Here is a 459,864-nt window from a genome sequence, read left to right as displayed (position 1 = left end):
TTTGCAGGTTCTTGTTTGTTGCAGGTTCTTGCCGCAAAACCGCGGGGCACTTCTGCGGAACCTGCCTTGGTACAAACGTCTTAATGAAGCCGGCAATTGACGCAAGCGTGGCGCGGGTCTAAAGGGTCGTTATCCCGTGGTGATTTGGCCGGTCGGCTTGCAGCCACGTTAAACAAGTCGCTAAAGGACCGTCGGGCCGCAAGGCCGTATGGACCGGTTGCGACTTTCGCGGCCGGTTTTTTTGTGTCTGGAACAAAGCGATGAGCACCAAGAAGCGCAACTGGAAACCTCAGACGGCACTCGTGCATGGCGGAACCCTGCGTTCCGGCTTCGGCGAAACCTCCGAGGCGATGTACCTGACCCAGGGCTATGTCTATCAGACGGCGCAGGCCGCCGAGGCCCGCTTCAAGGGCGAAGAGCCTGGTTTCATCTATTCGCGCTACGCCAACCCGACCGTCGACATGTTCGAAAAGCGCATGTGCGCGCTTGAAGGCGCCGAAGACGCGCGCGCCACGGCGTCGGGCATGGCGGCGGTGACGGCTGCCCTTCTGTGCAGCGTCAAGGCCGGCGACCACATCGTGGCCGCGCGCGCGCTGTTCGGCTCCTGCCGCTGGGTGGTCGAGACGCTGGCGCCGCGCTATGGCATCGAGGCGACCTTGGTCGACGGCACCGAGATCGCCAATTGGGAAAAGGCGGTCAGGCCGAACACCAAGCTGTTCTTCCTGGAAAGCCCGACCAACCCGACGCTCGAGGTCGTCGACATCGCCGCCGTCGCCTCGCTTGCCAATTCGATCGGCGCGCGGCTGGTCGTCGACAATGTCTTTGCCACGCCGCTGCAACAGAAGCCGTTGCAGCTTGGTGCGCACATCGTCGTCTACTCGGCCACGAAGCACATTGACGGCCAGGGCCGCTGCCTGGGCGGCGTCATCCTGTCGGACAAGAAGTGGATTGACGAGAACCTGCACGACTATTTCCGCCACACCGGTCCCAGCCTGTCGCCGTTCAACGCCTGGACGCTGCTGAAGGGCCTGGAAACCTTGCCGCTGCGCGTGCGCCAGCAGACCGAGAGCGCCGGCAGGATCGCCGACTTCCTGGCCGGGCAGCCGCAGATCGCCCGCGTCATCTATCCCGGCCGCGCCGACCACCCGCAGGCCGATATCGTCAAGAAGCAGATGTCGGGTGGCTCGACGCTGATCTGCCTCGACGTCAAGGGCGGCAAGCCGGCGGCCTTCGCCCTGCAGAACGCCCTCGACATCGTGCTGATCTCGAACAATCTGGGCGATGCCAAGAGCCTGATCACCCATCCGGCGACGACCACCCACAAGAACCTCAGCGATGAGGCCCGCGCCGAACTCGGCATCGGGCCAGGTACGCTCAGGCTGTCGGTCGGCCTGGAGGATACGGACGACCTGCTGGAAGATATCGCGCAAGCCTTGAAGGCCGCCAAATAGGTTTCGTCCAGGCAGCGTCGTCAGCAGCGATCAAGCGCTCGATGGCGTCTCCTCCAGTTCCGCCGTCTTGGTGCGGATGGTCATGGCGTTGCCGCGCCAGTCGACGGCGCCGCCGAGCCAGCCGCGCGCCCAGATGGCCGGGAGCATGACGTCCCGCGCGACCGTCGCCGCGATCATGCCCGTCGAGACGTGCCAACCCTTGGCCAGGGCCAGAGCGCATTCCGGAAGATAGAACGCCGCCAGCACGGCAATCGCGGTTGCCCAGAGACTGACGCCGGCGCTCGCCGCGGCAATCAGCGCAAGAGCCAACGGGACCGCCGCGCCAGTCAGGATCTCGGGCGCGAAGAACAGCGGGAAGGTGACGCGGCGCAGGCGCGCCCAGCGGGCCTGGCGCGACCAGATCTCGCCAAACGTGCGCTGGCCGAGCGGCTGCTCGAAGGGCGCCGCAACGAGGTTGACACGCAGGCCGAGGCCGTTCACCAGCTTGGTCGCGGCGGCGTCCTCGGCGATCTCGGCGGCCAGCGCGCGGATGCCGCCATTGGCGTCCAGCATCGGCTTGTTCCACAGCATGCTCTTGCCCTGCGCGAAGCCGAGGCCGAGCGCCTCGCCGGCATACTGCCAGCGGGCCTGCAATGTGTTGAGGAAGGCGCATTCGACGTCGGCCCAAAAACCATCTGGCCGGGAGCCGATCGGCGTCGAGCAGACAAGGCCGGTACCGTGCTGCCACGCCGCCATCATGTGCTCGACATAGTCCCTCGGCATCAGAACGTTGGAATCGGCAAGAATGACCCAGTCGTGGCGCGCCGCTTCCCAGCCTTTGACGCAGTTGTTGAGCTTTGGATTGGCACTGACACGGTCGTCGCCGATCAACAGCCGGGCCGGCACCTGCGGAAACCGGGCAATCGCCCTGTTTATCAGTTTGACCACCGGGTCGTCGGCATGGGCGACGCAGAAGATCAGTTCGTAGCGTGGCCAGTCGAGCGCGAAGGCGCGTTCCAGCGTCTCATGTGTGAATGGCTCGACGCCGCGCGACGGGACGACAATCGACACCGCCGGCGATCTGCCCGCCGGCGGGGCAATCGTGGTGCGCCGTTTCAGCTGTGAAGCGGCAAGCAGGATGCTGGCAGCGTTTGAGAGGATGAGTGCGGTCGAAAGCGAGGCGGATATGAGAGTGAGTTCCATCGAGATCTGGTCACTCCGGAAGTCGGCCCGCGTCGCGGCCGTTTTCAACAGTTCGACAGAGGGCCGAGTCGCCCGGTTCGCGCACACCACCATTGTCGTGTGTCACTTAAATGACATTCTTTGCCGGCACCTGCGTTTCAATCCCAGGCGCGACAAGACGCGCACGTTGACCTGCTCACCGCGAGCGTCGAAAGTCGTCGGATTGTTTTGGAGCCGCTCATGTACCGCGCCGTGACGCGCAACATCGAAGTGCAGGTCAGGCCATTCTATCTGGAGGATCGTTCGGATCCCCAGGAGAACCGCTACGTCTGGGGCTATCAGATAACGATCGACAACCAGTCTGACGAGTTCGTGCAGCTTCTGTCGCGCTATTGGCACATCACCGATGGTGCCGGCCGGATCGAGGAAGTCCGCGGGCCGGGCGTTGTCGGCGACCAGCCGGAACTCAATCCCGGCGACAGCTATCAGTACACGTCCGGCTGCCCGCTCTCGACACCCTCCGGGATCATGGTCGGACGCTACACGATGCGCAACAAGCGCGGCGAGACGTTCGACATCGCCATCCCAGCCTTCTCGCTCGATCTGCCGGGGACAAGGCGCACAGTGAACTGAGGGCCGACGGTCGCGCCGCCCCTCATCCGCCCTTCGGGCACCTTCTCCCCGCGGAACGGAGAGAAGGAAAGGCTTTACTGAGCCGCAAACTCGGCTGGATCGAAGTCGTACTGCGTCGAGCAGAATTCGCAGGCGACATGGATGCCGCCATCCTCGGTGCTGTCCTTGATCTCCTGCGCGGAGAAGCCTTCGAGGATGCCACGGATCTTGTCGCGGGAGCATGAGCACTGGTCGGCCACGGGAACGCCGCCGAAGACGCGCACGCCATGCTCATGGAACAGACGATACAGCAGCCGCTCGGCGCCGATGGTCGGGTCGATCAATTCGGTCGGCTCGATGGTGCCGAGCAAGGCCAGGAGTTCCTGCCAGGAATTATCGGCCGGATCGTGGACTTCCTCGCGCGGATCGCCGTCCCCACCCGGCAGGTCCGGAATGCGCATGCGCTCGGGCGATTGCGGCAGGAACTGCGCCAGGATGCCGCCGGCGCGCCATTGCTCGCGCGCGCCGCCGACCCCGGGCGTCAGCAGCTTGGCGACCGAGAGCCTGATATCGGTCGGGATCTGTTCCGACTGACGGAAATAGGTGCGCGCCGCGTCTTCCAGCGTTTCGCCGTCGAGCTGGACGATGCCTTGGTAGCGCTGGGTATGGGCACCCTGGTCGATGGTCAGCGCCAGCACGCCGCTGCCAAGCAGCGTCTGCTGGGACGTCTCGCCTGCCGCGACCAGTGCTTCGAGCCGATCCGCATCGAAGCGTGCATAGGCACGCAGTGCCGAGGGCGTGGAGAAGTCCGCGACCAGCATGTCGACAGGCCCGTCGGTGCGGGTCTGCAGGATGAACTTGCCTTCGAATTTGAGCGAGGTGCCGAGCAGAACGGTCAGCACACAGGCTTCCGCCAGCAGGCGGGCGACCGGCTCGGGATAATCGTGGCGGCCAAGGATGGCGTCGAGCATCGGCCCAAGCTGGACCGTGCGGCCGCGCACGTCGAGCGGACCGACCTCGAAGGGAACGACGTGATCGTCGCCGGCGTAGCCGAACTCGCCGAGTTTGGGGTGATGTTCAGTCACTTGATGGCTTTCCAACATGACAAAGCTCCAGGGCGCGGCCATGCGGCCCTGGTGGGCACATGCGTCCAAACGCGCTTGATTTGCGTGATGCGGCGCAGATAGGCATCGCGCCGCCGCAGATCAAGCGCCTGGGCATTTCAGGCGCCTGGGCATTTCGGGCGCCCAAGACACTTCAAGCCCCAAGACACTTCAAGCACCAAGACACTTCAAGCACCGAGGCACCAGGCAAGCACTGCCTTCTGGGCATGGAGCCGGTTCTCGGCCTCGTCGAAGACCACCGAATGCGGCCCGTCGATGACCTCGTCGGTCACTTCCTCGCCGCGATGGGCCGGCAGGCAGTGCATGAACAATGCATCCGGCTTGGCCTTGGCCATCAGCGCCGCGTTGACCTGATAGGGCGAGAAGACATTGTGCCCGCGAGCACGGTGTTCCTGTCCCATCGACACCCAGCAATCGGTGACGATGCAGTCGGCCTGGTCGACGGCTTCCTCGGGCGAGCGGGTGAAATGCAGCTTGCCGCCATGCGCCTTGGACCAGTCGACATGCTTCTGCGCCGGTTCGCTGCCTTCGGGCACGGCGACGTTGAGATTGAAGCGGAACCGTGCAGAGGCCTCGAGCAGCGAGTGCAGCACATTGTTGCCGTCGCCGGTCCAGGCAATCGTCTTGCCGGCCACCGGACCGCGATGCTCCTCGAAAGTCATGATGTCGGCCATCAGCTGGCAAGGGTGGGTGTCGTCGGTCAGTCCGTTGATCACCGGAACGGTGGCATTCTCGGTCAGCTCCAGCAGCCGCTCATGCGAGGTGGTGCGGATCATGATCGCATCGACGTAGCGCGACAGCACCTTGGCGGTGTCGGCGATTGTCTCGGAGCGGCCGAGCTGCATCTCGGTGCCGGTCAGCATGATGGTCTCGCCGCCGAGCTGGCGCATGCCGACGTCGAAAGAAACGCGCGTGCGCGTCGACGGCTTGTCGAAGATCATGGCCAGCACCTTGCCTTCGAGCGGCTTGCTCCGCTCGCCGGCCTTGAGACGCGCCTTTCGCGTCACCGCATCATCCAGCATGAAGCGCAAATCGCCTTCGGAAACGGTGGAAAGATCGGTGAAATGGCGAACTGACATCAGGAATGGTTCCGGATTACTTCGCGGCGGCGGAGGCGATCGCCTCCGACAGGCCCTTGGCGCCGGCGCGGATGCGGTTGAGCGCTTCGTGAATCTCGGCGTCGGTGACGGTGAGCGGTGGCAGCAGGCGAATGACGTTGTCGCCGGCCGGAACCGCCAGCAAATGCTGGTCGCGCAGCGCCATGTTCACCTTGCCGTTGGGCATCGCGCATTTGAGGCCGAGCATCAGCCCGGTGCCCCTGATATCCTCTACAATTTCGGGGAATTCGTCGGCTATCGAGGCTAGCCCCTGCTTCATCAGCAGCGCCTTGCGCTGGACATCCTCCAGGAAGCCGTCTTCCAGAACGACGTCGAGCACGGCGTTGCCGACCGCCATTGCGAGCGGATTGCCGCCGAATGTGGTGCCGTGCACGCCGGCGGTCATGCCGACGGCCGCCTCGTCGGTGGCAAGGCAGGCGCCCATCGGGAAGCCGCCGCCAATGCCCTTGGCGATTGCCATGATGTCGGGCGTCACCGCGGACCACTCATGCGCGAACAGCTTGCCGGTACGGCCAATGCCGCACTGGACCTCGTCGTATATCAACAACAGGCCGTGCTGTTCGCAGAGCTGCCGCAGCCGCTTGAGCGACTGTGTCGGTACTGGGCGGATACCGCCCTCGCCTTGCACCGGCTCGATCAGGATCGCGGCGGTCTCGGGCGTGATCGCCTTCTCGGCGGCGTCGATGTCGTCGAAGCCAACCTGGTCGAAGCCTTCGACCTTGGGTCCGAAGCCCTCGAGATATTTGTACTGGCCGCCTGCCGCGATGGTCGCCAGCGTGCGGCCATGGAAGGCGCCTTCGAAGGTGATGATGCGGAAGCGCTCGGGATGTCCCTTGACGAAGTGGTAGCGCCGCGCCGTCTTGATCGCGCATTCCAGCGCCTCGGCGCCGGAATTGGTGAAGAACACCTTGTCGGCGAAGGTGGCATCAGCCAGCCGCTCGCCAAGTCTGCTCTGCCCCGGGATCTCATAGAGATTGGAGACGTGCCAGAGTTTCGCCGCCTGCTCGGTGAGGGCCGCGACAAGGTGCGGATGGCCATGGCCAAGCGAATTGACCGCGATGCCGCCGGCGAAATCGAGATATCGCTCGCCCTTGTCGGTAACCAGCCAAGTGCCTTCCCCATGGTCGAAGGCCAGGGGTGCGCGAGCAAAGGTCTCGTAAAGCGCCGAACCGCTCATTATATGCGTCTCCGGTACCGGAAAATCAAAAAAGCCGCCAAAGCGGCGGCCTTCTGCGGCTTATCGTGTTTTTCGGCCATGAAGTCAACGAAAACGTCGCGTAGTGGCGCGCGGCAAGCTCCCCGACGCAACGCCGGCTCATGAGCGACCGGGCAAGTTGGGGAAAACCGAAAAAACCGATTCGTGTTGCACTTGGGACTCTTGTCACCGAGTCAGCGCATAGAGTAGTTGTAGTCGAGAAATAACTAGATTTCGTGCGGCGGACCTAATCACCAGATATATGTGGTGTCTGCCCCAGCAGTGGTGCTGGGTCGGGAATGGATTCTGATTGCCGCACGCTTATAAGGAGCGCGGTCATGAACTGGACTGACGAGCGGGTAGAACTCTTGAGAAAACTGTGGTCGGAGGGTCTGAGCGCAAGCCAGATTGCTGCGCAGCTTGGAGGGGTCAGCCGCAATGCCGTCATCGGCAAGGTGCACCGGCTGAAGCTGTCGGGTCGCGGTCGCGCAACAGCGACGCCGGCGCGCCAGAAGAAGGCTACGCAGGGATCGACCGTCCAGAAATCGGTGGCGCGCGCCGCAAGCACGGCACGCCACGTCACGACTTCGATCGGCGCGACGGCTCTTCAGACGCAATTCGAGGCCGAACCGGTGGCGCGGCACTACATCCGTCCGGTCGAGAACGTCGTGGTGCCGATCTCACGGCATCTGCAGCTCGTCGAACTGACCGAGCGCACCTGCAAATGGCCGAATGGCGATCCCCTTTCGGAGGACTTCAATTTCTGCGGCAACGAAGCCGCTGAAACCGGTCCCTACTGTAAATACCATGCCCGCGTGGCGTTCCAGCCGGCGGCGGAGCGGCGGCGGAATAGATAAGCGGTGAGTACTGAGTAGTGAGGAAACAAGCGCTCCCACCAACCACTACCGACTACTCACTACCGACTACCGACTTCCTCACAGCCAGCCGTTCTTCCTGAAGCGCCAATACAGGAAGCAGCAGATCAGCGCGATGGTGGCCAGCACCATCGGATAGCCATATGCCATCTTCAGCTCCGGCATGTCGGTAAAGTTCATGCCGTAGATGCCGGCGAATGCGGTTGGCACCGCCAGGATGGCCGCCCATGAAGCGAGTTTCTTGGAGATCGCCGTTTCCTGGCTTTGACCGACCAGAAGACTGGCCTCGAAGGCAAAGGCCAGCACCTCGCGCAGACTGTCGATCTTCTCCTGGACGGTACGGATGTGATCCGTCACGTCGCGGAACAGCGGGTGCATGGCCGAATGGATCTGCGGTAGGTCGGCGCTGGTCAGCCGGCGACAGACTTCCACCAGGGGCAATGCCGCGTTGCGCAGGCGCAGGAGGTCGCGGCGCAGCATGTAGAGACGTTCGATGTCGGGACCGGTCATCGGCTTCAGCAGGACCTTGTCCTCGATCGCCTCGACCTCGTCCTCGATCTGCTCGAGCACCGGCATGTAATTGTCGACGATAAAGTCGAGAATGGCATAGAGGACGAAGTCCTCGCCCTTGGCCAGCGAGTGCGGGCAGCTTTCCCAGTGCTGCCGCACGGCGGCATAGGATGTCGAAGGACCGTGCCTGACGCTGACGATATAGCCTGAGCCGACAAACAGGTGTGTCTCGCCGAAGGTGACGCGCCCGTCGATCAGCTGCGCCGTGCGGGCGACGATGAACAGCGCATCGCCATATTGCTCGATCTTTGGCCGCTGGTGCGGATGCTCGGCATCCTCGATCGCCAGTTCATGCAGATGAAACTGCGCCTTGACGCGCAGCAGAAGTTCGCGGTCAGGCTCAAGCAGCCCGATCCAGACGACATGTCCCGACTTCTTGGCCCATTCGCCCGCTTCCTCGATCGGAATATCGGCGATGCGGCGCCCGGCGGTATAGACACCGCAGGCGATGATGCCCGATGTCGGCGGCGAGGCCTTGAACTCCCGGACATATTCCATGGCAGCCTCCCGAAAGCGTTGCCTTCCCTGGGGAACCGGCAAGCTTATCTCAGGATAGTCTAGCGCAATATGATCAAGCGTTCGAGAGGACGTGCGTTCACTTCACCGGCAGCGCCTCGGGCAGGCCGATCTTGTCGGTCTTGTCGCCTTTCGGCCGGTCGGCGGGCATCTGGTCGCCGGTGACGATGTAGTAGATGGTCTCGGCGATGTTGGTGGCGTGATCGCCGATCCGCTCGATATTCTTAGCGCAGAACAGCAGATGCGTACAGGGCGTGATGTTGCGCGGATCTTCCATCATGTAGGTCAGCAATTCGCGAAACAGCGACGTGTACATGGCATCGATCTGGTCGTCACGGTCGCGCACGAAGCCGATCTTGTCGACCGAGCGCGACGCATAGACGTCGAGCACTTCCTTCAGCTGGGTCAGCGCCAAATTGGCCAGAGCCTCCAGGCCGCGAAACAGGCTGGTCGGCTGCCGGCCGTCGGTAACGGCAACCACCCGCTTGGCGACGTTCTTGCCGAGGTCGCCGACGCGCTCGAGGTCGGCCGAAATGCGGATGGCGCCGACGATCTCGCGCAGGTCAGTCGCCATAGGCTGACGCCTGGCGATAATGATGATCGCCTTGTCGTCGATCTCACGCTGTCCCTCGTCCAGGACGGCGTCGTCTCGGATGACCTTCTGAGCCAGCCCCGGATCGGCATTGACCAGGGCGGCGACCGCCTGCTCGACCATGCGCTCGGCGTGCCCACCCATCGCGGCGATGCGCTTCGAAAGATATTTCAGTTCCTCGTCATAGGCGCTGACAATGTGAACGGACTGCATGGATGAAATGCCTTCCCACGGGATCTTGTCTTTGAGTCGTTTCCTCGAATCCCCGCTGATACGCTAACGGGATGACAGAAAAAAGAAACGGCCCCGTGGAAAACTAGGGCAGTATCAGTGCGCCGGCAAATGCACCGAGAAGGCGGCGCCCTTGCCGACCTCGGACCTGATCGTCAGCCTGGCGTTGTGACGCGTCAGGATGTGCTTGACGATCGACAGGCCAAGCCCCGTGCCCTTCTGGGTCCGGCTGGTCTCGACATCGATACGATAGAAGCGCTCGGTGATGCGCGGTATGTGCTCCTCGGGGATGCCGGGACCAAAATCCCTGATGGTGACGTCGATGCCGGGTTCGGAACCATCATCGCCGCGCGCGATCGACACCACGACACGACCGCCCGACTGGCCGTATTTGCAGGCATTTTCCAAAAGGTTCTCGAACACCTGGAACAACTCGTCGCGATCGCCCGGCACATCGAGCGGCCCCTTGGCGAAATCGCGCTCGATGGCGACATTGTTTTCGCGGGCGAGCGGGCCGAGCGAATCGATGACGCTGTCGACGGTCTGGCGCAGATCGACTTCGGTTCCCGGCTTGAGATAGGGCTTCATCTCCAATCGCGACAGCGACAGGAGGTCGTCGATCAGGCGCGCCATGCGGCCGGTCTGGTTCTGCATGATCTGGAGGAACTGCTCGCGCGCCGCCGGATCGTTGCGGGCCGGTCCGCGCAGCGTTTCGATGAAGCCCGCGATCGAGGCCAGCGGGGTGCGCAATTCGTGGCTGGCATTGGCAATGAAATCGGCGCGCATGCGGTCGATACGCCGCGCCTCGCTCTGGTCCTTGAAAACCAGCACATAAAGATCGGTGCCATGCCCGACCGAGGATGCGCTGACCCGGTAGGCCCGTTCGACAGGCAGTTTCTCCGTGTAGTCGACGACATCCGAGGCGACAGTGCCCGACAGCACACTGTCCAGCAGCGCCTGCATTTCCGGCGCCCGGAATTTCAGCGGCAGCGATATGCCGGGCGCGATGCCGCCAAAGGCGGCAAAGGCGGCGGCGTTGGCGTGGACGATGGTGGCGGCGTGGTCGAAGATGATGAGCGGGTCGGCCACGGCGGCCGCCAGATATTCACCGGACAGGCGCTGCAAGCCAATCGCCTCGATCGCCGCGGCGTTCCCCGCGGAATGGCGGGCGCCGGTGACCGGCAATATTGCCGCGGCCGGCAGCAGGAGCAGCGCTGGCACCAGCACGTAGGCGGAAAAGCCCGCGAAGCCAAAGGCGATCAGAACCGCCACGACACCGGCCGCAAGCAGCCAGCGGCTGTGCCACAGCCGAGCGGCCACAGCTTGCCCCGTGCTCTTCTGCTCTGCGCCCAGCTCGGTCATTCGCGCGCCCAGCCTCCACCGGTCAGACGGCGGCGAAAACTTCCGCTGGACCGCAAATCAAAAGTGCTACAGCCTCCTTTGCGCGTCCAAACGGAGGCGCGGCGCTGTAGTGGCTCCCAATAGCATGAGTCCAGACACTTAAAAGGGTTCGTCTGCATGAAAAAAGCCAACGACAATTCGGTCACTCCAACCTCAGGCCCGCTGAAAATCAGGATCGGCGGCAAGGAACGGGAGTTCGATATCGAGAATCCCGAGCTTCCGGACTGGGTCGAGGAGAACAAGCTGACCGCGGGCGGATATCCTTACGACAAGAAGATGAAGAGCGAGGAGTATGACGAGACGCTCGAGAAATTGCAGATAGAGCTCGTCAAGGCGCAGGCATGGCTGCAGGCGACCGGCAAGCGGATGATGGCGCTGTTCGAGGGTCGTGACGCGGCCGGCAAGGGCGGCACGATATTCGTGCTGCGCCAGTATCTTAACCCACGCACGGCGCGCAACGTCGCGCTCACCAAGCCAACCCCGACGGAACTGGGGCAATGGTATTACCAGCGCTACGCCGACCATTTCCCGACAGCGGGCGAATTCGTCACCTTCGACCGCTCCTGGTACAATCGTGCCGGCGTCGAGCCGGTGATGGGTTTTTGCACCCCCGAACAGCACGAGAAGTTTCTCGACGAGACGCCGCATTTCGAGCGCATGATCGTCAATGACGGCATCTATTTCTTCAAATTCTGGCTGAACATCGGCCGGGAGACGCAGCTCGAGCGCTTTCACGATCGCCGCTACAGTCCGCTGAAGAGCTGGAAATTCTCGCCGATCGACATTGCCGGCATCACCAAGTGGGACGATTACACCAAGGCACGCGACACCATGTTCGAGCGCACACACAAGGAGTTCGCGCCATGGATGATCGTGCGGGCCAACGACAAGCGCCGCGCGCGGCTGGCGGTGATGCGCCGCATCCTGCTGTCGCTGCCCTACGAGGGTCGCGATCTCGACGCTATCGGCAAGGAAGACAAGAAGATCATCGGCGAAGGGCCGTCATTCCTGGGCAAGCAGGACTGACACTTTTGGCGCCGCGCGGCCAGAAAGGCAGCGCGGCGCGGTTGATGCAGGTCCTTTCTCTCGGCCTTTTCGACTCAGGCCGCCAGACGCGCGATCCGCTGCAACCGTCGCAACGTGGCGTCGTCCTGCAGCGCCTGCTGGAACAGCGATATCTCCTCATCGATGCGCTCGCAAAGCGCGGCGGTGTTCCCCTTGAGCAGGCCGCGTGTCTGCAGCAAAGCGGCAACCGGCTTTTTGGCGAGCTGCCTGGCTCGGCCAAGCGCCGCTTCCTCGACGCTGCCTTCCGCGACGATCTCGGCAACGAGGCCGAGCGCCCTGGCGTCTTCGGCAACAAGCGTGTCGCCGAGACAGAAGAAGCGGAAAGCACCGGCATAGCCGAGTTTCTGCGGCGCCAGGATGCTGGTTGCCGCGTCCGGCACCAGGCCGAAATCGACGAACGGCACCCGGAAGGTGCTTTTTTCAGATGCGATCACCATGTCGCAATGGAACAGGATGGTGCAGCCGACGCCGACGGCATCGCCGTCGACACAGGCCAGGATCGGCTTTGGAAACGTCGCCAGCATGCGGAACATGTCGGTGACGGCGGCGATCAGCTTCTGGTGCTTGGCGGCATCCAGGAATTCGGAAAAGTCACCACCAAGGCAGAAGCAGCCGGCCAGACCGCGCAGCACGACAACCCGCACCTCGTCATTCTCGGCGGCTTCATGGAACGTCCTGGCAAGGCTCTCATAGGCCCTCCGGTCGAGCACCGGCCGGCCGTCGTTCGACGACACGGTGACGATCAGTGTGTGGTTCCGCAGTTCGGGTTGCGGGTGCGCGTTCATGACGCCCTCCTTTGACCGAACATGTCGGGATATCCCCTGGCCAGGACGGGTGCATGATGATTGCGGCGCGAACGCACCACGTCCAGCGTGTGCTCGTTGAAGGTGAGCAGCGTCGCCACGACCTGCTGGTTGCCATAGGTGCGCTGATAACCGAGCGGCGTCGCCAGGAAGTGCAGTTGCAATGCGCGCAGCACCCACATCGGCTCGAACTCGATGATCACCTTGTCGACGCCGCGCTTCAGACCCCACTCGACGAAACCGGCTATCAATTCCGTGCCGACGGTCGAGACGCCGCGACGCCCATCGCGAAAACCCGGAGCCACCGCGTAGCGGGTCAACTCCCAGATGTTGGGACCCGCCGGCGGCGTTCCTTCGGAGAGATCGGTCAACACCTCGGTCAACAAATGCGGCCGTGTGGTCGGCAACATCCTCTGATAGCCCGCGACTTCATTGCCCCTGATGACGATCTGATGCACCGCCTCGTCATGATCGAACTGGTCGACTTCAAATCCGTCGGGGCGCCGAAGGTCCTCCCATCCCATCTCCTCGACGAATATCCGGTAGCGCAGCCGATGGACGGCCTCCCAAAGGTCGGGACGTTCCATCAATTCCTTGGTCGTAAGACAAAAAAGCATTCCGTAGTCTCCTGTGGTTCAGGGGAAGATACGGCCGTGCTTCGATGCGAAAATTGCGTGATCACGTAGGCAAGAAGTTCTAGGCCTGCACGGCCGACCTAGCTAATGTAGCCGCGCCTTATCGCCTCGGCGACTGCCTGGACCCGGTTGACGGCACCGAGTTTGCTTTTGGCGTTAAGAAGATGTTTCTCCGAGGTGTGCTCGGAGATGCCGAGGATTTGGGAAATCTCCCATTCGGACTTGCCGACGGCAGCCCATTGCAGGCATTCGCGTTCGCGCGGCGTCAGCTCGATGTGATCGATCGTCGTGGTCGCCATGGTGTGGAGTTGCATGGCGCGGCCGACGGCATAGGTCGAGACCAGGGAGACCAGGCCGAACTCGGCCGCCGACAGTTCCACGGCCTCGCCCCCCAGCGACACCATGACGATTTCGCCGTCGAGCGTGATCAACGGAAAGGCCAGCCCGTCGCGCAACTTGAAGGCGCCGGCGTCGCCCATCACTTCGCCGCTGCTCTTGTCGATGCGGATGCCCTGCGCGGCTTCCCGCCACTGGAACGGCGCTTGCAGCTGTTTCATGTGACTGACGACGGGATCGTGATCGACATAGTTGCGCGTCACGTAGCGCTCGAGCCATTCGACCGGCCAGTCGCAGAGCAGCACATGCTGCTTCTGCTGGCCCGTCGGTGTGCCCGGCTGCGGAACGGTTCCGGCCATCAGCGCGGTCAGGCCGAACTCCGACGTTACGCCCAACAGTTTCTCGCAGACCGCGGCCGCCGTTGCGGCGTGCTGCAGTTGATCTATGTATTCCAGCGTTCGATCGAACTGACTCATCGCAACATCAACCCCATGTTGCCTCATGCATTAAGTCCATGGTCCGCGCCTTCCCGGCACTTCGCCACCGACCACGGATTGCAAAGCGCCCGCTTCCGGTTGTGGTTCTCGACCCTGGCATTCCCACCAGGGCGCCACCGCTGTTTGCAAACCGACCGAACCATATCCTGAAATCGAAGCGTTGAAATCAAAAAGCATTGTGCCTGTATCGTTTTCGTACCAAAACCGGCACGAGCACGGGTGCGGCGGAGTTTTATCGTGGCGTTCCAATGGAGGTCCCATGTCCTGGCAGCGGCGCTCATCGCCGCATTGTCATGGGTTTCCGGCGCGGGCGCGGCGGAGCCGCAGGTGCCGGTGTTGTGGGATGCCAAGGAGCGGCTTCCCAAGCCCGACCTTTCGGCGCTGCCGCGGCTGCGGTTCCTGACGACCACGGATTTTCCGCCCTTCAATTTCCTCGACGGCGCGGGGAAGCTGTCCGGTTTCCACATCGACTTGGCGCGCGCCATCTGCGCGGAACTCGGCATCGTCGACAAATGCCAGATCCAGGCCTTGCCTTGGGCGGAGCTTCAAGGCGCGCTTGAGAGGGGCGAAGGTGAAGCTGTTATCGCCGGCATTGCCCCGACGTCACAGTCGCGCCAGACATACGCCTTCTCGCGCGCCTACCTGCAGTTCCCGGCGCGCTTCATCACTGCGAAGAACAAGGCGCTGGCGGAACCGCTCTTCGACAAATTGCACGGCAAGCGAGTCGGCGTGATATCGGGCTCGGCCCATGAACGCATGCTGCGCGATTATTTCGGCACGGTCCAGGTCGTCCCCTTCGACAAGCCGGAAGCCCTCTATGGCGACCTCAAGGCCGGCAAGATCGACGCGGCTTTCGGCGATGGCATGCGCTTCGCCTTCTGGCTCGGCGGCTCCGATGCCGCCGGCTGCTGCCGCTTTGCCGGCGGCCCCTACCTGGCGCCCGAATATCTGGGCACCGGCATGGCCATCGCCACGCGAGCGGACAATCCGGCGCTGGCCGCGGCCCTCGACTACGCTTTGCAAGAGATTTCGATGAAAGGCACCTTTGCCGAATTCTACCTGCGCTATTTCCCGGTCAGTTTCTTCTGATCCGGTCCGGTCAGCTTTTCTGATCCGGCCGTAACCTCGTCAGGTCAGAGTTCGCAGCCTTGCCTTGGCCGCACGGCCGATGGCCGCCACGGTCAGCGTGTCGAGATCGAGCTGGCGACGGATCAACTGCAGCACCCGCACTTCCTCCAGCCGCATCTCCAGATCGACGGCGGCCACTTCGAAGGCCGCGGCATAGGCGGTGTCGCGCAACCGCTCCGGCAGCGCCTCCGAGACCTGGGTCAGGACACCTTCGAGCCCACCCTTCTCATGCAGCATCTTCTGGCAGGCCTGGGCCACGGCAACCAACCGGTCCTGCTTGAAATCCTCGAACACCGGCCACGAGCGAACAACCTCACCGATCCTGGCCAGTTCGACATCGGTCATGTCCCGGTCGGAGGCCGAAGTGATGACCATCAGATAGATCAGGGCTTCGTGCGGGGTGGGCGACAGCATTCTTTGCTCCTTGAACGGGCTCCGAAGGTAGGAAGGGGAGCCTGAGGCCGCAAGGAAAAAGCGCCCGACGCGTTGACGCTCCGGCCACGCACGCCTAGAGACCGGTTGAAAATGCACTTGCGGCTATTGCCGGGATACAATCTGGAAAACTGTGACATGGCGGGATCAAACATCATCGATCTCAATCCCGAACTGCTGACGGCCGCGGCCGAGAGCAAGGCATGGCCGTTCGAGGAAGCCAAAAAGATCATCGAACGCTACAAGGGCGCCGATTTCCCCGAAACGATCCTGTTCGAGACCGGCTATGGACCGTCGGGCCTGCCGCATATCGGCACGTTCGGCGAAGTGGCGCGCACCTCGATGGTGCGCCATGCGTTTCGCGTGCTGACGCAGGACAAGGTCGCGACCAAGCTGCTGTGCTTTTCCGACGACATGGACGGCATGCGCAAGATACCCGACAGCGTGCCGGACCGCGCTGCGCTCGAGCCATATCTGCACAAGCCGCTGTCATCGGTGCCCAACCCCTTCGGCGGCGACTATGCGAGCTTCGCCGACCATAACAATGCGATGCTCTGCCGCTTCCTCGACACGTTCGGCTTCGATTACGAATTCGCCAGTGCGACGCAGTACTACAAGTCAGGCCGTTTCGACGCGATGCTGTTGCGCGCCGCCGAACGCTACGACCAGATCATGGCGGTCATGCTGCCGACGCTCGGACCCGAGCGGCAGGCGACCTACAGCCCCTTCCTGCCGATCTCGCCAAAGAGTGGGCGCGTGCTTTACGTTCCCATGAAGCATGTCGACGCCAAGGCCGGCACCATCACCTTCGACGATGATGGCACCGAAACCACGCTGCCGGTCACCGGCGGCCGCGTGAAGCTGCAGTGGAAGCCGGATTTCGGCATGCGCTGGGCGGCACTCGGCGTCGATTTCGAGATGTTCGGCAAGGACCATCAGACCAATGCAGTGGTCTATGACCGCATCTGCAACATACTGGGCGGGCGGGCGCCGGAGCATTTCGTCTACGAACTGTTCCTCGATGAGAATGGCCAGAAGATCTCCAAGTCGAAAGGCAACGGCCTGACCATCGACGAATGGCTGACCTATGCGCCGACCGAGAGCCTCGGGCTCTACATGTACCAGCGGCCGCGGCAGGCCAAGAAACTCTATTTCGACGTCATCCCGCGGGCCGTGGACGAATACTACACCTTCCTCGCCGCCTATCCCCGCCAGGAGTGGAAGGAGCGGCTGGGCAACCCGGTCTGGCATATGCATGACGGCAATCCGCCCGCCATCGACATGCCGGTGCCGTTCTCGTTGCTGCTCAACCTTGTCAGCGCCTCCAATGCGCAGAACAAGGAGGTGCTGTGGGGCTTCATCTCGCGTCACGTCGCGGGTGTGACTCCGGCGACCCATCCCGAGCTCGACCGGCTGACGGGCTACGCGATCCGCTACTTCGACGATTTCGTGAAGCCGACGAAAACCTTTCGCCCGGCCGACGAGGTCGAGCGGGAAGCGCTGGTGGCTCTCGAAAAGGCACTTGGCGACTTGCCGGCGGGCGCCAGCGGCGAAGCGATCCAGAACGCTTCGCTCAACGTGGCGCGCAAGATCGAACGCTACCAGGATCATTCCAAGCAAAGTCCGGAAGGTGGCCCGGGTGTTTCAGGCGCCTTCTTCCAGATGATCTACCAGGTGCTGATCGGCCAGGAGCGTGGCCCACGCTTCGGGTCGTTCGCCGCCCTCTACGGCGTCGCCGAGACCCGCTCGCTCATTCAGAAGGCGCTGGCTGGTCAGCTGGCTTGAGGACGCCGCCCTCCTCTTGCAGGATCGAGTCCTCCTCCAGGATCGAGCCCGGCGCCTGAGGCGCTGGGGTGGGTGCGGCCGGCATCGCCGAGATGCCGGCAAGGTTCGGCGCCGACCCGAAAATGCCTTTCTTCGCGCCTTGTGCCTTGTCACCGGCCTCGACATAGGGTCCGCCCTTGGCGGCACGCGCCCAGCCGTTTTCGACCAGCCATTGACCGACGTCCTGCTTGCCGATCCGGCATTCCGCCGCAATCCGGTCGCGTCCGCCTTCCGGCGGCACCGTGCAAACCACGGCGCGGCCGCGCAGGAAGGCGCGGAATGCCGTGCGCGCGCGGATGCCGCACGGCCAGGATTTCCCGTCGGTGGTGCAGGTCTCGTCCTGACTGACGACATCGATGCCGGAAATCGCGACCGAATACCCCTTCGCCTCGATCAGGCCGGCGGCCGGAGCTACCGGCTGGAACAGTTTCGTGCCGTTCCAGTCGTCGGGCATTTTAGGCTTGGGCGGCACGGCGAGCGCCAGCTTGCTCAACGGCGCACGCGGCTCGACCCGCTCGAGTTCGCCGGTGGGCAGTTCCGGCGGCGCGACCACGTCCGGGTCAATCGCCCGCGAATGCACCGCCGGATTTGGTGGCTGCGCCGGTGCACGAATTGCTGAGGTGGACGGTTCCTCGGGCGTCGCATCCCTATCTGCCTCAGCGGTAGTGTCGGCGCCGGGATCGATCTGATCCACCGCAACAGTGCTTTCGCTGCCTTTCAGCGTGCGTCCGCCGGCAACGACCAGCGCCGCCATCGCCGGGATCATCAGAACCGCCAGGACAAGATGAGGAAGTCGCACCCGTTGCACCTATTGGCTTGCCCAGACGATCCGCGCCACCCACTCGACCTCGAGCATGGGGATGTCGCGGTCCGGATGCTCTGGATTGAGCGAGACCAGCGCGATCGACTTGACTGTCTGGCGCTCGAGCACCTTGGCCATCACCTCGCCCGATGTGGTCTTGACGACGACGCGGTCGCCCTTGCGGGTGGCCGCACCCGGCTCGACGATGAGGACGTCGCCATTGCGGTAGAGCGGCAGCATGGAATCGCCCTGCACCTGCAGCGCATAGGAACTTTCGGTCGATTGCGCCGGCAATTCGACGAGATCCCAGCCCTGCCCCGCCGGAAAGCCGGCATCGTCGAAGAAGCCGCCGGCGCCGGCCTGGGCGAAGCCGAGCAACGGCACCGCGCGCCGGCTGGCGGGCGATGCGCCACGGCCTTCGATCAGCCCGGTGAATTCGTCCAGCGAAGCGCCCGTCGCCTCGATGATCTTGGCCAGCGATTCGGTCGAAGGCCAGCGCGGCCGACCGTCCGAGGACAAGCGTTTGGATTTGTTGAAGGCGGTTGAATCAAGTCCCGCGCGCCTTGCCAGACCCGAAGCCGAAAGCGAATAGCGCTCGGCAAGAGCATCGATGGCAGCCCAGACTCGGTCGTGCGAGAGCATGACGTGCTCTCCTTCGAAACAGGAAAAAATGCCTCTTCCTGTCTAACGCGCAACGGCTGAGTTGTCCACCAGCGGGCTGGCGGATCACGAACAAAGCTGTGTGCCGCAACCACGGCACAGTGTCATGGCCGAAGCCGGCTATCCGGCCAATGCCGCCATCGCCCTCGGCAGGCCCTTCTGGAGCTCGTCGACGTTCATCACCGGGATGAGCTCGACGGTGGCATTGAAGGCGAAGAAGAACCGCTCGGCGACATAGGGCATGTCCGAACTGTCCTTTACCTCCAGGAAAAGGTAGGCCGTTCGCCAACCACCGTCCGCGGTAAAATAGGCAGCCTCCGGCTTGAGATCGGACAGGGTTTGCTCGATGATCTTGCCCATGCTGCCGTCCTTGATCGCCTTATTGCCTTCCTCGGCCGGGATGGAAACTCTCAGCATCATACGCATGATGATTACTCCTCCGCCAACATCATGTTAGCGATACCTAATATATCATCCGCGCCTGGTTTGGGAAAGTCGATCGAATCCTGCTTGCCAACGGGTTGATCAGCCGGACGATTTGGCCAGGCCGCGCAGTCCCTGGTGCGATGTCATGAAAATGCGTTCTGCCTCGGTCGGTGGCCGCGGTTCACCGCACGGCCAAGTGCGGCGACAACCGCGTCAATGTCGAGGAAGCGGCGCGCCTTGCGGTCATAGTCGGTCGGCAGGCAGCGAAAAGCCGGCCGGCCCTCACCGCCCATCATGTAAGGGCCACGGCTTCGCGCCGTGGCCAGCATGCGCGCCCAGACATACATGACGCTCTGTCAGGCCGCCTGCTTCACATCGCCCTTCGCATAGGGATCGAAGCGTTCGTAAAAGGTCTCACCTTTCTCGGCCATGTCGAGGAGCAGCTTGGGCGCCTTGAACTCGGCGCCATACTTCTTCTGCAGCGCCTTGGCGATCTTGACGAATTGTTTGGCGCCGATGCCGTCGATGTAGGACAGCGCGCCGCCGGTGTAGGGCGCAAAGCCGAAGGCCAGGATCGAGCCGACATCGGCCTCGCGTGGATCGGTGACGATGCCCTCTTCCATCACGCGCGCCGCTTCGAGCGCGATGGTGACCAGCAGGCGCTGCTGCAGCTCCTCATAGTCGACCTTCTCGGCCGCGAGCTGCGGATAAAGGTCCTTGAGGCCGGGCCACAGCTTCTTCTTGGCCGGCTTGGCCGGATAGTCGTAAAAACCCTTGCCGTTCTTGCGGCCGAAACGGCCGTGATCGTCAACCATGGTGTTGATCAGCGCCATCTGCCTGGGGTCGACGGCCTTTTCGCCGAGATCCCTGATGGTCTGCTTCATGATCTTTTGGGCAAGGTCGATGGCCGTCTCATCGGTCAGCGCCAAGGGACCGACCGGCATGCCGGCGGCCTTGGCCGCATTCTCGATCATCGGCGCGGGCACGCCTTCGATCAGCATCTTGTAGGCTTCCGACATGTAACGCAGCACGCAGCGGTTGACGTAGAAGCCGCGCGTGTCGTTGACGACGATCGGCGTCTTCTTGATGGCCCGCACGAAGTCGATCGCGGTGGCCAAGGCCTTGTCGCCGGTTTTCTTGCCAAGGATGATCTCGACCAGCATCATCTTGTCGACCGGCGAGAAGAAGTGGATGCCGATGAAATTCTTCGGCCGCGCCGAATTCCTGGCGAGGCCGGTGATCGGAATGGTCGAGGTGTTCGAGGCGAAGATCGCCGACGATTTCAACACGGCTTCCGCCTGTTCGGTGGCGGCCTTCTTGACGGCGGAATCCTCGAACACGGCTTCAACGACGAGATCGCAGCCGGCGAGGTCGGCATAGTCTGCCGTCGGCGTGATCAGAGACAAGAGCTTGTCCTTGTCCTCGGGCTTGGCACGGCCCTTCTTGACCTGATCCGAGATCAGGCCGTCGGAATGCGCCTTGCCCTTTGCGGCCGCCTCCATGTCCCGGTCGAGCAGCACCACCGGAATGCCGGCCTTGGCCGTGACATAGGCGATGCCCGCGCCCATGAAACCGGCGCCGAGAATGCCGATCTTCTTGAACTTGGTGTCCGGCACGCCGGCCGGGCGGCGTGCGCCCTTGTTCAATTCCTGCAGCGACACGAACAGCGAGCGGATCATCGCTGCCGCTTCCTTGGTCTGCATGATCTCGGTGAAATAGCGCTGCTCGATCCTGAGCGCCGTGTCGAAGGGCACCAGGAGGCCCTCATAGACGCATTTCAGGATCGCCGCGGCGGCCGGGTAATTGCCATGGGTCTCGCGGCGCAGGATGGCGATGGCCGGCGGCCACAGATTGGCACCGGCCGCCGAATAGACCGGCCCGCCGGGCAGCTTGAAACCCTTCTCGTCCCACGGCGCCACCGGCTTGAGGCCGTTCCTGATCATTGCCTTGCCGGTCTCGACCAGCTTGGCCGGTTCGGCGATCTCATGGATCAGGCCCATCGCCTTCGCCTTCTGCGGCGACAGGGTCTGGCCGGAGGTCAGCATTTGCAGCGCCTGCTGCTGGTCGGTCAGCCGCGGCACACGCTGGGTGCCGCCGGCGCCGGGGAAGATGCCGATCTTCACCTCGGGCAGTGCCATCCTGACCTTGTCGGAATCGGCCGCGACGCGGCCATGGCAAGCGAGCGACATTTCGAAGGCGCCGCCCATGCAGGTGCCGTTGATCGCCGAGACCCATGGCTTGCCGCAAGTTTCCAGCTTGCGGAACAGGCCGGTCATGATGCCGGCATTGTCGAACAGCGCCTTGGTCGCCTTTTCGACATCCTTGACCTTGTCGGTGGCGAAGGTGGTCAGCATCCTCTGCAACAGCGTGATGTCGGCACCGCCGGAGAAGGTGTCCTTGCCGGAGGTGATCACCGCGCCCTTGATGGCGGCGTCGCCGGCCACCTTGTCCACGATATCGTTCAGCTCGCGCATCACCTCTTCGGTGAAGACGTTCATCGAGCGGTCCGGGCTGTTCCAGGTGACCAAGGCGATGCCATCGGCGTCGATGTCGAGGGTGAAATTGGTGTAGCTCATCGTTCTCTCCCCGTCAGACGCGTTCGATGATGGTTGCAGTGCCCATGCCGGCGCCGATACAGAGCGTCACCAGCGCGGTGTTGAGGTCGCGCCGCTCGAGTTCGTCCAACACGGTGCCGAGGATCATCGCGCCGGTGGCACCGAGCGGATGACCCATGGCGATGGCGCCGCCATTGACGTTGATCTTGTCGTGCGGAATTTCGAAAGCCTGCATGTAGCGCAGCACCACCGAGGCAAAAGCCTCGTTCAGCTCGAACAGGTCGATATCCGACAGCTTCATCTTGGCGCGCTTCAGCAGTTTCTCGGTGACATCGACCGGACCGGTCAGCATCAGCACCGGCTCGGAGCCGATGTTGGCGAAGGTGCGGATGCGCGCGCGCGGCTTCAGGCCCATCGCCTTGCCGGCCTTCTTCGAGCCGAGCAGCACGGCCGCCGCGCCATCGACGATGCCGGACGAGTTGCCGGCGTGGTGGACGTGGTTGACCTCCTCGACCTCCGGATGCTTCTGCACCGCCACCGCGTCGAAGCCGCCCATTTCACCGGGCATGACGAAGGACGGGTTGAGCGAGGCGAGCGACTGCATGTCGGTCGACGGCCGCATATGCTCGTCATGGTCGAGAATGGTGAGACCATTCTGGTCCTTGATCGGGATGACCGAGTTCTTGAAGCGGCCATCGGCCCACGACTTCGCGGCGCGCTTCTGGCTCTCGACCGCGTAAGCGTCGACGTCGTCGCGCGAGAAGCCGTATTTGGTGGCGATCAGGTCGGCCGAAATGCCTTGCGGCACGAACCAGCCGGGCAGGCCGACCGAAGGATCCATGAACCAGGCGCCGCCGGACATGCCCATGCCGACGCGCGACATGGATTCGACGCCGCCGGCGATGACGATTTCATCGGCGCCTTGCGCGATCTTGGCGGCGCCGAAATTGATGGCGTCCAAGCCGGAGGCGCAGAAGCGCGAGATCTGCATGCCGGGTGCCTTGGTGTCGTAGCCGGCCTCGAATGCTGCGGCGCGTGGAATGACGGAACCCGCCTCGCCGACCGGGTCGACGCAGCCGAAGATGATGTCGTCGACGTTTGCAGTGTCCAGCCCGCTGCGGTCGCGCAGGGCCTCGAGCGTCCTGGCGGCGAGCCGTACCGCCGGCACTTCGTGCAGCGATCCGTCCTTCTTGCCCTTGCCGCGCGGCGTGCGCACGGCGTCATAGACATAAGCTTCGGTCATTTTTCATGCTCCCTGGGGTTCGCTGAAAAGCTGCTCAGAGCGAGCGTCCGATCAGCAATTTCATGATCTCGTTGGTGCCGCCATAGATGCGCTGGACGCGAGCGTCGCGGAACATGCGGGCGATCGGATATTCATTCATGTAGCCATAGCCGCCATGCAATTGAAGGCATTCGTCGACGACTTTGCCCTGGAGGTCGGAGAGCCAGTACTTGGCCATCGAAGCGGTCACCGGATCGAGGCCGCCATTGATGTGGCGGGTGACGCAGTCATTGTAGAAGACGCGGCCGATGGTGGCCTCGGTCTTCAGCTCCGCCAGTTTGAATTGTGTGTTCTGGAAATCGATGATCGCCTTGCCGAAGGCCTTGCGTTCCTTGACGTAGTCGATGGTCAGCGCCAGCGCCCGCTCGATCATGGCGATCGCCCCGGTGCCGATCTGCAGCCGCTCCTGAGGCAATTGCTGCATCAGCTGGACGAAACCCTGTCCCTCTTCATGGCCGAGCAGATTGGAGGTCGGTACACGCACGTCGTTGAAGAACAGCTCCGACGTGTCGTTGGCCTTCAGCCCGATCTTGTCGAGGTTGCGGCCGCGTTCGAACCCCTCGACCTCGTCGGTCTCGATGACCATCAGCGATGTGCCCTTGGCGCCCTTCTCCGGATCGGTCTTGGTGACGACGATGATGAAGTTCGCCAGCTGGCCGTTGGTGATGAAGGTTTTGGAGCCGTTGATCTTGTACTGGTTGCCGTCCTTCTCGGCACGGGTCTTGACACCCTGCAGGTCGGAACCGGCGCCGGGCTCGGTCATGGCAATGGCGCCGATCAGTTCGCCGGTGGCGAGCCTGGGCAACCATTTCTTCTTCTGCTCTTCCGAGCCGTAATGGAGGATGTAGGGGGCGACGATCGAATTGTGCAGGCCGATGCCGAAACCGTCGACGCCGACATGGCCGATCGCCTCGATGATGGCGCTCTCATGCGCGAAGGTGCCGCCGGAGCCGCCATATTCCTCCGGCATGGACGCGCAGAGCAGGCCGGCGGAACCAGCCTTCAACCAGCTTTCGCGGTCGACCATCTCGTTCTTCTCGAACTCGTCGTAGCGCGGTGCGATCTCCTCCGACATGAAGCGGCTAGCCATGTCGTAGAGCATGCCGACCTCGTCGGCCGCCCAGGCTGGTTTCGGCAAAGAGAGCACTTCGGCGGGATTTGTCGCCACGATTTCCTCCGCGTATCGACAGACAGAAAGGCTAGCGAGACGGAGTTTAGAACGCTTCCGCCGGCAGGGCCATCAGCGTATCGGCACCACTCGAAATACGGGCGAGGTGCGCCGAGGTCTCCGGCATGATCCGCTCCATGAAGAAGCGCGCGGTCACGACCTTGTTGTCGTAGAAAGACTGGGAGCCGTTGGCATCAGTCTTGCCCTGTGCCGCCTTGGCCATCTGCGCCCACATGTAGCCCAGCGCGACGAGGCCGAAGAGATGCATGTAGTCGGTCGAGGCAGCACCGGCATTATCGGGCTTGGCCATGCCGTTCTGCAGCAGCCACATGGTCGCCGCCTGCAAATCGTTGAGGCCCTTCTTCAAACCCTTGGTGAACGGCGCCATCTTTTCGTCCGCGCGGTTTTCCTCGCAGAACTCGCCGACCTCCTTGAAGAAGGCCTGGATGGCTCGGCCGCCGTTCAAGCCGAGCTTGCGGCCGACGAGGTCGAGCGCCTGAATGCCGTTGGCACCTTCATAGATCATGGCGATGCGGGCATCGCGCACGAACTGGCTCATGCCATGTTCTTCGATGTAGCCGTGACCGCCGAACACCTGCTGCGCCATGACGGCGTGATCAAAACCCTTGTCGGTCAGCACGCCCTTGACCACCGGCGTCATCAGGCCGGTGTAATCGTCGGCCGCCTGGCGATCCTTGTCGTCGACGGAGCGGTGCGCGATATCGGACTTGATCGCGGTCCACAGCGCCAGCGCGCGGCCGGCCTCGTTGAAAGCCTTCATGGTCATCAACGAGCGGCGGATGTCGGGATGGACGATGATCGGGTCCGCCTTCTTGTCCGGCGCCTTCGGACCCGACAGCGAGCGGCCCTGCAACCGGTCCTTGGCATAGGCGGCGGCATTCTGGTAAGCGATCTCCGACAGCGACAGGCCCTGCAGGCCGACGCCGAGGCGGGCCTCGTTCATCATCGTGAACATCGCCTTCAGGCCGCCATTGGCCTCGCCCAGCAGCGTGCCTTCGGCCTCGTCATAATTCATGACGCAGGTCGAGTTGCCGTGGATGCCCATCTTCTCCTCGATCGAGCCGCAGGAGACGGTGTTTCTCGTCCCCGGATTGCCCGATGCGTCGAGCTTCAGCTTGGGCACGATGAACAGCGAAATGCCCTTGACGCCCTCCGGCGCGCCTTCGATGCGGGCCAGCACCAGATGGACGATGTTGTCCGACATGTCGTGCTCGCCGGCCGAGATGAAGATTTTCTGGCCTGAAATCTTGTAGGTGCCATCGCCGTTCGGCACCGCCTTGGTGCGCAGCAGGCCAAGATCGGTGCCGCAATGCGGCTCGGTCAGGTTCATGGTGCCGGTCCAGCTGCCCTCGACCATCCTGGGCAGCCAGGTCGCCTTCTGCTCGTCGGTGCCGTGGGTGATGATGGCGGCGATCGCGCCCTGGGTCAGGCCCGGATACATCATCAGCGACATGTTGGCCGACACCATGTATTCAGCCACCGCCGTGTGCACGGCATAGGGCAGGCCCTGGCCGCCGAACTCGACGGGCGCCGCCAGGCCCATCCAGCCGCCTTCGCGATACTGGTCGAAGGCTTCCTTGAAGCCCCTGGGCGTGGTCACCGAGCCGTCGTCATGGCGCACGCAACCCTCCATGTCGCCGACACGGTTGAGCGGATGCATGACGTTCTCGGCGAGCTTGGCCCCTTCGGCGAGAATTGCCTCCAGCACGTCAGGCGTTGCGTCGGCGAATCCCGGAAGGTTCGAATAGCGCTGATAGCCGAGCACCTCGTTGAGCACGAACAGCGTGTCCTGGACCGGGGCCCTGTAGATCGGCATGCTTTTCCTCCACCATGCGGATTGACCCCGAAATCAAGCCGTGCGCGGCAAGCGGGCCAATGTCGAAGCCGCAATAGCAAATATTGACGTTTGCGTAAACGTCAATATTGCGCTGCGGCAAGATTTCCGCCACCACGGGCGCAATCGGCCAAGCGTCACGGCAATGCGCAAGCCAGCGCGAAGCAGGCAGGCCAGACAGCGAAAAGCCGCGCGGCATGGCCACGCGGCTTTGTGGTGAAGGGTCCGACAGTATCGGAGGGCGGCTTAGCTCGCGACGCTCGCTTGCGGCGCCGAACGCTCGGCCAGCATCTGACGCACCGCCGACATCGAGCCGCCGAGTTCATTGATGGCGTCGTCGATCAGCGCCCGCTGCTTCTGCAGGCGAGCGAGCTGCTTTTCCGACTTATCCAGCGCCAGCCGCAACTGCTTGGTGTTGAAACCGGTCGGATCGTAGAGATCCATCATCTGCTTGACGTCGCGCAGCGAGAACCCAACCTTGCGGCCGAGCAGGATCAGCTTCAGCCTCGCCTTGTCGCGGCGCGTATAGAGACGGGTCGAACCGTCGCGCTGGGGGTTGAGCAGGCCCTTGTCTTCATAGAAACGCAGCGTGCGCAGCGTCACGCCGTACTTCTTGGCCATCTCGCCGATGCGGGAGAGATCCTCGCCGGCTTCAACGGTTGCATTATTGGTATTGGCCGCGGTCTCGCCGGCCGAGATAAGCTTCATGGTCACTGGCTTCCCCGTCTGGTGGCGTCGCGGTCCCGGACCATGCGTCGCCTGACTGGAAGCGGGGGCGTGCTTCCGGCCGTGGTTTCGACAAACAAATCGCAAACAGCGCAGTTGATACGCCATTTACGTTTACGTCAATTCTATACCGGTAGCCGCCTCATGACGCAAGGGCGTTCTGAGAACGGTGCTTTATGCCGCACCGGAAGTCACGTCAGCCAACTTCCTTGCAACTTCTTAAGCTTGGTTAACGCGTTGTTTACCACGTTGGGCGAAATGTGCGCGTGTCGGCTACCCGTGGTTATCCTGTATCGAATTTTCACGGTTTTTCGGAGCGCGGGGAAACCCGGGAAGCTTGTCTTCCACCGTGGCATCGAAGCGCGGTCGCCTCGTTCCGGCAGGGACTTGGGGAGCTGGCCGCAAGCCGGCCAATCTGAAAGACGGACGCACCGATGAACAGCAAGCGGTCCTACCTCGATACACTCAATGCTGGCAGGCAGCGCAAGCCGCAGACCACGCTCGAGCAGCTGAACCGCTCCCTGGAGACGCTGGAACAGCGCCTGGGGCAGACGCGCGCGGACGCGACGGCACGACCCGCTCCTCGCCAATATGGCGCCGAACCGCGTTACCCCGCCTCCGACCCGCGCTATCCCGCTGCGCAGCCGACGGCCCAGCAGCGCTGGTATGAGGATCCGCAGCCGGCACCGCGTGCGCACAACCCGGCGCCCTCCCCTGCACCCTTCGACCAGAATTATCAGGCGATCGCGCGAGACATCGACCGCGTGCGCGGCCAGGAAGACAGCGTCGCCATGGTCGGCAAGATCGCCGGCGAACTGCGCGGCATGCGCGAGGAACTGCGCCACCAGGTGACTTCAGGGCTGCAGCGCGAATTCGACGCGCTGCGCAAGGACATCGACCGCGCCTTCCAGTCGAACGCCAAGTCCGGGACCTCGGGCAAGGGCAGCGCTGAACTCGGCGTGGAATTCGAGCGGCTCTCCGGCGCCATTAAATCGCTGTCGGAGAAGAGCGACGACAGGAGCGTCAACCTGCTGCGACTGGAACTCGAACAGGTCAAAGCCGCGCTCGACACGCTGGCGCGCGAGGAGAGCGTGCAGAAGGTCGACCGCCGCTGGGACGAGTTCGACCGCCGCTGGACGGCCTTCGAGGACCGCGTCGACGCCGACCAGCGCAAACGCTCCGACGACCCCGCCCTTGCCGCCTTGACCGACCGGCTGGAGCAAATCAGCAACGCCGTCAACAACCTGCCGGAATCGCTGTCCCTGCGTTCGCTGGAGGAGAAGGTCCGCACGCTGGCCGGGGCGGTCGACCATTTCGCCAGCCAGCAGGACAATCGCGGCGGCGGCACGCTGGCCATGATCGACGAGCGGCTGGACGAGATTTCCCGCGCCATCGTCGCCTCGACAGTCGCCGCACAGGCGAATTCAGTCGACCACGAAGCCTTCGAGCGCATCGAGAAGCGGATCGACTCGCTCGCCCAGCAGATCGAGGAAGTGGCGCAGGACCGTCCCGCGAATGTCGTGATCGACCGGCTGAACACGCTGTCGAGCCGGGTCGACGACCTCGCCGGCCGCGCCAACCTGCCCGAGCAGGCGATGGAACGGCTCGCCAAGCAGATCGCGCTGATCGCCGACAAGATCGATCAGGCGCCGGCCATGCCCGACGCCGACTACATCTTCCACGGGCTGGAGCAGCGCTTCGACGTGCTGTCGGGCATGATGGAGCGGCGCCAGGGCGACGCCATCGAGCAGGGCAACATGCTGTTTCGCGATCTCGAGCGCCGGCTGGACGAGGTTGCCGACCGGCTGGACCAGCGCAGCATGCCGCAGGTCGACAGTGCCGGCATCATGGACGCCATCGACGCTCGCTTCACCGCACTGGCCAAGCGCATGGAGACACGCGCTCCCGATCCCGCCGGCGAGGCGGCGATCCGGGGCCTGGAAAGCCGGCTCGAAGATATTTCAAGCCGGCTGGACGCTTCGGCGGCCCAGGTGGCCGGCATCGATCCGGCGCTGATCCGCAGCCTGGAGGCGCAGGTCGCCGGCCTGTCGGCGCATCTTTCCAAGCCCAGCACGCCGCTGCCGGACTTCGAGGACATCAGCCCACGCCTCGACGAAATCGAAAAAGCGCTGGCCGGGACCCGCGATTCCATCCTCGGCGCGGCACGTGAGGCGGCCGAGAACGCGGTGCGCTCGCTGGCCGGAACGAGCACCAATACGGCCGCGGTATCCGGCCTCGCCCAGGATCTGAAGACCCTGGAGACGCTGACGCGGCGTTCCGACGAGCGCAATTCGCGGACCTTCGAGGCCATTCACGACACACTGCTCAAGATCGTCGACAGGCTGGGCTCGCTGGAAACCAGCGACCCGTCCGAGGCGGTAAGCGAGCTCCTGGACGCGGCCTCGATCGAACCCAGTGGCTGGCGTGGCTTGCAGCGGCCCAAGATGGCCGTGAACGCACCATCCATGACCATGGACGAGCTGCCGCTGACTGGCGACATGGCCGATCTGGACGCGCGTGCCGCGGCCATAGTGCGCACCGAGCCCGGCGAGCCCGCACTGCACGTTGGAACGGGCTTGTCTCCCCGGCCGGGCACGCGCTCGCCGGCGGAAGCCGCCGCCGCCGCCGCGATGGCCGCACTCGGTTCCGACACCACCGCCGGAAAGGACCAGCCGGCAGGCCGCAAGTCGATGTTCGGCGGTCTGGCGCGGGCCTTCAAGGGCAAGAAAGCGGCGGATGTTCCGCCGCTGGCCGGCTCGGCGCCGAGCGCCGACATCCCGAGTGTCGATCTCGACGAGCCGCTCGACCCGAAGGTCGCCAACCGCCCGCTGGAGCCGGGCTCCGGCGCGCCTGACCTCAATGCCATCATGAAGCGCGTGCGCGACGAGCGCGGACAACCGGCAAAGCTCGGCGACAGCGACGCGGCGAAATCGGATTTCATCGCCGCCGCCCGGCGCGCGGCGCAGGCGGCCGCGGCCGAGGCCGACGCCCTGAAGCGCCAGTCGACGATGAAAGGCCCGGTCAAGGCGCTCAGGATAGGCGACCTGCTCAAGGCGCGGCGCAAGCCGATCCTGATGGCGGCGGCAGCGATCATGCTGGCGCTTGCCGGCCTGCAGCTCGGCAAGGCGTTCCTTTCGGATCCCGCCCAGGTGGCAAGCAACGACGCATCCCCGATCGTCGCCCCGCAGCCGGTTCGGACGGCATCTCTCGATACCGCCAGCCAGCCGAAGACCGAAGTTCAGCCGACGACGATGAACAGCGCGCCGGCCCGTCCGGCCAGGCAGGCCGAACAATCCGCGCCCGCCAGCAAGGACGATATGGCGGCGCGGACCGTCGTGGCCATGCCGTCTGATACGGACGCGATGCCGGACACAGCGCCCACGGCCGACCCCGCTTCGCCGGTCACGTCGGCCATGGCTTCCGGCCCGAGCGCCCCCGACGCGATGGCTTCGGCCGCGCCGGTTGCTCCGATGACCGCTGCCCCGGCCATGACGGATCCGGCAGCAGCCGCCGGCGCTACGCAGGCGACGGATGCCGATCTCCAAGCGGCCCCTGCCGCGCCAGTGGCGACCGAGGCGACGACCAACGACACGACTGGCGCCGTTGCGCCCATGGACAAGCCGGCGGCGACAGCCGCGATCAAGTTCGACATTCCGGCCGATGCCGGCCCGGTCGCCTTGCGTGACGCCGCCGCCGGTGGCGACGCCAAGGCGCTGTTCGAGGTCGGCTCGCGCTACGCCGAGTCGCGCGGCGTCAAGGAAGACATGCCGGCTGCCGCCAAATGGTACGAGAAATCGGCGGAACTCGGCTTCGCGCCGGCTGAATACCGCATCGGCAATTTCTACGAGAAGGGCATCGGCGTCGCGCGCGACATCAAGAAGTCGAAGACCTGGTACCAGCTCGCCGCCGCGCAGGGCAACGCCAGCGCCATGCACAATCTGGCGGTGCTGTTCGCCATGGCCGCCGACGGCGCAACCGACAATGAATCGGCCGCGCATTGGTTCCAGGCGGCCGCCGACCTCGGCGTCAAGGACAGCCAGTTCAATCTTGGCATCCTCGCCGCCAAGGGCGTCGGCATGAAGCAGAACCTGGAGGAATCCTACAAATGGTTCGCGCTCGTCGCCAAGACCGGCGACAAGGATGCCGCGGCCAAGCGCGACGAGATCGCCAACGCGCTGCGGCCCGAGCAGCTCGAGCGGGCGCGCGCGGCGACCGAATTGTGGAAGGCCAAGCCGCTCAACGCGGCGGCCAATTCGGTGGACATTCCCGAATCCTGGCAGGAAGGCACGCCGCAGACGACGGCCGGCATCGACATGAAGAAGGCGGTCAAGAACATCCAGCTCATCCTCAACAAGAACGGCTATGACGCCGGCGGCGCCGACGGCGTGATGGGCGGGAAGACCAAGAACGCGATCATCGCTTTCCAGACCGACAACAAGCTGCCAGCGACGGGCGCGGTCGACGAGAAGCTGGTCAAGGCATTGCTGGCGCGCAAATAACGGCAGAAGCGTCGTTTCCACGACGCCCTTGCCTTACATTTGCCTGTTAACTGATTGAGTTGTTTTTTGTTTCGGCGCGGTGACGGGGTTTGGTCCCGCTGCCGCGTCGGCGCAAGAGAAAATTGGCTTTTCGATGCGATAGTGCCCGCAGCGGCTTTATTCGCCGACAGGCAAACTGATCGAGACAGACGGGTGGGCATCTATCTCCCGATCGCGGAAATTTCCGTCAACGTCTTCGTGCTGCTGGCCATGGGCGCCGCGGTGGGCTTCCTGTCGGGCATGTTCGGGGTGGGCGGCGGCTTCCTAATCACGCCGCTCTTGATCTTCTACAACATCCCGCCGGCGATCGCGGTCGCCACCGGCGCCAACCAGGTCATTGCTTCTTCCGTCTCCGGCGTGTTGTCGCACATGAAGCGAGGGACGCTCGACTTCAAGCTCGGCAGCGTGCTTCTGGCCGGCGGCGTCGTCGGCTCAACCGGCGGCATCTATGTGTTCGGCTTCCTGCGCAGGCTCGGCCAGCTCGACCTGTTCATCTCGCTGCTCTACGTCGTGCTGCTCGGCACCGTCGGCGGGCTGATGCTGGTCGAGAGCATCAACGCCCTGCGCGCCACGCGCAGCGGCGCGGCGCCGGTGCTGAAGAAATCCGGCCAGCACAACTGGATCCACCGCCTGCCGCTGAAGATGCGCTTCCGCGCGTCGAAGCTGTTCGTCAGCGTCATTCCGGTGCTCGGGCTTGGCGCCGGCATCGGCTTCCTGTCGTCGATCATGGGTGTCGGCGGCGGCTTCATCATGGTGCCGGCGCTGATCTATCTCTTGAAAGTGCCGACCAATGTCGTCATCGGCACCTCGCTGTTCCAGATCATCTTCACCTCCGCCTATACGACGCTGGTCCACGCCACCACAAACCAGACCGTCGATGTGATGCTGGCCTTCCTGTTGATGGCCGGCGGCGTGGCCGGGGCGCAATATGGCGCCAAGGCCGGCCAGCGGCTGCGCGGCGAGCAATTGAGGGCGCTGCTGGCGCTGCTGGTGCTGGCGGTGGCGATCCGGCTTGCCACCGATCTGTTCGTCACGCCGCCCAACCTTTATTCGCTGTCCGGCCTGGGCCTCAACTGATGAATGGCCTGAAAGCGCTCGCAGCCGTCGCTCTCCTGTCCCTGACCGCCGCCGCGCCGGCGAAGGCGCAGACGCCGCTGACGGAAGGCATCCAGATCGGCCTTTCCACCGACGCGGTGTCGATCACCGCCGGTTTTTCCGGGGCCGACCTGACCATCTTCGGTTCGCTGGAAAATCCCGACCCGCTGGTCGCACGCCAGGGCCGTTACGACGTCATCGTCGTGCTCGAAGGGCCGCCGAAACCGGTGGTCGTGCGCCGCAAGGACCGGGTGCTGGGCGTCTGGGTCAATTTGGATTCCGAGACCTTCGAGAACGTGCCGGTGTCCTATTCGGTCGCGACGACGCGGCCGCTGCAGGACATCACCGAACCCAACAGCTACAAGCAGCTGTCGCTCGGCGCCTCCAACCTCTACATGCAGCCCGCCGAAGCCGGTGACAGCCCGGCGACGATCGAGGAATTCACGGCCGCGTTGCGCGAACGCAAGGCCGCCGCCGGCCTCTACAGCGAGAATGTCGGCGGCGTGCAATTCCTGTCGCAGAACCTGTTTCGCGCTACCGTCAGGCTGGCGCCTGATGTCTCGGTCGGCACGCACAAGGCGCGCGCATTCCTGTTCAAGAGCGGCCTATTCGTCAAGGAGAGTTCGGCGCAGCTCGAAATCCGCAAATCGGGCTTCGAACAATCGATCTTCCGCGTCGCCCACGACTATTCGTTCCTCTACGGCGTGTTCGCCGTATCGTTGGCCATGGTGACTGGCTGGCTCGGCCGGCTGGTGTTCCGCAAGGATTGATGCCGCGGGAAAAGAGGGGTTCCCCTTTTCGCCGCCATGCGATAAACCGCCGCCTCCCAACCCAGGGGCAAACAAGCACATACCGTTCGCCAGGAGCGGTCCCGCCATCCCGATGACAGCGCGACGCGTCGCCGCTGTTTTGCCGCCACGAACAATGACAGGAGGCTGCGATGCATCAGGCATTCGGCGGCATCGACTTCGGCACGTCTAATTCCACGGTAGGCGTCATCCGGAACGGCAAGGCGGGGCTGGTCCCGCTGGAGGGCGGGCAGCCCACTTTGCCAAGTGCCGTGTTCTTCAATTTCGAGGATGGCCATACCTATTTTGGCCGCCGCGCTATCGGGGACTATACCGACAGCATCGAAGGCCGCCTGATGCGCTCGTTGAAGAGCGTGCTCGGCAGTTCGCTCGCCCACGAGAAGACGCGGATCAAGGCACGCCAGATCGGCTTCATCGACATTATCGGCCTGTTCATCGGTCATCTGAGGACGCGGCTGGAAGAGGACGCCGGCGGCGTGGTGGAGAGCGTGGTGCTCGGCCGCCCGGTGCAGTTCGTCGATGACGACGCGCAAGCCGACGCGGAGGCGCAAGGCGAACTCGAGAAGGCTGCCCGTGCCCAAGGCTTCAAGCATATCGCTTTCCAGTTCGAGCCGATCGCGGCGGCGCTCGATTACGAGCAGAAGGTGACACGCGAGGAACTGGCGCTGATCATCGACATGGGCGGCGGCACGTCTGACTTCTCCATCGTGCGGGTCTCGCCGGAGCGCGCGCGATCGACCGATCGCAAGGACGACATCCTGGCCAGCCGCGGCATCCATATCGGCGGCACTGATTTCGACCGGCTGCTGAGCATCGCCCATGTCATGCCACAGCTCGGCTACCTCTCCGCGACCAAGGACGGCAAGCGCAATCTGCCGGCCAGCTACTTCATCGATCTCGCCACATGGCAGCGCATCAATCTGGTCTACACCGCCAAGGCGATGACGCATCTGCGCCAGATCCGCTACGAGGCCGCGCGCGCCGACCTGGTCGACCGCTTCATCCATGTCGTCGAGCACCGCTACGGGCACGCGCTGGCGGCGCTGGTCGAGAAAGCCAAGATAGAGCTGACCGACATGTCATCGGCGGAGGTGGCGGTGAAGCTGCCGGGCGCGGCGTTCGCCGCCGGGATCACGCGCGACGGGCTGGAGGCCACGATCGCTCGGGACATCGAGCGGGTTACCGAAACGGTGGCGCAGACCATCCGCGACGCCGGGGTCAAGCCCTCCGACATCACCGCGGTGTTCCTGACCGGCGGATCGACGGCGATCCCGCTGGCAAGGCGGGAAATCCTGTCGCTGGTGCCGCGGGCTTCCGTCATAGAAGGCGATATGTTCGGATCGGTCGGACTCGGCCTGGCGCTCGATGCGCAGCGGAAGTTCGGCTGAACCTACCCCTACGTAGTCCCGTTCGCCTCCGCGGCCAGATGCGCCTTCAGCGCCATCTGGGCCAGGCTTGCCTGACGGTCGCGATGGGTAATCATGGCGAAGTCGCGCTTCGGCAATTCGATCGGCACGGCTCTCAGGCTCCCCTCGGCGACCGCGCGCCCGACGACCAGCTCCGAAATGATGGTCGCGCCGGCACCCGCCTCGACAGCTTGGCGAACCGCCTCGTTGCTGGGCAGCACCAGGAATATCCTGAGGTCGGCAAGCGAAATCCCCTCGCGGCGCGCCAGATCCTCCAGCACCTCGCGCGTGCCGGAGCCGCCCTCGCGGATTATCCAGCGCAGGCCGGTGATGTCGGGGCGGCCCGGCGCGGTTTCGGCGATCTCTGGATGGGAGCTGGCAACGACCAGCATCAACCGGTCGGTATCGACCTTGACGCGGCGCAACAAGTCGGACTCGGTGCGCCCTTCGACCAGGCCGAGATCGGCGGTTCCATCCAGCACGCTGGCCTCGACCTGCCTTGTGTTGCCGATGGTGACGCTCAGCCTGACGGCCGGATAGGCCTCGTGGAAAGAGGCCAGCCGGCGCGGCAGCCAATAGCTGGCGATGGTCAGGCTGGCGGCGATGGAGAGGCTGCCGGCGACCGTCTGCGAAACATGTTCCAGGACATTGCGCGCGGCTGCGGCCCGCTCCAGCACGGCCTTGGCCTCCGGCAGGAACCGATGGCCGGTCTGGGCCAGCTCGATGTTGCGGCCGACGCGGTTGAACAGATGGACGCCATGCTGCTCTTCCAGAGCGCGAATGGCCGCCGACGCGGCCGACTGGGAAATGCCCAGGAGCTCCGCCGCCTTTGTCATGTGGCCGCGCTCTGCGACGGCGACGAAAATGCGCAACTGGTCCAGGGTCATGCCTGTATTAAGAACCAATATCGATCGAATTTACAAGAACAACTGATTAGACGGATCGATAGCTTTATTCTACTTTTCCTGCGGAATTTAGAAAAAATTAGCCTGCAGGTCGCAAACAGCAAAATGATCGGGCGGTTCAGATCCCTGCTTGCGCATTGGAGCCGCGGTATAAGGCGACGGCTGGCCGGCGACCGCTACCATCCCGAAGAACATTATATGCGCGGCCCCGGGCCGAAGACGCGAGCCAAATCCGCTGACCGCGCGAGCACCACGGGATCATGATGCAAGGACCGCCGCGCGGCGCCAATTCAGCCCCCTCGCAACGCCCGCTTGCCGACACGCGGGCGCCCGATGAAGGCGACGGTGTCGACACCTCGCCTGATGTTTCCGACAGCATCGCCAAGACGACCTGCTACATGTGCGCCTGCCGCTGCGGCATCGACGTGCACATCAAGGACGGCAAGGTCCGCTACATCAACGGCAACAAGGATCATCCGGTCAATCGCGGCGTGATCTGCGGCAAGGGCAGCTCCGGCATCATGCAGCACTACAGCCCGGCCAGGCTGAAGAAGCCATTGCTGCGCACCGGGCCGCGCGGCTCGGGTGAGTTCCGCGAGATCGAGTGGGAGGAGGCCTTCTCGATCGCCACCGAGCGGCTGTCGAATATCCGCCGGACCGATCCTAAGAAACTCGCTTTCTTCACGGGCCGTGACCAATCACAATCTCTTACAGGGTGGTGGGCGAGCCAGTTCGGCACGCCGAACTTCGCCGCTCATGGCGGCTTCTGTTCGGTGAACATGGCGGCGGGCGGGCTCTACACGATCGGCGGCTCGTTCTGGGAGTTCGGCGAGCCCGATTGGGACAACACGAAATACTTCATGCTGTTCGGCGTTGCCGAGGACCATGATTCCAATCCGATCAAGATCGGACTGGGCAAGCTCAAGGCGCGCGGCGCCAAGGTGGTGTCGATCAATCCATGCCGGACCGGCTACAATGCGATCGCCGACGACTGGATCGGCATCCGGCCCGGCACGGACGGCCTGTTCGTGTTCGCGCTGATCCACGAACTCTTGAAAGCCGGCCGCGTCGATCTCGATTATCTGCTCCGCTACACCAACGCGCATGTCCTGGTTATCCAGGAGCCGGGCGCGGCCGATGACGGGCTGTTCATGCGCGACAGCGACGACAATCCGCTGGCATGGGACAGAGTGGCGACGACCTCCGTCAACGCAGTCGATTCAAATGCCAAACCGGCACTGACCGGCAGCTTCACAGTCGACGGGCGCAGGTGCCTTCCCGTGTTCCAGCTGATTGCAGACCGCTACATGGACGTCAGCTATTCGCCCGATGCGGTCGCGGAGCGTTGCGGCATCTCCGCCGGAACGATCCGCCGGATCGCCGCCGAACTGGCCCATGTCGCCTTCGAGCAGGCGATCGAACTGCCGGTCGCATGGACCGACTGGGCCGGACGCCGGCACGAGACGATCACGGGACGGCCGGTTTCGATGCATGCCATGCGCGGCATCTCGGCCCATTCCAACGGCTTTCACACCTGTCGCGCCATCCACCTGCTGCAGGTTCTGCTGGGCACGGTGGACGTGCCGGGCGGCTTCCGCTTCAAGCCGCCCTATCCCAGATCGGCGCCGCCCGGCCCGAAGCCCTGCGGCAAGGACGTCAGGCCGATGACGCCGCTCGACGGCATGCCGCTCGGTTTCGTCTGTGGACCCGACGATCTGCTGGTCGACGAAGCGGGCACGCCGCTGCGCATCGACAAGGCCTATTCCTGGGATTCGCCGCTTGCGGCGCATGGGCTGATGCACACAGTCATCCGCAACGCCTGGGCCGGCGATCCCTACCCGATCGACACGCTGATGATGTACATGTCGAACATGGCCTGGAATTCCTCGATGAACACCGTCGAGACCATGGCCATGCTCACCGACCATGACGAAGCGGGCAATTACAAGATCCCTTTCATCATCTATTCCGATGCCTACTACTCCGAGACCGTGCCGTTCGCGGACCTGGTCCTGCCCGACACCACCTATCTCGAGCGTCATGACTGCATCAGCCTGCTCGACCGGCCGATCAGCCATGCCGACGGGCCGGGCGACGCCATTCGCCATCCGGTCGTCGAGCCCGACCGCGACGTCAGGCCCTTCCAGTCGGTGCTGATCGACCTCGGCGCGCGGCTTGGCCTGCCCGGCTTCGTCGATGACGAAAGCTCGCCGAAGTACCGCGACTATGCCGACTACATCGTCAATCATGAACGCACGCCCGGCATCGGCCCGCTCGCAGGCTGGCGCGGCAAGGACGAAAACTCGATCGGCAAGGGCGACGTCAATCCCAACCAGTTGCAACGCTACATCGACAATGGCGGGTTCTGGCACCACGATTTCACCGAGGACCAGCGCTACTACAAGATGGCCAACCGCTCCTATCTCGACTTCGCGGTGCAACTGGGCTTCATCCCCAAGGCCGAGCCGATCGTCTTCCAGCTCTATTCCGAACCGATGCAGCGTTTTCGGCTGGCCGCGCGTGGTCATGGCCGGGTGGTGCCGCCTGCAAGCGAACGCAGGCGCGTCGAGACCTACATGGACCCGCTGCCGTTCTGGTACATGCCGTTCGAGGAAGCGTCCGTCGACCAGGAAGAATACCCGCTGCACGCGCTGACGCAGCGGCCGATGCACATGTACCATTCCTGGGGTTCGCAAAACGCGTGGCTCAGGCAGATCACCAGCCAAAACCGGCTGTTTGTGCATCAGCGAACCGCCGCCGGGCTCGGCCTTGGCGACGACGACTGGGTCTGGATCGAAAGCATCAACGGCAAGGTGAAAGGGCAGATCAAGCTGGTCGACGGCGTGAACGAAAGCACGGTGTGGACCTGGAACGCGATCGGCAAGCGACGCGGCAGCTGGGGGCTGAAGGACGATGCCGCCGAAAGCAATCGCGGCTTCCTGCTCAACCACATCATCGGAGACCAGACCTTGGCCGACGCGCAGGGCAAGCGTTATTCGAATTCCGATCCGGTCACGGGACAGGCGGCGTGGTTCGATCTGCGCGTGCGCATCGTCAAATGCGCGGCGGAGGAGGCCGGCTTCACCGAACCGCAATTCGAGCGTTTTCAACAGCCGCCGCATTTCGAACCCTCGCCCGACAAGCTCACTTTCGGCGCCGGGTTTCGGCAGGCAAGAGAGGCAACCGAATGACCTGTCTTCCAAGTCCAGGCGGCAAGAAGCTCGGCCTCGTCATCGACCTCGACACCTGTGTCGGCTGCCAGGCCTGCGTTACCGCCTGCAAGGAATGGAACACCGGCGGCCACATGGCGCCGCTGACCGACATCGACCCCTATGGCGGCCATGTCGACGGGGTCTGGTTCAACCGCGTGCACAGTTACGAGCACATCACCGAGATGGGTGGGCGCACGGTCAACTTCCCGCGCTCCTGCCTGCATTGCGAGACGCCGGCCTGCGTCACCGTCTGCCCGACCGGCGCCTCCTACAAGCGCGCGTCGGACGGCATCGTGCTGATCGACGAGGACAAGTGCATCGGCTGCAAATTGTGCAGCTGGGCCTGCCCTTACGGCGCGCGCGAATTCGATGGCGATGTCGGGGTGATGAAGAAATGCACGCTCTGCGTCGACCGCATCTATAACGACAACCTGGCCGAGGGGGACCGCGTGCCGGCCTGCGTCGCCGCCTGCCCGACCAGCGCCCGGCATTTCGGCGACCTCGGCGATCCCCAATCCCCCGTTTCGCAACTGGTGGCGGAGCGCGGCGGTGTCGACCTGATGTCCGAACTCGGCTATCGCCCGACCAACAAATACCTGCCGCCGCGCGCTCACACGCAACGCGCCGCATCGGTGACCGCTCCCGCGCTGGAGCCGCTACGGGCCGAGGGCGGTTTCCTTGGCTGGGTCGACCGCATGCTTTCGAGCTGACCATCCATGCATCCGGCTTTTTCCGTCGTCTTCTTCACCACCGCCACGGGTGCCGGCTATGGGCTGCTCGCGCTGCTCGGCGTGCTCGGCCCGCTCGGCTTCGTCGCGCCCGATTTCTGGCCGGGCTTCGTCGGCATGGGGCTGGCGCTCGGCCTGATCGCCGCCGGCCTGTTGTCATCGACCGGCCATCTCGGCAGGCCCGAACGTGCCTGGCGGGCGTTCTCGCAATGGCGCAGTTCATGGCTGTCGCGCGAAGGCGTTGCCTCGGTCGCCACCTTCATTCCCGCAGGCGTGTTCGGCGTAGGCTGGGTCTTCCTTAGCCGCCTCGATGGCTGGGTGGCGGCCGCCGGCGTCCTGGCCGCCGTTGGCGCCATAGCCACGGTCTGCATGACAGGCATGATCTATGCCTCGCTGAAACCCATCGCCCACTGGCACAGCCCCTACACCTTGCCCGGCTATCTCATCTACTCGGCGATGAGCGGCAGCGTGCTTCTGAACGCTGTGCTGCAAGCATTTTCTCTCGGCTCGAAAATGCTTCTGGCGGCTTCCGCGCTGCTCATTTTGCTCGGCTGGGGCTGGAAGCTGGCGACGTGGCGCTACAACGACCAGCTTGAGATCCCGACCAATGCCAACACCGCGACCGGGCTCTCCGGCGGCATGGTGCAATCCTTGGAATGGCCGCATACCGAGGAGAACTACCTGCTCAAGGAAATGGGTTTTCGCATCGCGCGCAAGCACAGCGCCAAGCTGCGCCGGATCACGCAGGCGCTGGCTTTCGGTTTGCCGATCCTGTTGCTGCTTGCCGCCTTCGCCTTGCCGTGGCCGCTCGCGGCGGCGCTATCGGCGCTGGCCGCGATCGCCCAGTTCGCCGGCATGCTGGTCGAACGCTGGCTGTTCTTCGCCGAAGCGAAGCACACGGTCATGCTCTACTATGGGCGATAGATCTCAGCCTGGCCGCAGCATCGAGTGCGAGATGGCGAAGATGCGCTCGGTGCCAAGCATGTAAGCCATCAGCGACTCCAGGCGAAACAGCCCGGCATAGGCGCGGTCGAGCACGTTGAGCGAACCGGTATAGGCGCCGAAGGCCGGCATGATCATGCGGCCGCCATCGCCGGCAAAGCAGCGCCTGCGCACCGAGCGGCCTTGTTGCACGATGCGGGCGCAGGGATGGAGGTGGCCCGATATTTCCCCCTCTACCCTCACCTTCGATGGCTCATGCCGGAATAGCAGCGAGCCTATGGCCAGTTCCCGCACGGTCTCGCCAGGCAGATCCGCCGGCGCTTCGGGGTCGTGATTGCCGGCGACCCAGAACCAGTCACGGCCTGCCATCTGCGCTTCCAGCCGTTCGCGAAAGCTCGAATGCATGCGCGCGGCGCCGCCGCCGTCGTGGAAGGAGTCACCCAGGCTGATGACGATCGACGGCTGGTAGTCCGATATGACCGCCTGCAGCCTGAGCAGGGTCGCGCCAGTATCATAGGGCGGGATGAGCGTGCCGCGCCTTGCCAGGGACGACCCCTTCTCCAGATGCAGGTCCGAAACTGTCAGCAGCTTGAGATCGGGGAAATACAGCACGCCGCGCGGATCGCAGACCGCGCGCTCGTCCGCGATGCCGACGAGATCGGCCTCGGCGATCAGCGATGCGCGCGCCAGCGAAAAATTCATTCATCGACCATCCCGGGCCCCATCGCCTCTTCGACCAGTGTCGCCGCATCCATAAGCAGAGTTTCATCGGCCTCGCCGTTCACCGGCATCTTGCCGATCTCGAGCATGATCGGCACGGCAAGCGGCGATATCTGTTCGAGCGCCTTATGCATGATTCGACCCTGGATGCGCGAGAGCATGTCCGCAAGTCTGCTGACATCGAGCAGGCCGGTCGCCGCATCGGCACGCGTCGCCTGAAGCAGGATGTGGTCCGGCTCATGGCTGCGCAGCACATCGTAGATCAGGTCGGTCGACACGGTGACCTGCCGGCCGCTCTTCTCCTGGCCGGGGTGGCGTTTTTCGATCAGGCCCGAGATCAGCGCGCAATTGCGGAAAGTGCGCTTGAGAAGCCAGCTGTCGGCCAGCCAGGCTTCGAGATCGTCGCCCAGCATGTCCTGGTCGAACAGCGCGCTCAGTGAAGGTTTCCTGGCTTTGAACATCGCGCCCATGTCGCCCAGCGACCATATGGCCAAGGCATAATCAGTGGCGACAAAGCCGAGCGGCCTGACGCCCGCCCTGTCGAGGCGACGGGTGAGCAACATGCCAAGCGTCTGGTGCGCCAGCCTGCCCTCAAAGGGATAGGCGACCAGATAATGGCGATTGCCACGCGGAAAGGTTTCGATCAGCAAATCGTCGCGCTTGGGCAGCATGGATTTGTCCGACTGGAACCGCAGCCAGTCGGCCACCTGCTCCGGCAGCTTCTTCCAGCGCTGCGGATCGTCCAGCATGATGCGGACCTGCTCTGCGAGGTAGGTCGAGAGCGGGAACTTGCCGCCGCCATAATATGGCACCTTGGCGTCGCTGCCGGGCGCGTTCGACACGAAGCACTCATTCTCGCGGATGCCCTCGAAACGCAGCACCTTGCCGGCGAACATGAAAGTATCGCCATGCGTCAACGTTTCGAGGAAGGCCTCCTCGATCTTGCCGAGCACGCGGCCACCGTGCGACGCCGCCCCTTTGCTGCCGGCCTTGACGTAACGCACGTTGAGGGCGGGCACCTCGATGATGGTGCCGACATTGAGCCTATATTGCTGGGCGACGCGCAGATTGGAGACGCGCCACAGCCCGTCCTTGTTAAGGCGGATGCGGGCATAGCGCTCATAGTTCTTCAGTGCATAGCCACCGGTGGCTACGAAATCGATGACACGGTCGAAGGTCGGCCGATCGAGGCCGGCATAGGGTGCCGCCGTTCGTACCTCCTCGTATAGGTCATCGGCGCGGAACGGTGCGCCGCAGGCGCAGCCGAGCACATGCTGGGCCAGCACGTCGAGCCCGCCATTGACCAGTGGCGGCGTATCCTGCGCGCCGAGATAATTGGCGTCGAGTGCGGCCCGGCACTCCAGCACCTCGAAACGGTTGGCGGGGATCAAAATCGCCTTGGACGGCTCATCCATGCGGTGATTGGCACGGCCGATGCGCTGTGCCAACCGGCTGGCGCCCTTCGGAGCACCGACATGCACGACCAGATCGACATCGCCCCAGTCGATGCCGAGATCGAGCGTCGACGTGGCGACGATGGCGCGTAGCGCGTTCTCGCCCATTGCCTTCTCGACGCGCCGGCGCTGGGCGACGTCGAGCGAGCCATGATGCAAGGCGATCGGCAAGGTGTCCTCGTTGACGCGCCACAACTCCTGGAACAGCAGCTCCGCCTGGCTGCGTGTGTTGACGAAAAGCAAGGTCGTCTTGTGGCGCTTGATCTCGCGGTAGATTTCCGGCGTGGCGTAGCGCGCCGAGTGCCCTGCCCACGGCACGCGCTCCTCGGAATCGAGGATCGAGATTTCGGGCTTGGCACCACCCGTCACAGTGATCAATTCCGCCATGTCACCCGGTGGGTTCTGGCTGACCAGCCAGCGCCGCAATTCGTCCGGCTCGGCCACCGTCGCCGACAGGCCGATCGTCTGCAGGCTTGGGACAAAGCTGCGCAACCGCGCGAGGCCGAGCGCCAAAAGATGGCCGCGTTTCGACGTCACCAGCGAATGCAATTCGTCGAGCACGACATAGCGCAGATCCTCGAAGAAACGCCTGGCGTCGGAAGCCGCGATCAGCAGCGCAAGCTGCTCGGGCGTCGTCAAAAGAATGTCCGGCGGCACCAGCTTCTGGCGCTGGCGCTTGTGGGCGGGGGTGTCGCCGGTGCGCGTTTCGATGGTGACGGGCAGGCCGATCTCCTCGACCGGCTTCCCGAGATTGCGCTCGATGTCGACGGCCAGTGCCTTAAGCGGCGAGATGTACAGCGTGTGAATCCCGCGCCGCGCCTGGCCTGGTTTTCGCCTTGGCCTGACGGCCAGTTCGGTCAGCGACGGCAGGAAGCCGGCCAGCGTCTTGCCAGCGCCGGTCGGTGCGATCAGCAGCACCGATTGCCCCGCCTGGGCCTTTGCCAGGAGCTCGATCTGATGAGCGCGCGGCGACCAGCCTTTCTCGCCGAACCATTTTAGGAATGGCTCGGGCAAGACGACTGCGGCATTCTGGTCGGCGAGGCGGGGCTCAACTGTCACGCGCCAGAGGTAGCGCGGCGACAGTCAATCGCCAAGCAGGTTCGGAACAAAAGGGGATCGAAAAAGCGTTACGGGCGCCGGAACCCTGTAGGCCCGCCATAGAGATAGCCGATGCGGGCGATTGCTTCCTTCAGCCCTTCGCGCGACACAAGCATGGTGTGGCCGTTGGCGTGGATCATGGTTTCGGCGTCGGTCATGATGGCGACATGCCCTTTCCAGAACACCAGGTCACCACGTCGCAGCCCCGAAAAATCAGGGCCCGCATCGAGCGGCTCGCCGATCGAGGCGGCCTGCATGTCGGAATCGCGCAGCACATTCCTGCCCGCCATGCGCATGGCCAGTTGCACCAGGCCGGAGCAGTCGATGCCGAAGCCGGAAACACCGCCCCATAGATAGGGCGTGCCGAGAAATGTCTCGGCCACAGACACATAGTCGCCGGCCACTTCGCCGATTGGCTGCAGATGGCCAGCGATCACGGCTTTACCGGAGGGCAGCAACGCATAATGCGTGCCCCGTGTTTCAGCGGCACCCGTAACGGTTACGGTCGATCCCATGGACAATTGCCCGGCAATCGGAAAGCGCAGGTCCGGACCGGGATAAAGAAACGTGCGTGGCACCGAAACGATATGAGTGGACGCATGGTCGCGCCCGCCCAGCATGGCAGCGGCGACATAGCCGACATAGCCATCGCGTTCGCCCTGGACCCAGGCCCAGCCTTCGGTTTGCTCGAAGACGAGGACATCGTCGCCGAAGAGGAACTGCGTGTTGATGCCGGCGTCGGGCCGCGGCCCCTTGCGCAGATCGGCCACCGAGGCGGCAATCCGCGCAGGCCGGCCGGCGACGAAACGGTCGGCCGTCACCTCGCCCTTCAGCCGCGCATCGGCAAGATCGGAGCGAAAGGCGTGGAGGCGGGCGTCCCTGGCAGTCAAATCGTCAAATCCGGTCAAATGGAAATCGGTTACATCGGCAGTTCGTGGGCCTTGGCGATGATACCATCTCCGAAGCGCTCGACAAAGAGCGCGCCTTCGACGGTGCGCTTGATCAGGACGTTGCGCTTGTCGAGCTCGTCGCGATGGCGCGACACCAGTTTCAGCGCGCCCATCGTGTCGAGCGCGCGCGTGATAACCGGCTTGGTGACGTTGAGGCGGGCGGCGAGCCCGCGCACGGTGTGCGGCGGCGGATCGAGGTAGATGGTGAACAGGATCGCCGTCTGGCGCATGGTGAGATCAGGCGCGTCCTCGCGCACCTGCGACAGCATCACTTGCTGCCACAGTCGCAGGGCCTGGCTCGGGCGCATCGCAATCGACATCGCGCCAGCATGACGGCAAATTGTTTCGGTTCCGTTTCAGTTCTCGAAATCGCCGACTCTGCTTGCGGCAATCAGCCATAGCGCGTCGAGATGATCCGCTCCAGCGCCCGGATGCCCTGCGCCTCACCGCCGGCCGGGCCATGCGGGCGATCGGCGGGGTTCCAGGCGAAGATGTCGAAATGCGCCCAGCTTGCCGTCTTCTCGACGAAGCGCTTGAGGAACAGCGCCGCGGTGATCGAACCGGCGAAACCATCTGATGTGACATTGTTGATGTCGGCTATCTTCGACGACAGTTTCGCGTCGTAAGGCCGCCATAGCGGCATGCGCCACAGCGGATCCTCGACCGCCAGCGACGCCGCCGCCAGCTCCGAGGCAAGCGCCTCGTTATCGGTGTAGAAGGGCGGCAGGTCGGGGCCAAGCGCGACGCGGGCGGCGCCGGTCAGCGTCGCCATGTCGATGAGAAGCTGCGGCTCCTCGTCGTCGGCCAGCGCCAGCGCGTCCCCCAGCACCAGCCTACCCTCGGCGTCCGTGTTGCCGATCTCGACCGTGATGCCCTTGCGGCTCGCCAGCACGTCTCCCGGGCGGAAAGCGTTGCTGGCGATCGAATTCTCGACCGCGGGGATCAGCACGCGCAGCCGCACATTGAGCCCGGCGGCCATGATCATCGAGGCCAGGCCCAGCACATTGGCGGCGCCACCCATGTCCTTCTTCATCAACAGCATGCCCGATGACGGCTTGATGTCGAGCCCGCCCGTGTCGAAGCAGACGCCCTTGCCGACCAGCGTCACCTTCGGCGCGCCCTGCCGCCCCCAGGTCATGTCGATCAGACGCGGGGCATCGGACGAAGCGCGGCCGACGGCATGGATCATCGGGAAGTTCTGTGCGAGCAGGTCGTCGCCCTTGATGACCGAGACTTCGGCCTTGTGAGCCCCAGCCAGGATCCGCACCGCCTTCTCCAGATCGTCCGGTCCCATATCGTTGGTCGGTGTGTTGACCAGGTCGCGCGTCAGGAAAACACCATCGACGACGCGGCGAACGCGCTGCGCATCGACACCGGCCGGCAGCTCGAAGCGCAGCGCCTTGCCCGGTTTCTTGCCGTAGCGGGCAAAGACATAACCGCCGAGCACGATTGCAAGAGCCGCCAATTCCGGCTCCGCGGGCATGGAGGCAAAATGCCAATCGCCCTCCGGCAAGGTTTTCGCCAGCGCACCGACGGCAAGCGCGCCCTCGCCCTCACCGAGGCCGAACATGGCGCCGCCAAGCGCTCCGTTCTCGCCTGGCAGGACCAGCGTCCTGCCAGCCTCGCCGGAAAAGCCGTTTGCCTTGGCCCATGCGACAATAGACGGCGACAGACCGGCTGCCTCCAGCCCATCCCTGGCGACCAGATGGATTGGCAGCGGGTTCTTCGGCTTGCTCTCGACCAGTTCAACGGACATCAGATGTTTCTCCTGCCGAGTTTGCGAGTCGGCGCGTCTTAACCCTCCGTTAGGGTTAACAGAATATTTCTGCTGGAGGGAAGATGGTCACGCAATGGCCACGCATGAATGGAGGCCCAGGTGCCGATGCCGACCAACCGCACGATAGACATCCGGGGAAAACGGCTCATTACCACGGCATTCATGCTAGCGCTCGCGGCGGGCGTTGCCGGTTGCGCGACCGACAAACTCACCACAGGCTCGATCGGACGCACCAGCGGCAAGCCGCTGGAAACGATGTCGGCGGGAGAATTGCACAACGCCACGGCCGCACTTGGCCAATCCTACGCGAGGAACCCCAACGACAAGCGGATAGCGACCAACTTCGCGGCGGCGCTGCAGATGGACGGCGATGCCGACCAGTCGCTTGCCGTGATGCGCAAGCTGGCGATCGCCTACCCCAAGGACCGCGAAGTTCTCGCCGCCTATGGCAAGGCATTGGCCGCCAATGGCCAGCTCGAGGCAGCGCTCGACGCCGTGCGCCGCGCACAAACGCCGGAATACCCCGACTGGAGGCTGGTGTCGGCGGAGGCGGCCATCCTCGATCAGGTCGGCCAGAAGAACGAAGCGCGCCAACTCTACCGCAAGGCGCTTGAACTCAAGCCGAACGAGCCATCGATCCTTTCCAATCTCGGCATGTCCTATGTGCTGGAAGGGGATTTGCGCACCGCCGAGACCTATATGCGCTCTGCCGCCCAGCAGCCGAATGCCGACAGCCGGGTGCGTCAGAACCTGGCGCTCGTTGTCGGGCTGCAAGGTCGCTTCGACGAAGCCGAGAAGATCGCCTCGCAAGAACTTTCCCCCGAACAGGCACAGGCCAACGTCGCCTATCTCCGGCAGATGCTGGCCCAGCAGAACGCCTGGAGCCAGCTCAAGGATCAGGACAAGGCGAAAACGGCGAAAACCGCCACCAACTGATCGTCGCGCGCGGCGCCCGATCGCGCCAAACGAAAGAGCCGCGTGGCATTTTCCGCGCGGCTCTTTCGCTTTGGATTGTGCGGATTCGCCTACTGGGTGCCGTTGCTTTGCGACTGGCCGAAGATGCCGCGCTGGCTGACCTGGATGCCGGCAGGACCCAGGATGATGGCGAACAGCACCGGCAGGAAGAACAGGATCATCGGCACGGTGAGCTTGGGCGGCAGCGCGGCGGCCTTCTTCTCGGCCGCGTTCATGCGCATGTCGCGGCTTTCCGCGGCAAGCACACGCAGTGCGAGCGCCACTGGCGTGCCGTAGCGCTCGGCCTGGACGAGCGCCTGTGACACGGACCTGACCGATTCCAAGCCGGTACGGCTCGCAAGATTCTCGTAAGCCTGCTTACGTTCCTGCAGGTATGAGAGCTCGGCGTTGGTCAGGATGAATTCTTCCGCCAGGGCCACCGATTGCGCGCCGATCTCGTCGGCGACCTTGCGCAGGCCGGCTTCCACCGACATGCCGGATTCCACGCAGATCAGCATCAGGTCGAGCGCATCCGGCCACGCCAGCTGGATCGACTGCTTGCGCTTGGTCGCGCGGTTGTTGACGTAGAGGACCGGCGCATAGAAGCCGCCATAGGCAACGAGGATGCAGACGAAAAGCCGGATCACCAATGGCTTGTCGGGCAACCCTCCGAGCACGAAAATATAGAACAGACCCAGCGCGAAACCGACAAAAGGAAGCACCAGACGGAAGAACAGAAATCGCGTTAGCGGATTTTGCCCGCGAAAGCCGGCGACCTTCAGCTTTTGCAAGGTGGACTCGTCGGCCAACGCACGGCGCAGATCGAGCCGGTCGACAATGTTGCGCATACCGACCGACTGCTGCTCGCGCAGGCCCTTGCGGCGGCGATCGGCCTCGTTCGCAAGCCGCGCGCGCTGCTTGGCGCGAAGCTCGTCACGCTCCAGCGCGACCGACTTCATGCGCGCCTTGAGCTGGTTTCCGCCAAGGGCCGGCAGCAGCGTAAAAACGGTTGCGAACACGGCGACAGCGACCAGCATCGCAATCAGGAGGCTGGGATCCGTCAGTGATTTGATGACTTGTTCGGTCATGCCACGGCCCTAGACTTCAAAATTCATCATCTTGCGCATCACGAAGATGCCGATCGACATCCAGATGCCGGAAACACCGAGGATCAGATGGCCGACGCTGGTCGTGAACAGCGGCATCAGGTAGTTGGGACTGGAGAGATAGACGAGAAAGGCAACGATGAAAGGCAAGGCGCCGATGATGGCGGCGGATGCTTTCGCCTCCATCGACAGGGCCGCGACCTTGGCCTTCATCTTCTTGCGGTCGCGCAAGACGCGCGAAAGATTGCCTAGCGCTTCGGAGAGATTGCCACCGGCTTGCGACTGGATCTGGATGACGATGCCGAAGAAGCTCGCCTCGGTGCATGGCATGGTTTCGGGCATGCGCAAGGTGGCGTCGGGGATCGACAGGCCCATCTGCTGCGAATCGACGATGCGGCGAAACTCGGTCTTGACCGGTTCAGGGGATTCGTTGGCGATCAGGCGTATGGCATCGTTCAGCGGCAGGCCGGACTTGACCGCCCGCACGATGACGTCGAGCGCGTTTGGAAATTCGTTGAGGAATGACTTGACGCGCCGGCTACGACGAAAAGAAACGAACCAACGCGGCAGGCCAAGCGCTCCGGCGAGCAGCACACCGGGCAAGACAATCATCGGCGCACCGGCCACGAACGCGACCACCGTCAGCGCGAGACCGCAGATGGCCGAATAGATATAGAAACGTTCGATCGACACCTTCATCCCAGCCTGGCGAAGCTGCGCTTTCAGCGGCGGCTTCTTGACGGCGATGTCCTTGGATTTCTGCTTTTCGTCGAGATCCTTCAGTGAATCCTGCACCGATTTGCGGCGCTTGGCGGCGTCGGCCGCCCGGTCGCGGGTGGCCTTGACGACGGAACGGTCCGTCTCGGCGGCCTTGATCGTTTCCAGCCGCCTGCCGGCCTGTTTCTCGTTGCTGATCTGGTTGAACAGAAATACATAGGCGACCGCGCCGGCGCTGAAGCCGGCGAGTACGACAAACGCCAGTACGGTGCCGTCAATTCCAAACATCGACCAGAACCTTCACGCCTGTGAGTGCGTCAGTCAGCACGTTTCTCCATGGCCTCGAGCGCTATTGCGAGGCGCTGCTCTTCGCCGTAGTAGCGCGCGCGTTCCCAGAAATGCGGGCGGCCGATGCCGGTCGAGACGTGTTCTCCCAGCAGCCTGCCGTTGGCGTCCTCGCCCTTGATGTTGTAGAGGACGATATCCTGGGTGATGACGACGTCGCCCTCCATCCCGATCACTTCGGTGATATGGGTGATGCGGCGCGATCCGTCGCGCAGGCGTGCCGCCTGGATGATGACGTCGATGGAGCCGACGACGATTTCGCGCACGGTTTTCTGCGGCAGCGAATAGCCGCCCATGGCGATCATGGATTCGATACGGTTCAGGCATTCGCGCGGGCTGTTGGAGTGGATCGTGCCCATCGAGCCGTCATGGCCCGTGTTCATCGCCTGAAGAAGGTCGAAGACCTCGGGTCCGCGCACTTCGCCGACGATGATGCGTTCAGGCCGCATGCGCAGGCAATTCTTGACCAGGTCGCGCATCGTCACCTCGCCCTCGCCCTCGAGATTGGGTGGACGCGTTTCCAGGCGCACGACATGCGGCTGCTGCAGCTGCAGTTCGGCCGAGTCCTCACAGGTGATGACGCGCTCGTCGCGGTCGATGTAGTTGGTCAGGCAGTTGAGCAATGTCGTCTTGCCGGAGCCGGTGCCGCCCGAGATGACGATGTTGCAGCGGACACGGCCGATGATCTTGAGAACTTCGGCCCCTTGCGGAGAGATGGCGCCGAACTTGACCAGCTGATCGAGCGTCAGCTTGTCCTTCTTGAATTTGCGGATGGTGAGCGCGGTGCCATCGATAGCCAACGGCGGCGCAATGACGTTGACGCGCGACCCGTCGGGAAGACGAGCGTCGCAGATCGGGCTGGATTCGTCGACGCGGCGGCCGACCTGGCTGACGATGCGCTGGCAGATATTGAGAAGCTGCTGGTTATCGCGAAACCGAATGCCGGTCTGCTCGACCTTGCCGTTCACTTCGATGTAGACGTTCTTGGACCCGTTGACCATGATGTCGGCGATGTCGTCGCGCGCCAGCAACGGCTCGAGCGGCCCATAGCCAAGCACATCATTGCAGATGTCCTCGAGCAGTTCTTCCTGCTCGGCGATCGACATCGCGAAGTTCTTGATCGCGATGATGTCGTTGACGATGTCGCGGATTTCCTCGCGCGCGCTTTCGGGATCGAGCTTGGCGAGTTGCGACAGGTCGATCGTATCGATGAGAGCCGAGAACACCTGGCTCTTGGTGTCATAGTAGGTTTCGCTCTTTTCGCGGCCCCTCCTCGGTTCGGGCGCCATGGGTGGCGCTTCGACCGCGCGCCTGGCCGGCGGCGCGACCGGTGCGCTCGGCTGAGGCGTGGCCGCGGGCCGGGCAAGCACCGCGGTGTCGGCCGGACCCGCGGCGGCCGGCGCAATCGTAGCCGGTGCCGATGCCGGCTGGCGGAATTCCGGCGTGAACCGGTTGCCGTCGTCGTTGCCTCTTTTACCGAACATGACCGACTACCGACCCCATTGCGTCACTTCTTGTTGCGCGAGAGCTTGCCGAGCAGACTGCCCAGGCCAGCTTTCTTCTTCGCCCGGATTTCGCTACGGCCCGTCAGCACATGGGCAATCTCGTTGATCGTGGCCACAACCGGGTTCTTGGCATCCATCTCGCCCAGCATGCGCCCGTTGTTTGCGGCGTTGCCGAACAGCAGGGGATCAAAGCCGATGACCGACATTGGTGTCAGGCCGAGCGGTTCGGCGAAATCGGATGCCGAGATCTCGGGCCGCTTGGGCACGCCGGTCTGGTTGATGATCAATTTCGGCGGCGGGTCGTTCGGACGAAGCCGCTTCAACATGTCGACCAGGTTCTTGGTGTTGCGCAGATTGGCCAGTTCCGGAGTTGCCGTGATCACGATCTCGTCAGCCTTGACCAGCGTGTTCTTGGCCCATCCCGTCCAGACATGAGGAACATCGAGCACAAGCAGCGGCACGCTGCGCTGCGCGGTATCGACAAGTTGCGCGAAGGCATCGGGATCGAAGTCGTAGACGCGTTCCAGCGTCGAGGGCGCCGCAAGCAGCGACAGGTGCTCGGCGCATTGGGTCAACAGCCGGTCGAGATAAACTTCGTCGATGCGCTCGGGCGAGAACACCGCCTCGGCGATGCCCTGGGCCGGATCCTGGTCGAAATTGATGTTGGCGGTGCCGAAGGCGAGATCGAGGTCGGCGACAACGACCTCGGATTTGAACAGCGAGGACATTGCCCAGGCGACGTTGTGGGCGATCGTGGAAGAGCCGACGCCACCCTTGGCGCCGACGAAGGCGACCGTTCGGCCGAGTGGTTCGGCATCCGGATCGACGAAGATCGACGACACGACGCTGACGATGTCGGCCATCGACACCGGCGCGATGACATATTCGGAGATGCCGGAACGGATGAGTTCGCGATACAGGCCGACATCATTGTAGTGACCGATCACCACCACTTTCGAGGATGGATCGCAGTATTCTGAAAGCTGGGCGAGCTGCTCCAGCAATTGCTTGGGTTCGCTGCGCGATTCCAGCAGGATCAGGTTGGGGGTCGGCGCCGACTGGTAGAATTCGATTGCGGTGGCGATGCCGCCCATATGGACCTTGAGATGCGCCTTGGTCATGCGACGGTCCTCGCCGGCGCGCTGGACCGGATTGGCAACGCCCTCGGTCTCGCAGAATGCCTGGATCGAAATGCGCGGAACCGGCCGCAACGCCTGCATCGCGGCGACGTCCTGCGGCGAGGTATCGCCGCCCTCGACGGTGGCGTCATAGGCAAGGCTGCTCATGGTCATGCTCTTTCCGTGGCCTGTTCCTGGCGTCGCTTCTTTCCGAAGGCGGCTTAGTAAGTCACTTCCGAGTTGCCGAGGAATTCATCCGAAATGCCCCTGTCTTGGTAGACACCGATGGCTTTGCTGCGATTTGCCGCATCAATGGTGGTAGACTTGCGCGGCCCGAGAAGGTCGGCCGGATTGGCCATCTGGGCGGCCAGATTGTTCTGATAGGAGCAGCCGAAATCGGCGTAGTGCTTGTTTTCCGACGTTTCCACCAGGTCATCGGGCCAACGTCCGCATTTGTCGGTCTGTGCCCTCACCGCGATATAGGAGACGCGAACCGGGGCTGATGCCTCGCTCGATCCAGCCTGATAGGAGACCACGACGATCCGGTTGCGCTTGATACCGGCGGCGGCCGCGAGCCGGGCGAAATCACGGCCGGCCGCCGTGGCGGCAAGCTCGTTGGCGGATCCGCTTGGAATCTGGATCGTCAATGTCGGAGCGGCAGACTTGTCGTAGCCGTCGAGGAACCCCAGAAGCGTGTCGCGCTGCGCGCCGGTCATGCCACGGTCGCCGGCGCCGACGGGAAGATCGATCTTCTGGTTCTTCTCCGCGATGACGATCGGATGATTGGTGCGATAGTCGTCGGGGATGGCGCCGACGGTAATGCTGTCGCGGTGGGCGCAACCGGCCAGGAGAGCCGTCAACGCTGCCGCGAGGATCGGAAGGACCCGCAGGCCCGTTCGAGAACGGCCGGAGCGCATCGCCATGGTCTTTGCCTTCAATACTGACTGAGACATGTCCGCTTTCCCGTTCACTTGTAGATGAAGCCGACAACGCCATGATAGCGGCCGTTGGGCCTGTCGGTCTGCATGGTGCCGTAGACGCGATTGACACGCCCAAGGAACATGCCGGCCCCGTCGCTTGGAGGGTTGAAATTGTCGTCCGGCTTGGCGAGTTCATTGCGCGCCACCGGCTTCACCAGATAGGGCGTAATGATGATGACGAGCTCGGTCTCGTTGCGCACGAAATCCCTGCTGCGGAAGAGCGCGCCGAGCACCGGGATCTTTGTCAGTCCAGGCAAGCCGTTGACGGCTTGCCTGACATCGTCGCGAACAAGGCCGGCGATCATCATGGAGCCGCCGGAGGGCAGTTCCACCGTCGTATCGGCAAGACGCTTGCGCAGAGACAGGACATTCGTGCCGGGACTTGTCACACCCGAGGACAGCGAAACGGACCCTTCGGTGGTCGGCTCGGAAACCGACGTTCTGACCTTCAGGCTGATGCGACCGGGAGACAGCACCACCGGCTGGAACTCCAGGCCGATGCCATATTCGATCTTGTCGATGGTATAGTTCTTCAGGCCAGTCTGGTTGTCGGTCGACACGTTCGCCGTGACGCCGCTCACCATGTTGTATTCACCGCCGACCTTGAAGGTTGCCTTCTCGCCGGATACGGCAGTCAAGGTGGGCTCGGCCAAGGTCTTCATGACCCCGGACTGCTCCATGGCATTGACATAGGCTTGCAGCCCCGAGGCGCCTATATTGAACCCCGAATTCGACAGCTGCTTACCGAGTCCGGTGAAATTGTCGCTAATCGCTCCATAGCTGATGCCGTTGCTGCCGCCACTGCCGACCATATTGACGCCGAGCTGCTTCATCACGGAACGGCTGACTTCGGCCACCGTCACCTTCAGCGTGACCTGATCATCTCCGATGATCTGCAGCAGATTGACGATCTGGCTGACGCGGCGCTCCTGGTCCGGATTGTTGATGTCGACACCGCTCTGGGCCGAGCCGCCAGCGGCGGTCTGCGAATATTGTCCCGTCGTCGCTTCACCGCCGGACACAAACATATTTGCCAGCTGTTCGGCACGCTTGGCATCCAAGGGGGTATCCACGGTGCCGGTCAGAACCACGTTGTCGTTGAGCAGTTCCACTTTGACGGCCGAGGTCGGAAGGAAGCGCTTGATATAGTCTTCCAGGCCGGCGACGTCGCGCTCGATGGCCAGGTCCAGGCTGGCGATCTGTTCGCCGTTCGGTCCAAAGACGAAGATGTTGGTTTCGCCGACCGACTTGCCAAAGAGATAGATACGCCTTGCGGTACGAGTCACGGCGTCGGCAACGGAGGGATTGGCGACAAGAATGTCATAGGCATCGCTCGGCAGGTCGATGACCACCGACTTGTTGAGGCCAAGCTTGACGCGCTGGGTGGCTGTCGTGGCCGACACCTGCGTGCTCTTCGCCTCGACGCCCTGCACATTCGCTCCGACGAGCAGCAGGCCGAATGCCATGGCTACGATTGCCGGCAGTTTAGCGCTTAGCCTCATTTCCTTGCCCCTACCTCGGAGACTTCGCCCGACTTGATCAGCCTCACCGTTCCCCTGCGACCATTGCCGGAAACGAGATAGTCGGCCTCGTCCACATTCTTTTCCTGGGTGTCCGTGATCGCCCGCAGCGCCAGCGTCAGGCGATCCGCCATCTGCTGGGCAACGGTGATGATCTCCGCCTGTTTGGGTGTCAGCTCCAGCGTGGCGGTCTGGCCTACCCTGGTCTTCTTGCCTTCCTCGTCTTCCTGGATGGTCTGATCGATTGCCAGGACGCGGATATTCTTCAGGATGGTCTCGGTGCTGAAGCCGGCCCCGGTGTTGGCATCGGCCCTGCGGGTCATGATGACGTCGACGAAATCGTTTGGAAGAATGAAGCCGCCGGCCGAGGTGTCGGCCGATATGGTCGTGGCGACCGCCCGCATGCCGGAAGGCAGGATGGACGACATGAAGCTTTGCCCCTCGCCGATCAGCTTGGAGCGCCGCACGGGCTCGCCCGCATACATCGGCACACGGGCAATCGACCCTTTCAGCTTCTCCAGGGCATCGGGAGCGGTGGCCTTGGTGATGAAATTCGCGTTGATGCCGTCAGCGGGCCAGGATTGCCAGGCGATGCTGTTCTGGAGCGCGTTGCCCATCGCGACATCACCCGAAAGCACGAGCACATCCTGCAGGGATACCGCCGGGGCCTGGGGGCCAGAATCGACGACGATCTGAGGCGGCGGAGCGACCATGTTTTTTGCGACATAGCCAGCACCGCCCGCCGCGGCCACCGCCACGCTCAGAATAATCAATCGGGATGCTGGCATCTGTCCGAACCCTCGCCCTTGGCAAACCACCTAGCCAAGCCGGACTTTGCAGCGGCAATCGTCAAAACAAGGTTAATGCAATGCTTACGATCGTGATTAATTTAAGGTTTACATAAATTGGATGGATCGCGCCGAGATGCGTGGAAATGCTGGGCCGCCGCTCCGCAAGACGGCTTGCAAGGCATGCCAGCCGACGAAAAATTGATGAATTCAGTTCGCCAGCCTTGCCAGCGCCCATACCATCATGGGGGAATCGGGGAAGGTCAGCAGTCCGCCCAGGCCGAGCGCGATCCCATAGGGAACACCGGCCGACTCTTCGGCGAAATGACGCAGGAATGGATTGCGGCCGGTGAAAACCGCCAGCGTCGACTTCCGGTAAAGCAGGATGGCGATTGTCAGAAGGCCGCCGATGAATGTCGAGACGACAAGATATTCGACGAGATGCACGTTGAGCCCCATCCACACGGCCGTGGCGGCCAGCAGTTTGGCGTCGCCGCCGCCCATGCCACCCAAGGCGAACAGGCCGAACGTCACGGCAAGGACGATGGCGCCGGCGGCGAAATGTCCGCCATAGGCTGCCCAGTCCATGCCCGTCAGCGGCGCCACCAGCGCGAAGACGACGACAAGCAGCACCGGCACGCGATTGGCGATCGTCATCGACAGCATGTCGGAGATCGCGGCGAACAGCATGCAGAACGGGAAGACGACGAAGATCAGGGCTTCAAGCATCGGCGCTTATGCCTATTGTGCGGATTTCCAGGATACTCAATCTAGGTCGGTTCGATTAACGATTGATGAGGTCCGCATGAAAAGACGGTCGTTGTCGGCAGCACTCTGGACCGGTCACAGAGAAACAGGGGCCGCAATGTGGCGACCCCTGTCCAGAATGCAATCCAGGTGATCAGCAAATAAGCAGATCAGCTGCCGCTGCTGTTCAGCGTTGTACCGATGGTCGTGAACTTGGCGTTGATGGCATTGCCGAGCGCGCCTGCGCCGGTGATGATGGCGAGCGCGATGAGAGCGGCGATCAGACCATATTCGATGGCGGTCGCGCCGGATTCGTCCTTCACGAAACGTGCGATGAGATTAGACATTCGAGAGCTCCTACTCCACGTGTTACAGCACTTCCGTCAACTTCTGTGATGGTTGATCGGATGCTGCAAATCTAGGGAGAAGCTCTTTCGATCGGCTTAATAAACAGCCTTACCGATTCCTTTCCCGGCTAGAACATGTTGCGTGGTTAACTCCACACTAAGCGCTGGCTAATGTTCTGTTTTGCAGGTCGACGCCGCAAACGGCAAGGGCTTGGGCAGGCTTGCGACGCCTGCACGAGTCCGATGGTGCGCTCGGCCATGCCGACCGCCATATCCGGGCGCAACAAGTCAACTTAACCGTTGCTTCACCAATCTCGTTCATGTTCTGTTGAACAGTCCGCTTGCGTGGAGCGCCGTGATGGCCGTGCCGAGATCCTCAATTCTGATTGCCGTGCTTCTTGCCGCCAGCTTGACCGCGCCCGCCAGGGCCGGCGCCGGGATCGAGGTCACCATGAACCAGGCCAAGATCGTGAAATTGTCGCGCCCCGCCGATACGATCGTCGTGGGCAACCCGGCAATCGCCGACGCCTCCGTCCAGGATGCCTCGACGATCGTGCTCACCGGCAAGGGTTTCGGTGTCACCAATCTCGTCGTTCTCGACCCAGAGGGCAGCCCGATCGTCGACGCACAGGTTACCGTGGTCCGCCAGGCGGCCTCGTCGGTTCGCATTTACCGGCGCGCGGAGGTCCAGACCATGTCGTGCACGCCCTATTGCGAAAGCTCCTACAAGAGCGACGCGGAGAAATCGTCCGAAGCCGAGATGAGCGTCAGCAAATAAGCCATGCGGGCCGTGCCAGCGCCCAGGTTACTGCCTGGTTAAAGCGCCTGCGCCGAGTTTAACGATCATTCAAACCGGACCTCAATTGGTTTGCACTAATACACCTGTCAGCACCGTCCAGGATGGCAGGAACATCGCATGAGCAAGGAAATCGGCTCGACAGATCAACGCAAGATCGAGCGCGCCAGGCCTTTCCAGCGCTTCGTGCGCGACCGGCGCGGCGCCACGGCGCTGGAGTTCGCGCTGCTTGCGATGCCGTTCGCGCTTCTCGTCTTCGCCATCCTCGAAAGCTGCGTCTCGTTTGCCAGCCAGGAGGTGATGGCCAACATTACAGACGATGTCGCGCGCCGGCTGCGCACCGGCCAGTTGAGGGCCGCTGACGTCGCCGGAGACAATTTGAAGAACATGATCTGCGGCAAGCTGGAAATCATCGTTTCGCAGGATTGCCCCAATCAGTTGAGCGTCGATCTTCGCCAGTACACGGCTTTCGCCGACGCGGCCCAGGCCGGCTTCAGGATTCAGGGCGGTAACATCCAGCTGACGAATAGCGGCGCCGATGTGCCCTTTACCGTCACGGCGGGTGCGGCGGAGTCAAGGAACATGCTGCGGGTTTTCTACAAATGGCCCATCATGACCAACCTGATGGCGCAGTCGATGGGCGGCAACAAAACGCTGCATTTCGCTTCGGTGACCTGGCAGAACGAGCCGTTCGACAATTGAGACAATCACCGAAGCAACAACAAGAAAAAAGGCAGTGAATATGATGCGTGCGGGGGCACATCAGGGAATTGCTGGGCTCTGGGGCAAATCAATGCTCTGGGGCAAATCAATCCGGTTCTGGTCCAATCGTCGTGGCGTCGCGGCGGTCGAGTTCGCGCTTATCGCGCCTATCCTGCTGGTCATGTATTTCATGACCATGGAGGCTTCGCAGGCCATCGAGACGAGCAAGAAGGTCAGCCGTGTCGGCAGCATGGTCGCCGATCTCGTCACACAACAGCCGACCATCGCCAAAGTGGACCTCGATGCCATCATGAAGATCGGCACCTTGACCCTTCAACCCTATAACCGCTCCGTGCCGGACATCACCATCACGGCCATACAGGTCACCACCGATGCCACGCCGCAGGTCCTGGTGGTGTGGTCGCGCAAGGTGGTCAACGGTGTGAACGGCGTCGGAGCCACCGCCGGCACCGCCACCACGGTTCCGGCAAGCCTCAGGGTCCCCGGAACCTTCCTCGTCCGCGTCGACAGCACCCTGGCCTATAAGCCGATCATCAGCTGGACGACCGACAGCCAACAGAAGCTCGGGTTTGTCGAGACGCTCGCCAAAGGCATGACGATGAGCGAAACCTATTATCTGCGTCCCCGCAGAAGCGTCACGATCCCTTGCAGCGATTGCTGAAGGACTTATTGCCGCCCATCGACCGATACCATCCGCACGATGGCCTCCGCCGCCGCATAGTCCTTGGGAGCCACGGGCATGAAGCCGCCAGCATGCTTCGGCTCCAGAAGGTCGTAGACATCCGGCGTCGTCGATTTGAGGTTGGTGAGGAACACGGTCAGCCGACGCTTGGCTTCCGGATCGAGGTCACCGCGCACCGCATGGGGACCGTATCTCAGCAGACCCGACGTCCACACGACCTGAAGGGCCGAGGCCGAAAGGCCCGACGATTCGAGCCGTGCCTGCGTGCCCCCAGGCAGTCGCGGCTGACCATCGGCCGCTGCCTTCACCCAGCCGAACATGGCGTCGGCCTCGCCGTCGACGAGCATGGTTTCAGCCGCCGACGCCGACGGGGCATGGACAACGAATGGTGCGTCTTCGGCGATCCTGACATGTTCGGCGGCCAAGCCCGCCAGCGGCAAAAGCGAACCGCCGACGCTGTCCGGCGGCGGCATGGCGATCCGGCGGGTCTCCATGTCAGCCAGGCCGGGCAATTCGCCGTCCCTGGTCAGCAGTACCGAGCGGATGCCGGCCGCACCGTCTGAATCGACCGGAGCCACGAGCGGCTCGATGCATTCGCAGCGTTGCAGCGCCGTGGCGTAGGCGGTCGCCGAATAGATGGCGTATTCGATCCGCGCATTGGCCTGTGCCTCGATCAGTGCCGCGTAATCGCGGGCAACGACGAATTCCACCTTCATGCCGAGCGCATTGGTAAAGGCTTGCGTCAGCACGGCCAGCCCCGGAACGGTATTGCCGGCGCCGGGTTCGGCGACGATACCGATGCGAAATGTGCCGATATCGTCGCGCCAGTCTGCCCACGCCGGTCCACAACAGAACGCACCGTTCACAGCCATGAGGGCAGTCCATGTCTTGAGCGCAGCCTTCATGACAGGACCGCCTTGCCTCTTGTTTCGTCCATGGGCGCCCAACTGGTCGCGACACCTGATCTTTGCGCCTTCCGAATTGCCAAGGCCGCCATGGAACCCTATGTCTTGAGGTCCACACTGGCAACAAATGACCCGATGGCGCGTGCATTCCTCTTTGTCCTGGATTCCTTCGGCATCGGCGGCGCGGCCGACGCAGAACGCTATGGCGACGCCGGTGCAAACACGCTGGCGCACATCGCCGAAGCTTGCGCGGAAGGGCGCGCCGATCGCGACGGGCTTCGTCAGGGACCACTGTTCGTCCCCCACATGGCATCGCTGGGACTTGGCAAGGCGGCCGAGACGGCGACAGGACTGGGTTTTGCTCATTTCGGGACGGACCTGCTCGCCAATGCCTTCCATGGCGCGGCGCAGGAGATTTCGAGCGGCAAGGACACGCCTTCCGGCCACTGGGAGATCGCAGGCCTGCCAGTACGCTTCGACTGGGGTTATTTCCCGGATACGGTTCCCGCCTTTCCGGCCGACCTGACCGAGGCGATCATCCGCGAGGGCAAGGTTTCAGGCATCCTCGGCAATTGCCATGCGCCAGGCACCGAGATCATCGAGCGGTTCGGCGAGGAACACATCCGCACGGGCAAGCCGATCTGCTACACATCGGTCGATTCCGTCCTGCAGATCGCCGCGCATCAGGTCCATTTCGGCCTGGAGCGGCTTTATGAATTGTGCCAGGTGGTTCGCCGGCTGGTTGACCCGCTGAGGATCGGACGGGTAATCGCGCGCCCCTTCGTCGGCGAGACATCAGCCACCTTCGAGCGAACCTACAACCGCCAGGACTACGCCGTGCCGCCACCCGAAGCGACATTGCTCGACCGGCTGACGGCGCGCGGCAGCCGCGTCATCGCCGTTGGCAAGATCGGCGACATCTTCGCCCATCGCGGGATTTCGCAGGTGCGCAAGGCGGCGGGCAACATGGCCATGTTCGACCAGGCGCTGGGCGCCATGGACGAGGCCGGCGACGGTGACCTCGTGTTCGCCAATTTCGTCGATTTCGACACCGAATTCGGCCATCGCCGCGACGTCGCCGGTTATGCCGCCGCACTCGAGGCCTTCGATCGGCGTCTGCCGGAGGCGTTTGCGAAGCTGAAGCAGGGCGACCTTCTCATCCTGACCGCCGACCACGGCAACGATCCGACCTGGCGCGGCACCGATCATACGCGCGAACGCATTCCGGTCATCGGCACTGGACCCGGCCTCAAAGGCGGCGACATAGGGCTGAGGGCGACATTCGCCGATATCGGCGAGACGGTTGCCGAACATCTGCGGCTGGCGCGCGGCCGTAACGGCACGTCCTTCCACGCCACGATTGGCGGCCATGCCTGAATTGCCCGAAGTCGAAACGGTCCGGCGCGGCCTGCAGCCGGTCCTGGAAGGTGCCCATCTGGCCAAGGTCGAGATGAGACGACCCGATCTGCGCTTCCCCTTTCCCGAACGGTTCTCGGAGCGGCTGACAGGCAGGACGGTCACGGCGCTTGGCCGGCGCGCCAAATATCTGACCATGCATATGCAGGGCGGTCCGGTTCTGATCTGCCACCTCGGCATGTCGGGCTCCTTTCGCATCGAGACCGGCGACGACGACGAGACACCGGGCGTGTTCCATCATGAGCGTTCGAAGAGCGCGGCGCACGATCATGTCGTGTTCCATGTCGTTTCCGCGGCCGGCGCGCGCTCCCGGGTGATCTTCAACGACCCGCGCCGCTTCGGTTTCATGCTGTTTGCGGAAGAGCCGCCGGAGACGCATCCGATGCTGGGCGGACTGGGTGTCGAGCCCACCGGCAATGCGCTGGACGGCGTTCTGCTTGCCTCGCTGCTGAAAGGCCGCAGAGCGCCGCTCAAGGCAGCGCTTCTCGACCAGAGGCTGATCGCCGGCTTAGGCAATATATACGTCTCGGAGGCCCTCTGGCGCGCAGGGCTGTCACCCCTGCGCGAGGCAGGCACCATCGCCAAGCCAGGCAAGAAGGCCAGGGAACAAAGCGAAGGCCTCGCCGAGGCAATCCGTTCGGTCGTCGCGGACGCCATCGCGGCCGGCGGGTCTTCACTGCGCGACTATGTGCGCACCGATGGGTCGCTGGGTTATTTCCAGCATTCCTTCGCCGTGTACGACCGCGAGGGTGAGCCTTGCCCCAAGCCCGGCTGCAGCGGCCATGTCCAACGTATCGTGCAGAGCGGACGCTCGACCTTCTATTGCCGGACCTGTCAGAGGTAAGCTAGACCGCCGTCGAGCAAGGAGAAGCAGCCCATGGACTATGAGACGATCATCACCGAGACGCGTGGCAAGGTCGGGCTGATCACGCTGAACCGGCCAAAAGCGCTCAATGCGTTGAATTCCCGGATCCTTGCTGAACTCGTCTCGGCCGTGAACGGTTTCTGCGCCGATCCTGGCATCGGCGCCGTGGTTGTTACCGGTTCCGACAAGGCCTTTGCCGCCGGTGCCGACATCAAGGAAATGCAGGCGATCTCCTACGCGGATGCCTACAGCCAGGACTTCTTCGTTGGCTGGGAAGAGTTCACGCGGGCACGAAAGCCGATCATCGCGGCGGTGGCCGGCTATGCCCTGGGAGGCGGCTGCGAACTCGCCATGATGTGCGACTTCATCATTGCCGCCGATACGGCCAAATTCGGCCAGCCCGAGATCACGCTCGGTGTCATTCCCGGCATGGGCGGGTCGCAACGCCTGACCCGGTTCGTCGGCAAATCGAAAGCAATGGACATGTGCCTGACGGGACGAATGATGGATGCCGCCGAGGCCGAACGTTCGGGCCTGGTGTCGCGGGTCGTTCCGGCCGCCGAGCTGGTCGAAGAGGCCGTCAAGGCGGCGGCCAAAATCGCGGATTTCTCGCTGCCATCGGTGATGATGGCCAAGGAAGCGGTGAACCGGGCCTATGAGACGACGCTTGCCGAGGGATTGCGCTTCGAACGCCGCCTGTTCCACTCGCTTTTCGCGCTCGAAGACCAGAAGGAAGGGATGGCGGCGTTCGCCGAAAAGCGGAAGCCGAATTTCACCAACCGGTAGGGCGTGGCGGGCCAGCGTCCGAAACCCGTGGCATCGGCAAAAAGAACGCCCGTCGGCGTTGACGCGCCGGAAAAGCTGAACTATAAGCCGCACCAACCGAGGCGGCCCCGTGGCTGCCCGTTTGTTTTTTGCGCCCTGCGGCACGCCGCGTGCGCCGACCAGATCAGAAGAGAGGCATCATGGCCAACACATCCTCGGCCAAAAAGGCAACGCGCAAGATCGCCCGCCGCGCAGCGATCAACAAGAACCGCCGCTCGCGCGTCCGCACCTACGTGCGCCAGGTCGAAGAGGCACTCGCCTCCGGCGACAAGGCCGCCGCACAGGCCGCCTTCAAGGCAGCCGAGCCGGAATTGATGCGCGCCGCAACCAAGGGCGTGATGCACAAGAACACAGCGTCCCGCAAGGTGTCGCGCCTCGCCCAGCGCCTCAAGGTGCTGTCGGCCTGACATCGCCTTTTCAGGACGATCTTCTTCGAACCCGGCCGATCGCGCCGGGTTTTTTCGTTTGCCGGCAAGTACTTAAAAAGAATAGCCGCAGACAGCCCCAAGTGCAGATTCCCGAGTGCGAAATGATTTGCCGGCACATACATGCCCGCTGATGACCGGCACGCTTGAAAAGCGCCGACTGAAAAGACTACGCTCCGCACAAATAGCTATTTTTTTTCAAGCGGTTAGCGACAGTCATCCACAGCTTGTCCACAACGCGCCGAAGAGACGGGAGGACAACTGGCTGTCAAGTGAATTATTTCAGAAAATTTCGCGCCGGCCCGGCTTTTTCATATTCGTCGGAAAAGGGTTTGAATCCCAATGGCTTTGTCAAAATATGCCGCTGCGGCATGGCGCTCCAACCTGCCCGAGGTAACCAGATTCCTTAAAAATCCGTTAGACGTGGCCTTGCCCTATCCACAGCGATTTCGGTAATGTCGATCTATCGAACGGGACGGGCCTCTGGCCCTAACCCAGCCTTACGCGGCCAGCTTAAATTGGCGGGATTTGCGACGTGGATCAAGTCCGCGAACGGGTATGGTTTGCTCTTTTTCGATACGGTAGGGGACTGGCGTAACTAGACATGGCAGGTAGGACGGCGCGCCGGCGCTCTTTCGCCGGACGGTGTTGTATTGCCCTGACATACCCAACGCGGACTGGCTTCCATGGGCCGGCACCGGTTCCCGTCGGATAGTGGGCGACGTTCATTGCCGGCGGCGGCAATGGGCATCGTAGCGAAGACACGGTCGCCGGAAAAGGATGCAGGAGGCGCATCCCCAGCGAAAAACAGGTACAGAAAGGCAAGGAACTCGATCATGCAGAGCGGCATCGAAAGGGAGCTTACGGGCGACCTCCCATTTCCTGGAACTTTGATCGGAGCAAACGAGATGGCGGTCTCCAGCGACGCGGAACAGAAGTTCGACCGGGTCAAGGCCCAGTTGAAGGCGCGCCTGGGAACCGAAGTCTATTCCAGCTGGTTTGGGCGCATGAAGGTCGCGGAAGCGTCCAAGGGCATTGTCCGCATCTCCGTGCCCACCGCATTCCTGCGCTCGTGGATCAACGGCCACTATCATGATCTCATTTCAGAGCTGTGGAAGCACGAGGATCCCGAGCTTCTCAAGATCGAAATCGTCGTGCGCACCGCAACCCGTCAGGGGCGCGGCCAGCCCGAACCGGAATTGGCGCCGGCCCGCAAGATGACGCGGCAGACGCAGACGGCGCTGGCCGCCGGCACCGTCAGTCCAAGTAGGGTGGAGCGGTCTCCGATGCCGCGTCCGGGCGTGCCGGTCGAGAGCGAGTTCCGCCACAATGTCCTGGGATCACCGCTTGATCCGCGTTACACGTTCGGCTCCTTCATCGAGGGACCGTCGAACCGCGTTGCCTTCGCCGCCGCCAAGGCCGTGGCGGAATCGCAGTCGAGCGCGGTACGCTTCAACCCGCTTTTCCTGCATGCCACCGTCGGGCTCGGCAAGACGCACCTGCTGCAGGCCATCGCGGCGGAATCGCTGAAGCAGAACCCGAAGTCACGCGTCGTCTACCTCACCGCGGAGTATTTCATGTGGCGCTTCGCCACGGCGATCCGCGACAACAACGCACTGACGCTCAAGGAGCAGTTGCGCGACATCGATCTCTTAATCATCGATGACATGCAATTCCTGCAGGGCAAATCGATCCAGCATGAATTCTGTCATCTGATCAACATGCTGCTCGACAGCGCCAAGCAGGTCGTCGTTGCCGCCGACCGGCCACCGTCGGAGCTGGAATCGCTCGAACCGCGGGTCCGTTCGCGTCTCAATGGCGGCGTCGCGCTCGAAATGTCGGCGCCCGATTTCGCCATGCGGCTCGGCATGCTCAAACTGCGTCTGGCCACGGCCAGGATCGACGATGCATCGCTGGGCATTTCCGAAGAGATCCTCAACCACGTTGCCCGCACCGTGACCGGCAGCGGACGTGAACTGGAGGGCGCCTTCAACCAGCTCCTGTTTCGCCAGTCGTTCGAGCCGCAGATCACCATCGACCGCATCGACGAGATCCTCGGCCACATCTATCGCACGGGCGAGCCGAAGCGGGTCCGCATCGAGGACATTCAGCGCATCGTGGCGCGTCACTACAACGTCTCGAAGACGGAATTGCTGTCCAATCGGCGCACGCGCACCATCGTCAAGCCGCGACAGGTCGCCATGTATCTGTCGAAGGTGATGACGCCGCGCTCGCTGCCGGAAATCGGACGGCGCTTCGGTGGTCGCGATCACACGACGGTGCTGCACGCCGTGCGCAAGATCGAGGACCTTTCCGGCAATGACAACACGCTGGCGCAGGAACTGGAATTGCTGAGAAGGCTGATCAACGACCAGGCCTGACCGGCCAGAAGCGCCCGCTTGCGGGGTTGGCCAGCTTTATCCCCAGAAAGCCCGCGCAACCGGCCCGAACCGGTGGCGCGGGCTTGCGTTCACTGGTTTTTTCCTGTCAGTTTGCGTAGATTCTGAAGCCTGTTCAGAGCTTTCGCGGGGCGCCGGCAGCCGGAGACCCGTTCATTCATTCAAGCGAGCCTGTTTCGTCATGCGTGTTATCCTGGAACGGTCAAATCTCCTGAAGTCGCTCAACCACGTGCACCGCGTGGTCGAACGGCGCAACACCATACCGATCCTGTCGAACGTGCTTCTCAGCGCGGACGGCGCCAGCCTCGAAATGAAGGCCACCGACCTCGACCTAGAGGTGACGGAAGCGACGCCCGCCAAGGTCGAGCGCGGCGGCGCGACGACGGTCCCCGCGCACCTGCTCTATGACATCGTGCGCAAGCTCTCCGACGGCGCCGAGGTAATGCTGAAGACGGATGAGGACGGCAACGCCATGACGGTGACGTCGGGCCGCTCGAGCTTCCGCCTGCAGTGCCTGCCGCAATCCGATTTTCCCGAGCTTTCGGCCGGATCCTTCTCGCACATCTTCCGCCTCGATGCGGTGGCGCTGAAGGGCCTGATCGAGAAGACGCAGTTCGCCATCTCCACCGAGGAGACACGCTACTATCTCAACGGCATCTACCTGCACACGCATGAAGTCGGCGGCAAGCTGAAGCTGCGCTCGGTGGCAACCGACGGCCATCGGCTGGCGCGCGCCGAGATTGACGCGCCGGCCGGCTCCGAGGGCATGCCGGGCATCATCATTCCGCGCAAAACAGTGAGCGAGTTGCAGAAACTGGTCGACGATCCGGATGTCGCCGTGACCACCGAACTGTCCGACACCAAAATCCGCTTCACCATCGGCAGCGTCGTCCTCACCTCGAAGCTGATCGACGGCACCTTCCCGGACTATCAGCGAGTCATTCCGACCGGCAACGACAAGAAGCTGATCCTCGACCGCCAAAGCTTCGCCGCAGCGGTCGACCGGGTCTCGACCATCTCTTCCGAACGCGGCCGCGCGGTGAAGCTCTCGATCAGCGAAGGCCAGGTGACGCTTGCGGTCAACAATCCGGATTCAGGCAGCGCCACGGAAGAACTGGCGGCCGACTATTCGGCCGACCCGATCGAGATCGGCTTCAACGCCAAATACCTGCTCGATGTCGCCGCGCAATTGACCGGCACGGAGGCCAAATTCATGTTGGCCGATGCCGGTTCGCCGACGCTGATCCACGACATGGCCGATGAGACCGCGCTTTACGTGCTGATGCCGATGCGGGTATAGCCGGCGCGGCGTCGCTGGCGATACGACTAGGCCTTGGTTGCGGCGACTTCTACAGGCGGATAGCGGTTGCCGGCACAAACCCACATAAGTAAGCTCACGCTTACCAATTTTCGCAACTATGCGACCCTTGCGATAGATGTCGCGCCGGGCGCCGTGGTCTTTTCCGGCGACAATGGTGCCGGTAAGACCAATCTCCTCGAAGCGATCTCCTTTTTGACACCGGGACGCGGCTTGCGCCGCGCAGCCTACGGGGATGTGGCCCGTGAGGGTGGCGATGGCGGTTTTGCCCTGCATGCACGGCTCGACGGACCTGAAGGCGAGGTCGAGATCGGTACAGGCATTTCCGGGGGCGACACCGCGGAAAGCGGCAGGCGGGTGCGTATAAATGGAGCCGCGGCGCGGGCCGAGGACATGCTGGAATGGCTGCGGGTCGTGTGGCTGACGCCGGCGATGGATTCGCTGTTCACCGGGCCGGCCGCGGATCGCCGGCGCTTTCTCGACCGGCTGGTGCTAGCGATCGATCCCGGCCATGGCCAGCGCGCACTCGATTACGAGAAGGCGATGCGAGGCCGTAACCGCTTGCTGACGGAAGGCTCGCGGGATGCCAGCTGGTTCGAGGCGATAGAGACGCAGATGGCCGAGACCGGCGTGGCGATAGCGGCCGCGCGCGCCGAGTTGGTGCGCCTGCTGGTGGCCATGATCGACAGGCTGCCCGACACCGGACCGTTTCCGCGGGCCGATATCGGCCTTTCGGGTGAATTGGAGGCCGAGATTGCCGGTGCGCCGGCGGTCGATGTCGAGGAGCGGTTCCGACGGGCGCTTGCCGATGGCCGCGACCGCGACCGCGCCGCCGGACGTACCCTCGAGGGCCCGCACCGCTCGGACCTCATGGTCCGGCACCGGCCCAAGGCAATGCCGGCCGAACTCTGCTCGACCGGCGAACAGAAGGCGTTGCTGGTCGGCATCGTGCTGTCGCATGCCCGGCTGACCGGCGAAATGTCCGGCCTGACGCCGATCCTGCTGCTCGACGAGATCGCGGCGCACCTCGATGGCGGCCGGCGCGCGGCACTGTTCTCGATCCTGGAAGACCTGAACTGCCAGGCTTTCATGACGGGTACCGATGCGGCGCTGTTTTCCAGCCTGCATGGCCGCGCTCAGTTCCTGACGGTCGACCATGGCACGGTTGGGCCAACCGAAGACCCCTGACAATATTTTTCGGCCGCTATATGGTCCTGACATGACTACCGCCCTCACCGCCGACGAGATCGAACGCTATGCCCGCCACATCGTGCTGCCCGAGGTCGGCGGCGCTGGCCAGCAGAAGCTCAAGCAGGCGCGGGTGCTGGTGATCGGCGCTGGCGGGCTCGGGGCGCCGGTGCTTGAATATCTCGCCGCGGCCGGTGTCGGCACGCTCGGCATTGTCGACGACGACACTGTTTCGCTCTCCAACCTACAACGGCAGGTCATTCACGGCACCGATACGGTCGGCATGCTGAAAACCCAGAGCGCCGGCGCTGCGATCGCCCGCATCAATCCCAACATATCGGTCGAAACGCACACATTCCGGCTCACCGCGGAAAACGCCCCTGCCCTCGTCGCCAAGTACGATATCGTCGTCGACGGGTCCGACAATTTCGAGACGCGTTATGTGGTTGCCGATGCATGCGCCAGCGAAGGGAAGCCGCTGGTGCATGCGGCCGTCGGACGTTTCGATGGCTCGGTCACCGTGTTGAAGCCTTTCGAGGACGGCAGGGACGGCAAGCCGAACCCGAGCTATCGGGATCTGTTTCCCGAAGCCCCGCCGCCGGGCCTGGTGCCGTCCTGTGCGGAGGCCGGAGTGCTCGGCGCGCTGACCGGCGTCGTCGGCACCCTGCAGGCAATGGAGGCGATCAAACTGGTCACCGGCATAGGCGAGCCGCTGATCGGCCGGCTGCTGCTTTACGATGCGCTCGCCGCCCGCTTCGAGACCATCCGCTACAAAAGACGCTGATCTTGGAACAACCCCCTGTTTCGATCACGCAAATCCCCGCCGATTTCGGCCGCTGGGGTGATGTGCTTGCCCTGATCATGCATGCCTTCGCCTTCATGGACGGCATCATCGACCCGCCGTCGTCGGCTCACCTGCTCACGGTCGAAGCACTGCGCGCCAAAGCCTTGCGGGAGACAGGCTTTCTGGCGCTCGACGGCGACAGGATCGTGGGCTGCGTTTTTGCTCTCGAAAAGGCCGAGGGTCTTTATGTCGGCAAGCTCGCCGTCGCCCCGGACCGGCAGGGGCAAGGCATTGGCCGGCGGCTGATGCAAGCGGCCGAAGATCTGGCCCGCAGCCGCGGCAAGGCCGACATCGAACTGGAGACGAGGATCGAACTGGCCGCAAATCATGCCGCCTTTGCCCGGCTCGGCTTTCGCGAAACCGAACGGACGGCGCATGAGGGCTATGACAGGCCGACGTCCATCACCATGCGCAAGACCATTTCGTAAGCTTCGGTTTATGAGAGCCGGCGCCTGGAAGGTTTTCAGGTCCTGAGCGGCAGCACGCGGTCCGGCGGGCGATGGCCATCGACGAAGGCGCGGATATTGATGATGACCTTCTCGCCCATGTCGATGCGGCCCTCGAGCGTGGCCGAGCCCATATGCGGCAGAAGCACGACCTTGTTCCTGGCGGCCAGCTTCAAGAGCTTGCCGTTCAGGGCCGGTTCGTGCTCGTAAACGTCCAGGCCGGCGCCGGCGATCTTGCCGTCCTGGATCAGCTTGACCAGCGCTTCTTCGTCGATGATGTCGCCGCGGGCAGTGTTGACGATATAGGCGGTGGGCTGCAGCAACGCGAGCCGCCGCGCCGACAGAAGATGAAAGGTAGCGGGTGTCGAGGGACAATTCACCGAGATGATGTCCATGCGGGCCAGCATCTGGTCGAGGCTTTCCCAATAGGTCGCCTCCAGCCCATCCTCGACCGCCGGCAGCACACGATGCCGGTTGTGATAGTGAATGGACAGGCCGAAAGCCTTGGCTCGCCTGGCAACGGCGGTGCCGATGCGGCCCATGCCGACAATGCCGAGCCGCTTACCCCAGATGCGCCGGCCAAGCATCCAGGTCGGCGACCAGCCGGCCCATTTCTTGTCGCCCGTGAGCACACTGGCGCCTTCCGCCAGCCGGCGCGGCACCGCCAGCATTAACGCCATGGTCATGTCGGCGGTATCTTCGGTGAGCACGTTGGGCGTGTTGGTGACGGTGATGCCCCTCTTGGCCGCCGCCGCCACGTCGATCTTGTCGACGCCGTTGCCGAAATTGGCGATCAGCTTGAGATTGTCGCCGGCCTGGGCAATCAGTGCGGCGTCGATCTGGTCGGTCACGGTCGGCACCAGCACGTCGGCTTCCTTGACCGCGGCGACCAGTTCCGGCTGCGTCATCGGCCTGTCCTCGACGTTCAGCCTTGCGTCGAACAGCTCGCGCATGCGGGTCTCGACCGGGTCGGGCAGCTTTCGCGTGATGACCACGAGAGGCTTCTTTTTGCCTACCATTGTTTCCCTCGTTGAGACCTCTTTAACCAAGACAGGCGAAACTGAAAGCCGGTCGCGGTAGCCGATTTACCCATGTAACAAGCGGTGCCGCCGAAGACAAAGAAAAAGGGGTGCCGCAGCCATCGGGCCGGTGCCGAAAGGAACGAAAGTGTCTGGTTTCGCGTCGCTTCGCCTGGCCCTCAGCGCAGCATTTCTCGGCGCTCTTCTCTATTCTCCGCTTGCCGGCGCGCAAAGCGCGGCCGCTCCCGCCCAGAGCGCCATCACGCTCGGACCGAGCGGCCTGCCGCTGCCGCGATTCGTCAGCCTGAAATCCGGCCGCGTCAACTCGCGTGTCGGCCCCGGCGCCAACTATTCGGTCGACTGGATGTATATGAAGGCTGGCCTGCCCATGGAAATCATCCAGGAATTCGATACGTGGCGGCGCGTGCGCGACGCCGACGGCTCGGAAGGATGGATCAACCAGTCGCTGCTTTCGGGCCGACGTACCGCAATCGTCGCTCCCTGGCAGCGCGGCAAGGGCGGCCAGATCAACCTTCTCAAGAGCCCCGAAAAGGATGCCAGAGTGGTGGCGATCGTAGAACCCGGCGTCATGGGCACGATCAAAGCCTGCGACGGCCAGTGGTGCGAGATGACGTTCGACGGCCACACCGGCTGGCTTGCCCAGTCGGTCGTCTGGGGCGCTTATCCGGGCGAGCGGGTCAAGGACTGAACGTTTCGCTTTTGCGCCCGATACGGCCGAGATGGGTATCCTGAAATCCTGTTGACAGCTTCAAGCCGTAGCCCAGCGCGCGGTCGATCGCGATATGCGCGATCCAGATCAGTGCGACGGCGTTGCCGACCGCACTGCCGGCGAGGTGCCCGGCAAGCAACACAAGCACCGGTACGATCAGAATGTGCAAGGCGTTGTAGGCAATGGCGCCGACGCGTGGGCCGCCGAGATAACCCAGCATCGACAGGTCCGGCGCCAGGATGAGCAACGCGAAGAGCCACCAGGAAACGCCTGTCGCGCCATAGAAGACGATCGCGGCAGCCGCCGCGACGGCCCATTCGAGCCGGACTATCCAATCGAGGAATTTCATCCCAGACCGCTTATTCCGGCCAGACCGATCATTCCGGACGCTTGGGACGCAGCCTCACCACGATATCGACATTGGCGATCTCCATGCCTTCGGGCGGCTCCGGCAGATTGGTGACGGTTACCGGGCCATTGGCGATGTCGAAAATCCTGTTTTCGCCTTCGATGTAGAAATGGTGGTGGTCGGAGGTGTTGGTGTCGAAGTAGGTCTTGGAACCTTCGACGGCGAGAATGCGCAGCAGCCCCGCCTGGGTAAACTGGTGAAGCGCGTTGTAGACGGTGGCCAGCGATACCGGCACGCCGGCGGCCTGCGCCTCCTCATGCAGTTCCTCAGCCGACAAATGGCGGTCGCCCTTGGCGAAAAGCAGGTCGGCCAGCGCAATGCGCTGACGGGTCGGCCTCAGGCCGGCTTCACGTACCCGCTTGTCCACAGCGACATTTTCCTTCCGGCAGCCCCGGTCCATCTGGTCTTCCAAGCTCGCAGTCCCGCTTCAAGACACGCCCAGAATGGCAAAAAAATGAATGTCTGCCGGAACCGGACCCCTGTTGACATATATTCTGTCGCCCGAATGCGATCAATAGCGCGCATTGACCCGGGCAGACTGGCGGGTTAAGCGCAAACGCCGGTTTCCGGCCTGAAACAGATTGTGTTAGGACACCAGCGACAAGGGCGCGCTACCGCCCGGACGATATGGGGACGAAATTGATGGCGGGTTCGAAATCCAGCTACGACTACGAAGAATTGCTGGCCTGCGCTCGTGGCGAGCTGTTCGGAGAGGGCAATGCCCAGTTGCCCTACCCGCCGATGCTGATGTTCGACCGTATCACCGAGGTCAGCGAGACCGGCGGCGCCTTCGACAAGGGTTTCATTCGCGCGGAATTCGATATCAATCCCGACCTGTGGTTCTTTGCCTGCCATTTCATCGGCAATCCGATCATGCCGGGCTGTCTGGGCCTTGACGCCCTGTGGCAATTGACCGGCTTCTATCTCGGCTGGCTTGGCGAACCCGGCAAGGGAATGGCGCTGTCGACCGGAGAGGTCAAGTTCAAGGGCATGGTCACGCCATCGGTCAAGAAGGTCGAGTACGGCGTTGATTTCAAGCGTGTGATGCGCGGCCGGCTGGTGCTCGGCATCGCCGATGGCTGGATGAAGGCGGATGGCGAGCCCATATATGCGGCGACGGACCTGAAGGTCGGTCTGTCCAAGCAGTCGGCGGTCGCTTGACCGCACCCCTGGCCCGCGCATTGGCCAGCATCCCTGGAAGGAGTTGCGAATGAGACGTGTCGTAGTCACAGGCCTCGGCATCGTGTCGTCGATCGGCAACAATGCCAACGAGGTGCAGACCTCGCTGCATGACGCCAGATCCGGCATCAGCTTTTCCGATTCCTTTGCCGAACATGGCTTCCGGTGCCAGGTCTGGGGCGCGCCGACGCTCGATCCTTCGGCGATGATCGACCGCCGCGCGATGCGATTCCTGAGCCAGGGCGCGGCGTGGAATCACGTCGCCATGGACCAGGCGATCGCGGATGCCGGCCTCGACGAGAGCGACATCACCAACGAGCGCACCGGCATCGTCATGGGTTCGGGCGGCCCCTCCACGCGCACCATCGTCGAGGCGGCCGAAACCACGCTCAAGAACGGCAGCCCCAAGCGCATCGGTCCCTTCGCGGTGCCGAAGGCGATGTCGTCGACGGCCTCGGCAACCTTGGCAACATGGTTCAAGATCCATGGCGTCAACTATTCGATCTCCTCGGCCTGCTCGACCTCGGCGCATTGCATCGGCAATGGCTACGAGCTGATCCAGTGGGGCAAGCAGGACATGGTCTTTGCCGGCGGCCACGAGGATCTCGACTGGACGATGTCGGACCTGTTCGACGCCATGGGCGCAATGTCGTCGAAGTTCAACGACAGGGCCCCGACCGCATCGCGCGCCTACGACGCCAATCGCGACGGCTTCGTCATAGCCGGCGGCGCCGGCGTACTGGTGCTGGAAGAGCTGGAGCACGCCAAGGCGCGCGGCGCCAAGATCTACGCGGAGATCGTCGGCTACGGCGCCACTTCGGACGGTTTCGACATGGTTGCGCCCTCGGGCGAAGGCGCGGTCCGCTGCATGCGCCAGGCGCTGGCGACGGTTTCCACGCCGGTCGACTACATCAACACGCACGGCACCTCGACGCCGGTCGGCGATTCCAAGGAAATGGGCGCGATCCGTGAAGTGTTCGGCGAGAAGATGCCGTTCATCACGTCGACGAAGTCGCTGACCGGCCATTCTCTGGGCGCGGCGGGCGTGCAGGAATCCATCTATTCGATCCTGATGATGCAAGGCGGCTTCATCGGCGAAAGCGCCCATATCGAGACGCTCGATCCGGAATTCGAGGGCATGCCGATCGTACGCAAGCGCATCGACAACGCAGGGATCGACACCGTTCTGTCGAACTCCTTCGGTTTCGGCGGCACCAACGCGACGCTCGTTTTCCAGCGCTACTCCGCATAAGGCCAAGTTTTTCATATAAGGATTGCCGGCCATGGACGGATTGATGAAGGGCAAGCGCGGGCTTGTCATGGGTGTTGCCAACGATCATTCGATCGCCTGGGGCATTGCCAGGAAATTGTCCGAACAGGGGGCGGAACTGGCCTTCACCTACCAGGGCGAGGCTTTTGGCCGCCGGGTCAAGCCGCTCGCCGACAAGCTCGGCGCTTCGCTGGTCGTTCCCTGCGACGTCGAGGACAGCGCTTCGGTCGCCGCCACGTTCGAGACGCTTGGCAAGGCGTGGGGCGGACTGGACTTCGTCGTCCATGCCATCGGCTTTTCCGACAAGAACGAGTTGAAAGGCCTCTATGCCGATACCAGCCGGGACAATTTCGTCCGCACCATGGTGATCTCCTGCTATTCCTTCACCGAGGTGGCGCGCAATGCCGCGCCCCTGATGACCGCCGGCGGCTCGATGATCACGCTGACCTATGCCGGCTCGGTCCGCGTCATGCCGAACTATAATGTCATGGGCGTCGCCAAGGCCGGCCTGGAGGCCAGCGTGCGCTACCTCGCCAACGACTACGGTCCGCGCGGCATCCGGGTCAACGGCATCTCGGCCGGTCCGGTGCGTACACTGGCCGGCGCCGGCATTTCGGACGCCCGCCACATGTTCTCCTACCAGCAACGAAACTCGCCGCTGCGCCGGACGGTGACGATCGACGAGGTCGGCGGCTCCGCGCTGTATCTCCTGTCCGACCTTGCTTCCGGCGTCACAGGCGAAATCCACTATGTCGATTCCGGCTACCATATCGTGTCGATGCCGACCCTCGACGAGTTGAAGCAGACGGATGGCGGCCGCGACTGACGGCGGCCCCGGTCACGCGGGTCTTTTGCCAGTAAAGAAAATAATCCTCTCCAGTAAAATTGGATTCATTCGCGGAAACTCATTTTAAGAAGGTTTCCGCTATAAAGCTTCCCATCTGGGGACCTTTTCATGCCTGCCGCCATCAACCCGAAGCGAACACCCGTGTTCCGACTGCTCACGATAGCAAGTTCGGGCATTGGCAGTTTCGTCATCGGAATCTGGGGGCTGAAGCACGGTGTCGGCGACGGATTTGCCGGCATTTCGGCTGATATGATGGTGTCGATCATGGCCGCGCTTTGTGCGCTGGCCGCATCGGTGGCGGCAATGTCCTTCTTTGCTGGTGTCGATGAATCGGCGGATTTCGTCTTCAACGAAACCCATTTCGACAAGCTGACCGGACTGCTGGCCCGCCCGGCGATGGTCGGCAAGATCGCCGAGGCGGCATGCGCGACAAGCCGCACCGGGGAACCGATGTTCCTGATCGACATCGACATCGACCGGTTCAAGCAGATCAACGATGCAATCGGCTACACTCACGGTGACGAACTGATCCGCGCCTTCACCAAGCGGCTGCGCGACTGCGTGCCGGCGCGCGCACTGATCGGGCGGATCGGGGCCGGCGAGTTCGCGGTGCTGCTTCCCGATCACCAGATCCAGGGGACCCTGGAAAGCATGGTCGAGAGGCTCATCGACGAGATGATGGAGCCGTATGAACTCAGCACCCACCAGCAATCGGTGAGCCTGTCGGTGGGCATCGTGGCGATGCCCAAGGATGGGATCGATCCGGTCCTCATCCTGCGCCGTTCCAACCTGGCGCTGCAGAATGCGCGCGCCAGCGGGGTTGGCAACTGGTCGGTCTTCAACAGCGATATGGGGCGGGTGGCCGACCATCGCCAATGGGTCGAGTCCGAACTGCACAATGCGTTCGAGCGCGGCGATTTCGACCTGCATTATCAGCCGCAGCTCGACCTTCCGACCGGCCGCATCGTCGGCTACGAGGCGTTGATCCGGTGGCAGCATCCCGAACGCGGCATGATCCCTCCGATGGAGTTTATCCAGATCGCCGAAGAGACCGGCATGATCAATCCGATCGGCGAATGGGTGCTGCGCAAGGCCTGCAGCGATGCCCGCCATCTGCCGGACGACTGTTTCGTCGCCGTCAACATCTCGCCGGTCCAGTTCATGACCAAGGATTTCGTCGGGCTTGTGCGCGACACGATGCGGAGCACCGGCATCAAGCCGTCACGGCTGGAACTGGAAGTCACCGAGACGGCGATGATGCAGGACCGCGACCGCGCGGCCGCCATCCTGAAAGAACTCGCCGAGATGGGGATCTCGGTCGCTGTCGATGATTTCGGCACCGGCTATTCCAACCTCAGTTATCTGATCGACTTCTCGTTCGGCAAGCTGAAGATCGACCGCTCCTTCGTCAGCCGCATCGATACCGATGCGAGCTCCGGCGCGGTCGTGTCGACCATTGTCGGGCTTTCCCGGGCGCTTGGCGTCAGCATCATTGCCGAGGGCGTCGAGACCGAGAACCAGGCGACACTGCTGCGGGCAGCTGGTTGCGAAGTGGTGCAGGGCTATCTGTTCGGCCGGCCGGCGCCGCTCAAATTCAGCGCTGGTGACAGGCACGCCACCGACGAAGTCCGGCGCGTCGCCAATCTACACTGACCTACAACATGTCGCGGCAATAGGATTCGCCCGACCTGCTGTAAGCTTCCGATTTATGGATGGCGTTGTCCCCGAACCGATGACACTTCCGGGCGACACGCATTAAATGCATCGCGTCAGCGCCGTGCGACAAACACCTTGAACATGCCGTCGCGGGCAAGCTCGGAGTGGCTGGCAAAGGCGGCCGACAGCACCGGCTCGTAGGGAAGCTGGCGGTTGGCGACCATGAACAGGCGCCCACCGGGCTTCAAGGCCTTGGCCGCGGCGCGGATCATGCCGACGCCGATCTCGGGCTCGGCCGCACGGCTGCGGTGGAAGGGTGGGTTCATTGCGATGACGTCGTAGCGGCGCTCGACAGGCTCGGCCAGCAGATCCGTCCAGAAGAAGCCCTGCGCCACGGTGTTGGCAAGGTTGCCCCTGGCGGCCTCCAGCGCATCGAAATCGGCTTCGTAAAGATCGAGGGCCGACAAGCCCGGACAGCGGGCAGCCATCTCGGCCGCCACATAACCCCAGCCGGCGCAGAAATCGGCCGCGGTGCCACGCAAATCACCGGGCAGATTGTCGACCAGCAGTTTCGAACCGGCATCGACGCGGTCGAAGGAGAACATGCCGGGTGCGGTGCGGAACCGGTCCTCAACAAGCAAGGCGGGATTGGCGGCGCGAAGCGCGGCGGCGGCTTGCACATCAACCGGACGACGCAGCCAGAAGGCAATACCGTGATATTTTGGCATGTGGCTATCAAGCAGAACAAGATCGCCGACGCGCTTACGCAGGCTTGCGATGCCATCCTCCTTGCCACCGGCAATGACGATCAATCCGCCCTCCGCCACCCGCTCGAGAGCCTCGGCGATGCGCAGTTCGTTTTCGCCGCGATGGCGGCCGGCGAGCACAAGCACGGCATCAAAATCCTCACCGGCCGATCGCGGCGTGACCGTGAAGCCAGCCGCCTGCAAAGCGCGGAAATACGGGCGAAAGCCCTGTACGAGATGCAGCGTAGCCTCGAAGCCTTGTGGCAAGCGCAGGCCGGGTTCGGCGCCAAGGAAGAGAATGCGCTCGTCCCTGCCCGGCGGGGAAAGAGCCTCGGCCTCGAATGGATGAAAAAGCGTCTTCAACGCTTCAGCGGACATGGCCGTGCTCCATAAACAAAAGCGGGCGCGACATAAGCCGCGCCCGCTTCGATTTTTCCGTCAGAGGCCTCAGGCGGCGTTTTCTTCGCCTTCGGTCTTCTTGTCGCGGGCGATTTCCTTGCCGGTGGCCTGGTCGACGACCTTCATCGACAGGCGGACCTTGCCGCGCTCGTCGAAGCCCATCAGCTTGACCCAGACCTTGTCGCCTTCCTTGACGACGTCCGAGGTCTTGGCGACCCGGTCGTTGGCAAGCTGCGAGATGTGGACGAGGCCGTCACGCGGACCGAAGAAGTTGACGAAGGCGCCGAAGTCGGCGGTCTTGACGACCGTGCCTTCGTAGATCTCGCCGACTTCCGGCTCGGCGACGATGGTGTGGATCCACTTCTTCGCCGCCTCGATCTCCTTGGCGTTCGACGAAGCGATCTTGACCGTGCCGTCGTCCTCGATGTTGATCTTGGCGCCGGTCTTCTCGACGATCTCGCGGATGACCTTGCCGCCCGAACCGATGACGTCGCGGATCTTGTCGGTCGGGATGTGCATGACCTCGATGCGCGGCGCGAACTCGCCGAGTTCAGGGCGGGCGCCGGTCAGGGCATGGGACATCTCGCCGAGAATATGCAGGCGACCGTCCTTGGCCTGGCCAAGGGCGATCTTCATGATCTCCTCGGTGATGCCGTCGATCTTGATGTCCATCTGCAGCGAGGTGATGCCGCCTTCGGTGCCGGCAACCTTGAAGTCCATGTCACCGAGGTGATCCTCGTCGCCCAAGATGTCGGAGAGCACGGCGAAGCGCTCGCCTTCCTTGATCAGGCCCATGGCGATACCGGCCACCGGCTTGGCCAGCGGCACGCCGGCATCCATCAGCGCCAGCGAGGTGCCGCAGACGGTAGCCATCGAGGACGAGCCGTTGGACTCGGTGATCTCCGAGACGACGCGCAGCGTGTAGGGGAACTGATCGGCGGAGGGCAGCATCGGACGGATGGCGCGCCAGGCGAGCTTGCCATGGCCGATTTCGCGGCGGCCCGGCGAACCCATGCGGCCGGTCTCACCGACGGAGTAGGGAGGGAAGTTGTAGTGAAGGAGGAATTTCTCCTTGTACATGCCGGTCAGGGAATCGACGTACTGCTCATCCTCGCCGGTGCCGAGCGTGGCAACCACGAGCGCCTGGGTCTCGCCGCGGGTGAACAGCGCCGAACCATGGGTGCGCGGCAGGACGCCGACTTCGGAGACGATCTTGCGAACCGTGCTCAAGTCGCGGCCATCGATGCGCGCGCCGGTGTCGAGGATGTTCCAGCGAACGACCTTCGCCTGCAATTCCTTGAATACCGAGCCGATCTGTTCGGAGGTGTACTTTGCGTCCTCGCCTTCAGCCGGGGCAAACGCGGCCTTGACCTTCGCCTTGACAGCGTCGACGGCGGCGTAGCGCTTCTGCTTGTCGACGTTCTTGTAGGCATTGCTGAGCTCGTCGCCGACGATCTTCAGCATCTCGGCCTCAAGCGCGGAATAATCCGGCGCGGTGAAGTCGCGCGGCTCCTTGGCGGCAACTTCCGCCAGCTTGATGATGGCGTCGATGACCGGCTGGAAACCCTTGTGGCCGAACATGACAGCGCCGAGCATCAGCTCTTCGCCGAGTTCCTTGGCTTCCGACTCGACCATCAGCACGGCATCGGTGGTGCCGGCGACGATGAGGTCGAGCTTGGACTCCTGCATCTCGTCGACATGCGGGTTCAGCACATATTCGCCATTGATGTAGCCGACGCGCGCGCCGCCGATCGGGCCCATGAAGGGAACGCCCGACAGGGTCAGGGCCGCCGAGGTGGCGACGATCGACAGGATGTCCGGGTCATTTTCGAGATCGTGCTGGACGACGGTGACGACGATCTGCGTGTCGTTCTTGTAGCCGGCGGCGAAGAGCGGGCGGATCGGGCGGTCGATGAGACGGGAAACCAGCGTTTCCTTCTCGCTCGGACGGCCTTCGCGCTTGAAATAGCCGCCCGGGATCTTGCCGGCGGCATAGGTCTTTTCCTGGTAATTGACGGTCAGCGGAAAGAAGTCGAGACCGGGCTTGGGCTCCTTCATCGAAACGACGGTGGCGAGAACCTTGGTCTCGCCGTAGGTGGCGAGCACCGCGCCGTCGGCCTGGCGCGCGATCTTGCCGGTCTCCAGGATGAGCGGACGACCGCCCCATTCGATTTCCACTTTGTGGTGATTGAACATGTCTTGTCCTTAATAAGCGGAAAGGGCCGCGCCGTTTCACGGTGCGCGGATGCCCTTTGCCTGGCTTCCTTTCTCGGGCAGCCACGGGCAAGACAACGGGAAGCTCGGGTGATTTAGGCGCGACAAGCGCGCGCGAGCGTCCTGCAATCCTGCCCCATGACCGTCCATGGGCGGTTTCGAACGGCCCTTTGCACGCTCGAAACCGGGTCTGGCCAGCCTGTGCGACTGGCAGAATGCGCGACCGGCGGGCTCTCCGAAGAAAGCCCGCCGGTCAATTCGTCAACGGCGCAGACCGAGCTTCTCGATCAGTGTCTGATAGCGCGAGTCGTCCTTGCGCTTGAGATAATCAAGCAGGCTGCGGCGCTGGGACACGAGAGCGAGCAGACCACGGCGGGAATGGTTATCCTTCTTGTGGTCCTTGAAATGGTCGGTCAGGTTCTTGATGCGCTCGGAAAGGATGGCCACCTGGACTTCCGGAGACCCGGTATCGCCCTTGGCGGTTGCGAATTCACCCATCAATTCCTGTTTGCGCTCGGCAGTAATCGACATCGTGTTTTTCCTTATCTGTTTGAGGAAACGGGTCGCCCACAGCCGGGATGTCGTCCAGCAGGGGCCGTGCATGCAAAGCGTCAAGGCGCTATGCTGCGGCGCATATAGTGCAATTCCCAGAAAAACACCAGCCCAATTCACAAGCCGGCTTTTGAGGCTCAAATGACAGGTTTAAACCCGGTCAAAGCCATTTCTTCCATTTGAAGAATGCAATCAGCCCGACAGCGACGGCAGCCATGAACAGCAGAGACAAGGGATAGCCGTAGTACGCCTTCAGCTCCGGCATATTCCATGGCGAGCTGGCGGGGTCGAAGTTCATGCCCCAGATGCCGACCAGGAAGGTGAGCGGCATGAAGATGACCGAAACGATGGTGAGATAGGAGATGACGTCGTTGGTGCGGGCCTGGCTCAGCGACAGATGCATTTCGATCAGGCCGGTCAGCATGTCGCGCTGGGTCTCGACCAGCTCGATCAGCCTGAGCGAATGGTCGAGCGTATCGTTGAGGAAGACCTTGGTCTCGGCTGTGACATAGGCCACGTCGTTGCGGATCAGCGTTGCCAGCGCATCGCGCATGGGCCACAGCACGCCTTTCAAAACATTGGCATCGCGCCGCAATTCGTGCAGCTGCCGCATCTGGTGCTTGTGCGTCGAATGCAGCATCTGGTCCTCAATGCTGTCGACCAGGTCGCCGGCAGCCTCGATCGGCGGAAAATAGCTGTCGACGATGGCGTCGATCAGCGCATAGGCGAGATAGTCGGCGCCGCGCGTGCGCAACCGGTTCGGGGCCGAACTCTCAATGCGCTTGCGCACCGGATCGAACGGATCGCCCTCGCGCTCCTGGAAGGTGACGACGAAGTTCTCGCCGAGGAAGAGAGCGATCTGCTCGTAGCGATGCGACGTGACATCGTCGATCATGCGCATGACGACGAAGGCGTGGTCCTCGAAGAAGTCGACTTTCGGCCGCTGGCCGGTGTTGACGACGTCCTCCAGCGCCAGCGGATGCAGGCTGAAGATGCGGCCGATCTCCTCGATCAATTGGATGTTGGCAAGGCCGGTGCAGTCGAGCCAGATGACGGACCATTTCCGGCAACTGACCTCGACATCGTCGATGCTGGCGTTCTCGATGGTCTTGAACTTCTGCGGCGAGATCAAGGTCAGCCGCAGTTCGGAGCGCCGCGCCGCCGGATCGGCGATCAGCGTGCCGGGCGAGGCGCCAACCGGAGGCCGTCTCGTCTTCACCGGCGCCCGTTTTTTCACCACCTCGGCCTTTGCCATGCCACCACCCGTCGAACCTGCTTGTCCTATACCGCCATGGCGATCAGACCGATCACCCGGCAAAGACCCGCTTGGGCTTGAACATGCCTTGCTCGATAGCGCCGATGGCGACGAGCTTGCCGCGCGTCGTCGCACAGGCTTCTTCCGCCTCCACCGGCGCGTCACGGCCACGAATGATGACCGGATTGCCGAGGCGGATCTTGGTCGCGGCATCGTCGCTGATCGCGATCTGCGGCAGGCAGTCGAGCGCCGCCGAGGTGTCGACGAGAAGCCCGTCGATGGCGCCGAAATCGATAGGCATCTCCACTGCGTCCGCGGCATCTGCCTCCGGATCCGGTTTATCGTCACCTTGCGCGCCGAAGCGCGCGGCCTCGAGTTCGGCGATGGTGACGAAGTCCTCTGGCGTAAACGGCTCGACCTCGACCCGGCGCAGTTCGCTGATATGGCCGAAGCAGCCGAGGTCGCGGCCCATGTCGCGGGCCAGCGAACGCACATAAGTGCCCTTGCCGCATTCGACCTCGAAAATCGTCTGGTCCGGCTTGTGCTCGACAATGTCGAGCCGGCCGATCTCGATCTCGCGCGGCGGTATGTCGACCGTCTCGCCTTCGCGGGCGAGGTCGTAGGCGCGTTCACCCGCAATCTTGATCGCGGAAAATTGCGGTGGCGTCTGCATAATGACGCCGGTGTATTTCGGCAGCAACACCCGGATATCGGCTTCCGATGGACGCTGATCGGCCTCTTTCGTCACCGGACCTTCGAGGTCATCGGTCGACCGCTCCTGTCCCCAGGCAACGGTGAAACGATAGATCTTGGCGCCGTCCTGCACGTAGGGCACGGTCTTGGTGGCCTCGCCGAGCGCGATCGGCAGCATGCCGGAGGCAAGAGGGTCGAGCGTGCCGGCATGGCCGGCCTTTTCGGCCTGGAACAGCCATTTGATCTTGGAGACGGCCTCGGTCGAGCCCATACCGACCGGCTTGTCCAGCACCACCCAGCCGGAGACCGGCCGGCCCTTCTTCTTGCCGCGACGCCCCATTATTCTTCTTCCTTGTTGTCGTCGCTATCCAGGTCGCGTGCCACTTCGGGTGACTTCAGCAGGTCGTTGATCCTGGCGAAATTGTCGAAGGACGTATCCAGCCGGAAACGGAACTCCGGCATGTACTTCATCTGCCGGAGCGCGCCGGAGACGCGGCCGCGCACGAACTTGGCATGCTTGTTCAGCGCTTCGATCACCGCGTCGGTATCCTTTGCGCCGAGCGGAGAAACGAAGGCTGTGGCGATCTTGAGATCCGGCGACATCCGCACTTCCGACACCGAAACGACGGTATTTTCAATCAACGGGTCGATGATGTCCCCGCGCTGCAGGGTTTCCGAGAGCGCATGGCGCACCTGTTCACCGACGCGCAACATGCGCTGGGATGGGCTTGATGTGGTGGAACGGGGCATTTTTCTCGATCCTGAAAGCGTGAGGCGCGGGATGGGACCGTGCCGCATGTCTCAAATGATTATTCTCAACAGGCTTGCGGTCAACAGGCTTGGGGCGGCGGTCTTTCGACCACCGCCCGATATCGACAAGTCACTCGACCTCAGAGTGTGCGGGTCACCATCTCGACGCGGAAGCACTCGATGACGTCGCCGACGCGCATGTCCTCGTAGTTCTGGAAGGCCATGCCGCACTCCTGGCCGCCCGGGACTTCCGAAACTTCGTCCTTGAAGCGCTTCAGGGTCTTCAGCGTGCCTTCGTGGATGACGACGTTGTCGCGGATCAAGCGTACGCCCGCACCACGCTCGACCTTGCCTTCGGTGACACGGCAGCCGGCGATCTTGCCGACCTTGGTGATGTCGAAGATCTCGAGGATCTCGGCATTGCCGATGAAGGTCTCGCGACGCTCCGGCGAGAGCAGGCCCGACAGAGCCGCCTTCACGTCATCCACGAGGTTGTAGATGATCGAATAATAGCGGATCTCGATGCCCGCAGCCGCGGCCGCGGCACGTGCCTGCACATTGGCGCGAACGTTGAAGCCGATGATCGCCGCGCCAGACGTTTCCGCCAGCGAGACGTCGCTTTCGGTGATGGCGCCGGCGCCGGAATGAACGATGCGCGCACGAACCTCGTCGGTCCCAAGCTTGTCGAGCGCGGCATTGATCGCCTCGATCGAACCCTGCACGTCGCCCTTGATGACCAGCGGGAATTCCTTCAGCCCGCTCGTCTGCAACTGCGACATCATCTGTTCGAGCGAGCCGCGCTGGCCGGCATGCCTGGCCACCGCCTTCTCGCGCGCCAGACGCTGGCGATATTCGGTGATCTCGCGGGCACGGGCCTCGTTGTTGACCACGGCGAAGCGGTCGCCGGCCTGCGGCGTTCCCTGAAGGCCGAGCACCTCGACCGGCATCGCCGGCGGTGCTTCCTTGATCTGCTCGCCGCGATCGTTGACCAGAGCGCGCACGCGGCCCCATTCATTGCCGGCGACGAGGATGTCGCCCGGCATCAGGGTGCCGGTCTGCACCAGAACGGTGGCGACGGGACCACGGCCCTTGTCGAGCTGCGCCTCGATGACGACGCCCTCGGCGGTACGGTCGGGGTTGGCCTTGAGGTCGAGGATTTCGGCCTGCAGCAGGATCGCCTCGAGCAACTTGTCGAGATTGGTGCCCTTGGTCGCCGAAACTTCGACGTCCAGCACTTCACCGCCCATGGATTCGACGAAGACCTCATGGCGCAACAGCTCGGAACGCACCTTCTGCGGATCGGCGTCGTGCTTGTCGATCTTGTTGATCGCCACGATGATCGGGACGCCGGCCGCCTTGGCATGGCTGATCGATTCGATGGTCTGCGGCATGACGCTGTCGTCGGCCGCGACCACCAGGATGGCGATGTCGGTCGCCTGGGCGCCACGGGCGCGCATCGCCGTGAAGGCGGCGTGGCCGGGCGTGTCGATGAAGGTGATCTTCTGACCGTTCTTCTCGACCTGATAGGCGCCGATATGCTGGGTGATGCCGCCGGCCTCGCCGGAAACGACATTGGCATTGCGGATCGCATCGAGCAGCGAGGTCTTGCCGTGGTCGACGTGGCCCATGATGGTCACGACCGGCGGACGCGACACCAGGTCCTCGGCATTGTCGGCGATGTTGAACAGGCCTTCCTCGATGTCGGACTCGGCAACGCGGCGGACCGTATGACCGAATTCGGTGGCGACCAGTTCGGCCGTGTCGGCGTCGATGACGTCGCCCGGCTTCAGGATCTGGCCCTGCTTCATGAAATACTTGACCAGGTCGACAGCACGCTCCGACATGCGCTGCGCCAGTTCCTGGATGGTGATGGTCTCGGGCAGGATCACTTCGCGCATGACCTTCTCGCGCGGCTCGTTGTGCATCGCGCGCTTGAATTTTTCCTGGCGGCGACGCATCGACGACAGCGAACGAGCCCGGGCATCCTCGTCGGACAGCGCGGAGTTCAGTGTCAGCTTGCCACGGCGGCGGTCTTCCTCGCTCTTGGTGGGCTTTGCCGGGCGCGCCACTTCAGGCGTGACCAGACGGCGCACCGGTGCGCCGGCGGTCGCCCGCTTCGGCTTGACCTCTTCCTCCTCGTCGGCGGTCGCCAACTCGGCGGCTTGCGGTGCGCGGCGGCGCGCCTCTTCCTCGGCGCGGCGGCGCGATTCGGCCTCGGTCTGCAACCGTGCCTCTTCCTCGGCCTGGCGGCGCGCGGAATCCTCACGTTCGCGCTTGCGGCGCTCTTCGTCCTCGGCGCGGCGCTTGGCATCCTCGGCGGCCCGCTGACGGTCTTCGACCTCGCGGACCTTCGAGCCCTCGAGCGCCCTGCGGCGCGCTTCCATCTCGCTGCGCGACAATTCGTTCAGCACCATGCCGCTGCGCTCGACCGGAGCCGGCGGCGGGGGTGGCGCCTTGGGCGCTTCCTGGACGACAGGCGCCGCCACGACCGCCGGCTTCGGCGTGAAGACGGGCGCAGGCGGAGCCGCGGCCGGCTCCGGCTTGTCGCCGGGCAGCGAGAACTTGCGCTTCTTGGTCTCGACCACGACCGACTTGGTACGGCCGTGCGAGAAGTTCTGGCGCACGGTGCCCTGTTCCATGCCGGGGCGCTTCAGCGTCAAGGTCTTCTTCGGTGTAACACTCAACGTCTTGTCGTCGCCCGATTTCGTATCGCTCATTCCATATCCTCTGCGGCATCATCTTCGTCAGCAACGGCCGCAAGCATTGCAAGATCGTCCGGGGTACCGCCCCGATATCGGTCGAGCGCAACCATGCGCTTCTGGACCGCCTTACCCGCGTCTCCCGCGAGGACGGCAGCATGTATCACATTTGTACCCCCCAATGCCAAGCTCAACTCGGCCTCGGAGAAAAGTTTGTAGGCAAGGATGGAGGGGCCGCCGATATGGACGGTCGCCCGCCGCGCCTGGCTGATCTTGCGCACGCCATCCTCGGACGCTTCGGTCGCGTGGAGCACGAAAAGCGCCAGTCCGCCGCGCACCGCGCTCTCGACCTTGGTAGCGCCTAGCGAAATCGAGCCTGCCTTGCGGGCAAGACCCAGCATACCGAGAGCGTATCTGGAAAGCAGCCCGTCGACCATGCCGCCGAGATCGGGCGGCACGACCACCTGTGCCTTGAAGGCGCGGGCAAAAAGGTTCTTGGCCGCCGCCTTCTCGATATGTAGGCGGTCCGCACTCACCCAGCAACCACGGCCGGGCAGATTTCTCTTGAGATCGGGAACGACGGCCGAATCCGGGCCGACGACGAACCGGATCAGTTCATCCGGTTCGGCCTGTTTGCGGGTGACGATGCAGGTGCGATCGTTCATCTCGTCCAAGGGCGGGTTGTGTGCGATGCGGTTTCACCTCACGCACCAACGGCTTCGTCGGCCGTTTCTTCTTCGGCCGCAAGCTCGTCTTCGGTGATCCAGCCGGCCTTGAGGCGAGCGGCCAGAACCATCTGCTCGGCATCGGCGCGCGAAACGCCGTGATTGGCCAGCACGCCGGGATAGACCTTGGTCTCGCCGTCCTTGCGTTCCTTCCAGCCGGTGAGGTCGTCGGCGGCATAGCCGGCGAAATCCTCGATCGTCTTCACGCCATCCTCGCCGAGCGTCACCATCATGGCGGTGGTGACGCCGGGGAGTTCGCGCAGATCATCCGAAACGCCCAGCGCCTTGCGCTTCTCGTCGTGCTCGGCCTCGATCTTCTCCAGATATTCGCGGGCGCGGGTCTGGATTTCCGAGGCTGTATCCTCATCGAAGCCGTCGATCGAGGCGATCTCGCCGGCATCGACATAGGCGACTTCCTCGACGCTGGTGAAGCCTTCCGAGGCCAGCACCTGGCCGACCATCTCGTCGACATCGAGGGCTTCCATGAACAGCGCCGAGCGCTCGACGAATTCCTTCTGGCGGCGCTCGGATTCCTCGGCCTCGGTCAGGATGTCGATATCCCAGCCGGTGAGCTGCGAGGCAAGGCGCACATTCTGGCCGCGGCGGCCGATGGCCAGCGACAGCTGATCGTCGGGAACCACCACTTCGATACGCTCCGCATCCTCGTCGAGCACGACCTTGGCGACTTCCGCCGGCTGCAGCGCATTGACGATGAAGGAGGCCGCCGAAGGCGACCACGGAATGATGTCGATCTTCTCGCCCTGCAATTCGCCGACGACGGCCTGGACGCGGCTGCCGCGCATACCGACGCAGGCGCCGACCGGATCGATCGAGCTGTCACGCGAAATGACAGCGATCTTGGCGCGCGAGCCCGGGTCGCGGGCGACCGACTTGATCTCGATGATGCCGTCATAGATCTCCGGCACTTCCATGGTGAAGAGTTTGGCCATGAACTGCGGATGGGTGCGCGACAGGAATATCTGCGGGCCGCGCTGCTCGCGCCGCACGTCGTAGACATAGGCACGCACGCGATCGCCATATTTGTAGTTTTCGCGCGGGATCAGCTCGTCGCGGCGGATGATCGCCTCGCCACGGCCGAGATCGACGATGACGTTCCCATATTCGACGCGCTTGACCGTGCCGTTGACGATCTCGCCGATGCGGTCTTTGTATTCGTCATACTGGCGGTCACGCTCGGCCTCGCGCACCTTCTGCACGATGACCTGCTTGGCAGACTGGGCGGCGATGCGGCCGAAATCCATCGGCGGCAGCAGTTCGGCGATGAAATCGCCAAGCTGGGCGTCAGGATTGCGCTCACGCGCCGAGGAAATGGCGATCTGGGTCGCGTAATCGTCGACCTTCTCGACCACTTCCATCAGCCGCTGCAGCTTCATCTCGCCGGTGTTCGGGTTGATGTCGGCGCGAATGTTGGTCTCCTGGCCATAACGCGAACGCGCCGCCTTCTGGATCGCATCGGCCATGGCGGCGATGACGATCGACTTGTCGATCGACTTCTCACGCGCGACCGCATCGGCGATCTGCAGCAGTTCAAGTCTGTTGGCGCTTACAACCATGTTCTTTCTCCCGAGCCTGTTCGCCGGACCTTTGCGCCCGGCAGCTCAATCAAATTTCCTGTTCGTGTTCTTCCGTGGCGTCCGGTTCCGTACCCTCGGACACATCGTCGTCCGGTTCACCGCGGCGTCTCTTGGCTTCCTTGCGCTCCCTGTTGTCCCTGGACAACGCTTCGCGAATGAGGTCGTCGGTCAGGATCAGCCTGACATCGGCAATGGCATCGTAGGGCACGCGCACCGTCGGCTCCTCGCCATACGCCGCCTTGTCGCGCTCGATCAGCACGTCGTTCTCACCGGCTTCGGCGATCTTGCCCTTGAAGCGCTTGCGGTCGGCGACGACGACCGATGTTTCCATCTTCACCAGATGACCGGTCCAGGTCACGAAATCCGATTTACGCACCAGAGGCCGATCGATGCCGGGCGAAGAGACTTCGAGGTGATAGGCCTTTTCGATCGGATCATCGACGTCGAGCGCCGGCGACACCGCGCGGCTGACCTCTTCGCAATCCTCGACGGTCATGGTGCCGTCCTCACGCTCGGCCATGATCTGCAGCGTCAGCCCGTTCTGGCCGGACAGATGCACGCGCACGAGGCGAAAGCCGATGCCGCGCAGCACCGGCTGGACGATCAGCGCAATGCGCGCATCGATGCCGCTTTCGCGGATGATGCGATCGTCACCTTCGTTTGCCGTTCCAGTCATCGTTGCCTATCGTTGGTCTCGAACCTATCGGCAGGTAATAAAAAAGAGCGGGACCGGGTGGACCCACTCTTCGTCATACCGACCAAGAATTTGAGGCTGATATAAACGAACACGGTTCGTGTTTCAAGTCCGCAGTCCCGGCCGGACGAAAGCCTGTGGGTTCAGGGTTGTTCCAGGCGCATGGCCGCCATGCGGCAATCCGCCTGTGAGAGCCGGCGGCGCGCCTTATTTATTAGCCATCAAACGAATTGAATTGGCGCGCTGGCGCGCGAAAGGACAAGACCATGAGCAACCGCAGGATATTCTCCGCCTTGGGCGATCTGTTCACCACATTCGGCAGCGCCGTTGCCGCGTCTCGCGCCGTGGAAGCCGGGCGCAAGCCCAGAGCCGACGACCTGCGCAATCTCGGCATGGATCCGGCCGTATTCAACAGGATCGGTCGTTTCTGACTCCAACAGGCATTCGACCCCGTCCTCCCGGCAGGTTGCCGGTTGGGCGGACCTAGGTCCTGACGAAAGTCAGATAGGCCGGCCGGCGCCCCTCGCGAATGGCCTTTGCCTCATAGCGCGTGCCGGGCCAGCCCTCATAGGAGCGATGCCAGTCCGCCGCTTCCGCAGCCTGCCATGCGAAAGCGCCATGCGCCCGGCAATGCAGCAAGGTCCAGTTCACATAAGTGTCGATGTCGGACGCAAAGCGGAATTTCGAGCCGGGTTTCAGGACGCGTGCGAAACGATCGAGATTGACCGGACTGACGAAACGCCGCTTCCAGTGTTTTTTCTTTGGCCAGGGATCGGGATAGAGAAGATCGATGCCGTCGAGCGAGGCCGGCGGCAACCAGTCAAGCAACTGGGTGGCGTCGTCGTCGTAGACCCTGAGATTGGCCAGCGGCGCTGCCCGCACCGCCATCATCATCTTGGCCATGCCGTTGACGAAGGGCTCGACGCCTATGAAGCCTGTCGCGGGCGCCTCGATGGCGCGATGCAGGAGATGTTCACCGCCGCCAAAGCCGATCTCGAGCCGAACCGCCGAAACCTCTGCTGCAAACAGGACGCGCAGGTCTGGCGGTGCCTCGGCCGTCAGATCGAGCCGGTATTTGCCAAGCCCGCTTTCCAGCGCCGCGGCCTGCTGCGGGCGCACGGGCTTGCCGCGCCGGCGACCGAAGAAGGCTTCGGTCATGCGGCTTGGCCTGTCCGCGTCACTCATCGACTGGCGCCAGTCCTGCCGCCGCCCTCAGGCCGCGACAGCATCCTTGAGCGCCTTGGCCAGATCGGTCCTTTCCCAGGAGAAAGACCCGTCACGGCCAGCCTTGCGGCCGAAATGGCCGTAAGACGACGTCTTGGCGTAGATCGGCTTGTTGAGGTCGAGATGACGGCGGATGCCTGACGGCGACAGGTCCATCACGCTGCGCAGCGCGTCCTCGAGCTTTGCCTCGTCGACCTTGCCGGTGCCGTGCAGGTCGACATAGACCGATAGCGGCTGGGCGACACCGATGGCGTAGGAAAGCTGGATGGTGCAGCGATCGGCGAGCTTCGCCGCCACGACATTCTTGGCCAGGTAGCGCGCCGCATAGGCAGCCGACCGGTCGACCTTGGTGGTATCTTTGCCGGAAAAGGCGCCGCCGCCATGGGGGGCTGCGCCGCCATAGGTGTCGACGATGATCTTGCGGCCGGTCAGGCCGGCATCGCCATCCGGACCGCCGATGACGAACTTGCCGGTCGGGTTGATGTACCACATGCAATCGTCAGCGATCTTGAGGTCGCCCAATGCCTCGCGGATATAAGGTTCCACGACCTTGCGGACCTTCTTGGAATCCCAGCTTGAATCCAGATGCTGGGTCGACAGGACGATCTGCGTCGCCTCGGCGGCCTTGCCGTCGACATAGCGGACGGTGACCTGGCTTTTCGCGTCCGGCCCGAGCTTGCCGGCCTCGCCGTTGTTTTCGTGGCGGGCCGCTGCCAGAAGTTCGAGAATCTTGTGGCTGTAGTAGATCGGCGCTGGCATCAGGTCCGGCGTCTCGCGGCAGGCATAGCCGAACATGATGCCCTGGTCGCCGGCACCTTCCTCGCCCTGACGGTCGGCGGCATTGTCGACGCCCTGGCCGATATCAGGCGACTGGCCATGCAGCAGGACCTCGATCTTGGCCGTCTTCCAGTGAAAGCCAGCCTGCTCGTAGCCGATCTCACGGATCGCCTTGCGGGCGACGGATTTGAACTTCGCCGGGTTGACGACGGGGTGGCCCGCGGCATCCTTGAGGATGTTGCCGGCCTTGTCCTTCTTCAACAACGTCTCGGGAACGCGCACTTCACCGGCGATGACGACCCGGTTGGTGGTCGCGAGCGTCTCGCAGGCGACACGGACTTTCCATGGGTCCATGCCGGTCTTCTTGGCTTCACGATAGACCAGATCGACGATTTCGTCGGAGATGCGGTCACAGACTTTGTCGGGATGGCCCTCGGCTACGGATTCCGAGGTAAAGAAGTAGTTCTGCCGCGTCACGGGTGTCCCCTCTTGAAAAACGATCGGCAGGCTGCCGATTTTGGCGCGCCACGTGTTAGCGGGGCAAAGCGCTGCTCGTCAAGCGCTGCCGCGGCTCTGGCCTGAATGTCGGAGGCGATATCTTGTGCCACCGGCGGCGCATGCCGCCGGCGCAAAGCGCATTGCGGATCAGTCGGGATCGTCCTCGGCGAGCGATTTCACCAGGTCAATGATCCTGCGGCGTACCTTGACGTCGGCGATCTTGACAAAGGCCCGGTTGAGCTGAAGTCCTTCGGGACTGCCGCAGAACTCGACAGCGAAAGCCATCGAACTATCCTCGGCAAAGCCGCGGTTGGCGGTCAATTCCTGGCCTGGCGCATCCTCGAAAAAGAAGGCGACGGGGACGCCGAGTATGGAGGCAATCGCCTGCAGGCGGCTGGCACCGACGCGATTGGTGCCCTTTTCATATTTCTGGATTTGTTGGAACGTGATGCCGAGATTCTCGCCCAGCTTTTCCTGGCTCATTCCGAGCATATTGCGGCGAAGCCGGACCCGGCTTCCCACGTGAATATCGATGGGATTGGGTTTCTTCTTGTTTTCTTCTGTCATTTTTTCCTCGCCGAATTTTTTCGGCTTTGTGATTTTTTCCTGCCCAAAGAAAGCCGGAGGCGACTGCCCCAACAGAACGATCCACCAGCTTCGAGAAATTTTCAGGCGGTACAGTATGAGTTTCTAATGTGCCAGCTGTCAATTCACCCGTAGCTTTTGCCTTACGTTCAACAGCCCCCCTACAAGCGCAAACAGCAACATGATCAGCATTCCGTTAATGCGCCGCTGGCTGGACGAAATGACCGTCTGTGCGGAAACAGGCACCTTCACATCGATGGCTCCGCGCGCGTCGATCGCAAGGGCGTCGACGACGCGGCCACGGGCGTCGACCACGGCCGAGATGCCGTTGTTGGCAGCACGCAACAAGGGCAATCCATTCTCCACCGCGCGAATCTGGGCCTGCCTGAAATGCTGATACGGTCCCGGCGTGTCGCCGAACCATGCATCGTTGGTAACGTTCACAATAAGCTGCGCTGACGTAGCGTCAACTGCCACCAGATCGGGAAAGATCACCTCATAACAGATAAATGGCAGGGCACGAATGCCGCCCGGAAGCGTGATGGCATGACGCTCGTTGCCGGCCGTGAACGTCAGCGGCCCGGCGACGAGCTGTTCGATGCCGAAACGAGCGAGCAGGTCGGCGAAAGGCAGATACTCGCCGAACGGGACCAGATGAACCTTGTCCACGGCGTCGGCGATCTCGCCCTTGTCGTTGATCGCCACCACGGAGTTGTAGTAGCGGCTGTCGGCGCTGGCCGCCGAGCCGCCCTCCTCACGCACGACGCCGGCGATCAGCATCTGGCCGTCGCCCAGCATGTCGCCCAGCGCCGTCAAGGCGTCAGGGCGCTCCGTGAAAAGGAACGGTACCGAGGTTTCCGGCCAGAGAATCAATTGCGGTTTTTCGTGACCTGGGTCCGGTGCCTTTGCGGAGAGGCCCAGCAAGGTGGCGAAGATGCGGTCGCGCACCGAGGCATCCCATTTTTCCGACAGATCCACGGCCGGCTGGACGATGCGGACATCGAGACTGCGCGTCGCCGGCTTTTCGGGGGCGTTGAGCCTGACATAGCCAAAGCCGACATGGGCGGCGGCGAGCACGACAAACAGCGCGGCGCCCAGCCGAAGATGCCGACGCGCCGCCAGCAGCGCCGGCAGCGCGAAAAGGAAAACCGCGAGCGCGTTCATGCCGATCATGCCGGTCACCGAGACGCTCTGCATCAAAAGCGGCACCGGCATCGCCGCGTAGCCGATGGCGTTCCAGGGGAAACCGGTGAACAGGAACCCTCGCAGCCACTCCGCCAGCGCAAAACCGAAGGCAAGGGCAGCGATACGGCCGATATCGCTGCTCCACAGGAGCCGCGCGACCACCGTTGCGAAGCCATAGAAAAATGCGAGCGCGAAGGGAATGCCGACCACCGCGAACGGCAGCGCCCAGGCAAAGTCGTCGGCCTCGACCAGCAGCGCCGAGCCGATCCACCAGAGGCCGGCGAGGAAATAACCGAAGCCGAACCACCAACCGACGGCGAAAGCCGGCCGCAGGCGCCGCAACAGGCTGCCCGAGGCTTCGCCGGTCGCGCCATCGAGCAGCCAGACCAGCAGCGGAAACGAAATGAAACAGGCGGCAAAGAAATCGTAAGGCGCCTGGCCCAGAACCGTGAGCGCCCCAGCGAAAAACGCCACGAGCGAACGCCGCCAACCCCAAAGCAGAATTATCCGGCCGGCAAGGCGCTCCATGCGTATTTCCGTCGCGCGAATCAGGAGCTAAGATTTATCAGGCCGCGCCGCGCGCTCCAAACGCCGGCGTGATTACCCGGCCGCTCTCTACCGGTGCCAGCCTTCGATGCGCAGGCCACCCAACCGCTCGGCCTCTTCACGAGAAACAGAACGCACCGGTTGCGTGAACGTCCAGACATGGCCCTCGGGATCGCGCGCCCGATACTGGCGTTCGCCGTAGAACTGGTCCGCCGGCTCCTGGATTATTGCAGCACCGGCCGCGCGGGCCTGCTCGCAATGCGCATCCAGGCCGTCTTTCAACCTGACATAGACCGATTGCGTGTTCTTGCCCTGGACCGACGCGGGGCTCGCGACATGATCGGCCCATTCACAATCGACAATGAGGTAGCAATCGCGGAACCGCATTTCGGCGTGGACCAGCTTTCCCTCGGCATTGCTGACCACCATGCTGCGCTCGAAGCCAAAGGCTGCTTCAAGCCAATCCAGGGCAGAGCGTGGATCTTTGTAAAACACGCCGGAGCCGAGGACCGAGTGCTTGAACGGATCTTCGATCGTCATGCGACAGCAGGCTTTCAGGCCTGTTCGGTGCGCGCCGTGACCCGCCGGCGGCGTTCGCCCTTCTGGCTCTGCACGATGCGCACGCGCTTGACGCGGCGCGGATCGGCGTCCAGCACATGGAATTCGAAGCCGGGAATGGCCTGCACCACCTCGCCGCGCGCCGGCACGCGGCCGAGCGTGTTGAAGATCATGCCGCCAATGGTGTCGACATACTCGCCATGTTCACCGGCGGCGAAATCCTCGCCGATCATCTTGGCGACCTCGTCGATCTCGGCCTTGCCATCGACGATAAACACGCCGTCGCCGGTCTGGGTGATCATCGGCTCGTCGTCGTCGTGCTCGTCCTCGATGTCGCCAACCACCATCTCGACGATGTCCTCGAGCGAGACGAGGCCGTCCGTGCCGCCATATTCATCGATGACCAGGGCCATCTGCGTGCGCGTCGTCTGCATGCGGCCCATCAGGTCGGACGCAAGCATCGACGGCGGCACGAACAGGACCTGCCGGATCAGGTTGAGCTCTCCGATGGTGCGCGCGAGGTCGACCTGGGCGAGATCGAGAACCGTGGCGACAGGCGTTTTGCGGGTTGCACGGCCCTTCCTGACGCGCGCCAGCTTGGTGATATGGGCCAGCACGTCGCGGATATGGACCATGCCGCGCGGGTCGTCGAGCGTCTCGGAATAGACCGGCATGCGGGAATGGCCGGATTGTTCGAACATGCCAAGCAAGTCACCGAGCGACGTGGCGATCTCGACCGCCTCGATATCGGCGCGCGGCACCATGACGTCCTCGACGCGCACCTCGCGCAGGCGCAGGATGTTGTTGAGCATGGCGCGCTCGCCAGGCGAGAAGGATTCGACATCGCTCGTCGTCTCGGCGAGCGCGCCGGCGATCTCTTCGCGCAGGCTGGTGCCGTTGCGTTGCCGGAACAGGCCCAGCACGCGGTTGAACAGGGAGGGGCCGGCAGGCGACGGCTCGATGGCCGCGCTGCCAGTGTTGGCAACACCAGGGGTGACGGTACTCGGACCTGATCCCTCTTCCGACGTATCGGAAGCCTTGATCGCACTGCCGACATCGGGGCGGGCGGCAGTCTCTGGTTTGTCGTTCATCGTCGTCCGGTCAATTGGTCGTTTTTAGTTACGCGTAGGGATCGGGAATGGCAAGCCTTGCCAGCGCGGCGCGCTCGATGGCTTCCATCTCCTCGGCCTCCGCGTCGGTCTCGTGATCATGGCCCATGAGATGCAGCAGGCCATGGATGACGAGATGGCAGATATGGTTCTCCAGCGGCTTGTCTTCCAGTGCCGCCTCGCGCGCCACCGTCTCGGCGGCAAGCACGATGTCGCCGAGCATCGGCGGCAGCGGGCCGCCTTTTGCCGGCGGAAAAGCCGGGAAAGACAAGACGTTGGTGGGCTTGTCCTTGCCGCGCCAGCCGGCATTCAAGATACGGACGTGGGCGTCGTCGGAAAAAACAATGCTGAGTTCGGAATGACCCGCCGCACCGGTCTCGGCAAAGGCGGCGTCAACCGCGCGATCGACCAGCCGCGTCAGGCTTGCTTCATCGGGCCAGTCGCCCGCTTCAACCGATATATCGATCTCGACGGGAACCGGGAGGCTCCCGCCGCCGGATGTGTTGTCATCAGGCATGAGGCCGCATCGTCAAGATCAATTCTCGGCACCGAGGCCACGAGCCAGCTTGGCGTCCCGATCATAGGCCCTGACGATTTCCGCCACCAGCGGATGGCGGACGACGTCGACATCGTTGAAGCGCACGGTTACCGCGCCTGCCACACCGTCGAGGACACGCAAGGCTTCGACCAGGCCCGACTTGGTGCTCGGAGGAAGGTCGATCTGTGTCGGATCGCCAGTGACGATCATGCGCGAGTTCTCGCCGAGACGGGTGAGAAACATCTTCATCTGCATCGGCGTGGTGTTCTGCGCCTCGTCGAGAATGACGGCGGCGTGCGCCAGCGTGCGGCCGCGCATGAAGGCGAGCGGCGCGATTTCGATTACTTCGGCGGCAATCGCACGCTCGACCTTGTCGGCCGGCATCATGTCGTAGAGCGCGTCATAGAGCGGTCGCAGATACGGATCGACCTTCTCCTTCATGTCGCCCGGCAGGAAGCCCAGCCGTTCGCCGGCCTCGACAGCCGGTCGCGATAAAATGATGCGCTCGACCATGCCGCGTTCCAGCAGCATCGCCGCATGCGCCACCGCCAGATAGGTCTTGCCGGTGCCGGCCGGACCGATGCCAAACACCAGTTCCGACCGCTCCAGCGCCCGCATATAGGCGTCCTGGTTCAGGGAGCGGGCATAGATGGTCTTCTTGCGGGTGGCGATCTGGGCGGCGGAGACCTTGCCCTTGCGCTCCAATGTCGGCAGCGTGAGTTGGTCGTCGGCGGCGATAGCCATGCGCACGGCCCCGTCGACATCGGACTGGCTGATATCGACGCCCTTCTGCAGGATGCCGTAGAGATTGTCCAAGGCGCGGCGCGCCTGTTCGGCGGCCGAAGCGGACCCCTTGATGGTCAGCTGGTTGCCGCGCGAGCGTATGTCGACGCCGAGCTTCTGCTCCAGCCGGGCCAGGTTTTCATCGAACTGGCCGTAAAGGGCGCTGGCAAGCTTGTTGTTGTCGAAAGTCAAAACGATGTGCGCCATGTCAGAAGCCCCGGATGCCGGTACCGGGGGCAGATTCTTCAGCTCCGCTGCGCTCAACCGTCTCTCCTCATCTGCCGAGACCATCAGGCCAATTCGGCGAACAGGCTGTTGTAGCCCGTCTTCGTGATTCGCACCTTGATAATGTCACCGATTTCGCCGGCGTTTTCATCAACAATAACTGGCTGCAGCCAAGGCGAGCGGCCGACCTTCTGGCCAGCCTGACGACCGGGCTTCTCGATCAGCGTATCTATGGTGCTGCCGATCAAACTCAAGCCGAAATCCTGCTGTTGCTTCAACAGCAGTGCCTGCAGGCGCTGCAAGCGGTCGTCCTTGACCGCTTCCGGCAAGTGGTCGGACATCTCGGCGCCGGGCGTACCGGGACGCGGCGAATATTTGAACGAGAAGGCCGAGGCATAGTTCACCTGGCGCACCAGATCCATGGTCGCCTCGAAATCGGCCTCCGTCTCACCGGGGAAACCAACGATGAAATCGCCCGACAGCGCGATATCGGGGCGGGCGGCGCGGATGCGGTCGAGCAGCGCCAGATAGTCCTTGGCCGTATGCCTGCGGTTCATCGCCTTCAGAATGCGATCCGACCCGGATTGCACCGGCAGGTGCAGATAAGGCATCAGGGCGGCCAAGTCGCGGTGTGCGGCGATCAATTCGTCGTCCATGTCGCGCGGATGGCTGGTGGTGTAGCGCAGCCGCGCCAGGCCGGGGATTTCGGCCAGCCGGAACAGCAGACGGCCAAGACCCCATTCCGCGGTCTTGCCCCCTTTGGTCTCGCCCTGGCCATGCCACGCGTTGACGTTCTGGCCGAGCAGCGTCACCTCGCGCACCCCGGCCTCGGCCAAGCGCTCGGCCTCGGCGACGATCTGCGCCACCGGCCGCGACACTTCCGAGCCTCTCGTATAGGGCACGACGCAGAAGGTGCAGAACTTGTCGCAGCCTTCCTGGACGGTGAGGAAGGCGGTGACGCCGCGCTTGATCACCTCGGCACGCTTGGGCTGCGGCAGATGCTCGAACTTGTCCTCGATGGCGTACTCGGTTTCGACGATCTTTTCGCCGCCGCGAACCCGTGCCAGCACGTCGGGGAGACGGTGATAGGTCTGCGGACCGATGACCAGGTCGACGGCCGGCGAACGCCGGATGATCTCGGCGCCCTCGGCCTGCGCCACGCAGCCGGCGACGCCGATCAGCATCTCGCGGCCGGCACTTGCGCGTTCCGCCTTCATGTCGCGGATGCGGCCAAGTTCGGAATAGACCTTTTCGGCGGCTTTTTCCCTGATATGGCAGGTGTTGAGCAGCACCAGATCGGCCTCGCCGATGGCATCGGTCGCCGTATAACCGTCAGCGACCAGCGCATCGGTCATGCGCTGTGAATCATAGACGTTCATCTGGCAGCCATAGGTCTTGACGAAGACCTTCTTGGCTGCCGTGGCGTTCGCCGCCGGCTGTCCGGCCGCAGTGCCGATGTCGTCGCTTTCAATCGTGTTCAAGTCCATCCGGCGGCTTCTAACGCCTTTCCGTGACAAAAAACAGACGATTCTGCCTTGGGGCCGCTGGGTTCAGCGGCTCGGGAGCGGATCGGTAAGGGCCGCCTGCATCATCTCGCGCACCCGGCCTTCCATCAGCTTGGCCGTTTCCTTGCGGTTGGAACCCTTGGCAAAAGCGATCGGTTCGCCGAAATGCACCTCGACGTCGAGCGCGCCCTCGGCCATCAGCACCTTGAGATGCGGCATCAGGTCCTCATCGCCGATCCAGGCTGCGATCGGGCGGTGGCGGCGGCCGAGCGGTACGCCGTGCAGGCGCGTATAGGCGATCGCAACGGGCTGGATGAAGACCTGCTCGGCCGCGCCTTCGGAAATGGCCATCGAGGCGGCGCCGAACAGGGTGCTTTTGAAGGGCAGGACGACATTGCCGTCACCGGTCGAGCCCTCGGCGAACAGCACCATGGCATCGCCCTTGGCCATGCGTCTGGCGATCTCGCTGGCCTGGTCGCCAGACGAACGCTTGCGTTCGCGCTCGATGAAAACAGTGCGCTGCAGTTTCGACAGCATGCCGATCAGCGGCCAGCCTTCCATGTCGGCTCGGGCGATGAATTTCACATCGGCAAAGGAGCCCAGCACCATGATGTCGGTCCAGGAGATGTGGTTCGAGGCAACCAGCAAGGGGCGTTTGTCGGACAGCGCCCCCCTGACATGGATACGCATGCCGAGCGCCCGGATGATCAGCCGGTGCCAGATCTTGAGGATGAAGGTTTCCGGCCACCAACCGGTCTTCATCGACAGGATCTGCAGCGGCACGAAAACCAGCGACCCAGCGACGACGAGGCCCAGCGCCAGGAAAATCCTAATTTTCTTGATCATCGCCCTACCATTACAGCGCCGCGCGTCCTCTTGGACGCGCGCAAAGGACGCTGTAACACCTTAATTCTGGCGCATGATCCTCTCCGAAATCGGATTCGATTTTTGGGATCATGCGGTCCCTGGCTAGCGAAGATCGCGGCGCATGACAAGCGCCCCAGTCGGCCCGCGATCGGGCGACTTGTAGTAATCCGGACGCTTGCCGACTTCCCGAAAACCCAACCGACGATAGAGGGCGATCGCCGCGGCATTGGTCTCATCGACCTCGAGGAACAAGGCTTCGGCGCGCTGCGAATGCAATTCGCGCAGCACTGCGTCCATCAACTGCCAGCCCAGGCCCTGGCGACGATGCGACCGTGCCACCGCGACGGTCAGGATTTCACCCTCGCCCGCGGCCAGCCGGGCGAGGACGAAGCCGACAGGCGGCTTGGCGCCCTGCCCGGTTTCGCGCGCGGCATAACCGAACACGGTGTCCTGTTCGAGCAGGGCGGCGAACTCACCATCGGTCCAGGGGCGGACAAAATCCTCGCGGTGCAGCAGCGAGACCGCGGCGCTGTCGGTGATCCTGAGCAGCTCGAGCGCGTAGTCCCGGCGACGTGGTTGAAGAAAAGGTATGCGCATCAATTCTCGTTTTCTCGTCTGACCATGACCTCTGGACAAACGGAACCGTTTGTCCGCGAAAACCGGCTTCCACTTTTCGGGATCATGGTCTTTGCCTCGAAAGTATGAACCCGGCCTGCGGCTTGGCATCGGCACCGCGCAGATAAAGCGGCTTCGGCCTTTCGCCCTGCCCCTTTGCGGCAGCCAGCCGGGCGTAGGTGAGAATGTCGGCGGTGGCCGCCCGAGGCCCGATGTCAAAGGTGCGGCCGGCCGCGTCAGCGATCAGCGTCGCTGCCGTGCCGGCGAGCACCGCGAAACGTTCCGACGCCATCGTCACCGCATCCGCAAGCGTGGCCACGGCCGGACCGTAAGTCAACACTGACATTTCATCGTACAGTGCGGCATGGATTTCCTCGCGGCCGGCATCAAGCGCCGCCAGCACGGCGCGGCCAGGAAAGGCACCGGCCGCCTCGGCGGCCAGTGCCTCAAGGGTCGTCACCCCGATTGCCGGCAGCTTGAGCGCCAGCGCCAGGCCACGCGCGGTCGACACGCCGACGCGCAGGCCGGTGAAGGAACCCGGACCGACAGAGACGGCAATGCCGCCAAGCCCGGCGTAGTCGGTCGCGCCGGTCTTCAACGCGTCAGCGATGACGGCCATCAGGTGCTCGGCATGACCCTTGCCCAGATCGAGCACCGAGCGGCCAAGCTCCAGCCCAGCCGCCGCGTCGTAGACGCAGGCGGCGCAGAGGCTGGCGGCACAGTCGATGGCGAGAACTTTCATGAAACGACCGGTTCGAGAAACAATTCCCTGTGCCCGCCATGGCGCGCAACCGCAAGTGTGTAGTGCATAATTTGTTAAGCGGCTTCGGTTTGGCCCGGCAGAAGAGCTTATGCCGCCGGCCCTATGCGCAGCATGTGGTTGTCCCAGACATAGTCCGGCTCCGTCCGCGTGGCACCACCGCCCTCGATGATCTCGCCGGCGCCCGTGGTGGCCATGAACCCTGCCCCGTCGGGCGCCACGCCGCAGACCTCGACCAGCGCGCTGGAGGAGACGATCCGGCCGCTGCCCGCATCGATCACGACGAGCGAATTGCCTTCCGGCGAGGAGACGGCGACGGTGCCGGCACCAGAATTGGCGGCGACCGAGCCGATATAGTTGCGGAAACCGGACAGCACATCCCGCGGCATGTCGAGCAATGCCAACTCCTTACCCCGCGCGGCGCGACCGACCAGAAGCGGACGATCGGTGCCGGAGCCCCTATATTGGCAGCCGAACCAGACGGTGCCTGTCTGGTCGATATCCATGTGGCGGATCGACAATTGGTGGAGAGCGGCCGGCAGTTCATGCTTTTCGATCAGGTCGCCGGTGACGCGGTCGACCAGCACATAGGAAGGCTTCATGGTGGCAATGTTGAGCTCGGCGCGTCCATAGTCTGGGTGGGTCTCGATGCCGCCATTGGCGACCGCGATCGTCTTGCCATCGCGCAGCAGAAGAAGTTCGTGCGGGCCCATGCCGTAGGTCGGGAATTCGCCGACGCGATTGAATTTCGCCCGCGCGTCATAGACGCCGACCACGCCAGCGGCGTTGTCGAAGTCGTTTTCGGTGGCGTAGAGCAGAGAGCCGTCGGGCGAAAAGACACCATGACCGAAGAAGTGCCGGCCTGCGATGCTGGCGATGGTCCGCGGGGCGTCGCGCCCGGCGTGATCGAATACGACGGCGAAGGTGCCAGGCTGGCGGGCGAAAACCACCGAACGCTTCGAGATCGGATCGAAGGTGACGTCATGACCGCGATCGGGCAGGTCGACCGTATGCAGCACCTTGCCGGCCTCGGACAGGACGGCGGCACCAAAACTGCCGTCGCGCTTGACGAAGGCGGTGGCGAACACGGCATCCGCCGCGAGCGTATTTGCCCAGGCCGAGGGCGTCACGGCGGCGGCAAAGCCAATGCCGGCGGCCCTCAAGAAATCGCGGCGGTCGATGAGCAATCCCTTCATGCTCAGTCTCCATCCAGCGACGAGAAGCCGGCGGTCAGGCCGAATTCGGCGGTCAGCCTGGTGCCGATCAGGGTCGACAGGCTGGAGGTGATCAGGGCGAGATGCTCGAGTTTTTCGCGCAGCGCCGGATCGGCGAGCGCCTTGTCGATCGGACCCTGGACGGCCTTGGCGGTCGCAACGCCGTTGAGCAGCTGGATGTGGATCGACTCTGCCATCCAGCGCGCATCCGGCGGCAGCGCGTTGCCGAGCTTCGACACCTGGAACAGCGCATCGATGCCGGCCAGATTTCCGGCCAGCGCGTTGGCGGTGTTTTGCGAACGCCAGTAGATCGCCTGTTTTGGCTTGTCGGCCTCGGGCTTGGCGCCCAGAAAACCCTTCAGGCGCACGTCACGGACCATTTCCAGTTCGTTGATGAAGACGCCGACCAGTTCGGTGACCGCCTCGTTGCCATCGCGATAGAGCGGGTTTTGCGGCCCCGGATTGGCCCACAGTGCCGCGAATCCGTCTGGTTTGTCCCAGGCCGCGCTGACGTCCGCGGCGATGGTTTCGATGTTGCCGGCGACAGCCGCCCCGTAAGCGCAGCGATAGGGTTCAGCCTTGCCCGCCAAGGCGTCGGCGCCGTCGCCGTAAAGCACGAATTCCAGCGCCCCGAGCCCCTGCATGGCAACGCTCTTGCCCGCAAGCTGGACAGGATCGGTGGCGGCGGGATCCTTGTCAGACAACGCCGCCTGCACCTGTTTCAGGCCGATGCTCTTGCGATCCGGCCAGAACAGCATGCGCTCCAGCCTGTTGTTCTCCTCGATCGGCCCGAAACCGATGATCTCGGCCGATGACCAGGCGTAGACGGTAGCCGAGAACGCGGCTCGCGCCGCTTCAAGGTCCGCTTGCGAGGGTGCCTCGCAAAGCTTGTGCATGGCTTTGGCGAGGGCTTTCGCATGCTGGTGCAGGTCCTCATATGCCGGGCGGACAAAGCCGTCGATCGCGCGCTGGATGACATCAGAGGCTTTCACCGCGGCCGATGCGGGCAAGGCGCCCAGCAGAACCAGCGGAAGAACGAGAACCAGCGCGAAACGCTTCGCCATCAGAGTGACTCCAGAAATTTGACCAATGCATCGCGCTCGGTGGCGCTGGTGGCGGCAAAGCGGTCGCGCGCCTTCCGGCCCTCGCCGCCATGCCACAGGATGGCCTCGACCAAAGTGCGCGCACGACCATCGTGAAGATAGAAGGAATTGCCGTTGACCATTTCGGTGAGGCCGATGCCCCATAGCGGCGGCGTGCGCCACTCATTGCCAGTCGCATCGCCCACAGCCTGGCCGTCGGCAAGATCCGGCCCCATGTCGTGCAGCAGGAAATCGGAACAAGGCCAGATCAACTGGAACGCCTGCGGCTTGTCAGGTGCATCGCGACGGGTAACGAATTTCGGCGTGTGACAGGCAACGCAGCCGATTTCATAAAAGACCTTCTTGCCGGCGAGCACCTCAGGCGAGGCGAGGTCGCGTCGCGCCGGCACCGCCAGGTTGCGCGAATAGAAGGTGACGAGATCCATCACCGGCGCCGGCGCCTCGACCGGGCCGAGGCGCGCCTGCACGCCGTTGGGCATGGCGAGGCACTTTTCCTGCGCGGCGGTGCAATCGCCCCAGTGTTTCGGCGCCTCCGGCGTCGAGATGCCGATATCGCCGGCAAAGGCATCGGCGGCCTGCTGGCGGATCGACGCGGTCTGCGCCTTCCAGCCGAAACGGCCAAGCGTCAGCTCGCCGCTCAGGCCATCACGCACGATGTTGGGCTTGCCGGAAATACCATCGCCATCCCTGTCGTCAGGGTCGGCACGGGCCAGAATGTCGGCCGGCGCGATCTGTTCGATGAGGCCGAGGCCGATCATCGGCGGCGTCAGGCGCGGCGACAGCGTGGTGCGCGGATCGAGCGGCCCGTAGCCGAGATCATCGATCGTATAGGCGGGTTTGCGCAGTAAAACCGCGGTGCCGTCCGGCAGTTCCACCTTCCGTTCCCGATAGTCGACACGCATCCTGCCCTCACCCCTGAGACCAGGCACGGCCAGTTGCTGCAATTGCGTGCCATAGACCGGGTCTGGAAGGTTGAGCAGCCTATAGTCGGCGAGCGCCGCCTTTTCTTCCGCGCTGCTGGCATCGCGCGCCAGCCGCAGGAACATCGAGGTGGTGCCAACATCGGCTTGCGGCGGCCGTCCGCGTCCATCCTTCAGATGGCAGTTCTGGCAGGCCCGTTCGTTGAACAAGGGTCCGAGCCCATCCGATGCCTGCGTCGAGGACGGCGATGAGACCCAGTTCTTGCGGAAAAGCGCATTGCCGAGCTTGAAGGTGCCTTCTTCCTCGAAGCTGATGTTGGCCGAAGATTGCGAGAAGGAATCACGGCTGATGTCTTTCCGCGAGGTGCCGGCGCCACCTTGCATCAGTTCGAAAGGCTCGGGCTTGGAAAAATCCGTGGTCGGCCTGGTAATGGCTGTGACGCGCACCTGATCCTTGGCATTAAGGTCGGTGCGCGTGGTGGCGAGACCGGCGGGTAGAAGGTCGCCGGCGATGGCAGAAGTGGTCAGCGCCAGCATCAGAATAATGCCGTGCCGACCAGCCGATATGGCTGGCATTTTCCGGAGGCGCGGCGGGCCCTTGGCCCGCCGCAAGCGGCGCAGGACGTCTAAGAGGCGCCGCATTCCCGCATATCCTTAGTCCGCCTCGTCCGCCGGTGCGGCGTTGAGCTGGCCGTACTTTTCCTCACCGATCGAGGCCAGCAGGTCGAGCTGCGTCTCGAGGAAGTCGATATGGCTTTCCTCGTCGGCGAGCAGTTCCTCGAACAGTTTCATCGTCACGTAGTCGCCCGCTTCCTCGCAGATTTCGCGCGAGCGCTTATAGGCAGTGCGCGCGTCATATTCACCGGCCAAGTCGGATTCGAGCACTTCCTTGACGTTCTGGCCGATGCGCAGCGGCGCCACGGACTGCAGGTTGGGATGGCCTTCAAGGAAGATGATGCGGGCGACGAGCTTGTCGGCGTGGTGCATCTCCTCGATCGATTCCGCCCGCTCCTTCTTGGCCAGCTTGGCGTATCCCCAATCCTCGAGCAGGCGGAAATGCACCCAATACTGGTTGACGGCGCCGAGCTCCAGAAAGAGAGCCTCGTTAAGCCGCTCGATGATCTGTGGTTCGCCTTTCATGGGTCCTGCTCCCGTATTGGACGCGCAGGCCTCTGACGCGATCCAGATGTGAAACGATGTCCACGCCGCTTGCCTGCGAGCGGGCGTGGTAGTTCTCGGTGACCCGAATGATCGTTTCGACCACATTTGGGAAGCAGCCGCAACAGCGACCCCGTTTGTGCATGGCGTGATAGACCTTTGCCGGCACGATGAGCTGCCAGGGATCCTGATCCAGCAGGCCGATGATCGTCTGCTCGATCTCCTTCTCGGTGATGATGTTGCAATGGCAGATCAGCATTTCGTCGCTCTGGCTGACGGCGCTCCGATGCGCCGTTTGGCTGGGGGCTTACTTGAACACCTTGTCGGGCGCGTCGAGACTGTCGGAGCCTTCGAAGGCGATGTTGTTCAGCTTCAAGGCGCCGACGGCGCGTTCGATCGACTTGGTCTGGTCGATCAATGCGTCGATTGCCGCCTGCACGGTGGCATTGCCCGCCGTATTGCCCTCGGCGATCTGCTGGTCGTAGGCCTCGCCGGCCAATGCCCGTGCCTTGATGGCTTCCATCTTGGCGACCGAAACATCGAGCTTGTCGGACAGTTCCTTGTCGATTGCCGGATCCGCTGCCTTGACCATGTCGTGCACCGAGGGACCCGAAACGACGGTACCATCCAGCCTTGTGTAGCTGGCGTGATAGGCGGCGCGAATACCGACGGCATCATAGAGATGAGAATTGTAGGTATTGTCGGAGAAGCAGTCATGCTCCTCTTCCGGATCGTGGAGCAGTAGGCCGAGCTTCATGCGCTCGCCGGCCAGTTCGCCGTAGGAGAGCGAGCCCATGCCGGTGAAGATCACCGCGACGGCGGTGTTCGGCTCGCCATCGACGAGGTTCTTGCGCGCGGCGCCGTCTTCCTTCCAGTCGTTGACCATCTTCTGCAGGTCGGAGACCAGAAGGTCAGTTGCCGATTTCAGGTACTGTGCGCGGCGGTCGCAATTGCCGCCGGTGCAGTTCTTGAGGTCGTAATCCGTATAGGGACGCTCGCCGGCGCCTGGACCGGTGCCATGCAGATCCTGGCCCCAGAGCAGGAACTCGATGGCGTGATAGCCGGTAGCGACGTTGGCCTCGATACCGCCGGCTTGCTGCAAGGTGCCGGAGAGGAATTCCGGCGAAAGCGTCGCGGCGTCGATCTTCTTGCCGTTGATCTCGATCTCCTTGTTGGCGATCACATTGGCGGTGTAGAGCGAATTCGCGTCCGATTCCGTGCCGTAGCTCTTGGCGACATAGTCGATCAGGCCTTCGTCCAGCGGCCAGGAATTCACCTCGCCCTCCCAGTCGTCGACGACCTTGTTGCCGAAGCGATAGACCTCGGTCTGCTGGTAGGGCACGCGCGCCGCCTTCCAGGCGTCGCGGGCGGCATTGAGCGTTTCCGCCGACGGGTTGGCCAGCAGCACGTCGACCGCCTTGTCCAGCGTCCGCGCCGTGGTTAGCGAATCCTCGTACTTGGCAAGCGCGATGTCGGAATAGGTCGTGATCACCGCCTTCGCATCGGTTTGCGCCTTTGCAGGCAGCACGAACACCGCCGCCGTCAGCAGCGCCGTGGCGCCGATCGCCACAAGCCTGCCGCCATATCGTGCCGTCATTATCGCTCTCCAGTTTCTCGGGAATTCCGCAAACGGCGCGCGCGGCAACCGGCACCAGGCCGTGTGCATGCCACTGGCCGCAAGATATGCCGCGCTGCCGCGCGGCTCAGGGAAGAAAGACACCAAAATGCCTCCAATCGAACGGGTTCAAGGCCCAGACATCAAAGGGATGCGCCAATGCGCAAGCTTCCTTAAAACTTCGCGCTCGATGGAGTCAACGGAAATTACTGAAAAACCTAATCGAAACAACAGTTTAGAATTATTCTAAACTACAACTGTCAACTTTACGCGGTCCGCTGCACCGGCTTTGCGGCCGAACTGTACGATTGACAGTCGCCATCCCGAGTGCGACCCGCAGACATTCTCTTGCGGCGGTGCCAGGCAATTGCCGCTTGGCGAGACGTCCTAGGATCGAATTGGGATCGGAATGCGATGAAGAACGGCGTGGTCATAGTCGGTGCGGGTCATGCGGGCGTGCAGGCAGCCGCCAGTCTGCGCGAGGATGGTTATGACGGGCCGGTGATTCTGGTCGGCGACGAGAACGAACTGCCCTATCACAAGCCGCCGCTGTCGAAGACCTTCATCAAGGATGCCACGGCCAAGCCGCAGCCCTTGCGCGGCGAAGCCTTCTACACCGGCAGCGCCATCGACTACCGGCCGGGCATCCGGATCGAGCGCATCGATACCGGCCGCGGCAGTCTCGACATTGCCGGCGGTGGCGCACTTGCCTTCGACCATCTGATCCTGGCGACCGGATCGCGCCCGCGTGCCTTGCCATTACCCGGCGCGGAGCTGTTCGGCGTGGTGTCGCTGCGCTCGCTGGCCGATGCCCGGCTGATCCGGGACTTGAGCGCGCACAGCGAAGATGTCGTTATTCTCGGCGGCGGCTTCATCGGACTGGAAATTGCCGCGACGCTTCGGGCGGCGGGCCGCACCGTCACCGTTGTCGAGGCGGTCGACCGGCTGCTTGGCCGCGCCGTGGCGCCGGTGGTGGCTAGCCATGTCCGGCAAAGGCTGGAAGCGACAGGCGTGCGCATCCTCACCGGCACCTCGATTGCAAGGCTCGAAGGCGAAGACGGCCATGTCACCGCCGCGATCACCACCTCAGGCGAAAGGCTGCCGGCGCGCATGGTCGTGGTGGGCATCGGTGCCGTGCCGAATGTCGAACTGGCGCAGGAAGCCGGCCTCACCATCGCCAACGGCATCCGCGTCGATCACCAGATGCGCAGCTCGGTACCGGATATCCTCGCCATCGGCGACGCCGCCTCGTACCGGCACTGGTTCACCGGCGGCGACGTGCGGCTGGAATCGGTGCAAAACGCCACCGACCAGGCGCGGCTCGCCGCGCGCACCATATCAGGCCACGCCGACGCCTATTCGGCGGTGCCATGGTTCTGGTCCGACATTGGCGACATGAAATTGCAGATGGTCGGGCTGACATCAGGCGGCGACAGCCATGTCGTGCTCGGTGACCTGCCCGACAACAAGTTCTCGATCTACCACTACGCGGGAGACCGGCTGCTCGGCATCGAGTCCGTCAATCGCCCCGGCGACCACATGCTTGGCCGCAAGATGCTCGGTGCCGGCTTCTCGCCGACACCGCAAACGGTAGCCACGGGTCCCGAAGGGCTGAAGGCGGCTCTGGCTGCCTTTCAGCAGGATGAGCTGGCAAGAGCTGCGGGATAGCCGCCCTCCCCTTGTGGGAGGGTCGCTGCGAAGCAGCGGCGGGGTGGGTCGGCGCCAAGCCCCCCACCCGGACCTGCGGTCCGACCTCCCCACGAGGGGGAGGTAACGTGGTTCAGGCTGCGCAGACTTCGCGGATCGAGCTTTCCAGAATGTCGAGCGCTTCGTTCATGACTTCGTCCTGAATGGTGATCGGCGCCAGGAAGCGGATGACGTTGCCATAGACGCCGCAGGTCAACAGGATCAGACCCTTGTCGAGCGCCTTCAGGCGGATCGCGTTGGCGATCTCGGCCGACGGCAGGCCCTTCTTGACGTCGTTGAACTCAACCGCGTTCATGAAGCCCAGACCCCTGATGTCGACGATCTCGGGCACGTCGTCACGGATCGACTGCAGACGCTGCTTCAGCCGCGCACCCAGCGTGTTGGCGCGGTCGCAGAGCTTTTCGTCCTCGATGACATCCAGGACGGCGTGTGCCGCGGCGACGCCGATCGGGCTGCCGCCATAGGTGCCGCCGAGCCCGCCGGGGCTGGGCGCATCCATAATCTCGGCGCGGCCGGTGACCGCCGCAAGCGGGAAGCCGCCGGCCAGGCTCTTGGCCATCGTGGTGATGTCGGCCGCCACCTCGTGATGGTCCATGGCGAACATCCTGCCGGTGCGGGCAAAGCCGGTCTGCACTTCGTCCGCAATGAGCAGCATGCCGTGCTGGTCGCACAGCTTGCGCAGCGCCGTCAGGAGTTCACGCGGCGCGTCGTAGAAGCCGCCCTCGCCCTGAACCGGCTCGATGATGATCGCGGCGACGCGGGCCGGATCGACATCCGCCTTGAACAACTTGTCGAGTGCCGCCAGCGAATCGGCGACCGAGACGCCATGCAGTTGCACGGGGAATGGCACGTGGTAGACGTCGCCCGGCATGGCGCCGAAGCCAACCTTGTAGGGCACGACCTTGCCGGTCAGCGCCATGCCCATGAAGGTGCGGCCGTGGAAGCCGCCGCCGAAGGCGATGACGGCCTGGCGGCCGGTGGCGTTGCGAGCGATCTTGATGGCATTCTCCACCGCCTCGGCGCCGGTGGTGACGAAGATCGTCTTCTTTTCGAACTTGCCGGGCAGCATGGCGTTCAGCCGTTCGGCCAGCCGCACATAGCTCTCGTAAGGCACGACCTGGTGGCAGGTGTGGGTGAAGCGGTCGAGTTGCGCCTTGACCGCCTCGATCACCCTGGGATGGCGATGGCCGGTGTTGACGACGGCGATGCCCGAGGAGAAGTCGATATAGCGGCGGCCCTCGACATCCCAGATCTCCGAATTCTCGGCCCGGTCGGCGTAGATTTGCGTGGTCATGCCGACGCCGCGCGAGATCGACTGGTTCTTGCGTTCGGAAATGGCGGAGTTCTTCATCATATCCCTCACCGGGCCGGCGCCCGTTCTGTTTGATGCCGTTGAGTTCCCTTCTGGCCTTATTTCAGGTTTTCCTCAAGCCGGCACCATCGCAGGGTCGATTGGGCCTGACTTAACCAGTCCGGCGATACGTCTACGAGACCGGTTTCCTTTTTTTCGGGATCGACTATCCTCCTGACTATCCGCGAGGGACCGCGATCAGCGACCGGCGCGCGGCCGAGGGGAGCCATGAGCAGGAACGTGACATCGTCCGTCTCGCCGCCATCCGCCAAAACTCCTAGCCTTTTGTCTTTTCCAGCCGCTTCAATTCTCGCCTGCACGGCCCTGGCGCTGCTCGCCGGTTGCCAAAAGCAGGCGGCGGCGGAAAAGAAGCTGCCGGTCATGGTACGCACCGAAACGGTGGCGATGGCCGACTATGCGCCGAGAACCTCGCTGACCGGGGTGATCGCGGCGCGCACGCTGAACAATCTTTCGTTCCGGGTTGGCGGACGCGTCGCCGAGCGGCTTGTCGATGTCGGCCAGCATGTCGATCAGGGGACAGTGCTTGCCCGCATCGATCCGCAGGAGCAGGAATCCGATCTGCGATCGGCGCAGGCCGATCTCGATGCCGCGCAGGCGCAACTGACCCAGGCCGCGGCCACTTTCGAGCGGCAAAAGACGCTGCTTGCCCAGGGCTTCACCACCAGGCGCGATTATGACGCGGCCGACCAGGCACTGAAGGTGGCGCAAGGCAGCGTCGATGCCGCGCAGAGCGCGCTCGCCAACGCCCGGCAGAACCTGTCTTTCACCGAACTCAAGGCCGGTGCCGCCGGCGTGATCACCGCCCGCCAGGTCGAAGCCGGCCAGGTGGTGCAGGCGGCGCAGACCGTCTTCACCGTTGCCGAGGACGGCGACCGCGACGCCGTGTTCAACGTGCAGGAAACGCTGGTCGCCAGGACACCGGCCTCGCCGGCGGTGACGATCACGCTGTTATCCGATCCGCAGGTCAGAGCAACGGGCAAAGTGCGCGAGATCTCGCCGGCGGTCGACCCGGCTTCGGGCTCGATAAGGGTCAAGGTAGCCATTCCCGAGACGCCCGCCGGCATGCCGCTTGGGGCGGCCGTCATCGGCTCGGTCGGCGCCAAGCCGGCGAAGGCGATCCTGTTGCCCTGGCAGGCCCTGACATCCAGCGCCGGCAAGCCGGCGGTCTGGATCGTCGATCCCGCGACCAAGGCAGTCGCGACGACGCCGGTCGAGGTGCTGGCGTTCGATTCGGGTACCGTCGTCATTGCCAAGGGACTTAACGAAGGCCAGAGCGTCGTTACATCAGGCGGGCAATTGCTCAGCCCCGGCCAGACAGTCGAAATATCGGGAGCGGCGCAATGAAGCGGCTCCTGCTTGGCCTTGCCGCGCTTGGCACGCTCGCAGCCTGTTCGAAATCGGAGGAAAAACCGCCGGAGATCGTCCGGCCGGTGCTGTCGGTCGTGGTCGAGCCGCGCACCACCCAGATCTTCGGTTTCGCCGGCTCGGTCGAACCGCAGGTCAGTGCCGATCTTGCCTTCCGACTGCTCGGTCGCGTCGTCTCGCGCGACGTCAAGGTCGGCGACATCGTCAGCAAGGGCACGACGATCGCGGCACTCGACCCGACCGCGCTGGAGCTGGCCGTCCAGGCGGCCAGGGCCGAACTCTCCAATGCGCAGGCGCAGTTCGCCAATGCCGCGGCCAGCGAGGAGCGCCAGCGCCAGTTGCTCACCTCGGCCAATACGTCGCAGTCCGTCTTCGATGCCGCGCAGCAGGCACGCAAAGCAGCGGAAGCCAGCGTCGAGCGGGCCAAGGCTTCGCTGGCCAAGTCCCAGGAGCAGCTCGGCTACGCCAGGCTGTTCTCGGATTTCGACGGCGTCGTCACCGCCGTCGGCGCGGAGGTCGGCCAAACCGTCTCACCGGGCCAGACGGTCGTCACCGTGGCACGCTCGGACCCGCGTGAAGCGGTTGTCGATATTCCCGACCAGTTGACCAGCGATCTCTCGGCCGGCACGCCCTTCCAGGTCATCTTGCAGTCGCTGCCGACAATCCAGACAGAGGCCAAGCTGCGCGAGATCGCGCCCCAGTCCGAAGGCTCGACCCGCACCCGGCGCGTCAAGCTGACGCTCACCGACCCGCCGCAAGCCTTCAGGCTCGGTTCGACGGTAACCGCGACGCGGATGACCAAGGTCGTACCAACGATCGAACTGCCCATCTCGGCGCTGCTCGAAAAAAACGGTTCTGAAAAAGTGTGGATCGTCGATCCAAAGACGTCGAGCGTGAGCGCGCGCGATATCAAGGTCGCGCGGAAGGCTGGCGGCACCTTCACTGTGGCGGAAGGGCTCGAAGCCGGCATGCGCGTCGTCACCGCCGGCGTTCACAGCCTCGTCGACGGCCAGAAGGTCAAAGTCCCCGCGGGAGGGGCCTCATGAAGGGCTTCAACCTCTCCGACTGGGCGCTCAACCACCGCTCGCTGGTCTGGTATTTCATGCTGGTCTTCGTCGTGGCCGGCGTATTTTCCTATCTTAATCTCGGCCGCGAGGAAGACCCCAACTTCACCATCAAGACCATGATCATCCAGGCCAACTGGCCGGGTGCCTCGGTCAAGGAGACGGTGCAGCAGGTGACCGATCGCATCGAGAAAAAGCTCGAGGAGCTTGACAGCCTCGACTTCACCAGATCCGTCACCACCGCCGGCCAGACCGTCATCTTCGTCAACCTGAAGGACACCACCAAGGCTCGCGACGTCGTGCCGAACTGGCTTCAGGTGCGCAACATGGTCAACGACATCAAGGCGCAATTTCCGCAAGGCGTGCAGGGACCGTTCTTCAACGACCGCTTCGGCGATGTCTACGGCAACATCTATGCCTTCACATCAGACGGGCTGACGCCACGCCAGTTGCGCGACTATGTGGAGGATGTCAGGACCAAGATCCTGACCGTGCCCAATGCCGGCAAGGTCGATCTGGTCGGCGCGCAGGACGAGGCCATCTATCTCGAATTCTCGACCCGCCAGATAGCGGCGCTTGGCCTCAACCAGCAGCAAATCGTCGCCAGCCTGCAGGCCCAGAATGCGATCACCCCGTCCGGCGTCATTCAGTCCGGGCCGGAGCGCATCAGCGTGCGCGTCGGCGGCCAGTTCACCTCCGAGGAGAGCCTGCGCGCGATCAACCTGCGCGTCAACGATCGGTTCTTCCGGCTGAGCGACGTGGCGACTATCACGCGCGGTTATGCCGACCCGCCGACGGCCTTGTTCCGCTTCAACGGCCAGAACGCGATCGGGCTTGCCATCGGCATGAAGCCCAACGCCAATCTGCTCAAATTCGGCGAGGCGCTTCACGAGGAGATGAACAAGGTGCTGGCCGACCTGCCGGTCGGCGTCGGCGTGCATCTGGTAGCCGACCAGCCCGTCATCGTCGAGGAGGCGGTCTCAGGGTTCACGCGTGCGCTGTTCGAGGCGGTGGCGATCGTGCTTGCCGTCTCGTTCATCAGCCTTGGCATGCGCGCCGGCTTCGTGGTGGCGCTGTCGATCCCGCTGGTGCTGGCCATCACCTTCACGGTCATGGAGTATCTGGGGATATCGCTGCAGCGCATTTCGCTCGGCGCTCTGATCATCGCGCTCGGGCTGCTGGTCGACGACGCGATGATCGCGGTCGAAATGATGGTGGCGCGGCTGGAGGTCGGCGACAGCCTGCGCAAGGCGGCGACCTATGTCTACACCTCGACCGCCTTCCCGATGCTGACCGGCACGCTGGTGACGGTCGCGGGCTTCATCCCGATCGGGCTCAACTCGAGTGCTGCCGGCGAATACACCTTCACCTTATTCGTCGTCATCGCGGTGTCGCTGCTGGTGTCATGGATCGTGGCGGTGCTGTTCGCGCCGCTGCTCGGCGTGACCATCCTGCCGGCGACGATGAAGACCAAGCATCATGACCAGCCAGGGCGCTTCACGTCGCTGTTCCGGCGCGTCCTTGTCGGCTCGGTGCGCTATCACTGGCTGACGATCATCGTGACCGCGCTTCTGTTCGCCGCCTCGATCGCCGGCTTCGGCCTGGTGCAGCAGCAGTTCTTCCCACCTTCCGACCGGCCGGAGCTGATCGTCGATTGGAACCTGCCACAGAACTCCTCGATTACCGAGACGCGCGACCAGATGGAGCGCTTCGAACAGCGGGCGCTGGTTGGCAATCCCGACATCGATCATTTTTCGTCCTATATCGGTCAGGGCGCCGTGCGCTTCGTGCTGGCCTATGACGTGCAGCCGGCCAATCCCTATTTCGGCCAGACGGTGATCGTCACCAAGAGCATCGAGGCGCGCAACCGGGTGAAGCCGGCGCTGGAGAGGCTGCTGCGCGCGGAGTTTGTCGGCACCGACGCTTTCGTCAAGCCGCTTGAACTCGGACCGCCGGTCGGGCGGCCTGTGCAGTACCGCGTCGGCGGCCCCGACATCCAGACGGTGCGAGAACTGGCGCAGCAATTCGCCGGCGTGATCTCGGCCAATCCGAAACTCGCGGCGCCGACTTTCGACTGGAACGAACCGCAGCGTGTGCTGAGGGTCGACGTGCTGCAGGACAAGGCGCGCCAACTCGGCATCACCTCGTCCGACATCGCCAGCACGCTGAACAGCACAGTGGGCGGCGCGACGATCACGCAGGTGCGTGACGCGACGTACCTGATCAACGTCGTGGCTCGCTCGCGCGAGGCCGAGCGCGGCTCGATCGAGACGCTGCAAAACATCCAGTTGCCGACCGGAAATGGCGAGGCGATCCCACTCGCCGCGGTGGCCAATTTTCGCTACGATCTGGAGCAGCCCACCGTGTGGCGACGCGACCGCATCCCGACCATCACCGTGCGCGCCGGCTTGGTCGGCGACGTGCTGCCGGCGACCGTCGTCAACGAGTTGAAACCGTCGGTCGACGCCTTTATCGCCAAGCTGCCGGCCGGCTATTCGGTCGAGACCGCCGGCTCCGTCGAGGAAAGCGCCAAGAGCCAGGGGCCGATCGCGGCCGTGGTGCCGCTGATGCTGTTCGTCATGGCGACCATCCTGATGGTGCAGTTGCAGAGCTTCCAGCGCCTGTTCCTGGTGGTGGCGGTGGCGCCACTCGGGCTGATCGGCGTGGTCGCGGCCCTGGTGCCGAGCGGAGCGCCGCTCGGCTTCGTCGCCATTCTCGGCGTCTTGGCGCTGATCGGCATCCTGATCCGCAACTCGGTCATCCTGATCGTGCAGATCGAGGATCTTGTCGCCGAGGGCAGGGATCGCTGGGCCGCGGTCATCGAGGCAACGGAGCACCGCATGCGGCCGATCGCGCTGACGGCGGCCGCGGCCAGCCTGGCGCTGATCCCGATCGCGCGCGAAGTGTTCTGGGGGCCGATGGCCTATGCGATGATGGGCGGCATCATCGCGGGTACCGCGATCACGCTCTTGTTCCTGCCGGCGCTTTATGTGACGTGGTTCAGGATCAAGGAGCCGAAGCGGGAACAGGGCGGCGAAGTAGACGTCGCCGCTGTTGCGGAAACTTAAGCCGAGGTCGAGCTCCCTGGCGTGACGCGGAGAACTATCGTCAGATCTGCTTCGGAGCCGTTCTCACAAACCCGTCGCTGGCCCGCAACAGGTTGCGCGTATAATCCTTCGTCACACGGCGCTCGACGAGATCGTTGGCCACCAGATTCTCCACCGCCTCGCCGCCCTGCATCACCATCAGCCGCTCGCACATATGGGTGATGATGGCGAGGTCGTGGCTGACCATCAGGAAGGTCAGCTTGCGCCGCCGGCGGACTTCCTCCAGCAGGTTGAGGACTTCCGCCTGCACCGAGGCGTCGAGGGCCGAGGTCGGCTCGTCGAGCAGCAGGATCGAGGGCTCGAGGATAAGCGCGCGCGCGATCGCCACGCGCTGGCGCTGACCGCCGGAAAGCTGGTGCGCGTAACGGAAACGAAAGCCGTTGCCGAGGCCGACCTCGTCGAGCGCGCGTTCGATCCGCTTTTCGCCATCGGCAAAACCATGGATGGCGAGCGGCTCCTGCAGCAGGCGGTCGACGGTCTGGCGCGGGTGCAGCGAGCCGTAAGGATCCTGAAAGACCATCTGCACTTCGCGGTAAAAGGCCTTGTCGCGGCGCGCGCCGAGCGCCTTGCCATTGACTGTGATGCTGCCCGAGGCGACCGGCGCGAGGCCGGCTATGGCCCGCAGCAATGTCGATTTGCCCGAGCCGGATTCGCCGACCAGGCCGAAGGATTCGCCCTGCTGCACGTCGAGGCTGACGCCCTTCAGCGCGCGGAAGCGGTCGAAGATCACCTCCAGCCTGTCGACGGCAATCGCAGAAGTCATGCCGCCCACTCCGGCTTGCGGTCAAGCACCGGCAGCGGGTGACGGTCGGCGCCGATTTTTGGCATGCAGTTGAGCAGCCCCCGCGTGTAGGGATGCTGGGCCTGACTCAATTCCGACGCCTTGAGCTGCTCGACGACCTTGCCGGCATACATGACGATGACGCGGTCGCAGAAGGACGAGACCAGGCGCAGATCGTGCGAAATGAAGATCAGCCCCATGCCGCGCTCCGCGACCAGCCTGTCGAGGATGCCGAGCACGTCGAGCTGCACCGTGACGTCGAGCGCCGAGGTCGGCTCGTCGGCGATCATCATTTCCGGTCCGGCGATCAGCATCATGGCGATCATGGCGCGCTGGCCCATGCCGCCCGACACTTCGTGCGGATGCAGGTCGAAGACGCGTTTGGGATCGCGGATCTGCACCGCCTCGAGCATGGCCAGCGCGCGCTCGCGCGCCTCGGCCTTGCCGACCTTTTCGTGGGTGCGCAGCGTCTCGACGATCTGGCGGCCGATGCTCATCACCGGATCGAGCGAATATTTCGGGTCCTGCAGGATCATGGCGATGCGGTTGCCCCGCAGCGCCCGGCGTTGGCGCGGCGAGATGCCGAGCAGGTCGATGCCGTCGAAAGTCAATTTATTGGCCGATATGCGGGCCTGCGGCGGTGTCAGGCCCATGATGGCGCGGCCTGTCTGCGACTTGCCCGAGCCGGACTCGCCGACGATGCCGAGGCGTTCGCGGCCAAGCGAAAAGGAAACGCCGCGCACCGCCTCGATCATGCCGGTGCGGGTCGGAAAGGTGACGCGCAGATCCTCGACGTCGAGAAGCGTGCTCTTGGATCGCTGCTGATCAGGGGGGCCACTCATTGGTCACCGCTGCGGGGATCGAGTGCGTCGCGCAGGCCGTCGCCAAGCAGGTTGAAGCCGAGGCTGACGATGAGGATGGCGAAGCCCGGCGCACCAGCCACCCACCATTGGTCGAGGATGAAGCGGCGACCCGAAGCGATCATGGTGCCCCATTCCGGCAGCGGCGGCTGCGCGCCAAGGCCGAGGAAGCCGAGGCCCGCGGCCGTCAGGATGATGCCCGCCATGTCGAGCGTCACGCGGACGATCAGCGAGGAGATGCACAATGGCATGATGTGGCGAAGCACGATACGGAAAGGCGAGGCGCCCATCAATTGCACGGCCTTGATATAGTCCGAGTTGCGCACGGTGAGCGTCTCGGCGCGGGCGATGCGCGCATAGGGCGGCCAGGAGGTGATGGCGATCGCCAGCACGGCGTTCTCGATGCCGGGGCCAAGGGCGGCGACGAAGGCCAGCGCCAGCACCAGCTTGGGGAAGGCAAGGAAGATGTCGGTGATGCGCATCAGTATGGCATCGGTCCAGCCGCCGGCATAGCCGGCGACGGTGCCGACCAGGAGACCGATGGGAGCGGCGATGATGGCGACCAGGACGACGACATAAAGCGTCCAGCGGGAGCCGTAGAGGATGCGCGAATAGATGTCGCGGCCGAGGTCGTCGGTGCCGAACCAGTGCTGCGCACTTGGCGCCAGCAGCCGCGCGTTCTTCAGGTCACCGAAGGTCGGCGAATACGGCGCAAGCACACCGGCAAGGACGGCGACGAGCAGCAGGGCGATGATGATCAGCAGGCCGACAAAGGCCAACCGGTTGGCGGAAAAGCGCCGCCAAGCGACATAGGCGCGGCCGAGCCTTGCCTGCAAGCGCGATGCCGGCCGCTCGCTGAGCAGCCATTCGCGACGGGAGAAGGTGCGGGCGTCGGAGGCGGTCATGACGATGCCTCTTTAAGCTGTCGACCCCCACTCCGGTCTGCTTCGCAGACCACCTCTCCCCCGTTCGACGGGGGAGAGGAAAGGCGCCAAGCCTGCGACCGCGTTTTCCTCTCCCCCGGGCAGGGGGAGAGGTGGCCCGAAGGGCCGGAGTGGGGGTGATTAGCCGCAGCCAAGCCCGAAAGTGCAATACCTCTACTCATCCTGTCTTCGTCCTCGGGTCGAGCACACGATAAAGCAGGTCGGACAGAAGATTGATGGCGATGAACACCGAGCCGATGACGATGGTACCGCCGAGAACGGCATTCATGTCGGCGTTCTGCAGCGAGTTGGTGATGTAGAGGCCGATGCCCGGCCAGGAGAAGACGGTCTCGGTCAGCACCGAGCCCTCGAGCAGCCCGGCATAGGACAACGCGATCACGGTCACCATCGGCACGGCGGCATTGCGCAGCGCGTGGCCCCAGATGATGCGGGTTTCCGACAGGCCCTTGGCGCGCGCGGCGACGACATATTCCTGGGCGAGTTCGTTGAGCATGAACGAGCGCGTCATGCGACTGATGTAGGCCAGCGAGAAATAGCCGAGCAGCGAGGCCGGCAGGATGATGTGACGGAAGGCGTCGTAAAAGACGTCCCACTGTCCCTGCATGGCGGAGTCGAGCAGGTAGAAACCGGTGATCGGCGTGAAAGTGTATTCGTAGACGACATCGAGCCGTGCAGGGAAGGCCACCCATTGCAGTTTGGCGTAGAACAGCACCAGGGCCAGCAGACCCAGCCAGAAGATGGGTACGGAATAGCCGATCAGGCCGATGATGCGCACGACCTGGTCGACGAAGCTGCCGCGTTTGACCGCGGCCAGCACCCCGAGTGGCACACCGAACAACGCGCCGATCAGTGTCCCCAACGTCGCCAGTTCCGTGGTTGCCGGAAGAGCGCGGCGGATATCGGTCATGACAGGGTTGGTGGTCAGAACCGAGGTGCCGAAATCGCCGCCCAGCGCATGTTTCACATAGATGTAGAACTGCTCGATCAACGGCAGGTCGAGGCCCATCTCGCGGCGCGTGCGCTCCACGACATTGGCGGGTGCCCGGTCGCCGAGAACGGCCAGCACCGGGTCGATCGGGATGACACGGCCAATGAAGAAGGTGACCGCGAGAAGACCAAGATAGGTCGTCACCGCAATGACCAGGAATCGGCCAAGCGAAGATGCAAGGGCTACGGCGCGGGCGCTGCCGCGCCCGCCCTCGTTTTCAATCGCGCTCATGCGGGCGTGTCCGCGAACGCTATTCCTTGGAGACCGGCCCGACGAAGTTGGTGTCGAAGCTCGGACCAAGCGCGAAGCCCTTGAGGTTCTTGCGCAGACCGGCGACTTCCAGCTGCTGGTGGATGACGACGAAGGGGCTGGTGTCGAGGATCTTCTTTTCGAGATCCTTGTACATGTCGGCGCGCTTGCCAGAATCCTTCTCGAGCAGGGCTGCTTCCGTCTGCTTGGTCAGGTCCGGAATGTCCCAGGCATTGCGCCATGCCAGCGTCTTCGACTTGCCAGCATCCGAATTGTCCGGGTTCGAGGCAAAGGTCTGGGCATTGGAGTTCGGATCGAAATAGTCCTGGCCCCACTGGCCGATATAGATGTCGTGGTTGCGGGCACGGTATTTGGTCAGCGTCTGCTTGCCGTCGCCGGGGATGATCTCCAGCTTGATGCCGGCCTGGCCGAGCGTCTGCTGGATGGATTCCGCCATGCCGGTGGTCGGCTGGCCGGTGCGCACGTCCATGGTGACGCTGAAGCCGTCGGGCAGGCCGGCCTTGGCCAGCAGTTCCTTGGCCTTGGCGACATCGAGCTTGAACGGGTTCTCGTCCAGTTCGCCCAGAACGCCCTTGGGCAGGAAGGTCTGGTGGATCTCGCCGATGCCTTTGAGGATGGTCGTGCTCAAGGCATCATAGTCGACCAGGTATTTGAAGGCCTGGCGGACCTCGGGCTTGGCGAGGTTCGGGTTCTTCTGGTTGAGGCTGATGTAGTAGACGGTGCCTTTCGGCGCGCTGGTGGTGGTGAGGTCGGCATTCTTGGCGATGGCGTCGAGGTCGTTCGGCTCGAGGTTGCGGGCAACGTCGATGTCGCCGGCTTCGAGCGCCAGGCGCTGCGCCGAGCTTTCCTTCATGTTGCGGTAGATGACGCGGGCGAGCTTGGCCTTTTCGCCGTAATAATTGTCGTTGCGCTCCATGACGACCGCCTCGTTGGCACGCCATTCACGCAGCTTGTAGACGCCCGAGCCGGCGTAGCCCGTCTTCAGCCAGGCGTTGCCGAAGTCGTTGTCCCATTTGTAGTCGGCGCTCGGCGTCACCGCCGCGACATGTTCCTTGACCAGCTTGGCGTCGACGATGGAAGCGACGGTGGCCGACAGGCAGTTCAGCACGAAACTTGGCGCATAGGCCTTGTCGACGGTGAACTGGAAGGTTGTGTCGTCGACCGCCTTGGCCTTCTCGGTGACGTTGTCGCCGCTGATGCCGAACTGATCGATGATGAAGGCCGGGCTCTTGTCCAGCTTGACGGCGCGCTCGAACGACCAGGCGACATCGGCGGCGGTGATCGGGTTGCCGGAGGCGAATTTCAGGCCCGGCTTGAGCTTGAACGTATAGGTCAGACCATCGTCGGAGACGGTCCAGCTTTCGGCGAGATCGGGCTTGACCTTGGAAGTGTCGCTGAGGTCGAGGCGGACAAGAAGGTCATAGGTGTTGCCGGTGACTTCGGCGGTCGACAGCTCGAACGCCTCGCCCGGATCCATCGAGATGATGTCGTCGATGGCAAAACCTTCGACAAGCGTATCGGCGGGGGTGACCGCGCCAGCCGGCGCTCCGGCCAGAAGCAGCGCCGACATGGCGGCGCCCGCAAGCAGGATGCGGGATCGTAGAGCAAGCTTTTCCATCATCATGATGATTGTTCCCTGTTTTGTTGTTTGTTGACCTGAGTTCCCGGCTCAGGATTGCGGTGTTCTTTCAAGGCTCGACGAGAGCCTCTGCCCCACTAACGTCGTGGTTTTTGTCCAGTTGGTCAACAGCATATCCGGCGGCCCAGCGGTGGGCAACGAGCATTTATGCGACGGTTCATTGGACCAGAATGGCGGGCGGGCGTGTCGACGCATACATCAGCCAATCGAGGCACCGATCGAGAAAAAATCTGCTAAATTCGGAGCTATTTCAGCGCCGCGACGAGGCCGGCATCGGGAAAACAGGTGGCGGCCTGGCCATTCTTTTCCTGCCATCTACCGATCGAGCGGCGGGTCTTGAAGCCAGGCAGGCCGTCGGCGCTGCCGACATCGTAGTCCTTGGCTTCCAAGGCACGCTGCAGGGCGGCGATATCGGAGCGGTGGAGATCGCCGACCGGACCCCAGCCACCGGTAAAATTCTGATCGCCATGGGCGATGCGGTCGGCGCCATGGCCGATGAACAGCGCATAGAGGTCGCTGATGTTGTATTCCTTCAGCACGTAGAAATTGGGGGTCGCGATGAAGGCCGGACCGCTGCGCCCGGCCGGCATCAGCAGGAAACCTTCCGCCTTCAGCTCGCTTGCCGGGAACGCTTTGCCGCCGACGCGCTCGATACCCATGGCGGCCCATTGCGCAATCTTTTTGCCCTGGTCCGGACCCTCCAGCGAACAGGAGACGCTCTGGGGCACGATCACCTCGAAACCCCAGCCGCGTCCCCTCACCCAGCCGTAGTGGACAAGATAATTGGCGATCGAAGCCAGCACATCGGGCGTCGAATTCCAGATGTCGACGCGGCCGTCGCCGTCGAAATCGACGGCATGCTTGAGGAACGAGGTCGGCATGAATTGCGGCTGGCCGAGCGCGCCGGCCCAGGACGATTTCATCGCGCCGACCGGCGCCAGCCCACGCTCGACGATTTCCAGCGCCGCCAGCAGTTCTGTGCGGAAGAAATCCTTTTTCGTCGACATGAACGCCTTGGTGCCCAGCACCTCGAAGGCGTCGTAGGGCATCTTCGCCGCGCCGAATCCGGTTTCGCGGCCCCAGATCGCCAGAAGGATTTCGCCCGGCACGCCATAGCGCTTCTCGATCGAGGCAAGCGTGCGGGCGTTGGCGGCTTCGCGGGCGCGTCCGCCTGATGTCACCGCACGAACCGTCTTCTCGGCAAAATAGGCTCCGGGCGATCCGAACTCGGCCTGATGCTGCTTCTGCGGCGTCTTCGGCTTCTCGCCCGGCATGACAAGGTCGGGGAGCTTGAGGTTCGGCTTCACGCCGCTGAAGGCGGCATCGAAAGTCTGCTTGGAGACGCCTTTCGCCTTGGCGTCCGGCCAGAGGTCGGTTTGAAGCCAGGCACGGAACTGGTCGTCGATCTTGGCGGCGGAAGCGGGGATGGTGAGGAAGACGGCGAGGAGTGCGGCTAGAAAGAATGCAAGACTAAATTTGCGAAGGTCGCGTTCTGTGGCAATCATCTCCAGGAACGCCTCAAAACGCCGTCCGCGAGCGCAGTGCCGCGGCCAGCGTGCCTTCGTCGAGATAGTCGAGCTCACCGCCGACCGGCACGCCGTGCGCCAGCCGCGTTATCTTGACCTCGAAACCGGAGAGCTGATCGGTGAGGTAGTGCGCGGTGGTCTGGCCCTCGACCGTCGCGTTGACGGCGAGGATGATTTCCTTGATTTCGCCGCCGGCGACGCGATCGATCAGCGAGCGGATGTTGAGCTGGTCCGGGCCGATGCCGTCGAGCGGCGACAGCGTGCCGCCGAGCACATGGTAGCGCACGTTCATCGCCGCCGCCCGCTCCAGCGCCCAGAGATCAGAGACGTCCTCGACGATGATCAGGGTGGCGGCATCGCGGCGTGGGTCCGTGCAGATCATGCAAGGGTCCGAGGTGTCGACATTGCCGCAGGTCGAGCAGATGCGCACCTTGTCGGCGGCCTCGCCCATGGCGGCGGCCAGCGGCGAAAGCAGCTGTTCCTTCTTCTTGATCAGGTGCAGCGCGGCGCGCCTGGCCGAACGGGGGCCAAGCCCCGGCACCTTGGCCAGGAGCTGGATCAGGCGTTCGATCTCGGGACCGGCGATTCGCTTGGACATCGCTCTGATCTAGGATTTTTCAGAGCGCTTTGAAACATCCCCCGTCGACGCACGGTTCGCCATGCTGCCATGCGAGAATCAGTTTGTTTCGAGCGGGCGGCCCTGGCTGACAATCATCGCGCCGATGGCATCGGTGTTTTCAGGCGTCGACTGGAATCCCATCGAGGCTTCCTGTGGAGCGTCCTGGATCGAGGAGATGACCCGTTTGTTCGAGGTTCCGCTGTTCAGGGTTCCGCCAAAACGGGCGGCATCCGGCTCTTCCATCGGCTCCTGCATGGCAACTTCCACCGGCTTCGCCGAGACCCGCGCGGATTTTGCCGTCGGCGCCGCGGCCGCGGTCAGATAGGTCTGCTGCGCGGGGGCGGTACGGACGGGCTCCGGCTTGGCCGCCGGTTCCGCCGCGGCGGTCATGTAGACTTGCTGGGCTGGAGTGTTGCGAACTGATGCCTTGGCCGGGCGCACTGTCTCGATGGATGCGACCCGTGTCGCGGGTACCCCCGGCAACGCCGCCGGCTGCTCGGCCGAGGCAATCATCGGCTCATCCGGCAGCGGCTGCCAGTTGCGGCCGCGCTTCTCGTAGAAGGCGTTGCCGCCGGCAACCATGGTGTAGTGCATGTTCTTGTAGGGGAAGCGCAGGCCGGCGGTGTGGAAATACATCGTGTTCTTGAGCTTGGTCTTGCGCTCGCCCTTGAGCACGGCGTCGGCGGCCTCTTCGACATCGGGCATTGCGCGCGAATTCATCGATCTGGTCATGACGCCCGGCGCGAATTGCCCGGGCTCACCGACCACTTGGCAGATGGTGCTGCCATGGTTGCCCGAGCGCAGCCGGTTCATCACCACCGTGCCGACCGCGATCATGCCGTCGCGGCTCGACCGGTTGGATTCGAAGAACATCGCCCGTTCCAGGCATTCCCTGTCCTTCGGCGTGTGACTGTAGGCGCGCGAACTCAGAAAGCTCGGCGTGATGGCGTCGGTCAGGCTGGCGACGGACATGCCGTGCGAGGTTGTCTGGCTGCAAGCGGCCAAGAAAAGGGGAGACGTAATGACGCCGAGCAACAGCGGCGTCTTCCATCGCATCGCGATCAACAGGTAACCCTCTCACTTCAACGCCCGCCCCCAGGCTGCGGCAAGAATGAGACACTTTCGGGCAAAATGATGGCCAAAACGTTATTAACGGCATACTGTTGCCGAATTGACACAAGATCGAGGCTTTCCAGATAGATCGAGCCATCGTTTCACACTGATGATGACCGTTCTCTCTTCGTTTTGCCGCAATTCCCTTGGGGAAACGCCAGTGCTTTTCCCGGCAAGACCGCGCCATGCGTTCCAAAACGGCCTATTGCCCGGCGGCGATTGCTGCCGGCCGGCCGGGCTCGATCTCTTCGATCTTCTCTGAAAACAGGCCGCGCCTGAGAAACAGCGCCCGCGCCTCCCTGGCCGTCGGCGCGATCTTGCCCGGCCAGTCGCTGTCGATGAACTCGGTCTTGGTGAAATCAGGATTTGTTTCGGAGGCCGCCTCCAGGAATTCGGCGATTTCCAGCACGATCGCGCGTTCGTCCCTTGAAAGCGCCGACGTGCCGGCCTCGATCGACGGCCGATGCACGAAATCCTCGAACAGGTTGAAGTAGCCCTTGATGCCGACGAGATCGACCCCGGCGTCGCAATCGGCGAGGATTTCCAGAATCTCGTAGATCCTGTTGCGGATACGCTGCTCGATCAGTCTTTCGGACGGCTCGTCGATCATGGGCGCCGGTCTCTGCTTTCATGCATATCGTTGCCTGCCCACCCTCAGGGCCGAGCCCGTGGGCATGCTTTTGGGCTACATGCATCAGAAAGGCAGTTTCATTCCCGGGGGAATGGGCAGGCCGGCGGTCAGCGCCTTGGTCTTTTCCTGCATGATCTGCTCGACCTTGGCCTTGGCGTCATTGTGCGCGGCAAGAATCAAATCCTCGAGGATTTCGACGTCGTCCTCCTTGAACAAGGACGGGTCGATCTTCAGCGACTTGATATCGAATTTTCCGCTCAGCGTGACGCTGACCAGGCCGCCGCCGGCCTGGCCGAGGGCTTCGACGGTGGCAATCTCATCCTGCATGGCCTGGAACTTGGCCTGCATTTCCTTCGCCTTGCCCATCAGGCCGAGAAGATCTTTCATGGTCCGATCCTTTGCGGATTAGTGCTGGATATCAGGGTTCGTCGTCATCGGCCGGCGGCTCGACCGGCATTTCGGCCTCGCTCGCGTCGGCGTCGGGCGTGTCGGGAATGCGCACATCGATGATCTTGGCGCCGGGAAAGCGGGCCAGGATGGAGGCCACGGTCGGGTCGTTCCTGGCATCGAGGAAAGCGTTTTCACGCTTCGTCGATTCCATCTCGGCCAGCGTCTGGCCGCCCTCCTCCTTCGACAGCGACACCAGCCAGTTGCGGCCGGTCCAGGCGCGCAGCTTGGTCGTCAGGTCGTTGAGCAGCATCTTGGGCGCATCGTCGGTCAGGCTTACGTCGATGCGGCCCGGTTCGATGCGCACGAGGCGGATGCAGCTCTTGATCAGCACCTTGAAGGCAATGTCGCGTTTCGCGTCGGCAAGGGCAACGATGTCGGCCAGCGATTTCAGCGGTACGGCTTGCGTCTCCGGCGCCGGCTGCGGGGGCGCGACGAATGCAGTCGGAGTAGGCGTGGCCTCGACCAGCCGCATGGTCTGCGCGCCGCCCGAGCCGCCAGGCATGCGCGCCTGCGCCACGGCGCCGGCGCCATTGCCGCCATTGCCGGGATTTACGGGGCCGGGGCTCATCGGCGCGCCGTTCGGGCGCGGCGCGGCGCCAGTTGCCGAGGCGCCGCTCTCCAGCGATCTCAGCGCCTCGTCCAATGTCGGGAGGTCGGCGGCATGCGCCAGCCGGATCAACACCATTTCGGCGGCACTGACCGGCCTGTTGGAGGACTGCACCTCGGGAATGCCCTTGAGCAGCATCTGCCAGGTCCGCGACAGCACTCTGACCGACAACGCCCGGGCGAAATCGGCACCGCGCTGACGCTCGTCCTGCGACAGCGAGGCATCGTCCATCGCGGTCGGCACGAAGCGCAGTCTGGTGACGAGATGGTTGAACTCGGCAAGATCGGTGAGCACGGCGGCCGGATCGGCGCCGGTATCGTATTGCGCGCGAAACTCCCCAAGGGCTGCCGCCACATCGCCCTTCATCACATGTTCGAACAGATCGACGATGCGGGCGCGGTCGGCCAGCCCCAGCATGGCGCGCACGGCCTCGGCGCTGACCGAGCCGGCGCCATGGGCGATCGCCTGGTCGAGAATGGAGAGCGAATCGCGGGCGGAACCTTCCGCAGCGCGCGCGATCATCGCCAGCGCGTCGTCGTCGACCGAAATGCCTTCCTTGCCGGCGATCGAGGAGAGATGCGAGACGAGCGCGCCGGCGTCGATGCGCCTCAGGTCGAATCGCTGGCAGCGCGACAGGACGGTGATCGGAACCTTGCGGATCTCGGTGGTGGCGAAGATGAACTTGACGTGCGGCGGCGGCTCTTCCAGCGTCTTCAGCAGGCCATTGAAGGCCTGCGTCGACAGCATGTGCACTTCGTCGATGATGTAGACCTTGTAGCGGGCCGAGACCGGCGCGTAGCGCACGCGCTCGATGATGTCCCTGATGTCGTCGATGCCGGTGTGCGAAGCGGCGTCCATCTCGATGACGTCGACATGGCGGCCTTCCATGATCGCCTGGCAGTGCTCGCCAAGCACGGCGAGGTCGACCGAGGGCTGATCCGTGGTGGCGGTTTTATAGTTCAGGGCACGCGCCAAAATGCGCGCGGTGGTGGTCTTGCCGACGCCGCGCACGCCGGTCAGCATCCAGGCCTGGGCAATGCGGCCGGTGGCAAAGGCGTTGGTGAGGGTGCGCACCATCGGCTCCTGGCCGACGAGTTCGGAAAAATTCGACGGACGGTATTTGCGCGCCAGCACGCGGTAGGCAGCGGCCTTGCCCGTCGCCAGACTATCGGGGCCCGAATTTCCGGCTTCGCTCATTCGCCCGTTAAGCTCCAAAAGGCCGCGCCCACAGGCGCCGATTCCTGCGCATAGTCTCGCCCGCGCTGCAATGCGTCGTCAATGTCGCGAGGAGGGCCGATGAGGTGGGAGGCTGGAACAATGACCCGTTCCGGGCTCGTTAGGGCTGCTTCCTTCCGGACCTGACCCGGTTGGCGAGTGGATCGTCCACCACCAACCTCCCGCTGTCCATATCGGCAATTGCGCGACGAAATGCAAGTGCGCAGGCAAATCGGCACCGCGGACCACCAGATTCGCTTGCAGCACCGGTGCAGCCGCTCTAGCGTTCATGGTTTGAGGAAACCAAGAAAAGCAAGGGAAACGCCGATGCTGCCGGGCCTGAAGGCCGGATTCACGCTGGATGCCCGGCTGGAGGCTGACAGCGAGCAATTGATGTGGCTGGGGCTGTGCGAATTGCGGGTGATGAACGACCGCCGTTGGCCATGGCTGCTCCTGGTGCCGCAGCGGCCGGGCGCGGAGGAGATCCATGACATGACGCCGCTCGACCAGGCGATGCTGACCTTCGAGACCAATATGGTGGCGCAGGCGCTGAAGAAAGTGAGCGGCTGCACCAAGATCAACACCGGTGCGCTCGGCAACATCGTGCGCCAACTGCATGTCCACATCATCGCACGGTCCGAGGGCGATCCCGGCTGGCCCGGCCCAGTCTGGGGGCACGGCCTGCGCGAGCCCTATCAGCGTTCCGATCTGCGCCGGTTTGCCGAAACGATAAGGGCAGCGCTATAAGCCTTGCCGTGTCCATCCCAAGCATGTCCATCCCAAAACACCAGAGTCCATATGACCTTCCGCCTGTTTGACGCGCCCGTGCGCGAGCCGAGCCAGTTCGTCGGCTTTGCCGGCAACACGATCGACCGGCAATCCGAGAACCGCGCCGACGATTCGGTCGACAAGGCGCTGGCCGATCCGACGACGCGGCTGCTGTTGATGAATGGCGGCAGGCTCCTGCTGAAGCCCGGCGAGGGCGGCCGCCTCGACCCATGGTTCGGCATCGCCGAAAGCGAGCCCTTCAGCCCTTCTGTCGACCAGGGCGTGCTGCTCGGCTTTTCCGAACAGGGGCCGGTGCTGGCGGTGCTGGCGGGCGTCGATGCCGAACAGCTGCCCGAAACCGTCAAGGCGATCGATTACCGCTCGGTCTATATGCAAGGGCTGATCGACGAAGCGGCCGCCGGCGCGATGGCGCAGGGCGCCGCCCTGCTTGCCTGGCACGCCAGCCACCGCTTCTGCAGCAAATGCGGCACGCAATCGCAGATGCGGGCCGGCGGCTACAAGCGGCATTGCCCCAATTGCGGCACTGAGCATTTTCCGCGCACCGACCCGGTAGCGATCATGCTGACGACGACGCGGGAGAAATGCCTGCTCGGGCGCGGCCGGCATTTCGCGCCGGGCATGTATTCGGCGCTTGCCGGCTTCATCGAGCCGGGCGAGACGATCGAGGCGGCGGTGCGCCGCGAAACGCTGGAAGAGGCGGGCATCCGGCTCGGCCGCGTCGTCTACCACGCCAGCCAGCCCTGGCCGTTCCCCTATTCGCTGATGATCGGATGCTTCGGCGAGCCGCTCAACGAGGACATCCAGGCCGATCTCAACGAACTGGAGGACTGCCGCTGGTTTTTGCGCGACGAGGTGCGCCTGATGCTGGACCGAACGCATCCCGACAATCTGGTCACGCCGCCGAAAGGCGCCATTGCGCACCACCTCATCCGCGCCTGGGTCGACAGCGAATAACGAATATCGAAGTCATTGCAGGAGAGACAAATGATCCGTCACACCGTCGTCTTCACGCTGAAGCACCCACCGCATTCGCTGGAGGAAAAGCGGTTCCTCGTCGACGCCAGGAAAATCCTCTCGGCGATCCGGGGCGTCACGCATTTCGAGCAATTGCGGCAGGTCAGCCCGAAGAACGACTATCAGTTCGGCTTCTCGATGGAGTTCGCCGACCAGGCCGCCTACACCAGGTACAACGACCATCCCGACCATGTCGCCTTCGTGCGCGACCGCTGGGTGCCGGAAGTCGAGACCTTCATGGAGATCGACTACGTGCCGTTGGGCTGGTAGCTCAATCCGCCACCTTCCACTGCTCGCGTGACTCGCTCGCTGGATAGACACCGAGGATCCGCACTTCGCGCGAGAAGAACCGCAGCTCGTCGAGCGCCAGCTTGACCAGCGGATCGTCGGGGTGGCCCTCGATGTCGGCGTAGAACAGCGTCGCCGTGAAGGCGCCGAGCTGGTAGCTTTCCAGCTTTGTCATGTTGATGCCGTTGGTGGCGAAGCCGCCCATGGCCTTGTAGAGCGCGGCCGGCACGTTACGGACGCGAAAGATGAAGGTCGTCATCATCTTGACGTCGGGTGACGGGCGCTCGGCCCATTGCTTGCTTTTGGTCAGGACGACGAAGCGGGTGACGTTGCTGTCGGTGTCCTCGACATTCTCCTCGATGATGTCGAGCCCGTAGAGCGTCGCTGCCAGCGCCGGCGACAACGCGGCCATGGTGCGGTCCTTGACCTCGGAGACCATCTTGGCGGCGCCCGCCGTGTCGCCGGCGACCACTCCCTTCCACCCGTTCTTGCGGATGTATTTGCGGCATTGGCCGAGGGCGTGGATGTGGGTGTGCACGGTCTTGATCTCGTCGCGCCTGACGCCCGGCAGCACCATCAGCTGGAAATGGATCGGCAGGAAATATTCGCCGACGATGTGCAGCTTCGATTCCGGCAGAAGGTGGTGGATGTCGGCGACGCGCCCTGCGATGGTGTTCTCGATCGGGATCATGGCAAGATCGGCCTTGCCGGTCTCCACGGCATTGAACGCGTCCTCGAAGGTCGGGCACGGCAATGGCTCCATAGAGGGATAGACGTTGCGGCTGGCGGTGTCGGAATTGGCGCCGGGCTCGCCCTGGAAGGATATTCTATTGGTCTTTTCAGGCATGCTGATATCTCAGTTGGAAAGGATTTGCCTGGCACGGTCCAGGTCTTCAGGGGTGTCGACACCAAGCGGCAGCGACTGCACGATCTCGGCGTCGATGCGCATGCCGGCTTCCAGGGCCCGCAGCTGCTCCAGCCGCTCGCGGCGCTCAAGCGGCGACGGCTTCAGCGCGACGAAACGCTCGAGTGCCGCGCGTCGATAGGCGTATAGGCCGACGTGGTGATAGAGCGGCCCCTCACCCCAGGGTGCCGTGGCGCGGGTGAAGTAAAGCGCCCGCAACCGCGTGCCGGTGAGCGGCGACCCGACGATCTTGACGACGTTAGGATTGGTCTTTTCCCCCTCGCGGACGATCTCGACGCCGAGCGTGGCGATATCCACCAAGGGGTCGTCGAACGGCCTGAGCGAAGCGGCGATGATGCCGGGATCGATGGTCGGCAGGTCGCCCTGCACATTGACGATCGTTTCGACTTCGCCCCGGGGATCGAGTGCCAACAGTGCCTCGTGGATGCGATCCGAACCCGACTCATGATCCAAGCGCGTCATCACCGCCTCGAAACCATGCGCCCGCACCGCTTCGGCCACGCTTTGCGTGTCGGTCGCCACCACCACACGACCAAGCCCGGCCTCGGCGGCGCGGCGCGTTACGTGGACGATCATCGGGGCGCCGGATATGTCGGCCAGCGGCTTGCCCGGGAGCCGGGTCGAGGCCATGCGGGCGGGGATCAGGATCAAGGTTGACATCGGTCTGGCAAGGCGTTCGAAACGAGGAGGGGAAAGTGGCAAAAGGTCTCACTGGAAGCGCCCTTATAGGTGTTGCAACGCCGGAGCAAAAGACCTAGTTTCCGCCCGATTTGACCGGCTCTGGAGGGCAGGTCTCGATACCGACGGACGGAGTGGACGGATCGGTCCGCCGGAAAAGGGAGCAAGGGGCGTATGGATTCCAACGAAGTCAACAAGCTGCTCGCCGGATTGCTCGGAACCATTTTCGTGGTCTTCTCGGTCGGCATCGTGTCGGACGCGCTGTTTGCCTCGCCCGCTCCGGAAAAGCCCGGCTTCGCCATCGAGGCCGCCGAGCCCGCCGAGGGCGGCCCCGCCGGGCCGGCAGCAGCCGAAAAGCCGATCGCAGATCTTCTGGCCAGCGCAAGTGTCGAACAGGGCGCCGCCATCTTCAAGAAATGCCAGGCCTGCCACTCCGGCGAGAAGGGCGGCCCCAACAAGGTCGGCCCGGATTTGTGGGATCTCATCGACCGCCCCGTCGCCGCGCATGAGGGCTTCGCCTATTCGGCCGGCATGAAGGAGTTTTCCAAGGGCGGCGCCGAGAAGTGGACCTACGACAACATCAACCACTTCATCACCTCGCCGAAGAAATTCGTGAAAGGCACGGCGATGGGCTTCGCCGGCCTGCCCAAGGAAGAGGACCGCGCCAACGTCATCGCCTATCTGCGCACGCTGTCGGACAATCCCAAGCCGCTGCCCGCGCCGGGCGCTGCCGCCGACGCGACGGCGCCGGCCAAGCCGGCTGAAGGTGCCGCACCGGCCAAGCCGGCCGAAGGGGCTGCTCCCGCCAAGCCGGCGGCACCTGCGGCTCCCGCCGCACCAGCTCCGGCCGCCCCAGCACCGGCGCCTGCTCAATAACCCAAATATCGTCTCGACGACCTTGAAAAAGCCGGGTTCAGCCCGGCTTTTTCGTTAGGAAAATCGCATATGCGGCGACAAAGCCGCGCATGGCGGTTTTCACGCGCGACAAATCATCTAGATTGCCTTTCTGGATGATGGCACGCATCGCGAAGAGGACAGTGGATGACGCTTGGCCGGGTGCTTCTCAAATCATTGCTGGCGGCGGCCCTGCTGGCCGCGGGGTTGCAGGCGGCCCTGGCCGACGAGTGGCGCACGACATCATCGCTGATCGGCGAATCCAAATATGGCGACAACTTCCAGCACTATGATTACGTCAATCCGAACGCGCCCAAAGGCGGAACGCTGAATTCGGTGGAACTCGGCACCTTCGATAGTTTCAACCCGTTCATCGCACGCGGCACCCCCGCCGCAGGATTGAACTATCAGGGTGGGCTGCTCTACCAGTCGCTGATGGCCAAATCCCTAGACGAGGGTAGCGTCAATCACCCCGAGATCGCCGAAGCCTATAAGTATCCGGCTGATTTTTCATCCGCGACTTACCGACTCGACCCGCGTGCCAGATGGCATGATGGCCAACCGATCACCGCGGATGACGTGGTTTGGTCATTCAACTTCCTCAAAAAGGAAAGCCCGCAGTTCAACCATTATTTCGCCAACGTCACCGACGCTGTCGCGGTGTCTGATCGGGAAGTGGAATTTCGGTTCAATCAAAAGGGAAATCGGGAGCTGCCGCTGATTATGGCGGACGTCGTAGTGCTGCCGAAACACTGGTGGGAAGGCACCGACGCCAGCGGAAAAAAGCGTGATATCACCAAGCCAAGTCTCGAGATCCCGCTCGGCTCTGGCCCCTACCAGATCGAGAGCTTCAAACCCGGCTCGGAAGTCGTCTGGCGGCGGGTTCCCGACTTCTGGGCGGCCGATCTCGGCATCAATGTTGGACGCAACAATATCGATGTTCGACGCTATACTTACATTCTCGACGACAATGCCGCGTGGCAAGCTTTCACCAAGGGCGGGTACGAAGACATCCACTCTGAAAACAGCGCGCGCCTATGGATGACGCGCTACAATTTTCCGGCTCTCGGAGCCGGCGACGTGATCAAGCGGGAATTCAAGGCAACGTCCCTCGCTTCGATGCAAGGCTTCATCATGAACACGCGTCGCGCGAAGTTCCAGGATCGACGCGTGCGCGAGGCGCTCGGCTATGCCTTCGATTTTGAAACCTTGAACCGCACCCAGTCCTTCGGTCTCAACACCCGTGCCAACAGCTATTTCATGGGCAGTGACCTTGCCTCAAGCGGCCTTCCGCAAGGCAAGGAACTGGAGATACTCAATCCATATAAGGACAAACTGCCGCCGGAACTGTTTACCCAGGAATTCAAACCTCCGGTCTTCGATAGCCCCCAGGCGGAGCGGCAGAATTTACGCAAAGCGATCGACCTGTTTGCGGCAGCCGGCTGGAGAATCCAGAATGGCCAGATGACCAATGAGAAAAGCGGGGAGCCTTTCACCATCGAGATTCTGGGGTTCGATCAAGGCGCCGAAACAACCGTCAATCCGTTCGTGACCATGTTGCGAAAGATCGGGGTCGCTGCGTCGTTCAGGATCGTCGATACCAGCCAATACATCGCTCGACTCAATGATTTCGACTACGACATGATAACGTCTCGACTGTCGCAATCGGATTCGCCGGGCAACGAGCAACGTGAATTCTGGAGTTCAAAGGCGGCCGATACGCCGGGCTCGCGAAATTACTCGGGGATCAAGAATCCGGCGGTGGATGCACTGGTTGAGCGCGTTATCTTCGCGACTGATCGTGACGACCTGCTCGCCGCTACCCATGCACTCGACCGCGTTTTGTTGTGGAATTTTTATCTCGTCCCGCAATTCACCCGGTCCGTGGTCTGGCTGGCCTATTGGGACAAGTTCGGCATTCCGGAAAACCAGCCGACTTACCTGGGCCCGGATCTCGATTCCTGGTGGATTGATCCTAAGAAAGAAGCTGCGCTGGCGGCCAAGTACAAGGGTCTGAATTGATGGCGGCCCTGCCCCGCCGCGATTTCCTGGCTTTGGGTGGCGCTGCCGCTGCAGCAGCGCTGATGCCGGGCAAAGCCTTTGCAAACGTTGCGACCGGCACCAAGCTGCACGGCCTTTCCGCCTTCGGCGACCTCAAATACAAGCCTGATTTCCCGCATTTCGACTATGTCAAAGTCGATGCGCCCAAGGGCGGCATCTTCAATTTCTCGCCGCCGAATTGGGGTTACAACCAGGATACGCAGACTTTCAACACGCTGAACTCCTTCGCCAACAAGGGCGATGCGCCGCCACGCATGGAGATGTGTTTCGACGCGCTGATGGTGCGGGCGCTCGATGAACCCGACGCGGTATATGGCCAGATCGCGGATGGCGTGACGCTCTCCGACGACCGCAATGGCTTCACCTTCTCGCTTCGACCCGAGACGCGTTTCCATGACGGCACGCCGCTGACGGCGCAGGATGCTGCCTTCACCCTCAAGCTCTACAAGGAGAAGGGCCATCCCGACCTATCGCTGTCGCTGACGCACATGATCGATGCCGTTGCCGTCGATGACCGCACACTGCGGCTTACTTTTTCCGGCAAGCAATCCGCCCGGACCGTGCTCAACGTGGTGGAATTCCCGATCCTGTCCAAGGCCTTCTACACGGCAAATCCCTTCGATTCCTCGCAATTGAACCCGCCGCTCGGGTCCGGCGCCTACAAGGTCGGGCGTTTCTCGGCCGGCGCATGGATCGAGTACGATCGGGTGGCGGACTATTGGGGTCGTGACCTCGCGTTCAATCGCGGACAGAACAATTTCGATCGTATCCGCATCGAGTTCTACCAGAACCGCAACGCCGGATTCGAAGCCTTCAAGAAAGGTGAGATCACTTATCGCGAGGAATTCGTGTCACGCGTTTGGGCCACCGCCTATGACTTCCCTGCAATGACCGCGGGCAAAGTGGCCAAGCATGAATTCCCGGCCGAAAAGCGACCCTCGATGCAGGCCACCGCGGTCAATCAGCGGCGAGAGCAGTTTCGCGACCCTAGGGTGAGGCGGGCGCTCGCGCTATGTTTCGATTTCGAGTGGACGCGCCGCAACTTCTTCTACGGCTCGTACGAGCGTTCGCAATCCTGCTTCGAGAAATCGGACTTTCGCGCCGAAGGGACACCGTCGCCGCAAGAACTGGCTCTGCTGGAGCCGCTGCGAAGCCAGTTGCCGGCAGAGGTCTTCGGCGAGGCAGTGACCCAGCCCGCATCCGACGGCTCCGGTCGCGACCGCAAGCTGCTTGGCCAAGCGGCAAAACTTCTGTCCGCCGCCGGGTGGAAGCGATCAGGCGACTTTGTCGTTAACGACAAGGGAGGCCGGCTTTCAGCCGAGTTCATGGTCGATGACGACACCTTCGTCCAGGTCTATTCGCCCTGGGTCGCCAACATGAAGGCGATCGGCATCGACGCCACGATACGGTTGGTGGATTCGGCGCAATACCAGTCCAGGCAGGCGAGTTTCGACTTCGACCTCTTGTCTGCTGCCTTTTCGTTCAGCGCGACGCCGACTCGGGATGATCTCGAAGTCTTCTTCCATTCGAGCACCGCCGGCGTCTCCGGCTCCCGCAACTTGCCGGGTATCTCCGATCCCGCTGTCGACACGCTGATCAATGCCGTGGGCGCGGCAAAGGACCGTGAAAACCTGACCGTGGCGATGCGGGCGCTCGACCGGGTCTTGCGTGCGCGATGCGATTGGATTCCTAGTTGGTTCCTGGCGAATCATCGCGTTGCCTATTGGGACATGTTCGGCTTTCCCGAGCAAAAGCCCGATTACGGCTTTCCGGTCGAGACGCTGTGGTGGTTCGATAAAGGCAAGGCGGCAAAAATTGGCAAAGGCTGAATTCCTTGGGGGTGTTGGCGCTGCCCCTCACCTGCCTGCCGGCATCCTCTCCCCGTATAGCGACGGGGCGAGGGGCGCTCTCACCAACGGTTTCGCCAACTACGAGAGTCGCATTAAGAACGCCGAGACTGCGGCCAGCCCCTTTCTCCCCGTCACTATACGGGGAGAAAGGGGCGGCGCCCGCGTCGACATTTGGCCCGGAGCGATTGCCTTGCGGGTGCCGCAAGGCGCGGTGGCTCTCCTCGAGGAGGATGACACCTGATGGGCGCCTATATACTGCGCCGCATCCTTTTGATGATCCCGACCCTGTTCGGCATCATGGCGATATCGTTCGCCGTTATCCAGTTCGCGCCTGGCGGGCCGGTCGAGCAGGTCATCGCCAAACTGACCAACCAGGGCGGCAGCGACCGCCTCGGCGGTGGTGGCGGCGATGCAGGCGGCTCCAATTTCGATGTCGCCGGCGATGTCAGCTCGAAATATCGCGGCGCCCAGGGCCTCGATCCGGAATTCATCAAGAAGCTGGAGAAGCAGTTCGGTTTCGACAAGCCGCCGCTCGAGCGCTTCGGCATGATGCTGTGGAATTATGCCAGGTTCGATTTCGGCAACAGCTATTTCCGCGATATCTCGGTGCTCGACCTGATCCTGGAAAAGATGCCCGTATCGATTTCGATCGGGCTCTGGATCACCTTGTTGTCCTATCTGATCTCGATCCCGCTCGGCATTCGCAAGGCGGTGAAGGACGGCACGCCCTTCGACGTCTGGACCAGTGGGGTCGTCATCGTCGGCTATGCCATTCCAGGCTTCCTGTTCGGCATCCTTTTGATGGTGCTGTTCGCTGGCGGCTCGTTCTGGGACTGGTTCCCGTTGCGCGGCATCGTCTCGGACAATTGGGACCAATTGTCGTGGCCGGCCAAGATCGTCGATTATTTCTGGCACATGACGCTGCCGCTGACGGCGCTGGTGTTGTCGGCCTTCGCAACGACCACGCTTTTGACCAAGAACTCCTTCCTGGAGGAAATCCGCAAGCAGTATGTGGTGACGGCGCGCGCCAAGGGCCTGTCGGAACGGCAGGTGCTTTATGGCCACGTTTTTCGCAACGCCATGCTGATCGTCATCGCCGGCTTCCCGGGTGCCTTCATCTCGGCCTTCTTCACGGGATCGCTGCTGATCGAGAACATCTTTTCGCTCGACGGGCTCGGCCTGCTCGGCTTCCGGTCCGTGGTCGAGCGCGACTATCCGGTGGTGTTCGCCAACCTTTATATCTTCTCGCTGCTTGGCCTCTTCGTCGGGCTCCTGTCCGACCTGATGTACACCTGGGTCGATCCGCGCATCGATTTCGAGCGGAGAGACATCTGATGTCGGAGGCAAGGGTAACCGCCGGTGTCTTGCCGGAGCGGCTCCCACGGCCGTTCCTGTCGCCGCTCAACAAGCGCCGCCTGCAGAATTTCAAAGCCAACCGGCGCGGCTACTGGTCGCTGTGGATTTTCCTCGTCCTGTTCGTGCTGTCGCTGTTTGCCGAATTCATCGCCAACGACAAGCCGATTATCGCTTCCTACAAGGGCGAGATCCTTTTCCCGGTGATGGTCGCTTACCCCGAGGAAAAATTCGGCGGCTTCTATGCCGTCACCGATTACCGCGACCCGGTTATCCAGGACGAGATCAACGCCCATGGCTGGATGATCTGGCCGCCGATCCGCTATTCCTACCAGACCGTCAATAACGCCATTCCGGAAGCAGCGCCGGCCAAGCCATCATGGGAATATGACGCCAAGACGCGCTGCAACCAATATCCACGAGGAGCCGATGACCCGGCCTGCAATGTCGGCAACTGGAACTGGTTCGGCACCGACGACCAGGCGCGCGACGTGCTGGCGCGCGTCATTTACGGCTTCCGCATTTCGGTGCTGTTCGGCCTGATCCTGACCGCGGGTTCGGCGCTGATCGGCGTCGGCGCCGGTGCCTTGCAGGGCTATTTCGGCGGCTGGACGGATCTGCTGTTCCAGCGCTTCATCGAGATCTGGTCGGCCATTCCCGTGCTTTATCTGCTGCTCATCGTCGCCGCCATCCTGCCGCCGGGCTTCTTCATCCTGCTCGGCCTGATGCTGCTGTTTTCCTGGGTGGCGCTGGTCGGGGTGGTGCGGGCGGAGTTCCTGCGCGCCCGCAACTTCGAATATGTCAACGCGGCGCGCGCGCTCGGCGTGCCCAACCGCACCATCATGTTCCGGCATCTGCTGCCCAACGCCATGGTGGCGACATTGACCTTCCTGCCCTTTTTGCTGAGCGGCTCGATCTCGACGCTGACCTCGCTAGACTATCTCGGCTTCGGCCTGCCGCCCGGCTCCGCCTCGCTCGGCGAACTGCTCAAGCAGGCGCAGCGCAATCTCAACGCGCCCTGGCTCGGCATTTCCGGCTTCGTCGTCATCTCGCTGATGCTGTCGCTGCTGGTTTTTGTCGGCGAGGCGACGCGCGACGCCTTCGATCCGCGCAAGACGTTCAAATGAGCGATGCTCCCTTGCTCAGCGTGCAGGACCTCAGCGTCTCCTTCAGCCAGGGTGGCGGCCAGTCTGTCGCCGTCGACCACATCTCGTTCGACATCGCCAAGGGCGAGACGGTGGCGCTGGTCGGCGAATCCGGCTCCGGCAAATCGGTCTCGGCGCTGTCGGTGCTGAAGCTGCTGCCCTATCCCAGCGCCAGCCACCCCTCAGGCAAGATCCTGTTTCAGGGTGCCGACCTGCTCGCCACGAGCGAGAAGCAATTGCGCCAGGTGCGCGGCAACAAGATCACCATGATCTTCCAGGAGCCGATGACCTCGCTCAATCCGTTGCACACGATCGAGCACCAGATCGTCGAAATCCTGAAGCTGCATCAAGGCATGGGCGACCGTCCGGCCAAGGCGCGCACGCTGGCCCTGCTCAACGAGGTCGGTATCCGCGATCCGCAGAAGCGTCTGGACGCCTATCCGCATCAGCTGTCCGGCGGCCAGCGCCAGCGCGTCATGATCGCCATGGCGCTCGCCAACGAGCCGGAACTGTTAATCGCGGACGAGCCGACGACCGCGCTCGACGTCACGGTGCAGGCACAGATCCTCGAACTGCTCGCGGGCCTCAAAAGCCGCAAGGGCATGTCGATGCTGTTCATCACCCATGACCTCGGCATCGTGCGCAAGATCGCCGACCGGGTCTGCGTGATGACCAAGGGCAAGATCGTCGAGACCGGACCGACCAAGGACATCTTCGCCAACCCGCAGCACCCCTATACACGCCATCTTCTGGCCGCCGAGCCGAAAGGCAAGCCGCCGGCCGCCAATGCCGACGCCAAGCCTGTCATGACCGGCAAGGACATCAAGGTGTGGTTTCCGATCAAGCAGGGGTTCTTCCGGCGCACGATCGATCATGTGAAGGCGGTCGACGGCATCGACGTCACCGTGCGCGCCGGCCAGACGCTGGGCGTGGTCGGCGAATCCGGTTCGGGCAAGACGACGCTCGGCCTGGCGCTGGCGCGCATGATCTCGTCGACCGGGACGATCCAGTTCAACGGCCGCGACATCAACCAGCTCACCTTCAACGCGATGCGACCGCTCAGGCGCGAATTGCAGATCGTCTTCCAGGATCCGTTCGGCTCGCTCAGCCCGCGCATGTCGATCGCCGAGATCATCGAGGAAGGCCTGAAGATCCACGAGCCGAAGCTGTCGCCCGACGAGCGCGACGACAAGGTGGCCGCCGTGCTGAAGGAGGTCGGGCTCGATCCGGCAACCCGCAACCGCTATCCGCACGAGTTTTCCGGCGGCCAGCGCCAACGTGTTGCCATCGCCCGCGCCATGGTGCTCAACCCGCGCTTCGTCATGCTGGACGAGCCGACATCGGCGCTCGACATGAGCGTGCAGGCCCAGGTCGTCGATCTGCTGCGCAATTTGCAGGCCAAGCACGACCTCGCCTATCTTTTCATCAGCCACGACCTCAAGGTCATCCGGGCGCTGGCCAATGACGTCATCGTCATGCGCAATGGCCAGATCGTCGAAGCCGGCCCTTCCGAACAAATTTTTGGAAATCCGCAAACCGACTATACTCGGGCGCTGATCTCGGCCGCCTTCAAGATCGAGACGGCGCCGACTGGCGTGGTCAGCGAGTGATCCGCACAAGGAAGGACTGAACGAACCGCGATGGAAAAAGGCCGCATCCTGCTTGCCGTCACCGGCTTTCATCCGCAGCGCTGGCGCGACCTGCTGTCGGCCGAGCGCGAGGTGGTGCTGGAACCGGACGCCCCCAAGGATCCCTCGATCACCTATGCGGTGGTGTGGAAGCAGAAGCCCAATTTGATGTCGTCGCTGCCCAATCTGCGCGCCATCTTCTCGATCGGCGCCGGCGTCGACCATATCTTCGCCGATCCCGGCCTGCCCGACGTGCCGATCGTCAAGGTCGTCGCCGACAACCTCACCCAGTACATGACCGAGTACGTCGTCTGGCGGGTGCTCGATCACCATCGCCAGGGCCTGCTCTACCGGTCGCAGCAGCCAAAGAAGATCTGGCACGAGCCACAGCAGAGGCCGGCCGGTGACATTTCCGTCGGCATCATGGGACTTGGCAGTCTCGGCCGCGCGGCAGCCTCGGCGCTGCTGTCGCTGGGCTTTGCGGTCAATGGCTGGTCGCGCACGGACCGGCCAATGGAAGGGGTGGCGACGTATGGCGGCGAAGCCGGGCTGATCCCATTCCTCAACGCCACCGACATTCTGGTCGTGCTTCTGCCGCTGACGCCGGACACGCAAGGCATCATCAACTACGGCGTGCTGAAGGAATTGAGGAAACGCAACGGCCTCGGCGGCTCGGTGCTGATCAATGCCGGACGCGGCCGCCTGCAGAAGGACGCCGACATCGTGCGCGCGCTGGATGACGGCACGCTGAAGGAGGCGAGCCTCGACGTGTTCGAGGTGGAACCACTGCCGAAGACCAGCCCGTTGTGGAACCACCCGAAGGTGTTCGTGACGCCGCATGCCGCGGCGACTTCCGATCCAGCCCATCTGGCGCCGCTCATGCTGCGCCAGATGGACGCTTTCGAACGCGGCGAAAGGCTCGACAATCTGGTGGACCGCAAGGCAGGATACTAGAGCGGTTCAGCGTTTTATGGAATCGCCGACCCGCTCTAATTCTTTGTTTTTACGCAATTCCGGACGGAAAACCGCTACGCACTTTTCCGGGAATTGCTCTAGCCAGACGTCCTCGTCACCTGGCCAAATCCCAGTCCTGAAAACATTTCTTGATCGCATTGGCGGACGACAGTTGCAGCTTCGGCAGGTTGACCTGCTCGAACGTCACCCGGTATCTCGAGCGGTTTTTCGGCGTGGTCACGGCAATGTGGTGGATCATGTCCCATTTGATGCTGTCGCGCCCACCCTCCAAGGCTCCGCGTCTCTCCTTCTCGAACAAGGTACGCCTGAAATAGCGCAGCAGACTTGCCGGGGTGGAAATGTCCAGCAGGATCAATCCGGTCGCGCGCTGGAAGCGTTGCGGCATGCAAACCGAGTAATTTCCGTCCATCACCCACCGTTCGCCGGCGATCGCTGCGTCATGCAAGGCAATGAATTCGTCCCTCGGACGCTGCAGCCAATCCGTGTTGGGCAGGTGAAAGAGCAGATCAAGATGAATGGGTGTCAGGCCACGCTTGCGCGCGATCGCGTCGGCAAGCGTCGACTTGCCGCTGTTCGACGGGCCCAGGATACAGATGCGGTCGCCGAGGTCCGAGAGCTTCATTTGGGCAACACGCATCAGCCAGGCAGCGCGAACTTCTTCTGCTTGTCCGGTTTGCCGCAGTCGCGGCGATCGATCGACCGGTTCATGGCATCGATTTCGCCTGACGCCTTGTCGCTGTCGCGCTGAGCCTTGGAACGCATGTCGGGCGTGAACGGGCCAAAACCCATGGCGGGATTGGAAAAGGTCGGCTTGGCGGTCGTGGGGAGATTATATTGCTGCGCCAATCCGTTGCGCCGCGCCAGCAACTGATCGCATGGCACGCTGTCATATTGCAGCGAGGACTCGACGTTGGCGTCCTGCCGCTCGGACGCTGAATTGCCCACGCAGCCGGTGGTTACGAGGCAAGACGCCAAAATCATCACGTTCCAGCGCATCGAAGTGCTCCTCCTGATATCCCGCCCTGATGCGACCAGATCGCAAATATCAGTCGCGCACGCAAATCGGACTTTTTCGCAGCAGCGCAAAGAGTTGCCCTCACAGGGGACCGGCTTTCCATGCCACGACGGCCAGGCCTTTGACAGGCTCGCGGCGATCCCAGCGGATGGTTGTCGGCTCCAGCGCGAGGACCGAGAGGCAGTTGGCCTCGAGGGTCCGTACGACATAGCCATCCGAATGGGCGTAGCGCCGGGAGGGCTGCAGCGCGAACTCGCCACCGCCTTCCGCCAGGCTCTCGACTGAAAAGACAAACAGGCCACCCTCGGCGAGCAGGCCGGCGACCGTTCCCACGAGACCTTCGAGGCCGCCGATGTAGATCAGCACGTCGGCTGACGTCACTAGATCGGCCTTGTCGCCTGAATAGGAAAAATCCTGCAAATCCGCTTTCGTCAGCGCGTCGTAGATGCCTTTTGCCCGCGCCTTCTTCAGCATCCTTGCCGAGATGTCGAACCCCTCCAGCCGGTCGACGATCGGCCTCAGCTTCTCGCCCATCAGCCCAGTGCCGCAACCCAGGTCGAGCGCCAGGCGGAAGCGGCCCGGCCTTGCCTTGCGGATGGCCGCGTCGAGCACCTCGGGCAGCCGGTAGTCGAGTTTGCCGACCAGCATCGTCTCGAAGGTCTCTGCATAGTGGTCGAACAGCGTTTCGACAAAGGCGCTGGGCGGCGCCATAAAGACCGGACCTTTGCCGATCAGCTGCAATTTGAGAGCCGCGCCCTGACGATCGGCCGGATCCAGTTTCAACGCCGTCCTCCAGGCCTGCGCCGCCAGGTCGAGCCTGCCTGATGCCTCCTGCATCTCGCCCAGGCGAAACCAGCCCATTGCCCATTGCGGCGCCAGTTCCAGGCCGCCGAGCAGCAACTCGGCGGCAGCGGCATGATCGCCGGAGGCAACGAGCATTTCGGCATAGTCCGCACGGCGATCGGCGTTCGGGTCGCCCGACGAGGTCTGAAGCGGTTTCATGATGATGGTTTCCACCTGCAGGGAGCCGGCCGCCCATCTCTGTAGAGCAAGGAATGCCGAAGCTGAACCGAATTGGACAGGCTTTGTCCGGGAGTCAGCAGTCTCGGGCAACAGGCTTTCCGCAGCGGAATTATATCCTATCTTGGCATCATGCGCGCCAGCGACCTGCTTCATCCCCGGCCCGAAGGCCTCTACTGCCCGCCGGGCGATTTCTTCATCGATCCGGTGCGGCCGGTGAACCGGGCGCTGATCACGCACGGCCATTCCGACCATGCGCGTTCCGGCCACGGCTCGGTGCTTGCGACACAGCAGACGCTCGACATCATGGGACTTCGCTACGGCGAGGATTTCGCGGGGACGACGCAAGCCGCCAGGTTCGGCGAGACGATTGCCCTCAACGGCGTCGATGTCCGCTTTCATCCGGCCGGCCATGTGCTGGGTTCGGCGCAGATATCGGTCGAGCACCAGGGCAGGCGCATCGTCGCCTCCGGCGACTACAAGCGGCAGAAGGATCCGACCTGCGCGCCCTTCGAGCCGATCCGCTGCGACATCTTCATCACCGAGGCGACTTTCGGCCTGCCGGTGTTTCGCCATCCGCCAGACACGGAAGAGATCGCCCGGCTGCTGAAATCGGCGGCGCAATTCCCAGAGCGCTCGCATCTGGTCGGGGCTTACGCGCTGGGCAAGGCGCAACGCGTGATGCGGCTGTTGCGCGACGCCGGTTACGACAAGCCGCTCTACATCCATGGCGCGCTGGCCAGGCTCAGCGCGTATTACCAGAGCCAGGGCATCGATCTCGGCGATCTCGAGCCGGCGACGGTGGAGAGCGGGGCCAAGCAAGATTTCGCCGGCGCCATCGTGGTCGGCCCGCCATCGGCCTTCGCCGACCGCTGGGCGCGGCGCTTTCCCGATCCGATCTCGTGCTTCGCGTCGGGCTGGATGCGCATCCGCCAGCGCGCCAAGCAAGGCGGCGTCGAACTGCCGCTGATCATCTCGGATCATGCCGACTGGGACGAACTCACCGCCACCATCAAGGAGACCGGAGCCGCCGAAATCTGGGTCACGCACGGCCGCGAGGAAGCGCTGGTGCGCTGGTGCGAACTGGAAGGCATCGCCGCCCGCCCGCTGCATCTGGTAGGCTATGAGGATGAGGGCGATTGACGGCATGAACCGCTTCGCCGAGCTTCTCGATCGCCTGGTGCTGACGCCGTCGCGCAACGGCAAGCTGACCCTTTTGATCGACTATTTCCGCAGCGTCGAGGATCCCGATCGCGGCCTGGCGCTGGCGGCCATCACCGGCGATCTCAAGATTGCCGCGGTCAAGCCGGCCATGCTGCGCACCCTGGTCACCGAACGCATGGACCCGGTGCTGTTCGGCTATTCCTACGATTATGTCGGCGACCTCGCCGAGACGGTGTCGCTGGTCTGGCCGCAAACGCCTGGCAGGATCGCCAACCGCGAGCCGACGCTTGGCGAGGTGGTGGCCAAGCTGCAGGCGGCAAGCCGCTCCGATGGACCGAAGGTGCTGACGGGGCTGCTCGACAGCGCCGGCATCTCGGCACGCTTTGCCATCATCAAGCTGGTCACCGGCGGCCTGCGTATCGGCGTCTCGGCGCGGCTGGCCAAACAGGCGCTGGCCGATTTCGGCAAGGTCGACGTCGCCGAGATCGAGGAACTCTGGCATGGGCTATCGCCGCCCTACACGGCGCTTTTCGCCTGGCTGGAAGGCAAGGCCGAAAAACCGCGCAACACGGCGATGGCGCTGTTTCGCCCAGTCATGCTGTCGAACCCGGTCGGTGACGGCGACCTCGAAAAGCTCGATCCCGCCGACTACGCGGCGGAATGGAAATGGGACGGGATCCGGGTCCAGGCGGTAGCCGAAGGCGGCATCCGCCGGCTCTATTCGCGCACCGGCGACGATGTCTCAGGGGCCTTTCCAGACCTCGCCGACGCCATGCGTTTTTCCGCCGCGCTCGATGGCGAATTGCTTGTCGGCGATCCGCGAGAAGCGACGGGAACCTTCTCGGACCTGCAGCAGCGGCTGAACCGCAAGATGGTGACGCCGAAGATGCAGCAGCAATATCCAGCCTTCATGCGCTGTTACGACGTGCTGCAGATCGGCACGGAGGATCTGCGCGGACTGTCCTTCCGCGAGCGACGCGGCCGGCTCGAAGCCTTCATCGGGACGCTCGACCCGAGCCGCTTCGATCTCTCCCCCTTCGTCGCGTTCACGGATTGGCAGTCGCTCGAGGACCTGCGCCGCGCGCCGCCGCATCCGATCATCGAAGGCGTGATGCTGAAGCGCTGGGATTCGCCCTATGTCGCCGGCCGGCCGAAGGGTCCATGGTTCAAATGGAAGCGCGATCCGCACACGGTGGACGCGGTGCTGATGTATGCCCAGCGGGGCCACGGCAAGCGCTCGAGCTTCTATTCCGACTACACGTTCGGCGTCTGGTCCGGAGCCGAGGGCGAGGAGGAACTCGTGCCGGTCGGCAAGGCCTATTTCGGATTCACCGATGAAGAGCTGAAGCAGATCGACAAGTATGTCCGTGACAACACCGTCGAGCGTTTTGGACCGGTGCGCTCGGTGCGCGCCGACCGCGACAATGGCCTGGTGCTCGAAGTCGCCTTCGAGGGACTCAACCGTTCGACCCGGCACAAATCGGGTGTGGCCATGCGTTTCCCCAGGATTTCACGATTGCGCTGGGACAAACCGGCCAACGAGGCCGATCGCATAGAAACCCTGCAGGCGCTGCTCGACCGCTAGGGACTGTCGATGTATCAGTCACAACGAATTCAGTTCAGGGTTCGACCGAGACACGGATCTCGTAGACGTCGACCGCCTTGCCCTGCTTGTCGAAATCGGAATTGATGGCGATGGTTCCGGCCGAGCCCGGATGCTTGTCGGGAAACTTCACGTCGAACAGATACTCGTTCTTCTGCTGGCCGACCGCGTAACGCTTGCGGCCGCAGTCGCCGAGCTCGCCGAAATTGCAGTCGACGGAGATCTGCGTGTCCTTGCCGTCCTCGGCCCTGGCGATGATGTCGAACACGGCGTGCTTGCCGGCGAGTTTTTCCAGCACGCCCTGTCCGACATCGAAGGCGATCGCCGAGCCGGAGGCGCCGGACTGGATGCGCAGGAACGGCCCGCTGTCGTCCTTCATCACCTCGGCCTTGGCGTCAGACGGGGCGGCGACATGCGTCGGGTCGGTCGGTGAAAACACATTGATCCAGTCGCGCGACTGGTCGGCGGCACCGGGCTTTGCCGGCGCGTTGGCGCCATCGGTCGGGGTGAAATCGTCGTCCTCTACGGTCGGCGGCGCTTCCGGCGGCGCGGTATTGAGCTGCGCGGCGGTCTTGAACACACCGGTTTGCATGGCAAAGTACAGTCCGATGCCAATCGCCGCGAGCAGCGTCACCGTGAAGAAAATGGCGGTCAGCGGCAGCCGCCGGCCTCGAATGCGCCGCTCATCGCGATCGGGCGCGACTTCCGTGGCGGCACCGGAAGAGGCTGGAACCGACATGTCGATGGCTGGCGCACCGGGCAGGGTCGCATCCGGCATAATGTCGGGAACCACCGGCAGCACGCGCGAGCGCGGTGCGTCGGAAGCGGGCTGCCCGGGACCGTCGACGGTCACAGCGGGCGATGACGCCCTTGGGCCCGCCTCGACCGCGGGCGCCGCGCCGGCCGCGGCCTCGACCGCCGGCGCGTCGATCTGCGGGGCAACACCGGGCACCGCCGGCAGGTACTCGGATTCGATTTCGGTGATTTTTGCCTGGATTGCCTTGCGGCGCTTGATGGCGACTTCCACGGTCACGCCGGGATTGGCCTGGAGCGCGCGGTCGAGCGCGGCGAAGGCCGAACGATAGACCTTCTCGCGGAACGCACGGTCCTCGGCATTGCCCTTTTCCAGGGCGTTCCGGATCGCTTTTTCGATCGCGTCCAAGCGAGATCCCTCTGCAAATTGTCCCAAGCTTTCATGATGGTTAGCCGCAGGCGACCAATCAATCAACGGGCGGGCAGCCGCATTCTGCCTCGACAGACCGTCCAAAGTCTATTTTCACGATGTTCCGGCAAACAAAATCGGAACATGTCGGCGATTCCGGGCATGCAGGGACGCCAGAACGCCGGTTTCGATCGGGGCGCGGCTCTTGCATGATTTGCCAAGTCGCATCTTGAATTCGCGGCCGGTTGAGTCTATCACCCTGCCCATCTTGGAGGCCTTGGCCTCCCGGGCCGCTTTAGCTCAGTTGGTAGAGCACATCATTCGTAATGATGGGGTCAGGTGTTCGAGTCACCTAAGCGGCACCAAAAACTTCATTTTAAATCAAGCACTTAACGGAGACTTATTCTTTGCCGGCTAGTGTTTTTTAGTGTCTTTTCTGGTCTACCGTGGTCTACAACGGAGCTACTCCGCCAACGGAGTGACAAACTCATTTAGAATGATATGGTCTCAGAGGCCGATTAGAATGCTCTTTGAACTCCGCGCCGCAGGTTTCGATTTTGCCAATTTCGTCGAACTGATTGGCGAAGTAGCGGGATAGTGAACCGAATTGCCGGGACTCGTTTTGACCGGCTATTGGACTAAGATGTTCGTTAGATTTCTCTAAAGACTAAGGCGCGACCATTTTGGATTCCTATCTGTCCATGGCTGAGGAGGTGTTGCGGGTGGCCCGCAAACCCCTAACGCCACGCGCGATTCTCAAGGCGGCGTACACAATGGGGATCGCGTCCTCGCGTCTCCACGGGAAGACGCAGCATAAAACCCTTCAAGCTCGGCTGAGTGAGGATATACTGGTCAGACGGGAACGCAGCGCCTTCTTCAGGACGGCTCCCGGATACTTCTTTCTCACAGCTTTAGTCGACGATGAGAGTTTGCCCGAGTCTTACCGACGGCCGGTAATAGCGCGACGACGGCGGCGGGAACTGCCCTATCGCAATGCGCTGGCAATTCATTTGGAGACGCTGGGAGACCTTGTTGACCACTCAACGGTACCCTCAAACGCCCTCCTTCGCCTCATCGGTAAGGATGAATTTCACTATGCTCGGAGTTCGGCACAAAGGACAGATCAGGATGTCTTGATATGGTCTTTTGTTATAGTAACTCGTGATCGCCTGGTCTTAACCTATCGACATGGTCATTATCGCGAAGGTCGTGATGGCTTTCTACAACGCCGGTCCGTCGGGTTTTTCACGCCCGTGGTCGATACGGATATGACTCTTTTCGATCGGGCCGATCACGGCATTGTCGGAAGTGGTCTCCGAGCGCTTGCTACAGATTTAAATATGACCGATGGCCAAGTTGACTTGGATGTGTCTCAGTATGCCGCCCTAGACTGCTTCATATCAACCTCAAACGGTGTGACGCATGACCTACTAGGGATTGTGCACTTCGAACCACCAGAATGGTTTGAACCTTTCACAAGGCGGCTTGCGATCAATGATTTGAAATGGATGGACGTCGATAGGGTTAATCACTTCGAAGATTTCGACCCATGGTCGCAGTTGGTACTTGAACGGGCGCAACGTGGCTTTGAGTCAAGTAACGTATGACTCACCGAAATGCTGGGAATATAGATAGCGATACAGCCGCATATATCGATTTGTTACTACGAGATCGGGATTCAGAGAGCAAAAAAGTCGGTCTACAGCGGCTTTGCAAGTTGTACCGAAACGGCTATAGACTTCGCAACCCTCACCCAGTGGAAGTTGTACTCTTGGGGCTCCTTCATGACGAAAGCCCTAAAGTGCGAAGATGGTCTCTCAATTGCCTCGCTCTACTAGGTACTAAACGAGTAATCGGCCCTATTCTTAATTCATTGAATGACAATCGCGGTGACCCTGACACATTGGGAGCGGGTGTATCCGCGTTGTCCTCGATGGTGGATTCGGACGAACTCAGAAAGACCCTCCGTCAGAAAGATATGCCGCTCGAAGGAGCTCTTCTATTCGCAGCGGCTCAATATAATAATTCTTATCAAGGGGACCTCGGAAAGAGCATTTTAAACATAGAGGTTGCCAGCCCAGCCGAGCTCAGATTCGCCATGCTACTTGTGGGTCTAAATAAAAGCCCTGAAAATTTATTCTCACGATCGTTTAGCAACTCGCAGATAATAGGCGATCTAAATTCCCACCCAGATTCCTTAGTGGCGCAATATTCTGTATGGGCAACTTGTGAGAACCCCCACATGGGCATCGGAGAACTTCGACTTCCGCTCCGCGATATTGAATGTCATCCTGCAAACGTAAGAGGATGGGTTTATCAGCTGCTAACTTCTGATGCTGAGACGGCGCGGCGCTACAACGAATATCTCATATTCGGCTCGGAGGACAGCTCGTCTGAAGCTAGAGAGGGGCTATCCATCGGTATCCGCGACATCTTTTTTGACTCAATTGAACGATTAGTCTTGGATTGGTTTGATGATGAGGAAACGCCTTCAATTAGGAATCGCTTACTGGAGCATATGGCGCACAATGCCCAGCGCTATCCGCCGTATGCCACACCCGTGATGGATATCTATCGCACCGCAAACACGGGGTCTCTATTGCGAGCACGAATCGAGGCGGCAGCACGCTCGACGCCCCTCGCTCTGGATTTGCGTAAGATGGCTCTCCAAATAGAGAGCGAAGACTTATTCGCCAGAATGGATCGACCGGCAAAGGAGGCGATCAAAAACCAGCATGGGATGAAGCAGAGAACCCCTAAGGCCGCCTCTACGAGGCTAGAAAACACCACGGTTCGAGCTAACGCCGCCAAGGTTTTAATTGTGACGGCCCTTCCAAAGGAAACAGCCGCCGTTAAGGCGACACTTGATGTCCGCGAGAGAGTTGGGGTGGTCGACGATCCCAACTTCTACGAGCTTGGTGTTTTTCACGATGAAGCAGGACATGAGCGTGCAATTTTATTAGCGACCAGCGGTATGGGTACGTTGAACGCATCAGCGCTCGCCTCGAATGCGATCCGCTCGTTTCCTAACTTACAGCATGTAATTGTCGTGGGGATAGCTGGGGGCTGCCCGAACCCTGAGAAACCAGATGAGCATGTTAGGCTGGGCGACATCGTAATTTCCGATGAGACTGGCATCTTGGCTTCAGATTTCGTCAAGGAGACGCGGGAGGGGCGCGAAATCCGGTCCTTCCCGCAAAAGCCTTCGGCTAAGCTACTAGGCATGGCCAATCACATGCGAAGTGAAGCGATTCTGGGGCGTCATCCCTGGAGAGACATAGTCAGCAGTGTCCTAAAAGATCGGCTGCCTGACTACCGACGCCCTGCTTCAGAAACTGACATTTTGCATGAAGGTGCGGCTGTAGTCGCGCACCCGCAAAGAGCGGATGTTGCAAACCCTATAGTGCATTCTGGGGGCATTGCGGCATCTGATACGCTTCAGAAGAACCCGGTTCAGCGTGATGAACTACGGGATCGCTTCAAGGTTCGCGCGGTGGAGATGGAGGCCAGTGGCATCCAGCATGCTTCATGGGCGCAAGGAAAAGACGTTTTTGTCATTCGCGGCATTTGCGACTATTGCGATGATCATAAGTCGGATGTCTGGCAGCAGTACGCGTCGCTGGTAGCCGCCGCATATGCACGGTCGTTGATCGAGGAAATGCCCATTGAATGGTTTTAGCGGCCCACAATCCCGAGCCAGAAAGAAATGCTCTCCGAAATCGGATAGTTAAACGCGGCAAAAGTGGTCTACTTTGGTCTACCGGCAATTATGCCCTCCTAACTTATTGATCTTGTTGCGTTTTTCGATCCGCCGGTTATTCGTAATGATGGGGTCAGGTGTTCGAGTCACCTAAGCGGCACCAGTTTTTCAAACCGATGGTCGAAGCTGCCTGGACGCGCGGAAGAGGCCCGAATCCCCGGCCGTTTGCGTTTGCCATGGATGCAAGGATCTGCCCGTCGATCGACAACAACTCGGGAGCGGTGCAGATCTGGCCGAAGACCCGCGAGGCAAGTCGCGACTTGCTCCGGGCCTGGAAAACTCGCGAAAGCACGCAATCCGGGATTTTCAAATCTCAACAACAAATGATGGACCGCGCATTTCTATTTTTTTGGAACAGACACTTGGGTCGCACATTTCCTGCCGACAGTTCCATGACAGGAGGTTTTGAATTGCCAAGGCGTGTCGACAAGGAAAAGCTGGCAAGAGCGGACCGCGAGGCGAGGCTGGTGCTGGATGCCGAGCGTCACGCAAGGGACGCCAAGACAACCCGCCTGAGGGAGCAGAGACTGCAGCAGGAGGCATTGGCGGACAAGGCCCCGCCTGCGCGCCGACGGGAGCCGACTGGGAAGCCGGCCAGGCGTGTGATCGAGGTAGACTGACCTGTTGGGGGGTTGCCCGGTTCGCCCCGATGATGCCGTCGGCGATGTCTCCGCGTTGCCGCATAAGACAGTAGCCCAGAAGACCCATATGCCATTGTCGGGACCCCGGTTTTGGTATGAAATGTCGGGTGTCAGCATGGGAGGTCCAAATGCCCAACACTTTCAAGACCGGAGACGTCGTCAAGCTGAGGTCGGGAGGCCCGAAAATGACGGTCAGCGACGGCGCCGCTTCCGGCATGTATCTGTGCCACTGGTTCAACAAAGACGGCGACGTGTGGACCCCGCAGCATGCCGGCTTCAAATCGGATCAGTTGATAGCCGCCGACCAATCGACGTAATTCCCGCCTTCGCCAACGAGCGGGCTGGCCCGGCGCAATTCAGATGCGCCGGACGAGGTGTTCTGCCGTACCCTGGGCCGCCAAGGTCCATCATCGCCGGCAAGCGGCGTGATAGGCATGGCGACCGACGGATTTCTGCGATCACGACGTTTAACGGTTGAAGCATGACCATGGCATCGGGCCATGGCAATGCGCCAACCGGAGACGTGAAGCATGATACACCGTTCGATCCTTGCCGCTGCCCTGAGCCTGCTGACCACCGCGGCTCTGGCCCAGACAGCGACACAGCCACCGGCCGCCACACCGCCCGCCGCGACATCGTCGGCCGCCAAGTCCGACATCACGCTGGCCAAGTTCCAGAAACGGCGAGAGAAGGCGATCATGGCCGCCGACACGGACGGCGACGGCAAGATCAGCCTGCTGGAATGGGAGGCCTTCCAGGCCAAACGCAACGTCAAGGGCGATCCCGCCAAATCCTTCGCGCGCATCGATTCCAACCATGACGGCTTCATCGACCGGGCCGAGCTCGATGCGTTCTTCGCCAAGCGCTTTGCCAGGCTGGACAAGAATGGCGACGGCATTCTGACGGGCGACGAGATGCCGGGCCACAAATCCGCTCCCAAGCCGGAGCAATGACCAAGAGGCTATGACGCATGATGGACATTGGGTGTGCGCCAACCCATGAGCCCCGACCCGGACGAGGAGCTGGTTCGCCGGGTCGGCACCGGCGACCCCGCGGCGGTGCGGACGCTCGTCGCGCGCAAGCTGCCGCGCATCCTTTCGCTGGCCGCGCGCATGCTCGGCGATGCGGCGGAGGCCGAGGATGTCGCGCAGGAAACCTTTATGCGCATCTGGCGTCACGCATCGGGCTGGCGGCGCGGCAATGCACGCTTCGACAGCTGGATCCACCGGGTGACGCTCAACCTTTGTTACGACCGGTTGCGCCGGCGCCGCGAACAGGTGACCGACCAGGTGCCGGACATTGTCGATCCCGCCCCGCTTCCCGATGCCCATCCCGGCGAGGAGGCGCATCGGGTCGAGCAGGCCTTGCAGGCAATCGCGCCGCGCCAGCGCGAGGCGATCCTCCTGGTCTACTATCAGGAGATGTCCAACATAGAGGCGGCCGCGATCCTGGAGATCAGCGTCGATGCCCTGGAAAGCCTGCTTTCGCGCGGCCGGCGGGCGCTGCAGGTGATCCTGGCCAAGGATAGTGTCGATGAATGAGAAAGCCGCGATCATGTATGCAAGGCGTTCACCGTACATCGGGGGCGCCCGGTGGCCACTTCCCGGAAATCCAACCGGACACGCGGCGCCAACCGGCAAAGGATAGACCGATGTCTGATGGGTCCAGGAACCAACCGGCAATGGATGCCGAGCGCTTTGCGGCTCTGGCGGCGGCCTATGGCGGCGACTTGCGGCGGTGGCCGCAGGCCAACCGCCCGACCGGCGCGACGTTCGCAAGGACCGAGATGGGCGCGGCCATATTGGGGCAGGCAGGCAAACTCGACGCCTTGCTCGACAGCTATGACGTCATGGCGCCTGGCGCGGCACTGCACGGCGGCATCCTGCGAATGGCCGACCGGCTGCTCGTCCAGCGCCGGCGCCGACGGGCCTGGTGGCTGGGTCTTGGACTCGCCGGCATCGGCCTGGCCGGCGCCATCGCCGGATTGGCCCTGGTGAGCGTCGTCACGCCAGAGTTTCAGCCCGACCGCTATGTGCTCGATGCCAATGCGACGGCGTTCGGCGATGCCGGGTCCGATGGCGAGACGATCGAGGAGGACCTATGAGCACGCGCCGCAACCTCGTCATCGCATCCGTGGCGCTGAATGTCTTCCTGGCCGGCGCGCTTGCGGGCGGAGCCGTCTGGATAAGAAGCGGCAAGCCCGGCCAGGGTTATTCGCTGGAAGCCGCCGGGAGCCGGCTTCCCCACCAGGAACGCGTGCTGTTTCGAAAGGCGCTGCGCGACGTGCGGCGCGAATCCCGCCAGGTCATCCTCGATGGCCAGCAGGCCAGGCGCGAGGCAGCCGACCTGCTGCGCCAGCCCGTCCTCGACACGACGGCCCTGTCGGCCGCGCTGGAAAGGGCGCGCAATGCCGATATCGCCGTGCGCACACGGCTTGAGCAGCGCATCGTCGAGTTCGCGACGGCGGGTTCGGCCTGGGATCGCGCCGTGCTCGCGGACGGGCTGGCCAGGCGGGCCGGGCCGCCATCGACGGCAGAGCCGAAAAAATCGCCGTGACCGCCGACGGAAAACGACCGCGAGGCCGTTTAACAAGAGGAAGGGCAAGCCTGCCGGACCAATCGGTACGCACAGGTTTTCATTCTCGGAGAACATTCGGAGTAACGTCATGAACCGTCTGACACAGTATGCGGTGGCAGCCGTCCTCGCCTTCACCGGAACCGCCGCGACCGTCGCGACCTCCGCCGCCATGCCGATGGTGGCGCAGCCGGCCGCCCCGGCGCTGATCGAGCACGTGGCCTGGGGTTGCGGGCCTGGATGGCATCCCAATCACTGGGGGCGCTGCGTTCCCAACCGTGTCGTGGTGTATCCGCGCTACCGCTATTGGCACGGCCCGGCCTACTACGGCTGGCATCCGCACCGCCACTGGCACCGCTGGCACCGCTGGTAAGCGCGGGGGGCCCGGCGGCATCCGCCTGCCCGGCCGCCTGTCCCCGTTTTGAGCTGGGGAAACAGCCCGATCGGGCGTCGCGCGCCTCGCGTGAGATCCAACGATGGAGCGTTGACATGGCTGTCGCGACCAAAATGCCCATGGCGCCAGATCCCGCCTTGCCAGATCCCGCTTTGCCAGATCCCGCTTTGATAGCCTTCAATCGCTTCGGCCTTGGCGCCCGGCCGGGTGACCGCGAAAGACTGGGCGGCGACCCTCGCGGTTATCTCAAGGCGGAGCTGCGGCGGCCCGACGTCGCCATGATACCGCTCGACGATCCCGCCTATGCCGACCTCAAGGGGGAGCACGCCGGCCATCCAGGCCAGCATGGCGGCAAATCTCCAGCGCAAGCGGGACCGGCAGCGGATGGCGACGGAGCAGCCGCCAGCGGGCACGCCAGCCGCGGCCTCGGTCATGCCGCCACCCGCCGCACCGGCCATGTCGCCGCCCGTCGCCCCGGCCGCGGCCGAACCCGCCGTGCCGCCTGTCGAGGTTATGTTGTTCCGGGCGGAGGCACAGGCGCGCTTCGACAAGGCGATGCAGGCAGAGGCCGGCTTCGTCGAGCGCCTGGTCTATTTCTGGTCGAACCATTTCTGCGTCTCCGTCGCCAAGGACAACATCGTGCGCGCCAGCGCCGGGGCGTTCGAACGGGAGGCCATCCGGCCTTTCGTGCTCGGGCGCTTCGCCGACATGCTCATGGCGGTGGAGCGGCATCCGGCCATGCTGTTCTATCTCGACAACCAGCAGTCGATCGGCCCGGACTCCCGCGCCGGCAAGAACCGCCAGCGCGGCCTCAACGAGAACCTCGCCCGCGAAATCCTGGAACTGCACACGCTCGGTGTCGGCAGCGGCTACAGCCAAGCCGACGTGACCAGCTTCGCGCGCATCCTGACCGGCTGGATGATGGCCGGACGGGAAGGACGGCTGGGCGAACCCGGCAGTTCCGTTTTCAACGCCAATGCGCATGAGCCGGGTGACGCGGTGCTGCTCGGCAAGACCTATCCGGCTGGCGGCATGGGCCAGGCCGAGGCCGCGCTCAATGACATCGCCCGTCATCCGGCGACCGCGCAACACATCGCCACGCAACTTGCCCGCCATTTCATAGCCGACGACCCGCCGTCGGCGGCGGTCGCCCGCCTCGCCAAGGTGTTCACCAAGAGCGACGGCAATCTCAGGGCACTGGCGGCGGCGCTCGTCGACATGCCGGAAGCGTGGTCGACGCCATTGGCCAAGATGCGCTCGCCCTTCGACTATATCGCGGCCATCCGCCGAGCGGCCGGCCCTGGTCCGACGAACGACCCTGGCCAGTCGCTCAACTGGCTCAACGCGCTGGGCGAGCCGCTCTGGCACCCACCGGGACCGAACGGCTTTTCCGACCAGGCGGACAGCTGGGCATCGGCGGAAGGCATGAAGATCCGCCTCGACATCGCATGGCAGGCCGCCCGGCAAGTGAAGGATATCGGCAACCCCAACGGCATGCTCGACGCGGTCGTCGGTCCCTCCGCCTCGCCCGAAACACGGCAGGCGGTCGCCCGCGCGGAGTCCAAGCAGCAAGGCCTGGCGCTGCTGCTGATGGCGCCCGAATTCCAGCGACGATAGATCGAACGATAGGTCCGGCGCCGACAACTCCCATGGAGACGAAGTCATGAGCCTGCTGTGCGAAACCCCTCACCCTTCCCGCCGCGCCGTGCTGACGACCGGCGGCGCGCTGTTTGCCTGGGCCTATCTGCCGCGCTTCGCCCGTGCCGCCGACAACCGCGACCCGCGCCTCATCGTCATCGTGCTGCGCGGTGCGCTGGACGGCCTGTCGACCGTCGGTCCGGTCGGCGATCCCGACTATGCCGGCCTGCATGGCGACATCGCCCTGTCGCTCACCGGCCCGCACGCGGCGCTGCCGCTCGATGCTTTCTTCGCGGTCAATCCGGCGATGCCGGTGTTTGCGCGGCTGTTCAAGAACAAGCAGGCGGCTGTCGTGCACGCCGCCGCGACCGGCTATCGCGAGCGCTCGCATTTCGATGGCCAGGATGTGCTGGAAAGCGGCTTTGCCGGTCCCGGCCATGTCGCCACCGGCTGGCTTAATCGGGCGCTGGAGAACCTGCCGGCTGGCGACCGCGTGGCGACACTCGGCGGCCTGGCCGTCGGACCGTCGACGCCATTGGTGATCCGTGGCGCGGCTCCCGTGCTCGGCTGGGCGCCGCAATCGCTGCCGGCACCGGTCGGCGACCTCGCGGCGCGCGTTCTCGACCTCTACCAGCATCGCGATCCGGTTCTGGCCGTCGCGCTGCAAAAAGGTCTCGACGCCGATCGCATGGCGCTTGACGACCAGATGGGCGCCAAGACGATGAAGCCGAAAGGCGGCCTCGACAGCGCCGCCGGCATGCGGCAGGCCGCGCAAGGCGCCGCAAGGCTGATCGCGGCCGATGACGGGCCGCGTGTCGCGGCACTCGCCTTCGACGGCTGGGACACGCATGTCAACGAAGGCGGCGCGACCGGCCGCCTCGCCAGCCTGCTCGGCGGCCTCGACGGTGCCTTCGAGGAATTCAAAAAAGGTCTCGGCGAGCGCTGGAAGGATACGGCAATCGTCACCATCACCGAATTCGGCCGCACCGCGCGGATCAACGGCACGGTCGGCACCGACCACGGCACCGGCACCGTGGTACTGCTCGCCGGCGGCGCCATCAAGGGCGGCCGCGTCATCGCCGACTGGCCGGGGCTGAAGCCCGCGCAACTCTACCAGCAGCGCGACCTTGCGCCGACCAGCGACGTCAGGGCGGTGCTGAAAGGCCTGCTCGCCGACCAGTTCGGACTTTCGGCCTCGGTGCTCGGCGAGAAAGTGTTTCCGGACTCAGGTGCTGTGAAGCCGATGATCAACCTGATCGCCTGAAGGTCTGGCGGCGCCGCGTCTCCTGCCGCGGCGCCGTCTCGCTGTCGCGGCGATCAGGCTGCCTCGACCTTGGCTGCCCGCAAGGCTTCGCCGCGTACCAGCCTGGTCACGCCGACGAAGTCGATCTTGCCCGAGCCAAGCACCGGCACATGCGCCACGACGCGCACTTCAGCCGGCACCATCAGGTCCATGGCGCCATTTGCCTTGGCGAACGCCAGAAACTCGGCGCGCGTCGCTTTCTCGGCCTCGGTGACGAGCACGAGTTTTTCACCCTTGCGCGGGTCCGGTACGGTCGCGACCGCCGAGAGCGAACCTTTCCACAGCTCGCCCGCCAGAGCTTCCACCGCAGCCAGCGAAATCATCTCGCCGCCGATCTTCGCGAAACGCTTGGCGCGGCCGCGAATGCTGACGAAACCGGCATCGTCGATGCTGACGATGTCGCCAGTGTCGTGCCAGCCATCTTGCAGCGGTTCGAGCACGCCCGGCTTTTCGGCCCTGAGATAGCCCGCCATGACGTTGGGGCCGCGCACGAACAGCCGTCCACCGCCCTCGACGCCGATCACCGGTTCCAGACGATATTCCATGCCGGGCATGATTTTTCCGACCGTGCCCGATTTGTTGTACATCGGCGTGTTGATGGAGATCACCGGCGCCGTCTCGGTAACGCCGTAGCCTTCGAGAATGCGCAGGCCGAACTTCTCCATGTAGGTTTCGCGGGTCGAGGCCTTGACCGGCTCCGCACCAGAAAAACAATAGCGCACCGAGCGGAAATCATAGGGATGCGCCGTACGCGCATAGCCGCTGAGGAAGGTGTCGGTGCCGAAGATGATCGTCGCATTCGAGGCATAGACCAGTTCCGGCACGATGCGGTAGTGCAGCGGCGACGGGTAGAAATAAACCGGGACGCCGGACACCAGCGGCAGCACCGTGCCCGCCGTCAGGCCGAAGGAATGGAAGATCGGCAGAACGTTGAACACCTTGTCGCCCGAATGGAAATCGATGCGCGAGGCGGCTTGCGCGGCATTGGCCAGGATGTTGCGGTGGGTGAGCACGACGCCCTTCGGCGTCCCTTCGGAGCCCGAGGTGAACAGGATCACGGCCGCGTCGGTGGCCTTGCGGGCAACCCTGGGCGTACTCTTGCGCAGCAGGCCGAGCAGCTTGTCCTTGAGGCCGATGGTCGCGCGCAGATCATCGAGCCAGACGACATCGACCGAGCGGCCGATCTCCTCGACGATCGCGCCAAGCTTGGCCTGTTCGACAAAGGCCCGCGAGGTCAGAATGGTGGTTACCTGCGCCGCCTTGCAAGCGGACAGGATGTTGGCGGCACCGGCGGTGAAGTTGATCATCGCGGGGACCTTGCCGGCGGAGATGACGCCGAGCAGCGCGGCACAGGCGCCATTGGCGTTGGGCAGCATGATGCCGAGCGTGTCCTGTCCAGCATAGAGCATTTCGAACTTCTCGCCGAGCACGGCGACAGCCGTGAGCAGCTTGCCGTAGCTCAGCGAACCGGCGACCGGATCCTGCACGGCAAGTTGCTTCATGCCGCGCTCGGTCGCCGTCTCGATGATTCTTTCGAGCACGGTCTTGTCGATATGCTGCGTGCGGAAGACGAGGTCGGACATCACCTGGTAGAGCGCGGCGCCGGCGGCGGCGCGCCGCTTGCGTCCCTTCAGCTCGTCGTCGACCTTGAGCCTGACCGGCGGCAGTATGGTCACCTTGACCTTCGGGAACAGGCGGCGGCGCACGTGCTGCGCCGTCAGCCGCGAGAAGGGGCTTTTCTCCAGCCCCTCGATGCGGATCGGCACCACCATCGAGCCGGTCTTGTCGGCCACCATGGCGGCACCGTCATAGACCTTCATCAGCCCGCCCGTGACGGTGATGCGGCCCTCGGGGAAGATGACCAGCGGGTCGCCGTTCTGCACGATCTTGATCAGCGTGCGTGTCGACATCGGCTTGGACGGATTGAGCGGCAGCGCGCGGGTCAGCTTTAAAAACGGCTTCATCCACCAGGCCTGCGCAATGGTGTAGTCGATGGCGAAGACCGGCTCCTCATTGGTCAGCGTCAGAGCCAGCGGTCCATCGAGGAAGCTGACATGGTTCAGCGCCAGGATGGGTGCCGGGCCCGCGGCCTTGAGATTGTCCAGGCCTTCGACTTCCAGCCGATGGAAGGCGCGGAAAAGAATGGAGACAAAATCGCGGAAGGCATTGGTCGGCAGGTATTTCAGCATCAGCCAGGCGGCGATGGCATTGGCCAGGGCGAGGCCGAACAAGATGCCTCCCGTCGAGACGCCGGCTGCCTGGATGATGGCGACGAGCAAGCCACCGACGGTCATGAAGCCGGCGTTGACGATACTGACCGCGGCGACGACCCGGGCGCGGCGCGCCTCGGGCGACCAGGCCTGCACGGCGGCAAAGGTCGGCACCACGAGGAAGGCGCTGGAAATGGCCATGCCGGCGAGGTCGATCGCAACACGGATCGTGTTTGGCCCGGCGAAGAAGAGGCCAAGGGTTTCGGATCTGGGCGAAGGCTGCATGCTCCAGATGGTCCATGCGAGGTCGAGGCCGAACAGCGCCAGCAGCGCCGTGCCGACCGGTGCGGGCAAGAGCACGATGCGTCCCTGCGACATCCACGCGGCGATTGCCGAGCCAATGGCGATCGAGATAGCGAACACCGCGAGATAGGCGGTGACCGCGATCTCGCCACCGCCGAGCTGATCCTTGACCAGCGTCGGCAGGATCGAAAGCACAATGGCGCCGATCAGCCAGAACCAGGACGTCATCAGGCCGGCGCGCCAGATCCGTGAGTCCGTGCGCAATTCGCTGACCTGGCGCCAGGTCGAGCGAAAGACATTCCTGTCGATGACGAGGTCGGGCGCCGCGGAACCGGTTGAAGGGATGTGGCGGCTGACGGCCCAGCAGCCGACGGCGAGCATCATCATGATCGGCCCGAAGACCAAGACGCCGATGCCATCGGCCGAGACGACGCCCCCGGCGATGGTGCCGCCGAGGATGGCGGCGAAAGTCGCCGACTCGATCCAGGCGTTGGCGCCCGGCAATTCCTTGCGTTCGAGGTGATCGGGCAGGATGCCGTATTTGATCGGCCCGAACAGCGCCGAGATGATGCCGAACATCAACAGCGCGGTCATCAGCACGGGGATGGAGGACAGCGCGATGCCGACGACCGCGACGGCAGCGGCGCCGATCTCGGCAAATTTCAGCCGGCGGGCGATGAGCGCCTTGTCGAAGCGATCGGCGATCTCGCCGCCCAGCGCCGACAGGAGCAGGAATGGAGCCATGAACACGGCGCCGGCCAAAGTGACCAGCGAGGCCGCCTGATCGGCGGCCAGTGTGAAGAGGATCAGGAACACCAGCGTGTTCTTGAGGAAATTGTCGTTGAAGGCGGACAGGAACTGCGTCCAGAAAAGTGGCGCGAAGCGCCGCGAAAGCATGAGATGCGTGTTCATGGCGATTTCCATCTGGCGGAACCCTTCGACAGTGTGCCGATAGGCCCTGCGGGTTGCAGGCGCTGTTCAGTTTTAGTGATAGTCCTGAGCTGGTTAAACTTTCTTGCTGCGCTTTTGCCCATCCGCGGCTTTCGGCCGCTGCGAAATGAACGTCGTTCACAATCGCACTCTATCACGCTTTGAACATCGTTCAAGGGGAAAAATGAACAGCGTTCACCAAACCGGTTGATGGTCCGAATGTCGAAACCAGCCCTCGCAGGACCGAGGGCGCCACGGGGTGACCCTCCGAGGCTTCGAGCATACCAACGGGGCCGATGGCCCGGTGAAGTCTGTCGGGACGTGCGGCTCAGTTGCCCGTTGCCGGGCCCAAGGTCGCCACGGTCTTCAACGCGCCGTCGAGCATGTCGCCCTTCTCGTCCTTCAGCGCCGCCTCGCGCAGGCGGCGGATCCAGTCGGCGGCGTCGGCCCTGCCCTCGAGCAGATCAAGCGCCGACAGCACGCGGTCGAATTTCGAGTGGGCGCGCACATGCGTGTCGCTGTAGCCCTTGATCAGCCGGCGGCAATTGAGGATTTCGACGGCAAGCGCGTAATCCGCCGGCACGTAGCCAAGCGCGAGCGTGTACCATTGGTCAAGATGCGCGGTCTCGACCTTGTGGCGCAGCAGGCGGCGGCGCCAGCGGCGCAGGCCGCCGATGAACCACAAAGCGGCGAAGCCGGCAAAGCTGTCGGTGCGGATGCGGCGGCCCCGGTTGATGCGGCGGTCGAGGAAGGCTGCCAATTTCGGCCGGTCCTCGATGTAGCTGCCCAGCCTCGCCGGCAGCGTGCCGCAGAACTCCTCGATGCGCGGATGGAAGTACTCGGTCACTTGCAGGACCGAACCATCCTTGACGCCAACCTCCTTGCGCACCCGCCTGTCGCGGGTCGAGCGCGTCTTCAGATCGGCGACGCGGATCATGTCGTCATAGCACATGGCGTTGGCCAGATGCTTGGCGGCCGCGATTGACAGCGCATGGGTTGGATCCAAGCTGTCAATCGCGACGGCCTTGTCCAGCCGGTCGAGATATTCGCGCCCATAGGCGATGTCCTGGTAGTCGACGACCTTTCTCAGGCCCCTGAGCGCCATGTCGCGCACGGCAACCGGCAGCAGGTCGATGCGAGCGGCAAGCGCCTGCCATCCCTGCAACAGGTTTCGCGGGCCACTCACATGTCCCGAACCCAAGGCAGATCCGACAATCGCCGGGTTCGCCGTCGGCGCCGCCGTGCCGCGCGCACGATCATACGCAGCCGCGAAGGCGGCGAGGCTGGCCTTGACGCCACGGCCGCCGGTGCCAATCGCCTGCTCGTAGCTTTCACGGGTAAACGGCAGCGCGTCGGAGCCGGCCAGCGCGCCAAGCAGGCTGGCCGAGATCATCGAGCCGTTGTCGGCGGCGATCTTTTCCATGTCGAATGCGATGAAGCGCTTCGATGCGGCCTCGGCCGTGGCGTGGACTTTGGACGACGAAGCGCGGCCATCACCCGGTTCGATCTTTTCCGACACGGCGGCGATGCGGTGCGAGGAAGCGATCAGCGTCGTGCGGTTGGGGGTGACGAAGCCCCTGATGATGGCTCGGCCGGCTTCCATCAATTCGGCGGCGATCAGGATATCGACATCGCCCTGCGAGGGCGACAGCGCGAAGACCGGCAGGCGGCCGGTGTCGCGGGCCATTTCGATATAGTAGATGGTGGCGCCGGTGCGCTGCGCGACGCCGGCGACCGAGGTCGATTGCGCGACAAAGCCATTGCGCTCGGCGACGTCGGTGATCCAGTCGGCGAGCACGCCGCCGCCCTGGCCGCCGACGGCCAGAACGGCGAGCTTGATCACCGGCTCATCGGCAGCACCGGACCGGGGGCGCGAGGAAGGAACAGGATCAAGCATTGGCGAATATCAGGCGCCGGCCTTCGCGCCGCCTCTGCAGAAAGCCGATCGTCGCGCGGCGCGCCGTCTCCAGGAAACGGTCCCAGCGGCTTGGATTGTGCACGACGTCGGCACGGTAGAAGGACGGGCACAGCACCGCCGCATCGGCGACCTCGCCGCAATTGCCGCAGCCGACACAGTTCTGGTCGATCGATGCGACCGGATCGTCGCGCAGCGGATCGTCGAGCGACTTGACCGACAGCGATGGGCAGCCGGAGAGCCGCATGCAAGCATGATCGCCAGTGCAGATGTCCTCGTCGACGCCAAATTTCGGCTTGACGACACGCTCGCCGCCTTTGATCGCCTTGTCGACCAGCGGCTTTTCGCGGCGCTGGCGATTGAGCATGCATTCCGACGAAGCGACGATGACTTTTGGCCCCTTCTCGTCAGTCGTCAGCGCCTCGCGCAGCGTGTCCTGCATCTTGCCGACATCGTAGGTGCGGTCGACATGGCGCAGCCATTTTACGCCCATGCCTTTCACCGCCTCGGGGATCGGATGCTTGGTCGACTTGGTCTTGTTGCCCGCGCGCGACGACAGGATGTCCTGCCCGCCAGTGGCGGCCGAGTAAAAATTATCGACGATGACGGTGACGCCATCATTCTTGTTGAACACCGCATTGCCGATCGAGGAGGTCAGGCCGTTGTGCCAGAAACCGCCGTCGCCGACGAAGGAGATAGAGCGGCGCTTGGCATCGGGCGCGTTGAACGCCGAGGCCGAGGCTGGTCCGAGTCCGTAGCCCATGGTGGTGGCACCGAGTTCGAAGGGCGGCATGATCGAGAACAGATGGCAGCCGATGTCAGAAGCGATGTGATGTTTGCCGAGCTCCTGCTCGACCAGCTTGGTCGCGGCGAAGATCGGCCGCTCCGGGCAACCGATGCAGAAACCGGGCGGTCGTCCTGGAACGACATTGATCAGGTCCGCCGTGTCGACGCCGTCGCCGACCTTGTTGGGTGCGCGCACTTCGCCCGGCAGCAGATGCGGGGCCTCGGCGCGCAGGAAGGCGCCGATACCGTCGAGCATGACCTGGCCGGTATATTCCCCAGCCATCGGCAGGTGCTCCTTGCCGACCAGCCTGGTGCCGCGCCCGGCCTTGTGCAGCATCGCGGCAAAAGCCTGCTCGATATAATTGGGCTGGCCCTCCTCGACGACGAGCACCGCCTGCTTGCCTTCGCAGAAGACGAGGAATTCGTCGTCGATCAGGGGATAGACGGCGTTCAGCACGTAGAGCGGCACGTCGGTCTCGCCATAGGTGTCGGCAAGGCCGAGCCGCTGCAGCGCACGAATGACTGAATTGTACATGCCGCCCTGCATGACGATGCCGACCGAGCCATGGTCCGAGCCGAAGAACTCGTTGATCTTGTTCCTGGCGATGAAATCCACCGCCGCCGGCCAGCGCTTTTGCACTTTCTCCTTTTCGTGCAGGAAGGAGGCGGGCGGCAGAACGATACGGCCGGTGTCGCGGCGCGGTGCTTCGAGCGCATCGGCGACCGTCATCGGCGGACGCTTGTTGTCCTTGGCGATGAAATGGCCATGCACGTGGCAGCAGCGGATGCGCACCTGCAGCATGACCGGCGTGTTGGAGATTTCCGACAGTTCGAAGCCATCCTCCACCGCCTTGACGATGGACGGCAGGTTGGGACGGGGATCGAGCAGCCAGACCTGGCTCTTCATGGCGAAGGCATGGCTGCGCTCCTGCATGATCGAGGAGCCCTCGCCATAATCCTCGCCGACGATGATCAGCGCTCCGCCGGTGACGCCGCCGGAAGCGAGGTTGGCCAGTGCGTCTGAAGCCACATTGGTGCCGACGGTCGACTTGAACGTCGCCGCGCCCCGGATCGGGTAATGCACCGAAGCGGCGAGCATGGCGGTGGCGGTGGCTTCCGAGGCGCTCGCCTCGAAATGCACGCCGAGTTCGCCCAGAATGTCCTGCGCGTCGGCCAGCACGTCCATCAGATGGCTGATCGGCGCGCCCTGATAGCCGCCGACATAGCCGACCCCGCACTGCAGCAGCGCCTTGGTGATGGCGAGGATGCCCTCGCCGGCGAATTCCTCGCCGGCGCCGAGCCTCAGTTTTTCGACTTCCTTGGCAAAAGACCGTTCGGCCATCTCTGCCTCCTTCCGTTGCCGCCGACAGCTGGCGGCGCCTATCTAGATGTCGTGCTTGCGAATGTTTTTGAGCATCTTCAAAAGCGTCGCGATGAGTGCTGCATATTCGGCGTCGTCGATATCGTCGAACATCGCCTCGAAGGCGTCATGCATGGCCGGCCAGGCGCGGGTAAACTCGGCGCGGCCCTCGTCGGTCAGGAACACGTGGCGGATGCGGCTGTCGGTGACGCCCTGCTCGCGCCGCACGAAGCCCTGGCCCTCCAGCGTGTCGAGCGTGCGGCTCAGGGTCGACTGCTCGATGACCGTATAGACCGAGAGGTCGTTGACGGTGACGCCGTCGGTGACCGACAGCACCGCCAGCGTGCGCACCTGCGAAATGGTCAGGCCCTGCTTGCGGAAGTCGTCGCGCAAGGTAGCGTTGTAGCGGCCCATGATGCGGTTCATCAGATAGGGAGCGAATTGCTGCAGGCCGATCTGGCCGAGGGTGGAAATGCGCTGGCGTTTTTCGGCGACCTTCTGTTCCATCACAGCCTCCCTGCCAGCAGGAAGCCGGAGCCACCGCCGAGGCCCGCACCGGGATGGGTCGAGGCGCCGATATGATAGAGGCCCTTGACGCCGGTCTGGTGGTTGCGGCTGGTCTTGAACGGCCGCCACAGGAACGACTGGTCGACAACAGAGGAGCCGCCATAAGGGTCGCCGCCGACCAGGTTGATGTTCATCGCTTCGAGATCGGCCGGCGAATAGGCGCGGCGCGCGATCACGCTGTCCTTGAAGCCGTCGATATGGCCGGCGAGGATCGCTTCAACGCGATCGGCATAGGCCTCGCGCAGCGCCTCGGTCCATTGTCCGTCGGCAGGCGCATCGAGCTTGCCGGCGGCGTCGCCCTTGATGTGGCGGGGCGCCTCGGGGAGTTGCAGCCACAAGATCGCCTGGCCCTCCGGACAGCGTGATGGGTCGAGCGCGTGCGGCTGGCCGACGCAGATGGTCGGCACCTCCGGCAGCATGCCGCGCGCCGCCTCGTTGCAGGCTTTCGAAACGCCATCCAGTCCGGGCGTCAGATGCAGCAGCGCCACCTTGTCGAGGCCCTCACCGCGCCAGGACGGCGGCTTGGTCAGCGCGTAATGGATCTGGAAATTGCCCTTGCCATAGCGGTATTTCCGCGTCGCTTCGACGTCGTCCTTCGAAGCGTCCTTGCCGAGCAGACGGCCGTAAAGCTGCGTCGGCGTGACCGAGCAGATGACGCTCTTGTTCGCCGTGATCGTTTCGCCCGACGCCAGCCGCACACCGGCTGCGCGGCCACCCGCCTGGACGACCGAAGCGACGTCGGCGCCGGTGCGGATGTCGCCGCCGCGTTCCCTGATCAGCGCTTCGAAGGCGGCAAGCAGGTTCTTCGCGCCGCCCTTGACGATCGGCGCACCGGCAGCCTCCAGCGCGAAGGCGATCACCTTGGCGACCTGGCCAGAAAACGCATCTTCCGGCCCAAGCCCGGCGTGCAGCACCCAGGGCGCCCAGAGCGCCCTGACGGTCTCGGACCGATAGCTGCTTTCCAGCCAGCCGCGTGCCGGCACCAGCGCTTCGCCAAGAAAGGCGGCTAGGCCGCGCGGACCACGCCGCCAGGTATTGCCGGCCAGCAGCTTCGCCGTCGGGTACGACCAAAGCGCGCCGCCGAGCAGACCGAACAGCAGGCCGGCATTGCGCTCGATGCCGCCGACATCTTCCGCATGCCGGTCACCGTCGCCGGCCGCGATCGCGTTGAGGGCAGCGACATTGGCGGCGCGGTCAGTGGTGAGCACGGCATGGCTGCCGTCGGGCATGAGCACGCCGGTCGGCGTGCTGGTGTGGCAGAATTCCAGCCCGTGCCGGGCGAGGTCGCCGCCCAATGCTGCAAAGGCCGGCGAGGTGATGAACAACACGAAGGTCGTCGCCATCACGTCGTGGACAAAGCCCGGCGCGGTGAGCTCCTCGGTGCGCATGCAACCGCCGATACGGTCGTTGCGCTCCAACACGAGCACCTTGGCGCCCTTGCCGCCGAGCATTGCGGCGCAGACCAGCGCGTTGATGCCGCTGCCGACGATGATGTGATCGGGGGCGGTCATCGAGGGGTGCTCCCCCGCTTTGGTGGATGATGTTCAATTGCGCGCGGTAGCGTGCCTTGACGTAGAGCGGCAACCTCACAAGGCTGCCGCGCCCACTTCGTCATCGCGGTACCATTCGCAGCCATGATCTTCTCCCGAAGACCGCCTCGCTCTATCTCCCCGCCACCAGCGCCAGCGCGCGGATCGGGCTGCCGGTGCCGTGCTCGATCTTGAGCGGCGCCGCGATCAGGATGGCGCCTTTCGGCGGCAGCTGGTCGAGATTGCAGAGGCTGGCCAGGCCGTAGCGGTTGGCCTTGTGCATCAGCGTGTGGGCCGGGAATGGCGGCTCCATGCCGCCGGCCTTGCCGGCATCGGTGCCGATCGTCTCCGAGCCCCAGCCCTTGATGTCCTTGCCGATCAGGAACTGGATGGCTTCCGCCGTCGGGCCGGGTGTGTGCGGGCCGGTCTCGTTGGCGTTGAGGAACTCGGCTTCCGAGCCGTTGCGCTTGTACCAGTCGGTGCGCATCACCACCCACTCGCCGGCATTGATCGCGCCATGCTTGGCCTCCCAGGCCTTGATGTGGTCGACGGTGAGCAGGAAATCGTGATCGGCGGCCGCCTCTTTCGAACAGTCGATGACATTGACCGGCCCGATGAAATTCTGCGCCGGAATGGTATCGGTGGCGCCGTCCGGATAATCCTTGCCGCTGATCCAATGCTGCGGCGCGTCGAAATGCGTGCCGGAATGCTCGCCGAGCTTCAGCCAGTTCCACGCCCACCATGGACCGTTCTTGTCATAGCGAGAGATCGAGTGGATCTCGACCTTCGGCGTGTCGACGGCAAGCTCCGGCGGCAGCTTGATCAGCGGTGTGTCGGGCCCGAGCGGCGCCGTCAGGTCGACCACCTTGATGGCGCCGGAAAGAAGCTGGCCGGCAACTTCGCCGAGGAGTTTCTGGGTATCCATGGTCTCTGTTCCCTCTTGTCTGACATGATCAAGGCTCGTCTCGGCCCTTAATATCCTACTAGACGAAAACATATGCATCTGCAATTATCTTTAAGCATAAAGGAAATGGGAACGGGGCGTGAGCGAGTTCGACGCCATCTTTGTCGGGGCGGGCCACAACACTCTGGCATGCGCCGCGCATCTGGCGCTCAAGGGCTGGAAAACCGGGGTTTTCGAGCGCAGCGCAATCACAGGCGGCGCCGTCCAGACCCGCGAATTCACGCTGCCGGGTTTTCGGCACGATTTCGGTGCGATGAATCTGAGCCTGTTCGCCGGCTCGGCCTTCCACCGGAAATATGCAAATGAATTGAACGCCCACGGATTGAAGTTCGCGCCGGTCGCCGACTGTTTCGCCAGCGCCTTCCCGGACGGACGCTGGTTCGGCGTCAGCAACGACCTGGAAAAGACGGCCGCGCGCATGGCTGCCTTCTCCGCCGCCGATGCCGCCACGTGGCACAAGCTGGTCGCCGCCTTCCCGGCGGAAGCAGAACATCTGTTTCGCCTCTTGGGATCGCCGATGAGCACGCGCGCCCTTGCCGGCACGGCGTGGAACCTTTGGCGCAAGAAGGGCCTTGCCGGCGCGCTCGACACCGGGCGCCTGCTGCTTTCCTCGCCCCGCGCGTGGCTGGAGGAGACTTTCGAGTCGCCCCATGTGCGGGCGACGCTCGCCACCTGGGGCATGCATCTCGACTTTGCGCCCGACATCGCCGGCGGCGCCGTGTTCCCCTATCTGGAATCCATGGCCAACCAGAGCTTCGGCATGGTGCTGGGCAAGGGCGGCGCCGACACCATCATCCGTGCCTTGTCGGGCATGGTCGCGGGGGCCGGCGGCAAGATCTTCACCAACGCCGAGGTAGCCGAAATCACGGTTTCGGCCGGCAAGGCGACCGGTGTGCGGCTTGCTTCCGGCGAGACGCATACGTCCACCAAGGCGGTAATTGCCGGCGTCACGCCCAAGGCGCTGGCCGGCAAGCTGCTGCCCGGCGGCTCCGGCAACGCCGGCTTCGACATGGCGATGCAAAAATTCCGCCATGCGCCGGGCACGATGATGATCCACCTGGCCCTAGACGACCTGCCGGACTGGCGCGCCGGGGCAGAGCTTCGACAGTTCGCCTATGTGCATCTGGCGCCATCGCTCGAGCAGATGTCGCGCACCTATCAGCAGGCGATGGGGGGCATGTTGCCGAACGAACCGGTGCTGGTCGTCGGCCAGCCGACGGCGGTCGATCCTTCCCGGGCACCTGAAGGCAAACATGTTCTATGGGTGCAGGTGCGCATGCTGCCCGCCGAAATCGCGGGCGATGCCTCGGCCAAGATCGCACCAGCAGCGCATTGGGACCAGGTCAAGGAAACCTACGCCGACCGTGTGCTCGACATTATCGAGACCTACGCACCTGGGCTGCGTGCGAAGATCCTCGGCCGCGCCGTGTTTTCGCCGATCGACCTCGAGCGCGAGAACCCGAACCTCGTCGGCGGCGACCAGGTCTGCGGCAGCCATCATCTGGCGCAGAACTTCCTGTTTCGCCCGGCGCGCGGCTATGCCGGCTGGGACACGCCGATCAGCAATCTGCATCTCACCGGCGCCGCGACATGGCCCGGTGCCGGCACGGGTGCCGCCTCGGGCTTCATGCTCGCGCAACAGCTTGGCGGGAGGTAGGCCAGACGATTTCATGAAGGCGACGAGAGGCAAGCGCTGCTGCCGACGAAGCCCGAACCAATGACCGGACGAAGCCGCGCAAAAGACAAATAAACCAATAAGGGGAACGACCATGACAATCAACAGACGCGAATTACTGGGATACAGTGCCGCGGCACTTGGTGTGGCCGCTGTCGGCCTGCCCAAGATGGCCAATGCCGCCGCCGGCGAACTGACCATCGCCTATAATGTCAACCTGCCGTCCTGGGACCCGACCACCGGACCGTCGGCCGTCAACCCGACCATCCAGGGCCTCTACCAGTCGGTGTTCGACCAGTTCATCCCGCAGAAGCCGGACCTGTCCTTCGCGCCGGGCCTGCTCACCGAATGGGGCTGGAACGAGGACCGCACCAAGATCATGATGACGGTGCGCGAGGGTGTAACCTGGCATGACGGCTCGCCGTTCACGCCCGAGGACGTGGTCTGGTCGTTGCAGCGGGCGGGCGATGAAAAGACCGGCAACCCGATCCAGTTCGTGTGGAAGAACGTCAACAATTTCAAGATCGACGGCAACAAGATCACGGGCGATGTCGTGCAGTTCGACCCGGTCTATTTCAAATGGATGTCGTTCCTCACCGGCTACATCATGCCGAAGGCCTATTACGAGAAGGTCGGTGCCGAAGGTTTCGAGAAGGCTCCGATCGGAACCGGCCCCTATATGGTCGAGAAGTTCGAACGCAACGCCTTCCTGCGGCTGAAGGCCAATCCGAAATACTGGGGCGGCAAGCCGGCATTCGAGAACGTGACGATCAAATTCGTCACCGACGCGGCGAGCCGTGTCGCCGAGATCGAATCCGGCTCCTCGCAGGTGACGCTCGAGATCCCCTATGAGGAGTATGACCGGCTGATCGCCAAGGACGGGCTGGCCGGCTCGATCAAGAATGTTTCCGACATCGGCATGATCTTCTTCAACGACATCGAGGCGATGCTGGACAAGAACGTGCGCCAGGCAGCCGTCATGGCGGTCGACAAGGAGCTTCTGGTCAAGCGGCTGCTGCGCGGCTACGGCCAGCCGCTCGCCACGCTGGAAACGCCGGAATACGCGGCCTACGATGCCTCGATCAAGGTCGAGCACAATCCGGAAAAGGCCAAGGAGCTGCTGGCGGCTTCAGGCTATTCGCCGGAAAAGCCGGTCAAGTTCACCATCCAGACGACCAAGGGCTTCAAGCCCAAGGACTATGAGATGATCCAGGCGATCGTCGGCATGTGGCGCAAGGTCGGCATCGAGGCGACGATCGAGGTCTACGAGATCGCCAAGCACTACGAACTGCGCGCCGCCGACAAGCTCGCGCCGGCGGCCTTCTACAATTGGGGCAACGCCATTGGCGACCCGACCACGTCGACCGGCTTTGCCATGTATGGGCCGAGCCCGCATTCGGTCTGGGACAGCCAGGACCTGATCGACATGATCAACCCGCTGTGGGGAGAGAAGGACGAGACCAAGCGCATCGCCGGGTGGAAGGCGGTCGATAAATACATCGCCGAGCAGGCCTACGTGCTGCCGCTTATGCAGTATGCGCAACCGATCGTGCATGCGAAGGGCGTCAAGGTGGTGCAGCATATTTCCGGCGCGCTGCTGCCGGCCCTGATGACCCCGGCCTGATATCAGCCTGGGCTTACCGCGCGCCGTCCATAGCGACGGCGCGCATTTCTACACGCATATGAGCCTGCGGGCTCCTGCAAAGATTTACATGCTCCTGCAACGATTCCTGATCCGTCTGCTGACGATGCTGATCACGCTGTTCGGCGTGGCCGTCGTCGTATTCGTGGTCATCCGCGTCGCGCCCGGCGATCCGATCGCCATGATGCTGCCGCCCGGTGCCACCAATGATGACATCGCCCGTCTGCGTGCACTCTATGGGCTCGACAAGACGATCGTACAGCAGTTCTTCATCTGGCTGTCCGGCGTCGTCAAAGGCGATTTCGGCACCTCGATCTCGCTGCGGCAAGACGTGCTTGGCCTCGTCTTCAACCGGCTGCCGGCAACGCTGGAGCTTGCCATCGTCGCGCTCATCATGGCGGTGGCGATCGGCGGCACGACGGCGATCCTGGGCGCGCGCGAGCGCGGCACGGCGGTCGAGGCCGGCATCGACATCGCCAGCGGTGCCGCGCTTTCCATCCCCGATTTTCTCTGGGGCCTGGTGCTGATCCTGTTGTTCGGCGTGCTGGTGCCGATCTTCGACATTTCCGGCCGCGTGTCGCCGCAGCTCGACCTGCCCTTCGTCACCCAGTTCTACTTCTTCGAGAGCCTGCTTCGGCTGCGCTTCGACCTCACCTGGGACCTCTTGAAGCACATGCTGATGCCAGCCGTGGCGCTGGCGCTGCCGCTCGCGGCCATCATCGCACAGCTACTGAAGCAGTCGCTGAAGGAGGTGCTCGACCTCGACTATGTCGTGCTGGCGCGGGTCAAGGGGTTTTCGGAAACGCAGGTCATCTTGCGCGAGGCGCTGAAGAACGCCGCGCTGCCGACGCTGACGCTCATCGGCGTGCAGTTCACCTTCCTCATCGGCGGCACCGTCATCGTCGAGCGGCTGTTCTCCTATGAGGGCCTCGGCAACATGGCGATCGACGCCGTCATCAACCGCGACCTGCCGCTGATCCAGGGCATCGTGCTGGTCTTCGCGCTGCTGTTCGTGCTGATCAACCTCGCCGTCGACATGATGTATGCGCTGCTCAATCCGAGGCTGCGCCATGGATGAGGCACGCATCATCAGGCGCGGATCGAGCCCGAGGCTGTGGCTCGCCGGCGGCTGGCTGCTGCTGGCGCTGCTGGCCGCGATCTTCGCGCCGCTGGTCGCGCCGCAGGATCCGCTGGCGCAGGATTTGATGCTGGAACGTCTGCCGCCGTTCTGGCTCGATGGCGCCGAGCCGGGCTATTGGCTCGGCACCGACAGCCTCGGCCGCGACCTGCTCTCGCGCCTGATCTTCGGCGGCCGCATCGCCTTCATCGTTGCTTTCGCGGCGGCCATCGCCGCCTGCGTGGTGGGCTCCACATTAGGGCTGGTCGCGGGCTATTTCGGCGGCTGGGCGGACCGCATCATCTCGCGCATCGTCGACATCTGGATGGCCTTCCCGCCGGTGCTGTTCGCCATCCTCCTGGTCGCCGTGCTCGGCACCGGCTTGAGCTCCGTCATCCTCGCCATCGCCATCATCGACTGGACGCGTTTTTGCCGGGTCATCCGCGCCGAGGCGATGGGCCAGTCGCGCATGGACTATGTCGAGAATGCCCGTATCGCCGGCTATGGCCGCTTCGGCATCATGCTGCGCGAAGTGCTGCCCAATGTGGTGCCGTCGATCGTGGCGCTGCTGTCGCTGGAGATGGGCATCGCCGTCATCGTCGAGGCGATCCTGTCCTTCGTCAATCTGTCGATCTCGACCGACGATCCGACCTGGGGCGGCATCATCGCCGAGGGCCGGCTGTCGATCCATCAGGCATGGTGGGTGCTGGTCTTCCCGCTGATCACGCTGATCCTCACCGTGCTGTCATTCAGCCAGTTCGGCGAGGCGCTGAAGACGCGTTTCGATCCGGTGCTGCGATGAGCGCCTGTCTCGAGATAAACAATCTAAGCGCGGTGCTGGCCAACGGCCAGCGCGTGCTGCGCTCTGTTTCGCTCTCGGTACAACCCGGTGAAGTGCGCGCGCTTGTCGGCGAAAGCGGCGCCGGCAAGACGATGATCGGCAAGGCGGTGCTTGGTGTGTTGCCGTCGAGCGTGCGCATCGTCGAAGGCTACATGAGACTCGAGGGCGAAGACCTCGGCAAACTCCCGCCAAAAGCGCGGCGCACGCTGATCGGCGCGCGCACGGCGCTGATCCCGCAGGATCCGCTGACCGCACTCAACCCCTCGCGCCGCATCGGCCCCCAGATGACCGACCGTCTGGTGCGCATCCTCGGCTGGAGCGGAGACAAGGCCGATCGACGTATCCGCCAGTTGCTTGATGAGGTGCAGATCCGCGACCCGGACCGTGTGCTGAAAAGCTATCCGCACGAGCTCTCCGGCGGCATGCGCCAGCGCGTGCTGATTGCCGCCGCCTTTGCCGCCGAGCCCCGGCTGATCGTCGCCGACGAGCCGACCACGGCCCTCGACGTCACCGTGCAGAAGCAGATCCTGCGGCTCATCGTGGCGTTGCAGCGCGAGCACGGCACGGCGATCCTGTTCGTCACCCACGATCTCGGCGTCGTCGCCAAGATCAGCCAGAAAGTCTCGGTGCTCTATGCCGGCAAGGTGGTGGAAGAGGCAGAGACCGCGGCGCTTTTCGCGGCACCTCGGCATCCGTACACCCGAGCGCTGATGGCGGCGACGCCGCGCTATACCGATCCATATGCTTCGCTGAAGCCGGTGGACGAGGCGGTACTGGCCGGGCTCGCCGCAGAGATCGCTGCCGCCGACCAGGCCTGGAGGCGTCCGCATGGCTGAGCCGCTGTTTTCCGTGCGCGGGCTGAAGGTCGCCTTGCCCGACATGACGCGCAAGCCGCTCATCGGCCGCGCACCGCTGGCCGAGATTCTGAAAGGCCTGGATTTCGACCTGCCCAGCGGCTCGGTGACGGGCATCGTCGGCGAATCCGGTTCGGGAAAGTCGACGCTTGGCCGTGCGCTGGTGCGGCTGCTGGAGCCGAGCGCCGGCAGCATCCGTTTCGAAGGTCGTGACATCACCCATCTGCCGGAATCGGAGTTGCGGCCGTTGCGCCGCAACCTGCAGATGATCTTCCAGGATCCGATGTCGTCGCTCAACCCGCGCCGTACCATTGCCAGCATCATCGCCGCTCCGCTCAAGCAGAACGGGCTTGGCGACAATCTGAAATCCCGCGTCGCCGAGGCACTGCAGCGCGTCGGCCTGCCGCAGAGTTTTGCCAGCCGTTACCGGCACGAACTGTCGGGCGGCCAACGCCAGCGCGTCGGCATTGCCCGCGCGCTGGCGCTGTCGCCGAAATTCGTGCTGGCCGACGAGATCGTCTCCGGCCTCGACGTCTCGACGCAGGCGCAGATCCTGACCCTGCTGGAGAAGCTTGCCGCGGAGATGGGCCTGACGGTCGCCTTCATCAGCCACGATCTGTCGGTCATCCGGCGGCTGTGCCGGCAGGTGATCGTCATGCGCGAAGGCAGCATCGTGGAAGCGAGCGCCACGGACGCGCTGTTCGACATGCCGCGGCAGAGCTACACGCGCGACCTGCTCGCCGCCATTCCGCTGCCGGAAATCGATCCGGACTGGCTGAACATCCCAACGGCAAGGGTCCCGACATGAAAACAACCGCACGCCGAAAAACGGGCTTCGGACGTGCGATCGAAGGCTAACCAAGTCCCGCCAAACGGAGGAGAACAAACATGAAGACAACAATACGATTTGCGGTGCTCGCCGCCACTGTTCTGGGCAGCGCCGGCATGGCCTCGGCGAGCTCGATCCCCGGCATGCGCGGGCACGACCACACCGGCATCACGGTTCCCGACATGAAGCAGGCGGTCGACTTCTTCACCGAGGTCGTCGGCTGCAAGAAGGCGATGTCGTTCGGCCCGTTCGCCGACGACAAGGGCACCTTCATGCAGGACCTGCTCGGCGTCGATCCGAAGGCTGTCATCGAGCAGGTCACCATGGTGCGTTGCGGCTATGGATCGAACGTCGAGCTGTTCAAATATACCGCGCCCGACCAGAAGGATCTGACACCGAAGAACAGCGACATTGGCGGCTTCCACATCGCCTTCTATGTCGACGATGTCGCCGCGGCCAAGGCCTATCTCGATGGCAAGGGCGTCAAGACCAGGATGGGGCCGCTGCCGGTCAAGGAAGGACCCGCCGCCGGCCAGACCATCCTTTATTTCCAGGCGCCGTGGGGACTGCAACTCGAGGCGATCAGCTATCCCTCGGGCATGGCCTATGAGAAGGGTGCCGAGACCGTGCTGTGGAGCCCGAAGAATCCGGAGAAATGATCTCCCAGGGCGCGCTTGCAGGATGTCCCGGCAAGCGCGCCACCCACGCTCGCATAATCATTTCGATATAAAACTTTAAGCTTGAAATATCCTACCTCCGGCGCGATACTGAGGCATAGCAAGCGAAGAGGAGATCGCACGGATGAAGGTTGCGGTTCTCGGCGGCGGACCAGCCGGCCTCTACTTTGCCATTTCGATGAAGCTGAGGGACGCCGCGCACGACGTGACGGTTTTCGAGCGCAATCGCGCCGACGACACGTTCGGCTGGGGCGTGGTCCTGTCGGCCGAGACGCTCGACAATCTTGCTGAGAATGATCCGGTCAGCGCCGTCTGGATCAAGAAGCATTTTGCCTATTGGGACGACATCGCCGTCATCCATGACGGCGTGCGCACGGTCTCGTCGGGGCACGGCTTCTGCGGCATCGGCCGCAAGCGGCTGCTGGTCCTCTTGCAGCGCCGCGCGCGCGAACTCGGCGTCAAGCTGATGTTCGAAACCGACATCGCCGATCCCCGCCCCTATATGGAGACGCATGACCTGGTCGTCGCCGCCGACGGACTGAACTCAAGGGCGCGCAACACGTTCGTCGATATCTTCAAACCCGACATCGACACACGCAAATGCAAATTCGTCTGGCTCGGCACCAACCAGAAATTCGACGACGCCTTCACCTTCATCTTCGAGAAGACCGGGCATGGCTGGGTGTGGGCGCACGCCTACCAGTTCGACAGCGAGACCGCGACCTTCATCGTCGAATGCAGCGAACAGACCTGGGCCGCCTTCGGCTTCGGCGCGATGTCGCAGCAGGAGTCCATCGCGGTGTGCGAGCGCATCTTTGCCAAGCATCTTGGCGGCCACGCGCTGATGACCAACGCCAACCATATCCGTGGCTCGGCCTGGATCAACTTCCCGCGCGTGCTGTGCGAGCGCTGGTCCTACAAGAATCTGGCGCTGATGGGCGACGCGGCGGCCTCGGCGCATTTCTCGATCGGCTCCGGCACCAAACTGGCGCTGGAAAGCGCGGTGGCGCTGGCCGATTATGTCGAGACCGAACCGGACCTCGAGGCCGCCTTCCGTAAATATGAGGACGCCCGCCGCACCGAGGTGCTGAAGCTGCAGTCGGCGGCGCGCAATTCGCTGGAATGGTTCGAGGAGGTCGAGCGCTATCTCGGCCTCGATCCGGTGCAGTTCAACTATTCGCTTTTGACCCGCTCGCAACGCATCAGCCACGAGAATCTGCGGCTGCGCGATGCCGAATGGCTGGGCGGCGCCGAAGAATGGTTCCAGCGCCAGGCGGGTGCCGGTGGCAACAGGCTGCGCCGGGCGCCGATGTTCGCGCCGTTCAAGCTGCGCGACATGCGGCTGCTAAACCGCGTCGTTGTCTCGCCGATGGCGCAGTACAAGGCCGTCGACGGGTGCCCGACCGACTGGCATTTCACCCATTATGCCGAGCGCGCCAAGGGCGGCGCCGGGCTCATCTATATCGAGATGACTTGCGTCAGTCCGGAAGGGCGCATCACGCCCGGCTGCCCGGGCTTCTACGCGCCTGAACATGAGGCGGCTTGGAAACGGCTGGTCGGCTTCGTCCATACCGAGACCGAAGCGAAGATCTGCGCGCAGATCGGCCATTCCGGCGCCAAGGGTTCGACCCGGCTCGGCTGGGAAGGAACAGACGTACCGCTGGCATCAGGCAACTGGCCAGTCATGGCGGCATCCGCCGTGGCGTGGTCGCCGCAGAATCAGGTGCCGAAGGCGATGGACCGCGCCGACATGGACAGAGTGCGCGACGAGTTCGTGGCTTCGGCGCAGATGGCCGATCGCTGCGGCTTCGACATGTTGGAGATCCACGCCGCCCATGGCTATCTCCTGTCGTCCTTCATCACGCCGGTCACCAACCGCCGCACGGACGCCTATGGCGGTTCGCTGGAAAACCGTATGCGCTATCCCCTCGAGGTTTTCCACGCGGTGCGCGCCGCCTGGCCGGCGCACAAGCCGATCTCGATGCGTATTTCTGCCAATGACTGGGTCGGCATCGAAGGCGTGACACCCGCCGACGCGGTCGAGATCGCGCGGCTGTTGCATGAGGCCGGCGTCGACATTTGCGACGTCTCGGCAGGACAAACTTCGGTGCTGGCAAAGCCGGTCTATGGCCGCATGTTCCAGACGCCGTTTTCCGACCGCATCCGCAACGAAGTCGGCATGGCGACGATGGCGGTCGGCAACATCTATGAGCCGGACCATGTCAATTCGATCCTGATGGCCGGCCGCGCCGATCTGGTGGCGCTGGCACGGCCGCATCTCGCCGATCCCTACTGGACGCTGCATGCGGCGGTGTCGCTCGGCGACCGCGGCGTCAAATGGCCTGATCCCTATCTGCCCGGGCGCGACCAGATCTACCGGCTGGCCGAGCGCGATGCGGCGGCGGGGCTGAAAGTATGAGTATTTTTCGTTCGCCACGCTGCCCCTCATCCGCCTGCCGGCACCTTCCCGCAGCATGCAGGGGGGCGTCGCGCATGCATGGTCTTGCACTGCGCTGGTCGACCCCCACTCCGTCTCGGCTTCGCCGATCCACCTCTCCCCCGATCGACGGGGGAGAGGAACGGCGCGACCCCTCTGCCGCCGATGCTCGTCTCATGAGGCTCCCTTCCTTTCCCTCCGGAGGGGGGAAAGGTGGCGTTGCGAAGCAACGACGGATTGGGGGAACCACCTGGCAACCAAGCATCGGGCCAATCGCCAGTCCCAGAATGTCTGTGCATGTCATGGCTTCGATCTGGCGCAAGAGGCAGCGCCGACCTTCGAGGATTGCCACATGATCGCGGGCAAGCACGCACTGGTCACCGGCGGCGGCTCCGGCGTCGGCCGGGCAATCGCCCTGGCACTGGCCGGCGCCGGCGTTGACGTGACCATCTGCGGCCGGCGGGAAACGGAGCTCGCAAAGGTCGCGGGTCAAAGCGGCCGCATCTTCACCATTGCCGCCGATGTCACGAGCGAGACCGAAACGGCGGCGCTCTACGCGCAAGCGGAGGCCGCGCGCGGACCGTTCGACATCGTCGTCGCCAATGCCGGCATGGCCGGCAGCACGCCGGCGCATAAGACCCCGCTCGCCGACTGGCAGCGGACGCTCGACGTCAATCTGACCGGCGCCTTCCTGACGGTGAAACCGGCGCTGGCCGGCATGGCGGAGCGAAAGGCGGGCCGGATCGTCTTCATCGCCTCGACGGCGGGACTGAAGGGCTACGCTTACGTGGCGCCTTACGTGGCGGCCAAGCATGGTGTCGTCGGCCTGATGCGGGCGCTTGCCGCCGAGACGGCGAAGTCCGGCGTGACCGTCAATGCGGTGTGCCCCGGGTTTGTCGAGACGGAAATGCTGGACGAGTCCATCCAGCGGATCGTGGAAAAAACCGGCCGCTCTGCGGAGCAGGCGCGGGCGAGCCTTGCCTCGACCAATCCGCAAGGCCGTTTCGTCCAGCCGCAGGAGATTGCCGCCGCCGTGCTGTGGCTGTGCGGCGATGCGGCAGCGTCGATCACCGGACAGGCGATTTCGATCTCGGGAGGTGAAACATGGTAGCCGGCCCCCTGCCCCTGCCATCGGGACCCGGCAAGGACCGGCTGCGCCTGTGGATCAGGCTGCTGCGCGCGTCGCGCACGATCGAGGCCGAACTGCGCGAGCGCCTGAAGAAGGAATTCGACACGACGTTGCCGCGTTTCGACGTCATGGCAGCACTTTACCGCGCGCCGGAGGGCATGCTGATGAGCGACCTGTCGCGCTTCCTGCTGGTGTCCAACGGCAATGTCACCGGCATTGTCGACCGGCTGGTTTCGGAAGGACTGGTGGCGCGCGCGCGCCGCAATGGCGACCGCCGCACCTCGATGGTCCGGCTGACCGAGGAAGGTACGAAGTCCTTTGCCACCATCGCCGCCGCGCATGAGGGCTGGATCGGCGAATTGCTGGGCAAGGTCAGCGAGGAGGATGCGCGCCGGCTGACCGGCATGCTGACCTCGTTCCGCAGCAACTGGGAGGGACGCGAATGACCGCAATGGCCGGCCTCAAGCCAAAGCATTTCCTGTGGGAGGTCGAGGGCAGGATCGCCAAGGTCCGGCTCGACCGACCGGAGCGCAAGAACCCGCTGACCTTCGACAGCTATGCCGAGCTGCGCGACACGTTCCGCGATCTCGTCTATGCCGACGACGTCGACGCCGTGGTGTTCCTCTCCAATGGCGGCAATTTCTGCTCCGGCGGCGATGTTCACGACATCATCGGCCCACTGGTCAAGATGGACATGAAGCAGCTCTTGGCCTTCACCCGCATGACCGGCGATTTCGTCAAGGCGATGCTGAATTGCGGCAAGCCGATCATCGCCGCGGTTGACGGCGTGGCGGTCGGCGCCGGCGCCATCATCGCCATGAGTTCGGATATCCGCATCGCCACGCCGGAAGCCAAGACGGCGTTCCTGTTCACCCGCGTCGGCCTTGCCGGCTGCGACATGGGCGCCTGCGCGATCCTGCCGCGCATCATCGGCCAGGGCCGCGCCGCCGAACTGCTCTACACCGGCCGAACCATGACAGCGACGGAAGGCGAGCGCTGGGGGTTCTATAACAGGCTGGTAGCGGCAGACGTACTTGAGGCCGACGCGCTCGACATGGCCGCCCGCATCGTCTCCGGCCCGACCTTCGCCCACGGCATCACCAAGACGCAGCTCAACCAGGAATGGTCGATGGGCCTCGACCAGGCGATCGAGGCGGAAGCACAGGCGCAGGCGATCTGCATGCAGACGCGCGATTTCGAACGGGCGTATCGGGCTTTCGTGGCCAAGGAAAAGCCGGTGTTCGAGGGGAATTGAGGATGAGCGGACTATCGGAGACGTTGGCGGGACAGCGCCCCCCTCTGTCCTGCCGGACATCTCCCCCTCTAGGGGGGAGATCGGCTGTCGCGTACGCTTTCGCAAATCGCCAACGTCGCGGGAAGGGCGCCGGCGCCGGCACTGCCAATCTCCCCACTAGAGGGGGAGATGTCCGGCAGGACAGAGGGGGGCGCCGTAGAGCGCAAGGCTCGAAGTACTGCGGAGGCACAAATGCCTGACCGCTCCTTCCTCAACTGGCCCTTCTTCAAAAGCTGCCATCGCGAACTCGCCGGGCACCTGGACGCCTGGTGCGCGAAAAACCTGCCGGTTGACCACCACGACGTCGACGCCGCCTGCCGCGAGCTGGTCGCGAAACTGGGCAGGGACGGCTGGCTGAAGCCGACGGCGCTCGATACGGACAACCCCGCACCACTCGACGTGCGCGCCCTGTGCATCACGCGCGAGACGCTGGCCCGCCACGATGGCCTCGCCGACTTCGCTTTCGCCATGCAAGGTCTCGGCACCGGCGCGCTCAGCCTGTTCGGGACGCCGGACCAGCAGCAATGGCTTTCAAAGACACGGGACGGCAAGGCGATCTCAGCCTTCGCCCTATCGGAACCGCGTTCGGGATCTGATGTCGCCAACATGGAGATGACGGCGACCCGTGACGGCCATAGCTACGTTCTCACGGGCGAAAAAACCTGGATTTCGAATGGCGGCATTGCAGACATCTATGTCGTCTTCGCCCGCACCGGCGAGGCGCCGGGTGCCAAGGGGCTATCCGCTTTTCTCGTGCCTGGCGACGCCGAGGGGCTTGGCATTGCCGAGCGCCTTGAAGTGATCGCGCCGCATCCGCTGGCGCGGCTTTCGTTCGATCATGTCCGGTTGCCGGCCTCGGCGCTGATCGGCAAGCCGGGCGACGGTTTTCGCATCGCCATGTCGGTGCTCGACGTGTTCCGCTCGACCGTCGGCGCGGCGGCGCTCGGCTTTGCCCGACGCGCGCTCGATGAAAGCATCAAGCGGGTGGCCGAACGCAAATTGTTCGGCGCGCCGATGGCCGAGTTGCAGATGGTGCAGGGCCATGTCGCCGACATGGCGCTCGACGTCGATGCTGCGGCGCTTCTGGTCTATCGCGCCGCCTGGACCAAGGACATGGGCGCTGCGCGGGTGACGCGCGAGGCGGCGATGGCCAAGCTGTTCGCCACCGACAAGGCGCAGGAGGTGATCGACATAGCCGTGCAGTTGCATGGCGGCGATGGCGTCCGCAAGGGCCACATCGTCGAGAGCCTGTACCGCGAGATCCGCGCGCTGCGAATCTACGAGGGCGCATCGGACGTGCAGAAGGTTGTGATCGCGCGGCAAGTGATGGGCGCGGCCTGAACAGGTCGTGACCACGGACTGAAATGTTTTCGAGACGGATATTGCGGACCCGATATTGGACAGGCGGAGAGACGACATGCACGAGATCCTGCAGCCGGAAGGCTGGGCAAAACCGGTCGGCTACGCCAACGGCGTGGCGGCGCGCGGCAGGCTCGTCTTCGTCGGCGGACAGGTCGGCTGGAACGGGCAATGCCAGTTCGAGACGGACGATTTCGCCGGCCAGGTGCGGCAGACGCTTCAGAACATCGTCGCGGTGCTGGCCGAGGCCGGCGCGGAGCCACGGCACATCACCTCGATGACCTGGTATTTTACCGACAAGGCCGAATATCTCGGCAACCTCAAGGGGATCGGCGAGGCCTATCGCGAGGTGATCGGCCGGCATTTTCCAGCGATGGCCGCCATGCAGGTGGTGGCGCTGGTCGAGGACCGCGCCAAGGTGGAGATCCAGGCGACCGCCGTTATTCCGGAATAAACGCCCATCGCTTCGTCATCCTGGGGCGAAGCAAGGAGCGCAGCGACGCGGCGCAGACCCCAGGATCCATGCCGTGAAATCAAAGCGTTGCAGCGGTCCGGAATTCTGCTCCGCCGCACTCCGTGGCTAAGATCGCGGCATGGATCCCAGGGTCTCCGCGACGGAGCTTCACTCCTGCTCCGCCCAGGGATGACGACGTTGAAATCCTGGCTAGGCCACCGATCATCCCCTTGGCATCGCTGCTACCCGCGAAGGCCAGCCTGCCTCAGCAGCGGCAGCACGTGATCGCAGAAATAGGGCAGCTCCTGCGTGTAGTTGACGAAGGACAGGGCGATGCCTTGATAGCCGTGCTCCGCAATGGCGGCCATTTCGGCGACGATCGTCTGCGGCGTTCCAACCAGCGGATAGGTGCCGGCGCCGCCGGCGAAACGCTGCCGGTAGCGGTCATAGGCATGCGGGTCGTGCGACTGCGAGAATTCCTTCTTGCCGGCCATATGCGCATCGACCGCCTCGTGATCGGCCAGATCGACGGCATATCTATTGTAATAGGCCTGCGCCTCTTCCATGGTCGGACGGCAGACGACATGGGCCACGGTGTAGACGCCGACCTGCCGGCCAACCTTGTCGGCTCGCTCGCTGATGTCGGCGACATGCTTGCCGGCATCGCCCATCTCGGAAAAGGTCGTGAACAGGTAGTCGCAATGGGCCGCTGCGAAATCGCGGCCCGGACCGCCGAAGGCCGCGTTCATCGTCACCGGGCGCGGAACTTGCAGGCTGGCCGGCCGGCTTACTGCCTCCTTGAGGCGATAATAGGTGCCATCATAGTCGAGCGGCTCCGCCGACGCGTAAAGCTTTTCAAGGATCTCAATCCATTCGGCCGCCTGGTCATACCCCTTCTCGACCAGCGGTGTGCCGAACATGCCGAATTCCTTCGGGTTCCAGCCGCAGACGATGTTCAAGCCGGCGCGGCCCTGGCTGATATGATCGACCGTCGCCAGCGCCTTGGCGGCATAGAGCGGATGCACCAGCGGCACGTGCACGGTCATGAACAGGCCGATCCGGTCGGTGGCCATGCTGAGTGCCGCCGCCCAGGTGAAGGTCTCGAAGGACCGCTCGCGCACCTTGTTGCGGCCGCCAAAGCCACGCCAGCGCGCGATCGGCAACATGAACTCCAGCCCGGCGCGATCGGCGATCCGGGCGGCCGTTAGATTGTCCTGCCAGCTCGCCGTCCAGCGTTCCGGCACATCCGATATGGCAAGGCCGCCATCGGCGTTGGTCGAGAAAACGCCAAGCTTCAGTTTGTTGGAGCCGTGCAGCGGATGTGCTTTGTTCATGTCGCGACCTCCCGGCGAAGATCGCACGCTACGGCTCCGCGAAAATATTTCAAGCATGAAATAGCTTCGCCCTGCGCCTGTTTGCCGATATGAATTTGGCGGGATGAGAAAAGGACTAGGCATGAGCGAGTTCCGCCAGAATTGCATCGGCAAGGCCAACCTCGTCGGCTCCTTCGCTGCCATTCCTCACCCCGTCGCGGTTGAAGTGATGGCGCTGTCCGGCCTCGACTTCCTCTGCATCGACTGGGAGCATGCCCAGATTCCGCGCGACATCATCGAGACCATGGTGCGCGCCGCCGATGTCCACCGCGTGCCGGCGATGGTGCGCGTTCCCGGCCACGCGCCCGAAGCCATCCAGGCGGCGCTGGACAGCGGCGCGCAAGGCGTGCTGGTGCCACGCGTCTCGACATCCGCACAGGCGGCAATGGCCGTGAAAGCATCCCGCTATCCGCCACGGGGCGAGCGCGGCGTCGGACCCGGCCGCGCGGCCGGTTATGGCTATCGCATTCCCGAATATCTGGCCGGCGCCAATGACCGGATCGTCGTGGCGGTCCAGGTCGAGACTTCAGAGGGATTGGCCAACATCGAGGCGATCGCTGATGTCGACGGCGTCGACGTGATCTTCGTCGGGCCCGGCGATCTCTCCGTGTCGATCGATGCGATCGGACCGAAGGGCGCCGACAAGCTCACGGACGCGATCCGCAGGATCATCGGCGTGGCGATCGCGCACGACAAGACCTCCGGCATATTCTGCGGCAGCCCGCAGGCCATCGGCCAATGGGCGGCAATCGGCGTCAGCTTCTTCGTCCTCGCCAGCGACACGATGTACCTGGGTGCGGGCGCCGCGGCCAATTATGCCGCCGCCCGGGCCGAACTGGCGCGGAAGGACCCGCGCTAGCGCCCGGTTGCGCAAGCGATCAAGCCAGGAAACTTTTTAAGCTTAAAACTTTTGCCTTGAAAAGCGCCGCGCTTTGGATAAGCATTCAGGATGGATGGCGACTGTCGGCCTGGAGGGCTTTACGGGCAGTCATCATGGTGCTCCGGGTGGGAGGGGTTTCAGTCCTTGTCGTTTGTGCAGCCCCAATCATCGACCAGGGCGCGCTACGCTTTCGATGGTGCGCGCGCTCAGCTCCACGACCTGCGTACCGAGACCATCGCCAACCTTTCGCGCGTGAATGCGTATGCGACCGCGACAAAATCGCGGCTGCGCTCGAGCGCATGGCCGCCATCATGAATTGACGCCCCGCTGGGAGGCGGGACGGCAAGAACCGTGCGGGCCAGCCCGCCCGATCAACAACCAGAGGGAACACCCCAGAGGACCACCAATGAAGCTCAACCGTCGCAATCTCATCCTTGTCGCCGCGGCAATCGGCATCGCGGCCGGACCGGCAACCGCCTATGCCGCCGATGTGCTCAATGTCGGCGCCTACCCGACCAATCCGCCCTTTGAATACAAGAACGAGAGCGGCACGTTCGAGGGTTTCGAAGTCGACATCGTCAACGAGGCGGCCAAGCGCGCCGGCATGACCACCGACATCGCCGATCTCGGCTTTCAGGCACTGTTCGCCGCGACCACTTCGAAGCGCATCGACGTCGCCATCTCCTCGATCACGATCACGCCGGAGCGGCTGAAGTCGCAGTCGTTCACCCAGCCCTATTATGATTCCGACATGGGTATCGCGACCAAGACCGACAGCGCGGTCAACGCCGAGGCGGACCTCAAGGGCAAGATCGTCGGCGTGCTCTCGGGCTCGACCGGCGAGACCTGGGTCAAGGCGCATCAGGAAGCCGACGGCTTCAGCGATGTGAAGGGCTATGACACGCAGCAGAACCTTTTGCTCGACCTCAGCGCCGGCCGTGTCGACGCCGCCGTCAGCGACATTCCCGGCATGGAATATTCCTTCACCAAGATGAAGGACCTGAAGGTCAAGCAGCGCATCAAGACCGGCGAGCAGTACGGCCTGATGATGACCAAGGATCATCCGCTGCTCGGCAAACTCAACGACGCGCTGACGGCGATGAAGAAGGACGGCACGTTGGCCGCGATCCACAAGAAGTGGTTCGGCAGCGACGCCCCTGCCGATTCCTCGACCGTCAAGGAAATGCCTATGCCCAAGGCCTGAGCGGCGGCCAGACGGAATGCGTGCCGGCCCCAAAGGGGTCGGCACGTCCCGTTTTTCACGCATGACTTTCCCGGGACCAGCATCCGTTCGGCATAGCCGATCTCGATGTTCCGGGTCGGGCTCTGGCGTCAGATGACGCAACACCGTTCGGGAATGCCCTGATGTCGCTGATCGACACTTTCTTCAACGCCGACGTCATCGCGTCGAGCCTGCCGGCGTTGCTGCGCGGCTTCCTGAACACGCTGCTGCTCGGTCTGCTCAGCATCGGCATCGGCATTCCCATTGGCCTGGTGATCAGCCTGTTGCGGCTCTATGCGCCGAAGCCGCTGCGCTGGCTGGCGGTCGGTTACACCGACATCTTCCGCGCCTTGCCGGTCCTGGTCGTGCTGATCCTGATCTATTATGCGCTGCCTTTCCTCGGCATACGTCTATCGTCCTGGGCGTCGGCGGTGACCGCGTTCGCCATTATCATGTCGGCCTATTCGGCGGAGGTGTTCCGTTCCGGCATAGAGAGCATTCCGCGCGGCCAGTTCGAGGCGGCGCAGGCGCTTGGCCTGCCGTTCCTTTTGACCTTGCGCAAGGTGGTGCTGCCGCAGGCGGTGCGCGTCGTCATCCCGCCGATGACCAGCAACTGCGTCTCGATGTTCAAGGACACGTCGCTGGCCTCCACCGTGGCGCTGCCGGAATTGCTCAAGGAAGCGACCAATGCACAGTCGCTCTACGCCAATCCCTCGCCGCTGATCGGCGCGGCGCTGGTCTATCTCATCTTCCTTTGGCCGATGGTTCGTCTCGTCAGCCTGCTTGAAGCCCGCTTCAAGACCGAGAAGACCCGCTGACCACTCACCACCCCGCAAGCACTTCGCAGGAGATATCCTTGAGCAATCCCCAGGCCACCGGCGGCTTTCCCGTCGACACCATCCGCGCCATGTTTCCCGCCCTGCAGCGGGCTGGCGATTTCATCTTCATGGACAACGCCGCCGGGGCGCAGATTCCGCAGAGCGTGCTCGACGCGGTGACCAACCATCTGGTCTCGCACAATGTGCAGCGCGGCGGCCGCTATGGCCGCAGCGTCGCCGTCGACCAGTCGGTCGCCGATGCGCGGACAAGCGTCGCACTGTTGATCAATGCTTACAGCCCGGCGGAAATCTGCTTCGGCATGAACGCCACCTCCTTCATCCGCCTGGTCAGCCTCGGCATCGGCCAGATGCTTGGAGAACGCGACGAGATCGTCATCACCGACATGGACCACGACGCCAACATCGCCACCTGGCTGGCGCTGGAATCGGCCGGCGCCAAATTCAAGTGGTGGCGCATGCGTGAGGATGGCAATCTGCATGTCGACGATCTCAAGCCGCTGGTTTCGGACCGCACTCGGCTGGTCGCCTGCACGGTGACGGCGCACTCGATCGGTTCGATCGTCGATGTCGCGTCGGTGGCGCAAATCGCCCACGCCGCCGGCGCCGAAGTGTTCCTCGACTGCGTGCATTACGGGCCGCATGGGCTGATCGACGTGCAGGCCTGGGGCTGCGATTATCTCGTCTGCTCCGGCTACAAGAATTTCTCGCCGCATATGGGCTTCCTGTGGGGCCGCTTCGAGACGCTGAAGCGGCTGCCGACCTTCCGCGAGGATTTCATTCCGGACGAGCCGCCATACAAGGTCGAGGCGGGCACCTTCATCTACGAGAACGTGTCGGGCATGGATGCCGCCGTGCAGTATCTGGAACTGATCGGCCGCAATCTGGCGCCCTCCAACAACCGCTCGCGACGCGAAAACATCGTCGCCGGCATGGGCGCTATCCGCGATTATGAGCTGGTGCTGGCGCGCGAGATGATGGGCGTACTGAAGGATTGCGGCGCGACCATCTACGGGGTCGCCGACGAGGCGCGCATCAACGAGCGCGTGCCGACCTTCTGCTTCAATATCGGCAAGCTGTCGCCGCAGCGGATCGTCGAGGAAATGGCCGAGATGCAGATCGGCATCCGCGACGGCCACATGTACGCGCCGCGGCTGATGAAGCGCCTCGACCTGTCGATGGACAGCGGCGCCATCCGCGCCTCGCTGGTCCACTACAATACGGTCGAGGAGGTGCAAAAGTTCGGCGAGGCTTTGCGGGCTATTATCGCCAAGCTGTCGTAAGCCGTCCGGGCTCTTCGCAAGGGGGCCACTTCTGGGTAGTCATCCTCGGGCGAAGCAAGGAGCGAAGCGACGCGGCGCAGACCCGAGGATCGATGCCGCGACATGCGAGCGCCGCTTACGGTGCAGAATTCTGCCCCGCTGCATTCTTCGGCTGAGGTAACGGCATGGATCCTAGGGTCTGCGCGACGCTTCGCATCGCTCCGCCCTAGGATGACGACCTCCGGAAGCGACTTTAGGCCGCCTTCTTCTTCGCCAGCCTCGCCTTGATGCTCGCCACATCGGCGCGCGGCGTCGCGGCGAACAGCGTCCTGGTGTAGCTGTGCTTGGGGTCGGAGAAGACCTCGTCGCGCGAGCCATATTCGACCGCCTCGCCGAAATACATCACCATCACATCGTCGGCGATGTAGCGCACCACCGACAAATCGTGGCTGATGAAGACATAGGTCAGCTGGAATTCGTCCTGCAGGTCGGCGAGCAGGTTGAGCACCTGCGCCTGCACCGAGAGATCGAGCGCCGAAACCGGCTCGTCGAGCACCAGCAGGCTGGGGTTGAGCATCAGCGCACGGGCAATGGCGATGCGCTGGCGCTGGCCGCCCGAGAACATGTGCGGGTAGCGGTTATAGTGCTCGTGACCGAGGCCGACCTTCTTCAGCATCTTCATGGCGAGGTCACGCCGTTCGGCGGCTGGCTTGTCGGTGTTAATGAGCAGCGGCTCGCCCAGCACATCGCCGATCTTCTGGCGCGGATTGAGCGATCCGTAAGGGTTCTGGAAGACGATCTGCACCTTGCGGCGCATCTCCTTCGTCAATCCGCCTTTGGCGATATCGACCTTGTTGCCGTCGATGAACAACTCGCCCGACGTCGTGGGATCGATCAAGGTGATGATGCGGGCGAGCGTGGACTTGCCGCAGCCGCTTTCGCCGACGATGGCCAGCGTCTTGCCCTTGTCCACCGTGAAGGAGACGCCCTTGACGGCATGCACGGTGCGCGGCCCGGAGAACAGGCCGCCGCCGATATGGTAGTCGCGAACGATGTTCTTGCCTTCAAGGACGGTGGTGCTCATGCCGAGGCTCCCGAAGGGGCAGGCTCGAACAGCATGTCGGACACAGTCGGCAGCCGGTCGCCGACGGCGTTTTCCGGCAGCGCCGACAGAAGCGCGCGCGTGTAATTGCTTTTCGGCGATTCAAACAGCGACAGCACGTCGGCCTCTTCCATCTTGCGGCCCTTGTACTGGACGATGACGCGATCGGCGGTCTCGGCCACCACGCCCATATTGTGGGTGATCATGATCAGGCCCATGCCGTATTTGGCCTGCAGCGAGACCAGGAGATCGAGGATCTGCTTCTGGATGGTGACGTCGAGCGCGGTCGTCGGCTCGTCGGCGATCAAGAGCTTCGGATTGCAGGCGATGGCAATCGCGATCATGACGCGCTGGCACTGGCCGCCCGACATCTGGTGCGGAAAAGAGCTCAAGCGCTCCTCCGGGTCGGCGATGCCGACCAGCTTCATCAGTTCGATGGCGCGCGCGCGGCGCTGGGCGCGATCCATGCCCATGTGAAAGCGCAACACTTCCTCGATCTGGAAGCCGACGGTGAAGCATGGATTGAGGCTGGCGATCGGCTCCTGGAAGATCATCGAGATGTCCTTGCCGACGATCTTGCGGCGTTCGGACGGGCTGAGCTTCAACAGGTCGACACCATCGAAAGCCATGCGGTCGGCCTTGACCGTCGCGGTGTTGGGCAACAGCCCCATCACCGCCAGCATCGAGACCGACTTGCCGGAGCCGGACTCGCCGACGATCGCCAGCACCTCGCGCGACTCGACCGAAAGGTCGATGCCTTGCACGGCCATGAACGGTCCGGCGGCGGTGTCGAAGGAAACGGTGAGATTCCTGATCTCGAGCAGGGACATGCTCACGACCTCTTCAGCTTGGGGTCAAGCGCGTCGCGCAGGCCGTCGCCGATCAGGTTGATGGCAAAGACGGTGATGAGGATGGCAAGGCCCGGGAAGGTCACCACCCACCAGGCGCGCAGGATGAACTCGCGCGCTTCGGCAAGCATGGTGCCCCATTCCGGCGTCGGCGGCTGCGCCCCCATGCCAAGGAAGCCGAGGGCGGCCGCCTCGAGGATGGCGTTGGAGAAGGACAGCGTCGCCTGCACGATCAGCGGGGCGATGCAGTTGGGCAGGATGGTGACCAGCATCAGCCTGAGATGGCTGGCCCCGGCGACCTTGGCCGAGACTACATATTCGCGGGTCTTCTCCGCCATCACGGCGGCGCGGGTGAGCCGGGCGAAGTGCGGCTGCAGCACGAAGGCGATGGCGATCATGGCATTGACGAGGCCAGGGCCGAGCACCGCGACCAGCACCAAGGCCAGCAGCAGCGACGGGAAAGCCAGGATGATGTCCATGATGCGCATGATCAGCGTGTCGACCCAGCCACGGCAGTAGCCGGCGAGCAGGCCGAGGACGACGCCGGAGATCAGTGCCGTGGTGACGACGACGAAGCCGATGGCGAGCGAGAATCGCGAGCCGTAGATCAGGCGCGAAAGCATATCGCGGCCGACGGCGTCGGTGCCGAGCAGGAATTGCGCGTTGCCGCCCGCCTGCCAGGCCGGCGGCGTCAGGAAGAAGTCACGGAACTGGTCATCAGGCGGATGCGGGGCGAGCAACGGCGCGAAGATGGCGATCAGGATCAGCAGGGCGAAGACGAAGAGGCCGATCACCGCGCCCTTGTTGATCGAGAAATAGTGCCAGAATTCGGCGAACATCTGCAGCCGCGCATCCTGCGGCTTGACGACGGTTGCGGCTTCGATGGTGGCTGGGCCTTCATTGGTCATGTCAATTCGCCCGGATGCGCGGGTTGATGACGGCATAGAGCACGTCGACGATAAGGTTCACCGACATGACGATCAGCGCGATCAAAAGCAACCCGCCCTGCACGGTGAAATAGTCGCGCTTGGAAATGGCATCGATCATCCACTTGCCGATGCCCGGCCACGAAAAGATGCTCTCGGTCAGGATGGCGCCGGTCAACAGCGTGCCGACCTGCAGGCCGATCGTGGTGACGACCGGGATCAGCGCGTTGCGGAAGGCATGCAGGCCGATGACGCGCCGCGGCGCCAGGCCCTTGGCGCGCGCGGTGCGCACATAATCCTCGCCCAGCACTTCGAGCATGGCCGAGCGGGTCTGCCTGGCGATGACCGCCAGCGGAATGGTGCCGAGCACGATGGTGGGCAAGATGAGGTGCGACACCGCCGAGCGGAAGGCGCCCTTCTGGCCCGAGATGAGGGAATCGATGGTCATGAAGCCGGTCACCGGCTTGAAGAAATAGAGAAGGTCGATGCGGCCCGAGACCGGCGTCCAGTGCAGCGTGCCGGAAAACACGATGATCAGCAGCAGCCCCCACCAGAAAATTGGCATGGAATAGCCGGCGAGCGCGGTGCCCATGGTCAGCTGGTCGAACCAGGAGCCGCGGCGGATGGCAGCAAAAATGCCGAAGGCAACACCGAAGATGACGGCGAAGATCATGGCGAAGATGGCGAGTTCGACCGTGGCCGGGAACCGCACCAGGAAATCCTTGAGCACCGGCGTCTTGGTTGAAAACGAGGTGCCGAAATCGCCGCCGAGGATATTGGTCAGATAGGTCAGATACTGTTGCCAGATCGGCAGGTCGAACCCGAACTGGTGCATCAGCGCCGTATGACGTTCGGGCGACAGGCCACGTTCGCCCGCAAGCACCAGCACCGGATCACCGGGCAGGATGCGCACGAAGCCGAAAGCGAGGATGGTTATCCCGATGAAGGTCGGGATGATGAGGGCGAGCTTGCCGAGGATATAACGCAGCATGGCGGGCGAGGTGGGGGGGCGCCTTGTGGCGCCGCCCCGTTTCGCGAACCTTATTCGGCGATATCGACGCCGTCAAAGCGATGGATACCGAGCGGATCCATCGCAAAGCCGGAGACGGTTTTCTGCATCGGCATGAACACCTTGGAGTGGGCGAGCGTCGCCCACGGTGCCTGCTCCTTGAAGATGACCTGTGCCTGTTCGTAGAGCTTGGTGCGCTCGGCCTGGTCGGAAACCGTCTTGGCCTTGTTGATGAGCGCATCGAAGTCCTTGTTGCACCATTCCGCGCGGTTGTTCGAACCGACGGAAGCGCAGCTCAGGAGCACGCCGAGGAAGTTGTCCGGATCGCCATTATCGCCGGTCCAGCCGACGATGACGGCGCCGTCGTGATCGACCGCGGAAGCGCGCTTGAGGTATTCACCCCAATCGTAGCTGACGATGTTGACCGTGACGCCGACCTTTGCGAAGTCCGCCTGGATCAGTTCGGCGGTGCGGCGCGCGTTCGGCATGTACGGACGCGAGACGGGCATCGCCCAGACGTTCATCTTGAGGTCCTTGACGCCGGCCTCTTCAAGCATCTTCTTGGCCGCGTCCGGATCGTACGGGTCGTCCTTCACGTCCTTGTTGTAGGACCACATGGTCGGCGGGATCGGGTTGATCGCCACCTGGCCGGCGCCCTGGAACACCGCGTCGATGATGGCCTTCTTGTTGATGGCCATGTTGAGCGCCTTGCGGACACGCACGTCGTCGAACGGTTTCTGCTGGGTGTTGTACATCAGCGCGCCGACGTTGAGGCCTTCCTGCTCCGCGACCGTCAGGTTCGCATCAGCCTGCAGGCCGGCAATGTCGGCCGGTGCCGGGTAGGACATGATGTTGCATTCGCCGGCCTTCAGCTTCTGCGCGCGCACCGCCGGATCGGTGGTGATGGCGAAGACCAGATCGTCGATCTTCTGCTTGCCGCCCCAATAGTCCGGGTTGGCCTTGTAGCGGATGGCGGCATCGGTCTGGTAGTCGACGAAGATGAACGGCCCAGTGCCGACCGGCTTCTGGTTGAACAGTTCAGGCGTCTTGTCGGCCTGCAGCTTGTCGGCATATTCCTTCGAGACGATCGAGGCGAAATCCATGCCCAGGGTCGGAATGAAGGTGATTGCCGGTTCCTTGAGGGTGAACTTCACCGTCAGGTCGTCGACCTTCTCGACCTTGGTGATGTTGTCGCCGAACTGATCATTGTAATACTGGTAAGCGATGCCCGGTATGTACTGGAACCAGGGGCCATTCTTGTCGACCTGGCGCTCGAACGAGAACACCACGTCGTCGGCGTTCAGGTCGCGGGTCGGGGTGAAGTAGTCGGTGGGCGCGAACTTGACGCCCTTGCGCAGCTTGAAGGTATATTCCTTGCCGTCGTCGGAAATGGTCCAGCTGTCCGCCAGGCCGGGCGAAACCGAGGTCTTGCCGTGATCGAATTCGACAAGGCGATTGAACACGGTGCGCGAGGACGCGTCGAATGTCTGGCCAGCGGTATACGGCGCCGGGTCGAAACCCTCCGGCGACGCTTCAGCGCAATAGACCAGAGTTTTCGCGTTGGCCACGCCGCCCAGGACGCTTGCAGCCAGCAACGCGGCTGCAAAAGTCAATTTCTTCTTCATTGAGCACTCCCTGATGTTCTTCCAAGCCCCTCTATCAGGCTCGCGAAGCGCGCATATAAGCACCGTTTTTCCGGGTTTGGAACACCCCGTTTGCTTACCCCGCGGGAAGCAGGAAAAAAATCCGCAATTTCGCTAAATGGCAGAAAAAATTAGCACTTTTTTCTATTCACGATATTATTAACGACCGCATTTTTTTATTGATCAGACGTCCGGCGACAAGGGTGCCGCGCCCTGTATTCATCCGCCGCCGGTGCGGAAAGATGCCGTTCCAGCCGTGGCCGGCGGGAAAGGTTTTCGGCGGCAAATCTTTCGGCATCCTGCCGCTAGGGCAAGACTTGCACCGCCGCCGATAGAGGCAATACATAGATAGACAGCTGGCGGCAGCGGAGGGACGTCTCCATCAATCTGGAGGCGGCGCGGTAGGGCCCAGCGAGAACAGGCGACCAGGGTTGTCGAGGAGGAACGGGTGGCAAAAGCATCGAAGGCCCCGGTGAAAGCGTCCGTTAAGGCGAGGCCTAGACCAGCCGCAGGCGACGACGGGCAAGGCAAGGCCGCGGGCAAGGCCGCGACCGCGAAGGCGGCGGCCGGCAAGAAAGCACCCGCGGCAAAAACCGTGGCCACCGCCAGGACCGCCGCGAAGCCGGCGTCGAAGGCCGCGCCGACAAAGGCACCCGCGACCAAGCCCGGATCGGGCAAGGCCGGAACGGGCAAAACCGCGACGACGAAGAGTTCGCCACCGGCGAAGACTGCACCGGTCTCCAAGCCAGCGACAGCGGCCAGCCAACGGCTGCCGAAGGCGCTCACCGAACTCGCCGCCGGCCTGCCGCAAAAGCCATGGCTCAACAGCTATCCCAAGAACATGCCGGCCGAGATCGGCGCCCTTCCCTACGGTTCCATCGGCGACTTCCTCGTTGGCGCCTGCAAGCAGTTCGCGGGCCAGCCGGCTTTCACGTGCATGGGCAAGTCCATCACCTACGCGCAGCTCGAACAGTCTTCGGCGGCCTTCGGTGCCTACCTGCAGTCCACAGGATTGCAGAAGGGCGCGCGTGTCGCCCTGATGATGCCGAACGTGCTGCAATATCCCATAGCGATGATGGCGGTCGCCCGCGCCGGCTTTACGGTGGTGAACGTCAATCCCCTCTACACGCCGCGCGAACTGGAGCATCAGCTCAAGGATTCCGGGGCGCAGGCCATCGTCATCCTCGAAAACTTCGCCAACACCCTGCAGGCGGTCGTCGCCAGGACCTCGGTCAAGCACATCGTCGTCGCGGCCATGGGCGACCTGCTCGGCGGCCTGAAGGGCTCGATCGTCAATCTGGTCGTGCGCCGCGTCAAGAAGATGGTGCCGGCCTGGTCATTGCCTGGCCATGTCAAGTTCAACGCGGCCCTCAAGGCTGGCCGCGGCATGGCTTTCAAGCCGGCCACGGTGGCCGCCAGCGATGTCGCCTTCCTGCAATATACCGGCGGCACCACCGGAATCTCGAAAGGCGCGACCCTCTCGCACAGCAATGTGCTGGCCAATGTCGCGCAGAATGCGCTGTGGCTGCAGGACGCCTACACCGTCAAGCCAAAGCCGGCGCATCTCAACCTCGTCTGCGCACTGCCGCTCTACCATATCTTCGCGCTGACGGTGAATGCGCTGATGGGCATGCAGATGGGCGGCCAGAACATACTGATCCCCAATCCGCGCGACATTCCCGGCTTCGTCAAGGAAATGGGCAAGTATCCGATCCATATCTTTCCGGGCCTCAACACGCTGTTCAACGCGCTGCTCAACAATGAGGACTTCCGCAGGCTCGACTTCAAGCCGCTGCTCTTGACGCTGGGCGGCGGCATGGCGGTACAGAAGGGTGTCGCCGAGCGCTGGAAGGCGCTGACCGGTTGCCCCATCAGCGAAGGCTACGGTCTTTCGGAGACCTCGCCGGTGGCGACGGCCAACAAGTTCAGCTCCGGCGAGTTCACCGGCACGATCGGCCTGCCGCTGCCCTCGACCGAAATCGCCATTCGCGACGACGACGGCAACAACGTACCGCTCGGCGAGGTCGGTGAGATCTGCATCAGGGGACCGCAGGTGATGGCCGGTTACTGGAACCGGCCGGACGAGACCGCCAGGGCGATGACCAAGGACGGCTTCTTCAAGTCCGGCGACATGGGCTTCATGGACGATCGCGGCTTCACCAAGATCGTCGACCGCAAGAAGGACATGATCCTCGTCTCCGGCTTCAACGTCTATCCGACCGAACTCGAGGAAGTCGTGGCGGCGCATCCCGGCGTGCTCGAAGTGGCGGCGATCGGCGTGCCGGACGAGCATTCGGGCGAAGTGCCGAAACTGTTCGTCGTCAAGAAAGACCCAGCCCTGACCGCCGAGGCCATCACCGCCTTTTGCCGCGAGAACCTGACCGGCTACAAGCGGCCCAGATACATCGAGTTCAGGACCGAATTGCCGAAGACGCCGGTCGGCAAAATCCTGCGGCGGGCGCTGCGCGAATAGTGGGTCTCGCCAAGGACGATACGCCGGACCGGCGCCCGCGCCTCGACCCGGCGGAATTCATCAAGGCGAACATGCGCCTGACATCGGTGCCGGCGCTTCCCGAAATCTGGCTTTATACCGCCCACCCGAGCAGCGGGCTGAGGCGCCTTGTCGAAGGCGATGACGCCGATTCGCAGGAGCCGCAACCGCCCTATTGGGCCTATGCTTGGGCAGGCGGCGCCGTGCTGGCGCGCTATGTGCTGGACCATCCGGAGATCGTGGCGGGCCGCCGCGTGCTCGACCTTGGAGCAGGCTCCGGCATTGTCGGGATTGCCGCGGGAAAGGCCGGCGCGTGTGAGGTGATGGCCGCCGAGATCGACCGCAACGGTGTTGCCTCGCTGGCGCTGAATGCAGCGGCCAACGGCGTCACGATCACGATAATGGGGAACGACATCACCACCGGGCCACCGCCCGCCGTGGACCTGGTGCTGGCCGGAGACGTGTTCTACGGGCAAGGTGTCGCCTTGGGGATGATGCCGTTCCTCGACCGCTGCCTCGCCGCCGGCATCGAGGTGCTGGTCGGCGATCCGGGCCGGGCCTATCTGCCCCGCTCGCGGCTGCGGCTGCTTGCCGAATACAAGGTGCCGGATTTCGGCGAGGCGAAAGACGCCGCGCTCAAGCCGAGCGCTGTCTTTCGCCTCCAGCCCGAACAGTACGCCGCCCTGCCGATCAGACCGTCTCCTTGACCCGCGTCGAAAGGAAATCCGGCAGATCGGCAACCGAATCCAGGATGACATCGGCGATCTCGGCCAGCGATTCGCGCGTGCCGGTGCCGGAGAGCACGCCCACCGCCAGGCCGCAGCCGCCGGCACGCGCCATTTCGAGATCGTGCCTGTTGTCGCCGACCATGGCGATCTCAGACGGCTTGAGCCCCGTAAGATCGCAAAAGGCCTGGATGGTGTCGGGAGCGGGCTTGGGGTTGGCCACCGCGTCATAGCCATAGGCGGCTTCGAACAGTTGCGCGACACCCAGCGTGACAAGCGTCTTTTCCGCGCCGCTGGTCGAATCGTTGGTGGCGACGCCAAGCCGGTAGGATCGCCTGTGCAGCAGAGCCAGCGTGTCGGCGATGCCCGGCAGCGCCACCGCCATCGTCGAGCCCTGCACCGAGGTGATCTCGTTGAAACGGGCAACGGCCAGCATCTGGTCTTCATTGGACAGGCGCGGGAACCACAGTTCGACAACGTCGAGATTGGTGCCGGAGGCAAAGATGGAATCGGGCTTGAAGCGCCGGTTGGCGAAATCGAAGCCCGCGGCCGCGAGCAGCCTGTCGGCTTTCCAGCGGTCGCCGTCGGCCGCGTCCATGGCCATGAAGTCGGCGACGCCGAGCCAGGTCGCGTTGAAGTCGACAAGCGTTCCGTCCTTGTCGAACAATATCCCCTTGATGTCAGCCAAGCGCTTCACTCCGAACCACGCAATTGGTGGATGCGTTCCACAAGGCCCCTGGTCGAGGCGTCCCGGTTTGCGGCGCTTTCCTTGCCTTCCACGACAGGCAGGAGGCCGGTGGCCAATTCCTTGCCGAGTTCGACGCCCCACTGGTCGAAGGAGTTGATGTTGAACAGCGTGCCCTCGACGAAGACGCGGTGCTCGTAAAGCGCGATCAGCCGGCCGAAGGTGCGCGGGTCGAGCTTGCGGTAGAGAATGGTCACCGAGGGCCGGTTGCCGGAGAAGACACGATGCGGCGCGATACGGTCGACATCGGCCGGCTTCATGCCCTTGGCCAGCATCTGCGCGCGCGCCTCTTCCAGCGTACGGCCCTTCATCAGCGCTTCCGACTGCGCCAGGCAGTTGGCGAGCAGCAGGTCATGCTGATGCTTGAGATCAGGCTCGTGGCCGACGGCGGCGGCCAGGAACTCGACGGGGATCAAATCGGTGCCCTGGTGCAGCAGTTGGAAGAAGGCGTGCTGGCCGTTGGTGCCTGGCTCGCCCCAGACCAGCGGCCCGGTCGGCGTCGTCACCGGCGTCCCGTCAAGGGTAACGCTCTTGCCGTTCGATTCCATGTCGAGCTGCTGCAGATAGGCCGGCAGCCTGGACAGGCGCTGATCGTAGGGGATGACCGCGCGGGCCGGATAGCCGCAGACCACGCGGTGCCAGCAGCCGACCAGCCCGAGGAGCGCCGGCAGGTTTTTCTGGAGCGGCGCAGTGCGGAAGTGTTCGTCCATTTCGTGCGCGCCGTCGAGGAAAGCGCGAAAATTCCTTGGGCCGACGGCGATCATGACCGGCAGGCCGATCGCGCCCCACAGCGAATAGCGGCCGCCGACCCAGTCCCAGAAGCCGAAGACGCGATCCGGCTCGATGCCGAACTTGGCCACCAGGTCGAGCGCGGTCGAGACGGCGGCGAAATGCTTGCCCACGGCCTCCTTGCCGAGCGCCTTCTGCACCCAGTCGCGCGCCGTCTGCGCATTGGTCATCGTCTCGACCGTGGTGAAGGTCTTGGAGGCGATGATGAACAGCGTGGTTTCGGCGGACAGCCCCTTCAGCGTGTCGTGGATGTGAGCGCCGTCGATGTTGGAGACATAGTGGGCGCGCGGGCCGTCATGATAGGGGGCGAGCGCCAGTGTCGCCATGGCCGGACCAAGGTCGGAGCCGCCAATGCCGATGTTGACGATATCGGTGATCTTCTTGCCGGTGGCGCCTGTTGCCTTGCCGGAGCGTATGGCATCGGCGAAGGCGCCCATGGCATCGAGCACGGATATGACATCCGCCTTGACGTCCTGGCCGTCAACCGTGACGCCCTTGCCGCTCAGGTTGCGCAGCGCCGTGTGCAGAACGGCGCGGTCTTCGGTGATGTTGATCTTCTTGCCGGCGAACATGGCGGCGCGACGGCCTTCCAGATCGGCTGCGGCGGCGAGCTTCTCAAGGAAGTCCATGGTCGTCGCATCGACGGCGCATTTCGACCAGTCGAGCAGGAGGTCGCCGTCAGCGGCAGAGAATGTCTTGAAGCGCTGCGGATCGGCGGCAAAGGCCTGGCGCATGTCGCCCGGGGCCGCGGCGCGATGGTCGCGCAGGGCGGCAAGCTGTTTCTGGAAGGCTGACTGATCCACTGGCGGGGACTCCTGGCTTTTTCGACGCACCATATCAGACCGGATGTTTCCGGCGCGTGTCGTCGCGCCCCAACTATTGAGCCGAAATCCATCCGGTCAATACGCGGCGATGACGCAGCACATCACGATGCGATGACACAATGTATCGAGCAAGGAGGTGGGTATCGAGGAGCGAGGTGGTGTCGAGAGCGAGGGGCCGCGCCTTATTTCGAGCTTGAAGGATCACTGGCATAAATCCCAAAGATCAGAAAAATTGATTGGCGCAACCCCTTGTGCCACGGTTACGTTCGGCTGGTCCAGCCAAGCGAAAAAAGCTGGCCATCGAGGAACATCTTCCATGCCACAGAGAAACGACACGGCGATATGGTCCGGCCTGTTCCGGATTTCGGCCGAATCCGGCCAGACCCTGCAGGCGCAGATCCGCCAAGCCATCGTGGCCGCGATTCTCGACCGCCAGATCGCCGCTTCGATGCCGCTGCCTTCCTGCCGTATCCTGGCCGAAAAACTCGGCGTCGCACGCGGAACGGTGGTGCTGGCATTCCAGCAGCTCGTCGACCAGGGTTTCCTGGTGGCGCGCGAGCGGCGCGGCCATTTCGTCAATCCGGACGTGCTGGCGACACCCGCCAAGCCGCACCAGAAAGCACCCGACCAGGCCAACGAGATCGACTGGAAGGCGCGCCGGCAGATCGCGGCAAGCGACATGCCGCCGCCCGCCAAGCACGAGAACTGGATCAAGTCCTCCTACCCCTTCGTGTACGGCCAGTTCGACCCGGCGCTGTTCCCGACCGCCGAGTGGCGCGAGTGCAACCGCATGGCGCTGGCCGTGCTGGAGATCCGCAACTGGGCGTCCGACATGGTCGACCGCGACGATCCGCTGCTGATCGAGCAAATCCAGGCACGGCTGCTGCCCCGGCGCGGCATCTTCGCCAATCCCGACGAGATCATCGTCACGCTGGGCGCCCAGAACGCGCTCTATATGCTGGCCTCGCTGCTGATGACCAAGGGCTCGAAAGTGGCGATGGAGGATCCAGGCTATCCCGACGCACGCTCGATCTTCCGGCTCGCGGGCGCCGACATTGAGCCGGTGCCAGTGGACCAGTCCGGTATCGTAACCTCTTCTATTCCCAATGATTCCGGCTTCGTCTTCGTCACCCCCAGTCATCATTGCCCGACCATGGTGCCGTTGTCGGCGGAGCGGCGGCAGGATCTTCTGGCGCGCGCCAACCGGCACAACCAGATCATCATCGAAGACGGCTATGACAGCCAGCTTCTCGACGAGGCGCCGCAGCAGGCATTGAAGAGCCTCGACCGTTCCGGCCGCGTCGTCTATGTCGGCTCGATGTCGAAGACGCTGGCCCCGGGGCTGCGGCTTGGCTACATCGTGGCTTCCGCTGGACTGATCGCCGAACTCAGGGCGCTGCGCCGCTTCATGCTGCGCCATCCGCCGGCCAACAATCAGCGCGCCGTGGCGCTGTTCCTGTCGCTCGGCCATCACGAAGCGCTGGTGCGGCGGCTGTCGAGCGCCTTCGACGAGCGGCGCAAGCGGCTGGTCCATGCGATTTCGGCCTTCCTGCCGGAATGGCGCTCGACCGACTCGGCCGGCGGCACGTCGCTGTGGCTGGAAGGGCCCCGCGGCACCGATTCCCGCGGTTTGGCCGAAGCCGCGGCCTCGCGCAGCGTCATCATCGAGCCCGGCGACCGCTTCTTCGACCGCACCGAGAAGCCTTCGCGTTTCATGCGGTTGGGCATTTCCTCTATCGCTCTGCAGCACATCGAGCCCGGCATCCGGGAACTCGCCACCGCAGCCGGACGCAGGCCGGCCGCCGCCTGATCCATCAAGCCGATTTCGTGACCGGAGCCGCTTCTCAGCGGCTCCGGTTTGTTTTAGGTCTGGCACATGTAGCTGGGCCAGCTGGCTCATAGGATGGGCCAGTGCCGGCGGCATAGTCGGCGTCAGAGAAGAAGCAGGTTGATGGTGGACCAACCGCCACGAGCTCCTGCCGGTAGAGGTGGAGTGCTTCCATGCCAGTGGCTGTCGAAAAGCAGGACATGCCGGCGAACCGTCGTCCACAACGCTCCGGCGACCGCGAAACGGGACGTGCGGTGAAATCAGCCATTCCACCAAACGGGCCACTACACCAAGCCATGGAAGGCGGCAGTTACGGGCCATTGCGCGGAAACGACTGCGAGCGCATTCATGAGGGCGTGCTGACGCTTCTGGAAACGGTCGGCTTCGCCAACGCCATCCCGTCCTGCATAAAAGTCCTGACCAAGGCTGGCGCCATCCATGGCGACGATGGCCGCATCCGTTTCCCCCGTGCGCTCGTACTCGACACCATCAAGCGAGCCGCGCGGCATTTCACGCTGCATGGCCAGGACCCCAGGCACGACATGGTGATCCAGGGCAAGCGCGTCCATTACGGCACGGCGGGTATCGCCGTGCATCTGGTGGATCTCGAAAAACGCGAGTATCGCGAATCGAAGCTGCAGGACATCTATGACGCCGCCCGCATCGTCGATGGACTGAGCAACATCCATTTTTTCCAGCGGCCGATGGTGGCGCGCGACATCGCCGACCCGCTCGATATGGATTTCAACACGCTCTACGCCTGCGTGATGGGGACGTCGAAGCATGTCGGCACGTCCTTCACCGTGCGCGAGAATGTGAAGCCGGCGCTCGAAATGCTCTATGCCATCGCCGGTGGCGAGGAGAATTTCCGCGCCCGGCCATTCGTTTCCAACTCCAACTCCTTCGTCGTGCCACCGATGAAGTTCGCCGAGGATGCCTGCGGCGTGCTCGAGGCCTGTGTCGAAGGCGGCATCCCCATCCTGCTCCTCTCCACCGGCCAGTCCGGAACAACCGCTCCGGCGGCGATGGCCGGCGCGGTCGCGCAGGCAGTGGCCGAAGTGCTGGCTGGCCTGGTATATGTCAACGCACTCAAGCCGGGACATCCGGCGATCTTCGGCGCCTGGCCGTTCATGTCGGACCTGCGCACCAACACCATGGCCGGGGGCTCGGCCGAACAGGCGGTGGTAACGGCGGCCTGCGCGCAGATGGCGCAATTCTACGACCTGCCCGGCGGCTCGGCCGCCGGCATGACAGACTCGAAACTGCCCGATATCCAGTCCGGCTACGAGAAGGGCATCACCAATGTGATGGCCGGCCTCTCGGGCCTCAACCTCGTCTACGAATCGGCCGGCATGCATGCCTCGCTGCTCGGCTTCTGCCTGGAAAGCCTGATCATCGACAATGACATGCTTGGCCATTGCTTGCGCTGCGCACGCGGCATCGAAGTGACGGACGAAGCGCTGTCGATCGACACCATCGCCGATGTCTGCCTCAAGGGTCCGGGCCATTATCTTGACAACGAGCAAACGCTCAAGTCGGCCCGGGCAGAGCGTTTTTATCCCGCCTTCGGCGACCGTTCCTCACCGAAGGAATGGAACGAAAAAGGCCGCCCTGATATATTGGCCCGGGCGATCGACGAAAAGAAGCGCATCCTTGCGGAACGATTTCCGCGGCACGTGCCCAAGCTGGTCGACGACAGATTGCGCGCCCGCTTCGGCAACCTGATCCACCTGCCGCGAGCGAGCATGGGCGGCTAGCCAGAAGACCGACATACAGATAGCCACCGACAGAACCAACCATTGGGCAGAACGACAAATGAGCGTCTATCCTATCCAGCAAGCCGCAAATACCGAAGATGCAATCGATCGGCTGGTGGCCTCGCACCGGCCAGGCTACGGCCTGACGCGCCCATTCTACCACGACCAGGATATTTTCGAGCGGGACATGGAACGTCTGTTCCGCCGCCATTGGCACTGCCTGGCGCATGCCAGCGTCATTCCCAACCCCGGCGACTTCGAACTGTTCAAGCTCGGTGACGAGGCGGTCATCCTGTCGCGTGGCATGGATGGCACCGTGCATGCCATGCTCAATGTCTGCCGCCATCGCGGCGCCGAGGTCTGCACCAAAGAGAAGGGCAACGCGAAAGTGTTCGTCTGCCCGTACCATGCATGGACCTATTCCAATGACGGCTCGCTGCGCGCCGCCAGGCTGATGCCGAAGGATTTCGACCGCACCGCGCACGGGCTGAAGAAGCTCCATGTCCGCGTCGCGACCGGCCTTGTCTTCATCTCCTTCGCCGAGACGCCACTCGATTTCGATCCGATCGAGCAATCTTTGCGCACGAGTTGCGGACAATATGGGTGGGGCGATGCCAAGGTGGCGTATCGCCAAAGCTACCCGCTCGAGGCGAACTGGAAGCTCGCCGTCGAAAATTATGTCGAATGCTACCATTGCGGACCGGCGCATCCCGAATATTCGCAGACGCACGCGCTGGAAAAGCCCGCGGAGATGATCGAGCAGCTCAATGCCGCGATGGAACAGCGGACCTGCGCTCTCGGCATCGAGATCGGCAGCGGCGATCGCTGGCAGAATTCGGCCGCCGGCCAGGAGGCGATCCACACCTTCCGCTATGCGCTCTATGACGGCGTTTCGAGCGGCAGCCGGGACGGCTCCCCCGTCGCGCCACTGATGGGCCGCTTCACCGACTATGACGGCGGCGTCACCTCCATCCATCTTGGCGGCACGACTTTCCTCGTCTGCTACCCCGACCATGGGATGATCTACCGATTCATCCCGAAAACGGCTCAGACCTGCGAGATGGAACTGATCTGGCTGGTGCGCGGCGACGCTGTCGAAGGCCAGGACTACGATCTGGAGAAACTGACCTGGCTGTGGAAGGTCACCACGGACGAGGACAAGAAGATCATCGAGCATACGGCGCGCGGCGTACGCTCGCACTATTTCGTGCCCGGACCGATCGCGCCGATGGAGTACAACGAGCTGCGTTATATCGGCTGGTATCTCCAGGAGATAAGCCGGGCTTAGAGCGGTTTCAGCGTTTCACGAAAGCACTCAGCCAGCGCTCAGTCGGCGCCCAGCCCGAAGCGCTCAACCACCTCGGCGTTGATCAGCTTGGCGTGCAGTGCCATCAGCACGATCTGGGCATCGAGATCGTCGCCGGTTTCGAGAGCGGCCTCGATCCGGCGCTCCGCGTCGAGCCGCTGCTGTGGGCCTTGCGCACGCTCGAAGGTTTCCGGTCCGGCGATGCAGTAGCTGAACAGGTTCGCTACCCGCGGATAGGCCTGCGGCGGCGGCTCCTCGGGCCAGTGGTCCTTCATCAGATTGACGATGGTTAGTTTCACCCCTTCGGGCACGAGGGCGGGATGCAGGTCGGCGCCACGCAAGGCGGCATCGAGCTGCCGCAAATCACCCGAGCGGCCGAACATACCGAGAAAGCCGAGGGAAGAGCGTCGTCCCGCCATTGCTGGTCCAATCCGTTTTCCACCAGTTAGATGGTTCGGAAGCGGAATACAAAGGAGCCGGAAAATCTAAAGCGCGTCGCGTCGAAACGGATTCATGCGACGCGCCTTAGATCTTGTTTCGATGCATGTCGTTTTCCCGAACCGAAGACACTTCCGGGCGACATCCACTAGCCGCCCGCGGCGAGCAGCAACACGCCGGCAACAGCGCATCCCGCAAGCGTCGGCAGCACACCGGTTTTCCACTTCAGGATGGCGACCATGGCGGCCACTGAAAGCAGCGCGGCTCGCCAGTCGATCGACGAAAGCACCGGCACGTTCATGCCAAGGCCCGTCATGCGCACTTCGCGGAAGACGACGTGCAAGGCGAACCACAGAGCAAGGTTCATGACGACGCCGACCACGGCGGCGGTGATCGCTCCCAGTGCGGCCGACAGGGCCTTGTTGCCGCGCAGGGCCTCGATGTAGGGCGCGCCGAGGAATATCCAGAAGAAGCAGGGTGTGAACGTAACCCACAGCGTCAGCAGCGCTCCAAGCGATCCGCCAAGCAGTGCGTCCAGCGAGCCGGAGTGGCGAAACGCGGCGATGAAGCCGACGAATTGCAACACCAGGATGAGTGGACCCGGCGTGGTCTCGGCAAGGCCAAGGCCATCGACCATTTCACCAGGGGCGAGCCAGCCGAAGGACTGCACGGCTGCCTGCGCGACATAGGCAAGAACCGCGTAGGCGCCGCCGAAGGTGACCACCGCCATGAGGCTGAAGAAGCCGCCAATCTGCGTCCACACGCTGCTCCTTCCGGTGAGCGCCCACAGCAACAGAACTGGCCCGAGCCAAATCGGCAGCCAGATCGCGATGGTGCGCGGCGCATGCCATCGTGTCGGCCTGGTATGGGCCAGTTCGCCGCGTTCGAACATCAGGTCGACCGCGCCCCTGATATCGGGAGCGTCGTTCTTGCCGTGCGCCGCGCCGGAAAACAGGGCTGGCGCGACACGGTTTCCCACCCATCCCACCGATCCCGCAATCAGGACGATGAGCGGGAACGGGATGGCGAGCACATAGATGCCGAGAAAAGCGCAAAGCGCGATCGCCACCATCAACCGGTTCTTCAAGGCGCGGCGGCCGATGCGGATCACCGCCTCGACCACGACCGCGAGCACGGCGGCCTTGACCCCGAAGAACAGCGCCGCGACCAGCGGGACATCACCATAGAGCGCATAGAGAATGCTCAGGGTGAGCATGACGAGTGCGCCGGGCACCACGAACAGAACACCGGCGACAAGGCCGCCGATCGTCCTGTGCAGCAGCCAGCCGATATAGATGGCGAGTTGCTGGGCCTCGGGACCGGGCAGCAGCATGCAGTAGTTCAGCGCATGCAGGAAACGCTGTTCGCCGATCCAGCGCCGGTCCTCGACCAATTCCTTGTGCATGAGCGCGATCTGCCCGGCCGGCCCGCCGAAGCTCAGCAATCCGATCTTCGCCCAGAATTTCGTGGCTTCGCGGAAGCTCGGGACCGCCGGCGCCTCGACGAGGTCGGCATCATTGCCCGAAATGAGGCTGCTCATGACGGCTTTGCCCCGCCCGGCCAGTTGTGCGTCTCGTCAGTGGCGTCGCGACACCAGCGGAAGAACGCGTCATAGAGTATCGTGCCGGCCTCCAGCTGCTCCAGATCGTCGCGGAACATGCGTGACAGGCCAAGCGAGGCGGCCAGAAATCCGGCTGCCTGAGGAACCAGATCCAGGCGTGCGGTGTCGGCCGCGCGCACGATCGTGGCAAGCCGATCGAGTGCCTGGGATTCCAGCCCGAACTCCTCGATCATCGTGTCGAAGGTGCAGCGCTCGCCGCGATGACTCCAGAACACATTGTCGATGTCGAAAGGCACGGCCTGAAAGCGGTCTGCGACAGCCGGAACTTCAGCGGGTTCGACGAAGAGAAACACCGCGTCGGGATCGATGAAGCGCCGGATCAGCCATGGGCAAGCGATGCGATCGACCTTGGGGCGAGCCCGCGTCACCCAGACGGTGCGGCCCTTTTCATCGCGGGAAGGTATCTTGTCGGCGCGGACCAGAAGCCCGCCGGCATCCCGCCAGGCTTCGAAGCCGCCTTCGAGGGATTCGGCGGCAATGCCTTCATGCCGCAGCCACGCGGCAACCCCTTGCGAAAGCTTTTGCCCCTTCTGGCAAACGACGGCCACTTGGCTGCCGGCAAGGTCGTTTGCCCAAGCCGAGACCGTTTTGAAATTGCGCCGGTGAGAGGCCGGCAGCAGGCGCGGGTCGGCGTCGTAGTCTTCATCGATACGGACATCGACGATCACAGGCGCGCCCGGCAGACCAATCAGACGGGATAGTTGCTGTACGGTGATAGCGGTTGTTGACGGCATGGCGTCCACCTCCTGAAGAAGCCTGGACGCGAACATTGGGCTGACGCCTCACGGGGTCGTCGCGATACACCCCTTGCGATGATGGTGGAATTGTTGGGCTGGCTTGTCAAGGACGGAGCGTTTCCCGGCCCGTGGCCGCGAGACCGGCGGCCTGATCGATCAGGCGCCGGTCGTCGTCATCCATCATCAATGACCAGCCAGGAATAATCGATGACTATTCCCGGGAATAATCAATGATTGTCGCGAGGCACTCCCATCGTGTGGGCCACATCCTGATATTTCACTGCCGGCTTCAGCACCATGCCGGCCGAGAACTGGTCGACCATGCCGCGCTGGATCTCCTGCCAGGGCGTCTGGTGCTGGGGATAGTGATAGCCGCCATCCTTCTGCAGCTCGGCGCGCCGCCGTGTGATCTCGTCATCGCTGACGAGGATGTTCGCCGTGCCCTTCCGCAGGTCGATGCGGACGCGGTCGCCGGTCTTGAGCAGCGCCAGGCCACCGCCGACCGCGGCTTCCGGCGAGGCGTTCAGGATCGACGGTGAGCCCGACGTGCCGGATTGGCGGCCGTCGCCGATGCAGGCCAGCGCGTGGATACCCTTCTTGATGAGGTAGGCCGGCGGCTGCATGTTGACGACCTCGGCGCCGCCGGGATAGCCGACGGGACCGGCGCCGCGCATGAACAGGATGGTATGCTCGTCGATGCCTTGCGCCGGATCGTCAATGCGGGCGTGGTAGTCCTCGGGGCCGTCGAACACCATGGCGTTGCCTTCGAAGGCTTCCGGGTCGTTCGGGTTCGACAGATAGCGCTCGCGGAATTCCGGCGAAATGCCGCTCATCTTCATGATCGCCGAATCGAACAGGTTGCCCTTGAAGTTGATAAAGCCGGCATTGGCCTTCAGCGGCTCGGCCAACGTGCGGATGACGTCGGTATTCTCGTTGGCGACGCCCTCGCAATTGGCGCCGATCGACTTGCCATTGACGGTCAAGGCATCGGGATGCGGCAGCATTCCGGCCTTCATCAGTTCGGCGACCACGGCAGGCACGCCGCCGGCGTGGTGATAGTCTTCGCCCAGGTATTCACCTGACGGCTGCAAGTTGACGATGAGCGGCACTTTGAGGCCGATGGTCTGCCAGTCGTCATTGTCGAGCGGCACGCCGAGATGGCGGGCGATGGCGTTGAGATGGATCGGCGCGTTGGTCGAGCCGCCGATCGCCGAATTGACGACGATGGCGTTTTCGAAGGCCGCGCGGGTCATGATATCGGACGGTTTCAGGTCTTCGTGCACCATGTCGACGATGCGCTTGCCCGTTTCGTAGGCGATCTGGCCGCGCTCGCGGTAGGGCGCCGGAATGGCGGCCGAACCGGGCAGTTGCATGCCGAGCGCCTCGGCCAGCGAATTCATCGTGGTGGCCGTGCCCATCGTGTTGCAGTAGCCGGTGGACGGCGCCGAGGACGCGACGATGTCCATGAACTCGTCATAGCCGATCTCGCCGGCCGACAGGCGCTGACGCGATTCCCAGACGATGGTGCCCGAGCCGGTGCGCTTGCCCTTATGCCAGCCATTGAGCATCGGGCCGACCGACAGCGCGATGGCCGGGATGTTGACGGTCGCCGCCGCCATCAGCAAGGCAGGCGTGGTCTTGTCGCAGCCGATGGTGAGCACGACGCCGTCGAGCGGATAGCCGTAGAGCACCTCGACAAGGCTGAGATAGGCGAGGTTGCGGTCAAGGGCGGCGGTCGGCCGCTTGCCGGTCTCCTGGATCGGGTGACAGGGGAATTCGAAAGGAATGCCGCCCATCGAGACGATGCCTTCGCGCACGCGCTTGGCAAGTTCGATATGGTGCCGGTTGCAAGGCGAAAGGTCAGAGCCCGTCTGCGCGATGCCGATCAGCGGTTTGCCCGACATCAGCTCGGCGCGAGTCAGCCCGTAATTAAGGTAGCGCTCGAGATAAAGCGCCGTCATTCCCGGATTGTCGGGATTGTCGAACCACTCCTGCGAGCGGAACTTTTTCTTTTTCGTGGGGGCGCCGGCCATCATGGTCTCCGTATTTGTATGACAAATCGATATGACAACGCGCGGATGCAGGCAAGGGGCACGCGTGATCTGAATCCGGACTTTGGTGCGATAGACAGCTATCGAGCCGCACGCTACGACCAATCCGACATAGGCGATGCGGGAGGTTTAGATGGCTTTGGTGATCGAGGGCGAGGAACGTATCGCCGCACCCGTGCAGAAAGTGTGGGAAGCGCTGAACGACCCAACCGTCCTGAGGGGCGCCATTCCAGGCTGCCAGAGCCTGGAAATGAAATCGGCGACCGAGATGGCGGCAACGGTGGTGCTGAAGATCGGGCCGATCAAGGCCACCTTCAACGGCGAAGTGACGCTCAGGAATCTCAAGCCGCCGCATGCCTACACCATCCAGGGCGAAGGCAAGGGCGGCATCGCCGGCTTCGCCAAGGGCGGCGCCGACGTCACGCTCACCGCCGACGGGCCGGACGCCACGGTCCTCAAATATGCGGCCAAGGCAGAAGTCGGCGGCAAGATCGCGCAGCTTGGCAGCCGGCTGATCGAATCGACGTCGAAGAAACTGGCCGGACAGTTCTTTTCGGCTTTCGGCGAGAAAGTGGGCGGCTGACGCACTCCCCGTGAGGGTTCACTCAAAGACGATACTCGGCACGGCCGCTTCGGCCGCGCCGCGTTCCTCGTTGACCCTGTCCCAGACCTTGGAGGCGATATCGCGGTAGATTCTCGCCTCGGCGCCATCCGGCTTCGAGACGACCACCGGCGTGCCGGCGTCAGAGCTCTCGCGGATCCCCATTTCAAGCGGCACCTCGCCGAGGAAGGTGACGCCCAGCCTCTCCGCCTCGCGGCGCGCGCCGCCATGGCCGAAGATGTCGTAACGCTTGCCGGTATCCGGGGCGATGAAGTAGCTCATGTTCTCGACGATGCCGAGCAGCGGCACATCGACTTTCCTAAACATATTGAGACCCTTGCGGGCGTCGATCAGTGCCAGGTCCTGCGGCGTCGAGACGATGACGGCACCGGCCAACGGCACCTGCTGGGCCATGGTCAGTTGCGCATCGCCCGTGCCGGGCGGCATGTCGACGACGAGCACGTCCAGCCGTCCCCATTCAACCTCGCGCAGCATCTGCGTCAGCGCCGACATCACCATCGGCCCGCGCCAGATCATCGGCGTCTCCTCATCGACGAGGAAACCCATCGACATCACCTTGAGGCCGTAATTCTCCATCGGTTTCAGGATCTTGCCGTCGACCGTCTGCGGCCGGCCATGCATGTTGAGTAGCCTGGGCATCGACGGGCCATAGATGTCGGCATCCAGCACGCCAACCCGCAAGCCATTGGCGGCAAGGCCGAGCGCCAGGTTGACGGCCGTGGTCGACTTGCCGACGCCACCCTTGCCGGAAGCAACCGCTATGATCGCCTCGATGCCGGGCACGCCGCGCTTGCCCTGGCTCTGCGAAGCAGGAGCATGCGGAGCCGCCCGCGGCGCCGCAGCGACCGGGGCCGTCGGCGCCGGCCTGGGTGCGGGGCGCGACGGAACCGACCCCTCCATGCCGCCGCCTTTCTTTTCAGCCGTCAGCGCGACGACCGCACCGGCGACGCCGGGAATGGCCTTCACCACCCGCTCGGCGGCGGCGCGCAACGGCTCCATCTCCTGGGCGCGCGCGGCGGGAACGGTGATCGAGAAGAACACTTTCGAATCGGCGATGAAAATCTCCGAAACCATGCCGAGGTCGACGATGTTGCCGGTAAAGTCCGGCCCGTTCACCGTCTTCAGGCGCTCGGTGACGATTTCCTTGGTGATGGACATGGCTGTTGTTCCCTGGCGTTCGGCTGCAGCTCACATAGTGCAGATCGCGGACCGCTCCAAGCGCCAGGCATGATGGCGGTCGTCAAGCGGCCTGGGCGACCTATTTCCATGACCAGAGGGAATGACAACCAGGGAAGGAGACGATCATGCTTGCAAACAGCAACGCATCGGCAAACCTCGCCGTGAAGGATCTGGCAAAGGCCAAGGCCTTCTATGAGAGAACACTCGGCCTGGAACAAGTGCACGATGAGGGCGGCGAATTGATCGTCTACAAAAGCGGCGATACCACGATCAATGTCTATCGCTCCGAATTCGCAGGGACCAACAAGGCGACGGCGGTAACCTGGATGGTCGGCGACGCCATCGCCGATGTCGTCGACGCCCTCAAGTCGAAGGGTGTCGCCTTCGAGCATTACGAGATGCCCGGCCTAACGATGGAGGGTGACCTGCATGTCGGCGGCGGCATGAAAGTCGCATGGTTCAAGGATCCGGACGGCAACATCCTCAATCTCGTGGATCGGTAGATCCCGGCGATCGAGGCAGCGCTGCGCGATCGCTTTTTTATGCATGTCGTTGTCCCAAAACCGAAGTCACTTTCGGGCGACATGCATTGGAGGTTTGAGCGCGACACCATCTGGCGCGACGCCACCGCGCCGGATAGCTTCCGCCAATGATCGACAAGCTGGAATTCTTCATCGCGCTGGCCAAGGAAGAGCACTTCGGCCGGGCGGCCGAGGCGTGCGGGGTCACCCAGCCGACCCTGTCGGCCGGCATCAAGCAGCTCGAGGGCCAGCTCGGCGTCATGCTGGTCAATCGCGGGTCGCGGTTCCAGGGGCTGACGCCGGAGGGCAAGCAAGTGTTGGTCTGGGCGCGCCGCATCGTCGGCGACTCCAGGACCATGCGCGAGGAGATGCGCGCCGCCCGGTACGGCCTTTCCGGCCGCATCCGGATTGCCGCAATCCCGACGGCCTTGGCGATGGTCGCCAGATTAACGACGCCCTTTCGAGACAAGCACCCAGGCGTCACCTTTTCGGTGCTGTCGCGAACCTCGATCGAAGTGCTGTCGCTGCTCGGCAATTTCGATGTCGACGCGGGCATCACCTATCTCGACAACGAACCACTGGGACGGGTGACCAGCGTGCCCCTTTATGACGAGCGCTACCAATTGATCACCGCAATCGGCAATCCCTATTCCGACCGCGACAAAGTGACATGGTCCGAGATCAGCCAGTTGCCGCTGTGCCTTCTGACGCCGGACATGCAGAACCGCCGCATCATCGACCAGCACCTGGCGGAAGCCGGCGTGCAGGTGCGGCCGACGCTGGAATCGAATTCGATGATCGTGCTGTTCTCGCACATCCGGACCGGCAAATGGTCATCGATCATGCCACTCAACCTTGCGGAAACATTCGGTTTTTCCGAACCGATCCGGGCCATTCCGATCGTCGAGCCCGATGCCAGCCACACAGTCGGGCTGGTCGCCGCGCCGCGCGAGCCGCACACGCCGCTGGTGCAGGCGCTGCTGGACGAGGCGATGGCGCTGGCAGACGATTTCCGCGCCCACCGCTAGGCTAGACAATGCTGAGCGAAGCTCATCGATAGAAGATTTCTATCGAGCAACGAAACAGCTTTATTGATTTCGCGGGTTTCCTCTGATTTTGTAAAGACTTAGCGATAAAAGCTATCGACCAGGGAGGGCGCTGCATGACGATGCAGCCTGCAAGTACCGAGATCGCATCGCGCACGGCGGCGATTATCGAGGAGTTGAAGGACCTCGAGGGTCCGCTGCTGCCGATCCTCCACGGCATCCAGGAAGAATTCGGCCACGTCCCGCAGGATGCCGTCCCCATCATTGCCGACGGCCTGAACCTGTCCAGGGCCGAGGTGCATGGTGTCGTGACTTTCTATCATGATTTCCGTGCGCGCCCGGCCGGACGGCACGTGCTCAAGCTCTGCCAGGCGGAAGCCTGCCAGTCGATGGGTTCGGACGCGGTCGCCGCCAAGGTCAAGCAGTTGCTCGGCATCGACTTCCATGAGACCACGCGTGACGGATCGGTTACGCTGGAACCGGTCTATTGCCTCGGGCTGTGCGCCTGCTCGCCGTCTGCGATGCTGGATGGCGAGGTGATCGGTCGGTTGGATGACGACAGGATCGACGAGATCGTCGCCGAGGTGCGCTCATGACCCCCCGCATCTATATTCCCGGCGATTCCGGCGCACTGGCGCTGGGCGCGGAAAAGGTCGCGAAGGCCGTCGCCAAGGAACTCGCGGAGCGCGGCATCGAGGCCAAGATTGTGCGCAACGGCTCGCGCGGCGCCTATTTCCTCGAACCGATGGTCGAAGTGGCGACGGCCAATGGCCGTGTCGCCTACGGGCCGGTGAAACCGTCGGACGTGAAGAGCCTGTTCGACAGCGGTTTTCTCACCGGCGGCCATCATAAGCGCTGGCTCGGCGCACCGGACAAGATTCCGTTCCTGGCCAAACAAACTCGCTTGACGTTTGCACGTTGTGGCATCAACGACCCGCTGTCGCTCGATGCCTACAAATCGCTCGGCGGACTGAGCGGCCTGCGGAACGCGGTGGCCATGGCGCCCGCCGACGTCGTCAAGCAGGTCACCGACTCCGGCCTGCGCGGCCGCGGCGGCGCAGGCTTCCCGACCGGCATCAAATGGAAGACGGTGCTCGATACGACATCGGAGCGCAAATACATCGTCTGCAATGCCGACGAGGGCGACAGCGCCACCTTCGCCGACCGCATGATCATGGAGGGCGACCCCTTCGTGCTCATCGAAGGCATGACCATCGCCGGCATCGCCACCGGCGCGACCAAGGGTTTCGTCTATATCCGCTCGGAATATCCGCACGCGGTGGCTGTCATGAACAAGGCCGTCGAGATCGCCCGCAAGGCCGGTGTGCTCGGCGTCAATGTGCTGGGTTCGCCCAACGCCTTCGACATGGAAATCCGCGTCGGTGCCGGCGCCTATGTCTGCGGCGAGGAAACCTCGCTCTTGAACAGCCTGGAAGGCAAGCGCGGCGTGGTGCGCGCCAAGCCGCCGCTGCCCGCGATACAGGGTTTGTTCGGCAAGCCGACGGTGATCAACAACGTCATTTCGCTCGCTTCCGTACCCATCATCATGGACAAGGGCGCCACCTTCTACAAGGATTTCGGCATGGGCCGCTCGCGCGGCACGATCCCGATCCAGATCGCCGGCAACGTCAAGCAAGGCGGCCTGTTCGAAACCGCTTTCGGCCTGACGCTGGGCGAGATCGTCGACGAGATCGGCGGCGGCACGTCCACCGGGCGTCCGGTGAAGGCAGTGCAGGTCGGCGGCCCGCTCGGCGCCTACTTCCCGCGCGCACTGTTCGACACGCCGTTCGACTACGAGGAATTCGCCAAGCGCGATGGGCTGATCGGCCACGCCGGCATCACGGTTTTCGACGATACCGCCGACATGCTGAAGCAGGCACGCTTCGCCATGGAATTCTGCGCCATCGAAAGCTGCGGCAAGTGCACTCCTTGCCGCATCGGCTCGACGCGGGGCGTGGAAACCATCGACAGGCTCGCCGCCGGAATCGAGCCGGAAAAGAACCTGGCTTTGGTTACCGACCTCTGCAACACGATGAAGTTCGGTTCGCTCTGCGCGCTGGGCGGCTTCACGCCCTACCCGGTGATGAGCTCGATCACGCATTTCCCCGAGGATTTCAAGCCCGCGCCAGCGCGCGTGGCTGCTGAATAGGAGCTGGCAGATGAACATCAAGGCCGACTTCCCAACGCTGATCGAAGAGATTGACTACGGAACTCCGGAGTCGAAGGCGCAAAAACAGGTCACGCTGACCGTCGATGGCCGCAGCATCAGCGTGCCGGAAGGCACCTCGATCATGCGGGCGGCGATGGAAGGCGGGGTGGAGATCCCCAAACTCTGCGCCACAGACATGCTGGACTCGTTCGGTTCCTGCCGCGTCTGCCTCGTCGAGATCGACGGGCGCGGCGGTACGCCGGCTTCCTGCACGACGCCTGTCGGCGAAGGCATGGTGGTGCGCACGCAGTCGGACAGGCTCGACGCCATCCGCCGGGGCGTCATGGAACTCTACGTCTCCGACCATCCGACCGGCTGGCACGAGAAGGCCGGAACTGGCGCCAGCGAGTTCGATGTGGTGGCGAAGTCCGTCGGCCTGACCGAAAATCGCTACGGCGTTGAGGGCCGCAATCACGTCAAGGAGGAAAATGGCGTCGCGCCAGGGCATGGCTCGCTCGCGGTCGACTACATCGCCCGCGATGAGTCCAACCCCTATTTCACCTATGATCCGGCGCAGTGCATCGTCTGCTCGCGCTGCGTGCGCGCCTGCGAGGAGGTGCAAGGCACTTTCGCGCTGACCATCGAGGGCCGCGGCTTCGAATCGCGCATGGTCGCCGGCATGCACGAGGACTTCATTGCCTCCGAATGCGTGTCCTGCGGCGCCTGCGTGCAGGCCTGCCCGACCGATGCGCTGCGCGAGAAGACCGTGCTCGAAAAGGGCCTGCCGGAGCGCTCGGCCGTCACCACCTGCGCCTATTGCGGCGTCGGCTGCTCGTTCAAGGCCGAAGTGAAGGGCGACGAGGTCATCCGCATGATGCCCTACAAGGAGGGCATGGCCAACCACGGCCATTCCTGCGTGAAGGGCCGCTTCGCTTACGGTTATGCCACCCACAAGGACCGCATCCTGTCGCCGATGATCCGCGAAAAGGTCAGTGATCCCTGGCGCGAAGTGAGCTGGGAAGAGGCGATCGCCCATACGGCCAAGGAATTCCGCCGCATCCAATACCAGTACGGCCGCACCGCGATCGGCGGCATCACCTCCTCGCGCTGCACGAATGAGGAAACCTATCTCGTCCAGAAGCTGGTGCGGCAGGGCTTCCGCAACAACAATGTCGACACCTGCGCACGCGTCTGCCATTCGCCGACCGGCTATGGGCTCGGCCAGACCTACGGCACCTCGGCCGGCACGCAGGACTTCGATTCGGTCGAATTCACCGACGTCGCCGTCATCATCGGCGCCAATCCGGCTTCCGCGCACCCGGTGTTCGCCTCGCGGCTGAAGAAGCGGCTGCGCCAGGGCGCCAAGCTGATCGTGCTCGATCCGCGCCGCACCGAAATGGTCAAGTCGGCCCACGTCGAAGCCGACTACCATTTGCCGCTGAAGCCCGGCACCAATGTCGCCGTGCTGACCTCGCTGGCGCATGTCATCGTAACCGAGGGCCTTTTCGACGAAGCCTTCATCCGCGAGCGCTGCGACTGGGCGGAGTTCCAGGACTGGGCGTCCTTCGTCGCCCTGCCGGAAAACAGCCCCGAAATCGTCGGCAAGCTGTCCGGGGTCGATCCGGAGCTGATCCGCGGTGCCGCCCGTCTCTACGCCAAGGGCGGCAATGGCGCGATCTATTACGGCCTCGGCGTCACCGAGCACAGCCAGGGCTCGACCACGGTGATGGCGATCGCCAATCTCGCAATGGCCACCGGCAATATCGGCCGGCCTGGCGTCGGCGTGAACCCGTTGCGCGGCCAGAACAATGTGCAGGGCTCCTGCGACATGGGCTCGTTCCCGCATGAGTTGCCGGGCTACCGGCACATTTCGGGTGACGCGGTGCGCGACATCTACGAAAGCCTCTGGGGCGTGAAGCTCGACGACGAACCCGGCCTGCGCATTCCCAACATGCTGGATGCCGCCGTCGACGGCTCGTTCAAGGGCATCTACATCCAGGGCGAGGACATCCTGCAGTCCGATCCCGACACCAAGCATGTCGCCGCCGGCTTGGCCGCGATGGAATGTGTGGTGGTGCACGACCTCTTCCTCAACGAGACGGCGAACTACGCGCATGTCTTCCTGCCGGGCTCGACCTTCCTCGAGAAGGACGGCACCTTCACCAATGCCGAACGCCGCATCAATATGGTGCGCAAGGTGCTGGAACCGAAGGCGCGCTACGCCGATTGGGAGGCGACGCAGGAACTCGCCCGTGCGATCGGCCTCGACTGGAACTATACCCATCCGTCCGAAATCATGGACGAGATCGCCAAGACGACGCCAAGCTTCGCCAACGTCTCCTTCGACCTGCTCGACCGGGTCGGCTCCGTGCAATGGCCCTGCAACGACAAGGCGCCGCTTGGCACGCCGATCATGCATGTCGACGGCTTCGTGCGCGGCAAGGGCAAGTTCATCCGCACCGAATATGTGGCGACCGACGAAAGAACCGGACCGCGCTTCCCGCTGCTGCTGACCACCGGCCGTATCCTGTCGCAGTACAATGTCGGCGCGCAGACGCGACGCACCGAAAATGTCATGTGGCACTCCGAGGACCGGCTGGAAATCCATCCGCACGACGCAGAAAATCGCGGCCTGCGCGATGGCGACTGGGTGCGGCTGACCAGCCGTTCGGGCGAGACGACGCTGCGCGCGCTGATCACCGACCGGGTGTCGCCGGGCGTGGTCTACACCACCTTCCACCATCCCGACACGCAGGCCAACGTCATCACCACCGATTTCTCCGACTGGGCGACCAATTGTCCGGAATACAAGGTGACCGCGGTGCAGGTCGGCGCTTCCAACGGCCCGTCGGAATGGCAGCGCGACTATGACGAGCAGGCCAAGCAGAGCCGTCGCATCGCTCCGCTGCAGGCGGCGGAGTAGTCTTGGCCGCGCGCCGCAAAGCGACGACGCAGATATCGCGACTGGCGCACCGCGCCAGCGGCACGGCTGCGGCCAACCGCATGGTGCCGGAAGAGACGCCGGTGGCGTTCTCCTTCGCCGGCACCACGCATGCGGTGATGATGGCGAGCCCCGCCGATTTCGAGGACTTCGCGCTCGGCTTCTCGCTCACCGAAGGCATCATCGATGCGCCTGATGAGATCGAAGCCATCGAGGTCGAGGATCATGGCGCCGGCATCGACATCCAGATCCGGCTGAAGGACCAGGCCAATACGCGCTTCGAGGCGCGGCGGCGGCGGCTTGCCGGACCGGTGGGCTGCGGGCTGTGCGGCATCGAATCGATCGAGGAAGCGATGCGCTCGGTCGATCCGGTGGGTGCGTCGAAACTTACGCTTGAGGCCGACGATATCACCCGCTCGGTCAAGCTGCTGTCGAAGGTGCAGCCGCTGCATACCGAGACAGGCGCCGTGCATGCAGCCGGCTTCTACGTCCATGGCAAGGGCGTCGTCATGGCGCGCGAGGATGTCGGCCGCCACAATGCGCTGGACAAGCTGGCCGGCGCGCTGGCCAAGGCCAATATCGATGGCGCATCGGGCGCCGTCGTGGTGACCAGCCGTGTTTCGGTCGAGATGGTGCAAAAGACGGCGGCGATCGGTTCAGCCTTCATCATCGCCGTCTCGGCGCCGACGGCCCTTGCCATCCGCACCGCGGAAGAGGCCGGCATGACGTTGGTGGCGCTGGTGCGCGGCGACGATTTCGATGTTTTTACCCACCCCGACCGGGTGATTTCGGGAGTTGCCCAGCATGTCGCATGACGAAGAGCACATCATGAGCACGGGGGAAAAGCTGGTGCGCATGGCCAACCAGATCGCCGCCTTTTTCCACTCCAGGCCACGCGAGGAAGGCGTTGCCGGCGTCGCCGAGCATATCAACAAGTTCTGGGAGCCGAGAATGCGGCGCCAGTTCTTCGAGATGCTGGACAGCGGCGGTGAAGGCTTCGACGAACTGGTCGTGGTCGCTTCGGCCAGGATCAAACGGCCGATCACGCCGGCGGAGGCCGATCTCAAGCTCGGCCTCGCGGCCTCGCCTGGCGACGTCGCCGCGTCGCAAAAGTAACCGCGTCGGCCGCCGGCTACATTCATTTCCGCTAAAATATAAGCTGCCGCAACCGGCGCGGCTCTGCTATGGTTGGCGATCAGAATCGTCAGGCCGGGCGGACACCCTCGTGAGGCCGATCGAGACCCGATACGCCCTTAGCGGCGAGGTGCGGATCGCCTATCAGGTGGTCGGCCAGGGGTCGTTCGACCTCGTCTTCGTCCCCGGCTTCATCTCCAACCTCGACCTGCACTGGGAAGACGAGGGCTATACCAGGCTCCTGAGGCGGCTTTCGGCCTTCTCACGGCTGATCCTGTTCGACAAGCGCGGCACGGGTCTTTCCGACCGCGTCGATGTCCATCACCTGCCCAGCCTCGAGACCCGCATGGATGATGTGCGCGCGGTGATGGATGCGGTCGGCAGCGGCCGCGCGTCGATCCTTGGGGCTTCGGAAGGCGCGCCGCTGGCGATGCTGTTCGCCGCCACCTATCCAGAGCGGACGCGGGCACTGGCGCTCTATGGCGGCTACGCGCATTTCCACAAATGGGTGATGCCGCCGGAGCGTCTGGAAGCCTTCATCGCGACGGCCGAGACGGCCTGGGGCACAGGCGCCACCTTGCCCAATTTCGCACCGGGCAGGGTCGACGATACCCGCTTTTCAACCTGGTGGGCGCGCTTCGAGCGGCTGTCGGCGAGCCCTACCGCGGCGGCGACGCTGGCGCGGATGAACGCGGGGATCGATGTGCGCGGCATCCTGGCGGCAATCGGCGCGCCGACGCTGCTGATCCATCGCCGCAACGATGTGCGGGTCGACCCCGACGCCAGCCGCTTTCTGGCCAGGAAAATTCCCAACGCGCGGCTGGTCGAAATCCCTGGACGCGACCACCCGATCTGGACCGGTGATGTCGACCGGGTCGCCGACCTGATCGAGGAGTTCCTGACCGGCGAGCGCGCCGTGGTGGAAGCCGAACGCGTTCTGGCTGCGCTTCTCGTGACTCGGATCTACGACACGGCCCGCCTCGGAGACCGGATGTGGAGCGAACGCAGCCAGCATTTCCATGAGACATGGCGGACCCTTGTGACCCGCCATGGGGGCCGCTGCGCGGATATGCACTCCGAGATGATGATTTCACGCTTCGACGGCCCCGGGCGTGCCTTGCGTTGCGCGGCGGCGTTGCGGGACGCGGCGCAGCAAATCGGGGTAGCAAGCGCGCAAGGGGCGCATGTCGGCGAGATCGAGTCGCGCGGCCCTCCCGCAGGATTGACGGGCCGCGTGACGATGCAACTCGCCGCTCACGCCGGGCGCGGCGAGATATTGGCGTCGAGGCTGGTCGCCGATCTGGCCGTCGGCTCGGGGCTTCATTTCGTCGATCGCGGGCGTGTGGGCATCGACGAGCTGGACGAGCCGCTGGCGTTTGTGCTTGCGATGTCCGAACAGCACCTGGAGCCGGCCTGCCGGCCCAAGACCAAAGCGGCCGAACCGGCTTGCCTGACCGCGCGCGAGAGCGAAGTCGTGAATTTGATCGCCGACGGCAAGAGCAATGCGGCAATCGCCGCCGAACTCAGGCTGAGCGAGCACACGGTCAAGCGCCACGTCGCCAACATACTGCTGAAGCTCGACCTGCCGTCGCGAGCGGCCGCGGCGGCATTTTCCGCCAGGCAGACTGGCCCGGACGGGCCATGAGAGCCATGGCGCTTTCGGGCGAAGCAGGCACACTGCCATAGGCGCTATCAATTCCCCCATGCAGGCCAAGGCGGATATCGCCGGAAAGGCGCTGCGAACGGAGGATGAAATGCCCAAGTCAAAACTGAATGTCAGGTCACTCGTGATCGCGGCGGGCATTGGCGCGCTGTTCACGATCACTCCGGCGAAAGCCGAGGATGCGTCGGCGGCGACAGCCTACAAGGACATCGAGGCGACGCTCGGCTCGGTGCCGGATATGTTCAAGACACTGCCTGACGTCGCCATCGCCGGCGCCTGGGCCGAGATCAAGGGCGTCCAGCTCAATCCCAAGACCGCGCTCGACGGCAAGACCAAGGAGCTGATGGGGCTGGCGGTCGCGTCGCAGATCCCGTGCCAGTATTGCATCTATTTCCACACCGAGGCGGCCAAGCTCAACGGCGCATCGGACGAAGAGATCAAGGAGACGATCGCGATGGCCGCGATCGTGCGCCACTGGTCGACGATCCTCAACGGCAGCCAGGTCGATCTGGCCACCTTCAAGAAGCAGACCGACGGCGTGTTTGCGGCAGTTAAGGCCAAGTCACAGTGAAAGACACCGCCCGTCGGCGAGCGCCGGGCGACACCTCAAACGTCAAACGCCCGATCTTGAAGACGGGCATAGGGAGGATAAAATGCTGACCAAGACCCAAGCCGTGGATGGCGCGGCGATCAAGAAAGCGATCGAAGGCCGTGACGGCAAGATGCTGTCGAGCTTCTATGCCGATGATGCGCTGGTGCGGGTGATCGACCGCAACAATCCGCCGAGCAAGCCGCGCGAAATCCGCGGGCGCGCGGCGATCACGACGTTCTGGGACGACATCTGCAGCCGGGCGATGACCCACAAGGTCGACACCACCATCGCCCACGGCGACAGCCTGGCATTCACCCAGGCATGCGCCTACCCGGACGGCACCAAGGTGTTCTGCGCGGCGATGCTGGAGCTGAAGAACGGCCTGATCGCGCGCCAAACCGTCGTGCAGGCCTGGGACGAGTAGATCAACCCGCGGCCTGAGCCGCAAGTGATGGAGGAGAACCAACATGTTCAGCGCCAGATGGCAGATCGATGCCAAGTTCGGGCACAAGCAGACGGTGCTCGAGCTGATGCGGAAATGGGAACGCGAGATCGGCTCGCAGGTCGGCCTCACCGAGCTCAAATTCCAGATCATGACCGGATCGATCGGCGCCCGTGAAGCGACGGTCGAGTCGCATCACCAGGTCGAAAGCCTGGCCCAGTTGGAGGCGATGTTCGCCAAGATCGGCAAGATCGACGCGCACGCCAAATGGGGCAAGGAGATGGAGCCCTATGTCGTGTCGGGCACCAGCCTGTGGAACATCTATCGCATCGTGGAGTAGCGGCTGGAGTTCTTCTCCCGTTCACGGGAGGAGATGCCGCAGGCAGATGAGGGGCAGCGCCGGCATCGCAGAAGCTTGCGCTGCCCCTCATCCGGCGCCCGGCCCTTCGCTAATGGCTCCGGGCGTTCGTCGCTTCGATCGACAAATCGTTGTCGATTGATCGCCAGCGGCGACCGCTTCTCACCCATGCGCAACCATCACATGGCGCACGGCGGTATAATCCTCCAGCGCATAGAGCGACATGTCCTTGCCGTAGCCGGATTGTTTCAGGCCGCCATGCGGCATCTCGTTGGTCAGCATGAAATGGGTGTTGATCCAGGTGCAGCCATATTGCAGCCGCGAGGCGGTCGCCATGGCGCGCGAGACGTCCTTTGTCCACACGGATGACGCAAGGCCGTAATCGCTGTCGTTGGCCCAGTTCACCGCTTCGTCCACTTCCGTGAAACGGGTTATCGAGACAACGGGGCCGAACACTTCGCGGCGCACGATCTCATCCTCCTGCAGCGCGCCGGCGACGACGGTCGGCTGGTAGTAGAAGCCGGTGCCCTCGCCCGGCTTGCCGCCGGTGGTGATCTCGATGTGCTTCAGCTCCGAAGCACGTTCCACGAAGCTCGAGACGCGGTCGCGCTGGCGCCGCGAGATCAGCGGCCCGATTTCGTTCTCGGCGTCGTCTGATAGATTGTATTTGATGGTCGAGACGGCGGTGGAGAGATCGGCGACAAGCTTGTCGTAGATCTTCTTGCCGGCATAGATGCGGCAGGCGGCGGTGCAGTCCTGGCCGGCATTGTAGTAGCCGAAGGCGCGCAGGCCTTTGACGACGGCGCCAAGGTCGGCGTCGTCGAAAACGATGACCGGCGCTTTGCCGCCGAGTTCCAGATGCGTGCGCTTGACCGATTTGGCGGCGGCCTGCAGCACCTTCTTGCCTGTGGCGACGTCGCCGGTGATCGAGATCATGTTGACCTTGGGGTGGTTGATCAGCGTGTTGCCGACGCTGTCGCCGCGGCCAAGCACGACATTGACGACGCCCTCGGGCAGGACATCGGCCAGGATCGTCGCCAGCTTCAGCGCCGTCAACGGCGTCTGCTCCGACGGCTTGAAAACCACCGTGTTGCCGCCGGCGATTGCCGGCGCCAGCTTCCAGGCCATCATCATCAGCGGATAGTTCCAGGGCGCGATCGAGGCGACGATGCCGATCGGGTCGCGCCGGACCATCGAAGTGTGGCCGGGCAGGTATTCGCCCGCGACCACACCTGGCATAGAGCGCACCGCCCCGGCGAAGAAGCGGTAGCAGTCGACGATGGCCGGGATTTCGTCATTGAGCACCGCATTGATCGGCTTGCCGCAATTCAACGCCTCCAGCATCGCGAACTCCTGCGCCTCGGTCTCGATGCGGTCGGCGATCTTCAGGAGGTAGCCGGAGCGCTGTGCCGGCGTGGTGCGCGACCACAAGGCGAACGCCTTTTCGGCGGCGCTCACCGCCGCCTCGATCTGTGCCTGGCTGGCCTCGGGCAGATTGAGGATGGTCGCCCCGGTCTTCGGATTGAGGATCGGCTCCTCGGTCTCGGTGCCCTTCTCGAATTTCGAGCCGATCAGCATCTGGGTGTCCATGGTGTCTCCTTGGGCAGAAGCGAATGGGGTAATTAGTGAGTAGTGAGTAGTGAGTAGTTAAAGAGCGGACCAAATCTACTCACTGCTCACTACTCACTACTCACTACTTTCATTTGCCCGAACCGGCGATCTGGTCGCCGTCGCGGGTCAAGTAATAGGCAAACAGGATCGGCAGCAGCGTCACCAGCACGACCACCATGGCCACGACATTGGTGACCGGGCGCTGGCGCGGGCGGATCAGTTCCTCCAGCATCCAGATCGGCACGGTCTGCTGCTGGCCGGCGGTGAAGGTGGTGACGATGACCTCATCGAACGAGAGGGCGAAGGCCAGCATGCCGCCTGCGAGCAGTGCGGTGGCGATGTTGGGCAGCAGGACATGGCGAAAGGTCTGGAATCCATCGGCGCCGAGATCCATCGAGGCCTCGATCATCGAACCGGAGGTGCGGCGGAAACGAGCGACCGCGTTGTTGTAGACGACGACCACGCAGAAAGTGGCGTGGCCGAGCACGATCGTCCAGAACGAGAACGGGATTTCGGCCAGCGAAAAGGCCGAGCGCAGCGCGATGCCGGTGATGATCCCGGGCAGCGCGATGGGCAGGATGACCAGCAGCGAGATGGTCTCGCGGCCGAAGAATTTCGTCCGTGACACAGCTGCGGCGCAGAGCGTGCCGAGCAGCAGCGCGATCGCGGTCGAAATGGCGGCGACGCGCACCGACAGCGACAGCGCTTCCCAGACATCGGGCCGGTTCCAGGTGACGGCGAACCATTGCGTGGTCAGCCCCGGCGGTGGCCAGACGAAGCTCTTCTCTTCCGTCGTGAAAGCATAGACGAAGATCAGCAGGATCGGCAGATGCAGGAACAGCAACCCGCAGGCGGCGGCGATCTTCAGGCCGAGGGGAGCGGATTGACCACGGTCAGAGCGCATCGAAAGCCCCCATTCGCTTGGCGCCCCAGAGATAGAAGCCCATGATGACGATGGGCACCACGGTGAAGGCGGCGGCGAGCGGTATGTTGCCGGCGGTGCCTTGCTGCGAGTAGACGGCCTGGCCGATGAAGAGGCGCGAGGTGCCGATGATCTGCGGGATGATGTAGTCGCCCAATGTCAGCGAGAAGGTGAAGATCGAACCGGCGACGATGCCGGGCAGCGCCAGCGGGAACAAGACGTTGCGGAATGTCTGCCCCGGCGAAGCACCGAGATCGGACGAGGCCTCGACCAGATTGCCAGGCACCCGCTCGAGGGCTGCCTGAACGGGGAGGATCATGAACGGCAGCCAGACATAGACGAACACGATGAAAGTGCCGGTGAACGACACCGACAGCGAATTGCCGCCGACGACCGGCAGTGACAGCCAGGCGTCGAGCAGCCACAACAAATGCAGCTTGGCGAGCAGCCAGGTTAAAATACCTTCCTTGGCCAGGATCAGCTTCCAGGCATAGATCTTGACCAGGTAGCTCGACCACAGCGGCAGCATGACGCCGAGATAGAACAGCGCCTTCCAGCGGCCGCGCGCATAGCGCGCCGCATAGTAGGCGATCGGGAAAGCGACGATGGCGGAGGCAAGCGTGACCAATGCGGCCATCGTCACCGTGCGCAAGATGATGTCGAGATTGGCCGCCTGGAGCAGGTCGCCATAGGTCTTCAGCGTGAATTGGCGATTGATGAGGCCCGAGAATTCGTCGATCGAGAAAAAACTCTGGGCCAGCAGCGCGAACAGCGAGCCGATATAGACGATGCCGAGCCACAGCACCGGCGGCAGGAGCATCAACAGCAGCAACAGTTGGGGTCGGCGCCAGAAGAGATCGGACAGCGCCCCGCGCATTCCGCCGCTGCCGGGCAGGATGGCGGGCGCCGTGGCACGCGGCATGGTAGCGTCGAGGCTCATACCGGCTCGTCCATCAGGTGCAGATGCTCGCGGTTGAAGGTGAGCATGACCGCCTCACCTTCCGCCGGCAGGGGCGTTCCCGCAGGCACCACGGCGTGCAGTTTCAACCCGTCGGCATCGAGCGCCAGCCTTGTCGTGGCGCCGAGATAGTTGGTCGAGACGAGGCGCGCGGCGACGCCTTCGCCGCTCGCCGCGCGGCCGACACGAATGGATTCAGGGCGCAGGCTGCCCCAGCGGTGCTGGCCGGAATAACGCTGGACGAAATCCGGCGGCAGCACGTTGGAGGAGCCGACGAAATCGGCGACGAAACGCGTGCTCGGCCGCTGATAAATATCCTCGGGCGTGCCGATCTGCATGATCCTGCCATCGTTGAAGACGGCGACGCGATCGGCCATCGACAGCGCCTCGCCCTGATCGTGAGTGACGAAGACGAAGGTGATGCCGAGCGCCTTCTGCAGCGATTTCAGCTCTTCCTGCATGTTTTCGCGCAGCTTGAGGTCGAGCGCGCCGAGCGGCTCGTCGAGCAGCAGCACCTTGGGCTGGTTGACCAGGGCACGGGCGAGCGCGACACGCTGGCGCTGGCCCCCGGAAAGCTGGCCGGGCCGGCGCGCGCCATAGCCAGGCAGCCGCACCAGCGACAGCGCTTCTTCCGCCGCCTTGTGCCGCTCGGCCTTGCCGACACGCTTGACCATCAGCCCGTAGGCGACGTTGTCGAGCACGTTGAGATGCGGGAACAGCGCGTAGTCCTGGAACACGGTATTGACGTTGCGGCGGTAGGGCGGCACGCCCTCGGCCCGCTCGCCGAAGATCGAGATCGAACCCGCCGTCGGCTGCTCGAAGCCGGCGATGAGACGCAGGCACGTGGTCTTGCCCGAACCGGACGGCCCGAGCATGGCGAAGAATTCGCCGGGCGCGATGTCGAGATCGACAGCGTCGACAGCGCGAACGCTGCCGAAATGGCGCGAGGCTTTTTGAAAGGAAACGGCTGATGTCATGGGGTGTCCTGATCTTTCAGGCTCATCAAATTTTCAGGCGATCGCGCCGCCCCTCGTTCGCCTGCCGGCACCTTCTCCCCGTATAGTGACGAGGAGAAGGAAGCTGGTCGCGATATTGGCGCTTATTCTGCAACGTTGGTAGCTGGCGAAACCATTGATAACAGCGTCTTTCTCCCCGCCTCTATACGGGGAGAAATGTCCGGCAGGACAATGAGGGGCAGCGCCAAGCTCTCAGCAAAGCGCGATTACCGTCCGCCGATGACGCCGATATAGTCCGACACCCAGCGATAATAGGGCACGCACTGGTCGTTCTGGGTGGCGCATTTGGAAACCGGCGTCTTCCAGAACTTGATCTTGTCGAAATTGTCGTAGCCGTTGGTCTTGCAGCCTTCCTCGCCGAGCAGCTCGTTGCCCTTGCAGGCGGCCGGCACGACCGGCAGCGAGCCGAACCAGGCGGAGACATCGCCCTGCACCTTCGGCGCCAGCGAATGCTCGAGCCACATATAGGCGCAGTTCGGGTGTGCCGCGTCGGCCTCCATCATGGTGGTGTCGGCCCAGCCGGTGACACCTTCTTCCGGCACGGTCGAGGCGACCGGCTTCTTGGCGGCGACCAGCGTGTTGACCTGGTACGGCCACGAGCCTGATGCAACGACGCCTTCGTTCTGGAAATCGTCGACCTGGATGGCGGCGTCGTGCCAGTAGCGGCCAACCAGCGTGCGCTGGACGCGCAGCAATTCGAGCGCCGCCTTGTACTGGTCCTCGTTCAATTCGTAGGGATCCTTGATGCCGAGTTCCGGCTTGTGGAACATCAAATAATTGGCGGCATCCGCTATATGGATCGGTCCGTCATAGGCCTGGACGCGGCCTTTGTTGGACTTGCCATCCGGCAGCTTCATCTCCTCGAAGACGACGTTCCAGCTCTTCGGTGCTTCCTTGAAGACTTCGGTGTTGTACATCAGGATGTTGGGACCCCACTGATAGGGGACGCCGTAATGCACCTTGTCGACGGTGAACCAGGGCGCGTCCTTCAGCCGGTCGTCCACCGTCTTCCAACTCGGGATGAGATCGGTGTTGATCGGCTGCACGCGCTTGCCGGCGACGAGCCGCAGCGAGGCATCGCCCGAAGCCGTGACGAGGTCGAAGCCGCCCTCGTTCATCAGCGAGACCATTTCATCCGAGGTGTTGGCGGTCTTGACGTTGACCTTGCAACCGCTCTCCTTCTCGAAGGCGCTCACCCAGTCATAGCCCTTGTCGGTCTCGCCGCGCTCGATGTAGCCCGGCCAGGCGACGATGTTGACCTGACCTTCGCCCTTGCCGAGTTCCTTCACCTGGGCGATGGCCTGACCGGAGAAGGTCAGCGCGACCGTCAAGGCAGTGCACGACTTCAGGAATAAATGCATATCGATCTCCCATTTTGGCCCGTGATCCTGAAACCGCTCCGGTTGTCGCCAGATCACGCGCGGACTGAAAAACTTGTCAGCTCTTCCGTTGGACTTGACGCCACTCTAATGGCAGCTTTGGTCCCTCCAACGGAAGGTGCTTTGAAAATCCCGGTTTCGCAAATTCATTTATCAGAAGGCCGATATCGGTTTTTCCGATATACTCCCTCAGGCCAGCGCCGTCACCAGCCAGCAGGCGGCGTTGAAACGAGCCTGACCATCCTTTACGAAAGGGGCGAAGGCAGCAGGCAACACCGTGATAATTTTTTCGGCCGTCGCCTGGTCGACCTCGCGCAGCGCGGCGGCGAGCGGCCCTAGCCGGGTGGCATACATCATCAGATCCCCTTCGGCGATCTTACATGGTAAGTTCGCCTGTCTGACGTCGATTGACGACCAGCCGCTCGCTTCAAGTATCCGCTTCACCTTGGCGCCGTCGGCAAAGGCAAACTGCCCCGGCGCATCGGGGTCTGGCGCGGGTGCGGTCGGCAGGAAAGGCGCAGCCGCTCGCGCGGCGGTCGTCATGAAATCATTCTCCGCCGGACTGCGCCAGGCAACAAAGGCGAGTTTGCCACCGCGCCTCGCTGCCTGTCTTATGTTGGAGAACGCGGCCACGGGATCATCGAAGAACATGATACCAAAGCGCGAGACAACAGCGTCGAAGCGACCTGATTCGAACGCATACGTCTGGGCATCGCCCACTTCAAAACTTGCGTTTGCCACCTCTTCCGCCTGCGTGCGTTCTGTCGCCAGAGCGACAAGCGGCTGCGAAATGTCCAGCCCAACACAACGTCCGTTGTTGCCGACGCGGCGCGCCATCGCCAGAGTTGTCGCCCCGGCGCCGCAGCCGATGTCCAGGACGTTGCCCCCTTCCCGGGGATAGCCGGCATCGACTACCAGCCGCTCCAACGGCGCCAGAATCTCGTCAAGGATCGGCTGCATTTCGACCCAGGCCTTTCCGCTGGCGTCGTTCCAGAGCGCGGCTTGCCGTGTGTTTGGCTGTGCGGATCGCGACATAACGGACCTCACTTTTCTGTTGCTCTCACCAATCGTCGCCATCACTTTACGAGTTCAAGCCGACTTGAGGTCAAGCATGAAAGATATGGACATTGCCGAAGTGTCGCGCCGCACCGGCGTACCCGCATCGACACTTCGTTACTACGAGGAGAAGGGCCTAATTGCTTCGATCGGCCGTCGCGGCCTGCGCCGCTTGTTCGATCCGGCTGTCCTGGAACGGCTCGCCTTGATTGGGCTTGGACGCGCCGGCGGATTCGCACTGGACGAGATTTCCGCGATGCTGACGCCCGACGGCCTGCCGAAAATGGATCGGGCGCGCCTGGATGCGAAGGCCAACGAACTGGACCACACCATCCAGCGCCTGACCGCGATCCGGGAGGCTTTGCGTCACGCCGCCCGATGCCCCGCCGCTCGGCCGATGGAGTGTCCGACGTTTCGCCGCGCCGTCAGGCTTGCCGGCGCCGGCCGCTTCGAGGTTGCTCCGCTCGGGCCTTTCAAAGCGGAGCCGGTTCCCGCCACAAAGCGCAAGCGCAAGACTGGCGGCGTCGCCGGGAGCAGACCACACTAGCGGCGCACCGTCCGCTGCGACTGGGCAAGTCCCACAAAATCGCGCGCCGCGGCGGCCAAGCCAGATCCCCGCCGCCAGACCATGCCAACCTGCACCACCGGCAAGGAACCGGAAATGTCGCGCGATTCGATGCGGTCGCCCTCCAGCGACCAGGGTCGGTAGACGAGGTCAGGCAGCAGCGCCACGCCAGCCCCGGTGGCGACGAGGCTGCGCACGGCCTCCACGGAACGGGTGCGGAAGGCGACATGCGGCCTGGCGCCGATCGCCGTCAGCAGCTTGCCGGTGTTTTCCTCGATCTCGTCAACGGTCAGCATGATCAGCGGTTCGGAGGCGATATCGCCGATGCCGATAATGTCGGCGCCAGCCAGAGGATGGCCGAGCGGCAGCCACAGCCGGTAAGCCGAGACTTCGAGGATTTCCGATTGCAGTGCAGTGCGGTCGCGCAAATTGGAGGTGACCATGACGGCAATGTCCAGCTTGCCGCCGATCAGGAGATGTTCGAGGTAGTCGCCATTGTCCTCGATGGCCGAGACCTCGACGCCGGGATAGGCGCGGCGGTAGCGTGAAAGCAGGTCCGACAGCACATAGCCGGCGACCAGCGAGGTGACGCCCAGTTGCAGCCGCCCGCCCGCCACGGCCTGCTCGCCGGAAAAAGAACGGCGGGCGTCGGACACATCGGCGAGAATCTTTGTCGCGTGGCGCAGGAACTGGTGACCCTTGTGGGTGATGTTGAGGCCGCGCGGATGGCGCTCGAACAGTTCGACGCCAAGATCGCTTTCAAGTTCCTTGATCGCCTCGGTGACCGACGATTGCGAGATGGAGAGGTTTTGCGCCGCGCGCGATACCGTGCCTTGCTCGGCGACGGCGATGAAGAACTGCAACTGCCGGATGGTGAAGGCCATGGCCGGACTAAACACCGCCGCAACCGCGAAGAAAAGCCGATGGCGACGCTTATCCCATGGCTGGATGCGTGGCCCTGGCTCAGCCCGGCATCGGCCGGATGCGCCGCCAGCATGCCGGGCCGTAGCGCAAGGCAAGCATGAATGCCGTTTCCAGCGCCAGGACAATAGCGATGATGCGAAAGCCGACGGCGAGCGGGCTTTGGCCGCTGCCATGCAGCGCATAGCCTGTAAGCAGAAATCCGGCATTCCAGAGCGTGGCTCCGGCTACCGTCGCGACCACGAAAGGTAAGGCTGGCAGGCAGAGCGCGCCGGCCGCGATCGGCAAATAGTTGCGCACCGTCGGAATGAACTGCGCCAGCAGGGAAACCCTGACATGGTTGCGGCGATAGGCCTGGCCAAGCTTGCGGTAGGTCTCGGGGCGCAAGAAGACATATCTGCCGAACCGCTCGACCAGCCTGTCGGCGCGATCGATTCCGATCCGGCGGCCGACAGTGTACCAGACGAGACAGCCTGTCGTTGAGGCCAGCGTGGTCACGCCAAGCAGAATTGCCAGCGTCCCATCGTCAGGCGCCGCCGTCATGCCGAGGAACAGCAGCAGCACATGCGAGGGCGGGATCGGCAGAATCTTCTCGGTAAAGGCGAGGCAGAAGACGCCGAACAGGCCGAAGCCGAGAATGGCCGACAATGGTCCCGTCATGCGAAGCGCCAGTCGTAGGTTCCTGACGTGTTGAGCCTGGCGATGCGATAGACCGTCGCCGGCGGGAAGTTGCGAAAGGTATGGCCAACCCGCGTAACCCCGAGATCGAGCCTGTCGAGCAGCGACTGGTCGAATGGGCAGCGCCGTCCGAGCGTGAACTGGTAGAGCGCTCCGCCGGGGCGAAGGTTGCGAAAACACCTTCGAGAATGGCAAATGTCCTGCGCGGCGAAATCAGCCGGAAAGGCAAGCCGCTGACGGCGGTGCCAATCGCAGGCCGGGGGGAAGAGCGAGAGATGGCGCAGACCGACGGCGTCCATTTCGAAAATCCGGGCAGCAGGAAAGCGACGCATGAGCAGTGCGGCGAAATCCGGATCGGATTCGATCAGCGTCAAATCTTCCTCCTTCACCCCGCGCGACAGCAGCGCCCTCGTGAACGGCCCGGTTCCCGGACCGAGTTCCAGCACGGGGCCAGTCTCGGGTCCAATGTCACGGGTCATCAATGCCGCCAGGCTGGAGCTGGACGGCGTGACGGAACCGACCCTGAACGGCGCGACGGTCCACGCCATGAGAAAAGACAGAGCATCATTTGCGGGCATGGTAACCTCGATCCCGGACAACATCACGCCAACCAGTTTGGTGTGGCCACGTGGTTTCGTTTCAGCGCCATTTGGTTTCGAGCGTCAGGCCCGACCTGTTGCATATTCGGGCCTGACGCCTTCACGTCGGCGCGAGCGATTCGTGCCGACCCGGCGTTGTTTGCCGCGACTGGGTTGCATAGACATTGCGCAATCTCGCTGAGGCTAAGAAAGTGCCTGTCGACCGCAGTCCTTCGGCTTTGCCATGTTCACGCAATGTTGGCGCGGTAGCGCCCGGCGCAATGTTCTGAGGGATTGTCGATGCGTATCTTGCTGGTCGAAGACGAACCCGAGATGGTTTCGGCCCTGCGTGCCGCGCTGAAGCGCCACGATATGGTGGTCGATCACGCCGGCACATTGCTGGAGGCGGAGGGGTTCGTTGCCGTCGACAGCTACGACGCCATCCTGCTCGACCGCCAGTTGCCGGATGGCGACGGGCTGTCGCTGGTGCCGAGACTGCGTTCGGCCAGGAACACCTCGCCCGTGCTGGTGCTGACGGCGAGAGGCGACACGTCGGACAAGGTCGATGGGCTGGACATGGGCGCGGACGATTATCTGGCAAAGCCATTCGCGTTCGAGGAACTGCTTGCCCGGTTGCGCGCGCTGCTCAGGCGCCCGGCGCCGCTGCAGTCGCAGTTCATCCGCGCCGGCGATCTGGTGCTCGACGTCGGACATCGCGAAGCCTCTATCCGCGCCGAACCGCTCAGCCTGCCGCGCCGCGAACTCCTTGTGCTGGAGGCTCTGATGCGCCGCACCGGCCGCATGGTGCAGCGCGAGGCGCTGATGGAGGCGGTGTTCGGTCTCGACGACGAGATCCAGTCCAACGCGCTCGACACGCACGTCTCGCGCCTGCGCCGCAAGCTCGCCGATGCCAATGCCGGGGTGACGATCAACGGCATTCGCGGCGTCGGCTATCTCCTGCGCGAGACGACATGAGCGCCAAGCGATGAGCCTCAAGCGCCCGCATTCGCTGAAATGGAGCTTGGTGCTGCGCATCGCCTTGCTGCAATGCGCCATGCTGACCCTGATCATCGTCGGCATTCTCGGCGCCATGCTGGCCACCGGCCTTATCCCGCACGATTACGAGGACGGCACGATGGACGTGCTGGCGGATGCGGTGACACGCGATGCCGGCGGCAAGTTGGTTCTGCGCGAGACCTCGGACCTGACGAAGCTGCGGTCGGGTGTTCCCGACCTCTGGTTCATCATTCGAGACAAGCAGGGGCAAAAGCTGCAGGAGGGGACCGTGCCGCCCATCTTCCAGCCTTTCAGCGGACTGCTGGACACGATCAGCGACGCCCGTATCGGCCATGCAATCGGACAAGCCGCGCCGCCGGAGGGAAAGATCCGCTGGACCGACACGATGGCCGGCAACGTCCAGATTTTCAGCGGCACCAAGGGCGGGCTTTCGCTGCTGCGTCTGCTCGGCCAGGCGCCGCAATTCTTCCTGCAGGGCATATTGCCGCTCGCCGGGCTGATGGCGCTGGCCACGCTGTTCGCGACGCCATGGGTGGTGCGTGGCGCTCTGTCGGGCCTTGGCCATGCGGCGGCCGAGGCTGAGCGCATCGACATCGACCAGCGCGGCGTGCAGTTGCCGCTCAAGGACGTGCCGGCGGAAGTGACGCCGCTGGTCAAGGCCGTGAATGCCGCCCTTGCGCGCCTGGACAAGGGCTATGAGCGCCACAAGCGCTTCCTCACCGACGCCGCCCATGAACTCAGGACACCGGTCGCCATCCTCAATACGCGCCTCGCCTCGCTGCCGGCGACACCGGAGCGGGCACGGCTGCTGCAGGACGCGGCCAGGCTTTCGACGCTGACCGACCAGTTGCTCGACCTGCAGCGCCTCGACCGGCAGACGTCGCCGTTCGAAGCGGTCGATCTCGTGGCGACCGCGCGCGGCGTTATCGTCGACCTCGCGCCGATGGCGTTTTCTGCCGGTTACGAAATGTCGTTCGAGCCGGAACGGGACACGATTTTCGCCACCGGAGACCGCACCGCCATCGAGCGCGCGGTGACCAACATCGTCCAGAACGCCATCGAGCATGGCGGCCGCGCTGGCAAGATCACCGTCGGCGTCGCAACGCCCGCCATCATCGAGGTCCGGGACGAAGGCGACGGCGTCCCGCCGGGCGAGCGGGAGCGCATCTTCGAGCCCTTCTATCGGCTGCGCCCGCAGGATCATGGCGCCGGCCTCGGCCTCAATCTCGTGCAGGAAATCATGTATCTCCATGGCGGCCGCATCGATATCCTCGATGGCAAGCCCAGCGGCGCCTGCTTCAGGATGAGTTTTCGCGCTTTACCCGTTTAGCCTTGCCGCCAACCTCGCAAGGCCGCTGGTGCGTTTGACATTGCGATAAATCGTAACTAACTAAGTTACATGAAGCGCAATAGCCGACTGTCCTCCACTCTGCACATCCTCGTTCACATGGCCGAGAAGCCCGAGCAGGCTCTGACCTCCGAGCAGCTTGCCACCTTCATCCATACCAATCCGGTGGTGGTGCGCCGGACCATCGCAGGCTTGCGCGACGCCGGCATCGTCACCTCGTCACGCGGACATGGCGGCGGCTGGCTGCTCGGGCGCGCGCCCGAGAACATTTCACTGGCCGAGATCAGCCTTGCCCTGGGCGAGACGCTGCTGCCGTTCAGCACCGAGCCGGAAAGCCCGGGCTGTCTCGTCGAGCAAGCGGTGATCGCCGTGCTCGACGATTTTCGCATCGCGGCCGAGAAGCTGCTGGCGGAGAAGCTCAGCCGCATCACGCTGGCCGACCTGACAGCCGATTTTCGCCGTCGTTTCGACCTCGTTGGAGTTTCCAGCCATGCAGTATGATCTTGCCGTTATCGGCGGCAGCTTCGCCGGCCTGTCCGCCGCCATGCAGGCGGCGCGGGCGCGGCGCACCGTGCTGGTGATCGACGCCGGCCAGCCGCGCAACCGCTTTGCCGCGCATTCGCACGGCTTTCTCGGCCAGGACGGACGCACGCCTGGAGCGATCCTGGACGATGCAAGGCGGCAATTGCTTGCCTACCCGACGGCCAGGCTTGTGACCGCACGGGCGGACAAAGCCATTGCCAACAGCAGCAGCGATTTCGAAATCACCACCGATGGCGGCGAGACATTCGGCGCCGCACGACTGGTGCTGGCAACCGGCGTGCGCGACATCCTGCCGGAGGTTCCCGGGCTTGCCGAGCAATGGGGCAGAACCGTGCTGCATTGCCCCTATTGCCACGGCTACGAGGTTTCCACCGGGCCGCTCGGCGTGCTCGCGACCGGCCCGATGTCCATGCATCAGGCGCAACTGATTTCCGATTGGGGCGACGTCACGCTGTTCGGCAACGGACTGATCAAGCCCGATGCCGACGAGATGCATGCGCTTGAGAGCAGGAATGTAAGGTTCGAGCCCGCGACGGTCAACGAACTGAGCGATGATGGCTCCGGCGGCTTGGTTGTCCATCTCGTCGATGGCCGGCAGGCTGGCGTCAAGGCGATATTCACCGCGCCACGCAACACGATGGCGAGCCCGCTGGCCGAACAACTCGGCTGCGGCCTCAAGGACGGCCTGCTCGGCCCGATGATATCAGTCGATGACCGGCAGCAAACGACGGTTCCCGGCGTCTATGCCGCCGGTGACGCGGCACGTGCGATGCACAACATCGCCTTCGCCGTGTCGGGCGGCACCTTCGCGGGCGTGTGCGCCCACCAGTCGCTGGTCTTCGGCTAAATTCCGCCGGCCACGCTGAGGCGCGCCCCGGCTTGCGCCAGTGCCGCGGCAATGTCGTGCGGCGGCGCGCGGTCGGTGGCGAGTTCGGAAAAGCCGTCGAAGCCGCAGACCTGGACCAGGCCCTGGCGGCCGAACTTCGTGTGGTCAGTGACGACCAGCGAGCGCTGGCCCCGCGACAGCACCATGCGGGCGAATTCCGCCTCGTCCAGATCAAAGTCCATGACACCGGTCAGCGCATCCACGGCGCCGGTGGAGATGATGGCGTGGCTGACCGAGAAGCGGCTGACGAACTCGATGGCCGACGTCCCGAACGCGGCGCCTGAATCGCTGCGCAGCTCGCCGCCGGCCATATAGACCTTGTTGCCGTTAATGGTGGCCAGGGTGCGGGCGATGTCGGACGAATTGGTGACGACCGTCAGGCGCCGGTGGCCGAGCAGTTCGCGCGCCAGGAACGAGGTCGTGGTGCCGGTGTCGAGCATGATCGATTCGCCGTCGCGGATGGTGGCCGCGACCGCGCGGGCAATGCTTCGCTTGGCGTCGGCATGCTCGCGCATGCGCCGTTCGAACGGCGCTTCGCCGACCATCGACGGCAGGCCGACGGCGCCATGCATCTTCAGAACCGAGCCGTCGCCGGTGAGCGGCTTGACGTCGCGGCGTACGGTCTCGAGCGAAACGCCCAACCGGTCGGCCAGGCTGGCGATAGTGACGGTTCCCTCTTCCTGCAGCAGCCGCAAGATCTCGCCATGTCGTTTCGAGTGGTTCATATGGGCATCCCGAAAATGACCGATTCTAAGGCATTCCTAGCGCTTTTAAAGAAATTGCCCATGCTTTCGGACAAAACACCCAAAAAAAGTCACATCTTTTTATTGACAGAAGAGCAACCCCGGCGTGAAATCCATCTTCAACAGGGTTCGGAACTGCAGCGGGATGGTAATTGGCAGAGCTGCAATTCACTGACCCCAGGCAGCCTGTAACGTGTCTGGCGCAAGGAATTTTCAGATCCGCGGGGGCGGATGCCGGGCTCATAAACCTGGCCAAGGGGCTCGTCGGTGCGGTGCGGGATACCGATCCTGGCATCCCGCACCGACGAGATTGTTTGCGTTTCACCACGCCGCCGTTGCGCGGCCCATGGCGCCATACCGAAGCCCAGCAAACCAGGCCTGCCAACCAGGGATGATCCCGTGATTGCCGAAGACCGCATCCACGCCCTGCCGTGCTGGACGGGCGCCATCGAGATCGCGCCGCTGCCCGGCGGCCTGAGCAACGCCAATTATGTGGTCACCGATGCGGCCGGCAAACATGTGGTGCGTTTCGGCCAGGATTATCCGTTCCACCATGTCTTCCGCGAACGGGAGGTGATGACCGCGCGGGCGGCTCACGCGGCGGGCTTCGCACCGGCGGTCCGTTATGCCGAACCGGGGATCATGGTGACGGCGTTTCTTGGGGCCAGAACCTATCTGGCCGAGGACGTGCGCGCCAATCTCCGCCGCGTCGCGACGCTGATGCGCGGCTTTCACCGCGAGATGCCCAACCATATCTCCGGCGCCGGCTTCATGTTCTGGGTGTTCCACGTCATCCGCGACTATGCGCGCACGCTCGACGAGGGCAACAGCCGCAAGCGCGGTGACCTGCCGCGCTTTCTGGCGTTGGCCGACGAACTGGAGCGCGCCCAGAAATTGCTGCCGATCGTCTTTGGCCACAATGATCTTTTGCCGGCCAACATTCTGGACGACGGCGGCAGGCTTTGGCTGATCGATTTCGAATATGCCGGCTTCAATACGGCGATGTTCGACCTTGCCGGCGTCGCCTCGAACGCGGGCATGAGCGACGAGGAATCCTTCACCTTCCTGACCGCCTATTTCATGAAGGAACCGGACGAGGCGATCCGCCGCTCGCACGCCGCCATGCAATGTGCCTCGCTGCTGCGCGAGGCGATGTGGAGCATGGTGTCGGAGCTCTATCTCGACGCCCCCGGGATCGATTACGTCGCCTACACCGAGGAAAACCTGGCGCGGCTCGACGCGGCGCTGGAAAACTACCGGATAAAATACGGGATCCTGAAATCATGACCTTGCCTAGCCAGGCCGAGATCGTCGTCATCGGCGGCGGCATCATCGGCTGTTCGACGGCCTATCATCTGGCGCGTGACCACAAGGCCGACGTGGTGCTGCTCGAACAGGGCAAGCTGACCTCGGGCTCGACCTGGCATGCAGCCGGCCTGGTCGGCCAGCTGCGCTCGTCGGCCTCGATCACGCGGGTACTGAAATACTCGGTCGACCTCTACAAGGAGCTGGAAGCCGAAACCGGTCTTGCCACCGGCTGGAAGATGACGGGGTGCCTCAGGCTCGCCACCAGTGCCGACCGCTGGACCGAGTACAAACGGCTGGCGACGACGGCGAAAAGCTTCGGCATGGACATGCAGCTGCTGTCTCCGGCGGAGGTCAAGGCGATGTGGCCCTTGATGGAGACCGGCGATCTCGTCGGCGCCTCCTGGCTGCCGACCGACGGCCAGGCGAGCCCTTCCGACATCACGCAGTCGCTGGCCAAGGGCGCGCGCATGCACGGCGCCAATCTCTACGAAGACGTGCGCGTCACGGGTTTCGAGATGAAGGGCGACCGCATCACGGCGGTGAAGACCAATCAAGGCGACATCGCTTGCGACAAGGTGGTGAACTGCGCCGGGCAATGGGCGCGGCAAGTCGGCGCGATGGCCGGCATCAACGTGCCGCTGCAGCCGGTCAAGCACCAGTATATCATCACCGAGAAAATCGCGGGGCTGGCAACCGACGCGCCGACGCTGCGCGACCCCGATCGGCGCACCTATTTCAAGGAGGAGGTCGGCGGGCTGGTGATGGGCGGCTATGAGCCGAACCCGCAGGCCTGGACGACCAATCTTCCCGGGGGCGACGTGCCCAATGATTGGGAGTTCCGGCTGTTCGACGACGACTACGATCATTTCGAGCAGCACATGGCACAGGCGATCGCGCGGGTGCCGGCGCTGGAAACCGTTGGCGTCAAGCAGATGATCAACGGGTCGGAAAGCTTCACGCCGGACGGCAATTTCATCCTCGGTGTGGCGCCCGAATGCCCCAACATGTTCGTCGGCGCTGGCTTCAACGCCTTCGGCATCGCCTCGGGCGGCGGGGCCGGCTGGGTGCTGGCGCAATGGGTGGTCGACGGCGAGGCGCCACTCGACCTTTGGGTGGTCGACATCAGGCGTTTTTCCAACCTGCACCGCGACCGGCAATGGGTGAGCGAACGTACGCTGGAAGCCTATGGCAAGCATTACGCGATCGGCTTCCCGCATGAGGAATACACCAGCGGCCGGCCGCGCATCGTCTCCCCGCTCTACGACAGACTGAAAGACCATCGCGCCGTGTTCGGCTCCAAGCTCGGCTGGGAACGGCCGAACTGGTTCGCGCCGGAGGGCGTCGAGCCGAAGGACATCTATTCGATGGGCCGGCAGAACTGGTTCGCCGCCGTCGGCGACGAACATCGGCACGTGCGCGAGCATGTCGGTATCTTCGACCAGTCGTCCTTCGCCAAGTACGAGCTGAGCGGGCCCGACGCGGCGAGGGCCCTGGACTGGATCTGCGCCAACGATGTCGGCAAGCCGGTCGGCCGGCTGACCTACACGCAACTCCTCAACACGCGCGGCGGCATCGAGGCCGACCTAACCGTGTCGCGGCTGGCCGAGGAAAAATTCTATATCGTCACCGGCACCGGTTTCCGCACCCATGATGCCTCGTGGATCAGCGACCATATTGGCCACGGCCTCGATGCACAGCTCGCCGATGTCACCGAGGATTTCGGCACGCTGTCGCTCATGGGACCGCGCGCCCGCGACGTGCTTTCAGCGGTCACCGATGCGGATGTGTCGAATGCCGGCTTCCCGTTCGGCCATGTGCGCGAGATCACGATAGCCGGTCACACGGTCCGGGCGCTGCGCGTCACCTATGTCGGCGAACTGGGCTGGGAACTGCATGTGCCGATCGCCGCTACCGGCGAAGTCTTCGACGCGCTGATGGCGGCCGGCGGGAAGCACGAGATCCGGCCGGTCGGCTACCGCGCGCTGGAATCGCTGCGGCTGGAAAAGGGCTATCGCGCCTGGGGCTTCGACATCACGCCCAACGACACACCGCTGGAAGCTGGGCTCGGCTGGGCGGTCAAGCTGCGCAAGAACACCGACTTCGTCGGACGGCGCGCACTCGAGAAGATTGGCGGCGCCTCGCTGAAGAAGCGCTTTGCCGGCTTCACGGTCGACGATCCGGAAATCGTGCTCGTCGGACGCGAGACCATCCTGCGCGATAGCCAGCCGGTCGGCTATCTCACCAGCGGCGGCTATGGCTACACGGTGGGAAAGAACATCGGCTACGGTTATGTGCGCAACGCTGACGGAGCAAGCGATGATTTTCTCGCCTCGGGCAGCTATGAACTTGTGGTGGCGATGGAGCGGACGCCGGCTCAAATCCATCTTGAGCCGCTATACGACCCGGCAATGGAGCGCGTGAAGGCTTAACTCACGCGCAAGGCGAGGCCACGGCTGGGGACGGTATCGGCCTCGCCTGGCATTGAGACATATGGTCGTGTTTCCTCGACCCGCGTGACCAGGCCTTGTGCCTCAAGTTCGGCGATGCGCGCGGCAAAACCGTGATCCCACAACGTGTTCTTGATCGTCAGCACGATCACCCCACCCGGCCGGCAGATGCGGATCAGTTCGTCCAGTCCCTCGGCGCCGACATGGCCGGAGGTAAAGACGCCGGCCGAGATGATGCCGGCATAGGTGCTGTCGGCAAATGGCAAGGCGCCGCCGAGCGCCAGGCAATGCAGCGCCGAATAGACGCCCTTGCGCGCGGCCTGATCCAGCATGCCTTGCGAGATATCCAGCGCCTCGACCTGGGGATAGCCGGCAATATCAAGCCACTCGCCGATCAGCCCGGTGCCGGCCCCGGCGTCGAGCAGCGGGGCTGACCCGCGCGGCAGATGGCGGGCGAGCAAAGCAAGGCAGATGGTCGGGTGGCGGTAGCCGGCTGCCGACATGTCGGCGTCGTAGGTTTGCGACCAGCGGTCGTACAGTGCCGCCACCTCTTCCGGGCGCTTGGCCGCGTAGACCTCGCCGAGCGCGCCTTGATGTTTGCTGTCCGCCACGTGCCCACCATTCCTCGTCTCGCCGCGATGATAGCCAAACGGCGAAAATTGTGGAACCGTGCAGCCGAGAAATAACGCGTGGGGACGCAGGCATGGGGATAGACGAGGCGCGGGCAAAACTTGCCGTCATTCCGGTACTGGCCGGCTATACTGGGCCGCTGGAACGGCTCGGCGGCTTGACCAACCTCGTCTTCAAGGCCGGCGATTACTGCCTGCGTATTCCAGGCAAAGGCACCGAGGAATACATCAACCGCGCCAACGAGGCGATTGCCGCGCGTGAGGCGGCAATAGCCGGGGTCAGCCCCGAAGTGCTGCATGCCGACGCTGCCAGCGGCCTCATGGTGACGCGCTATATCGCCGGCGCCGAGACGATGTCGCCGGAGAAATTCAGGGAGCGGCAGGGCAGCCCGGCCCGAGCGGCCGAGGCCTTCCGCAAGCTGCACGCGTCCGGCGCGGTGTTCCCCTTCCGCTTCGAACTGTTTTCGATGATCGACGACTATCTCAAGGTGCTGTCGACCAGGGATGTCGCCCTGCCCGCCGGCTATCATGACGTGGTGCGCGAGGCCGAGAGCGTACGTTCGGCCTTGGCCGTCCGCCCCTTGCCCCTCGTCGCCTGCCATTGCGATCCGCTGTGCGAGAACTTCCTCGATACGGGCGAGCGGATGTGGATCGTCGACTGGGAATATTCGGGGATGAACGACCCGCTCTGGGACCTCGGCGACCTCAGCGTGGAAGGCAAGTTCGACGCCGCCCAGGACGAGGAGCTGATGCGCGCCTATTTCGGCGGCGAGGCGAGGCCGGCGGAGCGCGGCCGCATCGTCATCTACAAGGCGATGTGCGATCTGCTCTGGACGCTGTGGGGGCTGATTCAGCTTGCCAACGAAAATCCCGTCGACGATTTCCGCGCCTATGCCGACGGCCGCTTCGCCCGCTGCAAGGCGCTGATGGAGACAGAGGAATTTTCGCGGCACCTGGCGGCGGTACGCAAGGGCTAGGCACCAGAAATCTGGCCCCTAGTTCACACCTTTCGGCACGTTCTCCGGCGGCACCGTGGTGTCTACCACCTTCTGGCGGTGGAAGATGAACAGGCCGGCCAGGACGATGATGCCCGAGCCGATCAGGATGCGCGGACCGGGGACGTCGCCGAAGAACACCAGCCCGAACACCACCGCCCACAAGAGCAGCGTGTAGTGCAGCGGCGCCAGCGTCGAGGCCGGCGCCAGTTTCAGCGCCCTGGTGATCATCAGATGCGCCCCGCAGGAAACGATGCCGAGCAGCAGCATGGCGCCGAAATCAAGCGCAGACGGCGTCTTCCAGGCCCCGATGGTGAGGGCGCCGCCAATCGCCAGCGTGCCGATCGTCTGCCATGTCACCAGATTGGTGTCGCTGGTGCCGCGCAGGCGTCGGTTGAGGATGATGGCGAAGGCGAAGGCAAGGCTGCCGACAAGTGCGAAACTCGATGACAGCGAAAACGCGGCAGAGGACGGTTTCAGCATGATGACCACACCGCAGAAGCCGAGCAGGATCGCCACCCAGCGGCGCCAGCCGACCTTTTCGCCAAGCAGGAAATGTGACAGCGCCGCCACATAGATCGGCCCGGCCATGTAGAAGCTCATCACATCGGCAAGCGGCAGGTAGACGACGGCGGCGTAGAACAAGGCGGTGTCCAGTGTCGTCGCCACCACGCGCAGGATCTGCAACCCTGGCCGCTCCAGCTGGAACAGTCTGCCGGCGCCCTGGTTGGCGATCATCGGACCCAGCACGAAGAAAGCGCCGATCGAGCGGATGAGCACAACCTGGCCGACGGAGAAACTGGCCACCAGCCACTTGCCCATCGCATCATTGAGCGCAAACAGGAAGTCGCCGGCCAGCATCAGCAGGATGCCGGCCAGGAGGACATTCTTGATTGTGGAATTCCGCGCCACGGGTTGCGTCATGCCTGCCCCGATTCCTCCCTCGCCCGAGCCGCGTCGTAGACGGAAGCGCCGGCTTTGACGAGGAGAAATCGGGAAATAGGTAAGACCAGCTTCGGGAATCGGCTGCATCTAGGTGGATATGTGCCTGCGATTCACCTGCGACGGCCTGCCGGATATCGAAAGCCTGGTATCCTGCCTCGTCCGCTCCGCCACGACCTTGCCCCTGGCGATGACGCAGATGCGCTCGGCGCGCAGGCGCAGAGCCTCTATCGGATTGCCGGCATCGAGGATCACCAGGCTGGCGCGCTTGCCAACGCCGAGGCCGAGATGGTCGAGGCCCATAATCGCGGCATTGACGTTGGTGACCATGTCGAAGCAGCGCGCCATGTCGGCGGGGCTCGACATCTGAGCTACATGCAGGCCCATGAAGGCGACGTCGAGCATGTCGGCGGTGCCCAGCGAATACCAGGGATCGAGCACGCAATCCTGACCCCAGCCGACACGGATGCCCAGCGCCAGCATCTCCTTGACACGCGTCATGCCACGCGGCTTCGGGAATGTGTCGTGGCGGCCCTGCAGCATGATGTTGATCAGCGGATTGGGGATCGCGGAAACGCCGGCTTCGGCGATCAGCGGCAGAAGCTTCGAGACGTAGTAATTGTCCATCGAATGCATCGAGGTGAGGTGCGAACCGGCCACCCTGCCCTGCAGGCCGAGGCGCTGCGCTTCATAGGCGAGATGTTCGATGTGGCGCGACAGCGGGTCGTCGGTCTCGTCGCAATGCAGGTCGACCATGAGCCCGCGTTTTGCCGCGATCTCGCACAGTTCGGTAACCGAGCGTGTGCCGTCGGCCATGGTGCGCTCGAAATGCGGAATGCCGCCGACGATGTCGACGCCAATGTCCAGCGCGCGAATGGTGTTTTTTCGCGCGGTCGGCGAGCGATAGAAGCCGTCCTGAGGGAAGGCAACCAATTGCAGATCGATATAGGGGGCGACGATTTTCTTGACCTCCAGCAGCGCCTCGACGGCCAGCAGCCGGTCGTCGCAGACGTCGACATGGGTGCGGATGGCGAGCAGCCCCATCGACACCGCCCAGTCGCAATAGGCGAGCGCCCGGTCACGCACGGCCTCGTGCGTCAGGAGCGGCTTCAGTTCGCCCCATAGCGCTATGCCTTCGAGCAGCGTGCCCGACGCGTTGATACGCGGAAGGCCGTAGGAGAGCGTCGCGTCCATGTGGAAATGCGGATCGACGAAGGGCGGTGACACCAGATTGCCATGGGCGTCGACCTCGGTCCGCGCGGAACCGTCGAGCTTCGGCTCGATCGCGGCGATCGTCTCGCCGCTGATGCCGATGTCGGCGATGCCGCCATCCGGAAGCGTGCCGCCGCGCACAATAAGATCGAAATCCATCTGTCATCATCCTGCTTGAAGAATCACTGCCGCATCGTGTCTCAAAAGACACCCCGCCGCAGCGGTTTCTTTCCATGGCGGCGAAAGGTTCCCTCCGGCGGCATCTCCCTCTATAAGCCGCCTTCGCCATCCCGGCATCAAGGATCAGCCGTTGTTTCGCTTCTTCCGCTCGACGGAGAACCAGCGCCTCGTCGCAAGGCTGCTCCGGGAATCGTTCCGGCAACACAGGGCCGGCTACGCCGCCGCCATCCTGTCGATGCTCGTGGTGGCCGGCATGACGGCCGCCAGTGCCTGGATCCTGCGTGAAATCACCAATGAATTCGTCATCGATAAACGGGTCGACCGCGTCAATATGATCGCCGTGGCGGTCGCCGGGATCTTCATCGTCAAGGGCATCGCCAATTTCGTCCAGGCCTACTTCATGAGCCGCGTCGGCAACGCCATCATCGCCGAACGGCAGCGCAAGATCTATGACCGCATCCTGGCGCAAGGCATCGAATTCTACCATTCGACCTCGTCGTCCGACCTGATCACCCGCATGACCAACAATGCCCAGGCGGCGCGCAACGTGCTCGACCTCATCGTCACTTCCTACGTGCGCGATCTGGTGACGCTGGCTGCCCTGATTGGGGTCATGGTCTGGCAGCAGCCGGCGCTGTCGCTGATCTGCTTCGTCGTCGGTCCGTTGGCCATCTATGGCGTCAACCGCATCCTGAAGCGCGTGCGCAAGTTCGCCGCCATGGAGTTCCGCTCGGTCGGCCAGATCGTGCAGGTGATGCAGGAAACCGCGATCGGCGTGCGCGTGGTCAAATCCTTCAACCTCGAAGGCCTGATGCGCAAACGCATGTACAGGGCGGTGGCGGACGTCGAGGATCGGGCCAACAACATCGCCGCGCTGGAAGCGGTTACCAATCCGGTGATGGAAACGCTGGCCGGCCTGGCGATCGCCGGCGCGGTCATGGTCAGCGGCTTGCTGGTCCTGCAGGGCGGCCAGATGCCTGGCAACATCATGGCCTTCATCGCCGCGCTGCTGCTTGCCTATGAGCCGGCAAAGCGCCTGGCGCGGGTGCGCATATCGCTGGAAAGCGGCATTGTCGGCGTGCGCATGATGTTCGAGCTCGCCGACCAGCCGCTGACACTAACCGAGAAGCCGGACGCAAAGCCGCTTCGGGCCGGACCGGGCGAGATCCGATTCGACGCCGTCGGCTTCGCCTACCAGAATGGTCCGCCGGTGCTGGACCGGTTCGACCTGACCCTGGCGCCCGGCAAGATGACGGCGCTGGTCGGCCCCTCCGGCGGCGGCAAGTCGACGATCCTGAACCTGATCATGCGCATGTATGACCCGAAGAGCGGCAGGGTGCTGCTTGACGGCCAGGACATTTCCCATGCCACGCTCGCCTCACTGCGGGAAAAGATCGCCTATGTCAGCCAGGATACGTTCCTGTTTGCCGGCACGATCATGCACAACATCCGGCTTGGGCGCGAGGATGCGACCGACGACGAGGTGATCGCCGCGGCCAGGGCCGCCAACGCCCATGACTTCATCGTCGCGCAGGCGAAAGGCTACGAGACGGATGTCGGTGAGAATGGCGGCCTCTTGTCGGGCGGCCAGCGCCAGCGCATCTCGATCGCGCGCGCCATGCTGCGCAATGCCGAAATCCTGCTGCTGGACGAGGCAACCAGTGCGCTCGACGCCGAGTCGGAAGCGCTGTTCCGCGACGCGCTGCAACAGCTGACGGAAGGGCGCACCACAATCGTCATCGCACACCGCCTCTCGACCGTGCACCAGGCCGACACGATCGTGGTGCTGGAAGCCGGCAAGGTGGTGGAAAGCGGGCCGCACAAGATGCTGCTCGGGCAAGGCGGGCTTTACCAGAAGCTGTATGAATATCAGCTGATGCCTTAATGTGGAGCGGCGCAAGTCGAGGACAGGTAGTCCTGCGGAGTTTGTGCCGCAGCGCCTGCCTGACGAGCTTCGAACTTTACTCCGGCACGTGCCTCACCGCCCCCTTGTCGGCGCTGGTGGCGAAGGCGGCGTAGGCGCGCAGCGCCGTCGTCACCTTGCGCTTGCGCTTTTCCCGCGGCTTCCAGGCGTCCGCGCCCCTGGCCTCCATCGCCGCCCGGCGCGCATCGAGTTCCGCGTTATCGACGGCAAGGCGAATGGTGCGGTTCGGGATATCGATCTCGATCGTATCGCCCTCCTGCACCAGTCCGATCAGCCCGCCTTCCGCCGCTTCCGGCGAAGCATGACCGATGGACAGGCCCGAGGTGCCGCCGGAGAAGCGCCCATCGGTGACCAGCGCGCAGGCCTTGCCGAGGCCTTTCGACTTCAGATAACTGGTGGGATAGAGCATCTCCTGCATCCCGGGGCCGCCGCGCGGACCCTCATAGCGGATGACGACGACGTCACCAGCCTTGATCTCGTTGGCAAGGATCGCCTTGACCGAAGCATCCTGGCTTTCGAAGACGCGAGCCGGTCCGGTGAATTTCAGGATCGACTCGTCGACGCCGGCTGTCTTCACGATACAGCCATCGAGCGCCAGATTGCCTTTCAGGACGGCAAGCCCGCCGTCTTTCGAGAATGGCGTCTCGGCCGAGCGGATAACGCCCGTCTCACGGTTCGTGTCGAGCTCGTCCCAGCGGCGGTCCTGGCTGAAGGCGACCTGCGTCGGCACGCCGCCGGGCGCGGCGAGGAAGAAGTCGCGCACATTCTGGCTCGAGGTGCGCGAAATATCCCAATGGTCGAGCGCTTCGCCGAGGCTCGCCGCATGCACGGTCGGCAGGTCGCGATTGAGCAACCCGGCATTGTCGAGCTGGCCAAGGATGGCCATAATGCCGCCGGCGCGGTGGACGTCTTCCATGTGCACGTCGGACTTGGCCGGCGCCACCTTGCACAGGACCGGCACCCGCCGCGACAGCCGGTCGATGTCTTCCATGGTGAAATCGACCTCGCCCTCGTGCGCGGCGGCCAGAATGTGCAGCACGGTGTTGGTGGAGCCGCCCATGGCGATATCGAGCGTCATGGCGTTCTCGAAGGCGCCCTTCGAGGCAATGCTGCGCGGCAATGCACTCTCGTCATCCTGCTCGTAATAGCGCTGGGCGAGATCGACGATGAGATGGCCGGCCTCGACGAACAGGCGCTTGCGGTCGGCATGCGTGGCCAGCGTCGAACCGTTGCCGGGCAGCGACAGGCCCAGCGCCTCGGTCAGGCAGTTCATGGAATTGGCGGTGAACATGCCCGAACAGGAACCGCAGGTCGGGCAGGCCGAGCGCTCGATGACCTTGACGTCCTCGTCGGAGATCTTGTCGTCGGCGGCCGCAACCATGGCATCGACGAGGTCGAGCGCCTGCGTCTTGCCGGCCAGCACAACCTTGCCGGCTTCCATCGGGCCGCCGGAGACGAAGACGGTCGGGATGTTGAGGCGCAATGAGGCCATCAGCATGCCGGGCGTGATCTTGTCGCAATTGGAGATGCAGACCATGGCGTCGGCACAGTGCGCATTGACCATGTATTCGACGGAATCGGCGATCAGTTCGCGCGACGGCAGCGAATAGAGCATACCGTCATGGCCCATGGCGATGCCGTCGTCGACGGCGATGGTGTTGAATTCCTTGGCGACACCGCCGGCCTTCTCGATCTCGCGTGCCACCAGTTGGCCAAGGTCCTTCAGATGGACATGGCCCGGCACGAACTGGGTGAAGGAGTTGACCACCGCAATGATCGGCTTGCCGAAATCGCTGTCCTTCATGCCAGTGGCGCGCCACAGGCCGCGGGCGCCGGCCATGTTGCGGCCATGGGTGGTGGTGCGAGAGCGATAGGCGGGCATGAATTTTCCTTGGCTGTCTGGCTGCGCTCGATGCGGAGCGTGGCGGCGCTGAATTTTGATCGCAGGGTTTATAGACCGCCAAGTATGGTCTGGCCACATTTTTGCAATGCGCCAGGTTCTCCTGAAAAAACGAGCGTCTCAGAAAAATTCGATGTCTATGTCGGGTCGGGCGTATCAGGGCCGTCCTTGGGCAGACGGCAAGAAATGGCACCATTCTCGGAGTCAGCCGTTTCATTGTAACAGCAGGAAGCAACCTAGGAGCACGACATGCAAAAGATCACCACCTGCCTGTGGTTCGACGGCCGGGCAGAAGAGGCGATGAATTTCTACGTCTCCATCTTCAAGAATTCGAAGGTTACGAGCGTTCTGCGTTGGCCCGAGGGTCACGCAGATGCGGGCAAAGTGCTGATGACCACGTTCGAGCTCGACGGCGTGCCGTTCCAGGCGCTTAATGGCGGACCGCAATTCAAGTTTAACGAGGCGATGTCACAGTCGATCGACTGCAAGACGCAGGAAGAGGTCGATTACTTCTGGGAGAAGCTTATCGAAGGTGGCGGCGAACCTTCGCAATGCAGCTGGCTAAAGGACAAATTCGGTGTGTCTTGGCAGGTCGTGCCGGAGCAGCTGCCGCGCCTGCTTCTGGATCCGGACAGGGCCAAGGCCGGCCGGGTGATGTCGGCAATGATGCAGATGAGCAAGATCGATATCGCTGAGATCGAAGCGGCGGCCAAGGGGTGATCATAAGAGTAGAGTAGTGAGTAGTTGCTAGTGAGTAGTGCGATGGGAGAACGAGGCGTACCTACTCACTACTCACTACTCACTACTCACTACTCACTACTCACTACTCACTACTCACTACTCACTAGAATCACGCCGCCTTGTCTCGCACCTGATAATCCTTGATCGTGGCGAAGCGGATCGCCTTCCAGCGTTCGGCTTCGTAGTTCAGCGAGAAGGCGTGCTGGGCGAGGAAGACCGGGTCGTTGTCGAGGTCGCGGGCGATGTCGCCGCGATGCGCCTCGATGAAGCGAAGCACCTCGCCCTTGTCGTCGGCCGATATCCAGCGGCAGATGGAAAAGCGCGACATCTCGAATTCGACCGGCAGCGTATATTCGAAGTTCAGCCGCTCTTTGAGCACATCGAGCTGGAGGGCGCCGACGACACCGACGATGGCCGGCGAGCCGTCTTCCGGCGAGAACAGCTGGACGACGCCCTCCTCTGCCATCTGGTGCAGCGCTTCCTTGAGCTTTTTCGCCTTCATCGCGTCGCCGAGACGGACGCGACGCAGGATTTCCGGGGCGAAGTTGGGCACGCCGCGAAACAGGATTTCCTCGCCTTCGGTCAACGTGTCGCCGATGCGCAGCGTGCCGTGGTTGGGAATGCCGACGACATCGCCGGCAAACGCCTCGTCGGCGGTGACGCGGGTGCGGGCAAAGAAGAATTGCGGCGCCGAGAGTGACATCGGCTTGCCGGTGCGCACCAGCTTGGCCTTCATGCCGCGCTCGAGCTTGCCCGAGCAGACGCGCACGAAGGCGATGCGGTCGCGGTGATTGGGATCCATGTTGGCCTGGATCTTGAAGACGAAGGAAGTCATTTTCTCCTCCGTCGCCTCGATAGTGCGGGTATCGGCCTCCTGCGCGCGGGGCGGCGGGCCAAAGGCGCCAAGCGCCTCGATCAGATCGCGCACGCCATAATTGCGCAGCGCCGAGCCGAAATAGACCGGCGTCAGATGGCCCTCGCGAAAGGCCTCGATGTCGAGCGGACGGCAGGCTTCTCGCGCGAGCTCGAGTTCCTCGATGAAGGCCTCGCGCTCGTTTTCCGGCAGAAGGCCGGCAACGCGGTTGGAATCGGGACCGTTGACGGGGGTGCGTTCCTTCTCGTCATCGCCCTTGCGCACGGCGTTCAGCGCCAGGTGATAGGTACCGGAGAAGGTCTTGCCACGGCCGATCGGCCAGGTGATGGGCGCGGTGTCCAGCGCCAGCTTCTGCTCGATTTCGTCCAAAATCTCGAACGGATCGCGGCTTTCACGGTCCATCTTGTTGACGAAGGTGATGATGGGGATGTCGCGCAGCCGGCAGACCTCGAACAATTTCAGCGTGCGCGGCTCGATGCCCTTGGCGGCGTCGATGACCATGACGGCCGAGTCGACCGCCGACAGCGTGCGATAGGTATCGTCGGCGAAATCCTCGTGGCCCGGCGTGTCGAGCAGGTTGAAGACGTTGTCCTCATATTCGAAGGTCATCACCGAGGTGACGACCGAAATGCCGCGCTCGCGCTCGATCTTCATCCAGTCGGACCGGGTCTGGATACGGTCCTTCTTGGCCTTGACCTCGCCGGCAAGCTGGATGGCGCCGCCGAACAAAAGCAGCTTTTCGGTCAGCGTCGTCTTGCCGGCGTCGGGATGGGCGATGATCGCGAAAGTGCGGCGGCGCGATACCGCCTGTTCGATGTCTTCAGCCAATTTTTCGGATCCTGTCTGTGGCGCGGGCTTCTAGCAGCGCTTTCCCGGCCTGTCGACGGTTTTAGCCTGACCGGCCCTGTCCGCACTTGAGCTCCGGCAGCGGCAATGGCATCAGGGATGCCAGTTCGACGGAGATCAAGCATGAGCGAAACCAAGCAAATCATCGTCATCGGCGCCGGCATCATCGGTGCCTCCATCGCATGGCATCTGACCAAGGCCGGGGCGCGGGTGACGGTGATTGCCGACAGCAAAATCGGTGGTGTCGCAACGCCGAACTCGTTTGCCTGGATCAACGCAAGCTGGGGTAACCCGGAGCCGTATTTCCGGCTGCGCACCCGCGCCATGGCTGAGTGGGCTCGCCTAGCGCGGGACCTGCCCGGCCTGCCGCTCAATTGGTGCGGCGGTCTGTGCTGGGATCTGCCGGCGGCCGACATGGAGACCTATGCAGCGGAGCATTCTGAGTGGGGCTACGGAATCGAGCGCGTCGACCGCGGCGAGGTGGCGCTCATCGAACCCAATCTCACCGAGCTTCCCGATTTCGCCCTGCATGTCGCAGAAGAGGGTGTCGCCGAGCCTGTCGCGGCCACCAAGGCACTGCTGGCCGATGCCGAACGGCGCGGCGCGCGAATCCTCTTCAGCACGGTGACGGCGCTTGTCCAAAGCGTCGGCAAGGTCACCGGCGTGGACACATCGCATGGACTGTTTGCCGCCGACGAGGTGGTGATCGCGGCCGGCGTGGGTTCGCCAGACATTGCCGCGACCGCCGGCATCAACCTGCCGATCGAGACACCGCCCGGGTTGATCGTCCACTCGCGGCCTTACAAGAAACTGCTCAACGGGCTGGTGCTGGCCGAGCGCCTGCACATGCGTCAGACCGCCGAGGGTCGAATCATCGCCGGCTCGGATTTCGGCGGCGCCGATCCCGGCATGGACGCCGAAGCCACGGCGCGTGAATTGTTCGCGGCCATGAAGGCCATGCTGCGCGACAGCGACGGGCTGGAGCTGGATTTCCACACCGTTGGCTACCGGCCGACACCGATCGACGGCTTTCCGATCATCGGCCGCGCCAAAGGCAAGGAGGGTGTCTATATCGCGGTCATGCATTCCGGCATCACTCTGGCGCCAGCCATCGGTCTGTTCGCCACGCGCGAAATTCTTGATGGCAAGCGCGACACGCTGCTGGCGCCCTATGGATTGGATCGCTTCGCTCAATAGCCGGGCGGACGGCGAAAGCCGCTGGTCAAGGGCATCATCGCCCTGGCGATGCCGAGCAGCCGCGCCTCCGACCAGCGTTTGCCGACCATTGCAAGCCGATCATCACGCTGCACGCCATGATTGAGGTCGTCACTCTACGGCGCCCCCTTTGTCCTGCCGGACATCTCCCCCACGGGTGGGGAGATTGGCAGTTTTCGGCGCTTCGCTCTGTCCTGCAACGCTGGGGATTGGCGAAAGCCATTGAGGCATCCGATCTCCCCCTTGTCGGGGAGATGTCCGGCAGGACAGAGGGGGGCGCTGTCCCGCGACGTTACTCAATGCGACGAAAGCCTATCCAACCAGCGCCAGTTTTGCCGCGACCGGAGCGAATGGATGTATGTCGATGCCATCCCTGGTCATGGTGACGAAGCTCGATGGCGGAATCGCCTGCCAGTCGCCGCCCTCGCGATCGAAGGGTTCGGAGACGATGCAGCGGCCGGCCCCTTTGCGGAAAATGGACGTGTAAAGCGTCGGAGCCTGGCCATCGGTGGCATAGCGCACCGCATACAATGCCTGTCCGTCGCAGAAGGCGGCGGTCAGTTTCAGCGCCGGCTCGAGACCGGCACGACGCGAGGCTTCCAGCACCCGGCTGGTGGCGCGCGAGACGGCGCCTTGCGGGTCGGCCGAAAGACCCTCGTCGATCATGAGCAGAAAAAAGAGTTCGGAATCGGTGGTGCCTTCGCGCTGGTCGAAAACGGCGTCGGACAGCGAGTTCTCCAGCGCGCGGCGGATTTTTTCGAAACCGCCGATCTGGCCGTTGTGCATGAACGACCAGCCTTCTGAGATGAACGGATGGCAGTTCATGCGGCTGGTGGCGCTGCCGGTCGAGGCCCTGACATGGGCGAGGAACAGGCTGGACTTGATCTGCCGGCACAGGCTTTTCAGATTGGGATCGGACCAGGCCGGCAGGATATCGCGGTAGAGGCCGGGTTCTGGCCTCTCGCCATACCAGGCAAGGCCGAAGCCGTCGCCATTGGTGGGCGACTTCGCTTCCTGGGCGCAATGGCTCTGGGCGATGAGCGAGTGACAGGGCGCCGTGAGGATGTCTTCGAGAAAGACCGCTTCACCGAGATAGGCCGCCCACCGGCACATCGCTTCTGTCTTCCTCTAGGCGCGATCCGGAAGAGCAGCGGGCTCGTTGATCGCGTGCGTGCCTCTGTTGTGCGTCCGCTCGTAGAGCTCGCGAATGATTCGGCTGGCGGTAGTCTCGAAGAGAAATGGCAAGAAAGCGTGAACAAAAGCTGCTCCCGCCGCCATCAGCAGGCGCGAGGAAAACCAGGCGGCGAAGGCCATATGGCTGAAATAGGTTTCGCCGACCTTGGCCGGATGAAAGGTGAAAATCCTTGCGACCGACATGCTGTTTCCCCTTCAGCGCTTTTCGTTTCGATATGAATATCCTGACACGCCTCACCGGTTCATTGGTCCCAAAATATCCTTGTATTTTGCTATTCCATGGGACAAATATCCCATATGAGCTTTGGCATCGACGAAATTGATCGAAAACTGCTCGCCGAATTGCAACGTGACGGCACGCTGTCGGTCGACCAGCTGTCGGAGCGGGTGGCCTTGTCGCGCAATGCCTGCTGGCGTCGCGTCAAGCGGCTGGAGGAAGATGGCATCATCACCGGCCGCGTGGCGCTGGTCGATGCCGAGAAGCTCGGGCTGGGCCTTTCGGTGTTCATCCTGATCCGCACATCCAATCACGACCCCGACTGGCTGCAGAAATTCCGGGCGGCGGTGACCGGTCTTTCCGAGATCATCGGGGTCTACCGGATGTCCGGTGATCTCGACTATGTGCTGCGCGCCCGCGTCGCCGACGTGAAAGCCTATGACCGGCTCTACCAGCGGCTCATCGCCAAGGTGGCTTTATCCGATGTCTCCGCCTCCTTCGTCATGGAGGAGATCAAGGAGACGACGGTGGTTCCTATGGAACTCCGCTAGGCCACAGTGATGCCTGAAAGAAAGCCGTTGATAGCGCCGCGGTCGAGTTGACCGAATCGACATTCGCGCCGATAGGATCGATTTTATGCGCGCAGCCCTTCAAACACCTTCCGTCATCGGTCCCACCGTCGGCTTCGTCAGGTTGCCGCATGGCGAGGGACTTCCGCTTCCCGCCTATGAAAGCGCCGGCGCCGCCGGCATGGATTTGCGCGCGGCGGTGCCTGAAGACCGGCCGCTTCTGATCCTGCCGGGCAAGCGCGCCTTGGTAGCGACGGGGCTGATCCTGGAAATTCCCGAAGGCATGGAAGGCCAGGTGCGGCCCCGCTCGGGCCTTGCCTTCAAACACGGCCTTACCGTCCTCAATTCACCGGGCACGGTCGACAGCGATTATCGCGGCGAGGTGAAGGTGCTGCTGGTCAATCTCGGCGACGAGGATTTCGCGGTGACGCGCGGGATGCGCATTGCCCAGATCGTTTTCGCCGCGGTGACGCAGGTGGCGGTTGAAGAGCGTTCGCTGGCCGGCGGCACGGCGCGTGGCTCGGGCGGATTCGGATCGACCGGCACCGCCTGATGCCTGGCTGTGTTTCGGCACAGTGAACCGTTTTGCCGGGTAGACTGATCCAACATGACTGAAACACGCCCCCTGCCAAAGCTCGTCATCTTCGACTGCGACGGGATCCTGGTCGATACCGAGAACCTCGCCAACCGGCGCCTGGCCGAATGGCTGAGCGACGCCGGTTTTCCAACGACCTTCGAATATTGCCGCAAGAACTTCTCCGGCCGCAGCATGGTCTCGGTGCAGAAGGAGATCGAAGAGACGACCAGCGTCAGGCTCGGCGCCGATTTCGTCGAGCGCTGGAATGCCGGCCTGCCAGATCTGTTCGCTCACGGTGTCGAGGCGATCCCTTATGTCCGGGAGTTCATCGAGGCGGTCCGCGCGGCCGGCATCGCTTATTGCGTCGCCACCTCGGCCAGGATCTCCAAGATGCACATAACGCTTGGCCAGACCGGTCTGTTGCCGCTGTTCGAACATGCCATGTTCAGCGCCACCATGGTGTCGCGCGGCAAGCCGTTCCCCGACCTGTTCCTGCATGCGGCCAAAACGATGGGCTTCCCGCCCGCCGACTGCATCGTCATCGAAGACAGCGTCGCCGGCACGCAGGCTGGCATCGCCGCCGGCATGCGGGTGTTCTCCTATCATGGCGACCCCTATTCCGACCTCGACGGCTTGATCCAGGCCGGCGGCATCCTGTTCGACGACATGCGCGAACTCGCCGGGCTGGTGCCGATCCACTGATCCGCTGCACTGGACGCCACGAAGCGCGGTGCTACCTTCCGCGCGCCCGACAATGGGGCGCCGCCATGCCAACGTACCTGCTTCGCTTCATCCTCACCTGGGGTGCTGCTGCGGCTTTGGGGATGGCGGCCTCTGCACAAGCCGTCAGTTTCCCTGACCTCGGCAGCGCGCTGCCCGTCACAAGGATGCCACCTCCGTGCCTGTCGAGATGCGCCACATCGACGCTTTCGAGAAATTGGCAGCAGAGAACGAGAAACGCTTCTGAACCAACCGCATTCGTTTGCCCGGCCGCAAACAGCGCGGTAGCATCCGCCCCAATACTCGTTATGGGGGAGCATTCATGGACAAGGGCAAGATTTTTCGCGACCTGCATGCCTCGACCTTCGTCATGCCCAATCCCTGGGATCCGGGCACGACGAAGCTGCTCGGATCCTTCGGCTTCAAGGCACTGGCCACCACCAGCGCCGGCTTTGCCTTTTCGCGCGGCCTGCCGGATGGAGCCGTGACCTTCGACCAGATGATCCATCATTGCCGCGAGGTGACGGGCGCGACCGACCTGCCGGTCTCGGCCGATCTCGAGAAGGGCAAGGGGGACAGCGCCGAGCAGGCCGCCGAAACCATTTTCGCGGCGGAAGCGGCCGGGCTTGCCGGCTGCTCGATCGAGGATCACACCGGCGATCCTGAAAAGCCCATCTACGAGTTTTCGCACGCGGTGGAGCGCGTCGCCGCAGCGGTGGAGGCGGCGCGGGCGCTGAAGCGCGACTTTGTCTTCACGGCGCGGGCCGAGAATTTCCTCTGGGGCAAGTCCGATCTCGACGACACGATCAAGCGGCTGCAGGCGTTCGAAAAAGCCGGCGCCGACGTGCTCTATGCACCTGGTATCGGCGATGTCGAGATGGTGCGGACCTTGTGTTCGTCGGTCGGCAAGCCGGTCAATGTCATGGCGAGGCCCGGCTTCACCATCGCCGACCTCGCCATGGCCGGTGCCAAGCGGATTTCGCTTGGGCCATGGCTGACCAATTTCGCCTACGGCATGCTGGAGACGGCGGCGCGCGAGATCCAGCAGGACGGCACGTTCGGCTTCACCCGCGCCGCCATGCCGTTCGGCAAGCTGCAGGCGCTGTTCGGCAAATCCCAGGGCTAGGATGGGTTCGGCCGCATGAACCTTACCGTTGTCGACATGCATACGGGTGGCGAGCCGCTACGGATCGTCACGGGCGGTTATCCCGCTATCCCCAAGGGCACCATTCTTGAGAAGCGCGCCTATGTGCGGGACAATCTCGACCATTTGCGCAAGTTGCTGATCTTCGAGCCGCGCGGCCACTATGACATGTATGGCGCTTTGCTGGTCGAGCCCGATTTGCCCGGCGCCGACCTCGCGGTGCTGTTCATGCACAATGAGGGCTATTCGACCATGTGCGGCCACGCCATCGTCGCGCTCGGCCGCTACGCCGTCGATCAGGGGCTGGTGGCGAAGCAGGAGCCGTTCACCACCGTGAACATCGAGGCGCCGTGCGGCCTGGTCGTCGCCTCGGTCGCGGTCAACGATGGCAAGGCCGGCGCGGTGTCGTTCGAGAGCGTGCCGGCGTTCCTGTTCGCCGGCGATCGACAGATCGAGCTGACAGGCTATGGCAAGGTCGGTTTCGATATCGCCTATGGCGGCGCCTTTTACGCGCTGGCCGACTGTCATCAATTCGGCTTGGAGTTCGGCCGCGACCGCGTGCGCGATTTCGTCGACGCGGCAACCACGCTGACGAACCGGCTGAAGGCCGAGTTTCCGCTGTCGCATCCCGATCATGATGACCTCGCCTTCCTCTATGGCACCATCCTGACCGATGGAAAGGACGCCTTTTCCGGAGAGGCCACCAGGAATGTCTGCGTCTTCGCCGAGGCGGAGGTCGACCGCTCGCCGACCGGTTCCGGCGTCACCGCCCGGCTGGCGGCCATGCATGCCAAGGGCGAGATCGCCGTCGGGCAGACGCGAACGTTCGAGAGCATCGCCGGCTCACGCTTTTCCGGTGCGGTGGCGCGAACAGCGCAGGCCGGCCCGCATGAAGCGATCGTCGCCCGCGTCGGCGGCCGTGCCTATTATTCCGGACGAGCCGAATTCATTGTCGAGCCGGACGACGAGTTGGGGCGGGGATTTCTACTACGCTGAAGAGGTCTAGCGCCGCGACGCGCGTGCGACTTCCCGCGCCGAGATCGCCTTGTGCAGATGCACCATCATGGCGGCGGCGAAGAGCGGCGTCAGCAGGTTGAGCAGCGGCACGGCGAGGAAGGCCCCGACAACCAGCCCGGAGAGAAACACCGTGCCGGCATACTGCCTGCGCAGGGCCCGGGCCTCTTCTTCCCCGCGAAAGCGCATGGCGGCGAATTCGAAGAATTCGCGTCCGAGCAGGTAGCCGTTGACGATGAAGAAGGCAGCGATGTTGATGCCCGGCACCAGCAGGAGCATCAGCGCCACGACGTTGCCCAGGATGACGACGCCGAAGAATTTTATCGCCAGCACCAGCGAGCGCAATACCGGCATGGCGCGTCCGGCCGGGTCGCCGGGATAATCGGTGCGCTCGACCACTTCGGCGACATCGTCGAGGAACAGGCCGGCGATCACCGCCGTGACCGGTGCGATCAGAAGCGCCATGCCGAACGCCAGCGCGATGGCCGCGACGATGCCGCCCAACCAGCCGGCCCAGGACGGCATGCCGGGCAACAATGTTTGCAGCCACGGCAGGGCAAGCCATTCGACAAGGCTGGTCAAGCCGAACCACAGGGCGACCAACGCCAGCAGGGTCAGGCCGAGCGTCTTGATGAACACGGCGCGAAACGGAGGCGAGAGCAGCTCAAGGGCCGCGGTGCGGGCAGCGTCGAAAATCACCGTGCTTCACCCCCAGGTCAGCGGACACAGCCACAAGGCAGGACGCCTCCGAGATAGGCGGTGCGGCCCGCGAGCACAAGCGCGGGCCGTTGCTTGCCTTCGTATGTTCCCCAGATCTGCCTATCGGGCTAAGCCCGGCTTACGAACCGGTATGGTCATGGCCGCCACGCCGGCGACGACAAACCCCATGCCGAGCCAGGCCGTGGGCCCCAGGCTTTCGCCGAGGAAGACGGCGCCGATGCCGACGCCGATCGGCACCCGCAGATAGGCCTGAGACGTGGTGCCGACCGAACCCAGCGTGTGGATCAGGCGGAAATAGATGACGAAAGCCAGTGCCGTCGAAAACACGGACAGGCCGAGCAGGGCAAGGATGGAAGCCGTCGAAGGCGCCAGCGTCCATGGCTGGTCGACCGCCAGGCTGAGCGGTACCAGCATGACAGCGCCGGACAGCATCGAACCGGCGGCGGGAAGCATCGGATCGAGGCCCTTGAAGCCTCGGCCGAAAATGGCGGCCCCGGCATAGCAGATCGTCGCCGCGACGATGGCGATCTGTGCCCAGAGCTGGTGGCCGATGCCGCCAAGAGCCTGCGTGCCGACGATGAGGCAGATGCCGGCGATGCCGGCGCCAACGCCGACCAGCTTGCGCGCGGTCACCGGCTCATGACGGGTGATGAGCGCCGTCAGCAGGAAGGTGAAGATCGGCGAGGTGGCGTTGAGGATAGTGGCAAGGCCGGCGTCGACCGAACGCTCGGCCGCGGCGATCAGCGTGAACGGGACGACGCTGTTGAGGCAGGCCTGGAAGGCGAAGCGACGCCAGCTTGCCGCATCGCCCGGCATGGCAAGCCCGCGCCAGCGGATGACGGCGAACAGGATGGCGCCGGCGATCAGGGTGCGGGCCGCGATGAAGGTGATGGGCGGGATGGTCTCTACGCCGATCTTGATGAAGGTATAGGAGGCTCCCCAAAGCACCGCCAGCACGCCGAGCAATGCCAGGTCGATGGTCGTGTCGTTTTTGGCAGGCATGGGCTCGCGCCTTCGGACCGTGATCGAACAGGCGCAGATGTAGGCGACATAGCGACGAAATGTTTCGGCCACGGTCGAATTGTCGTAGCGCCTGGCTGGCGCGGCAAGGACAGAAAATCGGTTGCCAGTTTTCAGGGTCATGCTGTAGACCCGCGCGGGCATGGCAAGAAGCCGGCCCGGGTTTTTGGCGGAGACATTGATGCCGGATTATGACGTGCTTTGCATCGGCAATGCGATTGTCGACATCATCGCCCAGTGCGAGGAGGAATTCCTCGAAACCAACGGCATCATCAAGGGCGCGATGAATCTCATCGACACGCAGCGCGCCGAATTGCTCTACAGCCGCATGGGCCCGGCTATCGAGGCCTCCGGCGGCAGCGCCGGCAACACGGCGGCCGGTGTCGCCTCGTTTGGCGGACGCGCCGCCTTCTTCGGCAAGGTCTCCAGCGATGCGCTGGGCGAAATCTACGCGCACGACATCCACGCGCAGGGTGTCGCCTTCGACACCAAGCCGCTCCAGGGCGAGCCGCCGACGGCGCGTTCGATGATCTTCGTCACGCCCGATGGCGAGCGCTCGATGAACACCTATCTCGGCGCCTGCGTCGAACTCGGCCCGGAAGATGTCGAAGCCGACAAGGCGTCCGGCGCCAAGGTGACCTATTTCGAGGGTTATCTGTGGGACCCGCCGCGCGCCAAGGAAGCGATCCGGCAGACGGCGAAACTGGCGCACGCTGCCGGTCGCGAAGTATCTATGACCTTATCGGATTCGTTCTGCGTCGACCGTTACCGCGACGAGTTCCTAGACCTGATGCGTTCGGGCACGGTCGATATCGTTTTTGCCAACAGCCACGAGATCAAGTCGCTTTACCAGACGTCATCGTTCGAGGAAGCGCTGGCGCGGATCCGCAAGGATTGCAAGATCGCGGCGGTTACCCGCTCCGAAAAGGGCTCGGTTATCGTGCGTGGCGACGAGACCGTGGTCATCCAGGCGACCGCCATCAAGGAACTGGTCGACACGACGGGCGCCGGCGATCTCTACGCCGCCGGTTTCCTGCATGGCTACACACAGGGACGCGACCTCCAGACCTGCGGCGATCTTGGCTCACTGGCGGCCGGATTGGTGATCCAGCAGATCGGCCCCAGGCCAAGGCAGAATCTGCGCAAAGAGGCCGAGCGGGCGGGGTTGCTGTAACAACGCCCTTTCTCTTAGCCCGCTGTTGGGGAAAGGAGGCAAGCGCGGACCGCTTCTCATCGTCGCGCAGTTGTCACATACCGCCCCTACACGCAAATGCGAGCGTGCCGTGACTGACATTTCGACATGCTAATCGGGGTGTGAAGCAATGCAGGACAGCAACCTGTCGGGTCGCTGCATCTGTTGCCGTCGCACTTTCCACTTTCCGCCGTAACCGTTCAACAACCGGCCGCGGCCAAGGGAGGAGAGCGCGCGGCCAGAAAACAGATGCATGACAAGATTTCAGACCAAGACGACATTCCAGACCAAGACGACCGGCATCACGCAGGACGATTTCGCCGACATGGTGGCGGAAAGGGTCGAGCGTGCGCTTGCCCACTATGACGAAGCCATCAACGGCCCCACAATGGTCTCGGTCGGCAAGATCGCCGGCTCGATAGCGTCCGCCGTCACCTTGCTGTCGCCCAAGCACCAGCGCGCCATCGACGCCATCCATGCCGACCTTCCGGGCCTGGCCCAGAAATTCGTGCGGGCGCTGGCGGCGGAAGCCGCACGCCGCGGCGAAGCCGGCGCCATGACCGCCACGACGCTGTCGGCAGAGGCTGAAACAGTTGCCGCGCTTCCCCAGTCCGACGACCTCGAATCGATGCTGATCGAGGACTGGGCCGGACGCGTCGCCGGCTCGACCTATCTGGAAGAGAACCTGCGCATCGCCCGCTCCACCCTGCACCGCTGGCAAAGGCGCGGCGACGCCATCGCTCTGCGCAAGGGTGGCCGCAAGCACGTCTTCCCGCTGGCGCAGTTCGTCGATGGCAGGCCGGTCGCGGGCATAAGCGACGTGCTGGAGCTGATCGGCAATCCGAGACTCGCATGGCTGTGGCTGACCCGTCCAGCGGCACAGCTCGACGGCCGCATTCCGATCGACCTGCTGCGGCAGGACCAGGCGGAGGAAGTCGTGGAGGCGGCGCGGGCGTTCGCGCCGGGGTGAAGTCGGCGCGGTCATCCCTTTCGTTCCGCGAGCAGGCCGAGATAGTGCTGCAGCACCGCCGCCCCGGCAAGCGACGTGACATCGGCGTGGTCATAGGCGGGCGCCACCTCGACAACGTCGGCGCCGACAATGAGTGCCCGTGCCGGGAGATAGGCCGGTCGAGGCAATCGATGTCGAAGGTCAGACGCGAGCCCGATCTTCCACGACCCGGCGCTTGCCGTCCGTGAGGCCGTCAATGGCGGCGGCGTGGCGCTGGCCGACAACATCATGGTCAAGGACCTGCTGGCCAGCGGCCAGCTGGTCGCGCCCTTCACGATCCGCCACGCAATTCCACAGAGCTACTGCCTGTGGCAGAAGCCGGGCAACCGCATTTCAATCAGCGTCAGGCTGTTCCGGGATTGGCTGCTGTCGGAGATCGCCAGCCACAAGCAGGTGATGCGGCTGGCGTGAGGCGTCCAACACGGGGGAAGCCCCTCAAGCCCCCGCCGTATAGGCGGCGATCGCCGCCATGTTGACGATATCGCTGTCCTTGGCATTCAGCGACACGATCTGCACCGGCTTGTTCAGGCCGACCAGCAGCGGGCCGATGACGGTCGAGCCGCCCAGTTCCTGCAGCATCTTGGTCGAGATGGAGGCCGAGTGGAAAGCCGGCATGATCAGGACGTTGGCCGGACCGGTCAGCCTTATGAACGGGTATTGCGCCATGGCGCGGGCGTTGAGCGCGACGTCGGCGGCCATTTCGCCATCGTATTCGAAATCGACGCGGCGCTTGTCGAGGATGCGCACGGCTTCCTGGACGCGCTCGGAACGTTCGCCCTGTGGATGGCCGAAAGTGGAATAGGCAAGCATGGCGAGCCTTGGCTCGTAGCCCATGCGGCGCGCGAAGCCCGCCGCTTCCTCGGCGATGTCGGCGATCTGCTCGGCGTTGGGCATGTCGTGCACGGCGGTGTCGGCGACGAGCACCGTCTTGCCGCGCGCGAGCACGATCGAGACGCCGATGACGCGGTGACCGGGCTTGGCGTCGATGACGCGCCTGATGTCGTCGAGCGCGGTCGAATAGTTGCGGGTCACGCCGGTGACGATGCCGTCGGCGTCGCCCAGCGCCACCATGCAGGCGGCGAAATGGTTGCGGTCGTTGTTGATCAGCCGCTGGCAGTCGCGGAACAGGAAGCCTTTGCGCTGCATGCGCTCGTAGAGATAGTCGGTGTAGATCGAATTGCGGCGCGACAGGCGCGCATTGATGATCTCGATGCCTTGCTTGTTCAGGTCGATGCCAGCGTGCCTGGCGTTCTCCTTGATGACGTCGTCGCGACCGAGCAGGATGGCGGTGCCGAGCCGCTGATTCACGTAGGAGACGGCGGCGCGCATCACCTGCTCCTCCTCGCCCTCGGCGAAGACGATGCGCTTGGGCTGGCGGCGCACGCGGTCGTAGATGCGCTGCAGCGTCGAGGCGATCGGGTCGCGGCGGGCGGAAAGCTCCTGCGCGTAACGGTCGAGATCGAGGATCGGCTTGCGGGCGACGCCAGAATCCATTGCAGCCTTGGCCACGGCGATCGGGATGGCCGAGATCAGGCGTGGGTCGAACGGCACCGGGATGATGTAGTTGGGGCCGAATTTCGGCCGGTTGCCCTGATAGGCCGCGGCGACGTCGTCGGGCACGTCCTGGCGCGCCAGTTCGGCCAGCGCGCGGGCGGCGGCGATCTTCATGTCGTCATTGATGGTCGTGGCCCTGACATCCAGCGCACCGCGGAAGATGTAGGGAAAGCCGAGCACGTTGTTGACCTGGTTGGCGTAATCCGACCGCCCGGTGGCCATGATGGCGTCGGTGCGGATCTCGGCCACTTCCTCCGGGGTGATCTCGGGATCGGGGTTAGCCATGGCGAAGATGATCGGGTTCTTGGCCATCGACTGCACCATGGCGGTGGTCAGCGCCCCCTTGGCCGAAAGGCCGAGGAAGACGTCGGCGCCGTCCAGCGCTTCGGCCAGGGAACGCGCCTCCGTCTTGACCGCATGCGCCGATTTCCACTGATTCATGCCCTCGGTGCGGCCCTGGAAGACAACCCCCTTGGTGTCGCAAAGGACGATGTTTTCTGGCGAAAAACCCATCGCCTTCATCAGCTCGATACAGGCGATGCCGGCCGCGCCCGCACCGTTGCAGACCAGCTTCGTGGTCTTCATGTCGCGGCCGGTTATTTCCAGCGCGTTGATCAGACCGGCGGCCGAGATGATGGCGGTGCCGTGCTGGTCGTCATGGAAGACCGGAATGTCCATCAGTTCGCGCAGGCGCTGTTCGATGATGAAGCACTCCGGCGCCTTGATGTCCTCCAGGTTGATGCCGCCGAAGGACGGACCGAGGAAGCGCACGCAGTTGATGAACTCGTCGGCATCCTCGGTGTCGACCTCGAGGTCGATGGAATCGACATCGGCGAAGCGCTTGAACAGCACCGCCTTGCCTTCCATCACCGGCTTGGAGGCCAGCGCGCCGAGATTGCCGAGGCCAAGAATGGCGGTGCCGTTTGAGATGACGGCGACCATGTTGCCGCGCGTCGTGTAATCGAAGGCCCTGGATGGGTCCTCGGCGATGGCGCGCACGGGCACTGCCACGCCTGGCGAATAGGCGAGGCTGAGATCGCGCTGCGTCGTCATCGGCTTGGTGGCGACGATCTCCAGCTTGCCGGGCCGGCCCATGGCGTGGAATTCGAGCGCTTCCTGCGCGCTGACGGACGGACCGTTGTTCTCGGTTTTCCTGGCCATGATGCTTTTGATTTCCTCGCCGGTGCGGCACCTCCTTGAAGCGGGTACCTGTGTGCTTGCGAATTAAGACCACGGGCCGCCGCGTGTAAACCACGAAGCTGGGCAAAGCTGCTTCAAAGCGGAAACGGCCGGTCAGAAGCCGTTTGGCCGCCTCCTTAATGCCGTGATTTCATTCGCGTGCCGGCGCACCGCCGCCCAGCGCCGCAGCAGCCCAATTTCGGGAAACGGCCATTGCGTCAGCGGCGGTTGGCTGCTTCCCATCCTCTTCAACAGGTCGGACAGGAACACTGTGAGTTCCTGCCGTTGAGCCCGCACCTTGGCCAGCGTGCGGTTGCGAATCTCATCGCGGGGAATGGCGCGGTCGCGCAACGTCTCGACCGCGCGCCGGAGCGCCGCCGGATCGGGCTCGGCGATGATGCAATAGTCCGGATCGAAAAAGACGTCCCGGCCGCCAAGACTGGGCGTGCTCACCACCGGCAACCCCGCCATCAGATATTCCATGCTGGAGCGCATCGCTCCTTCCGCCGCCGACAGACAGAGACCAACCGCGGCCTGGTTGTAGACGCGGTTGATCTCCTGCGGCGGCAGCCAGCCAGTCAGGCCATCGATGATCGGGTTGGCGATGCGATGCAGCGGCGATTGCGCCTGCAAGCGCCGGATGAAGGCACGGTTGCCGACCCGCGGCAGCTCGCCGATCGAAAAGGTGATGTGGGCGAGCCTTTCGATATCGAAGGCGAGGTGGTGGCGCTTGGTGTGCGAGATGCGAGCATTATAGACCGCGTCGAACTCGACGGGGACATCCGGCAAGGGCCGAAAGATGTCCTCGCTGACCATCAGATTGTGGTTGGAGAAGATCGCGGTTCCTCCGACAGTGGTGACCAGGCGGCGTTCTTCCTCGGTGTTGCAGAGAAAAATCAACTCATGAGCTGGAAACCGCTCGCGGTGCCAGGCGAGGTCCCTGGCGAGCTTTGGGATGAGACGCGGCCGCTCGAGTGTCCAGTTAGGCATCATCAGAAAGGAGGCGCGACGCGAAGCGAAGCGCCGGGCGATCGCCACGATCGAGCTGAGCGGCCGTGCCCCGCCGATCGGCGTGTAGATCACCAGCGGATCATGACTGAGGACATGGACAGCTACCCGGATGCTTCCGTCGAGACCCGAGAAAGGGCCGGTAGTCGGAAGGATGAAAGGAAGCCGATTGGCCGCCAGCTGCTTCAGATTGCCTACACTTTGGCCGGCCTGCCGAGCAGCATTGAGCCAGAAGCGTTCGAGCGCCGAGTCGATCGGTCCCACCATCTCCTCGAACGTTTCGTGCCCGTCTTTGTCCATGACGCCCCCGCCATTATTGTCCAAGATGACAGATATTCGCGATCGCCGCGTCGGGCAATGCAGCTGAACAGCCGTTCCATGAAGACGGCTCGCGGTCTTCCCCTGCTTTTCGATGGCCTGGCATTAAACCCCGCCATCACATCTGCTAGCGTGCCGCGCCATGAACATGCACAGCCCGAACGAGCCCGACGCCGCCCCCGAGGCGATGACGCCGCCGCAGCCCGGCGTTGCCGCCGTCACACCGATGATGGAGCAGTTCATCGAGATCAAGGCGGCTAACCCGGATTCGTTGCTGTTCTACCGCATGGGCGATTTCTACGAGCTGTTCTTCGACGATGCCGAGAAGGCGAGCCGGGCGCTGGGCATCGTGCTCACCAAACGCGGCAAGCATCAGGGCCACGACATTCCAATGTGCGGCGTGCCGGTGCATGCGGCCGACGACTATTTGCAGAAGCTGATCGGCCAGGGCTTCCGCGTTGCCGTCTGCGAGCAGATCGAGGATCCGGCCGAGGCCAAGAAGCGCGGCTCCAAATCGGTCGTGCGCCGCGACGTGGTGCGGCTGGTGACGCCGGGAACCATCACCGAGGACAAACTGCTGGCGCCGTCGGAATCGAGTTATCTGATGGCGTTGGGTCGGGTGAAGGGCGGCAGCGAGCACAGCTTTGCAATTGCCTGGATCGACATCTCGACTGGTGCTTTCCGCGTCGCCGAGACCACCGCCGACCGGCTGCTGGCCGACATCTTCCGTGTCGATCCGCGCGAACTCATCGTCGCCGAGCCGGTGTTTCATGATCCCGACCTGAAGCCGGTGTTCGACGTGCTCGGCCGTGTCGCCAGCCCACAGCCGCCGAGCCTGTTCGATTCGGCCTCGGCCACGGGGCGGATTGCGCGTTTCTTCGAGGTGGCGATACCGGACAGTTTCGGCACGTTTTCGCGCGCCGAATTGTCGGCGATCTCGGGCGCCATCGCCTACGTCGAGAAAACGCAAAAGGCCGAGCGGCCGCCGCTGTCGCGGCCCGAGCGCGAGGAGCAGGGCTCGACCCTGTTCATCGATCCGGCGACGCGCGGCAATCTCGAACTGCTGCGTACGCTGTCCGGCAGCCGCGAGGGTTCGCTGTTCAAGGCGATCGACCGCACGGTGACCGGCGGCGGCGCAAGGTTGCTCGCCGACCGGCTGATGGCGCCGCTGACCGACCCGGCGGCCATCGGCGCGCGGCTGGACTCCGTCTCGTTCTTCCGCTCCGAGGTCAGGCTTTGCCAGGCGGTGCGGATGAGCCTGAAGAGCGTCGCCGACATGCCGCGCGCCCTGTCCAGGCTGGCGCTCAACCGGGGCGGGCCACGCGATCTCGGCGCGCTTCGCGCTGGTTTCGAGGCGGCCGGTGCCATCGCCGGAACCTTTGCCGCGATCGCCCTGCCCCAGGAGTTGGCCGGCGCGATGGCCGCGATCAAGGCGCTGCCCAAGGCGCTTGCCCAACATCTCACCCAGGCGCTCGGCGACGAGCTGCCGCTGCTCAAACGCGACGGCGGCTTCGTTCGCGGCGGCTACCACCCGGACCTCGACGAGATGCGGGCGTTGCGCGACGAGTCGCGAAAAGTGATTGCCGGACTGGAGCGCTCGCTGATCGAGGAAACCGGCATCCGCTCCCTGAAGATCCGGCACAACAATGTGCTGGGTTACTACATCGAGGTGACGGCCAATCATCACGCCGTCATGACTGGCAGCGATGGCGCCAAGGCGCGCTTTATTCACCGCCAGACCATGGCCAACGCCATGCGTTTCACCACGACCGAGCTCGCCGAACTCGAGACCAAGATCGCCAATGCCGCCGACCGGGCACTGAGCATCGAACTGGCCGCCTTCGATGCGCTGACGGCGGAGGCGGTCGGCGCGGCCGAGGCGATCCGCGCCGGCGCCGACGCGCTCGCCGTGCTCGACGTGTCGGCAGCGCTTGCGCTTCTGTCGGAAAGCGAGGCCTGGTGCCGGCCGGTGGTGGATTCCAGCCTTGCCTTCGAGATTTCAGGCGGGCGGCATCCGGTGGTCGAACAGGCGCTGCGCCGTTCGGGCGAAGGCCCATTCGTCGCCAACGATTGCGACCTCTCGCCGGAGGGCAATGCCAAGAACGGCGCGATCTGGCTGCTGACCGGCCCCAACATGGGTGGCAAGTCGACGTTCCTGCGGCAGAACGCGCTGATCGCCATCCTGGCCCAGACCGGCTCCTTCGTGCCGGCGACATCGGCCCATATCGGCGTCGTCGACCGGCTGTTCTCACGCGTCGGCGCCTCGGACGACCTGGCGCGCGGCCGCTCGACCTTCATGGTCGAGATGGTGGAGACGGCGGCGATCCTCAACCAGGCCGGCGAACGGGCGCTGGTGATCCTCGACGAGATCGGCCGCGGCACCGCCACCTTCGACGGGCTGTCGATTGCCTGGGCGGCGGTGGAGTATCTGCACGAGAAGAACCGCTGCCGGGCGATCTTCGCCACCCACTTCCACGAAATGACGTCGCTCGCCGGCAAGCTGGCGCGGCTTTCCAACGTCACCATGCGGGTCAAGGAGTGGGAAGGCGACGTCGTTTTCCTGCACGAGGTCGGCAAGGGTGCCGCCGACCGCTCCTACGGCGTCCAGGTAGCCCGCCTTGCGGGCCTGCCGGAAGCGGTGGTCGACCGCGCCAAGGCGGTGCTGCACCAATTGGAGGAAGGCGAGGTCTCCGGCAAGACCAACCGGCTGGTCGATGACCTGCCGCTGTTTTCGGTGGCGATGAAGCGGGAAGCGCCAAAGCTGGTGAAGAGCGACGCTGTGGGCGCGGCACTCGGTGAGATCAATCCCGACGAGATGACCCCCAAGGAAGCGCTGGAGGCGCTTTACCGGCTGAAGGGGCTGGCGGAGAAATAGTCAGATCATTTCCAGTCCGCGCTTGCGCGTCGGTGGGGGGAATGCACAGTCGAGATCGGCGAGGTCATCGGCCGTAAGCTTTATGTCCAGCGCGGCAAAATTCTGGCGGACGTGCTCCTGGCTGCTGGCCTTGGGAATGGCGATAACGCCGTCCTGATGCATCACCCAGGCCAAGGCGATTTGCGCAGGGGTCGCATTGTGACGGGTGGCGATGGCCTCCAACCTGGCATTGCGCGCCAACGCGCCCTGCTCGACCGGCGAATAGGCCATCAGCGGAATGCCGCGCTGGCGGCTCCATGGTGCAAGGTCGAATTCGGGGCCGCGCCGCGACAGATTGTAGAGCACCTGATTGGTCTGGACATTGCCGCCCGAGCGCAAACCGGTGAGCTCTTCCATTTCATCGGTATCGAAATTGCTGACGCCCCAGTGGCGGATCTTGCCGGCCTTCTTCAACGCCTCGAAGGCCTCGACCGTCTCGCCCAAAGGCACGCTGCCCGGCCAGTGCAGGAGGTAGAGATCGATGCGGTCGGTGCGCAGCCGCTTCAGGCTTTTCTCGCAAGCCGCCGGCACGCCGGTGCGCGAAGCATTGGACGGCAGCACCTTGGAGACGAGAAAGAGTTCTTCGCGCCGGCCGGCGATGGCTTCGGCCACCACCTCCTCGGCGCCGCCGCTGGCATACATTTCGGCGGTGTCGATCAGCGTCATGCCGAGGTCCAGCCCAAGCTTCAAGGCATTGACCTCCCCGGCTCGACGGCGGGCATCCTCGCCCATTTTCCAGGTGCCCTGTCCCAGCACCTGTACGGCTTCGCCCGAAGGCAGCTTGGTGGTTCTTGTCGTCGTGGGCATGGGGGCTCCTGGGTAAGCGATCGAGGCGCATGGCATCACAAGCATACGAAGAAATCCAGGATGGAGCTCGGGTTCTCCGGTCGCCGCCGTTGATGCCTTACTTCAGCGGATGGGCGGCGAGCCAGTCCTGCATCTGCTTGATTTCGGCTTCCTGCGCGGCGATGACGCCTTCGGCGAGTTTGCGGATTTCCGGATCCTTGCCGTTGGCCAGCTCGACCTTGGCCATGTCGATCGCCCCCTGATGATGCGGGATCATGCCGCGGACGAAATCGACATCGGCGTTGCCGGTATATTGCGAGGCCATCATGTCGGTATGCATCTTGTCCATCGCCGCCTTGTAGCCCGCCGTGGAAGGGCTTTCCGCCCCCATGGCCATGGCACCCTTGTCGTGCTTCATCTCCTCGCTCTGCGCCGGCACGCTTTCGAGGAAAACGGCAAGCAGCATTCCGGCGGCCATCAGCAGCAGCACGAGTTTTTTAGCCAAGGTCATTCATGGTCTCCTGTCGGTTGGGTTTCGTATCTGGGGGTTAATCTCAGAGTTTCAACGTTCTCAGGCGCAGTGCGTTTGCGATCACCGAGACCGAGGACAGGCTCATCGCCGCCGCCGCCAGCATCGGCGACAGTAGCGTGCCGGTGAGCGGATAAAGCACGCCGGCCGCGACCGGCACACCAAGCACATTGTAGAGGAAGGCGAAGAACAGGTTCTGCCGGATATTACCGATGGTCGCCTGGGCCAGGGTTCGGGCGCGGACGATGCCGTTGAGGTCGCCCTTGACCAAGGTGATGCCGGCGCTTTCGACCGCGACATCGGCGCCCGTTCCCATGGCGATGCCGACATCGGCGGCGGCAAGCGCGGGCGCATCGTTGACGCCGTCGCCGGCCATGGCGACGGCGGCACCCTTGCCGCGCAGTTCCTCGACCAGCGCTGCCTTCTGTTCCGGCAACAGACCTGCCCGAACCTCGTCTATGCCGAGATGTCCAGCGATCGCCCTGGCCGTGCGCTCATTGTCGCCGGTCGCCATGATGATCCGCAGCCCGCTGCCATGCAGCGCCTTGATCGCCTCGGCCGTGGTCGCCTTGACCGGATCGGCGACGGCGACGATGCCGGCCAGCTTGCCGTCGACAGCGACGAACATCACCGTCTTGCCATCGCCCTGCAAGGCTTCCACGCTGGCCAGGACCCCGGAAACGTCGATGGCGAGATCGGCCATCATCGCGGTATTGCCGAGCGCGACCTTCTTGTCCGACACCGTGCCGGAAACGCCTTTGCCGGTAACCGCCTCGAAGCTGCCGGCCTCGGCGATCTTCACGCCGCGCTGGCCGGCTCCGTCGACGATGGCCTCGGCCAGCGGATGCTCCGACCCTTTTTCCAGGCTCGCGGCGCATCTCAGCAATTCGTCCTCGGAAAAGCCGCTGGCAGCCACGACATCAGTCAATTTCGGCCGGCCCTCGGTCAGCGTGCCGGTCTTGTCGACGATCAGCGTGTCGACGGAGGCGAAGCGCTCGAGCGCGGCGGCTTCCTTGATCAGCACGCCGGCATGCGCGCCGCGCCCGGTCGCGGTCATGATGGACATCGGTGTGGCGAGACCCAGCGCACAGGGACAGGCGATGATCAGCACCGAAACCGCCGAGACGATGGCGAAGATCAGGCTGGGCTCGGGGCCGAAGATCGCCCAGGCGACGAATGCGGCGATCGCGACCAGGACGACGGTCGGGACAAAGTAGAAGGAAACGCGGTCGGCCAGGCCTTGGATCGGGGCGCGCGAGCGCTGTGCCTTGGCGACGAGTTCGACGATGCGCGACAGCGTCGTCTCGGCGCCGATCCGTTCGGCGCGCATGATCAGCGAGCCATTCTTGTTGAGCGTGCCGCCGGTCAAGGCGTCGCCTTCGGCCTTCTCGACTGGCAAGGGCTCGCCCGTAATCATCGATTCATCGATGGAGGAGCGGCCTTCGAGCACCGTGCCGTCGACCGGGACGGCATCGCCGGGACGGATGCGCAGGCGATCGCCGGTCTTGACCTCGTCCAGCCCGACATCGATCTCGGCGCCGTCCTCGGCGACCCGCCGCGCGGTCTTCGGCGCGAGGTCGAGCAAAGCTCGGATCGCCGATCCGGTCTTCTCGCGGGCGCGCAGTTCCAGCACCTGGCCGAGGAAGACCAGCGCGACGATGACGGCGGCCGCCTCGAAATAGACCGGCACCGCACCGCCATGGCCGCGAAACTGATGCGGAAAGATGTCCGGGAAGAGCGTGGCGACGACGCTGTAGAGATAGGCGGCGCCGACACCCAGCGAAATCAGCGTCCACATGTTGGGGCTGCGGTTGAGCATCGAGTCCCAGCCGCGATGGAAAAACGGGAAAGCGGCCCACAGCACCACCGGGCTCGCCAGCACCAGTTCGATCCAGACCTTCGCGCGATCCTCGACCAGGCCCTCAAGCGGCAGGCCTACCATCGGCGCCATGGCTACGATCAGCAGCGGGACCGACAGCACCGCGCTCACCCAGAGGCGTCTGGTGAAGTCGACCAGTTCGGGATTTGGCCCTTCATCGCCCGTCGGCACGCCCATGGGCTCGAGCGCCATGCCGCAGATCGGGCAGGAGCCGGGCTTGTCGCGGAGAATCTGCGGATGCATGGGGCAAGTGTATTGCGTGCCCTTGGGCATCGGCGCCGGCGCCGGCGTGTCGCCGAGATAAGTTTGCGGCGCCGCCTCGAACTTCGCCTTGCAGCCGGCCGAACAGAAATAGAAGCCCTGGCCTTCATGGCGGGCGAAATACCTGGCGTCGGCGCGGTCGACGATCATGCTGCAGACAGGGTCGACGGCGGTCAGGTAGCTTTCCGGCTCGGCCTGGAACCTCGAACGGCATCGCTCGCTGCAGAAATGATAGAGGCGGCCGCCATGCTCGGATGTCGGCTTGCCGGCGGCCGGCTCCACCGTCATGCCGCAGACCGGATCGCGCAGAACCGCATCCGAATCTCCGCCCGTGCCCTTTGCCGCGCAGCAGCCGCCATGAGCGCCATGCGTGTGATGATCGTGATCTGAATGCGTCATTTCTAATGCCTCGATGCACCTGCTTCGAGGCAGAGGTAGTGCTTCCAGTAACTGGAAGGTCAAGGGCTGTTTTGAATTCGGTTCTCCGAACCCAGCGGATTGACCAAATGGCGAAAACTGTACACAACCGCGCGCCCACACTAAAAAGCGCGCCGCTTCTAATATATCGTTCGCCGCCCATCCCGCTGGACCTTTGTCGACAATGAAGTGCCTGGTCATAAACCTAGATCGGTCCCCGGACCGACTTGCACACATAAGTGCAGAGTTCGCCCGGATCGGCGTCGCGTTCCAACGCGTTGCGGCGGTCGATGCACGTAGCCACCCTGAACTCGGGCAGCAACCGCAACATCCGATTTATGCGTCCCGGCGTTTGTTGGCCAGCGAGGTCGCCTGCCTGCACAGCCATCGCGTCTGCTGGACGATGCTGGCGCAGGACGAGGCTCGCTACGGCGCCGTTTTCGAGGATGACGTGGTTTTTTCAGCAAAGGCCAGTCCGTTGCTTGCTGACGACGGATGGATTCCGCCCGATGCCGACATTGTCAAATTGGAAACGTACTTCAAGAAGACCCTCATCCACCGGCGAAGGATCGCCGCCGGTCATGGTTTTTCCGCGTTCAGGCTTTACAAGAACCATCCGGGGACCGGGGGTTACATTATCTCCAGACAGGCCGCGCGCGATCTCCTCGAAGCGACTGAAACGATCAATATCACCGCCGACGATCTACTTTTCACCCCGGCGTTCGGGGTCTCATCCAGCAAGACGATCTACCAGCTCGTCCCTGCGCTGTGTGTGCAGGACCAGTTCGTCAGAGACCGACTCCCAAGCCTGCTTGGCCAAGAGCGGGATGCCGCAAGAACCGGTAATGAGCTTGCCGCGAAACGCAGAAGCCCGACGGCTGAAAGAATAATGAGGGAAGGCGGACGGATAGCGCGGTGGGTTCTCGGCTTCTGCAGAGGTCGGCGACACATCGTTGTCCCCTTCGAGACGACTGGGAAGCCGCCTAATCTTGCCTGACGGCCGGCAAGTCCATATCCGGCGCCGCAGGAATGCGCTTGAGCTCCGCCGGAAGGCAAGCCCGACCGACATCTATGGCAGGAAGCTCCAAAGCCTGCCAAGATAAATATAGAGCTCCGCGTTGCTTCCACCTTGCCGTGTGGCGAGCGGACATAGAAATTGAATCCTGCTTTATCCAAAATATCGATAGTGATTCCAGCCAGGAGATGGTAAACATCCGTGTTTCCCTGTTTATTTACAAAAAACCAAGTCCTTCTCATAAATAAAAACTCTGGTCCGCATGTGCTATAGAGCGCCATAAGAAAAAAGTTTGGTTAAAGAAATGAAGTGTCTGGTCATCAACCTCGATAGATCCCCCGACCGGCTTGCCCATATGACGGCGGAGTTTGCGCGCATCGGCCTCGGATTCGAGCGGGTTGCCGCAATCGATGCAAGGGACCGGCCAGACCTCGCGCTGCAGCGCCAGCATGCACGATATGCGGTGCGACGTCTGTCCGGCAGCGAGATCGCGTGCTTGCACAGCCATCGCGCCTGCTGGGCCATCATCGCGCAAGATGAAGCGCCCTACGGCGCCGTCTTCGAGGACGACATGGTGTTTTCCGCGAAAGCCGGTACGTTGCTTGCCGATACGAGCTGGATTCCCGCCGACGCAGATGTCGTCAAGCTCGAGACATTCTTCCACACTACCGTGATCCAGCGGGAGAGGTTTCCCGTCGGCGGCGGGTTTTCCCTGTTCAGGCTCCGCAAGAACCATATAGGGACGGGCGGATACCTGCTCTCCCGGCAGATGGCACGCGCCCTTCTCGAGACAACTGCCGATGTCAATGTGGCGGTGGACAATCTCATCTTCGATCCCACATTCGCGATCTCGACCGGCAAGACGATCTACCAGCTTGTTCCGGCGCTCTGTGCGCAGGACCAGTTCGTGGGCAACAGGTTGCCGAGCCTGCTCGAACAGGGTAGGGAGGCCGAGTGGGTCGCAAGCGGGCTCGCCAATGGACACAGGATACGGGCACTCGCGCGTATCCGCAGGGAGGCCAGCCGGGCAGCGCGGCAGATCACCGATCTGTGCAGGCTACGGCGGCAGATTGTCGTCCCGCTCGCTCCAGTCGAGGCAAACGACTAGAGCGTTTGCGGGATTGACAGCAGGCCCATACCCAGCGCCGCGAAAACACGCTATAGACGCCGCCCAAAAGGCAAGGCCGACCGGTATCTATGGCAAAAATCTCCCTGAAGCTCGATGAACTGATCGACGGCGAAGCCTTGCGCCGCGAGATGACCGCGCTGACCACGGCCAGCGCCGGCGACGGTTCTAGCAAGGCCATCCGCACGGCCGTCCTTCAGCTTCTCAAGGGGCGTCTCGCCGAGGGCCGCAAGACAGCCGAGGCCATGCTGAGGCAAGATGGCGGCGGCAATGCCTGCGCCGAACGGCTGTCGCACCTGATGGACGAGCTGATCCGCTCGCTCTACGATTTTGCCGCAACCCATGTCTACCGGGTGAAGAACCGATCCTCGGCCGAACGCATGGCGGTCGTTGCCGTCGGCGGCTATGGCCGCGGCACGCTGGCGCCGGGATCCGACATCGACCTTCTGTTCCTGCTGCCTTACAAGCAGACGCCGTGGGGCGAACAGACGGTCGAATATATGCTCTACATGCTGTGGGACATGGGGCTGAAGGTCGGCCATGCCACCCGCAACATCGATGAGTGCCTCAGGCTGTCGCGCACCGACATCACCATCCGCACCTCGATCCTGGAAGCCCGTTTCCTGTGGGGCGAACGCAAGCTCTATGACGAGTTGATGCTGCGCTTCGATCATGAGGTGGTGCGCACGACCGGCCCGGAATATGTGCAGGCCAAGCTTGCCGAACGCGACGAGCGCCATGCCAAGGCCGGCGAAAGCCGCTATCTGGTCGAGCCCAACGTCAAGGACGGCAAGGGCGGCCTGCGCGACCTGCAGACGCTGTTCTGGATCGGCAAGTATTTTTACCGGGTGCGCACCGGCGAGGAACTGGTCGAAAAAGGCGTCTTCACCGAAGCCGAGTACCGCGAGTTCCAGAAGGCCGAGGATTTCCTGTGGGCGGTGCGCTGCCACATGCACTTCCTCACCGGCAAGGCCGAGGAGCGGCTGCATTTCGACATTCAGCGCGAGATCGCCGAACGGCTCGGCTATACGACCCATCCCGGCCTGTCGGCGGTCGAACGCTTCATGAAGCACTATTTCCTCGTCGCCAAGGATGTCGGCGACCTGACCCGCATCTTCTGCGCCGCGCTGGAGGAGGAGCAGGCCAAGCATGTTCCCGGCTTCAACCGCATCTTCCTCACCTTCCAGCGCCGCAAGCGCAAGCTTGCCGGCACGTCGGACTTCATCGTCGACAACCATCGCATCAACATCGCCGACGACGGCGTCTTCGAGCGCGACCCGGTCAATCTTCTCAGGCTGTTCTGGTTTGCAGACAAGCACGGGCTGGAATTCCATCCCGATGCGCTGAAACTGCTCACCCGTTCGCTCGGCCTGGTCAATAAGTCGCTCAGGCGCGACGAGGAAGCCAACCGGCTGTTCCTCGACATATTGACCTCGGACCGCAACGCCGAGCTCAACCTGCGGCGGATGAACGAGGCGGGATTGCTGGGCCGGCTGATCCCGGATTTCGGCAAGATCGTCGCCATGATGCAGTTCTCGATGTACCACCACTACACGGTCGACGAGCACCTGATCCGCTGCATCGGCGTGCTGGCCGAGATCGAGCGCGGCGACGGCGAGAAGGTGCATCCGCTGTCGCATGCGCTGATGCCCGGGCTGAAGAAAAGCCGCGAGGCGCTCTATGTCGCCGTCCTGCTGCACGACATCGCCAAGGGCAGACCAGAGGACCATTCCGAGGCTGGCGCCAGGATCGCAAGGCGGATCTGCCCGCATATGGGGCTTTCGCCGGCCGATACGGAAGCCGTCGCCTGGCTGGTCGAGAACCACCTCGTCATGTCGATGACGGCGCAGACCCGGGACCTCAACGACCGCAAGACGATCGAGGACTTCGCCTCGATCGTGCAATCGGTCGAGCGGTTGAAGATGCTGTTGATCCTCACCGTTTGCGACATCAGGGGCGTCGGACCGGGCGTGTGGAACGGCTGGAAGGGCCAGTTGCTGCGTACGCTCTACTACGAAACCGAACTGCTGCTGACCGGCGGCTTTTCGGAAGTCTCGCGCGCCCAACGCACGGCGGCGGCGCGCGAACGCCTGGCCGAGGCGCTCGCCGACTGGCCCGACAAGGCGCGCAAGCGCTATGTCGGGCTGCATTATGAAAACTACCTGCTGACCGTGGACCTGCCGGACCAGCTTCGCCACGCCGAGTTCATCCGTGAGGCGGACGCGGCGGGCAACAAGCTCGCCACCATGGTCAAGACCCACCAATTCGAGGCGGTGACCGAAATCACCGTGCTGGCGCAGGACCACCCCCGTCTTCTCTCGGTCATCGCCGGGGCATGCGCCGGCGCCGGCGGCAACATCGTCGACGCGCAGATCTTCACCACGTCGGACGGCCGCGCGCTGGACACGATCCTGATCTCGAGGGAATTCGACCGCGACGAGGACGAACGCCGGCGGGCCGAGCGTGTCGGCCGGCTGATTGAGGACGTGCTGTCGGGCAAGAGCTGGCTGCCGGAGATGATCGAGAAACGCACCAAGCCAAGGCGCGGATCCAAGGTCTTCAAGATTCCGCCACGCGCCGAAATCCGCAACGCATTGTCGAACCGGTTTTCGGTGATCGAGGTCGAGGGGCTCGACCGCCCCGGCCTGCTGTCGGAAATCACCGGAACACTGTCCGACCTGTCGCTCGACATCGCATCGGCGCATATCACCACCTTCGGCGAGAAGGTCATCGACACTTTCTATGTCACCGACCTGACCGGCCAGAAGATCGACAACCCGGCCCGCATCGCCACCATCCGCAACCGGCTGATAGCGACGCTCGAAGGTGTAGCGCTCGAACGCGGCGGCAAGGCCAAGGCAGCCGCCGAGTGACGGCCATCATCCCCTTCTTCCAATCCCACAGGCAGTTTGCGAACGCATGAGTCTCGTCAAGAAATTCGCTACCGTCGCGTCCGGCACGCTGATGAGCCGTGCGCTCGGTTTCGGCCGCGAGATGCTGATGGCGGCCGCACTCGGCACCGGACCGGTCGCGGACGCCTTCAATGCCGCCTTCCAGTTCCCCAACACCTTTCGCCGGCTGTTCGCCGAGGGCGCGTTCAATGCCGCCTTCGTGCCGCTGTTCGCCAAGGAGATCGAGACACACGGCACCGATGGCGCCAAGCGTTTTTCCGAAGAGGTGTTCGGGGTGCTGTTCACCGCGCTCCTGGCGCTGACCATCGCCATGGAACTGGCGATGCCGCTGATCGTGCGCTACCTGGTGGCGCCGGGCTTTGCCGACACGCCGGGCAAGTTCGAGACGACCGTCACGCTTGCGACGATTATGTTCCCTTATCTGATCTGCATGTCGCTCGCCGCCATGATGGCGGGCATGCTGAACTCCTTGCGGCGCTATTTCGCCGCGGCAATCGCGCCGGCGTTCCTCAACATCATCCTCATCAGCGTGCTTGGCTATGCCTGGTATCACGGACTGGATGCACACGCTGTCGGCTTCGGCCTGTCCTGGGGCGTGCTGGCGGCCGGCGTCGTGCAACTCGCCATCGTCTGGGTGGCGGTGCGCAATGCGGGCATCTCGATCGGCTTCCGCCGGCCTCGGATGACGCCGAACGTGAAGCGGCTCCTGATCCTGGCGCTGCCGGCGGCGATCACCGGTGGCATCACCCAGATCAACCAGCTGATCGGAACGGCCATCGCCTCGGCGCAGGACAGTGCCGTGTCCTCGCTGGCTTATGCCGACCGCGTCTACCAGTTGCCGCTCGGTGTCGTCGGCGTCGCGGTGGCGATCGTGCTGTTGCCCGAACTGTCGCGGGCGCTGAAGTCAGGCAATCTGATCGAGGCAGCCAATCTGCAGAACCGCTCCGTCGAATTCACCCTGTTCATGACCTTGCCGGCGGCGGCGGCGCTCTGGGTGATGGCGGAGCCGATCGTGCGGCTGGTCTATGAGCGCGGCGCGTTCGCCGCCAACCATTCGACACCTGTCGTGGCGGCGATCCTGGCGATCTTCGGTCTCGGCCTGCCGGCCTTCGTGCTGATCAAGGCCTTCACCCCAGGCTATTTCGCCCGCGAGGATACGCGCACGCCGATGATCTTCGCCGCAATCTCAGTGGCGGTGAACGTCGCCACCGCGCTGACGCTGTTCCCGAGGATGGGTGCACCCGGCATCGCCGTGGCCTCCGCCGTCGCCGGCTGGGTCAACGCGCTGATGCTGCTTGCCGTGCTGATCCGGCGCGGCCATTGGGGCCGCGACGTGCCGCTGTTGAGGCGCATCCCACGGCTGGTGCTGTCGGCGGTGGTCATGGGTGTCGCACTCTATTTCGCCGAACATTGGTTGGCCACAAGGATCGGCCCCGGCTCGCCGCTGGTCGTCAAGGCGACGACGGTGCTGGCGCTGGTGGCCGGCGGGGCGCTGCTCTATTTCGCCACCGCTTTCGCCACCGGCGGCGCCGATTTCAGCATGATCCGGCGCAATGTGGGGCGCCGGAGGACAGAAGCCGGCCCGTCCGTGGCAAAATCAGAACTCGACGAATAGATCGGCCGAGCATCCCGCCTGGCCGGTCTTGATCCCGCCCGCGCTCTCGTCCATAAGCGCGCCGTCGCAGACTTTCGCCGCGCGCGGTTTCCAGCCACACGATTGGCTCCGAAAAGTCCGCAACTTTTCGGAATCACGCTTATACGGCCCTCCACAAGCCATGAGGAAAACCATGTCCGCCTTCAAGCCACTCGTCTTCTCCGGTGTTCAGCCGACCGGCAATCTGCATCTCGGCAACTATCTCGGCGCCATCAAGAAATTCGTCGCCCTGCAGGATACGTCCGACTGCATCTATTGCGTCGTCGACCTGCATTCGCTGACCGCCCAGCTTGTCCATGACGACCTTGCCGACCAGACGCGGTCGATCACCGCGGCGTTCCTCGCCTCCGGCATCGACCCGAAGAAGCACATCGTCTTCAACCAGTCGCGGGTGATGCAGCACGCGGAGCTCGCCTGGATCTTCAATTGCGTGGCGCGCATAGGCTGGATGAACAAGATGACGCAGTTCAAGGACAAGGCCGGCAAGGACCGCGAGAACGCCTCGCTGGGCTTGCTTGCCTATCCCTCGCTGATGGCGGCCGACATCCTGCTTTATCGCGCCACCCACGTGCCGGTGGGCGAGGACCAGAAGCAGCACCTGGAACTGACACGCGACATCGCGCAGAAATTCAACAACGATTTCTCCGACCGCATCGCCGGTCTTGGGGTCGGCGTCGAGATGAGGATAGGCGAGGAGACGGTGAACGGCTATTTCCCGCTGACCGAGCCGGTCATCGGCGGGCCGGCAGCGCGCATCATGTCGCTGCGTGACGGCTCCAAGAAGATGTCGAAGTCGGACCCGTCGGACCTGTCGCGCATCAACTTGACCGACGATGCCGACGCCATCTCGAAGAAGATCCGCAAGGCCAAGACCGACCCGGAGGCCTTGCCGAGCGAGGTCGACGGGCTGGAAAGCCGGCCCGAGGCGGAGAACCTGGTCGGCATCTATGCCGGTCTCGCCGAGATGTCGAAAGCCGATGTGCTTAAGGAATTCGGCGGCCAGCAGTTCTCTGTGTTCAAGCCGGCGCTGGCCGATCTCGCGGTGGAGAGGCTGGCGCCGATCGCCACCGAGATGCGCCGCATCCAGGGCGACCGCGCCTATGTCGACGCCGTGCTGCGGGATGGCGGCGAACGCGCCGGCGTGCTCGCCGAAACGACGATGAAGACGGTGCGCGACATTATCGGGCTGCTGCAGGGCTGATCGCGGCGCACAACACTGGCACAAGGCCGGCGGCTTGCCGCCGGTCAGCGGCGGTGGCAGATTGCGCCCGAAAAGACACCGAGTAGATAGACATGGTCTCCAAACGCCTCAGCCGCGAAGCCGGTCACCGCAGGAAATTCCTGACGATCATCGACGACACGCCGGAATGCGAGCGCGCCGTCGCCTACGCCTCCAAGCGGGCGCAGAGCACCAGCGGCACGCTGGTGCTGCTCTATGTCATCGTACCGGACGACTTCCAGCACTGGCTGGGGGTCGAGAAGATCATGCGCGAGGAGGCGAACGCCACGGCGCGCGCGGCGCTGGACGGCTACGCCAACAAGGTGCGGCAGAAGCTCGGCATCGAACCGGAGATGGTGGTGCGCGAAGGCAAGCCGACGGAAGAGATCCACAAGCTGATCGAGGAAGACCAGGACATCGCCATCCTCGTGCTGGCGGCCGGCGCCGGCAAGGAAGGTCCGGGACCGCTGGTCGGTGCCGTGGCAGGCAAAGGTGCTGCCTTTCCGATCCCGGTGACCGTGGTGCCGCAGAATTTGTCGGATGAGGAGATCGACAGCCTCGCCTGAAGTGTATCGACATTCGGGTGATGCCGGCCTGCAAATGGCGGCTTCCTGCGCTTCCGGTGCTCACGTGCTTAAGTACGCTCCGCTCCGGTTCTCGGAAACCATCATTTTCGATTCGGCCTGACCCGAATCTCGACACACTTCACAGTGCTTGGCATGAGTCGCAAAAACATTCCGGCGATGCGTTTCGCTTGAATGTCCAGCCGATAGAGCCTATTTAGAACTATTCCAAACTAGTTGCCCAAAACGGGCATGGAGACGGCCATGTTCATCCAGACCGAGTCGACGCCCAATCCGGCGACGCTGAAATTCCTGCCCGGCAAGGAAGTGCTCCTAGAAGGCACCGCCGATTTCCGCGATGCCGACAGTGCGGCCATTGCCTCGCCGCTGGCTGGGCGGCTGTTCGAAATTCCCGGCGTCACCGGCGTGTTCTTCGGCTACGATTTCATCACCGTGTCCAAGGACGGCCCGGACTGGCAGCACCTGAAGCCGGCGATCCTCGGTGCGATCATGGAGCATTTCATGTCCGGTGCGCCTGTCATGGCCAAGGCCGGCCCCGCCGCCGAGACCAGCCAGACCGGTGAATTCTATGACAAGGCCGACGAGGAACTCGTCATCACCATCAAGGAGCTGCTCGACACGCGGGTGCGCCCAGCGGTGGCGCAGGACGGCGGCGACATCACCTTCCGCGGCTTCGAGAACGGCACCGTGTTCCTGCACATGAAAGGCGCCTGCGCCGGCTGCCCGTCTTCGACGGCGACGCTGAAGCACGGCATCCAGAACCTGCTTCGCCATTTCGTGCCGGAAGTGCAGCAGGTCGAGCAGGTCTCTTAGACGGCAATTTCCTACCCACGGACAACAAAAAACCGGGCCGAATTGCCCGGTTTTCTGTTTGGGACGTCCGTTGTTGCCTAGACGGTCCGCGTATGAAAGGCGACTTCCAGTTTAACCACGATCTGCCGGAAAAGCGGACAGGCTTTCCGGGATCATGGTCTAAAGAACGATGACCTTGGCGCCGACCTCGGCGCGATTGTAGAGGTCGATGACGTCCTGGTTCATCAGCCGGATGCAACCCGACGACATGGCCTTGCCGATCGAGTTCCATTCCGGGCTGCCGTGAAGGCGGTAGCCCATGTCACCGCCCTTGTTGAACAGGTACATGGCGCGCGCGCCGAGCGGGTTCTTCAGGCCCGGCTCCATGCCGCCGGCGAACTTGGCGAGTTCGGGCTGGCGCTTGATCATCTGCGAAGGCGGCGTCCAGGTCGGCCATTCGCGCTTGATGGCGATATGGGCGGTGCCGTGCCATTCGAAGCCCTCGCGGCCGACGCCGATACCGTAGCGGATTGCCCGGCCATCGCCCTCGATGAAGTACAGGAACTTGTTCTGCGTATCGACGATGATGGTGCCGGGCTTTTCCTTGGAGTCGTAACTCACTTCCTGGCGATGGTACTTCGAGGGCACCTTCTCGATCGGGATACGTGGCAGCTGGTAACCGGCATCGGTCACCGCGCCATAGTCGTTGGAGAACATCTGCCCGCCGATGGTGCTGCAACCGGCAATAGCAGTGGACAGCGCCAATGCGGCGATTATTGCAAGCGACTTCATGCGCATGTGGTGATCCGGTGCCCCGCCCAAACTAGAGCGGCACGAGTCGGCCGCTTTCTCGCCATCATTCATGCTGGCATTTGCTTTGCTTGCCAAGCACACGATGCCTATATGCGGGGACTTACGTGCTGGTATGCGTATCACTATGGCATTTCGGCAACATACTTCACCGGATTGTGAAGGAAATTCAATGGGCCTGAATCGCAGGCCCGCGAAACTCGAGGATCCGTCATGAATGTCGGCGACGCCGCTCACCGCTCAGGCCTGCCGGCCAAGACCATCCGCTACTATGAGGAGATCGGCCTGATCGCGCCCGCGCGCGCCGCCAATGGCTATCGCGATTATTCGGGCGACGATATCCACCGGCTGGCCTTCCTGCGCCGCGCGCGCAATCTCGGCTTTTCGATAGACGATTGTCGCCAGCTGATGGCGCTCTACAAGGATCGCGGCCGCGCCAGCCACGACGTGCGCGCAATCGCCGCCGCCCACGTCACCGCCATCGAGGAGAAGGTGCGCGAACTGCAATCGATGCGCTCGACGCTGCAGAAGCTCGTTCACGCCTGCCATGGCGACGAGCGGCCGGACTGCCCGATTTTGGATGACATGGCGGGGGCGGCGTTGGCCGGCGGCAAACCCAACCGCGGAAGCGATAGACCACCTGTTGAAGAGGGTGGCCTGGGCGAAGGCGGCGTTAGCCGCCTTGCCACGCGCTCGTGAAGCCGCCAGCATGGGTTCGTGTGGTATATTACGCGCTCTGATATCAGCGTAGGGTAAAAGTACTGCCGCTGGTCGCCGGCCGGTGACCCCAACGACCGGAGAGAGCGCATGACCCGCGACCAGATGCTCGCCCACCTTCGCGCCGCCGATGCGGTCGCCCGCGAGGCTGCCGCGCACGGCCACCATCCGTTCGGCGCGGTGCTGGTCGGCCCCGACGACGCAATCCTCATGCGCCAAGGCAATATCGACACCCTGCATCACGCCGAGACCGAACTTGCGCGGCGCGCGGCGGCAGCCTATCCGCCGGAGTTTCTCTGGACATGCACGCTGGTCTCGACGGGCGAGCCCTGCGCGATGTGCACCGGAACGCTCTACTGGGCGAATATCGGCCAGCTGGTCTATGGCTTCGAGGAGACCGAGCTTCTCGCGCTGACAGGCGACCATCCCGAAAATCCGACGATGAGCCTGTCCGCGCGAATTGTGCTCGGCTCTGGACAGAAGAAGATCGATGTCCACGGCCCCTTCCCCGAAATTGAGGATGAACTTGTATCGGTGCACCGGGGGTTCTGGCAGCGGTAATGGTTCTCCACGTCCCGCGAAAGGTCAGAAAGAGCGGACCGAACACAGGCGCAATGTGGGCCACTGCTACATGGACTCGAGCGGAAACGCCGCCCTTCGTTCGAATGACGCCAACCGGTCAACCCTGCGATATCCTGGTCAAAGCTGACGGCGAACTCCCAAATCCCCAAATTTGCCGCCGCCAGTCAGGCTCGGCGGTTTTGCCCGTATTGATGTCCCCCCAAACCGCCGAGCCGCCCCGGTCAGCCGGCAAACTCCCTCCAGGTCTGTCAAATACATAATCGCCGTTAAAAACCGGGTTCAAACCGTGAACAAACTCTGGCATGGTGCCTGCCATGCCGATCATCTCCCCGATTCTCCTGAACCCTCTGATCGACGGTCGCCAGTCCGAGCGCGCCATGCTGGTGCGGCGAGGCGTGCAGCGGTTGCTGATGCAGATGGGCGCGCATGTGCTGCCTGAACTGTCGCTGGCCACCGGCCGGCGCGCCGATCTCGTGGCGCTGACGCGGCAGGGCGATATCTGGATTATCGAGATCAAATCCTCGATCGAGGATTTTCGCGTCGACCGCAAATGGCCCGATTACCGGCTGCATTCCGACCGCTTTTTTTTCGCCACACATCCCGGCGTGCCGGCCGAAATCTTTCCCGAGGAATGCGGCTTCATTCTCTCCGACGGCTATGGCGCCGAGATCTTGCGTGATGCGCCCGAGCACCGCATGGCGGCGGCGACGCGCAAGGCGCTGATGCTGCGCATCGCGCGCGCCGGCGCGGCGCGGCTGCTGGCGGCGGAACTGGCGGGTGTCGCGGTGCCGGTGCTGGAGGGGGAGAGCGAGTAATCGCAGCCCTGAAATTGACGCCCGCCAGATGCTCCAGCCCGGAACGGCTACTCCGTCTCTTCCTCGCCACCCACAGCCGGGGCCATCAGCAGCACCGCGGCGCCAAGCAGCGCGGCGATGAAGGAACCGGCAAGGATGCCGACCTTGACCGCGTCCTGCAGCGCCACGTCGTTGGCGAAGGCGAGCAGGCCGATGAACAGGCTCATGGTGAAGCCGATGCCGCACAGGAGCGAAATGCCGATCATGTGCGGCCAGCCGGCGTTGGCCGGCAGGTCGGCGAGGCCGAAGCGGATGGCGAGCGCGGAGGAGCCGAAGACGCCGACCAGCTTGCCGACGACGAGACCGGCTGCGACGCCCAGCGTGAGCGGCTCGATCAGGGCGCTAAAACTCAGGCCGGTGAGCGAAACGCCGGCATTGGCAAAGCCGAAGATAGGGATGACGATAAACGCCACCAGCTTGTGCAGGCCGTGCTCGAGCCGGTGCAGCGGCGATTGGTCAAGGTCGTGGCCGATGCCGGCCGAGCGTTCGAGCGGAATGGTCAGCGCAAGTGCCACGCCGGCCAGCGTGGCATGGACGCCGGACTTCAGCACCAGTACCCACAGGATGGCGCCAAGCACGAGATAGGGCACAAGGTTCATCACCCGCATACGGTTGAGCAGGACGAGCACGGCAATCACGGCGAAGGCCGCGCCGAGATAGGCCAGCGACAGGCCGCTGGTGTAGAATATGGCGATGATGATGACGGCGCCGAGGTCGTCGATGATGGCAAGCGCGGTCAGGAAGACCTTCAGCGAGGCCGGCACGCGGCTGCCGAGCAGCGACAGGACGCCGAGCGCGAAGGCGATGTCGGTGGCGGTCGGGATCGCCCAGCCGGACAGTGCGGCCGAATTGTTGCTGTTGACGGCGACATAAACCAGCGCCGGCACCACCATGCCGCCGGCCGCCGCGATGCCGGGCAGCACCCGGCGCGGCCAGGTCGAGAGCTGGCCGTCCAGCATCTCGCGCTTGATCTCCAGCCCGACGAGCAGGAAGAAAACCGCCATCAGCCCATCATTGACCCAGTGCGAGACGCTGAGCGGGCCGAGATAGGCGTGGAGAACCGAGAAGTAGGTCCCGGCGAGCGGCGAGTTGGCGACGATCAGGGCAAGGGCGGCGGCCACCATCAGGATGATGCCGCCGGCCGCCTCGCTGTCCAGGAACTCGCGGAAGACGGAAACCGGCCGTCGCTTCAAATCCTGCATGTCGCCTCCGTCATGCCGCCTGCCGGCGTGCGTCATTTGCAATGATGCGCAAAGTCCGGCCGCCGGGCAAGCATGGAACCCTTTTCAGCGCCTCGGAGACTGTTTCGAAGTTCGCTCTGACGAGTCATGCGGCGGTGGTTTCGAGAACCGCGGCGGAGCGGACATTCGCGTCCGTGGGCAACGGAAGCGCAGAAGACGCCGCCAGATGGCCGCCAGAGCAGAATTTCCAAACAGTCTCTCAGCGGGGCGCGCGCTTGGCCAGGATCCGCTGCAGCGTGCGGCGATGCATGTTGAGCCGGCGTGCGGTCTCGGAGACGTTGCGCTCGCACATTTCGTAGACGCGCTGGATGTGCTCCCAGCGCACGCGGTCGGCCGACATCGGGTTTTCCGGCGGCGCGGCGCGCTCGCCGGTGGTGCGGGTCAACGCCGCAAAGACATCGTCGGCGTCGGCGGGCTTCGACAGATAGTCGACGGCGCCGAGCTTCACCGCCGTCACCGCGGTGGCGATGTTGCCGTAACCGGTCAGGATGATGGTGCGGGAGTCCTCACGCTTCTCGCGGATGGCGGCGACGACATCGAGGCCGTTGCCGTCGCCCAGCCGCATGTCGACCACCGCATAGGCGGGCGGATTGGCGCGCGCCTTGCCCACGGCCTCCTCGACGCTCTCCGCCGTCTCGACCACGAAACCCCTGGTTTCCATGGCACGGGCCAGACGGGTCAGGAACGGCTTGTCGTCATCGACGATCAGAAGCGAGGTGTCCTCGCCTTCAACCATAGGCCCACTGTTCTCATCGCCTGTCATCGTCTCGAAAATTCCTGCTGCCTTATTTTTACGCAGATATAGTTTTGCGGGGCCGTTGTCCAATTTACGCAGTGTCAAACATGGTGGCTGGGGCCGATTCCGGGTTCAGGAAGACGCTTCTCGGCCACGAAATCCGCACCACGGCCCCTTCGCCGAGGCCGCTCGAATTGCGAAAGTCGAGCGTGGCGCCCGAACGTTCGAGCAATGTCTTGGCGATAAACAGGCCGAGCCCGAGGCCGCCTCCGGCTTCCGTGCCCTGGCGTGTCGACATGTAGGGTTCACCGATGCGGTCGATGATCTCGGGCGGGAAACCCGGGCCGTCATCGGTGATCGAGAAGGAGACCGTCGCCTCGTCCCAGCTCCAGCGCACGGTGACGCTCTTGCGGGCGAAATCGACCGCGTTCTCGACCAGATTGCCGAGACCATAGATGACGCCGGGATTGCGGCGCCCGACCGGCTCCGGCCCGGTCCGCTCGCCAGGGCGAAGCTTGATCGAGATGCCGAAGTCGCGATGTGGCGCCGTCACCTCCTCGACCAGCGAGGTCAGTGGCAGGCGGGACAGATGTGCCTCGCCCTCCGACGACAGGCTGGTCAGGCGCTTGAGGATTTCACGGCAACGCTCGCTCTGAGAGCGCAGCAGCTTCACGTCTTCCCCGTATTTCGGATCGCTGCCGAGCGCCTTTTCCATCTCCTTGGCGACGAGCGTGATGGTGGCGAGCGGGGTGCCGAGTTCGTGCGCCGCCGCCGCCGCCAGCCCGTCGAGTGCGGAAAGGTGCTGTTCGCGCTGCAGCACCAGTTCCGTGGCGGCGAGCGCGTTGGCCAATAGCCGCGCTTCGGCGGCCACCCGGAAGGCGTACATGGCGGTGAAGGCAATGGAGGACAGCACCGCCATCCACATGCCGGCGACATAGATGAAGGGCATCACCAGGGGCGCGCCTTCGTACCAGGGCAGCGGGAGATGGCGAAAGACCAGCAAGGTCGCCGCGATCATCACCAGCCCGCCGAGGATGGCGGTGAGGCGAAGGGGCAGCGACGTCGCCGAAATGACGACGGGTACGGTCATCAGCAGCGAGAACGGATTGGTCAGGCCGCCGGTCATGTAGAGCAGGCCGGCAAGCTGCAGGCTGTCGAAGACCAGGATGCCGAAGGCGGCGAACGGGGTGAGCCGGTGCGCGGCCGGAAAGCGAAAGGCCAGAAACAGGTTCATCCAGGCCGAACAGGCGATGAGGGCAAAACACAGACTGACCGGCAGCGGAAACTTCAGGCCGTAGGCGACGACGAGCACGGTCACGCTCTGGCCGACAATGGCCAGCCAGCGCAGCCGGATCAGCGTGTTGAGGCGCAGTCGCTGGCTTTGCTGGAAGTCGGGCGTGTTCAGGATGTTGATCATGGCCATGGATTACAGCCGCAAACCAGCAAAGGCTAGGTCCCGCGCGGCTTGGCGCGGGCGGTGGCGGCGGCGAGCAATGGGTTTTCCGGCCAGACATGCTTGGGATAGCGGCCGCGCATGTCGGCGCGCACATCGGTCCAGGAGCCGCGCCAGAAGCCAGGCAGGTCTCGCGTCGTCTGGATCGGCCGGTGCGCCGGCGACAACAGTTCAAGCGTCAAGGGGACGGTGCCGTTGGCGATCGACGGATGGCGGTCGAGGCCGAACAATTCTTGCACGCGCACCGCCAGAACCGGCCATTCGCCGTCATAGCGGATCGGCACATGGCTGCCCGACGGGGCATCGAAATGAGTCGGCGCCAGTGCTTCGATCTTGCGTTGCAGGTCATGCGGCACGAGCGACGCCAGCCCGGCCGCGACAGTTCCGGGATCGATGGCGGCCAGGGAGGCCGCACCGGACAGAAAAGGCAGCAGCCAGTCGTCGAGGCGCGCGATGAGCGCTTCATCCGACATGTCGGGCCAGGGCTCGCCCAAGCCCTTGTGCAGCCAGGACAGCCGGTGGCGCAGCGTCTGCGCCTCCTTGCTCCAGGTCAGAAGGGAAAGCCCATGCTCGCGCAGGGCCTCGATGATGGCGCGGTCGGCATCGGCGCCGGCCGGCGGCGGCAACATGCGTTCGGCGAGCGTGATGGCGCCAAGGCGCACGGTTTCGCGCACCCGCACGGCGCGCCTGTCGCGATCGAAACTCGTCTGCCGGCGCGTTTCGATCCTGCCGCCAAGTGCTGCCCGGATGTCCTCCTCACTGCTTGCCGCAGCCGCCGTAATGCGGGCATTCTGCGCTTTGCCCTGCAGGTCCGCGACGACCAGAAACGGCTCGCCCGCCAGCGGGTCGCCGGCGTCGAGCATGGCGCCGGAACCGTTGGCCAGCACGAAACGGCCGCGCTCGCCGCGCGCCTTGGCGACGCGATCCGGCCAGGCGTGGATGAGCAGGGTTCCGGCTGGAACAGCTCCGCTGGTCTTCGCACCGCCTACATGCCTGGCCAGGCGCTCGGCAAGCTGGCGCGCCGACGTGGCACGCGGCGATCTTTCCGTGCGAAAGCGCATCAGTCGCCGTTCGAGGTCGGCACCGTCACCGCCAAGGCCACGCTCGGTCAGCAGCACGGCAAGCATGGCCGCCTCACCACCATGACCGCTGCTGGCCGCCTCGGCGACCATATGCGCCAGCCGGACCGGCAGAGCGAGCTTGCGCATCGCAGCGCCGGCGTCCGTCAGCCGCCCTGCTTCATCGATGGCCCCAAGCGCCCGCAACAGCGCCCGTGCTTCATTGAGCGCGGGAGCCGGCGGCGGATCGAGGAAAGCAAGACTGACTGGATCAGCGACACCGAAGGCGGCGCAGTCGAGCAGCAGACCCGACAGGTCCGCCTCGAGGATTTCCGGGGGTGTGAAGGCGGGAAGTGCCGCCGTCTGCTCGGCACGCCATAGCCGGATAGCGACGCCCGCCTGCGTGCGGCCGGCGCGGCCGGCGCGCTGATCGGCGGAGGCCTTGCTGACGCGCACGGTTTCCAATCTGGTCAGTCCGCTGACCGGCTCATAGCGCGGCAGCCGCGACAGGCCGGAATCGATGACGACGCGCACGCCGTCGATGGTGATGGAGGTCTCGGCGATGGAGGTCGCCAGCACCACCTTGCGGCGGCCTGGCGGCGCCGGCTTGATCGCCGCGTCCTGCGCCTTGCCGTCGAGCTGGCCATAGAGCGGCACGATATCGGTGTCGGCGCCGACCTTGCCGGCCAGCCGCTCGGCGGTGCGCTCGATCTCGCGCTGGCCGGGCAGGAAAGCAAGCAAACTGCCGCTCTCGTCGGCAAGGGCGGCGCGGATCGCCTTGGCCATGGCGTCCTCGATCGGCACACCGGCCGGCCGCTCGTCGTATCTGACATCGACGGGGAAGGCGCGGCCCTCGCTTTCGATCACCGGCGCGCCCGACAGGAGTTTCGCGACCCGTCCGCCGTCGAGCGTTGCCGACATCACCAGCAGACGCAGATCCGGCCGCAGCGCGCCTTGCACATCGAGGGCAAGAGCGAGACCGAAATCGCCGTCGAGCGAGCGCTCGTGGAATTCGTCGAAGATGACCGCCGAAACGCCGGGCAGTTCAGGGTCGTCGAGAATCATGCGCGCCAGCACGCCCTCGGTGACGACCAGGATTTTCGTCCGCGCCGAGGTGCGGTTTTCCATGCGCATGGCGTAGCCGATGGTGGCGCCGGGCTCTTCCCCCAGCAACTCGGCCATGCGGCGCGCGGCGGCGCGGGCGGCGAGCCGTCGCGGTTCGAGCAAGACGATCTTGCTCGTGCCCAGCCAGGGCGCATCGAGCAGCGCCAACGGCACTAGCGTGGTCTTGCCGGCACCGGGTGGCGCGACCAGCACGGCGCTGTTGCCAGAGCCGAGCGCCTCGCTCAGCGCCGGCAGCACGGCGGATACCGGAAGTTCCGGCAAGGGTTTGGTCGTCATTACGCCCGCATATCAGCGGTCGCAGGCGCCGTGCAACTTTATCGCACCAGGGCCCGGTTAGAGCCGTGTGCGGGAAAACGGATTCCAGCGCACCGTGCCCAGCCGCACTTCCTCGCGCACCATGGTCAGCAGGCCCGATCCGCCGACGACGGCGAGGCCGACAAGCGACAGCCAGTCCGGATATTCCCGGAAGAACAGCGCGCCGAGGATGACCGCCCAGACGATCTGCGAATAATGCGTCGGCGCAATCCGGTTGGCCGGAGCGTATTTGGCGGCCAGCAACTGCAGCAATTGTCCACAGGCGGTGAAGGCGCCCGCCATCACCAGCCATGCCAGCTGTTTTCCATCCGGGACGGTGAAGGAGGTCGCGGCGGCACCGATGCCGTTGAACAGCAGCCCATAGCCGATCAGCACGCCGAGCATGGTCGTGCGTTTTTCCTGCTGCGCCAGCGACCGCATCAGGATGACGTTGGTGGCGGCGAGGAAAGCGATGGTGAAAGCGGCAAGGTGACCAAGGTGCAGCTCGCGAAAGCCCGGCCTGACAACCAGCATGACGCCGGCAAAGCCGGCGACCACCGCCAGCCAGCGCCAGGGCCCGACCTTTTCCTTGAGGATCACCGTGGATAGAATGGTGACGCAGAGCGGCGCCAGAAAGATGAGCGCATAGGTCTCGGCCAGCGGAATGGTGGTGAAAGCATAGACGCTGAGCACGCCCGACGCGATGCCGGCCCAGGCCCGCGCCTGCACCGCCCAGGGACGTTTGGCACGCCAGAAATCACGCCAGCGCTCGTTGGCCGGCCGGCTGAAGAAGAGGAAGCAGCCAGCAAACAAAGTCGAGAAGAAGCCGATCTCGAACACCGTGAATTGGCCGCCCAGGCTCTTGATAACGGCATCGCTGCCCGAATAGCTTGCATAGGCGATCAGGGCGAGCAGGATTCCGTTCGGCACGTTTTTCATTTCCGGGAGAGAAAGTTGAAAATACTGGCGCTCGGTGCCCATCCAGACGACATCGAGATCTTCATGTTCGGTACGATGGCCGCCTATGCCGCGCAAGGCGCAGAACTCACTTTTGCCGTGGCTACCGATGGTGCCAGGGGCGGCAACAGCGATCCCGCTGTTCTGGCTCGTGTCCGGCGCGAGGAGGCAATGGCCGCGGCCGCGCTGCTCGGGGCGGCAGCCCGCTTCCTCGACTTTCCCGATGGCGGGCTGGTGGCCGACGCCGCGCTGATCGATGCACTGAAAACACTGATCAGCGAGATCGGGCCGGACCTGGCGATCACGCACGCGCCGAACGACTATCATGCCGACCACCGCGCGCTGTCGGACGGCGTGCGCATCGCTGCTTCGTTCGGGGTTCCGGTGCTGCATGCCGATACGATGGGCGGCACCGGATTCTCGCCGACGCACTATGTCGATATTTCCGCCCATGCCGACATCAAGGCCAAAGCGATCCGCATGCACCAGTCGCAGGACCCGGACCGCTTCGTCGACATTGCACTGACGCAGAACCTTTTTCGCTCGGGCCAGTGCAACGGCGCGCAAGGTTCGCTGGCCGAAGCCTTCCGCTTCGAGCCGACGTTTCCCTTCGGCGACATCCGCGCGCTGCTGCCGCCGGCGCCACCGATCCGGACGGTGATGGTGAGCACCAAGCAGGTCGACTGAACCCGCGGACGATCGGCCAGGGGTATCCCGTTCCGCGCTCGTCCGCCTGATGCCCGGCGCTTTTCCCAACATTTTCAGAGACCGGCTTCTGCATGTTGCGGCGCAGCAACGAATTCGCTTGCGTTGTTTAGTAAAAATTGCATCACTAAACAAATTACTAAACATCCGCGATGCGACGACGCCGCCATGTTTGGGCCTCTGAGGAGAGAGGTTGAGGGATCTTGAGACCGTCATCCGGACGTGTTTCGCAAATGGGAGGAAGGCATGAAATCGAGCTTGAAACTGGCGTTGGGACTGACCTCGGCGATCGCAGCGTCGACAGCCGTCTCGAGCGCCGCGCACGCTGAAGACCTGACGCTATGCTGGGCCGCCTGGGACCCGGCCAACGCGCTGGTCGAACTGTCCAAGGATTTCACCAAGGAAACCGGCATCGGCATGAAATTCGAGTTCGTGCCGTGGACCAACTACGCCGATCGTTTCCTCAATGAGTTGAACTCGCATGGCAAGCTCTGCGACCTGATCATCGGCGACAGCCAATGGATCGGCGGCGCGGCCGAGAATGGCCATTACGTCAAGCTGAACGACTTCTTCGACAAGGAGAAGATCAGCATGGACGACTTCGTGCCGGCGACCGTCGTCGGCTATTCGGAATGGCCGAAGAACACGCCCAACTACTGGGCGCTGCCGGCCATGGGCGACGTCGTCGGCTGGACCTACCGCAAGGACTGGTTCTCCAAGCCCGAACTGCAGAAGGAATTCAAGGAGAAGTATGGCTGGGACCTCGGCCCGCCGGCCACTTTCGACCAGTTGAAGCAGATCGCCGAATTCTTCCAGAAGCGGCAGGTCGACGGCAAGACGGTCTATGGCGCCTCGATCTACACCGAGCGCGGCTCGGAAGGCATCACAATGGGCGCCATGGACGTGCTCTACAGCTACGGCTTCCAATATGAGAATCCGAAGAAGCCCTACGAGATGGAAGGCTTCGTCAATTCGCCCGACGCGGTCAAGGGCCTGGAATTCTACAAGGCGCTCTACGATTGCTGCACCCCTCCGGGCGCCTCGAACAGCTACATGGGTGAAGGCGTCGATGCCTTCAAATCCGGCCAGGTGGCGATGCACATGAACTTCGCCTTCACATGGCCGGGCCTGCAGAAGGACGAGAATGTCGGCGGCGACAAGATCGGCTATTTCGTCAATCCCAACGGTCCCGGCGGCGCCCAGTTCGCCCAGCTCGGCGGCCAGGGTATTTCGGTGGTCTCCTATTCCGACAAGCAGGAATCGGCGCTGAAATACATCAAGTGGTTCGCCAACAAGGACGTCCAGGCCAAATGGTGGTCGCTCGGCGGTTATTCCTGCCTCAACGCGGTGGTCAAGGACCCGAAATTCCCGGCCAGCCAGCCCTATGCGCAAACCTTCCTCGACTCGATGGCGATCGTGAAGGACTTCTGGGCCGAGCCGAGCTACGCACCACTGCTGCAAGCCTCGCAGAAGCGCTTCCATGACTATGTCGTCGCCGGCCAGGGTTCGGCCAAGGATGCTCTCGACGGCCTAGTCAAGGATTGGACGCAGGTCTTCCAGGACGACGGCAAGATGTAGCCGCGACAACCGCAAGGCTCCTCCCGAGCCATGACCCCGCGTCCCGTGCCGCCCTTGGCACGGGACGCGGTTCAGATAAATTCCATGACAGAGACGAACGAAGTGACCGAAGCAGGACTGACCATGCTCAATCGGACCGCGGAGACCTTTGCCCGGGCGACCCCGGAACCGTTGGCCCGCAAGGTCCGGGGCATCAGCGACAAGGGCCTCGCCTGGCTGTTCATCTCACCGACGATCCTGTTGCTGCTCGCCATCAACATCTTCCCGCTGTTCTGGGCGATTTACCTGTCGTTCACCAATTTTCGTGCCAACCGCCCGAACGAGGTGGTGAAGAACCTCGGCTTCGCCAATTACCAGCGCATCCTTGGCGACCAGGACATCTGGATCGCCATGCAGACGACGGCGCATTTCGTGTTCTGGACCATCCTCTTGCAGACGCTGATCGGCTTCACGCTGGCCTGGCTGATCGACCGCAAGTTTCGCGGCCACGCTTTCTGGACGACGCTGATCCTGGTGCCGATGATGCTGTCGCCGGCGGTGGTCGGTAATTTCTGGCGCTTCCTCTACGAGCCGCAGATCGGCCTGTTTTCCTATGTCATCTCGTTCGTGTCGGGCATTCCGCCGACAAGCATCCAGATGCTTTCCAACGTCTCGCTGGCGCCGTGGTCGATCATCATCGTCGATACCTGGATGTGGACGCCCTACGTGATGCTGATCTGCCTCGCGGGCCTGCGCTCGATCCCCGAATATATTTATGAAGCGGCCGAGGTCGACCGCGCCTCCAACTGGCGGCAGTTCTGGTCGATCACGCTGCCGATGGCGCTGCCCTTCATCATGCTGGCGGTGCTGTTTCGCGGCATCGAGAACTTCAAGATGTTCGACATGGTCAACCTGCTCACCGGCGGCGGGCCGGGCTCGACCACCGAAGTCGCCTCGATCACGCTGAAACGGCAGGCCTTCGAGAGCTGGCGTACCGGCTATTCCTCTGCCTTCGCCATCATCCTGTTCGTCGCGGTGTTCGGTCTCGCCAACATCTACGTCAAGGCGCTCAACAAGGTGAAGCAGAGATGAGCCTGACCACAGCCCATTCGGTTGTCGCGCCCTCGTCGAATTCGAAGCGCATCGCCGGCGCCATCATCATCGCCTACGCGTTGATCTCGATCGTGCCGCTCTTGTGGATCTTCGCCACCAGCTTCAAGACGCCGCCGGATTCGATCGCCTATCCGCCCAAGATCGTGTTCCAGCCGAGCATCGAGGGCTACTGCAACCTGTTCACGACGCGCACCAGGCAGACGCCTGAATATATCAACTCGCTCGGACCGGCGACGGGCTTCTGCGACGAGACCGTGCGCAAGCGCAACATGGTGATCGCCGGACCATCCAACTTCCTGCCGCGCTTCGTCAATTCGCTGATCATCGCCTTCGGCTCGACCTTCTGCGCCGTCTTTCTCGGCACATTGTCGGCCTACGGCTTCTCGCGCTTCAAGGTGCCGCTCGCCGACGACCTTCTGTTCTTCATCCTGTCGACACGCTTCATGCCGCCGATCGCGGTCGCCATTCCCATCTACCTGATGTACCGCGAGCTTGGCCTGTCGGACACCGCCCTCGGCATGATCCTGCTCTACACGGCGGTCAACGTGTCGCTCGCGGTGTGGCTGCTCAAGGGCTTCATCGACGAAATCCCGCGCGAATATGAGGAAGCGGCGATGATCGACGGTTACACGCGGCTGCAGGCCTTCTGGCGCACCGTGCTGCCGCAGGCGACCACCGGCATTGCCGCCACGGCGATCTTCTGCCTGATCTTCGCCTGGAACGAATATGCCTTCGCCGCACTGCTGACTTCCGGCACGGCACAAACAGCGCCGCCCTTCATCCCGACCATCATAGGCGAAGGCGGCCAGGACTGGCCGGCCGTGGCGGCCGGCACGACGATCTTCCTGGTTCCAATCCTGGTCTTCACCATCCTGCTCCGCAAGCAATTGCTGCGCGGCATCACCTTCGGTGCGGTGCGCAAATGATTAGTGTGGAAGGGCGCGACCTTGATTCAGCCAGGCTCCCTTCCTCTCCCTCCGGAGGGGGGAGAGGTGGCGCAGCGGAGCAGCGACGGAGTGGGGGAACCACCTGGCAACCATCTCTCCCTTTGAACGGGGAAAAGGGAGGACGCTACGCATGAGGCGCTCCGCCATCTCCAGGAAATCGCGTTGGCCCCGCTGGGCCAGGCGCGGGTTGATGGAAAACATTGCCACGGCGCTGATCGCCATCGGCTTCCTGATGCTGTTCCAGCCCTTCGCGCTGTCGCTCTATACCTATTCCTTCATCACCATGCTCGCCGGCACGGTGATGTTCATCATCGTCTCGAAGTTCCCGGAATAATCATGGCCGAAATTCGCGTCCAACATCTGAGAAAGGCCTTCGGCGATTTCGTCGCCGTCCAGGGTTCCAACTTCGTCGTCGAGGACGGCGAGTTCTTCGTCATGCTGGGGCCATCGGGCTGCGGCAAGACGACGACACTGAGAATGATCGCCGGGCTCGAACTGCCGACCGGCGGCCAGATCCTGCTCGGCGGCGACGACGTCACCATGCTCAGGGCCCGCGAGCGCGACATCGCATTCGTCTTCCAGCTGTTCGCGCTCTATCCGCACATGAATGTGCGCAAGAACATCGGTTTTCCGCTCTTGGCGCAAGGCATGCCCTCGGCCGAGATCCGCACCCGCGTCGAGGAGACGGCGAAGCTTCTGCGCATCGACCATCTGCTCAACAAATCCGTATCCGGTCTTGCCGGCGGCGACCGCCAGCGCGTCGCGCTCGGCCGCGCCATCGTGAGGCGGCCGAAATGCTTCCTGATGGACGAGCCACTCGGCACGCTCGACACTGAATTCCGTGACCTAATGGTCCATGAGCTGCGCGAACTGCACAACCGCATCCACGCGACGACCGTGTACGTCACGCATGACCAAATGGAAGCCATGTCGATGGCCGACAAGATCGCTGTGATGAACCATGGCGTCATCGAGCAGTTCGGCAGCCCCCGCGAAATCTACGACCGCCCCGCTACCATGTTCGTGGCCGACTTCATCGGCTCGCCGCCGATGAATTTTTTGAAGTTTGGCGGCGGACTCACAAAAGGCGCGAAGGAGGTGGTCGTCCAGGGGGCGACAGTGGCAGTGCCAGAGGTGCGCGAGGACGTAGCGCCTGCCGACATGGCTCTCGGCATTCGCCCCGAACATATCCGCTTCGACGATGCATCCAAGCTGCGCGGCGCCATATACGGCACCGAATATCTCGGCACCACCCAGATCGTCGCGGTGGAAACGGCGGACGGCATCATCAAGGCGCGGGTGCCGGCCGAAATCCGGCTCAATGCTGGCGACCATGTCGGCCTGACTCTGAACGGCGCGCGGCTGTCGCTGTTCGAACAAGGCTCCGGGCGCGCGGTGAGAACGGCGATCCACGACACAGCGTCGTTGGGGAGAGCGCAGCATGGCTGACGTGCACATCAAAGGCGTGACCAAAAGCTTCGGCGACCATGTCGCCGTCAGCGGGCTCGACCTGCATATATCGGACGGCGAATTCGTCGTGCTCTTGGGGCCGACCGGCGCCGGCAAGACGACCACACTGCGGCTGATTGCAGGGCTGGAACGGCCGGATGCAGGCACGATCGAGATCGGCGGCCACAATGCCACGACCCTGTCACCGGCCGAGCGCGACACCGCCTTCGTCTTCCAGCAATATTCGCTCTATCCGCATCTGTCGGTGTTCGACAACCTCGCCTTCCCACTGCGCTCGCCGGCGCGGAAAATACCGGAAGACCAAATCCGCCGCCGGGTCGAGGAGGTCGCGAAGATGGTGCGCATCCATCACAAGCTTGCCAACCGTTCGACCAAATTGTCGGGTGGCGAAATGCAGCGTGTCGCCATCGGCCGCGCGCTGGTGCGCAAGCCTTCCATCTACCTGATGGACGAGCCGCTGTCGTCGCTCGACGCCAAGCTGCGCGCGGATCTCAGGCTCGAATTGAAGCGCATCCAGTCCGAGCTCGGTGCCACCATGCTCTACGTCACGCACGACCAGATCGAGGCGATGACCATGGCCGATCGGATCGGCATCCTCGCCGACGGCGTGCTGGTGCAGATCGGTTCACCACGAACCATTTATTCGGAACCGGCAAATCTGCATGTCGCTGCAAGGCTCGGCCAGCCGGCGATCAATCTTTTGCCGACTGGGCTGCTTCCCGATGGCGGCGCGCCGGCCGGCACCAGGACAATCGGCGCGCGCACCGAGCACCTGGCGATCGAGAAGGCCGTGAATGGCCATGCTGATGGCGTCGTCGACTGGGTCGAGCATCTCGGCGACCAGAACCATCTGCACGTGACGGTGGGGCCGAAGAAGCTGGTGACGCTGACCGATCCCGACACCGATCTGGCGCAAGGCGACAAGGTGGTGATCCGCTACCGCTCGCCGCTCTATTTCGGCGCCGACGGACAACGACTGATGTGAGCGGTTTCGGCGCCCCCCGCCAAGGCGACGCCGGCTTCTGATTGAAGATTGCGAATACGGGACGAATTCGATGAAGAACTTTTTCAACCGCAGGGAAACGATCGTCACCGAGGCCCTGGACGGCCTGTTGCGCACCATTGGCTCAGGCGACCTCGCGCGCCTCGACGGGTATCCCGAGATCAAGGTCGTGCTGCGCGCCGATTGGGACAAGTCCAAGGTTGCCGTCGTCTCCGGCGGCGGGGCCGGGCACGAGCCGTCGCATGCCGGCTTCGTCGGCAAGGGCATGCTGACGGCGGCGGTTTCGGGCGAGATCTTCGCCTCGCCGAGCGTCGAAGCGGTGCTGGCGGCCATTCGCGCGGTCACCGGACCGGCCGGTTGCCTGCTGATCGTCAAGAACTACACCGGCGACCGGCTCAATTTCGGCCTCGCTGCCGAGAAGGCGCGCGCCGAAGGTTTTGCCGTCGAGATGGTGATCGTCGCCGACGACATCGCGCTGCCCGACATCACCCAGCCGCGCGGCGTTGCCGGCACATTATTCGTGCACAAGATATCAGGCCACCTGTCGGAAGCCGGCAAGGACCTGGTATCCGTCGCGGCGGCCGCGCGTGCGGCGGCAAAGGATATCATCTCGCTCGGAATGTCGTTGTCGTCCTGCTCCATTCCCGGCCAGCCGCACGAGGACAGGTTTGGCGAAAACGATGGCGAGCTCGGCCTCGGCATCCACGGTGAGCCGGGCGTCGAGCGCATCGCGGTGCAGAGTGCCGACAAGCTGGTGGCTGTCATGGCGGAGCGCCTCGCGGGGCGGCTCGACACGAAGGCCGATCATGCCTTGCTGATCAACAATCTCGGCTCCGTGCCGCCGCTCGAAATGTCGCTGGTTGCCAATGCGGTGCTTGCCTCACCGCTGGCAAAGACAGTGAAGTTCACAATCGGTCCCGGATCGTTGATGACGGCACTCAACATGAACGGGTTCTCGCTGTCGCTGATCCGGCTCGATGCGGCACGCGAGGCCGCCTTGCTGGCGCCGGTCGGCCCGCACGCCTGGATGCCCGCCAAGCCGCTCGTTGCGCCCGCTGTCGTACCGATGGCGAAAGCAGCCGGACAAAGCGTGGCACACAGGGCCAGCCGGGATGCCGGCACCAGGCGCCTGATCGTCACGGTCTGCGAGAAGCTGATTTCGCTCGAAGCGGCATTGAACGGACTGGACGCCAAGGCGGGCGACGGCGACACCGGCTCGACGGTGGCGGCCGGCGCACGAAGCGTTCTTGATCGGCTCGACACGCTGCCGCTTGCCGACCCCGCGGCGACCCTAGGTGCAGTGGGCGACATATTGAGCGCATCGATGGGCGGCTCCAGCGGGGTGCTGCTGTCGATCTTTTTCACGGCGGCCGGACGGGCCCTGGACGCTGGCGCCAGTGTGCCCAAGGCCCTGCTCGCCGGGCTTGAACGCATGACCTTCTACGGTGGCGCCAAACCCGGCGATCGCACCATGGTCGATGCGCTGGAGCCGGCCTTGAAGGCCCTCGACGGCAACGGCCTTGGCGACGCGGCGACAGCAGCCCGGCGCGGTGCGGAGGCCACCGCGGCCATGGAGAAGGCAAAAGCCGGGCGGTCCGCCTATGTCGGTGCCGGATTGCAGGGCGTGGTCGATCCGGGTGCTCATGCCGTGGCAGAGGTGTTCGCGGCCGCCGCCACACTGCTTGTCACGGCCTGACGCATGCACCAGTTGTCGAACGACCGTTCTTTCGCTACTGCCGGCAAGGTGCAAACCGGGAATTCGGGCGACATGACGGCGCTGGACCTTTCGAGGCTTATCACGGCCGCCGCGGATGCGATTGCCGCGCACGCCGAGGAATTGACCGCGCTCGACCAGGCGATCGGCGACGGCGACCACGGGCTGAACATGAAGCGCGGCTTCGACGCCGTACGGGCCGAGGCCGACGTGTTCGCCGCGAAGCCGCTGCCGGACGCCCTGAAGGCAATTGGCACCAAGCTGGTGATGACGGTGGGCGGCGCTTCCGGCCCGCTGTTCGGCACGCTGTTCATGGCGCTCGGCAAGGAGATTTCGGCGGAACCCGACCGCGCCAATCTGTCGGTTGCCTTCGGCAAGGCGATCGAAGCGGTGGCCGCGCGCGGCAAGTCGCAGGTAGGACAAAAAACCATGCTCGATGTGCTGCGGCCGGTGCATGATGCCTTGGCCGGGGGAAGGACGGCGGCTGAAATAGCCAACGTCGCCGACGCCGCGGCCGAAGCCACCGTGCCGATGAAGGCACTGCGCGGCCGCGCCTCGTTCCTCGGAGACCGCTCGATCGGCCATATGGATGCCGGCGCGCGCTCGACCGCGCTGCTGGTGCGCACGCTGGCGCAAATCATCGGGGGCAAGGCATGAGCAATGTCGGGATCGTGATCGTATCGCATTCGCCGCTGGTCGCCGAGGGCACGGCCGACATGGTACGCCAAATGGTCGGCGACGAGGTGCCGCTTGCGTGGTGCGGCGGAAACGGCCATGGCGGGCTCGGCACCAATGTCGAGGCGATCATGGGCGCCATCGACAAGGCCTGGTCGGACGCCGGCGTCGCCATTCTTGTCGATCTCGGCGGCGCCGAGACCAATTCGGAAATGGCGGTGGAATTGATCGGCGAGCCGCGTGCGCACAAAATCATCGTCTGCAACGCGCCGATCGTCGAGGGCGCGGTGATGGCGGCGACCGAAGCATCCGGCGGCGCCTCGCTCCGGGAAGTGGTGGCGACGGCGCACGAATTGTCGCCATCGTGAGCGAACGGGATTTTTGAAGATATGTCCGCAACCGCCGAAGCGACCGTCCTGATCACCCACGATGTGGGCCTGCATGCGCGTCCTTCGGTGAAGTTCACCAAGCTGGCCAAGAGCTTTGCCGCCGAGGTGGAGATTGCACTCGCCGCCAACGGCCCATGGTTCGATGCAAAAAGCATCGTCAAAGTGATGGCGGCCAAGGCGCCGAAGGGCACGGTGCTGCACATCAGGGCCAACGGCGATGGCGCCGATGATGCTATCCGGGCGCTGGTCGAACTGGTGCAGCGCGATTTCGACGAGGACGCCGGCCATGTCCGCTCGGCTTGAGGCCGATCCGCGCCTGCGCTCACCCGCTGGGAACGCGTGCCATGCGTATTGAGGGTGTTCCTGCCTCGGCCGGCTATGCCGAGGGACCTCTGTTCGACCTCGGCCAGCCCGCGGGCATTTACGTTAGCAAGGCAAGCTCCGTCGAGGAGAGGACGTCCCTGCAGGCCGCGATCGGCAAGGCGGTGAACCGGCTCGTGGCCATGGTCGGAACCGCCGAGAAAGATGCGGCCGACATACTCGAATTCCACATCGCCATGCTGGAAGACGACGCGCTGAGCGGGCCGGCCTTCGCATCGATCGCTTCCGGAACACCCGCCGACACGGCCTGGCGGCAGGCACTCGATGCCGAGATCGCCGGCTACGAGGCTTCGGACCAGGATTATTTCCGCGCCCGCGCCACGGACCTTCGGGATATCAGGGACCAGGTTCTGCGTGCCCTGACCGAGGACAGTGACCAAGCCGCGCCGTCCGGCGCCATCCTCTACGGCGAGGACATCGCGCCGACGCGCTTTCTCGAAACCGACTGGAGCCATGGCGGCGGCATCGCTCTGAAGGCAGGCAGCACCGCCAGCCATGTCGCCATGCTGGCGCGCTCGCGTGGCGTGCCGATGGTCGTGGGCCTGCGCGAGCCGCTCACCGCCGTTGCCGACATGGCACTGCTCGACGCGGAGCACGGCAATATCGTCCTGGCGCCCTCGCCGGCCGAGATCGGCTCGTTCCGGCAGTCATCCTCTTCCTTCACCGCCGGCCAGGGTAAGGCACGGACTTTTCTGGCGCGGCCGGCCCTGACAAAAACCGGCACGGCGGTGCGCGTACGGGTCAACATCGCCGATCCTAGGGATGTCGATGCCATCGACATCGCGACCTGCGACGGTGTCGGCCTGATGCGCACCGAATTCCTGTTCGGCAAAACGCTGCCGGATGAGGAGACGCAGTATCGTGCCTATCGCAAGGTGCTGGAATGGGCCGGCGAAAAGCCGGTGACGATCCGTACCGTCGATGCCGGCGGCGACAAGCCGGTGCCAGGCTTCACCGTCGAGGAAGGCAATCCATTCCTTGGCCTGCGCGGCATCAGGCTGTCGCTGGCCAGGCCCGATATATTCCGGATTCAAATCAGGGCATTGCTGCGCGCCGCGCCACACGGCAATCTCAAAATCATGTTTCCGATGATCGCCACATCAGCAGAGTATGAGAGCGCCGCCGCCCTGTTCGCCGAGGAGCGGGTAGCCCTTGCCGCGCGCGGCATCGCGCACAAGATGCCGCCGCTCGGCATCATGGTCGAAGTGCCTTCGGTGGCCATCGCGCCGGAGGCGTTTACCGGCGTCGCCTTCCTGTCGATCGGTTCCAACGATCTGACGCAATATGTGATGGCGGCCGCCCGCGACAATGCCGCTGTGGCACACCTGAATTCAGTCCGCCATCCTGCGGTGTTGAGGCTGATCGCCTCGGTCGCGGCCTTTGGACGGGAGACCGGGATCGCCGTCAGCCTGTGCGGCGATGCCGGCGGCGACCCCGCCTCGATTCCCTCTCTGCTGGAAGCCGGTCTGCGCGATCTTTCCGTGGCGCCGGCGCAACTCGCCATGGCCAAGGCGGCCATAGCCGACGTTCCGGTCTAGGCATGGCCGACATCAAACCCGAACCCGGTTCCGAAGAAGCGATCCGCGCCTACAAGACGATCCTGTCGCAGGTTATCGACCAGCGGCCGTCCGGCATGCGCCAGCGGCTCGCCGATGCGCTTGGCAAGCACCGCAGCTTCGTCACGCAGATTTCGAGCCCGAGCTACTCGATTCCCATTCCGTCGAAACATCTGCCGGCCATCTTTTCCGTCTGCCATTTCAGCCAGGCCGAGCGGGACCAGTTTCTTGCCGCCTATCACCAGGCACATCCCGGGAAGATCTCGGTCGCCTCGGGCGCGCGCAAGACAAGGCACGTTTCGCTCATCGTGCCGGATTTCGGCGACGACAAGCAGAATGCGGCGCTCGACCGAGCGATCAACGAATTCATCCAGAAGGTCACCAGCATCACCGGCAAGAGCGGCTGAACGACCCTTGATGCAGGCTATTTCGGGAGGAGACGGCCGTGAAGAAATTCATGAACTCGGTGGACACGGTACTGACCGAGAGCCTCGACGGTTTCGCGGCCGCCCATGCCGACATCCTTGTGCTTGGCGAGGAGCACAAATTCATCCGCCGCAAGATGCTCAAGCCGGGCAAGGTGGCGCTGATCTCCGGCGGCGGCTCCGGCCACGAGCCGCTGCATGGCGGCTTTGTCGGCCGTGGCATGCTGGACGCCGCCTGTCCTGGCCAGGTGTTCACCTCGCCGACACCGGATCAGATGCTGGCGGCCGCGCAAGCCGTCGACACCGGCGCCGGCTGCCTGTTCATCGTCAAGAACTACGAAGGCGACGTGATGAACTTCGAGATGGCTGCGGAGATGTCCGATGGCGTGCTGCAGGTCGTCACCAATGACGACGTCGCCGTCGAGAATTCGTCCTACACAACCGGGCGGCGCGGCGTGGCGGGCACGCTGGTGGTGGAAAAGATCGTTGGCGCCGCCGCCGAGCACGGGGTGGCGTTGCCTGCGTTGAAGACGCTGGGTGACCGCGTCAACGACGCCACCCGCTCGATGGGCGTGGCATTGACCAGCGGCACCGTGCCGGCTGCCGGCAAACCGACCTTCGACATCGGCGAAGGCGAGATGGAATTCGGCGTCGGCATCCATGGCGAGCCCGGCCGCCGGCGCGACAGGCTGAAAAGCGCCGATGCAATTGTCGAAGAAATCTGCGCTGCGATCCTGGGCGATCTCGACGACAGGGCGAAAGGACCCGCGCTGCTGTTCGTCAACGGCTTCGGCGGCACGCCGCTGATGGAGCTCTATCTGATGTACAACAGCGCCCGCCGGATTTTCGAGCAACATGGCGTGACGGTTACCCGGTCGCTGGTCGGCACCTATGTCACCTCGCTCGACATGGCCGGCTGCTCGATCACGCTGAGCCTGCTCGACGACGAACTGACGGAATGGTGGGACGCACCTGTCCACACCGCCGCGCTGCGCTGGGGCGTGTAAGGCTGGCTTCAGCCGTGCTTTTCTGCGACCATTCCGGACAATCCACATAACGATGGATTTGTCCGGATCGATGCTGCCGTCTCTTACTCCAGCTGAAGAAAAACTGCTGCTGCGCTTCGCCGATCCGGAGGCTGTGGCGGTCGGGGAGAATTTATCGGCGAAGGCGCTGTCTGCCCTGCTCGACAATGTCGAATTCCACGGCGTCCTCCCGATCATGCTGCGCAAGCTCGGGGAGCGTGGCGATGCGCACCTGCCGTCGGATACTGGTTTGCGAGACAAACTCGACGACCTGCGCCAGAGGGCGACGATCGCCACCGGCCAGTCGATGCTGCTTCAGTACCATGGCGACCGCATCATGAAGGGAATGGCGGCGGAAGGCATTCCGGCGCGGATCGTCAAGGGGCCGGTCTTCGCACGAAAACTCTACCGCAATGTATCCGACCGGCCTTTCACCGACATCGACATCCTGGTCGAGCCCGCCGACCTTGCGCGGGCAAACCGGGTGATTGCGGCATGCGGCTTCGAGCTTGCCAGCAACGAGGCCGAATCTTACCGGCTGCAGGAATTCAAATGGCTGGAAAAGGAGAATTCCAGCCTGCTGGTCGAGTTGCATGGCGACCTTGTGCACGACACCGGCATGCGGCGGCGCCTGTCGCTGGGTTTTCGCGAGCTTGGCATCATCGATGGCGGCGCGACGGATACGCCGGCCGCCCTTCTGACGATCGCCATCGTGCATGCCGCCGGCGGCCACAAATTCCACCGTCTGCAGCTTTGCGTCGACGTGCTGCAAGGTGTGAGGGCGCTGCAATCCCCGGTTTCGGAAACCCGCCTGCTTGACGCCGCGCGCATGACCGGCATCGAACTCGAACTTGCGATCGTGCTCAACGTAACCGGGCGGCTGTTCGACGAACCGCATGCGCTGGCACTCGCCGGGCGAATAAAGCCCGACCTGTCGATCCGACTGGCCAAGAAGCTGATCACGACCAACACGCTGCTCAGGGTCAATTCCCGGGAGAAGATCGGCTCGCGGCTACGCCGCGATGCCTTTCGCTGGATCCAGCGGCTGGCCAAGGCCAGGCCATACGCCGCTTGAGCGGACCGTCAGTCCAGTGATGCCAACGTAGCGCTTATCAGCGCCGCCGCATCGGCCGGACGCACGCCTACTTCCAGGGTAAAGGTCGGCACCGACGACACCAGTCCACGGATCGCCGCCAACCTGCGCTTCTGCAGCGGCAGCAGACCGGTCGCGCCGGTGCGGACATTGTCCATCGCCAGCGCCACCATCGCGTCGGTCCGGGCCATGGGCGCGAGCCGGGTCTCTTCGTCGCCGGATCGCGCAAGATGCAGGAGCGCTGCGACCGGACGGGCGGTCGGACTTTCGATTTTTACGATCCCACTCAGCTTTTCCAGCGAAACAGCCTGTTCGCCATTGCGGTCCCATGACAGACCGAGGCATGGCGCCACAAGCGGGATCATCCGCGCGGTCTTCTCATGGATCTTGACATGGCGCGGCAAACCCCAGGCGGCAGGCGTGGGGGAAGCGAGATTCAGGATCATGGCGTCGTCGGAGCACAGGCCGAATCCTTGCGTTGCCAAGGCCAGCGATGTGGTGGTCTTGCCGGTGCCGCTCGGGGCATGGACCAGCACGACGGCGTCGCGGCCCGGCAGCGTCAGCCCGGCCGTGTGCAGCATATGCTGGCCGCCTGCGTCGAGTGCTGCGTCCAACACCAGCATCGATGGCGTCCAGGCGGCCTTCGCACCGGGGCGAACCCGGAGTTCGGCCCAACCCTCCTCGTCATTGACGACAACGGCTTGGCGTTCGGGAAAGACGAGATGGACCGTGCCGCCATCCGCGATCATCCGGCAGTAGCCGTCCTCCGATATCTCGCCCTCGAAGACGAGCGATCCGCCGGGCGCTTCGTCCAGAACGTCCGCCTCTGTGATCTCGAGACGAAAATCCGGCTCGACGGGACCTGTGACACGCAAGGTGCCCAGCATCCCGTCGAAATCCTGCCAGAGCCCGGGGCGCTCGGCCGATATGCCGAGGATCTGGCCATTGAGGTCATAGAATACTGAAGGTCTGGTCAAGCGGAGCGCACCTTCGTGGCGGCGGTGGCGGGGTGACGGTAGATCTCGACCATGCCGGGAAGGCTGTCACTGACCACCGGCTTGCCGTCCAGGCACACCCAGCAATGCGCCGCCAGCCGCGACGCTTGCAGCGACTTCGGATCGACGCCGAAACGCAGTTGCGGATCGAAACCGGCAAGGCGCAGGAAGCGATGGCCGAGCAAGCCCTCCCGCAAGCATCTGCGGTCACGCATCAGCCAGGGATGACGCACGGCACGGTTGACGCGGGCGACAATGTAGGGGGCGGGCAGGCCGCGATAGGGCGCCGGCGAGGCGAGCGGCGCCCATTTCAGCACGTCCTCGAAGCTGCGATTGGCAATGAGAATTGGCATCAGCCGCGCGCTTGCCCAGAGATGACAGCGGAACAAGGCGCGCAGGAGAGGACCGTCCACCATCAAGCGGTGCCTTCAGCCATCAAGCCTGGAGCAGCGAGAATGCCTTCCGAGACCAGATCGCTGGCCAGCGCCGCCATGTCCTCGTCAAGCGTGCCCTTGTCGATTTCGAACTCCTCGCAAAGTAGGCCGACGATCTGGCCGAGGCTGCGCGCGCCATCCACCTTGTCGAGAAAGGCTTCGGTCGTCCCGTTGCAGGTATAAAGCTGGCCGCTGCGCGCCAAAAGCACAACCGCGCCGTCGCCGACATGCTGAACCGAGGCATCGTCCGCCAGTCGCAGAACCGTTCCAGAGGCAATTTCCATAACGAACCCCAAAAGCCATGCAAAACCCGGAAATGAGATAGCGCGGTGGTGGGGCGCTGTCTATTGGCCGGCCGGGATGGCTCCCGTGGCTCTATGCTTGCAGCACGCTCTTGTCAGGCCGCAACATCCATCCAGCGTCGAAAATCGTCCCTGAAAATAGTCGTCGGAATGGCGCGCCAGGCAAGCATGCTGACCGGCAGGCCCGTTGCTTTTCTTTCCTCCAGTAAGGTAAGAACTCCCCGGGTCTTGGGGAGATAGCGTATGCGTTACAATTGGGAGCGGGCTCCGACGACTTTCGAACGTCATCGAAAAGCTCTGGCGACAGCCATTTTGATCTTCGGCGGCGTCGGCCTCATGCTGGTGGCCTTGCCGATCTAGCGCCGTCGACATTCGCCCAACGAATCCGGCTTGTTAGACGGCAATCGACAGATTGTTCAGCGAGGTTGTCCGGTCACCGCTATCAAGCGGCGATCGCACCCTTAAAACCCCGGCTGAAGCGCTGCACAGCCCGACGATTACCGCCGGCTTGCCTGCCGGTGTGTATTCACAGGATTCCGACAGGCTGTAGGAGATCGGACGGTTCCTCGAGCCTGGTCCCGATCGACCATTGATGGCGCATGCGCTCACATCCTCCCGCTCGATATCGTCGGACAGCGGGCATCCCGGTCAGGACAAGACCGGTTCAAACGAAAATCAGGGAAGACAGCGCCGGAAAAAACAGCATAGGCTGTTTGCAAAGACGGCAAATGGTTTCCGGGAGGGTACGGATGGCTTTACGCTATCACGAGATCTATGACGGCTGGAAACGCGACCCGGAAAAATTCTGGGCCGACGCGGCCGGCGCCATCGACTGGTATTCGCCCTGGAACAGGGTGTTCGATGCCACCGCCGGCGTCTACGGCCGCTGGTTCACCGGCGCGACCTGCAACACCTGCTACAATGCCCTTGACCGGCATGTCGCCGGCGGGCGGGCCGACCAGATCGCGCTGATATACGACAGCGCCATCACCGGCACGGTGAAAAAGTTCACCTATGCCGAACTGAAGCGCGAGGTGGTGGCGCTGACCTCGGTGTTAAAGAACCGCGGCGTCGGCAAGGGTGACCGCGTCATCATCTACATGCCGATGGTGGCGGAAGCGGCCATCGCCATGCTCGCCTGCGCCCGCATCGGCGCAGTGCATTCGGTCGTGTTCGGCGGCTTTGCCTCGCATGAGCTCGCCACCCGCATCGACGACGCCAGGCCGAAGCTGATCATCTCGGCGTCCTGCGGCCTGGAACCCGGCCGCGTCGTCGCCTACAAGCCGCTGCTCGACAAGGCGATAGAGATATCCCGCCACAAGCCGGACGCCTGCCTGATCCTGCAGCGCGACCAGTTGCGCTGCGAGCTCAGGGAAAACTACGACATCGACTATGCGGACGCGGTCGCGCGGGAGCGGGCGGCCGGCGCCAATGTCGACTGCGTGCCGGTGCTGGCCACCGACCCACTCTACATCATCTACACGTCAGGCACGACGGGCCAGCCCAAGGGCATCGTGCGGGACAATGGCGGCCACATGGTCGCGCTGAAATGGACGATGGAAAACGAGTTCGGCGTGAAGCCCGGAGAAGTGTTCTGGGCGGCGTCCGATGTCGGCTGGGTGGTCGGCCATTCCTACATCGTCTACGGCCCGCTTCTGCATGGCTGCACCAGCATCCTGTTCGAAGGCAAGCCGATCGGCACGCCCGACGCCGGCACCTACTGGCGCGTCATCGCGGAACATGGCGTGGTCGCGTTGTTCACCGCGCCGACCGCCTTCCGCGCCATCAAGGGGCAGGATCCCAAAGGCGAGTTCGTGCCGAAATACGATCTGTCGAAATTCCGCACCCTGTTCCTGGCCGGCGAACGCGCCGACCCTGAAACCATCAAATGGGCGGAGCAGAAGCTGAACGTGCCGGTGGTCGATCATTGGTGGCAGACCGAGACCGGATCGCCGATGACGATCAACCCCGCTGGGCTCGGCCTGTTGCCGGTGAAGTACGGCTCGCCCGGGGTACCGATGCCCGGCTACGATATCCGCGTGCTCGACGATGCCGGCCATGAGGTGCCGCGCGGCACGCTCGGCAATGTCGTGGTCAAGCTGCCGCTGCCCGCGGGCTGCCTGCCGACCCTGTGGAACGCCGATGCCCGCTTCCGCCAGGCCTATCTCGATGAGTTCCCCGGCTTCTACAAGACGGCCGATGCCGGCATGATCGACGAGGACGGGTATCTCTACGTGATGGCCCGCACCGACGATATCATCAACGTTGCCGGCCACCGATTGTCGACGGGCGCCATGGAAGAGGTGCTGGCCGCCCATCCCGATGTCGCCGAATGCGCCGTCGTCGGCATCGCCGATGCGATGAAGGGCCAGATTCCGCTCGGCTTCGTGGTGCTGAACGCCGGTGTCGCGCGCGACGGCGCCGCCATCGAGAAGGAGGTCGTCGCGCTGGTGCGCGAGCGCATCGGCCCGGTGGCCGCCTTCAAGACCGTGGTGACGATCAAGCGCCTGCCCAAGACGCGCTCGGGCAAGATCCTGCGCGGCACCATGCAGAAGATCGCCGACAAGGAAGCGTGGATGATGCCTGCAACCATCGACGACCCCGCCATCCTCGATGAGATCACCGCTGCCCTGACGGAGCGCGGAATCGGCGTCTAAGGAGCACTGCCGGGACCTGACTGGAGCTACCGTTGCGCGATGTTGCGACGCGGCGAACTTTGTGATGACCGCTGGGCGCAATCGTAGATTGTGCGATGCAACATTCCGCCCTACAGTTCCCGCGGGGGGCCATTCGATTGGATCGCATGGCTCAGAAAAAAATAACCTTTGGCGGTATCGACATCCTGCGGTTTCTCGCCGCCGTGCTGGTCATGGTCTATCACTACGGCTTCTGGGTCTGGGCCTATCCCGACGGCATCTCGGCGCAAGCGACTGGTGGCGTTCCGGCGCAGCCTGGGATCGGCGCCTGGGTCGGGTCCGGCTGGGTCGGCGTCGAGATCTTCTTCGTCATCAGCGGTTTCGTCATTGCCTTCAGCGCCGAGAATTCGACGCCGCTGCGGTTTTTCGAGGCAAGGGTCAAAAGGCTGGCGCCGGCGGTCTGGATTTGTGCCCCGATCACTACGGCGCTGTTGCTGCTGATCGGCTTGAGCTGGCCGACCGATGCGGTGGTTCGGCTCGTGCGCACCGGCCTGTTCGCGCCTTATGGTCCCTGGGTGGACAGCGTCTACTGGACGCTCGGCATCGAAATCGCCTTCTACGCCATCGTCTGGATCCTGCTGCGGCTCGGCCGTTTCCATCTGATGGAAAGGGTTGCGATCGTCATCGGCATGATCAGCACGCTGTTCTGGTGCCTTTATTATCCGCTCGGCTGGTCCGCCTTCGCCGAGACGCGGTGGCTGCAGCTCGTGCTGGTGCATCATGGCTCATTCTTCGCGGTCGGCGTGCTCATCTGGCTGATGCGGTTCAAGGCGGTGACGGCGTCTCGCCTTGGCTTCTGCCTGCTGTTCCTCGGCAGTGGGGTGCTGCAGATCGCCAGCTCCGTCGACGTCCATAGCATCAAAGTCGGAGCCGTGATGCCGTACGGGCCGCCAATCTTGATCTTCCTCGCTGCCATCGCGCTGACGGCGTGGTCGCTCACGCTTGATCTCAGATGGAGCGGCTGGCGCCGGATCGGCCTGATGACCTATCCGCTCTATCTGATCCACGACGTCATCGGCGCGGCGATGCTCGGCGCCATGGTGCGCTCCGGGCTGCCTTATCTCCTGTCGATGGCAATGGTCGGCGCGACCATGATCGCGGCAAGCTGGCTGGTGGCAACCGAGGCCGAACCGCGCATCCGGCTGCTGCTCGACCACACGCTTTTCCGTTACCGGCTGAAGGCGGCATAGCCTCGAGCTATACGCCGCTCCGCCTCATGTCCGGCCGCATGAACGGCGGCCGGACGGTGCCGAAACCTTGTGCGATTTCGGAATGAGAACCGCTGCGCGGGTTCAAGACATGATGGCAACGGCCTTATCTCAGACCGCCGCCTTCGAACGCACTTCCGACTTGTCGAGATAATAGCTCGAGTACTTGTCGAAGAATTTCTCCGACGCGCCGAACGACCCGTATTTGGCGAGCTTCTTCAGGTCGACCTTGTTCAGCACCGCGCCGACGATCTTGTTGGCGACATAGGGCTCGGATTCCAGCATCGAGCGCACCATGGCGCGCGGCGTGCGGCCCCATTCGGTGACGAGCACGAAGCCGTCGACCAGCGGCGCGAAGGCCTTGGCGTCGACCACCGGGCCAAGCGGCGGCAGATCGACGACGATGTATTCGAAGGTCTCCTTGGCGTTTTCGATGAAACGACGCATGCCGGCCGAGGAGAGAAGCTCGCTGGTGTGCGAGAAATGGCCGCGCAGCACAGCCGGGATGATCGCCAGCTTGGTCTGCCTGTCGATCTTGCCGACGGACTGCCAGGTCTGGCCGCTCACCACCGCTTCCATCAAGCCTTGCTCGGCTTCCATGCCGAGGCTGCGGCTAAGGCCCGGATTGCGCAGATCGCCATCGATGAGCAGCGTCCTGGAGCCATTGGCGGCGAGCAGCCCGGCGAGATTGGCCGCGACCGTCGACTTGCCTTCGCCGGGCAGGACCGAGATCACGCCGATGACGCGGCTGCCTTGCCCTTCCATCACCACATCGAAGGCGATCTTGGCGCTGCGCAGCGTTTCGGAGAACATCGATGCCGGAGCGTCGATGCTCACCCGCATCCGTGCGCGCCTTTCGATCGCGGCCGGCGATCTGGCGACCTTGAGATCGGGTTCGGCTGGCTTGTCTTCCTTGCTCGGTTTGCTGCCGATGGTCGGCAGGTAACCGAGGAATTTGAGGCCGACGCGGTCGCGGACCTCCTCGCCGGTCCTGAAGAACCGCTCGTTGAACTCGTTGAGGCCGCCGAAGCCGGCGCCCATCAGAACCCCGAGCACCAGCGAAAGGCCGAGCACGATGACTGTGCGCGGGCTTGAGGCGGCAAGCGGCGTCGACGCATCCGAGATGATGCGGATCTTGCCGACCGGGAAGGATTGCTGCTGCGCGGCTTCCTCGTAGCGTCCGAGGAACGTCTGGTAGAGCGTGGAGAGTGCCGTCGCCTTCTGGTCGAGATCACGCAATTGGACCTGCGACTGGTTGTCGATCGAACTCTTGCCCTGCGCGGCGGCGACATTGGCCCTGAGCGCGGTCTCGCGCGCCAACGCCACCTCATACTCGTTGCGGTAGCTTTCGGTGAGCTGCTTCAGTTCGCCGAAGATCTGCGTCGAGATGTCGGCCTTCTCCTTGGCGAGCGCCACCGCCTGCGGATGCTGCGGGCCGAAATTCGCCTCGACATCCTGCTGCCGTTTGGCGACCGTGAGGTAGCGGGTCTTCAGCGCCGCAATGACCGAGCTGGCTGGCTGGTCGCTGGATATGGCGGCATCCTTGAAAGCGTTGTCCGAGCCGCTGTCGACGATCGACTTGTATTGCTGGTAACGGGCGCTGGCACGCGCCGTGTCGGCCTGCGCCACGATGAGCTGGGCGTTCAGGTCGGCGAGCTGCTTGTCGCTCATCAGCTGGCCGTCGCTGTTGGCGGACAGGCCGTGTTCGGCCCTGAATTTCTCGACCGCCAGCGATGCCTGCTGCGAGCTCTCGCGCAGCTCCGTCAATCGGCCCTGCAGCCAGACCGCCGCGCGCTCGGTGGCGTCGAAGCTGGCGTCGAGCTGGTCGGCGAGATAAGCGTCGGCATAGGCCTTGGTAATGGCCTTCGCCAATGCCGGATCCGTCGCCTGGTAGCCAAGCGCGATAACGTAGCTTCGCCCGACGCGATCCGCCCGGATCTCGTTCTGCAGTTTGAGGATGGCGTAGTCGCGGCGCGACGTGGCGATCAGCGCATCGCGCGCGGCGGGGTCGAGCTTGGTGATGTCGCCGACACCCGGCATGACCGGGCTGCTCGGACGAACATACTGGATCAGACCGCGGATCAGGCCAACGCCCTGGGCAAGGGCCGACTGGGGCGGGTTCATGAACGTGTCGTTCTGGTCGAGCTTGAGCTTGTCGACGACCACGGCGGCAAGCCGCGTCGAGGTCAGGATCTCGATCTGGCTCAGAATCGCGGAATCGGTCTGCATCGTCGTCGATGCCGCCGAGATGTCGTCGACGATCTTGTTCAGACCTTCATCGATCAACACGCTGGAAACCGACACGAATTTTGGCGGCGTGGTCTGCAGATAGAGCATGCCCAGGAAAAGGCCGATGATGGCGCACACGCCAACCACCTTGGCCTGCCGTGCGGCCATGCCAAGCAGCCGCTCGATGTCGATGAAGTCGTCGCCGTCTCCTGCTTCCGAATTCGGCAATGGCATCCTCTTGTCGAGAGGAAAATTGGCATAATTCATCTTCGGTCCAATTCTGGCTTGTCTCGCTCGCAGGCCCCGGAGAGATCGGGAGCATTGGCAGGCGCGACACACGCTTGGTGCCGGACAGCGCGGAGCCGGCCGGCCCCTGAGCCGTCAGCCACCCGACAATACTCCCGAAAGATGGGCATTATGCGGCTTCTTCCTGGCGTTCATGCGTCCGGACGAACTCCCGGAGCATCTCGAAAACCGGACCCTTCATGTCGTCGCGCGCCAGCGCGAAGGCGATATTGGCCTGGATGAACCCTTCCTTGGACCCGCAGTCGAACATGCGCCCCTTGAAAGGCTGGGCAAAGAATGGCTGCTCCTGCGACAGGCGAACCATGGCGTCGGTCAGCTGGATCTCGTTGCCGGCGCCGCGCTGCTGGTTGCCCAGAAGCTGGAATATCTCGGGCTGCAGGATATAACGGCCATTGATGTAGAAATTCGACGGTGCGTTGGCCGGCGCCGGCTTTTCGATCATGGCCGTCACCTCGAAACCGCCGCCAATGTCGGCGCCACGGCCGACAATGCCATATTTGTTGGTCTCGGTGGGATCGCAACGCTCGACGGCGATGACGTTGCCGCCGGTCTGTGCATAGAGGTCGGTGATCTCGGCCAGGCATCCGCGCCCGCCGAAGGAGACCATGTCAGGCAAAAGCAGGGCAAAGGGCTCGTTGCCGATGACCTCGCGGGCGCACCAGACGGCATGGCCGAGGCCTTGCGGCGACTGCTGGCGGATGAAGGAGGTGGCGCCGGCCACCGGCAGCATGCTTTCGAGCGTCTCCAGCTGAGTCTTCTTGCCAGTTTGCTCCAGGGTTCCGATCAATTCCGGATGCAGGTCGAAATAGTCCTCTATGACCGCCTTGTTGCGGCCGGTGACGAAGACGATGTGCTCGATGCCGGCCTCGAAGGCCTCGTCCACCGCATATTGCACGACGGGCCTGTCGACGACGGGAAGCATTTCCTTCGGCATCGACTTGGTCGCCGGCAGGAACCGCGTTCCAAGCCCCGCCACCGGTATCACGGCCTTCCTGATTTTCTTCATCGCAAATTCCTTCTGAGGAGATCGACTACAGTCCATTCACAGGCCACGAAAAATCCCTCCATGTGCCTGCATCTTCACCTCCCCGCCCCGACGGCAAACTGTGCCGCTACTCTTCGCAACCGCACGGCGATCGGCATGCCCATATGCCTGACCGCCGCCGGGTCGCTGAGCGCCGTCCGAATCGCCTTGAGCGGGGACCGCGCCTTGATGTGCTGGACCATCGCCAGGAACGAGGCCGCCTTGCGCAGGCTGCGGCCGCGCCGGGCGAATGCCGCCTGCGCGGCCGCGTCCATCGAATGGGTTTGAGCGAAAATCTCGTCGGCCTTGCGCATCGCCTCGACGTGATGAGGCTCGAGCACGCGCGAGATGGAGCCGCTGCGGATATGATAGGCATAGCCGATTTCAGGCTCGACCACGCATCTGCCGCCCATGGCGAGGGCTTCGGCAAACAGGATGTAGTCCTCGCCGATCCTCAGCTTCTCGTCATAGCGAAGCCGGTTTTCGTCAAGGAACCGGCGCAGGAAGATCGGCTTGAGATAGCCGAGATTGAACTTCGATTCGAAGACGACGTTGCCGGCGATGTAGGTCGCCAGCGAAATCTCGCGCAGGCCTTCCAGATACTGGCGCGGGAACATCGCGTCCTCGACCACGCCGTCCTCACGGACGACCTGGAGATTGTCGACGGCAATCTCGGCGCCCGCCTTTTCGGCGCGGCCGATCATGGCGGCGACGCGTCCGGGAAAGACGGCGTCGTCGGCATCGAGAACCGCTATCCACCTGCCGCGGGCGGCGTCGAGCCCGGCATTCCTGGCCCCTCCGGGGCCCCTGTTCTTTTCCAGCGCCACGACACGCACGACATGCTCGGGATAGGCCCTCGCCACATCAAGCGTGGCATCACGCGACTTGTCGTCGACGACGATGATCTCGAGGCTGACGCCCTTCTGGGCGATGGCGCTGGCGACCGCCCTATCAAGGGTTGCCTCGGCATTGTAGGCGGCGATCACAAAGGAAACATCGGGCACGGACGAAATGTCAGGCTGCACGCTTGCCTCCTTCCCCTGGTGAAGGCTGGCCATAGAGGCGCAGTTCGCGGATACCGACAAGACCGCTGACAACGCCGACATGCATGATGCCGCGCAAGACACTGCGGTTCCTGCGGACCGGACTGGCTGCAACCGGAAGTGCCGCGGCGAAGCAAAAAGCGGCCTTTGCCGCGGCAAGGCCGGCCTGCTTTACTCGCGCGATGCCGCTGGCGCCGCGGCCCAGGAGATGGCCGTGCGTCTGGCCAACCCGGAAGCGGCGGCGGCTGAGCCAGTCGAATGCGGCCCTGGCCCTCGGCACCGCCTCGTCGACCCATGCCTCCGGCGCAAAGGCGATCCGGCCGCCTGCCTTGTGCATCTGGTCGAAGAATTCGGTGTCCTCGCCGCCGGTCTGGCCGCGCGCCAGGCTGAAGCGGCGGCCGCGCAAGCTGTCGGATGCCATGCGCAGCAGGACGTTGCAGGTGTAGCCGGTGCGGATTTCGCCGTGCACGCGGACCGGCAAGGTGGAATGGAAATCGCCGCGGCGCATCCATTCCGGCGCATCCGGACGATAGAGCGCGCGCACCGGGCCGAGAACCGCGGCGGCGCCGCTTTTATCGGCCGTTGCCACCAGTTCGGCGAGCCAGTGGGCCGTAGCGGTCTCATCGTCGTCGATGAAGGCCAGGAAATCAGCCTCGCTGGCCTCGAGACAAGCGTTGCGAGCGATCGAGATGTTGCGGGCCGGGCAATGCCGGTAGCGGACCGGCAACTTCAATTCCTGCGACAGCACCGTCACCAGGTCCCTGGCGCTCGGCGTGTCGTCATTGTCGGCGACGATGACGCCGACCTCGAAGCCGTCAGGCATGGCCAGGGCGGCGAGCGAGCGCAGCGTGTCGGCCAGTTCCGGCCGCCGGAATGTGCACACGCCGATGTCGATGCTGCGATGCTTGACCTCAACCGCCATCACGCCGCCCTCCGCCGCGTGCCGAGGCCGAGAAGCTGCAGCCAGAAGCCGACGGACCAGCCGAAATGCATGACCATCGCCGAGACGCCGGCAAGCGCGATATCGGCATTGCGCTGGCTGATCGCCGCCACCAGGCCGTAGCCTAGGCACACCGCCACCCACAGCAATAGCGGCAGCGCCGCGATCCAGTGCACGAAGGAGAAGGCCGCCAGCAGAACCACCGGGAAGACCGCCAGCGGCACCATCTGCCTGACCTTCGGGATCACACGATGTTTCAGCACGTTCTTGGCGCGGCCGCGGCCATAGCCGAGATACTGGACATAAAGGCCGCGCAGCGAGGTCCGCGGATAATAGACCATCTGCGTCCTGCCGCTCATCCAGATCCTGTAGCCGGCCCGCCTCAGCCGATAGTCCAGTTCCGCATCCTCATTGTGGCTGAACGTCTCGTCATAGCCGCCGACGGCCTGGAAGGCCGATATCCGCATCAGTGCGTGATGGCCGTGGTCGACCCACTCCCCGGCGGAGAGATGGCGATGCTTGGAGCCGCCGGTGCCGAGCTTGGAGTTCTGCGCCGCCGCCGCCGCTTTCTGCACCGTGCCGCTGCCGCTGGTCAGCATCGACACCACGACCGAATCCGCCCCGGTCGCCAACGCCTCCTCGACCAGTCGGTCGCAATAGTCGTCGGGATAGCCGCCATGGGCGTCGATGCGGATCAGATAGTGCGCACCCTCGCCGAATTTGGCCACCGCCAGGTTGATCGCGGCGCTCTGGATGCGCTTTTCGTTGTGAAGCAGGATGATGCGAGGGTCGTTCCTCTGGCGCTCGCCGACAATGGCCAGCGTGCCGTCGGTGCTGCCACCATCAGCAACGACGATCCGCGCGCCAAGCCGTTCCGCCGCCGGGCAAAGCTGGTCGAGCAGCGCACCGATATGAGTCGCCTCGTCGAGACACGGGATCACGATCAGGGTGGAGGCAAGCGCTTGCGTCATCGGGCGATCTCCATCCTATGCCAGGGCCTCGGTCGCGAGCGGCCCGCGCACAGTGGTCAGGCGGCGCAGTTTTTCGACTAGCGCGCCGCAGTCGCTGCGATCGTAGCTCCACATCCTCGGATTGTGGGCCAGCACGCGCGCCTTCAGCCTGCCGAAGCGGTGCTGTTCCATCCCGCCAAGCGCGGTTTCGAGCGCTTCGGGCGTGGCCTGCGGCAGCAAAACGCCGATATCGCGCTGCCGCAGGAACCGCCCGGTCTCGGTGTTGTCCATCGAGATCGGCACCGCGCCGAAGCGGCAGCCTTCATAAAGGCGGTTGGGCAGCAGCCATTCGGAGTTCTGTCCCTCCTCGAAGAAATCGATCGCCCAGGAGAAATGGACGTCGTGATAGATCGCCGCCATGTCCTCCGGGTTGCGATACGGCCCGCGAAACGACATGTAAGGTTCGGCATCGACGAAGGCATGAAAATCCGGGAACTCGGAAAGTGCCGGACGGCCGCGCAAGACGATTTCGAACCGGCCTTCCATGTGACGCGTGAAACCGGCCAGCAGTTCGAGCGAACGGCGGCACCGGAGCGCCCCGAACCAGCCGATCCGCCACGGCGGGGCGAGAGGTCCTTCCACCGCCTCGCGCTCGGCCGGCAGAATCGCCGCCGCCTCGAAATATTTGTTCTCGACCAGTTCAACCGGCGCCGCGACCTGGCGGAAAGGCGTGAAATAATTGGCGATGAAGGCGGGCGAACTGGTCACCAGCAGCCGCACATCCCGCGCCAGATGACGCTCGGTGGCGCGCAGCGCCTTACCCAGGACATCGTCGCGAAGCACCAGGCGGTGAATGTCGAGACATTCATAGACGATCGGGACAGCGGCGCCGAAAGCCGACCGGGCGCGGCGGGCCAGCGCCAGCATCTCCAGGTTACGCGCGATGATGATGTCGGGCTTCGGCACGTCCCTGAGCTTCGAACCTATCGAAACCGCTGTTTTTGCCACCGCCACCAGGCGCTGGGCGAATCGCCCGTCGCGCGTCGCGCCAAGGTCGATTGGCCGCAAGCCTTCGATGTCGGCAATCGGAGTGGCGGCGCGGCGGAAGCCCGCCAGGGTAACCCGGGCGCCACCTGTCCTGAGCATCGTGATCCGCCGGCGAACCGCCGGGTCGGAAACATCATGTACCAGGTACAAGACATGCAGCATGAAAACTCGACCGCTGTTTGACCCACCCAGGGGAAGCCTAGTACAGCTCTTGCTGCATCGCAACATTTTTGGCGCACCGTTCCACGTTTTCTGTTGCACTGCAAAATTATTGCCGTAGTTTGTGGTCGGCGGCGGTTGTGGATTTCGGGGCTCCGAAATCCGCGCAAAGATCAGGAATCCTGAATTTGGAAGCCAATCCATTCGATCCGCCGGAAGGCTCACTGCGCAAATCGGTCGGCCGCGGTGCCGTCGTGACCGCAATGGCGCAATCGGTGCGGGTCGCTACGCAGATCATTTCCGTCATCGTGCTGTCGCGACTCCTGTCGCCGCAGGATTTCGGCGTCGTGGCCATGTGCGCTCCTGTGCTCGCCTTCATCGCCCTGTTCCAGGATTTCGGCCTGACCCAGGCGACCATCCAGAAATCGGGCATCCGGCATGAGGAGGTGAACTACCTCTTCTGGATCAATGTCGCCGTCAGCGCGGTCCTCGCCTGCGTGCTCGCGGGCGCGGCACCCCTGGTCGCCGCGTTCTATGGCGAGCCGCGCGTCGCCGGTCTGGTGGCGGCACTGGGATTGCAGATCCTTGCTTATGGCCTGGGAGCCCAGCATCTGGCGCTGCTGACGCGTCGCATGCAGTTCGGCCGCCTGGCAATCATCGACGTCGCCGGGGCCGTCGCGGGTCTGGCCGTCTCGATCGCCTGGACTTTCATCGACCGTTCCTACTGGGCGCTGTTTGCAGGCACGCTGACCGGCGCGGTGCTGCCGACGCTGTGCTACTGGGCCAGTTCGCGCTGGCGCCCAGGCATGCCGCGCAAGGTCGTCGGGATCAGCGAGCTGATCAATTTCGGTGCCGGGATCACCGGTTTCAATTTCGCCAATTTCTTCGCCCGCAATCTCGACAACGTGTTGATCGGCAAATACTGGGGCGAGGCCCAGCTCGGACTCTACGACCGCGCCTACAAGCTGCTCCTGTTCCCGCTCAGCCAGATCACCAATCCGCTGTCGAAGGTGATGGTGCCGGCGCTGTCGCGACTGAAGGACGAGCCGGACCGCTATCGCAGCGCCTATTTGCGCGTGATGCCGCTGATCCTTCTGGTGGCGCTGCCCGGCGTCGCTTTCGCCACCGCGATGTCGGATGTGCTGATCCCCTTCGTGCTCGGCGAGCAGTGGCGCGCCAGCGCCTCGATCTTCCTGGCGCTCGGCTTTGCCGGCCTGCTGCAGCCGCTCAACAATCCGGCTGGTTGGCTTTTCGTCAGCCAGGGCCGGTCCGGCGACTTCATGCGCTGGGGCATCATCACGGCGGTGACCTCGGTGCTTGCCTTCGCGCTCGGCCTGCCCTACGGCGCGCTCGGCGTGGCGGTCGCCTATGCGGTCAGCGAGTATCTGCGCACGCCCTTCCTATGGCTCTATGTCGGCAAGAGCGGACCGCTGCGAGCCAGCCATGTGCTGCGCACGGCAGCGCCGTTCGTGATTGGCGCGCATCTGGCGCTTGGGGCGGTCTGGCTGGTCAAGCCGATGCTGCCGCAGCAGCATGTCGTCGCCTTGGCAAGCGGCGTCATCCTGGCCTACGCGATCACCATCGTCGTCGCGCTGACCTTCGCCGCCGGGCGCGAAGCCTTGCGGGAGGCCTTGAAAATGCTGCCGGCAAGGGCGCCGGCGGCGACGCCGCGCGAGGCGCAATAATTTCGGCGCCTTTGTCGTCTATTCCATATCCCACCCGAGCATCAGGCCTGATCCATGCACTACCGATCGATCTCCGACATGAACGACGCCATCGTGAGCAACCTTCACCGGCTGCCACGCGACATCGACTTGGTGGTCGGCGTGCCCAGAAGCGGCGTGCTGGCGGCGACGCTGGTCAGCCTTGCGGCCAACATTCCGATGACCGACCTGGACTCCTTCCTCGAAGGCAGGGTCTACACGTCAGGCATCACCAAGCGCCGCGCGGCCCTGGACCGCAAGGTTTCGGACATGCGCAAGGTGCTGGTGATCGACGACAGCATCGCCGGCGGTAATGCGATGCGCGACGCCCGTGCCCGCATCAAGAGCGGCGGTATCGAGGCTGACTACACCTTTGCCGCCGTCTTCGGCCTGGAGCCGGAGCATCAGGAGACCGATCTGGTGTTCGAGGTCGTGCCGCATCCGCGCATGTTCCAGTGGAACTTCATGCATCACAAATTCCTGGCGCAATGCTGTGTCGACATTGACGGGGTGCTGTGTCTCGATCCGACCGAGGCCGAGAACGACGACGGGCCTGCCTATGAAAAATTCCTCAGCGAAGCGCGGCCGCTTCATGCCGTGACCCACAAGATCGGCTGGCTGGTCACCAGCCGGCTCGAGAAATACCGTGCGTTGACGGAGGCGTGGCTGGCCAAGCACGAGATCAAGTACGACAAGCTGATCATGCTCGATCTGCCGAGCAAGGCGGAGCGCCAGCGGCTTGGCGCGCATGGCAGTTTCAAGGCCGATTTCTATCGCAAATCCGACGCCATCCTGTTCATCGAAAGCGAACATGCCCAGGCGCTGAGGATTGCCAAACTGTCGGGGAAACCGGTCCTGTGCGTCGAGACGCACATGGTCAGTTTTCCCGATGCGCTGTCACTGCCAGCACTTGGCCAGGCCGCGCGAAACCTGCCGGCGAGGCTGCGCCAGGTCAACTCGCAGGAGGGCCGCAAGAGCGCCGCCAAGACCATTGCCCGCGCCCTGCTCGGTGCACGCGGCTATGAAACGCTGAAGAACAGGGTCAAGCGCCCAGCCTGATGCAGAACCGATCGGGTCGCTGCTTGGCTACGCGGCCTGGCGTGCGCGCTGCTGCACCGCCCTGTCCAGTATCGAGAAGAAGGTGCCGAACTGACGGTCGGGGTCGAGTTCCGGCCGGCCAGCGAAGCCGCGCGCGAGTGCCGAGACCCGCTGATATTCCTTGTTGTCGTTCCACAAGAGCCTGACGGCCGCGACCCAGTCGGCGAGCGGGGCATCATAGTCGAGCACCGTGCCGCCAGGGCCGACCGCTTCCGGCAGGCCACCGCGGCGCGAACCGACGACCGGAATGCCGCTGCAATGGGCCTCCGAGGCAACCCGCCCCCAGGCCTCTTCCCATTTGCTGGGCGCCAGCAGGATCCGTGTGCGGCCATAGACCGTCTTCATGTCACTGGTGCGGTTCTCCAGCGTGACATTGCCGAGCGGCGTGATCGTCTTCTCGATGCGTGCCCGGTGATCGTCCGCCAGCTTCCAGCTTTCGACGAACAGAAACGGGATTTCGGGGCACGCGGCGGCGATCCGCACCGCAAGCTCGAAGCCCTTTTCCTCATAAGGGTTGATCAGGGTGACGAACTGGCCTGAAGTCGGCGTGCTGTAGTGGGCCGGATTGATGGTCGGAGGGATCACCGCCGCCTCGATGCCGAACTCCCTGGCGTAGGTACGCGCGGTGAATTCGGAATTGGCGATGTAGAGCGCCGAGCGCAGGTCGCGCAGGTCGCCCCCAAGCTCGTGAAACTCGACGTTGCGGAGGTAGACGACCAGCGGCACGCCCTTGGCCTGCAACGCCTTGCCGAGTGGAACCGACTTGTGACACTGGACCACCGCCACATCCGGCTTGACCCTGTTGACGGCGAAGGCCGCCGCCTCCCAGGGAAACCACGCCCGGATCACCGGGTAGCCGGGAAAACTGTCGACGACCGCCGGCTGGCGCAAAAGCTTCATCTTGGCACGCGCCTTGAAGCCGAAGACACCATCGCCAAACAGCGCGGCGAGCACCGCGGCCTCATGCCCATGCTCGATCAACTGCTCGGCCAGATGATGGGTGCTCGACTGGACGCCGCCGCTGAACTCCGGTGGGTAGCCATTGCCGCCTGCAAAGAGAACTTTCATGGTCCTGGCTCCTCGTCTATCGCGTTTCAATGCCCCGGCCGATGAACGGCAGCGTCAAATGCCGCCTCACGCAGTCTTTGGCGGATCAAGCGTCGCGAACGGATTTGTGCATGACTGCCATCCGGTGAACCGGATGGGATCACTAGGCGAACTGCGCGAGGCGTAGTCCGTCAACATGTGAAATTCGGCCACGACCCAGCGGTCGAAATGCCGGAGGTCGCGCTGCTTCCGCTTGGGCAACAACTTGCGTGCCTGGCCGAGCTTCGCCGTCTCGAGCAAAGTGACGGCGTCGCCCAGTTTTTCGCTGGGAAACAGCCACGGATTGCGGTTGCGGAACTCCAGCACGAACTGCTGCAGGTGCTCGATGCGCATGTTCAACCCGCCGAGGTATTTTTCGAGCGTAACGCGAACCAGGTCCTCGTCCGAAAACGAAGACACCGCCGCGAAGGCCACGCCAGTCGATGCAACTCCACCAGCCATGATGGCCAAGACCGAGCGCCGTGAGATTTCCATCATCGGTTACCTCCTTCCCTTCCCGTCACGCCATCCGGCTCGCCGCGCGCAGGGACAAAGCTGCCGCGGTCAGGCTCGGGTTGGCGCAGGAGCAGCTTGGATAGGTGCTGGTGCCGACGACGACCAAGTTTCTCAACCGGTGATGGATCATGTTGCTGTCGATCACCGAATCAGCCGGGCCGGTGCCCATCCGCAATGTGCCCTGGACGTGCGATTCCGTTGGCCGGATGCCGCGGTCGAAGAGCCGTTCGACAGGCAACGGGGCAAGCAGTCCGGGCAATTTGTCCAGCGCCCGGGCCATGCCTTTGACGGCATAGTCCGACGGCGCCTTGAAGGAGACGAAGGCGTTGTCATCCTCGTCGAGGGTGACGAAATTCTCGTGATCGAGCAGGTTCTCGGTGACCACGACCAGCGGCAGCGCCTGGCGCAGCCGGCCCTTCTCTGCGCGCATCCCGTGCTGCCAGCGGTTCTCGAAATAGACGAGGGCCGCCGCGTGCTCGGACCGGTGCGGACCGTCATAGAGGCCGAAATTCAGGCCGGTGGTGATGGTGCTGCCGTCGAAATTGTCGACGCCGTCGAGATAGACCTCGAAATTCCAGCCATAGGATTCATGCAGGCCGCGCCCGACGAATTCATCGCCCAGGCCCGAGCGCAGCATGATCGCCGCGCTCTGGATGGCATTGGCGCCGAGAACGAAGAGGTCGCCGCTGACCTGATATTCCCTGCCCTCATGCACGAAGGCGACCGAACGGACCGTGCCGCCGACATGGTCGAGCCGCCGCACTTCGGAGCCGAGGCAGACCGAAACGTCGGGATGCTCGAAGACATGCATAAGGCCGTTATTGGCGGTGAACTTGGCATCGACCGGGCACAGCCAGCAGCGCAGATTGGCGCAGCAGGAGCTGCGTTGCGCGGTCGGCACGCGCGCCCGTGCGGTCGGCATGACGAAATGCTGGTCGGGCTGGGCCGCCTTCATCATCCTGTCCGGCGTCGACATGCGATGCGGTGGCTGCGGAAAGGGCTTCGAGCGCGGCAGCATCGCCGCCATGTCGGGATCGCCGGAGATCGACATGATGTCTTCGGCGTCGCAATAGAACGGCTCGACATCGTCGTAGCTGATCGGCCAGTCATTGCCGACGCCGTAGGTGCTTTTCAGCCTGAAATCATTGGGGTGGAATCTTGGCGTTTGCGCGAACCAGCAATTGGTCCCGCCACCCAGCCCGATCGTGTAATTCCACGGCTTGTCGGAATTGGTGCTGTAGGTCGTCTCGTCGTCTATGTCGGTGTTGACGTTCTGGTCAAGCTGCCATTCATGCGTGTTGTGGCGACCCCACTCCAGAACCAGGATGCGCGCCTTACGCCGCCTGGCGAATTCATGCAGGAAGAACGCCGAACCGAAGCCGGAACCGATCGCGACAACATCGAAATGATCTTTGGTGACTTGCTCGGGCTTTACGTCCAGCACCATCAGCTACAATTCCTTCTACGCCGGGCGTTTGGCCCGATCCTGCTTTCGGCTCTCCGCGCCCGATCTCATGCCGCCATTCTGCCGATCGAGTGATATTCGATGCCGTGGCGCGCCACGACCTTGGGATCGTAAAGGTTGCGGCCATCGAAGATGACCGGCGTGGTCAGCGCATCCTTCAGCGCATCGAAGGAGGGTGCGCGAAAACTTTTCCATTCGGTGGCGATCAGCAGCGCATCGGCGCCGCGCAGGGCCGCCTCCTTGGTGCCGCACAACAGCAGGTCGTCGCGCAGCCCGTAGATGGCCTGGCATTCCTGCATGGCCTCGGGGTCATAGGCCTGCACGGCCGCGCCGGCGTTCCAGAGCGCCTCCATCAGCACGCGCGCGGGCGCCTCGCGCATGTCGTCGGTGTTGGGCTTGAAGGCCAGGCCCCACAGCGCGAAGGTCTTGCCCTTGAGGTTACCCTTGAAATAGCGGTGCACCTTGTCGAACAGAACGGATTTCTGGTCATTGTTGCGCTCCTCGACGGCGCGCAGCAGCTTGGCGTCGTACTTGACGCCCTCGGCGGTCTTGATCAGGGCACGGACGTCCTTGGGAAAGCACGAGCCGCCATAGCCGAGACCCGGATAGATGAAGTGATAGCCGATGCGCGGGTCGCTGCCGATGCCCTGGCGCACTTCCTCGATGTCGGCGCCGAGTTGCTCGGCGAGGTTGGCCATCTCGTTCATGAAGCTGATCTTGGTCGCCAGCATGCAATTGGCGGCGTATTTCGTGAATTCGGCGCTGCGCACGTCCATCACGATCATCTTCTCGTGGTTGCGGTTGAAGGGCGCGTAGAGTTCGCGCATCACCGCCTCGGTTTCCTCGCTCGACGTGCCGACGATGATGCGGTCGGGCTTCATGCAGTCGGCGACCGCGGAGCCCTCCTTGAGGAATTCGGGATTGGAGGCGACGTCGAAGCTCAGATCCTCGCGGCCCCGCTTCTTCAGCGTCTCGGCGATCCTGGCCTTCACCTTTTCGCAGGTGCCGACCGGCACGGTCGACTTGCCGACGACGATCTTGGCGGTATCCATCTCGCGGCCGATGGTCTCGGCGACCGCCAGCACATATTTGAGGTCGGCCGAACCATCTTCGCCCGGCGGCGTGCCGACCGCGATCATCTGGATTTCGCCGTGCCTGACGGCTGCCGCCGCATCGGTGGTGAACTTGATGCGGCCGGCGGCGTGATTCTCCCTGACGATGGTTTCAAGACCCGGCTCGAAGATCGGAACGAGGCCCTGATTGAGCCGCTCCACCTTGTTTGCGTCGATATCGACGCAAACAACCTGGTGGCCAACCTCGGCAAGCACCGCCGCCTGCACCAAGCCGACATAGCCAATTCCAAACACCGTCAAGTTCATTCGGTTTCATTCCCATCCAGGGCAGCGGACCGCTTCTCGGCCCTGCCGGTTCAATTCGTCTTTCCCAGCTCTTTTACACTACACACCAGCGATTCCGGAAATTGGCAGGGCTGACCCAGCGCGGTGAACGCGACCCGTTCGACCTGCAGCGAAAGCTTGCGGCCCGGGTCCGCAAACGCTCCCATCCAGCCCTTCATGGTGTCGCTACCCCAAAGGCTGAAGAAGATCTTCTGCGCATGGCTGGGCAGCTTCGCGGGATCGGTGATGGTGTTCACCAGCTGGCCGTTGAGATACCAGCGCAGGCTATCCTTCTCCCAGACGAAGGCATAGTCGTTGAAGGCACTGTCGGTGCCGCCCGGCACGTCGACCAGCTTCTCGTTCTTGCCCTTGCCGGCGATATAGGCATTGACCTGCACCTTGGAGGTGTCCTTGGTCAGGATCTCGAAGTCGATCTCGTCCCAGGGCTGCTTGTCGGATGGGCCGATATAGGAGAAGAACGCCGCGTTGAGGCCAGGGCCTGTGTCAGTCTTCATCCGCGCCTCATAGGTACCATAGCCGAAACGCTGCTTGGTCTGGATCTCGCCGCAGGCAAACTCGCGATCCTTGGTCTTCTGCTTCGCGAATCCGAGCGAAAGAACGCCATCGGAAAGCTTGACCAAGCCTTTCGACCAGGTGCAATTCTGATGGCTGCCGTTCGTCCAGCCGTCTGAAACGTACCAGCGCTCGCGGTCGAAATTCTTGAAATCGTCGACGAAAGAGGGCGCGGACTGGATATCCTGCGCATGAGACGGGGTTGCCGGCAGGCTGCCAAGAGCGACCAGCAGCAAAGCGAAAGCCAGACCAGACCGCCGCCAGGAAAGCAGGGCTGAAGGGGCGTCGATTGCTGTCGTGGACATGGTCTTTGGATCCGAATTCATGACTAACTCACCTTTGCGCTGTGTCCCCAACCCAAAGTCGACGTTCGAACCGCTTCCAAACGGGCCAACCTTGACCTTTTCAATCACCCTCCCGACGTCCAGCCCTGCATCACCTTCGCCGTAACGGTCCCCCGCCGCCGCCTTCAATTTCGGCCGGCTCCCGCCTGCCTGACCGGTTCGACCGTCGCCGCCGGATCGGTGGTCGTATTCTCGTCGAAGACCACGTCCAGCGAATGACGGAGCTCGCGCATCCTGCCGCCCTGGCGCGACAGCGCAGCGATGCGGCGCTCGCTGTTCAGGATCGACTGCGTCAACGCGCTGACTTCGGACGAGCGGCGATCGGAGGCGGAGCCGTTTTCCATGGCTTCGACCAGAAAGGCCGCGTTGGTCGCTTCCTTGCGGTAGCGGCTCTCCAAGCCGGTTTTCTCCGCCTCGATCTCGGCGGCGATCTGCTCGAACAGCTTCGCCAGCCGGTCCAGGCGCGCAACGTCGGTCTGCCTGTCGCGGGCCGGATCCCTTGATCTGAAGCCGAATATCGAGGCCATGAACTTAAATTCCCGTCATCGCCGGCTTCCTGGACCGGCTTTCAGGCCAGGCCACTGGCCGATCCCCGCAACCGGGGCTGAAAACTCGTAACCGCGTCGCCCAACTCCTCTGACGAAGAGAGACTTCGCACCAGTCCGATCGGGGGCCAGTTCGGCTGGTCGTTTAATTTGTTGCACCGCAACATAGACTGCCATCCCCAGAGCCGCGAGGCAACCACCCAATTCATAAACTCATAAATCCGATGGAAATGGTTGCGTGGCGGCCTCGCGGTCGGCAGGTAACACCGCGCCTTACCGTCCTTTGCCGGTACTGGTTCCAGCCATCAGGAAACGGAGCGGCGGCACGTGCTTGTTCCTGGAGACCAGGCCAACACTGCGAAACAGCGCCTCGATCTTGTCGGACGCCACGCCCTGGACGATGGGGACGAGGTTGGATTGGCTTGCGAAGGCGTAGGCCGCGGCAGAAGCCAGGCCCCGCTCGGCCTTCACGTCGAGGAAATTGCGCAGCCGGTATTTGTCGCGCACATGCCGCTCGTGCCGCCGTAGCACTGCTTTCGACCCTTCCGGCAGGCTGTCGATCGCCAGCAGCGCCAGATCGGCATCGGCCAGCCGCTTCAGATCCTGCGTCTTGTGGCGGCCGCTGAGTGAATCGGCGCGGACGATGGCGCCGTAGCCGCAGGAACGGATGACCTTGAACCGTGCCCCGTGGGCGACCGCTCGCGCGTAAAGCTCGTAGTCCTCGCCTAGCCGCAGGCTCTCGTCGTAGCGCAACCCGTGGCGGTCGAGAAAGGCACGGCTGATCACCGGCTTCAAGAAGCCGAGTTCGCCTCTTTGGACGCGGCGCCTGGAGATGTTGCCTTCCACGAATCCTTCGAAATCGAGGAATTCCGGATCGGCGGCAAAATCCGGGGCGACGATTTTGGTTGCATCGCCAGCCGCGTCATCCCTGATGAGCATGATGTTGTCGGCGGCGAAATCCCAATCGGCGCCGACAAACAGGTTGCGAAACCGGCCCTCGAGGAAGAAATCGTCGGCGTCCAGAATGCTGATGAACGGGGCTCGTGAACCGGCGATCGCCGCATTGCGGGCAAAAGAAGGGCCGCGATTGACGTCGAGGCGCATCACCGCAAGCCGGCCGCTGCCATCGTCGGCGGAGCGTGCGACCTCGGCCGTATTGTCCGTGGAGCCATCGTCGACGACGACGACCTCCCCGACTTCCGGTTCGCGCAACGCGGACGCGATGGCGACGGCGATGGTTCGCGCCGCGTTTTTGGCCGCGATGATCACGCAGACTTGGGATTTCGTCATCGACATGGAATTGCCTCTTGCACAGGTTCCGATCTGCCCTCGCCCTGTACGCGTTCGATATTCGCCGCCTTCACGGGCCGGCCGGCCGTTCGAAGATGCGGCGGCTGATGTCCGCCGACGCCGCCCAACCGGCCTCGGAAAGGTAACGGACCGGAGCCCGGCCGCACAATTCCCACAACACCGTGCGTCGCTGCGGCCAGCGCAGCGACGACAGCCATGGCGCGATGACCATGTTGAGCAGGTCTTCATTGCCGATGCGCGACAGGATCGGCTTGGCCCGCTCCGACAGAAGCGTACCGGTGCCGCCGAGCAGCACATCGGCGGAACGCAGGCCGAGCAGCAGCGTGTCCTCCAGCCCCTGGCTCACCGCCGCATCGAGCACACGCTGCTGATCGGCGTGGCCGAGACGGCTGGCGCTGGCCCTGATATCGCAGACGTAGCCGGCGCAAGGCTCCCGGTTGAACAGTGCCTTGGCGACGCTGATGCAGGCCAGCATCAGCGTGTCGGCAGCCGACGTGAACGGGACTTCGGCGCCGGTGATCTCGACCAGCCGCTTTCGCCGCAGGAACCCGTCAGCATCGCGCGGACTGGGCGAGCCGGGCTGCTGAAGCCGGTAATGAAGGTCGACAGTGGATGATTTCGACCCATTGCCACGGATCATGTGCTGTTCGCCGAGGAAGCGGACCCACCAGACCGAACGCGACTTGCCCGATACTTCGTAGCCAATCGAGCGTAACGCTTCGCGTGCCTTCAAGAACCCGGCAGGCGAAACCAGAATATCGATATCGCCCGAGGGTTTCATGAAATGATCGTCGTAAAGCAGATGCTGCTGGAACGGCCCTTTCAGGAACACGAAATCAATCCGCCTGTCGAGCAGCGCCTCGTGAATGGCGATCGAATCCATCAGGCAGGCGGCGTTCATCGACACCGTCCTCCTGCGATAGGTTTTGAGCCACTGGAACAGTTCGGCCGGCCTCTCATGCGCCGGCGTACGCGACAGCGCCTTCAAGACGAAGGTACCGACCTTGTTCAACCTGGCGATATCAGTGACGACAGCGTCGGAAAGGCCCGGCGTCCACGTTTCACCGGCCGAGGCGGCCGGCCCCGCGAAATATAACCGTAAGCAGGCCCGCACATAAGCGATCTCGTCGGCGCAGTCGGTGGCGCGCAGTCTTTCATAGGAGCTTTCCGGCAAGGCCATTGAGCGCACAGTCTCCAAAAAGCGGTTTGCGCGAAGCGTATGCTGCAGCTGCTAAGCAAAGCATCGTCAAAAACGACGGCGCCGTAAAGCCTTTCCTTTCGCAGTGCGAAATTTTGCAACCATAGCGTTTGCCAGCTTCGCGGAAGGGGATGAGATGTATGGAGAAATTCCCACCCTAGCGCAGCGCTTCAGCCGGGCCATCGATGGGATCAGCTGAAAGTTGAGTATCTTTCGGCGTTGTCCAATGGCAATGGCCAAGCATGGCTTCCTCTTGTTCATGCAAAATCAATGGTTTACGGAATCTCGTGTGACGAGGGGCAATCACACCCGGCTTCATCTCGAAAGAGGTGGATTTCTTACACGCGGGGTGACGTCCGCAACCCATAATTGATTAACGACCGGTAAATCAGGCTTGACTCATAAATGTTGCTGTGCAGCTATTGCGATGCAGCATGAAAGTGCTGACGGCAATCGACAGGCCGTTTCCAGTCCTTATGGAGAGTAAAATGGAACAGAATGTTGAAAAGCATGAGTACGAAACGCCAAACCTGACAGTACATGGTTCAATCGAAACCATTACCCAAGGCGGTGGTGGCAGCACGGCAATCGACGCGTCGTTTCCCGCGCACACCCCGATTGGCGACCTGACGTTCTCCTGAGACCAGCCTGATTCTGGAGGAATGACGTTGGGCCTCCGGGATCGAAGACAATGAAATGGAGCCGGGGATGAAAATCCCCGACTTTCCTTTGAACCTGATGACGCGTAGACCGTGTGTTGCAAACGAGGTTTTAGGATGAACTGGAACCCATCCGAGCACGATTGCGTAAAGGCCACCAAGGACGCCGTTGCTTGCGAATTCGGCGATGGCCTCGCGCTTCTCAACCTGAAGTCCAATATCTATTACAGCCTCAACGGTGTCGGCGCCTTCATCTGGGAATTGATCCAGGAACCCAAGCCGATCGCGGACATCCGCAGCGCCGTCCTCGCTCGCTACAATGTCGACGCCGAACGCTGCAAGGCCGACGTCGACGCATTGCTGAAAGGCCTGGCGGAAAACGGGCTTGCGAGGCTTGAGCATGAGGCACTCGTCTAGGCAGGCGTCGCAGAAGGCCATGGCTGCGCGGCAAAGACCTGTGACGCAGAGAAATCCCCGGCCGATGAAGCAGCGGCCTGGCAGGCGCAGCCTGGCCAGGATCTTGTCCTTGAGCGGCTCGGAAGCGCTTTTCCTGTGCCGCTGCCTGCTGGTGGTCACGACCGTCCGGCTCGGGCTGACATTGTTCTCCTACAACCGGGTGCGTGGGATGGTGACGCGGCTCAACGCGCACCAGTGTGCCAGCATGGGCGAGTTGCGGCTCGTCGCCTGGGGGGTTGCCGCCGCAGCACGGTTCGTTCCGGGCGCCACCTGCCTGACCCAGGCGCTGTCGGGCCAATACCTCCTCGCGCGCCAGGGCAATGCGTCGAACATCCGCATCGGCATCGAGCGCGGCACGGGCGAGCAATTGAAGGCGCATGCCTGGCTGGTCAGCGATGACCACATCGTGCTTGGCGGATCCGTCGATGGTTTCGCCCACCTGATCGACCACGGCAGCCGATGAGCGGCGTAGCCGGAATCCTGCTGCGACAAGGCCCCGCGCCGGCTGAAGCGGCGAGCGACATCCAGCAGATGCTGGCGCGCATACGCCATCGTGGTCCCGACGGAACCTCGTGGTGGCAGGACAGCGGCGTCGCGCTTGGCCATGCCTGGCTCAACACCACCGACGAAGCCGGCCCCGGCCCGCTGACCATGGCCGGCGGCAAGCTGGCCATCACCGCCGATTGCCGGCTCGATAACCGCGACGAGCTGCTCGCAAGGCTCGGCATCAGGGACAACTCGGTCGCCGATGCGGCGTTGCTGATGCGGGCCTATCTGCGCTGGGGTGAAACGTGCCCCGTGCATCTGCAAGGCGACTTCGCCTTTGCCATCTGGGATGCCGAGCGGCAGCTTTTGTTTTGCGCGCGAGACCATTTCGGGGTCAAGCCTTTCTATTACCACGCAGCGGAACGCCGCTTTGCCTTTGCCTCCGAGATCGGGCCAATGCTCGGCCTCGACGGGGTAGGTGCGCGCCTCAGCGAGCACCGGATTTCGGGCTTCCTGGCCGGGCTGCCCGATGACCCGCAGTCCACGCCCTACAGCGACATCTTCGCCCTGCCGGCGCGTCACAGCCTCACCGTCACCGCGCAACGTCTGGTGCTGCGCCGGTACTGGCAGATCGAACCATCGCAGCGAGCACCGCGGCCTGATGCCGCGGAGGAATTCGCCCATCTGTTCGCGCAATCGGTCCGCAACCGCATGCGAGGAAGTCCGTCGATCGGCGCGATGCTGAGCGGCGGCCTCGATTCATCCTCGATCACCTGCGTGGCGGGAGTGCAAAATGCGGCCGAGCGCAAGCCGAGGCTACCGACCTTCTCGCTCGTGTTCGAAAAGGGTTCCTCGATGGACGAGCGCCCGTTCATCGATGCCGTGCTCGATCAGCAGAAGGCCGATCCGACGTTCATCCCAGTCGGCAATTATGCGCCCTTCGCTGAATTCGAACGGGTGCTGGAGGAACAGGAAGGCACGTTCCTGGCGCCGGGCCTGACGCTGACCCGCGGTATCTACCGGACGGCCGGCGCCAAGGGCATCAAAGTGCTCCTCGACGGCCATGGCGGCGACGAAGTTGTTTCACAGGGGCATGGCCATCTGCACGAGCTTGCCAATGGCGGCAGGTGGCTGGATCTTTGGCGCGAGGTCCGCAGCGCCTCCAACACCTATGGCGACAGCACGCTCGGCCTCTATTTCCAGTTCCTGACCATTTACGGGCCGGCCTGGCGCATCGCCAGGCTGAGACAGCTGGGGAACCGAGCCCTGAACAGGATGCGCAGGCCTGCCCGATCGAAGCGTGGCCGCAGCTGGCGCGACCTGATCAATCCGGACCTTGCCAGGCGAACCGAGCTCATCGACCGGTTCCATCGGGCTGGCTACATGCCGCCCGGCGTCCAAGCCAGCGACGCGCTCAGCCACCGCTGGATCCTGTCCAACGGCTATGTTCCGCACTCTTTCGAAGTTTTGGACAAGGCCGCCGCCAATTTCGGCGTCGAGCCGCGGTATCCCTTCTGGGACAAGCCGCTGGTGGAATTCTGCCTGGGGCTGCCGGGCGAGGAGAAGCTCCGTCATGGGTTTGGCCGCTACGTGCTGCGCCGGGCCATGGAAGGCATCCTGCCGGCGGCGGTACAGTGGCGGCGCGACAAGATCGATTTCACCGCCAATCTGGTCAACGGCATGGTGCGCAACCATCGCGACCTGCTGGAGCAGTTGCTGGTCGGCGATGCGGGTCGCATCGCACCCTATGTCAACCTGCCGGAAGTAAACGCCGCCTATGCGCGGCTGCTGCGCCAGCCGGACCAGGCGGCACCGCTCGATGTCCAGTATGTCTGGCGCTCGGCGTCGCTGTCGCTGTGGCTGCGGCAGGTCCAGCATGGCGGGAGCCCCGCATGATGTCTCGCCATGAGCCGTTCGCCGGCGATCTCGACCGTCTTCCCAACCGCGACAGGACAGCGGGAGAACGAAGTTACTACCGCGCCTACGGCCTGCTCATCGCGTCCGACGTGTGGCTGCCCGAACTGGAGCCGGCGGACCCGGCAACGGCCGACATCGAGATCGTCATCGGCCCGATCGATATGCCCAAGCCTTCGGCGAAGGCAGCGACCGTCTTCCGTTTCGAGCCTGGCCGGCAGTATCTGGCCTGGGAGGCCGTCGGCGCATTCCTGATCAGCGACGCCCGCCGCATCGATGTCCAGCCGGCGCCCGGCGTCGACGACGCCTTGCTTGCCTTCCCGTTGCTGGGGCCAGTGCTGGCGCTGCTGCTGCACCAGCGCGGCCTGCTGGTGCTGCATGCCAGCGCCATCGCGGTGGCCGGCAGGGGCGCCATCTTCATGGGCGACAAGGGCGCCGGCAAGTCGACGACGGCAAGCGCGCTGATCCGGGCCGGACACGACCTGCTCACCGACGACGTCGTGGCGCTCGATCTCACCAACCCGGACGAACCGATGATCGTTCCGGGATTTCCGCAGATCAAGCTTGCCGCCGATGCCGCGGCGGCAATCTCGCTTGGGCAAGCGCAAGTGCGACCGCAAGTGCATCCGGCAATCGAGAAGATGCAGCATCGCCTGCACGGCGCCTTCTCCGGCAACAAGGTGCCGGCGGTCAGGATTTACATCCTCGAGCGCGGCGAAGGGGCGGGGATCACCCTCCTGCCTCAAATCGCCGCCTTGCCAGCCATCATCAAATTCTCCTACGTGACGCGGTTTGGCCGCGCGGCGCTCTCCGGTGATTTCGCGGCGATGCATCTTCGCCATTGTTCAGCGATCGCTAACCATGTCGGCGTGTGCCGGCTGGACGTTCCGACGGGCATCGACAGGATCGGCGAGGCTGTGGCGCTGATCGAAAAGGAATTGGCTGGCGATGCCTAGGTCATCGGTCTTCAGCCTGTCGCTGTTTCGCGATGTCGCGGCATTCGGCGCGGTCATTGCCCGGATCGGTGGACGACGAACCTGGACGGCGCTGCTGTTCCTGATCCTCGGCAGCCTGACGGAAGGCGTTTCCATCCTGCTGCTGGTGCCGCTGCTGCACCTGGTCGGCCGTGCCGACCAGGATTTCGCGGTAAGGCTGCCCAATATCGAGTTTGTGCGCTGGCTGGTGCCCGGCGGAACGCTGCAGCTGACGACGGTGCTTTGCGCGCTGGTCGGGCTTGTTGCCGTGCAGGCAGCCTTCAACCGCTTCAAGTCGGTGTACATGGCAAGGCTGCTCTTCGATTTCATCAACCGCTTGCGCATGAACCTGTTCGAGAGCATCGGCAAGGCGCGCTGGGGCGTGTTCACGCGCATGCGCGGCTCCGATCTCGACCATGCCCTGACCGGCGACATAGACCGCGTCCAGGGGGCGGCTTTTGCCCTGCTGATGCTGGTGCAGATCGCCGTGCTGCTGGCGGGCTATCTGGTGATTTCCATGTTCATTTCGCCGGTCATGACGGCGTTTGCCGTCGTCATCGGCATCGTCATGTTCATAGCGCTGCAGCCATTTCGCTCGCGAGCCACCGCCTTCGGCCGGATCCTGACGACCAATCGCCAGGACCAGTACCGCACGGTCTCGGAATTTCTCGGCGGCATCAAGGTGGCCAAGAGCCTGAACGTCGAGGCCAGCTATTTCGCGCAGCTGCAGGTCACGCTCGAAAAGATGAAGGCCGACAATATCGCCTATGTCCGCAACTCTTCGATCGGCACCGCCGTATTCCAGGTGGCGAGCGTCGTAGGCTTGAGCGTCTTCATCTATGTGGCGTTGGTCCGCTTCCACCTGTCGCTGGCCGAGATCGTCGTGCTGCTCCTGGTCTTCATGCGCATCGCGCCGCGCTTCATGGACATGCAGACGCAGGCCCAGCAGGTGCTGATCAACCTGCCCGCCTATACGGCAATGCGCAACCTGCAGGCGCGTTTCGACGCCGAACGGGAGCCTGGCCACGTCGAATCCACGGATGCCCGCAAGCTGACCCTCGATACGGGGCTGCACATTCGCGACGTCTCCTTTGTCTATGACGACGGCGCCGGCAAGGCAGTGGTGAGCGACATCACCTTCGGCCTTCCGGCCGGCAAGGTCACGGCGCTCATCGGCCCGTCCGGGTCAGGCAAGAGCACGATCGCCGACATGCTGCTCGGGCTGCTCGAGCCGACCACCGGCAAGATCCTCGTCGACGGCGTCGAGCTCGATGCCGGCAATCGCCGCCGCTGGCGCGATCAGGTGGCCTATGTGCCGCAGGACGTGTTCCTGCTGCATGACACGATCGCAGCGAACCTGCGCCTTGCCGCGCCCCAGGCCAGCGAGGACGACTTGTGGAAGGCACTGCGCGCCGCTCACGCCGGCGACTTCGTGGACCGACTGGACCTGAGGCTGAATACCGTGGTCGGCGACCGCGGCGTGCGCCTCTCGGGTGGCGAGCGCCAGCGCATCGCGCTGGCACGCGCGTTGCTGCGCAAGCCGTCACTGCTCATCCTGGACGAGGCGACAAGCGCGCTCGACTGGCAGAACCAGTCGCTTATCGCCCGGTCGATCGACGGCCTGCGCGGCGCAATGACGATCCTGACCATCGCGCACCGGCCGTCGATGATCGCCTTCGCCGACTGGGTGGTGGCGATGGAGGATGGTCGTGTGGTGGAGGTCGGGCAATATCAGCGGTTGAAGGCGAAGCCGGGGAGCCGGTTGTCCCGGATGCTGTCGGGAGAACAGTCGGAAACCGAACCCGCCGATGTGGCCTGAGGACGATGATGTCCCGTGGATCTAATGCAGCCCCCGCCGGACGCTGCCCAGCTTCTCGCCCTCGGGCACTTCGGTGGAGTTCTGCTTTCTCTCGGCTTCGCGCAGCCTGTCGGCCGGCGTTGGCGCGCTCCTGGCGATCATGGCATAGACGACCGCGAAATAACCGGCCTGGATGACCACCGCGCAGATGATGACACGCAGCAGTGTCGTGCCAAGCGAAGCTCCACCCAGCCAGGACCAGGCGACGACGATCGCGAGCGCGAACAGCATCCCAACGATGAATTTTGGAAGCGACATACCCAACAGCCCATAAACCGGCTCGGGTATATCCAACGATAGCCCCACCCGAGCGCCGTCCCTTGTGATGCGGGCTTGTTAAACCACCCGCTCTCGACCGGTTGCTTCCGGCCTTTCAACCTGTCGCCACCGTGACAGGTATAATTTGCAATTCTATTAAGGCGAGCAGAAGGCGGCAAGGGCAACCGCACATATTTTTGATTGTGCTTACGCGTTCGACTCTGCCATGCTGCAACGCACCCGGCCGCATTTCACTCAACCTGCAGCCATTGTAGATCTGGAGTACAACCCATAATATTAGATGGTATTTTAGGTGAATAGTCCAGAATATAGCATCGTCAGTAAGGACTCGTATGCTACGGATCCCGACACTGGGAACGAGCCGCCCACAAAACGCCCCAAAAACGCCCGGATTTTTTTATGCTTGCCCATTTATTGTCACAAATGTGCTAAACATTTCGAAATTTGTGCAGCGCGAGCTTATTATTTAGTCAATTCATGACGCGACTATTTCAGCGGCGCGGGAAATTGTGTGTTGCGCTGCAGCATTTTTTTGGTATCGTGCGGTAAACCATTCGTTCAACGCATGGAGTTTCCGTATGAGGGATATTGCCAAGTCGGCCACGGCGGGGTTTTCGCAGGCCGACACCGACTTTCCGCCGCCGATCGGCGGCCTCATCAAGCGGAGTTTCGACATCGTCGGTTCGCTGGCTGGACTGATCGCGCTCAGCCCGCTGTTCATCATGATAGCGCTGCTCGTCAAATTCTCCGATGGCGGATCGGTTTTCTATGGTCACCGTCGAATCGGGCGCGGCGGACGGCTCTTCTCCTGCCTCAAGTTCCGCACCATGGTTCCGGACGGCGACAAGGTGCTGGCAGCCTATCTCGCGACCAATCCAGAGGCCAATGCGGAATGGATAGCGACCCGCAAGCTGAAGAACGATCCACGCGTCACCCGCGTCGGAACGGTGCTGCGCAAGCTGAGCCTCGATGAATTGCCGCAGATCATCAACATCCTCCAGGGCGACATGAGCCTTGTCGGGCCTCGCCCGGTGGTCCGGGACGAACTGGAAATCTATGGCAGCGCGGCTGTCTATTATCTGAAGTCCCGGCCCGGCCTGACCGGCCTGTGGCAGGTCAGCGGCCGCAACGACGTTTCCTATGACAGCCGCGTCGCGTTCGACCGCCACTATGTCGAGAACTGGTCGCTGTTCGAGGACGTTCGCATCATCATCAGAACAGTGCCGGCCGTCTGGATGTCGCGCGGCTCGTACTGATCGGCGGCCGGCAGGATCAAGGCATCCGGCGGCAAGCTCATCGGGCGATGGGGCTAAAACGGATCGGAACGCTCAGTTGAAGATAGACATTTTCGAAGCCTTTGGCAGCGGCCCGTTTTCCGGCCGCTCGCGGCTCCTGGCGACCTGCCTTGCGATGTCGCTTGCTTTTCCCCAGATGGCCGCCGCCGACGATTACCGTCTGGGCTCCCAGGACAAGCTCACCATCCGCATCGCCGAATGGCAGACCGTCGAAAGCACGTTCCGCGACTGGTCGTCGGTCAATGGCCAATATACGATCGGCCCGGCAGGCACGCTGTCGGTGCCTTTCGTCGGCGAGTTGCCGGCGGCCGGCAAGACCACGGCGGAGGTCGCCGCGGCGATCGGCGAGGCGCTGCAGCACAAGCTCGCTTTATCGGACAAGCCTGAAGCCTCGGTCGAAATGGCACAGTTCCGCCCCTTCTACATTTCGGGCGAGGTGCAGAATCCCGGGCAATTTCCCTTTGTGCCCGATCTTACGGTGCTGAAAGCGATCAGCGTCGCCGGAGGCATCAGGCGCAACGCCGACTACGGTCCCCAGCTCGGCAAGGACCTGGTCACCGCCAAGGGCAATTTCGATATCTCCGACGACCAGCGCGTTCGGCTGATCGTCAAGCGCGCCCGCATCGACGCCGATATGGCCGGCAAGACGAGTTTTGAGGCACCCAAGGAGGTCGAAGGCGATCCGCGGCTGCCGACCATCGTCGCCGACGAGATGACAATCCTTACCGCCGACCAGAAGGCGCTGAAGCTCAAGCTCGAGGCGCTCGACGATCTCAAGGGTGTGCTGCAGGCCGAGATCGAATCGCTGCAGAAGAAGATCGTCAACCAGCAGAAGCAGGTCGACCTGGCCCAGCAACAACTGGCCAGCATCGGTCCGCTGGCCCAGAAGGGACTGGTGGCCAATGCCAGGCTTCTGGATTCGCAGCAGTCCGTTGCCGACCTGCAGGGCAAGATCCTGGACTACGAGACAGCCATCCTGACCGCCAAGCAGGCGATCAGCAAGGCGACGCAGGACGCCATCGACGCTCAGAACACTTTGAGTTCGAGCCTCGCCGCCGATCGCCAGCAGACCGAAGCCGACCTGAACGAGGCCGCGCTGAAGGTGAATATGCAAAAAGGCCTGATAGCCCAGGCCACGGATCCGGCGACGACGGCCGCCATCACCAACGACCAGCAACCTACCTTGCTCTATTCGCTGGTGCGCAATGTCGACGGCAAGACCAGCGAAATCGCCGCCAAGGAAGACACACCGGTACTGCCTGGCGATGTGATCAAGATCAAGCTGGCGCCGCTGGCCAGCCAGTAGAAACGCGGAAGATCGCGGGCTCGCCGCGTTCTATCCACAGCGCAAGACTTTGAGCCTCCGCCAAGCCTGCTTGGCGGAGGTTTTTGCTGATATATTTTCAGCACCGGAAAACCAGAATGGCTGTTGACGCAATCCCGAACGGAACCGCTACGCGGTTTTCCTGCGATGGCTTTAGCGGACTCTCATCATTACTCGGCTGCCGCGGGACGGTGAGGCCAGGCTGCCTGTCCGGCCTTGGCATCCGCCGGCTCGAAAGCCGGCGACCATCGCGTGCGGGTGACCGGCAGCCTCGCCAGCTTGAAGAAGCTGAAATACATCAGGAATGAACCCATGATGTAGGGGTTGAGTATCTCGACCTCGACGAAGGAGCGGATGAGCAGCAGCACCATCACGCCGATCAGAACCACCGATTCGGCCTGCCATGTCTTGAAGACCACCGCCGCGATGTGGCCGAGGAGCGTGCGCAGCATGATCAGCGATATCAGCACCGCCCCGGTGAAGCCGAGTTCGACAAGGGCTTCGACATAGGTGTTGTGGAAATGGAAGCCGGTGCGGGTGCTGATGTAGAATTCGTTCCACAGCCGCTCCGCCTCGGCAAAGCCCTGCACCCAATAGGCGGCATAGCCGACGCCAAGGATCGGCGATCGCATCGCGGCGTTCCAGCCCTGCTCCCACAGATAAGTCCGCCCGGTGAGCGTCGAATCCTTGCCGAAGATGCCAAGCACGAAGTCCATGAGCCCGAGATTGAGGGCGACGATGGCCACCACGACGATCATGCCGGCGCCGACCAGGAAGATCACCCGGCGGTAGCGTCGCGACAAAAGCTTGCTCATCGCAAGAAGCGCCACCAGCGCCAGAACCGCCGGTATCGAGGCCATCGAGGTGGCGGAATGCGAGACGACCAGCACATAGGCCGACAACAGCACGACCGGCACGGTCAGCATGAAACTCAGCCGGCCACGCCGAAGGAAAGCAAGGAACACGACCGAGAAATAGATGCCGAGCGAGCCGACGAAGCCGATCTGGTTCTTGGAGGCGAAGGCGCCGACGAAATTATAGGTGCCGTCGAGGACGTCCTCGGAATAGGCGCCGACTTTCAGCGAATAGAGCAGGACGAAGAATATGCCGACCAGGGCGCCTATTGTCAGGGTGCGCACGCTGACGGTGCGTGCGGCGACATAGGCGCAGGCGATATGGGACAAGTACTGGACCGCCGTTCTGGCGGTGACGCCGGGCGCCTGCGACCAGAATATGGAAAAGCAGACATAGGCCGCGAAGAGCAGCGGCAGCCAGGCGCTGGACAGTTGCCGCAGGAAACGCCGGTAGTCGACCAGGATAAGCGGAAGCCAGACGGCATAATAGGCCAGGATCAGCACCTGGCCGAAAATGACGGAATAGGAGAACGCCCAGATCGAAACGGCAACGGCAAAGCTGCCATAGACCGAATTCTTCTCGGAATCGACGAGCAGGGATTTGGGAATTTTCATCTCACGGTCCCGTCGACACGACCCAGGACCGGCAGGCCGCAAACCAGCCGGCATATCCGCAAACAGGGTCGTACAAGAAACGGCGCCTCCATTGTGCAGTGCAATATAACCTATCGCACCCCGTGCTCAATGGCAAATCCGGTCACCTTGTCTTACAGCGCGGCGATCGCCGAGAGATCTCGGCCGTGGACGGGCCAATCGGTCATGTGCTCCGACTGCCCATCAGGAACGAGGCGCGTCCCTTGAGGTTTCCTTAGTCCATGCGCATGCCTATATCGGCCTCGCCGTGGTGGGTATGGTGGAAGCGCTGCGCGACCAACTCGAATGAACGGCGCCATAATCCGGCCGATTGGCCCAGACGATCCGGCCGCATGCCGGCTTGAACTCGGTCGGCGGTCACCTCACAGTCCCAGGACCGGCCAGCACGCGGGGCGCCTTCAGCCAACATGAACAGGGGGAACACATGCCAATGAATTTCGCGGGGCGCTTCTCAGGCCGGTCGGCGGTCATCACCGGGGGCGCCTCGGGCATCGGACTGGCGGTCGCGCAGAGGATCGTCGACGAAGGCGGGCGCGTCTGCGTCTGGGATCGCGATCCCGCACAGATCGAACAGGCGAAAGCCATTGTTCCCGGCCTGCGTGGAGTGACGTTGGACGTTGCGGATGCGGCAAGTGTGGAGGTCGCCGCACGATCGACGATCGACGCCTTCGGCGCGGTCGACATACTGGTCACCAGTGCGGCCATCACCGGCCCCAACATGACCACCTGGTCCTATTCGGTCGAGGACTGGCGTGGGGTCATCGACATCAACATCAACGGCGTCTTCTACTGCAACAAGGCGCTGGTGCCACACATGCTCGAGCGCAACTATGGCCGCATCGTCAACATTGCCTCGATCGCCGGCAAGGAAGGCAATCCCAACGCTTCCGCCTACAGCACCTCGAAGGCGGCGGTGATCGGCCTGACCAAGTCGCTCGGCAAGGAACTCGCCAAAACCAAGGTGACGGTCAACTGCGTGACGCCAGCCGCCGTGCGCACCGCGATCTTCAAGCAGATGAAGCAGGAGCACATCGATTTCATGCTCTCCAAGATACCGATGGCGCGGTTCGGCGAGGTCGAGGAAGTGGCGGCGCTGATCTCATGGATCGCTTCGGAGGAATGCTCGTTCACCACGGCCGCTGTGTTCGACGTCTCGGGCGGCCGCGCCACCTACTGATGCACTACAAATCCGCGTGAGCGGGCAACGAATATGCCCTCGCCGGCGTATAGTCGGTGATGGAAGGTGTAGAAACGGCAGACATTTCAGACAGTTCCCCGGGGCTGACCTTCCGCTGCGACCTCTGCGTCCAGGGCGAGGAATTCCCCCACTTCTGGGAACATACGGTCGGCAGCGGCCACGCGACGCTCGCCCTGCGCGCGGACTGGCAGGCGCAGATGCGCCGGGCGCATGACGAACTCGGCTTTCGCCATGTCCGTTTTCATGGGCTGCTCGATGACGACATGGGCACGCTCATCGACCAGGACGACCAGCCGCTCTATTCGTTCTTCAATGCCGATCAGATCTTCGATTTCCTGCTGTCGATCGGCATGCGCCCCTTCGTCGAGCTGAGTTTCACGCCGACAATGCTGTCGTCGTCCGGAAAGATCGTCTTCCGCTATCGCGCCAATGTCAGCGCGCCGAAGGACTACGACCAGTGGTCGACGCTGATTTCGAAGCTCGTCGCTCACTGGGTTGATCGCTACGGCCTCGACGAGGTGCGGCAATGGTTCTTCGAGGTCTGGAATGAACCCAATCTCGAGGCGTTCGGCAGCGGCAAACAGGAGGACTATTTCAAGCTGTATGCCTACACGGCTAGAGCTATCAAATCCGTCGACACGCAGTTGAAGGTCGGCGGACCAGCCACAGCCGACAATGCCTGGGTCGATGAGTTCATCGCATACTGTGGCCAGAACGGCCTTCCCGCGGACTTCGTCAGCACGCACCATTATCCGACCGATGCCTTCGGCCAGCCTGGCGACGACACCGAAGCCCAGCTCTCGAAAAGCATGCGAAGCGTCCTGCGCGAGGAGGCGCGCACCGCGCGACGGCAGGCAGGCGACCGTCCGCTCTACTACACCGAATGGTGCACATCGTCGAACCCGCGCGATCCCATGCACGACGAGCCCTATGCCGCCGCCTTCATCGTCAAGACGGTCATGGAGGCGAGAGGGCTGGTTCAGGGCTACAGCTACTGGACCTTTTCGGATATTTTCGAAGAGAATTATTTTCCATCCCTGCCCTTTCATGGTGGTTTCGGCCTGATGAACCTTCACGGCGTAGCCAAACCGGCTTACCGTGCCTTCGAAATGCTGCATGGCCTTGGAACCGAAATCCTCTCGACTCAAGGCAATCATCCCACCGTCGACAGTTGGTGTGTGCGCGACGGAAATTCGTTGACCGTGCTGATTTCCAACTTCGCCTTGCCGCGGCATCCGGTCGCGAACGAGACCGTGCAGATTCAACTTGAGAATGCACGGCGGCCCGACATGGTAACCATCCGACGCGTCGATGCGGTAAATGCCAACCCCAAGGCGCTATGGGTGACAATGGGAAGTCCCGATTACCTGAGCCGAGCAATGGTAGAGCATTTGCATGCGGCCTCGGCGATGCCGAAACAGCCGCAAGCGATCGCCTTCAACGGTCATACCCTTCTGTTCGATGTCACCGTACCTGCGCAGGGCGTTGCTGCCATCAGGCTGGAGTTTTTATCGATTGCTTAGAGCAGATCCCGCCGCGCTGGCCGATGACGAACTGCTGGACCGCTGTCAACGCGCCGCGTTCGGCTATTTCCTGGAGAACGTGAACCCCGACAACGGGCTGGTCGCCGACACGTCGCGGCCCAATTCGCCGTGCAGCATCGCCGTCGTCGGTTTTGCCCTGTCCTGCTATCCGATCGGCGTCGAACGTGGCTGGATAACGCGTGATGCGGCTGCCTGCCTGACCCTTGCGGCGCTACGCTTTTTCCAGACCAGCACGCAAGGCAGCGGTCACGACGTCACCGGCCACAAGGGTTTTTACTACCACTTTCTCGACATGCGGAGCGGCTTGCGCGTTTGGCGCTGCGAACTGTCGATGGTGGATACCGCCCTGCTGATCGCCGGCATGCTGGTGGCGAGCGCCTATTTTTCCGGCGACAATGACGACGAAGCCGAAATCCGCCATCTGGCCGAGGCGCTCTACAGGCGCGTCGACTGGCGATGGGCGCAAGGCAGCAGCCCGACGCTCCGCCAGGGCTGGAAGCCGAGGAGCGGCTTTCTGCATTATGGCTGGGAAGGCTATAACGAGGCGACGATCCTCTATGTGCTATCGATGGCTTCTCCGGACCGCCCGACCTCGGACGACAGCTACGAGGCCTGGACGGCGACCTATCAATGGGAAAACATCTACGGTCACGACGTGCTCTATGGCGGGCCGCTGTTCATGCACCAGTTCTCGCATGCCTGGATCGATTTCGCCGGCATCCGCGACGCTTTCATGCGGGAGAAGAATTCGGACTATTTCGAAAACAGCCGCCGCTCGACATACCTTCACCGCGACTACGCCCGGCACAACCCTTACGGCTTTGACGGCTATGGCGAGAATTTGTGGGGTCTTTCGGCCGGAGACGGACCGGGCGGCTTCCGCGCCAGCGTGGAGCGGCGGACCCACCGGTTTTCCGGCTATGCCGCGCGCGGCGCGCCTTTCGGACCGGATGACGGGACAATCGCACCATGGTCCTATCCGGCGTCGCTGCCTTTCGCGCCGGACATTTGCCTGGCGGCGCTGCGTCACCTCGTCGATCGTTACCCGGAGGTGCTCGAGAATTTCCGGCTGCCGAGCGGTTTCAATCCGACATTGGCCAACCGGCGCAAATTCGGCCGCAACGGCTGGGTGTCGGAAGGCCATTACGGGCTCGACCAGGGCATCGCGGTGATGATGATCGAAAACCACCGTTCCGGACTGATCTGGAAGCTGATGCGTTCCAATCCCCATATCCGTCGCGGCCTGGGCAAGGCGGGTTTCACCGGCGGATGGCTGTCGCGGCCGGTACCCGGAGGGCGCGATGTCGCGTGAACCGACGAGAGCCGCCGTCTTCCCTGTCGACAGCAATGACGTCGAACTGATCAGGGGCGCGCATCCCGCGCACTGGAAGAACCCGACCCCGAACGGCCCCTACAATCTCGTCGTCATCGGCGCCGGGCCGGCCGGGCTGACCGCCGCGCGTGACGCCGCGAGCCTTGGCGCGAAGGTCGCGCTGATCGAACGCGGGCTGATCGGTGGTGCCTGTGTCAATGTCGGCGGCATCCCGTCGAAGTCGATCATCCGCACGGCCAGGCTCTATGCCGATATGCGCGATGCCGAGAGCTTTGGCGGCGACCCGCCAGACCACCTTCGTGTCGACTTTCAACGGGCGATGACACGGATGCGGCAGATACGGCAGCGGATCAGCCGTGCCAATTCGTCCGTTTCCGTCGCAGCCGAGGGCATCGACCTCTATTTCGGCGAAGCGCGCTTCGCCGGACCGGACACCGTTGTGGTCGCGGACAGGACCCTGCATTTCAAGAAGGCATTGGTCGCGACGGGCGCGCATGCAAGCGGGCCCGCGATTCCGGGGCTTGCCGAGGCCGGTTATCTCGACAACGAGACCATGTACGACCTTACGCAATGCCCGCCTCGGCTCCTCGTCATCGGCGGCGGGCCGCTCGGCTGCGAGACGGCGCAGGCTTTCTGCCTGCTCGGCGCCAAGGTCATCCTGGCGCAGAGCGATCCGATGTTCCTGCCCGGCGAGGAGCGCGACGCCGCGCAGATCCTTTCGGATGCGCTGGCGCGCGAGGGGATCGAGGTGCGGCTGAACACCGAAGTGGTGGCGGTGCGGATGGAGGGCGAGAAGAAGGCCGCCGACCTGATGCGGGATGGCGACACGACGACGATTACGGTCGATGAGATCATCACTGGCGTCGGCCGTTCACCTAACGTCGATGGCCTGGGCCTCGATGAAGCCGGCGTGGCCTATGACGCCAGCGGCATCAAGGTCGACGATTATCTGCGATCCACCAACCCAAATGTCTACGCGGCGGGCGACGTCTGCCTCGAATACAAGTTCACCCACACCGCCGAGGCAACAGCGCGCATCGTCGTGCGCAATGCCCTGTTTCGCGGCCGCGAAAGGCTCAGCGAACTCGTTATCCCCTGGTGCACCTATACCGATCCGGAGATCGCCCATGTCGGTCTCTATCCCCTGGAGGCGCGGCGCAACGGCATTCCGGTCAAGACCTATACGGTCCTGATGCACGATGTCGCCCGCGCCGTGATGGACGGCGAAGAGGAAGGGTTCGTCAAGATCCACGTCAGGGAGGGATCCGACCGCATCCTGGGAGCGACGGTCGTCGCCAGCCATGCCGGCGAGATGATCAATGCCGTGACCCTCGCTATCCGTTCGGGCATGGGATTGCATGCGTTGGCCGATGTCATCCATCCCTTCCCGACACAGGCGCAAGGCATCAAGATGGCGGGCGACGCTTACCGACGGACACGGTTCACTTCATTGCGCAGGCGCCTGGCGGCCCGCTGGCTGGCCTGGTCCAGGCGATAAGCCTTTGCGCTCGGTCCCAGCCGGATCCGCATTGCGACCGATCCGCAAGGCAAGCGCGCCGGGCATCAGACTGTGATCCAACGCTTGACGAAAGCACGGTTCGGCTAAACAAGTCGAAGCTGATTTCTGTGGCTGCGGGGGCCTCGTTAATGTCGTCCGAGAAAGAGCTTGCGCAACTCCTGGCGCGAAGCGTCGGGCGTCCGTCTTGAGCGCGCGGCCCGATGCCGACATGCCGGCGCGCGGCAGCGGGCGACGCGTGCTGATCGTGTGCCATGAGCCGGCGTTTCCGCCGACTTCCGGCGCGGATCTGCGCAACTATCGCAATGCCGTGGCGGCGGCCGCGTTCGGACCGGTCTGCCTGGCCTCGGTGCGGCCCAGGGCCATCGCCATGACGGCGCCCAATCCGCTGATCCGCACCGAGGCGCTGTCGATCGAGGGAGAGCCCCGGACGGCTTCCATCGGATGGTGGCGTATAAGGGAGGAGCATCGCATTTCGCGCGCGGCCCTGGCGCGGCTGGAAGCACTGATCCTCGAATTCCGCCCTGACACCGTGGTGGTCGAGAGCATCGGCCTGTTCAAGCTGCTGCGGCCTTTGCGATCGCTGGCAAAGCAGCTCATCCTCGACATGCACAATGTCGAGTCCGACTTGTCCGCGCAGATGAAACGCGCCGAAGCAACCGCATCGCGCCTTTCCGTTGCCGCATCGGTGCCTGGCATCAGGCATCTCGAAAGAAAGGCGCTCGCCCTTGTCGACAGGGTCTGGGTCTGCTCGAACGAGGATCGCGAGAAGCTGATGCGCTTTGGCGGGCGCGCGATGCCCATCGATGTCGTTCCCAATGGGATTCCCAACGTCGAGGCGATTCCCAATGTGCTGCCCCCGGAACCGTCGGCCAATAGCGGCTTTCCGGTGATCCTTTTCATCGGTCATCTCGGCTATCCTCCAAACGTCGACGCCGCCGTGCGATTGGCCCGGACCATATTGCCCCGCATCCGCCAGGCCTTGCCCGACGCGAAGCTGGTTCTCGCCGGACGCGGCCCGGAACCGGCCGTGCTGGCCCTGCGCGGGTTGCCCGATGTCGAGCTCGTTGAATATCCCGAAAGCGTGGGGCCGCTCCTGTCCAGCGCGCATCTCAGCATCATCCCGCTCAGGGCGGGCGGGGGCACGCGCATCAAGATTCTGGAGGCGATGGCCTGGGGGGTGCCGGTGATCGCGACACCGCTCGCGGCCGAGGGCCTGGGCCTGGTCGAGAACGACGAGGTGCTGCTGTCGGCCAGCGACGAAGGCCTGGCCGCCATGGCCATCCAACTTTCACTCGACGCCGGGCGCCGGGCAAGGCAGCGCGTGCGCGCCCACCAGGCCGCATGGGCAAGGTTTGGCCCGCAGGCGATCCGCGATGCCGTCCGTGCCGGGCTTGCCCTGGATAATGACGGCGATGACGACCAGCCGTCTCGGATCGCCCCATGAGCCGCCGATTATCCCGCCGATCCTGCACCGGGCGTGGAAGACGGACAGCATTCCCGAACGCTTCCAGGCCTATGCCGAGAGATGGAAGGGCCTTGGGGCCGCAATGTCCTACCGGTCCGTTCGCACACGCCACGCGGAGCCCGGTTGCCAGGGTCAGTCGTGCAGATCCCGCGCAATCGGCGGACCGACCGAAAATCCGGAGAACGTGACTTCGAAACCTTCACGCTGCGGCGAACAGCACATCAACCCGACATCGACCATCTTCGAGGTCGGGAAATAGGCGAGCCGCACCGGCTTCCAATGGCCGTCGGAAGCGTCCAAATACTGGACGCGGACCGCCTCGCCGTGGCGGGTCAGGCGGATCCTGACGCCGTCAGGGCCGGCGGCAATGGCCACCAACGACCAGTCCGAGGTGTCGTTGGTGACGACGACGGAGAAATAGGCAAGGCCATCGGTGTATTCGATGCCGGCCTTGATCCAGTGCGTTTCGCTCAGCCGGACCATCAGCCCGGCCTGGTCGTAAAGCACCTCGTAGTCGCCCTTGACGGTCACTTCGGCGGTGAAATCGCCCTCGACCCGCCGATACAGGAAATGGCCGTTGTCGCGCCAGAAGCCATAGAAGGTCTCACGCCAGAAATCGGTCTCCTTGCCGGTGCGCACGCGCACGCCATCACCTTCGATGGCATGGTGCGGCGGCGGGTTGAGCCAGGTCAGGTCCTGCAATGTCATCCCTTTGCACCGGTCCGTTTCCAGAGGAAGTGACGGTCCGCCGGCGGTCGGCCGGCGCGCCAGGTTATCCCGCGAACGTATAGGCGGTCTTTACCGTGGTGTAGAACTCCATGGCATAGCGGCCCTGTTCGCGCGGACCGAAGCTCGAGCCCTTGCGACCACCGAAAGGAACGTGGAAATCGACGCCCGCCGTCGGCAGGTTGACCATCACCATGCCGGCTTCGGAGTTGCGCTTGAAATGGGTGGCGTGCTTGAGGCTCGTGGTGCAGATGCCCGAGGTCAGGCCGAACGGCGTGTCGTTGGCAACGGCAAGCGCCTCGTCATAATCCTGGACGCGGATGACACTGGCGACGGGGCCGAAAATCTCCTCGCGCGAACTGCGCATGGCGTTGGTGGCCTCGGTCAGCAGCGCAGGCTTGAGATAGAAACCCGGCGTCTTGCGGTCGAGCCGTTCGCCGCCGAAAGCGAGCGTGGCGCCTTCGCGGACGCCGATGGCGATATAGTCCTCGTCCTGCTTGAGCTGGGTCGCGTCGACGACCGGGCCGATCTGGGTCTGCGCGTCGAGCGCGTCGCCGATCACCAGCTTTTCCATGCGCTCCTTGAGCGCGTCGACGAAACGGTCGTGGATGCCTTCGGTGACGATCAAACGCGACGAGGCCGTGCAGCGCTGGCCGGTCGAGAAGAAGGCGCCGTTCAGCGCGCAATCGACAGCCACCGCGAGATCGGCATCGTCGAGCACGACCAGCGGATTCTTGCCGCCCATTTCAAGCTGGAACTTGCGCATGTGCTCGACGCTTGCCGCCGCGACGCGCTTGCCGGTTCCCACCGAGCCGGTGAAGGAGATGGCGTTGACGTCGGGGCTGTCGAGCATCGCCTGGCCGACCACCGAGCCCTTGCCCATGACGAGGTTGAGCACGCCCTTGGGCAGGCCGGCGCGATGCAGGATGTCGACGATGGACCAGGCGCTTTCGGGAACGAGCTCGGCCGGTTTGAAGACGATGGTATTGCCGTGGGCCAGCGCCGGAGCGATCTTCCAGGCGGGAATGGCAATAGGGAAATTCCACGGTGTGATGATGCCGACCACGCCGACCGCTTCGCGCGTGATCTCGACGCCGACGCCCGGCCGCACGCTTGGCACCACCTCTCCCGACAGGCGCAATGTTTCGCCGGCAAAGAAATCGAATATCTGGGCGGCGCGGATCGTCTCGCCAATGCCCTCGGCCAGCGTCTTGCCTTCCTCACGCGCCAGATTGCGGCCGAGTTCGTCCTTGCGCGCCATGATCTCGTCGGCCGTCTTTTTCAGCACCGCATGGCGCGCCAGCGGACCGGAGCGGGACCACGCTGGAAACGCCGCCTTGGCCGCCGCTATCGCCTGGCCCGCCTGTTCGACCCCCGCCGAAGCATATTCGCCGACGACGTCGCCGGTATCCGAGGGGTTGATGTTGCGGGAGCCGGCATCGCCGACCCATTCACCATCGATGAGGTTTTTTCGAAACGCTGTCATGTCCTTGCCTTCCTGGCTGTTGGCCGCGCGGCGGCATCTGTCTGAAGTGGTATTTGCCAGACAATTGCCTTGCGGGAAAGCACGCACTGGGCCTGGAGACCGCGACAAAAATCCCCGGGCCTGCACTCACGCCTTCGCGGCAGCGGCGACGGAGCCGCGTCGCCAAGCAATCCGGCTAACATGGGCGGGCAGCGCTCCGGGTCAAGGCCGGATCGCCTGTACAGGCATGTCCACAATCTTGATTTGCCTGGTGTGGCGTGTCATGCGTCGTCAAGATGGCAGCAATCGAAACGACGATCCAGCGCGCCGGCGCCACCGGCAACGTCAAGGCTACCCGCGAAGACTGGCTGAAGCTGGCGCTTGAAACCCTGATCTCGGACGGCGTCGAACGCGTCCGTGTGCTGACGCTTGGCCAGCAACTCGATGTCTCGCGCTCGAGCTTTTACTGGTATTTCAAGAGCCGGCAGGATCTGCTCGACCAATTGTTGGACCACTGGCGGCAGACCAATACCCGATTCATCGTCGAGCGTGCCACACGCCCTTCCACGACTGTCATTCGCGGGGTGATGAGCATTTTCGAATGCTGGGTGGACGAAAAGCTGTTCGATCCCCGGCTGGATTTCGCCATCCGGGCATGGGCTCGCCGCTCCCCCACCATCCGGCGTGCGCTCGACGAGGCCGACGAAGAACGCGTCACTGCCATCCGCGGCATGTTCTTGCGTCATGGCTATGAGGAGGAAGACGCGTTCGTTCGCGCTCGCGTGCTCTATTTCATGCAGATCGGCTACTATTCGCTCGAACTCAATGAGCCGATGAGCAGTCGCCTGCCGCATGTTGCCGCGTATCTGCGCAGCTTCACCGGCCAGGAGCCTTCGGCTGCGGATGTCGAGGATTTTTCGCGCTACGTCGCGAAAGCGGTCTCCGGCGGCCAATAGCCGAAGACTCCGAACTCGTGATCCCAATAGCGCTTCGCCATGGAACGAAGAACCGGCGGCGATAGGATGGTAGGTTCCGGCTAAAGCGTAAACGACCAGAACAGGCAGGCTAGCGTGGCGGCGGCAAAGATCACGAAGAACAGGCTGCGCAGCAGCACGTTGCGGCGTAACTCGTTCATGACGAAGTGGCAACCGACGACCGCCACGGCAAACAGGAACCGCCAGTTCAACAACGCCAGAAGAGCGCTGCCCTGACCGAAAGCCCATCGGGCGAGCAGGCCGCCGACGATGGTGGCGAACAGCACAATGACAGTCCAGAAGATCGCATCGGCGGCATGGAGGAGGACGATACTGGCCGCGCGGATCGGCAGGATCATCATCAACAGCGCGCTGAAGAAGAAAATTGCCGCAAGCGGAATGAACGTTCCGGCGTCGGCGATGCCGTCGAGACGCTTGACGCCGATCGCCCCATAGGGATAGCCGTGACGGGCCACCGCAAGGCTCAGCGCCATGAGCAAGGCGGTCAAGACGGAGACGAGTGCGAAGGTCGTGAGGGCTTTGCTCATGGTGTTCCTGTCCCGAACGAATCAGACAGGAACCGGTGTAACCGATGGTCGTAAATTGCGCGTAAGCTTTCACCCGCCGCCGGCATCCGGAAGGGGATAACCGTCAGGGCAAAGCCACTCGGCGACGACCAGGTCGACCGCAGCCCGCGCCGCCCGCCTCCGGCAGATCAGCTCCAGGCGTGCAGCGGCGGATTCTCGCCGTTGAGGAAATATTTGCCGAGGATCGAATATTTCCAGCGCACCGGATCGTGCAGCGTGTGCGTGCGGGCGTTGCGCCAATGGCGATCGAGATTGTGCTCGGCCAGCGTCGAGCGCGTGCCGGCCAGTTCGAACAGCTTGTTCGTTGCCGCGATGGCGATTTCGGTCGACAGGATTTTTGCTTCCGCGGTGACGATCTGGGCATGCGCGACCGTTTCGGCTGTCGGCTCGGCCACCGCCTTGTCGATGGCATGGCCGGCCTTTTCGAGCAGCGCCTGCGCCGCGTGCAGGCGCAGCGTGAGGTCGCCGACAGCCTGGATGGTGTAGGGATCGTCCCAGGCATTGTCGAAGCCGCTGTCGATCCAGGCGCGGCTCCTGGTCCTGACAAAGTGAACCGTCTCGTCGATCGCCGCCTGGGCGATCCCGGTGTCCACCGCCACCTGGATTATCTGGAAGATGGCGCCGTCGGCGGTCGGCTTGTCGTAGCCCTTGTAGCCCGGCACCAGATACGTCTTCGGCACCTTGACGTTGTCGATGATGACGGTGCCGGAGAGCGTCGTGCGCTGGCCGAAGCTCGACCAGTCGTCGATAACGGTCAGGCCGGGCGCACCACGGTCGGCGATGGCATACCAGGCGCGACCTTCGTCATCGAGCGCCACGATCGGCACCAGATGGGCAAGCAGCGCGCCGGACGAATAGAATTTGCGGCCGTTGACGACGACATGGTCGCCGGCGTCGGTGAAGCGGGTCTCGAAATCGGCGGCGCGCTTCGAACCGAACTCGGAAAAGGCGTTGCCGAACCGGGTGCCCTTCAGCGCCTCGGTGAACAGCAGCTTCTGCTGTTCCACATCCGACACGGTGCGGATGGCCGCGATGACGCCGAGATGGTTCTGCGCGACCTGGCCGATTGAGGAATCGGCCGCCGAGATGATCTCGATCACCTTGACCAGCGTCGCATAGGACAGTTCCGGCCCGCCGAATTCCTTCGGCACATTGATCGACCACAGGCCGCTTTGGGAGAAGGCGTCGAGCTCGGCAACCGGCCAGATACGCTCGCGGTCGCGCGTGGACGCCCCCTTGACGAATTCGGCGGCGAGCGCATGGGCGATGGCGATCGCCTCCGCATCGTCCCTGATGATGTGTGCTGGTGCCGAGGGCCTTGCGACCGGCGGTACGGCGGCGGAAGCATGGTCTGTCTTGACGGTCGAGACGGTCATTTCATTGCTCCTTCAAATTTCGGTTCAGGCAACGGCGTGGAGACGGGATGGCTTGGCGGCGGGCGACGGCTGCTGGCCGAGATAGAGCGCCCTGATATCCTCGCGCTGGCGAAGATCGGCGGCCGCGCCGGACAGGACCGAGACGCCGTTTTCGAGCACAGTGGCGTGGTCGGCATAGCCAAGCGCGACCGCCGAGTTCTGCTCGGCGACCAGGATCGACAGACCGGTCTCGCGGTTGAGTTTTTTCAGCGTCTGAAAGATGTCTTGCACGATGAGCGGGGCAAGCCCCATCGAGGGCTCGTCGAGAACCAGCAGGCGCGGCCGCGACATCAGCGCGCGGCCGATGGCAGTCATCTGCTGTTCGCCACCGGAGGTGAGGCCGGACAATGTCCGGCGCTTTTCCCTGAGACGCGGAAAATAGGAATAAACCCGTTCGAGATCCGCGTTGATTTCGGCTCGGCGGCCGCTGCGGCCGATGCCGCCGGCGACCAGGTTTTCCTCGACGGTGAGGCTCTTGAAACAGTGACGGCCCTCCAGCACCTGGACCAGCCCGGCGCGTACGAGATCGCCCGGCTTGCGGCGCGAGACATCCGAGCCATCATAGCGGATGGAGCCGGCGTTGACCTGGCCGCGCTCTGCCGGCAGCAGGTTGGAGACGGCCTTCAACGTCGTGGTCTTGCCGGCGCCGTTGGCACCGAGCAGCGCCAGAATCCCACCCCGCCTGATCTCGAAGCTGACGCCATGCAGCGCCGTGATGGCGTTGATATAGGTGGCGTGGACCGCGTCCACGGCCAGGATGATGTCGTCGTTCGGCATGGCTGTTTCGGTGCTTTGCGGATGGGCCGGGCGCCGCGGATGGTGTCCACGGCACCCGGCCCGGAGATCAGTTGGTGGTCACGGCGTTGGCATCGTCGGCGGTGCGCAGCTTGATGCCCTTCTCGGCGGCATAGGCTTCGGCCGACTTCTCGATGATCGGCCGCAGCAGCGCCCAATCCGGCGCGATCCAGTCGGAAACGACGTTCCACTTCTTGCCGTCCCACTGCTGGAAGGTCACGTAGCCCTCGCCCTCGTGGTTGTCCCAGCTGACATTGATCGAGTGGAACAGGGCCTTGGCGCCGAGCGTCTCGACCTTGGCCGGGTCGAGCTTGAGGTGTTCGAAGCCCCAGCGGACTTCGTCGCCGGTCAGCGTGCGATGGCCGAACTTCTCCTGCGCGACGCGGATCGCCTCGACATTCAGGATGCCGTTGACGATGCCGAGATTGTGGTAGACAGAGCCGATGCGCGACTTGTCTTCGAGATTGCCCTTGCCGGCGCCGTAGACGGTCTTCACGATCTCCTGCACCACCGGATAGGTGTTGCCCGAGGCCTGGGTGGTGATGGCGGTGTAGCCCTTGGCGGCATCGCCGGCGGGGATGACGTCCTCTTCCGAATTCGACCAGACATTGCCGACGATGTGGTCGACGGGATAGCCGACCTTGACCGCTGTCTTCAGCGCCACCGGGTTCATCACGCCCCAGCCGCGCAGGACGACGAAAGCAGGCTTGGCGCGGCGGATGGTCAGCCATTGCGACTGCTGTTCGTTGCCGGGATGCGGCACCTCGATCTGCTGCACGGTGAAGCCATATTTCTGCGCCAGCAAATCATATATCGGGATGGTCTCCTTGCCGTAGGGCGAGCCGTGATAGAGCACGACGATCTTCTTGCCCTTGAGCTTGTCGATGCCGCCTTCCTTGGCGGCGATATAGTTCACGATGCCTGACGTCTCGCTGTAGGGGTTGAGCAGCAGCGGGAAGACGTAAGGGAAGACGCGCCCGTCGGTGGAGTCGGTGCGGCCATGGTTGACCGTGATCAGCGGCACCTTGTCGGCGGTGATACGGTCGATCATCGCATAGGCGATGCCCACTGAGAGCGGGTTCCAGGCAGCGGCACCCGCATGGCTCTTCTGCCGCTCGTAGCATTCGACGCCGCGCTCGACCTCATACTGGGTCTCACACTCGTCCCAGGTCAGCTTGACGCCGTTGACGCCGCCGTCGCGGATGTTGATGAGGTTGAGATAATCGATGAAGCCGCCGAAGAAGCCGGTGCCGCCGGCCGCGTAGGGTCCGACGCGATAGCTCTGCAGCGGGAAATATTGTTCGTCGGCATGAGCTGATGGCAAGGCCACCGACACGATCATCGCCGCGGACAAAGCCGCCGCCTTGATGGTGCTGAGGAAGGTCATGGCTAGGTACTCCCGGTATGGGCCGTCTTTGGTCCGGCCTCTGGTTCATCTTCGAATAGGATTCTGAGTGCGAGGGCTCAGGTCGATTGCCAAGCGAACAGGAGCCGTCTTCGGATCCTGTCCCACAGGGCCACCAGCCCGTCGGGTTCGAGGATCAGAAACAGGATGATGAGGACGCCGAGCACGATGCGCTGGCTCATGTCGAGCACGCCCGAATCGAAGACATCGCCAAGCAGGAAGCCGCCGAGGCGCGACAGTGCGAGCGGAAAGACCACGATCAGGGCGGCGCCGAAGAATGCGCCGCGGATCGAGGCGAGGCCGCCGATGATGATGATGAACATTATCTGGAACGAGCGGTCGAGATCGAAGCCATCCGGCTCTACGGTCCTGAGATAAGCGAACGCCCAGATGACACCGGCGACGCCTATGACGAAGGACGAGATGGCAAAGGCCAGAAGCTTGGTCTTCAAGACCGGGATGCCAATGATGCGGGCGGCGGTCTCGTTGTCGCGGATGGCGATGAAGTTTCGTCCCGTCTGCGACGATACCAGCCGATAGGCGAAGAAGGTCAGGATGACGACGATGGTCAGCGCAAAGAAATAGCGGCCGACGGGGCCATCGAGTGTGAAGCCTGAAAACGACAGCCTGGGCGCGTCGATGACGCCGGATGCAGAGTTGTTGGAAAACCAGCTGAACTTGGTCAGCGCCCATTGCACGAAGAACTGCGCGGCAAGCGTCGAAACCGCCAGATAAAAACCTTTCAGCCGCAGGCTCGGCAAGCCGAAGACGATGCCGATCGCGGCGGCCACGATGCCGGCGAGGAAAATGCTGCCGATCAGTGGCAGGCCTTCGACGCGCAGGTTGAAATTATAGGCGGCAAAGACGCCTGCCGCCATGAAAGCGGCGCTACCCAGCGAAACTTGGCCGGCATAGCCGGTCAGGATGTTGAGGCCGACACCGGCGAGGCTGAGTGCCAGGAACGGCAGCAGGATGGCCTCGAACAGGTAGCTCGAGCCGATCAGCGGCACGACGCCATAGGCGAAGGCGAGCAGGAGTACGGGGGCCACCCATTTCGGCAGCACCGTCACGGCGGAAAAGTCGCTTGTAGTCGCGGCCATGGCTCAGACCCTTTCGACGAGCTTCTGGCCGAACAGGCCGGAAGGACGGATCAGGAGGAAGACAAGCGCGACGACATAGGCGAACCAGCTCTCGATGCCGCCGCCGAAATAATCGCCGATATAGACCTCGGCGAGCTTCTCGCTGGCGCCGATCAGGAGCCCGCCGACAATGGCGCCAAGAATGGAATCGAAGCCGCCAAGCACCAGCACCGGCAGCGCCTTGAGCACCACCAGCGACAGCGAGAACTGCACCCCTAGGCGGGCGCCCCAGAGCAGCCCGGCGACCAGCGCGACCAGGCCGGCCGCCGCCCAGACGGTGGCCCAGATCAGTGGCAGACGCAGGCCAACCGCGAGTGCGGCGAACTGGTCGTCCGCGACGGCGCGGAAGGCGAGGCCGATGCGGGTGTAGCGGAAGAACAGCGACAGCAGGAGAACCATGCCGGCCGCGACCACCGCCGCAAAAATATCGAACTGGCTGATCAGCACGCCGCCGACTTCCAGCGGCACATCCTCGATGCCGAGGTCAAGACCATGGACCTGCGTGCCCCAGATCAGTTGGGCGGCGCCCTCGATGATGTAGGACAGGCCAAGCGTCGCCATGAACAGGGTGATCGGCGGCTTGTTGGTCAGCGGCCTCAGCACCGTGCGCTCGATGGCGATGCCGATCGCCACCATGATGGCGAACGTTGCCACCAACGCCAGTGCAAACGGAACACCGCTTTCGACAAGGCTGACGAAGGTAAGGGCGGCGAACAGCAGCATCGCGCCTTGGGCGAAGTTGAGCACGCCCGAGGTCTTGTAGATCAGCACGAAGCCGATCGCGACCAGCGAATACATGACGCCGGAGAGCAGCCCGCCGACGAGCACCTCGATGAAGAACTGATAGTCGAAGTCGGCGATCATATGCCCGCCCCGTCCTCATTGTCTGAGGCGACGCCCAGATAGGCTTCGATGACGCGCTGATCGTTGCGGACCTCGTCGGGCGTGCCGTCGGCGATCTTGCGGCCATGGTCGAGAACGGCGACACGGTCGGACAGGCCCATGACGACGCCGACATCGTGTTCGATCAGGACGACGGTGGTGGCAAAGCGGTCACGCGCGGCGCGCACGAAAGCAGCCATTTCGCTTTTCTCACCTGATGTCATGCCGGCCATCGGTTCGTCGAGCAGCAGCAGGCGCGGCTCCGCGACCAGCGCCCGGGCGAGTTCGACCCGCTTCCGCAGCCCGTAGGGCAGCGTGCCGGCAAGACGATCGCGCACGGCGGTGAGGTCCAGAAATTCGAGAATCTGATCGGCGCGGCTGCGTGTCTCACGTCGCTCGCCGCGCGATCGTCCGATGCCGAGCACCTGGCCGGCGAAGTTGGAACGGACCTTGTAGGCAAGGCCGGTGGCGACATTGTCGAGGACGCTCAGTCCCTTGAACAAAGCAAGGTTCTGGAAAGTCCGGGCGACGCCGAGATGCGCCAGCCGCTGCGTCGGCACCTGCGCATAGTCGATTCCGGCAAGCTGGACCTGGCCGCGATCCGGCCGGTAGACACCGCTGATGACATTGATCAGCGAGCTCTTGCCGGCGCCGTTCGGGCCGATAATGGCGCGGATTTCACCTGATCGAACAGACAGATCGATGTCGGCCAGCGCGACGACACCGCCGAACGACAGGCCGATGGCCTGGAGTGAAAGCATCGGAGATGTGGCCACCGCAGTGCCTGTTACCGGCACGGTATGGCCTTCGGACGGCTGCAGCGCCGAGGGCAGGCCGCGCGCGAAAACTTCCGGCGCATAGACCGAGGCTTCCATCACGCCTATGGCATAGCTGGGCAACGGCATTCCAATCGTCCTCGATTTCGCCCGCAGGCGCACGAATTCTCGATGCCGCCCGAAAAGATCGAGCGCGCTTGAAAACCTTCATTCGGGTGCTGGCCGGATTACCCGGCAGCCTTGGAGAGATGACTATTCCGCTGCCAGCGAAGCCGCCTGCCCGGCATCCTCCAGCTCGCGAACGAGCGGGATGACATGCTTGCCGAAATACTCGACCTCTTCCTGGAAATGCAGGAAGCCGAGCAGGATGAGATCGGCGCCGGCGCTCTTCAAATCGACGATGCGCTCGGCAACCTGTCTCGGTGTGCCGATCAGGTTGGAGCGAAAACCGTCATTGTACTGGACGAGGTCGTCGAAGGAGGACTTCGCCCAATTGCCCTCGCCTTCCGGCGAGGCCTTGCCGGCGTTCTTGACCTCGTGGCCGAAGGCGTTGACCGCTTCCGGATTGGCCTTGGCGATGATCTCGGCAAGCACCGCCTTGGCCTCGTCCTCGGTCTCGCGGACAATGGCGAAGGCGTTGACGCCGACCTTGACGGAATGATTGCTGGCCTTTGCCTTGGTCTTGAGATCATCGACCTGTTTGGCGATTTCGGCCGGCGTGTTGCCGTTGGTGAAATACCAGTCGGAGACGCGTGATGCCATGTCGCGTGCCGCGCGCGACGAGCCGCCCTGGAATATCTCGGGCAGCGGCCGCGGCGGCTTCGGTTTCAGCGAGTATTCGTTGAAGCGGTAGAAGTCGCCTCGGAAGGTGAAGCTGTCTTCAGTCCATATACCGCGCAGCGCACGGATGAATTCCTCGGAGCGACGGTAGCGCTCATCATGGTCGAGCCAATGCTCACCGATGGCGTGGAATTCGCCACGGAACCAGCCGGAGACGAGATTGATGGCGACACGGCCATTGGTCAGGTAGCTGATGGTGGCAATCTGCTTGGCCGCCAGCGCGGGATTCCAAGGGCCGGGCAGGATCGCGGCGATCACCTTCAGCGTCGTGGTGGCGGCCAGCAGGTCATGGCTGAATGCCACCGATTCATGCTGCTCGTCGGCGCCGTAGCCGGCGGTGAAACGGATCTGGCTCAGCGCGTAGTCGAAACCGGCCTTTTCGGCGATCTGTGCCAGCTTGCGGTTGTACTCGGCTGAATGGCTGGTGCGCTGCTCGATGTCGGAGATCACCAGGCCGCCCGAAACATTGGGCACCCAGTAGGCGAATTTGACCGCTTCGGTTCCTGCATGTGCCATGAATTGTCTCCCAGTCAGGCTGTTGATCGGTCCAGCCGCAGCCAGATGTCGGTATATTTATTATGTTTATGGAATTTATAGACAAAGGAGGATTTTCCGTTTTTGGCGCACTTGCGGGACGGAAATACCAATTTTGCCCAGCCATGCCGGCTTGCGGTTGTCAGCCCGCGACCGCAACGCCCCCGGCATTGGGGCCAACCGCTCCGCCTGAAGAAGATGTGTCGAGCAGCCCCGCGATCTCGGCCGAGACCCTTTGGGCATGGCGAGCGACCTCCGGCAGGCCCATGAGTTCGCCAAAGGTGCCTCGCGCCAGCGGACCGGCGACGAAAAGCCCGGCAACCGCCTTGTCATCGCCACCGACGGCGCGACTATCGAGGCCGGTCTCGATACCGAGCCCGTATGCGTCCGCCCTGATCAGACTGGCCTCAGTCAGGGAACGCAGCGCCGGATTTGACTGGAGCGCCTGCCCATGGGCCGGCCCTGTCGTGTTGATGACGGCATCGAAGCTTGCCGTCTCGATGTGCGTCTGTCCGCGCCGTTGGAAACTGACAGCGAGGCTGTCGCCCTCGTCGTTCGACGCGACAAGCCGGGCGGCAATGGTGTCGAATGTGCCGGCGGTCTGGCGGCGGTCGAGCACGGAAGCCACCTGCGGTGCGATCCTGAAGCGATGCACGTCCCAAAACACGCGCAGCTGGCGGACCAGCCTTGCCCGCTCTGGCGGAGCGAGGGCGGACCACAGCACCGGCCCTTGCATGCGCAATTGGTCAAAAACCGACTGCCAGTTGAGGTTGGCGGCTCGCGCCGCGGCCAGCGTGACGCGAATGTTCTTCAGCAGGCCAAGTGCGGATGTGGCCGGCACCGACGCAAAGTCGCCGAAGGGCTCATGTCTGATATCCGGGTGGCCGCGCGAACGCAGTCCGCGGCGCGACAGCGCCAGGATGCGGCCGCGATGACCCCGGCGGTCAAGCTCGGCCACCATGTCGGCCGAGGTCAGTCCGGAGCCGACGATCAGGACCGACGCCTCCGGCCCGATCCCGGCGAGTGCCGACGGCGCGTAGGGATCGGCGATGAAGCCAGGTGCTTCAGCCAACAGGGCAAGTGCTGCCGGGATGGCCGGCAGAGGATGAGTCGCGGCGAGCACGACGATGTCGGCCGCGACAGGTCCGGCTAAGGTCTGTACGGTCCAGCCCGCGCTGTTGGCTCGAACTACCCGGGTGGCCTGAGCTTCGACATGACGGATAGCGCCCGAGTCGAGCCAAGGTGCGAGCTGCTCGGCGACATAGCGACCGAACACCCGCCGGCGCGGAAATACGTCGCCGTTCTTCCACAGCGCATCCGGGTCCCGCTCGATTTCGCCGCTGCCGGCCAGCCAGCGCGCAAAATGCTGCTGGTCTTCGGGAACCATGCTCATCCGGACGGCCGGGACGTTGACGCGGTGCGACGGCTCTTCGCTGGAATAGGCAAGACCGCCGCCGAGCGCGGAACGCGGTTCGATCACCGAGATCGACAGGCGCTCCGGCCCATGCGCCCGCGCAAGATGCCAAGCGACCGCCGCGCCGGAAAAACCACCGCCGATTATGGCGACGCGCGATCGGCGGACCGGAGGCAGCGCGTTCACGAGGCGCTGGCGAGCGACTTCGGCCGATGGTCACCGGCAATGGTCTCGCCGAACGGCCCGGTATTGACCGACGACCCGGTCGACTTGACCGGATGATCGGTCGGCAGTTTCGGCAGCACCAGTTCGCCGAAGCGATAGGCTTCCTCCAGATGCGGGTAGCCGGACAGAATGAAGGTGTCGATGCCGAGGCGACGGTATTCATCGATGCGCTCGGCGATCGTATCCGGGTCGCCGACCAGTGCCGTTCCCGCACCGCCGCGCACCAGGCCGACGCCGGCCCATAGATTGGGCGCGATCTCGAGCTTGTCACGGTTGCCGCCATGCAGCGCGCTCATGCGCGCTTGGCCGACCGAATCCATGCGGCCGAACACTTTCTGCGCCGAAGCGATCGTCGCGTCGTCGAGCCGACTGATCAGGCTGTCGGCGGCGGCCCAGGCCCGTTCAGTGGTTTCACGGGTGATGACATGCAGACGAATGCCGAAGGAGAGTTTGCGGCCGGCCTTGTCGGCCAGTCCGCGCACGGCATCGAGCTTGCGTCCGACGTCGGCCGGGGGTTCGCCCCAGGTCAGATATTTGTCGACTTCCTGCGCCGCGACTGCCGATCCAGCATCCGATGAGCCACCGAAATAGAGCGGCGGATAGGGCGCCTGCACCGGCGGGAACAGCAACCTTCCGTCCTCGATGCGGAAATGCTTGCCCTGGTGCTCGACCGTCTCACCGCTCAGCACCCGTTTGTAGATCCGGAGGAATTCCTGCGTCACCTCATAGCGCTCGGCATGCGAGAGAAAGATCCCATCGCCCTTGTTTTCCAGCGGATCGCCGCCGGTGACGACATTGATCAGCAGGCGGCCGTTGGAGATGCGGTCGAGCGTGGCTGTCATGCGCGCGGCAAGCGTCGGCGACTGCAAGCCGGGCCGCACGGCGACGAGGAAACGCAGCCGCTCTGTCAGGGGCGCCAGCGCCGACGCAATCACCCAGGAATCCTCGCAGGCCCGGCCGGTCGGCAACAGCACGCCGTAATAGCCAAGCGTGTCGGCCGCTTTCGCCACTTGCGACAGATAGGGCAGATCGACGGCCCTGCCGCCCTCGGTCGTGCCGAGATAACGGCTGTCGCCATGCGTCGGCAGGAACCAGAGAACCTTGATGCGGTCAGGGACATCTTGGGTCATGCCTTGCCTCCTGTGGTTCGGTGGTAGCGGCCCGGCTCCGGCACGGTTGAGAGTAAACGCGGAAATGCTGGCATGGCGTGGTCCTGTGCAGGAAACAGATCGCCCATGCAGATTGCTTATTCTATAAATTCTGTAGAGTTTGTTTATTCTAAATCCGTGCACGCAATTGGAAATTCTTCCTCATGCCCGCCGCCTGCGAGCGGAGAGGGCCGGCTCGACCGCGTTGACGTTGTCCTTGCGCCGCCTTGGAAGGGTTGGCGGCCTCCTTCCAGGCGTCGAGTGACTTGGCCACCCCCTCCATTGTCGACAGGGACGCCTCCGCATTGGGTGCATTCCAATTTACGTTCCAATATACTCCGATCATTTCTGGTGAACGAACGCTGCGGATTTGCCATGGACCTTGACCCTTCGACCCTCAATCGGGCTTTGCCGCTGCGCGATCAGATCTATCAGAAGATCCGCAACCTGATCGTCGTCGGACAGATGAAGCCGGGGGAAGTGATCAACGAGGTGGCCATCGCCGAAGCGCTCGGCGTTTCGCGCACCCCGGTGCGGGAAGCGGTGAAGCGCATCAGCGACGAAGGCCTGGTCAATATCCTGGCGCAGACCGGCACCTATGTCGCGCCGATCAGCCGCGCCGACCTCGAGGAGGCCTACGTCATCCGGCGGGCGCTGGAAATGGAGAGCGCCAGGCGCGCGGCCATCAAGCTCACGCCGGCATCCGCCGAATTGCTGGAGGACAATATGGCGGCGCACAAGCTCGCCATCGCGCGCGGCCGATATGCCACCGCGATCCAACTCGACGATGTCTTTCATCGCACCATCGCCGAAATCTGCGGCCTGCCGATGATCTGGCGAGCGGTCGACATCTCCAAGGCGCAGATGGACCGCGGCCGCTATCTCGCCATTCCAAAGCCCGGCTATGGCGAACAGACGATCGAGCAGCACGAAACCATTCTCGATGCCCTGAAGCGGCACGATGCCGAGGGCGCCGCACAAGCGATGGAACACCACCTCGAAACCTCTTTCCGCAACACGCTCGAAGTCGCCGCGGACCTTCTCGGCTGAAGCCTTCTCGGCGTCTGGCAGCGCTGCGGCCCCCGGGACGCTTGACGTCAACGCTTAGTTAGCTTTCCAAGCGGGCGAGTCGTTTGCCAAGCCCGCGCATGAAGCGTAAGATCAGCCATCGGCCGCCGTTTGTCCGGATGCAGCCGACAGTAAGAGGGTACATGCTCTTGCCCGATAGGGAGAAGAGCCATGCCTCAATCCACCTTTCGCAACCATATTCTGAAAACCCTCACGCCTGAGGATTTCGGGCTTTTACGGCCGTCGATGCATCACATCGAACTGGCCATCAAAGCCCGGCTGGAGATCGCGCATCAGCCGATCGAGCATGTCTATTTTCCCGAAACCGGTATCGCGTCGGTGGTCGCCGCCATGACCGGAGGGCGGCAAAGCGAAGTCGGCATCATCGGCCGCGACGGCATGACCGGGGTAGCGGTCGTTCTCGGCCAGGACCGATCTCCCAATGAAACCTATATTCAAGTCGCCAGCAACGGCTGGTGTCTGCCGGTTGAACGTCTGCGCATTGCGATTGCCGAGAGCCAGACCCTTCGCCCGTCGCTGCTTCGCTACGCCCACGCATTCCTGGTCCAGTCGTCGCGAACGGCGCTGGTCAATGGCCATTCGAAAATCGAGGAACGGCTCGCCCGCTGGTTGCTGATGGTCAACGATCGCGCTGAAGGAGATATCATCTACCTGACGCATGAATTTCTGGCGACCATGCTTGGCTCCAGGCGCCCGGGCGTTACCACCGCCCTCCAAATGCTCGAATACCGGGGGCTGGTTCATGCCAAGCGCGGCGAGATCACGATCGTCGACCGTACCGGAATGATAAAACTCACGGATGGTGCCTATGGCGAGGAGGAGCAACATCACTTCAGCGCAGGGGCTGGCTGATTGTCTGGAACCGGACATAGGCTTGAAGACCACCGAAGTCCTGCCGTAAACCATGTTGGTCAGGGTTCAGGGAGGAATTCTCGATGACCAACTCTTTTCACTCCATCACGGTTGAAAGAGCCGCCGAAGCCTATGTTCTTTCCAGGGGCAAGGCACGCTTTGTCTCCATTGCGCAGGCAATACGCGCCATCCGAACACTCATACCCGCATGCAGGGCTACCGACGGCGAGTTGGAGGAGTTGCTGGCGACCGCATCCCTCGTTCACGGCGTACCCGTGGCGTTCGACACAAACTCGGCCGATGGCGTAGCGCCGCAACTCCATTCGTAGGGGGCGGAGATGCCTGCGCTCGCGCAGACGCCTACCCTGTCGGACGTTCGCCAAGCGATTGTCCGCTGCCTGATCGACACCGTCGACAGGCCGTGCATTTCGATATCCGAGGTGAGCCACGAGGTGAGGAGAATGTTCCCGCTTTGCGAACTCACGGATTGGGAACTTGGCGATCTCATTGCGCGAAGCGCAATCGACGCGGGATTTGCCGTCGAGTTCGGCGCTGACGTTCCGTGATCGCGCAAATCAGGGATCGCCAATGGTTGAACAGGGCGGAGATGTCCCGCCGAAACAAAGCGTTTCCTTGCCCTGGAAGGTAACTGGTGGAGCCAATCGGGATCGAACCGACGACCTCTTGAATGCCATTCAAGCGCTCTCCCAACTGAGCTATGGCCCCACTCCCGGCAATCAGCCGGCGCCGTTTCCGGCGAGAGATCGGCGCGGGTTGGAAGACCGCGCCGTTAGTGCAGGCGGCTTCTAACCCCGCCATTCCCAGATATCAAGCCTTCATCGGCGGCTTTTTCTTCACAGGGCGTGAAAGCCGGCAAACGCTTACGTTCGAAGCCTTTGTCAGACTTCGTCGTCGTCGTCGCCGACGCCGATCATGTCGGAAACGTCGTCGTCTTCTTCCTCTTCGTCAGCAAGGAAGGTGTCATCCTCGTCGTCGCCGAGGTCGACGTCATCCTCGTCGTCACCGAGATCGGGAAGATCGTCGCTCTTGGCGTCGTCTTCCGCCTCTTCGAGCGAGACGACCTCGACGCCCTCTTCCTCCTCGGCGTCCACTTCCTTCTCGGCCACTTCCTCTTCCTCCTCGACGGCGGCGATCTTGCCTTCCTCGAAATAGGAGCGCGGATAGGTCTTGCCCGTATAGGGCGAGACGATCGGGTCTTTGTTCAGGTCGTAGAATTTCCGGCCCGTTTCCGGGTCGATGCGTTTTGTGCCAAGTTCGGTTTTTGCCACGGCAAGCCTCGTCGATAAAAGAGTGGTCCCCTTAACCACAGTTTGCAGCGCTGTCAAAGCGAAAAGCCGGCGTCACAAAACCAAGCACTGAAAGGCCTCGCGCCGAGTGACGAGCATGGGGATGACCATTTCGCCCCGCCGTGATACGAGACCGCCGCAACAAATGAAAAGCGCCGGCACGCCGGCAATCCGTCCAGGGAAATTCCATGTCTCACGCCGCCGCTGCCAAGCCGGCCACTGCCCGCAAGTCACCAGCCCTTTCCGGCACGGCCCGTGTGCCGGGCGACAAGTCGATCTCGCACCGCTCGTTCATGTTCGGCGGGCTCGCCTCCGGCGAAACCCGCATCACCGGCCTGCTCGAGGGCGAGGATGTGATGCGCACGGGCGCGGCCATGAAGGCGATGGGCGCGCATATCGAGAAACGCGGCGCCGAGTGGGTGATCCGCGGCACCGGCAACGGCGCGCTGCTGCAGCCGGAAGGTCCGCTCGATTTCGGCAATGCCGGCACTGGCTCGCGGCTGACCATGGGGCTCGTCGGCACCTACGACATGGAGACGACCTTCATCGGTGACGCCTCGCTGTCGGGCCGGCCGATGGGTCGCGTGCTCGAACCGCTGCGCCAGATGGGCGTGCAGGTGCTCAAAGCCACGCCCGGCGACCGCATGCCGATCACGCTGCATGGGCCGAAGCACGCCGCCCCGATCACCTACCGCGTGCCGATGGCCTCGGCGCAGGTGAAGTCGGCGGTGCTGCTGGCCGGGTTGAACACGCCAGGCATCACCACCGTCATCGAACCTGTCATGACGCGCGACCACACGGAAAAGATGCTCAAGGGCTTTGGCGCCAACCTGTCGGTCGAGACCGACGAACGCGGCGTGCGCCACATCTTCATCGAAGGCCAGGGCAAGCTGACCGGCCAGACCATCGCCGTGCCGGGTGACCCGTCCTCGGCCGGCTTCCCGCTGGTGGCGGCGCTGATCGTGCCGGGTTCCGACATTGTCATCGAAAACGTGCTGATGAACCCGACCCGCACCGGGTTGCTTCTCACGCTGCAGGAAATGGGCGGCCAGATCGACATCTTGAACCCGCGCAATGCCGGCGGCGAGGATGTCGCGGACCTGCGCGTTCGTTACTCCGAGCTGAAAGGCGTCGCCGTGCCGCCCGAGCGGGCGCCGTCGATGATCGACGAATACCCGGTGCTGGCCGTTGCCGCCAGCTTCGCCGAGGGCGAGACGCTGATGCAGGGGCTGGAGGAACTTCGGGTGAAGGAATCCGACCGGCTGTCGGCGGTCGCCAACGGGCTGAAGCTCAACGGCGTCGACTGCACCGAGGGCGAAGCTTCGCTTGCCGTGCGCGGCAAACCAGGCGGCAGGGGATTGGGCGGCCACCCCAACGACCGGGATACGACGGTGCAGACCCATCTCGACCACCGCATCGCCATGAGCTTTCTGGTGATGGGCCTGGCGACTGAAAAGCCTGTAACCATTGACGACGCGGCCATGATCGCGACGAGCTTTCCGGAGTTCATGGACTTGATGAAGGGGCTGGGCGCGGAGATCGAGCGATAGTGGCAATCGCAAACCTTGGGGATTGGCTGGCGACATCCCGTGCTTCGTCATTCTGGGGCGAAGCAAGGAGCGCAGCGACGCGGCGCAGATCCCAGGATGACGAAGTCGCGGGGGCCTATTTCCATGCGTAAGGCGTCTGCCCGCCAATGACCCACCCCTTCACCATCGCCATCGACGGACCGGCCGGCGCGGGCAAAGGCACGCTCGCCCGCCGTCTCGCCGATCACTACCGCCTCAACCTGCTCGACACCGGCCTGACCTATCGCGCCGTCGCCCATGCGCTGCTGCGGCTGGGCCTACCGCTCGACAATGTCTCGGCGGCAGAAACCGCCGCCCGCCAGGTCGATCTGGCAAAGCTCGACCGCGCGGTGCTGTCGGCGCATGCGGTTGGCGAGGCCGCCTCGAAGGTCGCGGTTTTCCCTACGGTGCGGCGCATCCTGGTCGAAAAGCAGCGCGACTTCGCAAGGACGCCGCCGGGCGCGGTGCTGGACGGGCGCGACATCGGCACGGTCGTGTGCCCCGACGCCGACATAAAACTCTATGTGACGGCAAGTGCCGAGGTGCGCGCCAAGCGCCGGCTGGCTGAGATCGAAAGCATCGGCGGCACCGCCGATTTCGCCGAAATCCTTGCCGATATCCAGCGTCGCGACGAGCGCGACATGGGCCGGGCGGACTCGCCGCTGAAGCCGGCGGCCGACGCGCACTTGCTTGATACCAGCGAAATGGCTATAGAAGCCGCGTTTCTCGCGGCCATGTCCGTCATCGACGACGTGCTGGCCCAGAGAAACAAGGCCTGATCCGGGTTTCATGCTGCTTCCGGTTGCCGGAGGCGAAGAAAATACCCATATCGGGCACGAACCAGCCTGCCAGCATTCTTCATGCGCCGGAATTGCCGCTTGAAAAGCGGCCCAGGGCTTTTGCAGCCCGGAACGCCGGCAGGCCAACGCAACGCTAGCCCACGGCGCCCGCCCCGCGAAAAATGCGGGGTACTCCAGGAGAAACAATGTCTGCTGCAAATCCCACTCGCGATGATTTCGCGAGCCTGCTCGAAGAATCATTTACCACCGGTCATTCCGGCGAAGGCCAAGTCGTCAAGGGCACGATTCTGGCGATCGAAAAAGACATGGCCATCATCGATGTCGGCCTCAAGGTCGAAGGCCGTGTGCCGCTGAAGGAATTCGGCGTAAAGGGCAAGGACTCGACGCTCAAGGTCGGCGACACCGTCGAAGTCATGGTCGAGCGCATCGAAAATGCGCTGGGCGAGGCCGTGCTATCGCGCGACAAGGCACGCCGCGAGGAGAGCTGGGTCAAGCTCGAAGAGAAGTTCACCAAGGGCGAGCGCGTCGAAGGCGTCATCTTCAACCAGGTCAAGGGCGGCTTCACCGTCGACCTCGACGGCGCCGTGGCCTTCCTGCCGCGCAGCCAGGTCGATATTCGCCCGATCCGCGACGTCTCCCCGCTGATGCACAACCCGCAGCCCTTCGAGATCCTCAAGATGGATCGCCGCCGCGGCAACATCGTCGTGTCGCGCCGTACCGTGCTTGAGGAGAGCCGCGCCGAACAGCGTTCGGAAATCGTGCAGAACCTCGAGGAAGGCCAGGTTGTCGAAGGCGTCGTCAAGAACATCACCGATTACGGTGCGTTCGTCGACCTCGGCGGCATCGACGGCCTGCTGCATGTCACCGACATGGCATGGCGCCGCGTCAACCATCCGACCGAAATCCTCAACATCGGTCAGACGGTCAAGGTGCAGATCATCCGCATCAACCAGGAAACCCACCGCATCTCGCTCGGCATGAAGCAGCTCGAGAGCGATCCGTGGTCCGAGATCGGCACCAAGTTCCCGATCGGCAAGAAGATCAAGGGCACCGTCACCAACATCACCGACTACGGCGCGTTCGTCGAGCTGGAGCCGGGCATCGAGGGCCTCATCCACGTTTCGGAAATGTCGTGGACCAAGAAGAACGTGCATCCCGGCAAGATCCTGTCGACAACGCAGGAAGTCGACGTGGTGGTGCTCGAAGTCGATCCGGCCAAGCGCCGCATCTCGCTCGGCCTCAAGCAGACGCTCGAGAACCCGTGGCAGGCTTTCGCCTCGAGCCATCCGGTCGGCAGCCAGGTCGAGGGCGAGGTCAAGAACAAGACCGAGTTCGGCCTGTTCATCGGCCTCGAAGGCGACGTGGACGGCATGGTGCACCTGTCCGACCTCGACTGGACCCGTCCGGGCGAGCAGGTCATCGAAGAGTACAATCGCGGTGACATGGTCAAGGCGCAGGTGCTCGACGTCGACATCGACAAGGAGCGCATCTCACTCGGCATCAAGCAGCTGGCCAAGGACACGGTCGGCGAAGCCGCGACGTCAGGCGAACTGCGCAAGAACGCCGTCGTTACCTGCGAAGTCATCGGCGTCAAGGATGGCGGTCTGGAAGTGCGGCTGGTCGACAGCGGCATCGAGACCTTCATCAAGCGCTCCGACCTCAGCCGCGATCGCGACGAGCAGCGCCCCGAGCGCTTCACCGTCGGCCAGAAGGTCGACGCCCGCGTCATCGCCTTCGACAAGAAGACCCGCAAGCTGCAGGTCTCGATCAAGGCGCTGGAAATCGCCGAAGAGAAGGAAGCCGTCGCACAGTACGGCTCGACCGACTCCGGCGCTTCGCTGGGCGACATCCTGGGTGCCGCGCTGAAGAAGCAGGGCAACTAAGGATTAACCGCTTGCCGCACGATTTTCGTGCGGCTTGAACAAAGACCCCGCCGGATCGCTCCGGCGGGGTCTTTCTTTACGGCAAGATAAACTTCCTCGCGTATTTGGCAGTCGTCCCGGGGAAGCCTTCCATGAGCAATGACGACGACAGGGCCGCAGCGCAATCTTCGTGGCTGCCGCGTCTTTATATGAGCGCACCGGCCCTTTTCTGCTTCTGCGGCATGGTGACGGTGATGATCGTCCTCTGGTCCCTGGGCTTCCGGCTCAATGCCGATGCGGACGACCTTCTCAAAATACACGAGATCCGCACCTTGCTCGAGACCGGGAATATCTTCGACCGGACAATGCCCGGCATTGCCCAGCCCGAGCCCTACATCTCGCACTGGCCATGGATCGTGGACCTGCCCTATGCCGCTTTTGCGTGGCTGCTCGCGCCGTTCGCCGGCTTCGAGCCGGCGCTGATGGCAGCAAGCTTTGTCGTGCCGCTGCTCCTGTTTGTACCCGCGCTCTACTTCTACAACCGGCTGATTGTCGCGATGGGCTTTGCCTATCCGGCCATTGCATTGCCGTTGGCCTTGATCTTCGCCGCGCGCACCTTCTTCGAATACGCGCCGGGGCGGATCGACTATCACAATCTGCAGATATTGCTTCTGCTTGCCGCCCTGGTCCTGTTGCTGTCGCGGAATCGCCTCTCGCCCTTCGTCAACGGCTTGCTGACAGCCCTGGCAATCGCGATCAGCGCCGAGTTCGCACCGTTCTTCGCCCTGGTGATGGCCGTCTACGCCTTCGACTGGATCGCCGGCCGCGACGAGAGTGCGACAGGGATCACCGGCTTTGGAGTGGCCCTGGCGATCGGCGCGATCGGCCTGTTCGCCGCTACCGTCGCGCCCTCGGCCTATGCCGCGGTCAAATGCGATACCTATTCCGCGCCGCATGTGCTGGCGCTGACCGCCGCCGGGCTCTCATTCGCCGTCGTACCTCGGCTTGTCGGCACGCGTGGCGGCTGGGCAATTCGGGCCTCGCTTCTGCTGGTGTTCGCCGCCATCAGCCTGGTGGCGCTGGTGAAACTGTTTCCGCAATGCCTGGACGGCCCTTACGCGTCGATGGACGCCTATGTCCGCGACAACATGCTCAACAGAATTCTTCAGGAATTGAGCCTGTTTCGGCGCCCCGATTTCGTTCTGTCGTCAGGCTTTCCCAGCATGTTGCTGCTGTTCGTCGGCGCGCTCGCGCCGGTCGTCATCTGCACCGGGTCGCATGGCCGCAGCCGGCCTCTGGTCATACTGGCTCTGTTTTCGCTGCTCGGATTGGTGCTGGCGATCGACTATCTCCGCTACTTCCGCTATCTCCCGATTTTCTCCGGCATCGGCCTGATCTTCGTGCTGGAGAGCCTGCTGCCGCAAGGTTCGGGGCTGCGGCGCTACTTGAAATCTCCCGTGCCGGCGCCATCGCGCAAATACGCATTGATCCTGCCCGGTCTGGTTTTGTCCGGGGCCATGGCGCTGTACCATCTGGCGGTCAGACCCTCCCAAGCGGCGATACCCGCCGCTGAATTCGCCGACAGTTGTGACCTCGATCATTTCGGAGCGCAACGGGATTGGCCGTCGGGCGCCATCGTCTTTTCGCCACCGCTCATCGGATCGCATTTCGTCGCGCTGGCCGACGGCCCCAAGGTGGTGACGATCCCAAACCACCCTTCGGCCAAAGGCATCGAACGGAGCTACCGCTTTCTCGACCCCATGACCGCCGACCCGCGTGCGATTCTCGACGCGTCGAAGGCGACACATGTCGCGATCTGTGCCTGGCGAGGCGCGCCGTCGCCGGGTCTCGAAGCCGCCTACCCGTTCGCGGCGGCCCTGATGGAAGGCAAGCCGCCGGCTTGGTTGAGGGAGTGTCCCACGGACGCTTCATCGCCGCTGCGTATCTACAGCTACCGCAACGCCGATGGATCCGACGCCGGCTGCCCGGCTTCGACGCTCTCCGCTCAGGCCCTGCCGTAGAGCGGCACCAGCGTTCCGCTCATTGCCTGATTGGCCGGCGAGGCGAGATAGGCGATTGCCTCGGCCGCTGCTTCGAGGCTGACCCATTTGGTGAAATCGGCATCCGGCATGTCGGCGCGGTTGGCCGGCGTGTCGAGCGTCGATGGGGCCACCGCGTTGACCAGGATGCCCTGGGCCTTCAATTCTTCCGCAATCGCCACAGTCATGGCCGCGACCGCCGCCTTGCTGGCCGTATAGGCGACCATGCCGGCGCCGCGGCGCGGGTCGAGCCCGGCGCGTGCCGTGACATTGACGATGCGACCGGCAGTATCCGACGCCAGCATCGAGCGGATGGCGGCGCGGCTGCACAGGAAGGCGGTGCGGGCGTTGGTGTCCATCATCTCGGCAAACGACGCCGATTCGATCTTCTCCACCGGCGCCATGGCAAAGCCGCCGGCCAGATGGATCGATCCCCACAAGGCAGGAACCTGGCTGTAGAACGCCTCGACCTTGGCGGGGTCCGAGAGATCGACATTGTGCGCCAGTTTGACATTGTCGTGCGTGGTGAAGGGGAAGTGCTGAGGTGCCGCGGCATGCGCGTTCGGCACGTGGCAGATCGCGCCCTGTTCCAGCAGTCTGCCGACCACCGCCCCACCGAGCGCGCCGGTTCCACCGGTCACAACGATGTGCCTGCCTTCAAGTGTTTCCGTCATCCTGGACCGCTCCTGTCATTTTTATGACTTTTGTCGTTGGTTTGCCGCGCCGACGCGAAGCGTCGCCCCTTTCAGTCGATCACTCAACCGATATCTCGACATGGCAGCCGTCACGTCTTTGCATGCGTCAGGGCATCGCCGAATAACGAAGCCGCCCGGAAGCGGATCAGGTCTTGCAAAAACCAAGCCGGCAAATGGTCCGCTTCCTGTCGGCAAGGACGGCCCGGATGTTTCAGACGACCGTGACTTCGATGACGCGCGGCAGCCCCGTTGCCCGGGCGTGCCTGAGCGCCTGTGGCAAGGCGTCGATGTCGGCCAGCCTTTCGGCACCAATGCCATAGGCTTCGGCAAGCTTGCAGAAATCCGGCGGCGCCGGCGACACGCCGACAGGTTCCACGCCGACATCGAGCATCGAGGTCTCGATCTCGCGATAGCCTCTGTTGTTCCAGACCACGAAGATGACGGGCGCTCCAGAATCGAGCGCCACCGCTATCTCCGGCAAGGTGAACTGGAAGCCCCCGTCGCCGGTCAGGCAGACAACCGGCGCATCGGGCACGGCAAGTGCCGCACCGATCGCCGCCGGCGGACCGTAGCCAAGCGCGCCAAAGCCGGTCGCGGCATTGAACCAGCCGCCGGGCCGGTCGTGGTCGTAATAGAGGTTGGCGGCGTAAATCGGCTGGGTCGAGTCGCCAACGATGATGGCACCGGGCAAAGCGTCGCGGATCATTTCCACGGCACGCACCTGCGCCGCATAGGCCGGACTCAACTCGGCAAAAGCGGCCTTTCGCGCCGCCGCGGCGCGGCCATGGCCATCTTCGCCAGCGCTGTGGGCGGGATCGATCGCCGCAAGCAGCGCCTCGATCGCCTCGGCGCAATCGGCCTGGATGGCGACCGTCACCGGACGCCGCGCAAGCTGGTCGGCGCCGATGTCGATACGGATCAGGTTCGAAGGCAGTACGAAGCCACCGTCGCCATAGCCGTCATAGTCGGTCGGGCCGAATTCGGTACCGGCGGCGATCACCAGATCGGCCCCGGCCATGAGCGCGCGAACCGCCTTGAGGCTTGGGCTTGCCGGCACGCAAAGCGGATGGCCATGCATGAGACCGCGCGCGTTGGTGGTCTCGACAATCGGCGCGCCCAGCCTTTCGGCAAGGCGCCGCAGCGCCGCATCGGCTTTCTTGGCGCCGCCGCCTGCAAGGATGAGCGGGCGGCGTGCGGTGGCGATGAGTTCGGCAGCCCTGGCAATGGCGGCACGCTCTGGAGCCGGCGGCCCGGCATTGCTCAAGGCTGCCGACAATCCGTCCGCCGGCTTGACCATGATATCGGTCGGGATCTCTATATGCACAGGGCCGGGCCGAGACGAGGAAAACAGGGCGAAAGCCCGCGCCAGCGCACCGGGCAATTCGCTGGCCCCGGTCACGCGTAGCGACAACAGCGCTACCTTCTCCATCATGCCGCGCTGATCGGGCAATTCGTGCAGGAAGCCGAGCCCCTTGCCGAGCGTGTCGGCGGCGTTGACGCCGGAGATCACCAGCATCGGCACCGAATCGGCGCGCGCCTGGCCCATGGCGGTGATGGTGTTGGTCAGCCCCGGCCCGGTGATGACGAAGGCGACGCCCGGCTTGCCGCCGGCGCGCGCATAGCCGTCGGCCATGAAGCCGGCGCCCTGTTCGTGGCGCGGCGTGATGTGGCGAATCTTCGAGCGCGCAAGACCGCGATAGAGTTCGACCGTGTGGACGCCGGGAATGCCGAACACGGTGTCGACGCCATGCGCCTCGAGCAGCGAAATGAGCGCTTCGCCCACAGTGGTCATTGGTTTTCTCCCCTATCTCTTTGTTTCTACGCAATTCCCAAGGGGAAGCGCTGCGCGCTTTTCCCGGGAAACCCGCTTCTCACTTTTCCAGGAATTGCTCCAGCGGCGCGAGGCCGAGCTCGGTCTCCACGGCCTTGATTCCTATGGCCGCCAATTCACCGGGCGAAAACATCTCGCCGGCCAGGCAGCCTTCGATCCAGAGCCCGTCGATGATCGCATTGATCGCGATGGCATGGTGGCGCAACTGGGTTGCGTCCGGCTTGTGCTGTTCGGCGGCGAGCACGTCGGCCACAACTGCTTCCACCTCGTTGCGAAAGCCAAGGTAGCCTTCGCGGTGGGCACGGGCCAGGGCGGGATCCGCACTGGCGCGGCCGATGAAGGTTGCCCAGAGCGAAAACACCCGCGCGTCGATGATCGGCGCATTGAGATTGGCGGTGATGAAAGCCGCAAGACGCTGGCGCGGCGAGGCATCATCCATGACCAATGCCGCCTTCGCCTGCTCGGTCATGCGATCGACCAGCGCCGTATAGGCTTCCTGCAGCAATTCTTCCTTGCCCGGGAAATAATGCCGGATCAGCCCGGCGGTGACGCCGGCACGCAATGCGATGGTGCGCAGGCTGGCGCCTTGAAGGCCATATTCCGCCACGCTGTCCAGAGTCGCCTCGATCAGATCCTGCCGCCGCCGCTCCTCGCCCTCGCGACGGAACTTACGGCGCCCATTCATTGGCGCAGGATCGGTCGCGTCAGGCATGTCGGCCCGCCTTCGCAGGCGATGCAGAGCGCGTCCGCCTCGAAGATCTCAACCGTGCATCCGGCGGCTTCCATGGCGGCCTTGGTCCTGGGAAAGCCCGCAACGGCAATGACCTTGAGCGGGCTGGTCGGCAGTACGTTAAGACTGAGGCCGTTGGAAGCCGCGAACTCCTCGGCGTCGCCTTCGACCAGCCGGATGCCGCGTGCCTTCAGCGTCTGATAGAAAGGGGCCGGTAAAAGCGGTGAATAGACCAGCGCCAGGTCGTCGGCCAGCGGGCTGATAACCGACATCAGATGCAGGCACGCCTCTTCGCCCTGCCACAGCGGCAGATCAAAGCCGTAGACGGAAATCCCCAGCGGCGACAGCAGGTTGGAAACCTGCTGGATGCCTTCCTGGTTGGAACGGACACCGCGCCCGATCGCCAGCGTGCGGGCATCCACCCATACACAGTCGCCACCTTCGACCTGGCCAGGAGCCTCGACGCGACCAAGGATCGGAATGCCCAGCCTTCTGTAGGTTTCTTCATGCAACGAAGGCTCCCTGGCGCGCAGCGGCTTGCCCATGGACAGGATCAGCGCACCGCGGTCGGTCATCAGCGAAGGGTCGTGCGTGAACACCGAATCCGAAAGTCCGTCGGCCTTGTCCTCGATCCATTCGATCTCGGCGCCGGAAGCCGCCACCAGTTCAGCCAGGGCTGCGTGCTGCGAGGCCGCTTTCGCCGCGTTGAATCCCGGACCATAGTGCCAGGCAGCCCGGTCGGCGTCGCGCATGGCGTTGGCCGCCGACCGCATCAGCACGCGCCGCAGCGGCGCCGCCATGGACTGGGATCCGAAAGCGCTCATCGATGCCCTTTTTTAAGCTGAAAAAAACCGAGAAAATTTCATGAGAGGTTATTTATACACTTGCACAACAAGGCCGCAAGTGCCGTAATGAGCGGGATTGACGGGCTCGCTCTGTTGGGTCCATGCTTGAGGTCTGGAGCGAGGCAGTACAGCGTATGTTGATTAGCCGGATAGACGTTCGACGAACCGCCGGCGGCGATATGGAGGTCATTTGGTGAGCGCTGTGGCAGCTGCCAAAGTCCCATCCGGCGAGGCGCAGGACGGCGCCGCAGAAGCCATCCATGTCGAGAACCTGCACAAGAAATTCGGTCAACTGCATGTGCTGAAGGGCGTATCGCTGTCGGCGCGCGACGGCGAGGTCATCGCCATCATCGGCGGCTCGGGCTCAGGCAAATCGACGCTGCTGCGCTGCATCAACTGCCTGGAAAACCCGACCAGCGGCATCATCCGGGTCAATGGCGAGGAGATCAAGCTCAAGGCGGACAGCCATGGCCATACCATTCCGGCCGACCGCAGGCAGATCGAACGCATCCGCTCCAAGCTCGGCATGGTGTTCCAGAACTTCAACCTGTGGAGCCATATGACGCTGATCGAAAACGTCATCGAGGTTCCCGTTCATGTGCTGGGCGTCAAGCGCGACCAGGCTGTCGCCCAGGCCGAAAAGCTGCTGGTGCGCGTCGGTCTGGCCGAGAAGCGCGATGTCTATCCGGCCTATCTCTCCGGCGGCCAGCAGCAGCGCGCCGCGATCGCTCGCGCCTTGGCCATCAATCCGCGCGTCATGCTGTTCGACGAACCGACCTCGGCGCTCGATCCCGAACTGGTCGGCGAAGTGCTGAAGGTGATTGGCGATCTGGCGCGTGAAGGCCGCACCATGGTGCTGGTCACCCACGAAATGAAATTCGCCCGCGAGGTCGCGACCCACGTCGTCTACCTCTACAACGGGTTGGTCGAGGAGGAAGGCCCGCCGGAGCAGATCTTCGGCGCGCCCAAGTCCGAAAGGCTAAAGCAGTTCATCCGCAACATCGGCTAGGGACAGGCCGGGACGGAAGAAAACCGGGAACCAACAACAAACTGGGAGTTCTGAAATGAAGACTGTTCTGAAGACATTCGCCGCGGCGCTGCTGCTCGGCGTCGCCGCCATGGGCGTGGCCAAGGCCGATCCGGTCAAGATCGGCGTCGCCGCCGAACCCTACGCGCCCTTCACCTCGCCCGATGCTTCGGGCAAATGGGTCGGCTGGGAGATCGACTTCATCGACGCCGTGTGCGCCGAAGAGAAGCTCGACTGCGTCATCACCCCTGTCGCCTGGGACGGCATCATCCCGGCACTGACCACCAAGAAGATCGACCTCATCGTCTCGTCGATGTCGATCACCGACGAACGCAAGAAGACCATCGACTTCTCCGACAAATACTACAACACCCCGACCGCCATCATCGGCCCCAAGGACCAGAAGTTCGGCGCCACGCCCGACGATCTCAAGGGCAAGGTCCTCGGCGTCCAGGTGTCGACGGTGCATGCCGTCTATGCCAAGAAGCATTTCGGCCCCACCGCATCCGAGATCAAGGAATACCAGACGCAGGACGAAGCCAACAACGACCTCGCCGCGGGCCGCCTCGACGCGGTGCAGGCCGATTCCATCGCGCTCAAGGAGTTCCTCAAGACCGACCAGGGCAAGGCCTGCTGCGATCTCAAGGGCATGGTGGCCCCTGACGACGAGGTGCTCGGACCGGGCGTCGGCGCCGGCGTGCGCAAGGAAGACACCGCCCTGAAAGAGAAGATCAACGCCGGCATCAAGGCGATCCGCGCCAACGGCAAATATGACGAGATCTCGAAGAAATATTTCGATTTCGACATTTACGGCGGCGCCACGCAGTCGAACTGAGACCCTCGCATCGGCTGGAGGACAGGGCGCTGACGCCCTCGTCCTCCAGCCGGCCTGTCCACGCATGCTTGCCGCCGGCTGCTGGTGCCGGCGGACAGAGCCAGCAATCCGGGGGCGAAGCTGATCGAATCCTTTCTTCCGGCCTCCGCGGCCGGCATCGTCGAACTGCTCTCGCCGGCTCCCGTCGGCTGGGGCGGGACGCTCTTGCTCGGGCTCCTGCATTCGCTAGAGATCGCCGTCGGCGCGACCATCGTCGGCCTGCTGATTGGAACCTGCGGTGCCTATGGCAAGCTTTACGGCGGACCCGTGGTGCGCGACCTGTTCGCGGTCTACACCACCGTGGTGCGCGCCGTGCCGGAACTGGTGCTGATCCTGCTGCTCTACTATGCCGGCACCGACCTGATAAACCAGGTGCTGACGGCGATGGGTTACCAGCGTGTCGACATCAGCGGGCTGGTGGCCGGCATCGCCGTGCTCGGCTTCGTCCAGGGCGCCTATTCGACGGAAGTCATCCGCGGCGCGATCCTCGCTATCCCGCAGGGCCAGATCGAAGCCGCCCGCGCCTTCGGCATGTCTCCCGGCCTTCTGTTGCGGCGCATCACGCTGCCGGCGATGCTGCCTTTCGCCATTCCGGGCCTCGCCAATCTGTGGTTGATCGCCACCAAGGACACCGCGCTGCTGGCCGTCGTCGGCTTCTTCGAACTGACACTGGCGACACGACAGGCGGCGGGCGTCACCAAGGCATATCTGGTTTTCTTCCTCGCCGCCGGCGTGCTCTATCTCTGCGTGACACTGGTTTCGAACCTCCTGCTTGGCCGCGCGGAGAAATGGGCGCGGCGCGGCATGCCTTCGATCAAGGAGGCACGCTGATGACCAGCGAAACGGTCATCATCGACACGGCGGCGCGCGCATCGCTCTGGCTGCAGCCGCATCGCATCGTGCTGATCCTGATCGCGCTGGGGCTGGTGGCGTCAGCCGCCTTCTTCATGCGCTGGGACTGGCTGCCGCAATATTGGGAAATGGGCCTGATGGGGATCTGGCGTGCCCTGTGGATCCTGGCCGTCACCTGTACGCTCGGCTTCATGATCGCCGTGCCCGTGGGGCTGGCGCAGGCGGCCGGCTCGATCTGGGTCGCGGCACCCGCGAAAGTCTTCTGCACCATCATCCGCGGCACGCCGCTGCTTCTGCAGCTATGGCTGCTCTATTACGGGCTGGGCTCGCTTTTCCCGCAATATCCATGGATCCGCGAATCCTGGATGTGGCCCTATCTCAGGCAGGCCTGGCCGTACGGCGTGCTGGCGCTGACCTTGTCCTTCGCCGGCTACGAGGGCGAAGTGATGCGCGGCGCCTTTGCCGGCGTGCCCAAGGGGCAGCTGGAAGCCGCCCGCGCCTTCGGCATGAGCCGCTGGAAGATCTTCCGCCGCATCTGGCTGCCGCAAGCCTTCTACCGGGCGCTGCCGACGCTGACCGGCGAGACCGTGCTGCAGCTGAAATCGACGCCGCTGGTGGCAACCATCAGCGTGATCGACATCTTCGCCGTCTCGTCCAAGGTGCGGCAGGACACCTATCTCACCTATGAGCCCTTGCTGCTCCTGGCGTTGATCTATATGGCGATCACCGGCATTCTGGTCTTCGCCTTCAGCCGGATCGAGGCACGAATCCCGGTCAAGATCGGCTAGGTTCAAGTGAGTGGTGGGTAGGGATTGGTAAGTAGGAAGTGGCTGCCGCGCACTCCACAACTCACCACTCACCGACCCCTACTCACTACTCACTAAGGGCAATCGCCATGCAACTCAGTCTCGACCAGGCAAAAGGGCTGTGCCGGATGGCGGCACTTGGCGCCGGCGCCAACGAGGAAGCAGCGCAATCGCTCACCGCCTCGATCATCGCGGCCGAGGCAGAGGGACTTGCAGCCGTCGGGCTCACACATTTCATCGACTACCTCGAAGCGCTCGAGGCCGGACGCATCGACGGCAATGCCGATCCTGTGATCACCCGGCCGGCGCTGGCCATCTATCTCTCGGACGCACGCGGCGGGCTGGCGCATACCGGCTTCGACCGCACCATCGACGACCTCGCCAAGGCGGCAAGACTGTTCGGCGTCGCCATCTTCTCGCAGAAGAACGCCTACACCTGCGGGGCGCTCGGCTACTTCACCGGCCGGCTGGCCGCGCAGGGGCTGGTGTCCTTCGCCGCAACCAATGGTCCGGCCGTCCTGGCCGGCTCAGGCTCGGTCAAGCCGGTCTTTTGCACCAACCCGATGTCTTTCGCCGCCCCCGCCGCCGACGGCGCGCCGCTGGTCATCGACCAGTCGTCGAGCGCCACCGCCTTCGTCAACATCCGCAAGGCCGCCGAGGACGGCAAGAAGATCCCCGAAGGCTGGGCGCTGGACGCCAGCGGCAACCCGACCACCGATCCGGCGGCGGCCATGAAGGGCGCCATGCTCGCCTTCGGCGGCCAGCGCGGCGCCAACATCGCGCTGATGGTCGAAGTGCTGGCGGCCGGCCTGTCGGGCGCCAACTGGTCACTCGACGCGCCATGGTTCAGCGGCGGCCCGGACAGCCCCGGGACCGGCCTGTTCGTGCTTGCCGTCGAGCCCAAGCTGCTCGACCCGGGCTTCGAGCAGCGCATGAAAGACCAGCTTGACCGGCTGCGGCGGCGCTTCGGCGTTCACGTGCCAGGCCGCGCCCGCGCCGAAGCGGCCGAAAAGGCGCAGGCGCGCGGCATCACCGCGCCCAAGGCAGTGATCCAGCGCATCTCCGAATTCGCCGAACGCTATTCGGCCTGATTCTTCGTTTCTTTTCAAAAAGTTAATTGGCCGCCCCCGCCTGACGCGCGGTTGTGCGCGTTTTTTTTCGCGCGCGTCCTGAACCTTTTTGAGCGCCCGGGCGACCAACGTTTGTCCAGGGCAAGGTGAGCTTGCCCGATCCAGACCGGGGAACAGCAAAATCAAAATCGAAAGTCTGCTTCGCGTGAAAGGCATCGCCCTTCGCGTCCCGGAAACCCAACCTCAAATCAAAGGAAATCATCATGACCAACACCAAGACCACCATGCTGACCGCCGTCCTCCTGCTCGGTTCCTTCATGGGCGCCACGCAGGCTGCCAATTTGAAGGCCGCACCGGTCAAGCCGGCCAACCCGGGCGTCATTACCGCGCCGGGTGGCGGCGCCACCGAGGACCACTACTGCAAGAACGGCCATGCGAAATTCGCCAACTGCAGCGCCGATTTCGTCGCCGCATGCAAGAAGGTTGGTGGCACCATGTCGGATGTTCAGGGCTGGGGTGGGCGTACTTGCTTCACGCCCTCCTGATACCGTCTCAGGTCAGGCCGCTCGTCGGCCCCTGACACCTCATGGATGTCATCCGGGAAACCCCGCTTCGGCGGGGTTTCCTGCGTCTGTCGCTCGCAGGGCCAAGACATGATTGATGCGCTTGTCGCAGGAATACCGGGCCTTGCTTTTTCTTGGAATCGCGCGAAAAACAAGAATGACGCGACGACGCGTCACCCTTTGCCTTTGGCGCAAAACGGACTATGAAACGGCTCAGCCAAGCCATCTGGAACGCGCGCCGGAGCCCGCCATGACCGAAATCCTGCAGACCCCAAAGCTCGTCGTCGTCTTTGGCGGATCAGGCTTTGTCGGCCGTCATGTCGTGCGGGCGCTAGCCAAGCGCGGCTATCGCATCAGGGTCGCCTGCCGGCGGCCCGACCTTGCCGGCCATTTGCAGCCGCTCGGCAATGTCGGCCAGATCCAGCCGGTGCAGGCCAATGTGCGCGTGCGCTGGTCGGTCGACCGCGCCGTGCAAGGTGCCGACCATGTCGTCAATCTCGTCGCCATCCTGCATGAGAGCGGCCGGCAGAAATTCTCCGCCGTGCACGAATTCGGTGCTCGCGCCATCGCCGAGGCGGCGCGCTCCGTCGGCGCCGGGCTCACCCATATTTCGGCGCTCGGCGCCGATCCGGATTCCGAATCGGATTATGCGCGTACCAAGGCGCTCGGTGAAAAGGCCGTGCTGGAGACGATCGCCGATGCCGTGATCTTGCGGCCGTCGATCAATTTCGGGCCGGAGGACAGCTTCTTCAACCGGTTCGCGAATATGGCGCGTTATTCGCCGGTGCTGCCGCTGATCGGCGGCGGCCAGACCAAGTTCCAGCCGGTCTATGTCGGTGACGTGGCGGAGGCTGTCGCGCGTTCGGTCGACGGCAAGATCGATGGCGGCCAGGTTTACGAGCTCGGCGGCCCCAACGTGCTCACCTTCAAGGAGTGCATGCAGGAACTGCTCACGGTTATCGAGCGCAAGCGCCTGCTGGTGCCGGTGCCGTGGTGGATGGCAAACATCCAGGCCTCGATCCTCGGCCTGTTGCCCAATCCGCTGCTGACCAAGGACCAGGTGATGCAGTTGCGCGAGCACAACATCGTTTCGGACGAAGCCGCCAAGGCCAACCGGACACTGGCGGGGGTCGGCATCCAGCCGCAATCAATCGCGACGATCCTGCCGAGCTACCTCTGGCGCTTCCGCGCCGCCGGCCAGTTCCAGCAGCGTAAGCCCGCGGTATAAGAAGCGTCGGCCCTCAGCGAGGGCGAGGCGTGACCCCCATCGGCAGACCGCCTTGCGGCTGCGTGGTCAATTTCTGCACCGGCCAGGGTTTTGTTTCAGCGGTCGCGTCGAAGCGGAAGCGTGACAAGAGGATGGCGAGCGCGATGATCGCCTCCTGCATGGCGAAGCTGGCGCCGATGCAGACGCGCGGGCCGGCGCCGAAGGGCAGATATTGGAAGCGGTCGATCTTTTCACGGTTTCCCGGATGGAAGCGTTCGGGCAGGAAGGCGTCGGGCCGGTCCCACAGCTTCCTGTGGCGGTGAACGACCCATGGCATCACCAGCACGGCGGCGTGCTTGGGGATATAAAGATCCTTCCACATTTCCGGAACGATCGGCTCGCGATTGATCGATGGCGCCGGCGGGTAGAGCCGAAGCGCCTCGTCGAAAGCGGCGCGTGTCAGCGGCATGGCGTCGAGCCACTTCGCCGGATCGGGCTCGCGCGCCAGCACCCGGTCGATCTCCTGTTCGACCCGGTCGCGCTCCCAGGGCGATTCGGCCAGGCAATAGAGCGTCCAGCCGAGCGCGCGCGCCGTGGTCTCGTGGCCGGCGCCGATGAAGGTGATGATGTTGTCCTCGACTTCCGGGCGCGTCAGTCCGTCGGGGCCTTCGGCCTTGAGCAGCAGCGTCAGGAAATCCTGCGGCACGGCATCGGGGTCGCGCCTGAACTTCTCTTCGCGCATCTTGACCGTGTCGGTCACGATCTTGCGGAAATAGGCCATGGTCTTGCGGCCGCGGATACGGGTCAGCCGCGGCAGCCAGTCGGGCGCGCGCAGCAGGTCGAGCGGATCCACGCGGCCCATGGTTTCGAACAGGCGGTCGATCTCGTTGGCGAAACTGCCGGGTTCGCCCGCGATCTCGCCGGAAAACAGCGTCTCGGCGAGGATGTCATAGGTGAGCAGCGTCATGTCATGGGCGATATCGGACGTGCCGCCGGCCTCGTAACGGGTGACGAACTCCAGCGTCCGTTTCAGCATCGGCTGGGCGAAGCCGAAAATGTGGCGTGGCGTGAACACCGGCGCCATTGCCTTGCGCGACCGCTTCCACACCTCGCCCTCGGCCGTCAGCAGGCCGTCGCGCAGGATCGGCCTCAGTATCTTCTGGCGCACCGTCGCCATCTTGTAGTTCTTGGCGTTGTCGACCAGCACATGGCGGATCAGGCCCGGATCATTGGCGATGACCAGCGGCCCACCAGCGCCCTTGGCAGAAATCCAGGGTTCGTTGTAGGTCGGCTCGCCCCAGAGTTCGAGCGGGTTGCGATAGACGATGCGGATCATTTCCAGCGTCGAAGGCGGCGACGTGCGCGGCTTCGGGGCGGGAGGAACGAATGGGGCGGGCTGCGTGTCCATGAAGTGCTCCGCTGTTCCCATCAATGTAGTGGCTGCCACCTCCGGCGTCCATGTCACCGAACGGCAAACCGGACCGATGACGGCGGGAACGCCAGGGCGGACGGTCTGTTCATCCGATCGTGACCGTTCCTTCAGGGATCCAACCTTGCCTGCTGGAACGCTCTGCCGTAGTGGCAGTCACCAACAGATACTGCCTGACAAAGGAGCCTGCCTTGAAGCACCAGTTGAACATCATCATCGGCAGCACGCGGCCCGGCCGCGCTGGCCCGGTTTTCGCCGAATGGCTGGAGACGTTCGTACGCGAACACGGAAAATTCGAGCCAGTGCTGACCGACATAGCCGCGTTCAACCTGCCGGTCCTGGATGAACCGCATCATCCAAGGCTCGGCAATTATCAGAACGACCACACCAAGGCCTGGTCGAAGGCGATGGATGCCGCTGACGCCTTCGTGTTCGTGGCGCCGGAATACAATTACTTCGCCGCACCCGCGATCATCAACGCGATCGACTATCTCGCCCGCGAATGGAAATACAAGCCCGCTGCGATCTTCAGCTATGGCGGTGTCTCCGGCGGCCTGCGTGCGGCGCAGGCGCTGAAGCCGCTGCTGACCTCGGTCGGGATCATGCCTATCCCGGAAGGTGTCGCGCTGCCGCTGTACCAGAAATTGCTCGACGAGAACGGCGCCTTCGATGCCAGCGAGCAAGTGCGGGGCGGGACCAAGACCATGCTGGACGAACTGTTGCGCTGGAGCGAGGCGTTGAAACCGATGCGCGCCGCCTGAGAGAGCCGCCTCAGCGCGGCTTGCTTGCGCCATAAAGAGGTGGAATGGTCGGCAAACGACTGAGCCGGGGGTGGTTCGACTTGCGTTTGCTGTTTGCCATGCTGCTGATGCTTGCGACCACCGCTATCGCGGCGGCCGAGCGGCGCGTGGCATTGGCCATGGCCAATGATGACTACCGGCTGGTCCGGCCGCTTGCCAACCCAGCCCATGGCGAAGAAGCGACGGAAGCGGCACTGAAGAAACTTGGTTCCGCTCGAGCTCGACCGTACGGGCCGGCTGGCGCCCAGGAACAAATCCACGGTCAAATATTTGCGCGGCCTCCTGGCTAAATTCAACGCCCGAAAAAAATAGCCGGCTGCCGGCTCGGCATTCGCGCCGGAAATGCCTGCAAACCTTGGAAAAACCGCCTTTAGCGCCTATATCTACCCCATATCAGAAGCGCGATTCGGGGCCGATTTTTCGCGCTGTAAAAGCGGCATCTAGACAACAGGTTTTCATGAGCGACCAGACCGAGAACACAAACGGCGCTGAAGCCGAATACGGCGCCGATTCCATCAAGGTTTTGAAGGGGTTGGACGCCGTCCGCAAGCGGCCGGGCATGTATATCGGCGATACAGATGACGGCTCGGGCCTGCATCACATGGTCTACGAAGTGGTCGACAACGCCATCGACGAGGCGCTGGCCGGCCATGCCGACCTGGTTTCGGTGACGCTCAATCCCGACGGTTCGGTGACGGTTATCGACAATGGCCGTGGCATTCCAACCGACATTCACCCCAGCGAAGGCATTTCGGCGGCCGAAGTGATCATGACGCAGCTGCATGCCGGCGGAAAGTTCGACCAGAACTCCTACAAGGTGTCTGGCGGTCTGCATGGCGTCGGCGTCTCGGTGGTCAACGCGCTGTCGGCCTGGCTGAAGCTCAAGATCCGCCGCAACGGCCAGGTCTTCGAGATGAGCTTTACCCACGGCAATGCCGATGCGCCGCTGAAGGCGATCGGCAGCTACGAGCAGGACAAGCGCCCAGGCACCAATGAGGGCCGCAGCGGCACCGAGGTCACCTTCTTTCCGTCGTCCGAGACCTTTACCATGGTCGAATTCGATTTCGGCACGCTGGAGCACCGGCTGCGCGAACTCGCCTTCCTGAACTCCGGCGTGCGCATCGTTCTGACAGACGCACGTCATGCCGACGTCGTGAAGCACGAACTGCACTATGATGGCGGCCTGGAAGAGTTCGTCAAATATCTCGACCGGGTCAAGAAACCGCTGATCGGGAAGCCTATCTCCATCAGGGCCGAGCGTGACGGCATCACCGTGGAAGTGGCGATGTGGTGGAACGACAGTTACCACGAGAATGTGCTGGCCTTCACCAATAACATCCCGCAGCGCGATGGCGGCACCCATCTGGCCGGTTTTCGCGGCGCACTGACCCGCCAGATCACCGGCTATGGCGAATCTTCGGGGCTGACCAAGAAGGAAAAGGTCTCGCTGATCGGCGACGATTGCCGCGAGGGCCTGACGGCGGTGCTGTCGGTCAAGGTTCCCGATCCGAAATTCTCGTCGCAGACCAAGGACAAGCTGGTCTCGTCGGAGGTTCGTCCCGTGGTCGAGGGACTGGTCAACGAAGCGCTCGGCACGTGGCTCGAAGAGCATCCGACCGAGGGCAAGGTGGTCGTCGACAAGGTGATCCAGGCCGCGGCGGCGCGTGAAGCGGCGCGCAAGGCTCGCGACATCACCCGCAAGACCTCGCTGGGCGTCACCTCGCTGCCCGGCAAGCTGGCCGATTGCCAGGAACGCGATCCGGCGAAGTCCGAAATCTTCATCGTCGAGGGTGACTCGGCCGGCGGCTCCGCGAAGGGCGGCCGTTCGCGCCAAAACCAGGCAATCCTTCCCCTGCGCGGCAAGATCCTCAATGTCGAGCGGGCCCGCTTCGACCGCATGCTCTCGTCCGACATGATCGGCACGCTGATCACCGCGCTCGGCACCTCGATCGGCAAGGACGAATTCAACGCCGACAAGCTGCGCTACCACAAGATCATCCTGATGACCGACGCGGACGTCGACGGCGCCCATATCAGGACCTTGCTGCTCACTTTCTTCTTCCGGCAGATGCCGGAGCTGATCGAGCGCGGCCACCTCTACATCGCCCAGCCGCCGCTCTACAAGGTGACGCGCGGCAAGAGCTCGCAATACATCAAGAATGAGAGCGCCTTCGAAGAATTCCTGATCGATTCGGGGTTGGAGGAAGCGTCCCTTACGCTCGGCTCAGGGCAAGTGCGGACCGGACAGGATCTGCATGGCGCCGTCGCCGATGCGCTTGCCGTGCGCCAGCTCATCAACGGCTTGCACACGCGCTATAACCGCGACGTCGTCGAGCAGGCGGCGATCGCCGGCGGGCTCAATCCCGAAATCTTCGCCGATCTTGGCCGCGCCAACGCGATGGCGGAGCGGATCGCGCAACGCCTTGACATCATTGCCGAGGACACCGAGCGCGGCTGGACCGGCCGCATGTCGACCTCGAACGAGGGCATCGGCGGCTATGTCTTCGAACGCACCGTGCGCAGCGTCAAGGAATACGCCCATCTCGACATGGCGTTGATCAATTCCGCCGACGCACGCCAGCTCGATCGCTACGCGCAGCGCCTCAGCGAAGTCTACGGGGCGCCGCCGGTGCTGCGCCGCAAGGAGGTGTCCGAAACAGTCTCGGGACCGCTGGCGCTGCTCAACGCGGTCTTTGCGACCGGCCGCAAGGGGCTGACCATGCAGCGCTACAAGGGTCTCGGCGAAATGAATGCCGAGCAGCTCTGGGAAACCACGCTTGACCCGAACGTGCGTTCGCTGCTGCAGGTCAAGGTCAACGATGCGACCGATGCCGACAGCCTGTTCTCGCGGCTGATGGGTGACGAGGTGGAGCCTCGGCGCGAGTTCATCCAGGACAACGCACTGTCGGTCGCCAACCTGGATATTTGAGGTTTCGCACAGCCTTTTTGACAGATTGGCATAGCTCGTGCCCGCGCCAATAATGAGGATGCGCCGGAACAGAAGGCCTTCGAAGACATTGTGACAGTGTCCATCACAATTTCTTGCAGGAGGCTTTTCATGGGACGCGGCATTCTACTCTGGTTGCTCGGCATTCCGATTCCGATCATCATCCTCATCATGCTGTTCGTACGGTAGGGGGCGTCGATGCAGTCCACCCTATCGGCTGTCGACGTATCCGCTTCCACGGAATCGTCCTCCACCGCCGTCAGCTGGGGACCGATCATCGCCGGCGCTTTCGCGGCCTCGACGTTGACGTTCATCCTCATGCTGCTCGGCTCAGGCCTTGGGCTCAGCATGGTTTCACCATGGTCGGGCTCTGGCGCGTCAATCACCACCTTCGCGGTTTCCACCGCCGTCTGGCTGGTGATCGTGCAGTGGCTGTCCGCCGGTGTAGGCGGCTACCTTGCGGGCCGGTTGCGGACCAAATGGGTCGGCATCCACACCGACGAAGTCTATTTCCGTGACACTGCGCACGGCTTTCTCGCCTGGGCGCTGGCCACCTTGCTGGTCGCCGGCGTGCTTGGCTCGGCACTTTCCGCCGCGATTGGTTCAGGTGTGCAGGCCGCGTCCACCGTGGCCTCGGGAGCCGCCATGGGTGCGTCGGCCGGCGCCTCGGCGAATGCCAGCGGTGCATCGACCGACAATGCGACCTCCTATCTGGTGGATTCGCTGTTCCGCCCTGCCGATCCGGCCAAGCTCGCCACCGCCAATCCTGCCGACGAAGCCGCCGCGGCCGGGCAGGCCTCGCGGATCCTGATTGCCGGCGCCGTCGCCGGCGAGGTTTCGGCGGAAGACAAGACCTATCTTGCGCAATTGGTCGCCGCGCGCACCGGCCTTTCCGAGGCTGATGCCAAGACGCGTGTCGACACGGTGCTGGCGAAGGCGCAGGACGCAAAGGTCAAGGCGAAGCAGGCGGCCGACACGGCAAGGAAAGCAAGCGCCACTTTCGCGCTTCTCGGCGCCTTGTCGCTGGTCATCGGCGCCTTCATCGCCAGTGCGGCCGCAGCGCTCGGCGGCAGGCAGCGCGATGAAGAGGAAGCGGTGTTCCTGACCAACGGCTGAAGGCAGCATCACGCCAAAATTACAGAGCCCGGCATCGACCGGGCTCTTTCTATTCGACGATCAAGACCGACCGGTCAGTGATCCATCGCCTTGACGATTTCCTCGGTCATCTTCTTGGCGTCGCCGAGCAGCATCATGGTGCCGTCCTTGTAGAACAGCGTGTTGTCGATGCCGGCATAGCCGGACCCGAGCGAGCGCTTGACGAACAGGCAGGTGCGGGCCTTGTCGACGTCGAGGATCGGCATGCCGTAGATGGGCGACGACTTGTCGTCGCGCGCGGACGGGTTGGTGACGTCGTTGGCGCCGATGACGTAGGCGACGTCGGCCTGGGCAAACTCCGAGTTGATGTCCTCGAGCTCGAATACTTCGTCGTACGGCACGTTGGCTTCGGCGAGCAGCACATTCATGTGGCCGGGCATGCGGCCGGCGACGGGGTGGATGGCATATTTGACGTCGACGCCGTTGGCCTTGAGCTTGTCGGCCATTTCACGCAGCGCATGCTGCGCCTGGGCGACCGCCATGCCGTAACCCGGCACGATGATGACCTTCTGCGCGTTCATCATGAGGTAGGCGGCATCGTCGGCCGAACCCTGCTTGACGGTGCGCTCGATGCCGTCATCGGCCGCAGCGGCGGTCTCGCCGCCGAAGCCGCCGAGGATGACCGAGATGAAGCTTCGGTTCATGCCCTTGCACATGATGTAGGACAGGATCGCGCCCGACGAGCCGACCAGCGCGCCGGTGATGATCAGCGCCAGATTGCCGAGCGTGAAGCCAAGGGCGGCGGCCGCCCAGCCGGAATAGGAATTCAGCATCGATACGACCACCGGCATGTCGGCGCCACCGATCGGGATGATCAGGAGCACGCCGAGCACCAGCGAGGCGGCAACGATCAGCCAGAACACCAGTTTCGATTCCGTGGTGACCAGCAGCACGATCAGCACGATCAGGGCCACGCCAAGGGCAGCGTTGATGACGTGACGGCCGCCGATCATGATCGGCTTGCCCGACATGCGGCCGTCGAGCTTCAGGAAGGCAATGACTGAGCCGGTGAAGGTGATGGCGCCGATGGCGACGCCAAGGCTCATCTCGACCAGCGCCTGGGCATGGATGTCGCCATCCGTGCCGATGCCGAAGCTTTCCGGCGCATAGATGGCCGCGGCCGCCACCATGACGGCGGCAAGGCCGACGAGCGAGTGGAAGGCGGCGACCAGTTGCGGCATCGAGGTCATGGCGATGCGGCGCGCGGTGACGGCGCCGACGCCACCGCCAATGGCGAGGCCAAGCACGATCAGGCCGAAGCGACCGGCGGACGGGGTTGCCAGCGCCAGCGTGGTGGCAATGGCGATGCCCATGCCGATCATGCCGTAGAGATTGCCCTGCCGGCTGGTGGTCGGATGCGAGAGGCCGCGCAACGCCATGATGAACAGGACGCCGGATACCAGATAGAGGAAGGAGGCGAGATTGACGGTCACGTCACTTGTCCTTCTTCTTGTACATGGCCAGCATGCGCTGGGTGACGAGAAAGCCGCCGAAGATGTTGACCGAGACCAGCATCAGCGCGACGAAACCGAAGCCGGCGGCGACGCCGGAGGCCGCGATGCCGACGGCGAGCAGCGCACCGACGACGATGACGGACGAGATGGCGTTGGTGACGGCCATCAGCGGCGTGTGCAGTGCCGGGGTCACCGACCAGACGACGTAATAGCCGACGAAGATCGCCAGGATGAAGATGGCGAAACGGAAGACGAAGGGATCGATGGCCCCGCCCGAGAGCGCATGCGCGGCATCACCGGCCGCGTCGGCACCGCCTGGGGCATTGGCCAGGTTCTGCACCGCGAGCCGAACGGCAGCGCTTGCCTGGTCGAGCTGATCCAGGGCTTTCTGCAAGGTCTGGTCCATCACGCGGTCCCTTTCGGCTTCGGCGAGGGTGACTTGGATGCGGCGGGCTTCCCGGGCGCGGCCTTCCTGGGCGCGGCCGTGGCATCGGCGACCATGGTCGTGGCCGGGATCGCGGCCGGCTCGACATAAGGCTGCTGGTCGGCCTTGGCGAAGGCCGGATGAACGACCTTGCCGCCGTCGGTCAGCATGGTTGCCTTGACCAGATCGTCGTCGCGATTGATGGCAAGCGTCTTGGTCGTCTTGTCGACGAGCGTCTCGACGAAGGCGAACAGGTTCCTGGCATAAAGCAGCGAGGCGGATGCCGCGATGCGACCTGGCACGTTGAGATGACCGACGATCTTCACATTGTTGACCGTGGTGACGATCTTGCCGGCCTCGGCGCCCTCGACATTGCCGCCACGCTCGACGGCGAGGTCGATGATCACCGAGCCCGGCTTCATCGAGGCGACCATCGCCGCCGACACCAGCTTCGGCGCCGGCCGGCCGGGGATCAGCGCCGTGGTGATGACGATGTCCTGCTTGGCGATGTGTTCGGCGGTCAGCGCCGCCTGCTTGGCCTGGTACTCCTTCGACATTTCCTTGGCGTAGCCGCCGGCCGTCTCGGCGGCCTTGAACTCCTCGTCCTCGACCGCGAGGAACTTCGAGCCGAGCGAGGCGACTTGTTCCTTGGCGGCGGGCCGAACGTCGGTGGCGGTGACGACGGCGCCGAGACGGCGCGCGGTGGCGATCGCCTGCAGGCCGGCAACGCCGACGCCCATGATGAAGACCTTGGCCGCCGGCACCGTGCCAGCCGCCGTCATCATCATCGGCAGCGCCCGGTCGTATTCGGCGGCTCCGTCGATCACCGCCTGGTAGCCGGCAAGATTGGCCTGGCTGGACAGGACGTCCATCGATTGCGCGCGGGTGATGCGCGGCATGAACTCCATCGAGAAGGCGGTGACGCCGGCTTTGGCCAAGGCCGCGACAGCCGCATCGTTGCCGTAGGGATCCATGATGGCGATCACCGCGGCGCCGGATTTGTAACTCTTCAGCTCGGCATCCGTTGGCCGGCGAACCTTCAGCACGACATCGGCATTGGCGACATCCGAGGCCTTGCCGATGACAGCACCCGTCTTGGCAAACTCTTCGTCGGGGATACGCGAGCCGGTGCCGGCACCGGCTTCGACGACCACATCGAAACCCAGGGCCGTCAGCCGCTTCACCGTATCGGGCGAAGCCGCGACACGCGGCTCGTTCGCGTCGAGCTCACGAGGGATGAAAACCGTCTGTCCCACCGCATGATCCTTTCGGCCGGAACCTGTCTGCGCGAAGTGTCGACCGGGATATCCGGCGACGTCAACCGCAAGAGGGTTTTGGAAGGTCTATCGCAGAATGAAGGCGCCGACTGCCAGAATAAGCACGAACAGGATCAGCGCAGAGAAGAAGCCGCCCGCGAAGAAGCCGAAAGCCATCGCCAGGAGAAGCGCGCCGCAGAAGAGCGAGCCATATTTGGCCAGCGCCAGGAAGCCCGCATAGGTGCGGTCATGCTCGGCATAGTCCATCTTCGCGCCCAGTTCTACAGGACCGCTCGGCGTGTGCTCAGCCATAGGAATACCCCTTCGAAGACATCTTTCAGGCACATACCGAAAAGCTGGGCGCAGGGCAATGGCGCTATTGCCGCATCGCAGCCGACAACTCCCTCAAGGGAAAATTGAAACTGGCGGCCGATGCCTGCGGGGATGGCTTTTGCCTCAGCCAGCAAGGTGAGGAAAAAGCCCGAGCAGCCCAACGACAATCAGATAGAGCGCGACGATGTAGTTCAGGAGCCGCGGCATGATCAGGATCAGCACGCCGGCGATCAGCGAGATGAGCGGAGTGAGCGCGAGCGAGTGGATGGTCATGACCGTATTCCTTCCCACGAACAATGCGACAGGAGCCCGGGGCAAAATGCCGGTTGGGCAGGATCGCGGCGATACTCGATGGTGATGCCGCTACCTATAACGGCGAAGCCGCGGGAAGGTTCAGATGCAAGGACGACGCCCGTTCAAGCAGCATCGCGGTAGTATTTCGCCGTCGGCACTATGGACAGCGGCGTCAGCCGGTTGATGGCCGGATTGGCGAACATCATCCGCTGTTCCACGGCTGTCGACTTAAAGAACGGGAACCGTTCGAGTGTCTGGCGCAAGTTTTCGCCGCACGGGATTTCGAACAGAGCGATCGGCGCGAGGACACCCGGGAACACCTTGCCCTCTGTCCTCTGAACGGCATGAAAGATACGAGCATAGTAAGCGGAGTGCTCGATCTTGACCGGCGTTAGCACTGCGGTAAGCCCAAAGTAAGAAGCGGCCACCATGCCAAGCCTGAGCGTCAGAAAAGGCAGAACTCCGGGCGCGGGCGCACTGTCGGCATCGGTTGCGAAACGAGTCCCGTCGATGAACGTCTCTCCGCGGGCAAGCCGCTCGGCCAATATTTCGGGATAGGCATCAACGGACGGCGAATGAGGGTGCTCTCTGGAAATGTAGTGAAGCCGTAACGTGCTGACCAGGTGTCCATCGAAATAGACGCCGAACCGATAGGAATTCGGCAGATTGTCCCAGCGATCCTCGAACATCCCACTGGCGATCGGGCCGCACATGCCCGATTGCAGGTAGGATTGATAGCGAAGGCGGTAGATCGCCTCCAGATCCTCGCCTCCAGTGATGAGACGGTAGTCGACATGCTCCAGCAATTGCATGATCGACTGGTTCAGCGCCGACCCAGCATTGGAGCTGGCGCCAGCCCGCGCATCGTTTCTCGCAGCATCCATTCTCAAGTCCTCGTATCCGCCGTGAACAGGCTATTCGAGTTGAAATGAGACACAAGCCGAAAATTGGATCCCACTGGTTTACCACTTGTTAACCTTAACAGCTGGAGATCTATGGCTGCGGAGTGGTTGCTGAAGGGACAGCCTGGACGTTCTAGTTCAAGCCTTCATTCTCATGAAGGGCGCGCTGCAGACTCGGGCGCGAAAAGCACTGGAGCGTTCCGCTTCGACAGATGCGTCGATCCGGTCAAATCTTTCGCTTCTTCAAATTCGGCCAAAACTACTGCACGCTTTGCTTGGGTTTTTTCGCGATCAACCGAATATTGTGGTTCGTACCTGCCGCACGATCCAAGCAACGCGTATTATCAATTCGGCGAGGACGAAAGCTAGCCGACTGTGCGCTTTGCGGCGAGACGCAGATCCGCGGCAAACGGCCAGGTGACGTTCGACATCGTCTCGATGCCCGACGCGCTGAGCGCCGCGCCGAACAGGAAGCCCTGGACAAGATCCGGCTTCACCGAATGCATGAGGACCTTAAGCTGCTCGAATGTTTCCACGCCTTCGATGGTGACGGTGAGCCCCAGGACACGGGTCAGGTCGACGACACCCTTCAACAGCTCGAGCGAGCGTGGATTGTGGGTAACATCCATAACGAACGACCGGTCGATCTTGATCTTGTCGAGCGGAAGCTTGTGCAGATAGCTCAGGCTTGAATAGCCGGTGCCGAAATCGTCGAGGGCGATGCGGACGCCAAGCTGCTTCAGTTCCTCGATATACTGGCGGGTCAGGGATTTGTCGTCGAGCAGCGCGGTTTCCGTGACTTCGATCTCCAGGCGGCTAGCATCGAGGCCGGAGTTAGCCAACGCATCGCGCACCTTTTGGATGACGTCGCGGCTGCGGAAATCCCTCGCCGAGAGATTGACCGAGACGCTGGTCTGGTCAGGCCATTTGGCGCATTCGGTGCAAGCTGCATGCAGCACAAAGGTGCTGATCTCGGAAATGATGCCCATCTCCTCGGCCAGCGGAATGAAGATGCCGGGCGAAATCGGTCCGAGATCGGGATGGTCCCAACGGCAGAGCGCCTCGCAGCTGGCGATGCGCATGGTGTTCATCGCCACGATGGGCTGGTAGACGACCCGCAGTTCCCTGCCTTCCACGGCGCTGCGCAGATCCGCCTTCATCAGCTGGCGATTGCGGAATGCGGCATCCATCGCCGCCTCGAACAGCCGCCACCCGTTCTTGCCAAGTTCCTTGGCCTTGTAGAGCGCCAGGTCCGCCTTGACGATCATGGCGTCGACATCGGTTCCGCCGACCTTGGACAGCACCGCGCCGGCGCTGGCCTGGATCCGCAACCCGTGGCCCGCCACGTCGACCTCTCCCTGCAGCTCGGCGAAAATCTGGTCGAGCAGGCTCTCCAGGTGGCTTTCGTCATCGATGCGGTCGAAGAACAGCATGAACTCGTCGCCACCGAAGCGACTGACGGTAAGGCCTTGCCCGGCGATGGCCGCCAGCCGGTCCGCCACGGCGTAGATCAGCCCGTCGCCGACGGGATGGCCGAGCGTGTCATTGACGCTCTTGAAATCGTCGAGGTCGATCACGGCGAGGCCGCACAGGCGATCCCGGTCGCCGGAGGCCATCAGCTCGCCGACCAGTTCGTGGAAATAGGCGCGGTTGGGAAGGCCGGTGAGATTGTCGTAGCGCGCCATGAAGCGGATCTTTTCCTCCGCTTCGACGCGCGCCGTGACATCCTCGAAGGTGATCACGCCGAGTTCCTGGCTGCCTTCACGCGCGGAGAATTCGTAATGCTGGCCGTTGGCGAGCGAAACAAGCACCTTGCGGTCCCTGCCCTCGCGCAGCGCGCGCGTCAGCTGCGCCTCGACGTAGCGGCAGTCCTTCGGCGCCAGCATGCCGCCGGCGACGCCGCGCATCAGAAGCCCGTGGATGGAGCGCCCGAGCAGCGCGTCGGCCGATTTCAGCGACATCAGGTGGGCGGCCTCGGCATTGGCGACCGCGACGCGCCCATCAGGGCCGAGCATGACCAGGCCGTGCGACATGGTGTTGAGCGCGCGGTCGAACTTGCGCGTTATGCTTTTCGCCTGCTTGTGGCCGATGACCGCCGAAAACAGCACATTGCGAACATGGTCGGCGCTGTTGATGGTAATGAACGTCATCGGGAAGATCATCAGACCAAGGACGACGGACGGGGCATCCAGACGCAGCAGGAGCGCAAGCGCCGCCGGACCAATGAAGGTTACAGAAAAAATCCGCACCATGCGCGGAGACCCGTAATTACGGGCGACAACCGTGACCAGGGTCGCCAGGGTCAGCGACATTGCCGCCAGTTCGGCGAATGGGTCGGGATACACATAGATCGACACGAAGCACAGCGCACCCAATCCGAGGCCCTGCAAGCAGCCCTTGAGGATGTAACTGCGCTCCAATCGGTGTGCGTGTTCGACGTCGGCAATCACGCCCCCCGTCTTCAGGAAGCTGCGAATACCGAAATAACGCAGAAGGCTGATCGGCAGTAGAATAAAAGAAAAGGCCAGAAACAACGGATTTTGCGTGCGCAGATAAATCATGAATCCGAGGATCCAGTAGCACGCGCCACCGATCACCAACATGTGCGCGTTGTCGAACAACGACCGCACAAATTGGATATAGACATCCGCGGGGATGCTTTCGGTCTTTGTTTTGCCCATATGATCGGCCCAACGCTAAGCCTTGTCATGCCACAACCGCCTTAAGAAAGGCTTAGACAGAGGGGCTTAAGCTACGGCTTCGGTCGGCCCGCCTCGGCAAGAGGACCTTGCAGCAGGCTTCGGGCATGGGTGAGAAATCACTCAGCGGCACTGAGAACCGGTACCGGCATGACTTGGATCAGTCGCTGGAGCAGTCTGGAGCGCTCGCCCGCCGCCTTTTCGGCGCTTGCCTGCCGGACGTGGCCATAGCCGCGGATCAGCGCCGGGACCGAGACCAGGGCTACCGCGGCCTCGATCTTGCCCGGCGCCAGCGAACTGGCCACGAGCTGTAGATCGGCCTCGTACTGCGCCAGCAATTGCCGCTCCATGCGCCGCTCGGCGGTGTAGCCGAACAGGTCGAAGGCCGTGCCGCGCAGGCCCTTCATGGCAGCCAGCAGGCGAAAGCCTTTCATCATCCAAGGGCCGAAGCTCGATTTCCTGGGTTTGCCGTCATTGCCGCGACGTCCCATGATCGGCGGGGCGAGATGGAATTCAAGTTTCTCGTAGCTCTGGAACTGCATGCCAAGCGCGGCGGCGAAGGAGCCGTCGGTATAGAGCCGCGCAACCTCGTATTCGTCCTTGATCGCCATCAGCTTGAACAGGCTTTTGGCGGCAGCTTCGGTCACGTCGGTCGAGCCCGGCACGGCCTTCGTTTCTGACCCTCGCAGCGTCGATATCCTATCGGCGTAGCGCTTGCCGTAAGCAGCGTTCTGATAGGCCGTGAGGAAGGCAACACGGCGGGCGATGATATCGTCCAGTGTCTCAGCGACCGGACCGGCCTGTCCGGCCTTGTCGCCGAGGGTTGCGGACGGCTGGGCGATGAGGCCGCGCACGAAATCCGGCTGATGCGCGGCGCGGCGGCCCCAGCGGAAAGCAGCGATGTTCATCGCCACCGCTTCGCCATTCAATTCAATGGCCTTTTCGACGGCTTCGGCCGAGAGCGGCAGACCGCCGTACTGGAAGGCAAAGCCGAGCATGAACATGTTGGCGCCCAGCGAATTGCCGAACAGGGCTGTGGCGGTGCGGGTGGCGTCGAAGAAATGCGCCTTGTCGTCACCGGCCGCTGAGCGGATCGCCTTCTTCAGGCGCTCGATCGGCAGCGAGAAATCGGCCGATCGAGCAAATTCGCCCGGCATGATCTCGGCGGTGTTGGCGAGGAAGATCGTATGCCCCTCGCGCACCGCCGTCAGCACTTTCTTGGCGCCTGACACGACCAGATCGCAGCCGAGCACGAGGTCGGCCTTCCCCGCCGAAACGCGGATGGCATTGATGTCTTCCGGTGTGCGGGCGATGCGGACATGGGTGAACACCGAGCCACCCTTCTGGGCGAGGCCGGCCATGTCGATCATGCCGCAACCCTTGTCCTCCAGATGCGCCGCCATGCCGAGCACGGCACCGACGGTGACGACGCCGGTGCCGCCGACGCCGTCGATGATCGCCGCCCAGCCCTCGACGCCGAGCGGGAATTCGGCTGGCATGGGCACGCCTTCAAGCGGGTCGGTCCCGCCGGCCAGGCCCTCGGCCTTGCGGATCTTGGCACCGTGCACGGTGACGAAGGACGGGCAGAAACCGTTGACGCAGGAGAAATCCTTGTTGCAGCTCGACTGGTCGATCTTGCGCTTGCGGCCGAATTCGGTTTCGACCGGCTGGATCGAGACGCAGTTCGATTGCACGCCGCAATCGCCGCAGCCTTCGCAGACCAGTTCGTTGATGAAGACGCGCTTGTCGGGATCGGGAAAGGTGCCGCGCTTGCGACGACGGCGCTTTTCGGCGGCGCAGGTCTGGTCGTAGAGCAGGATCGATACGCCCTTGACGTCGCGCAGCTCGCGCTGGACGAGGTCGAGGTCCTCGCGGTGGTGGATAGTGGCGCCGGCCGGGAATTCGGCCTTCCCGGCATATTTGTCGGGTTCGTCGGTGACGATGGCAATGCGGTCGACGCCCTCTGCCCGCACCTGCCTGGCGATCATGTCCACCGTCAGCCCGCCCTCATGCGGCTGGCCCCCAGTCATGGCGACGGCGTCGTTGTAGAGGATTTTGTAGGTGATGTTGGCCTCGCTCGAGAGGGCGAAGCGGATCGCCAGCGTGCCGGAATGATTGTAGGTGCCGTCGCCGAGGTTCTGGAAGATGTGGTCGCGCCTGGAGAACGGCGCCTGGCCGACCCATTGCGCCCCCTCGCCGCCCATGGCGGTAAAGCCAACTGTGTTGCGATCCATCCACAGCGCCATGAAGTGACAGCCGATGCCAGCAGCGGCGATCGAGCCGTCAGGCACCTTGGTCGAGGAATTGTGCGGACAGCCCGAACAGAAGAAGGGTGTGCGCGAGCCGATGTCGGTGGCATCGGCCAGCATCGCCTGGAACTGGCGTAGCTTGGCTACCCTGGCCGAAATCTCTTCGGATGGGCCGATGGTCTTGAGGATTCTCTCGCCGAGCGCAATGGCGATCTCGTTGGGGTCGAGCGCCCCCTTGGCCGGAAACAGCCAGTCGCCGCGCTCGTCCTTCTTGCCGACGATGACCGGCTGCGAGGCCGTGCCGTAAAGGCTTTCGCGCAGTTGCACCTCGATCAGCGAGCGTTTCTCCTCGACGACGACGATGGTGTCGAGACCGCGCGCGAAGTCGGCGATGTGCTGCAGGTCGAGCGGCCAGGGGCAGCCGACCTTGAACAGCCGCACGCCGATGCGGTTGGCGGCCGCCTCGTCGATGCCGATATCCTCCAGCGCCTGACGGACATCGAGATAGCTCTTGCCCAGCGTGATGATGCCGAGTTTCGGATTGTGGCCGCCCGAATAGACGAGCCTGTTCAGCCCATTGGCATGGATGAAGGCGGAGGCAGCGGCACGCTTGTGCTCATGCAGCCGTTCTTCCTGGCCGAGCATGTCGATCTCGTGGCGGATGTTGAGGCCGCCCGGCGGCATGTCGAAATCCGGGACGACGATGTTCAACCGTTCGAGCGAGGCGTCGACCGAAGCCGTCGATTCGATGTTGTCCTTGACGCATTTGATCGCCGCCCAGGTGCCGGCGAAGCGCGACATGGCAAAGCCGTACAGGCCGTAGTCGATGATCTCCTGGACACCGGCCGGGTTGAGGATCGGCACCATGGTGTCGACGAAGAGGAATTCCGTGGCGTGCGCATTGGTCGAGGATTCGGCCATGTGGTCGTCACCCATGAGCGCAAGGACGCCGCCATGTCTGGACGAGCCGGCGAGATTGGCGTGGCGGAACACGTCGCCCGAACGATCGACGCCCGGCCCCTTGCCGTACCAGATCGAAAAAACGCCATCATGGGTGCCCTCGCCCAGCAGTTCCGTCTGCTGCGAGCCCCAGCAGGCGGTGGCGGCCAGCTCTTCGTTGAGGCCGGGCTGGAAAACGATGTCGGCCCCGGCGAGCTGCTTTTTCGCCTTCCACAGCTGCATGTCGAGGCCACCGAGCGGCGAGCCCCGATAGCCGGAGACGAAGCCTGCCGTGTTCAGGCCGGCGCGGCGGTCGCGCTCGCGCTGCATCAGGAGCATGCGGATGACCGCCTGCGCGCCGGACAGGAAGATGCGCTCCTTTCCAAGATCAAACTTGTCGTCGAGCGCGACATCGTGCAGCGTCATCAGGCATTTCCTCTGCGAAGGCCGCGCGGGGCAGCAGCCAACGTCGGGATCGGATGACGCATCCTTTCTCCCCTTGCAAGGCAGGTCAAACAAAATCGAAAGGACCGGCCAACGCGCGACAAGCAGTTCGGCGGGCGCTGGATCACGCATGAAACGGTGCGCCGACAGCGCGATGGCATACGAAAATTCCAGCCGAAATCGATGCCGTCGGAAGGTGTCAGCCGGCTTTCGAGCAGTCCGGCTTCGGCTCGCCCGGCAGCTTGCCGTCGGGATGGCCGGCGAGGTCGGGGTTGGCCGTGTAGAGTTGGTCGATGACCAGCGGCCGATCGGGCAGGATGGACTGGTCTTCCGTCGACATCAGCGTGGTGTCGATCTCCTGCAGGACCGCGCCATCGGCGCCCTTGATGCTGATGGCGATGGCATAGGGCTTGTTCCTGACGACGCAGGTCAGCGCCGGGCTTTCCAGGCTCACCTTGTCGAGCTTCGGCCAGATCTTCTGCTCGACCACGAAGGGATCGCCACCGGCGGGGTTCTGGAAACTGGCAACCGCCACCTGACCCTCGCCCATCGGCCGCAAGGGTCTCAGCGTCACGACATAGGTCGCCCTGGCGAGGCGGTAGTTGAAGACGAATATCTTGCCGGAAACTTCAAACAGCTTGCCTTCACCGCCGGTATCCCGGCAAGCGCCAAGCGTCATCGCCGCGATCAGCGCCGCGCCAGCAACCGTCGAGCGGGAAAGAATTCTAGGCATTCCTGACCTCATTGGCCGCCATGCGGCGGCGATAGTGACGGCTTGCCTTCTGCCTGTTGCCGCACACCGCCATGTCGCACCAAAGGCGGCTGGAATTGCGGCTTCTGTCGACGAACAGCCAGGTGCAATTGGGACAGATCCTGAGCCTCGCGACGGTGTCGTCACGCAGCAGGGAAAGCGCCGAAACCGCCAGTGCCGCCTCGAAGGCGATCGGCGTCGCCGGATCGCCGAACGGCCGTCCCTGCGCCCCGATCTCGGTCCCGCCGGCGGCCAGGCCGTCGGCGCAGGACCGCAGGAATTCGGGCAGATCGGCGGTGGCCACCGCGCCTTTCAACACAGCGCCTCGAAACAGCCTATCGGTCGTCTCGCGGATCGACAGCACGACGGGCGCGATTGCCGCCGGCGAGGACACCGCCAGCCGCCTGTCGCCAAGCTCGGCGGCGCGAAAGCCGCTGGCCGCGTCGGCGAAGCGGGCGATTTCGGCCGGATCGTCGAAGCGGTCGAACGTGCGCTCCGGATCGCCGCGCAGCACGACGGTGTTCGCCGTGTCGAGCGCGAGCAGGCCGCCGGTGAAGCGGTGAGAAGTCCAGGCAACTGTCATTCCCGAACATCTAACCGATAAATCGCGTTTGACAAGTTAGATTCGACGATGCAAACCTCGGATGCGCAGGGTATCGTCGCCTTTGTCCGCTCCGCGCTTGTCCTATTCCCTCTTGGGCGGGATGCTTCTGGTGTTGTCGAGCATGCTTTACTTCTTCCAGCAGGTGCTGAACGGGCTGCATTCGGGTGCGCTCTATGCGTTGCTCGCCTTCGGCTATGTGCTGACCAACGGCATTCTGCACCGCACCAACCTCGCCTATGGGGCGCTGTTTGCCTTTTGCGGCCAGGCAATGATCCTGAGCGTCGCCTTCGGCTACCAGGTGCTGTGGCTGACGCTGCTTGCTTCGGTGCTGTTCGGCGTCCTCGCGGCGTTCCTCTATGCGGCGCTCATCAGCCATGTCCTGTCGCGCAGCGTCTTCGAGCCGTTGGCTGACCGCTCGCCCAACGCCATCGTGGTGACGACGCTCGGCATCCTGCTCGTCCTGTCGGAAGCAAGCCGCATCGCCGCCGACACGCATGATCTGTGGCTGCCGCCGATGCTGGCCGAGCCCATCGTTTTCGCCGAACGCTCAGGATTCAAGGCGACGCTGACGCTGATCCAGGTGCTCGACTGCGCCGTGGTCGTGGCGGCGGTCGCCCTCGCCACCTGGGTATTTGCCCGCTCAAGCTTCGGCCGGTGCTGGCGCGCCGTCTCCGACGACCCCAGGGCCGCCGCGCTGTGCGGCGTCGACGTGCGCGGCGTGTTCCGGCGTGCCGTGCTGTTCGGCGGCTTCTGCGCCGCGCTGGCCGGGATCATGGCCAGCCTCTACTATGGCAATGTCAGCTTCGGTTCCGGCCTTGTCTACGGCCTGAAGATCCTGTTCGTGACGGCGGTCGGCGGTTATCTCTCGCCGCCAAAGGCGGCGCTGGGCGCGGCCGCTTTCGGCATGGCCGAATCACTGTGGGCCGGCTATTTCCCGGTCGAATGGCGCGACGCCTGGATGTATCTGTTCCTGGTTGCCATGCTGATCCTGATCGGCGCCGGTCGCGACACCGGCAAGGTCGTCTGATCCCGCCAGACTTTGGTTGCATGACGTTTCGTCAGGGCGCGGTTTTCCACCGTGCCGGGAGCGCCGATGGCCTGCATCCGTCCTCCCCTTGTTGACCAACCGGACCACGCACTGCATACGGTTGGGCCAGGCGGCGCGACGAAAAGGGCGATCGCGCGTCACCGCATCAGGGAGGAATGCATGGCAGGGCTTCTCGCTCTATCCAGAACGATCGATCGTATGAACGAGTTCATCGGCAAATCGGTATCCTGGCTGATCCTGCTGGCGATCCTGGTGAGTGCGGCCAACGCGGTCATCCGCAAGGTGTTCGACACCTCGTCCAACGCCTGGCTGGAGCTGCAATGGTACCTGTTCGGCGCCGCCTTCATGCTGGCCGCCGCCTACACGCTGAAACAGAACGAGCATATCCGCATCGACATCGTCTACGGCCTGTTTTCACGCCGCGTGCAGCACTGGATCGACCTCTTCGGCCATGTGTTTTTTCTGATGCCGTTCGTGACGCTGATGGTGTTCTATTTCGTGCCCTACGTGTCGCTGTCGTTTCACAGCGGCGAGATGTCGACCAACGCCGGCGGCCTGATCGTGTGGCCGGCCAAGGCGATCCTGCTGGTCGGCTTTTTCCTGCTCGCGCTGCAGGGCATTTCCGAGATCATCAAGAAGATCGCCATCATGCGCGGCCTCATTGAGGATCCCAACCCATTCATTTCCGTGCACGAACAGGCTGAACTCGAAGCCAAGGCGCTCGCCGAAGAGGTGCGTTCGTGATGGAGTTCATCGCCCAGAACATGGCGCCGATCATGTTCGCCTCGCTGATCCTGTTCATGCTGATCGGCTATCCCGTCGCCTTTTCGCTCGCCGCCAACGGCTTGATGTTCTTCTTCATCGGCGTGCTTCTGACACCCTATTCGGGCGGCGCGATCAATCTCGCATGGCCACTGCTCTATGCGCTGCCGGACAATTTCTACGGCAGCCGGGTGATGTCGAACGACACGCTGCTGGCAATCCCGTTCTTCACCTTCATGGGCATCGTGCTCGAACGATCGGGCATGGCGGAAGACCTGCTCGACACGATCGGCCAGTTGTTCGGGCCCGTCCGCGGAGGCCTCGCCTACGCGGTGATCTTCGTCGGCGCACTGTTGGCCGCGACCACAGGCGTGGTGGCGGCGTCCGTCATCGCCATGGGACTGATCTCGCTGCCGATCATGCTGCGCTATGGTTATGACCGCCGGGTGGCATCCGGTGTCATCGCTGCCTCGGGCACCCTCGCCCAGATCATTCCGCCATCGCTGGTGCTGATCGTTCTCGCCGACCAGCTCGGCCGCTCTGTCGGCGACATGTATGCCGGCGCCCTGATCCCCGGCCTGGTGCTGACCGGCCTATACACGCTCTACATCGTGATCATGTCGATCGTCCGGCCAAAGTCGATGCCTGCCCTGCCGCTCGAGGCGCGGACGCTCGGCCATGGCGTGGTGTCGTTGCTGATCGCGTTGATAGCGGCCATTGCGGTCGCCTATGCCGCCTACCGTTACCTGGTGCCCGCTCATGGCGACAATGCCGATATTCTCGGCGCGACGGTCGGCGTCGTCTTCATCTACATCGTCGCGATCCTCGACCGCAGCCTGAACATCAACATGATGTCGCGGCTGGCGCAGCAGGTCGTGATCGTGCTGATCCCGCCGCTGGCGCTGATCTTCCTGGTGCTCGGCACCATCTTCCTCGGCATCGCCACCCCAACCGAGGGCGGCGCGATGGGCGCGGTCGGTGCGCTGGCAATGGCGGCAACGAAGGGCCGGCTGTCGATGGACGTGATCAAGCAGGCGCTGGCCTCGACGACGCGGCTGTCGTCCTTCGTGCTGTTCATCCTGATAGGCGCGCGGGTGTTCTCGCTGACCTTCTACGGCGTCAACGGCCAGATCTGGGTCGAGCATCTCTTGACCTCGCTGCCGGGCGGCGAAGTCGGTTTCCTGATCGGCGTCAACATGCTCGTCTTCTTCCTCGCCTTCTTCCTCGATTTCTTCGAACTGGCCTTCATCATCGTGCCGCTGCTGGCGCCGGCGGCCGACAAGCTCGGCATCGACCTGATCTGGTTCGGCGTGCTCCTGGGCGTCAATATGCAGACCAGCTTCATGCATCCACCATTCGGCTTCGCGCTGTTCTACCTGCGCTCGGTCGCTGCCCGCGTGCCCTATCTCGATCGCCTGACCGGCAAGCAGATCGCGCCGGTGACAACGGGCCAGATCTATTGGGGCGCGGTGCCATTCGTCTGCATCCAGGTGATCATGATCGGCCTGACCATCGCCTTCCCACAAATGGTGATGCGCTACAAGGGCACGGCCGTCGATTCCGGCACGATCGACTACACGGTGCCCGGGGTGCCCAGCCTGTCGCCGCTCGGCGCGCCGGACGGTGGCGGCGCGCCTGCCAATGGCGGCGCCGCACCGACGGCGCCCGGCACGCCCGATCTGTCGCAGCCCCCGAATTTCGGCGATGCGCCGCCGGCCAAGCCGGCTGCACCCGCGCCGGACCTGTCGCAACCTCCGAGCTTCAATTGATGGAAACGATGCCATGAAAGCCGTGCGGTTGGAGGCAGTGGGCAGCATCTCGTTGCGCGAGATCGCCAAACCGGTCCCGGGCCCGGACGACCTCCTGGTGCGGATCGAAGCCTGCGGTGTCTGCGGCACCGACCGGCATCTTTTCCACGGCGAGTTCCCCTGCAGGCCGCCAGTGACACCCGGGCACGAATTCTCCGGCATCGTCGAGGCAATCGGCACCGCCGTCTCCGGCTTTGCCGTCGGCGACCGCGTCACCGGCGACCCCAACATCGCCTGCGGGCGCTGCGGCCATTGCCATGCCGGCCGCGTCAATTTGTGCGGCAATCTCACCGCCATCGGCATCCACCGCGACGGCGGCTTTGCCGACTATGTGGTGATTCCGCAGAAACAGGCCTTTGTCCTTCCCGCCGATCTGAAGCCAACTCATGGTGCTTTCTGCGAGCCGCTCGGCTGCTGCCTGCACGGCGTCGACCTTGCCGAGATCAAGCCAGGCAGCTCGGTGGTCGTGCTCGGCGGCGGCGTCATCGGCCTGCTCACCGTGCAACTGGCGCGGCTGGCCGGGGCCACCACCATTATCCTGTCGACACGGCAAGCCTCGCGGCGCGCGCTTGCCAGCGAACTCGGTGCGACGGCGACGGTCGATCCCGCCGCCACCGATGTGATCGAGGCCATCGCCGGTCCGGCCGGACTGATGCCCGGTGGCGCCGACGTGGTGTTCGAATGCGCCGGTGTGCGCGAGACCGTCGAGCAGTCGATGCGGCTGGCAAGGGCGGGCGGCACCGTCGTCATCGTCGGCGTGACGCCGCAAGGCATGAAGGTGGAATTCGAGCCTTTCGACCTGTTGTTCCGCGAACTCAAGGTAGTGGGCTCATTCCTCAATCCCTACACGCATCGCCGCGCCGCCGAGCTTATCGCGTCGGGTGTGATCGAGATCGATCAGTTGATCTCCAGGCAAGTCACGCTCGAAGAGGCGCCAGGGGTAATCGCCAATCCGCCGGCTCCGGGTGAAGTGAAGGTGCTGGTGGTACCAGCTATGGGCTGAGGTTCAGGCTTCGCGGCATTTGGCGATTGCCGTCGCCGTCGAGCAAAGAAAAGCCCCGGGGAACAAAAATGCCCCGAGGCTTTCGAAAAGCAAAGTACGATCGCCTACAGCTTGCCGTTGCGCTGCTGGACCATCATGAAGGTGTCGTAATTGTATTCGGCCACCTGCGCCCAGAGATAGTGCTCCTTGCGGAAGCCCTTGATCGATTCCCAGATCTTCTTGAACGGCGCGTTCGAGGCTTCCATTTCGGCGTAGACCTCGTTGGCCTTCTCGAAGCAGGCGGCCATGATCTCCTGGCTGAATGGGCGCAGTTTGGCGCCGCCGGCCACCAGCCGCTTCACCGCCGGAGGGTTCACATAGTCGTATTTCTGCAGCATGTTGGCGTCCGCGGCCTGGGCGCACGTCCGCAGCAGCGACTTGTAGGTCGGCGAAAGCTCGTCGTATTTCGCCTTGTTGAACATCAGGTGGACGGTCGGGCCGCCTTCCCACCAGCCGGGATAGTAATAATAGGGCGCGACCTTGTAGAAGCCGAGCTTCTCGTCGTCATAGGGGCCGACCCATTCGGCGGCGTCGATGGTGCCTTTTTCCAGCGCCGGGTAGATGTCGCCGCCGGCGATCTGCTGCGGCACCACGCCGAGCTTCTGCACCACTTTGCCGGCAAAGCCGCCAATGCGCATCTTGAGGCCGGAGAGGTCGGCGACGGTGTTGATCTCCTTGCGGAACCAGCCGCCCATCTGCACGCCGGTGTTGCCGCCCGGCAGGCCGAACAGACCTTGCGTGGCGAGAAACTCATTGAACAGATCGATGCCGCCGCCATGGTAGTGCCATGCATTCATGCCGCGCGCGTTGAGCGAAAAGGGCACCGCCGCACCCAGCGCCCATGTCGGGTCCTTGCCCCAGTAATAATATGCCACCGTGTGGCAGGCCTCGACCGTGCCGGCCGTGGTGGCATCGGCGGCCTGCAGGCCGGGAACAAGCTCGCCCGCGGCAAAGACCTGGATCTGGAAATTGCCGTCGGTGGCTTCCGACAGCATCTTGGAGAACACTTCGGCCCCGCCATAGATGGTGTCGAGCGACTTCGGGAAGGACGACGCCAATCGCCATGTCACCTTGGGGTTGGACTGGGCGATTGCCGGTGCGGCGAGCGTGGCCGCCGCCGCGGCTGCGCCGACGCCGGTGACGCCGGCCTTGCGGATAAATGAACGACGATCCATGCAGTTCCTCCCTTTTGGACCAACAAACCGACGTTCGGGAAATCCTCGGCTCCCGCATCGGTTCGCTCGAAACAATACACGGGCAAGGAGTCGAGTCCAGCACGGCGGCCGGATTTGATGGCGAAGCCATGCGACCCTGCAACTATAGTCTAACAGGCGGTTTCGTGGCCCATGCGACACGCTGAGACTTGGCTGGAAAAATGCCCGGGGATCGCTTATTTAGAGGCAGGACATCCCTTGCCAGATGGAAGACAGACCCAAAATGCAGCAGCCGCTCGTCGCCATATCGACCGACGTCCGTCAGTTCGACAACTACACCTGGCATGCCGCCCCCCAACAATATCTGGAAGCAGCAATCGTAGGTGCCGGCGTTTTCCCACTGCTCGTGCCATCGTTCGGCGACCGGCTGGACTTCGACGAACTTCTGTCGTCGGTCGACGGCGTCATGTTGACGGGCTCGAAATCCAACGTCGACCCCTCGCTCTATGGCGGCGATGCCAGCGAAGCGAACGGCCCCTATGACACCGCGCGCGACTCCACGACGCTGCCGCTGATCCGCAAGGCTATCGAGCGTGGCGTGCCGCTGCTTGCCATCTGCCGCGGCATCCAGGAATTGAACGTGGCGCTCGGCGGCACACTGGGCACCGAGATCCAGGAACGCGAGGGGTCGCTGGACCACCGTGCGGCGGTGAGCGACAAACAGGATGAGCGCTTCGCCATTCACCAGACCATTTCGATCAAGGCAGGCAGTTGCCTGGCCGGCGTGTTCGGCGCCGGCGACATCAAGGTCAATTCCTTGCATCGCCAGGCGATTGACCGGCTGGGATCGAAGCTCGAGATCGAGGCTGTCGCCACCGACGGCACGGTCGAAGCGGTTTCGGTCAAGGGCGCCCGCGCCTTCGCCGTCGGCGTCCAGTGGCATCCCGAATACTGGGTCAAGTCGGACAGTAATTCCGCCAAGATTTTTCGCGCTTTCGGCGATGCGGTGCGCCTGCATGCCGCCGCGAAAGCCGGCGCGCGGGCGGCGGCGGAGTAGTCAGTTTCCAGGTTTCAGGCCACCGTCTGATGCCAGCGACAGCAACGGCTGGGCCGGCGCGTAGGATTCGTAGCCATCGCCATCAGCCACGGCAAAGGTGACGATCGGATCGATGCCGTTGGCGCTGAAGGCAACGGTTCCGTCGTTTTGCTCGCGCCAGAATTTAGCCCGCTCGAGGCCCGGCAGGAGCCGTCGGCAATTCGGCGCCACCGTCAGCAGCGACAGGCCATCCGAGACCGAGGCGCCGCGCGTGACCGCGCATGCGCCTTCGTCGCCATTGGCAATCAGTCTGTAGGCATTGGAAGGCGTGGCCTCATTGGCAATGCTTTCCCCGCTGCCGTCATGAAACAGCTGAACGCCGCCAAACAGCGCGGCGGCACCGATCAATGCGAAAAGCGTTTTCATCATTCCTCATCCAGCACACAGGAAAGAATGATTTCAAAGGGTTAAGCGGACGTTAATAAGTGTGGCAGTGCCACCGCTCAAGGGCGAGCCTTCACATGCGCCGTCTCGGGCACTGGTGTCAGCGGCCTGCGGTCGCTGAACCACGACACCAGATTGTCGACGCACAGATCGGCCATGGCGCGGCGTGTATGCTCCGAGGCCGAGCCGACATGCGGCAACAGAGAGGCGTTTGGTAAGTCGAGCAACGCTTTGGGGACATTCGGCTCGTCGGCGAAGACATCGAGCCCGGCCGCGGCGATGGTGCCGTCGGCGAGAGCGGCCGCAAGGGCCGCCTCGTCGACGGTACTGCCGCGGCCGATGTTGACGAAGACGCCGTTCGCGCCGAGCGCCGACAGGATCGCGGCATTGACCGCTTTCTGTGTCGAAGCACCGCCGGGCGCCACCGAAATCAGCGTGTCGACTTCCTCGGCCAAGCCCTTCAGCGTGTCATGGTATTGGTAGGACAGGCCTTCGACCCGGCGCCGGTTGTGATAGGCGATCGGCAGGCCGAAGGCCTCCAGCCGCCGTGCAATGGCCTGTCCGATGCGGCCCATGCCGAAAATACCGACGCGGCGCGCGCGCAAGGTCAGCCGGCTCAGCGGATAGTTGCCCTTCTTCGCCCAGCTGCCGTCACGCAGCCAGGTTTCGGCACGCGGCAGATCGCGCACCGTGTTGATCAGCAGCCCGATCGCGGTGTCGGCGACCTCTTCGGTCAGCACGTCGGGCGTGTTGGTGACCATGATGTTCTTCGCCGCCGCATGGCCGACATCGACCGAATCGTAGCCGACGCCGAACGAGGCTATGAGTTCGAGCTTCGGCAACGCATCGATCATCGCCGCACTGATGCCGGCAAAGGATGCGATGCCACGCACCGCGCGGCGCATCTCGTCGGTGACCAGCGCGGGATCGGCGCGCTCGATGCCGATGCGATTGAACGTCCGGTCGATACGCGCGACGGCGTGGTCGCTGAAATCGGCCGGCACCAGAATGGCAACGGCTCCCAATTGTTCGGCCTTGGTCATGCACGCTCCACCGGCTTGCCGGTCGACTGGCGCACATGCAGTTCCGGCTTGATCAATTCCTGCGAGGGCCGCACCGTCTGCCCGTTGAGCTTGTCGAGCAGCGCACTGGCGGCGCGGCGGCCGACCTCGCGCTGGCCGTTCCAGACGGTGGTCAGCGCCGGCGTGGCTATCGCCGCCTCTTCGAGGTCATCATAGCCGGTGACGGAGATGTCGACGCCCGGCACAAGGCCGGCACGCGCAATGCCGTTCATCAGGCCGATGGCGACGAGGTCGTTCCAGCAGCAGGCCGCGGTAGGCCTGTCCTTCAGCGCCAGAAACTGCCCGGCGGCCTCGAAACCGGCCTGCTTGGTGCGCGGGCCTGATATGCGCCAGGATGGCCTGACTTCAAGCCCGGCTGCCTCCATGGCGTTCACATAGCCCTGATAGCGATCGCGGCCGGTCGAGGTCTGGTCGGTGCCGCCGATCATGGCGATGCGCTTGTGGCCAAGCGAGATCAGATGGTTGGTGGCGAGGCCCGTGCCATAGGCATCGTCGCCGCGAAACACCGGCACGTCGGCGCCCTCGACGGTGCGTGCGATCAGCACCGCCGGCAGCCCATTCTCCTCGGCCATGACGATATCGGACGCCGGCGTGCCGATAGCCGGCGACATGATGACGCCATCGGCGCCGAGCTGCAGCAATGTATCGATGAAGGTGCGCTGTTTTTCGAGCTGATCGTAGTGATTGGACAGGATGAAGGTCTGTCGGCTGCGGTCGAGCTCACTCTCGATCGAGCGCAGAATCTCGGCGAAGAACGGGTTCATGATGTCGTGGACGACGACACCGACAATGCCCGAGCGCGAGGTGCGCAGGCTGGCGGCGCGGCGGTTGTAGATATAGCCGATGGCGCGCGCATGTTCCTTAATGCGGTCGCGCGTCGAGCCGGCAACCAGCGGGCTGTCGCGCAGTGCCAAGGATACGGTGGCCGTGGACACGCCGAGCGCATCCGCGATCGTCGACAGCTTGATCTTCTGTGCCAGCCTTTCGCTCCCCGTCGTTTTTTTAAACTGTTTAAGGGCGGCCTTATGCCATCGATCCGGGCCAAATCAAAGTTTTTTTGCCAGCGCCTCGGCCTCGACATCCGAGGCCGCACGGCTGCGCAGCCTGAGCCGATGTTCGCGATGGACGATGTAGAGGCCGCTGGCGACGATGATGGCGGCGCCGACCAGCGTCCAGCGGTCGGGGAACTGCTTGAAGACAAGCCAGCCCGAAATGATCATCCACACCATTTGCGAATAGGGATATGGCGCGAGCGCTGTGGTCGTCGCCAGCCGATAGGCTTGGACCAGCAACCAGTGGCCGACACCGCCGAACACGCCAAGCATGAGCAGCACGGACCAGTGCCAGCCATCATGCGGCAGGGAAAATGAAAACGGCAGCAAGGGCAGCAGCAGGACCGTCGGCGCCAACGCCGAGAACAAGATCAGGCTCTCCGGAGTCTCGGTCGCCGACATGCGGCGCGTCATGATGACATAGAAGCAGTTCGACAGCATCGAGCCGAGCGCGAAGAGATGTCCGATGCCGAAAACGCCGACACCGGGCCGCGTGATGATCAGGACCCCGGCGAAAGCGGCCAGGATAGCCAGCCAGCGCCGCCATCCGGCCCATTCGCCGAGCAGCGGCCCGGCAAGGGCGGTGATCACCATCGGCCCGAAGAAATAGATCGACGTCGTCTCGGCCAGTTGCAGGGAGCGCAGCGCCAGGACATTGAACATGGTCGAGCCGAACAGGAACGCGCCGCGCATCACATGCGCCGGCAGGTTGACCGGCCGAAATCGCCTCGGTTCGCGCCAGCCACGCAGCAGCGCTCCAACCAGCACGACATGCACGGCAAAGCGCACCCAGGCGACGATCAGGACGGAGACGCCGGCCAGGACGAGATATTTGCTGCTGGTGTCGAGGAAGGTGAAGAAGACATAGGTGGTCAGCATGCACAGGATCGCCACCGGCGGCGTCGCGCTTTCGACATGTCTTTGGGAAGGATTCACGTGCAGGCCGGGGAAAAGCTGGGCTGGAACCCCACCTTTGCGGGAATTGCGGCTTGCCGGCAAGCCAATTGTCGCCCGCAGCCGCGCCTAAGCTCGCTGGTACAACAACAGTCGGCGTCAGGCTTAGCCTTCGGGCGCTACGCGTGCATGCGGGCGTCCTTGGTTATCTTGTCGACCACCTTCTTCTCGGCGCGCAGCGCTATGCCGACCACCTTGGCATCTTCGGGCGCGAACTCGGCAAAGACGGCGCGGTTGGCGGCATCGAAGCCGGTCGAGAACATCTCCTCGACATAGAGCGAGGTGGTGACGCCGCGTTCCAGCGCACGCCGATGGATCGCACTCATCGTTGCCTGGTCGGCCGAGAGCACGATGACCGGCTGGATCGACAGGGGATTGTAGAGATTGCCGGTGCGGTCGCGATAGGGCTCGCCGATGATGTCGGGGAATTGCGCGACAATGCCGCTGGTCAGGAAGGCGGTGACGTTGAGTTTCTGCCAGACGGCCAGGTCTTGCCGCAGTACGATTGCAAATTTCGTATCGAACATGAGAAAACAAGCCATTCAAAGTTAGGCCCCGTGTAACGAGGCTGAAGGAGACGATGTCGTTCGATCTAGACCGCCAGGCCTTCGAGGGTCTTGGACGTTTGTGCGCCGATGCCGCTGAAAACTGCATCATCTCCGCTCGCGACCCCGTGGGGATGGAGCGCATCGAGGCGCGGTTTCACGGCAGCGCCTTCGATCCGCATCGCCACGACACCTACGCGATCGGGGTGACGCTGCGCGGCGTGCAGACCTTCCGCTATCGCGGCGCGGCACGGCTGAGCCTGCCCGGCCAGGTCATCGTGCTGCATCCGGACGAGTTGCACGATGGCGGCGCCGGCACGGAAGAAGGCCTGCGCTACAGGATGCTCTATCTTGAGCCGTCACTGATGCTCGACTGTCTCGGCGGCACGGCGCTGCCCTTCGTCAGGGACGGCGTGGTGACGGACGAGGCCTTCTGCGCGACCCTGCTGTCGGCGCTCGGGCCGTTGGAGCAGGAACTCGACGAGCTGTTCGTCGACGACTTCCTGGCGCGACTGATGCAAAGTCTGAACCGGCATGCCGGCAAGCCGGCAAAGCCAATAGCCGGGGCGGCGTGGCGGGCGGCGACACTGGCGGGTGAGTATCTCACGGAAAACCTCGACCGGCCCGTGCGTTCGGGTGAGTTGGAAGCCGTCACGGGTCTCGACCGCTATGCCCTGTCGAGACATTTCCGCGCGGCCTTCTCGACCAGCCCGCATCGTTTCCTGGTAATGCGCCGGCTTCAGCGCGCGCGCAGGATGATCGCCGCCGGCGTGCCCTTGGCACAGATCGCGATCGAGGCCGGCTTCAGCGACCAGAGCCACTTCAACAGGCAATTCAAGAAAGCGTTCGGCATGACGCCGGGCCGTTGGTCGTCCTTGATCCACGGAAATACCGCGGCAGCCTGACGGCCGGAGAGATCAGTCATCCGACTCGGCGTCGTCATCGATCAGCACCAGTTCCTCGTTGGAGAGGTTGGCCTCGATGCGGGCGAGCAGCTTGAACAGCGCCTTCTGGTCCTTCTTGTCGAGGCCCTTAAGCGCCTGCTTTTCGGTCTTCTTCACCGACTTCTCAATGGCGCGGATGGTTTCACGGCCGGTATCGGTGAGGAAGATATGGGCCTGGCGGGCATCGGAGTCGGACGCGCGTTTCTCCAGAAAACCCTGTGCCTGCAGCCGGTTGATGGTCTTGGTGATGGTCGGCGGACGCACGCCGAGGCGACCGGCGAGATTGCCCGGCGTCTGGCCGTCCTCACGGTCCAGCGCCAGCATGATCTGGTCCTGGCCGGCGTAAAAGCCATGCGCCAGGAGCCGTGCCGCCAGCGCGGTCCTTGCCAGCCTTGCCGCTGAATGCAGCCGGCTCATCGTTGCAGTCTTGTCCGCCTTGGCCATGGTCATCCCTCTTCGGCCGTACCGGTGCGCACAGCATAGACGCAGCCGGCCGGTTGGCAATCGACGATCGAAAAAGATTCCGGCATCCGAAACAGCTTTGCCGGCAAGCATTTGCGGTGTCCGCCGTGGTGATGCCAGATGTTTATTTCAGTTAGATGACAAACGAGTTTCGGGTGAAGGGAATTCGGAGCGACCGCTGCGTGAATGCCATCCGACGACCGGACAGCCCTGGCAAGAGGCCCGTTGATCATTCCGCCGCCGGGGACGGCGGCCGCTTCCGCGGCCATGATGCCGGGACAATCCCGGTCGGCAGCTTTGGCCCATGGTTTGCCCCGTGCAAAAGCCCGGCGCACATCCTATATGGAACCGACAATCCCTTTTCGCGGCCTGAATTTCAGGGCCTAGTCATTTCGAGGCAAGCCATGAGCGAAGCGCAGACACAGATCCCCGTAACCGTCCTCACCGGCTATCTCGGCGCCGGCAAGACGACGCTGCTCAACCGCATCCTGTCGGAAAACCACGGCAGGCGCTACGCCGTCATCGTCAACGAATTCGGCGAGATCGGCATCGACAACGACCTGATCGTGGAATCAGACGAGGAGATCTACGAGATGAACAATGGCTGCGTCTGCTGCACGGTGCGCGGCGACCTGATCCGTGTCGTCGAGGGCCTGATGCGGCGGCCCGGCCGCTTCGACGCCATCGTCGTCGAGACCACGGGTCTCGCCGATCCTGTGCCGGTGGCGCAGACCTTCTTCATGGACGACGACGTGCGCTCCAAGACCAAGCTCGATGCCGTGGTGGCCCTGGTCGACGCCAAGCACCTGCCGCTCAGGCTCAAGGATTCCAAGGAAGCCGAGGACCAGATCGCCTTCGCCGACGTCGTCGTGCTCAACAAGACCGACCTCGTCACCCCGGAAGAACTCGCCAAGGTCGAGGCGACGATCCGCGCGATCAACCCGGCCGCCAAAATTCACCGCACGACGCGCGCCGGCGTCGCCCTGTCGGAAGTGCTCGACCGTGGCGCCTTCGACCTGTCCAGGGCGCTGGAGAACGATCCGCATTTCCTCGAAGCGCATGATGAACACGATCACCACGATCATGATCACCACGACCACGATGGGCACGACCACCACCATCACGCTCATCCGTCCGACATCCATGACGTGACGGTGCAGTCGGTGTCGCTGCGCGGCGGCGAGATGGACCCGAAGAAATTCTTCCCGTGGATCGAGAAGGTCACCCAGATGGAAGGCCCCAACATCCTGCGGCTGAAAGGCATCATCGCGCTCAAGGGCGATGACGAGCGCTATGTCATCCAAGGCGTGCACATGATCATCGAGGGCGACCACCAGCGCGCCTGGAAGGACGGCGAAAAGCACGAAAGCCGGCTGGTGTTCATCGGACGCGAACTCGACGCTGAACGGCTGAAGAAGAGCTTTGACGCCTGCCGGGCCTAGGTTCAGCCACACGATTCAAAGCTTGAATTGTGCGATACGTACACATATCATGTGTACGTATCGCGATGAGGAATGACCATGCCTAGACCTGCGGACAACAAGACCGAGCGCTACCAAATCCGCATTCCCCCTTCGGAGAAGGCGATGATCGCGCGCGCCGCTGCGCTCTCGCACAAAGACATGGCAGACTTCATCCTCGATAAGATCGTGCCTGCGGCGCAGGCGGTGATTGATGCGGCTGAAGTGACGAAGGTGTCCGACCGCGACTTTAAGCGCATCCTGGACCTGCTGGAACACCCGCCAAAACCCAACGCCAGGCTCAAGGCGGCGATTGCGGCCTTGCCGGACACTTTGTGACTCTTCCGTCCTGGCACGAGGAGCCAATAGCAAAACGCCACGATCGAGCGTCCTTCGATTGTGGCGACCTGCAGATGAACGAATTTCTGCAGCGGTTCGCGCGACAGAGTCATGATCAGAATGCGGCCAAGACCTTCTGCGCGATCGGCGATACAGCTTCGGAACGTGTACTCGGTTTTTATACGATCGCGCCGTCCGCCGTCGCTCATGAAGCCGTTCCCGCAGCCCTGACGAGAGGCTTGGCACGACACGAAGTTTCCGGCTTCAAGCTTGGCCGTCTTGCCACCGATCGCACCGTCGCCGGGCAAGGCCTCGGAGGTCAGTTGCTTGCCGCAGCGGCATTGCGCTGCCTGCGGCTTGCGGGAGAAGGGGGCGGCATTCTGCTCATCATCGACGCCAAGAGCGAGCGGGCGGCAAAGTGGTATGCAAGCTACGGCGCCGAGCGTCTCACAGGATCGGATTTGACTCTGGTGATGCCGTTGGCAGCATTCGCTGCGGATCTACGAGCCAAGGGGCTGCTTTGACGCCTGCCCCTTCATCACTTGCCAATCCCGATGGTTGTCGGAACCGCAAACGTCGAGTAAGCCGCCTCTACAATTCTAATCCAGTCGAACAAAGATAACCCATGCCCACAGTTGCCCCGCTTGATCTCGAAGGCCATTGCGTCGCCGCCGTCTTCCTCGGCGACGTGCCGCATTTCGCGCTGGCCGATGGTGCTGTCCATCGGCTCGACAATGGCCACAAGACGGTGCAGGCCAATGACGGGCTGCTTGCCGCCTTCCATGACGCGGCCAACGACCGGCTGATCACCGGCGGCGAGGACGGCAAGGTTTTTGCCGTGAAAGCCGGCGGCGAGACCCAGGAGGTGGCGAACGCGGGAAAAAAATGGATCACCAGCGTTGCCGCCGGGCCGCAAGGCGCCATCGCGTATGCCACGGGCAAGACCGCCTTCGTGCGCTTCGCCGATGGCAAGACCCGGGAATTTGCCCATCCGCGCTCGGTCGAGGGGCTGGCCTTCTCGCCCAAGGGCATGCGCTTCGGCGTCGCCCGCTACAATGGCGCGACGCTGCATTTCCCCGCCGCCGAGGGCAAGCCGGTGGAACTGGAATGGGCGGGCGCGCACACCGGCATCACCTTCTCGCCGGACGGCGCCTTTCTGGTCACCACCATGCAGGAAAACGCCCTGCATGGCTGGAAGCTGGCCGACGGCAAGCACATGCGCATGAGCGGCTATCCCGGCAAGGTCAAAAGCCTGTCATGGAGCGTGAAAGGCAAGTGGCTGGCCAGTTCCGGCGCGCCGGCGGCGATCGTCTGGCCGTTTTCGGGCAAGGACGGCCCGATGGGCAAGGCGCCGCTGGAACTCGGCACGCGCGGCAATGCCATGGTGACGGCGGTCGCCTGCCATCCGAGCCAGGACGTCGTCGCAGTCGGTTACGACGACGGCATGGTGATGGCCGTGCGCTTTTCCGACGCCAAGGAAGTGCTTTTGCGGCGACCGGGCAAGGGCGCCATCACCACGATGATGTGGGACAGGGAAGAACGCCGCGTCGCCTTCGGCAGCGCCGCCGGCGACTGTGGCGTCATCGACATCACGGCCTAGCCGGGATGGCCGATCACTCGGCCCCGCAGGAGACCTTGCCGGTCAGATCGACGGGCTTGCCGTCGCTTTCCTTGTCGGCGGTGCTGTCATAGACAGCGAGCTTGTAATGCCCGTCATAGACGCCCTCGTCGCTGGCCCTGGTCAGGATCGTCAATTCGACCGAACTGTAGATCTTGGCGACCTGCTGCTCGTGGTAGATGTTCAGCCGCAGTTCCTTGTCGTCGAGCCAATACTGGGTGAGGTTCGCATCCTCGAACACCGTCTTGCGCAATGGATCACCCGTAGGCCTTGCCTTGATTTCGAGGTCGCCGCGGAAATTGAAAGTCGGGCCGCCCATGCCCGTGGTGACGCCGGCATCAACCTGGAATTTGACCTGTGGATCATCGACGGTGCACCAGATACCGCCGGTCGCGAACGCCGTACCGGCCGACAGGAAGAGCATGGTCACGCAGATGATCGTCCGCATTCTTTCCCCCGCTTGTCGTTGCCGACAGCATTGGCGCCGACTTCGCAAGCGGGGTCAAGCGCCCGCCGCAGGCGACTGAGCCAATGCAGAACGGACGCACGGCCAATTGCCGTTGCGGAGGTGGATTGGGTAAGTAGGAATGAGCCAGAGGGATTTTCATGCACGGCAGCGATAGTTCAAAGACCATCGGCGGGATCAGCCGCGACCGCATCGCGCAATTGCGCGAGACGGAAGGGGCAGCCTTTCGCGAGGCGCGGCCGAGATCACAAACCAAGGTCGGCAACGGCCTGCCCGGCTTCTTCGGCGGCGTGCCGATGCACTGGATGAACGATTGGCCGACACCGTTTCCGATCCTGGTCGACAGCGCCCGAGGCGCCACGATCACCGACATGGACGGCAACAAGCTCGACGATTTCTGCCTCGGCGACACCGGTTCGATGTTTGGCCACTCGCCTCCACCGGTGGCGCGCGCCATTCGCCGCCAGGCCGGGCGCGGCCTGACCTATATGCTGCCTTCCGAGGATGCGCTGGCCATCGGGCCGCTGCTGCAGCAGCGCTTCGGCCTGCCGTTCTGGCAGATCGCGACCACGGCGACCGACGCCAATCGCTTTGCGCTGCGCGTCGCCCGCGCCGTCACCTCCAGGGAGAAGATCCTGGTCTTCAACGGCTGCTATCACGGCTCGGTGGACGAGACGATGGTGCGGCTGATCGACGGCAAGCCCGTCAACCGGCCGGGACTGGCGGGCGAATTCCGCGACCTGACCCGCACGGCCAAGGTCATCGAATTCAACGATGTCGCCGCTCTCGAGGCCGCATTGAAGGACAGGGACGTCGCCTGCGTCATCGCCGAGCCGGTGCTGACCAATTCCTGCATGGTACTTGCCGACTCTGGCTACCATGATGCGCTGCGAAAATTGACGCGTGAAGCCGGCACCCTGCTCTTGATCGACGAGACGCATACGATCTCGACCGGTCCCGGTGGTTACACCAGTAAATATGGGCTGGAGCCCGACTTGTTCGTGCTGGGCAAGCCGATTGCCGGCGGCGTGCCGGCAAGTGTCTGGGGCATGAGCGAGGAGGTCGCCTCGCGCTATGCCGACTATAACAGAACGAAAGAGCCGGGATATTCCGGCATGGGCACGACGCTGTCGGCCAACCCGCTGCAGTTCGCCGCCATGCGCGCCACGCTCGAGGAGGTGATGACGCAGGAGAATTATGACCGCATGGATCATCTGGCGCGGAGGCTCGATGCCGGGCTGACCGGCGTGATCGATCGTTACAATCTGCCCTGGCATGTCTCCCGCGTCGGGGCACGCGTCGAGTTCATCTGCGCGCCCGGCCCGCTGCGCAATGGTGCCGAGGCGGAAGTTGCGCATGCGCCGGAACTGGAGGCTGCCATCCATGTCGCGTTGGTCAATCGCGGCGTGCTGATCGCACCGTTCCACAACATGATGCTGATCTCGCCGGCAACGTCAGGCACCCAGGTCAACCGGCTGATCGCCGCGTTCGGCGCGGTTGCGGCAAAGCTTGCGGCGTGAGACAAGCGCCCAAGCCAAATTTGAGTGCGATCATGACCTCACCTTCGGGCTCGACGCCCACCGAGGCGCAAGCCTTCCTCGACGCCCATCCCGAGATCGAGGCCTTCGATATCGTGCTGACCGACGCCAATGGTGTGGGGCGCGGCAAGATCGTGCGCAGACATGAGCTGAAAAGCATTTTCGAGGGCGGCCGGCATATGCCGATCTCCATTCTCGGCCTCGACATCACCGGCGAGGATGTGCACGAAACCGGGCTGATCTGGGACAGCGGCGACGGCGACCTGAGGGCCTGGCCGATTCCGGGCACGCTGGTGCCGCTTTACGGCACGAAGCCACCGCGCGGCCAACTGCTGATGGCGATGTATCATCTCGACAGCCAGCCAATGTCGTCGGATCCGCGGCTGGCGCTTGCCCGGCAGGTCGACATATTGGCCGCCAAGGGACTCTATCCCGCCGGTGCCTTCGAACTCGAGTTTTTTCTGCTGGCCAATGAGCGCGATGCCGACGGCAAGGTGCAGCCGGCGCGCGCGGTACTCGATGGCCGCGTCTCGGGCAAGACCGAAGTTTATTCAGTCGACCATCTGCACGGCATGGAGCCGTTGTTCTCCGACATCTACGCCGCCGCCAAGGCGCAAGGCATTCCGGCCGAGACGGTGATTTCCGAATATGCGCCCGGCCAGTACGAACTGACGCTGAATTACCGCAAGGACGTGATGCGGGCGGCCGACGATCTGGTCATGCTGAAGCGGCTGGTGCGGGCGCAGGCGCGCCGCCATGGTGTCACCGCCTGCTTCATGGCCAAGCCGATCGAGAAATATGCCGGCTCCGGTATGCATTTCCATGTCTCGCTGCAGGACAAGGACGGCCGAAACGTCTTTGCGGAAGCCGCCGGCGAGAGCTGGTCGCTGCCGCTGCTGCGTGGCCTCGGCGGGCTGATCCAGACCATGGCGGAATCAATGCTGGTGTTTGCGCCGCATGCCAATTCCTGGCGGCGCTTCGTCTCGCAATCCTATGCGCCGGTGGCGCCGAGCTGGGGCGTCAACAACCGCTCGGTGGCGTTGCGCGTGCCGGCCGGCGATGCAAAGAACCGGCGCATCGAGCATCGTCCATCAGGCGTCGACGCCAATCCGTATCTGATTGCCGCGACGGTGCTTGCCGGCATCGTCAAGGGCCTCGACGAAGGGCTCGATCCCGGCCCCGAAACGACCGGCAATGGCTATGAAGCGGCCGTCACCCGCACGACGATGCCGGCCGATTGGCGGGCCGCCATCGAAGCGGCCAAGGCGTCCAGCTTCCTGAAGGGCGCGCTCGGCGAGGACCTGCACCGCACCTTTGTGGCGATCAAGCAGTCCGAGTACCTGCGCGTGGCGCGCACGGTGAGCGAGCTGGACTATCATCTCTATCTGCACGAAGTCTGATCCGGGGGACCGGCGGCGATCACTTTTTCGCCGGCACCATCAAATGAGCTGGCGCATTGGCCTTCCGGAACATATCATGAACAAATGAGCGCACTCCCTGTTCGTGAGAAACTGGCAATCCTGTCCGACGCCGCCAAATACGACGCCTCCTGCGCCTCATCGGGCGCGGCGAAAAAGGACTCTTTGAAATCCGGCGGCATCGGCTCCACCGAAGGCATGGGCATCTGCCATTCCTTCGCGCCGGACGGCCGCTGCATCTCGCTGTTGAAAATCCTGCTGACCAATTTCTGCATCTACGACTGCAGCTATTGCATCAACCGCTCGTCCTCGAATGTCCGGCGCGCCCGCTTCGGCATCGACGAGGTGGTGAAGCTGACCATGGATTTCTACCGGCGCAATTATATCGAAGGGCTTTTCCTGTCCTCGGGCGTCATCCGTTCGCCTGACGAGACCATGGGCGAGATGGTCGAGGTGGCGCGGCGGCTGCGGCTGGAGGAAAAATTCTCCGGCTATATCCATCTCAAAACCATCCCCGAGAGTTCGGCGGACCTGATCGAGAAGGCCGGGCTCTATGCCGACCGCCTGTCGATCAATGTCGAGTTGCCCACCGACGAGGGTGTGAAGAAGCTGGCGCCGGAAAAGAGGCCGGAGACAATCCGGCTTTCCATGGCCAATTTGCGCCGGAAGATGGAGGAAAAAGCCGAGCCGACGTTGCGGACCAAAAAACGAGAACGCTTCGCCCCGGGTGGCCAGTCGACGCAGATGATCATTGGCGCGGACAACACCTCCGACGACGGAATCCTGCACGCCAGCGCCCGGCTTTATGGCAGCTACCATTTGCGGCGCGTCTATTATTCGGCCTTCAGTCCTATCCCCGATTCCTCGTCATCGCTGCCGCTGCGGAAGCCGCCGCTGATGCGCGAACACCGGCTCTACCAAGCCGACTGGCTGATGCGCTTCTACGGATTTTCGCAGCCTGAAATCCTGGCCGGCAGCAGCGATGGCATGCTCGATCTCGCCATCGATCCGAAACTTGCCTGGGCGCTGCGCAACCGGGGACGCTTCCCCGTCGACGTCAACCGCGCCGACCGCGAAGCGCTGCTGCGCGTGCCTGGCCTGGGAACCAAGGTTGTCGCGAAAATCCTCGAAACCCGCCGCTACCGGCGACTGCGGCTCGAGGATGTCGGCCGGCTCTGCCATTCGATCGCCAAGCTCAGGCCCTTCATCATCGCCGAAGGCTGGTCGCCAGGCGCGCTCACGGACAAGGCCGGACTGCGCGGCAAGATCGTGCAATCCTGCGAACAACTGGCGCTGTTTTGACGATGCCGCCGGCCGAGCTCGACCTCACCCGCCACACCGTTTGGCTTGAAAGCCAGACCGATTTCGCCGGCTGGCGCGACGCGGCTCGGCGGCTGGCGTTGAATGAGGTCAGCCCCGAGGACATCAGCTGGCATGTCGTAGCCGGTCTCGACCGGCCGCCAAGCGACTTGCCTGACGTGCCGCAGGGCGCTGAACTCATTGTGCCACGCGATTTCATCGGCCACGCCGAGACCGCCTTCTGCCATTCCGATCCCGGACGTTTCGCCTTTCTCTACAGGCTGCTGTGGCGGCTGCGCACCGAGCCCAAATTGCTGGCGATCGCATCGGATCCCGACACCAAACGGCTTGAAACCATGGAAAAGGCAGTGCGGCGCGACAGCCACAAGATGCACGCCTTCGTCCGCTTCCGGAAGATCGGCGACGGCGAGGATGAACGCTATGTCGCCTGGTTCGAACCCGACCATTTCATCGTCGAGCGCAATGCGGATTTCTTCGTCAGGCGTTTTACCGGCATGCGCTGGACGATCCTGACGCCTTACGCGTCCGCCGATTGGGATGGCGAGAGGCTGGCGATCGGGCCGGGCGCGGCCAAGGGCGATGCGCCAGACAAGGACGACACCGAGACGCTGTGGAGGACTTATTTCGAGAACATCTTCAATCCGGCACGCCTCAAGGTGAAGGCCATGCAAAAGGAGATGCCGAAGAAATATTGGCGGAACCTTCCCGAGGCCTCGCTCATTCCTGACTTGATCGCAGGAGCGGACGAGGCCGCCAGGGATATGATTGCGAAGATGCCGACAACGCCCGCGCCGCACCACGCCAAGGTGCAGGCGAGGCACTGGCCTAAGCATGAGGCTACCGAAGCGCCTGATGACCGCGACGCGCACACGGTTTCCGAATTGCGCGAGGCCGCCAAGGGATGCCGCCGCTGTCCGCTTTGGCGCGATGCGACGCAGACCGTATTCGGCGAGGGGCCTGACAACGCCAAGGTGATTTTCGTCGGCGAACAGCCGGGCGACCAGGAAGACCTCGCCGGCCAGCCGTTCGTCGGCCCGGCGGGCAAGGTTTTCGATGCCATATTGGACGATGCCGGGGTCGACCGGCTGAAGGTCTACGTCACCAACGCGGTCAAGCATTTCAAATTCGAACCGCGCGGAAAACGCCGCATCCACTCCAAGCCGAATGTCGGCGAGGTTCAAGCCTGCCGCTGGTGGCTAGACCACGAGTTTGACCTGATCAAGCCGAATCTCGCCGTGGCGCTCGGCGCCACGGCGGCGCTATCCCTGCTTGGCAAGGCGGTCCCGGTGACCAAGATGCGGGGCCAGGTGATCGAACGCGAGGATGGCTTGCGTGTCTTCCTCACCATCCATCCCTCCTTCATCCTGCGCATTCGGGATCGCGCCGGCAAAGAAGCCGAACGCGAGCGGTTTTTGCAGGATATGAAGCAGGTGAAGAAGCTGATAGCGGCTTGATCTGCCGGTTTAGCGGATGAGAATTGCTCGGAGATCGTTCACGTTCGTGCCGGTCGGGCCGGGCACGAAGAGATCGCCAACGGCATTGAAGGCCGTCCAGGCATTGTTTCTGGCCAGCATCGCCTTGGCATCCACACCCGCCGCGCGCATGCGCGAAACGGTCGAGCCGTCGGCGAAGGCGCCGGCATTGTCTTCCGAGCCGTCGATGCCGTCAGTGTCGGCCGCCAGGGCGTGAATGCCTTCGATGCCATTGATGCCAATGGCGAAGGCAAGCAGGAATTCCGAATTGCGGCCACCCTTGCCTTTGGCCCGCAGCGTGACGGTGGTCTCCCCGCCCGAGAGGATCAGAACCGGCTTTTGGAAGGGCCGGTTGCGCGTCGCCACTTCGCGGGCGATGGCCGCGTGGACGCCGCCGACCTCGCGTGCTTCGCCTTCGATGGCATCGGAGAGGATGACGGCTTCGATGCCTTGCCGCCTCGCTTCCACCGCTGCCGCTTCCAGCGACACGCCGGCCGATGCGATCAGATGCACCTCGTTGCGCGCAAAGCGCTGATCGCCGGGATCTGGGGCGTCGGCCGCCGGCGACTGGATATGCGCCATGACCGCGTCCGGCAGTTTCATGCCGTAGGCTGATATAGAAGCCAGGGCATTCTCACGGCTGCCGACATCGGGAACGGTTGGGCCGGAGGCGACAAGGGCCGGATTGTCGCCGGGGATGTCGGAGACCACCAGCGACACCACCTTGGCCGGCCAGGCCGCGGCAGCCAGCCGGCCGCCTTTGATGGTGGAGAGGTGTTTGCGGATGGTATTCATCGCCGCGATCGGCGCGCCGGAGGCAAGCAGCGCCTCGTTGACGGCGATCTCGTCGGCCAGCGTCAGGCCGGCGGCCGGAGACGGCAGCAGCGCCGAACCGCCGCCGGAAATCAGCGCCACGACCAGATCGTCCGCTGTCAGCCCTTGCACCTTCTCCAGCAGGCGCCGCGAGGCCTCGAGCCCGGCAGCGTCCGGCACCGGGTGTGCGGCCTCGATGATCTCGATGCGCTCGCATTTGGCGCCATAGCCGTAGCGGGTAACGACCAGGCCTTCGATCGTCCCATCCCAGACCTTCTCGAAGGCCGCCGCCATCTGCGCCGAGCCCTTGCCGGCACCGATGACGATGGTGCGGCCCTTCGGCTTTGCCGGCAAATGATCGCGAATGGTCTTTTCCGGATCGGCGGCCGCGACGGCGGCGTCGAAGATGGAGATGAGGAAGGATTTGGGATCGAGCACGGTCATCCTTGGCTGCCATCGGCGATTTGCGAATAGCCGCAAGGCTGGCCCCGCCCCTCATCCGCCTGCCGGCACCTTCTCCCCGTATAGTGACGGGGAGAAGGGAAGCGCTCCAGCGTTGGTACGCCCCTCTCCCCGTCTCTATACGGGGAGAGGGTGAGGGTGAGGGTGAGGGGCAGCGCTGACGTCACGATTTTTCTTCCGGCGGCAGAGCAAGCTTGCCTGCATCGATGGCCAGGTAATCGCACAGCGCATCGACCACCACGCCATGATCCTGGCGCTCAGGCAGGCCAGAGACCGCGATCACGCCGATAACACCGACGCCCTTGACCGCAACCGGAAAGCCGCCGCCGGCCAACACATAGTCAGCAATATCGAGCCCCTCGCCGATCTTGAAGGTGCGGTCGGGGCGCTGCTGCTCCAGCACCAGCCGGTAAGTGCTTCTGAGATAGCGCTTCACGACATTGATTTTGCGCCGTGCCCAGTCGGGATTGGAAGCGTTCGAGCCCGGCATCGCGGCATAGAACAGCGGCCGGTCGAAGGTCCTGATGTCGACGATGATGGGCAAGTCTTCCCGGAGCGCCCGGTCGCGGATGGCCGAACCGATCTCGAAGGCGACAGCCTCGTCGAAGGCCGTGAAGACAAGCGTCTCTTCCTGTCTCTTGATCAGAGCGATGTCGTCAGCAACGGCCATGTCGTCCCCCTGTCAACTTCGCCGCACGCTTTGACCGATGGCTGCCGCCGGGTCAAGCGGGGAACACGCCGCAGTGCTAAATTGCGATGTCGCTCTTGGCGGGCCGCCCCGCGACATAGACCTCGCGCACGGCGCGGTCGTCTCCCAGCGTCTGCAGCAGGAACAGTTCCTGCGCCAGCGTCTCGACCGTTTCCATCCTGAGCCGCATCGCCGGCGTCGCCCTGGCATCGAGCACGACGATATCGGCGTCGGTGCCATCCTCCAGCGTGCCGATCCTGTCCACTACCGACAGCGCCTCGGCGTTACCGCGCGTGATCTGCCAGAAGGACTGGAACGGGTTGAGCTTCTCGCCATTGAGCGCGATGACCTTGTAGCCCTCGTCCATGGTACGCAGCATCGAATAGTTGGTGCCGCCGCCGACATCGGTGGCGGCCGCGATGCGCAATGGCTTGTCGCGGCGGCGAAAGCGCTGATAGTCGAACAGGCCCGAGCCGAGGAACAGGTTGGAGGTCGGGCAGAATACCGCCACCGAACCGCTGTCCGACAGCGCGTCCGCCTCACGCTCCGACAAATGAATGCAATGGCCGAACAGGCTCTTTTTGCCAAGCAGCCCGTAATGTTCGTAAACATCGGTGTAGTCGCGCGACCAGGGGTAGAGCTGTTGCGTGAAGGCGATTTCGGCGTGGTTTTCCGACAGATGCGTCTGCATGTGCAGGTCGGGATGTTCGCGGCACAGCGCGCCGGCCATCTCCATCTGCTCCGGTGAGGAGGTGATGGCAAAGCGTGGCGTGATGGCATAAAGCTGGCGGCCCTTGCCGTGCCACTCGGCGATCAGCGCCTTGGTGTCGTCATAGCCGGATTGCGGCGTGTCGAGTACGCCTTCGGGCGCATTGCGGTCCATCATCACCTTGCCGGCGATGTTGAGCATGTCGCGCGCGCGCGACTCGGCGAAGAAGGCTTCCGCCGACGCCCTATGCACCGAACAGTAAGCGGCGACCGTCGTCGTGCCATGGCGCACCGTCTCATCAAGGAACAGGCGCGCGATGCGGCGGCCATGCTGCGCGTTGGCGAATTTTGTTTCCTCTGGAAAGGTGTAGGTGTTCAGCCAGTCGAGCAGTTCGGCGCCATAGGAAGCGATGATCTGCATCTGCGGGAAATGCACATGGGCATCGATGAAGCCCGGCAGCAACAGATGCGGCCGGTGATCGATCTTTTTTGTCCCCTCGCCCGGCTGTTTCTCGACATCGGCGTAGGCGCCCGATGCAACGATCCTGCCGTCGCTTATCAGCAGGCCGCCATCTTCTTCGTAGCGCCAGGCGGAGTGGTCGTCGATGGCTTGCGGCCAGCGCACGAAGGACAGCGTGCGGCCGCGCAGAAGTGTCACGGTCATGCTTATTTCCCCGCGCCTTCGAACCAGGCGACCAGCAGCGCCCGTTCCTTGTCGGTGATCTCCGTGACATTGGCGGGCGGCATGGCGTGGCTGCGGCCGGCCTGCAGGTAGATCTCGCGGGCATGATCGGCAATGCCCGCGTCCGTATCCAGCACCACCCCCTTGGGCGCGTGGTAGATACCCTCGTAGACCGGCTCCGCGGCATGGCACATCGAGCAGCGGCCGAGCACGGTGTCGCGCACCGCCGGGAAATGCGCCGAGGCGATATAGACTTGCGCCGAGGCGGAGGCCTTGGGTTCACCGGTCAGCACCTTCGGCACGGTCGACAGCCAGATGATGATGAGGAACAAGACAAGGGCGCCCAGCCAGGTCCAGTGCGGGTTGCCGGAACGTTTGTGCACGCTGTTGAAATAGTGGCGGATCAAGACACCGATGATGAACACCAGCGAGGCGATGACCCAGTTGAACTGCGTCCCGAATGCCAGCGGATAGTGGTTCGACAGCATCAGGAACAGTACGGGCAGCGTCAGATAGTTGTTGTGGAGCGAACGCTGCTTGGCGATCTTGCCGTACTTCGGGTCGGGCTTTCGGCCGGCGATGAGGTCGGCGACGACGATCTTCTGGTTCGGAATGATGATCATGAAGACATTGGCCGACATGATCGTCGCGGTGATGGCGCCAAGATGCAGGAAGGCGGCGCGGCCGGTGAACAGATGCGTCAGTCCCCAGGCGATGAACACCAGCACGCAATAGAGCACCAGCATCAGGCCGGTGTCGCTTTTGCCGAGCGGCGAGCGGCACAGGAGATCATAGACCACCCAGCCGACGCCGATCGTCGCCATCGACAGCAGGATGCCTATTGGCACCGACATCGGCAGCACATTGGGATCGATCAGGAACAGGTCCGCTCCGGCGTAATAAACCACGCACAGCATGGCGAAACCGGACAGCCAGGTGGCGTAGGATTCCCACTTGAACCAGGTCAGATGCTCGGGCATCTCGGCCGGCGCCACCAGATATTTCTGGATGTGGTAGAAGCCACCGCCATGCACCTGCCATTCCTCGCCGAAGGCGCCGACGGGCATGCCTGGTCGCTGGCGCAGGCCCAGATCGAGCGCGACGAAGTAGAAGGACGAGCCGATCCAGGCGATGCCGGTGACGACGTGCAGCCAGCGCACGGCGAAGCTCAGCCAGTCCCAGAAAATCGCGAAATCCATCATTGAAGTCGTCCCTGCCGATGACGCGACTTTAAGGTGTGGCGCGTAAACGGAAAGAGGCGAGGTGTGCGATGACTTTCAAAAAAAATTGGAAAATACTAGGTTGATCCCTGCAAACCGGCGAAGGTGCTCCGCATGGCCTATCTCGACAACATCGCCGTCTTCGTCCGCGTCGTCGAGCTCGGCAATCTGTCGGCGGCCGGGCGCGACATGCGCATTTCGCCGGCGGTCGCCTCGAATCGTATCAAGGAACTGGAGAAGCATCTCGGCGTCCGGCTGTTCAACCGCACGACACGGCAGTTGATGCCGACCGAGCACGGCACCGTGTTCTACTCGGGCGCGAAGCAGGTTCTGGAGGCGATCACTGAAGCGGAGGCGGCCGTCTCGGCACTGTCCGGCCAGCCGCGCGGCACCATCAAGGTGACGGCGCCGCTTGGGCTCGGCCGGCGGCTGGTGGCCTCGGGCATTCCCGATTTTCACGACAAATACCCTGATATCGAGGTGCGGCTCAGGCTCTCGGACCACAATGTCGACATCATGAAAGAGGGCATCGACGTCGCCTTCCGGCTCGGCATCATCGAGGACTCAAGCCTTCGGATGCGCGGTATCATGGAATGCGAACGTGTGCTGGTCGCCGCACCCAAATATCTTGAGGCGCGCGGCGAGCCCATGGATCCGCAGGAATTGATCGGGAGGAAACATGACTGCCTGATGCTGCGCTATTCCGGCGCACGCGAATATGTCTGGACCTTGCAAACGCCGGCCGGCCAGCAAAAATTCGAAGTGCACGGGCCTTACGACACCGATGACGGCGATGTGCTGACCGGTTGGGCTCTGTCGGGACGCGGTATCATCAACAAGCCGCGCTTCGAGGTCGAGCCGTTCATCCGCGACCGGCGGCTGAAGGTCATTCTCGCCAGCACCCCGCCTACGCCGGTGCAGTTCGCCGCCGTATATCCGCACAAGAAGCTGCAGGATCCCAAGGTGCGCCTGCTGCTCGACTTCATGGCGGAGCGCTGCCAGCGGCTGATCAAGGACATCCTGGCCGGGCGGTAGAACAGGCCGGCAAGTGACCGCCGGCTGCTTCCATTCGCCGGGCTTGTCTTGCTGCAGGACGAACTTAGTTTCGTCCTGCGCGGTTTTGACCGGGCAATCCGCACCTTGGTCGAGGTACGAGCAAAGCCGATGGGTCATCGTTGCCGATTCCGAGGCGCCTCGACCCTCGCGCATCAGCCTATAATCTAGCGCGTCGCTTCGCGTCCCCTCAACGTCATCAGCCACGGCCGTGCCGGCTGGAACGCATCGCTGACCCTACCCGCGCGAGGCCACCAACTTCAGCAGGCCCGAGGATTTTCGGACACGGTTTTCGACGCTGCGCGGAGGAATTCACAGGCATCGTGCAGGGCCTGTGGCAGGACGCGGATGCTCTACTGTTCGACAAGAGCGGCGGTCCCGCTGCCTGAACATCTCGGCTTGAAACGGCCGGCTTAGCCGCGGCGCAAGTCTAACTCGCCATCACCCTGTCATGGGGACGGTCGGAACTTGAGGCCGCCCCGTGCACGACTAGAGCCGTCATGATCTCGGCGGCCGCCAGTGCGGCGATCACCTGCGGGCGCTTGTCCTTGACGGCGTCGCCACCGATCGGCGAGACGAGCCGGCCAAATTCAGCCTCCGTGCCGTCCGCCGATTTCAGGAACCAGTTTCTGAATGTCGCCTTCTTGGTCTTCGAACCGATCATGCCGACATAGGCAGCGTCGCCGCGTCTCAGCGCCTCTGCGACGATCAGGAAATCGAGCGCGTGGTCATGGGTTAGGATGGCGAAGGCGGTGCCGGCCGGGGCGGCGCGCACCTCGGCTTCCGGCATCGGCGTCAACCGCGTCTCGATGGTTTCCGGCATGCCTTCCAGCGCCTCGGCCCGCGTCTCGATGACGACACCGTGCACGGGAAGAAGCGCTACCGTAGACGCGAGCGCCTGGCCGACATGGCCGCCGCCGAAGATGTAGACGTGCGGCAGATGGGCTTCCTCGGCTTCCGCCGCCGCAACCAATTCGGCGGCCAGCGCTGCATCGACCAGCCGGATCAGCACCTCGACGCGCCCGCCACAGCACTGGCCGATCTCCGGCCCAAGCGGCACATCGAGCGTGGCGCAGATTTCGTCGACTTCGATGCGGGTTCCCCTCCCCCTCGAGGGGAGGGTGGCGGCGAAGCCGCCGGGTGGGGTCGTTGCGGCAGTGCTCGACCCCCTTGCGGTGCCTCCTGCGAGGACCCCCTCTGGCCGCTTCGCGGCCATCTCCCCCTCGAGGGGGGAGATGAGCATCTGCCTGGCTCTGTCGATGGCCATGTATTCGAGCTGACCACCGCCGATCGTGCCAAAGATCGCCGCCGACGAAACAAGCATGAAGGCGCCCTTCTCACGCGGCGTCGAGCCCTTGGTACCGGCCACTTCGACCAGGGCAAGTCGCGCGGCGCTGCCGAGAAAGGTTTTCAGGCTTTGCACGTTCGAGTTCATGGTTCACGGTTCCCGAATGCAAAATATAGGCTTTTTCGGCTGGGATTGCACGTTTGCCGGCCTTCAGGCGCCAGCCTTGACCTCTTTCTTCAACCGCTCGATCGCCATCAGCACGCGTTCGGGGGTCGCCGGCGCGTCGAGGCGCGGGCAGATCTTGTGGTCGGCGACGCTGGCCACGGCATCCGACAGCGCATGCAGCACTGCCATGCCATGCGGCAGCGGTGGCTCGCCGACCGCCTTGGAGCGATGGATGGTCGGCTCATAGGCCTGCGACCAGTCGGTCAGCGCGACGTTGAAGATCTTCGGCCGGTCCGAGGCCAGCGGGATCTTGTAAGTCGAGGGCGCATGGGTGCGCAGCCGGCCCTTGTCGTCCCACCACAGTTCCTCGGTGGTCAGCCAGCCCATGCCCTGGATGAAGCCGCCCTCGACCTGGCCGAGGTCGATGGCCCGATTCAGCGAACGGCCACAGTCGTGCAGGATATCGGCGCGCTCGACGACATACTCGCCGGTCAGCGTGTCGACCGACACTTCGGCGCAGGCCGCGCCATAGGCATAGTAGTAGAAGGCGTGGCCCTGGCCCTTGCCGCGGTCCCAGTGAATCTTCGGCGTCTTGTAGAAGCCGGCGGCCGAGAGCTGCACACGCGCGATGTAGGCCTGCTTGACCAAATCGTTGAAGCTGACTTCCTGGTTGCCGACGCGCACCCGGTTGGGCAGGAACACCACCTGGTCGACAGGTATCTGATATCTCTCGGCGGCGAAGTCGGTCAGCCGCTGGCGGATCTGGCGCGCCGCGTTCTGCGCCGCCATGCCGTTGAGGTCGGCGCCCGAGGACGCCGCCGTCGGCGCGGTGTTGGGCACCTTGGCGGTTGTGGTGGCGGTGATCTTCACGCGGTCGAGGTCGATCTGGAACTCCTCGGCCACGACCTGCGCCACCTTGAGGTGCAGGCCCTGCCCCATTTCGGTGCCGCCATGGTTCATGTGCACCGAACCATCGGCATAGACATGGACCAGCGCCCCGGCCTGGTTGGACTCGGTCTTGGTGAAGGAGATGCCAAACTTGACCGGCGTCAGCGCCAGGCCGCGCTTGACGAAGCGGCTGTTGGCGTTGAACGCGGAAATCTCGCGGCGGCGGCGCGCATAGCTGGCGCTCTCTTCCAGTTCCGCCACGATGCGCTGGATGATGCAGTCCTCGACCTTCTGGTGATAGGGCGTGACGCAGCGCGCGCCGATCGCCTCCATCGAGTCATAGAAATTCAGCTTGCGGATTTCGAGCGAATCCTTGCCGACCGCGAAGGCGACCTCGTCGATGACCCGCTCGGCGCCGATCATGCCTTGCGGGCCGCCGAAGCCGCGGAAGGCGGTGTTGGAGACGGTGTTGGTGTAGAGCGGCGCCGACTTGGCCAACACCGCGGGATAGAAATACGCGTTGTCGCAGTGGAACAGCGCGCGGTCGCCGACCGGGCCGGACAGGTCGGCGGAAAAGCCGCAGCGCAAGGCATAGGTGAAATCGACGCCGAGGATGTTGCCCTCGTCGTCGAAGCCGACCTCGTAGTCGATGGCGAAATCGTGCCGCTTGCCGGTGGCGGTCATGTCCTCGTCGCGGTCGAGCCGGACCTTGACCGCCCGCTTCAGCTTCTTGGCGGCGATGGCGGCGATCGCGGCGCACTGGTTGGCCTGCGTTTCCTTGCCGCCGAAGCCGCCGCCCATGCGGCGCACCTCCACCGTCACCGCGTTGCTCGGCACGCCGAGCGTGTGGGCGACCAGATGCTGCGTCTCGCTCGGCCCTTGCGTCGAACAGTAGACGGTCACCTCGTCGTCCTCGCCGGGGATGGCGAGCGACACCTGGCCTTCGAGATAGAAATGGTCCTGGCCGCCAAGCCACATGCGGTTCTTGACGCGGCGGGGAGCGGCCTGGATTGCGGCGGCCGCGTCGCCACGCTTCAGGATCAGCGGCGTGGTGACCTGCTTGTCCTTGGTCGGATCGAGGTCCCATATGTCGACGACGGCGGGAAGCTCGTCATACTCGATCCCAGCCAGGCGCACGGCGCGACGCGCCGCCTCGCGGGTCTCGGCAATGACCGCGAAGATCGGCTGGCCGAAGAACTGCACCTTGCCTTCCGCCAGCACCGGATCGTCATGCATGTTGCTGGGCGAGACATCGTTTTCGCCCGGCACGTCGGCATAGGTCAGCACGTCGACGACGCCAGGGGCCGCGCGCACCGCCGAGAGATCGACGCTCTTCAGGACGCCATGCGCCACCTTGGACAGGCCAAGACCGACATGCAGCGTGCCGGCCGGCTCCGGCATGTCGTCGATGTAGACCGCGCCGCCGCTGACATGCTTGTGGGCGGAATCGTGCCGCTGGTCGGTGGCGACGCCGCCGACGATCTTCTCGGCCTTGAGGTTTGATGGTGCGTGCTTGTTCATCAGGCCGCCTCGCTGCGTGATACCTGGAACGGCGCCTTGGTGCCGGTGGTTTCCACGTAAAAGCGCAACAGAAGGTTCTTCGCCGCCAAAGCTCGGTATTCGGCGGTTGCGCGCATATCGGTCAGCGGGGTGAAATCGCTGGCATAGCAGGCCATAGCCGCTTCCACCGTCACTTCGGTCCAGGCCTTGCCGAGCAGCGCCTTTTCGACAGAGGACGCCCGCTTCGGCGTTGCCGCCATGCCGCCATAGGCGATGCGGATATCGGCTACCGTGCCGTCCTTGGCCAAGGCCAGATAAAAGGCGCCAAGGGTCGCGGTGATGTCCTCGTCGCGGCGTTTGGTGACCTTGTAGACGGCGAACTTTGTCCCCTTTGCCGGCACCGGCACATGCACGGCCTCGACGAACTCGCCTGGCTGGCGGTCCTGCTTGCCATAGGCGATGAAGAAATCCTGCAATGGGATCGTGCGCCGTGTCTTGCCCCTACGCAATGTCAGCCGCGCACCGAGTGCGATCAACGGTGGCGGCGTGTCGCCGATCGGCGAGCCGTTGGCGACGTTGCCGCCGATCGTGCCCATGTTGCGGACCTGTTCCCCGCCGATGCGGTCGAACAACGGCCCCAATGCCGGGATGCGTTTCGACAGTGTCGAAAAGGCTTCGGTGTAGGTGACGCCGGCGCCAATCGATATGACACCATTGTCTTCCGTGATGGTGCAAAGCCCCGGCAGATTGCCGATGAAGATCGCCGGCGAGATGTCGCGCATCTGCTTGGTCACCCACAGGCCAACGTCGGTCGAACCGGCTACGACGGTGGCGGTCGGCTCTTTTTCGAAGACAGCCGCGAAATCGTCGGCATCGGCCGGCACTACCAGCCGCGTCCCGCCGGCGCCGATCTCGACCCTGGCGCCATCCTGCAACGCCTGCAGCCGTGTGGTGACGTCCCGGCGCTCCACCGCCAGCACGTCTTTTGCCGCCTTGCCGTAGCTCGATATGGCGTGCGCGGCGCGCATGATCGCCTCATAGCCGGTGCAGCGGCAGAGATTGCCTTGCAAGGCTTTTTCGATGGCCGCGTCCGAAGGGTCCGGTGACTTCATCCACAAGCCGTAGAGCGACATGACGAAACCCGGCGTGCAGAAGCCGCATTGCGAGCCATGGAAATCAACCATAGCCTGCTGGACCGGATGCAACTGGCCAGCTTCGCCGCGCAGGTGCTCGACCGTCACGACATGGGTGCCGTCGAGCGAGCCCAGAAAGCGAATGCAGGCATTGACGCTTTCATAGACCAGTCCGGTGGCCGAAAGTCTGCCGATCAGCACCGTGCAGGCGCCGCAATCGCCCTCGGCGCAGCCTTCCTTGGTGCCGCGCAGCGAACGGTCGAGCCGCAGCCAGTCGAGCAGGGTCGCGTCAGGCGCCACGGATGACAGCGCGACATCCCTGCCATTCAGAATGAAGCAGATTTCGTTGCGGATATTGACTTTGGCCATGCCTCAGCTCCCCCTGTAGGTGGAATAGCCGTATGGCGAGATCAGCAATGGTACATGGTAGTGCAGCGCCTGCGCCATGCCGAAGCGGATCGGCACGCTGTCGAGGAAGGCCGGCTCGGGCAGCTTCGTTCCTTGGCCGCGCAGATAGTCGCCGGCCGCGAACACCAGTTCATATTCGCCGATGCGGAAGTCGGCACCGGCCAGCAGCGGCGCATCGCAGCGGCCGTCGGCATTGGTGACGACCGTCTTCAGAAGCGTGCGGGCCAAACCCTCGATATGGTAGAGCGCGATGGACAATCCCGCCGCCGGCCTGCCGGTCGCGGTATCCAGGACATGGGTCGTCAGACGCCCGCCATCGGCTTTCGATGTCTCTGCCATTGGCCGCCTCCCATTTTCCAATACGAACAAATTGGCCGGTACAATCGAACACTACTGATGAATTGTGCGCCAATTAAAGGCGATGCATAAGTCCCGGTCGAGCGGAGTGCGACAAAAACACTTTCAAAAATTTTGAGGGGAATGCGAGAAGCACCCTTTCGATATCCTGATCATACTTCCGGTGATGCCGGGCGCGGAGGGACGATGCGTTACAGCAGGGACATGCGTGGCTACGGAGCCAATCCGCCGGATCCGAAATGGCCTGGCGGCGCGCATGTCGCCGTGCAGTTCGTCGTCAACTACGAAGAGGGCGGCGAGAACTGCGTGCTCCACGGCGACAAAGCTTCTGAGGCCTTCCTGTCCGAGATCGTCGGCGCGGCGCCCTGGGTGGGCCAGCGCCACTGGAACATGGAATCGATCTACGAGTATGGGGCGCGGGCCGGCTTCTGGCGGCTGCTGCGCCTGTTCAGCGAAGAGCAAGTGCCTGTCACCTGCTATGGCGTCGCCACGGCGCTCGCGCGCTCGCCCGACCAGGTCACGGCGATGCAGGAAGCCGGCTGGGAAATCGCCTCGCACGGGTTGAGATGGATCGACTACCGCGACCACGACGCCGAGGACGAGCGCCGCGACCTCGAAGCGGCGATCAAGCTGCACTACGAGGTGACCGGCCAGCGCCCGACCGGCTGGTATACGGGCCGCACATCGATCAACACGGTGCGGCTGGTGGCAGAGGAAGGCGGCTTCGACTACGTCTCGGACACCTATGACGACGAACTGCCCTACTGGTTCGAGCATGAGGACGGCACGCAGCTCATCATCCCCTATACGCTCGACGCCAACGACATGCGCTTTGCCACACCGCAAGGCTTCAACTCGGGCGACCAGTTCTTTGCGTATTTGAAGGACAGTTTCGATACGCTCTATGCCGAAGGCAAGGCCGGCCGGCCGCGCATGATGAACATCGGCCTGCATTGCCGCCTGGTCGGGCGGCCGGGCCGGGTGGCGGCGCTGAAACGCTTCGTCGACTATGTCAAAGCGCACGACAAGGTCTGGCTGGCGCGGCGCATCGACATTGCTCGGCACTGGCAGGAAAACCACCCCTATCAGCCGGCCGCCCCGCGCCCGTCGAAGATGGAATTCGAGACGTTCGTTCACGCCTTCGGCGGCGTTTTCGAACATTCGCCCTGGATCGCCGAGCGGGCCTACGAGCTGGAGCTCGGCCCGGCGCACGACACGGCGGGCGGCCTCCACAATGCGCTTTGCCGCATCTTCCGTTCCGCCAGTGAGACCGAACGGCTCGGCGTGCTCAACGCCCATCCCGACCTCGCCGGCAAGCTGGCCAAGGCCAGGCGACTGACGGCGGAATCGACCAGGGAACAGGCTTCCGCCGGTCTCGACGCGCTGACAGACAAGGAACGCGAACTGTTCTCCAAGCTCAACGCCGCCTACGTCACCACCTTCGGCTTTCCCTTCATCATCGCGGTGAAAGGCAAGACAAAGGAGGAAATCCTCGCCGAATTCGAAGCCCGCATCGGCAACAGCCGCGGCGTCGAATTCGAAACCGCCTGCAAACAGGTCGAGCGCATCGCGCTGCTGCGCCTCAAGGACATGCTTCCACAATAGGTTTGAACCCATGGATACGATCAGGATGCCCGAGCGAACCTATTATGCCCCAAAGGGCGGCCATTCCGGCCAGAGCGAACTTCTGACCGGCCGCGCCGTCTTTACCGAGGCCTATGCAGTCATCCCCAAGGGCGTGATGCAGGACATCGTCACCAGCGCCCTGCCGTTCTGGGACAAGACCCGTGTCTGGATCCTGTCGCGGCCGCTGTCCGGCTTCGCCGAGACGTTTTCGCAATACATCGTCGAGGTCGCGCCCGGCGGCGGCAGCGAGCGGCCGGAGCCCGATGCCAGCGCCGAAGGCGCCCTGTTCGTGGTCGAGGGCGAACTGACGGTTCTGCTCGACGGCATGAAACATGTGTTGCGCCCCGGCGGTTTTGCCTTCCTGCCGCCGGCCAGCGGCTGGACAGTCCGCAACGAAGGCAAGGCGGCTGTCCGCTTCCACTGGATACGCAAGGCTTATGAGGCGGTCGACGGCCTCGAGATTCCGCAAGCCTTCTTCACCAACGAACAGGAGATCGCGCCGACGCCGATGCCCGGCACCGAGGGCCGCTGGGCAACGACGCGGTTCGTCGATCCCGCCGATCTGCGCCACGACATGCACATGACCATCGTCACGCTCGAGCCGGGCGCGGTCATTCCGTTCGCCGAGACGCATGTCATGGAACACGGGCTCTATGTGCTCGAAGGCAAGGCTGTCTATCGGCTCAACCAGGACTGGGTCGAGGTCGAGGCGGGCGACTATATGTGGCTGCGCGCCTTCTGCCCGCAGGCCTGCTATGCCGGCGGCCCCGGCAAATTCCGCTATCTGCTCTACAAGGACGTCAATCGGCACGCCAAGCTCGGCGGGGCCGGCATCGCGAAGCGGACGTCATGAGCCGCATTGTCGCGCGGCCGCTGACCCGTGGGGCCTTCGCCGAATTCGGCGATGTCATCGACATGGGCGGCGACAACCACTATCCGATCAATGGCGGCAAGGCAGAGCGCTACCATGACCTCGCCACCGCGCAAGCCACGGGGCCGAATGCGCGCGTGCTGATCTCGATGGTGCGCGGCACGCCCTATGACATGCCGCTGAAGCTGACCATGGTGGAGCGCCACCCCTTGGGCAGCCAGGCTTTCATACCGCTGTCGCCGCGTCCGTTCCTGGTCGTCGTCTGCCCTGACGGCAAGGACGGGCCTGGCGAGCCGCATGCCTTCATCACCGCGCCGGGGCAAGGCATCAACTACTTCCGCAATCTCTGGCACGGCGTGCTGACGCCGCTCGGAGAGCCTCAGGACTTTTTGATCGTCGACCGTGGCGGCGACGGCTCCAACCTCGAGGAATTCCATTTCTCGCACGCCTACGAAATCCACCTCCCCGACGAGAGCTTGTGATGACCGACATCTCGCTGATCGACCGCCTGCTCGACGTCATCGAGCACGACATCGTGCCGAAGACGGCAGAAGGCGTCGCCCACGGCAACAAGCTGTTCGGCGCTGCGATCCTGCGCAAGGACAACCATTCGCTGGTACTGGCCGAGACCAACAACGAGATGGAAAACCCGCTCTGGCATGGCGAGGTGCATTGCCTGAAGCGCTTTTACGAGATGCCCAGGGCCGAGCGCGTCGACACCAAGGACGCCATCTTTCTCGCCACACACGAGCCCTGCTCGCTCTGCCTGTCGGCGATCACCTGGGCCGGCTTTGACAATTTCTACTATTTGTTCAGCCACGAGGATTCGCGTGACAGTTTTGCCATCCCGCATGATCTCAAAATTCTGAAAGAGATCTTCACCCTCGACCCCGGCGGCTACAATGCCGAGAACGCCTATTGGAAAAGTTTTTCGATCCGCAGGTTGGTGCGGGCGCTGGCCGGGGCCGAACGCCAGCGGCTGGAGGAGCGGATCGGGAAAATCTCGGCGCGCTACGACGAATTGTCGGGCGACTACCAGGCGAGCAAGGCTGAGAACGACATTCCGCTGAACTGAGCTTCCGTCTCAACAATCGCCGCTTGTGTTACCCCTTTATGGGGGCATACTGGATTATGGATAAGCGCTGACCCACTTACGATCTTGATGCAATCAAGACGACATTTGGGTCTGTCGACACGCTGGCGATCACAACGTCCGCACTGCGGGATGCTGTTGGGCTGGGCTTCGATCGCGCCGGTTTGATCGAGGTGATCGACAGCATGACGCGGAAGATGTTTGTAAAGTCGATGACGACTTTCGCGGATCATCGAGTGTGGCAGGATGTCTATCACGTGCCAGCGCGTGACATGCTTCTCTATGTGAAATTCCAGGCGGATATCGTGACCGAATTCACGATCATGTCATTCAAGGAGAAATGACCATGGCGACAAGGGAGAGCAGTGAAACGAATAAGATGGTCTCCCCCGAAACCGGAGAAACGTTGATGCGCGGAGTCCGTCCATTCACCGTCACCTATAAAGGCGAGAGCATGATCGTCGACCTGCCCGGCTACTATCCTCCATCGGATGGCGAGGGTGTGCATGTCGGCGACGACATGGCCGCCGTTGATGCCGGGTTGCGCGCGCTCAAGGAGAAGATCGACGGCGTGCCGGCCCCGTCAACCATCCGCCGCATGCGCACGAAGCTCAAGCTGTCGCAGCGCGAGGCCGGATCCTTGTTCAAGGTCGGCGAGAACGCCTTCGACAAGTATGAAAGAGGCTTGATCGAACCGAGTGGCCCGACCATTCAATTGATGACATTGCTGGAGAGACATCCCGAACTGCTCGACGAATTGCGGTAGCGGCACAGGTCGCATATTTCGCTGCTCCAGTCGCGAATGGCGATTGAAAGTTCTCGTGCCGCGGAGCGTTATGCCTGCCATGAAAATCATCACCGAATTTCCCCGCAAGGTCGTCGAATTTCCCGATATGGGCATCGTCATGCCCGATGGCTGCCGGCTGTCGGCTCGGGTGTGGATGCCGGAGGACGCGGGCGACCATCCGGTGCCTGCCATCCTCGAACACCTGCCCTACCGCAAGCGCGACGGCACGATCTTTCGCGATCAGCTTACCCATCCCTATTTCGCCGGCCACGGCTATGCCTCGATCCGCGTCGACATGCGCGGCAATGGCGATTCCGAAGGGCTGATGGACGACGAATATTCCGAGCAGGAACTGCAGGACGCCTGCGATGTCATCGCCTGGGCGGCGGCCCAGCCCTGGTGCAACGGCAATGTCGGCATGATGGGTATTTCCTGGGGCGGCTTCAACTGCCTGCAGGTGGCGGCCAAACAGCCGCCGGCGCTCAAGGCGGTGATCAGCCTGTGCTCGACCGTCGACCGCTATGCCGACGACATCCACTACAAGGGCGGCTGCCTTTTGAACGAAAATTTCGGCTGGGCCTCGACCATGCTGTCCTATTCGTCGCGGCCGCCGGATCCGCTGATTGCCGGCGACAACAGATGGCGCGACCTCTGGATGACCCGGCTGGAGAACCTGACCTTCATGGCGCCGCTGTGGCTCAGCCACCAGCATCGCGACGCCTATTGGAAGCGCGGTTCGATTTGCGAGGATTTTTCGGCCGTCAAGGCGGCTGTGCTGTCGATCGGCGGCTGGCACGACGGCTACCGCAACACGATCTCGCACCTCGTCAGCAACATCGAGGCACCGGTCAAGGGCATCGTCGGACCGTGGATCCACAAATACCCGCACTATGCCGGCCCCAAGCCAGCCATCGGCTTCCTCCAGGAAGCGCTGCGCTGGTGGGACCGCTGGCTGAAGGGCGCCGAGACCGGCGTCGAGGCCGATCCCGACTACCGCGCCTATGTGATGGACAGCGTGCGTCCCGCGCGCTGGCATCCGGAGCGGCCCGGCCGCTGGATAGCCGAGCAGGAATGGCCATCGTCCAACATAACGATTGAAGCGCTCGAGCTCATGGCTCCGGGTGCAGGGCCTTCAACCGTCGCTTCGCCGCAAACCTGTGGGCTTGCCGGCGGCGAATACTTTCCGTTCACCTTCGGACCGGAACTGCCGGGCGATCAGCGTCCTGATGATGGGCTGTCGGCCTGTTTCGACCAGCCTGAGCTCACCAAACCGATCGAGATCGTCGGCGCGCCGGAGCTTGAGGTCCAGCTTGCCTCGGATCGGCCCCAGGCCAACATCGCTGTCCGGCTCTGCGACGTGCATCCCGACGGCGACTCGGAACTGATCTCCTATGGCGTGCTCAATCTGACGCACCGCAGCTCGCATGAATTCCCCGAGGCGCTGGTCCCCGGGGAGACGGTTTCGGTCCGTGTCGTGCTCGATCAATGCGCCTACCGCGTGCCGGCCGGCCATCGTCTGCGCGTCGCCGTTTCGACTGCCTACTGGCCCGCTATCTGGCCCTCGCCCGAGCCGGTACGACTGACCGTGTCGGCGGCCACGCTATCGGTACCGTTGCGCCTGCTGGCAACAGGCGACGAAGCCGTTTTCGCCGAGCCGGAAGGTGCTACGCCGTGGGCGACCGAGACGGTTCGGCCCGCCAATTCCGAACGCCATGTCGATCGCGACGAAAAGACCGGGATTGTCACGCTGTCGATAACGGACGACTTCGGCGAAGTGCGCGATCTCGACCACGGACTGGTCAACGGCAGCATTGCCCGCGAAACCTGGACCATCCAACCTGACGATCCCCTGTCAGCCTCGGGAAAAACACACTGGACGCAGACCCTGTCGCGAAATGGATGGTCGGTCCGTACCGAGACATGGGCGCAGATGCGGTCGGACACGCAAAACTTCATCGTCAGCGCCCGAATCGAAGCCTATGAGGGCGAAAAACTCGTCTTCGAGCGCGATTTCGATGAAAAGGTCCCGCGTGCGCTTGTTTGAGCGTTGAAATCATTGATCCAAATGCGACGTGCGATTTACGCCACGGCATGTCGCATTCGGTCTTGCTTACCGCTTTCCCTTGCGGTCATTATTCCCTTTAACAAGAAGCAAGAAAATCGACCGCAGAGTCGAACCAACAGAGTGAGGAACTCAAATGTCAAACGAACTGGAATTCCTTAGCTGGCGCGTTGCGTCCGGCAAACTGAGCCGTCGTGATTTTCTCGGCCGGGCGGCAGCGCTCGGCATCGCCGCACCCTTCGCCAACGCGCTGCTTTCGAGCGCGGCGCGGGCGGCGGGTCCGGTCAAGGGCGGTACGCTGAAGGCCGGCCTGGTCGGCGGTGAATCCACCAACAGCCTCGACCCGGCGCTGATGATGACGCAGGTGCCGTTCGCCTTCGGCAAGTGCTGGGGCGAAATGATCGTCGAGCTGTCGCCGGAAGGCAAGCTCGAGAACCGCATCGCTGAAGACATCGGCTCGTCCAAGGACGCCAAGACCTGGACGCTGAAGATCCGCGACGGCGTCGAATTCCACAACGGCAAGACCGTGACCGCGGAGGACGTGGCCGCCACGCTGGAGCGCCATTCGGACGAGAAGTCGAAATCCGGCGCGCTCGGCTACATGAAGGGCATCGACACCATCAAGGCCAGCGGCAAGGAAGTGGTGCTGACGCTGAAGGAGGCCAATGCCGACCTTCCCTATTTGCTCAGCGACTATCACCTGATCGTTCAGCCCAATGGCGGCAAGGACAAGCCAGATGCCGGCATCTCGGCAGGGCCATACGTGGTTAAGACCAACGAGCCTGGCGTGCGCCATGGCGGCGAGCGCTTCGCCAATTACTGGCAGGGCGACAAGATGGGCCATGCCGACCAGATCGAGGTCATCGTCATCAATGACGCGACCGCCCGCACGGCAGCGCTGCAGGGCGGCCAGGTCAACATGATCAACCGCGTCGAGCCGAAGATCGTCGACCTGATCAAGCGCGTGCCGGGCGTGACCATCCGCAACCACGCCGGTCCCGGCCACTACGTGTTCATCATGCATTGCAACACGGCGCCGTTCGACAACAACGACCTCAGGATGGCGCTGAAGCTGGCGATCGACCGCGAGGAGATGCTGACCAAGGTGCTGCGCGGCTACGGCTCGCTCGGCAACGACTTCCCGATCAACGCCTCCTATCCGCTGTTCAGTGAGATCGAGCAGCGCAAGTACGATCCCGACAAGGCCAAGTTCCACTACAAGAAATCAGGCCATGACGGCACCGTTCTGCTCAGGACCTCGGACGTGGCTTTCCCCGGCGCCGTCGATGCGTCCCAGTTGTTCCAGCAGAGCGCGGCCAAGGCCGGGATCAAGATCGAGCTCAAGCGAGAGCCCGGCGACGGCTACTGGAACGAGGTCTGGAACAAGCAGCCCTTCTGCGCCTCCTACTGGGGCGGCCGCTCGACGCAGGACCAGATGTATTCGACCGCCTATCTGTCGACGGCAGACTGGAACGACACGCGTTTCAAGCGCCCGGATTTCGACAAGATGGTGCTGGCGGCGCGCGCCGAACTCGACGAGGCCAAGCGCAAGCAGATGTACCATGACATGGCTGTCATGGTCCGCGACGACGGCGGCCTGATCCTGCCGATGTTCAACCAGTTCATCGACGCCACCGGCGCCAAGGTCGATGGCTGGGTGGATGATCCGCACCAGGAACTGATGAACGGCTACGCCCTGGCGAAGTGCTGGCTGCAGGCCTGAGTCCGGCTTTGCAGAGATGTCTTCACCCATCCTGAAACTCATTGCCCAGCGCATTGCGCTGGGCATCCTCCTTCTGTTGGCCATCTCGGTCCTGATCTTCGCCGGCACGCAGATTCTGCCAGGCGATGTCGCGCAAGCAATTCTGGGACAATCCGCGACGCCGGAATCGCTCGCCAATCTGCGCGAGCAGCTCGGGCTGAACGACCCCGCCTATGTCAGGTATTTCCACTGGCTCGGCGGCGTTCTGACCGGCGACCTCGGCACGGCGATGTCGAGCGGGCAGGATATCGCAACCTCGATCAAGTCGCGCCTGTGGAACACACTGTTCCTCGCCTTCTGGGCGGCGATCGTGGCCGTACCGCTGGCCATCATCCTGGGCCTGATCGCGGTGCGCTACCGCAATGGCTGGGTCGACAAGCTGATCTCCGGGCTGGCACTGGCCTCGACCTCCTTCCCCGAATTCTTCATCGGCTATGTGCTGGTCTATTTCTTCGCCGTGAAGTGGCAGATCTTTCCCGGCATCTCGACTGTCTACGAAGGCATGCCCTTCGGTGAGCGGATGCAGGCGATCGCGCTGCCGGCGACGGCGCTGACGCTGGTGGTGCTCGCCCACATGATGCGCATGACGCGAGCGGCGATCCTCAATGTCATGCAGTCGGCCTATGTCGAGACGGCGGAACTGAAAGGCCTGTCGGCGTTCAACGTCATCCGCAAGCACGCCTTCCCCAATGCCATCGCGCCGATCATCAACGTCGTCATGCTCAACCTCGCCTATCTCATTGTCGGCGTCGTCGTGGTCGAGGTGATTTTCGTCTATCCCGGCATGGGGCAATATCTCGTCGATCACGTCACCAAGCGTGACGTGCCGGTGGTACAGGCCGTCGGCCTGATCTTCGCCGCCGTCTACATCAGTCTCAACATCATCGCGGACATAGCGGCGATCGTCGCCAATCCGCGTCTCCGCCATCCGAAATAGGGGGGCTGATATGCTCGATATCAAACGCATCCCCGTCCCCGCGCTGATCGGCATTGTCCTGACGGCACTGTTCGTGCTGGCGGCGATCTTCGCGCCCTGGATCTCACCGCATGACAATGCCGAAATTGTCGGCGATGTCTGGGAGCCGATATCGGCGGCGCATTGGCTGGGCACCGACAATCTCGGCCGCGATTTGCTGTCCCGGATGATCTATGGCGCCCGCATCACCTTGTTTATCGCCGTGCTGGCCACCGCGCTGTCGTTCTCGCTCGGCGCCATACTTGGCTTTTCGGCGGCCGTGTTCGGCGGCTGGTTCGATACGATCCTGTCGCGCCTCGTCGATCTCCTGATGTCGATCCCGACACTGATCATGGGCCTGGTGGTGCTCTCAGTGCTGCCAACCAACCTGGTGACGCTGATCCTGGTGATGGGCATTCTCGACTCGACGCGCGTCTATCGCCTGTCGCGCGCGGTCGCCGTCGACATCAACGTCATGGACTATGTCGAGGCCGCCAAGCTGCGCGGCGAAGGCAGCGCCTGGATCATTTTCCGCGAAATCCTGCCCAATGCGCTGTCGCCGCTGATCTCCGAGCTCGGCCTGCGCTTCATCTATGCGGTGCTGTTCCTGTCGACGTTGTCCTTTCTCGGCCTCGGCGTGCAGCCGCCGGACGCCGACTGGGGCGGCATGGTGAAGGAGAACAAGGACGGCATCGTGTTCGGCATAGGCGCCGCGCTCATTCCCGCGGCCGCGATCGCAGCACTGGCGATCTCGGTCAATCTTGTGGCCGACTGGGTGCTGAACCGCACGACAAGCCTGAAGGGAGGACGCGGATGATGGCCGACGTGAAGGCAAAGTCCACCCCTCTGCTCGATATCCGCAATTTGCGCATCGAGGCGACGGTCTATCCGCCAGGTGAGGCGCCGAAGAATATCGTGCTCGTGCACGACGTCTCGCTGACGCTGGAGAAGGGCAAGGTGCTCGGCCTGATCGGCGAATCCGGAGCCGGCAAGTCGACCATCGGCCTGTCGTCCATGGGCTATGGCCGTGGCGGCGTGCGCATCACCGGTGGCGAGGTGCTGCTCAACGGCCGCGACATCCTGAAGGGCGGCAAGGAAGGTTTCCGCAAGCTGCGTGGCCGCGAGGTCTGCTATGTCGCGCAGTCGGCGGCGGCCGCTTTCAACCCGGCGCACAGGCTGATGGACCAGGTGGTGGAAGCCACGCTGCTGCACGGGACGGCGACACGGGCGGAGGCCGAGAAACGCGCGATCGCGCTGTTCAAGAAGCTCAGCCTGCCGAACCCGGAAGCCATCGGCGAACGCTTTCCGCACCAGGTGTCAGGCGGCCAGCTGCAGCGCGTCATGACGGCTATGGCGCTGTGCTCGGAGCCTGACCTGATCGTCTTCGACGAACCGACGACGGCACTCGACGTGACGACGCAGATCGACGTGCTGGCGGCGATCAAGGACGCCATCCGCGACACCCATGTGGCGGCGCTCTATATCACGCACGATTTGGCCGTCGTTGCCCAAGTCTCGGACGAGATCATGGTGCTGCGCCACGGCCGGCTGGTCGAATGGGGCGGCACCCGCCAGATCATCAAGGAACCGCGCCAGGAATACACCAACGCCCTGGTTTCGGTGCACGAGATCGAACATGCCGAGCAGAACCCCGGCACCACGCCGTTCCTGTCGGTCAAGAACGTCACCGCTGCCTATGGCGGCGGCCAGGTCAAGGTGCTGAAGAACGTCTCGGTCGATATCTACCCCGGCCAGACATTGGCGGTGGTTGGCGAATCCGGCTCAGGAAAATCGACGCTGGCGCGCGCCATAACCGGACTTTTGCCACCCGAGCAGGGCACCGTCACGTTCGACGGACGCCCGTTGGCCAACCGGCTTGCCGACCGGCCGAAGGAGGATTTGCGCCAGCTGCAGATGATCTATCAGATGGCCGACGTGGCGATGAACCCGCGCCAGACCGTCGGCACCATCATCGGCCGGCCGCTCGAATTCTATTTCGGCATGCGCGGCAAACAGCGCGATGCCCGCGTCGCCGAACTGCTCGACAAGATCGAAATGGGCAAGGGCTTTGTCGACCGTTACCCGGCCGAGCTTTCCGGCGGCCAGAAACAGCGTGTTTGCATCGCCCGCTCGCTCGCGGCAAAACCCAAGCTGATCATTTGTGACGAGGTGACCTCGGCGCTTGACCCCTTGGTGGCGCACGGCATCCTGAAGCTTCTGCTTGAACTGCAGAAGGAGGAGAACGTCGCCTATCTGTTCATCACCCACGATCTGGCGACGGTGAAGTCGATCGCCGATTCGATCGCTGTGATGTACCGCGGCGAGGTGGTGCGCTATGGTTCGAAGAGCAAGGTGCTGACGCCCCCCTTCGATGACTACACCGACCTTCTCTTGTCATCGGTCCCGGAGATGGAGATCGGCTGGCTGGAAAAGGCGATCAAGGGGCGGCGCATGGCCAGCGCCGGGAACTAGCGCAGTTCACGGTTTCACGGGAACGGTGAACTGCTCTATCTCTTTGTTTTTATGCAATTCCGGATGGAAAAACCGTTCACACTTTTCCTGGAATTGCTCTAGGCACCCAGCGATCCGCCAACCAGGGGAGATGGCGGCCGTCATCCGCATGCAACACTAGGGCGCCACACGTCCTTTGGACGGGCGCCACTGGTGCGGCGTTGTTTCAACAAGGGGTAGGACATGAAGACTGAACTCGATCATCTCGCCGATCTCGCTGGCCAGGGCCGGATATCGCGTCGCGACTTTCTTGGCCGCACCGCGGCGCTCGGCGTGTCCGCCGCGCTGGCAACGACGCTGGCCGGGAGGGCCTTCGCGCAGAGCCCGGTCAAGGGCGGCATCATCAAGGCCGGCCTGCAGGGCGGTGAATCGACCAACAGCCTCGACCCTGCCCTGAACCTCAGCCAGGTCACCTACAGTTTCAGCAAGCAGTGGGGCGAGTATCTTGCCCGGTTAAGCCCAGACAACAAGCTGGTAAACCTGATCGCCGAAGACATCGGTGCTTCCAAGGACGCCAAGACGTGGACGATCAAGGTCCGTGACGGCATCGAATTCCACAATGGCAAGACGGTAAACGCCGAAGACGTTGCCGCCACCATCGAGCGCCATGCCGACGAGAAGTCGAAGTCGGGCGCGCTCGGTATCCTCAAGAACATCAAGGGCGTCAAGGCGAGCGGCAAGGAAGTGATCGTCACGCTCGGCGATGCAGACGCCGACTTCCCCTATCTGATGGCCGACTACCATCTCGTCATCCAGCCGAATGGCGGCAAGGACAACCCGAATGCCGGCATCAGCGCCGGTCCCTACAAGGTCACCGTCAACCAGCCGGGCGTGCGCCATGGCGGCGAACGCTTTGCCAACTACTGGCAGGGCGACAAGGCCGGCCATGCCGACCAGGTCGAGATCGTCGTCATCAACGACGCGACGGCGCGTCTCGCTGCCCTCCAGGGCGGTCAGGTCCACATGATCAACCGCGTCGAGCCGAAGGTTGTCGATCTGGTCAAGCGCATTGCCGGCGTAAGTATCGAGAACGTGTCTGGCAAGGGCTACTACCCGTTCAACATGTTCTGCGACACCGCCCCCTTCGACAGCAACGATCTGCGTATGGCGCTCAAGCTCGCCATGGACCGCGAGGAAATGCTGGAGAAGATTCTGCGCGGCTACGGCTCGGTGGGCAACGACTTCCCCATCAACGAAGCCTACCCGCTGTTTACCGCCATCGAGCAGCGCAAATTCGATCCCGAAAAGGCCGCCGCCCTCTACAAGAAGTCGGGCCATAGCGGCTCGGTCCTTCTGCGTACCTCCGATGTCGCCTTCCCCGGCGCCGTCGACGCCGCCCAGCTCTATCAGCAGAGTGCGGCCAAAGCCGGGATCAAGATCGAGATCAAGCGCGAGCCCGGCGATGGCTACTGGTCCGAGGTGTGGAACAAGAAGCCCTTCTCGCTCTCCTATTGGGGCGGCCGCGCCACGCAGGACCAGATGTATTCCACCGGTTACGTCTCGACAGCCGACTGGAACGACACGCGCTTCAAGCGGCCGGGATTCGACAAGATGCTGTTCACCGCGCGCGGCGAGCTCGACCAGGACAAGCGCAAGGCGATCTACCACGACATGGCGGTCATGATGCGCGACGAAGGCGGCCTGATCGTGCCCTTCTTCAACCAGTTCATCGACGCGGCCGCCACCAACAAGATCAGCGGCTGGGTCAAGAACCCGATCGGCGAAATGATGGATGGGTACGCGCTGGGAGAATGCTGGCTGAACGCCTGACATCTGTCTCATATTGAAAAGCGCCGCGTGTCCCAACGACACGCGGCGCACTCGTTTCAACAGACAATCGCGTGGAGTAACCGGTGGCGATCCAATCCAAGCTTCTGCTGATCATCCTCGATGGCGTTCCCTACCGCAACTGGCGCCGGCTGATGGGCAATCTCGAGGGTTGGGTGCAATCGGGCGAGGCGCGGGTGTGGAAGATGCGCTCGGTGCTGCCGTCGACCTCGGCCTGCTGCTATGCCTCGATCCACACCGGCGTTTCGCCGCAGGTGCACGGGATCCTGTCCAACGAAAACCGGTTTCGCGTCGGACAGCCCGATATCTTCTCGGAAGTCAGCAAGGCCGGCGGCAGGACCGGCGCGGTTACCCATTCCTACTGGTCTGAATTCTTCCGTTCCTACCCCTTCGACCTCGTCGAAGACATGGAATATGACGAGCCCGGCGGACCGATCACGCATGGCCGCTTCCACACCATGACCGGCTACAATCTCAAGAACCAGATGACGCCGAGCGATGTCGACCTGTTCGCGACGCTGACCATGCTCACCCGGCGCCACGGCATTGACTACGGCATCCTGCACACCTGCACGCTGGACTCGATGGGCCATCGCTTCGGTCACGACTGCCACGAGATGGACCATGCCTGCTACGCCATGGACGGCATGCTGGCAGCCTTCCTGCCGGGCTGGATCGAAGCCGGCTACGAGGTCATGGTCACCGCCGACCATGGCCAGACCGACCGCGGTCACCATGGCGGCCATGACGACGAGATGCAGGATTTCGCGCTGTATTATTTCGGACAAGGCAAAGGGCCGGAAGCCGACACGCTGCTCGACCAGTTGCAACTGGCGCCAACGGTGTTGAGCCGGCTGGGCGTGCCGGTGCCGGCGACGATGAAGGCGAAGGCTTTTCTCACCTGATCGGGGCGGCTGGCGCCTCCTCTCATCCGCCCGCCGGCACCTTTTCCCCCTAAACGGGGCGAAGGGATGCTCTGGCAACCGCCCCGCTCTTCGGTTAGCCTCCCAAAATTCCTTGGCGGAGGATGAACCTTTTTGGACCGATCGGCGACAGAGCAAACAGGAGCCAGGCGGCTCGACCGGCCATGACAGCGGCGACGGAGACCGATCGCGCGCTTGTCGACCGGGTCGCGAAGGGCGACCGGGCCGCCGTGCGGCTCCTGTTCATGCGTCACCACGCGCGGGTCTACCGCTTCGTGGCGCGCCAGACGGGATCGGAAATGATGGCTGACGATATCGCCAACGAGGTGTTTCTCGAACTGTGGCGCCAAGCGCCGGGTTTCGAAGGGCGCTCCGAAGTCTCGACGTGGCTGCTCGGCATCGCCCGCTTCAAGGCGCTGTCGCTGCTGCGCAAGAAGAAGGAAGACTGGATCGACGACGAGGCCGCCGCCGCGGTGCCCGACAGCGCCGACACGCCCGAGGTCGTCACCATGAAGGAGGATAAGGCCGCCGCCTTGCGCCGCCTGATTGACGCCCTGCCCGAGGAGCACCGCACGGTGATCGACCTCGCCTATTATCAGGGCCAGTCGGTGACCGAGATCGCCGAGGTGCTCGATATTCCGGTCGCGACCGTCAAAACCCGTATGTTCTACGCCCGCAAGAAACTCGGCGAAGCCCTGAAAGCCGCCGGTTACGACAGGGGGTGGCCATGAGCGCCGCTGAAAGGATGTCGCGCCGCGACGAAATGGAGACGCTGCTGCCGTTCTATCTGAACGGTTCGCTGGAAGGTTCGGATCTGGAAGCCGTCGAAGAATGGCTGGCCAACGATCCCTCGGCACTTGCCGCGCTTGGCGAGGCGGAAGCCGAGTTCTCCGGCACGGCGGCGGCCAATGAGGCGATCCGCCCGCCGGCCGATGCGCTCAGCCGCTTCGCCAAGGCGCTGGACGCGGAGGCCGGGCCTGCACGCAGGCCGGCAGGATCGTCCTGGCTGGCGCAGGCGTGGGGCCGTTTCATGGCGGTGCCGGTCGGCGTCGCCTGGGCGGCGGCCGCGGTTCTGCTGGCCTTGATCGCGGTGCAGTCGCTGGTGCAGCCCGGCGGCAGGGGCGGCAATTTCGAGATCGCCGGCGCACAAGACGATCTGGCCAAATTGCCGTTTGCGCTGGTCAAGTTCAAGCCGGACGCCAGGATGGCCGACATTGCCGTCTTCCTCGACGCCAACAAGCTCAAGATCATCGGCGGACCGACCGCCGATGGCATCTTCAGGCTCGCCATTCCGGCGACGACAGCCGCCGACTACGAGAAGGCGCGCAGCCTTATTGCCGCCCAGCCTTTCGCCGAGACTGTGATCGAGGGAAGGAAACCTGTTGATGGCGGCTGAGGCGGTCATTCGATTTGCGGCTGTCCTTGCGGCGGCGATGACAATCGCCGCCGTGCCTGTGTCGGCGCAGACCAACGACGGCAATCCCGAGCGGGCCAAAATCGATTGCAGCAACGAGGCCAATGCAATGGCGGCCGACTGCGTCAAGGACGGCGGCGCCACCAAAGGCGGGTCGGGTGCGGCCCAGGCCAGCGCCGTTTTTCTGCCCGCCTTGATCGTCGACCTTTTCCCCAATCCGGCCGCCCCTCCTGCACCGGTGCCGGCACCACGGCCGGAGCCCGCGACTTCCCCCGGGGGCAACCAGGCCGGCCCACCAGCCAGTGGACCGATCGTCTCGCCGACCGATCTCATCACCGTCCAGTCGCGGCGCGCCGTGACCGGGGAGTTCGTGCCGGACGAGGTGCTGGTGACGGTCGATGGCGATGCCGGCGCCGTGCAGCAGATCGCCGCTTCCTTCGGCCTAGAAGTGCGCTCGCAGCGCCAGTCCCGGCTGCTTGGCGCCACTTTGGTGCGTTTCGGCATTCCCGATGGCCGCCCTGTCGGCGTGGTGCTGGCGCAGCTTGCCGCCGACGGCCGCACGCGGCGCCGCGAGCCCAACCACATCTACTCGCTGCAGCAGGCGGCCGGCATCGTCAACTATGCCTTCGACCGCATCGCGCTCGACGCCAAACAGGCCAGCGGCGAGAACGTGCGCGTCGCCGTCATCGATACCGGCATCGACGACAGCAATCCGGCGCTTGCCGGCGTCATCGCCGCGCAGTTCGACGCCATGCCCGACGTGCCGATCGAAAAGCGCGACCACGGCACTTCGATCGACGGTCTGATTGCCGGCGTCGGCCCGCTGGAAGGCATGGCGCCGGGCGCCAGGATCTACCATGCGCGCGCCTTCGAGGGCGGCAAGTCGACCATGGACGTCATCCTGTCGGCGCTCGACTGGGCGGCGGACCAGAATGTCAGCATCATCAATATGAGCTTCGTCGGACCGAAAAACGACCTGCTCGGCACTGCCTGCCGCAATGCACGGGCGCTTGGCATGGTGCTGGTGGCGGCGGCCGGCAATAACGGGCCGAAGGCGCCCTATGGCTATCCGGCCGCCTTTGACGGCGTCATCGCCGTGACGGCCACCGACGCCAAGGATGCGCTGATGCCGCAGGCCAATCGCGGCGCCTATGTGTTCATCTCGGCGCCGGGCGTCGACATGGTGGCGCCGAGCGGCGCCGGCTCGGATGTCGTTACCGGCACCTCGTTTGCCGCGGCAATCGTCAGCGGCGCCATCGCCAACCTCATCCATGCCACGCCCGACCGCTCGGCCGACGACATCGAGAAGGCGCTTGCGGCGACCGCGAAGGATCTCGGGCTTAAGGGGCGCGACAATGATTTCGGCTACGGCCTGCTGGACATCAAGGCTGCAGGGACGGCGAAGGAATAGCCAACGACGGCTCACGCCGCGCTTTGCCGGGACGAAGCAGGAACCAGAACGCGGCGATGTGCGTGATCATCAGCAGCGGCACGTAGATGATGGGAATCGCATAGGTGGCTCCCAACTGCTCCGCATGCTCGGGAAGGTCTGTCTGGATGGCGTGGTAATAGTCGACGACAAGGTCAGCCATTCCGACAACATTGAAGGCGACGACGAATGCCCAGAAGAGCAGGCGAACTCTGACCGTCAGCAATGCCAGCATGGCCAGCACCCCGGTGGCGAAGTCGCCATAGGCGGCGAACATGGCGAAGCCGGCAGGCAGATTGGGGCCGACTACGCCCGGAAGCAGGAACACGAGACCGAAGAAGCGGAAACTGTGCAGCGTGGCAATGGCGCGTTGCGCCGCCATGCGATCCATCGAGTCCAGCCATGGCAGGCCATATGCACCGAAGCAAAGCAGCCATGCGACATAGCCCAGGACGAGTTGGATCTGGAACAGCATCGGCGTTGACATCGGTTTCCTCGCAACAGGTGGTCATGCGGTCCCGCGCACTTCGACCGTTAGCTAAGACTGCTTTCATAGTTCGGCCATCCGCTGTAATCAGAACAGCCTATGAAGCAGAGATACACAATCCGGCACGGTGCGTTGGACGGGGTCGAGGTGTTCCTGGCCGTCGCGCGGCATCGTAACTTCCGCCGTGCCGCGGCCGAACTGACGGTAACGCCGTCCGCGGTAAGCCAGGCGGTGCGCGCGCTGGAAGCCCGCATCGGTGCGGCCCTGTTTGCCCGCACGACCCGAAGCGTCGGCCTGACCGAGGCTGGCCAGCGGTTCCTCGACCGCGCCGGACCTGCCTTCGAGGAGATCATGGCCGCAGGCGAGGTCGCCCGCGATGTCGGCCAGCGGCCGACCGGGCTTTTGCGACTGTCCGTGCCCCGCGCGGTCGTGCCGCTGATCCTGGAGCCTATGATCGCGTCGTTCTGCCGGGCCTATCCCGAGATCGAACTGGAGATCGCCGCCAGCGACGAGATGGTCGATCTCGCCGCCGGCGGATTCGATGCCGGCATCCGGCTGGGCCAGTTCATAGCGCCCGACATGATCGCGGTGCGGCTGACGCCGCCCTTCTCCTTCGTGGTCGTCGGCAGCCCGGACTATCTCGAGCGCCACGGCCAGCCAGAACAGATCACCGATCTGCGCCACCACGCCTGCCTGCGCCTGCGCCGCGCGAACGGCGCCGTCGCACCCTGGTCCTTCGCCGACGGCAGCGGGGCGATCGAGGCGGTCGTCTCGGGCCCGCTGATCGCGCATGACTATCCAACCTTGCTGGGGGCCGCGATCCAAGGCGTCGGCCTGGCGCAGACGCCTCGGCCTGTCGCCGACGGCGCAATAGAACAGGGAAAACTCAAACCGGTGCTGGAACACTTTGCCGGCGCGACACCTGGCGTCTTCCTCTATCATCCTGGCAAGCGCCAGGTCCTGCCGAAGCTGCGCGCCTTCATCGATCATCTTAAATCCGCGGTCTGAGACAACGGGTAGAGGCAGCGCAGAAGTCGTTCCAGCAATTGACCCCGCTGGCGAGTGGTCAGGCCGGCGCGCCGGCGACCGATCCCCTGACCACCAGGTCGACTGGCCAGACCTCGCCGCGCGCGCCCTCCTCCAGTCCCGATATCCGCGCCGCCAGCCGCTCGGCGATGCGTGCGCCGGCCAGCCGGATCGACGAGCGCGTCGTGGACAGCGGCACGGAAAAATTCTCCGGCTTCAGCCAGGGAAAAACGTCGTCATGGGCAATCAGCGAGACGTCGCCGGGAATGCTGAGGCCAAGGTCGCGCACCGCGCGCACGACACCGAGCGCCATGATCAGGCTGGAACAGGCGATTGCCGTCGGCGCGCCTTCCTGTTCGAGCAGGCGCCGGGCGGCGCGATAGCCGTTCTCCTCGGTCATGACGAGCGAGCAGACATGGCGATCGTCCAATGCCAGGCCACTGGCGGCCAGCGCCCGGCGCAGGCCGCGCTCGCGGTGGATGGCAAAGGTCTCGCGGTCGTCGCCATTGATCAGCGCCAGCCGCCGGTGGCCGAGTTGGACGAGCAGCCGCGCGGCTTCGTGGAAGGCGCTTTCATTGTCGATGTCGAGAAAGGGATAGTCGAAATTCAGGCCCTCGCTGCGGCCATGGACGATGAAAGGAATGCCGAGCGTGTTGACCAGCGCCACGCGCCTGTCCTGCGGCCTCGGCGAAGAGATGTAGACGGCATCGACCTGCCGGTTGGCGACGATGCGGCGGTAGGTCGTTTCCTGGTCATCGGCATCGGTCGGTGACAGGACAAGGTCGAGCTCGTGCGAGCGGGCATAGTCGCCAAGACCGGACAGGAATTCGACGAAATGGGGATCGATGTCGACGGCTGCACCCGTCGGCAGGACATAGCCGATCATTCCGGACTTACCCGTGGCCAGCCGGCGCGCACTCGGATTGGGGCGATAGCCGTGGCGCTTGGCTGCGTCCATGACACGCCTGCGGGTTTCCTCGTTGACTTCGGGATAGCCGTTCAGCGCCCGGCTTACCGTGGTCTGGGAAAGCGCCAGCATATGCGCGAGTTGCTTGAGGTTCACGAGAGGCCTCCCTGCCTCAAAGCGCTTTTAAATTGAATCGACCCAAACGCCACAAGGGCGTGGCCAACTCCACATGGACCATAAGCGTGCCGGGGCCCGGTTTGAAACGAAAATTGCTGCTGCAGTGCCGAAAAAGCATGTTGCGGTGCAAATTTTTGGACCCTGGCAGACGGCGACTAAATCGATTAGTTCCTGCTCCCCCTTGACACCTGTCCGATTCAGTGGCGAGATCAACAAAGCCAAAGCGCTTTGGAAGACTGTTCGAAAGGTTGCGGTTCCCTTGCGACTGAGTCACAGTCCTGCGGCGTCGGCGGGCGGAATGGAGGTTCCGTCCGGTGTGGATGACCCACTGGGAGGAATACCGATGAAGAAAATGCTTTTGCTGGGTGTTGCGTCTGCCGCATTCGCCCTGAGCGCGCCCGCGCATGCCGAACTGAAGTTCAAGCCGGGCGAGGACAAGCGCTTCAACTGGGCGAATTACGAGGACCTCAAGAAAGTCGACCTCAAGGGCGAGACCCTGACCATCTTCGGACCGTGGCGTGGCGAGGACGAGACGCTTGTCCGGTCGGTACTTGATTATTTCTCCGAAGCCACCGGCGCAGAGGTCAAATATTCCTCGTCCGAGAACTACGAGCAGCAGATCGTCATCGACACCCAGGCCGGCAGCCCGCCCAACATCGCCGTCCTGCCGCAGCCGGGCCTCATCCAGGACCTCGCTTCCAAGGGCGTGCTGACCCCGCTCGGCGACGACGTCGCAGCCTGGGTCAAGGAGAATTACGCCGCCGGCGACTCCTGGGCCAAGCTCGGAACTTACAACGGCAAGGACGGCAAGCCGGGCTTCTATGCCTTTCCCTACAAGATCGACGTGAAGGGGCTGGTCTGGTACTCGCCCGACAATTTCGAGGAAGCTGGCTACAAGGTGCCGAAGACGCAGGAAGAACTTGCCGAACTCGAGAAGAAGATCATCGCCGATGGCGGCAAGCCGTGGTGTATCGGGCTTGGTTCGGGCGGCGCGACGGGCTGGCCGGCGACCGACTGGGTCGAGGACATCATGCTGCGCACGCAGACTCCCGAAGTCTACGACAAGTGGGTGAAGAACGAGATTCCGTTCAACGACCCGGCCGTGGTCAACGCTATCGACATCTTCGGCAAGATCGCCACCGACGACAAGATGGTCGACGGCGGCGCCAAGGCGGTCGCGGCGACCGACTTCCGCGACAGCCCGAAGGGCCTCTTCACCGTACCGCCGAAGTGCTACATGCACCATCAGGCATCGTTCATCCCCTCCTTCTTCCCGGAAGGCGTGAAGCTTGGCCAGGATGCGGACTTCTTCCCCTACCCGCCCTACGGCTCCAAGCCGGAGCTCGGGACGCCGCTGGAAGTCGCCGGAACGCTGGTGATGATCACCAAGGATTCCAAGGCATCGCGCGAATTCATCAAGTTCCTGCAAATGCCGCTCGCGCATGAATTGTGGATGGCACAGAAGAGCTTCGTCACACCCTTCAAGGGGGCCAACAAGGACGCCTATGGCAGCGATGCGCTGAAGAAGCAGGGCGAGATCCTGGTCGGCGCCACGACGGTGCGCTTCGACGGCTCCGACCTGATGCCCGGCAAGGTCGGCGCCGGCTCGTTCTGGACTGGCATGATCGACCTGGTCGGCGGCAAGTCCGCCCAGGACGTCGCCACCGACATCCAGAAGAGCTGGGACGCCATCAAATAGGCCGCTCCGGCGCGACCTGATCTTTCCTCATCTTGCTACTGGATTCGGGCTACGGCCCGGATCCGACCGGCGGGGCACGCCGGAAGCTTCGCATTTCGATTGTTCCGAATAACTGAAAGTCGGCGCATCGGTCGCCAGCACCGCTGGCCGGTCACGCGCAGGGAGAGGGACCCATGGCGGCTCAGATTTTCTCGGCAATATTCGTCATCATCATCGGCGTCGGCGGCTGCGTCGCCTATTTCTGGGGCGCCAACAAACTGCTTGACCTGATCTTCCCCGCGCGCGGAGTGTCCGGAGCGGCCGCCGTCAACAATCTGCGCCGGCAGGGATTGGTGCGGCCCTGGTTGTTCGTGGGTCCGGCGCTGATCATCCTGACCATCTACCTGGTCTATCCGGTGATCGCGACGCTGTGGCTGTCCTTCTTCGATCGCGGCGGCACGAGTTTCGTGGGGTTCGCCAACTATGAATGGGCGCTGCGCGATCCGGATCTGCGAAACGCCATCCGCAACAACATATTGTGGCTGGCGGTGGTGCCGGCGGCCTGCACCTTCCTCGGCCTGATCATCGCCGTGCTCACCGACAAGATATGGTGGGGAACGATTGCCAAAAGCCTGATCTTCCTGCCGCTGGCCATCTCCTTCGTCGGCGCCAGCGTGATCTGGAAGTTCATCTACGAATATCGTGGCCAGGGCCAGATCCAGATCGGCCTGCTCAACGCCATCATCCAGTATTTCGGCGGCCAGCCGCAGGTCTGGATATCGCTGCCGTTCTGGAACAACTTCTTCCTGATGGTCATCCTGATCTGGATCCAGACCGGCTTTGCCATGGTCATCCTGTCCTCGGCGCTGCGCGGCATCCCCGAAGAAACACTGGAAGCCGCGGTCATAGACGGCGCCAACCCGTTCCAGATCTTCTGGAAGATCATGGTGCCGCAGATCTGGGGCACCATCGCGGTGGTATGGACCACCATCACCATCCTGGTGCTGAAAGTGTTCGACATCGTTCTGACCATGACCAACGGTCAATGGAACAGCCAGGTGCTGGCCAATCTGATGTTCGACTGGATGTTCCGCGGCGGCGGCGATTTCGGCCGCGGCGCGACCATAGCCATCATCATCATGATTGCCGTCATTCCGATCATGGTCTGGAACATCCGCCAGGCCAACAAAGAGACGGGAGGGCACTGAGATGGCCGTCGCGACCGGAAATTCCTTCGCCAGCCGTTTCGGCGTCCATATCGCGGTGCTCGTCTTCGTGGTGATCTGGACCATCCCGACGCTCGGCATCCTCGTTTCGTCGCTGCGCGACAAGGACCAGATCATCGCCTCGGGTTGGTGGAATTCCTTCGCCAGTTCCAGCCAGACAGAAGCCGGCCGACTACCGGCCGCCTCCACACAAATAGAAAAGGACGGCAAGTTCGTTCTCCAGGGCAACATCTTCGGCGACGGGGCCAAGCGCGCGATAAGCGCCTTCGGCGTCAGGGCGGCGGCACCGACGCAGTATCCTGCCGGCACATCAGCCGATCTCGGTGACGGCGTGACCCTGCAACTCAACGCCGACGGCAGCTTCGTCATGGCCTCGCCAAAGGCGTTCGAGGGCGACCGGGGCCAGCGCGTCTACTATGCTTCGTCGGCGCCGCCGAAATTCACCACCGACAATTATCAGACCGTGCTGTTTTCCGAAGGCATCGGCCGCTCCTTCATGAATTCGCTAACGGTCACCATCCCGGCGACCGTCATCCCGATCCTGATCGCGGCCTTTGCGGCTTACGCACTGGCCTGGATGCGCTTTCCAGGCCGCGCGCTCCTGATCGCCGTCGTCATCGGCCTGCTGGTGGTGCCGCTGCAGATGTCGCTCATTCCACTTCTGAAGCTCTACAATGGCGTCGGCACGTTCTTCGGCGTGCCGTCCAAGACCTATCTCGGCATCTGGCTGGCGCATACCGGCTTCGGACTGCCCTTCGCCATCTACCTCTTGCGAAGCTATATTGCCGGCCTGCCGCGCGAGATCATGGAATCGGCGCGCATCGACGGCGCCAGCGATTTCGAGATCTTCGTCAAGATCGTGCTGCCGCTGTCCTTCCCGGTGCTTGCCTCCTTCGCCATCTTCCAATTCCTGTGGGTATGGAACGATCTCCTGGTGGCAATGGTTTTCCTCGGAACGGCGCCCGATCAGATCGTGCTGACGGCCAAGCTCAATGCGCTGCTTGGCTCGCGTGGCGGCAACTGGGAGATCCTGACGACATCGGCCTTCATCACCATCATCGTGCCGCTGATCGTCTTCTTCTCGCTGCAGCGTTATTTCGTCCGCGGGCTGCTGGCCGGCTCGGTGAAAGGAGGTTGAGACCATGCAATCGGCTTTGAAGGCGACTTCGAAACCAGACCCCGCCATCGACCGCGACTGGTGGCGGGGCGCGGTGATCTACCAGATCTATCCGCGCAGCTATCAGGATTCCAATGGCGACGGCATCGGCGACCTCAAGGGCATCATCGGCAGGCTGCCCTACATTGCCGCCCTTGGCGCGGACGCCATCTGGATCTCGCCTTTCTTCAAATCGCCAATGAAGGATTTCGGCTATGACGTCTCGGATTATTGTGACGTCGACCCGATGTTCGGTACGCTGGCGGATTTCGATGCGCTGACGGCGGAGGCGCACCGACTGGGCCTCAAGGTGATGATCGACGAGGTGCTGTCGCATACCGCCGACATCCACCCCTGGTTCAAGGAAAGCCGCTCAAGCCGCACCAATCCCAAGGCCGACTGGTATGTCTGGGCGGATGCAAGACCCGACGGCACGCCGCCCAACAACTGGCTGTCGATCTTTGGCGGCTCGGCCTGGCAATGGGACACCAGCCGCCAGCAATACTACCTGCACAATTTCCTGGCCGAGCAGCCGGACCTCAACTTCCATAATCGCCAGGTCCAGGATGCGCTGCTCGACGTCACCCGCTTCTGGCTGGAACGCGGCGTCGACGGCTTTCGCCTCGACACCATCAATTTTTACTTCCACAGCCAGGGGCTGGAAAACAACCCGCCGCTGCCGCCGGAACAGCGCAACGACCAGACCGCGCCGGCGGTCAATCCCTACAACTACCAGGATCATATCTACGACAAGAGCCGTCCGGAGAACCTCGCCTTTCTCGAGCGCTTCCGCGCGCTGCTCGACGAGTACACGGCGACCGCAGCGGTCGGCGAAGTCGGCGATTCGCAGCGCGGGCTGGACGTGGTCGCCGCCTATACCGCCGGCGGCAAGCGCGTACACATGTGCTATTCCTTCGACTTCCTGGCGCCGGAAAAGATCAGTGCCGCCAAGGTCCGCTCTGTGCTGGAAGCTTTTGGCCGGGTGGCCAGCGACGGCTGGTCGTGCTGGGCATTTTCCAACCATGACGTGATGCGGCCGGCCTCGCGCTGGGCCGCCGACGAGGCCGACCCATCGGCCTATCTCAAGGTCATCTCGGCATTGCTGATGTCGCTGCGCGGTTCGGTCTGCATCTACCAGGGCGAAGAACTCGGCCTCGGCGAGGCCGACCTGCGCTTCGAGGATCTGCAGGATCCCTACGGCATCCGTTTCTGGCCTGAATTCAAGGGCCGCGACGGCTGCCGCACGCCCATGGTGTGGGATGGCAATGCAAGGAATGGCGGCTTCTCCCAGGCAAAACCCTGGTTGCCGGTACCGGCCGAGCATCTGCCGCAGGCGGTCAACGTGCAGCAAGGCGACGAAACCTCCCTGCTTGAGCATTACCGGCGCTTTCTTTCTTTCCGCCGCGCCCATCCGGCGCTGGCCAAGGGGGACATCGCCTTCATCGAAAGCCAGGGCGACACCGTCGCCTTCACCCGCCGGGCAGGCAATGAGGAGATCGTCTGCGTCTTCAATCTGGGCGCAAGGCCGGCGAAGGTTGACCTCGGCAACCGAACCCTGCAACCTTTGCCGGGACACGGGCTCTCCGGGCAGGCGAGCACCGGGTCGGTCGAGCTCGGCGGCTATGGCGCCTGGTTCGGACGCATAGGCTGAAACATCCGAGGAATCACTGGAGGAAACCAATGGCCGATGTCAATTTGAGACAAGTGAAGAAGTCCTATGGCAATCTTAACATTCTCCACGGCATCGACCTCGACATCAAATCGGGCGAGTTCATAGTCTTCGTCGGCCCGTCGGGCTGCGGCAAGTCGACCTTGCTGCGCTCGATCGCCGGGCTCGAGGAAATCACGTCGGGTGAACTCAAGATCGACGGCCACGTGGTCAACGACGTGCCACCCTCGAAGCGCGGCATCGCCATGGTGTTCCAGTCCTATGCCCTCTACCCGCACATGACCGTCTACGACAACATGGCCTTCTCGATGAAGATCGGTGGGGAAAGCAAGGCCGAGATCGACAAAAGGGTTCGGCAAGCCGCCGAGATCCTGCAGCTGACCAAATATCTCGACCGTCTGCCCAAGGCGATGTCGGGCGGCCAGCGGCAGCGCGTCGCCATCGGCCGCGCCATCGTGCGCAATCCGAAGGTGTTCCTGTTCGACGAACCGCTGTCGAACCTTGACGCCGCATTGCGCGTTGCGACGCGCATCGAGATCGCCAAGCTCAAGGAATCGATGCCCAACACGACCATGATCTACGTCACGCACGACCAGGTCGAGGCGATGACGCTGGCCGACCGCATCGTCGTGCTGAAGGACGGGCACATCGAGCAGGTCGGCACGCCCATGGAACTCTACAAGAACCCCGGCAACCTCTTCGTCGCCCAGTTCATCGGCTCGCCGGCCATGAACATCCTGCCGGCGACGGTCGACAAGACGGGCAATCCGACCATCGTCAGCCATGTTGGCGGCCGCAAGGCGACGGTGCCGATCGCGACACCTGCTTCGGCAAAGGGAGCGGCGGTCAGCTTCGGCGTACGGCCGGAAGATCTCGCGATCGCCAGCGGTGCGGATTATCTGTTCGAGGGGACCGTCGATTATCTCGAACAGCTTGGCGAGGTCCAGCTGGTCTATGTCGATATCGGCCGGGCCGACCTGCCGCTGGTGACCAAGCTGCCGGGCAATGTCGAGGTCAAGCGCGGCTCGACGCTGCGGCTGACCGCCAATGCCGGCGATCTCCATATCTTCGATGCGGATGGTCGCTCCTTTGCCCTCCACGAAGCGGAAGCAAAGGCGGCCTGAAGACGGCCGTCCGGTAATGAAAGAACAAGAGCGGCGGGCCTGGCCCGCCGCTCTTCTTGTCTGCACAGGCTGGTTAGTTGTTGCCGAAGAGATTGCGATCGGCACCCTGATGGACCGGCTTCTGCACGTCGCCGGACGAGTTGAGCAGCTTGTAGACAGGCGAATCGCTGTTGCGGATCGCACCTGTATGCGACGTATCTGACATTGACAGTCGACGAAGCAGTGGGCTGGTTGACGCCGTTGGAGCCATAATTGTCGCTGCCGGCGAAGGCGCTGCCGGAGACGGCCAGAACGGCGGCGGCGGCAATGAGGATCTTGTTCATTTTAGGTACTCCTGAATTTTGGAAGTCCCGCGGACCGGCGGGCCAGAGCCCACCGGCCGTGGGATGGCCGTTAATGGCCGAAGAGGTTGCGGTCGCTGCCCTGCTGGACAGGCGCCGAGGTGGCCGGAGCCGACTTGCCGATCGACGCGGTATTCGAATTGTCGGTCGAAGCGGCAGCAGCCTGATTGGCGCCGTTGGAGCCATAGTTGTCGCTGCCGGCGAAAGCGCTGCCAGAAAGGGCCAGAACGGCGGCGGCAGCAATAAGGATCTTGTTCATGTTAGGTACTCCTGAATTTTGGAAGTCCGGCTGCCGGCGGGCCAGAGCCCACCGGCCGTGGGATGGCCGTTAATGGCCGAAGAGGTTGCGGTCGCTGCCCTGCTGGACAG

At 63.5% G+C, this 459,864-nt stretch carries 413 protein-coding genes, 2 tRNA genes, 1 other RNA gene, 5 pseudogenes and 1 riboswitch; of the genes and pseudogenes, 214 read left to right on the top strand and 207 right to left on the bottom strand.

What is annotated here, in order from left to right; translation table 11 throughout:
* Positions 1-126 precede the first annotated feature (126 nt).
* A riboswitch (SAM riboswitch) is annotated at positions 127-204 on the top strand.
* Between the two features lie 56 nt (positions 205-260).
* Positions 261-1,451, top strand: a complete 1,191-nt coding sequence (locus LB571_RS08435) for an O-succinylhomoserine sulfhydrylase (RefSeq protein WP_015319287.1) — start codon at positions 261-263, stop codon at positions 1,449-1,451.
* A gap of 30 nt (positions 1,452-1,481) precedes the next feature.
* Here the strand turns inward: LB571_RS08435 and LB571_RS08430 are convergent, their stop codons facing one another.
* Positions 1,482-2,633, bottom strand: a complete 1,152-nt coding sequence (locus LB571_RS08430) for a ceramide glucosyltransferase (protein WP_224593642.1) — start codon at positions 2,631-2,633, stop codon at positions 1,482-1,484.
* Between the two features lie 219 nt (positions 2,634-2,852).
* Here LB571_RS08430 and apaG point away from each other — a divergent pair, with 219 nt between their 5' ends.
* On the top strand, positions 2,853-3,245 hold the full coding sequence (gene apaG / locus LB571_RS08425; RefSeq protein WP_224593639.1) for a Co2+/Mg2+ efflux protein ApaG: 393 nt from the start codon (positions 2,853-2,855) through the stop codon (positions 3,243-3,245).
* Between the two features lie 74 nt (positions 3,246-3,319).
* Here the strand turns inward: apaG and LB571_RS08420 are convergent, their stop codons facing one another.
* The 3 genes from LB571_RS08420 to LB571_RS08410 form a co-directional block, all read right to left on the bottom strand.
* Positions 3,320-4,351: an Hsp33 family molecular chaperone gene (locus LB571_RS08420; RefSeq protein WP_224593636.1), complete on the bottom strand. Its 1,032-nt coding sequence runs from the start codon at positions 4,349-4,351 to the stop codon at positions 3,320-3,322.
* 164 nt (positions 4,352-4,515) lie between these two features.
* Positions 4,516-5,427, bottom strand: coding sequence for an ornithine carbamoyltransferase (gene argF / locus LB571_RS08415; protein WP_140660683.1), 912 nt, complete (start codon positions 5,425-5,427; stop codon positions 4,516-4,518).
* A gap of 16 nt (positions 5,428-5,443) precedes the next feature.
* Positions 5,444-6,643 carry an aspartate aminotransferase family protein gene (locus tag LB571_RS08410; protein ID WP_015319292.1) on the bottom strand — a complete coding sequence of 400 codons (1,200 nt, stop codon included), beginning with the start codon at positions 6,641-6,643 and terminating at the stop codon, positions 5,444-5,446.
* 356 nt (positions 6,644-6,999) lie between these two features.
* On the opposite strand from LB571_RS08410, the gene LB571_RS08405 reads away from it, so the two are divergent.
* The gene (locus LB571_RS08405) at positions 7,000-7,518 is read left to right on the top strand and encodes a GcrA family cell cycle regulator (RefSeq protein WP_140821329.1); all 519 of its coding nucleotides are present in this window, start codon (positions 7,000-7,002) and stop codon (positions 7,516-7,518) included.
* A gap of 78 nt (positions 7,519-7,596) precedes the next feature.
* On the opposite strand, the gene LB571_RS08400 is transcribed toward LB571_RS08405, so the two are convergent.
* From LB571_RS08400 to LB571_RS08390, 3 genes are all read right to left on the bottom strand, one after another.
* Complete coding sequence (locus LB571_RS08400) at positions 7,597-8,604, bottom strand: magnesium and cobalt transport protein CorA (protein WP_015319294.1); 1,008 nt, start codon at positions 8,602-8,604, stop codon at positions 7,597-7,599.
* A 97-nt stretch (positions 8,605-8,701) separates the two neighbouring features.
* Complete coding sequence (gene phoU, locus LB571_RS08395) at positions 8,702-9,427, bottom strand: phosphate signaling complex protein PhoU (RefSeq protein ID WP_015319295.1); 726 nt, start codon at positions 9,425-9,427, stop codon at positions 8,702-8,704.
* A gap of 114 nt (positions 9,428-9,541) precedes the next feature.
* Entirely contained in the window at positions 9,542-10,807 is a 1,266-nt protein-coding gene (locus LB571_RS08390) for an ATP-binding protein (RefSeq protein ID WP_015319296.1), read from the bottom strand.
* Positions 10,808-10,963: 156 nt separating this feature from the next.
* On the opposite strand from LB571_RS08390, the gene ppk2 reads away from it, so the two are divergent.
* Positions 10,964-11,872, top strand: coding sequence for a polyphosphate kinase 2 (ppk2, locus tag LB571_RS08385; RefSeq protein WP_140878245.1), 909 nt, complete (start codon positions 10,964-10,966; stop codon positions 11,870-11,872).
* A gap of 74 nt (positions 11,873-11,946) precedes the next feature.
* Here ppk2 and LB571_RS08380 read toward each other — a convergent pair whose 3' ends face one another.
* From LB571_RS08380 to LB571_RS08370, 3 genes are all read right to left on the bottom strand, one after another.
* Positions 11,947-12,696, bottom strand: coding sequence for an enoyl-CoA hydratase-related protein (locus tag LB571_RS08380; protein ID WP_140660678.1), 750 nt, complete (start codon positions 12,694-12,696; stop codon positions 11,947-11,949).
* Complete coding sequence (locus LB571_RS08375; protein WP_015319299.1) at positions 12,693-13,331, bottom strand: acyl-homoserine-lactone synthase; 639 nt, start codon at positions 13,329-13,331, stop codon at positions 12,693-12,695. The genes LB571_RS08380 and LB571_RS08375 overlap by 4 nt, the downstream gene beginning before the upstream one ends.
* Before the next feature lie 98 nt (positions 13,332-13,429).
* A complete protein-coding gene (locus tag LB571_RS08370; RefSeq protein ID WP_041163567.1) occupies positions 13,430-14,161 on the bottom strand; it encodes a helix-turn-helix transcriptional regulator in 732 nt (243 codons plus the stop codon).
* Positions 14,162-14,419: 258 nt separating this feature from the next.
* Between LB571_RS08370 and LB571_RS08365 the strand changes: the two genes are divergently transcribed.
* Positions 14,420-15,271 (top strand): transporter substrate-binding domain-containing protein, encoded by an 852-nt coding sequence (locus LB571_RS08365; protein WP_140660677.1) that lies wholly within the window; start codon positions 14,420-14,422, stop codon positions 15,269-15,271.
* Positions 15,272-15,310: 39 nt separating this feature from the next.
* On the opposite strand, the gene LB571_RS08360 is transcribed toward LB571_RS08365, so the two are convergent.
* Complete coding sequence (locus LB571_RS08360; protein ID WP_015319302.1) at positions 15,311-15,724, bottom strand: tellurite resistance TerB family protein; 414 nt, start codon at positions 15,722-15,724, stop codon at positions 15,311-15,313.
* Between the two features lie 156 nt (positions 15,725-15,880).
* Here LB571_RS08360 and LB571_RS08355 point away from each other — a divergent pair, with 156 nt between their 5' ends.
* Positions 15,881-17,527 (top strand): lysine--tRNA ligase, encoded by a 1,647-nt coding sequence (locus LB571_RS08355; RefSeq protein ID WP_015319303.1) that lies wholly within the window; start codon positions 15,881-15,883, stop codon positions 17,525-17,527.
* Here the strand turns inward: LB571_RS08355 and LB571_RS08350 are convergent.
* From LB571_RS08350 to LB571_RS08310, 9 genes are all read right to left on the bottom strand, one after another.
* Positions 17,493-18,365 carry a thermonuclease family protein gene (locus tag LB571_RS08350; RefSeq protein WP_348643280.1) on the bottom strand — a complete coding sequence of 291 codons (873 nt, stop codon included), beginning with the start codon at positions 18,363-18,365 and terminating at the stop codon, positions 17,493-17,495. The two genes, LB571_RS08355 and LB571_RS08350, sit on opposite strands and share 35 nt — an antisense overlap.
* Positions 18,366-18,374: 9 nt before the next feature.
* Complete coding sequence (locus LB571_RS08345; RefSeq protein WP_015319305.1) at positions 18,375-19,010, bottom strand: helix-turn-helix transcriptional regulator; 636 nt, start codon at positions 19,008-19,010, stop codon at positions 18,375-18,377.
* 138 nt (positions 19,011-19,148) lie between these two features.
* Complete coding sequence (locus tag LB571_RS08340; RefSeq protein WP_015319306.1) at positions 19,149-19,454, bottom strand: hypothetical protein; 306 nt, start codon at positions 19,452-19,454, stop codon at positions 19,149-19,151.
* Positions 19,455-19,597: 143 nt separating this feature from the next.
* Positions 19,598-19,801, bottom strand: coding sequence for a hypothetical protein (locus LB571_RS08335; protein ID WP_224593633.1), 204 nt, complete (start codon positions 19,799-19,801; stop codon positions 19,598-19,600).
* 9 nt (positions 19,802-19,810) lie between these two features.
* Positions 19,811-22,030 (bottom strand): 3-hydroxyacyl-CoA dehydrogenase NAD-binding domain-containing protein, encoded by a 2,220-nt coding sequence (locus LB571_RS08330; RefSeq protein ID WP_140614746.1) that lies wholly within the window; start codon positions 22,028-22,030, stop codon positions 19,811-19,813.
* Positions 22,031-22,043: 13 nt separating this feature from the next.
* Positions 22,044-23,252: an acetyl-CoA C-acetyltransferase gene (locus tag LB571_RS08325; RefSeq protein ID WP_140878249.1), complete on the bottom strand. Its 1,209-nt coding sequence runs from the start codon at positions 23,250-23,252 to the stop codon at positions 22,044-22,046.
* 34 nt (positions 23,253-23,286) lie between these two features.
* Positions 23,287-24,459 (bottom strand): acyl-CoA dehydrogenase family protein, encoded by a 1,173-nt coding sequence (locus tag LB571_RS08320; RefSeq protein ID WP_140714003.1) that lies wholly within the window; start codon positions 24,457-24,459, stop codon positions 23,287-23,289.
* 46 nt (positions 24,460-24,505) lie between these two features.
* The gene (locus LB571_RS08315) at positions 24,506-26,296 is read right to left on the bottom strand and encodes an acyl-CoA dehydrogenase (protein WP_140821344.1); all 1,791 of its coding nucleotides are present in this window, start codon (positions 26,294-26,296) and stop codon (positions 24,506-24,508) included.
* A 264-nt stretch (positions 26,297-26,560) separates the two neighbouring features.
* Positions 26,561-27,022, bottom strand: coding sequence for a MerR family transcriptional regulator (locus tag LB571_RS08310; RefSeq protein WP_224593882.1), 462 nt, complete (start codon positions 27,020-27,022; stop codon positions 26,561-26,563).
* A 452-nt stretch (positions 27,023-27,474) separates the two neighbouring features.
* On the opposite strand from LB571_RS08310, the gene LB571_RS08305 reads away from it, so the two are divergent.
* The 4 genes from LB571_RS08305 to LB571_RS08290 all read left to right on the top strand — a co-directional run bounded on the left by LB571_RS08305 (position 27,475) and on the right by LB571_RS08290 (position 34,870).
* Entirely contained in the window at positions 27,475-31,539 is a 4,065-nt protein-coding gene (locus LB571_RS08305) for a peptidoglycan-binding protein (RefSeq protein ID WP_224593630.1), read from the top strand.
* 192 nt (positions 31,540-31,731) lie between these two features.
* On the top strand, positions 31,732-32,655 hold the full coding sequence (locus tag LB571_RS08300; RefSeq protein WP_015319313.1) for a sulfite exporter TauE/SafE family protein: 924 nt from the start codon (positions 31,732-31,734) through the stop codon (positions 32,653-32,655).
* Positions 32,655-33,443: a TIGR02186 family protein gene (locus LB571_RS08295; RefSeq protein WP_015319314.1), complete on the top strand. Its 789-nt coding sequence runs from the start codon at positions 32,655-32,657 to the stop codon at positions 33,441-33,443. The genes LB571_RS08300 and LB571_RS08295 overlap by 1 nt, the downstream gene beginning before the upstream one ends.
* Before the next feature lie 170 nt (positions 33,444-33,613).
* Entirely contained in the window at positions 33,614-34,870 is a 1,257-nt protein-coding gene (locus tag LB571_RS08290; protein WP_224593625.1) for an Hsp70 family protein, read from the top strand.
* 8 nt (positions 34,871-34,878) lie between these two features.
* Here the strand turns inward: LB571_RS08290 and LB571_RS08285 are convergent, their stop codons facing one another.
* Positions 34,879-35,775 (bottom strand): LysR family transcriptional regulator, encoded by an 897-nt coding sequence (locus tag LB571_RS08285; protein WP_015319316.1) that lies wholly within the window; start codon positions 35,773-35,775, stop codon positions 34,879-34,881.
* 278 nt (positions 35,776-36,053) lie between these two features.
* Here LB571_RS08285 and LB571_RS08280 point away from each other — a divergent pair, with 278 nt between their 5' ends.
* The 3 genes from LB571_RS08280 to LB571_RS08270 are packed head-to-tail and all read left to right on the top strand — an operon-like array spanning position 36,054 to position 40,657.
* Complete coding sequence (locus LB571_RS08280; protein WP_224593621.1) at positions 36,054-38,984, top strand: molybdopterin oxidoreductase family protein; 2,931 nt, start codon at positions 36,054-36,056, stop codon at positions 38,982-38,984.
* On the top strand, positions 38,981-39,715 hold the full coding sequence (locus tag LB571_RS08275) for a 4Fe-4S dicluster domain-containing protein (protein WP_140821353.1): 735 nt from the start codon (positions 38,981-38,983) through the stop codon (positions 39,713-39,715). The genes LB571_RS08280 and LB571_RS08275 overlap by 4 nt, the downstream gene beginning before the upstream one ends.
* Positions 39,716-39,721: 6 nt before the next feature.
* Positions 39,722-40,657, top strand: coding sequence for a dimethyl sulfoxide reductase anchor subunit family protein (locus tag LB571_RS08270; protein ID WP_224593602.1), 936 nt, complete (start codon positions 39,722-39,724; stop codon positions 40,655-40,657).
* Between the two features lie 3 nt (positions 40,658-40,660).
* On the opposite strand, the gene pdeM is transcribed toward LB571_RS08270, so the two are convergent.
* The 5 genes from pdeM to LB571_RS08245 all read right to left on the bottom strand — a co-directional run bounded on the left by pdeM (position 40,661) and on the right by LB571_RS08245 (position 46,653).
* On the bottom strand, positions 40,661-41,377 hold the full coding sequence (gene pdeM, locus LB571_RS08265) for a ligase-associated DNA damage response endonuclease PdeM (RefSeq protein ID WP_224593599.1): 717 nt from the start codon (positions 41,375-41,377) through the stop codon (positions 40,661-40,663).
* Positions 41,374-43,908, bottom strand: coding sequence for a ligase-associated DNA damage response DEXH box helicase (locus tag LB571_RS08260; protein ID WP_140660665.1), 2,535 nt, complete (start codon positions 43,906-43,908; stop codon positions 41,374-41,376). Before LB571_RS08260 ends, pdeM begins: the two co-directional genes overlap by 4 nt.
* A gap of 68 nt (positions 43,909-43,976) precedes the next feature.
* Positions 43,977-44,837: a C40 family peptidase gene (locus tag LB571_RS08255; protein ID WP_224593598.1), complete on the bottom strand. Its 861-nt coding sequence runs from the start codon at positions 44,835-44,837 to the stop codon at positions 43,977-43,979.
* A 29-nt stretch (positions 44,838-44,866) separates the two neighbouring features.
* Entirely contained in the window at positions 44,867-45,217 is a 351-nt protein-coding gene (locus LB571_RS08250; protein WP_023773016.1) for a MarR family winged helix-turn-helix transcriptional regulator, read from the bottom strand.
* A gap of 71 nt (positions 45,218-45,288) precedes the next feature.
* The gene (locus LB571_RS08245; RefSeq protein WP_140660663.1) at positions 45,289-46,653 is read right to left on the bottom strand and encodes a leucyl aminopeptidase family protein; all 1,365 of its coding nucleotides are present in this window, start codon (positions 46,651-46,653) and stop codon (positions 45,289-45,291) included.
* A gap of 126 nt (positions 46,654-46,779) precedes the next feature.
* Between LB571_RS08245 and LB571_RS08240 the strand changes: the two genes are divergently transcribed.
* Positions 46,780-47,610, top strand: coding sequence for a tetratricopeptide repeat protein (locus LB571_RS08240; RefSeq protein ID WP_140615415.1), 831 nt, complete (start codon positions 46,780-46,782; stop codon positions 47,608-47,610).
* Positions 47,611-47,699: 89 nt separating this feature from the next.
* On the opposite strand, the gene LB571_RS08235 is transcribed toward LB571_RS08240, so the two are convergent.
* The 9 genes from LB571_RS08235 to LB571_RS08195 all read right to left on the bottom strand — a co-directional run bounded on the left by LB571_RS08235 (position 47,700) and on the right by LB571_RS08195 (position 56,801).
* Positions 47,700-48,716, bottom strand: coding sequence for a type II secretion system F family protein (locus LB571_RS08235; protein ID WP_015319327.1), 1,017 nt, complete (start codon positions 48,714-48,716; stop codon positions 47,700-47,702).
* Between the two features lie 9 nt (positions 48,717-48,725).
* The gene (locus LB571_RS08230) at positions 48,726-49,739 is read right to left on the bottom strand and encodes a type II secretion system F family protein (RefSeq protein WP_015319328.1); all 1,014 of its coding nucleotides are present in this window, start codon (positions 49,737-49,739) and stop codon (positions 48,726-48,728) included.
* Positions 49,740-49,768: 29 nt separating this feature from the next.
* On the bottom strand, positions 49,769-51,280 hold the full coding sequence (locus LB571_RS08225; protein WP_015319329.1) for a CpaF family protein: 1,512 nt from the start codon (positions 51,278-51,280) through the stop codon (positions 49,769-49,771).
* A gap of 23 nt (positions 51,281-51,303) precedes the next feature.
* Positions 51,304-52,587 (bottom strand): CpaE family protein, encoded by a 1,284-nt coding sequence (locus tag LB571_RS08220; RefSeq protein WP_411961407.1) that lies wholly within the window; start codon positions 52,585-52,587, stop codon positions 51,304-51,306.
* A gap of 53 nt (positions 52,588-52,640) precedes the next feature.
* Entirely contained in the window at positions 52,641-53,372 is a 732-nt protein-coding gene (locus LB571_RS08215; protein WP_224593592.1) for a CpaD family pilus assembly protein, read from the bottom strand.
* A 14-nt stretch (positions 53,373-53,386) separates the two neighbouring features.
* Positions 53,387-54,901: a type II and III secretion system protein family protein gene (locus LB571_RS08210; RefSeq protein ID WP_140614761.1), complete on the bottom strand. Its 1,515-nt coding sequence runs from the start codon at positions 54,899-54,901 to the stop codon at positions 53,387-53,389.
* Positions 54,898-55,707, bottom strand: a complete 810-nt coding sequence (gene cpaB, locus LB571_RS08205; RefSeq protein ID WP_140614762.1) for a Flp pilus assembly protein CpaB — start codon at positions 55,705-55,707, stop codon at positions 54,898-54,900. The genes LB571_RS08210 and cpaB overlap by 4 nt, the downstream gene beginning before the upstream one ends.
* A 210-nt stretch (positions 55,708-55,917) precedes the next feature.
* The gene (locus tag LB571_RS08200) at positions 55,918-56,436 is read right to left on the bottom strand and encodes a prepilin peptidase (RefSeq protein WP_015319334.1); all 519 of its coding nucleotides are present in this window, start codon (positions 56,434-56,436) and stop codon (positions 55,918-55,920) included.
* Between the two features lie 188 nt (positions 56,437-56,624).
* Positions 56,625-56,801 carry a Flp family type IVb pilin gene (locus LB571_RS08195; protein ID WP_140614764.1) on the bottom strand — a complete coding sequence of 59 codons (177 nt, stop codon included), beginning with the start codon at positions 56,799-56,801 and terminating at the stop codon, positions 56,625-56,627.
* Positions 56,802-57,159: 358 nt separating this feature from the next.
* On the opposite strand from LB571_RS08195, the gene LB571_RS08190 reads away from it, so the two are divergent.
* From LB571_RS08190 to LB571_RS08180, 3 genes are all read left to right on the top strand, one after another.
* Positions 57,160-57,579 (top strand): pilus assembly protein N-terminal domain-containing protein, encoded by a 420-nt coding sequence (locus LB571_RS08190; protein ID WP_140660658.1) that lies wholly within the window; start codon positions 57,160-57,162, stop codon positions 57,577-57,579.
* Positions 57,580-57,717: 138 nt separating this feature from the next.
* On the top strand, positions 57,718-58,299 hold the full coding sequence (locus LB571_RS08185) for a TadE/TadG family type IV pilus assembly protein (protein WP_224593589.1): 582 nt from the start codon (positions 57,718-57,720) through the stop codon (positions 58,297-58,299).
* A 40-nt stretch (positions 58,300-58,339) separates the two neighbouring features.
* Entirely contained in the window at positions 58,340-58,981 is a 642-nt protein-coding gene (locus LB571_RS08180) for a TadE/TadG family type IV pilus assembly protein (protein WP_224593879.1), read from the top strand.
* Positions 58,982-58,986: 5 nt separating this feature from the next.
* Here the strand turns inward: LB571_RS08180 and LB571_RS08175 are convergent, their stop codons facing one another.
* Positions 58,987-59,907, bottom strand: a complete 921-nt coding sequence (locus LB571_RS08175; RefSeq protein ID WP_224593587.1) for a phosphate/phosphite/phosphonate ABC transporter substrate-binding protein — start codon at positions 59,905-59,907, stop codon at positions 58,987-58,989.
* A gap of 135 nt (positions 59,908-60,042) precedes the next feature.
* Between LB571_RS08175 and LB571_RS08170 the strand changes: the two genes are divergently transcribed.
* The 9 genes from LB571_RS08170 (at position 60,043) to LB571_RS08130 (ending at position 69,615) form a co-directional block, all read left to right on the top strand.
* The gene (locus tag LB571_RS08170; RefSeq protein WP_224593585.1) at positions 60,043-61,284 is read left to right on the top strand and encodes a phosphopentomutase; all 1,242 of its coding nucleotides are present in this window, start codon (positions 60,043-60,045) and stop codon (positions 61,282-61,284) included.
* On the top strand, positions 61,277-62,167 hold the full coding sequence (gene mutM, locus LB571_RS08165) for a bifunctional DNA-formamidopyrimidine glycosylase/DNA-(apurinic or apyrimidinic site) lyase (protein ID WP_224593582.1): 891 nt from the start codon (positions 61,277-61,279) through the stop codon (positions 62,165-62,167). Before LB571_RS08170 ends, mutM begins: the two co-directional genes overlap by 8 nt.
* Before the next feature lie 33 nt (positions 62,168-62,200).
* Positions 62,201-62,974, top strand: a complete 774-nt coding sequence (locus LB571_RS08160) for an enoyl-CoA hydratase (protein ID WP_015319342.1) — start codon at positions 62,201-62,203, stop codon at positions 62,972-62,974.
* 179 nt (positions 62,975-63,153) lie between these two features.
* On the top strand, positions 63,154-63,420 hold the full coding sequence (gene rpsT, locus LB571_RS08155; RefSeq protein WP_015319343.1) for a 30S ribosomal protein S20: 267 nt from the start codon (positions 63,154-63,156) through the stop codon (positions 63,418-63,420).
* An 854-nt stretch (positions 63,421-64,274) separates the two neighbouring features.
* Positions 64,275-65,819, top strand: coding sequence for a chromosomal replication initiator protein DnaA (gene dnaA / locus LB571_RS08150; protein ID WP_015313987.1), 1,545 nt, complete (start codon positions 64,275-64,277; stop codon positions 65,817-65,819).
* A gap of 199 nt (positions 65,820-66,018) precedes the next feature.
* Complete coding sequence (gene dnaN / locus LB571_RS08145; RefSeq protein WP_015313988.1) at positions 66,019-67,137, top strand: DNA polymerase III subunit beta; 1,119 nt, start codon at positions 66,019-66,021, stop codon at positions 67,135-67,137.
* Positions 67,138-67,203: 66 nt separating this feature from the next.
* A complete protein-coding gene (gene recF / locus LB571_RS08140) occupies positions 67,204-68,343 on the top strand; it encodes a DNA replication/repair protein RecF (RefSeq protein ID WP_015313989.1) in 1,140 nt (379 codons plus the stop codon).
* A 31-nt stretch (positions 68,344-68,374) separates the two neighbouring features.
* Positions 68,375-69,127: a molybdopterin-synthase adenylyltransferase MoeB gene (locus LB571_RS08135; protein ID WP_015313990.1), complete on the top strand. Its 753-nt coding sequence runs from the start codon at positions 68,375-68,377 to the stop codon at positions 69,125-69,127.
* 2 nt (positions 69,128-69,129) lie between these two features.
* Positions 69,130-69,615, top strand: coding sequence for a GNAT family N-acetyltransferase (locus LB571_RS08130; protein ID WP_181174098.1), 486 nt, complete (start codon positions 69,130-69,132; stop codon positions 69,613-69,615).
* A gap of 35 nt (positions 69,616-69,650) precedes the next feature.
* On the opposite strand, the gene LB571_RS08125 is transcribed toward LB571_RS08130, so the two are convergent.
* A complete protein-coding gene (locus LB571_RS08125; RefSeq protein WP_140660652.1) occupies positions 69,651-70,652 on the bottom strand; it encodes a 2-hydroxyacid dehydrogenase in 1,002 nt (333 codons plus the stop codon).
* 148 nt (positions 70,653-70,800) lie between these two features.
* Between LB571_RS08125 and LB571_RS08120 the strand changes: the two genes are divergently transcribed.
* Positions 70,801-71,361: an SH3 domain-containing protein gene (locus tag LB571_RS08120; RefSeq protein WP_015313993.1), complete on the top strand. Its 561-nt coding sequence runs from the start codon at positions 70,801-70,803 to the stop codon at positions 71,359-71,361.
* Here LB571_RS08120 and LB571_RS08115 read toward each other — a convergent pair.
* Both LB571_RS08115 and irrA read right to left on the bottom strand, forming a co-directional pair.
* The gene (locus LB571_RS08115; RefSeq protein WP_140660651.1) at positions 71,351-71,731 is read right to left on the bottom strand and encodes a DUF4260 domain-containing protein; all 381 of its coding nucleotides are present in this window, start codon (positions 71,729-71,731) and stop codon (positions 71,351-71,353) included. The genes LB571_RS08120 and LB571_RS08115 overlap by 11 nt on opposite strands.
* Positions 71,732-71,759: 28 nt before the next feature.
* The gene (gene irrA, locus LB571_RS08110) at positions 71,760-72,191 is read right to left on the bottom strand and encodes an iron response transcriptional regulator IrrA (protein ID WP_015313995.1); all 432 of its coding nucleotides are present in this window, start codon (positions 72,189-72,191) and stop codon (positions 71,760-71,762) included.
* 242 nt (positions 72,192-72,433) lie between these two features.
* Between irrA and fabA the strand changes: the two genes are divergently transcribed.
* The 4 genes from fabA (at position 72,434) to LB571_RS08090 (ending at position 76,740) form a co-directional block, all read left to right on the top strand.
* Positions 72,434-72,952 (top strand): 3-hydroxyacyl-[acyl-carrier-protein] dehydratase FabA, encoded by a 519-nt coding sequence (fabA, locus tag LB571_RS08105; RefSeq protein ID WP_015313996.1) that lies wholly within the window; start codon positions 72,434-72,436, stop codon positions 72,950-72,952.
* A 49-nt stretch (positions 72,953-73,001) separates the two neighbouring features.
* Positions 73,002-74,222, top strand: a complete 1,221-nt coding sequence (gene fabB / locus LB571_RS08100; protein ID WP_023773045.1) for a beta-ketoacyl-ACP synthase I — start codon at positions 73,002-73,004, stop codon at positions 74,220-74,222.
* Positions 74,223-74,253: 31 nt separating this feature from the next.
* On the top strand, positions 74,254-75,066 hold the full coding sequence (gene fabI, locus LB571_RS08095) for an enoyl-ACP reductase FabI (protein WP_140660650.1): 813 nt from the start codon (positions 74,254-74,256) through the stop codon (positions 75,064-75,066).
* 129 nt (positions 75,067-75,195) lie between these two features.
* Complete coding sequence (locus tag LB571_RS08090; protein ID WP_224593579.1) at positions 75,196-76,740, top strand: putative bifunctional diguanylate cyclase/phosphodiesterase; 1,545 nt, start codon at positions 75,196-75,198, stop codon at positions 76,738-76,740.
* 116 nt (positions 76,741-76,856) lie between these two features.
* On the opposite strand, the gene LB571_RS08085 is transcribed toward LB571_RS08090, so the two are convergent.
* The 10 genes from LB571_RS08085 to rimP all read right to left on the bottom strand — a co-directional run bounded on the left by LB571_RS08085 (position 76,857) and on the right by rimP (position 89,047).
* Positions 76,857-77,867, bottom strand: coding sequence for a class I SAM-dependent methyltransferase (locus LB571_RS08085; RefSeq protein ID WP_224593578.1), 1,011 nt, complete (start codon positions 77,865-77,867; stop codon positions 76,857-76,859).
* Positions 77,868-77,936: 69 nt separating this feature from the next.
* Complete coding sequence (gene pnp, locus LB571_RS08080; protein ID WP_015314001.1) at positions 77,937-80,084, bottom strand: polyribonucleotide nucleotidyltransferase; 2,148 nt, start codon at positions 80,082-80,084, stop codon at positions 77,937-77,939.
* Positions 80,085-80,363: 279 nt separating this feature from the next.
* Entirely contained in the window at positions 80,364-80,633 is a 270-nt protein-coding gene (gene rpsO / locus LB571_RS08075; protein ID WP_015314002.1) for a 30S ribosomal protein S15, read from the bottom strand.
* A gap of 181 nt (positions 80,634-80,814) precedes the next feature.
* Positions 80,815-81,909, bottom strand: a complete 1,095-nt coding sequence (gene corA, locus LB571_RS08070; RefSeq protein WP_224593575.1) for a magnesium/cobalt transporter CorA — start codon at positions 81,907-81,909, stop codon at positions 80,815-80,817.
* A gap of 52 nt (positions 81,910-81,961) precedes the next feature.
* Positions 81,962-82,942 (bottom strand): tRNA pseudouridine(55) synthase TruB, encoded by a 981-nt coding sequence (gene truB, locus LB571_RS08065; protein ID WP_224593572.1) that lies wholly within the window; start codon positions 82,940-82,942, stop codon positions 81,962-81,964.
* Positions 82,942-83,352, bottom strand: coding sequence for a 30S ribosome-binding factor RbfA (gene rbfA / locus LB571_RS08060; RefSeq protein WP_015314005.1), 411 nt, complete (start codon positions 83,350-83,352; stop codon positions 82,942-82,944). Before rbfA ends, truB begins: the two co-directional genes overlap by 1 nt.
* 140 nt (positions 83,353-83,492) lie before the next feature.
* The gene (gene infB, locus LB571_RS08055) at positions 83,493-86,069 is read right to left on the bottom strand and encodes a translation initiation factor IF-2 (RefSeq protein ID WP_015314006.1); all 2,577 of its coding nucleotides are present in this window, start codon (positions 86,067-86,069) and stop codon (positions 83,493-83,495) included.
* Positions 86,066-86,716 (bottom strand): RNA-binding protein, encoded by a 651-nt coding sequence (locus tag LB571_RS08050; protein ID WP_140614777.1) that lies wholly within the window; start codon positions 86,714-86,716, stop codon positions 86,066-86,068. Before LB571_RS08050 ends, infB begins: the two co-directional genes overlap by 4 nt.
* A gap of 38 nt (positions 86,717-86,754) precedes the next feature.
* Positions 86,755-88,350, bottom strand: a complete 1,596-nt coding sequence (gene nusA / locus LB571_RS08045) for a transcription termination factor NusA (protein ID WP_015314008.1) — start codon at positions 88,348-88,350, stop codon at positions 86,755-86,757.
* A gap of 49 nt (positions 88,351-88,399) precedes the next feature.
* Positions 88,400-89,047 (bottom strand): ribosome maturation factor RimP, encoded by a 648-nt coding sequence (rimP, locus tag LB571_RS08040; RefSeq protein WP_015314009.1) that lies wholly within the window; start codon positions 89,045-89,047, stop codon positions 88,400-88,402.
* Between the two features lie 284 nt (positions 89,048-89,331).
* On the opposite strand from rimP, the gene LB571_RS08035 reads away from it, so the two are divergent.
* A complete protein-coding gene (locus LB571_RS08035; RefSeq protein ID WP_015314010.1) occupies positions 89,332-89,496 on the top strand; it encodes a hypothetical protein in 165 nt (54 codons plus the stop codon).
* A 52-nt stretch (positions 89,497-89,548) separates the two neighbouring features.
* Here the strand turns inward: LB571_RS08035 and trmB are convergent, their stop codons facing one another.
* The 18 genes from trmB to LB571_RS07945 all read right to left on the bottom strand — a co-directional run bounded on the left by trmB (position 89,549) and on the right by LB571_RS07945 (position 106,832).
* Positions 89,549-90,250 carry a tRNA (guanine(46)-N(7))-methyltransferase TrmB gene (gene trmB / locus LB571_RS08030; protein ID WP_041163235.1) on the bottom strand — a complete coding sequence of 234 codons (702 nt, stop codon included), beginning with the start codon at positions 90,248-90,250 and terminating at the stop codon, positions 89,549-89,551.
* Between the two features lie 27 nt (positions 90,251-90,277).
* Entirely contained in the window at positions 90,278-91,543 is a 1,266-nt protein-coding gene (metK, locus tag LB571_RS08025; protein ID WP_015314012.1) for a methionine adenosyltransferase, read from the bottom strand.
* Positions 91,544-91,711: 168 nt separating this feature from the next.
* Entirely contained in the window at positions 91,712-92,131 is a 420-nt protein-coding gene (locus LB571_RS08020; protein ID WP_015314013.1) for a helix-turn-helix domain-containing protein, read from the bottom strand.
* A gap of 138 nt (positions 92,132-92,269) precedes the next feature.
* On the bottom strand, positions 92,270-93,862 hold the full coding sequence (gene lnt / locus LB571_RS08015) for an apolipoprotein N-acyltransferase (RefSeq protein WP_015314014.1): 1,593 nt from the start codon (positions 93,860-93,862) through the stop codon (positions 92,270-92,272).
* 87 nt (positions 93,863-93,949) lie between these two features.
* Positions 93,950-94,420 (bottom strand): VOC family protein, encoded by a 471-nt coding sequence (locus LB571_RS08010; RefSeq protein WP_140660643.1) that lies wholly within the window; start codon positions 94,418-94,420, stop codon positions 93,950-93,952.
* A gap of 14 nt (positions 94,421-94,434) precedes the next feature.
* Entirely contained in the window at positions 94,435-95,529 is a 1,095-nt protein-coding gene (locus tag LB571_RS08005; protein WP_015314016.1) for a hemolysin family protein, read from the bottom strand.
* A 28-nt stretch (positions 95,530-95,557) separates the two neighbouring features.
* On the bottom strand, positions 95,558-96,064 hold the full coding sequence (gene ybeY, locus LB571_RS08000) for an rRNA maturation RNase YbeY (RefSeq protein ID WP_224593569.1): 507 nt from the start codon (positions 96,062-96,064) through the stop codon (positions 95,558-95,560).
* Between the two features lie 18 nt (positions 96,065-96,082).
* Positions 96,083-97,075 carry a PhoH family protein gene (locus LB571_RS07995; protein WP_031241013.1) on the bottom strand — a complete coding sequence of 331 codons (993 nt, stop codon included), beginning with the start codon at positions 97,073-97,075 and terminating at the stop codon, positions 96,083-96,085.
* An 83-nt stretch (positions 97,076-97,158) separates the two neighbouring features.
* Positions 97,159-98,580: a tRNA (N6-isopentenyl adenosine(37)-C2)-methylthiotransferase MiaB gene (miaB, locus tag LB571_RS07990; RefSeq protein WP_140660642.1), complete on the bottom strand. Its 1,422-nt coding sequence runs from the start codon at positions 98,578-98,580 to the stop codon at positions 97,159-97,161.
* A gap of 63 nt (positions 98,581-98,643) precedes the next feature.
* Positions 98,644-99,444 (bottom strand): lysophospholipid acyltransferase family protein, encoded by an 801-nt coding sequence (locus LB571_RS07985; protein WP_015314020.1) that lies wholly within the window; start codon positions 99,442-99,444, stop codon positions 98,644-98,646.
* Positions 99,445-99,567: 123 nt separating this feature from the next.
* The gene (gene rimI, locus LB571_RS07980; protein WP_140660641.1) at positions 99,568-100,062 is read right to left on the bottom strand and encodes a ribosomal protein S18-alanine N-acetyltransferase; all 495 of its coding nucleotides are present in this window, start codon (positions 100,060-100,062) and stop codon (positions 99,568-99,570) included.
* An 82-nt stretch (positions 100,063-100,144) separates the two neighbouring features.
* Positions 100,145-100,822, bottom strand: a complete 678-nt coding sequence (gene tsaB / locus LB571_RS07975) for a tRNA (adenosine(37)-N6)-threonylcarbamoyltransferase complex dimerization subunit type 1 TsaB (RefSeq protein ID WP_224593566.1) — start codon at positions 100,820-100,822, stop codon at positions 100,145-100,147.
* A 107-nt stretch (positions 100,823-100,929) separates the two neighbouring features.
* Positions 100,930-102,036 carry a DUF1513 domain-containing protein gene (locus LB571_RS07970; protein ID WP_224593564.1) on the bottom strand — a complete coding sequence of 369 codons (1,107 nt, stop codon included), beginning with the start codon at positions 102,034-102,036 and terminating at the stop codon, positions 100,930-100,932.
* 2 nt (positions 102,037-102,038) lie between these two features.
* Positions 102,039-103,118: an imelysin family protein gene (locus LB571_RS07965; RefSeq protein WP_224593561.1), complete on the bottom strand. Its 1,080-nt coding sequence runs from the start codon at positions 103,116-103,118 to the stop codon at positions 102,039-102,041.
* Positions 103,118-104,719 carry a di-heme oxidoredictase family protein gene (locus tag LB571_RS07960; RefSeq protein ID WP_224593546.1) on the bottom strand — a complete coding sequence of 534 codons (1,602 nt, stop codon included), beginning with the start codon at positions 104,717-104,719 and terminating at the stop codon, positions 103,118-103,120. Before LB571_RS07960 ends, LB571_RS07965 begins: the two co-directional genes overlap by 1 nt.
* Positions 104,720-104,731: 12 nt before the next feature.
* Positions 104,732-105,217, bottom strand: a complete 486-nt coding sequence (bfr, locus tag LB571_RS07955) for a bacterioferritin (protein WP_015314026.1) — start codon at positions 105,215-105,217, stop codon at positions 104,732-104,734.
* Positions 105,183-105,494 carry a (2Fe-2S)-binding protein gene (locus LB571_RS07950; protein WP_140614790.1) on the bottom strand — a complete coding sequence of 104 codons (312 nt, stop codon included), beginning with the start codon at positions 105,492-105,494 and terminating at the stop codon, positions 105,183-105,185. The genes bfr and LB571_RS07950 overlap by 35 nt, the downstream gene beginning before the upstream one ends.
* 48 nt (positions 105,495-105,542) lie before the next feature.
* Positions 105,543-106,832 carry an imelysin family protein gene (locus LB571_RS07945; RefSeq protein ID WP_224593544.1) on the bottom strand — a complete coding sequence of 430 codons (1,290 nt, stop codon included), beginning with the start codon at positions 106,830-106,832 and terminating at the stop codon, positions 105,543-105,545.
* A 432-nt stretch (positions 106,833-107,264) separates the two neighbouring features.
* Here LB571_RS07945 and LB571_RS07940 point away from each other — a divergent pair, with 432 nt between their 5' ends.
* Positions 107,265-108,518, top strand: a complete 1,254-nt coding sequence (locus LB571_RS07940; protein WP_140714058.1) for an NAD(P)/FAD-dependent oxidoreductase — start codon at positions 107,265-107,267, stop codon at positions 108,516-108,518.
* A 112-nt stretch (positions 108,519-108,630) separates the two neighbouring features.
* Here the strand turns inward: LB571_RS07940 and LB571_RS07935 are convergent, their stop codons facing one another.
* Together LB571_RS07935 and LB571_RS07930 are read right to left on the bottom strand one after the other, a co-directional pair.
* Positions 108,631-109,908 (bottom strand): 4-aminobutyrate--2-oxoglutarate transaminase, encoded by a 1,278-nt coding sequence (locus tag LB571_RS07935; RefSeq protein WP_015314032.1) that lies wholly within the window; start codon positions 109,906-109,908, stop codon positions 108,631-108,633.
* A 59-nt stretch (positions 109,909-109,967) separates the two neighbouring features.
* A complete protein-coding gene (locus LB571_RS07930; RefSeq protein WP_224593542.1) occupies positions 109,968-110,291 on the bottom strand; it encodes a hypothetical protein in 324 nt (107 codons plus the stop codon).
* Here LB571_RS07930 and LB571_RS07925 point away from each other — a divergent pair.
* From LB571_RS07925 to LB571_RS07915, 3 genes are read left to right on the top strand one after another with little or no spacing between them, the layout of a single operon-like run.
* Complete coding sequence (locus LB571_RS07925) at positions 110,194-111,273, top strand: efflux RND transporter periplasmic adaptor subunit (protein WP_411961408.1); 1,080 nt, start codon at positions 110,194-110,196, stop codon at positions 111,271-111,273. The two genes, LB571_RS07930 and LB571_RS07925, sit on opposite strands and share 98 nt — an antisense overlap.
* On the top strand, positions 111,270-112,340 hold the full coding sequence (locus tag LB571_RS07920; RefSeq protein ID WP_140722991.1) for an efflux RND transporter periplasmic adaptor subunit: 1,071 nt from the start codon (positions 111,270-111,272) through the stop codon (positions 112,338-112,340). The genes LB571_RS07925 and LB571_RS07920 overlap by 4 nt, the downstream gene beginning before the upstream one ends.
* A complete protein-coding gene (locus LB571_RS07915; RefSeq protein WP_224593535.1) occupies positions 112,337-115,426 on the top strand; it encodes an efflux RND transporter permease subunit in 3,090 nt (1,029 codons plus the stop codon). Before LB571_RS07920 ends, LB571_RS07915 begins: the two co-directional genes overlap by 4 nt.
* 40 nt (positions 115,427-115,466) lie before the next feature.
* Here the strand turns inward: LB571_RS07915 and LB571_RS07910 are convergent, their stop codons facing one another.
* The 12 genes from LB571_RS07910 to ffs all read right to left on the bottom strand — a co-directional run bounded on the left by LB571_RS07910 (position 115,467) and on the right by ffs (position 127,291).
* The gene (locus tag LB571_RS07910; protein ID WP_140821410.1) at positions 115,467-116,228 is read right to left on the bottom strand and encodes an ABC transporter ATP-binding protein; all 762 of its coding nucleotides are present in this window, start codon (positions 116,226-116,228) and stop codon (positions 115,467-115,469) included.
* Positions 116,225-117,088 (bottom strand): ABC transporter ATP-binding protein, encoded by an 864-nt coding sequence (locus LB571_RS07905; RefSeq protein ID WP_140660629.1) that lies wholly within the window; start codon positions 117,086-117,088, stop codon positions 116,225-116,227. Before LB571_RS07905 ends, LB571_RS07910 begins: the two co-directional genes overlap by 4 nt.
* Positions 117,085-118,011, bottom strand: coding sequence for a nickel transporter permease (gene nikC / locus LB571_RS07900; RefSeq protein ID WP_140660628.1), 927 nt, complete (start codon positions 118,009-118,011; stop codon positions 117,085-117,087). Before nikC ends, LB571_RS07905 begins: the two co-directional genes overlap by 4 nt.
* A gap of 196 nt (positions 118,012-118,207) precedes the next feature.
* Positions 118,208-119,269, bottom strand: a complete 1,062-nt coding sequence (locus LB571_RS07895) for an ABC transporter permease (RefSeq protein WP_140660627.1) — start codon at positions 119,267-119,269, stop codon at positions 118,208-118,210.
* 19 nt (positions 119,270-119,288) lie between these two features.
* Entirely contained in the window at positions 119,289-120,932 is a 1,644-nt protein-coding gene (locus LB571_RS07890; protein WP_140614797.1) for an ABC transporter substrate-binding protein, read from the bottom strand.
* A gap of 260 nt (positions 120,933-121,192) precedes the next feature.
* A complete protein-coding gene (locus LB571_RS07885) occupies positions 121,193-122,452 on the bottom strand; it encodes a lytic murein transglycosylase (protein ID WP_224593533.1) in 1,260 nt (419 codons plus the stop codon).
* Between the two features lie 13 nt (positions 122,453-122,465).
* Positions 122,466-123,071 (bottom strand): recombination mediator RecR, encoded by a 606-nt coding sequence (gene recR / locus LB571_RS07880; protein ID WP_015314042.1) that lies wholly within the window; start codon positions 123,069-123,071, stop codon positions 122,466-122,468.
* A gap of 78 nt (positions 123,072-123,149) precedes the next feature.
* Entirely contained in the window at positions 123,150-124,157 is a 1,008-nt protein-coding gene (locus tag LB571_RS07875; RefSeq protein ID WP_224593531.1) for a cell wall hydrolase, read from the bottom strand.
* 250 nt (positions 124,158-124,407) lie between these two features.
* On the bottom strand, positions 124,408-124,815 hold the full coding sequence (locus LB571_RS07870) for a hypothetical protein (protein WP_224593529.1): 408 nt from the start codon (positions 124,813-124,815) through the stop codon (positions 124,408-124,410).
* An 84-nt stretch (positions 124,816-124,899) separates the two neighbouring features.
* Positions 124,900-125,223 carry a YbaB/EbfC family nucleoid-associated protein gene (locus LB571_RS07865; protein WP_015314045.1) on the bottom strand — a complete coding sequence of 108 codons (324 nt, stop codon included), beginning with the start codon at positions 125,221-125,223 and terminating at the stop codon, positions 124,900-124,902.
* A 31-nt stretch (positions 125,224-125,254) separates the two neighbouring features.
* Positions 125,255-127,090 carry a DNA polymerase III subunit gamma/tau gene (locus LB571_RS07860; RefSeq protein ID WP_140878320.1) on the bottom strand — a complete coding sequence of 612 codons (1,836 nt, stop codon included), beginning with the start codon at positions 127,088-127,090 and terminating at the stop codon, positions 125,255-125,257.
* A 104-nt stretch (positions 127,091-127,194) separates the two neighbouring features.
* Positions 127,195-127,291: signal recognition particle sRNA small type (gene ffs, locus LB571_RS07855), an RNA gene on the bottom strand.
* Between the two features lie 144 nt (positions 127,292-127,435).
* Between ffs and LB571_RS07850 the strand changes: the two genes are divergently transcribed.
* From LB571_RS07850 to LB571_RS07840, 3 genes are read left to right on the top strand one after another with little or no spacing between them, the layout of a single operon-like run.
* Positions 127,436-127,855, top strand: coding sequence for an HIT domain-containing protein (locus LB571_RS07850; RefSeq protein WP_015314047.1), 420 nt, complete (start codon positions 127,436-127,438; stop codon positions 127,853-127,855).
* Positions 127,856-127,906: 51 nt separating this feature from the next.
* A complete protein-coding gene (nudC, locus tag LB571_RS07845) occupies positions 127,907-128,851 on the top strand; it encodes an NAD(+) diphosphatase (protein ID WP_140723011.1) in 945 nt (314 codons plus the stop codon).
* A gap of 30 nt (positions 128,852-128,881) precedes the next feature.
* On the top strand, positions 128,882-129,181 hold the full coding sequence (locus LB571_RS07840; RefSeq protein ID WP_015314049.1) for a Dabb family protein: 300 nt from the start codon (positions 128,882-128,884) through the stop codon (positions 129,179-129,181).
* A gap of 1 nt (position 129,182) precedes the next feature.
* On the opposite strand, the gene LB571_RS07835 is transcribed toward LB571_RS07840, so the two are convergent.
* Both LB571_RS07835 and LB571_RS07830 read right to left on the bottom strand, forming a co-directional pair.
* Complete coding sequence (locus tag LB571_RS07835; RefSeq protein ID WP_015314050.1) at positions 129,183-130,046, bottom strand: prephenate dehydratase; 864 nt, start codon at positions 130,044-130,046, stop codon at positions 129,183-129,185.
* A 9-nt stretch (positions 130,047-130,055) separates the two neighbouring features.
* Positions 130,056-130,784: a 3-deoxy-manno-octulosonate cytidylyltransferase gene (locus LB571_RS07830; RefSeq protein ID WP_224593527.1), complete on the bottom strand. Its 729-nt coding sequence runs from the start codon at positions 130,782-130,784 to the stop codon at positions 130,056-130,058.
* Positions 130,785-130,976: 192 nt separating this feature from the next.
* Between LB571_RS07830 and LB571_RS07825 the strand changes: the two genes are divergently transcribed.
* The 7 genes from LB571_RS07825 (at position 130,977) to LB571_RS07795 (ending at position 140,687) form a co-directional block, all read left to right on the top strand.
* Positions 130,977-131,678: a c-type cytochrome gene (locus LB571_RS07825; protein ID WP_140660620.1), complete on the top strand. Its 702-nt coding sequence runs from the start codon at positions 130,977-130,979 to the stop codon at positions 131,676-131,678.
* A 165-nt stretch (positions 131,679-131,843) separates the two neighbouring features.
* A complete protein-coding gene (locus LB571_RS07820) occupies positions 131,844-133,718 on the top strand; it encodes an extracellular solute-binding protein (protein WP_224593523.1) in 1,875 nt (624 codons plus the stop codon).
* Positions 133,718-135,586 (top strand): extracellular solute-binding protein, encoded by a 1,869-nt coding sequence (locus LB571_RS07815; RefSeq protein ID WP_224593519.1) that lies wholly within the window; start codon positions 133,718-133,720, stop codon positions 135,584-135,586. The genes LB571_RS07820 and LB571_RS07815 overlap by 1 nt, the downstream gene beginning before the upstream one ends.
* 261 nt (positions 135,587-135,847) lie before the next feature.
* Positions 135,848-136,942 (top strand): microcin C ABC transporter permease YejB, encoded by a 1,095-nt coding sequence (locus tag LB571_RS07810; RefSeq protein WP_015314055.1) that lies wholly within the window; start codon positions 135,848-135,850, stop codon positions 136,940-136,942.
* Positions 136,942-138,087 (top strand): ABC transporter permease, encoded by a 1,146-nt coding sequence (locus LB571_RS07805; RefSeq protein WP_140660617.1) that lies wholly within the window; start codon positions 136,942-136,944, stop codon positions 138,085-138,087. The genes LB571_RS07810 and LB571_RS07805 overlap by 1 nt, the downstream gene beginning before the upstream one ends.
* Positions 138,084-139,715 carry an ABC transporter ATP-binding protein gene (locus LB571_RS07800; protein WP_140660616.1) on the top strand — a complete coding sequence of 544 codons (1,632 nt, stop codon included), beginning with the start codon at positions 138,084-138,086 and terminating at the stop codon, positions 139,713-139,715. Before LB571_RS07805 ends, LB571_RS07800 begins: the two co-directional genes overlap by 4 nt.
* Positions 139,716-139,745: 30 nt before the next feature.
* Positions 139,746-140,687 (top strand): 2-hydroxyacid dehydrogenase, encoded by a 942-nt coding sequence (locus LB571_RS07795; protein ID WP_224593516.1) that lies wholly within the window; start codon positions 139,746-139,748, stop codon positions 140,685-140,687.
* A gap of 115 nt (positions 140,688-140,802) precedes the next feature.
* On the opposite strand, the gene LB571_RS07790 is transcribed toward LB571_RS07795, so the two are convergent.
* The 3 genes from LB571_RS07790 to LB571_RS07780 all read right to left on the bottom strand — a co-directional run bounded on the left by LB571_RS07790 (position 140,803) and on the right by LB571_RS07780 (position 142,725).
* Positions 140,803-141,330 (bottom strand): AAA family ATPase, encoded by a 528-nt coding sequence (locus LB571_RS07790; protein ID WP_140614811.1) that lies wholly within the window; start codon positions 141,328-141,330, stop codon positions 140,803-140,805.
* A gap of 14 nt (positions 141,331-141,344) precedes the next feature.
* The gene (locus tag LB571_RS07785; RefSeq protein WP_140821428.1) at positions 141,345-141,704 is read right to left on the bottom strand and encodes a hypothetical protein; all 360 of its coding nucleotides are present in this window, start codon (positions 141,702-141,704) and stop codon (positions 141,345-141,347) included.
* A gap of 100 nt (positions 141,705-141,804) precedes the next feature.
* Positions 141,805-142,725: a methyltransferase domain-containing protein gene (locus tag LB571_RS07780; RefSeq protein WP_224593513.1), complete on the bottom strand. Its 921-nt coding sequence runs from the start codon at positions 142,723-142,725 to the stop codon at positions 141,805-141,807.
* A gap of 150 nt (positions 142,726-142,875) precedes the next feature.
* Here LB571_RS07780 and LB571_RS07775 point away from each other — a divergent pair, with 150 nt between their 5' ends.
* Together LB571_RS07775 and LB571_RS07770 are read left to right on the top strand one after the other, a co-directional pair.
* Entirely contained in the window at positions 142,876-143,886 is a 1,011-nt protein-coding gene (locus tag LB571_RS07775) for a ligase-associated DNA damage response exonuclease (protein ID WP_224593511.1), read from the top strand.
* A 4-nt stretch (positions 143,887-143,890) separates the two neighbouring features.
* Positions 143,891-145,492 carry a cisplatin damage response ATP-dependent DNA ligase gene (locus tag LB571_RS07770; protein ID WP_224593876.1) on the top strand — a complete coding sequence of 534 codons (1,602 nt, stop codon included), beginning with the start codon at positions 143,891-143,893 and terminating at the stop codon, positions 145,490-145,492.
* A 34-nt stretch (positions 145,493-145,526) separates the two neighbouring features.
* On the opposite strand, the gene LB571_RS07765 is transcribed toward LB571_RS07770, so the two are convergent.
* Positions 145,527-146,672 (bottom strand): hypothetical protein, encoded by a 1,146-nt coding sequence (locus LB571_RS07765; protein ID WP_140614815.1) that lies wholly within the window; start codon positions 146,670-146,672, stop codon positions 145,527-145,529.
* Positions 146,673-146,961: 289 nt separating this feature from the next.
* Here LB571_RS07765 and LB571_RS07760 point away from each other — a divergent pair.
* The 12 genes and pseudogenes from LB571_RS07760 (at position 146,962) to LB571_RS07705 (ending at position 156,943) form a co-directional block, all read left to right on the top strand.
* Positions 146,962-147,037: transfer RNA gene (locus LB571_RS07760), tRNA-Thr, on the top strand.
* Between the two features lie 336 nt (positions 147,038-147,373).
* Positions 147,374-148,279 carry a winged helix-turn-helix domain-containing protein gene (locus LB571_RS07755; RefSeq protein WP_224593508.1) on the top strand — a complete coding sequence of 302 codons (906 nt, stop codon included), beginning with the start codon at positions 147,374-147,376 and terminating at the stop codon, positions 148,277-148,279.
* Positions 148,280-148,914: 635 nt separating this feature from the next.
* On the top strand, positions 148,915-150,351 hold the full coding sequence (locus LB571_RS07750) for a hypothetical protein (protein ID WP_224593505.1): 1,437 nt from the start codon (positions 148,915-148,917) through the stop codon (positions 150,349-150,351).
* Between the two features lie 158 nt (positions 150,352-150,509).
* Complete coding sequence (locus LB571_RS07745) at positions 150,510-151,052, top strand: hypothetical protein (RefSeq protein WP_224593502.1); 543 nt, start codon at positions 150,510-150,512, stop codon at positions 151,050-151,052.
* A 149-nt stretch (positions 151,053-151,201) separates the two neighbouring features.
* Positions 151,202-151,390 (top strand): YodC family protein, encoded by a 189-nt coding sequence (locus tag LB571_RS07740; RefSeq protein WP_015314066.1) that lies wholly within the window; start codon positions 151,202-151,204, stop codon positions 151,388-151,390.
* Between the two features lie 213 nt (positions 151,391-151,603).
* Positions 151,604-152,026: an EF-hand domain-containing protein gene (locus LB571_RS07735; protein ID WP_224593499.1), complete on the top strand. Its 423-nt coding sequence runs from the start codon at positions 151,604-151,606 to the stop codon at positions 152,024-152,026.
* Between the two features lie 45 nt (positions 152,027-152,071).
* Complete coding sequence (locus tag LB571_RS07730; protein ID WP_140821438.1) at positions 152,072-152,614, top strand: RNA polymerase sigma factor; 543 nt, start codon at positions 152,072-152,074, stop codon at positions 152,612-152,614.
* Positions 152,615-152,724: 110 nt separating this feature from the next.
* Positions 152,725-153,177, top strand: coding sequence for a hypothetical protein (locus LB571_RS07725; RefSeq protein WP_224593497.1), 453 nt, complete (start codon positions 152,725-152,727; stop codon positions 153,175-153,177).
* Positions 153,174-153,629 carry a periplasmic heavy metal sensor gene (locus LB571_RS07720; protein WP_224593494.1) on the top strand — a complete coding sequence of 152 codons (456 nt, stop codon included), beginning with the start codon at positions 153,174-153,176 and terminating at the stop codon, positions 153,627-153,629. The genes LB571_RS07725 and LB571_RS07720 overlap by 4 nt, the downstream gene beginning before the upstream one ends.
* 109 nt (positions 153,630-153,738) lie before the next feature.
* Positions 153,739-154,020, top strand: a complete 282-nt coding sequence (locus tag LB571_RS07715; protein WP_224593491.1) for a GCG_CRPN prefix-to-repeats domain-containing protein — start codon at positions 153,739-153,741, stop codon at positions 154,018-154,020.
* Positions 154,021-154,160: 140 nt separating this feature from the next.
* Positions 154,161-155,658 (top strand): annotated as a pseudogene (locus LB571_RS07710) (DUF1800 domain-containing protein).
* Between the two features lie 46 nt (positions 155,659-155,704).
* Entirely contained in the window at positions 155,705-156,943 is a 1,239-nt protein-coding gene (locus tag LB571_RS07705) for a DUF1501 domain-containing protein (RefSeq protein ID WP_224593489.1), read from the top strand.
* 53 nt (positions 156,944-156,996) lie between these two features.
* Here LB571_RS07705 and LB571_RS07700 read toward each other — a convergent pair whose 3' ends face one another.
* The 6 genes from LB571_RS07700 to LB571_RS07675 form a co-directional block, all read right to left on the bottom strand.
* Positions 156,997-160,407 (bottom strand): acyl-[ACP]--phospholipid O-acyltransferase, encoded by a 3,411-nt coding sequence (locus LB571_RS07700; RefSeq protein WP_224593486.1) that lies wholly within the window; start codon positions 160,405-160,407, stop codon positions 156,997-156,999.
* Between the two features lie 346 nt (positions 160,408-160,753).
* Positions 160,754-162,322: an indolepyruvate oxidoreductase subunit beta family protein gene (locus LB571_RS07695; RefSeq protein ID WP_140723055.1), complete on the bottom strand. Its 1,569-nt coding sequence runs from the start codon at positions 162,320-162,322 to the stop codon at positions 160,754-160,756.
* A complete protein-coding gene (locus LB571_RS07690) occupies positions 162,315-164,468 on the bottom strand; it encodes an indolepyruvate ferredoxin oxidoreductase subunit alpha (RefSeq protein WP_224593483.1) in 2,154 nt (717 codons plus the stop codon). Before LB571_RS07690 ends, LB571_RS07695 begins: the two co-directional genes overlap by 8 nt.
* A gap of 42 nt (positions 164,469-164,510) precedes the next feature.
* Positions 164,511-164,993 carry a MarR family winged helix-turn-helix transcriptional regulator gene (locus tag LB571_RS07685; RefSeq protein ID WP_023772620.1) on the bottom strand — a complete coding sequence of 161 codons (483 nt, stop codon included), beginning with the start codon at positions 164,991-164,993 and terminating at the stop codon, positions 164,511-164,513.
* The gene (locus tag LB571_RS07680; protein ID WP_224593480.1) at positions 164,993-166,564 is read right to left on the bottom strand and encodes a phytoene desaturase family protein; all 1,572 of its coding nucleotides are present in this window, start codon (positions 166,562-166,564) and stop codon (positions 164,993-164,995) included. Before LB571_RS07680 ends, LB571_RS07685 begins: the two co-directional genes overlap by 1 nt.
* A 151-nt stretch (positions 166,565-166,715) precedes the next feature.
* Positions 166,716-167,507, bottom strand: a complete 792-nt coding sequence (locus LB571_RS07675; protein WP_015314079.1) for a cyclase family protein — start codon at positions 167,505-167,507, stop codon at positions 166,716-166,718.
* A 118-nt stretch (positions 167,508-167,625) separates the two neighbouring features.
* On the opposite strand from LB571_RS07675, the gene LB571_RS07670 reads away from it, so the two are divergent.
* The 13 genes from LB571_RS07670 (at position 167,626) to LB571_RS07610 (ending at position 181,854) form a co-directional block, all read left to right on the top strand.
* Complete coding sequence (locus LB571_RS07670) at positions 167,626-169,203, top strand: phytoene desaturase family protein (protein ID WP_224593477.1); 1,578 nt, start codon at positions 167,626-167,628, stop codon at positions 169,201-169,203.
* Between the two features lie 112 nt (positions 169,204-169,315).
* Positions 169,316-170,845, top strand: a complete 1,530-nt coding sequence (locus LB571_RS07665) for an ABC transporter substrate-binding protein (protein WP_015314081.1) — start codon at positions 169,316-169,318, stop codon at positions 170,843-170,845.
* Between the two features lie 88 nt (positions 170,846-170,933).
* Positions 170,934-171,941, top strand: a complete 1,008-nt coding sequence (locus tag LB571_RS07660; protein WP_140614830.1) for an ABC transporter permease — start codon at positions 170,934-170,936, stop codon at positions 171,939-171,941.
* Positions 171,934-172,782 (top strand): ABC transporter permease, encoded by an 849-nt coding sequence (locus LB571_RS07655; protein WP_224593474.1) that lies wholly within the window; start codon positions 171,934-171,936, stop codon positions 172,780-172,782. The genes LB571_RS07660 and LB571_RS07655 overlap by 8 nt, the downstream gene beginning before the upstream one ends.
* Positions 172,779-173,657: an ABC transporter ATP-binding protein gene (locus LB571_RS07650; RefSeq protein ID WP_224593457.1), complete on the top strand. Its 879-nt coding sequence runs from the start codon at positions 172,779-172,781 to the stop codon at positions 173,655-173,657. Before LB571_RS07655 ends, LB571_RS07650 begins: the two co-directional genes overlap by 4 nt.
* Positions 173,650-174,483, top strand: coding sequence for an ATP-binding cassette domain-containing protein (locus LB571_RS07645; RefSeq protein WP_224593454.1), 834 nt, complete (start codon positions 173,650-173,652; stop codon positions 174,481-174,483). The genes LB571_RS07650 and LB571_RS07645 overlap by 8 nt, the downstream gene beginning before the upstream one ends.
* An 80-nt stretch (positions 174,484-174,563) precedes the next feature.
* Positions 174,564-175,163, top strand: a complete 600-nt coding sequence (locus tag LB571_RS07640; protein WP_224593450.1) for a VOC family protein — start codon at positions 174,564-174,566, stop codon at positions 175,161-175,163.
* Positions 175,164-175,305: 142 nt separating this feature from the next.
* Positions 175,306-177,600, top strand: a complete 2,295-nt coding sequence (locus tag LB571_RS07635) for a bifunctional salicylyl-CoA 5-hydroxylase/oxidoreductase (protein WP_224593448.1) — start codon at positions 175,306-175,308, stop codon at positions 177,598-177,600.
* A gap of 370 nt (positions 177,601-177,970) precedes the next feature.
* Positions 177,971-178,729, top strand: a complete 759-nt coding sequence (locus tag LB571_RS07630) for an SDR family NAD(P)-dependent oxidoreductase (RefSeq protein ID WP_140660591.1) — start codon at positions 177,971-177,973, stop codon at positions 178,727-178,729.
* Entirely contained in the window at positions 178,723-179,193 is a 471-nt protein-coding gene (locus tag LB571_RS07625; protein WP_140660590.1) for a MarR family winged helix-turn-helix transcriptional regulator, read from the top strand. The genes LB571_RS07630 and LB571_RS07625 overlap by 7 nt, the downstream gene beginning before the upstream one ends.
* Positions 179,190-180,002, top strand: a complete 813-nt coding sequence (locus tag LB571_RS07620) for an enoyl-CoA hydratase family protein (RefSeq protein WP_140660589.1) — start codon at positions 179,190-179,192, stop codon at positions 180,000-180,002. Before LB571_RS07625 ends, LB571_RS07620 begins: the two co-directional genes overlap by 4 nt.
* A gap of 231 nt (positions 180,003-180,233) precedes the next feature.
* Entirely contained in the window at positions 180,234-181,382 is a 1,149-nt protein-coding gene (locus LB571_RS07615) for an acyl-CoA dehydrogenase family protein (protein ID WP_224593444.1), read from the top strand.
* A 76-nt stretch (positions 181,383-181,458) separates the two neighbouring features.
* Complete coding sequence (locus LB571_RS07610) at positions 181,459-181,854, top strand: RidA family protein (protein ID WP_135916832.1); 396 nt, start codon at positions 181,459-181,461, stop codon at positions 181,852-181,854.
* Between the two features lie 242 nt (positions 181,855-182,096).
* On the opposite strand, the gene LB571_RS07605 is transcribed toward LB571_RS07610, so the two are convergent.
* On the bottom strand, positions 182,097-183,188 hold the full coding sequence (locus tag LB571_RS07605) for an LLM class flavin-dependent oxidoreductase (protein ID WP_224593442.1): 1,092 nt from the start codon (positions 183,186-183,188) through the stop codon (positions 182,097-182,099).
* A 121-nt stretch (positions 183,189-183,309) separates the two neighbouring features.
* Between LB571_RS07605 and LB571_RS07600 the strand changes: the two genes are divergently transcribed.
* The 4 genes from LB571_RS07600 to LB571_RS07585 all read left to right on the top strand — a co-directional run bounded on the left by LB571_RS07600 (position 183,310) and on the right by LB571_RS07585 (position 187,448).
* The gene (locus tag LB571_RS07600) at positions 183,310-184,086 is read left to right on the top strand and encodes an HpcH/HpaI aldolase family protein (protein WP_224593441.1); all 777 of its coding nucleotides are present in this window, start codon (positions 183,310-183,312) and stop codon (positions 184,084-184,086) included.
* Positions 184,087-184,513: 427 nt separating this feature from the next.
* Entirely contained in the window at positions 184,514-185,311 is a 798-nt protein-coding gene (locus LB571_RS07595) for an ABC transporter substrate-binding protein (protein WP_015314095.1), read from the top strand.
* A 161-nt stretch (positions 185,312-185,472) separates the two neighbouring features.
* Positions 185,473-186,147 carry an amino acid ABC transporter permease gene (locus LB571_RS07590; RefSeq protein ID WP_015314096.1) on the top strand — a complete coding sequence of 225 codons (675 nt, stop codon included), beginning with the start codon at positions 185,473-185,475 and terminating at the stop codon, positions 186,145-186,147.
* Between the two features lie 38 nt (positions 186,148-186,185).
* A complete protein-coding gene (locus tag LB571_RS07585; RefSeq protein WP_224524376.1) occupies positions 186,186-187,448 on the top strand; it encodes a cysteine desulfurase-like protein in 1,263 nt (420 codons plus the stop codon).
* Positions 187,449-187,680: 232 nt separating this feature from the next.
* Here the strand turns inward: LB571_RS07585 and LB571_RS07580 are convergent, their stop codons facing one another.
* The 5 genes from LB571_RS07580 to LB571_RS07560 all read right to left on the bottom strand — a co-directional run bounded on the left by LB571_RS07580 (position 187,681) and on the right by LB571_RS07560 (position 192,937).
* The gene (locus LB571_RS07580) at positions 187,681-188,511 is read right to left on the bottom strand and encodes a dipeptide ABC transporter ATP-binding protein (RefSeq protein WP_224593439.1); all 831 of its coding nucleotides are present in this window, start codon (positions 188,509-188,511) and stop codon (positions 187,681-187,683) included.
* Positions 188,508-189,359: an ABC transporter ATP-binding protein gene (locus LB571_RS07575; protein WP_224593874.1), complete on the bottom strand. Its 852-nt coding sequence runs from the start codon at positions 189,357-189,359 to the stop codon at positions 188,508-188,510. The genes LB571_RS07580 and LB571_RS07575 overlap by 4 nt, the downstream gene beginning before the upstream one ends.
* A 2-nt stretch (positions 189,360-189,361) precedes the next feature.
* Positions 189,362-190,216: an ABC transporter permease subunit gene (locus tag LB571_RS07570; protein ID WP_224593855.1), complete on the bottom strand. Its 855-nt coding sequence runs from the start codon at positions 190,214-190,216 to the stop codon at positions 189,362-189,364.
* A 70-nt stretch (positions 190,217-190,286) separates the two neighbouring features.
* The gene (locus LB571_RS07565; protein ID WP_015314101.1) at positions 190,287-191,294 is read right to left on the bottom strand and encodes an ABC transporter permease subunit; all 1,008 of its coding nucleotides are present in this window, start codon (positions 191,292-191,294) and stop codon (positions 190,287-190,289) included.
* Between the two features lie 50 nt (positions 191,295-191,344).
* A complete protein-coding gene (locus LB571_RS07560) occupies positions 191,345-192,937 on the bottom strand; it encodes an ABC transporter substrate-binding protein (RefSeq protein ID WP_015314102.1) in 1,593 nt (530 codons plus the stop codon).
* Positions 192,938-193,403: 466 nt separating this feature from the next.
* Between LB571_RS07560 and LB571_RS07555 the strand changes: the two genes are divergently transcribed.
* Together LB571_RS07555 and LB571_RS07550 are read left to right on the top strand one after the other, a co-directional pair.
* Entirely contained in the window at positions 193,404-195,428 is a 2,025-nt protein-coding gene (locus LB571_RS07555; RefSeq protein WP_224593437.1) for a long-chain fatty acid--CoA ligase, read from the top strand.
* Positions 195,428-196,153: a class I SAM-dependent methyltransferase gene (locus tag LB571_RS07550; RefSeq protein ID WP_411961381.1), complete on the top strand. Its 726-nt coding sequence runs from the start codon at positions 195,428-195,430 to the stop codon at positions 196,151-196,153. The genes LB571_RS07555 and LB571_RS07550 overlap by 1 nt, the downstream gene beginning before the upstream one ends.
* Here the strand turns inward: LB571_RS07550 and LB571_RS07545 are convergent.
* Positions 196,137-196,859, bottom strand: a complete 723-nt coding sequence (locus LB571_RS07545) for an HAD family hydrolase (protein ID WP_015314105.1) — start codon at positions 196,857-196,859, stop codon at positions 196,137-196,139. The genes LB571_RS07550 and LB571_RS07545 overlap by 17 nt on opposite strands.
* A 5-nt stretch (positions 196,860-196,864) precedes the next feature.
* Positions 196,865-198,508 (bottom strand): glucose-6-phosphate isomerase, encoded by a 1,644-nt coding sequence (gene pgi, locus LB571_RS07540; protein ID WP_411961380.1) that lies wholly within the window; start codon positions 198,506-198,508, stop codon positions 196,865-196,867.
* Positions 198,509-198,845: 337 nt separating this feature from the next.
* Here pgi and LB571_RS07535 point away from each other — a divergent pair, with 337 nt between their 5' ends.
* The 3 genes from LB571_RS07535 to LB571_RS07525 all read left to right on the top strand — a co-directional run bounded on the left by LB571_RS07535 (position 198,846) and on the right by LB571_RS07525 (position 203,402).
* Entirely contained in the window at positions 198,846-200,339 is a 1,494-nt protein-coding gene (locus LB571_RS07535) for a PLP-dependent aminotransferase family protein (RefSeq protein ID WP_015314107.1), read from the top strand.
* 191 nt (positions 200,340-200,530) lie between these two features.
* Complete coding sequence (locus tag LB571_RS07530) at positions 200,531-202,114, top strand: trimethylamine methyltransferase family protein (protein WP_140714163.1); 1,584 nt, start codon at positions 200,531-200,533, stop codon at positions 202,112-202,114.
* A gap of 58 nt (positions 202,115-202,172) precedes the next feature.
* Complete coding sequence (locus tag LB571_RS07525) at positions 202,173-203,402, top strand: aromatic ring-hydroxylating oxygenase subunit alpha (RefSeq protein ID WP_015314109.1); 1,230 nt, start codon at positions 202,173-202,175, stop codon at positions 203,400-203,402.
* 38 nt (positions 203,403-203,440) lie between these two features.
* Here the strand turns inward: LB571_RS07525 and LB571_RS07520 are convergent, their stop codons facing one another.
* From LB571_RS07520 to LB571_RS07505, 4 genes are all read right to left on the bottom strand, one after another.
* The gene (locus LB571_RS07520; protein ID WP_015314110.1) at positions 203,441-203,839 is read right to left on the bottom strand and encodes a hypothetical protein; all 399 of its coding nucleotides are present in this window, start codon (positions 203,837-203,839) and stop codon (positions 203,441-203,443) included.
* A gap of 167 nt (positions 203,840-204,006) precedes the next feature.
* A complete protein-coding gene (gene chrA / locus LB571_RS07515; RefSeq protein WP_224593432.1) occupies positions 204,007-205,398 on the bottom strand; it encodes a chromate efflux transporter in 1,392 nt (463 codons plus the stop codon).
* Entirely contained in the window at positions 205,395-206,213 is an 819-nt protein-coding gene (locus LB571_RS07510) for a chromate resistance protein ChrB domain-containing protein (protein ID WP_140723119.1), read from the bottom strand. Before LB571_RS07510 ends, chrA begins: the two co-directional genes overlap by 4 nt.
* Positions 206,214-206,443: 230 nt before the next feature.
* Positions 206,444-208,249, bottom strand: a complete 1,806-nt coding sequence (locus LB571_RS07505; RefSeq protein ID WP_224593429.1) for an IlvD/Edd family dehydratase — start codon at positions 208,247-208,249, stop codon at positions 206,444-206,446.
* Between the two features lie 151 nt (positions 208,250-208,400).
* Between LB571_RS07505 and LB571_RS07500 the strand changes: the two genes are divergently transcribed.
* Entirely contained in the window at positions 208,401-208,850 is a 450-nt protein-coding gene (locus LB571_RS07500; RefSeq protein ID WP_015314114.1) for an SRPBCC family protein, read from the top strand.
* Positions 208,851-208,868: 18 nt separating this feature from the next.
* Here LB571_RS07500 and LB571_RS07495 read toward each other — a convergent pair whose 3' ends face one another.
* Positions 208,869-210,047, bottom strand: coding sequence for an Mrp/NBP35 family ATP-binding protein (locus LB571_RS07495; RefSeq protein ID WP_224593427.1), 1,179 nt, complete (start codon positions 210,045-210,047; stop codon positions 208,869-208,871).
* Between the two features lie 146 nt (positions 210,048-210,193).
* Between LB571_RS07495 and LB571_RS07490 the strand changes: the two genes are divergently transcribed.
* The 11 genes from LB571_RS07490 (at position 210,194) to LB571_RS07440 (ending at position 220,896) form a co-directional block, all read left to right on the top strand.
* On the top strand, positions 210,194-210,571 hold the full coding sequence (locus LB571_RS07490; protein ID WP_224593425.1) for a VOC family protein: 378 nt from the start codon (positions 210,194-210,196) through the stop codon (positions 210,569-210,571).
* Between the two features lie 146 nt (positions 210,572-210,717).
* Positions 210,718-211,617 (top strand): LysR family transcriptional regulator, encoded by a 900-nt coding sequence (locus tag LB571_RS07485; RefSeq protein ID WP_015314117.1) that lies wholly within the window; start codon positions 210,718-210,720, stop codon positions 211,615-211,617.
* 134 nt (positions 211,618-211,751) lie between these two features.
* Entirely contained in the window at positions 211,752-212,231 is a 480-nt protein-coding gene (locus LB571_RS07480; RefSeq protein ID WP_015314118.1) for a formate dehydrogenase subunit gamma, read from the top strand.
* Positions 212,228-213,784 (top strand): formate dehydrogenase beta subunit, encoded by a 1,557-nt coding sequence (locus LB571_RS07475; protein ID WP_224593422.1) that lies wholly within the window; start codon positions 212,228-212,230, stop codon positions 213,782-213,784. Before LB571_RS07480 ends, LB571_RS07475 begins: the two co-directional genes overlap by 4 nt.
* Positions 213,785-213,794: 10 nt before the next feature.
* Positions 213,795-216,707, top strand: coding sequence for a formate dehydrogenase subunit alpha (gene fdhF / locus LB571_RS07470; RefSeq protein WP_140614861.1), 2,913 nt, complete (start codon positions 213,795-213,797; stop codon positions 216,705-216,707).
* A 2-nt stretch (positions 216,708-216,709) separates the two neighbouring features.
* Positions 216,710-217,540, top strand: coding sequence for a formate dehydrogenase accessory sulfurtransferase FdhD (fdhD, locus tag LB571_RS07465; protein WP_140821496.1), 831 nt, complete (start codon positions 216,710-216,712; stop codon positions 217,538-217,540).
* Positions 217,530-217,841, top strand: coding sequence for a formate dehydrogenase subunit delta (locus LB571_RS07460; protein WP_015314122.1), 312 nt, complete (start codon positions 217,530-217,532; stop codon positions 217,839-217,841). The genes fdhD and LB571_RS07460 overlap by 11 nt, the downstream gene beginning before the upstream one ends.
* 109 nt (positions 217,842-217,950) lie before the next feature.
* Entirely contained in the window at positions 217,951-219,504 is a 1,554-nt protein-coding gene (locus LB571_RS07455; RefSeq protein WP_224593420.1) for an alpha/beta fold hydrolase, read from the top strand.
* A 109-nt stretch (positions 219,505-219,613) separates the two neighbouring features.
* Positions 219,614-220,093: a carboxymuconolactone decarboxylase family protein gene (locus LB571_RS07450; RefSeq protein ID WP_140660571.1), complete on the top strand. Its 480-nt coding sequence runs from the start codon at positions 219,614-219,616 to the stop codon at positions 220,091-220,093.
* Between the two features lie 82 nt (positions 220,094-220,175).
* Positions 220,176-220,538 (top strand): nuclear transport factor 2 family protein, encoded by a 363-nt coding sequence (locus LB571_RS07445; RefSeq protein WP_015314125.1) that lies wholly within the window; start codon positions 220,176-220,178, stop codon positions 220,536-220,538.
* Between the two features lie 43 nt (positions 220,539-220,581).
* Positions 220,582-220,896, top strand: a complete 315-nt coding sequence (locus LB571_RS07440; RefSeq protein WP_015314126.1) for a hypothetical protein — start codon at positions 220,582-220,584, stop codon at positions 220,894-220,896.
* A 180-nt stretch (positions 220,897-221,076) separates the two neighbouring features.
* Here LB571_RS07440 and LB571_RS07435 read toward each other — a convergent pair whose 3' ends face one another.
* From LB571_RS07435 to LB571_RS07410, 6 genes are all read right to left on the bottom strand, one after another.
* Entirely contained in the window at positions 221,077-222,504 is a 1,428-nt protein-coding gene (locus tag LB571_RS07435; protein ID WP_224593416.1) for a gamma-aminobutyraldehyde dehydrogenase, read from the bottom strand.
* A 109-nt stretch (positions 222,505-222,613) separates the two neighbouring features.
* Positions 222,614-223,429, bottom strand: coding sequence for an ABC transporter permease (locus LB571_RS07430; RefSeq protein WP_224593414.1), 816 nt, complete (start codon positions 223,427-223,429; stop codon positions 222,614-222,616).
* The gene (locus tag LB571_RS07425) at positions 223,419-224,369 is read right to left on the bottom strand and encodes an ABC transporter permease (protein ID WP_210241247.1); all 951 of its coding nucleotides are present in this window, start codon (positions 224,367-224,369) and stop codon (positions 223,419-223,421) included. The genes LB571_RS07430 and LB571_RS07425 overlap by 11 nt, the downstream gene beginning before the upstream one ends.
* 14 nt (positions 224,370-224,383) lie before the next feature.
* Positions 224,384-225,382: an ABC transporter ATP-binding protein gene (locus LB571_RS07420; protein WP_015314130.1), complete on the bottom strand. Its 999-nt coding sequence runs from the start codon at positions 225,380-225,382 to the stop codon at positions 224,384-224,386.
* A 245-nt stretch (positions 225,383-225,627) separates the two neighbouring features.
* The gene (locus tag LB571_RS07415) at positions 225,628-226,782 is read right to left on the bottom strand and encodes an ABC transporter substrate-binding protein (protein ID WP_224593380.1); all 1,155 of its coding nucleotides are present in this window, start codon (positions 226,780-226,782) and stop codon (positions 225,628-225,630) included.
* A gap of 207 nt (positions 226,783-226,989) precedes the next feature.
* The gene (locus LB571_RS07410; protein ID WP_224593377.1) at positions 226,990-227,835 is read right to left on the bottom strand and encodes a class I SAM-dependent methyltransferase; all 846 of its coding nucleotides are present in this window, start codon (positions 227,833-227,835) and stop codon (positions 226,990-226,992) included.
* Between the two features lie 76 nt (positions 227,836-227,911).
* Here LB571_RS07410 and LB571_RS07405 point away from each other — a divergent pair, with 76 nt between their 5' ends.
* Complete coding sequence (locus LB571_RS07405) at positions 227,912-228,403, top strand: helix-turn-helix domain-containing protein (RefSeq protein ID WP_015314133.1); 492 nt, start codon at positions 227,912-227,914, stop codon at positions 228,401-228,403.
* Here LB571_RS07405 and LB571_RS07400 read toward each other — a convergent pair.
* The 3 genes from LB571_RS07400 to LB571_RS07390 all read right to left on the bottom strand — a co-directional run bounded on the left by LB571_RS07400 (position 228,400) and on the right by LB571_RS07390 (position 230,499).
* Positions 228,400-229,305 (bottom strand): LysR substrate-binding domain-containing protein, encoded by a 906-nt coding sequence (locus LB571_RS07400; protein ID WP_015314134.1) that lies wholly within the window; start codon positions 229,303-229,305, stop codon positions 228,400-228,402. The two genes, LB571_RS07405 and LB571_RS07400, sit on opposite strands and share 4 nt — an antisense overlap.
* A gap of 79 nt (positions 229,306-229,384) precedes the next feature.
* Positions 229,385-230,002, bottom strand: a complete 618-nt coding sequence (locus tag LB571_RS07395; RefSeq protein WP_224593374.1) for a DedA family protein — start codon at positions 230,000-230,002, stop codon at positions 229,385-229,387.
* Positions 229,999-230,499, bottom strand: coding sequence for a class I SAM-dependent methyltransferase (locus LB571_RS07390; RefSeq protein ID WP_224593371.1), 501 nt, complete (start codon positions 230,497-230,499; stop codon positions 229,999-230,001). The genes LB571_RS07395 and LB571_RS07390 overlap by 4 nt, the downstream gene beginning before the upstream one ends.
* Positions 230,500-230,898: 399 nt before the next feature.
* Between LB571_RS07390 and LB571_RS07385 the strand changes: the two genes are divergently transcribed.
* From LB571_RS07385 to LB571_RS07370, 4 genes are all read left to right on the top strand, one after another.
* On the top strand, positions 230,899-231,573 hold the full coding sequence (locus LB571_RS07385; RefSeq protein ID WP_140660565.1) for a response regulator transcription factor: 675 nt from the start codon (positions 230,899-230,901) through the stop codon (positions 231,571-231,573).
* Between the two features lie 10 nt (positions 231,574-231,583).
* Entirely contained in the window at positions 231,584-232,945 is a 1,362-nt protein-coding gene (locus LB571_RS07380) for a sensor histidine kinase (protein WP_224524334.1), read from the top strand.
* Between the two features lie 69 nt (positions 232,946-233,014).
* Positions 233,015-233,464, top strand: a complete 450-nt coding sequence (locus LB571_RS07375; protein ID WP_140714196.1) for an RrF2 family transcriptional regulator — start codon at positions 233,015-233,017, stop codon at positions 233,462-233,464.
* On the top strand, positions 233,454-234,353 hold the full coding sequence (locus tag LB571_RS07370) for an NAD(P)/FAD-dependent oxidoreductase (protein ID WP_224593369.1): 900 nt from the start codon (positions 233,454-233,456) through the stop codon (positions 234,351-234,353). The genes LB571_RS07375 and LB571_RS07370 overlap by 11 nt, the downstream gene beginning before the upstream one ends.
* On the opposite strand, the gene LB571_RS07365 is transcribed toward LB571_RS07370, so the two are convergent.
* Positions 234,350-235,117, bottom strand: a complete 768-nt coding sequence (locus tag LB571_RS07365; RefSeq protein ID WP_224593365.1) for a DeoR/GlpR family DNA-binding transcription regulator — start codon at positions 235,115-235,117, stop codon at positions 234,350-234,352. The genes LB571_RS07370 and LB571_RS07365 overlap by 4 nt on opposite strands.
* 417 nt (positions 235,118-235,534) lie before the next feature.
* On the opposite strand from LB571_RS07365, the gene LB571_RS07360 reads away from it, so the two are divergent.
* Complete coding sequence (locus tag LB571_RS07360) at positions 235,535-236,422, top strand: phosphotransferase (RefSeq protein ID WP_224593362.1); 888 nt, start codon at positions 235,535-235,537, stop codon at positions 236,420-236,422.
* Positions 236,419-238,872, top strand: a complete 2,454-nt coding sequence (locus LB571_RS07355; protein ID WP_224593360.1) for an FAD-dependent oxidoreductase — start codon at positions 236,419-236,421, stop codon at positions 238,870-238,872. The genes LB571_RS07360 and LB571_RS07355 overlap by 4 nt, the downstream gene beginning before the upstream one ends.
* Here LB571_RS07355 and LB571_RS07350 read toward each other — a convergent pair.
* Positions 238,869-239,501 (bottom strand): class I SAM-dependent DNA methyltransferase, encoded by a 633-nt coding sequence (locus LB571_RS07350; RefSeq protein WP_224524316.1) that lies wholly within the window; start codon positions 239,499-239,501, stop codon positions 238,869-238,871. The genes LB571_RS07355 and LB571_RS07350 overlap by 4 nt on opposite strands.
* A gap of 92 nt (positions 239,502-239,593) precedes the next feature.
* Between LB571_RS07350 and LB571_RS07345 the strand changes: the two genes are divergently transcribed.
* Entirely contained in the window at positions 239,594-240,496 is a 903-nt protein-coding gene (locus LB571_RS07345; protein ID WP_224593357.1) for a phosphotransferase family protein, read from the top strand.
* 18 nt (positions 240,497-240,514) lie between these two features.
* On the opposite strand, the gene LB571_RS07340 is transcribed toward LB571_RS07345, so the two are convergent.
* Entirely contained in the window at positions 240,515-241,438 is a 924-nt protein-coding gene (locus LB571_RS07340; protein WP_224593354.1) for a DMT family transporter, read from the bottom strand.
* Positions 241,439-241,546: 108 nt separating this feature from the next.
* The gene (locus LB571_RS07335) at positions 241,547-242,827 is read right to left on the bottom strand and encodes an amidohydrolase family protein (RefSeq protein WP_224593351.1); all 1,281 of its coding nucleotides are present in this window, start codon (positions 242,825-242,827) and stop codon (positions 241,547-241,549) included.
* A 151-nt stretch (positions 242,828-242,978) separates the two neighbouring features.
* Between LB571_RS07335 and LB571_RS07330 the strand changes: the two genes are divergently transcribed.
* The gene (locus LB571_RS07330; protein WP_015314148.1) at positions 242,979-244,733 is read left to right on the top strand and encodes an ABC transporter ATP-binding protein; all 1,755 of its coding nucleotides are present in this window, start codon (positions 242,979-242,981) and stop codon (positions 244,731-244,733) included.
* Positions 244,734-244,809: 76 nt separating this feature from the next.
* On the opposite strand, the gene ilvD is transcribed toward LB571_RS07330, so the two are convergent.
* Entirely contained in the window at positions 244,810-246,654 is a 1,845-nt protein-coding gene (gene ilvD / locus LB571_RS07325) for a dihydroxy-acid dehydratase (RefSeq protein ID WP_224593349.1), read from the bottom strand.
* A gap of 267 nt (positions 246,655-246,921) precedes the next feature.
* On the opposite strand from ilvD, the gene LB571_RS07320 reads away from it, so the two are divergent.
* Positions 246,922-247,392, top strand: coding sequence for a VOC family protein (locus LB571_RS07320; RefSeq protein WP_015314150.1), 471 nt, complete (start codon positions 246,922-246,924; stop codon positions 247,390-247,392).
* A gap of 130 nt (positions 247,393-247,522) precedes the next feature.
* Here the strand turns inward: LB571_RS07320 and LB571_RS07315 are convergent, their stop codons facing one another.
* Positions 247,523-249,115 (bottom strand): peptide chain release factor 3, encoded by a 1,593-nt coding sequence (locus tag LB571_RS07315; protein WP_224593347.1) that lies wholly within the window; start codon positions 249,113-249,115, stop codon positions 247,523-247,525.
* 141 nt (positions 249,116-249,256) lie between these two features.
* Here LB571_RS07315 and LB571_RS07310 point away from each other — a divergent pair, with 141 nt between their 5' ends.
* On the top strand, positions 249,257-250,330 hold the full coding sequence (locus LB571_RS07310; RefSeq protein WP_224593344.1) for an NAD(P)/FAD-dependent oxidoreductase: 1,074 nt from the start codon (positions 249,257-249,259) through the stop codon (positions 250,328-250,330).
* Positions 250,331-250,660: 330 nt separating this feature from the next.
* On the opposite strand, the gene LB571_RS07305 is transcribed toward LB571_RS07310, so the two are convergent.
* Both LB571_RS07305 and LB571_RS07300 read right to left on the bottom strand, forming a co-directional pair.
* Complete coding sequence (locus LB571_RS07305) at positions 250,661-251,461, bottom strand: class II glutamine amidotransferase (RefSeq protein WP_140875629.1); 801 nt, start codon at positions 251,459-251,461, stop codon at positions 250,661-250,663.
* A 15-nt stretch (positions 251,462-251,476) separates the two neighbouring features.
* Positions 251,477-251,725, bottom strand: a complete 249-nt coding sequence (locus LB571_RS07300) for a DUF6356 family protein (RefSeq protein ID WP_224593341.1) — start codon at positions 251,723-251,725, stop codon at positions 251,477-251,479.
* 114 nt (positions 251,726-251,839) lie between these two features.
* On the opposite strand from LB571_RS07300, the gene LB571_RS07295 reads away from it, so the two are divergent.
* The 5 genes from LB571_RS07295 (at position 251,840) to LB571_RS07275 (ending at position 255,765) form a co-directional block, all read left to right on the top strand.
* Positions 251,840-252,310: an Lrp/AsnC family transcriptional regulator gene (locus tag LB571_RS07295; RefSeq protein ID WP_224593338.1), complete on the top strand. Its 471-nt coding sequence runs from the start codon at positions 251,840-251,842 to the stop codon at positions 252,308-252,310.
* 85 nt (positions 252,311-252,395) lie between these two features.
* Positions 252,396-252,881 (top strand): dUTP diphosphatase, encoded by a 486-nt coding sequence (dut, locus tag LB571_RS07290; RefSeq protein ID WP_140723192.1) that lies wholly within the window; start codon positions 252,396-252,398, stop codon positions 252,879-252,881.
* 54 nt (positions 252,882-252,935) lie between these two features.
* The gene (locus LB571_RS07285; protein WP_140723195.1) at positions 252,936-253,607 is read left to right on the top strand and encodes an HAD family hydrolase; all 672 of its coding nucleotides are present in this window, start codon (positions 252,936-252,938) and stop codon (positions 253,605-253,607) included.
* Between the two features lie 340 nt (positions 253,608-253,947).
* Positions 253,948-254,751 (top strand): isocitrate lyase/phosphoenolpyruvate mutase family protein, encoded by an 804-nt coding sequence (locus tag LB571_RS07280; protein WP_140614891.1) that lies wholly within the window; start codon positions 253,948-253,950, stop codon positions 254,749-254,751.
* Between the two features lie 15 nt (positions 254,752-254,766).
* Positions 254,767-255,765 carry a proline racemase family protein gene (locus LB571_RS07275; RefSeq protein ID WP_224593335.1) on the top strand — a complete coding sequence of 333 codons (999 nt, stop codon included), beginning with the start codon at positions 254,767-254,769 and terminating at the stop codon, positions 255,763-255,765.
* 6 nt (positions 255,766-255,771) lie between these two features.
* Here the strand turns inward: LB571_RS07275 and LB571_RS07270 are convergent, their stop codons facing one another.
* A complete protein-coding gene (locus LB571_RS07270; protein ID WP_224593333.1) occupies positions 255,772-256,482 on the bottom strand; it encodes a sulfate transporter family protein in 711 nt (236 codons plus the stop codon).
* A 120-nt stretch (positions 256,483-256,602) separates the two neighbouring features.
* The gene (locus LB571_RS07265; protein WP_224593850.1) at positions 256,603-257,505 is read right to left on the bottom strand and encodes an EamA family transporter; all 903 of its coding nucleotides are present in this window, start codon (positions 257,503-257,505) and stop codon (positions 256,603-256,605) included.
* Between the two features lie 199 nt (positions 257,506-257,704).
* Between LB571_RS07265 and LB571_RS07260 the strand changes: the two genes are divergently transcribed.
* Positions 257,705-258,697 (top strand): adenosine kinase, encoded by a 993-nt coding sequence (locus LB571_RS07260; RefSeq protein ID WP_224524306.1) that lies wholly within the window; start codon positions 257,705-257,707, stop codon positions 258,695-258,697.
* A gap of 271 nt (positions 258,698-258,968) precedes the next feature.
* The gene (locus LB571_RS07255) at positions 258,969-259,685 is read left to right on the top strand and encodes an antitoxin Xre/MbcA/ParS toxin-binding domain-containing protein (RefSeq protein WP_224593331.1); all 717 of its coding nucleotides are present in this window, start codon (positions 258,969-258,971) and stop codon (positions 259,683-259,685) included.
* An 11-nt stretch (positions 259,686-259,696) separates the two neighbouring features.
* Here LB571_RS07255 and LB571_RS07250 read toward each other — a convergent pair.
* Positions 259,697-259,869: pseudogene (locus LB571_RS07250) on the bottom strand (arginase family protein); the annotation flags it as partial.
* A gap of 62 nt (positions 259,870-259,931) precedes the next feature.
* Between LB571_RS07250 and LB571_RS07245 the strand changes: the two are divergent.
* A complete protein-coding gene (locus tag LB571_RS07245; protein ID WP_224593328.1) occupies positions 259,932-260,135 on the top strand; it encodes a hypothetical protein in 204 nt (67 codons plus the stop codon).
* Positions 260,136-260,159: 24 nt separating this feature from the next.
* Here LB571_RS07245 and LB571_RS07240 read toward each other — a convergent pair whose 3' ends face one another.
* Positions 260,160-262,439: an NADP-dependent malic enzyme gene (locus tag LB571_RS07240; protein WP_224593326.1), complete on the bottom strand. Its 2,280-nt coding sequence runs from the start codon at positions 262,437-262,439 to the stop codon at positions 260,160-260,162.
* A gap of 132 nt (positions 262,440-262,571) precedes the next feature.
* A complete protein-coding gene (locus LB571_RS07235; protein WP_224593324.1) occupies positions 262,572-263,765 on the bottom strand; it encodes a glycosyltransferase in 1,194 nt (397 codons plus the stop codon).
* Positions 263,766-263,925: 160 nt separating this feature from the next.
* Between LB571_RS07235 and mutS the strand changes: the two genes are divergently transcribed.
* Complete coding sequence (gene mutS, locus LB571_RS07230) at positions 263,926-266,658, top strand: DNA mismatch repair protein MutS (RefSeq protein WP_224593322.1); 2,733 nt, start codon at positions 263,926-263,928, stop codon at positions 266,656-266,658.
* On the opposite strand, the gene LB571_RS07225 is transcribed toward mutS, so the two are convergent.
* The 3 genes from LB571_RS07225 to LB571_RS07215 form a co-directional block, all read right to left on the bottom strand.
* Complete coding sequence (locus LB571_RS07225) at positions 266,659-267,504, bottom strand: aldo/keto reductase (RefSeq protein WP_224593320.1); 846 nt, start codon at positions 267,502-267,504, stop codon at positions 266,659-266,661.
* A 97-nt stretch (positions 267,505-267,601) separates the two neighbouring features.
* Complete coding sequence (locus LB571_RS07220; protein ID WP_224593317.1) at positions 267,602-267,994, bottom strand: DUF305 domain-containing protein; 393 nt, start codon at positions 267,992-267,994, stop codon at positions 267,602-267,604.
* Between the two features lie 43 nt (positions 267,995-268,037).
* Positions 268,038-270,551, bottom strand: a complete 2,514-nt coding sequence (locus LB571_RS07215; protein ID WP_224593314.1) for a heavy metal translocating P-type ATPase — start codon at positions 270,549-270,551, stop codon at positions 268,038-268,040.
* A gap of 202 nt (positions 270,552-270,753) precedes the next feature.
* Here LB571_RS07215 and LB571_RS07210 point away from each other — a divergent pair, with 202 nt between their 5' ends.
* The 7 genes from LB571_RS07210 to LB571_RS07180 all read left to right on the top strand — a co-directional run bounded on the left by LB571_RS07210 (position 270,754) and on the right by LB571_RS07180 (position 279,892).
* The gene (locus LB571_RS07210; RefSeq protein ID WP_224593297.1) at positions 270,754-271,566 is read left to right on the top strand and encodes a glycosyltransferase family 25 protein; all 813 of its coding nucleotides are present in this window, start codon (positions 270,754-270,756) and stop codon (positions 271,564-271,566) included.
* A gap of 322 nt (positions 271,567-271,888) precedes the next feature.
* Positions 271,889-272,692 carry a glycosyltransferase family 25 protein gene (locus LB571_RS07205; RefSeq protein ID WP_224593294.1) on the top strand — a complete coding sequence of 268 codons (804 nt, stop codon included), beginning with the start codon at positions 271,889-271,891 and terminating at the stop codon, positions 272,690-272,692.
* An 89-nt stretch (positions 272,693-272,781) separates the two neighbouring features.
* Positions 272,782-275,583 carry a [protein-PII] uridylyltransferase gene (locus LB571_RS07200; protein ID WP_224593291.1) on the top strand — a complete coding sequence of 934 codons (2,802 nt, stop codon included), beginning with the start codon at positions 272,782-272,784 and terminating at the stop codon, positions 275,581-275,583.
* A 46-nt stretch (positions 275,584-275,629) separates the two neighbouring features.
* Positions 275,630-277,237 carry a murein biosynthesis integral membrane protein MurJ gene (gene murJ, locus LB571_RS07195; RefSeq protein ID WP_140821558.1) on the top strand — a complete coding sequence of 536 codons (1,608 nt, stop codon included), beginning with the start codon at positions 275,630-275,632 and terminating at the stop codon, positions 277,235-277,237.
* A 172-nt stretch (positions 277,238-277,409) separates the two neighbouring features.
* On the top strand, positions 277,410-278,477 hold the full coding sequence (gene trpS, locus LB571_RS07190; RefSeq protein WP_015314174.1) for a tryptophan--tRNA ligase: 1,068 nt from the start codon (positions 277,410-277,412) through the stop codon (positions 278,475-278,477).
* A gap of 92 nt (positions 278,478-278,569) precedes the next feature.
* Positions 278,570-279,061, top strand: a complete 492-nt coding sequence (locus LB571_RS07185; protein ID WP_010913128.1) for a universal stress protein — start codon at positions 278,570-278,572, stop codon at positions 279,059-279,061.
* Between the two features lie 261 nt (positions 279,062-279,322).
* Positions 279,323-279,892, top strand: coding sequence for a NifU family protein (locus LB571_RS07180; RefSeq protein ID WP_015314175.1), 570 nt, complete (start codon positions 279,323-279,325; stop codon positions 279,890-279,892).
* A gap of 159 nt (positions 279,893-280,051) precedes the next feature.
* Here LB571_RS07180 and LB571_RS07175 read toward each other — a convergent pair whose 3' ends face one another.
* The gene (locus LB571_RS07175) at positions 280,052-280,669 is read right to left on the bottom strand and encodes a L,D-transpeptidase (RefSeq protein ID WP_224593288.1); all 618 of its coding nucleotides are present in this window, start codon (positions 280,667-280,669) and stop codon (positions 280,052-280,054) included.
* Between the two features lie 225 nt (positions 280,670-280,894).
* Here LB571_RS07175 and cueR point away from each other — a divergent pair, with 225 nt between their 5' ends.
* The 3 genes from cueR (at position 280,895) to LB571_RS07160 (ending at position 282,795) form a co-directional block, all read left to right on the top strand.
* Positions 280,895-281,380 carry a Cu(I)-responsive transcriptional regulator gene (gene cueR, locus LB571_RS07170; RefSeq protein ID WP_015314177.1) on the top strand — a complete coding sequence of 162 codons (486 nt, stop codon included), beginning with the start codon at positions 280,895-280,897 and terminating at the stop codon, positions 281,378-281,380.
* 108 nt (positions 281,381-281,488) lie between these two features.
* Positions 281,489-281,959: a nucleoside deaminase gene (locus tag LB571_RS07165; protein ID WP_015314178.1), complete on the top strand. Its 471-nt coding sequence runs from the start codon at positions 281,489-281,491 to the stop codon at positions 281,957-281,959.
* A 335-nt stretch (positions 281,960-282,294) separates the two neighbouring features.
* Positions 282,295-282,795: an MmcB family DNA repair protein gene (locus LB571_RS07160; RefSeq protein ID WP_015314183.1), complete on the top strand. Its 501-nt coding sequence runs from the start codon at positions 282,295-282,297 to the stop codon at positions 282,793-282,795.
* A gap of 47 nt (positions 282,796-282,842) precedes the next feature.
* Here LB571_RS07160 and nhaA read toward each other — a convergent pair whose 3' ends face one another.
* The 5 genes from nhaA to LB571_RS07135 all read right to left on the bottom strand — a co-directional run bounded on the left by nhaA (position 282,843) and on the right by LB571_RS07135 (position 289,671).
* A complete protein-coding gene (gene nhaA / locus LB571_RS07155) occupies positions 282,843-284,036 on the bottom strand; it encodes a Na+/H+ antiporter NhaA (protein ID WP_015314184.1) in 1,194 nt (397 codons plus the stop codon).
* Between the two features lie 238 nt (positions 284,037-284,274).
* Positions 284,275-284,838 (bottom strand): ActR/PrrA/RegA family redox response regulator transcription factor, encoded by a 564-nt coding sequence (locus tag LB571_RS07150; RefSeq protein WP_015314185.1) that lies wholly within the window; start codon positions 284,836-284,838, stop codon positions 284,275-284,277.
* Positions 284,839-284,902: 64 nt separating this feature from the next.
* Positions 284,903-286,234 carry an ActS/PrrB/RegB family redox-sensitive histidine kinase gene (locus tag LB571_RS07145; RefSeq protein ID WP_140614913.1) on the bottom strand — a complete coding sequence of 444 codons (1,332 nt, stop codon included), beginning with the start codon at positions 286,232-286,234 and terminating at the stop codon, positions 284,903-284,905.
* Between the two features lie 26 nt (positions 286,235-286,260).
* Positions 286,261-288,723 (bottom strand): ATP-dependent helicase HrpB, encoded by a 2,463-nt coding sequence (gene hrpB / locus LB571_RS07140; RefSeq protein ID WP_224593285.1) that lies wholly within the window; start codon positions 288,721-288,723, stop codon positions 286,261-286,263.
* A gap of 57 nt (positions 288,724-288,780) precedes the next feature.
* The gene (locus LB571_RS07135) at positions 288,781-289,671 is read right to left on the bottom strand and encodes a DMT family transporter (protein WP_140660529.1); all 891 of its coding nucleotides are present in this window, start codon (positions 289,669-289,671) and stop codon (positions 288,781-288,783) included.
* A gap of 24 nt (positions 289,672-289,695) precedes the next feature.
* Here LB571_RS07135 and LB571_RS07130 point away from each other — a divergent pair, with 24 nt between their 5' ends.
* The 15 genes from LB571_RS07130 (at position 289,696) to LB571_RS07060 (ending at position 303,733) form a co-directional block, all read left to right on the top strand.
* Positions 289,696-290,385 carry a PIG-L deacetylase family protein gene (locus tag LB571_RS07130; RefSeq protein WP_224593278.1) on the top strand — a complete coding sequence of 230 codons (690 nt, stop codon included), beginning with the start codon at positions 289,696-289,698 and terminating at the stop codon, positions 290,383-290,385.
* A 264-nt stretch (positions 290,386-290,649) separates the two neighbouring features.
* Positions 290,650-291,981 (top strand): ABC transporter substrate-binding protein, encoded by a 1,332-nt coding sequence (locus tag LB571_RS07125; RefSeq protein ID WP_224593275.1) that lies wholly within the window; start codon positions 290,650-290,652, stop codon positions 291,979-291,981.
* Between the two features lie 123 nt (positions 291,982-292,104).
* The gene (locus LB571_RS07120; RefSeq protein ID WP_224593847.1) at positions 292,105-293,052 is read left to right on the top strand and encodes a carbohydrate ABC transporter permease; all 948 of its coding nucleotides are present in this window, start codon (positions 292,105-292,107) and stop codon (positions 293,050-293,052) included.
* On the top strand, positions 293,049-293,999 hold the full coding sequence (locus LB571_RS07115) for a carbohydrate ABC transporter permease (RefSeq protein WP_140660526.1): 951 nt from the start codon (positions 293,049-293,051) through the stop codon (positions 293,997-293,999). The genes LB571_RS07120 and LB571_RS07115 overlap by 4 nt, the downstream gene beginning before the upstream one ends.
* A 151-nt stretch (positions 294,000-294,150) precedes the next feature.
* Positions 294,151-294,354 carry a hypothetical protein gene (locus LB571_RS07110; RefSeq protein ID WP_140821580.1) on the top strand — a complete coding sequence of 68 codons (204 nt, stop codon included), beginning with the start codon at positions 294,151-294,153 and terminating at the stop codon, positions 294,352-294,354.
* Positions 294,355-294,356: 2 nt separating this feature from the next.
* Positions 294,357-295,469: an ABC transporter ATP-binding protein gene (locus LB571_RS07105; RefSeq protein ID WP_140875658.1), complete on the top strand. Its 1,113-nt coding sequence runs from the start codon at positions 294,357-294,359 to the stop codon at positions 295,467-295,469.
* Positions 295,462-296,475 (top strand): ABC transporter ATP-binding protein, encoded by a 1,014-nt coding sequence (locus tag LB571_RS07100; protein ID WP_140723247.1) that lies wholly within the window; start codon positions 295,462-295,464, stop codon positions 296,473-296,475. Before LB571_RS07105 ends, LB571_RS07100 begins: the two co-directional genes overlap by 8 nt.
* Positions 296,476-296,545: 70 nt before the next feature.
* A complete protein-coding gene (locus LB571_RS07095; protein ID WP_224593273.1) occupies positions 296,546-298,189 on the top strand; it encodes a dihydroxyacetone kinase subunit DhaK in 1,644 nt (547 codons plus the stop codon).
* Positions 298,190-298,261: 72 nt separating this feature from the next.
* Positions 298,262-298,864, top strand: coding sequence for a dihydroxyacetone kinase subunit DhaL (gene dhaL / locus LB571_RS07090; protein ID WP_041163578.1), 603 nt, complete (start codon positions 298,262-298,264; stop codon positions 298,862-298,864).
* Positions 298,861-299,250: a dihydroxyacetone kinase phosphoryl donor subunit DhaM gene (dhaM, locus tag LB571_RS07085; RefSeq protein WP_015314198.1), complete on the top strand. Its 390-nt coding sequence runs from the start codon at positions 298,861-298,863 to the stop codon at positions 299,248-299,250. Before dhaL ends, dhaM begins: the two co-directional genes overlap by 4 nt.
* 21 nt (positions 299,251-299,271) lie before the next feature.
* Positions 299,272-299,574: an HPr family phosphocarrier protein gene (locus tag LB571_RS07080; protein WP_015314199.1), complete on the top strand. Its 303-nt coding sequence runs from the start codon at positions 299,272-299,274 to the stop codon at positions 299,572-299,574.
* Between the two features lie 41 nt (positions 299,575-299,615).
* The gene (gene ptsP / locus LB571_RS07075) at positions 299,616-301,190 is read left to right on the top strand and encodes a phosphoenolpyruvate--protein phosphotransferase (protein WP_140875661.1); all 1,575 of its coding nucleotides are present in this window, start codon (positions 299,616-299,618) and stop codon (positions 301,188-301,190) included.
* Between the two features lie 2 nt (positions 301,191-301,192).
* Positions 301,193-301,615, top strand: coding sequence for a hypothetical protein (locus LB571_RS07070; protein WP_140660519.1), 423 nt, complete (start codon positions 301,193-301,195; stop codon positions 301,613-301,615).
* Positions 301,616-301,653: 38 nt separating this feature from the next.
* The gene (gene dhaK, locus LB571_RS07065) at positions 301,654-302,640 is read left to right on the top strand and encodes a dihydroxyacetone kinase subunit DhaK (protein WP_140875663.1); all 987 of its coding nucleotides are present in this window, start codon (positions 301,654-301,656) and stop codon (positions 302,638-302,640) included.
* Positions 302,641-302,710: 70 nt separating this feature from the next.
* The gene (locus LB571_RS07060; RefSeq protein WP_181173981.1) at positions 302,711-303,733 is read left to right on the top strand and encodes a nucleotidyltransferase family protein; all 1,023 of its coding nucleotides are present in this window, start codon (positions 302,711-302,713) and stop codon (positions 303,731-303,733) included.
* A gap of 8 nt (positions 303,734-303,741) precedes the next feature.
* On the opposite strand, the gene LB571_RS07055 is transcribed toward LB571_RS07060, so the two are convergent.
* The 3 genes from LB571_RS07055 to LB571_RS07045 are packed head-to-tail and all read right to left on the bottom strand — an operon-like array spanning position 303,742 to position 305,464.
* Positions 303,742-304,728: a serine kinase gene (locus tag LB571_RS07055; RefSeq protein WP_224593262.1), complete on the bottom strand. Its 987-nt coding sequence runs from the start codon at positions 304,726-304,728 to the stop codon at positions 303,742-303,744.
* Positions 304,725-305,162: a lasso peptide biosynthesis B2 protein gene (locus LB571_RS07050; protein WP_140614927.1), complete on the bottom strand. Its 438-nt coding sequence runs from the start codon at positions 305,160-305,162 to the stop codon at positions 304,725-304,727. Before LB571_RS07050 ends, LB571_RS07055 begins: the two co-directional genes overlap by 4 nt.
* Positions 305,162-305,464, bottom strand: coding sequence for a PqqD family protein (locus LB571_RS07045; RefSeq protein WP_015314206.1), 303 nt, complete (start codon positions 305,462-305,464; stop codon positions 305,162-305,164). The genes LB571_RS07050 and LB571_RS07045 overlap by 1 nt, the downstream gene beginning before the upstream one ends.
* Positions 305,465-306,231: 767 nt before the next feature.
* Between LB571_RS07045 and LB571_RS07040 the strand changes: the two genes are divergently transcribed.
* The gene (locus LB571_RS07040) at positions 306,232-308,139 is read left to right on the top strand and encodes a propionyl-CoA synthetase (RefSeq protein ID WP_224593259.1); all 1,908 of its coding nucleotides are present in this window, start codon (positions 306,232-306,234) and stop codon (positions 308,137-308,139) included.
* A gap of 146 nt (positions 308,140-308,285) precedes the next feature.
* Positions 308,286-309,368: an acyltransferase family protein gene (locus tag LB571_RS07035; protein ID WP_224593254.1), complete on the top strand. Its 1,083-nt coding sequence runs from the start codon at positions 308,286-308,288 to the stop codon at positions 309,366-309,368.
* Positions 309,369-309,497: 129 nt separating this feature from the next.
* Here LB571_RS07035 and LB571_RS07030 read toward each other — a convergent pair whose 3' ends face one another.
* From LB571_RS07030 to LB571_RS07005, 6 genes are all read right to left on the bottom strand, one after another.
* Positions 309,498-311,882, bottom strand: a complete 2,385-nt coding sequence (locus LB571_RS07030; protein ID WP_224593251.1) for a polysaccharide biosynthesis tyrosine autokinase — start codon at positions 311,880-311,882, stop codon at positions 309,498-309,500.
* 148 nt (positions 311,883-312,030) lie between these two features.
* Positions 312,031-312,927: a UTP--glucose-1-phosphate uridylyltransferase gene (locus tag LB571_RS07025; protein WP_140821594.1), complete on the bottom strand. Its 897-nt coding sequence runs from the start codon at positions 312,925-312,927 to the stop codon at positions 312,031-312,033.
* A gap of 74 nt (positions 312,928-313,001) precedes the next feature.
* The gene (locus tag LB571_RS07020) at positions 313,002-313,970 is read right to left on the bottom strand and encodes a glycosyltransferase family 2 protein (RefSeq protein WP_140660018.1); all 969 of its coding nucleotides are present in this window, start codon (positions 313,968-313,970) and stop codon (positions 313,002-313,004) included.
* Positions 313,960-314,910: a glycosyltransferase gene (locus tag LB571_RS07015; RefSeq protein WP_224524215.1), complete on the bottom strand. Its 951-nt coding sequence runs from the start codon at positions 314,908-314,910 to the stop codon at positions 313,960-313,962. The genes LB571_RS07020 and LB571_RS07015 overlap by 11 nt, the downstream gene beginning before the upstream one ends.
* On the bottom strand, positions 314,910-315,899 hold the full coding sequence (locus LB571_RS07010; protein WP_140714284.1) for a glycosyltransferase family 2 protein: 990 nt from the start codon (positions 315,897-315,899) through the stop codon (positions 314,910-314,912). The genes LB571_RS07015 and LB571_RS07010 overlap by 1 nt, the downstream gene beginning before the upstream one ends.
* 15 nt (positions 315,900-315,914) lie before the next feature.
* On the bottom strand, positions 315,915-317,087 hold the full coding sequence (locus LB571_RS07005; protein ID WP_224593247.1) for a glycosyl transferase family 1: 1,173 nt from the start codon (positions 317,085-317,087) through the stop codon (positions 315,915-315,917).
* A 185-nt stretch (positions 317,088-317,272) separates the two neighbouring features.
* On the opposite strand from LB571_RS07005, the gene LB571_RS07000 reads away from it, so the two are divergent.
* Together LB571_RS07000 and LB571_RS06995 are read left to right on the top strand one after the other, a co-directional pair.
* Positions 317,273-318,769, top strand: coding sequence for a lipopolysaccharide biosynthesis protein (locus LB571_RS07000; RefSeq protein WP_140660022.1), 1,497 nt, complete (start codon positions 317,273-317,275; stop codon positions 318,767-318,769).
* Between the two features lie 54 nt (positions 318,770-318,823).
* Complete coding sequence (locus tag LB571_RS06995; RefSeq protein ID WP_015314216.1) at positions 318,824-319,846, top strand: phosphoribosyltransferase family protein; 1,023 nt, start codon at positions 318,824-318,826, stop codon at positions 319,844-319,846.
* 27 nt (positions 319,847-319,873) lie between these two features.
* On the opposite strand, the gene LB571_RS06990 is transcribed toward LB571_RS06995, so the two are convergent.
* The 8 genes from LB571_RS06990 to LB571_RS06955 form a co-directional block, all read right to left on the bottom strand.
* Positions 319,874-320,953 carry a glycosyltransferase gene (locus LB571_RS06990; RefSeq protein ID WP_224593244.1) on the bottom strand — a complete coding sequence of 360 codons (1,080 nt, stop codon included), beginning with the start codon at positions 320,951-320,953 and terminating at the stop codon, positions 319,874-319,876.
* A gap of 66 nt (positions 320,954-321,019) precedes the next feature.
* Entirely contained in the window at positions 321,020-321,469 is a 450-nt protein-coding gene (locus tag LB571_RS06985) for a hypothetical protein (RefSeq protein WP_224593242.1), read from the bottom strand.
* Between the two features lie 22 nt (positions 321,470-321,491).
* On the bottom strand, positions 321,492-322,934 hold the full coding sequence (locus tag LB571_RS06980) for a GMC oxidoreductase (RefSeq protein WP_140723282.1): 1,443 nt from the start codon (positions 322,932-322,934) through the stop codon (positions 321,492-321,494).
* A 65-nt stretch (positions 322,935-322,999) separates the two neighbouring features.
* Positions 323,000-324,331: a UDP-glucose dehydrogenase family protein gene (locus LB571_RS06975; protein ID WP_015314220.1), complete on the bottom strand. Its 1,332-nt coding sequence runs from the start codon at positions 324,329-324,331 to the stop codon at positions 323,000-323,002.
* Between the two features lie 50 nt (positions 324,332-324,381).
* Positions 324,382-325,248, bottom strand: a complete 867-nt coding sequence (locus tag LB571_RS06970) for a family 16 glycosylhydrolase (protein ID WP_224593844.1) — start codon at positions 325,246-325,248, stop codon at positions 324,382-324,384.
* A 143-nt stretch (positions 325,249-325,391) separates the two neighbouring features.
* A complete protein-coding gene (locus tag LB571_RS06965; RefSeq protein WP_015314222.1) occupies positions 325,392-325,793 on the bottom strand; it encodes a hypothetical protein in 402 nt (133 codons plus the stop codon).
* 291 nt (positions 325,794-326,084) lie between these two features.
* Positions 326,085-327,107: a glycosyltransferase family 2 protein gene (locus LB571_RS06960; protein WP_015314223.1), complete on the bottom strand. Its 1,023-nt coding sequence runs from the start codon at positions 327,105-327,107 to the stop codon at positions 326,085-326,087.
* Between the two features lie 64 nt (positions 327,108-327,171).
* Entirely contained in the window at positions 327,172-328,302 is a 1,131-nt protein-coding gene (locus LB571_RS06955) for a nucleotidyltransferase family protein (RefSeq protein WP_224593239.1), read from the bottom strand.
* A 506-nt stretch (positions 328,303-328,808) separates the two neighbouring features.
* On the opposite strand from LB571_RS06955, the gene LB571_RS06950 reads away from it, so the two are divergent.
* The 6 genes from LB571_RS06950 to LB571_RS06925 all read left to right on the top strand — a co-directional run bounded on the left by LB571_RS06950 (position 328,809) and on the right by LB571_RS06925 (position 334,628).
* Positions 328,809-328,961 (top strand): lasso peptide, encoded by a 153-nt coding sequence (locus LB571_RS06950; RefSeq protein WP_015314225.1) that lies wholly within the window; start codon positions 328,809-328,811, stop codon positions 328,959-328,961.
* A gap of 135 nt (positions 328,962-329,096) precedes the next feature.
* Entirely contained in the window at positions 329,097-329,396 is a 300-nt protein-coding gene (locus LB571_RS06945; protein WP_015314226.1) for a PqqD family protein, read from the top strand.
* A gap of 109 nt (positions 329,397-329,505) precedes the next feature.
* Positions 329,506-329,898, top strand: a complete 393-nt coding sequence (locus LB571_RS06940) for a lasso peptide biosynthesis B2 protein (RefSeq protein ID WP_224584338.1) — start codon at positions 329,506-329,508, stop codon at positions 329,896-329,898.
* Positions 329,895-331,817, top strand: coding sequence for a lasso peptide isopeptide bond-forming cyclase (locus LB571_RS06935; protein WP_015314228.1), 1,923 nt, complete (start codon positions 329,895-329,897; stop codon positions 331,815-331,817). The genes LB571_RS06940 and LB571_RS06935 overlap by 4 nt, the downstream gene beginning before the upstream one ends.
* On the top strand, positions 331,814-332,791 hold the full coding sequence (locus LB571_RS06930) for a serine kinase (RefSeq protein ID WP_224593236.1): 978 nt from the start codon (positions 331,814-331,816) through the stop codon (positions 332,789-332,791). Before LB571_RS06935 ends, LB571_RS06930 begins: the two co-directional genes overlap by 4 nt.
* Entirely contained in the window at positions 332,784-334,628 is a 1,845-nt protein-coding gene (locus tag LB571_RS06925) for an ABC transporter ATP-binding protein (protein WP_140875680.1), read from the top strand. Before LB571_RS06930 ends, LB571_RS06925 begins: the two co-directional genes overlap by 8 nt.
* Before the next feature lie 21 nt (positions 334,629-334,649).
* On the opposite strand, the gene LB571_RS06920 is transcribed toward LB571_RS06925, so the two are convergent.
* Positions 334,650-334,925, bottom strand: coding sequence for a hypothetical protein (locus tag LB571_RS06920; RefSeq protein ID WP_015314231.1), 276 nt, complete (start codon positions 334,923-334,925; stop codon positions 334,650-334,652).
* A gap of 599 nt (positions 334,926-335,524) precedes the next feature.
* Here LB571_RS06920 and LB571_RS06915 point away from each other — a divergent pair.
* Both LB571_RS06915 and LB571_RS06910 read left to right on the top strand, forming a co-directional pair.
* A complete protein-coding gene (locus LB571_RS06915; RefSeq protein WP_015314232.1) occupies positions 335,525-336,202 on the top strand; it encodes a sugar transferase in 678 nt (225 codons plus the stop codon).
* An 88-nt stretch (positions 336,203-336,290) separates the two neighbouring features.
* A complete protein-coding gene (locus tag LB571_RS06910) occupies positions 336,291-337,547 on the top strand; it encodes a polysaccharide biosynthesis/export family protein (protein WP_224593841.1) in 1,257 nt (418 codons plus the stop codon).
* A 188-nt stretch (positions 337,548-337,735) separates the two neighbouring features.
* On the opposite strand, the gene LB571_RS06905 is transcribed toward LB571_RS06910, so the two are convergent.
* Positions 337,736-339,034 (bottom strand): O-antigen ligase family protein, encoded by a 1,299-nt coding sequence (locus LB571_RS06905; RefSeq protein WP_224593226.1) that lies wholly within the window; start codon positions 339,032-339,034, stop codon positions 337,736-337,738.
* A 463-nt stretch (positions 339,035-339,497) separates the two neighbouring features.
* Between LB571_RS06905 and LB571_RS06900 the strand changes: the two genes are divergently transcribed.
* The 5 genes from LB571_RS06900 (at position 339,498) to LB571_RS06880 (ending at position 346,111) form a co-directional block, all read left to right on the top strand.
* Positions 339,498-340,250 (top strand): SDR family NAD(P)-dependent oxidoreductase, encoded by a 753-nt coding sequence (locus tag LB571_RS06900; RefSeq protein ID WP_015314235.1) that lies wholly within the window; start codon positions 339,498-339,500, stop codon positions 340,248-340,250.
* A gap of 59 nt (positions 340,251-340,309) precedes the next feature.
* Positions 340,310-341,794 (top strand): GH39 family glycosyl hydrolase, encoded by a 1,485-nt coding sequence (locus tag LB571_RS06895; RefSeq protein WP_224593837.1) that lies wholly within the window; start codon positions 340,310-340,312, stop codon positions 341,792-341,794.
* Positions 341,787-343,127 carry a glucoamylase family protein gene (locus LB571_RS06890; RefSeq protein WP_224593225.1) on the top strand — a complete coding sequence of 447 codons (1,341 nt, stop codon included), beginning with the start codon at positions 341,787-341,789 and terminating at the stop codon, positions 343,125-343,127. Before LB571_RS06895 ends, LB571_RS06890 begins: the two co-directional genes overlap by 8 nt.
* On the top strand, positions 343,117-344,646 hold the full coding sequence (locus LB571_RS06885; protein ID WP_224593223.1) for a mercuric reductase: 1,530 nt from the start codon (positions 343,117-343,119) through the stop codon (positions 344,644-344,646). Before LB571_RS06890 ends, LB571_RS06885 begins: the two co-directional genes overlap by 11 nt.
* A 205-nt stretch (positions 344,647-344,851) precedes the next feature.
* Positions 344,852-346,111, top strand: coding sequence for a glycosyltransferase family 4 protein (locus LB571_RS06880; protein WP_224593221.1), 1,260 nt, complete (start codon positions 344,852-344,854; stop codon positions 346,109-346,111).
* 153 nt (positions 346,112-346,264) lie between these two features.
* On the opposite strand, the gene LB571_RS06875 is transcribed toward LB571_RS06880, so the two are convergent.
* Both LB571_RS06875 and LB571_RS06870 read right to left on the bottom strand, forming a co-directional pair.
* Positions 346,265-346,840 carry a DUF1349 domain-containing protein gene (locus tag LB571_RS06875; protein WP_140614951.1) on the bottom strand — a complete coding sequence of 192 codons (576 nt, stop codon included), beginning with the start codon at positions 346,838-346,840 and terminating at the stop codon, positions 346,265-346,267.
* A gap of 64 nt (positions 346,841-346,904) precedes the next feature.
* Positions 346,905-348,344: an aldehyde dehydrogenase family protein gene (locus LB571_RS06870; RefSeq protein ID WP_224593220.1), complete on the bottom strand. Its 1,440-nt coding sequence runs from the start codon at positions 348,342-348,344 to the stop codon at positions 346,905-346,907.
* A 275-nt stretch (positions 348,345-348,619) separates the two neighbouring features.
* On the opposite strand from LB571_RS06870, the gene LB571_RS06865 reads away from it, so the two are divergent.
* Complete coding sequence (locus LB571_RS06865) at positions 348,620-349,279, top strand: TetR/AcrR family transcriptional regulator (protein WP_224593218.1); 660 nt, start codon at positions 348,620-348,622, stop codon at positions 349,277-349,279.
* An 80-nt stretch (positions 349,280-349,359) separates the two neighbouring features.
* Here the strand turns inward: LB571_RS06865 and LB571_RS06860 are convergent, their stop codons facing one another.
* From LB571_RS06860 to ssuD, 10 genes are all read right to left on the bottom strand, one after another.
* Complete coding sequence (locus tag LB571_RS06860) at positions 349,360-349,845, bottom strand: hypothetical protein (protein ID WP_015314243.1); 486 nt, start codon at positions 349,843-349,845, stop codon at positions 349,360-349,362.
* Positions 349,846-350,012: 167 nt separating this feature from the next.
* Entirely contained in the window at positions 350,013-351,260 is a 1,248-nt protein-coding gene (locus LB571_RS06855; protein WP_140614959.1) for an SfnB family sulfur acquisition oxidoreductase, read from the bottom strand.
* A gap of 24 nt (positions 351,261-351,284) precedes the next feature.
* On the bottom strand, positions 351,285-352,076 hold the full coding sequence (locus LB571_RS06850; protein WP_140614961.1) for an ABC transporter ATP-binding protein: 792 nt from the start codon (positions 352,074-352,076) through the stop codon (positions 351,285-351,287).
* A 67-nt stretch (positions 352,077-352,143) separates the two neighbouring features.
* The gene (locus LB571_RS06845) at positions 352,144-353,481 is read right to left on the bottom strand and encodes an ABC transporter substrate-binding protein (RefSeq protein ID WP_224593216.1); all 1,338 of its coding nucleotides are present in this window, start codon (positions 353,479-353,481) and stop codon (positions 352,144-352,146) included.
* Positions 353,482-353,558: 77 nt separating this feature from the next.
* Entirely contained in the window at positions 353,559-354,599 is a 1,041-nt protein-coding gene (locus LB571_RS06840) for a branched-chain amino acid ABC transporter permease (protein WP_224593214.1), read from the bottom strand.
* Between the two features lie 3 nt (positions 354,600-354,602).
* The gene (locus LB571_RS06835; protein ID WP_224593211.1) at positions 354,603-355,502 is read right to left on the bottom strand and encodes a branched-chain amino acid ABC transporter permease; all 900 of its coding nucleotides are present in this window, start codon (positions 355,500-355,502) and stop codon (positions 354,603-354,605) included.
* Positions 355,499-356,425 carry an ABC transporter ATP-binding protein gene (locus tag LB571_RS06830; RefSeq protein WP_224593208.1) on the bottom strand — a complete coding sequence of 309 codons (927 nt, stop codon included), beginning with the start codon at positions 356,423-356,425 and terminating at the stop codon, positions 355,499-355,501. The genes LB571_RS06835 and LB571_RS06830 overlap by 4 nt, the downstream gene beginning before the upstream one ends.
* Before the next feature lie 123 nt (positions 356,426-356,548).
* Positions 356,549-357,652, bottom strand: coding sequence for a dimethylsulfone monooxygenase SfnG (gene sfnG, locus LB571_RS06825; RefSeq protein WP_224593205.1), 1,104 nt, complete (start codon positions 357,650-357,652; stop codon positions 356,549-356,551).
* Between the two features lie 160 nt (positions 357,653-357,812).
* Entirely contained in the window at positions 357,813-359,270 is a 1,458-nt protein-coding gene (locus LB571_RS06820; protein WP_224593202.1) for an FAD/NAD(P)-binding protein, read from the bottom strand.
* Positions 359,267-360,439 carry an FMNH2-dependent alkanesulfonate monooxygenase gene (gene ssuD, locus LB571_RS06815; RefSeq protein WP_224524154.1) on the bottom strand — a complete coding sequence of 391 codons (1,173 nt, stop codon included), beginning with the start codon at positions 360,437-360,439 and terminating at the stop codon, positions 359,267-359,269. Before ssuD ends, LB571_RS06820 begins: the two co-directional genes overlap by 4 nt.
* A gap of 393 nt (positions 360,440-360,832) precedes the next feature.
* Between ssuD and LB571_RS06810 the strand changes: the two genes are divergently transcribed.
* The 4 genes from LB571_RS06810 to LB571_RS06795 all read left to right on the top strand — a co-directional run bounded on the left by LB571_RS06810 (position 360,833) and on the right by LB571_RS06795 (position 362,964).
* Positions 360,833-361,507 (top strand): GntR family transcriptional regulator, encoded by a 675-nt coding sequence (locus tag LB571_RS06810; RefSeq protein ID WP_140614973.1) that lies wholly within the window; start codon positions 360,833-360,835, stop codon positions 361,505-361,507.
* Positions 361,508-361,696: 189 nt separating this feature from the next.
* Positions 361,697-362,398 (top strand): Crp/Fnr family transcriptional regulator, encoded by a 702-nt coding sequence (locus LB571_RS06805; protein WP_224593199.1) that lies wholly within the window; start codon positions 361,697-361,699, stop codon positions 362,396-362,398.
* Between the two features lie 83 nt (positions 362,399-362,481).
* Entirely contained in the window at positions 362,482-362,727 is a 246-nt protein-coding gene (locus LB571_RS06800; RefSeq protein ID WP_224593196.1) for a hypothetical protein, read from the top strand.
* 9 nt (positions 362,728-362,736) lie between these two features.
* Entirely contained in the window at positions 362,737-362,964 is a 228-nt protein-coding gene (locus LB571_RS06795) for a hypothetical protein (RefSeq protein WP_015314255.1), read from the top strand.
* Positions 362,965-363,048: 84 nt separating this feature from the next.
* Here the strand turns inward: LB571_RS06795 and LB571_RS06790 are convergent.
* Positions 363,049-363,124: transfer RNA gene (locus LB571_RS06790), tRNA-Ala, on the bottom strand.
* Positions 363,125-363,297: 173 nt separating this feature from the next.
* Complete coding sequence (locus tag LB571_RS06785) at positions 363,298-363,687, bottom strand: TIGR02300 family protein (protein ID WP_015314256.1); 390 nt, start codon at positions 363,685-363,687, stop codon at positions 363,298-363,300.
* A gap of 206 nt (positions 363,688-363,893) precedes the next feature.
* On the opposite strand from LB571_RS06785, the gene aroA reads away from it, so the two are divergent.
* The 4 genes from aroA to LB571_RS06765 all read left to right on the top strand — a co-directional run bounded on the left by aroA (position 363,894) and on the right by LB571_RS06765 (position 369,956).
* Positions 363,894-365,255, top strand: a complete 1,362-nt coding sequence (gene aroA, locus LB571_RS06780) for a 3-phosphoshikimate 1-carboxyvinyltransferase (protein WP_140821633.1) — start codon at positions 363,894-363,896, stop codon at positions 365,253-365,255.
* 146 nt (positions 365,256-365,401) lie between these two features.
* On the top strand, positions 365,402-366,052 hold the full coding sequence (gene cmk, locus LB571_RS06775) for a (d)CMP kinase (RefSeq protein ID WP_041163245.1): 651 nt from the start codon (positions 365,402-365,404) through the stop codon (positions 366,050-366,052).
* A gap of 206 nt (positions 366,053-366,258) precedes the next feature.
* The gene (gene rpsA, locus LB571_RS06770; RefSeq protein WP_015314259.1) at positions 366,259-367,956 is read left to right on the top strand and encodes a 30S ribosomal protein S1; all 1,698 of its coding nucleotides are present in this window, start codon (positions 366,259-366,261) and stop codon (positions 367,954-367,956) included.
* 131 nt (positions 367,957-368,087) lie between these two features.
* Positions 368,088-369,956 carry a hypothetical protein gene (locus LB571_RS06765; RefSeq protein WP_140614981.1) on the top strand — a complete coding sequence of 623 codons (1,869 nt, stop codon included), beginning with the start codon at positions 368,088-368,090 and terminating at the stop codon, positions 369,954-369,956.
* Here the strand turns inward: LB571_RS06765 and LB571_RS06760 are convergent.
* The 4 genes from LB571_RS06760 to LB571_RS06745 all read right to left on the bottom strand — a co-directional run bounded on the left by LB571_RS06760 (position 369,941) and on the right by LB571_RS06745 (position 374,054).
* Positions 369,941-370,648, bottom strand: coding sequence for an SDR family NAD(P)-dependent oxidoreductase (locus LB571_RS06760; RefSeq protein WP_224593193.1), 708 nt, complete (start codon positions 370,646-370,648; stop codon positions 369,941-369,943). The two genes, LB571_RS06765 and LB571_RS06760, sit on opposite strands and share 16 nt — an antisense overlap.
* Before the next feature lie 232 nt (positions 370,649-370,880).
* A complete protein-coding gene (locus LB571_RS06755; RefSeq protein WP_224593188.1) occupies positions 370,881-372,461 on the bottom strand; it encodes a 5-guanidino-2-oxopentanoate decarboxylase in 1,581 nt (526 codons plus the stop codon).
* Between the two features lie 79 nt (positions 372,462-372,540).
* Entirely contained in the window at positions 372,541-373,212 is a 672-nt protein-coding gene (locus tag LB571_RS06750; RefSeq protein ID WP_140875719.1) for a TetR family transcriptional regulator C-terminal domain-containing protein, read from the bottom strand.
* Positions 373,182-374,054 (bottom strand): dimethylarginine dimethylaminohydrolase family protein, encoded by an 873-nt coding sequence (locus LB571_RS06745; RefSeq protein WP_140875721.1) that lies wholly within the window; start codon positions 374,052-374,054, stop codon positions 373,182-373,184. The genes LB571_RS06750 and LB571_RS06745 overlap by 31 nt, the downstream gene beginning before the upstream one ends.
* 214 nt (positions 374,055-374,268) lie before the next feature.
* On the opposite strand from LB571_RS06745, the gene LB571_RS06740 reads away from it, so the two are divergent.
* The 5 genes from LB571_RS06740 to LB571_RS06720 all read left to right on the top strand — a co-directional run bounded on the left by LB571_RS06740 (position 374,269) and on the right by LB571_RS06720 (position 378,725).
* A complete protein-coding gene (locus tag LB571_RS06740) occupies positions 374,269-375,084 on the top strand; it encodes an ABC transporter ATP-binding protein (protein WP_015314265.1) in 816 nt (271 codons plus the stop codon).
* 55 nt (positions 375,085-375,139) lie between these two features.
* Positions 375,140-375,937: a transporter substrate-binding domain-containing protein gene (locus LB571_RS06735; RefSeq protein WP_140614991.1), complete on the top strand. Its 798-nt coding sequence runs from the start codon at positions 375,140-375,142 to the stop codon at positions 375,935-375,937.
* 204 nt (positions 375,938-376,141) lie between these two features.
* Positions 376,142-376,807, top strand: coding sequence for an ABC transporter permease (locus tag LB571_RS06730; RefSeq protein ID WP_041163582.1), 666 nt, complete (start codon positions 376,142-376,144; stop codon positions 376,805-376,807).
* Entirely contained in the window at positions 376,807-377,616 is an 810-nt protein-coding gene (locus LB571_RS06725; RefSeq protein WP_015314268.1) for an ABC transporter permease, read from the top strand. Before LB571_RS06730 ends, LB571_RS06725 begins: the two co-directional genes overlap by 1 nt.
* Positions 377,617-377,723: 107 nt before the next feature.
* Entirely contained in the window at positions 377,724-378,725 is a 1,002-nt protein-coding gene (locus tag LB571_RS06720; RefSeq protein ID WP_015314269.1) for an Ldh family oxidoreductase, read from the top strand.
* Between the two features lie 22 nt (positions 378,726-378,747).
* On the opposite strand, the gene LB571_RS06715 is transcribed toward LB571_RS06720, so the two are convergent.
* Complete coding sequence (locus LB571_RS06715; protein ID WP_224593185.1) at positions 378,748-378,969, bottom strand: hypothetical protein; 222 nt, start codon at positions 378,967-378,969, stop codon at positions 378,748-378,750.
* Here LB571_RS06715 and LB571_RS06710 point away from each other — a divergent pair.
* Together LB571_RS06710 and LB571_RS06705 are read left to right on the top strand one after the other, a co-directional pair.
* Complete coding sequence (locus tag LB571_RS06710) at positions 378,968-379,249, top strand: hypothetical protein (RefSeq protein WP_015314270.1); 282 nt, start codon at positions 378,968-378,970, stop codon at positions 379,247-379,249. The genes LB571_RS06715 and LB571_RS06710 overlap by 2 nt on opposite strands.
* Positions 379,250-379,517: 268 nt before the next feature.
* Positions 379,518-380,495 (top strand): complex I NDUFA9 subunit family protein, encoded by a 978-nt coding sequence (locus LB571_RS06705; RefSeq protein ID WP_140875727.1) that lies wholly within the window; start codon positions 379,518-379,520, stop codon positions 380,493-380,495.
* Positions 380,496-380,508: 13 nt separating this feature from the next.
* Here the strand turns inward: LB571_RS06705 and LB571_RS06700 are convergent, their stop codons facing one another.
* Complete coding sequence (locus tag LB571_RS06700) at positions 380,509-381,882, bottom strand: cytochrome P450 (protein WP_140875729.1); 1,374 nt, start codon at positions 381,880-381,882, stop codon at positions 380,509-380,511.
* A 212-nt stretch (positions 381,883-382,094) separates the two neighbouring features.
* Between LB571_RS06700 and LB571_RS06695 the strand changes: the two genes are divergently transcribed.
* The 4 genes from LB571_RS06695 to LB571_RS06680 all read left to right on the top strand — a co-directional run bounded on the left by LB571_RS06695 (position 382,095) and on the right by LB571_RS06680 (position 386,766).
* Entirely contained in the window at positions 382,095-382,664 is a 570-nt protein-coding gene (locus LB571_RS06695; protein ID WP_140875731.1) for an NADPH-dependent FMN reductase, read from the top strand.
* A gap of 44 nt (positions 382,665-382,708) precedes the next feature.
* Positions 382,709-382,993 carry a hypothetical protein gene (locus LB571_RS06690; RefSeq protein ID WP_224593182.1) on the top strand — a complete coding sequence of 95 codons (285 nt, stop codon included), beginning with the start codon at positions 382,709-382,711 and terminating at the stop codon, positions 382,991-382,993.
* A 167-nt stretch (positions 382,994-383,160) separates the two neighbouring features.
* On the top strand, positions 383,161-385,632 hold the full coding sequence (gene gyrB / locus LB571_RS06685) for a DNA topoisomerase (ATP-hydrolyzing) subunit B (RefSeq protein WP_224593179.1): 2,472 nt from the start codon (positions 383,161-383,163) through the stop codon (positions 385,630-385,632).
* A gap of 216 nt (positions 385,633-385,848) precedes the next feature.
* Positions 385,849-386,766 carry a membrane protein gene (locus LB571_RS06680; protein ID WP_015314275.1) on the top strand — a complete coding sequence of 306 codons (918 nt, stop codon included), beginning with the start codon at positions 385,849-385,851 and terminating at the stop codon, positions 386,764-386,766.
* A gap of 74 nt (positions 386,767-386,840) precedes the next feature.
* Here the strand turns inward: LB571_RS06680 and LB571_RS06675 are convergent, their stop codons facing one another.
* The 10 genes from LB571_RS06675 to LB571_RS06630 form a co-directional block, all read right to left on the bottom strand.
* Positions 386,841-388,238, bottom strand: a complete 1,398-nt coding sequence (locus tag LB571_RS06675) for an NAD(P)(+) transhydrogenase (Re/Si-specific) subunit beta (protein ID WP_015314276.1) — start codon at positions 388,236-388,238, stop codon at positions 386,841-386,843.
* A 1-nt stretch (position 388,239) separates the two neighbouring features.
* Positions 388,240-388,665, bottom strand: a complete 426-nt coding sequence (locus LB571_RS06670; protein WP_140660057.1) for an NAD(P) transhydrogenase subunit alpha — start codon at positions 388,663-388,665, stop codon at positions 388,240-388,242.
* Positions 388,665-389,939 carry a Re/Si-specific NAD(P)(+) transhydrogenase subunit alpha gene (locus LB571_RS06665; RefSeq protein WP_224593176.1) on the bottom strand — a complete coding sequence of 425 codons (1,275 nt, stop codon included), beginning with the start codon at positions 389,937-389,939 and terminating at the stop codon, positions 388,665-388,667. Before LB571_RS06665 ends, LB571_RS06670 begins: the two co-directional genes overlap by 1 nt.
* An 87-nt stretch (positions 389,940-390,026) precedes the next feature.
* Positions 390,027-390,251 carry an aa3-type cytochrome c oxidase subunit IV gene (locus tag LB571_RS06660; RefSeq protein WP_015314279.1) on the bottom strand — a complete coding sequence of 75 codons (225 nt, stop codon included), beginning with the start codon at positions 390,249-390,251 and terminating at the stop codon, positions 390,027-390,029.
* Positions 390,252-390,395: 144 nt separating this feature from the next.
* A complete protein-coding gene (locus LB571_RS06655; RefSeq protein ID WP_015314280.1) occupies positions 390,396-390,545 on the bottom strand; it encodes a DUF3096 domain-containing protein in 150 nt (49 codons plus the stop codon).
* A 143-nt stretch (positions 390,546-390,688) separates the two neighbouring features.
* Complete coding sequence (locus LB571_RS06650; RefSeq protein WP_140660059.1) at positions 390,689-391,450, bottom strand: N-acyl amino acid synthase FeeM domain-containing protein; 762 nt, start codon at positions 391,448-391,450, stop codon at positions 390,689-390,691.
* Between the two features lie 383 nt (positions 391,451-391,833).
* Positions 391,834-394,149 (bottom strand): putative bifunctional diguanylate cyclase/phosphodiesterase, encoded by a 2,316-nt coding sequence (locus LB571_RS06645; RefSeq protein WP_015314282.1) that lies wholly within the window; start codon positions 394,147-394,149, stop codon positions 391,834-391,836.
* A 137-nt stretch (positions 394,150-394,286) separates the two neighbouring features.
* Entirely contained in the window at positions 394,287-397,781 is a 3,495-nt protein-coding gene (locus tag LB571_RS06640) for an indolepyruvate ferredoxin oxidoreductase family protein (protein ID WP_224593174.1), read from the bottom strand.
* A 217-nt stretch (positions 397,782-397,998) separates the two neighbouring features.
* On the bottom strand, positions 397,999-398,532 hold the full coding sequence (locus LB571_RS06635) for a hypothetical protein (protein ID WP_224593160.1): 534 nt from the start codon (positions 398,530-398,532) through the stop codon (positions 397,999-398,001).
* Positions 398,525-399,133 (bottom strand): CGNR zinc finger domain-containing protein, encoded by a 609-nt coding sequence (locus LB571_RS06630; RefSeq protein ID WP_140723386.1) that lies wholly within the window; start codon positions 399,131-399,133, stop codon positions 398,525-398,527. Before LB571_RS06630 ends, LB571_RS06635 begins: the two co-directional genes overlap by 8 nt.
* A gap of 142 nt (positions 399,134-399,275) precedes the next feature.
* On the opposite strand from LB571_RS06630, the gene LB571_RS06625 reads away from it, so the two are divergent.
* The 4 genes from LB571_RS06625 (at position 399,276) to LB571_RS06610 (ending at position 403,775) form a co-directional block, all read left to right on the top strand.
* Entirely contained in the window at positions 399,276-400,181 is a 906-nt protein-coding gene (locus LB571_RS06625; protein ID WP_224593158.1) for a branched-chain amino acid ABC transporter permease, read from the top strand.
* A 180-nt stretch (positions 400,182-400,361) separates the two neighbouring features.
* Positions 400,362-400,946, top strand: a complete 585-nt coding sequence (locus tag LB571_RS06620) for a TRAP transporter small permease subunit (RefSeq protein WP_224593156.1) — start codon at positions 400,362-400,364, stop codon at positions 400,944-400,946.
* On the top strand, positions 400,946-402,733 hold the full coding sequence (locus tag LB571_RS06615; protein ID WP_224593834.1) for a TRAP transporter large permease subunit: 1,788 nt from the start codon (positions 400,946-400,948) through the stop codon (positions 402,731-402,733). The genes LB571_RS06620 and LB571_RS06615 overlap by 1 nt, the downstream gene beginning before the upstream one ends.
* Before the next feature lie 13 nt (positions 402,734-402,746).
* Positions 402,747-403,775 carry a zinc-dependent alcohol dehydrogenase family protein gene (locus tag LB571_RS06610; RefSeq protein WP_140723388.1) on the top strand — a complete coding sequence of 343 codons (1,029 nt, stop codon included), beginning with the start codon at positions 402,747-402,749 and terminating at the stop codon, positions 403,773-403,775.
* Positions 403,776-403,879: 104 nt separating this feature from the next.
* Here LB571_RS06610 and LB571_RS06605 read toward each other — a convergent pair whose 3' ends face one another.
* Complete coding sequence (locus LB571_RS06605; protein ID WP_027142806.1) at positions 403,880-404,989, bottom strand: TRAP transporter substrate-binding protein; 1,110 nt, start codon at positions 404,987-404,989, stop codon at positions 403,880-403,882.
* Positions 404,990-405,233: 244 nt separating this feature from the next.
* On the opposite strand from LB571_RS06605, the gene LB571_RS06600 reads away from it, so the two are divergent.
* Positions 405,234-406,025, top strand: a complete 792-nt coding sequence (locus LB571_RS06600) for a gamma-glutamyl-gamma-aminobutyrate hydrolase family protein (protein WP_224593154.1) — start codon at positions 405,234-405,236, stop codon at positions 406,023-406,025.
* Here LB571_RS06600 and LB571_RS06595 read toward each other — a convergent pair whose 3' ends face one another.
* The 5 genes from LB571_RS06595 to LB571_RS06575 all read right to left on the bottom strand — a co-directional run bounded on the left by LB571_RS06595 (position 406,026) and on the right by LB571_RS06575 (position 410,063).
* Positions 406,026-406,430 (bottom strand): hypothetical protein, encoded by a 405-nt coding sequence (locus LB571_RS06595; RefSeq protein WP_224593152.1) that lies wholly within the window; start codon positions 406,428-406,430, stop codon positions 406,026-406,028. It abuts the gene before it with no gap.
* Between the two features lie 77 nt (positions 406,431-406,507).
* On the bottom strand, positions 406,508-407,491 hold the full coding sequence (locus tag LB571_RS06590; protein ID WP_140821654.1) for a 2-hydroxyacid dehydrogenase: 984 nt from the start codon (positions 407,489-407,491) through the stop codon (positions 406,508-406,510).
* Positions 407,488-408,510: a LacI family DNA-binding transcriptional regulator gene (locus LB571_RS06585; protein WP_023772401.1), complete on the bottom strand. Its 1,023-nt coding sequence runs from the start codon at positions 408,508-408,510 to the stop codon at positions 407,488-407,490. The genes LB571_RS06590 and LB571_RS06585 overlap by 4 nt, the downstream gene beginning before the upstream one ends.
* A 66-nt stretch (positions 408,511-408,576) precedes the next feature.
* Complete coding sequence (locus LB571_RS06580; RefSeq protein ID WP_015314295.1) at positions 408,577-409,518, bottom strand: DMT family transporter; 942 nt, start codon at positions 409,516-409,518, stop codon at positions 408,577-408,579.
* A 137-nt stretch (positions 409,519-409,655) separates the two neighbouring features.
* Entirely contained in the window at positions 409,656-410,063 is a 408-nt protein-coding gene (locus LB571_RS06575) for a DUF2000 family protein (protein ID WP_224524117.1), read from the bottom strand.
* A 53-nt stretch (positions 410,064-410,116) separates the two neighbouring features.
* On the opposite strand from LB571_RS06575, the gene LB571_RS06570 reads away from it, so the two are divergent.
* Complete coding sequence (locus LB571_RS06570) at positions 410,117-410,986, top strand: AraC family transcriptional regulator (RefSeq protein ID WP_224524116.1); 870 nt, start codon at positions 410,117-410,119, stop codon at positions 410,984-410,986.
* 12 nt (positions 410,987-410,998) lie between these two features.
* Here the strand turns inward: LB571_RS06570 and LB571_RS06565 are convergent, their stop codons facing one another.
* Both LB571_RS06565 and LB571_RS06560 read right to left on the bottom strand, forming a co-directional pair.
* Complete coding sequence (locus LB571_RS06565) at positions 410,999-411,469, bottom strand: MarR family winged helix-turn-helix transcriptional regulator (protein WP_015314298.1); 471 nt, start codon at positions 411,467-411,469, stop codon at positions 410,999-411,001.
* A 2-nt stretch (positions 411,470-411,471) separates the two neighbouring features.
* The gene (locus tag LB571_RS06560; RefSeq protein ID WP_224524115.1) at positions 411,472-411,756 is read right to left on the bottom strand and encodes a hypothetical protein; all 285 of its coding nucleotides are present in this window, start codon (positions 411,754-411,756) and stop codon (positions 411,472-411,474) included.
* 135 nt (positions 411,757-411,891) lie between these two features.
* Between LB571_RS06560 and LB571_RS06555 the strand changes: the two genes are divergently transcribed.
* The 4 genes from LB571_RS06555 to LB571_RS06540 all read left to right on the top strand — a co-directional run bounded on the left by LB571_RS06555 (position 411,892) and on the right by LB571_RS06540 (position 414,886).
* The gene (locus tag LB571_RS06555; RefSeq protein ID WP_224524114.1) at positions 411,892-412,929 is read left to right on the top strand and encodes a CobW family GTP-binding protein; all 1,038 of its coding nucleotides are present in this window, start codon (positions 411,892-411,894) and stop codon (positions 412,927-412,929) included.
* Between the two features lie 78 nt (positions 412,930-413,007).
* The gene (locus LB571_RS06550; protein WP_015314300.1) at positions 413,008-413,286 is read left to right on the top strand and encodes a DUF1778 domain-containing protein; all 279 of its coding nucleotides are present in this window, start codon (positions 413,008-413,010) and stop codon (positions 413,284-413,286) included.
* Positions 413,283-413,810, top strand: coding sequence for a hypothetical protein (locus tag LB571_RS06545; protein WP_015314301.1), 528 nt, complete (start codon positions 413,283-413,285; stop codon positions 413,808-413,810). Before LB571_RS06550 ends, LB571_RS06545 begins: the two co-directional genes overlap by 4 nt.
* Positions 413,811-413,911: 101 nt before the next feature.
* A complete protein-coding gene (locus LB571_RS06540; RefSeq protein ID WP_015314302.1) occupies positions 413,912-414,886 on the top strand; it encodes a WD40 repeat domain-containing protein in 975 nt (324 codons plus the stop codon).
* Between the two features lie 13 nt (positions 414,887-414,899).
* Here the strand turns inward: LB571_RS06540 and LB571_RS06535 are convergent, their stop codons facing one another.
* Complete coding sequence (locus LB571_RS06535) at positions 414,900-415,352, bottom strand: hypothetical protein (RefSeq protein ID WP_224593148.1); 453 nt, start codon at positions 415,350-415,352, stop codon at positions 414,900-414,902.
* Between the two features lie 158 nt (positions 415,353-415,510).
* Here LB571_RS06535 and LB571_RS06530 point away from each other — a divergent pair, with 158 nt between their 5' ends.
* The 4 genes from LB571_RS06530 to LB571_RS06515 all read left to right on the top strand — a co-directional run bounded on the left by LB571_RS06530 (position 415,511) and on the right by LB571_RS06515 (position 421,100).
* Positions 415,511-416,890 carry an aspartate aminotransferase family protein gene (locus tag LB571_RS06530; protein ID WP_224593146.1) on the top strand — a complete coding sequence of 460 codons (1,380 nt, stop codon included), beginning with the start codon at positions 415,511-415,513 and terminating at the stop codon, positions 416,888-416,890.
* Between the two features lie 32 nt (positions 416,891-416,922).
* On the top strand, positions 416,923-418,308 hold the full coding sequence (locus LB571_RS06525) for a glutamine synthetase family protein (RefSeq protein ID WP_224593142.1): 1,386 nt from the start codon (positions 416,923-416,925) through the stop codon (positions 418,306-418,308).
* Between the two features lie 84 nt (positions 418,309-418,392).
* Complete coding sequence (locus LB571_RS06520) at positions 418,393-419,628, top strand: putative DNA modification/repair radical SAM protein (protein WP_224593138.1); 1,236 nt, start codon at positions 418,393-418,395, stop codon at positions 419,626-419,628.
* A 2-nt stretch (positions 419,629-419,630) separates the two neighbouring features.
* Complete coding sequence (locus LB571_RS06515; protein ID WP_224593135.1) at positions 419,631-421,100, top strand: UdgX family uracil-DNA binding protein; 1,470 nt, start codon at positions 419,631-419,633, stop codon at positions 421,098-421,100.
* A 9-nt stretch (positions 421,101-421,109) separates the two neighbouring features.
* Here the strand turns inward: LB571_RS06515 and LB571_RS06510 are convergent, their stop codons facing one another.
* The 4 genes from LB571_RS06510 to LB571_RS06495 all read right to left on the bottom strand — a co-directional run bounded on the left by LB571_RS06510 (position 421,110) and on the right by LB571_RS06495 (position 425,673).
* Entirely contained in the window at positions 421,110-422,375 is a 1,266-nt protein-coding gene (locus LB571_RS06510; RefSeq protein ID WP_140615042.1) for a glycerate kinase, read from the bottom strand.
* A 181-nt stretch (positions 422,376-422,556) separates the two neighbouring features.
* Complete coding sequence (locus LB571_RS06505; RefSeq protein WP_140615046.1) at positions 422,557-423,063, bottom strand: heme-degrading domain-containing protein; 507 nt, start codon at positions 423,061-423,063, stop codon at positions 422,557-422,559.
* Positions 423,064-423,139: 76 nt separating this feature from the next.
* Complete coding sequence (guaD, locus tag LB571_RS06500; RefSeq protein ID WP_224593119.1) at positions 423,140-424,453, bottom strand: guanine deaminase; 1,314 nt, start codon at positions 424,451-424,453, stop codon at positions 423,140-423,142.
* Positions 424,454-424,455: 2 nt separating this feature from the next.
* Positions 424,456-425,673, bottom strand: coding sequence for a urate hydroxylase PuuD (locus LB571_RS06495; protein WP_224593117.1), 1,218 nt, complete (start codon positions 425,671-425,673; stop codon positions 424,456-424,458).
* Positions 425,674-425,805: 132 nt separating this feature from the next.
* Between LB571_RS06495 and LB571_RS06490 the strand changes: the two genes are divergently transcribed.
* Both LB571_RS06490 and LB571_RS28950 read left to right on the top strand, forming a co-directional pair.
* A complete protein-coding gene (locus tag LB571_RS06490; RefSeq protein ID WP_140788588.1) occupies positions 425,806-426,726 on the top strand; it encodes a LysR family transcriptional regulator in 921 nt (306 codons plus the stop codon).
* 156 nt (positions 426,727-426,882) lie between these two features.
* Positions 426,883-427,121 (top strand): annotated as a pseudogene (locus tag LB571_RS28950) (nitrilotriacetate monooxygenase); the annotation flags it as partial.
* Positions 427,122-427,174: 53 nt separating this feature from the next.
* On the opposite strand, the gene xdhC reads toward LB571_RS28950, so the two are convergent.
* From xdhC to uraH, 4 genes are all read right to left on the bottom strand, one after another.
* Positions 427,175-428,179: a xanthine dehydrogenase accessory protein XdhC gene (gene xdhC, locus LB571_RS06480; protein WP_224593115.1), complete on the bottom strand. Its 1,005-nt coding sequence runs from the start codon at positions 428,177-428,179 to the stop codon at positions 427,175-427,177.
* Positions 428,180-428,242: 63 nt separating this feature from the next.
* Complete coding sequence (xdhB, locus tag LB571_RS06475) at positions 428,243-430,606, bottom strand: xanthine dehydrogenase molybdopterin binding subunit (protein ID WP_140615056.1); 2,364 nt, start codon at positions 430,604-430,606, stop codon at positions 428,243-428,245.
* The gene (xdhA, locus tag LB571_RS06470) at positions 430,606-432,087 is read right to left on the bottom strand and encodes a xanthine dehydrogenase small subunit (RefSeq protein WP_224593113.1); all 1,482 of its coding nucleotides are present in this window, start codon (positions 432,085-432,087) and stop codon (positions 430,606-430,608) included. Before xdhA ends, xdhB begins: the two co-directional genes overlap by 1 nt.
* A gap of 3 nt (positions 432,088-432,090) precedes the next feature.
* Positions 432,091-432,465, bottom strand: a complete 375-nt coding sequence (uraH, locus tag LB571_RS06465) for a hydroxyisourate hydrolase (protein WP_140615060.1) — start codon at positions 432,463-432,465, stop codon at positions 432,091-432,093.
* A gap of 204 nt (positions 432,466-432,669) precedes the next feature.
* Between uraH and puuE the strand changes: the two genes are divergently transcribed.
* From puuE to LB571_RS06385, 16 genes and pseudogenes are all read left to right on the top strand, one after another.
* Entirely contained in the window at positions 432,670-434,088 is a 1,419-nt protein-coding gene (gene puuE / locus LB571_RS06460) for an allantoinase PuuE (protein ID WP_140660080.1), read from the top strand.
* 10 nt (positions 434,089-434,098) lie between these two features.
* Positions 434,099-434,962, top strand: coding sequence for a bifunctional allantoicase/(S)-ureidoglycine aminohydrolase (locus LB571_RS06455; RefSeq protein ID WP_140615064.1), 864 nt, complete (start codon positions 434,099-434,101; stop codon positions 434,960-434,962).
* Positions 434,959-435,462 carry an ureidoglycolate lyase gene (locus tag LB571_RS06450; protein WP_224593111.1) on the top strand — a complete coding sequence of 168 codons (504 nt, stop codon included), beginning with the start codon at positions 434,959-434,961 and terminating at the stop codon, positions 435,460-435,462. Before LB571_RS06455 ends, LB571_RS06450 begins: the two co-directional genes overlap by 4 nt.
* Entirely contained in the window at positions 435,462-436,055 is a 594-nt protein-coding gene (locus tag LB571_RS06445; RefSeq protein WP_224593109.1) for a nucleoside deaminase, read from the top strand. The genes LB571_RS06450 and LB571_RS06445 overlap by 1 nt, the downstream gene beginning before the upstream one ends.
* 83 nt (positions 436,056-436,138) lie before the next feature.
* A pseudogene (locus LB571_RS06440) lies at positions 436,139-436,417 on the top strand (type II toxin-antitoxin system MqsR family toxin); the annotation flags it as partial.
* The gene (locus LB571_RS06435) at positions 436,414-436,839 is read left to right on the top strand and encodes a type II toxin-antitoxin system MqsA family antitoxin (RefSeq protein ID WP_224593106.1); all 426 of its coding nucleotides are present in this window, start codon (positions 436,414-436,416) and stop codon (positions 436,837-436,839) included. The pseudogene LB571_RS06440 and the gene LB571_RS06435, both read left to right, overlap by 4 nt.
* A gap of 79 nt (positions 436,840-436,918) precedes the next feature.
* Positions 436,919-438,904 (top strand): CocE/NonD family hydrolase, encoded by a 1,986-nt coding sequence (locus LB571_RS06430; RefSeq protein WP_224593103.1) that lies wholly within the window; start codon positions 436,919-436,921, stop codon positions 438,902-438,904.
* A 154-nt stretch (positions 438,905-439,058) separates the two neighbouring features.
* The gene (locus LB571_RS06425) at positions 439,059-440,645 is read left to right on the top strand and encodes an ABC transporter substrate-binding protein (RefSeq protein WP_140875758.1); all 1,587 of its coding nucleotides are present in this window, start codon (positions 439,059-439,061) and stop codon (positions 440,643-440,645) included.
* A 16-nt stretch (positions 440,646-440,661) separates the two neighbouring features.
* On the top strand, positions 440,662-441,621 hold the full coding sequence (locus LB571_RS06420) for an ABC transporter permease (protein ID WP_015314326.1): 960 nt from the start codon (positions 440,662-440,664) through the stop codon (positions 441,619-441,621).
* A 10-nt stretch (positions 441,622-441,631) separates the two neighbouring features.
* On the top strand, positions 441,632-442,456 hold the full coding sequence (locus tag LB571_RS06415; protein WP_140821691.1) for an ABC transporter permease: 825 nt from the start codon (positions 441,632-441,634) through the stop codon (positions 442,454-442,456).
* The gene (locus LB571_RS06410; RefSeq protein ID WP_140714441.1) at positions 442,456-444,111 is read left to right on the top strand and encodes an ABC transporter ATP-binding protein; all 1,656 of its coding nucleotides are present in this window, start codon (positions 442,456-442,458) and stop codon (positions 444,109-444,111) included. Before LB571_RS06415 ends, LB571_RS06410 begins: the two co-directional genes overlap by 1 nt.
* A gap of 222 nt (positions 444,112-444,333) precedes the next feature.
* The gene (locus LB571_RS06405) at positions 444,334-445,920 is read left to right on the top strand and encodes an ABC transporter substrate-binding protein (RefSeq protein ID WP_140875760.1); all 1,587 of its coding nucleotides are present in this window, start codon (positions 444,334-444,336) and stop codon (positions 445,918-445,920) included.
* Between the two features lie 83 nt (positions 445,921-446,003).
* Entirely contained in the window at positions 446,004-446,843 is an 840-nt protein-coding gene (locus LB571_RS06400) for an alkaline phosphatase family protein (RefSeq protein ID WP_140615078.1), read from the top strand.
* Positions 446,844-447,025: 182 nt separating this feature from the next.
* The gene (locus LB571_RS06395; RefSeq protein WP_023772366.1) at positions 447,026-447,592 is read left to right on the top strand and encodes a sigma-70 family RNA polymerase sigma factor; all 567 of its coding nucleotides are present in this window, start codon (positions 447,026-447,028) and stop codon (positions 447,590-447,592) included.
* On the top strand, positions 447,589-448,257 hold the full coding sequence (locus LB571_RS06390) for an anti-sigma factor (RefSeq protein WP_224593099.1): 669 nt from the start codon (positions 447,589-447,591) through the stop codon (positions 448,255-448,257). Before LB571_RS06395 ends, LB571_RS06390 begins: the two co-directional genes overlap by 4 nt.
* Positions 448,247-449,686, top strand: coding sequence for a S8 family serine peptidase (locus tag LB571_RS06385; RefSeq protein WP_224593096.1), 1,440 nt, complete (start codon positions 448,247-448,249; stop codon positions 449,684-449,686). Before LB571_RS06390 ends, LB571_RS06385 begins: the two co-directional genes overlap by 11 nt.
* Here the strand turns inward: LB571_RS06385 and LB571_RS06380 are convergent.
* Positions 449,658-450,191, bottom strand: coding sequence for a hypothetical protein (locus tag LB571_RS06380; protein ID WP_224593094.1), 534 nt, complete (start codon positions 450,189-450,191; stop codon positions 449,658-449,660). The genes LB571_RS06385 and LB571_RS06380 overlap by 29 nt on opposite strands.
* A gap of 99 nt (positions 450,192-450,290) precedes the next feature.
* On the opposite strand from LB571_RS06380, the gene LB571_RS06375 reads away from it, so the two are divergent.
* Positions 450,291-451,199 (top strand): LysR family transcriptional regulator, encoded by a 909-nt coding sequence (locus LB571_RS06375; RefSeq protein ID WP_224593091.1) that lies wholly within the window; start codon positions 450,291-450,293, stop codon positions 451,197-451,199.
* Positions 451,200-451,257: 58 nt separating this feature from the next.
* On the opposite strand, the gene LB571_RS06370 is transcribed toward LB571_RS06375, so the two are convergent.
* Positions 451,258-452,280, bottom strand: coding sequence for a substrate-binding domain-containing protein (locus LB571_RS06370; protein ID WP_224593088.1), 1,023 nt, complete (start codon positions 452,278-452,280; stop codon positions 451,258-451,260).
* 364 nt (positions 452,281-452,644) lie between these two features.
* Here LB571_RS06370 and LB571_RS06365 point away from each other — a divergent pair, with 364 nt between their 5' ends.
* The 5 genes from LB571_RS06365 to LB571_RS06345 all read left to right on the top strand — a co-directional run bounded on the left by LB571_RS06365 (position 452,645) and on the right by LB571_RS06345 (position 459,154).
* Entirely contained in the window at positions 452,645-454,000 is a 1,356-nt protein-coding gene (locus tag LB571_RS06365) for an ABC transporter substrate-binding protein (RefSeq protein WP_140615090.1), read from the top strand.
* Between the two features lie 173 nt (positions 454,001-454,173).
* The gene (locus LB571_RS06360) at positions 454,174-455,187 is read left to right on the top strand and encodes a carbohydrate ABC transporter permease (RefSeq protein ID WP_140615092.1); all 1,014 of its coding nucleotides are present in this window, start codon (positions 454,174-454,176) and stop codon (positions 455,185-455,187) included.
* 1 nt (position 455,188) lies between these two features.
* Positions 455,189-456,343 carry a carbohydrate ABC transporter permease gene (locus LB571_RS06355; protein ID WP_140660093.1) on the top strand — a complete coding sequence of 385 codons (1,155 nt, stop codon included), beginning with the start codon at positions 455,189-455,191 and terminating at the stop codon, positions 456,341-456,343.
* A 4-nt stretch (positions 456,344-456,347) separates the two neighbouring features.
* On the top strand, positions 456,348-458,012 hold the full coding sequence (locus LB571_RS06350; RefSeq protein WP_224593074.1) for an alpha-glucosidase: 1,665 nt from the start codon (positions 456,348-456,350) through the stop codon (positions 458,010-458,012).
* A gap of 29 nt (positions 458,013-458,041) precedes the next feature.
* Complete coding sequence (locus LB571_RS06345; RefSeq protein WP_015314340.1) at positions 458,042-459,154, top strand: ABC transporter ATP-binding protein; 1,113 nt, start codon at positions 458,042-458,044, stop codon at positions 459,152-459,154.
* A gap of 73 nt (positions 459,155-459,227) precedes the next feature.
* On the opposite strand, the pseudogene LB571_RS06340 reads toward LB571_RS06345, so the two are convergent.
* Both LB571_RS06340 and LB571_RS06335 read right to left on the bottom strand, forming a co-directional pair.
* Positions 459,228-459,477: pseudogene (locus tag LB571_RS06340) on the bottom strand (DUF680 domain-containing protein).
* A gap of 70 nt (positions 459,478-459,547) precedes the next feature.
* A complete protein-coding gene (locus tag LB571_RS06335; RefSeq protein WP_015314342.1) occupies positions 459,548-459,754 on the bottom strand; it encodes a DUF680 domain-containing protein in 207 nt (68 codons plus the stop codon).
* Between the last annotated feature and the right edge of the window lie 110 nt (positions 459,755-459,864).

Origin of the sequence: Mesorhizobium sp. BR1-1-4, from assembly GCF_020165375.1 — a bacterium.
Lineage (GTDB): Bacteria > Pseudomonadota > Alphaproteobacteria > Rhizobiales > Rhizobiaceae > Mesorhizobium > Mesorhizobium australicum.
Note: the sequence above shows the minus strand (reverse complement) of the source record. Positions and strands in the feature narration are given on the sequence as shown.

Coding starts and splice junctions, on each gene's coding strand:
- LB571_RS08435 (WP_015319287.1), top strand. CDS start 261: ATGAGCACCAAGAAGCGCAACTGGAAACCTCAGACGGCACTCGTGCAT.
- LB571_RS08430 (WP_224593642.1), bottom strand. CDS start 2,633: ATGGAACTCACTCTCATATCCGCCTCGCTTTCGACCGCACTCATCCTC.
- apaG (WP_224593639.1), top strand. CDS start 2,853: ATGTACCGCGCCGTGACGCGCAACATCGAAGTGCAGGTCAGGCCATTC.
- LB571_RS08420 (WP_224593636.1), bottom strand. CDS start 4,351: ATGGCCGCGCCCTGGAGCTTTGTCATGTTGGAAAGCCATCAAGTGACT.
- argF (WP_140660683.1), bottom strand. CDS start 5,427: ATGTCAGTTCGCCATTTCACCGATCTTTCCACCGTTTCCGAAGGCGAT.
- LB571_RS08410 (WP_015319292.1), bottom strand. CDS start 6,643: ATGAGCGGTTCGGCGCTTTACGAGACCTTTGCTCGCGCACCCCTGGCC.
- LB571_RS08405 (WP_140821329.1), top strand. CDS start 7,000: ATGAACTGGACTGACGAGCGGGTAGAACTCTTGAGAAAACTGTGGTCG.
- LB571_RS08400 (WP_015319294.1), bottom strand. CDS start 8,604: ATGGAATATGTCCGGGAGTTCAAGGCCTCGCCGCCGACATCGGGCATC.
- phoU (WP_015319295.1), bottom strand. CDS start 9,427: ATGCAGTCCGTTCACATTGTCAGCGCCTATGACGAGGAACTGAAATAT.
- LB571_RS08390 (WP_015319296.1), bottom strand. CDS start 10,807: ATGACCGAGCTGGGCGCAGAGCAGAAGAGCACGGGGCAAGCTGTGGCC.
- ppk2 (WP_140878245.1), top strand. CDS start 10,964: ATGAAAAAAGCCAACGACAATTCGGTCACTCCAACCTCAGGCCCGCTG.
- LB571_RS08380 (WP_140660678.1), bottom strand. CDS start 12,696: ATGAACGCGCACCCGCAACCCGAACTGCGGAACCACACACTGATCGTC.
- LB571_RS08375 (WP_015319299.1), bottom strand. CDS start 13,331: ATGCTTTTTTGTCTTACGACCAAGGAATTGATGGAACGTCCCGACCTT.
- LB571_RS08370 (WP_041163567.1), bottom strand. CDS start 14,161: ATGAGTCAGTTCGATCGAACGCTGGAATACATAGATCAACTGCAGCAC.
- LB571_RS08360 (WP_015319302.1), bottom strand. CDS start 15,724: ATGCTGTCGCCCACCCCGCACGAAGCCCTGATCTATCTGATGGTCATC.
- LB571_RS08355 (WP_015319303.1), top strand. CDS start 15,881: ATGGCGGGATCAAACATCATCGATCTCAATCCCGAACTGCTGACGGCC.
- LB571_RS08345 (WP_015319305.1), bottom strand. CDS start 19,010: ATGCTCTCGCACGACCGAGTCTGGGCTGCCATCGATGCTCTTGCCGAG.
- LB571_RS08340 (WP_015319306.1), bottom strand. CDS start 19,454: ATGCGTATGATGCTGAGAGTTTCCATCCCGGCCGAGGAAGGCAATAAG.
- LB571_RS08335 (WP_224593633.1), bottom strand. CDS start 19,801: ATGTATGTCTGGGCGCGCATGCTGGCCACGGCGCGAAGCCGTGGCCCT.
- LB571_RS08330 (WP_140614746.1), bottom strand. CDS start 22,030: ATGAGCTACACCAATTTCACCCTCGACATCGACGCCGATGGCATCGCC.
- LB571_RS08325 (WP_140878249.1), bottom strand. CDS start 23,252: ATGACCGAAGCTTATGTCTATGACGCCGTGCGCACGCCGCGCGGCAAG.
- LB571_RS08315 (WP_140821344.1), bottom strand. CDS start 26,296: ATGCCGATCTACAGGGCCCCGGTCCAGGACACGCTGTTCGTGCTCAAC.
- LB571_RS08310 (WP_224593882.1), bottom strand. CDS start 27,022: ATGAAGCTTATCTCGGCCGGCGAGACCGCGGCCAATACCAATAATGCA.
- LB571_RS08305 (WP_224593630.1), top strand. CDS start 27,475: ATGAACAGCAAGCGGTCCTACCTCGATACACTCAATGCTGGCAGGCAG.
- LB571_RS08295 (WP_015319314.1), top strand. CDS start 32,655: ATGAATGGCCTGAAAGCGCTCGCAGCCGTCGCTCTCCTGTCCCTGACC.
- LB571_RS08290 (WP_224593625.1), top strand. CDS start 33,614: ATGCATCAGGCATTCGGCGGCATCGACTTCGGCACGTCTAATTCCACG.
- LB571_RS08285 (WP_015319316.1), bottom strand. CDS start 35,775: ATGACCCTGGACCAGTTGCGCATTTTCGTCGCCGTCGCAGAGCGCGGC.
- LB571_RS08280 (WP_224593621.1), top strand. CDS start 36,054: ATGATGCAAGGACCGCCGCGCGGCGCCAATTCAGCCCCCTCGCAACGC.
- LB571_RS08275 (WP_140821353.1), top strand. CDS start 38,981: ATGACCTGTCTTCCAAGTCCAGGCGGCAAGAAGCTCGGCCTCGTCATC.
- LB571_RS08270 (WP_224593602.1), top strand. CDS start 39,722: ATGCATCCGGCTTTTTCCGTCGTCTTCTTCACCACCGCCACGGGTGCC.
- pdeM (WP_224593599.1), bottom strand. CDS start 41,377: ATGAATTTTTCGCTGGCGCGCGCATCGCTGATCGCCGAGGCCGATCTC.
- LB571_RS08250 (WP_023773016.1), bottom strand. CDS start 45,217: ATGTCGATTGCGATGCGCCCGAGCCAGGCCCTGCGACTGTGGCAGCAA.
- LB571_RS08245 (WP_140660663.1), bottom strand. CDS start 46,653: ATGTCCGTTGAACTGGTCGAGAGCAAGCCGAAGAACCCGCTGCCAATC.
- LB571_RS08240 (WP_140615415.1), top strand. CDS start 46,780: ATGCCGACCAACCGCACGATAGACATCCGGGGAAAACGGCTCATTACC.
- LB571_RS08235 (WP_015319327.1), bottom strand. CDS start 48,716: ATGACCGAACAAGTCATCAAATCACTGACGGATCCCAGCCTCCTGATT.
- LB571_RS08230 (WP_015319328.1), bottom strand. CDS start 49,739: ATGTTTGGAATTGACGGCACCGTACTGGCGTTTGTCGTACTCGCCGGC.
- LB571_RS08225 (WP_015319329.1), bottom strand. CDS start 51,280: ATGTTCGGTAAAAGAGGCAACGACGACGGCAACCGGTTCACGCCGGAA.
- LB571_RS08220 (WP_411961407.1), bottom strand. CDS start 52,587: ATGAGCAGCCTTGCCTATGACGCCACCGTCGAGGGCGGCGATACCTCG.
- LB571_RS08215 (WP_224593592.1), bottom strand. CDS start 53,372: ATGTCTCAGTCAGTATTGAAGGCAAAGACCATGGCGATGCGCTCCGGC.
- LB571_RS08210 (WP_140614761.1), bottom strand. CDS start 54,901: ATGAGGCTAAGCGCTAAACTGCCGGCAATCGTAGCCATGGCATTCGGC.
- cpaB (WP_140614762.1), bottom strand. CDS start 55,707: ATGCCAGCATCCCGATTGATTATTCTGAGCGTGGCGGTGGCCGCGGCG.
- LB571_RS08200 (WP_015319334.1), bottom strand. CDS start 56,436: ATGCTTGAAGCCCTGATCTTCGTCGTCTTCCCGTTCTGCATGCTGTTC.
- LB571_RS08195 (WP_140614764.1), bottom strand. CDS start 56,801: ATGTCTAATCTCATCGCACGTTTCGTGAAGGACGAATCCGGCGCGACC.
- LB571_RS08190 (WP_140660658.1), top strand. CDS start 57,160: ATGGCCGTGCCGAGATCCTCAATTCTGATTGCCGTGCTTCTTGCCGCC.
- LB571_RS08185 (WP_224593589.1), top strand. CDS start 57,718: ATGAGCAAGGAAATCGGCTCGACAGATCAACGCAAGATCGAGCGCGCC.
- LB571_RS08180 (WP_224593879.1), top strand. CDS start 58,340: ATGATGCGTGCGGGGGCACATCAGGGAATTGCTGGGCTCTGGGGCAAA.
- LB571_RS08175 (WP_224593587.1), bottom strand. CDS start 59,907: ATGAAGGCTGCGCTCAAGACATGGACTGCCCTCATGGCTGTGAACGGT.
- LB571_RS08170 (WP_224593585.1), top strand. CDS start 60,043: ATGGCGCGTGCATTCCTCTTTGTCCTGGATTCCTTCGGCATCGGCGGC.
- mutM (WP_224593582.1), top strand. CDS start 61,277: ATGCCTGAATTGCCCGAAGTCGAAACGGTCCGGCGCGGCCTGCAGCCG.
- LB571_RS08160 (WP_015319342.1), top strand. CDS start 62,201: ATGGACTATGAGACGATCATCACCGAGACGCGTGGCAAGGTCGGGCTG.
- rpsT (WP_015319343.1), top strand. CDS start 63,154: ATGGCCAACACATCCTCGGCCAAAAAGGCAACGCGCAAGATCGCCCGC.
- dnaA (WP_015313987.1), top strand. CDS start 64,275: ATGCAGAGCGGCATCGAAAGGGAGCTTACGGGCGACCTCCCATTTCCT.
- dnaN (WP_015313988.1), top strand. CDS start 66,019: ATGCGTGTTATCCTGGAACGGTCAAATCTCCTGAAGTCGCTCAACCAC.
- LB571_RS08135 (WP_015313990.1), top strand. CDS start 68,375: ATGACTACCGCCCTCACCGCCGACGAGATCGAACGCTATGCCCGCCAC.
- LB571_RS08125 (WP_140660652.1), bottom strand. CDS start 70,652: ATGGTAGGCAAAAAGAAGCCTCTCGTGGTCATCACGCGAAAGCTGCCC.
- LB571_RS08115 (WP_140660651.1), bottom strand. CDS start 71,731: ATGAAATTCCTCGATTGGATAGTCCGGCTCGAATGGGCCGTCGCGGCG.
- irrA (WP_015313995.1), bottom strand. CDS start 72,191: ATGGACCGGGGCTGCCGGAAGGAAAATGTCGCTGTGGACAAGCGGGTA.
- fabA (WP_015313996.1), top strand. CDS start 72,434: ATGGCGGGTTCGAAATCCAGCTACGACTACGAAGAATTGCTGGCCTGC.
- fabB (WP_023773045.1), top strand. CDS start 73,002: ATGAGACGTGTCGTAGTCACAGGCCTCGGCATCGTGTCGTCGATCGGC.
- fabI (WP_140660650.1), top strand. CDS start 74,254: ATGGACGGATTGATGAAGGGCAAGCGCGGGCTTGTCATGGGTGTTGCC.
- LB571_RS08090 (WP_224593579.1), top strand. CDS start 75,196: ATGCCTGCCGCCATCAACCCGAAGCGAACACCCGTGTTCCGACTGCTC.
- LB571_RS08085 (WP_224593578.1), bottom strand. CDS start 77,867: ATGTCCGCTGAAGCGTTGAAGACGCTTTTTCATCCATTCGAGGCCGAG.
- pnp (WP_015314001.1), bottom strand. CDS start 80,084: ATGTTCAATCACCACAAAGTGGAAATCGAATGGGGCGGTCGTCCGCTC.
- rpsO (WP_015314002.1), bottom strand. CDS start 80,633: ATGTCGATTACTGCCGAGCGCAAACAGGAATTGATGGGTGAATTCGCA.
- corA (WP_224593575.1), bottom strand. CDS start 81,909: ATGGCAAAGGCCGAGGTGGTGAAAAAACGGGCGCCGGTGAAGACGAGA.
- truB (WP_224593572.1), bottom strand. CDS start 82,942: ATGGGGCGTCGCGGCAAGAAGAAGGGCCGGCCGGTCTCCGGCTGGGTG.
- rbfA (WP_015314005.1), bottom strand. CDS start 83,352: ATGCCCCGTTCCACCACATCAAGCCCATCCCAGCGCATGTTGCGCGTC.
- infB (WP_015314006.1), bottom strand. CDS start 86,069: ATGAGCGATACGAAATCGGGCGACGACAAGACGTTGAGTGTTACACCG.
- LB571_RS08050 (WP_140614777.1), bottom strand. CDS start 86,716: ATGAACGATCGCACCTGCATCGTCACCCGCAAACAGGCCGAACCGGAT.
- nusA (WP_015314008.1), bottom strand. CDS start 88,350: ATGGTTGTAAGCGCCAACAGACTTGAACTGCTGCAGATCGCCGATGCG.
- rimP (WP_015314009.1), bottom strand. CDS start 89,047: ATGACTGGAACGGCAAACGAAGGTGACGATCGCATCATCCGCGAAAGC.
- LB571_RS08035 (WP_015314010.1), top strand. CDS start 89,332: ATGAGCAACCGCAGGATATTCTCCGCCTTGGGCGATCTGTTCACCACA.
- trmB (WP_041163235.1), bottom strand. CDS start 90,250: ATGAGTGACGCGGACAGGCCAAGCCGCATGACCGAAGCCTTCTTCGGT.
- LB571_RS08020 (WP_015314013.1), bottom strand. CDS start 92,131: ATGACAGAAGAAAACAAGAAGAAACCCAATCCCATCGATATTCACGTG.
- lnt (WP_015314014.1), bottom strand. CDS start 93,862: ATGGAGCGCCTTGCCGGCCGGATAATTCTGCTTTGGGGTTGGCGGCGT.
- LB571_RS08010 (WP_140660643.1), bottom strand. CDS start 94,420: ATGACGATCGAAGATCCGTTCAAGCACTCGGTCCTCGGCTCCGGCGTG.
- LB571_RS08005 (WP_015314016.1), bottom strand. CDS start 95,529: ATGAACGACAAACCAGAGACTGCCGCCCGCCCCGATGTCGGCAGTGCG.
- ybeY (WP_224593569.1), bottom strand. CDS start 96,064: ATGCCTGATGACAACACATCCGGCGGCGGGAGCCTCCCGGTTCCCGTC.
- LB571_RS07995 (WP_031241013.1), bottom strand. CDS start 97,075: ATGGCGCACATCGTTTTGACTTTCGACAACAACAAGCTTGCCAGCGCC.
- miaB (WP_140660642.1), bottom strand. CDS start 98,580: ATGGACTTGAACACGATTGAAAGCGACGACATCGGCACTGCGGCCGGA.
- LB571_RS07985 (WP_015314020.1), bottom strand. CDS start 99,444: ATGATCAAGAAAATTAGGATTTTCCTGGCGCTGGGCCTCGTCGTCGCT.
- rimI (WP_140660641.1), bottom strand. CDS start 100,062: ATGCGCATACCTTTTCTTCAACCACGTCGCCGGGACTACGCGCTCGAG.
- tsaB (WP_224593566.1), bottom strand. CDS start 100,822: ATGAAAGTTCTCGCCATCGACTGTGCCGCCAGCCTCTGCGCCGCCTGC.
- LB571_RS07970 (WP_224593564.1), bottom strand. CDS start 102,036: ATGAAGGGATTGCTCATCGACCGCCGCGATTTCTTGAGGGCCGCCGGC.
- LB571_RS07965 (WP_224593561.1), bottom strand. CDS start 103,118: ATGGCGAAGCGTTTCGCGCTGGTTCTCGTTCTTCCGCTGGTTCTGCTG.
- LB571_RS07960 (WP_224593546.1), bottom strand. CDS start 104,719: ATGCGGCGCCTCTTAGACGTCCTGCGCCGCTTGCGGCGGGCCAAGGGC.
- bfr (WP_015314026.1), bottom strand. CDS start 105,217: ATGAAAGGCGAACCACAGATCATCGAGCGGCTTAACGAGGCTCTCTTT.
- LB571_RS07950 (WP_140614790.1), bottom strand. CDS start 105,494: ATGCTGATCTGCCATTGCAACATCATCACCGAGAAGGAGATCGAGCAG.
- LB571_RS07945 (WP_224593544.1), bottom strand. CDS start 106,832: ATGACGGCACGATATGGCGGCAGGCTTGTGGCGATCGGCGCCACGGCG.
- LB571_RS07940 (WP_140714058.1), top strand. CDS start 107,265: ATGAAGAACGGCGTGGTCATAGTCGGTGCGGGTCATGCGGGCGTGCAG.
- LB571_RS07935 (WP_015314032.1), bottom strand. CDS start 109,908: ATGAAGAACTCCGCCATTTCCGAACGCAAGAACCAGTCGATCTCGCGC.
- LB571_RS07930 (WP_224593542.1), bottom strand. CDS start 110,291: ATGACCGGCAGCTTCTTTTCCGCCGCCGCCTGCTTTTGGCAACCGGCG.
- LB571_RS07920 (WP_140722991.1), top strand. CDS start 111,270: ATGAAGCGGCTCCTGCTTGGCCTTGCCGCGCTTGGCACGCTCGCAGCC.
- LB571_RS07915 (WP_224593535.1), top strand. CDS start 112,337: ATGAAGGGCTTCAACCTCTCCGACTGGGCGCTCAACCACCGCTCGCTG.
- LB571_RS07910 (WP_140821410.1), bottom strand. CDS start 116,228: ATGACTTCTGCGATTGCCGTCGACAGGCTGGAGGTGATCTTCGACCGC.
- LB571_RS07905 (WP_140660629.1), bottom strand. CDS start 117,088: ATGAGTGGCCCCCCTGATCAGCAGCGATCCAAGAGCACGCTTCTCGAC.
- nikC (WP_140660628.1), bottom strand. CDS start 118,011: ATGACCGCCTCCGACGCCCGCACCTTCTCCCGTCGCGAATGGCTGCTC.
- LB571_RS07895 (WP_140660627.1), bottom strand. CDS start 119,269: ATGAGCGCGATTGAAAACGAGGGCGGGCGCGGCAGCGCCCGCGCCGTA.
- LB571_RS07890 (WP_140614797.1), bottom strand. CDS start 120,932: ATGATGATGGAAAAGCTTGCTCTACGATCCCGCATCCTGCTTGCGGGC.
- LB571_RS07885 (WP_224593533.1), bottom strand. CDS start 122,452: ATGATTGCCACAGAACGCGACCTTCGCAAATTTAGTCTTGCATTCTTT.
- recR (WP_015314042.1), bottom strand. CDS start 123,071: ATGTCCAAGCGAATCGCCGGTCCCGAGATCGAACGCCTGATCCAGCTC.
- LB571_RS07870 (WP_224593529.1), bottom strand. CDS start 124,815: ATGATCGACGAGCCGTCCGAAAGACTGATCGAGCAGCGTATCCGCAAC.
- LB571_RS07865 (WP_015314045.1), bottom strand. CDS start 125,223: ATGAAAGATCTTCTCGGCCTGATGGGCAAGGCGAAGGAAATGCAGGCC.
- LB571_RS07860 (WP_140878320.1), bottom strand. CDS start 127,090: ATGAGCGAAGCCGGAAATTCGGGCCCCGATAGTCTGGCGACGGGCAAG.
- LB571_RS07850 (WP_015314047.1), top strand. CDS start 127,436: ATGCTGCCGGGCCTGAAGGCCGGATTCACGCTGGATGCCCGGCTGGAG.
- nudC (WP_140723011.1), top strand. CDS start 127,907: ATGACCTTCCGCCTGTTTGACGCGCCCGTGCGCGAGCCGAGCCAGTTC.
- LB571_RS07840 (WP_015314049.1), top strand. CDS start 128,882: ATGATCCGTCACACCGTCGTCTTCACGCTGAAGCACCCACCGCATTCG.
- LB571_RS07835 (WP_015314050.1), bottom strand. CDS start 130,046: ATGCCTGAAAAGACCAATAGAATATCCTTCCAGGGCGAGCCCGGCGCC.
- LB571_RS07830 (WP_224593527.1), bottom strand. CDS start 130,784: ATGTCAACCTTGATCCTGATCCCCGCCCGCATGGCCTCGACCCGGCTC.
- LB571_RS07825 (WP_140660620.1), top strand. CDS start 130,977: ATGGATTCCAACGAAGTCAACAAGCTGCTCGCCGGATTGCTCGGAACC.
- LB571_RS07820 (WP_224593523.1), top strand. CDS start 131,844: ATGACGCTTGGCCGGGTGCTTCTCAAATCATTGCTGGCGGCGGCCCTG.
- LB571_RS07815 (WP_224593519.1), top strand. CDS start 133,718: ATGGCGGCCCTGCCCCGCCGCGATTTCCTGGCTTTGGGTGGCGCTGCC.
- LB571_RS07810 (WP_015314055.1), top strand. CDS start 135,848: ATGGGCGCCTATATACTGCGCCGCATCCTTTTGATGATCCCGACCCTG.
- LB571_RS07805 (WP_140660617.1), top strand. CDS start 136,942: ATGTCGGAGGCAAGGGTAACCGCCGGTGTCTTGCCGGAGCGGCTCCCA.
- LB571_RS07800 (WP_140660616.1), top strand. CDS start 138,084: ATGAGCGATGCTCCCTTGCTCAGCGTGCAGGACCTCAGCGTCTCCTTC.
- LB571_RS07795 (WP_224593516.1), top strand. CDS start 139,746: ATGGAAAAAGGCCGCATCCTGCTTGCCGTCACCGGCTTTCATCCGCAG.
- LB571_RS07790 (WP_140614811.1), bottom strand. CDS start 141,330: ATGAAGCTCTCGGACCTCGGCGACCGCATCTGTATCCTGGGCCCGTCG.
- LB571_RS07785 (WP_140821428.1), bottom strand. CDS start 141,704: ATGCGCTGGAACGTGATGATTTTGGCGTCTTGCCTCGTAACCACCGGC.
- LB571_RS07780 (WP_224593513.1), bottom strand. CDS start 142,725: ATGAAACCGCTTCAGACCTCGTCGGGCGACCCGAACGCCGATCGCCGT.
- LB571_RS07775 (WP_224593511.1), top strand. CDS start 142,876: ATGCGCGCCAGCGACCTGCTTCATCCCCGGCCCGAAGGCCTCTACTGC.
- LB571_RS07770 (WP_224593876.1), top strand. CDS start 143,891: ATGAACCGCTTCGCCGAGCTTCTCGATCGCCTGGTGCTGACGCCGTCG.
- LB571_RS07755 (WP_224593508.1), top strand. CDS start 147,374: ATGGCTGAGGAGGTGTTGCGGGTGGCCCGCAAACCCCTAACGCCACGC.
- LB571_RS07750 (WP_224593505.1), top strand. CDS start 148,915: ATGGGCATCGGAGAACTTCGACTTCCGCTCCGCGATATTGAATGTCAT.
- LB571_RS07740 (WP_015314066.1), top strand. CDS start 151,202: ATGCCCAACACTTTCAAGACCGGAGACGTCGTCAAGCTGAGGTCGGGA.
- LB571_RS07735 (WP_224593499.1), top strand. CDS start 151,604: ATGATACACCGTTCGATCCTTGCCGCTGCCCTGAGCCTGCTGACCACC.
- LB571_RS07730 (WP_140821438.1), top strand. CDS start 152,072: ATGAGCCCCGACCCGGACGAGGAGCTGGTTCGCCGGGTCGGCACCGGC.
- LB571_RS07725 (WP_224593497.1), top strand. CDS start 152,725: ATGTCTGATGGGTCCAGGAACCAACCGGCAATGGATGCCGAGCGCTTT.
- LB571_RS07720 (WP_224593494.1), top strand. CDS start 153,174: ATGAGCACGCGCCGCAACCTCGTCATCGCATCCGTGGCGCTGAATGTC.
- LB571_RS07715 (WP_224593491.1), top strand. CDS start 153,739: ATGAACCGTCTGACACAGTATGCGGTGGCAGCCGTCCTCGCCTTCACC.
- LB571_RS07705 (WP_224593489.1), top strand. CDS start 155,705: ATGAGCCTGCTGTGCGAAACCCCTCACCCTTCCCGCCGCGCCGTGCTG.
- LB571_RS07700 (WP_224593486.1), bottom strand. CDS start 160,407: ATGAACACGCATCTCATGCTTTCGCGGCGCTTCGCGCCACTTTTCTGG.
- LB571_RS07695 (WP_140723055.1), bottom strand. CDS start 162,322: ATGCTTGATCCTGTTCCTTCCTCGCGCCCCCGGTCCGGTGCTGCCGAT.
- LB571_RS07690 (WP_224593483.1), bottom strand. CDS start 164,468: ATGGCCGAACGGTCTTTTGCCAAGGAAGTCGAAAAACTGAGGCTCGGC.
- LB571_RS07685 (WP_023772620.1), bottom strand. CDS start 164,993: ATGGAACAGAAGGTCGCCGAAAAACGCCAGCGCATTTCCACCCTCGGC.
- LB571_RS07680 (WP_224593480.1), bottom strand. CDS start 166,564: ATGACCGCCCCCGATCACATCATCGTCGGCAGCGGCATCAACGCGCTG.
- LB571_RS07675 (WP_015314079.1), bottom strand. CDS start 167,507: ATGGATACCCAGAAACTCCTCGGCGAAGTTGCCGGCCAGCTTCTTTCC.
- LB571_RS07665 (WP_015314081.1), top strand. CDS start 169,316: ATGACAATCAACAGACGCGAATTACTGGGATACAGTGCCGCGGCACTT.
- LB571_RS07660 (WP_140614830.1), top strand. CDS start 170,934: ATGCTCCTGCAACGATTCCTGATCCGTCTGCTGACGATGCTGATCACG.
- LB571_RS07655 (WP_224593474.1), top strand. CDS start 171,934: ATGGATGAGGCACGCATCATCAGGCGCGGATCGAGCCCGAGGCTGTGG.
- LB571_RS07650 (WP_224593457.1), top strand. CDS start 172,779: ATGAGCGCCTGTCTCGAGATAAACAATCTAAGCGCGGTGCTGGCCAAC.
- LB571_RS07645 (WP_224593454.1), top strand. CDS start 173,650: ATGGCTGAGCCGCTGTTTTCCGTGCGCGGGCTGAAGGTCGCCTTGCCC.
- LB571_RS07640 (WP_224593450.1), top strand. CDS start 174,564: ATGAAGACAACAATACGATTTGCGGTGCTCGCCGCCACTGTTCTGGGC.
- LB571_RS07635 (WP_224593448.1), top strand. CDS start 175,306: ATGAAGGTTGCGGTTCTCGGCGGCGGACCAGCCGGCCTCTACTTTGCC.
- LB571_RS07630 (WP_140660591.1), top strand. CDS start 177,971: ATGATCGCGGGCAAGCACGCACTGGTCACCGGCGGCGGCTCCGGCGTC.
- LB571_RS07625 (WP_140660590.1), top strand. CDS start 178,723: ATGGTAGCCGGCCCCCTGCCCCTGCCATCGGGACCCGGCAAGGACCGG.
- LB571_RS07620 (WP_140660589.1), top strand. CDS start 179,190: ATGACCGCAATGGCCGGCCTCAAGCCAAAGCATTTCCTGTGGGAGGTC.
- LB571_RS07615 (WP_224593444.1), top strand. CDS start 180,234: ATGCCTGACCGCTCCTTCCTCAACTGGCCCTTCTTCAAAAGCTGCCAT.
- LB571_RS07610 (WP_135916832.1), top strand. CDS start 181,459: ATGCACGAGATCCTGCAGCCGGAAGGCTGGGCAAAACCGGTCGGCTAC.
- LB571_RS07605 (WP_224593442.1), bottom strand. CDS start 183,188: ATGAACAAAGCACATCCGCTGCACGGCTCCAACAAACTGAAGCTTGGC.
- LB571_RS07600 (WP_224593441.1), top strand. CDS start 183,310: ATGAGCGAGTTCCGCCAGAATTGCATCGGCAAGGCCAACCTCGTCGGC.
- LB571_RS07595 (WP_015314095.1), top strand. CDS start 184,514: ATGAAGCTCAACCGTCGCAATCTCATCCTTGTCGCCGCGGCAATCGGC.
- LB571_RS07590 (WP_015314096.1), top strand. CDS start 185,473: ATGTCGCTGATCGACACTTTCTTCAACGCCGACGTCATCGCGTCGAGC.
- LB571_RS07580 (WP_224593439.1), bottom strand. CDS start 188,511: ATGAGCACCACCGTCCTTGAAGGCAAGAACATCGTTCGCGACTACCAT.
- LB571_RS07575 (WP_224593874.1), bottom strand. CDS start 189,359: ATGTCCCTGCTCGAGATCAGGAATCTCACCGTTTCCTTCGACACCGCC.
- LB571_RS07570 (WP_224593855.1), bottom strand. CDS start 190,216: ATGTTCGCCGAATTCTGGCACTATTTCTCGATCAACAAGGGCGCGGTG.
- LB571_RS07565 (WP_015314101.1), bottom strand. CDS start 191,294: ATGCTGCGTTATATCCTCGGCAAGCTCGCCCTCATCATCCCGACCTTC.
- LB571_RS07560 (WP_015314102.1), bottom strand. CDS start 192,937: ATGAAGAAGAAATTGACTTTTGCAGCCGCGTTGCTGGCTGCAAGCGTC.
- LB571_RS07535 (WP_015314107.1), top strand. CDS start 198,846: ATGCCACAGAGAAACGACACGGCGATATGGTCCGGCCTGTTCCGGATT.
- LB571_RS07530 (WP_140714163.1), top strand. CDS start 200,531: ATGCCAGTGGCTGTCGAAAAGCAGGACATGCCGGCGAACCGTCGTCCA.
- LB571_RS07525 (WP_015314109.1), top strand. CDS start 202,173: ATGAGCGTCTATCCTATCCAGCAAGCCGCAAATACCGAAGATGCAATC.
- LB571_RS07520 (WP_015314110.1), bottom strand. CDS start 203,839: ATGGCGGGACGACGCTCTTCCCTCGGCTTTCTCGGTATGTTCGGCCGC.
- chrA (WP_224593432.1), bottom strand. CDS start 205,398: ATGAGCAGCCTCATTTCGGGCAATGATGCCGACCTCGTCGAGGCGCCG.
- LB571_RS07510 (WP_140723119.1), bottom strand. CDS start 206,213: ATGCCGTCAACAACCGCTATCACCGTACAGCAACTATCCCGTCTGATT.
- LB571_RS07505 (WP_224593429.1), bottom strand. CDS start 208,249: ATGGCCGGCGCCCCCACGAAAAAGAAAAAGTTCCGCTCGCAGGAGTGG.
- LB571_RS07500 (WP_015314114.1), top strand. CDS start 208,401: ATGGCTTTGGTGATCGAGGGCGAGGAACGTATCGCCGCACCCGTGCAG.
- LB571_RS07495 (WP_224593427.1), bottom strand. CDS start 210,047: ATGTCCATCACCAAGGAAATCGTCACCGAGCGCCTGAAGACGGTGAAC.
- LB571_RS07490 (WP_224593425.1), top strand. CDS start 210,194: ATGCTTGCAAACAGCAACGCATCGGCAAACCTCGCCGTGAAGGATCTG.
- LB571_RS07485 (WP_015314117.1), top strand. CDS start 210,718: ATGATCGACAAGCTGGAATTCTTCATCGCGCTGGCCAAGGAAGAGCAC.
- LB571_RS07480 (WP_015314118.1), top strand. CDS start 211,752: ATGACGATGCAGCCTGCAAGTACCGAGATCGCATCGCGCACGGCGGCG.
- LB571_RS07475 (WP_224593422.1), top strand. CDS start 212,228: ATGACCCCCCGCATCTATATTCCCGGCGATTCCGGCGCACTGGCGCTG.
- fdhF (WP_140614861.1), top strand. CDS start 213,795: ATGAACATCAAGGCCGACTTCCCAACGCTGATCGAAGAGATTGACTAC.
- LB571_RS07460 (WP_015314122.1), top strand. CDS start 217,530: ATGTCGCATGACGAAGAGCACATCATGAGCACGGGGGAAAAGCTGGTG.
- LB571_RS07450 (WP_140660571.1), top strand. CDS start 219,614: ATGCCCAAGTCAAAACTGAATGTCAGGTCACTCGTGATCGCGGCGGGC.
- LB571_RS07445 (WP_015314125.1), top strand. CDS start 220,176: ATGCTGACCAAGACCCAAGCCGTGGATGGCGCGGCGATCAAGAAAGCG.
- LB571_RS07440 (WP_015314126.1), top strand. CDS start 220,582: ATGTTCAGCGCCAGATGGCAGATCGATGCCAAGTTCGGGCACAAGCAG.
- LB571_RS07435 (WP_224593416.1), bottom strand. CDS start 222,504: ATGGACACCCAGATGCTGATCGGCTCGAAATTCGAGAAGGGCACCGAG.
- LB571_RS07430 (WP_224593414.1), bottom strand. CDS start 223,429: ATGCGCTCTGACCGTGGTCAATCCGCTCCCCTCGGCCTGAAGATCGCC.
- LB571_RS07425 (WP_210241247.1), bottom strand. CDS start 224,369: ATGCCGCGTGCCACGGCGCCCGCCATCCTGCCCGGCAGCGGCGGAATG.
- LB571_RS07420 (WP_015314130.1), bottom strand. CDS start 225,382: ATGACATCAGCCGTTTCCTTTCAAAAAGCCTCGCGCCATTTCGGCAGC.
- LB571_RS07415 (WP_224593380.1), bottom strand. CDS start 226,782: ATGCATTTATTCCTGAAGTCGTGCACTGCCTTGACGGTCGCGCTGACC.
- LB571_RS07410 (WP_224593377.1), bottom strand. CDS start 227,835: ATGTCGCGATCCGCACAGCCAAACACACGGCAAGCCGCGCTCTGGAAC.
- LB571_RS07405 (WP_015314133.1), top strand. CDS start 227,912: ATGAAAGATATGGACATTGCCGAAGTGTCGCGCCGCACCGGCGTACCC.
- LB571_RS07400 (WP_015314134.1), bottom strand. CDS start 229,305: ATGGCCTTCACCATCCGGCAGTTGCAGTTCTTCATCGCCGTCGCCGAG.
- LB571_RS07395 (WP_224593374.1), bottom strand. CDS start 230,002: ATGACGGGACCATTGTCGGCCATTCTCGGCTTCGGCCTGTTCGGCGTC.
- LB571_RS07390 (WP_224593371.1), bottom strand. CDS start 230,499: ATGACCCGTGACATTGGACCCGAGACTGGCCCCGTGCTGGAACTCGGT.
- LB571_RS07385 (WP_140660565.1), top strand. CDS start 230,899: ATGCGTATCTTGCTGGTCGAAGACGAACCCGAGATGGTTTCGGCCCTG.
- LB571_RS07380 (WP_224524334.1), top strand. CDS start 231,584: ATGAGCCTCAAGCGCCCGCATTCGCTGAAATGGAGCTTGGTGCTGCGC.
- LB571_RS07375 (WP_140714196.1), top strand. CDS start 233,015: ATGAAGCGCAATAGCCGACTGTCCTCCACTCTGCACATCCTCGTTCAC.
- LB571_RS07370 (WP_224593369.1), top strand. CDS start 233,454: ATGCAGTATGATCTTGCCGTTATCGGCGGCAGCTTCGCCGGCCTGTCC.
- LB571_RS07365 (WP_224593365.1), bottom strand. CDS start 235,117: ATGAACCACTCGAAACGACATGGCGAGATCTTGCGGCTGCTGCAGGAA.
- LB571_RS07355 (WP_224593360.1), top strand. CDS start 236,419: ATGACCTTGCCTAGCCAGGCCGAGATCGTCGTCATCGGCGGCGGCATC.
- LB571_RS07345 (WP_224593357.1), top strand. CDS start 239,594: ATGGGGATAGACGAGGCGCGGGCAAAACTTGCCGTCATTCCGGTACTG.
- LB571_RS07340 (WP_224593354.1), bottom strand. CDS start 241,438: ATGACGCAACCCGTGGCGCGGAATTCCACAATCAAGAATGTCCTCCTG.
- LB571_RS07335 (WP_224593351.1), bottom strand. CDS start 242,827: ATGGATTTCGATCTTATTGTGCGCGGCGGCACGCTTCCGGATGGCGGC.
- ilvD (WP_224593349.1), bottom strand. CDS start 246,654: ATGCCCGCCTATCGCTCTCGCACCACCACCCATGGCCGCAACATGGCC.
- LB571_RS07320 (WP_015314150.1), top strand. CDS start 246,922: ATGCAAAAGATCACCACCTGCCTGTGGTTCGACGGCCGGGCAGAAGAG.
- LB571_RS07310 (WP_224593344.1), top strand. CDS start 249,257: ATGAGCGAAACCAAGCAAATCATCGTCATCGGCGCCGGCATCATCGGT.
- LB571_RS07305 (WP_140875629.1), bottom strand. CDS start 251,461: ATGTGCCGGTGGGCGGCCTATCTCGGTGAAGCGGTCTTTCTCGAAGAC.
- LB571_RS07300 (WP_224593341.1), bottom strand. CDS start 251,725: ATGTCGGTCGCAAGGATTTTCACCTTTCATCCGGCCAAGGTCGGCGAA.
- LB571_RS07295 (WP_224593338.1), top strand. CDS start 251,840: ATGAGCTTTGGCATCGACGAAATTGATCGAAAACTGCTCGCCGAATTG.
- dut (WP_140723192.1), top strand. CDS start 252,396: ATGCGCGCAGCCCTTCAAACACCTTCCGTCATCGGTCCCACCGTCGGC.
- LB571_RS07285 (WP_140723195.1), top strand. CDS start 252,936: ATGACTGAAACACGCCCCCTGCCAAAGCTCGTCATCTTCGACTGCGAC.
- LB571_RS07280 (WP_140614891.1), top strand. CDS start 253,948: ATGGACAAGGGCAAGATTTTTCGCGACCTGCATGCCTCGACCTTCGTC.
- LB571_RS07275 (WP_224593335.1), top strand. CDS start 254,767: ATGAACCTTACCGTTGTCGACATGCATACGGGTGGCGAGCCGCTACGG.
- LB571_RS07265 (WP_224593850.1), bottom strand. CDS start 257,505: ATGCCTGCCAAAAACGACACGACCATCGACCTGGCATTGCTCGGCGTG.
- LB571_RS07260 (WP_224524306.1), top strand. CDS start 257,705: ATGCCGGATTATGACGTGCTTTGCATCGGCAATGCGATTGTCGACATC.
- LB571_RS07255 (WP_224593331.1), top strand. CDS start 258,969: ATGACAAGATTTCAGACCAAGACGACATTCCAGACCAAGACGACCGGC.
- LB571_RS07240 (WP_224593326.1), bottom strand. CDS start 262,439: ATGGCCAGGAAAACCGAGAACAACGGTCCGTCCGTCAGCGCGCAGGAA.
- LB571_RS07235 (WP_224593324.1), bottom strand. CDS start 263,765: ATGGACAAAGACGGGCACGAAACGTTCGAGGAGATGGTGGGACCGATC.
- mutS (WP_224593322.1), top strand. CDS start 263,926: ATGAACATGCACAGCCCGAACGAGCCCGACGCCGCCCCCGAGGCGATG.
- LB571_RS07225 (WP_224593320.1), bottom strand. CDS start 267,504: ATGCCCACGACGACAAGAACCACCAAGCTGCCTTCGGGCGAAGCCGTA.
- LB571_RS07220 (WP_224593317.1), bottom strand. CDS start 267,994: ATGACCTTGGCTAAAAAACTCGTGCTGCTGCTGATGGCCGCCGGAATG.
- LB571_RS07215 (WP_224593314.1), bottom strand. CDS start 270,551: ATGACGCATTCAGATCACGATCATCACACGCATGGCGCTCATGGCGGC.
- LB571_RS07210 (WP_224593297.1), top strand. CDS start 270,754: ATGAAGTGCCTGGTCATAAACCTAGATCGGTCCCCGGACCGACTTGCA.
- LB571_RS07205 (WP_224593294.1), top strand. CDS start 271,889: ATGAAGTGTCTGGTCATCAACCTCGATAGATCCCCCGACCGGCTTGCC.
- LB571_RS07200 (WP_224593291.1), top strand. CDS start 272,782: ATGGCAAAAATCTCCCTGAAGCTCGATGAACTGATCGACGGCGAAGCC.
- murJ (WP_140821558.1), top strand. CDS start 275,630: ATGAGTCTCGTCAAGAAATTCGCTACCGTCGCGTCCGGCACGCTGATG.
- trpS (WP_015314174.1), top strand. CDS start 277,410: ATGTCCGCCTTCAAGCCACTCGTCTTCTCCGGTGTTCAGCCGACCGGC.
- LB571_RS07185 (WP_010913128.1), top strand. CDS start 278,570: ATGGTCTCCAAACGCCTCAGCCGCGAAGCCGGTCACCGCAGGAAATTC.
- LB571_RS07180 (WP_015314175.1), top strand. CDS start 279,323: ATGTTCATCCAGACCGAGTCGACGCCCAATCCGGCGACGCTGAAATTC.
- LB571_RS07175 (WP_224593288.1), bottom strand. CDS start 280,669: ATGCGCATGAAGTCGCTTGCAATAATCGCCGCATTGGCGCTGTCCACT.
- cueR (WP_015314177.1), top strand. CDS start 280,895: ATGAATGTCGGCGACGCCGCTCACCGCTCAGGCCTGCCGGCCAAGACC.
- LB571_RS07165 (WP_015314178.1), top strand. CDS start 281,489: ATGACCCGCGACCAGATGCTCGCCCACCTTCGCGCCGCCGATGCGGTC.
- LB571_RS07160 (WP_015314183.1), top strand. CDS start 282,295: ATGCCGATCATCTCCCCGATTCTCCTGAACCCTCTGATCGACGGTCGC.
- nhaA (WP_015314184.1), bottom strand. CDS start 284,036: ATGCAGGATTTGAAGCGACGGCCGGTTTCCGTCTTCCGCGAGTTCCTG.
- LB571_RS07150 (WP_015314185.1), bottom strand. CDS start 284,838: ATGACAGGCGATGAGAACAGTGGGCCTATGGTTGAAGGCGAGGACACC.
- LB571_RS07145 (WP_140614913.1), bottom strand. CDS start 286,234: ATGGCCATGATCAACATCCTGAACACGCCCGACTTCCAGCAAAGCCAG.
- hrpB (WP_224593285.1), bottom strand. CDS start 288,723: ATGACGACCAAACCCTTGCCGGAACTTCCGGTATCCGCCGTGCTGCCG.
- LB571_RS07125 (WP_224593275.1), top strand. CDS start 290,650: ATGAAATCGAGCTTGAAACTGGCGTTGGGACTGACCTCGGCGATCGCA.
- LB571_RS07120 (WP_224593847.1), top strand. CDS start 292,105: ATGCTCAATCGGACCGCGGAGACCTTTGCCCGGGCGACCCCGGAACCG.
- LB571_RS07115 (WP_140660526.1), top strand. CDS start 293,049: ATGAGCCTGACCACAGCCCATTCGGTTGTCGCGCCCTCGTCGAATTCG.
- LB571_RS07110 (WP_140821580.1), top strand. CDS start 294,151: ATGAGGCGCTCCGCCATCTCCAGGAAATCGCGTTGGCCCCGCTGGGCC.
- LB571_RS07105 (WP_140875658.1), top strand. CDS start 294,357: ATGGCCGAAATTCGCGTCCAACATCTGAGAAAGGCCTTCGGCGATTTC.
- LB571_RS07100 (WP_140723247.1), top strand. CDS start 295,462: ATGGCTGACGTGCACATCAAAGGCGTGACCAAAAGCTTCGGCGACCAT.
- LB571_RS07095 (WP_224593273.1), top strand. CDS start 296,546: ATGAAGAACTTTTTCAACCGCAGGGAAACGATCGTCACCGAGGCCCTG.
- dhaL (WP_041163578.1), top strand. CDS start 298,262: ATGACGGCGCTGGACCTTTCGAGGCTTATCACGGCCGCCGCGGATGCG.
- dhaM (WP_015314198.1), top strand. CDS start 298,861: ATGAGCAATGTCGGGATCGTGATCGTATCGCATTCGCCGCTGGTCGCC.
- LB571_RS07080 (WP_015314199.1), top strand. CDS start 299,272: ATGTCCGCAACCGCCGAAGCGACCGTCCTGATCACCCACGATGTGGGC.
- ptsP (WP_140875661.1), top strand. CDS start 299,616: ATGCGTATTGAGGGTGTTCCTGCCTCGGCCGGCTATGCCGAGGGACCT.
- LB571_RS07070 (WP_140660519.1), top strand. CDS start 301,193: ATGGCCGACATCAAACCCGAACCCGGTTCCGAAGAAGCGATCCGCGCC.
- LB571_RS07060 (WP_181173981.1), top strand. CDS start 302,711: ATGCTGCCGTCTCTTACTCCAGCTGAAGAAAAACTGCTGCTGCGCTTC.
- LB571_RS07050 (WP_140614927.1), bottom strand. CDS start 305,162: ATGGTGGACGGTCCTCTCCTGCGCGCCTTGTTCCGCTGTCATCTCTGG.
- LB571_RS07045 (WP_015314206.1), bottom strand. CDS start 305,464: ATGGAAATTGCCTCTGGAACGGTTCTGCGACTGGCGGACGATGCCTCG.
- LB571_RS07040 (WP_224593259.1), top strand. CDS start 306,232: ATGGCTTTACGCTATCACGAGATCTATGACGGCTGGAAACGCGACCCG.
- LB571_RS07035 (WP_224593254.1), top strand. CDS start 308,286: ATGGCTCAGAAAAAAATAACCTTTGGCGGTATCGACATCCTGCGGTTT.
- LB571_RS07030 (WP_224593251.1), bottom strand. CDS start 311,882: ATGAATTATGCCAATTTTCCTCTCGACAAGAGGATGCCATTGCCGAAT.
- LB571_RS07025 (WP_140821594.1), bottom strand. CDS start 312,927: ATGAAGAAAATCAGGAAGGCCGTGATACCGGTGGCGGGGCTTGGAACG.
- LB571_RS07015 (WP_224524215.1), bottom strand. CDS start 314,910: ATGGCGGTTGAGGTCAAGCATCGCAGCATCGACATCGGCGTGTGCACA.
- LB571_RS07010 (WP_140714284.1), bottom strand. CDS start 315,899: ATGACGCAAGCGCTTGCCTCCACCCTGATCGTGATCCCGTGTCTCGAC.
- LB571_RS07005 (WP_224593247.1), bottom strand. CDS start 317,087: ATGCTGCATGTCTTGTACCTGGTACATGATGTTTCCGACCCGGCGGTT.
- LB571_RS06995 (WP_015314216.1), top strand. CDS start 318,824: ATGCACTACCGATCGATCTCCGACATGAACGACGCCATCGTGAGCAAC.
- LB571_RS06990 (WP_224593244.1), bottom strand. CDS start 320,953: ATGAAAGTTCTCTTTGCAGGCGGCAATGGCTACCCACCGGAGTTCAGC.
- LB571_RS06985 (WP_224593242.1), bottom strand. CDS start 321,469: ATGATGGAAATCTCACGGCGCTCGGTCTTGGCCATCATGGCTGGTGGA.
- LB571_RS06980 (WP_140723282.1), bottom strand. CDS start 322,934: ATGGTGCTGGACGTAAAGCCCGAGCAAGTCACCAAAGATCATTTCGAT.
- LB571_RS06975 (WP_015314220.1), bottom strand. CDS start 324,331: ATGAACTTGACGGTGTTTGGAATTGGCTATGTCGGCTTGGTGCAGGCG.
- LB571_RS06970 (WP_224593844.1), bottom strand. CDS start 325,248: ATGAATTCGGATCCAAAGACCATGTCCACGACAGCAATCGACGCCCCT.
- LB571_RS06965 (WP_015314222.1), bottom strand. CDS start 325,793: ATGGCCTCGATATTCGGCTTCAGATCAAGGGATCCGGCCCGCGACAGG.
- LB571_RS06960 (WP_015314223.1), bottom strand. CDS start 327,107: ATGTCGATGACGAAATCCCAAGTCTGCGTGATCATCGCGGCCAAAAAC.
- LB571_RS06955 (WP_224593239.1), bottom strand. CDS start 328,302: ATGGCCTTGCCGGAAAGCTCCTATGAAAGACTGCGCGCCACCGACTGC.
- LB571_RS06950 (WP_015314225.1), top strand. CDS start 328,809: ATGGAACAGAATGTTGAAAAGCATGAGTACGAAACGCCAAACCTGACA.
- LB571_RS06945 (WP_015314226.1), top strand. CDS start 329,097: ATGAACTGGAACCCATCCGAGCACGATTGCGTAAAGGCCACCAAGGAC.
- LB571_RS06935 (WP_015314228.1), top strand. CDS start 329,895: ATGAGCGGCGTAGCCGGAATCCTGCTGCGACAAGGCCCCGCGCCGGCT.
- LB571_RS06930 (WP_224593236.1), top strand. CDS start 331,814: ATGATGTCTCGCCATGAGCCGTTCGCCGGCGATCTCGACCGTCTTCCC.
- LB571_RS06925 (WP_140875680.1), top strand. CDS start 332,784: ATGCCTAGGTCATCGGTCTTCAGCCTGTCGCTGTTTCGCGATGTCGCG.
- LB571_RS06920 (WP_015314231.1), bottom strand. CDS start 334,925: ATGTCGCTTCCAAAATTCATCGTTGGGATGCTGTTCGCGCTCGCGATC.
- LB571_RS06915 (WP_015314232.1), top strand. CDS start 335,525: ATGAGGGATATTGCCAAGTCGGCCACGGCGGGGTTTTCGCAGGCCGAC.
- LB571_RS06905 (WP_224593226.1), bottom strand. CDS start 339,034: ATGAAAATTCCCAAATCCCTGCTCGTCGATTCCGAGAAGAATTCGGTC.
- LB571_RS06900 (WP_015314235.1), top strand. CDS start 339,498: ATGCCAATGAATTTCGCGGGGCGCTTCTCAGGCCGGTCGGCGGTCATC.
- LB571_RS06895 (WP_224593837.1), top strand. CDS start 340,310: ATGGAAGGTGTAGAAACGGCAGACATTTCAGACAGTTCCCCGGGGCTG.
- LB571_RS06885 (WP_224593223.1), top strand. CDS start 343,117: ATGTCGCGTGAACCGACGAGAGCCGCCGTCTTCCCTGTCGACAGCAAT.
- LB571_RS06875 (WP_140614951.1), bottom strand. CDS start 346,840: ATGACATTGCAGGACCTGACCTGGCTCAACCCGCCGCCGCACCATGCC.
- LB571_RS06870 (WP_224593220.1), bottom strand. CDS start 348,344: ATGACAGCGTTTCGAAAAAACCTCATCGATGGTGAATGGGTCGGCGAT.
- LB571_RS06865 (WP_224593218.1), top strand. CDS start 348,620: ATGGCAGCAATCGAAACGACGATCCAGCGCGCCGGCGCCACCGGCAAC.
- LB571_RS06860 (WP_015314243.1), bottom strand. CDS start 349,845: ATGAGCAAAGCCCTCACGACCTTCGCACTCGTCTCCGTCTTGACCGCC.
- LB571_RS06855 (WP_140614959.1), bottom strand. CDS start 351,260: ATGACCGTCTCGACCGTCAAGACAGACCATGCTTCCGCCGCCGTACCG.
- LB571_RS06850 (WP_140614961.1), bottom strand. CDS start 352,076: ATGCCGAACGACGACATCATCCTGGCCGTGGACGCGGTCCACGCCACC.
- LB571_RS06845 (WP_224593216.1), bottom strand. CDS start 353,481: ATGACCTTCCTCAGCACCATCAAGGCGGCGGCTTTGTCCGCGGCGATG.
- LB571_RS06840 (WP_224593214.1), bottom strand. CDS start 354,599: ATGGCCGCGACTACAAGCGACTTTTCCGCCGTGACGGTGCTGCCGAAA.
- LB571_RS06835 (WP_224593211.1), bottom strand. CDS start 355,502: ATGATCGCCGACTTCGACTATCAGTTCTTCATCGAGGTGCTCGTCGGC.
- LB571_RS06830 (WP_224593208.1), bottom strand. CDS start 356,425: ATGCCGTTGCCCAGCTATGCCATAGGCGTGATGGAAGCCTCGGTCTAT.
- sfnG (WP_224593205.1), bottom strand. CDS start 357,652: ATGGCACATGCAGGAACCGAAGCGGTCAAATTCGCCTACTGGGTGCCC.
- ssuD (WP_224524154.1), bottom strand. CDS start 360,439: ATGACCCAAGATGTCCCTGACCGCATCAAGGTTCTCTGGTTCCTGCCG.
- LB571_RS06810 (WP_140614973.1), top strand. CDS start 360,833: ATGGACCTTGACCCTTCGACCCTCAATCGGGCTTTGCCGCTGCGCGAT.
- LB571_RS06805 (WP_224593199.1), top strand. CDS start 361,697: ATGCCTCAATCCACCTTTCGCAACCATATTCTGAAAACCCTCACGCCT.
- LB571_RS06800 (WP_224593196.1), top strand. CDS start 362,482: ATGACCAACTCTTTTCACTCCATCACGGTTGAAAGAGCCGCCGAAGCC.
- LB571_RS06795 (WP_015314255.1), top strand. CDS start 362,737: ATGCCTGCGCTCGCGCAGACGCCTACCCTGTCGGACGTTCGCCAAGCG.
- aroA (WP_140821633.1), top strand. CDS start 363,894: ATGTCTCACGCCGCCGCTGCCAAGCCGGCCACTGCCCGCAAGTCACCA.
- cmk (WP_041163245.1), top strand. CDS start 365,402: ATGACCCACCCCTTCACCATCGCCATCGACGGACCGGCCGGCGCGGGC.
- rpsA (WP_015314259.1), top strand. CDS start 366,259: ATGTCTGCTGCAAATCCCACTCGCGATGATTTCGCGAGCCTGCTCGAA.
- LB571_RS06765 (WP_140614981.1), top strand. CDS start 368,088: ATGAGCAATGACGACGACAGGGCCGCAGCGCAATCTTCGTGGCTGCCG.
- LB571_RS06760 (WP_224593193.1), bottom strand. CDS start 370,648: ATGACGGAAACACTTGAAGGCAGGCACATCGTTGTGACCGGTGGAACC.
- LB571_RS06755 (WP_224593188.1), bottom strand. CDS start 372,461: ATGACCACTGTGGGCGAAGCGCTCATTTCGCTGCTCGAGGCGCATGGC.
- LB571_RS06750 (WP_140875719.1), bottom strand. CDS start 373,212: ATGCCTGACGCGACCGATCCTGCGCCAATGAATGGGCGCCGTAAGTTC.
- LB571_RS06745 (WP_140875721.1), bottom strand. CDS start 374,054: ATGAGCGCTTTCGGATCCCAGTCCATGGCGGCGCCGCTGCGGCGCGTG.
- LB571_RS06735 (WP_140614991.1), top strand. CDS start 375,140: ATGAAGACTGTTCTGAAGACATTCGCCGCGGCGCTGCTGCTCGGCGTC.
- LB571_RS06725 (WP_015314268.1), top strand. CDS start 376,807: ATGACCAGCGAAACGGTCATCATCGACACGGCGGCGCGCGCATCGCTC.
- LB571_RS06720 (WP_015314269.1), top strand. CDS start 377,724: ATGCAACTCAGTCTCGACCAGGCAAAAGGGCTGTGCCGGATGGCGGCA.
- LB571_RS06710 (WP_015314270.1), top strand. CDS start 378,968: ATGACCAACACCAAGACCACCATGCTGACCGCCGTCCTCCTGCTCGGT.
- LB571_RS06715 (WP_224593185.1), bottom strand. CDS start 378,969: ATGATGATTTCCTTTGATTTGAGGTTGGGTTTCCGGGACGCGAAGGGC.
- LB571_RS06705 (WP_140875727.1), top strand. CDS start 379,518: ATGACCGAAATCCTGCAGACCCCAAAGCTCGTCGTCGTCTTTGGCGGA.
- LB571_RS06700 (WP_140875729.1), bottom strand. CDS start 381,882: ATGGACACGCAGCCCGCCCCATTCGTTCCTCCCGCCCCGAAGCCGCGC.
- LB571_RS06690 (WP_224593182.1), top strand. CDS start 382,709: ATGGTCGGCAAACGACTGAGCCGGGGGTGGTTCGACTTGCGTTTGCTG.
- gyrB (WP_224593179.1), top strand. CDS start 383,161: ATGAGCGACCAGACCGAGAACACAAACGGCGCTGAAGCCGAATACGGC.
- LB571_RS06680 (WP_015314275.1), top strand. CDS start 385,849: ATGCAGTCCACCCTATCGGCTGTCGACGTATCCGCTTCCACGGAATCG.
- LB571_RS06670 (WP_140660057.1), bottom strand. CDS start 388,665: ATGGACCAGACCTTGCAGAAAGCCCTGGATCAGCTCGACCAGGCAAGC.
- LB571_RS06660 (WP_015314279.1), bottom strand. CDS start 390,251: ATGGCTGAGCACACGCCGAGCGGTCCTGTAGAACTGGGCGCGAAGATG.
- LB571_RS06655 (WP_015314280.1), bottom strand. CDS start 390,545: ATGACCATCCACTCGCTCGCGCTCACTCCGCTCATCTCGCTGATCGCC.
- LB571_RS06650 (WP_140660059.1), bottom strand. CDS start 391,450: ATGGATGCTGCGAGAAACGATGCGCGGGCTGGCGCCAGCTCCAATGCT.
- LB571_RS06645 (WP_015314282.1), bottom strand. CDS start 394,149: ATGGGCAAAACAAAGACCGAAAGCATCCCCGCGGATGTCTATATCCAA.
- LB571_RS06640 (WP_224593174.1), bottom strand. CDS start 397,781: ATGACGCTGCACGATGTCGCGCTCGACGACAAGTTTGATCTTGGAAAG.
- LB571_RS06635 (WP_224593160.1), bottom strand. CDS start 398,532: ATGCCTAGAATTCTTTCCCGCTCGACGGTTGCTGGCGCGGCGCTGATC.
- LB571_RS06630 (WP_140723386.1), bottom strand. CDS start 399,133: ATGACAGTTGCCTGGACTTCTCACCGCTTCACCGGCGGCCTGCTCGCG.
- LB571_RS06625 (WP_224593158.1), top strand. CDS start 399,276: ATGCTTTACTTCTTCCAGCAGGTGCTGAACGGGCTGCATTCGGGTGCG.
- LB571_RS06620 (WP_224593156.1), top strand. CDS start 400,362: ATGGCAGGGCTTCTCGCTCTATCCAGAACGATCGATCGTATGAACGAG.
- LB571_RS06615 (WP_224593834.1), top strand. CDS start 400,946: ATGGAGTTCATCGCCCAGAACATGGCGCCGATCATGTTCGCCTCGCTG.
- LB571_RS06610 (WP_140723388.1), top strand. CDS start 402,747: ATGAAAGCCGTGCGGTTGGAGGCAGTGGGCAGCATCTCGTTGCGCGAG.
- LB571_RS06605 (WP_027142806.1), bottom strand. CDS start 404,989: ATGGATCGTCGTTCATTTATCCGCAAGGCCGGCGTCACCGGCGTCGGC.
- LB571_RS06600 (WP_224593154.1), top strand. CDS start 405,234: ATGGAAGACAGACCCAAAATGCAGCAGCCGCTCGTCGCCATATCGACC.
- LB571_RS06595 (WP_224593152.1), bottom strand. CDS start 406,430: ATGAAAACGCTTTTCGCATTGATCGGTGCCGCCGCGCTGTTTGGCGGC.
- LB571_RS06590 (WP_140821654.1), bottom strand. CDS start 407,491: ATGACCAAGGCCGAACAATTGGGAGCCGTTGCCATTCTGGTGCCGGCC.
- LB571_RS06575 (WP_224524117.1), bottom strand. CDS start 410,063: ATGTTCGATACGAAATTTGCAATCGTACTGCGGCAAGACCTGGCCGTC.
- LB571_RS06570 (WP_224524116.1), top strand. CDS start 410,117: ATGTCGTTCGATCTAGACCGCCAGGCCTTCGAGGGTCTTGGACGTTTG.
- LB571_RS06565 (WP_015314298.1), bottom strand. CDS start 411,469: ATGGCCAAGGCGGACAAGACTGCAACGATGAGCCGGCTGCATTCAGCG.
- LB571_RS06560 (WP_224524115.1), bottom strand. CDS start 411,756: ATGGCCGCGGAAGCGGCCGCCGTCCCCGGCGGCGGAATGATCAACGGG.
- LB571_RS06555 (WP_224524114.1), top strand. CDS start 411,892: ATGAGCGAAGCGCAGACACAGATCCCCGTAACCGTCCTCACCGGCTAT.
- LB571_RS06550 (WP_015314300.1), top strand. CDS start 413,008: ATGCCTAGACCTGCGGACAACAAGACCGAGCGCTACCAAATCCGCATT.
- LB571_RS06540 (WP_015314302.1), top strand. CDS start 413,912: ATGCCCACAGTTGCCCCGCTTGATCTCGAAGGCCATTGCGTCGCCGCC.
- LB571_RS06535 (WP_224593148.1), bottom strand. CDS start 415,352: ATGCGGACGATCATCTGCGTGACCATGCTCTTCCTGTCGGCCGGTACG.
- LB571_RS06530 (WP_224593146.1), top strand. CDS start 415,511: ATGCACGGCAGCGATAGTTCAAAGACCATCGGCGGGATCAGCCGCGAC.
- LB571_RS06525 (WP_224593142.1), top strand. CDS start 416,923: ATGACCTCACCTTCGGGCTCGACGCCCACCGAGGCGCAAGCCTTCCTC.
- LB571_RS06520 (WP_224593138.1), top strand. CDS start 418,393: ATGAGCGCACTCCCTGTTCGTGAGAAACTGGCAATCCTGTCCGACGCC.
- LB571_RS06515 (WP_224593135.1), top strand. CDS start 419,631: ATGCCGCCGGCCGAGCTCGACCTCACCCGCCACACCGTTTGGCTTGAA.
- LB571_RS06510 (WP_140615042.1), bottom strand. CDS start 422,375: ATGACCGTGCTCGATCCCAAATCCTTCCTCATCTCCATCTTCGACGCC.
- LB571_RS06505 (WP_140615046.1), bottom strand. CDS start 423,063: ATGGCCGTTGCTGACGACATCGCTCTGATCAAGAGACAGGAAGAGACG.
- guaD (WP_224593119.1), bottom strand. CDS start 424,453: ATGACCGTGACACTTCTGCGCGGCCGCACGCTGTCCTTCGTGCGCTGG.
- LB571_RS06495 (WP_224593117.1), bottom strand. CDS start 425,673: ATGATGGATTTCGCGATTTTCTGGGACTGGCTGAGCTTCGCCGTGCGC.
- LB571_RS06490 (WP_140788588.1), top strand. CDS start 425,806: ATGGCCTATCTCGACAACATCGCCGTCTTCGTCCGCGTCGTCGAGCTC.
- xdhC (WP_224593115.1), bottom strand. CDS start 428,179: ATGAACTCGAACGTGCAAAGCCTGAAAACCTTTCTCGGCAGCGCCGCG.
- xdhB (WP_140615056.1), bottom strand. CDS start 430,606: ATGAACAAGCACGCACCATCAAACCTCAAGGCCGAGAAGATCGTCGGC.
- xdhA (WP_224593113.1), bottom strand. CDS start 432,087: ATGGCCAAAGTCAATATCCGCAACGAAATCTGCTTCATTCTGAATGGC.
- uraH (WP_140615060.1), bottom strand. CDS start 432,465: ATGGCAGAGACATCGAAAGCCGATGGCGGGCGTCTGACGACCCATGTC.
- puuE (WP_140660080.1), top strand. CDS start 432,670: ATGCGTTACAGCAGGGACATGCGTGGCTACGGAGCCAATCCGCCGGAT.
- LB571_RS06455 (WP_140615064.1), top strand. CDS start 434,099: ATGGATACGATCAGGATGCCCGAGCGAACCTATTATGCCCCAAAGGGC.
- LB571_RS06450 (WP_224593111.1), top strand. CDS start 434,959: ATGAGCCGCATTGTCGCGCGGCCGCTGACCCGTGGGGCCTTCGCCGAA.
- LB571_RS06445 (WP_224593109.1), top strand. CDS start 435,462: ATGACCGACATCTCGCTGATCGACCGCCTGCTCGACGTCATCGAGCAC.
- LB571_RS06435 (WP_224593106.1), top strand. CDS start 436,414: ATGACCATGGCGACAAGGGAGAGCAGTGAAACGAATAAGATGGTCTCC.
- LB571_RS06430 (WP_224593103.1), top strand. CDS start 436,919: ATGAAAATCATCACCGAATTTCCCCGCAAGGTCGTCGAATTTCCCGAT.
- LB571_RS06425 (WP_140875758.1), top strand. CDS start 439,059: ATGTCAAACGAACTGGAATTCCTTAGCTGGCGCGTTGCGTCCGGCAAA.
- LB571_RS06420 (WP_015314326.1), top strand. CDS start 440,662: ATGTCTTCACCCATCCTGAAACTCATTGCCCAGCGCATTGCGCTGGGC.
- LB571_RS06415 (WP_140821691.1), top strand. CDS start 441,632: ATGCTCGATATCAAACGCATCCCCGTCCCCGCGCTGATCGGCATTGTC.
- LB571_RS06410 (WP_140714441.1), top strand. CDS start 442,456: ATGGCCGACGTGAAGGCAAAGTCCACCCCTCTGCTCGATATCCGCAAT.
- LB571_RS06405 (WP_140875760.1), top strand. CDS start 444,334: ATGAAGACTGAACTCGATCATCTCGCCGATCTCGCTGGCCAGGGCCGG.
- LB571_RS06395 (WP_023772366.1), top strand. CDS start 447,026: ATGACAGCGGCGACGGAGACCGATCGCGCGCTTGTCGACCGGGTCGCG.
- LB571_RS06390 (WP_224593099.1), top strand. CDS start 447,589: ATGAGCGCCGCTGAAAGGATGTCGCGCCGCGACGAAATGGAGACGCTG.
- LB571_RS06385 (WP_224593096.1), top strand. CDS start 448,247: ATGGCGGCTGAGGCGGTCATTCGATTTGCGGCTGTCCTTGCGGCGGCG.
- LB571_RS06380 (WP_224593094.1), bottom strand. CDS start 450,191: ATGTCAACGCCGATGCTGTTCCAGATCCAACTCGTCCTGGGCTATGTC.
- LB571_RS06375 (WP_224593091.1), top strand. CDS start 450,291: ATGAAGCAGAGATACACAATCCGGCACGGTGCGTTGGACGGGGTCGAG.
- LB571_RS06365 (WP_140615090.1), top strand. CDS start 452,645: ATGAAGAAAATGCTTTTGCTGGGTGTTGCGTCTGCCGCATTCGCCCTG.
- LB571_RS06360 (WP_140615092.1), top strand. CDS start 454,174: ATGGCGGCTCAGATTTTCTCGGCAATATTCGTCATCATCATCGGCGTC.
- LB571_RS06355 (WP_140660093.1), top strand. CDS start 455,189: ATGGCCGTCGCGACCGGAAATTCCTTCGCCAGCCGTTTCGGCGTCCAT.
- LB571_RS06350 (WP_224593074.1), top strand. CDS start 456,348: ATGCAATCGGCTTTGAAGGCGACTTCGAAACCAGACCCCGCCATCGAC.
- LB571_RS06345 (WP_015314340.1), top strand. CDS start 458,042: ATGGCCGATGTCAATTTGAGACAAGTGAAGAAGTCCTATGGCAATCTT.
- LB571_RS06335 (WP_015314342.1), bottom strand. CDS start 459,754: ATGAACAAGATCCTTATTGCTGCCGCCGCCGTTCTGGCCCTTTCTGGC.